General features: G+C 68.6%; 459 protein-coding genes, 7 tRNA genes, 1 other RNA gene and 7 pseudogenes (2 of these 474 running past the window's edge). 240 read left to right on the top strand and 234 right to left on the bottom strand.

The window, feature by feature from the left end:
* Positions 1-856 carry the 3' portion of a UTP--glucose-1-phosphate uridylyltransferase GalU gene (gene galU / locus GGR88_RS07955; RefSeq protein WP_167953995.1) on the top strand. It extends 11 nt beyond the left edge of the window, so 856 of the gene's 867 nt are visible here — the last part of the coding sequence; the start codon falls outside the window, past its left edge; the stop codon is at positions 854-856.
* On the top strand, positions 853-1689 hold the full coding sequence (locus GGR88_RS07950; protein WP_342449748.1) for an endonuclease/exonuclease/phosphatase family protein: 837 nt from the start codon (positions 853-855) through the stop codon (positions 1687-1689). The genes galU and GGR88_RS07950 overlap by 4 nt, the downstream gene beginning before the upstream one ends.
* On the opposite strand, the gene GGR88_RS07945 is transcribed toward GGR88_RS07950, so the two are convergent.
* Entirely contained in the window at positions 1686-2630 is a 945-nt protein-coding gene (locus GGR88_RS07945) for an L-threonylcarbamoyladenylate synthase (RefSeq protein WP_167953994.1), read from the bottom strand. The two genes, GGR88_RS07950 and GGR88_RS07945, sit on opposite strands and share 4 nt — an antisense overlap.
* 49 nt (positions 2631-2679) lie before the next feature.
* On the opposite strand from GGR88_RS07945, the gene GGR88_RS07940 reads away from it, so the two are divergent.
* The gene (locus GGR88_RS07940) at positions 2680-4395 is read left to right on the top strand and encodes an acyl-CoA dehydrogenase (protein WP_167953993.1); all 1716 of its coding nucleotides are present in this window, start codon (positions 2680-2682) and stop codon (positions 4393-4395) included.
* A 16-nt stretch (positions 4396-4411) separates the two neighbouring features.
* Here the strand turns inward: GGR88_RS07940 and GGR88_RS07935 are convergent, their stop codons facing one another.
* The 4 genes from GGR88_RS07935 to GGR88_RS07920 all read right to left on the bottom strand — a co-directional run bounded on the left by GGR88_RS07935 (position 4412) and on the right by GGR88_RS07920 (position 7251).
* Positions 4412-5170, bottom strand: coding sequence for a metallophosphoesterase family protein (locus GGR88_RS07935; protein ID WP_167953992.1), 759 nt, complete (start codon positions 5168-5170; stop codon positions 4412-4414).
* Positions 5171-5234: 64 nt separating this feature from the next.
* A complete protein-coding gene (locus GGR88_RS07930; protein ID WP_167953991.1) occupies positions 5235-6236 on the bottom strand; it encodes an SDR family NAD(P)-dependent oxidoreductase in 1002 nt (333 codons plus the stop codon).
* A gap of 55 nt (positions 6237-6291) precedes the next feature.
* Positions 6292-6639: a GntR family transcriptional regulator gene (locus GGR88_RS07925; RefSeq protein WP_167953990.1), complete on the bottom strand. Its 348-nt coding sequence runs from the start codon at positions 6637-6639 to the stop codon at positions 6292-6294.
* 33 nt (positions 6640-6672) lie between these two features.
* Positions 6673-7251 carry a nitroreductase family protein gene (locus GGR88_RS07920; RefSeq protein WP_167953989.1) on the bottom strand — a complete coding sequence of 193 codons (579 nt, stop codon included), beginning with the start codon at positions 7249-7251 and terminating at the stop codon, positions 6673-6675.
* 48 nt (positions 7252-7299) lie between these two features.
* On the opposite strand from GGR88_RS07920, the gene GGR88_RS07915 reads away from it, so the two are divergent.
* The 7 genes from GGR88_RS07915 (at position 7300) to GGR88_RS07885 (ending at position 16023) form a co-directional block, all read left to right on the top strand.
* A complete protein-coding gene (locus GGR88_RS07915; protein ID WP_167953988.1) occupies positions 7300-8256 on the top strand; it encodes a M48 family metallopeptidase in 957 nt (318 codons plus the stop codon).
* 101 nt (positions 8257-8357) lie between these two features.
* Positions 8358-9971, top strand: coding sequence for a peptide MFS transporter (locus tag GGR88_RS07910; RefSeq protein ID WP_425338473.1), 1614 nt, complete (start codon positions 8358-8360; stop codon positions 9969-9971).
* The gene (locus GGR88_RS07905) at positions 9971-11401 is read left to right on the top strand and encodes an amidohydrolase (protein WP_167953987.1); all 1431 of its coding nucleotides are present in this window, start codon (positions 9971-9973) and stop codon (positions 11399-11401) included. Before GGR88_RS07910 ends, GGR88_RS07905 begins: the two co-directional genes overlap by 1 nt.
* Before the next feature lie 38 nt (positions 11402-11439).
* On the top strand, positions 11440-12759 hold the full coding sequence (locus GGR88_RS07900) for an amidohydrolase family protein (protein WP_167954438.1): 1320 nt from the start codon (positions 11440-11442) through the stop codon (positions 12757-12759).
* Between the two features lie 108 nt (positions 12760-12867).
* Complete coding sequence (gene glmM / locus GGR88_RS07895) at positions 12868-14199, top strand: phosphoglucosamine mutase (RefSeq protein ID WP_167953986.1); 1332 nt, start codon at positions 12868-12870, stop codon at positions 14197-14199.
* A 49-nt stretch (positions 14200-14248) separates the two neighbouring features.
* Positions 14249-15424 (top strand): bifunctional hydroxymethylpyrimidine kinase/phosphomethylpyrimidine kinase, encoded by a 1176-nt coding sequence (thiD, locus tag GGR88_RS07890; protein WP_167953985.1) that lies wholly within the window; start codon positions 14249-14251, stop codon positions 15422-15424.
* A complete protein-coding gene (locus tag GGR88_RS07885; RefSeq protein WP_167953984.1) occupies positions 15421-16023 on the top strand; it encodes a ribonuclease HII in 603 nt (200 codons plus the stop codon). Before thiD ends, GGR88_RS07885 begins: the two co-directional genes overlap by 4 nt.
* Positions 16024-16027: 4 nt before the next feature.
* On the opposite strand, the gene GGR88_RS07880 is transcribed toward GGR88_RS07885, so the two are convergent.
* The gene (locus GGR88_RS07880) at positions 16028-16804 is read right to left on the bottom strand and encodes a hypothetical protein (protein ID WP_167953983.1); all 777 of its coding nucleotides are present in this window, start codon (positions 16802-16804) and stop codon (positions 16028-16030) included.
* A 242-nt stretch (positions 16805-17046) separates the two neighbouring features.
* On the opposite strand from GGR88_RS07880, the gene GGR88_RS07875 reads away from it, so the two are divergent.
* From GGR88_RS07875 to GGR88_RS07865, 3 genes are all read left to right on the top strand, one after another.
* On the top strand, positions 17047-18159 hold the full coding sequence (locus tag GGR88_RS07875) for a site-specific DNA-methyltransferase (protein WP_425338472.1): 1113 nt from the start codon (positions 17047-17049) through the stop codon (positions 18157-18159).
* The gene (gene folP / locus GGR88_RS07870) at positions 18159-19235 is read left to right on the top strand and encodes a dihydropteroate synthase (RefSeq protein WP_167953982.1); all 1077 of its coding nucleotides are present in this window, start codon (positions 18159-18161) and stop codon (positions 19233-19235) included. The genes GGR88_RS07875 and folP overlap by 1 nt, the downstream gene beginning before the upstream one ends.
* Before the next feature lie 74 nt (positions 19236-19309).
* Positions 19310-21154, top strand: a complete 1845-nt coding sequence (locus tag GGR88_RS07865; RefSeq protein WP_167953981.1) for an AsmA family protein — start codon at positions 19310-19312, stop codon at positions 21152-21154.
* Here GGR88_RS07865 and GGR88_RS07860 read toward each other — a convergent pair whose 3' ends face one another.
* Together GGR88_RS07860 and GGR88_RS07855 are read right to left on the bottom strand one after the other, a co-directional pair.
* Entirely contained in the window at positions 21155-21862 is a 708-nt protein-coding gene (locus GGR88_RS07860; protein ID WP_167953980.1) for an SDR family NAD(P)-dependent oxidoreductase, read from the bottom strand. It lies immediately after the preceding gene.
* A gap of 37 nt (positions 21863-21899) precedes the next feature.
* Positions 21900-23327 carry a sigma-54-dependent transcriptional regulator gene (locus GGR88_RS07855; RefSeq protein WP_167953979.1) on the bottom strand — a complete coding sequence of 476 codons (1428 nt, stop codon included), beginning with the start codon at positions 23325-23327 and terminating at the stop codon, positions 21900-21902.
* A 150-nt stretch (positions 23328-23477) separates the two neighbouring features.
* Between GGR88_RS07855 and GGR88_RS07850 the strand changes: the two genes are divergently transcribed.
* The 12 genes from GGR88_RS07850 (at position 23478) to GGR88_RS07795 (ending at position 29526) form a co-directional block, all read left to right on the top strand.
* Positions 23478-23624 carry an aa3-type cytochrome c oxidase subunit IV gene (locus GGR88_RS07850; protein ID WP_167953978.1) on the top strand — a complete coding sequence of 49 codons (147 nt, stop codon included), beginning with the start codon at positions 23478-23480 and terminating at the stop codon, positions 23622-23624.
* Between the two features lie 4 nt (positions 23625-23628).
* Positions 23629-24765: a Re/Si-specific NAD(P)(+) transhydrogenase subunit alpha gene (locus GGR88_RS07845; protein ID WP_167953977.1), complete on the top strand. Its 1137-nt coding sequence runs from the start codon at positions 23629-23631 to the stop codon at positions 24763-24765.
* A 2-nt stretch (positions 24766-24767) separates the two neighbouring features.
* On the top strand, positions 24768-25112 hold the full coding sequence (locus GGR88_RS07840) for a hypothetical protein (protein ID WP_167953976.1): 345 nt from the start codon (positions 24768-24770) through the stop codon (positions 25110-25112).
* A complete protein-coding gene (locus GGR88_RS07835; protein ID WP_167953975.1) occupies positions 25112-25483 on the top strand; it encodes a PH domain-containing protein in 372 nt (123 codons plus the stop codon). Before GGR88_RS07840 ends, GGR88_RS07835 begins: the two co-directional genes overlap by 1 nt.
* Entirely contained in the window at positions 25480-25848 is a 369-nt protein-coding gene (locus GGR88_RS07830) for a hypothetical protein (RefSeq protein ID WP_167953974.1), read from the top strand. The genes GGR88_RS07835 and GGR88_RS07830 overlap by 4 nt, the downstream gene beginning before the upstream one ends.
* On the top strand, positions 25845-26216 hold the full coding sequence (locus GGR88_RS07825) for a hypothetical protein (protein ID WP_167953973.1): 372 nt from the start codon (positions 25845-25847) through the stop codon (positions 26214-26216). Before GGR88_RS07830 ends, GGR88_RS07825 begins: the two co-directional genes overlap by 4 nt.
* Positions 26216-26497: an NAD(P) transhydrogenase subunit alpha part 2 gene (locus tag GGR88_RS07820; protein WP_167953972.1), complete on the top strand. Its 282-nt coding sequence runs from the start codon at positions 26216-26218 to the stop codon at positions 26495-26497. The genes GGR88_RS07825 and GGR88_RS07820 overlap by 1 nt, the downstream gene beginning before the upstream one ends.
* Before the next feature lie 2 nt (positions 26498-26499).
* The gene (locus tag GGR88_RS07815; RefSeq protein WP_167953971.1) at positions 26500-26667 is read left to right on the top strand and encodes a hypothetical protein; all 168 of its coding nucleotides are present in this window, start codon (positions 26500-26502) and stop codon (positions 26665-26667) included.
* Position 26668: 1 nt separating this feature from the next.
* Entirely contained in the window at positions 26669-28129 is a 1461-nt protein-coding gene (locus GGR88_RS07810; RefSeq protein ID WP_167953970.1) for an NAD(P)(+) transhydrogenase (Re/Si-specific) subunit beta, read from the top strand.
* Between the two features lie 70 nt (positions 28130-28199).
* The gene (locus GGR88_RS07805; protein WP_167953969.1) at positions 28200-28442 is read left to right on the top strand and encodes a hypothetical protein; all 243 of its coding nucleotides are present in this window, start codon (positions 28200-28202) and stop codon (positions 28440-28442) included.
* Positions 28443-28495: 53 nt separating this feature from the next.
* The gene (locus GGR88_RS07800) at positions 28496-29413 is read left to right on the top strand and encodes a hypothetical protein (RefSeq protein WP_167953968.1); all 918 of its coding nucleotides are present in this window, start codon (positions 28496-28498) and stop codon (positions 29411-29413) included.
* 37 nt (positions 29414-29450) lie between these two features.
* Positions 29451-29526, top strand: a tRNA-Val gene (locus tag GGR88_RS07795).
* 10 nt (positions 29527-29536) lie between these two features.
* Here GGR88_RS07795 and GGR88_RS07790 read toward each other — a convergent pair.
* Entirely contained in the window at positions 29537-30100 is a 564-nt protein-coding gene (locus GGR88_RS07790) for a helix-turn-helix domain-containing protein (RefSeq protein ID WP_167953967.1), read from the bottom strand.
* Between the two features lie 86 nt (positions 30101-30186).
* Here GGR88_RS07790 and GGR88_RS07785 point away from each other — a divergent pair, with 86 nt between their 5' ends.
* Positions 30187-30696, top strand: coding sequence for a DUF6456 domain-containing protein (locus GGR88_RS07785; protein WP_167953966.1), 510 nt, complete (start codon positions 30187-30189; stop codon positions 30694-30696).
* Between the two features lie 24 nt (positions 30697-30720).
* Here the strand turns inward: GGR88_RS07785 and GGR88_RS07780 are convergent, their stop codons facing one another.
* A complete protein-coding gene (locus GGR88_RS07780) occupies positions 30721-30990 on the bottom strand; it encodes an N-acetyltransferase (protein ID WP_167953965.1) in 270 nt (89 codons plus the stop codon).
* A gap of 131 nt (positions 30991-31121) precedes the next feature.
* Between GGR88_RS07780 and GGR88_RS07775 the strand changes: the two genes are divergently transcribed.
* From GGR88_RS07775 to GGR88_RS07750, 6 genes are read left to right on the top strand one after another with little or no spacing between them, the layout of a single operon-like run.
* On the top strand, positions 31122-32231 hold the full coding sequence (locus tag GGR88_RS07775) for an S-(hydroxymethyl)glutathione dehydrogenase/class III alcohol dehydrogenase (protein ID WP_167953964.1): 1110 nt from the start codon (positions 31122-31124) through the stop codon (positions 32229-32231).
* Positions 32232-32252: 21 nt separating this feature from the next.
* Positions 32253-32633: a VOC family protein gene (locus GGR88_RS07770; RefSeq protein WP_167953963.1), complete on the top strand. Its 381-nt coding sequence runs from the start codon at positions 32253-32255 to the stop codon at positions 32631-32633.
* Entirely contained in the window at positions 32630-33487 is an 858-nt protein-coding gene (gene purU / locus GGR88_RS07765) for a formyltetrahydrofolate deformylase (RefSeq protein WP_342449747.1), read from the top strand. Before GGR88_RS07770 ends, purU begins: the two co-directional genes overlap by 4 nt.
* The gene (gene fghA / locus GGR88_RS07760) at positions 33487-34350 is read left to right on the top strand and encodes an S-formylglutathione hydrolase (RefSeq protein WP_167954436.1); all 864 of its coding nucleotides are present in this window, start codon (positions 33487-33489) and stop codon (positions 34348-34350) included. The genes purU and fghA overlap by 1 nt, the downstream gene beginning before the upstream one ends.
* Before the next feature lie 9 nt (positions 34351-34359).
* Complete coding sequence (locus GGR88_RS07755) at positions 34360-34866, top strand: hypothetical protein (protein ID WP_167953962.1); 507 nt, start codon at positions 34360-34362, stop codon at positions 34864-34866.
* Between the two features lie 50 nt (positions 34867-34916).
* Positions 34917-35087 (top strand): hypothetical protein, encoded by a 171-nt coding sequence (locus GGR88_RS07750; RefSeq protein WP_167953961.1) that lies wholly within the window; start codon positions 34917-34919, stop codon positions 35085-35087.
* Here the strand turns inward: GGR88_RS07750 and GGR88_RS07745 are convergent.
* Positions 35069-36379 carry an MFS transporter gene (locus GGR88_RS07745; protein WP_167953960.1) on the bottom strand — a complete coding sequence of 437 codons (1311 nt, stop codon included), beginning with the start codon at positions 36377-36379 and terminating at the stop codon, positions 35069-35071. The genes GGR88_RS07750 and GGR88_RS07745 overlap by 19 nt on opposite strands.
* 159 nt (positions 36380-36538) lie before the next feature.
* Here GGR88_RS07745 and pgsA point away from each other — a divergent pair, with 159 nt between their 5' ends.
* Genes pgsA through GGR88_RS07730 form a run of 3 tightly spaced genes read left to right on the top strand, consistent with a single transcriptional unit; the run spans position 36539 to position 37790 of the window.
* Positions 36539-37090, top strand: a complete 552-nt coding sequence (gene pgsA, locus GGR88_RS07740) for a CDP-diacylglycerol--glycerol-3-phosphate 3-phosphatidyltransferase (RefSeq protein ID WP_167953959.1) — start codon at positions 36539-36541, stop codon at positions 37088-37090.
* Between the two features lie 2 nt (positions 37091-37092).
* Positions 37093-37344 carry a MoaD/ThiS family protein gene (locus GGR88_RS07735; protein ID WP_425338471.1) on the top strand — a complete coding sequence of 84 codons (252 nt, stop codon included), beginning with the start codon at positions 37093-37095 and terminating at the stop codon, positions 37342-37344.
* Positions 37341-37790: a molybdenum cofactor biosynthesis protein MoaE gene (locus GGR88_RS07730; RefSeq protein WP_167953957.1), complete on the top strand. Its 450-nt coding sequence runs from the start codon at positions 37341-37343 to the stop codon at positions 37788-37790. The genes GGR88_RS07735 and GGR88_RS07730 overlap by 4 nt, the downstream gene beginning before the upstream one ends.
* 73 nt (positions 37791-37863) lie before the next feature.
* Here GGR88_RS07730 and GGR88_RS07725 read toward each other — a convergent pair whose 3' ends face one another.
* The 3 genes from GGR88_RS07725 to GGR88_RS07715 all read right to left on the bottom strand — a co-directional run bounded on the left by GGR88_RS07725 (position 37864) and on the right by GGR88_RS07715 (position 40545).
* Positions 37864-38574 carry a fasciclin domain-containing protein gene (locus GGR88_RS07725; RefSeq protein ID WP_245196466.1) on the bottom strand — a complete coding sequence of 237 codons (711 nt, stop codon included), beginning with the start codon at positions 38572-38574 and terminating at the stop codon, positions 37864-37866.
* Between the two features lie 81 nt (positions 38575-38655).
* Complete coding sequence (locus GGR88_RS07720; RefSeq protein WP_167953956.1) at positions 38656-39567, bottom strand: hydrogen peroxide-inducible genes activator; 912 nt, start codon at positions 39565-39567, stop codon at positions 38656-38658.
* A gap of 210 nt (positions 39568-39777) precedes the next feature.
* A complete protein-coding gene (locus GGR88_RS07715; RefSeq protein ID WP_167953955.1) occupies positions 39778-40545 on the bottom strand; it encodes a sulfite exporter TauE/SafE family protein in 768 nt (255 codons plus the stop codon).
* 148 nt (positions 40546-40693) lie between these two features.
* Here GGR88_RS07715 and epsC point away from each other — a divergent pair, with 148 nt between their 5' ends.
* Together epsC and GGR88_RS07705 are read left to right on the top strand one after the other, a co-directional pair.
* Positions 40694-41374: a serine O-acetyltransferase EpsC gene (gene epsC / locus GGR88_RS07710; RefSeq protein ID WP_245196465.1), complete on the top strand. Its 681-nt coding sequence runs from the start codon at positions 40694-40696 to the stop codon at positions 41372-41374.
* On the top strand, positions 41371-41706 hold the full coding sequence (locus tag GGR88_RS07705) for a DUF2794 domain-containing protein (RefSeq protein WP_167953953.1): 336 nt from the start codon (positions 41371-41373) through the stop codon (positions 41704-41706). The genes epsC and GGR88_RS07705 overlap by 4 nt, the downstream gene beginning before the upstream one ends.
* Before the next feature lie 3 nt (positions 41707-41709).
* On the opposite strand, the gene GGR88_RS07700 is transcribed toward GGR88_RS07705, so the two are convergent.
* Positions 41710-42729 carry a hypothetical protein gene (locus tag GGR88_RS07700; protein WP_167953952.1) on the bottom strand — a complete coding sequence of 340 codons (1020 nt, stop codon included), beginning with the start codon at positions 42727-42729 and terminating at the stop codon, positions 41710-41712.
* Positions 42730-42827: 98 nt separating this feature from the next.
* Positions 42828-43058, bottom strand: coding sequence for a hypothetical protein (locus tag GGR88_RS07695; RefSeq protein ID WP_167953951.1), 231 nt, complete (start codon positions 43056-43058; stop codon positions 42828-42830).
* Between GGR88_RS07695 and GGR88_RS07690 the strand changes: the two genes are divergently transcribed.
* The gene (locus GGR88_RS07690) at positions 43045-43419 is read left to right on the top strand and encodes a hypothetical protein (protein ID WP_167953950.1); all 375 of its coding nucleotides are present in this window, start codon (positions 43045-43047) and stop codon (positions 43417-43419) included. The genes GGR88_RS07695 and GGR88_RS07690 overlap by 14 nt on opposite strands.
* 76 nt (positions 43420-43495) lie before the next feature.
* On the opposite strand, the gene phoB is transcribed toward GGR88_RS07690, so the two are convergent.
* The 8 genes from phoB to gph form a co-directional block, all read right to left on the bottom strand.
* Positions 43496-44197 (bottom strand): phosphate regulon transcriptional regulator PhoB, encoded by a 702-nt coding sequence (gene phoB / locus GGR88_RS07685; protein ID WP_167953949.1) that lies wholly within the window; start codon positions 44195-44197, stop codon positions 43496-43498.
* Entirely contained in the window at positions 44197-44895 is a 699-nt protein-coding gene (phoU, locus tag GGR88_RS07680) for a phosphate signaling complex protein PhoU (protein ID WP_167953948.1), read from the bottom strand. Before phoU ends, phoB begins: the two co-directional genes overlap by 1 nt.
* Before the next feature lie 16 nt (positions 44896-44911).
* Positions 44912-45715 (bottom strand): phosphate ABC transporter ATP-binding protein PstB, encoded by an 804-nt coding sequence (pstB, locus tag GGR88_RS07675; RefSeq protein WP_167953947.1) that lies wholly within the window; start codon positions 45713-45715, stop codon positions 44912-44914.
* 2 nt (positions 45716-45717) lie between these two features.
* Positions 45718-47010, bottom strand: coding sequence for a phosphate ABC transporter permease PstA (pstA, locus tag GGR88_RS07670; protein WP_167953946.1), 1293 nt, complete (start codon positions 47008-47010; stop codon positions 45718-45720).
* Positions 47007-48380, bottom strand: coding sequence for a phosphate ABC transporter permease subunit PstC (gene pstC, locus GGR88_RS07665; RefSeq protein WP_167953945.1), 1374 nt, complete (start codon positions 48378-48380; stop codon positions 47007-47009). Before pstC ends, pstA begins: the two co-directional genes overlap by 4 nt.
* A 1-nt stretch (position 48381) precedes the next feature.
* Entirely contained in the window at positions 48382-49455 is a 1074-nt protein-coding gene (locus GGR88_RS07660) for a substrate-binding domain-containing protein (protein ID WP_167953944.1), read from the bottom strand.
* A gap of 61 nt (positions 49456-49516) precedes the next feature.
* The gene (locus GGR88_RS07655; RefSeq protein ID WP_167953943.1) at positions 49517-50707 is read right to left on the bottom strand and encodes a sensor histidine kinase; all 1191 of its coding nucleotides are present in this window, start codon (positions 50705-50707) and stop codon (positions 49517-49519) included.
* Positions 50695-51381, bottom strand: coding sequence for a phosphoglycolate phosphatase (gene gph, locus GGR88_RS07650; protein ID WP_167953942.1), 687 nt, complete (start codon positions 51379-51381; stop codon positions 50695-50697). The genes GGR88_RS07655 and gph overlap by 13 nt, the downstream gene beginning before the upstream one ends.
* A gap of 62 nt (positions 51382-51443) precedes the next feature.
* On the opposite strand from gph, the gene glmU reads away from it, so the two are divergent.
* From glmU to alr, 6 genes are read left to right on the top strand one after another with little or no spacing between them, the layout of a single operon-like run.
* Positions 51444-52817: a bifunctional UDP-N-acetylglucosamine diphosphorylase/glucosamine-1-phosphate N-acetyltransferase GlmU gene (gene glmU, locus GGR88_RS07645; RefSeq protein WP_167953941.1), complete on the top strand. Its 1374-nt coding sequence runs from the start codon at positions 51444-51446 to the stop codon at positions 52815-52817.
* The gene (locus GGR88_RS07640) at positions 52814-53125 is read left to right on the top strand and encodes a hypothetical protein (RefSeq protein ID WP_167953940.1); all 312 of its coding nucleotides are present in this window, start codon (positions 52814-52816) and stop codon (positions 53123-53125) included. Before glmU ends, GGR88_RS07640 begins: the two co-directional genes overlap by 4 nt.
* Before the next feature lie 19 nt (positions 53126-53144).
* Positions 53145-54968, top strand: coding sequence for a glutamine--fructose-6-phosphate transaminase (isomerizing) (glmS, locus tag GGR88_RS07635; protein WP_167953939.1), 1824 nt, complete (start codon positions 53145-53147; stop codon positions 54966-54968).
* A 10-nt stretch (positions 54969-54978) separates the two neighbouring features.
* The gene (locus GGR88_RS07630) at positions 54979-55929 is read left to right on the top strand and encodes a cation diffusion facilitator family transporter (protein WP_167953938.1); all 951 of its coding nucleotides are present in this window, start codon (positions 54979-54981) and stop codon (positions 55927-55929) included.
* Positions 55913-56269, top strand: a complete 357-nt coding sequence (locus GGR88_RS07625) for a tRNA-binding protein (protein WP_167953937.1) — start codon at positions 55913-55915, stop codon at positions 56267-56269. The genes GGR88_RS07630 and GGR88_RS07625 overlap by 17 nt, the downstream gene beginning before the upstream one ends.
* 41 nt (positions 56270-56310) lie before the next feature.
* Positions 56311-57336, top strand: a complete 1026-nt coding sequence (gene alr / locus GGR88_RS07620) for an alanine racemase (RefSeq protein WP_167954433.1) — start codon at positions 56311-56313, stop codon at positions 57334-57336.
* A 65-nt stretch (positions 57337-57401) separates the two neighbouring features.
* On the opposite strand, the gene GGR88_RS07615 is transcribed toward alr, so the two are convergent.
* The 3 genes from GGR88_RS07615 to GGR88_RS07605 form a co-directional block, all read right to left on the bottom strand.
* Positions 57402-60695 (bottom strand): TonB-dependent receptor domain-containing protein, encoded by a 3294-nt coding sequence (locus GGR88_RS07615; protein ID WP_245196464.1) that lies wholly within the window; start codon positions 60693-60695, stop codon positions 57402-57404.
* A 190-nt stretch (positions 60696-60885) separates the two neighbouring features.
* Positions 60886-62070 carry an acetyl-CoA C-acetyltransferase gene (locus GGR88_RS07610; protein ID WP_167953936.1) on the bottom strand — a complete coding sequence of 395 codons (1185 nt, stop codon included), beginning with the start codon at positions 62068-62070 and terminating at the stop codon, positions 60886-60888.
* Between the two features lie 21 nt (positions 62071-62091).
* Entirely contained in the window at positions 62092-63171 is a 1080-nt protein-coding gene (locus GGR88_RS07605; protein WP_167953935.1) for an alpha/beta hydrolase, read from the bottom strand.
* On the opposite strand from GGR88_RS07605, the gene phaR reads away from it, so the two are divergent.
* Positions 63170-63754 carry a polyhydroxyalkanoate synthesis repressor PhaR gene (gene phaR / locus GGR88_RS07600; RefSeq protein WP_167953934.1) on the top strand — a complete coding sequence of 195 codons (585 nt, stop codon included), beginning with the start codon at positions 63170-63172 and terminating at the stop codon, positions 63752-63754. The two genes, GGR88_RS07605 and phaR, sit on opposite strands and share 2 nt — an antisense overlap.
* Before the next feature lie 42 nt (positions 63755-63796).
* On the opposite strand, the gene GGR88_RS07595 is transcribed toward phaR, so the two are convergent.
* Both GGR88_RS07595 and GGR88_RS07590 read right to left on the bottom strand, forming a co-directional pair.
* Entirely contained in the window at positions 63797-64042 is a 246-nt protein-coding gene (locus GGR88_RS07595; protein WP_167953933.1) for a hypothetical protein, read from the bottom strand.
* Positions 64043-64076: 34 nt separating this feature from the next.
* A complete protein-coding gene (locus GGR88_RS07590; RefSeq protein ID WP_167953932.1) occupies positions 64077-64883 on the bottom strand; it encodes a class I SAM-dependent methyltransferase in 807 nt (268 codons plus the stop codon).
* A gap of 93 nt (positions 64884-64976) precedes the next feature.
* On the opposite strand from GGR88_RS07590, the gene GGR88_RS07585 reads away from it, so the two are divergent.
* Positions 64977-65165, top strand: a complete 189-nt coding sequence (locus GGR88_RS07585; RefSeq protein ID WP_167953931.1) for a hypothetical protein — start codon at positions 64977-64979, stop codon at positions 65163-65165.
* A gap of 73 nt (positions 65166-65238) precedes the next feature.
* Here the strand turns inward: GGR88_RS07585 and GGR88_RS07580 are convergent, their stop codons facing one another.
* Positions 65239-66741, bottom strand: a complete 1503-nt coding sequence (locus GGR88_RS07580) for a TadA family conjugal transfer-associated ATPase (RefSeq protein WP_167953930.1) — start codon at positions 66739-66741, stop codon at positions 65239-65241.
* An 84-nt stretch (positions 66742-66825) separates the two neighbouring features.
* Here GGR88_RS07580 and GGR88_RS07575 point away from each other — a divergent pair, with 84 nt between their 5' ends.
* Positions 66826-67749, top strand: a complete 924-nt coding sequence (locus GGR88_RS07575; protein WP_245196463.1) for a DMT family transporter — start codon at positions 66826-66828, stop codon at positions 67747-67749.
* A gap of 3 nt (positions 67750-67752) precedes the next feature.
* On the opposite strand, the gene GGR88_RS07570 is transcribed toward GGR88_RS07575, so the two are convergent.
* The 7 genes from GGR88_RS07570 to GGR88_RS07540 all read right to left on the bottom strand — a co-directional run bounded on the left by GGR88_RS07570 (position 67753) and on the right by GGR88_RS07540 (position 74622).
* Positions 67753-68739: a PEPxxWA-CTERM sorting domain-containing protein gene (locus GGR88_RS07570; protein ID WP_167954430.1), complete on the bottom strand. Its 987-nt coding sequence runs from the start codon at positions 68737-68739 to the stop codon at positions 67753-67755.
* Between the two features lie 61 nt (positions 68740-68800).
* Positions 68801-69688, bottom strand: a complete 888-nt coding sequence (locus GGR88_RS07565; protein ID WP_167953929.1) for a glycoside hydrolase family 16 protein — start codon at positions 69686-69688, stop codon at positions 68801-68803.
* Positions 69689-69728: 40 nt separating this feature from the next.
* On the bottom strand, positions 69729-69989 hold the full coding sequence (locus GGR88_RS07560; RefSeq protein ID WP_167954429.1) for an ATP synthase F1 subunit epsilon: 261 nt from the start codon (positions 69987-69989) through the stop codon (positions 69729-69731).
* Between the two features lie 62 nt (positions 69990-70051).
* Entirely contained in the window at positions 70052-71524 is a 1473-nt protein-coding gene (atpD, locus tag GGR88_RS07555; protein ID WP_167953928.1) for a F0F1 ATP synthase subunit beta, read from the bottom strand.
* A gap of 25 nt (positions 71525-71549) precedes the next feature.
* Positions 71550-72428: a F0F1 ATP synthase subunit gamma gene (locus tag GGR88_RS07550; protein ID WP_167953927.1), complete on the bottom strand. Its 879-nt coding sequence runs from the start codon at positions 72426-72428 to the stop codon at positions 71550-71552.
* Positions 72429-72526: 98 nt separating this feature from the next.
* The gene (gene atpA / locus GGR88_RS07545) at positions 72527-74056 is read right to left on the bottom strand and encodes a F0F1 ATP synthase subunit alpha (protein WP_167953926.1); all 1530 of its coding nucleotides are present in this window, start codon (positions 74054-74056) and stop codon (positions 72527-72529) included.
* 11 nt (positions 74057-74067) lie between these two features.
* Positions 74068-74622 carry a F0F1 ATP synthase subunit delta gene (locus GGR88_RS07540; protein WP_167954428.1) on the bottom strand — a complete coding sequence of 185 codons (555 nt, stop codon included), beginning with the start codon at positions 74620-74622 and terminating at the stop codon, positions 74068-74070.
* A 336-nt stretch (positions 74623-74958) separates the two neighbouring features.
* Between GGR88_RS07540 and GGR88_RS07535 the strand changes: the two genes are divergently transcribed.
* The 5 genes from GGR88_RS07535 to GGR88_RS07515 all read left to right on the top strand — a co-directional run bounded on the left by GGR88_RS07535 (position 74959) and on the right by GGR88_RS07515 (position 80536).
* Positions 74959-75120 carry a hypothetical protein gene (locus GGR88_RS07535; protein ID WP_167953925.1) on the top strand — a complete coding sequence of 54 codons (162 nt, stop codon included), beginning with the start codon at positions 74959-74961 and terminating at the stop codon, positions 75118-75120.
* Positions 75121-75153: 33 nt separating this feature from the next.
* Positions 75154-76155, top strand: a complete 1002-nt coding sequence (locus GGR88_RS07530) for a threonine aldolase family protein (protein ID WP_167953924.1) — start codon at positions 75154-75156, stop codon at positions 76153-76155.
* Positions 76152-77066, top strand: a complete 915-nt coding sequence (locus GGR88_RS07525) for an EamA family transporter (protein WP_167953923.1) — start codon at positions 76152-76154, stop codon at positions 77064-77066. Before GGR88_RS07530 ends, GGR88_RS07525 begins: the two co-directional genes overlap by 4 nt.
* A gap of 65 nt (positions 77067-77131) precedes the next feature.
* On the top strand, positions 77132-79720 hold the full coding sequence (gene pepN, locus GGR88_RS07520) for an aminopeptidase N (RefSeq protein WP_167953922.1): 2589 nt from the start codon (positions 77132-77134) through the stop codon (positions 79718-79720).
* A gap of 192 nt (positions 79721-79912) precedes the next feature.
* Positions 79913-80536 (top strand): PEPxxWA-CTERM sorting domain-containing protein, encoded by a 624-nt coding sequence (locus tag GGR88_RS07515; protein WP_167953921.1) that lies wholly within the window; start codon positions 79913-79915, stop codon positions 80534-80536.
* A 218-nt stretch (positions 80537-80754) separates the two neighbouring features.
* Here the strand turns inward: GGR88_RS07515 and GGR88_RS07510 are convergent, their stop codons facing one another.
* The 8 genes from GGR88_RS07510 to GGR88_RS07475 are packed head-to-tail and all read right to left on the bottom strand — an operon-like array spanning position 80755 to position 89417.
* The gene (locus tag GGR88_RS07510; RefSeq protein ID WP_167953920.1) at positions 80755-81855 is read right to left on the bottom strand and encodes an inositol-3-phosphate synthase; all 1101 of its coding nucleotides are present in this window, start codon (positions 81853-81855) and stop codon (positions 80755-80757) included.
* Positions 81852-82874: a UDP-glucuronic acid decarboxylase family protein gene (locus GGR88_RS07505; protein WP_245196462.1), complete on the bottom strand. Its 1023-nt coding sequence runs from the start codon at positions 82872-82874 to the stop codon at positions 81852-81854. Before GGR88_RS07505 ends, GGR88_RS07510 begins: the two co-directional genes overlap by 4 nt.
* Complete coding sequence (locus tag GGR88_RS07500; RefSeq protein ID WP_167953919.1) at positions 82871-83956, bottom strand: CgeB family protein; 1086 nt, start codon at positions 83954-83956, stop codon at positions 82871-82873. The genes GGR88_RS07505 and GGR88_RS07500 overlap by 4 nt, the downstream gene beginning before the upstream one ends.
* Positions 83953-85041 (bottom strand): glycosyltransferase family protein, encoded by a 1089-nt coding sequence (locus tag GGR88_RS07495; RefSeq protein WP_167953918.1) that lies wholly within the window; start codon positions 85039-85041, stop codon positions 83953-83955. Before GGR88_RS07495 ends, GGR88_RS07500 begins: the two co-directional genes overlap by 4 nt.
* Positions 85038-86153 (bottom strand): CgeB family protein, encoded by a 1116-nt coding sequence (locus GGR88_RS07490; RefSeq protein WP_167953917.1) that lies wholly within the window; start codon positions 86151-86153, stop codon positions 85038-85040. Before GGR88_RS07490 ends, GGR88_RS07495 begins: the two co-directional genes overlap by 4 nt.
* Entirely contained in the window at positions 86150-87262 is a 1113-nt protein-coding gene (locus GGR88_RS07485) for a glycosyltransferase family 4 protein (protein WP_209023213.1), read from the bottom strand. Before GGR88_RS07485 ends, GGR88_RS07490 begins: the two co-directional genes overlap by 4 nt.
* The gene (locus GGR88_RS07480) at positions 87259-88314 is read right to left on the bottom strand and encodes an SDR family NAD(P)-dependent oxidoreductase (RefSeq protein WP_167953916.1); all 1056 of its coding nucleotides are present in this window, start codon (positions 88312-88314) and stop codon (positions 87259-87261) included. Before GGR88_RS07480 ends, GGR88_RS07485 begins: the two co-directional genes overlap by 4 nt.
* Positions 88311-89417, bottom strand: a complete 1107-nt coding sequence (locus tag GGR88_RS07475; RefSeq protein WP_167953915.1) for an NAD-dependent epimerase/dehydratase family protein — start codon at positions 89415-89417, stop codon at positions 88311-88313. The genes GGR88_RS07480 and GGR88_RS07475 overlap by 4 nt, the downstream gene beginning before the upstream one ends.
* Positions 89418-89597: 180 nt before the next feature.
* On the opposite strand from GGR88_RS07475, the gene GGR88_RS07470 reads away from it, so the two are divergent.
* The 3 genes from GGR88_RS07470 to GGR88_RS07460 are packed head-to-tail and all read left to right on the top strand — an operon-like array spanning position 89598 to position 91836.
* Positions 89598-90167 (top strand): histidine phosphatase family protein, encoded by a 570-nt coding sequence (locus GGR88_RS07470; protein ID WP_280742259.1) that lies wholly within the window; start codon positions 89598-89600, stop codon positions 90165-90167.
* Complete coding sequence (locus GGR88_RS07465) at positions 90164-90931, top strand: TIGR04290 family methyltransferase (RefSeq protein WP_167953914.1); 768 nt, start codon at positions 90164-90166, stop codon at positions 90929-90931. Before GGR88_RS07470 ends, GGR88_RS07465 begins: the two co-directional genes overlap by 4 nt.
* The gene (locus GGR88_RS07460) at positions 90928-91836 is read left to right on the top strand and encodes a glycoside hydrolase 5 family protein (RefSeq protein ID WP_167953913.1); all 909 of its coding nucleotides are present in this window, start codon (positions 90928-90930) and stop codon (positions 91834-91836) included. Before GGR88_RS07465 ends, GGR88_RS07460 begins: the two co-directional genes overlap by 4 nt.
* 14 nt (positions 91837-91850) lie before the next feature.
* Here GGR88_RS07460 and GGR88_RS07455 read toward each other — a convergent pair whose 3' ends face one another.
* From GGR88_RS07455 to GGR88_RS07435, 5 genes are read right to left on the bottom strand one after another with little or no spacing between them, the layout of a single operon-like run.
* Positions 91851-92675 (bottom strand): transglutaminase family protein, encoded by an 825-nt coding sequence (locus GGR88_RS07455; protein WP_167953912.1) that lies wholly within the window; start codon positions 92673-92675, stop codon positions 91851-91853.
* 4 nt (positions 92676-92679) lie between these two features.
* Positions 92680-93618: an alpha-E domain-containing protein gene (locus GGR88_RS07450; protein WP_167953911.1), complete on the bottom strand. Its 939-nt coding sequence runs from the start codon at positions 93616-93618 to the stop codon at positions 92680-92682.
* Positions 93619-93669: 51 nt separating this feature from the next.
* Positions 93670-95097 (bottom strand): circularly permuted type 2 ATP-grasp protein, encoded by a 1428-nt coding sequence (locus tag GGR88_RS07445; protein WP_425338470.1) that lies wholly within the window; start codon positions 95095-95097, stop codon positions 93670-93672.
* Positions 95098-95922, bottom strand: coding sequence for a transglutaminase-like domain-containing protein (locus GGR88_RS07440; protein ID WP_167953910.1), 825 nt, complete (start codon positions 95920-95922; stop codon positions 95098-95100). It lies immediately after the preceding gene.
* 14 nt (positions 95923-95936) lie between these two features.
* On the bottom strand, positions 95937-96848 hold the full coding sequence (locus tag GGR88_RS07435; RefSeq protein WP_167953909.1) for a transglutaminase family protein: 912 nt from the start codon (positions 96846-96848) through the stop codon (positions 95937-95939).
* 72 nt (positions 96849-96920) lie between these two features.
* Between GGR88_RS07435 and GGR88_RS07430 the strand changes: the two genes are divergently transcribed.
* From GGR88_RS07430 to GGR88_RS07405, 6 genes are all read left to right on the top strand, one after another.
* Positions 96921-97646: an N-formylglutamate amidohydrolase gene (locus GGR88_RS07430; protein ID WP_425338469.1), complete on the top strand. Its 726-nt coding sequence runs from the start codon at positions 96921-96923 to the stop codon at positions 97644-97646.
* Positions 97647-97744: 98 nt separating this feature from the next.
* Positions 97745-98911, top strand: coding sequence for a GGDEF domain-containing protein (locus GGR88_RS07425; RefSeq protein ID WP_167953908.1), 1167 nt, complete (start codon positions 97745-97747; stop codon positions 98909-98911).
* Between the two features lie 44 nt (positions 98912-98955).
* Positions 98956-99031 (top strand) — tRNA-Glu (locus GGR88_RS07420).
* Positions 99032-99222: 191 nt separating this feature from the next.
* Entirely contained in the window at positions 99223-99489 is a 267-nt protein-coding gene (locus GGR88_RS07415; protein ID WP_167953907.1) for a hypothetical protein, read from the top strand.
* On the top strand, positions 99486-99995 hold the full coding sequence (locus GGR88_RS07410) for an SAM-dependent methyltransferase (protein ID WP_209023211.1): 510 nt from the start codon (positions 99486-99488) through the stop codon (positions 99993-99995). Before GGR88_RS07415 ends, GGR88_RS07410 begins: the two co-directional genes overlap by 4 nt.
* A complete protein-coding gene (locus GGR88_RS07405) occupies positions 99992-100267 on the top strand; it encodes a hypothetical protein (protein ID WP_167953906.1) in 276 nt (91 codons plus the stop codon). Before GGR88_RS07410 ends, GGR88_RS07405 begins: the two co-directional genes overlap by 4 nt.
* A gap of 37 nt (positions 100268-100304) precedes the next feature.
* Here GGR88_RS07405 and GGR88_RS07400 read toward each other — a convergent pair.
* From GGR88_RS07400 to GGR88_RS07380, 5 genes are all read right to left on the bottom strand, one after another.
* Positions 100305-100381: transfer RNA gene (locus tag GGR88_RS07400), tRNA-Arg, on the bottom strand.
* Between the two features lie 52 nt (positions 100382-100433).
* The gene (locus GGR88_RS07395; RefSeq protein WP_167953905.1) at positions 100434-100883 is read right to left on the bottom strand and encodes a hypothetical protein; all 450 of its coding nucleotides are present in this window, start codon (positions 100881-100883) and stop codon (positions 100434-100436) included.
* Positions 100880-101533 carry an endonuclease III gene (nth, locus tag GGR88_RS07390; RefSeq protein ID WP_167953904.1) on the bottom strand — a complete coding sequence of 218 codons (654 nt, stop codon included), beginning with the start codon at positions 101531-101533 and terminating at the stop codon, positions 100880-100882. Before nth ends, GGR88_RS07395 begins: the two co-directional genes overlap by 4 nt.
* A complete protein-coding gene (gene dapB / locus GGR88_RS07385; protein ID WP_167953903.1) occupies positions 101530-102261 on the bottom strand; it encodes a 4-hydroxy-tetrahydrodipicolinate reductase in 732 nt (243 codons plus the stop codon). The genes nth and dapB overlap by 4 nt, the downstream gene beginning before the upstream one ends.
* Entirely contained in the window at positions 102248-103552 is a 1305-nt protein-coding gene (locus tag GGR88_RS07380; protein ID WP_167953902.1) for a cation:proton antiporter, read from the bottom strand. The genes dapB and GGR88_RS07380 overlap by 14 nt, the downstream gene beginning before the upstream one ends.
* Before the next feature lie 88 nt (positions 103553-103640).
* Here GGR88_RS07380 and GGR88_RS07375 point away from each other — a divergent pair, with 88 nt between their 5' ends.
* Positions 103641-104354, top strand: coding sequence for an NAD-dependent deacylase (locus GGR88_RS07375; protein WP_167953901.1), 714 nt, complete (start codon positions 103641-103643; stop codon positions 104352-104354).
* Positions 104355-104358: 4 nt separating this feature from the next.
* Here the strand turns inward: GGR88_RS07375 and GGR88_RS07370 are convergent, their stop codons facing one another.
* From GGR88_RS07370 to lepB, 4 genes are all read right to left on the bottom strand, one after another.
* Positions 104359-104820: a hypothetical protein gene (locus GGR88_RS07370; RefSeq protein ID WP_167953900.1), complete on the bottom strand. Its 462-nt coding sequence runs from the start codon at positions 104818-104820 to the stop codon at positions 104359-104361.
* Positions 104817-105737: a GTPase Era gene (era, locus tag GGR88_RS07365; protein ID WP_167953899.1), complete on the bottom strand. Its 921-nt coding sequence runs from the start codon at positions 105735-105737 to the stop codon at positions 104817-104819. Before era ends, GGR88_RS07370 begins: the two co-directional genes overlap by 4 nt.
* A 211-nt stretch (positions 105738-105948) precedes the next feature.
* Positions 105949-106623, bottom strand: coding sequence for a ribonuclease III (gene rnc / locus GGR88_RS07360; RefSeq protein WP_167954421.1), 675 nt, complete (start codon positions 106621-106623; stop codon positions 105949-105951).
* On the bottom strand, positions 106620-107438 hold the full coding sequence (gene lepB / locus GGR88_RS07355) for a signal peptidase I (protein WP_167953898.1): 819 nt from the start codon (positions 107436-107438) through the stop codon (positions 106620-106622). The genes rnc and lepB overlap by 4 nt, the downstream gene beginning before the upstream one ends.
* A 110-nt stretch (positions 107439-107548) precedes the next feature.
* Here lepB and pgi point away from each other — a divergent pair, with 110 nt between their 5' ends.
* Entirely contained in the window at positions 107549-109045 is a 1497-nt protein-coding gene (gene pgi, locus GGR88_RS07350) for a glucose-6-phosphate isomerase (RefSeq protein ID WP_167953897.1), read from the top strand.
* A 128-nt stretch (positions 109046-109173) separates the two neighbouring features.
* Positions 109174-110514 (top strand): glutathione-disulfide reductase, encoded by a 1341-nt coding sequence (gene gor / locus GGR88_RS07345; protein ID WP_167953896.1) that lies wholly within the window; start codon positions 109174-109176, stop codon positions 110512-110514.
* On the opposite strand, the gene GGR88_RS07340 is transcribed toward gor, so the two are convergent.
* Complete coding sequence (locus GGR88_RS07340) at positions 110511-111422, bottom strand: SDR family oxidoreductase (RefSeq protein ID WP_167953895.1); 912 nt, start codon at positions 111420-111422, stop codon at positions 110511-110513. The two genes, gor and GGR88_RS07340, sit on opposite strands and share 4 nt — an antisense overlap.
* Before the next feature lie 218 nt (positions 111423-111640).
* On the opposite strand from GGR88_RS07340, the gene GGR88_RS07335 reads away from it, so the two are divergent.
* Both GGR88_RS07335 and GGR88_RS07330 read left to right on the top strand, forming a co-directional pair.
* Positions 111641-112438, top strand: coding sequence for an SDR family oxidoreductase (locus tag GGR88_RS07335; RefSeq protein WP_167953894.1), 798 nt, complete (start codon positions 111641-111643; stop codon positions 112436-112438).
* Positions 112435-112911, top strand: a complete 477-nt coding sequence (locus tag GGR88_RS07330; protein ID WP_167953893.1) for a VOC family protein — start codon at positions 112435-112437, stop codon at positions 112909-112911. The genes GGR88_RS07335 and GGR88_RS07330 overlap by 4 nt, the downstream gene beginning before the upstream one ends.
* 9 nt (positions 112912-112920) lie before the next feature.
* Here the strand turns inward: GGR88_RS07330 and GGR88_RS07325 are convergent, their stop codons facing one another.
* On the bottom strand, positions 112921-113445 hold the full coding sequence (locus GGR88_RS07325; RefSeq protein ID WP_167953892.1) for a VOC family protein: 525 nt from the start codon (positions 113443-113445) through the stop codon (positions 112921-112923).
* Complete coding sequence (locus GGR88_RS07320) at positions 113442-114233, bottom strand: sugar phosphate isomerase/epimerase family protein (RefSeq protein WP_342449746.1); 792 nt, start codon at positions 114231-114233, stop codon at positions 113442-113444. The genes GGR88_RS07325 and GGR88_RS07320 overlap by 4 nt, the downstream gene beginning before the upstream one ends.
* Before the next feature lie 99 nt (positions 114234-114332).
* Between GGR88_RS07320 and GGR88_RS07315 the strand changes: the two genes are divergently transcribed.
* On the top strand, positions 114333-115544 hold the full coding sequence (locus GGR88_RS07315; protein WP_167953890.1) for an aromatic ring-hydroxylating oxygenase subunit alpha: 1212 nt from the start codon (positions 114333-114335) through the stop codon (positions 115542-115544).
* Between the two features lie 22 nt (positions 115545-115566).
* On the opposite strand, the gene GGR88_RS07310 is transcribed toward GGR88_RS07315, so the two are convergent.
* Positions 115567-116055, bottom strand: a complete 489-nt coding sequence (locus GGR88_RS07310) for a MaoC/PaaZ C-terminal domain-containing protein (RefSeq protein ID WP_167953889.1) — start codon at positions 116053-116055, stop codon at positions 115567-115569.
* A 118-nt stretch (positions 116056-116173) separates the two neighbouring features.
* Here GGR88_RS07310 and GGR88_RS07305 point away from each other — a divergent pair, with 118 nt between their 5' ends.
* Positions 116174-117061, top strand: a complete 888-nt coding sequence (locus tag GGR88_RS07305; RefSeq protein ID WP_342449745.1) for an acyl-CoA thioesterase — start codon at positions 116174-116176, stop codon at positions 117059-117061.
* Positions 117062-117071: 10 nt separating this feature from the next.
* Here GGR88_RS07305 and GGR88_RS07300 read toward each other — a convergent pair whose 3' ends face one another.
* Both GGR88_RS07300 and GGR88_RS07295 read right to left on the bottom strand, forming a co-directional pair.
* Positions 117072-117812 (bottom strand): 3-oxoacyl-ACP reductase FabG, encoded by a 741-nt coding sequence (locus tag GGR88_RS07300; RefSeq protein WP_167953888.1) that lies wholly within the window; start codon positions 117810-117812, stop codon positions 117072-117074.
* Positions 117809-118603 carry a TIM barrel protein gene (locus GGR88_RS07295; protein ID WP_167953887.1) on the bottom strand — a complete coding sequence of 265 codons (795 nt, stop codon included), beginning with the start codon at positions 118601-118603 and terminating at the stop codon, positions 117809-117811. Before GGR88_RS07295 ends, GGR88_RS07300 begins: the two co-directional genes overlap by 4 nt.
* A gap of 62 nt (positions 118604-118665) precedes the next feature.
* Between GGR88_RS07295 and GGR88_RS07290 the strand changes: the two genes are divergently transcribed.
* Positions 118666-119388: a TetR/AcrR family transcriptional regulator gene (locus tag GGR88_RS07290; RefSeq protein ID WP_167953886.1), complete on the top strand. Its 723-nt coding sequence runs from the start codon at positions 118666-118668 to the stop codon at positions 119386-119388.
* A 23-nt stretch (positions 119389-119411) separates the two neighbouring features.
* On the opposite strand, the gene GGR88_RS07285 is transcribed toward GGR88_RS07290, so the two are convergent.
* Positions 119412-120224, bottom strand: coding sequence for a ThuA domain-containing protein (locus GGR88_RS07285; protein WP_245196460.1), 813 nt, complete (start codon positions 120222-120224; stop codon positions 119412-119414).
* A 137-nt stretch (positions 120225-120361) separates the two neighbouring features.
* Between GGR88_RS07285 and GGR88_RS07280 the strand changes: the two genes are divergently transcribed.
* Complete coding sequence (locus tag GGR88_RS07280; protein ID WP_167953885.1) at positions 120362-121123, top strand: SDR family NAD(P)-dependent oxidoreductase; 762 nt, start codon at positions 120362-120364, stop codon at positions 121121-121123.
* Between the two features lie 5 nt (positions 121124-121128).
* Here GGR88_RS07280 and GGR88_RS07275 read toward each other — a convergent pair whose 3' ends face one another.
* The gene (locus GGR88_RS07275) at positions 121129-122271 is read right to left on the bottom strand and encodes an oxidoreductase (protein WP_167953884.1); all 1143 of its coding nucleotides are present in this window, start codon (positions 122269-122271) and stop codon (positions 121129-121131) included.
* A gap of 1 nt (position 122272) precedes the next feature.
* Positions 122273-123538 carry a cytochrome P450 gene (locus GGR88_RS07270; RefSeq protein WP_167953883.1) on the bottom strand — a complete coding sequence of 422 codons (1266 nt, stop codon included), beginning with the start codon at positions 123536-123538 and terminating at the stop codon, positions 122273-122275.
* A gap of 353 nt (positions 123539-123891) precedes the next feature.
* Between GGR88_RS07270 and GGR88_RS07265 the strand changes: the two genes are divergently transcribed.
* The 9 genes from GGR88_RS07265 to mmsB all read left to right on the top strand — a co-directional run bounded on the left by GGR88_RS07265 (position 123892) and on the right by mmsB (position 135217).
* Positions 123892-126456: a TonB-dependent receptor gene (locus tag GGR88_RS07265; RefSeq protein ID WP_245196459.1), complete on the top strand. Its 2565-nt coding sequence runs from the start codon at positions 123892-123894 to the stop codon at positions 126454-126456.
* Between the two features lie 13 nt (positions 126457-126469).
* Positions 126470-128137: a class I adenylate-forming enzyme family protein gene (locus GGR88_RS07260; RefSeq protein WP_167953882.1), complete on the top strand. Its 1668-nt coding sequence runs from the start codon at positions 126470-126472 to the stop codon at positions 128135-128137.
* On the top strand, positions 128134-129510 hold the full coding sequence (locus GGR88_RS07255) for a spinster family MFS transporter (RefSeq protein ID WP_167953881.1): 1377 nt from the start codon (positions 128134-128136) through the stop codon (positions 129508-129510). Before GGR88_RS07260 ends, GGR88_RS07255 begins: the two co-directional genes overlap by 4 nt.
* 12 nt (positions 129511-129522) lie before the next feature.
* Entirely contained in the window at positions 129523-130770 is a 1248-nt protein-coding gene (locus tag GGR88_RS07250; protein WP_167953880.1) for an NAD(P)/FAD-dependent oxidoreductase, read from the top strand.
* A gap of 149 nt (positions 130771-130919) precedes the next feature.
* On the top strand, positions 130920-131153 hold the full coding sequence (locus GGR88_RS07245; protein WP_167953879.1) for a hypothetical protein: 234 nt from the start codon (positions 130920-130922) through the stop codon (positions 131151-131153).
* 114 nt (positions 131154-131267) lie between these two features.
* On the top strand, positions 131268-132413 hold the full coding sequence (locus GGR88_RS07240; RefSeq protein ID WP_167953878.1) for an acyl-CoA dehydrogenase family protein: 1146 nt from the start codon (positions 131268-131270) through the stop codon (positions 132411-132413).
* 29 nt (positions 132414-132442) lie between these two features.
* The gene (locus GGR88_RS07235; protein WP_167953877.1) at positions 132443-133486 is read left to right on the top strand and encodes an enoyl-CoA hydratase/isomerase family protein; all 1044 of its coding nucleotides are present in this window, start codon (positions 132443-132445) and stop codon (positions 133484-133486) included.
* Between the two features lie 20 nt (positions 133487-133506).
* Positions 133507-134280, top strand: coding sequence for an enoyl-CoA hydratase (locus GGR88_RS07230; protein ID WP_167953876.1), 774 nt, complete (start codon positions 133507-133509; stop codon positions 134278-134280).
* Positions 134281-134314: 34 nt separating this feature from the next.
* Positions 134315-135217 (top strand): 3-hydroxyisobutyrate dehydrogenase, encoded by a 903-nt coding sequence (gene mmsB / locus GGR88_RS07225; protein ID WP_425338468.1) that lies wholly within the window; start codon positions 134315-134317, stop codon positions 135215-135217.
* A 12-nt stretch (positions 135218-135229) separates the two neighbouring features.
* On the opposite strand, the gene GGR88_RS07220 is transcribed toward mmsB, so the two are convergent.
* Entirely contained in the window at positions 135230-136291 is a 1062-nt protein-coding gene (locus tag GGR88_RS07220; protein WP_167953874.1) for an SDR family oxidoreductase, read from the bottom strand.
* Positions 136292-136527: 236 nt separating this feature from the next.
* Between GGR88_RS07220 and proS the strand changes: the two genes are divergently transcribed.
* On the top strand, positions 136528-138060 hold the full coding sequence (gene proS / locus GGR88_RS07215; protein WP_167953873.1) for a proline--tRNA ligase: 1533 nt from the start codon (positions 136528-136530) through the stop codon (positions 138058-138060).
* A 1-nt stretch (position 138061) separates the two neighbouring features.
* Positions 138062-138433, top strand: a complete 372-nt coding sequence (locus GGR88_RS07210) for a hypothetical protein (protein ID WP_167953872.1) — start codon at positions 138062-138064, stop codon at positions 138431-138433.
* Here GGR88_RS07210 and GGR88_RS07205 read toward each other — a convergent pair.
* The 7 genes from GGR88_RS07205 to GGR88_RS07175 form a co-directional block, all read right to left on the bottom strand.
* The gene (locus GGR88_RS07205; protein WP_167953871.1) at positions 138370-138867 is read right to left on the bottom strand and encodes a GFA family protein; all 498 of its coding nucleotides are present in this window, start codon (positions 138865-138867) and stop codon (positions 138370-138372) included. The two genes, GGR88_RS07210 and GGR88_RS07205, sit on opposite strands and share 64 nt — an antisense overlap.
* Positions 138860-139273 (bottom strand): DUF4112 domain-containing protein, encoded by a 414-nt coding sequence (locus tag GGR88_RS07200; protein WP_209023210.1) that lies wholly within the window; start codon positions 139271-139273, stop codon positions 138860-138862. Before GGR88_RS07200 ends, GGR88_RS07205 begins: the two co-directional genes overlap by 8 nt.
* Positions 139274-139318: 45 nt before the next feature.
* Entirely contained in the window at positions 139319-140290 is a 972-nt protein-coding gene (locus GGR88_RS07195; RefSeq protein ID WP_167953869.1) for an alpha/beta fold hydrolase, read from the bottom strand.
* A gap of 112 nt (positions 140291-140402) precedes the next feature.
* Positions 140403-140948, bottom strand: a complete 546-nt coding sequence (rpsI, locus tag GGR88_RS07190) for a 30S ribosomal protein S9 (RefSeq protein ID WP_167953868.1) — start codon at positions 140946-140948, stop codon at positions 140403-140405.
* Entirely contained in the window at positions 140948-141427 is a 480-nt protein-coding gene (gene rplM / locus GGR88_RS07185; protein WP_167953867.1) for a 50S ribosomal protein L13, read from the bottom strand. The genes rpsI and rplM overlap by 1 nt, the downstream gene beginning before the upstream one ends.
* A 128-nt stretch (positions 141428-141555) precedes the next feature.
* Complete coding sequence (locus GGR88_RS07180; protein ID WP_167953866.1) at positions 141556-142353, bottom strand: hypothetical protein; 798 nt, start codon at positions 142351-142353, stop codon at positions 141556-141558.
* Entirely contained in the window at positions 142350-143486 is a 1137-nt protein-coding gene (locus GGR88_RS07175; RefSeq protein ID WP_342449744.1) for a COX15/CtaA family protein, read from the bottom strand. Before GGR88_RS07175 ends, GGR88_RS07180 begins: the two co-directional genes overlap by 4 nt.
* Positions 143487-143513: 27 nt before the next feature.
* Between GGR88_RS07175 and GGR88_RS07170 the strand changes: the two genes are divergently transcribed.
* The gene (locus tag GGR88_RS07170; protein ID WP_167953865.1) at positions 143514-143984 is read left to right on the top strand and encodes a Fur family transcriptional regulator; all 471 of its coding nucleotides are present in this window, start codon (positions 143514-143516) and stop codon (positions 143982-143984) included.
* A 39-nt stretch (positions 143985-144023) separates the two neighbouring features.
* A complete protein-coding gene (dxs, locus tag GGR88_RS07165; protein ID WP_167953864.1) occupies positions 144024-145949 on the top strand; it encodes a 1-deoxy-D-xylulose-5-phosphate synthase in 1926 nt (641 codons plus the stop codon).
* Positions 145950-145973: 24 nt separating this feature from the next.
* Here the strand turns inward: dxs and GGR88_RS07160 are convergent, their stop codons facing one another.
* Together GGR88_RS07160 and GGR88_RS07155 are read right to left on the bottom strand one after the other, a co-directional pair.
* Positions 145974-146435, bottom strand: coding sequence for a dihydrofolate reductase (locus GGR88_RS07160; protein WP_167953863.1), 462 nt, complete (start codon positions 146433-146435; stop codon positions 145974-145976).
* Positions 146432-147226, bottom strand: coding sequence for a thymidylate synthase (locus GGR88_RS07155; protein ID WP_167953862.1), 795 nt, complete (start codon positions 147224-147226; stop codon positions 146432-146434). Before GGR88_RS07155 ends, GGR88_RS07160 begins: the two co-directional genes overlap by 4 nt.
* Before the next feature lie 126 nt (positions 147227-147352).
* On the opposite strand from GGR88_RS07155, the gene GGR88_RS07150 reads away from it, so the two are divergent.
* The gene (locus tag GGR88_RS07150; RefSeq protein WP_167953861.1) at positions 147353-147745 is read left to right on the top strand and encodes a JAB domain-containing protein; all 393 of its coding nucleotides are present in this window, start codon (positions 147353-147355) and stop codon (positions 147743-147745) included.
* Positions 147746-147751: 6 nt separating this feature from the next.
* Here the strand turns inward: GGR88_RS07150 and GGR88_RS07145 are convergent, their stop codons facing one another.
* The 4 genes from GGR88_RS07145 to GGR88_RS07130 form a co-directional block, all read right to left on the bottom strand.
* Positions 147752-148483: a class I SAM-dependent methyltransferase gene (locus GGR88_RS07145; protein WP_167954416.1), complete on the bottom strand. Its 732-nt coding sequence runs from the start codon at positions 148481-148483 to the stop codon at positions 147752-147754.
* Entirely contained in the window at positions 148470-149597 is a 1128-nt protein-coding gene (prfB, locus tag GGR88_RS07140) for a peptide chain release factor 2 (protein ID WP_167953860.1), read from the bottom strand. Before prfB ends, GGR88_RS07145 begins: the two co-directional genes overlap by 14 nt.
* A gap of 117 nt (positions 149598-149714) precedes the next feature.
* Positions 149715-152225 (bottom strand): penicillin-binding protein 1A, encoded by a 2511-nt coding sequence (locus GGR88_RS07135; protein ID WP_167953859.1) that lies wholly within the window; start codon positions 152223-152225, stop codon positions 149715-149717.
* Positions 152226-152237: 12 nt separating this feature from the next.
* On the bottom strand, positions 152238-153155 hold the full coding sequence (locus tag GGR88_RS07130) for an N-acetylmuramoyl-L-alanine amidase family protein (RefSeq protein ID WP_167953858.1): 918 nt from the start codon (positions 153153-153155) through the stop codon (positions 152238-152240).
* Between the two features lie 420 nt (positions 153156-153575).
* On the opposite strand from GGR88_RS07130, the gene GGR88_RS07125 reads away from it, so the two are divergent.
* The 3 genes from GGR88_RS07125 to GGR88_RS07115 are packed head-to-tail and all read left to right on the top strand — an operon-like array spanning position 153576 to position 158499.
* The gene (locus tag GGR88_RS07125) at positions 153576-156347 is read left to right on the top strand and encodes an Rne/Rng family ribonuclease (protein WP_209023209.1); all 2772 of its coding nucleotides are present in this window, start codon (positions 153576-153578) and stop codon (positions 156345-156347) included.
* Between the two features lie 47 nt (positions 156348-156394).
* The gene (locus GGR88_RS07120) at positions 156395-157792 is read left to right on the top strand and encodes a M48 family metalloprotease (protein WP_167953857.1); all 1398 of its coding nucleotides are present in this window, start codon (positions 156395-156397) and stop codon (positions 157790-157792) included.
* Positions 157789-158499, top strand: a complete 711-nt coding sequence (locus tag GGR88_RS07115) for a DsbA family protein (protein ID WP_167953856.1) — start codon at positions 157789-157791, stop codon at positions 158497-158499. Before GGR88_RS07120 ends, GGR88_RS07115 begins: the two co-directional genes overlap by 4 nt.
* Before the next feature lie 3 nt (positions 158500-158502).
* Here the strand turns inward: GGR88_RS07115 and GGR88_RS07110 are convergent, their stop codons facing one another.
* Positions 158503-159759: a threonine synthase gene (locus tag GGR88_RS07110; RefSeq protein ID WP_167953855.1), complete on the bottom strand. Its 1257-nt coding sequence runs from the start codon at positions 159757-159759 to the stop codon at positions 158503-158505.
* A gap of 104 nt (positions 159760-159863) precedes the next feature.
* On the opposite strand from GGR88_RS07110, the gene coxB reads away from it, so the two are divergent.
* Genes coxB through GGR88_RS07085 form a run of 5 tightly spaced genes read left to right on the top strand, consistent with a single transcriptional unit; the run spans position 159864 to position 165346 of the window.
* Entirely contained in the window at positions 159864-160832 is a 969-nt protein-coding gene (gene coxB / locus GGR88_RS07105) for a cytochrome c oxidase subunit II (RefSeq protein WP_342449743.1), read from the top strand.
* Positions 160829-163354 (top strand): cbb3-type cytochrome c oxidase subunit I, encoded by a 2526-nt coding sequence (locus GGR88_RS07100; protein ID WP_167953854.1) that lies wholly within the window; start codon positions 160829-160831, stop codon positions 163352-163354. Before coxB ends, GGR88_RS07100 begins: the two co-directional genes overlap by 4 nt.
* Positions 163351-163731: a hypothetical protein gene (locus tag GGR88_RS07095; protein ID WP_167953853.1), complete on the top strand. Its 381-nt coding sequence runs from the start codon at positions 163351-163353 to the stop codon at positions 163729-163731. Before GGR88_RS07100 ends, GGR88_RS07095 begins: the two co-directional genes overlap by 4 nt.
* Positions 163728-164294: a cytochrome c oxidase assembly protein gene (locus GGR88_RS07090; protein ID WP_167953852.1), complete on the top strand. Its 567-nt coding sequence runs from the start codon at positions 163728-163730 to the stop codon at positions 164292-164294. The genes GGR88_RS07095 and GGR88_RS07090 overlap by 4 nt, the downstream gene beginning before the upstream one ends.
* Entirely contained in the window at positions 164291-165346 is a 1056-nt protein-coding gene (locus tag GGR88_RS07085) for a c-type cytochrome (RefSeq protein WP_167953851.1), read from the top strand. The genes GGR88_RS07090 and GGR88_RS07085 overlap by 4 nt, the downstream gene beginning before the upstream one ends.
* Before the next feature lies 1 nt (position 165347).
* Here the strand turns inward: GGR88_RS07085 and GGR88_RS15495 are convergent, their stop codons facing one another.
* Both GGR88_RS15495 and GGR88_RS07080 read right to left on the bottom strand, forming a co-directional pair.
* Positions 165348-165644: an EAL domain-containing protein gene (locus tag GGR88_RS15495; RefSeq protein WP_425338467.1), complete on the bottom strand. Its 297-nt coding sequence runs from the start codon at positions 165642-165644 to the stop codon at positions 165348-165350.
* Between the two features lie 23 nt (positions 165645-165667).
* Positions 165668-167692, bottom strand: a complete 2025-nt coding sequence (locus GGR88_RS07080; RefSeq protein ID WP_209023208.1) for a bifunctional diguanylate cyclase/phosphodiesterase — start codon at positions 167690-167692, stop codon at positions 165668-165670.
* Between GGR88_RS07080 and GGR88_RS15270 the strand changes: the two genes are divergently transcribed.
* On the top strand, positions 167645-170752 hold the full coding sequence (locus GGR88_RS15270; RefSeq protein ID WP_167953850.1) for a VIT domain-containing protein: 3108 nt from the start codon (positions 167645-167647) through the stop codon (positions 170750-170752). The two genes, GGR88_RS07080 and GGR88_RS15270, sit on opposite strands and share 48 nt — an antisense overlap.
* On the top strand, positions 170749-171171 hold the full coding sequence (locus tag GGR88_RS15265; protein WP_167953849.1) for a VOC family protein: 423 nt from the start codon (positions 170749-170751) through the stop codon (positions 171169-171171). The genes GGR88_RS15270 and GGR88_RS15265 overlap by 4 nt, the downstream gene beginning before the upstream one ends.
* A 4-nt stretch (positions 171172-171175) precedes the next feature.
* Here GGR88_RS15265 and GGR88_RS15600 read toward each other — a convergent pair whose 3' ends face one another.
* Together GGR88_RS15600 and GGR88_RS07060 are read right to left on the bottom strand one after the other, a co-directional pair.
* Entirely contained in the window at positions 171176-172162 is a 987-nt protein-coding gene (locus GGR88_RS15600; protein WP_167953848.1) for a Gfo/Idh/MocA family protein, read from the bottom strand.
* Positions 172159-173127 (bottom strand): MDR/zinc-dependent alcohol dehydrogenase-like family protein, encoded by a 969-nt coding sequence (locus tag GGR88_RS07060; RefSeq protein ID WP_167953847.1) that lies wholly within the window; start codon positions 173125-173127, stop codon positions 172159-172161. The genes GGR88_RS15600 and GGR88_RS07060 overlap by 4 nt, the downstream gene beginning before the upstream one ends.
* Positions 173128-173177: 50 nt before the next feature.
* Between GGR88_RS07060 and GGR88_RS07055 the strand changes: the two genes are divergently transcribed.
* Positions 173178-173381: a hypervirulence associated TUDOR domain-containing protein gene (locus tag GGR88_RS07055; protein ID WP_167953846.1), complete on the top strand. Its 204-nt coding sequence runs from the start codon at positions 173178-173180 to the stop codon at positions 173379-173381.
* A gap of 70 nt (positions 173382-173451) precedes the next feature.
* On the opposite strand, the gene GGR88_RS07050 is transcribed toward GGR88_RS07055, so the two are convergent.
* The 10 genes from GGR88_RS07050 to lgt all read right to left on the bottom strand — a co-directional run bounded on the left by GGR88_RS07050 (position 173452) and on the right by lgt (position 182344).
* Positions 173452-174057, bottom strand: coding sequence for an ABC-type transport auxiliary lipoprotein family protein (locus tag GGR88_RS07050; protein WP_167953845.1), 606 nt, complete (start codon positions 174055-174057; stop codon positions 173452-173454).
* 11 nt (positions 174058-174068) lie between these two features.
* Positions 174069-175010: an MlaD family protein gene (locus tag GGR88_RS07045; protein WP_167953844.1), complete on the bottom strand. Its 942-nt coding sequence runs from the start codon at positions 175008-175010 to the stop codon at positions 174069-174071.
* 1 nt (position 175011) lies between these two features.
* Positions 175012-176016, bottom strand: coding sequence for an ABC transporter ATP-binding protein (locus GGR88_RS07040; RefSeq protein WP_167953843.1), 1005 nt, complete (start codon positions 176014-176016; stop codon positions 175012-175014).
* Entirely contained in the window at positions 176013-177116 is a 1104-nt protein-coding gene (locus GGR88_RS07035) for an ABC transporter permease (RefSeq protein WP_167953842.1), read from the bottom strand. Before GGR88_RS07035 ends, GGR88_RS07040 begins: the two co-directional genes overlap by 4 nt.
* Before the next feature lie 64 nt (positions 177117-177180).
* Complete coding sequence (locus tag GGR88_RS07030) at positions 177181-178476, bottom strand: cystathionine gamma-synthase family protein (protein ID WP_167954413.1); 1296 nt, start codon at positions 178474-178476, stop codon at positions 177181-177183.
* 32 nt (positions 178477-178508) lie between these two features.
* A complete protein-coding gene (locus GGR88_RS07025) occupies positions 178509-179153 on the bottom strand; it encodes a glutathione S-transferase family protein (RefSeq protein WP_167953841.1) in 645 nt (214 codons plus the stop codon).
* Complete coding sequence (pgeF, locus tag GGR88_RS07020; RefSeq protein ID WP_167954412.1) at positions 179150-179908, bottom strand: peptidoglycan editing factor PgeF; 759 nt, start codon at positions 179906-179908, stop codon at positions 179150-179152. Before pgeF ends, GGR88_RS07025 begins: the two co-directional genes overlap by 4 nt.
* 26 nt (positions 179909-179934) lie before the next feature.
* The gene (locus tag GGR88_RS07015; protein ID WP_167953840.1) at positions 179935-180435 is read right to left on the bottom strand and encodes a GNAT family N-acetyltransferase; all 501 of its coding nucleotides are present in this window, start codon (positions 180433-180435) and stop codon (positions 179935-179937) included.
* A complete protein-coding gene (locus GGR88_RS07010) occupies positions 180432-181406 on the bottom strand; it encodes a class I SAM-dependent methyltransferase (RefSeq protein ID WP_167953839.1) in 975 nt (324 codons plus the stop codon). Before GGR88_RS07010 ends, GGR88_RS07015 begins: the two co-directional genes overlap by 4 nt.
* Before the next feature lie 77 nt (positions 181407-181483).
* Positions 181484-182344 (bottom strand): prolipoprotein diacylglyceryl transferase, encoded by an 861-nt coding sequence (gene lgt, locus GGR88_RS07005; RefSeq protein ID WP_209023207.1) that lies wholly within the window; start codon positions 182342-182344, stop codon positions 181484-181486.
* A gap of 71 nt (positions 182345-182415) precedes the next feature.
* Between lgt and GGR88_RS07000 the strand changes: the two genes are divergently transcribed.
* The 6 genes from GGR88_RS07000 to GGR88_RS06975 are packed head-to-tail and all read left to right on the top strand — an operon-like array spanning position 182416 to position 189191.
* Positions 182416-184119: a class I adenylate-forming enzyme family protein gene (locus GGR88_RS07000; RefSeq protein WP_167953838.1), complete on the top strand. Its 1704-nt coding sequence runs from the start codon at positions 182416-182418 to the stop codon at positions 184117-184119.
* Positions 184120-184165: 46 nt separating this feature from the next.
* The gene (locus GGR88_RS06995) at positions 184166-186400 is read left to right on the top strand and encodes a molybdopterin cofactor-binding domain-containing protein (protein ID WP_167953837.1); all 2235 of its coding nucleotides are present in this window, start codon (positions 184166-184168) and stop codon (positions 186398-186400) included.
* On the top strand, positions 186397-187404 hold the full coding sequence (gene hemH, locus GGR88_RS06990) for a ferrochelatase (protein WP_167953836.1): 1008 nt from the start codon (positions 186397-186399) through the stop codon (positions 187402-187404). Before GGR88_RS06995 ends, hemH begins: the two co-directional genes overlap by 4 nt.
* A 44-nt stretch (positions 187405-187448) precedes the next feature.
* The gene (gene phbB / locus GGR88_RS06985) at positions 187449-188171 is read left to right on the top strand and encodes an acetoacetyl-CoA reductase (protein WP_167953835.1); all 723 of its coding nucleotides are present in this window, start codon (positions 187449-187451) and stop codon (positions 188169-188171) included.
* Between the two features lie 9 nt (positions 188172-188180).
* Positions 188181-188432, top strand: coding sequence for a ribbon-helix-helix domain-containing protein (locus GGR88_RS06980; protein WP_167953834.1), 252 nt, complete (start codon positions 188181-188183; stop codon positions 188430-188432).
* 39 nt (positions 188433-188471) lie between these two features.
* On the top strand, positions 188472-189191 hold the full coding sequence (locus GGR88_RS06975; protein WP_167953833.1) for a glutamine amidotransferase: 720 nt from the start codon (positions 188472-188474) through the stop codon (positions 189189-189191).
* A 65-nt stretch (positions 189192-189256) separates the two neighbouring features.
* Here GGR88_RS06975 and GGR88_RS06970 read toward each other — a convergent pair whose 3' ends face one another.
* Complete coding sequence (locus GGR88_RS06970) at positions 189257-193912, bottom strand: NAD-glutamate dehydrogenase (protein ID WP_209023206.1); 4656 nt, start codon at positions 193910-193912, stop codon at positions 189257-189259.
* A 150-nt stretch (positions 193913-194062) separates the two neighbouring features.
* Complete coding sequence (locus tag GGR88_RS06965; protein WP_167953832.1) at positions 194063-195352, bottom strand: PAS domain-containing protein; 1290 nt, start codon at positions 195350-195352, stop codon at positions 194063-194065.
* A gap of 121 nt (positions 195353-195473) precedes the next feature.
* Between GGR88_RS06965 and GGR88_RS06960 the strand changes: the two genes are divergently transcribed.
* Positions 195474-195549, top strand: a tRNA-Thr gene (locus GGR88_RS06960).
* Positions 195550-195563: 14 nt separating this feature from the next.
* Here the strand turns inward: GGR88_RS06960 and GGR88_RS06955 are convergent.
* The 14 genes from GGR88_RS06955 to GGR88_RS06890 all read right to left on the bottom strand — a co-directional run bounded on the left by GGR88_RS06955 (position 195564) and on the right by GGR88_RS06890 (position 204634).
* Positions 195564-196907 (bottom strand): site-specific integrase, encoded by a 1344-nt coding sequence (locus GGR88_RS06955; protein WP_167953831.1) that lies wholly within the window; start codon positions 196905-196907, stop codon positions 195564-195566.
* A 163-nt stretch (positions 196908-197070) separates the two neighbouring features.
* A complete protein-coding gene (locus GGR88_RS06950) occupies positions 197071-197625 on the bottom strand; it encodes an NUMOD4 domain-containing protein (protein WP_167953830.1) in 555 nt (184 codons plus the stop codon).
* Positions 197622-197882: a hypothetical protein gene (locus GGR88_RS06945; protein ID WP_167953829.1), complete on the bottom strand. Its 261-nt coding sequence runs from the start codon at positions 197880-197882 to the stop codon at positions 197622-197624. Before GGR88_RS06945 ends, GGR88_RS06950 begins: the two co-directional genes overlap by 4 nt.
* 255 nt (positions 197883-198137) lie before the next feature.
* Positions 198138-198377 (bottom strand): DUF2312 domain-containing protein, encoded by a 240-nt coding sequence (locus GGR88_RS06940; protein WP_167953828.1) that lies wholly within the window; start codon positions 198375-198377, stop codon positions 198138-198140.
* A complete protein-coding gene (locus GGR88_RS06935; protein ID WP_167953827.1) occupies positions 198374-198685 on the bottom strand; it encodes a hypothetical protein in 312 nt (103 codons plus the stop codon). Before GGR88_RS06935 ends, GGR88_RS06940 begins: the two co-directional genes overlap by 4 nt.
* Positions 198685-200364, bottom strand: coding sequence for a hypothetical protein (locus GGR88_RS06930; protein WP_167953826.1), 1680 nt, complete (start codon positions 200362-200364; stop codon positions 198685-198687). The genes GGR88_RS06935 and GGR88_RS06930 overlap by 1 nt, the downstream gene beginning before the upstream one ends.
* Entirely contained in the window at positions 200361-200627 is a 267-nt protein-coding gene (locus tag GGR88_RS06925; protein ID WP_167953825.1) for a hypothetical protein, read from the bottom strand. The genes GGR88_RS06930 and GGR88_RS06925 overlap by 4 nt, the downstream gene beginning before the upstream one ends.
* Positions 200624-201460, bottom strand: a complete 837-nt coding sequence (locus GGR88_RS06920) for a DUF6551 family protein (protein ID WP_167953824.1) — start codon at positions 201458-201460, stop codon at positions 200624-200626. The genes GGR88_RS06925 and GGR88_RS06920 overlap by 4 nt, the downstream gene beginning before the upstream one ends.
* Positions 201457-203367 (bottom strand): ParB/RepB/Spo0J family partition protein, encoded by a 1911-nt coding sequence (locus GGR88_RS06915; protein WP_167953823.1) that lies wholly within the window; start codon positions 203365-203367, stop codon positions 201457-201459. Before GGR88_RS06915 ends, GGR88_RS06920 begins: the two co-directional genes overlap by 4 nt.
* Entirely contained in the window at positions 203364-203537 is a 174-nt protein-coding gene (locus tag GGR88_RS06910; RefSeq protein WP_167953822.1) for a hypothetical protein, read from the bottom strand. The genes GGR88_RS06915 and GGR88_RS06910 overlap by 4 nt, the downstream gene beginning before the upstream one ends.
* Entirely contained in the window at positions 203534-203917 is a 384-nt protein-coding gene (locus GGR88_RS06905; RefSeq protein ID WP_167953821.1) for a hypothetical protein, read from the bottom strand. The genes GGR88_RS06910 and GGR88_RS06905 overlap by 4 nt, the downstream gene beginning before the upstream one ends.
* A complete protein-coding gene (locus tag GGR88_RS06900) occupies positions 203914-204105 on the bottom strand; it encodes a hypothetical protein (protein WP_167953820.1) in 192 nt (63 codons plus the stop codon). The genes GGR88_RS06905 and GGR88_RS06900 overlap by 4 nt, the downstream gene beginning before the upstream one ends.
* Positions 204102-204245 (bottom strand): hypothetical protein, encoded by a 144-nt coding sequence (locus tag GGR88_RS06895; protein WP_167953819.1) that lies wholly within the window; start codon positions 204243-204245, stop codon positions 204102-204104. Before GGR88_RS06895 ends, GGR88_RS06900 begins: the two co-directional genes overlap by 4 nt.
* Complete coding sequence (locus GGR88_RS06890; RefSeq protein ID WP_167953818.1) at positions 204242-204634, bottom strand: RodZ family helix-turn-helix domain-containing protein; 393 nt, start codon at positions 204632-204634, stop codon at positions 204242-204244. The genes GGR88_RS06895 and GGR88_RS06890 overlap by 4 nt, the downstream gene beginning before the upstream one ends.
* A 295-nt stretch (positions 204635-204929) precedes the next feature.
* On the opposite strand from GGR88_RS06890, the gene GGR88_RS06885 reads away from it, so the two are divergent.
* Positions 204930-205172, top strand: a complete 243-nt coding sequence (locus tag GGR88_RS06885) for a hypothetical protein (RefSeq protein WP_167953817.1) — start codon at positions 204930-204932, stop codon at positions 205170-205172.
* On the opposite strand, the gene GGR88_RS06880 is transcribed toward GGR88_RS06885, so the two are convergent.
* Genes GGR88_RS06880 through GGR88_RS06870 form a run of 3 tightly spaced genes read right to left on the bottom strand, consistent with a single transcriptional unit; the run spans position 205156 to position 206167 of the window.
* Complete coding sequence (locus GGR88_RS06880) at positions 205156-205554, bottom strand: hypothetical protein (protein ID WP_167953816.1); 399 nt, start codon at positions 205552-205554, stop codon at positions 205156-205158. The two genes, GGR88_RS06885 and GGR88_RS06880, sit on opposite strands and share 17 nt — an antisense overlap.
* Entirely contained in the window at positions 205551-205886 is a 336-nt protein-coding gene (locus GGR88_RS06875; protein ID WP_167953815.1) for a hypothetical protein, read from the bottom strand. The genes GGR88_RS06880 and GGR88_RS06875 overlap by 4 nt, the downstream gene beginning before the upstream one ends.
* 5 nt (positions 205887-205891) lie before the next feature.
* Positions 205892-206167, bottom strand: coding sequence for a transcriptional regulator (locus GGR88_RS06870; protein WP_342449740.1), 276 nt, complete (start codon positions 206165-206167; stop codon positions 205892-205894).
* Between the two features lie 95 nt (positions 206168-206262).
* Here GGR88_RS06870 and GGR88_RS06865 point away from each other — a divergent pair, with 95 nt between their 5' ends.
* The 46 genes and pseudogenes from GGR88_RS06865 to GGR88_RS06640 all read left to right on the top strand — a co-directional run bounded on the left by GGR88_RS06865 (position 206263) and on the right by GGR88_RS06640 (position 238606).
* Positions 206263-206643, top strand: coding sequence for a helix-turn-helix domain-containing protein (locus tag GGR88_RS06865; protein WP_167953813.1), 381 nt, complete (start codon positions 206263-206265; stop codon positions 206641-206643).
* The gene (locus GGR88_RS06860; RefSeq protein WP_167953812.1) at positions 206643-207284 is read left to right on the top strand and encodes an HIRAN domain-containing protein; all 642 of its coding nucleotides are present in this window, start codon (positions 206643-206645) and stop codon (positions 207282-207284) included. The genes GGR88_RS06865 and GGR88_RS06860 overlap by 1 nt, the downstream gene beginning before the upstream one ends.
* A gap of 88 nt (positions 207285-207372) precedes the next feature.
* A complete protein-coding gene (locus GGR88_RS06855; protein WP_167953811.1) occupies positions 207373-207663 on the top strand; it encodes a type II toxin-antitoxin system RelE/ParE family toxin in 291 nt (96 codons plus the stop codon).
* 39 nt (positions 207664-207702) lie between these two features.
* A complete protein-coding gene (locus tag GGR88_RS06850; protein WP_167953810.1) occupies positions 207703-208005 on the top strand; it encodes an addiction module antidote protein in 303 nt (100 codons plus the stop codon).
* Positions 208002-208439, top strand: a complete 438-nt coding sequence (locus GGR88_RS06845; RefSeq protein WP_342449739.1) for a type II toxin-antitoxin system HicB family antitoxin — start codon at positions 208002-208004, stop codon at positions 208437-208439. The genes GGR88_RS06850 and GGR88_RS06845 overlap by 4 nt, the downstream gene beginning before the upstream one ends.
* A 53-nt stretch (positions 208440-208492) precedes the next feature.
* Positions 208493-208786 carry a hypothetical protein gene (locus GGR88_RS06840; protein ID WP_167953809.1) on the top strand — a complete coding sequence of 98 codons (294 nt, stop codon included), beginning with the start codon at positions 208493-208495 and terminating at the stop codon, positions 208784-208786.
* A gap of 156 nt (positions 208787-208942) precedes the next feature.
* Positions 208943-209164: a hypothetical protein gene (locus GGR88_RS06835; protein WP_167953808.1), complete on the top strand. Its 222-nt coding sequence runs from the start codon at positions 208943-208945 to the stop codon at positions 209162-209164.
* Between the two features lie 82 nt (positions 209165-209246).
* Positions 209247-209639, top strand: coding sequence for a LexA family protein (locus tag GGR88_RS06830; RefSeq protein WP_280742258.1), 393 nt, complete (start codon positions 209247-209249; stop codon positions 209637-209639).
* A complete protein-coding gene (locus tag GGR88_RS06825; RefSeq protein ID WP_167953806.1) occupies positions 209614-210264 on the top strand; it encodes a hypothetical protein in 651 nt (216 codons plus the stop codon). Before GGR88_RS06830 ends, GGR88_RS06825 begins: the two co-directional genes overlap by 26 nt.
* A gap of 140 nt (positions 210265-210404) precedes the next feature.
* Complete coding sequence (locus GGR88_RS06820) at positions 210405-210716, top strand: hypothetical protein (protein WP_167953805.1); 312 nt, start codon at positions 210405-210407, stop codon at positions 210714-210716.
* Positions 210713-210871 (top strand): hypothetical protein, encoded by a 159-nt coding sequence (locus GGR88_RS06815; RefSeq protein ID WP_167953804.1) that lies wholly within the window; start codon positions 210713-210715, stop codon positions 210869-210871. Before GGR88_RS06820 ends, GGR88_RS06815 begins: the two co-directional genes overlap by 4 nt.
* Entirely contained in the window at positions 210868-211506 is a 639-nt protein-coding gene (locus GGR88_RS06810) for a DUF3164 family protein (protein ID WP_167953803.1), read from the top strand. Before GGR88_RS06815 ends, GGR88_RS06810 begins: the two co-directional genes overlap by 4 nt.
* Positions 211507-211577: 71 nt before the next feature.
* Positions 211578-211820: an HNH endonuclease gene (locus GGR88_RS06805; RefSeq protein ID WP_167953802.1), complete on the top strand. Its 243-nt coding sequence runs from the start codon at positions 211578-211580 to the stop codon at positions 211818-211820.
* A gap of 184 nt (positions 211821-212004) precedes the next feature.
* Entirely contained in the window at positions 212005-212427 is a 423-nt protein-coding gene (locus GGR88_RS06800) for a terminase small subunit (protein WP_167953801.1), read from the top strand.
* A complete protein-coding gene (locus GGR88_RS06795) occupies positions 212424-213944 on the top strand; it encodes a terminase large subunit (RefSeq protein ID WP_342449738.1) in 1521 nt (506 codons plus the stop codon). The genes GGR88_RS06800 and GGR88_RS06795 overlap by 4 nt, the downstream gene beginning before the upstream one ends.
* A 9-nt stretch (positions 213945-213953) precedes the next feature.
* Positions 213954-215207 carry a phage portal protein gene (locus GGR88_RS06790; protein WP_167953800.1) on the top strand — a complete coding sequence of 418 codons (1254 nt, stop codon included), beginning with the start codon at positions 213954-213956 and terminating at the stop codon, positions 215205-215207.
* Positions 215200-216075, top strand: coding sequence for a S49 family peptidase (locus GGR88_RS06785; RefSeq protein ID WP_167953799.1), 876 nt, complete (start codon positions 215200-215202; stop codon positions 216073-216075). Before GGR88_RS06790 ends, GGR88_RS06785 begins: the two co-directional genes overlap by 8 nt.
* Before the next feature lie 89 nt (positions 216076-216164).
* Positions 216165-217490: a phage major capsid protein gene (locus tag GGR88_RS06780; RefSeq protein WP_167953798.1), complete on the top strand. Its 1326-nt coding sequence runs from the start codon at positions 216165-216167 to the stop codon at positions 217488-217490.
* 71 nt (positions 217491-217561) lie between these two features.
* The gene (locus GGR88_RS06775) at positions 217562-218017 is read left to right on the top strand and encodes a hypothetical protein (RefSeq protein WP_167953797.1); all 456 of its coding nucleotides are present in this window, start codon (positions 217562-217564) and stop codon (positions 218015-218017) included.
* Positions 218018-218029: 12 nt separating this feature from the next.
* The gene (locus GGR88_RS06770; RefSeq protein WP_167953796.1) at positions 218030-218518 is read left to right on the top strand and encodes a hypothetical protein; all 489 of its coding nucleotides are present in this window, start codon (positions 218030-218032) and stop codon (positions 218516-218518) included.
* 65 nt (positions 218519-218583) lie between these two features.
* The gene (locus tag GGR88_RS06765; protein WP_167951674.1) at positions 218584-221169 is read left to right on the top strand and encodes a hypothetical protein; all 2586 of its coding nucleotides are present in this window, start codon (positions 218584-218586) and stop codon (positions 221167-221169) included.
* Positions 221170-221179: 10 nt separating this feature from the next.
* The gene (locus tag GGR88_RS06760; RefSeq protein ID WP_167953795.1) at positions 221180-221404 is read left to right on the top strand and encodes a hypothetical protein; all 225 of its coding nucleotides are present in this window, start codon (positions 221180-221182) and stop codon (positions 221402-221404) included.
* The gene (locus GGR88_RS06755) at positions 221397-221906 is read left to right on the top strand and encodes a head-tail connector protein (RefSeq protein WP_167953794.1); all 510 of its coding nucleotides are present in this window, start codon (positions 221397-221399) and stop codon (positions 221904-221906) included. Before GGR88_RS06760 ends, GGR88_RS06755 begins: the two co-directional genes overlap by 8 nt.
* A 2-nt stretch (positions 221907-221908) precedes the next feature.
* The gene (locus GGR88_RS06750; protein ID WP_167953793.1) at positions 221909-222250 is read left to right on the top strand and encodes a phage head closure protein; all 342 of its coding nucleotides are present in this window, start codon (positions 221909-221911) and stop codon (positions 222248-222250) included.
* Positions 222247-222747 (top strand): HK97 gp10 family phage protein, encoded by a 501-nt coding sequence (locus GGR88_RS06745; RefSeq protein ID WP_167953792.1) that lies wholly within the window; start codon positions 222247-222249, stop codon positions 222745-222747. Before GGR88_RS06750 ends, GGR88_RS06745 begins: the two co-directional genes overlap by 4 nt.
* Positions 222744-223139, top strand: coding sequence for a gp17 family tail completion protein (locus GGR88_RS06740; protein WP_167953791.1), 396 nt, complete (start codon positions 222744-222746; stop codon positions 223137-223139). Before GGR88_RS06745 ends, GGR88_RS06740 begins: the two co-directional genes overlap by 4 nt.
* A gap of 67 nt (positions 223140-223206) precedes the next feature.
* A complete protein-coding gene (locus tag GGR88_RS06735) occupies positions 223207-223629 on the top strand; it encodes a phage tail tube protein (protein WP_167953790.1) in 423 nt (140 codons plus the stop codon).
* Positions 223629-224078: a GTA-gp10 family protein gene (locus GGR88_RS06730; RefSeq protein WP_167953789.1), complete on the top strand. Its 450-nt coding sequence runs from the start codon at positions 223629-223631 to the stop codon at positions 224076-224078. Before GGR88_RS06735 ends, GGR88_RS06730 begins: the two co-directional genes overlap by 1 nt.
* Before the next feature lie 143 nt (positions 224079-224221).
* Positions 224222-227839: a tape measure protein gene (locus GGR88_RS06725; RefSeq protein WP_167953788.1), complete on the top strand. Its 3618-nt coding sequence runs from the start codon at positions 224222-224224 to the stop codon at positions 227837-227839.
* The gene (locus GGR88_RS06720; protein WP_167953787.1) at positions 227839-228450 is read left to right on the top strand and encodes a hypothetical protein; all 612 of its coding nucleotides are present in this window, start codon (positions 227839-227841) and stop codon (positions 228448-228450) included. Before GGR88_RS06725 ends, GGR88_RS06720 begins: the two co-directional genes overlap by 1 nt.
* A complete protein-coding gene (locus GGR88_RS06715; protein WP_167953786.1) occupies positions 228450-229115 on the top strand; it encodes a hypothetical protein in 666 nt (221 codons plus the stop codon). The genes GGR88_RS06720 and GGR88_RS06715 overlap by 1 nt, the downstream gene beginning before the upstream one ends.
* Entirely contained in the window at positions 229112-229516 is a 405-nt protein-coding gene (locus GGR88_RS06710; RefSeq protein ID WP_167953785.1) for a DUF6950 family protein, read from the top strand. The genes GGR88_RS06715 and GGR88_RS06710 overlap by 4 nt, the downstream gene beginning before the upstream one ends.
* Complete coding sequence (locus GGR88_RS06705) at positions 229516-231981, top strand: phage tail protein (RefSeq protein ID WP_167953784.1); 2466 nt, start codon at positions 229516-229518, stop codon at positions 231979-231981. The genes GGR88_RS06710 and GGR88_RS06705 overlap by 1 nt, the downstream gene beginning before the upstream one ends.
* Positions 231981-232289: a hypothetical protein gene (locus GGR88_RS06700; protein ID WP_167953783.1), complete on the top strand. Its 309-nt coding sequence runs from the start codon at positions 231981-231983 to the stop codon at positions 232287-232289. The genes GGR88_RS06705 and GGR88_RS06700 overlap by 1 nt, the downstream gene beginning before the upstream one ends.
* Entirely contained in the window at positions 232289-233035 is a 747-nt protein-coding gene (locus GGR88_RS06695) for a hypothetical protein (RefSeq protein WP_167953782.1), read from the top strand. The genes GGR88_RS06700 and GGR88_RS06695 overlap by 1 nt, the downstream gene beginning before the upstream one ends.
* Positions 233036-233107: 72 nt before the next feature.
* On the top strand, positions 233108-233284 hold the full coding sequence (locus GGR88_RS06690; RefSeq protein ID WP_167953781.1) for a hypothetical protein: 177 nt from the start codon (positions 233108-233110) through the stop codon (positions 233282-233284).
* Between the two features lie 67 nt (positions 233285-233351).
* The gene (locus tag GGR88_RS06685) at positions 233352-233702 is read left to right on the top strand and encodes a hypothetical protein (RefSeq protein ID WP_167953780.1); all 351 of its coding nucleotides are present in this window, start codon (positions 233352-233354) and stop codon (positions 233700-233702) included.
* Positions 233699-233899, top strand: coding sequence for a hypothetical protein (locus tag GGR88_RS06680; RefSeq protein WP_167953779.1), 201 nt, complete (start codon positions 233699-233701; stop codon positions 233897-233899). Before GGR88_RS06685 ends, GGR88_RS06680 begins: the two co-directional genes overlap by 4 nt.
* A 39-nt stretch (positions 233900-233938) precedes the next feature.
* Positions 233939-234316 carry a tlde1 domain-containing protein gene (locus tag GGR88_RS06675; protein ID WP_167953778.1) on the top strand — a complete coding sequence of 126 codons (378 nt, stop codon included), beginning with the start codon at positions 233939-233941 and terminating at the stop codon, positions 234314-234316.
* Positions 234313-234483 carry a hypothetical protein gene (locus GGR88_RS06670; RefSeq protein ID WP_167953777.1) on the top strand — a complete coding sequence of 57 codons (171 nt, stop codon included), beginning with the start codon at positions 234313-234315 and terminating at the stop codon, positions 234481-234483. Before GGR88_RS06675 ends, GGR88_RS06670 begins: the two co-directional genes overlap by 4 nt.
* A gap of 77 nt (positions 234484-234560) precedes the next feature.
* The gene (locus tag GGR88_RS06665; RefSeq protein WP_167953776.1) at positions 234561-234956 is read left to right on the top strand and encodes a hypothetical protein; all 396 of its coding nucleotides are present in this window, start codon (positions 234561-234563) and stop codon (positions 234954-234956) included.
* Positions 234953-235363 carry a hypothetical protein gene (locus tag GGR88_RS06660; protein ID WP_167953775.1) on the top strand — a complete coding sequence of 137 codons (411 nt, stop codon included), beginning with the start codon at positions 234953-234955 and terminating at the stop codon, positions 235361-235363. The genes GGR88_RS06665 and GGR88_RS06660 overlap by 4 nt, the downstream gene beginning before the upstream one ends.
* Positions 235341-235490, top strand: coding sequence for a hypothetical protein (locus GGR88_RS06655; RefSeq protein WP_167953774.1), 150 nt, complete (start codon positions 235341-235343; stop codon positions 235488-235490). Before GGR88_RS06660 ends, GGR88_RS06655 begins: the two co-directional genes overlap by 23 nt.
* A complete protein-coding gene (locus GGR88_RS15050) occupies positions 235487-236068 on the top strand; it encodes a hypothetical protein (RefSeq protein ID WP_209023205.1) in 582 nt (193 codons plus the stop codon). Before GGR88_RS06655 ends, GGR88_RS15050 begins: the two co-directional genes overlap by 4 nt.
* A 379-nt stretch (positions 236069-236447) precedes the next feature.
* Positions 236448-237239 (top strand): annotated as a pseudogene (locus GGR88_RS06645) (DNA adenine methylase).
* A gap of 137 nt (positions 237240-237376) precedes the next feature.
* Positions 237377-238606, top strand: a complete 1230-nt coding sequence (locus GGR88_RS06640; RefSeq protein WP_167953773.1) for a tyrosine-type recombinase/integrase — start codon at positions 237377-237379, stop codon at positions 238604-238606.
* Here GGR88_RS06640 and GGR88_RS06635 read toward each other — a convergent pair.
* Complete coding sequence (locus tag GGR88_RS06635; protein ID WP_167953772.1) at positions 238569-239084, bottom strand: hypothetical protein; 516 nt, start codon at positions 239082-239084, stop codon at positions 238569-238571. The two genes, GGR88_RS06640 and GGR88_RS06635, sit on opposite strands and share 38 nt — an antisense overlap.
* 216 nt (positions 239085-239300) lie before the next feature.
* Complete coding sequence (locus GGR88_RS15670; RefSeq protein ID WP_425338466.1) at positions 239301-240098, bottom strand: helix-turn-helix domain-containing protein; 798 nt, start codon at positions 240096-240098, stop codon at positions 239301-239303.
* 490 nt (positions 240099-240588) lie between these two features.
* Here GGR88_RS15670 and GGR88_RS06625 point away from each other — a divergent pair, with 490 nt between their 5' ends.
* Positions 240589-241890, top strand: a complete 1302-nt coding sequence (locus tag GGR88_RS06625) for a chymotrypsin family serine protease (RefSeq protein WP_209023204.1) — start codon at positions 240589-240591, stop codon at positions 241888-241890.
* A gap of 25 nt (positions 241891-241915) precedes the next feature.
* Here GGR88_RS06625 and GGR88_RS06620 read toward each other — a convergent pair whose 3' ends face one another.
* From GGR88_RS06620 to GGR88_RS06600, 5 genes are all read right to left on the bottom strand, one after another.
* On the bottom strand, positions 241916-243037 hold the full coding sequence (locus GGR88_RS06620; RefSeq protein ID WP_167953770.1) for a PepSY-associated TM helix domain-containing protein: 1122 nt from the start codon (positions 243035-243037) through the stop codon (positions 241916-241918).
* Positions 243038-243047: 10 nt separating this feature from the next.
* A complete protein-coding gene (locus GGR88_RS06615; RefSeq protein WP_245196457.1) occupies positions 243048-245264 on the bottom strand; it encodes a TonB-dependent receptor in 2217 nt (738 codons plus the stop codon).
* An 81-nt stretch (positions 245265-245345) separates the two neighbouring features.
* On the bottom strand, positions 245346-245708 hold the full coding sequence (locus tag GGR88_RS06610) for a hypothetical protein (RefSeq protein ID WP_245196456.1): 363 nt from the start codon (positions 245706-245708) through the stop codon (positions 245346-245348).
* 141 nt (positions 245709-245849) lie between these two features.
* A complete protein-coding gene (locus GGR88_RS06605; RefSeq protein WP_167953768.1) occupies positions 245850-248186 on the bottom strand; it encodes a putative bifunctional diguanylate cyclase/phosphodiesterase in 2337 nt (778 codons plus the stop codon).
* A 62-nt stretch (positions 248187-248248) separates the two neighbouring features.
* The gene (locus GGR88_RS06600) at positions 248249-249973 is read right to left on the bottom strand and encodes a fatty acyl-AMP ligase (protein ID WP_167954406.1); all 1725 of its coding nucleotides are present in this window, start codon (positions 249971-249973) and stop codon (positions 248249-248251) included.
* A gap of 165 nt (positions 249974-250138) precedes the next feature.
* On the opposite strand from GGR88_RS06600, the gene GGR88_RS06595 reads away from it, so the two are divergent.
* From GGR88_RS06595 to GGR88_RS15595, 5 genes and pseudogenes are all read left to right on the top strand, one after another.
* The gene (locus tag GGR88_RS06595; protein WP_167953767.1) at positions 250139-250678 is read left to right on the top strand and encodes a regulatory protein RecX; all 540 of its coding nucleotides are present in this window, start codon (positions 250139-250141) and stop codon (positions 250676-250678) included.
* A gap of 69 nt (positions 250679-250747) precedes the next feature.
* Positions 250748-251326, top strand: coding sequence for a cold-shock protein (locus GGR88_RS06590; protein WP_167953766.1), 579 nt, complete (start codon positions 250748-250750; stop codon positions 251324-251326).
* The gene (locus GGR88_RS06585; protein WP_342449737.1) at positions 251323-251832 is read left to right on the top strand and encodes a DUF192 domain-containing protein; all 510 of its coding nucleotides are present in this window, start codon (positions 251323-251325) and stop codon (positions 251830-251832) included. The genes GGR88_RS06590 and GGR88_RS06585 overlap by 4 nt, the downstream gene beginning before the upstream one ends.
* Positions 251833-251841: 9 nt before the next feature.
* Entirely contained in the window at positions 251842-252240 is a 399-nt protein-coding gene (locus tag GGR88_RS06580) for an NADH:ubiquinone oxidoreductase subunit NDUFA12 (protein ID WP_167953765.1), read from the top strand.
* Positions 252219-252674, top strand: a pseudogene (locus tag GGR88_RS15595) (DUF2155 domain-containing protein); the annotation flags it as partial. The gene GGR88_RS06580 and the pseudogene GGR88_RS15595, both read left to right, overlap by 22 nt.
* 38 nt (positions 252675-252712) lie before the next feature.
* Here GGR88_RS15595 and aat read toward each other — a convergent pair.
* The 5 genes and pseudogenes from aat to aroQ all read right to left on the bottom strand — a co-directional run.
* Positions 252713-253459: pseudogene (aat, locus tag GGR88_RS06570) on the bottom strand (leucyl/phenylalanyl-tRNA--protein transferase); the annotation flags it as partial.
* Positions 253456-254187, bottom strand: coding sequence for an AAA family ATPase (locus tag GGR88_RS06565; protein ID WP_167953763.1), 732 nt, complete (start codon positions 254185-254187; stop codon positions 253456-253458). The pseudogene aat and the gene GGR88_RS06565, both read right to left, overlap by 4 nt.
* A gap of 83 nt (positions 254188-254270) precedes the next feature.
* The gene (gene accC, locus GGR88_RS06560) at positions 254271-255620 is read right to left on the bottom strand and encodes an acetyl-CoA carboxylase biotin carboxylase subunit (protein WP_167953762.1); all 1350 of its coding nucleotides are present in this window, start codon (positions 255618-255620) and stop codon (positions 254271-254273) included.
* Positions 255621-255624: 4 nt separating this feature from the next.
* Positions 255625-256083, bottom strand: a complete 459-nt coding sequence (gene accB, locus GGR88_RS06555) for an acetyl-CoA carboxylase biotin carboxyl carrier protein (protein WP_167953761.1) — start codon at positions 256081-256083, stop codon at positions 255625-255627.
* A gap of 71 nt (positions 256084-256154) precedes the next feature.
* Positions 256155-256589 carry a type II 3-dehydroquinate dehydratase gene (gene aroQ, locus GGR88_RS06550; RefSeq protein ID WP_167953760.1) on the bottom strand — a complete coding sequence of 145 codons (435 nt, stop codon included), beginning with the start codon at positions 256587-256589 and terminating at the stop codon, positions 256155-256157.
* 75 nt (positions 256590-256664) lie between these two features.
* Here aroQ and thiS point away from each other — a divergent pair, with 75 nt between their 5' ends.
* Together thiS and GGR88_RS06540 are read left to right on the top strand one after the other, a co-directional pair.
* Positions 256665-257675: a sulfur carrier protein ThiS gene (gene thiS, locus GGR88_RS06545; protein ID WP_167953759.1), complete on the top strand. Its 1011-nt coding sequence runs from the start codon at positions 256665-256667 to the stop codon at positions 257673-257675.
* 68 nt (positions 257676-257743) lie between these two features.
* Positions 257744-257926 (top strand): CsbD family protein, encoded by a 183-nt coding sequence (locus GGR88_RS06540; protein ID WP_167953758.1) that lies wholly within the window; start codon positions 257744-257746, stop codon positions 257924-257926.
* 69 nt (positions 257927-257995) lie between these two features.
* Here the strand turns inward: GGR88_RS06540 and GGR88_RS06535 are convergent, their stop codons facing one another.
* The 3 genes from GGR88_RS06535 to GGR88_RS06525 form a co-directional block, all read right to left on the bottom strand.
* The gene (locus GGR88_RS06535; RefSeq protein ID WP_209023202.1) at positions 257996-258685 is read right to left on the bottom strand and encodes a PEPxxWA-CTERM sorting domain-containing protein; all 690 of its coding nucleotides are present in this window, start codon (positions 258683-258685) and stop codon (positions 257996-257998) included.
* A 147-nt stretch (positions 258686-258832) separates the two neighbouring features.
* Entirely contained in the window at positions 258833-260485 is a 1653-nt protein-coding gene (locus tag GGR88_RS06530) for a thiamine pyrophosphate-binding protein (protein WP_167953757.1), read from the bottom strand.
* Between the two features lie 80 nt (positions 260486-260565).
* A complete protein-coding gene (locus tag GGR88_RS06525) occupies positions 260566-260925 on the bottom strand; it encodes a bleomycin resistance protein (RefSeq protein ID WP_167953756.1) in 360 nt (119 codons plus the stop codon).
* A gap of 91 nt (positions 260926-261016) precedes the next feature.
* On the opposite strand from GGR88_RS06525, the gene GGR88_RS06520 reads away from it, so the two are divergent.
* The 13 genes from GGR88_RS06520 (at position 261017) to nadC (ending at position 272340) form a co-directional block, all read left to right on the top strand.
* On the top strand, positions 261017-261724 hold the full coding sequence (locus tag GGR88_RS06520; protein ID WP_167953755.1) for a CoA transferase subunit A: 708 nt from the start codon (positions 261017-261019) through the stop codon (positions 261722-261724).
* A complete protein-coding gene (locus GGR88_RS06515; protein WP_342449736.1) occupies positions 261721-262662 on the top strand; it encodes an HAD family acid phosphatase in 942 nt (313 codons plus the stop codon). The genes GGR88_RS06520 and GGR88_RS06515 overlap by 4 nt, the downstream gene beginning before the upstream one ends.
* 54 nt (positions 262663-262716) lie before the next feature.
* Positions 262717-263352 carry a CoA transferase subunit B gene (locus GGR88_RS06510; RefSeq protein WP_167953754.1) on the top strand — a complete coding sequence of 212 codons (636 nt, stop codon included), beginning with the start codon at positions 262717-262719 and terminating at the stop codon, positions 263350-263352.
* Between the two features lie 162 nt (positions 263353-263514).
* Positions 263515-264813: a serine hydrolase domain-containing protein gene (locus GGR88_RS06505; RefSeq protein WP_167953753.1), complete on the top strand. Its 1299-nt coding sequence runs from the start codon at positions 263515-263517 to the stop codon at positions 264811-264813.
* A 213-nt stretch (positions 264814-265026) separates the two neighbouring features.
* Positions 265027-265350, top strand: coding sequence for a DUF1476 domain-containing protein (locus GGR88_RS06500; protein WP_167953752.1), 324 nt, complete (start codon positions 265027-265029; stop codon positions 265348-265350).
* Position 265351: 1 nt separating this feature from the next.
* Positions 265352-265597, top strand: a complete 246-nt coding sequence (locus GGR88_RS06495; protein WP_167953751.1) for a BolA/IbaG family iron-sulfur metabolism protein — start codon at positions 265352-265354, stop codon at positions 265595-265597.
* Positions 265594-265926 (top strand): Grx4 family monothiol glutaredoxin, encoded by a 333-nt coding sequence (gene grxD, locus GGR88_RS06490; RefSeq protein WP_167953750.1) that lies wholly within the window; start codon positions 265594-265596, stop codon positions 265924-265926. The genes GGR88_RS06495 and grxD overlap by 4 nt, the downstream gene beginning before the upstream one ends.
* 382 nt (positions 265927-266308) lie before the next feature.
* The gene (locus GGR88_RS06485; protein ID WP_342449735.1) at positions 266309-266674 is read left to right on the top strand and encodes a BlaI/MecI/CopY family transcriptional regulator; all 366 of its coding nucleotides are present in this window, start codon (positions 266309-266311) and stop codon (positions 266672-266674) included.
* A complete protein-coding gene (locus GGR88_RS06480) occupies positions 266671-268188 on the top strand; it encodes a M56 family metallopeptidase (RefSeq protein ID WP_167953748.1) in 1518 nt (505 codons plus the stop codon). Before GGR88_RS06485 ends, GGR88_RS06480 begins: the two co-directional genes overlap by 4 nt.
* A gap of 38 nt (positions 268189-268226) precedes the next feature.
* Positions 268227-269084, top strand: a complete 858-nt coding sequence (locus tag GGR88_RS06475; RefSeq protein ID WP_167953747.1) for an MBL fold metallo-hydrolase — start codon at positions 268227-268229, stop codon at positions 269082-269084.
* Between the two features lie 98 nt (positions 269085-269182).
* Positions 269183-270190, top strand: a complete 1008-nt coding sequence (gene nadA / locus GGR88_RS06470; protein ID WP_167953746.1) for a quinolinate synthase NadA — start codon at positions 269183-269185, stop codon at positions 270188-270190.
* A gap of 15 nt (positions 270191-270205) precedes the next feature.
* Entirely contained in the window at positions 270206-271501 is a 1296-nt protein-coding gene (locus tag GGR88_RS06465) for a DUF2254 domain-containing protein (protein ID WP_167953745.1), read from the top strand.
* Positions 271498-272340, top strand: coding sequence for a carboxylating nicotinate-nucleotide diphosphorylase (gene nadC, locus GGR88_RS06460; protein WP_167953744.1), 843 nt, complete (start codon positions 271498-271500; stop codon positions 272338-272340). Before GGR88_RS06465 ends, nadC begins: the two co-directional genes overlap by 4 nt.
* 29 nt (positions 272341-272369) lie before the next feature.
* Here nadC and GGR88_RS06455 read toward each other — a convergent pair whose 3' ends face one another.
* The 4 genes from GGR88_RS06455 to gltX all read right to left on the bottom strand — a co-directional run bounded on the left by GGR88_RS06455 (position 272370) and on the right by gltX (position 276865).
* The gene (locus GGR88_RS06455; protein WP_167953743.1) at positions 272370-272582 is read right to left on the bottom strand and encodes a DUF1289 domain-containing protein; all 213 of its coding nucleotides are present in this window, start codon (positions 272580-272582) and stop codon (positions 272370-272372) included.
* Positions 272563-273972, bottom strand: coding sequence for a DEAD/DEAH box helicase (locus GGR88_RS06450; protein WP_167953742.1), 1410 nt, complete (start codon positions 273970-273972; stop codon positions 272563-272565). The genes GGR88_RS06455 and GGR88_RS06450 overlap by 20 nt, the downstream gene beginning before the upstream one ends.
* 137 nt (positions 273973-274109) lie before the next feature.
* The gene (locus GGR88_RS06445) at positions 274110-275396 is read right to left on the bottom strand and encodes a citrate synthase (protein WP_167953741.1); all 1287 of its coding nucleotides are present in this window, start codon (positions 275394-275396) and stop codon (positions 274110-274112) included.
* Between the two features lie 14 nt (positions 275397-275410).
* On the bottom strand, positions 275411-276865 hold the full coding sequence (gene gltX, locus GGR88_RS06440) for a glutamate--tRNA ligase (RefSeq protein WP_167953740.1): 1455 nt from the start codon (positions 276863-276865) through the stop codon (positions 275411-275413).
* 104 nt (positions 276866-276969) lie between these two features.
* Here gltX and GGR88_RS06435 point away from each other — a divergent pair, with 104 nt between their 5' ends.
* Positions 276970-279123: a ComEC/Rec2 family competence protein gene (locus tag GGR88_RS06435; protein ID WP_342449734.1), complete on the top strand. Its 2154-nt coding sequence runs from the start codon at positions 276970-276972 to the stop codon at positions 279121-279123.
* On the opposite strand, the gene lexA is transcribed toward GGR88_RS06435, so the two are convergent.
* Genes lexA through GGR88_RS06390 form a run of 9 tightly spaced genes read right to left on the bottom strand, consistent with a single transcriptional unit; the run spans position 279117 to position 287774 of the window.
* Positions 279117-279785 carry a transcriptional repressor LexA gene (gene lexA, locus GGR88_RS06430; protein ID WP_167953739.1) on the bottom strand — a complete coding sequence of 223 codons (669 nt, stop codon included), beginning with the start codon at positions 279783-279785 and terminating at the stop codon, positions 279117-279119. The genes GGR88_RS06435 and lexA overlap by 7 nt on opposite strands.
* A gap of 57 nt (positions 279786-279842) precedes the next feature.
* Complete coding sequence (locus tag GGR88_RS06425; RefSeq protein ID WP_167953738.1) at positions 279843-281036, bottom strand: molybdopterin molybdotransferase MoeA; 1194 nt, start codon at positions 281034-281036, stop codon at positions 279843-279845.
* Positions 281036-281506, bottom strand: coding sequence for a cyclic pyranopterin monophosphate synthase MoaC (gene moaC, locus GGR88_RS06420; RefSeq protein WP_167953737.1), 471 nt, complete (start codon positions 281504-281506; stop codon positions 281036-281038). Before moaC ends, GGR88_RS06425 begins: the two co-directional genes overlap by 1 nt.
* Positions 281503-282279, bottom strand: coding sequence for an indole-3-glycerol phosphate synthase TrpC (trpC, locus tag GGR88_RS06415; RefSeq protein ID WP_167953736.1), 777 nt, complete (start codon positions 282277-282279; stop codon positions 281503-281505). Before trpC ends, moaC begins: the two co-directional genes overlap by 4 nt.
* Positions 282276-283274, bottom strand: coding sequence for an anthranilate phosphoribosyltransferase (gene trpD, locus GGR88_RS06410; protein WP_167953735.1), 999 nt, complete (start codon positions 283272-283274; stop codon positions 282276-282278). The genes trpC and trpD overlap by 4 nt, the downstream gene beginning before the upstream one ends.
* Positions 283271-283861: an anthranilate synthase component II gene (locus tag GGR88_RS06405; RefSeq protein ID WP_167953734.1), complete on the bottom strand. Its 591-nt coding sequence runs from the start codon at positions 283859-283861 to the stop codon at positions 283271-283273. Before GGR88_RS06405 ends, trpD begins: the two co-directional genes overlap by 4 nt.
* A gap of 13 nt (positions 283862-283874) precedes the next feature.
* On the bottom strand, positions 283875-284399 hold the full coding sequence (locus GGR88_RS06400; protein ID WP_167953733.1) for a GNAT family N-acetyltransferase: 525 nt from the start codon (positions 284397-284399) through the stop codon (positions 283875-283877).
* Positions 284396-285841 (bottom strand): anthranilate synthase component I family protein, encoded by a 1446-nt coding sequence (locus tag GGR88_RS06395; protein ID WP_342449733.1) that lies wholly within the window; start codon positions 285839-285841, stop codon positions 284396-284398. The genes GGR88_RS06400 and GGR88_RS06395 overlap by 4 nt, the downstream gene beginning before the upstream one ends.
* Positions 285842-285851: 10 nt before the next feature.
* Positions 285852-287774 (bottom strand): peptidylprolyl isomerase, encoded by a 1923-nt coding sequence (locus GGR88_RS06390; RefSeq protein ID WP_167953732.1) that lies wholly within the window; start codon positions 287772-287774, stop codon positions 285852-285854.
* 101 nt (positions 287775-287875) lie between these two features.
* On the opposite strand from GGR88_RS06390, the gene tpiA reads away from it, so the two are divergent.
* From tpiA to GGR88_RS06365, 5 genes are all read left to right on the top strand, one after another.
* The gene (gene tpiA, locus GGR88_RS06385; RefSeq protein WP_167953731.1) at positions 287876-288616 is read left to right on the top strand and encodes a triose-phosphate isomerase; all 741 of its coding nucleotides are present in this window, start codon (positions 287876-287878) and stop codon (positions 288614-288616) included.
* Between the two features lie 75 nt (positions 288617-288691).
* The gene (gene secG, locus GGR88_RS06380; protein WP_167954400.1) at positions 288692-289153 is read left to right on the top strand and encodes a preprotein translocase subunit SecG; all 462 of its coding nucleotides are present in this window, start codon (positions 288692-288694) and stop codon (positions 289151-289153) included.
* A 116-nt stretch (positions 289154-289269) separates the two neighbouring features.
* Positions 289270-290901 carry a CTP synthase gene (locus GGR88_RS06375; RefSeq protein ID WP_167953730.1) on the top strand — a complete coding sequence of 544 codons (1632 nt, stop codon included), beginning with the start codon at positions 289270-289272 and terminating at the stop codon, positions 290899-290901.
* A 73-nt stretch (positions 290902-290974) separates the two neighbouring features.
* Entirely contained in the window at positions 290975-291274 is a 300-nt protein-coding gene (locus GGR88_RS06370) for a hypothetical protein (RefSeq protein WP_167953729.1), read from the top strand.
* Between the two features lie 112 nt (positions 291275-291386).
* Entirely contained in the window at positions 291387-292184 is a 798-nt protein-coding gene (locus tag GGR88_RS06365; protein ID WP_167953728.1) for a SapC family protein, read from the top strand.
* Between the two features lie 163 nt (positions 292185-292347).
* Here GGR88_RS06365 and GGR88_RS06360 read toward each other — a convergent pair whose 3' ends face one another.
* Positions 292348-293163 carry an N-formylglutamate amidohydrolase gene (locus GGR88_RS06360; RefSeq protein WP_167953727.1) on the bottom strand — a complete coding sequence of 272 codons (816 nt, stop codon included), beginning with the start codon at positions 293161-293163 and terminating at the stop codon, positions 292348-292350.
* A 126-nt stretch (positions 293164-293289) separates the two neighbouring features.
* On the opposite strand from GGR88_RS06360, the gene cpdR reads away from it, so the two are divergent.
* The 9 genes from cpdR to GGR88_RS06315 all read left to right on the top strand — a co-directional run bounded on the left by cpdR (position 293290) and on the right by GGR88_RS06315 (position 301884).
* Positions 293290-293667 carry a cell cycle two-component system response regulator CpdR gene (cpdR, locus tag GGR88_RS06355; protein ID WP_167953726.1) on the top strand — a complete coding sequence of 126 codons (378 nt, stop codon included), beginning with the start codon at positions 293290-293292 and terminating at the stop codon, positions 293665-293667.
* Between the two features lie 45 nt (positions 293668-293712).
* Positions 293713-293787 (top strand) — tRNA-Val (locus GGR88_RS06350).
* Positions 293788-293870: 83 nt separating this feature from the next.
* Entirely contained in the window at positions 293871-295160 is a 1290-nt protein-coding gene (locus tag GGR88_RS06345; RefSeq protein ID WP_167953725.1) for a glycoside hydrolase family 130 protein, read from the top strand.
* A 73-nt stretch (positions 295161-295233) separates the two neighbouring features.
* Positions 295234-295686, top strand: coding sequence for a MaoC family dehydratase (locus GGR88_RS06340; protein WP_167953724.1), 453 nt, complete (start codon positions 295234-295236; stop codon positions 295684-295686).
* Entirely contained in the window at positions 295683-296534 is an 852-nt protein-coding gene (locus tag GGR88_RS06335) for an HpcH/HpaI aldolase/citrate lyase family protein (RefSeq protein ID WP_167953723.1), read from the top strand. The genes GGR88_RS06340 and GGR88_RS06335 overlap by 4 nt, the downstream gene beginning before the upstream one ends.
* Before the next feature lie 99 nt (positions 296535-296633).
* Positions 296634-297761: an isovaleryl-CoA dehydrogenase gene (locus GGR88_RS06330; RefSeq protein ID WP_167954399.1), complete on the top strand. Its 1128-nt coding sequence runs from the start codon at positions 296634-296636 to the stop codon at positions 297759-297761.
* 2 nt (positions 297762-297763) lie between these two features.
* Positions 297764-299365 (top strand): carboxyl transferase domain-containing protein, encoded by a 1602-nt coding sequence (locus tag GGR88_RS06325; protein ID WP_167953722.1) that lies wholly within the window; start codon positions 297764-297766, stop codon positions 299363-299365.
* A 58-nt stretch (positions 299366-299423) separates the two neighbouring features.
* Complete coding sequence (locus GGR88_RS06320; RefSeq protein WP_167953721.1) at positions 299424-301259, top strand: acetyl/propionyl/methylcrotonyl-CoA carboxylase subunit alpha; 1836 nt, start codon at positions 299424-299426, stop codon at positions 301257-301259.
* A gap of 31 nt (positions 301260-301290) precedes the next feature.
* Complete coding sequence (locus GGR88_RS06315) at positions 301291-301884, top strand: NADPH-dependent FMN reductase (RefSeq protein ID WP_167953720.1); 594 nt, start codon at positions 301291-301293, stop codon at positions 301882-301884.
* Here the strand turns inward: GGR88_RS06315 and GGR88_RS06310 are convergent.
* Positions 301856-302425, bottom strand: a complete 570-nt coding sequence (locus tag GGR88_RS06310) for a nucleotidyltransferase family protein (RefSeq protein ID WP_167953719.1) — start codon at positions 302423-302425, stop codon at positions 301856-301858. The genes GGR88_RS06315 and GGR88_RS06310 overlap by 29 nt on opposite strands.
* Positions 302409-303329: an XdhC family protein gene (locus tag GGR88_RS06305; protein WP_167953718.1), complete on the bottom strand. Its 921-nt coding sequence runs from the start codon at positions 303327-303329 to the stop codon at positions 302409-302411. Before GGR88_RS06305 ends, GGR88_RS06310 begins: the two co-directional genes overlap by 17 nt.
* Positions 303330-303452: 123 nt before the next feature.
* Between GGR88_RS06305 and GGR88_RS06300 the strand changes: the two genes are divergently transcribed.
* Positions 303453-304457 carry an aldo/keto reductase gene (locus tag GGR88_RS06300; protein WP_167953717.1) on the top strand — a complete coding sequence of 335 codons (1005 nt, stop codon included), beginning with the start codon at positions 303453-303455 and terminating at the stop codon, positions 304455-304457.
* A gap of 27 nt (positions 304458-304484) precedes the next feature.
* Here GGR88_RS06300 and GGR88_RS06295 read toward each other — a convergent pair.
* A tRNA-Lys gene (locus GGR88_RS06295) sits at positions 304485-304557 on the bottom strand.
* A complete protein-coding gene (gene folK / locus GGR88_RS06290; protein ID WP_167953716.1) occupies positions 304548-305063 on the bottom strand; it encodes a 2-amino-4-hydroxy-6-hydroxymethyldihydropteridine diphosphokinase in 516 nt (171 codons plus the stop codon). The genes GGR88_RS06295 and folK overlap by 10 nt, the downstream gene beginning before the upstream one ends.
* 23 nt (positions 305064-305086) lie before the next feature.
* Between folK and GGR88_RS06285 the strand changes: the two genes are divergently transcribed.
* Together GGR88_RS06285 and GGR88_RS06280 are read left to right on the top strand one after the other, a co-directional pair.
* Positions 305087-305743, top strand: a complete 657-nt coding sequence (locus GGR88_RS06285; protein ID WP_167953715.1) for a uracil-DNA glycosylase — start codon at positions 305087-305089, stop codon at positions 305741-305743.
* Positions 305744-305801: 58 nt separating this feature from the next.
* Positions 305802-306386, top strand: a complete 585-nt coding sequence (locus tag GGR88_RS06280; protein WP_209023200.1) for a beta/gamma crystallin-related protein — start codon at positions 305802-305804, stop codon at positions 306384-306386.
* Between the two features lie 10 nt (positions 306387-306396).
* On the opposite strand, the gene aguB is transcribed toward GGR88_RS06280, so the two are convergent.
* The 3 genes from aguB to GGR88_RS06265 are packed head-to-tail and all read right to left on the bottom strand — an operon-like array spanning position 306397 to position 309085.
* Positions 306397-307245, bottom strand: coding sequence for an N-carbamoylputrescine amidase (gene aguB / locus GGR88_RS06275; RefSeq protein ID WP_167953714.1), 849 nt, complete (start codon positions 307243-307245; stop codon positions 306397-306399).
* Positions 307246-307277: 32 nt separating this feature from the next.
* Positions 307278-308096 (bottom strand): ThuA domain-containing protein, encoded by an 819-nt coding sequence (locus GGR88_RS06270; RefSeq protein ID WP_167953713.1) that lies wholly within the window; start codon positions 308094-308096, stop codon positions 307278-307280.
* Positions 308096-309085, bottom strand: coding sequence for an agmatine deiminase family protein (locus GGR88_RS06265; protein ID WP_167953712.1), 990 nt, complete (start codon positions 309083-309085; stop codon positions 308096-308098). The genes GGR88_RS06270 and GGR88_RS06265 overlap by 1 nt, the downstream gene beginning before the upstream one ends.
* 224 nt (positions 309086-309309) lie before the next feature.
* Here GGR88_RS06265 and GGR88_RS06260 point away from each other — a divergent pair, with 224 nt between their 5' ends.
* Positions 309310-311229 (top strand): alpha/beta hydrolase family protein, encoded by a 1920-nt coding sequence (locus GGR88_RS06260; RefSeq protein WP_342449732.1) that lies wholly within the window; start codon positions 309310-309312, stop codon positions 311227-311229.
* Positions 311230-311400: 171 nt separating this feature from the next.
* Here the strand turns inward: GGR88_RS06260 and rpsD are convergent, their stop codons facing one another.
* Positions 311401-312012 (bottom strand): 30S ribosomal protein S4, encoded by a 612-nt coding sequence (gene rpsD / locus GGR88_RS06255; RefSeq protein ID WP_167953711.1) that lies wholly within the window; start codon positions 312010-312012, stop codon positions 311401-311403.
* 851 nt (positions 312013-312863) lie between these two features.
* On the opposite strand from rpsD, the gene GGR88_RS06250 reads away from it, so the two are divergent.
* On the top strand, positions 312864-313166 hold the full coding sequence (locus GGR88_RS06250; protein WP_167954396.1) for a chorismate mutase: 303 nt from the start codon (positions 312864-312866) through the stop codon (positions 313164-313166).
* Here GGR88_RS06250 and GGR88_RS06245 read toward each other — a convergent pair.
* From GGR88_RS06245 to GGR88_RS06225, 5 genes are read right to left on the bottom strand one after another with little or no spacing between them, the layout of a single operon-like run.
* Positions 313136-313870, bottom strand: a complete 735-nt coding sequence (locus tag GGR88_RS06245) for a TrmH family RNA methyltransferase (RefSeq protein ID WP_167953710.1) — start codon at positions 313868-313870, stop codon at positions 313136-313138. The two genes, GGR88_RS06250 and GGR88_RS06245, sit on opposite strands and share 31 nt — an antisense overlap.
* Positions 313867-314331 carry a transcriptional regulator NrdR gene (gene nrdR / locus GGR88_RS06240; protein ID WP_167953709.1) on the bottom strand — a complete coding sequence of 155 codons (465 nt, stop codon included), beginning with the start codon at positions 314329-314331 and terminating at the stop codon, positions 313867-313869. Before nrdR ends, GGR88_RS06245 begins: the two co-directional genes overlap by 4 nt.
* Positions 314332-314505: a hypothetical protein gene (locus GGR88_RS06235; protein WP_167953708.1), complete on the bottom strand. Its 174-nt coding sequence runs from the start codon at positions 314503-314505 to the stop codon at positions 314332-314334.
* 7 nt (positions 314506-314512) lie between these two features.
* Positions 314513-315820: a serine hydroxymethyltransferase gene (gene glyA / locus GGR88_RS06230; RefSeq protein WP_167953707.1), complete on the bottom strand. Its 1308-nt coding sequence runs from the start codon at positions 315818-315820 to the stop codon at positions 314513-314515.
* Positions 315817-316275, bottom strand: coding sequence for an RpiB/LacA/LacB family sugar-phosphate isomerase (locus GGR88_RS06225; protein ID WP_167953706.1), 459 nt, complete (start codon positions 316273-316275; stop codon positions 315817-315819). The genes glyA and GGR88_RS06225 overlap by 4 nt, the downstream gene beginning before the upstream one ends.
* A 125-nt stretch (positions 316276-316400) precedes the next feature.
* Here GGR88_RS06225 and GGR88_RS06220 point away from each other — a divergent pair, with 125 nt between their 5' ends.
* Both GGR88_RS06220 and GGR88_RS06215 read left to right on the top strand, forming a co-directional pair.
* A complete protein-coding gene (locus GGR88_RS06220) occupies positions 316401-316862 on the top strand; it encodes a hypothetical protein (RefSeq protein ID WP_167953705.1) in 462 nt (153 codons plus the stop codon).
* Positions 316828-317325 (top strand): DUF3429 domain-containing protein, encoded by a 498-nt coding sequence (locus GGR88_RS06215; RefSeq protein ID WP_342449731.1) that lies wholly within the window; start codon positions 316828-316830, stop codon positions 317323-317325. The genes GGR88_RS06220 and GGR88_RS06215 overlap by 35 nt, the downstream gene beginning before the upstream one ends.
* 6 nt (positions 317326-317331) lie before the next feature.
* Here the strand turns inward: GGR88_RS06215 and hemA are convergent, their stop codons facing one another.
* Both hemA and murI read right to left on the bottom strand, forming a co-directional pair.
* The gene (hemA, locus tag GGR88_RS06210; RefSeq protein ID WP_167953703.1) at positions 317332-318546 is read right to left on the bottom strand and encodes a 5-aminolevulinate synthase; all 1215 of its coding nucleotides are present in this window, start codon (positions 318544-318546) and stop codon (positions 317332-317334) included.
* A 79-nt stretch (positions 318547-318625) separates the two neighbouring features.
* Entirely contained in the window at positions 318626-319423 is a 798-nt protein-coding gene (murI, locus tag GGR88_RS06205; RefSeq protein ID WP_167953702.1) for a glutamate racemase, read from the bottom strand.
* A 112-nt stretch (positions 319424-319535) separates the two neighbouring features.
* On the opposite strand from murI, the gene plsY reads away from it, so the two are divergent.
* Both plsY and dprA read left to right on the top strand, forming a co-directional pair.
* A complete protein-coding gene (gene plsY / locus GGR88_RS06200; RefSeq protein WP_209023199.1) occupies positions 319536-320135 on the top strand; it encodes a glycerol-3-phosphate 1-O-acyltransferase PlsY in 600 nt (199 codons plus the stop codon).
* Between the two features lie 13 nt (positions 320136-320148).
* Positions 320149-321236: pseudogene (gene dprA, locus GGR88_RS06195) on the top strand (DNA-processing protein DprA).
* On the opposite strand, the gene GGR88_RS06190 reads toward dprA, so the two are convergent.
* Complete coding sequence (locus GGR88_RS06190; RefSeq protein ID WP_167953701.1) at positions 321233-321832, bottom strand: hypothetical protein; 600 nt, start codon at positions 321830-321832, stop codon at positions 321233-321235. The pseudogene dprA and the gene GGR88_RS06190 overlap by 4 nt on opposite strands.
* Positions 321833-321911: 79 nt before the next feature.
* Here GGR88_RS06190 and topA point away from each other — a divergent pair, with 79 nt between their 5' ends.
* Positions 321912-324518 (top strand): type I DNA topoisomerase, encoded by a 2607-nt coding sequence (gene topA / locus GGR88_RS06185; RefSeq protein ID WP_167953700.1) that lies wholly within the window; start codon positions 321912-321914, stop codon positions 324516-324518.
* A gap of 21 nt (positions 324519-324539) precedes the next feature.
* On the opposite strand, the gene GGR88_RS06180 is transcribed toward topA, so the two are convergent.
* From GGR88_RS06180 to GGR88_RS06165, 4 genes are read right to left on the bottom strand one after another with little or no spacing between them, the layout of a single operon-like run.
* Positions 324540-324845 (bottom strand): hypothetical protein, encoded by a 306-nt coding sequence (locus GGR88_RS06180; RefSeq protein WP_167953699.1) that lies wholly within the window; start codon positions 324843-324845, stop codon positions 324540-324542.
* Positions 324833-325585, bottom strand: a complete 753-nt coding sequence (locus GGR88_RS06175) for a HesA/MoeB/ThiF family protein (protein WP_167953698.1) — start codon at positions 325583-325585, stop codon at positions 324833-324835. Before GGR88_RS06175 ends, GGR88_RS06180 begins: the two co-directional genes overlap by 13 nt.
* Positions 325582-326022, bottom strand: coding sequence for a dUTP diphosphatase (gene dut, locus GGR88_RS06170; protein WP_425338465.1), 441 nt, complete (start codon positions 326020-326022; stop codon positions 325582-325584). The genes GGR88_RS06175 and dut overlap by 4 nt, the downstream gene beginning before the upstream one ends.
* A 37-nt stretch (positions 326023-326059) precedes the next feature.
* A complete protein-coding gene (locus tag GGR88_RS06165) occupies positions 326060-327886 on the bottom strand; it encodes a DUF885 domain-containing protein (RefSeq protein ID WP_167953696.1) in 1827 nt (608 codons plus the stop codon).
* A 201-nt stretch (positions 327887-328087) separates the two neighbouring features.
* Between GGR88_RS06165 and GGR88_RS06160 the strand changes: the two genes are divergently transcribed.
* Together GGR88_RS06160 and GGR88_RS06155 are read left to right on the top strand one after the other, a co-directional pair.
* The gene (locus tag GGR88_RS06160) at positions 328088-329284 is read left to right on the top strand and encodes an acyl-CoA dehydrogenase family protein (protein ID WP_167953695.1); all 1197 of its coding nucleotides are present in this window, start codon (positions 328088-328090) and stop codon (positions 329282-329284) included.
* 2 nt (positions 329285-329286) lie between these two features.
* Complete coding sequence (locus GGR88_RS06155; protein WP_167953694.1) at positions 329287-330411, top strand: acyl-CoA dehydrogenase family protein; 1125 nt, start codon at positions 329287-329289, stop codon at positions 330409-330411.
* 45 nt (positions 330412-330456) lie between these two features.
* Here the strand turns inward: GGR88_RS06155 and GGR88_RS06150 are convergent, their stop codons facing one another.
* The gene (locus GGR88_RS06150; protein WP_245196453.1) at positions 330457-330975 is read right to left on the bottom strand and encodes a DUF1440 domain-containing protein; all 519 of its coding nucleotides are present in this window, start codon (positions 330973-330975) and stop codon (positions 330457-330459) included.
* Between the two features lie 111 nt (positions 330976-331086).
* Between GGR88_RS06150 and otsB the strand changes: the two genes are divergently transcribed.
* The 3 genes from otsB to GGR88_RS06135 are packed head-to-tail and all read left to right on the top strand — an operon-like array spanning position 331087 to position 335005.
* On the top strand, positions 331087-331830 hold the full coding sequence (gene otsB, locus GGR88_RS06145) for a trehalose-phosphatase (protein WP_167953693.1): 744 nt from the start codon (positions 331087-331089) through the stop codon (positions 331828-331830).
* Positions 331827-333623, top strand: a complete 1797-nt coding sequence (locus tag GGR88_RS06140) for a glycoside hydrolase family 15 protein (protein ID WP_167953692.1) — start codon at positions 331827-331829, stop codon at positions 333621-333623. The genes otsB and GGR88_RS06140 overlap by 4 nt, the downstream gene beginning before the upstream one ends.
* On the top strand, positions 333620-335005 hold the full coding sequence (locus GGR88_RS06135; RefSeq protein ID WP_167953691.1) for an alpha,alpha-trehalose-phosphate synthase (UDP-forming): 1386 nt from the start codon (positions 333620-333622) through the stop codon (positions 335003-335005). Before GGR88_RS06140 ends, GGR88_RS06135 begins: the two co-directional genes overlap by 4 nt.
* Here the strand turns inward: GGR88_RS06135 and GGR88_RS06130 are convergent.
* A complete protein-coding gene (locus GGR88_RS06130) occupies positions 335002-335160 on the bottom strand; it encodes a hypothetical protein (protein WP_167953690.1) in 159 nt (52 codons plus the stop codon). The two genes, GGR88_RS06135 and GGR88_RS06130, sit on opposite strands and share 4 nt — an antisense overlap.
* Positions 335161-335387: 227 nt before the next feature.
* Here GGR88_RS06130 and GGR88_RS06125 point away from each other — a divergent pair, with 227 nt between their 5' ends.
* The 3 genes and pseudogenes from GGR88_RS06125 to GGR88_RS15665 all read left to right on the top strand — a co-directional run.
* Positions 335388-336026 carry a PEPxxWA-CTERM sorting domain-containing protein gene (locus GGR88_RS06125; protein ID WP_167953689.1) on the top strand — a complete coding sequence of 213 codons (639 nt, stop codon included), beginning with the start codon at positions 335388-335390 and terminating at the stop codon, positions 336024-336026.
* A 113-nt stretch (positions 336027-336139) separates the two neighbouring features.
* Complete coding sequence (locus tag GGR88_RS06120) at positions 336140-337186, top strand: bifunctional transcriptional activator/DNA repair enzyme AdaA (protein WP_167953688.1); 1047 nt, start codon at positions 336140-336142, stop codon at positions 337184-337186.
* Positions 337161-337613 (top strand): annotated as a pseudogene (locus GGR88_RS15665) (hypothetical protein); the annotation flags it as partial. The gene GGR88_RS06120 and the pseudogene GGR88_RS15665, both read left to right, overlap by 26 nt.
* 55 nt (positions 337614-337668) lie before the next feature.
* On the opposite strand, the gene GGR88_RS15245 reads toward GGR88_RS15665, so the two are convergent.
* Positions 337669-339837 carry a primosomal protein N' gene (locus GGR88_RS15245; protein WP_245196452.1) on the bottom strand — a complete coding sequence of 723 codons (2169 nt, stop codon included), beginning with the start codon at positions 339835-339837 and terminating at the stop codon, positions 337669-337671.
* 29 nt (positions 339838-339866) lie between these two features.
* On the opposite strand from GGR88_RS15245, the gene GGR88_RS06110 reads away from it, so the two are divergent.
* Positions 339867-340145 (top strand): hypothetical protein, encoded by a 279-nt coding sequence (locus GGR88_RS06110; protein WP_245196451.1) that lies wholly within the window; start codon positions 339867-339869, stop codon positions 340143-340145.
* Here GGR88_RS06110 and GGR88_RS06105 read toward each other — a convergent pair.
* The 9 genes from GGR88_RS06105 to GGR88_RS06065 form a co-directional block, all read right to left on the bottom strand.
* Positions 340142-340891: a DUF72 domain-containing protein gene (locus GGR88_RS06105; RefSeq protein ID WP_167953686.1), complete on the bottom strand. Its 750-nt coding sequence runs from the start codon at positions 340889-340891 to the stop codon at positions 340142-340144. The two genes, GGR88_RS06110 and GGR88_RS06105, sit on opposite strands and share 4 nt — an antisense overlap.
* Positions 340888-341259, bottom strand: a complete 372-nt coding sequence (gene mnhG, locus GGR88_RS06100) for a monovalent cation/H(+) antiporter subunit G (RefSeq protein WP_167953685.1) — start codon at positions 341257-341259, stop codon at positions 340888-340890. The genes GGR88_RS06105 and mnhG overlap by 4 nt, the downstream gene beginning before the upstream one ends.
* Entirely contained in the window at positions 341256-341531 is a 276-nt protein-coding gene (locus GGR88_RS06095; protein WP_209023197.1) for an MrpF/PhaF family protein, read from the bottom strand. The genes mnhG and GGR88_RS06095 overlap by 4 nt, the downstream gene beginning before the upstream one ends.
* The gene (locus GGR88_RS06090) at positions 341528-341863 is read right to left on the bottom strand and encodes a Na+/H+ antiporter subunit E (RefSeq protein WP_167953684.1); all 336 of its coding nucleotides are present in this window, start codon (positions 341861-341863) and stop codon (positions 341528-341530) included. The genes GGR88_RS06095 and GGR88_RS06090 overlap by 4 nt, the downstream gene beginning before the upstream one ends.
* Entirely contained in the window at positions 341860-343347 is a 1488-nt protein-coding gene (locus GGR88_RS06085) for a proton-conducting transporter transmembrane domain-containing protein (protein WP_167953683.1), read from the bottom strand. The genes GGR88_RS06090 and GGR88_RS06085 overlap by 4 nt, the downstream gene beginning before the upstream one ends.
* On the bottom strand, positions 343344-343718 hold the full coding sequence (locus GGR88_RS06080) for an NADH-quinone oxidoreductase subunit K (RefSeq protein ID WP_167953682.1): 375 nt from the start codon (positions 343716-343718) through the stop codon (positions 343344-343346). Before GGR88_RS06080 ends, GGR88_RS06085 begins: the two co-directional genes overlap by 4 nt.
* Complete coding sequence (mbhE, locus tag GGR88_RS06075; protein WP_167953681.1) at positions 343715-346453, bottom strand: hydrogen gas-evolving membrane-bound hydrogenase subunit E; 2739 nt, start codon at positions 346451-346453, stop codon at positions 343715-343717. The genes GGR88_RS06080 and mbhE overlap by 4 nt, the downstream gene beginning before the upstream one ends.
* 57 nt (positions 346454-346510) lie before the next feature.
* The gene (locus GGR88_RS06070) at positions 346511-349036 is read right to left on the bottom strand and encodes a glycoside hydrolase family 3 protein (RefSeq protein WP_245196450.1); all 2526 of its coding nucleotides are present in this window, start codon (positions 349034-349036) and stop codon (positions 346511-346513) included.
* Between the two features lie 106 nt (positions 349037-349142).
* A complete protein-coding gene (locus tag GGR88_RS06065) occupies positions 349143-349736 on the bottom strand; it encodes an exopolysaccharide biosynthesis protein (protein WP_167953680.1) in 594 nt (197 codons plus the stop codon).
* Between the two features lie 92 nt (positions 349737-349828).
* On the opposite strand from GGR88_RS06065, the gene GGR88_RS06060 reads away from it, so the two are divergent.
* Positions 349829-351157, top strand: coding sequence for an FAD/NAD(P)-binding protein (locus GGR88_RS06060; RefSeq protein ID WP_167953679.1), 1329 nt, complete (start codon positions 349829-349831; stop codon positions 351155-351157).
* Here GGR88_RS06060 and GGR88_RS06055 read toward each other — a convergent pair.
* The 3 genes from GGR88_RS06055 to GGR88_RS06045 form a co-directional block, all read right to left on the bottom strand.
* Positions 351151-352608, bottom strand: a complete 1458-nt coding sequence (locus GGR88_RS06055; protein WP_167953678.1) for an undecaprenyl-phosphate glucose phosphotransferase — start codon at positions 352606-352608, stop codon at positions 351151-351153. The two genes, GGR88_RS06060 and GGR88_RS06055, sit on opposite strands and share 7 nt — an antisense overlap.
* A 180-nt stretch (positions 352609-352788) precedes the next feature.
* A complete protein-coding gene (locus tag GGR88_RS06050) occupies positions 352789-353967 on the bottom strand; it encodes a glycosyltransferase family 2 protein (RefSeq protein WP_167953677.1) in 1179 nt (392 codons plus the stop codon).
* On the bottom strand, positions 353961-355163 hold the full coding sequence (locus tag GGR88_RS06045) for a glycosyltransferase family 4 protein (protein WP_167953676.1): 1203 nt from the start codon (positions 355161-355163) through the stop codon (positions 353961-353963). The genes GGR88_RS06050 and GGR88_RS06045 overlap by 7 nt, the downstream gene beginning before the upstream one ends.
* 116 nt (positions 355164-355279) lie before the next feature.
* On the opposite strand from GGR88_RS06045, the gene GGR88_RS06040 reads away from it, so the two are divergent.
* The 5 genes from GGR88_RS06040 to GGR88_RS06020 are packed head-to-tail and all read left to right on the top strand — an operon-like array spanning position 355280 to position 361392.
* Positions 355280-356374 carry an acyltransferase family protein gene (locus tag GGR88_RS06040; RefSeq protein ID WP_280742256.1) on the top strand — a complete coding sequence of 365 codons (1095 nt, stop codon included), beginning with the start codon at positions 355280-355282 and terminating at the stop codon, positions 356372-356374.
* Positions 356371-357567 (top strand): exopolysaccharide biosynthesis GT4 family glycosyltransferase EpsE, encoded by a 1197-nt coding sequence (gene epsE / locus GGR88_RS06035; RefSeq protein ID WP_167953674.1) that lies wholly within the window; start codon positions 356371-356373, stop codon positions 357565-357567. The genes GGR88_RS06040 and epsE overlap by 4 nt, the downstream gene beginning before the upstream one ends.
* A complete protein-coding gene (locus GGR88_RS06030) occupies positions 357564-358862 on the top strand; it encodes a glycosyltransferase (RefSeq protein WP_167953673.1) in 1299 nt (432 codons plus the stop codon). Before epsE ends, GGR88_RS06030 begins: the two co-directional genes overlap by 4 nt.
* The gene (locus GGR88_RS06025) at positions 358859-359890 is read left to right on the top strand and encodes a glycosyltransferase (RefSeq protein ID WP_167953672.1); all 1032 of its coding nucleotides are present in this window, start codon (positions 358859-358861) and stop codon (positions 359888-359890) included. Before GGR88_RS06030 ends, GGR88_RS06025 begins: the two co-directional genes overlap by 4 nt.
* Positions 359891-359943: 53 nt before the next feature.
* The gene (locus GGR88_RS06020; protein ID WP_167953671.1) at positions 359944-361392 is read left to right on the top strand and encodes an oligosaccharide flippase family protein; all 1449 of its coding nucleotides are present in this window, start codon (positions 359944-359946) and stop codon (positions 361390-361392) included.
* On the opposite strand, the gene GGR88_RS06015 is transcribed toward GGR88_RS06020, so the two are convergent.
* From GGR88_RS06015 to GGR88_RS05985, 7 genes are all read right to left on the bottom strand, one after another.
* On the bottom strand, positions 361389-361895 hold the full coding sequence (locus GGR88_RS06015) for a serine O-acetyltransferase (protein WP_167953670.1): 507 nt from the start codon (positions 361893-361895) through the stop codon (positions 361389-361391). The two genes, GGR88_RS06020 and GGR88_RS06015, sit on opposite strands and share 4 nt — an antisense overlap.
* Positions 361895-362911 carry a glycosyltransferase family 2 protein gene (locus GGR88_RS06010; RefSeq protein ID WP_167953669.1) on the bottom strand — a complete coding sequence of 339 codons (1017 nt, stop codon included), beginning with the start codon at positions 362909-362911 and terminating at the stop codon, positions 361895-361897. The genes GGR88_RS06015 and GGR88_RS06010 overlap by 1 nt, the downstream gene beginning before the upstream one ends.
* A gap of 39 nt (positions 362912-362950) precedes the next feature.
* Positions 362951-364615: a hypothetical protein gene (locus GGR88_RS06005; protein WP_167953668.1), complete on the bottom strand. Its 1665-nt coding sequence runs from the start codon at positions 364613-364615 to the stop codon at positions 362951-362953.
* A gap of 289 nt (positions 364616-364904) precedes the next feature.
* The gene (locus tag GGR88_RS06000; protein WP_342449730.1) at positions 364905-365699 is read right to left on the bottom strand and encodes a CpsD/CapB family tyrosine-protein kinase; all 795 of its coding nucleotides are present in this window, start codon (positions 365697-365699) and stop codon (positions 364905-364907) included.
* A gap of 39 nt (positions 365700-365738) precedes the next feature.
* On the bottom strand, positions 365739-367220 hold the full coding sequence (locus tag GGR88_RS05995) for a GumC family protein (RefSeq protein ID WP_167953667.1): 1482 nt from the start codon (positions 367218-367220) through the stop codon (positions 365739-365741).
* On the bottom strand, positions 367217-368560 hold the full coding sequence (locus tag GGR88_RS15045; RefSeq protein WP_209023195.1) for a TonB-dependent receptor: 1344 nt from the start codon (positions 368558-368560) through the stop codon (positions 367217-367219). Before GGR88_RS15045 ends, GGR88_RS05995 begins: the two co-directional genes overlap by 4 nt.
* Positions 368560-369174, bottom strand: a complete 615-nt coding sequence (locus GGR88_RS05985) for a polysaccharide biosynthesis/export family protein (protein WP_167953666.1) — start codon at positions 369172-369174, stop codon at positions 368560-368562. Before GGR88_RS05985 ends, GGR88_RS15045 begins: the two co-directional genes overlap by 1 nt.
* Positions 369175-369322: 148 nt before the next feature.
* Between GGR88_RS05985 and GGR88_RS05980 the strand changes: the two genes are divergently transcribed.
* The gene (locus GGR88_RS05980) at positions 369323-370870 is read left to right on the top strand and encodes a tetratricopeptide repeat protein (protein ID WP_167953665.1); all 1548 of its coding nucleotides are present in this window, start codon (positions 369323-369325) and stop codon (positions 370868-370870) included.
* A complete protein-coding gene (locus GGR88_RS05975; protein ID WP_167953664.1) occupies positions 370867-371634 on the top strand; it encodes a WecB/TagA/CpsF family glycosyltransferase in 768 nt (255 codons plus the stop codon). Before GGR88_RS05980 ends, GGR88_RS05975 begins: the two co-directional genes overlap by 4 nt.
* A gap of 58 nt (positions 371635-371692) precedes the next feature.
* On the opposite strand, the gene GGR88_RS05970 is transcribed toward GGR88_RS05975, so the two are convergent.
* On the bottom strand, positions 371693-372568 hold the full coding sequence (locus GGR88_RS05970; RefSeq protein WP_167953663.1) for a SurA N-terminal domain-containing protein: 876 nt from the start codon (positions 372566-372568) through the stop codon (positions 371693-371695).
* Here GGR88_RS05970 and GGR88_RS05965 point away from each other — a divergent pair.
* Positions 372552-372947: an XrtV sorting system accessory protein gene (locus GGR88_RS05965; RefSeq protein ID WP_245196449.1), complete on the top strand. Its 396-nt coding sequence runs from the start codon at positions 372552-372554 to the stop codon at positions 372945-372947. The two genes, GGR88_RS05970 and GGR88_RS05965, sit on opposite strands and share 17 nt — an antisense overlap.
* A gap of 6 nt (positions 372948-372953) precedes the next feature.
* Here GGR88_RS05965 and epsI read toward each other — a convergent pair whose 3' ends face one another.
* From epsI to GGR88_RS05930, 7 genes are all read right to left on the bottom strand, one after another.
* On the bottom strand, positions 372954-373664 hold the full coding sequence (gene epsI, locus GGR88_RS05960; RefSeq protein ID WP_167953662.1) for an exosortase-associated protein EpsI, V-type: 711 nt from the start codon (positions 373662-373664) through the stop codon (positions 372954-372956).
* Positions 373661-374641, bottom strand: a complete 981-nt coding sequence (gene xrtV, locus GGR88_RS05955; RefSeq protein WP_342449729.1) for an exosortase V — start codon at positions 374639-374641, stop codon at positions 373661-373663. The genes epsI and xrtV overlap by 4 nt, the downstream gene beginning before the upstream one ends.
* Positions 374642-374751: 110 nt before the next feature.
* A complete protein-coding gene (rfbA, locus tag GGR88_RS05950) occupies positions 374752-375657 on the bottom strand; it encodes a glucose-1-phosphate thymidylyltransferase RfbA (protein WP_167953661.1) in 906 nt (301 codons plus the stop codon).
* 22 nt (positions 375658-375679) lie between these two features.
* Entirely contained in the window at positions 375680-376555 is an 876-nt protein-coding gene (gene rfbD / locus GGR88_RS05945; protein WP_167953660.1) for a dTDP-4-dehydrorhamnose reductase, read from the bottom strand.
* Positions 376555-377622: a dTDP-glucose 4,6-dehydratase gene (gene rfbB / locus GGR88_RS05940; protein WP_167953659.1), complete on the bottom strand. Its 1068-nt coding sequence runs from the start codon at positions 377620-377622 to the stop codon at positions 376555-376557. The genes rfbD and rfbB overlap by 1 nt, the downstream gene beginning before the upstream one ends.
* 12 nt (positions 377623-377634) lie before the next feature.
* On the bottom strand, positions 377635-378198 hold the full coding sequence (rfbC, locus tag GGR88_RS05935; protein WP_167953658.1) for a dTDP-4-dehydrorhamnose 3,5-epimerase: 564 nt from the start codon (positions 378196-378198) through the stop codon (positions 377635-377637).
* 26 nt (positions 378199-378224) lie between these two features.
* A complete protein-coding gene (locus GGR88_RS05930; RefSeq protein ID WP_167953657.1) occupies positions 378225-380237 on the bottom strand; it encodes a S9 family peptidase in 2013 nt (670 codons plus the stop codon).
* A 200-nt stretch (positions 380238-380437) separates the two neighbouring features.
* Between GGR88_RS05930 and GGR88_RS05925 the strand changes: the two genes are divergently transcribed.
* The gene (locus tag GGR88_RS05925) at positions 380438-380854 is read left to right on the top strand and encodes a hypothetical protein (RefSeq protein ID WP_167953656.1); all 417 of its coding nucleotides are present in this window, start codon (positions 380438-380440) and stop codon (positions 380852-380854) included.
* Between the two features lie 15 nt (positions 380855-380869).
* On the opposite strand, the gene GGR88_RS05920 is transcribed toward GGR88_RS05925, so the two are convergent.
* Positions 380870-381499: a DNA-3-methyladenine glycosylase family protein gene (locus tag GGR88_RS05920; protein WP_167953655.1), complete on the bottom strand. Its 630-nt coding sequence runs from the start codon at positions 381497-381499 to the stop codon at positions 380870-380872.
* A 69-nt stretch (positions 381500-381568) separates the two neighbouring features.
* Here GGR88_RS05920 and GGR88_RS05915 point away from each other — a divergent pair, with 69 nt between their 5' ends.
* The gene (locus GGR88_RS05915) at positions 381569-381886 is read left to right on the top strand and encodes a 2Fe-2S iron-sulfur cluster-binding protein (RefSeq protein WP_167953654.1); all 318 of its coding nucleotides are present in this window, start codon (positions 381569-381571) and stop codon (positions 381884-381886) included.
* Positions 381887-381907: 21 nt separating this feature from the next.
* Here GGR88_RS05915 and GGR88_RS05910 read toward each other — a convergent pair whose 3' ends face one another.
* A complete protein-coding gene (locus GGR88_RS05910) occupies positions 381908-382306 on the bottom strand; it encodes a MerR family transcriptional regulator (protein WP_167954387.1) in 399 nt (132 codons plus the stop codon).
* A gap of 73 nt (positions 382307-382379) precedes the next feature.
* Between GGR88_RS05910 and GGR88_RS05905 the strand changes: the two are divergent.
* A pseudogene (locus tag GGR88_RS05905) lies at positions 382380-383117 on the top strand (MauE/DoxX family redox-associated membrane protein); the annotation flags it as partial.
* Positions 383097-383453 (top strand): CopM family metallochaperone, encoded by a 357-nt coding sequence (gene copM, locus GGR88_RS15040; RefSeq protein WP_425338477.1) that lies wholly within the window; start codon positions 383097-383099, stop codon positions 383451-383453. The pseudogene GGR88_RS05905 and the gene copM, both read left to right, overlap by 21 nt.
* Positions 383454-383463: 10 nt before the next feature.
* Here the strand turns inward: copM and GGR88_RS05900 are convergent, their stop codons facing one another.
* Entirely contained in the window at positions 383464-384222 is a 759-nt protein-coding gene (locus tag GGR88_RS05900; protein ID WP_167953652.1) for a TrmH family RNA methyltransferase, read from the bottom strand.
* 3 nt (positions 384223-384225) lie between these two features.
* Complete coding sequence (locus GGR88_RS05895; protein WP_167953651.1) at positions 384226-385860, bottom strand: M20/M25/M40 family metallo-hydrolase; 1635 nt, start codon at positions 385858-385860, stop codon at positions 384226-384228.
* A gap of 124 nt (positions 385861-385984) precedes the next feature.
* Between GGR88_RS05895 and GGR88_RS05890 the strand changes: the two genes are divergently transcribed.
* Positions 385985-386070, top strand: a tRNA-Tyr gene (locus GGR88_RS05890).
* A 41-nt stretch (positions 386071-386111) separates the two neighbouring features.
* On the opposite strand, the gene GGR88_RS05885 is transcribed toward GGR88_RS05890, so the two are convergent.
* The 5 genes from GGR88_RS05885 to GGR88_RS05865 form a co-directional block, all read right to left on the bottom strand.
* Positions 386112-387359, bottom strand: coding sequence for a glycosyltransferase (locus tag GGR88_RS05885; RefSeq protein WP_280742255.1), 1248 nt, complete (start codon positions 387357-387359; stop codon positions 386112-386114).
* 174 nt (positions 387360-387533) lie between these two features.
* Positions 387534-390620 carry a carbohydrate binding domain-containing protein gene (locus GGR88_RS05880; RefSeq protein ID WP_167954386.1) on the bottom strand — a complete coding sequence of 1029 codons (3087 nt, stop codon included), beginning with the start codon at positions 390618-390620 and terminating at the stop codon, positions 387534-387536.
* Complete coding sequence (locus GGR88_RS05875; RefSeq protein WP_167953649.1) at positions 390617-392035, bottom strand: glucoamylase family protein; 1419 nt, start codon at positions 392033-392035, stop codon at positions 390617-390619. The genes GGR88_RS05880 and GGR88_RS05875 overlap by 4 nt, the downstream gene beginning before the upstream one ends.
* Positions 392036-392110: 75 nt before the next feature.
* Positions 392111-395044 carry a TonB-dependent receptor gene (locus tag GGR88_RS05870; protein WP_167953648.1) on the bottom strand — a complete coding sequence of 978 codons (2934 nt, stop codon included), beginning with the start codon at positions 395042-395044 and terminating at the stop codon, positions 392111-392113.
* On the bottom strand, positions 395041-396078 hold the full coding sequence (locus GGR88_RS05865; RefSeq protein WP_167953647.1) for a LacI family DNA-binding transcriptional regulator: 1038 nt from the start codon (positions 396076-396078) through the stop codon (positions 395041-395043). The genes GGR88_RS05870 and GGR88_RS05865 overlap by 4 nt, the downstream gene beginning before the upstream one ends.
* A 156-nt stretch (positions 396079-396234) precedes the next feature.
* On the opposite strand from GGR88_RS05865, the gene GGR88_RS05860 reads away from it, so the two are divergent.
* Both GGR88_RS05860 and GGR88_RS05855 read left to right on the top strand, forming a co-directional pair.
* A complete protein-coding gene (locus tag GGR88_RS05860) occupies positions 396235-398526 on the top strand; it encodes a glycoside hydrolase family 3 N-terminal domain-containing protein (RefSeq protein ID WP_167953646.1) in 2292 nt (763 codons plus the stop codon).
* 38 nt (positions 398527-398564) lie between these two features.
* Entirely contained in the window at positions 398565-399812 is a 1248-nt protein-coding gene (locus tag GGR88_RS05855) for an MFS transporter (RefSeq protein ID WP_167953645.1), read from the top strand.
* Between the two features lie 10 nt (positions 399813-399822).
* Here GGR88_RS05855 and leuD read toward each other — a convergent pair whose 3' ends face one another.
* The 11 genes from leuD to GGR88_RS05800 all read right to left on the bottom strand — a co-directional run bounded on the left by leuD (position 399823) and on the right by GGR88_RS05800 (position 414293).
* Entirely contained in the window at positions 399823-400419 is a 597-nt protein-coding gene (leuD, locus tag GGR88_RS05850) for a 3-isopropylmalate dehydratase small subunit (RefSeq protein ID WP_167953644.1), read from the bottom strand.
* Positions 400416-401843, bottom strand: a complete 1428-nt coding sequence (leuC, locus tag GGR88_RS05845) for a 3-isopropylmalate dehydratase large subunit (RefSeq protein ID WP_167953643.1) — start codon at positions 401841-401843, stop codon at positions 400416-400418. The genes leuD and leuC overlap by 4 nt, the downstream gene beginning before the upstream one ends.
* Positions 401840-402904, bottom strand: a complete 1065-nt coding sequence (leuB, locus tag GGR88_RS05840; protein WP_167953642.1) for a 3-isopropylmalate dehydrogenase — start codon at positions 402902-402904, stop codon at positions 401840-401842. The genes leuC and leuB overlap by 4 nt, the downstream gene beginning before the upstream one ends.
* Positions 402901-404490, bottom strand: coding sequence for a 2-isopropylmalate synthase (locus GGR88_RS05835; protein WP_167953641.1), 1590 nt, complete (start codon positions 404488-404490; stop codon positions 402901-402903). Before GGR88_RS05835 ends, leuB begins: the two co-directional genes overlap by 4 nt.
* Positions 404490-404741, bottom strand: coding sequence for an ACT domain-containing protein (locus GGR88_RS05830; RefSeq protein ID WP_167953640.1), 252 nt, complete (start codon positions 404739-404741; stop codon positions 404490-404492). The genes GGR88_RS05835 and GGR88_RS05830 overlap by 1 nt, the downstream gene beginning before the upstream one ends.
* Positions 404738-406441, bottom strand: coding sequence for an acetolactate synthase 2 catalytic subunit (ilvG, locus tag GGR88_RS05825; protein ID WP_167953639.1), 1704 nt, complete (start codon positions 406439-406441; stop codon positions 404738-404740). Before ilvG ends, GGR88_RS05830 begins: the two co-directional genes overlap by 4 nt.
* Positions 406438-407481 carry a ketol-acid reductoisomerase gene (ilvC, locus tag GGR88_RS05820; RefSeq protein ID WP_425338464.1) on the bottom strand — a complete coding sequence of 348 codons (1044 nt, stop codon included), beginning with the start codon at positions 407479-407481 and terminating at the stop codon, positions 406438-406440. Before ilvC ends, ilvG begins: the two co-directional genes overlap by 4 nt.
* A 380-nt stretch (positions 407482-407861) precedes the next feature.
* On the bottom strand, positions 407862-409124 hold the full coding sequence (locus tag GGR88_RS05815) for a glutamate-5-semialdehyde dehydrogenase (protein ID WP_167953637.1): 1263 nt from the start codon (positions 409122-409124) through the stop codon (positions 407862-407864).
* On the bottom strand, positions 409121-410257 hold the full coding sequence (gene proB, locus GGR88_RS05810; protein ID WP_167953636.1) for a glutamate 5-kinase: 1137 nt from the start codon (positions 410255-410257) through the stop codon (positions 409121-409123). Before proB ends, GGR88_RS05815 begins: the two co-directional genes overlap by 4 nt.
* Positions 410254-412074 (bottom strand): monovalent cation:proton antiporter-2 (CPA2) family protein, encoded by a 1821-nt coding sequence (locus tag GGR88_RS05805; RefSeq protein ID WP_167953635.1) that lies wholly within the window; start codon positions 412072-412074, stop codon positions 410254-410256. Before GGR88_RS05805 ends, proB begins: the two co-directional genes overlap by 4 nt.
* A gap of 38 nt (positions 412075-412112) precedes the next feature.
* On the bottom strand, positions 412113-414293 hold the full coding sequence (locus tag GGR88_RS05800; protein ID WP_342449728.1) for a histidine kinase dimerization/phosphoacceptor domain -containing protein: 2181 nt from the start codon (positions 414291-414293) through the stop codon (positions 412113-412115).
* Positions 414294-414394: 101 nt separating this feature from the next.
* On the opposite strand from GGR88_RS05800, the gene GGR88_RS05795 reads away from it, so the two are divergent.
* On the top strand, positions 414395-414901 hold the full coding sequence (locus GGR88_RS05795) for a biliverdin-producing heme oxygenase (protein WP_167953634.1): 507 nt from the start codon (positions 414395-414397) through the stop codon (positions 414899-414901).
* 19 nt (positions 414902-414920) lie between these two features.
* On the opposite strand, the gene rpoH is transcribed toward GGR88_RS05795, so the two are convergent.
* A complete protein-coding gene (gene rpoH, locus GGR88_RS05790) occupies positions 414921-415823 on the bottom strand; it encodes an RNA polymerase sigma factor RpoH (RefSeq protein ID WP_167953633.1) in 903 nt (300 codons plus the stop codon).
* 62 nt (positions 415824-415885) lie between these two features.
* Positions 415886-416839 carry an RluA family pseudouridine synthase gene (locus tag GGR88_RS05785; protein ID WP_167953632.1) on the bottom strand — a complete coding sequence of 318 codons (954 nt, stop codon included), beginning with the start codon at positions 416837-416839 and terminating at the stop codon, positions 415886-415888.
* A gap of 5 nt (positions 416840-416844) precedes the next feature.
* Here GGR88_RS05785 and GGR88_RS05780 point away from each other — a divergent pair, with 5 nt between their 5' ends.
* The 10 genes from GGR88_RS05780 to rnpB all read left to right on the top strand — a co-directional run bounded on the left by GGR88_RS05780 (position 416845) and on the right by rnpB (position 425469).
* Positions 416845-417264: a M67 family metallopeptidase gene (locus tag GGR88_RS05780; protein ID WP_342449727.1), complete on the top strand. Its 420-nt coding sequence runs from the start codon at positions 416845-416847 to the stop codon at positions 417262-417264.
* 88 nt (positions 417265-417352) lie between these two features.
* Positions 417353-418015: a histidine phosphotransferase family protein gene (locus tag GGR88_RS05775; RefSeq protein ID WP_167953631.1), complete on the top strand. Its 663-nt coding sequence runs from the start codon at positions 417353-417355 to the stop codon at positions 418013-418015.
* A gap of 277 nt (positions 418016-418292) precedes the next feature.
* Positions 418293-420626 carry a chemotaxis protein CheW gene (locus GGR88_RS05770; RefSeq protein ID WP_167953630.1) on the top strand — a complete coding sequence of 778 codons (2334 nt, stop codon included), beginning with the start codon at positions 418293-418295 and terminating at the stop codon, positions 420624-420626.
* Positions 420623-421057: a chemotaxis protein CheW gene (locus GGR88_RS05765; RefSeq protein ID WP_245196448.1), complete on the top strand. Its 435-nt coding sequence runs from the start codon at positions 420623-420625 to the stop codon at positions 421055-421057. The genes GGR88_RS05770 and GGR88_RS05765 overlap by 4 nt, the downstream gene beginning before the upstream one ends.
* 62 nt (positions 421058-421119) lie before the next feature.
* Positions 421120-421485 (top strand): response regulator, encoded by a 366-nt coding sequence (locus GGR88_RS05760; RefSeq protein ID WP_167953629.1) that lies wholly within the window; start codon positions 421120-421122, stop codon positions 421483-421485.
* A gap of 4 nt (positions 421486-421489) precedes the next feature.
* Complete coding sequence (gene cheB / locus GGR88_RS05755) at positions 421490-422590, top strand: chemotaxis-specific protein-glutamate methyltransferase CheB (RefSeq protein WP_167953628.1); 1101 nt, start codon at positions 421490-421492, stop codon at positions 422588-422590.
* A complete protein-coding gene (locus tag GGR88_RS05750; RefSeq protein WP_167953627.1) occupies positions 422587-423426 on the top strand; it encodes a CheR family methyltransferase in 840 nt (279 codons plus the stop codon). The genes cheB and GGR88_RS05750 overlap by 4 nt, the downstream gene beginning before the upstream one ends.
* A gap of 43 nt (positions 423427-423469) precedes the next feature.
* Entirely contained in the window at positions 423470-424387 is a 918-nt protein-coding gene (locus GGR88_RS05745) for a DMT family transporter (protein ID WP_167953626.1), read from the top strand.
* A complete protein-coding gene (locus tag GGR88_RS05740) occupies positions 424384-425067 on the top strand; it encodes an N-acetylmuramoyl-L-alanine amidase (RefSeq protein ID WP_167953625.1) in 684 nt (227 codons plus the stop codon). Before GGR88_RS05745 ends, GGR88_RS05740 begins: the two co-directional genes overlap by 4 nt.
* Positions 425068-425077: 10 nt before the next feature.
* Positions 425078-425469, top strand: an RNA gene (gene rnpB, locus GGR88_RS05735) — RNase P RNA component class A.
* Positions 425470-425588: 119 nt separating this feature from the next.
* Here rnpB and GGR88_RS05730 read toward each other — a convergent pair.
* Positions 425589-426830: pseudogene (locus tag GGR88_RS05730) on the bottom strand (Mur ligase family protein); the annotation flags it as partial.
* Positions 426831-426925: 95 nt separating this feature from the next.
* Between GGR88_RS05730 and GGR88_RS05725 the strand changes: the two are divergent.
* The 3 genes from GGR88_RS05725 to GGR88_RS05715 are packed head-to-tail and all read left to right on the top strand — an operon-like array spanning position 426926 to position 428588.
* Positions 426926-427729, top strand: a complete 804-nt coding sequence (locus GGR88_RS05725) for an LD-carboxypeptidase (protein WP_167953624.1) — start codon at positions 426926-426928, stop codon at positions 427727-427729.
* Positions 427730-427752: 23 nt separating this feature from the next.
* Positions 427753-428280 carry a J domain-containing protein gene (locus tag GGR88_RS05720; RefSeq protein ID WP_167953623.1) on the top strand — a complete coding sequence of 176 codons (528 nt, stop codon included), beginning with the start codon at positions 427753-427755 and terminating at the stop codon, positions 428278-428280.
* Entirely contained in the window at positions 428277-428588 is a 312-nt protein-coding gene (locus GGR88_RS05715) for a (2Fe-2S) ferredoxin domain-containing protein (RefSeq protein ID WP_167953622.1), read from the top strand. The genes GGR88_RS05720 and GGR88_RS05715 overlap by 4 nt, the downstream gene beginning before the upstream one ends.
* On the opposite strand, the gene GGR88_RS05710 is transcribed toward GGR88_RS05715, so the two are convergent.
* The 9 genes from GGR88_RS05710 to GGR88_RS05670 all read right to left on the bottom strand — a co-directional run bounded on the left by GGR88_RS05710 (position 428579) and on the right by GGR88_RS05670 (position 431810).
* Complete coding sequence (locus tag GGR88_RS05710) at positions 428579-428995, bottom strand: SufE family protein (RefSeq protein ID WP_245196447.1); 417 nt, start codon at positions 428993-428995, stop codon at positions 428579-428581. The genes GGR88_RS05715 and GGR88_RS05710 overlap by 10 nt on opposite strands.
* A gap of 14 nt (positions 428996-429009) precedes the next feature.
* Entirely contained in the window at positions 429010-429246 is a 237-nt protein-coding gene (locus GGR88_RS05705) for a hypothetical protein (RefSeq protein WP_167953621.1), read from the bottom strand.
* Between the two features lie 13 nt (positions 429247-429259).
* A complete protein-coding gene (locus GGR88_RS05700) occupies positions 429260-429502 on the bottom strand; it encodes a type II toxin-antitoxin system PemK/MazF family toxin (protein ID WP_167953620.1) in 243 nt (80 codons plus the stop codon).
* Positions 429503-429515: 13 nt separating this feature from the next.
* Positions 429516-429782: a hypothetical protein gene (locus GGR88_RS05695; protein ID WP_167953619.1), complete on the bottom strand. Its 267-nt coding sequence runs from the start codon at positions 429780-429782 to the stop codon at positions 429516-429518.
* A 12-nt stretch (positions 429783-429794) separates the two neighbouring features.
* Positions 429795-430109: a hypothetical protein gene (locus GGR88_RS05690; RefSeq protein ID WP_245196446.1), complete on the bottom strand. Its 315-nt coding sequence runs from the start codon at positions 430107-430109 to the stop codon at positions 429795-429797.
* A gap of 57 nt (positions 430110-430166) precedes the next feature.
* On the bottom strand, positions 430167-430556 hold the full coding sequence (pspC, locus tag GGR88_RS05685) for an envelope stress response membrane protein PspC (protein ID WP_167953617.1): 390 nt from the start codon (positions 430554-430556) through the stop codon (positions 430167-430169).
* Positions 430557-430580: 24 nt separating this feature from the next.
* The gene (gene pspB, locus GGR88_RS05680; RefSeq protein ID WP_167953616.1) at positions 430581-430907 is read right to left on the bottom strand and encodes an envelope stress response membrane protein PspB; all 327 of its coding nucleotides are present in this window, start codon (positions 430905-430907) and stop codon (positions 430581-430583) included.
* Positions 430908-430911: 4 nt separating this feature from the next.
* The gene (gene pspA, locus GGR88_RS05675; protein WP_167953615.1) at positions 430912-431580 is read right to left on the bottom strand and encodes a phage shock protein PspA; all 669 of its coding nucleotides are present in this window, start codon (positions 431578-431580) and stop codon (positions 430912-430914) included.
* 65 nt (positions 431581-431645) lie between these two features.
* Positions 431646-431810: a hypothetical protein gene (locus tag GGR88_RS05670; RefSeq protein ID WP_167953614.1), complete on the bottom strand. Its 165-nt coding sequence runs from the start codon at positions 431808-431810 to the stop codon at positions 431646-431648.
* A gap of 153 nt (positions 431811-431963) precedes the next feature.
* Between GGR88_RS05670 and pspF the strand changes: the two genes are divergently transcribed.
* Entirely contained in the window at positions 431964-433007 is a 1044-nt protein-coding gene (pspF, locus tag GGR88_RS05665) for a phage shock protein operon transcriptional activator (RefSeq protein WP_167953613.1), read from the top strand.
* 7 nt (positions 433008-433014) lie between these two features.
* On the opposite strand, the gene GGR88_RS05660 is transcribed toward pspF, so the two are convergent.
* The 4 genes from GGR88_RS05660 to GGR88_RS05645 form a co-directional block, all read right to left on the bottom strand.
* A complete protein-coding gene (locus tag GGR88_RS05660) occupies positions 433015-433527 on the bottom strand; it encodes a PilZ domain-containing protein (protein WP_209023194.1) in 513 nt (170 codons plus the stop codon).
* A gap of 101 nt (positions 433528-433628) precedes the next feature.
* The gene (gene moaB, locus GGR88_RS05655; protein WP_167953611.1) at positions 433629-434144 is read right to left on the bottom strand and encodes a molybdenum cofactor biosynthesis protein B; all 516 of its coding nucleotides are present in this window, start codon (positions 434142-434144) and stop codon (positions 433629-433631) included.
* Positions 434134-435936 carry a lytic transglycosylase domain-containing protein gene (locus GGR88_RS05650; protein ID WP_167953610.1) on the bottom strand — a complete coding sequence of 601 codons (1803 nt, stop codon included), beginning with the start codon at positions 435934-435936 and terminating at the stop codon, positions 434134-434136. Before GGR88_RS05650 ends, moaB begins: the two co-directional genes overlap by 11 nt.
* The gene (locus tag GGR88_RS05645; protein ID WP_167953609.1) at positions 435933-436649 is read right to left on the bottom strand and encodes a uracil-DNA glycosylase family protein; all 717 of its coding nucleotides are present in this window, start codon (positions 436647-436649) and stop codon (positions 435933-435935) included. The genes GGR88_RS05650 and GGR88_RS05645 overlap by 4 nt, the downstream gene beginning before the upstream one ends.
* Before the next feature lie 113 nt (positions 436650-436762).
* Between GGR88_RS05645 and GGR88_RS05640 the strand changes: the two genes are divergently transcribed.
* The 5 genes from GGR88_RS05640 to GGR88_RS05620 all read left to right on the top strand — a co-directional run bounded on the left by GGR88_RS05640 (position 436763) and on the right by GGR88_RS05620 (position 443460).
* Positions 436763-438397 carry an electron transfer flavoprotein-ubiquinone oxidoreductase gene (locus GGR88_RS05640; RefSeq protein ID WP_167953608.1) on the top strand — a complete coding sequence of 545 codons (1635 nt, stop codon included), beginning with the start codon at positions 436763-436765 and terminating at the stop codon, positions 438395-438397.
* A gap of 16 nt (positions 438398-438413) precedes the next feature.
* Positions 438414-439838 (top strand): tetratricopeptide repeat protein, encoded by a 1425-nt coding sequence (locus GGR88_RS05635; RefSeq protein WP_167953607.1) that lies wholly within the window; start codon positions 438414-438416, stop codon positions 439836-439838.
* A gap of 3 nt (positions 439839-439841) precedes the next feature.
* Positions 439842-440669: a 4-(cytidine 5'-diphospho)-2-C-methyl-D-erythritol kinase gene (locus GGR88_RS05630; RefSeq protein ID WP_167953606.1), complete on the top strand. Its 828-nt coding sequence runs from the start codon at positions 439842-439844 to the stop codon at positions 440667-440669.
* A 230-nt stretch (positions 440670-440899) separates the two neighbouring features.
* Positions 440900-442267, top strand: coding sequence for an NAD(P)H-hydrate dehydratase (locus tag GGR88_RS05625; protein WP_342449726.1), 1368 nt, complete (start codon positions 440900-440902; stop codon positions 442265-442267).
* Positions 442264-443460 (top strand): class I SAM-dependent RNA methyltransferase, encoded by a 1197-nt coding sequence (locus tag GGR88_RS05620; protein WP_167953604.1) that lies wholly within the window; start codon positions 442264-442266, stop codon positions 443458-443460. The genes GGR88_RS05625 and GGR88_RS05620 overlap by 4 nt, the downstream gene beginning before the upstream one ends.
* A gap of 7 nt (positions 443461-443467) precedes the next feature.
* Here the strand turns inward: GGR88_RS05620 and GGR88_RS05615 are convergent, their stop codons facing one another.
* The 3 genes from GGR88_RS05615 to GGR88_RS05605 form a co-directional block, all read right to left on the bottom strand.
* Positions 443468-444430, bottom strand: coding sequence for an alpha/beta hydrolase (locus GGR88_RS05615; protein WP_167953603.1), 963 nt, complete (start codon positions 444428-444430; stop codon positions 443468-443470).
* A 69-nt stretch (positions 444431-444499) separates the two neighbouring features.
* Positions 444500-444769: a hypothetical protein gene (locus GGR88_RS05610; protein WP_167953602.1), complete on the bottom strand. Its 270-nt coding sequence runs from the start codon at positions 444767-444769 to the stop codon at positions 444500-444502.
* 131 nt (positions 444770-444900) lie between these two features.
* On the bottom strand, positions 444901-445042 hold the 3' end of the coding sequence (locus GGR88_RS05605) for a 1,9-bis(guanidino)-5-aza-nonane synthase (protein WP_167953601.1). Its footprint extends 938 nt past the window's final position; only the last 142 of its 1080 coding nucleotides appear in the window; its start codon lies beyond the right edge, outside the window; it ends in the stop codon at positions 444901-444903.

Here is a 445042-nt window from a genome sequence, read left to right as displayed (position 1 = left end):
TCGCAAGGCCGTGTTTCCGGTGGGAGGCCTTGGCACCCGCTTCCTTCCCGCCACCAAGGCGATGCCGAAGGAGATGCTTCCGATCGTCGATCGTCCGCTGATCCAGTGGGCCGTGGACGAGGCGATCGAGGCCGGCATCGAGCAGATGATCTTCGTCACCGGGCGCGGGAAGTCGGCGATCGAGGATCATTTCGACATTGCCTACGAGCTCGAGGCCACGATGTCGGGACGCGGCAAGTCGCTGGAGATCCTCGATTCGACGCGGCTGAAGCCGGGCCGTGTCGCCTATGTGCGGCAGCAGGAGCCGATGGGCCTGGGCCATGCCGTCTGGTGCGCGCGCGACATCGTCGGAGACGAGCCCTTTGCCGTGCTGCTGGCCGATGATTTCATGGTCGGCCGCCCGGGCTGCCTGAAGCAGATGGTCGACGCCTATCAGCGCACCGGGGGCAACCTCATCTGCGCGCAGGAAGTCGCCGACGACAAGACGCACATGTACGGCGTGATCACGCCGGGCGCGCGCGACGGCGCGGTGACGGAGGTGAGGGGCCTTGTTGAAAAGCCGAAGCCCGGAACGTCGCCGTCGAACCTCGCGGTGATCGGCCGCTACATCCTGCAGCCGGAGGTGATGCAGGTGCTGGAGCGGCAGGAAAAGGGTGCGGGCGGAGAGATCCAGCTGACCGATGCGATGGCGCAGATGATCGGCAACCAGCCCTTCCACGGCGTCACCTTCGAGGGCGTCCGCTACGACTGCGGCGACAAGGCCGGCTTCATCAACGCCAACCTGGCCATCGCGGTCGAGCGGGAGGATGTCGGGCCGGCGGTGCGCGCATTCGCAGGCGATCTGCTGAAGGCGTGAACCTCGCAAAGGTCGTTCTGCTCGTCGCGGCGCTCCTGTGGGGCGCGGCGGCGGAGGCGCGCGGCCCGCTGCGGGTGATGAGCTTCAACATCCGCTATCCGTCGCCGGATGACGGCGCCAACCGTTGGCCGCTGCGCCGCGCCCTCGCCGTCCGGACGATCGCCGACGCCGATCCCGATGTGATCGGCATGCAGGAGATGTTCCGCGAACAGGGTCGCGACATCGTCGACGCGCTGCCGGCCTATTCCTGGGTCGGTGCCGGCCGGCGTGGCGGGCGCGACGATGAGCATATGGGCCTGTTCTGGCGACGCGACCGGCTGACGCTGATACGCTGGGGCGAGTTCTGGCTGTCCGACACGCCGGAGGTTCCCGGCAGCATAAGCTGGGGCAACCTTTATCCGCGCATGGTGACGTGGGGCGAGTTCTCACGCCCGAGCGATGGGCGGCGCTTCATCGTCTTCAACACGCACTTCCCCTACCGTGCGGAGGATGGCGCGGCGCGGGCGAAGGCTGCGCGATTGCTTGCCGACCGAATCGCGCAGCTCTCCGACGGGCTCCCGGTCGTGCTGACGGGCGACTTCAACGATGTGCCGGACAGCCCGACATATCGCATCCTGACGACCGGGCTGTCCGATGGGTGGCGCGCAGCCGCCCGACGATCCGGCCCGGACGGCACGTTCAACGGCTTCAGCGGCGCGGGCGACCGGCGGATCGACTGGGTGCTGACGCACGGCTTCCGGGTCGGCGAGGTGCGGACGATCGCCCGGCGCGAGGGGGCAGTGTTTCCTTCCGACCACTGGCCGGTGCTGGCAGACCTAAGCTTCCAGAACTAGCGCGGCGCGGCGGCGCGGCGCAGGCGATCGTTGATCGCCTCGCCGAGCCCGAGGTCCGGGACGGGGGCGACGGCGATGCTGCCGAGCCCGGACGCGTCGGCCTCGTGCAGGCACCCGAACAAGGTGGCAGCGGCCTCCTGAAGGTTACCGGCAGCCGAGAGCGTGGCGTGGCCGGAGACTGTGCCGAAGCCGATCAGCCATTCGTCCGTATCAGCCGTCACGGCGTTCAGGCGCAGCGGCTTGGCAGGGGCATAGTGGCTGGCGAGCTGTCCGGGCGCCTCGATCCCGGCATTCTCGTTCTGCGACGCTGGACCCAGCAGGGCGGCGAGCGCATCGCGCGTGATCGGGCCCGGACGGAGCAGCCGCCAGCCATGCGCGTCCAGCGCGACGATGGTCGATTCGAGCCCCACCGGCGTGGCGCCGCTGTCGATCACCAGCGGGATGCGGCCGGCAAGGCTGTGCGCGACATGCCCCGCAGTGGTCGCGCTGATGCCGCCGCTGGCGTTGGCGGACGGGGCGGCAAGCGGTCGTCCTGCAGCAGACAGCAATGCGCGGATGGCCGGATGTGCTGGCATGCGAAGAGCGACGGTCGGCAGCCCGGCGGTCGCCAGCGTGGAGATGCCCGCCTCCGCCAGAAGGGGCAGCACCATTGTCAGCGGGCCCGGCCAGAACCGTGCGGCAAGCAGGCGGGCGCGATCGTCGAACCGCGCGATGCGTGCGGCAGTCTCGGCATCCGGCACATGCACGATCAGCGGGTTAAAGGAGGGTCGCCCTTTGGCGGCGTAGATCGATGCGACAGCGACGCCGTTGGTCGCGTCGGCGGCGAGGCCGTAGACCGTCTCCGTCGCGATTCCCACCGGCTTGCCTGCCAGCACGAGCGCTGCGGCCTCGGCAATGGCGGCCTCGCCGTAGCGGCGGACGACAGGCTCTTGGGAGATCATCCGGCGGGCGTATAACGGGGGCCGAAAAGAGCCAAGCCGAGAGGAACAGATGAGCTATTCGCCGCCGATCACCGAGCAGCGTTTCGTGCTGGACCATGTCGTGGATATCGCCGACCTGTCCAAGGCGGAGCGGTTCGAGGCCGCGACCCCCGACATGGTGGACGCGATCCTGGAAGGGGCAGGCGCGCTGGCATCAGGCGAATATGCGCCCTTGAACCGGGTCGGCGACACCGTGGGCGCAAAATGGACCCCCGATGGGGTGACCATGCCCGATGGCTTCAAGGCGGCCTATGATGCGTTTGTGGAAGGGGGGTGGAGCACGCTTGCCGCCCCTGCGGAGCATGGCGGGCAGGGCCTGCCATTCTCGCTAGCGACGGTCGTGATGGAGGATCTGGGCACGGCAAACATGGGCTTCTCGCTCGTTAACATGCTGAACGCTGGCGCCATCGAGGCCATCGTGCATCATGGCAGCGCGGAGCAGCATGCGGCCTGGCTGCCGCGGCTGGTGACCGGCGAGTGGACGGGCACCATGAACCTGACCGAGCCGCAGGCGGGATCGGACGTGGGCGCGCTGCGCACCACCGCCACCCCTGCGGGCGACGGAAGCTGGCGCATTTCCGGCACCAAGATCTTCATCACCTATGGCGAACATGATCTGGCGGACAACATCGTCCACCTCGTGCTCGCCCGCACGCCCGACGCGCCGGCCGGAACCAAGGGCATCTCCCTGTTCCTGGTGCCGAAGTTCCGCCTGAACGATGCCGGCGAGCCCGCCGAGCGCAACGGCGTCGCGTGCCTTTCCATCGAACACAAGCTGGGCATCCATGCCTCGCCCACATGCGTGATGGGGTTCGGGGAGGGCGGCGAGTGCCATGGCTGGCTGATCGGCGAGGAAGGCGGCGGAATGCGCGCCATGTTCACGATGATGAACCATGCGCGGCTGAACGTCGGCCTGCAGGGCGTCCAGATCGCCGAGCGCGCGACGCAGGCGGCGGTCGATTATGCCCGGGGCCGGGTGCAGTCGGCCCGTGCGGGCAAGCCGGTGGCGATCGTCGAGCATCCGGATGTGCGGCGCATGCTGATCCGGATGAAGGCGCTGACGCAGGGTGCGCGCGCGCTGGTCTACTATGCTGCGGGGCAGCTTGACCGCGCGACGCTGGGCGACGCGCATGCCCGCGCCCGCGCCGAACTGCTGGTGCCGCTGGCGAAGGCGTGGGGGACGGATGTCGGCTGCGAGGTCGCCTCCATCGGGGTGCAGGTGCATGGCGGCATGGGCTTCGTCGAGGAAACCGGCGCCGCCCAGCATTACCGCGACGCGCGGATCGCCCCGATCTACGAGGGCACCAACGGGATCCAGGCGGCAGACCTGATCGGGCGCAAGATGTCGATGAACGGCGGGGACGTGTTCCGCCGGCTGCTCGACGATATCCGTGCGGAGGGCGTGCCGGAGCTGGCCGCGCTGTCCGAGCGGGTCGATGTCGCCGCCCGCTACCTGACCGGGAACGAGGCCGATGCGGACGACCGGCTGGCCGGCAGCTACCCGTTCCTCACCATGCTGTCGGTGCTGACCGCGGGCTGGCTGATGGCGCGGCAGGGCAAGGCCGTCGAGGCCGCGGAGGGCGATCCTGCCTTCCTGGCCATGAAGCGGGTCGCGGTGCGCTTCTTCCTGGAGCGGATCGTTCCGGAGGCGGAAGGGCTGCTGGCGGCAGCGACCGCCGGAGCCGCCGGCCTCTACGCCGTCGATGCGGAGGTGTTGGCGGCCTGAGCGCCGCCACACCCGATCAGGTGTTCAGGTACCAGCGATCCGTGCCTTCCAGCGCGATCGCGGTGAGGCGGCCGGAGGCGAAGGCGCCCGTGTCGATCCCGATGCGGTTCGGCCGCTCATCCACCTCGTCGGTGATGCTGTGGCCGTGGATGACGAGCGGGCCGTGGTCGGTCGCATCGTCCAGGAAGGTTCGCCGGATCCAGCGCAGGTCGGCGAGCGTCTGGTCCTCCAGCGGCACGCCGGGACGGATGCCGGCATGAACGAACAGATAGTCGCCAACCTGCACCTGATCCTCGAACCCGCGCATGAAGTCGACATGCGCTACCGGCACGGAAGTGGACATCAGCTCGAACAGCTCGTCATAGCCCGTGCTATCATATTGCTGTTTCGACACGCCGTAGGACAGGATCGTCTCGCGGCCGCCGATGCGGGTGAAGAAGCGCAACGCCTCGCGATCGCCGCCGAGCGCCTTCAGGAAGATTTCCTCATGGTTGCCGGTCAGGACGCGGATCGGCCGCTCGGCGGCGAGCAGCCGGAGCCGTTCGACCACGCCGGCGGAGTCCGGACCGCGGTCGACAAGGTCGCCGAGGAAGACGAGCTCGATCCGCGCACCGCTTCCGGCCGCATCGGCATCGATCATCGCCAACAGCGCATCCAGGAGGTCGAGCCGGCCGTGGATGTCGCCCACGGCATAGACGCGGACCCCATCGGGAACGCAGCGTGCGGGCGTGGCGGGTGCGGCGCCACGGCCGCTGAACAGGCGCTTCAGAACCATGGCATGATCGGAAAAGACATAAGCATGGCAACCCTATAGCCGTCCCGGCGCGCTTCGGCAGGGTTCATGATCCCGCACCCGCGCGATAGTGGCGGAACCAGTCCACGAAGCGGGGAATGCCGACGTCCAGCGGCGTTGCCGGAGAAAAGCCGAGGTCGCGCCTGGAAGCCGTGATGTCGGCGGCCGTCTGCCGCACGTCGCCCGGCTGCATGGGTGACGCCTCGATCATGGCTGCGCGGCCGCATGCGTCCTCGATCAACCGGACGAGACGATCGACGCCTTCGGGCCGGTCGCCGCCGAGATTGTAGATCGCATGGGGCGCCACGGCACCGCCGGGCTTCGGCCGGCCGTCGTCGGCGGGCGGGCGGTCGAGCGCGGCCAGCACGCCGGCGACGATATCGTCGATGAAGGTGAAGTCTCGGCGCATGTCGCCGCCGGCATGAAGGCGGATGGCGCGGCCATCGAGGACCGCGCTGGTGAACAGCCACACGGCCATGTCGGGACGGCCCCATGGACCGTAGACGGTGAAGAAGCGCAGGCCCGTCTGCGGCAGGCGGTAGAGATGGGCGTAGCTGTCGCTCATCAGCTCGTCCGCCCGCTTGGTGGCGGCGTAGAGCGAGATAGGATGATCCGTCCGCTGCTCGACCGACAGCGGAAAGGCCGCCGAGTCGCCGTAAACGGACGAGGAGGAGGCATAAACGAGGTGCCCGACGCGGCGGGTGCGGGCCAGCTCCAGGACGTTCAGATGGCCGACCATGTTGGCGCGGACATAGGCGTGCGGATTGTCGATGGAGTGGCGTACCCCGGCCTGCGCGGCCAGGTGCACGATCCGGTCGATGGCGGTCCCGTCGGTCGCGCGCGACAGCGCATCCGCGTCGGCTATGTCCGCCTCGACAAAGGTGAAGTCGCCGCGCCCGCCGAGATCGTCCAGGCGGGCGCGCTTCAGCGCGGGATCATAATAGGGGTTGAGGTCGTCGATCCCGATCACGCGGTCGCCGCGGGCAAGAAGCGCGCGAGCGACGGCATGGCCGATGAAACCGGCGACGCCTGTCACCAGGATGGTCATGGAGCCGCGGCTGTCGCGGACTTCGGCAGCGAAGGCAAGGGGGCGTTAACGCCGATCAGGCGCGTTCCGCGTCCAGCAGCGCGCGGGCGTCGAGGCCCAGCCGGTCTATGATCGCGCGGATGCGGGGCCAATAGTCGCTCAAGAAGCGGTCCCGCTCCGTCAGCTTCAGCCGTTCGGTTGCGCCATCGGCGACGAACATGCCGACACCGCGGCGGACCACGACGAAGCCTTCGTCCTGGAACAGCTGATACGCCTTCGCGACCGTGAGCGGATTGGCGCCATTGTCGGCGGCAAATGCGCGCACCGACGGAAGCATGGACCCGTCCGGATGGCTGCCGTCCATGATCAGGGCGGCGATGCGGTCGCGCAGCTGAAGATAGACGGGCTGGTCGGATCCGGTCACAGGTGCCTTAGTGGCGTAACACAGCAAGCAACGTCAAGGCTGCCAGACGCCGATCACCTGCGCAGGGTCGGGGCGCGGCCGTTCGCTGAGCTCGCGTGCGGGCGAGCCGATGAACATGAAGCCGGCAATCCGTTCCGGCGCCTGGCCGAACAGGTCCCGCACCCGCTCGCTATAGGCGGCCCATGTCGTCAGCCAGCTGCCGACGAACCCCTCGGCGTGCGCCGCGACCAGCAGCGCCATGCACGCGGCGCCGGCCGACAGCTCCTGCTCCCAGGCCGGGATCTTGGCGGAGTCGCGCGGACTGAACAGCGCCACAACCAGCGCCGGCGCCTGCCGGGCGAAGTCGCGTGCAGCGTCGAGCTCGGCGGCGTGAACGTCGGGGCGATCCGCGCGCAGGCATGCGGCCAGCCGCTCACCGAGCGCATCGCGGGCGGTTTGCGGAACGACAAGGAAGCGCCAGGGGGCCAGCTTGCCATGGTCGGGAACGCGCGTGGCGGCGGCCAGGATGCGGGCCAGCTGGGTGTCGTCGGGGCCGGGTGCGACCATGTCGCGCGGCTTGCCCGAACGGCGCGACGCCATCAGCGTGGTGGCGGAGGTGCGGTCGTTGAACATGGGCGTGCCCGTAGCAATTCGGACGAGGGGGAGGTAGCGCCATCGGCCATGCGCCGCCTTGCCGCCTTGCTTTTCCTGCCCTTCCTCCTCGCGCTTGCCCCGACGCAGGCGGAGCTGGACGACGCCGACCGCCGGGTGGCCGCGATCGGATATCGGTTGCAGACGGCCGGGGTTAAGCTGTGCAGCGATCGGGACATGGTGACGGGCCTGCTGATCCACGGATTGGCGCAATATGCGCCGGCGGATCGGCCGCAGATGGTTGAGCGATTCCCGGCTGCGGCGGCCTTTGCCGTGCTGGCCGTCGTCCCGGGCAGCACGGCGGAGGCGGCGGGCCTTGCAGCAGGCGACCCGCTGTTCTCGGTCGATGGCGCGCCCTTCGTGGCGGGCGATGCGGGACCGGCGAGCTTTGCCCCGGTCGCGGCGGCGGAGCAGCAGATCGCCGCGGCCCTCGCGGATGGCACCGCGACGCTGGAAAGCATGGCGGGGGACGAGCGGCGCACGGTGTCGCTGCGCGGCGTACCGGGATGCCGCACGCGGTTCCAGGTGCGAATCGGCGATCGGCTGAACGCCGGGGCGAACGGCCATTATGTCACGGTGACGACCGGGCTGGTCGCATTCGCGGCCAATGACGACGAGCTGGCACTGATCCTGGCGCACGAGTTGTCGCACAACATCCTGCGCCACCGGGAGCGGCTGGATGCGCAAGGCGTGGCGCGTGGCATGCTGTCGGCGTTCGGCAGCAATCCCGGGCGCATCCGGGCGACGGAGGACGAGGCCGACCGGTTGGCGCTCTACCTGATGGCGCGGGCGGGCTACGACATCGGCGCGGCGCCGGCGTTCTGGGACCGCTATGTCAGACGCACGGGTGCCGGCATCTTCTCCGACCGGACCCATAGCGGCCGCCGCGCGCGGGTGGCGGCAGCGGAGGAGGAGATCGCGCGTATCCGCGCCCAGGTCGCCGCCGGGCGGGAGCCGACGCCGGAGCCCGCGATCGTCGCTCATTAACGAAGCGGGTTGGCAGGGCGGATTTCGCCGCTAGTCTCCGCCCCCATTCAAACGCCGCGCGGGCCCGTTGCCCGCGACAAGGCGACCGTTAGGGGCCGGACTTGGACATCATTCCCGCAATCGCACTCGCTTTCCTGATCCTGCTGCTGATCGGCGGCGCCGCCGTCGCCGCCAGCAAGAGCCCGGAATTCGCCGGCCATCCGAAAGGCCTCTACGTCCTGTTCTTCGCCGAGATGTGGGAGCGTTTCTCCTACTACGGCATGCGGGCACTGCTGATCTTCTACCTGACGCAGCACTGGCTGTTCTCGGACGGCGAAAGCAACCTCATCTACGGCGCCTATGCCAGCCTGGTGTACATCACGCCGGTGCTCGGCGGGTATCTGGCGGACAAGTATCTGGGCAATCGCAAGGCGGTGCTGTTCGGCGCGGTGCTGCTGACGGCCGGTCACCTGCTGATGGCGGTGGAAGGCGACGGCGGAACGGACGGCGCGGCGATCAATGTCTTCTGGGCGGCGCTTGCCTTCATCATCGTGGGATCGGGCTTTCTGAAGGCCAACATCTCCGTGATCGTGGGGCAGCTCTACCCGAAGACGGACGTCCGGCGGGACGGCGCCTATACGATCTTCTATGTGGGCATCAACGTGGGTGCCGCAATCGGCACGATCCTCGCCGGCTGGCTGGGGCAGACATATGGCTGGGCCTACGGGTTCGGCGCCGCGGGCATCGGCATGCTCCTGGGCCTCATCGTGTTCATCCTCGGCAAGCCCCTGCTGCTCGGCAAGGGGGAGCCGCCGCGCCCGCTCGCCAAGCGGACGGAGTGGACGCTCTACGGCCTTGGCATCGCGTCCATCGCGCTCGTCTGGGTGCTCATTCAGTATCGCGACGTGATCGAAGGGCTGCTGTGGGTCTCGGGCATCGTGCTGCTCGGCTATGTGCTGTGGTCGTCGATGAAGCTTGAGCGCGAGCCGCGTCAGCGCATCTGGGCGATCCTTTTCCTGATCGCGCTGAACCCGGTGTTCTGGGGCCTGTTCGAGCAGGCGGGCGGGTCGCTCAATCTCTACACCGACCGCTTCGTCGATCGCGGCGGGGTGCCGGCGTCGCTGTTCCAGTCGATCAACCCGATCTACATCGTGCTCCTGGGGCCGGTGTTCGCTGGACTGTGGGTGTGGCTCGGCAAGCGCGGGCTGGAGCCATCGGCGCCGGCAAAGTTCGGGCTGGCGCTGGCGCAGGTCGGCTTTTCCTTCCTGTTGTTCGTGTGGGGCGCGAACACGGTGGGTCCGGAAGTCGCGACGCCGGTGCTGTTCGTGTTCCTGATCTACTTCTTCCAGACCACGGGTGAGCTCTGCCTGTCGCCGGTCGGCCTCAGCGCCATGAACCGGCTGGCACCGACGCAGCTTGCCAGCCTCATCATGGGCGCGTGGTTCTACATGACCGCGGTCGGCCAGTTCGTCGCCGGCAAGATCGGCGAGGCGACCGGCGGCGAGTCGGGCGAGATGACGAAGGAAGCGACGCTGTCGATCTACAACACCATCGGCTGGTGGACGGTCGGCATCGCCGTGGTCGTCCTGCTGCTGTCGCCGATCGTCCGCCGCTGGATGCATCTGGAGACGCTGGAGGACGATCCGGACCATGCGCTGGCAGGCGAGGCGGAGATCGGCGAGCCGAAGGCCGCCGGAATCGTCAGGAATAACGAGCTGAAGGCGGGGCGCGACTGATGACCAAGCAGGGATTGTTGGCCGGCGGCGCGATGCTGCTGGCGCTGGCGGGCTGTGCCTCCACGGCGGGCGCGGAAGAGAGCGCGTCGTCGGCGGGAAGCCGCCCGGCGACCACGCGTGAGGACCGGATCGCCAACCGCGACCCCTATCCGTCGACCTATCGCGCCTATCCGTCGGTAGCGACCGTCGTCACCAACGTGACGATCTTCGACGGCGAAGGCGGTCGGATCGACGGCGGCCAGATCCTGATGGCGGACGGCAAGATCGTCGCGGTCGGCCAGACGGTGGAGCAGCCCGCGGGCGCGACCGTGATCGACGGCACCGGCAAGTGGGTGACGCCCGGCATCATCGACGTGCACAGCCACCTGGGCGACTATCCGAGCCCCGGCGTCGATGCGCTGTCCGACGGCAACGAGGCGACCGACCCCGCGACGCCTGAGGTGTGGGCGGAACACAGCGTATGGCCGCAGGACCCCGGCTTCACCCGCGCGCTCGCCAATGGCGGCGTGACGACGCTGCAGATCCTGCCCGGCTCTGCCAACCTGACGGGCGGGCGCTCCGTCACCGTCAAGAACGTGCCCGGCCGCACCATGCAGCAGATGAAGTTTCCCGGCGCGCCCTATGGCCTGAAGATGGCCTGCGGCGAGAACCCGAAGCGCGTCTATGGCGAGCGCAACCGGGCACCGTCGACCCGCATGGGCAACATCGCCGTCAACCGGCAGATGTGGATGCGCGCGCAGGAATATGACCGGCGCTGGGACGCGTGGGAGGAGAACGGCCGGGGCAACGCGCCCAACCGCGAAGCCGACATGGATACGCTGCGCGAGGTGCTGGACGGCCGCATCCAGATCCACAACCATTGCTACCGCGCCGACGAGATGGCGATCGTGATCGATATGGCCAAGGAGTTCGGCTACACCGTGTCGACCTTCCACCACGCGGTGGAAAGCTACAAGATCGCCGACCTGCTGCGCGAGAACGAGATCTGTTCGGCGATGTGGTCCGACTGGTGGGGCTTCAAGATGGAGTCCTACGACGCGATCAACGAGAACATCCCGCTGGTCCACAATGCCGGTGCCTGCGCCATCGTCCATTCGGACGACCCCGACGGCATCCAGCGGCTGAACCAGGAAGCCGCCAAGGCCCTGGCCGACGGCCGACGCATGGGCATCCAGATCGCCGACGAGGTCGCCTGGACCTGGCTGGCCATCAACCCGGCACGCGCCATCGGCGTGGATGAGTGGACCGGATCGCTGAAGGCCGGAAAGATGGCCGATGTGGTGCTGTGGAACGGCAATCCGCTGTCCGTCTACACGCGCCCCGAAAAGGTCTGGATCGACGGCGCGCTGATGTTCGACGCCAACGATCCTGCGCGCCGACCGGTGACCGATTTCGAACTTGGCCAGCCCGGCGAAGGAGATGTGAAGTGATCCGCCGCGCAGATCGACGCCGCTCCCCCTTGTTCGCGATGCTGGGCATCGGCTGTGCCTTTGTCGGGGCCTTCACCGGCTATGCCGCCAATGCGCAGACGGTGGCGATCACCGGCGGCACGGTGGCGCTGGGCGATGGATCGGCACCGATCCCGAACGGCACGGTGGTCATCCAGAACGGCCGCGTGAGGGCCGCCGGCGCGGGCGTCGCGGTGCCCGCAGGGGCGGAGCGGATCGATGCAACGGGCAAATGGGTGTCGCCGGGCATCGTCGCGGGATTCAGCCGGCTCGGGCTGGTGGAGGTCGATGCGGTCGACGAGACCAACGACGTCGCCGCGCGCACGTCGCCCTTTTCGGCCGCGTTGGACGTGGTGCCCGCGCTCAACCCGCGGGTCAGCGCGATCGCCATCAGCCGCAACCGCGGCGTGACCCGCGCCGTGGTGTCGCCGGGGATCGGCGCCGCCATCTTCGCCGGGCAGGGTGCCGTCATCGACATGGGCGACGACATGAACGCGGTGACGCGGCCGCGCGCGTTCCAGTTCGTGGAGCTGGGCGAGGCGGGTGCGCGTCGTGCGGGCGGCAGCCGCGCCGCATCGCATCTTTATATCCGCACCGCGCTGAAGGCGGCGCAGAGCTTCCAGCGCGATCCGGGCGGCTACGACGCCGACAGCCGCGATGCCGTCCTCCCGCGCACGGATGCGGAGGCGCTGGTGCCGGTGGTGACCGGGCGCCAGCCGCTCGTCATCCATGCCGAGCGCGGCGCCGACATCCTGCAGGCGCTGGCGCTGAAGACCGAGTTTCCGCAGCTGAAGCTGGTGCTGGTCGGTGCCACCGAAGGCTGGACGGTCGCGCGCCAGATCGCGGCGGCGGGCGTGCCGGTGATCGCGTCCGCGCTGGTGGACCTTCCCGCCGCGTTCGAGACGCTGTCGGCAACCCAGTCGAACATCGGCCGCATGAAGGCCGCGGGCGTCCAGGTGTCGATCGGCATGATCAACGACAACGACACCCGCCAGGCGCGGCAGTCGGCCCAATATGCCGGCAACCTGGTCGCCTTGACCAAGGTGCCCGGCGCGACCGGGCTGCAGTGGGGCGAAGCGCTGGCGGCGATCACCTCCGGGCCCGCCGAGGCGATGGGGCTTGGCGACGAGATCGGCTCGCTGCGCCCCGGGCGGCGCGGCGACGTGGTGATCTGGTCGGGTGATCCGCTGGAGCTGAGTTCCGCGCCGGAGCGGGTGTGGATCGACGGCGTTGCACAGCCGCTGGAGACGCGGCAGACGCGGCTTCGCGATCGTTATGCCACGCCGACCGAGACGGCGCTGCCCAAGGCGTATGACCGGAGCCCGTCGACCACCCGTTGACCGCGAACGGCGAGTGGATGGCCGCGGGCACCCGGCGACCGGCAGCGGCCGTTTCGCTGCCGATTGCAAGGCGCTAACGTCCGGAACCGTGAAGCATCGGAGCGTCGATTGAGCAGGCGATATTTCGGGACGGACGGCATCCGCGGCCGGGTGAACCAGGGCGCGATGACGGCCGAGATGGCGATGAAGGTCGGCATGGCGGCCGGCGCCCATTTCCGGCGCGGCGACCACAAGCATGTCGCCGTGATCGGCAAGGACACGCGCCTGTCGGGCTATTTGATGGAGCCGGCGCTGGTCGCCGGGTTCGCCAGCGTCGGCATGGACGTCATCCTGGTCGGCCCCGTGCCGACGCCCGCGATCGGCATGCTGACCCGGTCGATGCGGGCGGACCTGGGCGTGATGATCTCCGCCAGCCACAATCTTTTCCCCGACAACGGCATCAAGCTGTTCGGCCCCGACGGGTTCAAGCTTTCGGACGCGGACGAGGCCGCGATCGAGGGCCTGATCGAGGAGGCGCCGGTCCTCGCCGATGCCGAGCACACCGGGCGCGTGCGCCGGGTTGAGGATGCGCGCGGGCGCTACATCCATGCGGCCAAGTCGACCTTTCCGGACCGGCTTCGGCTCGACGGGCTCCGCATCGTCGTCGATTGCGCCAATGGTGCCGCCTACCAGGTCGCGCCGCAGGCCCTGTGGGAGCTGGGGGCCGACATCGTGCCGCTGGGCGTGTCGCCGAACGGCCTCAACATCAACGACGGGGTCGGATCCACGTCGCCGGCGCTGCTGCAGGAAACGGTGGTGGCGAGCGGTGCCGACATCGGTATCGCCCTGGACGGCGATGCCGATCGCCTGATCGTGGTGGACGAGCACGGCCAGGTCGTCGACGGCGACCAACTGATGGCGCTGATCGCAACATCGCTCAACCGGCGCGGACTGCTGCGCGGCGGCGGGCTGGTGGCGACGGTCATGTCGAACCTGGGGCTCGAGCGGGTGCTGGCAAGCGAGGGCATCGGGCTGGAGCGCACCAAGGTCGGCGACCGGCATGTGCTGGAAAGGATGCGCACGGGCGGGTTCAATGTCGGTGGCGAACAATCCGGCCACATCATCCTCGCCGATCATGCGACCACCGGGGACGGTCTGATCGCCGCGCTCCAGATCCTGGCGGAGCTGGTGGAGGCGGATCGTCCCGCCAGCGCGCTCCTGAAGCGCTTCGATCCGGTGCCGCAGCGGCTGAAGAGCGTGCGCTTCACCGCCGCGCAGCCACTGGAGGATCAGCGCGTCAAGGCGGCGATCGCGGATGCGGAGGCGTCGCTTGCCGGCGGGCGCCTGGTGATCCGGCCGTCGGGAACCGAACCGGTCATCCGGGTGATGGCGGAGGCCGACGACGCCGCGCGTGTCGACGCCGCGGTGGAGCAGGTCTGCGCAGCGGTGGTCGCCGCCTGACCCGGCGCAGCTTGCGCCGGCCGCGTCGCCGCGCCACTTGGGCGCGAGCATGAGCGTTCCCCGCATCCTCGTCATCGCCGGGTCCGACAGCGGCGGCGGCGCCGGCATCCAGGCCGACATCAAGACGGTCACCATGCTGGGCGGCCACGCGATGACCGCGATCACCGCCATCACCGCGCAGAACACGCTGGGCGTGACCGACGTCCATTCCGTGCCCACCGCCAGCGTTGTGGCGCAGATCGACGCCGTCGTGGCGGACATCGGCGTCGACGCGGTGAAGATCGGAATGATCGGCAGTGCCGATATCGTGGATGCGGTGATCGACCGTCTGGCGCCGATCCCCGGCGTTCCGGTCGTGCTCGACCCGGTCATGGTGGCCACCAGCGGTGCCCGGCTGGCCGACGACCGCACGGTGGCCGCGCTTGAGCGGCTGATGGCGGTAAGCAGCGTGGTGACGCCCAACGCGCCCGAGTTGTCCGTCCTCACCGGCGACGACGTGTCGAGCGGCTATTCCCTGGAACGCGCCGCGCGCAAGCTGTCGCGGCGCCATGGCACCGGGGTTTTGGCCAAGGGCGGGCATGTGCCGGGCGGCACCGTGACCGACATCCTGGTGGAAGCCGGTGGCGCCACGTCGCGCTTTGCCGATCCGCGCATCGATAGCCCCCACACGCATGGCACGGGCTGCACGCTCGCCACCGCAGTGGCGGTGGCGCTTGGCGAAGGACGCGTGCTTGCCGATGCTGTCGCGCGCGCGCGCCAGTTCGTGCGGGTCGCGATCCTGGAAGCGCCCGGACTGGGCGCGGGGCATGGGCCGATGGGGCATGGCCGCGTGCGGCTCGACCTGCCCGGCGATACGCCCGTGCAGAACCAGGTGACGCTGCCGGTAACGGCGCTGGCGGAGGCGACCGCCTTCTACGAGCTGCTGGGCCTGCGCCGCATCGTTCATTCGCCCGACCGCTACGCCCGGTTCGAGGCGGGCAGCGGCACGACACTGTCGCTGGAGGCGGCGCATGAGATTGGCGGGCAGGCGCTGACCTATTTGGAATGCGACAACCTCGACGCCGCCGTTGCGCGGCTCGCGGCGGCGGGCGTGAGCATCGAGAGCGGCCCGGCCGATCGCCGCTGGGGCTGGCGCGAGGCGCGGCTGCGCGATCCGGCGGGCAACGCCATCTGCCTCTACGCCGCTGGACCGGCGCGGCGCTTCCCGCCATGGCGGGAGCGATGAGCGGACCCTGTTTCAAGCGCGAGAACGGCTTTCCCGGACCGGTGGCCGGTGTCGACGAGGCCGGACGCGGGCCGCTCGCCGGGCCGGTCGTGGCCGCCGCGGTCATCCTGGACCGCCGACGCTGCCCGCGCGGCATCGACGATTCGAAGAAGCTCTGCCTGGAGGCGCGCGAGAGCCTGTTCAAGAAGCTCAGCCAGGTGGCGCGGATCGGCGTCGGCATCGCCGATGTCGAGGAAATCGACCGGCTGAACATCTACTGGGCAACGATGCTTGCCATGACGCGCGCGGTGGAAGCGCTGGGCGAGGCGCCGGGCCATGTGCTGGTCGACGGCAACCGGCTGCCGCGCTGGAGCTATCCGGCGACCGCCATCGTCGGCGGCGACGCGCTGTGCCGGTCGATCGCGGCAGCGTCGATCATCGCCAAGGTGACGCGGGACCGCATGATGGTGGAGCATGATCGGGCCCATCCGGGCTACGGTTGGGCGTCCAACAAGGGCTATGGCTGTCCTGCACATCGCGAGGCATTGCAGAGGCTCGGCCCGACGCCCCTGCACCGTCGAAGCTTTGCCCCCGTTCGGCAGGCGAGCCTGCCCTTCTGATCCCTCAGGGCAGGACCCAGCTGACGCCGAGATCCACTGCCCGTCCGGCGATCGCCGATCCGTCGGCGGCGGTCGGCCGCAGCTTGAAGGCGGAAATGAGCTGCACCGATGCCTGTTCGAACGCGCGGCGTTCGGCAGGCGTCATATACTGGTCGGGCGGGTCAAGATGCGGGTCGCGGCAGAAGAGGCGGCTGTCATCCTGCACGACGCAACGCGACACGACCCGGGCGCGCGTCCCCGTCCTGAGCGCTGCCTGCGGGTAGAAGCTGCGGATGAGCTCCACCGTCGGCGGCTTGTCGTAGACGAGATCCGTCGCCGCGAGCGCGACGGCATCCGATGCGGCCGTGGGTCCTGCCACGTCGTCAGCGGAAATCGTTTCCTCCACCAGCACGCTGATCGCGCCGGGTCCGCGGGTGGTGAGGAGCGGGGTGCCCCTCTTCAGCCGGATGCCGGCGATCCGGTCGAGAGCGACCTGGCGCCAGTTCGGTGCCGCATCGTCCCACGGCCTGACCGCGCCGAAAAACGCATCGAGCGTTCGGTAGGGCGAGACGTCGGGCGGCAGATCGCGACACTGCACCAGGGTCCCGGCCACGGGATCCACCAGGCACTGGAAGCGGAAGCGCCGCGGAACGTCGGGCATCGTCACGCCCCGCAGGGTTTCGGCACGGAGCGGCGCGGATATGGCAACCTCGATGTCCGCCGGTGCCAGCGTGATTGGGGGGCGGACGGGGCCGGTTGCCGCAGCGGGCGCAGCGATCAGCAGGAGAAGCGATGAAAGCATGAGGCATCGACCCCTTGGAGGAGGCGCCATCCTATCGGCCCGGCGCTGCCCGAACAATCGCCCCCGGGTGAGTCTTCGGCGTCACACCACCACCGGTTGAGTCTGGACCTGACGGGCGGACTCAACATGATGTATGATGACAGCATTGTCGCACATCTGCCTCGTTTCGTTCCCGTTATCGACTCCTTGACCGATCGGGCGGGGTGACTCACCCTCGGGCGCGAAACAGGGTGGGGGTCAATTTGGGGGTCATCGAAAAGACGCGCGCCGCGCCTGCGGTGACGACGCTGCCGCTGGGCGAGATTCTTCGCGACGATTGCGTGGCCGCCATGGCGCGCCTGCCGGACGCAAGCGTCGACATGATCTTCGCCGATCCGCCGTACAACCTTCAGCTTGGCGGCGACCTGTTCCGGCCGGAGGGTGGCCGCGTGGCGGCGGTCGACGATCACTGGGACAAGTTCGACAGTTTTGCCGCCTATGACGCGTTCACCCGCGCCTGGCTGGCGGAGGCCCGGCGCATCCTGAAGCCGAACGGCACGATCTGGGTGATCGGCAGCTACCACAATATCTTTCGCGTCGGCGCGGCGATCCAGGACCAGGGATACTGGATCCTGAACGACATCGTGTGGCGCAAGGCCAATCCGATGCCGAACTTCCGCGGCACCCGCTTCACCAACGCGCACGAGACGTTGATCTGGGCCGCCAAGGGCGAAAAGAGCCGCTACACCTTCAACTATCGCGCGATGAAGAGCCTCAACGACGAGCTGCAGATGCGCTCGGACTGGGTGCTGCCGATCTGTGGCGGCCAGGAGCGGGTGAAGACGGGCGGCGTGAAGGCGCATCCCACGCAGAAGCCCGAAGCGTTGATCTACCGCATTCTTCTTGCCTGCACAAAGCGCGGCGACGTGGTGCTCGACCCCTTCTTCGGCACCGGCACCACCGGCGCGGTCGCCAAGCGGCTTGGGCGACAGTGGATCGGGATCGAGCGGGAGCCGGCCTACTGCAAGGTCGCCGAGCGCCGTATCGCCGATGCGCTTCCGCTCGACGAAAGCGCGACCAGCACCATGCAGAGCCCGCGCACGGCGCCCAAGGTCGCTTTCGGCACGTTGGTGGAAACGGGCATGCTGGTGCCGGGAACGCGGCTGGTGGACGCCAAGCGGCGCTGGTCGGCCGAGGTGCGGGCGGATGGATCCTTGCTGTCCGACGATGTGAGCGGATCGATCCATCAGGTCGGCGCGAAGCTGCAGGGCGCGCCTTCGTGCAATGGCTGGACCTTCTGGCACTTGGAGGGTTCGGCCGGCCTCACGCCCATCGACAGCCTGCGGCAGACTTATATCCTGGCCACCGAGCCCTGATGACGCGTCGCCACTATCTGCGTCCCGAGGCTTTCGTGGAGACACCGGTCGGCAACGACGGGCAGGTCGCGCGGCTGGCGGGCGGGCTTTTGTGGCACGCCGCCTATCAGCTGATCGCGGTCGAGGGGGATCGGATCATCCGGCAGCTGGTGCCGGTGGCCGAGATCGACGCGGTTATCGCAGCGCTGCCGGACGCGGAGCGGGTCGAGGAACAGCGGCGACGGCTGGCGGCCCCGCGCGCGGCGCTGCAGATGGGCGAGCGCACCGTGCGGCTCGACCAGCCGCAGGTGATGGGCATCCTGAACATGACGCCCGACAGCTTTTCCGACGGTGGGCGGCACGGGAACGATCCCGATGCGGCGGCGTCGGCCGGTTTCGAGATGGCAGCGGCCGGTGCGGCAATGGTCGATGTCGGTGGCGAGTCCACGCGGCCGGGCGCCGCGGCCGTGTGGGAGGGCGACGAGATCGCGCGCGTCGTGCCGGTGGTGGAGCGCCTGGCGCGGCAGGGCACGGCCGTTTCGATCGACACGCGCAAGGCCGCGGTGATGGAGGCAGCGGTGGCCGCCGGCGCGCGGCTGGTGAACGACGTGTCGGCACTTGCCGAACAGAAATCGGCCGGGACGGTCGCGCGCGCGGGCTGCCCGGTCGTCCTGATGCACCACATGGGCGACGGGCTTCATGACGGCCGGATCGAGGGCGACCCGCTGATCGCCGTCTTTGACTGGCTGGAACGGCGGGTGGATGCGGCCGTTGCGTCCGGTATCGACCGGGCACGGATCCTGGTCGATCCCGGCATCGGCTTCGGTAAGCGCCTGTCGGACAATCTGGCGATCGTGAATGGGCTGGCCCTGTTTCAGGCGCTCGGCTGCGCGGTGGTGCTTGGCGCCAGCCGCAAGCGGGTGATCGGCGCGCTCGACAACGAAGCGCCGGTGGAGCGGCGACTGGGTGGATCGCTGGCGCTGGCGCTGGCGGGCATCACGCGCGGCGCGCAGATCGTCCGCGTCCATGACGTGCCGGAGACAGTTCAGGCGATCCGCGTGTGGCGCGGCCTTCGGGATGCGGCGCTCACGGCGTAGAACCTTTCGCAAGCGTCACGGGTTGTGTGACGATGAACATTGATCGAACCGGCCGCGGAGCGAGGCTGCGGCAGATGCTGCGTACCGGTTGGGGCCGGGTGGCGGTGATCAGCGGCGGCGTGCTGCTGGTGCTTATTCTGCTGCTGGCGGCCTTTCCGTTCGGCCTGTTCCGGTCGCAGATCGAGCGCAGCCTGTCGGACGAGATCGGCCGGCCGGTGACGATCGGCGCGATGGAGCGGGTCGATCTCATCTCCTTTTCGCCGCGCATCCGCTTTGCCGACGTGCGCGTGCCCCAGCCGGCCTGGGCGGAGGCGCGCGCGGGAGGCGATCTGGCACGCGTCGAGGAGGCCGAGGTGCAGATCCGCGCGATTCCGCTTCTCGTCGGCGATGTCCGTGTGGCGGCAGTAGAGCTGACCGGTGGCCGCTTCAACCTGTACCGCGCGGCTGACGGCCGGGAGAACTGGACGGGGCAGGGCGGCAACAACGAGTCGGACGGCGGCGGACCTGCGCTGGAGACTCTGCGGGTTGAGGATGCCGTGCTCTCCTACCGCGACGACAAGCAGCGGCGCTCGCTTTCCGGGCAGCTGATCGTCGACGCGCGCGGTCTGGCGCTGGCCGGGAGCGGGGATGTGCGGGGCAATCCGGTGACGGTGATGGCGCGCGGCGCGCCCATCACGGCGGCGACGGCGGCGGCTGCCTGGCCGTTCCGGGTGCAGATCGAGGGCGAGGCGGTGGGGATGACGCTGGCCGGACGGATGGACCGTCCGCTGGACGCAGGCCACCTGACCGCGCGCATGACCGCGCACGGGCGCGACCTGAAGCTTCTGGACGCGCTCATCGAGGCCGGCCTGCCAGGGACGCAGCCCGTCCGCCTGAGCGCCGACGTCCGCCGAACCTCGCCGGACTGGCGGATCGAGCGATTGTCGGGAACGATCGGCCGGTCCGACATCGCGGGGCAGGCGACCGTCACCAAGCGTGACGGGCGCACCCGCATCGAGGGCGCGCTGCGGTCGCGCCGCTTCGACTTCGACGACCTCGCAAACGACGAAGGCAAGCGTCGCGCGCTGGCCGAGGAAGCGCGCGCGGGTGAACGGATCATCCCCGGGACGAAGATCGATCTCGCCAAGCTCGACGATCTCGATGGCAGGGTCGAGCTGACCGTGGACAGGTTGTTGTGGCCCGGATCCACGCCGTTCCGGACGCTGGCCGTCGTGGCGGAGATGGACCGGAGCCGGCTGGTGCTGGCGCCGGTGCGGCTCGGCCTCACTCGCGGCGTGCTCGAAGGCCGGATGAGCGTCGATCAGCGCACCGGCCGGCCGGTGCTGTCGCTGGCGCTCGGTTTGCGCGGTGCACGGTTGCTCGACTTCTTCCCGGCCACGCAGATCGACGGGTCATTGCGCGGCCGCTTCGTGCTGACGGGGCCGGGCTCCACCATCCGGCAGGCGATCGGCCGGTCCACCGGGACCATCGCGCTGATGGCCGAAGACGGCGTCATCCCCGCTCGCACCGCGTCGCTGCTCGGTCAGGATGTCGGACGCGGGCTGACAACGGATGCGGACGCCCAGGCGCGGCTGCGGTGCATGGTCGCGCGCCTGTCGGTCCAGCGCGGCACTGCCCGCCCCGATCCAGTCGTCATCGACACATCGCGCGCGGTGACGCGGGCAAATGGCACCATCAATCTCGCGAACGAGCGGCTGTCGCTGTCATTGAGCGGAGCGCCCAAGCAGCGCAGCCTGCTCCGGCTGTCCGGCGATGTCCGTGTGGGCGGAACGATCAGCCAGCCCGACATCCAGGTGCCACCGGAAGCGCGCAGCGTGGGCGGCGTGCTCAAGATGCTTGGTGACGCGATCGCCGGGCGACAGGAGCCCCGCGCCGGCGACAGCGATTGCGCGGCGCTGATCCGCCGGGCGCTTCGTTGATCAGAGCGTGTAGCCGCCGTCGCTGAGCAGCACCGCGCCCGTCATCGTGGCGGCCGAATCCGACAGCAGAAACGCGATCTGTCCGGCGATCTCGTCCGCCGTGGCGTAGCGGCCGAGCGGCGTTGCGAAGCTGGCCATCCGGTCGAACGCGGCTTGCTCCCCATCGCGGCGGGCGATGTCGTCGAAGAACGGGATGCCGCGCCAGATGGGCGTCTGGACGCCGCCGGGCGCAATGGCATTGACCCGGATCCGCCGCGAGGCGCCCTCCTTGGCCGCGACACGCGTTAGCTGGAGCACGGCGGCCTTCGAGGCGGCGTAGGCGGCAATGCCGGGCTCGGCCTTCACGCCCGCGGCGGACCCGACCAGCACGATCGCCCCGCCGTCCCGGATCGTGCGCATGGCGTGACGCAGCGTGAGAAAGGCGCCATCGAGATTGACCGAGAGGATGCGACGCCATTCCGCAAAATCGAGGTCCGCGATCATGCCAGACCCGGATACGCCCGCGTTGATCACCGCGAGATCAATCGGCGGGTGATCGAACCGCGCCCAGAACGCCTCGTCCGTCACGTCGCCCACCAGGGAGCCGCCCCCGTCCGCCTTGTCTATGCGGATCGTCTCCGCCCCTTCCGCGCTCAATAGCTCGGCGATGGCGAGACCGATGCCCGAGGCGGCACCGGTGACGAGGGCGGTCTTGCCTTGGAAGCGCATCCCGCCAGCCTGACAGCCGGCGCCGGAGCGGGCAAGGTCAGGCCGCGGCGTCGCCGATGCCGAGCTCGCCGAGCTTGCGGTAGAGCGTGGACCGGCCGATCCCCAGCCGGCGCGCGACCTCCGTCATGCGGCCGCGATAATGGCCGATGGCGAGGCGGATCACGTCGGCCTCGATCGCGTCCAGCGGACGGACATGGCCGTCGGGCTCGAACAGGGTGACGCCGCCTGCACCGCCCGCAAGCGCCGCGGCGGCAGGCCGGCTGGCCGCCGCCAGATGGCGTGCGATCTGCGGAAAATCGTCGCGGGTCAGCGCGTCGCCGTCACACAGCACCGCGGCGCGGAACAGGGCGTTCTGCAACTGGCGGACGTTGCCCGGCCAATCGTAGGCATGGAGCAGCTGCAGGGCATCATCGGTGAGGCCCAGGCCGCGCATGCCCGGCTGAGCCGCGATCCGCGACAGCAGGTGGCGCGACAGCATCGGAATGTCGCCCTTGCGCTCACGCAGCGGCGGGATCGTCACCTGCACCACGTTCAGCCGGTAATAGAGATCCTCCCGAAAGCGCCCGGCCGCCACGTCGTCGGCAAGCGTGCGGTTGGTGGCCGCGATCACCCGCACGTCCAGGTCGCGACGCGCGCGGCCGCCGACCGGCTGGATTTCACCGGTTTCGATCGCGCGCAGCAGCTTTACCTGCGCGTCGCTGCTGAGCTCTCCCACCTCGTCGAGGAACAGCGTCCCGCCGTCTGCTTCATGGAAGCGGCCGGGCTTGCGGTCGAACGCGCCGGTAAAGGCGCCCCGTTCATGGCCGAACAGCTCGGATTCGATCAGGTTTTCCGGGATGGCGCCGCAATTGACGGTGACCAGCGCCTTCTTGGCACGCGGCGAGGCGGCGTGGATCGCCTGGGCGACCACTTCCTTGCCCGATCCGCTTTCGCCCTCGATCAGCACGCACACGCGTGCGCGCGCGGCCTTTGCGGCGATGGCGAGCGCGGCACGAAAGCGGGGGGCGGCGCCGACGATCTCGTCGAAGCCGAGCGGCGCGGCCATCTTTTCGGCCAGCGGGCGGAGCTCGCCCCCGCCGCCGCCATTCTCCGCGGCGAGATCAAGCGCGGCGAGCAGCCGGTGCGGCGCGATGGGCTTCACGAGATAGTCCGCGGCCCCGGCGCGCATGGCATCAACCGCGGTGGACACGCTGGCGGTCGCCGTCAGCATCAGTACCGGCAGGTGCGGGCGGCGGGCGCGGATCGCGCGGATGAGCTGCGCCGGGTCGGCATCCGGCGCCCAGTGGTCCATCAGCACCACGTCCAGCATGGTGCCATCCGGACTGCCGAGTTCCGCAAGCGCGGCCGGACCGTCCGACGCATAGAGCACCCGCCATCCGGCACGTCCCGCGATCGCGCCGATCAGACGGCGCTGCGCTGGTTCGTCATCGACCAGAAGAAGGATGCGCGATCCGTTGCGCGCCATGGAACCACCTCACCCCGCCGGCCCCATGTCGGGGCATTCACCGGGGCGATGTAGGCCGGCCAGGGTAAAGGGCGACTTAAGCGCGCCACCAAGGCTTGAGGCGACGGGCGGGTGTGGCTAAGACCTGGAACAAGGCGGCTGAACGGCCGGATGATCAGGGGTGTTGAAGGCATGGCCGCCAACGGCGAGATGAAGGCGCACGAGAAGACCTACGGAAGCTTCCTGTGGTGGCTGAAGTGGGGGTCCATCATCGTTGCGGTGATTACCGCAATCGTCATCCTGCTGATCTCCAACTGATCCGATGGCGGCGCGGATCGCGGTTCTGAACGAAACCGCGGCCGCTGAGCCACGCGTTTCGGCAACCCCGGAAACGGTCAAGAAGCTCGTGGCGCTCGGCGCCACGCTCGCGGTGGAGGCCGGGGCGGGCGCCGGGGCCGGCATCGCCGACGAGGATTACCGGGCTGCCGGCGCCACGGTGGGCGACCGCGCGGCGACCGTCGCTGGGGCCGACATCCTGCTGGCGGTCCGCCCGCCCGATCGCGACAGCATCCAGGGTGCGACGTCGGGCGCGGTGCTGATCGGCGCGCTCGAACCGGCCGGCGACCGAGGCCGGATCGACGGCTATGCCGCGGCCGGCATCGAGACGATGGCGATGGAGTGGATCCCGCGCATCACTCGCGCGCAATCCATGGACATGCTGTCCAGCCAGGCGAACCTCGCCGGGTACAAGGCGGTGCTGGATGCCGCTGCGCATTATGGCCGCGCCTTTCCGATGATGATGACGGCGGCCGGCACCATTCCGGCCGCGCGCGTGTTCGTGATGGGTGTTGGTGTGGCGGGGCTGCAGGCGATCGCCACGGCCCGGCGCCTGGGCGCGCAGGTCTCCGCCACCGACGTGCGCGCGGCGACGCGCGAGCAGATCCTGTCGCTGGGTGCCAAGCCGATCTTCGTCGAGGCCGTGAAGGGCATCGAGGGCGAGGGCACCGGTGGCTACGCCAGCGAGATGTCGGACGCGTACAAGCAGGCGCAGGCCGAGCTGGTATCCGCCCACATCGCACGCCAGGACATCGTGATCACCACCGCGCTGATCCCGGGTCGCCCGGCGCCGCGGCTGGTCTCCGACGCGCAGATCGCGACCATGCGGGCCGGCAGCGTACTGGTCGACCTCGCGGTGGAGGCCGGCGGCAATGTCGAGGGTGCGGTGGCGGGCGAGGTGGTGGAGCGGCACGGCGTCAAGATCGTCGGCTACCGCAACGTGCCCGGCAGGCTGGCGGCGGACGCATCCGCCCTTTACGCGCGCAACATCCTGAACCTGCTGACCGCATTCTGGGACAAGGACGCCGGTCGGCCCGCCTTTCCGGACGACGATGAGATCGTCGCGGGCATGCGGCTGACGCGCGGCGGGCAGGTGGTCAATGCAAGGCTGCTTCAGCAGTGATCATGGGGGTGGCTGCCATGGTCCTCGCCCAGGTCGCGCCCGCCCCGGTCATCGAGCCGACTGCACTCGACGGGCACCTGGACGGAAGCTGGCGTGCCCTGAACCAGGCGGGTTCCCATATCTGCAACGACGCGGGTTTGCGGCAGGCCCATGCGCCGCTCTGGGCGCGCTTTCAGGCGGTGATGGACCGCGCTGAAGATGTCCTCGGCCGCCGCCCGGAGACCGAAATCTACACGAACTCGTATGTCCGGCGAGCCAATCGACGGGTGTTCGACCGGGCGATCAACGATGCCAAACGGCACCTGCAAGCTGCCGAACGGCTGATGGGAGAAGGGGAGGGGAACTGATGGGGCTGTTCACGTCGACGGAGGTGGATGCGGCGAGCATCCAGAGCGATTTTGCCGGCATCCTGTTGCCTGACGAGCAGGTGCTGGTCGCGTTCAAGGCAATCCGCGACACGGTGTTCCTGACCAGCCACCGCTTCGTGCTGGTCGATGTCCAGGGGCTGACGGGCAGCAAGGTCAGCGTGCAGTCGGTGCCCTACCGATCCATCATCCGCTTCTCTGTGGAGACGGCAGGCACGTTCGATCTGGACAGCGACCTGTCGATCTGGGTGTCGGGCTCCGCGACGCCGCTGACGGTGAAGGTGTCCCGCGCGGCCGACCCGCAGCGGATCCAGCGGTTACTCGCGGAGCATGTCCTCGGATCCCGCAAGTGAGGCACTGGCTGATCGGCCTGGCGGCGCTGGTCGCGGCGCCGGCGGCGGCACAGCAGGATGTCCAGTCACTGGCCGGTCGCTGGACGGTGGACCTGCGCCCGTCGCCCAGCGCGCCTGCCTATACGCAGCCGATGGTGCTCAGCATCGGCGATGGCGGCGTGGTGACCGGTAGCTTCTATAACAGCGAGATCGAAGACGGGCTGGCGGCCCTCAGCAATGGCCGGACCTGCTTTGCCTTTCGCACAAGCGACGGCACCGCACCCTATCAGAGCTCCGGCTGCCTTGTGGGGGATCGGGTGGTCGGGCAGACCTGGTCGGAAGGCCGCCGCTTCCTTCTCGCCTGGACGGCGGACCGGGCGCGGTGAGCCGCATCGAAGTGGGCGCGCCCGATCCAGCCGCTGCCCGCAGCCTGACGCTGCGCCGCGCCGTTGAAGCCGTCTTCGCGTCCGAGGAGCCGCCGATCGCCGCCACGGAGGCACCCAAGCGGGTCATGGCGGTGGGCGCGCGGCGGCTGGTGATCGCCACCGTCGGATGGATGTCCGGGACCAGCGTCGAGGTTCATCTGCTCGACCGTGTCGACGGCATCAGCCTCAGCCGCGACGGCAAGGGGGTGTCGATGATCCAGCTGCACTACGGCGCGCGAACGGTGATGGTCATGCGCTATGGCGGCGGAGATCTGGGTGTGATCGCGGACGGGCTGAACCGAGCCCTGTCGATGAGGGAAGCGCGCTGATGGATTTCGTCTCGATCCTGTCGATCTTCGTGCTCGCCTGCTTTGTCGGCTACTATGTCGTCTGGTCGGTTACGCCGGCGCTGCACACGCCGTTGATGGCCGTCACCAACGCGATCTCCTCCGTCATCATCGTGGGCGCGCTGATCGCGGCTGCCGGTGCGGGTGTGCCCGGGGCGAAGTGGCTGGGTCTGCTCGGCGCCGTGTTCGCCAGCATCAACATTTTCGGTGGCTTCGCGGTCACCGCGCGAATGCTCGCGATGTACAAGAAAAAGGAGCGCTGAGGGTGGAGCGGAACCGGTCCCAGGCGCCGCAGCGCGGACGCGCCTTCATGAAGCTGTCGGCGGCGCTGGTGCTGATCGCGGTCATCGCGGCGTTCGGCTACATCGTCGGCCGCGACCTGGCGTTGCGCGACAATGCCCGGGACGCCGCCCTTTGGACGGAGGCGCGCTGACATGCACGAGGCCGCCGCCACCAGTCCCTGGGTCGCCTTCGCCTACCTCGTGTCGGGCGTGTTCTTCATCCTTGCGCTCCGGGGGTTGTCGAGCCCCGCGACGAGCCGGCGGGGCAACCGCTTCGGCATGGCGGGCATGGCGATCGCGGTGGTGACCACGCTTGTCACGCACGTTCCCCTCTCTCCCGGATCTGCGCTCGACGGCTACAGGCTGGGGCTGGACGGGGTCGCGCTGGTCGAGATCCTTGCGGCGATCGGCATCGGTGCGGCGATCGGGATCGTCACCGCGCGGCGGATCGCGATGACGGCGATGCCGCAGCTTGTTGCCGCGTTCCATTCGCTGGTCGGCATGGCGGCGGTCCTGGTGGCGGTTGCCGCCTTCCTCAATCCGACGGCGTTCGGCATCGCAGATGCGGCCGGATCGATCCTGCAGGTGAGCCGGATCGAGCTGATCCTCGGCCTTGCGATCGGCGCGATTACCTTCTCAGGATCGGTAATCGCGTTCCTGAAGCTCAATGGCTCGATGTCGGGCGCGCCCATCCTGCTGCCCGGCCGTCACCTCATCAACATCGCGCTTGCGCTGGCGATCGTTGTTTTCGCGGTCGGCTTCTGGAGCGGGGAACACGCCGTCGACTTCTGGCTGGTGCTGGGGCTCGCCTTCATCATCGGCTTCCTGCTGATCGTGCCGATCGGCGGGGCGGACATGCCTGTGATCGTGTCGATGCTGAACAGCTATTCGGGCTGGGCGGCAGCGGCCATGGGTTTCACGCTTGGCAACAGCGCGATGATCATCACGGGGGCGCTGGTCGGGTCGTCGGGCGCGATCCTCAGCTACATCATGTGCCGGGCGATGAACCGCAGCTTCCTGTCGGTGATCGTCGGCGGGTTCGGCGGCGGTGACGGGGCGGCCGGGGGCGCGGCGGCGATCGACCGGCCGTGGAAGCGCGGATCGGCGGAGGACGCCGCCTTCCTGATGGCGGAGGCGGAAAGCGTCATCATTGTGCCCGGATACGGCATGGCGGTGGCGCAGGCGCAGCATGCCCTGCGAGAGATGGCGGACCAGCTGAAGGCGAAGGGCGTGAAGGTCAGCTATGCCATTCATCCGGTGGCCGGGCGCATGCCGGGACACATGAACGTCCTGCTTGCCGAAGCCAACGTGCCCTATGACGAGGTCTTCGAGCTCGACGAGATCAATTCGGAATTCGGGCAGGCGGATGTGGCGTTCGTGATCGGCGCGAACGACGTCACCAACCCGGCTGCCAAGACCGACAAGAGTTCGCCGATCTACGGCATGCCCGTGCTTGACGTGGAGAAAGCGAAGACCGTGCTCTTCATCAAACGGTCGATGGGCGGCGTGGGTTATGCCGGCGTCGACAACGAACTCTTCTACCGCGACAACACCATGATGCTGCTGGCCGATGCCAAGAAGATGGTCGAGGAGATCAACCGTTCGATCGATTGAGCGTCAGGCTCTCTCCGTAACGGACTGATCTGAAGCAATTCCAACAAATCCCGCAGCTACCGTCGGCATCATGTTCGACGATCCTCCGACGCCGCCCCCAGACCCCTTGTCGCTGCACGATGCCATCGTGGAGGCGACCCACCTGATCGACATGGCCGTCTCCGCCGCGCTGGGGGTGGCCGGGTCGGACCACTTCCTGTGGCAGCTCCGCGCGATCGCCGTGGAGGCCGAGCAGCTGCGGTCCGGAATGCCCTGGTCGGACGGGGACGCTCGGTCGGCATGGTCCCACGACAATGGAGAGTTTCGGGGCTGACATCGGTCCGAACCGGCGGCACAAACACAGGTGAAACAAACAAGGGGATCCAGGTGCAGGAGCCGATCTACGATCCGGCCATGGAGCAGTTGCTGCTGGCCATCGGCAGTGGCGCCGGGATGGCGACCCAGGCCGAGATTGCAGGCCGACTGTCGATGCGGGTCAGTACCCTCCCATTGTCGGCAGAGACGGTGCAGCGCCTTGCCTATGCGCCCGCGCCCGATTGCGTATCGCTGGTTGTGCAGCCGGACGACGACGAGTATCTTGATGAGGTGCTGCGCGAGATCGACGTGCTGGTGCGCGAGCATCAGACCGGTGGCGTGATCAGCTTTCCCCGTTCGATGATCGACAGGGTCACGGGAGCCATGACCTCACCGGCCGCCATCCTGCTGTGCGAACCGTCGAGTGCGGAGCAGGCAAGCGCGATCGCGCTCAGCAGCAGCCGATCGAGCGGCGGGTTCAACGACATGGTGGCGGAGGGCGAGGCCGAGCGGCTGCAGCGCCTGACGGAAGAGGTCGGCCGCATCGCCCGGGCCCTGGCGGAACTGTCCCGCACCGGTGGGACGGAGCGGGTGGGCGGCGCCGTTCCGGTCAAGCCGGCGATGATCGGCGACGATCGCGTGGATGCCGCGACCATCCGCACCGCCATTCGGCTGCGCCGCCTCCGCGAGCAGTTTTTCGATTCGTCGCTGTTTGCCGATCCGGCCTGGGACATGCTGCTGGACCTGATGGCGGCACGGGTGGAGGGTCGGCAGGTCGCCGTCTCCAGCCTCTGTATCGCCGCTGCGGTCCCGCCCACCACCGCGTTGCGGTGGATCGGCACGATGACGGAGGCCGGGCTGCTGATCCGCCGGTCCGACCCGGTTGATCGTCGCCGCATCTTCATGGTGCTGTCCAACGAGGCGGCAGCCGGTGTCGCGGGCTACTTCGAAGCCGCCCGACGGATCGGCGGGAGCATGCAGGCGGCTTGACGAAACCGCCATCCCGCCCGATGAGCCCGCCTGGAGCGGGCGCTTAGCTCAGTTGGTAGAGCGCTTCCTTTACACGGAAGATGTCGGCGGTTCGAGCCCGTCAGCGCCCACCAACAGCCGCCCTCATAGCGCCCGAACCAAGGTTGTCGCTTGCGCGACCCAGGCCGGCCGGTCGACCACCTGCTGGCGCGCGCCTGCCCCGGGCGGAAGCAGCTGCAGCCGCGTTCCTTCCACCCCGATCAGCCGTCCGAACAGAAACCGCCCGACCGGCCGCGGCACCAGCACGTCGCGATTGAGCGCGCGCGAGATCGACGCGCCCTCGATCGGATTGCACCAGATCATGTCTCCGGCACGGTAGTCCCCAACACTTGCCTCCACGGCAATGCCGACCGCACCATCGGGCGGCACCGGCAGGGGCGCGGTCGCCGTTCGCGTCAACGCGCGCGCTCCATCGGGGCCAAGCCGGGCGGCGACCGGCACCATCGGGCGTTCGGGCAGGGTCACAAGGTCACCTGCGGTCACGCCCAGCGCCGCGGCGATCCGGTTGAGCCAGCCGACCGACACGGTTCGCGTGCCCATCTCCAATCGTCCGATCGTCTGCGCGGTGGTGGGAGGCGAGCATGCCGCGGCGACCTGCTCCAGCGTCAAGCCTCGCGCCTTGCGGATCTCTCGAATGGCGGTGATCAAAGGCTGCCTCCTAACCAGTCAGGTTCAGACGCTTTCCTACAACCATGACGATGTGGCAAGCCTTCGACGCAGATCGGAGATAGCAGATGGAACGGCGACGGCGAGATGGTGCGCGTGACCTGGCGGAGAGGCCGGTTTCTCCGGTTGAAGGGACGGCCTCGGCAGGAAACGGTACCCGCACGCCGTCAGCGACGCGCAGCGTCACCGTTCATCTCGGCGAGTCCCCGATCGCGTGGCTACGATCGCGCGACATGATCTCCGCGCGGCAGCACGACGCCGGTGATCAGTTGCGTCGTGACTGGGAACGTTCGGAACTCGGGCCGCGTGTCACCATGCGCTGGGATCCGACGCCGGCGGGCGGCACCACCGGGCGCGGCGCACCGGACCCGGTGATGGGCTCCGCATCGGCGAAGGCGCGGTTCGATGCAGCGCTGACGGCGGCGGGGCCGGGGCTTTCGGACGTGTTGTGGCGGGTGGTCTGCGCAGGCGACGGGTTGACGGCGGCGGAGCGGGCGCTCGGCTGGCCGGCTCGGGCGGGAAAGCTCGTGCTCGGCATGGCGCTTGACCGGCTGGCAGATCATTACCGGCTGCCGTGACGCGCCGCGCAGGGCTGTCGGCTTTCAGGCGAGCAGGTCCTGCTGGTCCGGGTGCCTGTCGAGATAGTCGCGCACGAAGCTGCACCGCGGTTCGACGGTCAGGCCCCGCGACCGGGCGTCAGCGAGCGCGCCGGCGATCAGGCGGGAGCCGACGCCGCGCCCGCTGATCGCATCCGGTACCACCGTGTGCGTGAAGATGATGCGCTCGCCTTCCGTTTCGTAAGCGGCGATGGCGGTATGGCTCTCGACATCCAGCTCGTACCGACGCTCGGCTGTGTTGTTGGTGACCGTCACCGCATGCTCCTTTCTGTGTCCTATCCGAACAACGCCGTTGCCCGCGCGCGGATGCAGCGGCGTCTGCCGGTCGAACGGTTGCGCCGACCTCTTCAAGGGCTAGAGCGGACGAAAGGCTTGGGAGACTGGACATGAAGACGCGTGCTGCGGTGGCGTTCGCGGCGAAGACGCCGCTGGAGGTGGTCGAACTCGACCTGGAGGGCCCGAAGGCGGGCGAGGTACTTGTCGAGATCATGGCCACCGGCATCTGCCATACGGATGCCTACACGTTGGACGGGCTCGATTCGGAGGGCATCTTCCCCTCGATCCTGGGTCACGAGGGCGCGGGCATCGTGCGGGAGGTCGGTGCTGGTGTCACCAGCGTGGCGCCGGGCGACCATGTCATTCCGCTCTACACCCCGGAATGTCGCCAGTGTAAGTCGTGCCTCAGCGGCAAGACCAACCTGTGCACGGCGATCCGCGCCACACAGGGCAAGGGCCTGATGCCGGACGGCTCGACCCGCTTCTCCTACAAGGGGCAGCCGATCTTCCACTATATGGGCTGCTCCACCTTCTCCAACTTCACCGTGCTGCCAGAGATCGCGGTGGCGAAGATCCGCGAAGACGCGCCGTTCAAGACCAGCTGCTACATCGGATGTGGCGTCACCACCGGCGTCGGCGCGGTGGTGAACACCGCGCGGGTGGAGCCGGGCGCCAACGTCATCGTGTTCGGCCTCGGCGGCATCGGCCTGAACGTCATTCAGGGCGCAAAGCTGGTCGGCGCCAACATGATCGTCGGCGTCGACATCAACCCGGATCGGGAGGAGTGGGGCCGGCGGTTCGGCATGACCCATTTCGTCAACCCGCGCGAGGTCTCGGGCGATCTCGTGCAGCACCTCGTCGCACTGACCGATGGCGGTGCCGACTATACCTTCGACTGCACCGGCAACACCGACGTCATGCGCCAGGCGCTGGAGGCGTGCCACCGTGGATGGGGCACCAGCATCGTGATCGGCGTGGCCGAGGCAGGCAAGGAGATCGCCACGCGCCCGTTCCAGCTCGTCACCGGCCGCAACTGGCGCGGCACCGCATTCGGTGGGGCAAAGGGGCGCACGGACGTGCCGAAGATCGTCGATTGGTATATGAACGGCAAGATCGAGATCGATCCGATGATCACGCACGTCCTGTCGTTGGATGAGATCAACAAGGGGTTCGACCTGATGCATGCGGGGACAAGCATCCGCAGCGTCGTGGTCTACTGACCTTTTGGGGGGAGGGAGCAGATGTTCAGCCATGTGATGCTCGGCACGGACGACATGCCGGCAAGCCGGGCCTTCTACGACGCTGTCATGCCGGTGCTTGGCGTCTCGCCGGGGCGCGAGGATGCCAAGGGCCGCGTCGTCTACATGGGCGGCGGCACCATGTTCATGCTGTCGCGGCCGATCAACGGCGAGCCTGCGTGCCATGCGAACGGCGGCACCGTGGGCTTCCGGTGCACCAGCGAGGCGCAGCTGCGCGAATGGCACGCCGCCGGCCTCGCGCATGGCGGGACCGCGATCGAGGACCCGCCCGGTGAGCGGCAGACGCCGTTCGGACCGCTCGTGCTCGCCTATCTCCGCGATCCCGCCGGCAACAAGCTCTGCGCCGCATATCGGCCGGCGTGACGACGGAGGGCGCCTGGATCCTGACGCTGACCTGCGCCGACCGGGTCGGCGTGGTCGCGGGCGTCACCGGCCTTTTGGCGCGCCATGACGGCTTTATCCTCGACAGCCAGCAATATGCAGATCTGGAGACCGGGCGCTTCTTCATGCGCGTGGTGTTCGCACGCGGCGGCCCCCGCTTTCCGGACGATGCCGATCGGCTGCGGCTGGTGCTGAGCGGGGTGGCGGCCGAATATGACCTCGGCTGGTCGCTGACGCGCAGCGACGCGCGGCTGCGCATCGTGGTGGCGGTCTCGAAGGGATCGCACTGCCTGAACGATCTGCTCCATCGGCAGCAATCGGGTGCGCTGTCTGCAGAGATCGTGGCGGTCGTGTCGAATCACGACCGGCTCCGCAGCCTCACGGAATGGCACGGACTGCCCTATCACCTCCTGCCGGCCGACAAGGCAGCGCAGGAAGCCGAGATCGGGCGCGTCATGCACGATGCCGCTGCCGACCATCTGGTGCTGGCGCGGTACATGCAGGTCCTGTCGGCCGGCTTTGCCGATCGCCTGGCCGGGCGCTGCCTCAACATCCACCACAGCTTCCTGCCCGGCTTCAAGGGAGCGCGCCCATATCACCGCGCGCATGAGCGGGGCGTCAAGCTGATCGGCGCCACCGCCCACTTCGTCACCGGCGACCTGGACGAAGGGCCGATCATCGAACAGGCGGTCGAACGCGTGGATCACCGCGCGTCTGTCGACGACCTGATCCGCATCGGCCGCGACATCGAGGCGCTGGTGCTCGCCCGGGCGGTCAATGCGCTTGGCGAACGACGTGTCTTCCTCAACGGTAACCGGACGGTGGTTTTTCAATGATGGAGGTGGTTTCCGAGGCGCGGGCGCATGGCGGGACGCAAGGAGTCTACTGCCACCGGTCTGTCGCGACCGGTACCGACATGACCTTCTCCGTGTTCGTGCCGCCGCACCGGGAGGGCATGCGCCTTCCGGTCATATGGTATCTGTCGGGGCTGACCTGCACCCATGCCAACGTGACGGACAAGGGCGAGTACCGGCGCGTCTGTGCGGAACTCGGCCTGATCTTCGTCGCGCCGGACACCAGCCCGCGCGGCGAGAACGTGGCCGACGACGATGCCTGGGATTTCGGCCAGGGTGCCGGCTTCTACGTCGATGCGACGCAGGCGCCGTGGGCACCGCATTTTTCGATGTGGTCCTATGTTGCGGACGAGCTGCCGGCGCTGGTTGCGGCCAACTTCCCCGTCGACATGGATGCGCAGGGGATCACCGGTCATTCGATGGGCGGACACGGGGCGCTCACGCTGTCGCTGCGGCATCCGGGCCGGTTCCGCTCCACCTCCGCCTTCGCGCCGATTGTGGCGCCGTCCCAGGTGCCTTGGGGGGAAAAGGCATTGGGCGGCTATCTGGGCGCGGACCGCGCCGCGTGGCGCGGGCATGATTCGGTTTCGCTGATCGAAGATGGGGCGCGGGTGCCCGGGCTGCTGGTCGATCAGGGCGATGCCGACAGCTTCCTCGATCGTGAGCTGCGACCCCACCTGCTGGCCGCGGCGTGCCGCGCGGCCGGCATCCCGCTCGAGCTGAGGATGCAGCCGGGTTATGACCACAGCTATCTCTTCGTCTCCTCCTTCATGGAGGATCACCTGCGCTGGCATGCGGCGCGGCTGTTGGCGGGTCGCTCGACAGGCGAGGCGGTCGCGGCATAGGCTGGCGCCATGACGCCATTCTTCTTTTCGCTCCTGCTCCTTCAGCCGGCACCGGTCCTTGCTCCGCCGGAGCCGCCCTGCACGATCGCGGAGGAGCGGCTGCCCGACCATCTTTCCGGGTGGCGCGATGCGGGGGGTGCGCCGGTCACGACGCTGACGCCGGGGCGGGCGGGGCGCGTGGCGCTGGAGCCGATCGAGCGGGTCGGCTTCGCTGCGGCGCCGGAGCGCGCGCCGGCGGCCGGCAGCCGGGGTGCCGCGATCCCCGTCACCGTCGAGCGGGCGGGCCGGTACCTGCTGGCATTATCCGGACCGGCGTGGATCGACCTTGTGGTCGGGACGAGGCGCATCGCGTCTTCGGCGCATGGCCATGGTCCGCGCTGTTCGGGCATCCGGAAGCTGGTGACGTTCGACCTGCCGGCCGGGCGTCATCTGGTGCAGCTGAGCGGGTCGGAGGAGCGGGAGGTGACGGTCATGTTGACGCCCGCAGCGCCGCGTTCCGAAAGGACACAGCGTTAACCATCTCTGCAGGTGGCCATAATCGTAAACAAAACGTTTACGTCGTTGCCATGATAAAGCGTCGCCTCGTGCTCACCAATGAAGCAGCCCGCCATCCCTTTCGCCAGCGCATGGCGCCGCCCCCGCGCGTCGCCGTGCGGACGGACGGGGACGATGACGTGAGGCTGTTCCTGTTGAGCTTCGCTGCCTTCTTTACCGCGATCTACGGCTTCGTCGCCTGACCGAGCGGGAGCGGGCAGGCCGCCACCGCCGCGTTGAGGCGGGTGGCGAGCCATGCCGACACGAGGCACATGGCGGCGGTCAGCAGCAGCTGGTCGGCGGCACCGACCCCTGCCAGGCTGATTCCAAAGGCGAGCAGCGACCCCACCACCATCGCGCCTGAGTTGACGATGTTGTTGGCGGCCACCGTGCGCGCGGTCTGATCCTTTTCCACGGTGGTGGTGAGAAAGGCGTAGAGCGGCACCACGAACATTCCGCCGGCGATGGACACGCCCAAAAGGCTGATCGTGATCAGCAGCGCGCCCGGATGCCCCATGAAGTCGCGCCAGCCGTAGAGCGATCCGTCGGTCGTGCCCTCCCACCCGCGCGCGACGAACGACAGCATCAGGATGAACCCGCCCATCGCGAGCACGGACACCGGGCTCCAGCGCGCCGAGACCTCCCCCTTCAGGAGCCGGTTGACGATCACGGACCCGATCGCGACGCCCACCGAGAAGATGCCGAGGAACAGGCTCGCGACCCGTTCGTCGGCGGTCAGCACGTTCTTCACGAGCGGCGGAAACTGGATGATCAGCACCGCACCGATGGCCCAGAAGAAGCTGATCGACAGGATCGCCAGGAACAGCCGGCGCACATGCATCGTCGCCGACACCAGACGGATCGATGAGCGGACGACATGGAAATCGAGCGGGGGAAGGTCGCCGAGCGGCGGGGCCGGCGGCACCTGTCGTGCGGTCAGCCAGCCGAGCGCGGCGACGCCGAGCACCATGGCCGCCGCCAGCCGCGCGTCGCCCGACACCAGCCCGGCGACGATCGTCCCGGCGAGGATCGCAAGATAGGTCCCGGCTTCCACCAGGCCGGTGCCGCCCAGCACCTCGCCGGGTTCCAGATGCTGCGGCAGGATCGCGTATTTGATGGGGCCGAAGAAGGTCGAGTGGATGCCCATGGCGAGCGTCGCGGCCAGCATCACCGGCACGTTGGCGAGCAGCAGCCCGGCCGCGCCCACCAGCATGATGAAGATTTCCGCCGTCTTCACCAGCCGGATGATCCGCGCCTTGTCGCGGGTGTCGGCAAGCTGCCCCGACAGGGCGGACAAGAGGAAGAAGGGCAGGATGAACAGCCCGGTGGCGACGGCGTTGAACTGAACCTCTCGCCCCACGTCGTTGTAGACGTGGAAGGTGACGAACAGCACCATCACCGTCTTGTAGAGATTGTCGTTGAAGGCGCCGAGCAGCTGCGTGACGAACAGCGGCAGGAAGCGACGGTGGCCGAGCAGGCCGAGAGACGTTTGCACTTGGGAGGACGGCTCCGCCGCGGAAGATGGATCCGCCTATAACGGTGTCTGCGCGGACGGCCAACCACCCCGATCAAGCGGTGGTTTGCCCGGCCCCCGTCTTCCGCTAGGGGTCGGGGAACGGCCGCTCCGGCCGCAAGGACTGTCGACCCAGGCGCGATGCTGACGCTTCCCAACATCCTCACGCTGTCGCGCATCCTGGCCGTGCCGATCCTGGTGGCGCTGCTGTGGTATCCGGGCTGGACGACCGGCTATGCGCTGGCCTTCGCGCTCTACTGCCTGATGGGCATCACCGATTATTTCGACGGCTATCTGGCGCGCGCCAACGGCGCGGTGTCGCGGCTGGGCGTGTTCCTGGATCCGATCGCCGACAAGATCATGATCGCCGCCGTCATCCTGATGCTGGTCGCCACCAACGACATCACCGGCCTGGCGATCATCGCCGCGCTGGTCATTCTGCTGCGCGAGATCGCGGTGTCCGGCCTGCGCGAGTTCCTGGGCGCGCTGCAGGTATCGGTGCCCGTGTCCGCGCTCGCCAAGTGGAAGACGACCCTTCAGATCGTGGCGTTCGGGGCGCTGATCCTGGCCGGCGCGCTGCCGTCCATGGCGTGGATCAAGACGGTGGGGCTGGGCTGCCTGTGGGGCGCCGCGATCCTGACGCTGGTGACGGGCTGGGATTATCTGCGCGTCGGCCTCCGGCACATGGATTGAGCGTGCGGGTGCTTTACTTCGCATGGGTGCGCGAGCGGATCGGGCGGGACGAGGACCGGCTCGACCCCCCGCCGGCGGTGACCACGGTGGCCGGACTGCTCGACTGGATGGGACGGGACGACCCGGTCCGCGCCGGCGCCTTTGCCGATCGCACCCGGCTGCGGGCGGCGGCCGACGGGCGCTTCGTGCCGCTGGACGCGCCAATCGCGGGCGTGTCGGAGATCGCGATCTTCCCGCCGGTCACCGGCGGATGATCGACGTTCGCATCCAGCCGGAGCCGATCGACCTGGCCGGCGCACTCGCCCGCGCGGAGGCGAGCGGCGCGGGTGCGGTCGCCAGCTTCACCGGCATCGTGCGGGACGATGGCGGCGTCACCGAACTGTTCCTGGAACATTATCCCGGCGTCACCGAACGCGCGCTGGGCGATCTGGCCGCTGAGGCAGCCGGGCGCTGGCCGCTATCCGCGGTGACGGTGATCCACCGGGTGGGCGCAATGGTGCCGGGTGACCGCATCGTGCTGGTCGTCGCGGCGTCAGCGCACCGCCAGGCGGCGATCGAGGCCACCGCATTCCTGATCGACCGCCTGAAGACCGAGGCGCCTTTCTGGAAGCGCGAGCGGCGCGGCGAGACGGCCAGCTGGGTGGAACCGCGCGCGAGCGACGATGCGGCGGCGGAGCGGTGGCGGTCCTCCCACACATGAAAGCCGGGGCGCACCCGATCGCGCGCCCCGGCTTCCTGTCAGCTCCGCCCGGCAGGGCGGGCTTTAAAGGGTCTTAGCTGCCCGGCTGCGCCGGCGTGGTCGGCTGACCGGCCGGAGCCGCCGTGCCCGGCGTCGCAGGCGTGGTGGCGCCCGCGGCCGGAGCCTGGATGTTCGGCACCAGCACGCCGTTGATGACGTGGATCACGCCGTTCGACTGCGCGACGTCATACTGACCCACGAAGCCCACGCTGCCGTTCTGGCCGGCGACGCGCAGCGCATTGCCCTGGCGCGAGATGGTGATCGGCTGGCCGTTCACCGTGGTGTAGGTGGCGGTGCCGCCGCCGGCTTCCATCGCCGCCTCGATGTCGGCGAAGGTCACGCGCTGCGGCACGACATGGTAGGTCAGGATCTGCGTCAGCGTCGCCTGGTTCTGCGGCTGCAGAAGCCCGTCCAGCGTTCCGGCCGGCAGCGCGGCGAAGGCCTGGTCGGTCGGCGCGAAGACGGTGAACGGGCCGGGGCCCTCAAGCGTCGCGACGAGGTTGGCAGCCTGAACGGCGCGCACCAGCGTGCGATGCTCGGCCGACTGCGAGGCGTTCTGGATGATGTTGCGCGACGGCAGCATCTCGGCGCCACCCACGACGGGGTTGGCGGCAGTGGTGGCCGGTGAGGCGCCGTCGGTCGTGGCGGGAGCCGGGGCCGGAGCGGGGGTGGTCTCCTGCGCCATCGCCGGCGCGGCGGCGATCATCAGCGCCAGGGTCAGCGACTTGCCGAAACGATCGATCATCTTCGAACTACTCCGTCGTTGTGCATCCAATCTATGGCGGCGCGCCGTGCGTGCCACCTCCGACCGGATGCGTAACGGTGTTCAGCCCGTCCGCTCGTCCGGTTCGCGCAACGACTCAACGAGAAGACGGAAATCGCGTTCCCTCGGGCTGGCCTTGCGCCAGACCAGCGCGATTTCCCGCCGGGCGCGTCCGGCATCGAGCGGCCGGGCGATCACGTCCGTGCCCTCCAGGATGCCGGCGGCCACCGCCATTTCCGGCAGCACGGTGCTGCCGAGGCCATTGTCCACCATCTGCACCAGCGTGTGGAGCGACGTGCCGAGCATGGCCGCGCCTGCGCGCAGTTCCGGCCGGTTGCAGGCGGCCAGCGCGTGATCCTTGAGGCAGTGCCCGTCCTCCAGCATCAGGAACTGACCCTCGTCGATCGCGTCCGGGGTGACGGGGCCGGTGCCGGCCGGGTCGTCGCTGCGCGCAAAGGCGACAAACAGCGGATCGTCGAACAGGCGTGCCGTCTCGACGTCGCCGCACGCATAAGGGAGCGCCAGGAGCACGCAGTCCACGGCGCCGCGCTGAAGCGATTCGCATGCCGCGGCACTCGGCTCCTCCCGCAGGAACAGCTTCAGCTCCGGCCAGTCGCGGCGCAGCCGCGGAAGCACGCGAGGAAGGAGAAAGGGCGCGATCGTGGGGATCACGCCCATCCGCAGCTCGCCCGACAGCGGCTTGCCCGATGCGCGCACCATGTCGGTCAGCTCGTCAACCTCGCGCAGCACGCGCCGCGCCTTGTCGCTCACCGCCTCGCCCAGGCGGGTGAAGCGCACCACCCGGCGCGTACGCTCCACCAGCGTCACGCCGATCAGCGTCTCCAGCTCCCGGATGCCGGCCGAAAGGGTCGACTGGCTGACGAAGCATGCCTCCGCCGCCCGGCCGAAATGCCCATGGTCGGACAGCGCGACCAAATATTGAAGCTGCTTAAGCGTCGGATGGTAGGTCGACATGGCTGATCGCTTTGGTCGATCAATCGCGCGGAAACAATCTGTTTGTGCGTTTGACGCGGCAGGCCTATCTGGCGTCCACGAGATCATTCATCCGTAGAGATAAGGGTCAGCGCGTGTTGCGCTCTTCAAGCGTAACTCCCCCTCCAAACGCCTGATCCTTGGAACGGCGCGGCGGCTCCCCGACCGCGCCGTTCCCCTGACCGCCTCTCGTCAGGCGAGGCTGGTGTAGAGGCTGTAGCCGCTGGTGATGACCAGCACGACGCCCACCACCCGCAACAGCAGCATCGGCCGGACGCGCTTCACCAGCAGCGCGCCGAAGGGCGCGGCCAGCACGCCGCCGATCAGCACGCCGACCGTCGCCGTGGTGAACGCCTCGAACCCCATGCCGAGGATGAAGGTGACCGAAATAACCGTCGTCAGGAAGAACTCGGCCGTGTTGACGGTGCCGATGGTGGTGCGCGGCGCGGTGCCCTGCGCCAGCAGGTTGGAGGTGACGACCGGCCCCCACCCGCCGCCGCCGCCCGCATCCAGGAAGCCGCCGACCAGCCCCAGGGGCGCCACGAAGCGGGGCGCGGCGGCCGGCCTGTGGCCGCGAAACGAGCGCCACAGCAGATAGCCGCCAAGCACCGCCAGATAGCTCATCACGATCGGGCGGGCGACCTCCGCATGCACGGTCATGAGCACATAGGCGCCCAGCACGCCGCCGATCACGCCGGGGATGACCAGCCGGGCGAACAGCCGCCAGTCGACATTGCCGTGGAGCGCATGGCTGATCCCGGATGCGGCGGTGGTGAACATCTCGGCCAGGTGGACGCCCGCCGAGGCCCGCGCGGGGGGCACGCCAAGGCCGCTCACCAGCATGGTGCTGGCGATGACGCCGAACGCCATGCCGACCGCGCCGTCGACGATCTGCGCGGCGAACCCCACCAGCACGAAGGGCAGGATGGCGGCGATGTCGATGCCGGCAAGCTCGGGCATCCGGGTCCTTTTCGTAGCGCGCGGGAAGGGGCTCTTGTGCGCTGCCGCAAAGCGCTGCGCAATGACGAAGGGCGATGCTGGCAATCGGCGGCGGGCATGCCTAAATCCTTCGCGTCACGCACAGGGGTGGAGCGCCGTTTTGGGATCGTTGGGCGACTATCTTGAATCGATCCGGCGGCGTGATCCCGCGCCGCGCAGCCGTGCGGAGATCCTGCTTTACCCCGGCGTTCTTGCGCTTGGCCTCCACCGGATCGCGCATTGGCTGTTCGTCGGGCGGATGTTCTTCCTCGCGCGGTTCGTGAACCACCTGTCGCGCTTCCTGACCGCGATCGACATCCATCCGGGCGCGGTGATCGGGCGCAACTTCTTCATCGACCACGGTTTCGTCGTGATCGGCGAAACGGCGGAGATCGGCAACGACGTCACCATCTACCAGTGCGTGACCTTGGGTGGGACCAGCCCGGACAACGGCATCAGCGGCAAGCGCCACCCGACCATCGCCGACGGCGCCATCATCGGGTCGGGCGCGCAGGTGCTGGGACCGATCACGGTCGGGCCGCGCGCGCGGATCGGCGCCAATGCGGTGGTCACCCGCGACGTGCCGGAAGGCGCGGTGATGATCGGCATTCCCGCCAAGCCCACGCTGGTGGCGGCGGAAGCGCAGGCCCGCGCCTTTGTTCCCTATGGCACGCCCTGCCGCGAGCTGTTCGACCCCGAGACGCAGAAGACGGAGCTGCTGCGCTGCGAGGTCGAGACGCTGCGCAAGCGGCTGGATGCAATCGACGCGGAGCTGGGCGGCGCGGCGTCGCGGCGCGACATCGCGTCATGAACAATGTGGTGCCGCTTCCGGCGCGGGCAGGGCAGGTGGGGTTCGACCGGGTCGAGCTCGGCCGCATCCTCGACCTTTACGGCCGGATGGTCGCGGCCGGTCACTGGCGCGACTATGCCATCGACCTGGGCCGCGATGCCGCGGTGTTCTCCGCCTTTCGGCGCGCGTCCGAACGGCCGGAGTTCCGGATCGAGAAGCGCCCGGCGCTGCGCCACCGGCAGGGCATGTGGGCGCTGATCGGCGAGGCCGGTCAGGTCGCCAAGCGCGGGCAGGAACTGGGCCCCGTGCTGGCGCCGGTGGAGCGCCGGCTGATGAAGCTGGTCGAGGACTAGGCCTCAGCCGATCGCCGGCGGAACGCGTGCCTGCCAGGCGGCGGGAAGCGCCACCACCAGCGGCCGCCGGAGCCGCTGCCACAAGGCCGACAGCAGCAGCAGCGACGAGCCAATGAGTACGCCGGTCAGGGCGAAGCTGGTGCCCAGCCCGCCCGCATCGAGCAGCGTGTAAATGGCGTAGAGAACATAGGCGAGCGCCGACACCATCAGAGCGCGGCGATCGATGACGAGCGCCACCGCGCCAAGCGTCACGTAGATCACCACCACCAGCACTGCGGTAAGGGCATTCAGGTCGCCGGAGAACACGCCGAGCAGCGCAAAGATCGGATGTACGATCAGCGGCGCAGACAGGAGGTGCAACCAGAAGGCGACGTCCGAGCGGCGGGTGCGCCGCGCGACGTCCGACGCGTCCCACCACATCGCAAAGGCGAAGGTCGCGGCGCCCAGGATGATGAAGAACGGAAGCAGCTGGTTGAACTCGACGTCCAGCACCCCCGACACGAGGCCGCCCAGCGTCGCCACCACCGCGGCGGCACCGGCGGCGACCGTGATCGGCACGTGGAAGCGCCGCCAGTGGAGAAAGGCGGCGGCCGCCGTCACGACGCCGGCAAGGGCGACGGTGTAGCCGGCCTGCTGACCCGCGGCCGTGCCCGCAGGCAGCCCGGCCATGGCCAGCAGCCGGAACGTCGCCCCGAACACGCCGGACGCGAAAAAGGCCAGGAACAGGATGGACGGCAGCGCCATCCGCCGCTGGCGAGTGAAATATTCGGCAAGTCCCCAGGCGGCAGCGGCCGTGGCGATGTTGCCGAGCGGATCCGCCAGCAGCGCGCTTGTCGCCACAAGGAGGACGAGGCCGGCGATGGCGACGAAGATGTCGTTGAAGCTGGTGACGAGCCGCACCTGCTCCTCATCGGCGGCCGGGGTCGCGCGCCGGTCCGCCACGAAGCTGCGCAGCGCCTCCGCCGTGCCGGGCGCGATCACGCCCGCAGCCGTCGCGTCCGTCAGATCCTGTTCGCTGTACATCGCCGCTGTCCCCCCGGGACCGGATTAGAGCCGGTCGCCGGGCAAAAGAAAAGGCCGCCCGCGATCGCCGACGGCCCTTCTTCTGTCCTGTGACGGGATCAACGGCCGCCGGGGTTCCGGCAGCTGTCCTGCACCGTGCGCGAGCAGACGGGGTAGTCGTCACGCGGCGGGGGCGGGGGGAACGCCTCGTTCACCGGCCGCGAGGGCTGAACCGTCACGTTGCCGCTGCCGCCCATCGTGCCGCCCGACATGGTGCCGCCGGACATCGTGCCCGAGGTTGTGCCGCCCATCGTCCCGCCGGACATGGTGCCCGACGTGGAGCCGTTCATCGTGCCGCCCGAGGCGGTGCTGCCCGACATCGATCCGGTCGTGCCGGTCGACCCCGGCATGGTGCCGGTGGCCTCACCCGACATCGTCTGGTCGGTGGAGGTGGTGGTGCCGGGGCCCGACGGCATCGTCGTGCTGGGCGTGGACGGCATGCCGGGCTGCATCGTGCTCGACTGGCCGGGGGTGGCGGGCTGGGTGGTGGCGGTGCCGGTGCCCATGCCGGTCGACGAGCCGGTCTGCGGCGTGGTCGTGGTCTGGGCCATGGCGGCGCCGGCAAGCGTCAACGACGCGGCGGCCAGCAGAAGATGTCGCATCTCAGTCTCCTTCGTTCGCACCGTCCATCAGCGGCGCATCGGTTCCTGACGCGGCGCTGTCATGCAGCGCGTCGGGCAGGGTAACGAAGTCGGACCGGAGTCGATCCAAGTGGCTCTTTCAGGCCTTAAAGCCGGCCTTCTGCATCCAGCGCATAGCCGGCCGACCGGACGGTGCGGATGATGTCCGGCTTTCCGCCATGATTAACGGCCTTGCGCAGCCGACGAATATGCACGTCCACCGTGCGCGGCTCGATGTCGGCATTGTGGCCCCACACGCTGTCCAGCAACCGCTCACGCGAGAACACCCAGCCGGGATGTTCCAGGAAATGCTTCAACAGCCGGAATTCGGTGGGGCCGAGCGGGATGGGCGTGCCGTCGCGGCGGACCTTGCGGCCGATCATGTCCATTTCGAGATCGGCATAGGCGAGCGTCTCGCCCGCAAGCGCCGGGCGCACGCGGCGCAGCACCGCATTGACGCGTGCCACCAGTTCGCGCGGTGAAAAGGGCTTGGTGACATAATCGTCGGCACCGGTTTCCAGGCCGCGAACCCGGTCCTCCTCCTCACCGCGCGCGGTGAGCATGATGATGGGCACGTTGGCGGTCGCACGCGCGCGGCGCAGCCGGCGGCAGACCTCGATGCCGGTCAGCCCTTCCACCATCCAGTCGAGCAGCACCAGATCGGGCGTGCGCTCTTCCGCCAGGAGCAGCGCCTCGTCCCCGTCGGGCGTGCGGCGGATGGAGTAGCCTTCACGCTCGAAATGCCAGGCGACCAGTTCGGCCAGCGATGCGTCGTCCTCGACGAGCAGGAGATCGGGGGCGTGTGCCATCACGAACGCACTCCATCCGGGCCGCGCTCACGCTCGGCCATGTAGGTGCCACGCGCCGCGAAATAGACCATCTCGGCGACGTTGGTGGCATGGTCGCCGATGCGTTCCAGGTTCTTCGCCACGAACAGCAGGTGCGCTGCCTGGCTGATCGTCTGCGGGTTCTCCATCATGAAGGTGACCAGCGTGCGGAAGATGCTGTTGTAGAAGTCGTCGACCTCCCGGTCGCGCTCGCACACCTCGACAGCGGCTTCCCAGTCGCGCGCGGCAAAGGCGTCCAGCACGTCGTGCACCATCGACGATGCGGCGCGCGCCATCGCCGGCAGGATCGAGATGGCCTCGATCTGCCGGCCCGAGCCGATCTCCGGAACGCGCTTGGCGATGTTCTTGGCATAATCGCCGATCCGCTCGACCACGCCCGCGATCTTCAGCGCGGCGACGACTTCGCGCAGATCGTCGGCCATCGGCGCGCGCAGCGCGATCACCTGGACGGCGAGCCGGTCGACCTGATCCTCCAGCGCATCGATGCGCTTGTCGTCCTGCACGACGCGGGCCGCGGTCTCCAGGTCGTGCGAGGTGAGCGCGCGCATGGCGCCGCTGATGGCTTCCTCGGCGCGGCCGCCCATCTCGGAGATCAGGCCGCGCAGTTCGACGATCTCGCCGTCAAATGCCTTGACCGTGTGTTCGGTGCTCCTGCTCATCGCGTCCTGCCCCGTCTCAGCCATAGCGGCCGGTGATGTAATCCTTTGTGCGCACCTCGCGCGGATTGGTGAAGATCTCAGAGGTTTCGCCATATTCGACAAGCGTGCCGAGATGGAAAAACGCGGTGCGCTGCGACACGCGGGCGGCCTGTTGCATGTTGTGGGTGACGATCACGATGGCGTAGCGGCCGCGCAGCTCGTGGATCAGCTCCTCGATTTTGGCGGTGGCGATCGGATCCAGCGCGGAACAGGGCTCGTCCATCAGGATGACCTCGGGGTCAACCGCGATGGCGCGGGCGATGCACAACCGCTGCTGCTGCCCGCCCGACAGCGCGGTGCCGCTGTCCGACAGCCGGTCCTTGACCTCTTCCCAGAGGCCAGCGCGCTTCAGCGATCCTTCCACGATCTCGTCCATCTCGCCGCGCGCCGCCGCAAGGCCGTGGATGCGCGGACCATAGGCCACGTTCTCGTAGATCGACTTCGGGAAGGGATTTGGCTTCTGGAACACCATGCCGACGCGCGCGCGCAGCTGCACCACGTCCATCTGCGGCGAATAGATGTCGTCGCCGTCCAGCCGGATGTCGCCCGTCACCCGCGCCGACGACACAGTGTCGTTCATGCGGTTCAAGGTGCGCAGGAAGGTCGACTTGCCGCAGCCCGACGGCCCGATGAAGGCTGTCACGCGGTCCATGTCGACGTCGATCGAGACGTCCTTGATCGCCTGCTTGCTGCCGTAGAAGACGTCGACGTTGCGCGCCGTCATCTTGTGCGGGGCGGGTGCGTCCGGCTGCACGGGCGTATCGATGTGGACTTGCGTCATGGTCACCAGCGCTGTTCGAACTTGTTGCGAAGATAGATGGCCAAGCCGTTCATCGCGAGCAGGAAAACCAGCAAGACGATGATCGCGGCCGAGGTTTTCTCGACAAAGCCGCGGCTGACCTCGTCCGACCACAGGAAGACCTGCACCGGCAGCGCCGTCGCTGGCGAGGTGAAGCCGCCCGGCGGCCCGGCGATGAAGGCGCGCATGCCGATCATCAGCAAGGGCGCGGTTTCGCCCAGCGCGCGCGCCATGCCGATGATGGTGCCGGTAAGGATGCCGGGCAGCGCCAAGGGGATCACATGGTGGAACACCACCTGCACCCGGCTGGCGCCGATGCCGAGCGCGGCGTCGCGGATCGACGGAGGCACAGCCTTTACCGCGTTGCGCCCGGCGATCACGATCACCGGCATGGTCATCAGTGCAAGCGTCAGCCCGCCGACCAGCGCCGCCGAGCGCGGCATCTGGAAGGTGGCCAGGAACACGGCGAGGCCAAGCAGGCCGAAGATGATCGACGGCACCGCCGCCAGGTTGTTGATCGACACCTCGATGAGGTCGGTCCAGCGGTTCCGCGGGGCATATTCCTCAAGATAGACCGCCGACAGCACGCCGATTGGAAAGGCCAGCAGCAGCGTCACCACCATCGTCAGGATGGAGCCTTTCAGCGCACCCCAGATGCCGACACGGGTCGGGTCGGTCGAATCCGCGCCGGTCAGGAACCCCCAGGCGAAGCCGGTCGTCAGTCGATTCTGGGCCCGCAGCTCCGCCACGCGGGCGTCAAGCGGCGTGTCTCCGGACTTTGCGGCGAGGTCGACCCCCGCGCTCGCCGGCACCGCGATCACCGCCTGGCCGCCCAGCAGGCCGGGATCGGCCTTCAGCCGCTCGCCCACCCGGATCCAGGCGGTGTCGGAGATCAGGTCCATCCCGTCCGGACCGAAGGCGGCGACGGCGGCATTGTCCACCACACGCTCCAGCCCGGCGGAGGCGAGCGCGGCATCGGCGCCGCGCTGCTCCAGCTGGGCGGGCGTGACCTCCAGGCCGGCGGCGGCGAAGTCGATCGGCAGCGCCAGCCGCGTCTCGGTGAAGCCGCGCAGCCCCTGCGCCAGCATGGTGACGAGCAGAAAGGCGAGAAAGGCCGCCGACAGCACCACGGCGGCCAGCCCCATGAAGCGGAACCGGCGCTCCGCAGCGTAACGGCGGCGGATGCGTGTCTGCATCGCCCCCGTCTTCCAGTCGGTCGGGACCCGTTCGGCGACCTTGCGGTCGCGATCGGGCATCTGGGCGACCATGCCGGTCATTCGTAGGCCTCCCGGTACCGCTTCACCACACGCAGCGCGACGATGTTGAGGAGCAGCGTCACCACGAACAGCACCAGGCCGAGCGCAAAGGCGGCAAGCGTCTTGGCGCTGTCGAATTCCTGGTCGCCGGTCAGCAGCTGCACGATCTGCGTGGTGACCGTGGTGACGCTGGCGAACGGGTTGGCGGTGAGATTGGCGGCAAGGCCGGCGGCCATCACCACGATCATGGTCTCGCCGATCGCGCGGCTGACGGCGAGCAGCACGCCGCCGACCACGCCCGGCAGGGCGGCGGGGATCAGCACCCGGCGGATCGTCTCGGACGACGTGGCGCCCATCGCCAGCGATCCGTCACGCATCGACCCCGGCACCGCGGCGATGGAGTCGTCGGCCATCGAGGATACGAACGGGATGATCATGATGCCCATCACGAGCCCGGCGGCGAGCGCGCTTTCCGACGACGCATTGGCGATGCCGATCGCGGCGGCCGCGTCACGGATCACGGGTGCGACGGTCAGGGCGGCGAAATAGCCGTAGACCACGGTGGGCACGCCGGCCAGGATCTCCAGGATCGGCTTCATCCAGCGCCGCACCGCGGGCCTGGCATATTGCGTCAGGTAGACCGCGCTCATCAGGCCGAGCGGGATCGCCACCAGCATGGCGATGATCGCGCCGATGAAGATGGTACCCCAGAACAGCGGAACCGCGCCGAACCCCGGATCCTCGCCCGGCAGCACGGTCGCTTGCGGGCTCCACCGCGTGCCGAACAGGAAATCGAGCGGGTTGACCATGGAGAAGAACCGGAAGCTTTCGAACAGCAGGGACGCGACGATCCCCACCGTGGTCAGGATCGCCACCAGCGACGCGCCGAGCAGCGCCGCCATCACGATCCGCTCCACGCGCGTTCGCGCCCGGAAATCCGGCCGCACGCGGGTGAAGGCGTAGGCGAAGCCGGCGAACGCCAGGATCAGCGCCAGCGCGGTCGCGCCCAGGTCGTAGCGGCTCTGCGTTTCAGCATAAGCGGGGGCGAGGAGCCGCGCATCGGCGTTGAAGGGCGCCTCGATCTGCCCCTTGGCGAGCGCGCGGGCCTCCGCCAGCAGCGCGCTGCGCTCCAGCGGTTCGCTCGGCAGGATGCGGGCGGCGACGGGCGTGTCGATGACCGCGTAGGAGACGAGCGCGGGCGTGATGTTGACCCACAGGATCAGGAACAGGATCGGCGGCACCGCCGTCCACAAGGCGACGTACCAGCCATGGTAAAGCGGCAGCGAATGGGTGCGTTCCTCCCCGGCAAGGCGGGAGAGCCGCAGCCGGGCGCTGACCCAGGCGACGATGCCGAGGCCGATCAGCAGGATCAGAAGGGCAAGCGTGCTCATCTCAGCCGGCCTCGCCCAGGTCAGACGGCGTGAGCGGCGGCAGCGTGCGGGCACGCTCGAGGGAGGCCGCGCGCTGGTCGGCGGGCGCCGGGATCATGCCGCGGCGCGTGAGGTAGCCGCCCGGGTTCCACGCGCCGGCGAACTCAGCGATGAACTCGCGCATGCCCGGCACCGCCGCCATGTGCGGCTTCTTGACGTAGATGTAGAGGCTGCGAGCGCCCGGATAGGTCCCGTCGGCGATGGTCGCCGCACTCGGCTCCACGCCGTTGATGGGCACGCCGCGCAGCGTTCGCGCATTTTCCTCCAGAAAGCTGAAGCCGAAGATGCCGACCGCATCGGGATTGGCGTTCAGTCGCTGCACGATCAGATTGTCGTTCTCGCCCGCGGACACATAGGGCCCATCCTCGCGCAGCCGCGTGCAAATCGCCTCCGCCCGATCCTTGTCCGACGCCTCGAGCGCGACCATCGCCGGATTGGACAGGCAGCCCGGCCGGATGATCAGCTCCACCAGCGCATCGCGCGTGCCCGATGTCGAGGGCGGGCCATAGACCACGATGGGAATGTTCGGGAGCGCGGGATCGACGTCCGACCACAGCCGCGTCGTGTTCGGCCGGCCATAGGGCTCGGCAGCGAGCGCGCGGTAGACCTGCTCGGTCGTCAGCGCGATGGCGGTTCCACGCCGCGATTCCGCGATGGCGACGCCGTCGATGCCGACCAGCAGCTCCACCACTTCGGTCACGCCGTTCTGGCGGCAGCTGGCAAGCTCGGCCGGCTTCATGCGCCGGGACGCGTTGGCGATGTCGGGGAAACGCGCGCCCACGCCCTCGCAAAACAGGCTGATACCGGCGCCGGTGCCGTTCTGCTCGACGATCGGCGCCTCGAAGCCGGGATTGTGGTTCACGAAGCCTTCGGCAACCGCGGTGGTGAACGGGTAAACGGTGGAGGATCCGACGATGCGGATGCGGTCGCGCGGCTCTCCGCCCTCCGCGGCCGGATCGGCGATGCACCCGCCCAAGCTGACGGCCAGCCCGACCGCACTCAGCGCCGGCAGCATCGATGTGAGCGACAGGCGCATGTTCATCCCTGTGGCGAGGTCGACTCGTTCGGCCTGCCCCCGGCGCAATGTGACGGGTGCATTACGCTTTCATGACATGCTTGGGCAGCAGCACGGTGACGGTGGTGCCCACCCCCGGCGCGCTTTCGATGCTGAGCCGGCCCCGGTGCCGCTCCACGATGTGCTTGACGATCGCGAGGCCGAGCCCGGTGCCGCCGGCGGCGCGGCTGCGGCCCGGATCGACGCGGTAGAAGCGCTCGGTCAGCCGGGGCAGGTGATCGGCGGCGATCCCCTCGCCATGGTCGCGCACGCTCAGCACGACCTGATTGCCGCGCGATCCCAGCCGCACCTCGATGGGCGTGCCCGGCCGTCCATAGGACATGGCGTTGCCGACCAGATTGTGCAGGATCTGAGACAGCTGCGCCTTGTCGCCGCTGACCGGCGGAAGGTCCGGCTGCGGCGCCGGGCAGTCGAGATCGGCGGCCCTCGGATTGCCGGCCGCCGCGATCACCCGGCACTGCTCCGCGACCAGCGCGCCCAGATCGACGGCCGCGTCCGGCGCCCGGTGGCGGTCGGCCTCGATGCGCGACAGCGACATGAGGTCGGTGACCAGCCGCTCCATGCGCTTCGATTCCCCTTCGATCACGCGCAGGAAGCGTTCGCGCGTCATCTGGTCGCCGCCGACATCGGGGTCGAGCAGCGTTTCAACGAAGCCCAGCACCGACGACAGCGGCGTGCGCAGCTCATGACTGGCATTGGCGACGAAGTCGGTCCGCATGCGCTCGATCGCGTGGCGGGCGGACACGTCCACCAGATGGACGAGCGCCCGGCGTGCATCGATCCGCCGCACCCGCATCAGCCAGCGGGCATCCGGCCCGCTGAGCCCGACGAGCTCGACAGCTTCTCCGTCGGCGGCGGGGTTGGCGAGCCGTTCCGCCGCCGCCGGCTGACGCAGCGCCAGCCGCGCGTCCTCACCCTCGATATGGCGGCCGAGCAGCGCGCGCGCGGCCTGGTTGGCCAGCGACACGCGGCCGTCCTCCACCACCAGCATCGGCTCCGCCACGCCCTCGATCAGCCGGCTTTCCAGCGCGCGCTGGCTTTCCACCGGCGCCTGCGGGCGGCGGCGCCGGGCGGGCAGCGGACCCAAGGCGATCAACACAGCGAGCAGCCCGCCGAAGACCGCGAATAGGGCGGCGGGCAGCCCCCCGCCCAGCAACAGCACCGCCAGTCCGGTGCCGAGCAGCGGCAGGCCGGCGAGGATCAGGCCGCGCATGGATCCGGCACATGGCCGAGCGCGCGGAGCGCCGGCAGCAGCGCATCATAATGGTCGATCACCCGATCCGCGCCGAGATCCTGAACCGGGCGATCGAGAAAGCCGAACGATACCGCCACCGACGGCAGCCCCGCTGAGCGCGCGGCGGCCACATCGAAGATGCTGTCGCCGATAAAGGCCGCGCGGCCGCCGCCGCACCGGTCCACCATCGCATGGATGGGTGCGGGATCGGGCTTGCACCGGCCGACACTGTCGCCGCCGATCACGGTCGCGAAGCGTGCGCTCATGCCCAGCGCGTTCAAGAGGCGGGTGGCGAGCGCTTCGAGCTTGTTGGTGACCACCGCCAGCGTCACGCCGTCTGCGGCAAGCATGTCGAGCGCGTCCAGCAGGCCGGGATAGGGCCGGCTGCCGTCCGCGATATGGGCGTGGTAGTGATCCAGCAGCACGGGCAGCAGCCGGTCGACCAACGCCTCGTCATGCTGCCCGGCAGCCGCCAGCCCGCGGCGCAGCATCAGGCGCGATCCGCCGCCGATCATCGGCCGGATATCCTCGGCAAGCGGCGGCAGCCCGCCATGGGTGAGCGCGGCGTTCACCGCCGCGGCAAGATCGGGGCTGGTATCGACCAGCGTGCCATCCAGGTCGAAGCCGACGATGCGAAAGGGAAGGGAGCTCATCGCCATCGACATGCCCGGCAGCCACTGGCAAAGGCAAGCGCTCCGCTATAATCGCCGGGCAGATGACCGATATCGACGCACCCGCCGCCCCGCCGCTCGCCGCGATCATCCTCGCCGCCGGCAAGGGGACGCGGATGAAGTCGGACCTGCACAAGGTCCTCCACCCTGTCGCGGGCCGGCCGATGCTGCTGCATCTGATGGCCACGCTTGATCGGCTGGCACCGTCGCGGGTGGCGGTGGTGGTGGGGTCGGGCCGCGACCAGATCGAACACGCGCTGGACGGCAGCGGCGCGGCAATCGCGGTGCAGGCCGAACAGCTCGGCACCGGACATGCCGTCGCGCAGGCGCAAGCGGTGCTCGGCGACCACGACGGCGACGTGCTGATCCTCTACGGCGACGTGCCGCTGGTGAACGCGGCGACGATGCAGGCGATGGTGGCGCGGTTGCACGGCCCCGACCGGCCGGTCGCGGTGGTGCTGGGCTTCAGGCCCGTCGATCCGACGGGCTATGGCCGGATCGTCGCCGACGCTGAGGGCACGATCGGCAAGATGGTGGAGCACAAGGATGCGACCGACGCGGAGCGGGCGGTGACGCTGTGCAATTCCGGCCTGATGGCGGTGCGCGCCGCCGACCTGTGGCCGCTCCTGGCCCGCGTCGACAACCTGAACGCCGCCGGGGAATATTACCTGCCCGACATCGTGGTGCTCGCCCGCGCCGATGGCCGCGGGTCCGCCGTGGTGGAGGCGGCGGCGTGGGAGGTCGCGGGGATCAACAGCCGTGCGGAGCTGGCGGCGGTCGAAGCGGGCTGGCAGGCGCGGCGCCGTGCGGCGGCGATGGCGGACGGCGCCAGCCTGGTCGCGCCGGACACGGTCTGGTTTTCGCACGACACGGTGATCGGCCGCGACGTTCTTATCGAGCCCAACGTCGTGTTCGGGCCCGGCGTGACGGTGGAGGACGGCGCCACGATCCACGCGTTCAGCCACCTTGCCGGTGCCCGTGTCGCCGCGGGCGCGGCGATCGGCCCTTATGCCCGGCTGCGGCCCGGCGCGGCGATCGGGCGGAACGCGCGCGTCGGCAACTTCGTGGAGGTGAAGAAGGCGGTGCTGGGCGACGGCGCGAAGGTCAATCACCTGAGCTATATCGGCGACGCGGCGATCGGCGCGGGCGCGAACATCGGCGCGGGCACGATCACCTGCAACTATGACGGGTTCGGCAAGTACCGGACGGAGATCGGCGCGGGCGCCTTCGTGGGATCGAACAGCGCGCTCGTCGCCCCCGTCGCGATCGGGGCGGGCGCCATTGTCGGCGCGGGATCCGTCATCACGCGCGACGTGCCGGCCGATGCGCTTGCCGTTGCGCGCGGGGAGCAGCGGGAACGGCCGGGCTGGGCGGCCCGCTTTCGCCACATGATGCTGGCGCGAAAGGCTGGGCGATGACCGACCGGTACAAGGGCAAGCCCTTTCTGCGCCTGCTGGACGCCTATGTGCTCGACGCGATCGGCTTCCTGCCGCCCGAGGCGGATGCCGAACTGACGCGCATGGAGCCGAACTTCGCCGCGGCGCTCGGCGAGACCGGACCCTGGCGGACGATGGTGGAAACGCGGATGCGGTTTCCGGCCGGCATGCCCGGCGCGATCGCCGAGCTCTGGACGAAGGGGCGCCCGCGCTTCATCGCAGCCAACGGCCATGAGCCGGATCCGGCGGAGTTCACCCGGATCTTCGTCGACAGCAAATTCCCGCACTGACGGGCAGGAGATCAATCGGATGTGTGGGATCGTGGGCATCGTCGGCGCGGAGCCGGTTGCGGAGCGCCTGCTGGAGGCGCTGCGACGGCTGGAATATCGCGGCTATGACTCGGCCGGCATCTGCACGGCGACGCCAGAGGGGCTGGATCGGCGCCGCGCGTCCGGCAAGCTCGGGAACCTCGCTGCAAGGCTGCAGGCCGAGCCGCTCGCCGGCCTGACGGGGATCGCGCACACGCGCTGGGCGACGCATGGCGCGCCGACGGAGGACAACGCCCACCCCCATATCGTCGGCGGCGTCAGCCTGGTTCACAACGGCATCATCGAGAATTTCCGGCCGCTGCGCGAGGAACTGATCGCCGAGGGGCGGGTGTTCACCAGCCAGACCGACACAGAGGTGGTCGGCCACCTGCTGGCGCGCGAGGTGGAGCGCGGCGCGTCGCCGGAAGCGGCGGTGGCGGCCGTGCTGCCGCAGCTGCGCGGAGCCTTCGCGCTCGCCATCCTGTTCGCCGACCATCCGGACATGCTGATCGGCGCGCGGCTTGGTGCGCCGCTCGTCCTCGGGCACGGTGACGGCGAGAGCTATCTCGGGTCGGACGCGATCGCGCTGGCGCCGCTCACGCAGCGCATCGCCTATCTCGAAGATGGCGACTGGGCGGTGCTGACGCGCGACGGCGTCACCGTGCGCGACGCGGACGGCAGGGTGGTGGAGCGGCCCGCCGTCGCCTCCGGGGTGGTCAGTGCCTCCATCGACAAGGGCAATTACCGCCACTTCATGCTGAAGGAGATCCACGAACAGCCGATCGTGGTCGCCCAGACGCTCGGCAGCTATCTGCGCGCGGTCGAGGAGCAGGTGGCGCTGCCGGCGATGGACGCGGACCTCAGCAGGATCAGCCGGGTGGTGATCGTCGCCTGCGGCACCGCGTCCTATGTCGGGCTCATCGGCAAATACTGGATCGAGCGTTTCGCCCGCATCCCCGTCGAGGTCGATGTCGCGTCGGAGTTCCGCTACCGCGATCCGGTGCTCGATCCGTCGATGCTGGGCATCGTCGTCTCGCAATCGGGCGAGACGGCCGACACGCTCGCCGCGCTGCGCCACATGAAGTCCGCCGGCCTGACCACGGCCGGCATCGTCAATGTCCCGTCATCGTCGATGGCGCGCGAGGTGGACCTGCTGCTGCCGACCCATGCCGGGCCGGAGATCGGCGTTGCATCGACCAAGGCCTTCACCTGCCAGCTTGCCGTGATGGCATCGCTCGCCACCATGCTGGCGCGGCTGCGCGGGCTCCTGTCCGCCGCGGACGAGGCGGAGATCGTCCGGCACCTGGGCGAGGCGCCGGCCGCCATCAACGCGGCGCTTGCGCATGATGCGGACATCGAGGCGATCGGCCGGCGGATCATGGGCGCGCGCGACGTGCTCTACCTGGGCCGCGGCGCCGATTATCCGCTGGCGATGGAAGGCGCGCTGAAGCTGAAGGAGATCAGCTATATCCACGCCGAGGGTTATGCGGCCGGCGAGATGAAGCACGGGCCGATCGCGCTGATCGACGAGCATGTCCCCCTGATCGTGATCGCGCCGTCGGGCCCCTGGTTCGAAAAGACGATCAGCAACATGCACGAGGCCGCCGCCCGCGGTGCGCAGGTGATCCTGATTTCGGATGCGCGCGGCATCGCGGACGCGGGCGAGGGGCCGATCGCCACAATCGAGATGCCGGAGGTCCACCCGCTGATCGCGCCCATCGTCTATTCGGTGCCGGTGCAGCTGCTCGCCTATCATGTCGCGGTCGCCAAGGGCACGGACGTCGACCAGCCGCGCAACCTCGCCAAAAGCGTCACGGTGGAGTAGGCCGGCGGCGATGGGCGCGGGGCATGATCACGGCGCGGAGCAGATGAGCGACGGCCGGCTGGTCGGCGCCATCGCGGTCAACGGCGTTCTGACCGTCGCGCAGATCGTGGCGGGCGTGTTGTCCGGGTCGCTCGCGCTGATCGCGGATGCGCTGCACAACCTGTCGGATGCCGCCTCGCTCGTCATCGCGCTGGTCGCGCGGCGGATCGGGCGGCGGCCCGCCGACCGGCTGATGACATTCGGCTATGCGCGGGCCGAGGTGGTGGCGGCGCTCATCAACCTGGTGTCGCTGCTGCTGATCGGCATCTACCTGCTTGTGGAGGCGGTCGGCCGCTTCGTTTCTCCGCAGCCGGTGGACGGCTGGCCGGTGGTGATCGTCGCGGGCGTCGCGCTTGCGGTCGACGTCGCCACCGCCGTGATGATCCACAAGGGATCGAAGCACAGCCTGAACATCCGGGCGGCCTTTCTCCACAATGTGTCGGATGCGCTTGCATCCGTGGGCGTCATCATCGCCGGCGTGCTGATCCTGCAGTATCAGCTCTACATCGCCGACCTGATCGTGACGGCCGTCATCGCTGCCTATGTCATCTGGCAGGGCCTGTCGCTGATGCCCAGAACGGTCCGCCTGCTGATGGGCGCGGTGCCCGAAGCCGTCGACTATGACGCGGTCGTGGACGCGCTGCGCGCCACGCCTGGCGTGTCGCACGTCCACCATGTCCACCTGTGGAGCCTCGATGAACATCGCCATGCGCTGGAAGCGCATCTGACGCCGGAAGTCGCGACGCTGCAGGAATTCGACCGGCTGAAGCGGCAGGTGAAGGCGATGCTGGCCGAGCGCTTCCATGTCGAGCATGCCACCCTGGAGGCATGCCTCAGCGATGCACCCGACACAGCGCTGCGCGGATGTGAGGATGCCCACCACCACCATCATCAGGGCCATCGGCATGTCCACGCGCACTGAGGCGCAGGACGGCGCGCTGGCGGCGCTCGAGCAGGTCGACATCCGCGTCGGCACGGTGGTGGAGGCGCTCCCCTTTCCCGAGGCGCGAAAGCCGGCCGTGAAGCTCCGGATCGACTTCGGCGCGACAATCGGCCTGCGCTGGTCCAGCGCCCAGATCACCGCCAACTATGCGCCCGAGGCGCTGGTCGGGCGGCAGGTGGTCGCCGCCGTCAATCTCGGCGCGCGGCGGATCGGCCCGTTCACGTCGGAGGTGCTGACGATGGGCCTGCCGGACGAGGGGGGCGCGGTGGTGCTGGTCGCGCCGGATCGTGCGGTGCCGAACGGCGGGCGCCTCTACTGACCCTCGACGCGGTGCGCGGGCGCGACTAACCGGGCGTCGTGATCTCCGCTCCGCTCCGTCTGCGTCTCGATGGCGACGCGCTTGTCCACAACTGGCGCTGGCTGAAGGGCATGGGCGGATCCGCGGCATGCGGCGCCGCGGTGAAGGCGGACGGCTACGGCCTCGGCGCGCGCGAGGTGGTGATGCGCCTGGCGGCGGCGGGCTGCCGCGACTTCTTCGTGGCGACCTGGGCGGAAGCCGAAGCGTTGATGCCGCTGGGTGAGGCGCTGTCGCTGTCCGTGCTTCACGGCGTGCGCGCGGCGGACATGGCGGTCGCGGTGGCGCACCCGGCGCGGCCGGTCCTCAACAGCCGGGAGCAGGTGCTCCGCTGGCGCGAGGCGGCCGGCGCGCGACCGTGCGACGTGATGGTCGACACCGGGATGAACCGGCTGGGCGTCTCGCCCGACGAGGTGCGGGACGGGCTGCTTGACGGGCTCGCCATCGAGACGCTGATGAGCCACCTGGCCTGCGGCGACGAGGACCATCCCATGAACCCGCTGCAGCGCGACCGCCTCCAGGCGCTGGCGGGTCGCACGTCCGCGCGGCGCATGAGCCTCGCCAATTCGGCCGGCATCTGCCTGGGGCGGGATTACGCCTTTGATCTCACGCGACCGGGCCTCGCGCTCTATGGCGGGGTGCCGCGCGCGGAAGCGGCAGAGCACATCCGGCAGGTGGTCTTCCCCGAAGCCGAGGTGCTGCAGGTCCGCACGGTCAAGGCCGGCGAGACGGTCGGCTACAACGCGACATGGAGGGCGGAACGCGACACGCGGGTGGCGATCCTCAACATCGGCTATGCCGATGGTTATGCGCGGGCGTTTTCGAATGCGGGGACGGCCGAGAGAGGGCGCTTTCCGCTGATCGGTCGAGTGTCGATGGATCTGGTCGCTGTTGATGTCTCCACTGGAGACTGCGGCGAAAGCGGCTGGATTGAGATCGATTATAACCTGCCAGAGGTGAGTGCTGCCGGCGTTTCGGCATATGAAGCGCTGACGCGCCTGGACGGACGCTTCACCCGCTACTGGCGCTGACAAAGTCTCTTTGGAAAAAAAGAGGGGCGAGAGTTTCCTCCCGCCCCACTGGATCGCTGAACGCTTTAGAAGCGAGCGCGGAAGCCTGCGTAGTAGCTCCGGCCGCGAATGTTGTAGATGGCGGTACCGGCGCCGGTCGCTGTGGTTCCGAACGGCGGCTGCCGCTCGGTCAAGTTGTCCACACCGACGTAGAAGTTGATGCTCTGACCGGTCTGCTCGACCTCGCCGACGCGGAAGTCGGCGCGGAGGTCATGGTAAAGAACCGACGGGTACTTCTGAGTATCGAAAGCATCAGCGTTCAGCGGCGGCAAGCCGTTGAGCGGGTTGAAGCTCTCCCAAGTGGTCAGATACATCGGACCGATGTAGCGCATCTGGTAGCCAAGCGTGACTGCATCGTTCAGCGTGACATCGACGTCCCACACGAATTCATCCTGCGGATCGCCAATCTCCTGAAGCAGACGGTTCTCGAAGTCCGGATCGGTCGGATTCTCGAAATTGCTGTTCTGAAGATTGTGCGTGTAGCGGAAGCGGGTTCCGAGACGCACGTCGTTGGTCACATTGGTGCGGTACACCAGCTCCGTGTCGATGCCGCGACGCTTCCGCTTCGCGAAGTTTTGCGGGCCCTGGACCAGCGTGTTGCCGAGGATTTGACCCGGCAACTCGCCCTGCGGCCCCGCACCCGTACCACGATTGCGCTGAAAGACGGAGCAGAGCGGGCTGTTGAACCCAGGGGCATCATAGCAGGCATTGACGATCGCCTGCGCACCCAGCGTCACGATGACGTTGTTCACCGTGATATCGAAGTAATCGACGCTCAGCGAAAGGCCCGGAACGAAGGTCGGCGTGAACACGGCACCGACCGTGTAGGAGTCAGAACGCTCTTCCTCGAGATCTGCGTTGCTGCCGGAGATGACCGGAAGCGAGTAGCCCGCCTGCTGGAGGTTCGCGAGCTGCGCGGCCGTCAGATCAGCCTGACAGTTGGTCGATCGGACGGGATTGTTGCCGATCGCATTGACGTTGCAAGGATCCACAAAACCATTCGAGAAGTTCGGCACCGCCGGGAACGCGGCTTCCGACACGTTAGGCGCACGAACTGCCCGGCCATAGACACCGCGGAAGCGGATATCGCGGAACGGTGCCCAGTTCACACCTGCATTGTAGGTGTAAACCGTGCCAACGGCACCAGTGTAGTCGGAGATACGACCTGCACCGCTGATCGAAAGCTCTTCAAAGAAGGGTGTGTCGGCAAGGATTGGCACACGAATTTCGCCGAATGCTTCCTTAACCTCCAAGACGGCGCCGCTGACATCTCCGAGGAAGACCGAGTTCGAAATACCGGTTTCGGCCGCAACGTCACTGTTGTTGTTGGCCTCTTCGCGGCGGTACTCGCCACCCAACGCGAAAGCGATGGGGCCGCCGGGGAGTTCGAAGAGCTGGCTGAGGTCACCCGACACGAAGCCGAGAACGTCGACCTGCTCGATGGAGGAGCGATTGGTGATCGGCAGGCGGAAATAAGCTGCCGCAGCCTGATTGTTGCCCGCGCCGAACGGATTGTAGGGGACGCAAGCGGCGATATCGGCAGCAAGGGTCGCGGCCGAGTTGACATAGCCAGGGGCGCCGCGCGCGGCGGTCGGGTCGAACTGGGCGCGGCACTGGATTTGGCCGGTTGCCGGGTTGATGCCGGCGTCGAGCGACAGCAGGAACCGCTGCCGATTGACGAAGCCGCGCATGTCCACGGTTTCCTCGAACCGACCATAGTTACCGGAGATCTCGTAGCTCCAGTCCTCGTTGAAGGTGCCACGAAGGCCCGCCACGACGCGGTAGGTGTCGCGCCGGAACCGCTCGTCGCGATCCTCGGTATCGGTCAGGTTGCGCGCGAACAGGAAACGGTAGCTGCCGTTTGCGACTGCCGTGCGCTCAGCAGCAGTCAGGGCCCGGCACTGCACCGTGCCGAGGGCCGTACCGAGATTGTAACCGCAGCCTGACGTAAGGATCGCGTTGGCAATTGTCGCCCGATCGGTCGCGTTCAGGAACGGGTTGTCGAGACGCGGGTCGATCCGGTTGTCGTTACCCAGCGACCCCGTCGAGTTGTTGAGGAACGTCGGTCCGAGCTGATTGCCGACCGAATTGATGCGGGTGAACTTGGCTTCGAGAAACGCCTCCAGCTCGGGTGCGAACTCGAAGCGGGCGAGCAGGTTGGTGTTGTAGCGCTCAATGAACGGCAGGATCGACAACTGCGTGCCTTCACGACCGGTCTGGCCATTCCCGCCGATGAAGGTTCCCCCAGGGCCGGTGCCGAAGCGCGTCCCGGTCTGCGCCTGCAGGCGGCCATTCGCGTCGAAGATGTAATTGCAGTGGTAGGCGACACCTGCGGTGTTGGTCGGACCGTTGTTGGCAAGCGTGCCCTGGCCGCAACGCGGGGATGCGTTCAGCTGCGGAATCGCGACCAGGCCGTAGCGATGGTTCGTCGCACTCCGAATGTCGCGGACGAACACGGCGTCAGGGAAGCCATCCGAGCCGGACGGAAGACCGGCACTATCGGCATCGACGGTGGCGAAACCGTCGACGCGCTGGAAATCAGGAATATCCGAGGCGTAGATGCGGTCCTGACGGCTATATTCGGCGTGCGCAGTGACGTTGCCGCGGCCATCGGCGAAGTTGAAGCCGGACATCAGCGAGACATACTGGTTGCCGCCGAAGCCATCCTCGGTGATGCCGACATTGCCGCGCACCTGAATGCCTTCGAAGTCGCGGCGCAGGACGAAGTTGACCACGCCCGCGATTGCGTCAGAGCCGTAGAGTGCCGAGTTGCCGCCGGTCAGCACGTCGATCCGCTCGACCAGGTCGGTCGGGATCGTGTTCACGTCGGGCGAGGACGCGTTGTTGAGGATGTCGGCGGGAACGTGCCGACGGCCGTTGACAAGGACCAGCGTCCGGACCGTGCCGAGACCGCGAAGATCGAGCAGGTTGAGGCCGGCGATGCCAACGCCCGCGCCGGGGTTCTGCTGCGCGAAGGTCGAACGGAGCTGTGGGAGGTCGTTCAGGACGTCGCCGATGCTGGTTTGACCCTGCTGGAAGATCTCCTCGCCGGCGACAGCGGTGACAGGAACTGGAGAATCGATGTTCGCGCCGCGAATGCGCGACCCCGTGATGACGATGGCATCGCCCGTCTCGTTGTCAGTGTCCGTGAGACATTCCGGACGCGTGCTGTTCGGCAGGCAAGTTTCCTGGATTGCCGTCGAATTATCAGGGGCAGAAATACCGCCCTGAGCAAAGGCGGGAGCCGCCGCGGCAAGGCTGACACCGACGATCAGCGATGAGCGCAACGCGCTGCTCGCCATGAGACGACGTAATTCCATCTAAGATGCTCCCTTTTAGGGTCTGTCACGACCTCTGTGGGAGCAAGAAACGGGAAAGCCGGGGCGAGCGCAATATGGCTGCGCCCCGGCTTGGCGGATTAATGGAAAATGAACTCCAACTGTGGCTGCAGCGACACAGATCGATCGCTGAAGCTGCTCGACCGACCCGCCATGTCGTTCGTCGAAAAGATCAGCGCTCCACGCAGAGCGCGATGCCCATGCCGCCGCCGATGCACAGCGTCGCCAGGCCCTTCTTCGCATCGCGGCGGTTCATCTCGTGAAGGAGCGTCGTTAGCACGCGGGCGCCCGACGCGCCGATCGGGTGGCCGATCGAGATGGCGCCGCCGTTCACGTTGACGCGGTCGCTGTCCCAGCCAAGCTCCTTGCCGACGGCGAGCGCCTGGGCGGCGAAGGCCTCGTTGGCCTCGATCAGGTCGAGGTCGCCGATCGTCCATCCCGCCTTGTCGAGCGCGCGGCGGGTGGACGGAACGGGACCGATCCCCATGATCGACGGATCAACACCGGCCGACGCCCAGCTGGCGATGCGCGCAAGAATGGGCGCGCCGCGACGCTCCGCTTCCTCGCGGCTCATCACCACCAGCGCGGCGGCACCGTCGTTGAGGCCGGAAGCGTTACCCGCGGTCACCGTGCCTTCCTTCTTGAAGGCGGCGCGCAGGCCGGCGAGGCTGGCGACCGCCACGCCTTCGCGGATGAACTCGTCCCGGTCGACGACGGTGTCGCCCTTGCGGCCCTTGATGGTGACGGGTGCGATCTCCCGATCGAAGCGACCTTCGCGGCGGGCGGCCTCGGCCTTGTTCTGGCTGCGGCAGGCGAAATCATCCTGTTGGTCGCGGGTGATCTGATATTGTTCGGCCAGGTTCTCGGCCGTCACGCCCATGTGGTAGCCGTTGAACACGTCGGTCAGACCGTCCTTGATCATCGTGTCGACGAGATCGAGCGGCCCCATCTTCTGGCCGCCGCGCAGGTTCTGCGCATGCGGGGACATAGACATGTTCTCCTGCCCGCCCGCGACCACGATGCGCGCATCGCCGGTGCGGATCGCCTGGGCGGCGAGCGCGACCGCGCGCAGGCCGGACCCGCACACCTGATTGACGCTCCACGCCGGCACTTCCTTCGGCACGCCCGCGGCCATCGAGGCTTGACGGGCAGGGTTCTGCCCCTGCGCGGCGGTCAGCACCTGGCCGAGGATCACCTCCGACACGTCCTCGCCGCCGACGCCGGCATCCTTCAGCGCCGCCTCGATGGCGATCCGGCCGAGCTCATGCGCCGGCGTGGCGCTGAAATGGCCCAGAAAGCTGCCGACGGGGGTGCGGCGGGCGGCGGTGATGACGACGTCTTGGGCGCTCTCGGTCATGGGATCCTCCGGTTGATCTTGTCAGTCGGAGACGTGGGGCCTCGACAGCCAGTCGGCAAGCGGTTCCCACAAGGCCGCCCGTGCGCGGGAGCCGACGATCATGCCGACATGGCCAAGGTCGAGGCGGAGGATCCGGCCGACGGGTGCAGCCGCCGCCGCGGGCGTGATGCGGTCTGCCGTCGAGAGGATGTTGAGGACGGGCACGTCGATCGCCGCGGGATCGATCGGGCGACCGCCGACCTGCCATTGTCCCCGCGCCGTGTCGTTGCCGGCGAACAGTCGTTCGAACAGGTCGCGACCGGCCGGCAGGGTGAGGGGGGCGCCGGCATTGGCCCAGTCCTCCACGGCGACGAAGCGGTCGATCGTCGGCCCCGGCGGCGCGGTGCCGAACCAGGCATATTTGGCAACCACTGCCGCCGGGTCGAGCTGCCAGAAGCCGGCCTGCAGCAGTTCCATGGGAACGCGGCCGACCGCCTCGGCCGCCGGTCGGCCGATGGACCACAGACGATCGATGCTGTCCCGCCCGCCATCCGCGTAGCCGGCAAAGTCCCACGGCGTCGCGATGAGCGCGAGCGCGCGAACCGGCCGGAGCGCCGCCGCCGCGATGGCCAGCGTGCCACCCAGGCAATATCCCGCCAGTGTCGGCGCCGCGCCCAGCCCCTCGAGCAGCGGAAGCAGCCGCCGTTCGACATGGCCGGCAAGGTCGAGGCCGAGATCGTCCGGCTGCCCCCAGTCGACCAGCAGGGGCCGAACGCCGCGCCCGGCAAGCCACCGGAGCAGGGAGGCGTCGGGCGACAGATCGAGGATCGACGCCGGATTGATCAAGGACGGCACGAAGACGACCGGATGACCCTCACCACCATAATCCAGGAGCCGGGCCCCGCCGGCGCTGACGATGGTTGCCGCCGGCACCATGGGCGCGGGGCGGGCGTGCGTCTGGAGGCGCCGCAGCCCCGCCATTGCTGCGCTGCGACGATCGGGGTCCGGAGCGGTTTCGCGCTGCAGCAGCTGCAGGAACAGGGGAAGCGGGCGCGGCCCATATTGCGCAGCAGCAGCCGGCGATGATAGCTCCAAGAAAAGATCGTTGGAGAGTCCGTCCATGCCGAAGTCCCGCGTTTCGAATGACGGCGACACCGTCATCATCAAGAAATACGCCAATCGGCGGCTCTACAACACCGAGAGTTCAAGCTACATCACGCTCGAACATCTTGCCGCGATGACGCGGGACGGACGGGACTTCAAGGTGCTGGATGCCCGGACCGACGAGGATATCACGCACAGCATCCTGACACAGATCATCATGGACGAGGAAGCGCGGGGAGAAACCATGCTCCCGGTCAACTTCCTGCGGCAGCTGATCGCCATGTACGGCGACAACATGCAGTCGATGGTGCCGCAATATCTGGAAGCGTCGATGGACGCCTTTCGCCGCAACCAGGCGCAGTTCCACGATGCCATGAAAGGCGCGTTTTCAGGCGGGCCGTTCGCGGATCTTGCGCGGCGCAACATGGCCATGTTCGAGGCTGCGACCAGCGCCTTCGCGCCGCAGACGGGCCGGTCCGCCGACAAGGATGCCGCATCCGCCGATCAGGCCGGCAAGTCCACCGACGGCGGGCCCGACGAGGTGGCCGCGCTGAAGGCCCAGCTGGCCGCGCTGCAGGCCAAGATCGACAAGCTGGGCTGACCCGCGGAGGGTCACCCGGCCGTCATCGTTCCGCGCCGCGCGTCAGTGTGCGGGCGTGTAGTTGGCCGGCGTGAAGGGGGCGACATCGCTCCAGCGGTTGCGGCGCGCGGGCGTGGCGGGGCGCGTGTTCGCCCGCGGACGCTGCGCCCGTGGCCGCGGCGCCGCAGCTGCCGGCTCCTGCGGCTGCGCTTCCTGCACGAGGAAGTCGGGCATCCGCCATTCGGCCGCCGGCGGCATGAACAGCGCGGCGAGCGGTGCGAGCCAGTTCGTCAGGTCCGGTGCAGTCATCCTTGTTCTCCCCCCAAGATCGACGTGCGTCAGGTCACAGCGGTTTTCTGAACTTCAGCGTCATGCGGTCGCTTTCGCCGATCGCCTGGAAACGCGCACGATCGGTGTCGCCGCCGCGCAAGGTGGGCGGCAGGCTCCAGACGCCATTCGGATGGTCGGCCGTGTCGCGGCTGTTGGCGTTCACCTCGGACGCGGCCACGAACTCGAACCCGGCGGCTTCCGCCGCCTGGCGCACGGTGGATGTCTTCAGATAGCCGCTGGTCCGCTCCTGCTCGGCCGGGCGATCCTCCGGCAGACGGTGATCGACGATGCCGAGCGTGCCGCCCGGCTTCAGCATGGCAAAGGCGCGCGCAAGTACGGCCCGCTCGCCGCCGTCGCCGCGCATGATGAGGTTGTGCATGTTCCGAAAGGTGATGACGGCATCGACGCTGCCGTCCGGCACCTGCTCTGCCGTGGGCGGCATCGCGGTCAGCGCGGTGCGCGCGTAAACGGGGTCGGCGGCGATCTTGGCCTGCAGCGCCTCGGCACCACGGCCCGCCGGCTGCGCCAGCAGGAGGCGGCCCTGCGGCCCCAGATAGGGCGCCAGGATCTCCGTGTACCAGCCGCCGCCGGGGATCAGTTCGACCACCGTCTGGCCCGGCTGGATGCCGAAGAAGGCAAGGGTTTCGGCCGGGTGTCGCGCGGCATCGCGGGCACGGTTCGCGGCCGTTCGCGTCGGGCTGTTCACCGCCGCCTCCAGCGCAGTGCGCGACGCCGGAGCGGCCTGCTGCGCCTGCGGCTGCGCCAGGAGGATCGACGGCGAGAGGGCCATCAGCCCGATGATCGCAAAGCCCTGGCGCATGACGCTTCCTTGTTTCACGACGGGCGCCTGATCGCGCCGTTCCGCGCGCGCGATTCAATCAGGCCTTCAGCCGGAGTGCAAGGGACCGCACCGATGAGAAGCGATTTGCTGGTCGGCGCCGGCGTGGCGGCCGTGATGGCAGCGGGCGCCGCGGCGCTGGATCACCGCCGCCGCCGCCGCGCCCATGTCGATGCCGTCGGCATGGTGCCGTGGACGGGCGTGCAGGCGGCCGCCCTGTTCGTGGCGATCCTGCTGGCGGCGCTCGCGGTGCGGGCGGGCTGACAGCCGTGGTGCCGCCCCGGGAAGGGCGGGCTGAGGGAAGCGGTGGCCGCCCGGGCAGGGCGGCCGGGGGACCTTACAGGCAGGCTTCCAGATAGGGCTGGTCGAAGCCGTACTGCTTGGCCTTTTCCAGCGTGTAGGGGCGAAGGCCCATCGAGCGATACTCGCCGACGATCTTGCCGTCCGCCGTCTCGTCCAGATACTCGAACTTGAACAGCTCCTGGGTGACGATCACCGGGCCTTCCATGCCGATCACCTCCGTGATGTTGGTGACGCGGCGGCTGCCGTCGCGCAGGCGCTTGACCTGGATGATGAGGTCGACCGAATCCGCGATCTGGCGGCTGATGGCCTCCTTCGGCACCTTGATGTCGGACATCATCACCATGTTCTCCATACGCGCCAGCGCCTCGCGGGGGCTGTTGGAGTGGAGCGTCGCCATCGATCCGTCGTGGCCCGTGTTCATCGCGGCGAGCAGGTCGAAACATTCCGACCCGCGGATCTCGCCCAGGATGATGCGGTCCGGGCGCATGCGCAGCGCGTTGATGACGAGATCGCGGATCGTGATCGCGCCGTTGCCTTCCAGGTTCGCGGGCCGCGTTTCCAGCGGCAGCCAGTGCGGCTGCTGCAGGCGGAGCTCGGCCGCGTCCTCGATGGTCAGCACGCGCTCGCCCGGATCGATCATCTTCGACAGCGCATTCAGCATCGTGGTCTTGCCGGAACCCGTGCCGCCCGAGATGACGACGTTGAAGCGGCAGGCGCCGGCGATCTTCAGCGCGGTGGCCATCTGTTCGGACATCGACCCGCCCTTGGCCATCATGTCGATGGTGATGGGCTTGGCCGAGAACTTACGAATCGAGATCGCGGTGCCGCGCAGCGACAAGGGCGGGACGATCACGTTGACGCGGCTGCCGTCCTTCAGGCGGGCGTCGGCGAGCGGGGTGGTCTGGTCGACGCGGCGGCCGACTTGGTTCACGATGCGCTGCGCGATCTGGAACAGGTGCTCCTCGTCGCGGAACTGGATGGGCGCGATCTCCAGCCGGCCCTTGCGCTCGATGTAGGTCTGTTCCGGGCCGTTCACCATGATGTCGGAGATGCTCTGGTCGGCGAGCAGCTCCTCGAGCGGTCCGAGGCCCAGCAGCTCGTCGACCAGCACCTTTTCGAGCGCGAACTGCTCGCGCCGGTTGAGCGTCAGCTTCAGCTCGGTCAGCACCTCGCCGATGATCGGCCGGAATTCCTCCGCCAGCTCGGTCTTGGTGAGCGAGGCGGCGGCTTCCGGATCGACGCGCTCCAGGAGGCGCGGCAGCACCTGTTCCTTGATCTTGTGGATCGACGCCTCGAAGCCCTCGACCTTGTTCGGGCCGGCGTCCAGCGCGGTCTCGCGGCTGGCCAGCCGGGCCATCGCGTCCTGCGGCACGCCGGCGTCGGCCTCGGCCGGTGCGATCGGCGGGAACTGGTCGCCGCCTTCGATCTCGCCGGGCCGGGGCGCGGGGCTGCCGTGCATCGGGCGCGCGACCCCGAAGGTCGGCCGTCCGCCGCCCTGACCGCTGTTGCCGCCGCTCCGCCGTCCGAATGCACTCATCGTCATAACGCCTCCCGTTGCGACCGGCGGTAGCGATCATGTTTTGACAATCCGCTAACCGACTTCGATGGAGCGAGCCGGAGGATGACCATGGGTGAGGCGGGGCGGGGGATCTTGCTCGCGGTGGCGGGCTTTGTGCTCCTGTCCGTCGGGGATGCGATCGTGAAGACCATGGCGGGCGAGTGGCCCGGCACGGCGATCGCGGCGCTGCGCTACGGCTTCGGCACGCTCGGCCTGGTCGTGGCGGTTGCGCTGGTCCATGGCCGCGCCGGTTTCGTCTGCCCCCGGCCGCTGGTGCAGGCCGGTCGCGGGATCGCGGTCGCCGTGGCCACCATCGGCTTCTTCCTGTCGGTGCATCGGATGCCGCTGGCGGATGCCACCGCGATCACCTTCACCAGCCCGATGCTGACGGTGATCCTGTCCACGCTGTTCCTGAAGGAGCGGCCGCCGACCGCAGCGATCGGCGCCATCGCGCTCGCCTTCGTCGGGGTGCTGGTGATCCTGCAGCCGGAGGTGACACGCCTGGGCGCGGCCGCGCTATGGCCGTGCTGCTCCGCCGCCGGCATGGCGACGCTGATGATCCTCAACCGGCGCGCCGCCGGCTCCGCCCCCGCGCTGGTCCTGCAGCTGCTGGTGGCGGGCGCGGCGACGCCGGTGCTGCTGGGCTTTGCGGCGCTGGGCGCGGCAAGCGGTGCCGATGCCTTTGCGATGCCGGTGCCGCGCCTGGACGTCGTGCTCCGCTGTGCGGTCGTGGCGGTGACGGCGACCACTGCGCACATGCTGATCTTCATGGCGACGGAGCGCGCATCGGCGGCCATCGTCGCGCCGACCACCTATGTTCAGCTGCTGGTCGCGCTGTCGATCGGCGCGGTTGCGTTCGGCGACCTGCCCACGCTTGCGACGCTGGGGGGTGCCGCGCTGATCGTGACGGCGGGCCTGTGGCTGTGGAGCGCGCGCCGGTCGGTGCCGGGCAACCGCGTCCGCCCCGAGGAGGCGGACGCGGTCTGAGGCTCAGGCGGCGGTCGGAACGGCCGTCCGGCGGCGCATCGCCACGCCCACCAGCCCGAACCCGGCAATCATCATCGCCCAGGTGGCGGGTTCCGGCACCGCGCCGATGCCGAACTGGGCGCGCAGCTCCTGGGCGATCGCGCCGTGGATGGGCGCGGTGGGATGGACGCCGTCGAACGAGAAGATGCCCCGGCACCCGTTCGCCACTGCGGCCGGCGAGTTGATGCAGTTCACGCCAAGCTGCTGCGGCGGCAGCCCAAGGGCAGCCGGGTTGGTCTGCAGCGTGGTGAAGAAGTTGATGTAGCTGAATCGGTCGAGCCGTGTCGCGCTGTTGAGGCTGAGGCCGTTCAGCGCCAGGTTGAGCGCCTGGTCGATCGCCAGCGCGGCCGGATTGTCCGCGTTCGGGATGCCGGTGATCAGGATGTTGCGCGCACCCAGGTCGTTCAGCGTCTGCACCGCGCCCGCATAACCGCTGATCAGGAGACCGGTATATTGCGTGGCAGTCCGCCCGCCGATGTCGTTGCTGGCGAGCGCGAACAGGTCGTTGCCGCTGAAGTTCAGGACATAAAGCGCGTTCGGGTCAGCCACGCCGCCTGCGCCGATCCGCTGCTGGTAGAGGGCAAGCTGCTGCGCCAGGTCGAGCCCGCCGACATTGTCGGTGACGACGCGAGCGCCGCCAAATGCGAAGTTGTTGCCGCCCGCCAGCGACGGCCGGGTCGCCTGCCCAAACAGCGAGATGCTGACCAGGTCGGTATAGTCGAACCCGTTGGTGAACCGGCCCTGGAAATATCCCAGCGCCTCGTTCGGCTGGGCGCCGCCCGTGGACAGCTTGACGTTTCCGGCATCCACCAGGCTGTCGCCGAACACGTACATGGTGCTGAAATCGCGCGGGGCGGTCTGCGCGGCGGCCGGTGCCGCGATGGAGAGAATGGAGGCGAATGCCGCCGTGGCGGCGATACGGACGCTGTTCATGGTCAACCCCTCGATCATTGTTTTTAGGCGAGGAGTTGACCACCATTAACCAAAGGCTGGCAAGCGTGGATACTGCCCCTTAGCGGGACGGGGACGGAGACGGAGCCGGGGCCTGCCACACGCGGACATGCTCCACCTCCATCGCGTAGGGGAAGGCGGCGTCGTCCACGCCCTGCTGCCCGCCCCATCCGCCGCCGACCGCGATGTTGAGGATCAGGTAATGGGGGCGCGAGAAGGGCCAGCTGGCGTTGTCGCCGCGCCCGTCATTGGCGAAGCGGAAGAAGCCGCGCCCGTCGACGCCGATGGTGATCGCCTCCGGCGTCCAGTGCAGCTGATAATCGTGGAAGCTGCCGCAGACATCCGCGACCTGGATGCTGGCGCCGCGCTGCGTACCGTCGACATGATTGAACGCCTGGCTGTGGATGGTGCCGTGGACGCGCCCCTCGTCGAAGCCGACATGCTCCATGATGTCGATCTCGCCGATCGCGGGCCAGCGGGGGCCGCCATCCTCGTCCCCCAGCATCCAGATCGCCGGCCAGCTTCCGCGCCCGCAGGGCAGCTTCGCGCGGATCTCGAAAAAGCCATAGCGCCAGACCGCCAGCCCCTGCGTGACCAGCCGGGCGGAGGTGTAGCGCTGGCCGTTGCTGTCGGCGAATTGCCGGGTCGGCTCGCGCCGCGCGGTTATGATGAGCTTGCCGTCCTCGACCCGCGCGTTGTCCGGCCGGCGATCGGCGTAATATTGCAGCTCGGCATTGGCCCAGCCGGTGCGGTTCATGGACGTGTCGTGCCGCCACCGGGCCGGGTCGGGCAGGCCGGGCCGGTCGAACTCGTCGGCCCAGACGGCGCGGTAATCGGCCGGGCGGACCAGCGGCTCGTCGATCGCGCCACGCGCGCTTTCGTCGGCGAGGGACTGCGCCGCCGCCGGCGCGGCGAGGAGGGCGGTGGCCAGAAGGAACGTTCTCAACATCGCCCGAACATAACCGGGCGTCAGCGGACGTCCAGCCGTGTCAGGCTTCGATGACGCGCTCGGCCAAGACGGTCAGGCCGCGCTCGTTGACCTCGGCGAAGCCGCCCTCGATGCGGATGCGCTCCGGCGCGGCACCCGCGGTCGGATAGATCGACAGGTCGCCGTCCTTGACGGTCGACATGAAGGGGGCATGACCCTCCAGCACGCCGAACTCGCCCTCCGACCCCGGCACGACGACCATGTGGACGTCGGCCGAGCGGTAGAGCTTCTCGGGCGTGACGAGTTCGAAATGGAGCGGCATCTGCATCTTCTCCCCCCTCCCGCGGACGGGAGGGGCAGGGTGGTCGTGTCAGGGGACGGCGATCAGGCGCCTTCGGCCAGCTTCTTGGCCTTCTCGACCGCCTCGTCGATGCCGCCGACCATGTAGAAGGCGTTCTCGGGCAGGTGGTCATACTCGCCGGCGACAACCGCCTTGAACGAGCGGACGGTGTCTTCCAGCTGCACGAACTTGCCGGGGATGCCGGTGAAGACCTCCGCGACGTGGAACGGCTGCGACAGGAACTTCTGGATCTTGCGCGCACGGCTGACGGTGAGCTTATCCTCTTCCGACAGCTCGTCCATGCCCAGGATGGCGATGATGTCCTGCAGCGACTTGTAGCGCTGCAGCGTCGACTGAACGGCGCGGGCGGTCTCGTAATGCTCCTGGCCGACCGTGCGCGGCTCCAGCACGCGGCTGGTCGAGTCGAGCGGATCGACGGCCGGGTAGATGCCCAGCTCAGAGATCGCGCGCGACAGCGTGGTGGTCGCGTCCAGGTGGGCGAAGGAGGTGGCCGGCGCCGGATCGGTCAAGTCGTCGGCAGGCACGTAGATCGCCTGCACCGAGGTGATCGAGCCCTTGTTGGTCGACGTGATCCGCTCCTGCAGCGCACCCATGTCGGTGGCGAGCGTCGGCTGATAGCCCACGGCGGAAGGGATGCGGCCGAGCAGCGCCGACACTTCCGAACCCGCCTGGGTGAAGCGGAAGATGTTGTCGACGAAGAAGAGCACGTCCTGCCCTTCCTGGTCGCGGAAATATTCGGCGATGGTGAGGCCCGACAGCGCGACGCGGCTGCGCGCGCCCGGCGGCTCGTTCATCTGGCCATAGACCAGCGCCACCTTGGAGCCTTCCGGCGTCGGGTTGCCGTCCGCGTCCTTGGCGATCACGCCCGCGTCCAGGAACTCGTGATAAAGGTCGTTGCCCTCGCGGGTGCGCTCACCCACGCCGGCGAAGACGGACACGCCGCCATGACCCTTGGCGATGTTGTTGATCAGTTCCTGGATGAGCACGGTCTTGCCGACGCCCGCGCCGCCGAACAGGCCGATCTTGCCGCCGCGCGCATAGGGCGCGAGCAGGTCGATGACCTTGATGCCGGTGACCAGGATCGCGCTCTCGGTCGACTGGTCGATGAAGTCCGGCGCCTTGGCGTGAATGGGGGCGGTGGCGGTGGCGTTCACCGGGCCGCGCTCGTCGATCGGCTCACCGACCACGTTCAGGATGCGGCCCAGCGTCTGCGGGCCGACCGGCACGCGGATCTGGTCGCCGGTGTCCACGACGCGCTGGCCGCGGGTCAGGCCCTCCGTCGAATCCATCGCGATGGTGCGGACCATGTTCTCGCCCAGGTGCTGCGCAACCTCGAGCACCAGGCGGTTGCCGTTGTTGTCCGTTTCCAGCGCCGACAGGATCGCCGGCAGCGACGATTCGAACGACACGTCGACAACCGCGCCGATCACCTGCGCGATGCGGCCGACATTGTTGGTGAGGCCCTGGGTCGGGCGGTCTTCGGCGACAGTTGCCATGTTTCGTTCCTCGGTCAGACGATTGTCAGAGCGCTTCCGCGCCCGAGATGATTTCAACGAGTTCGGTGGTGATCGCGGCCTGGCGCGCGCGGTTGTACTGGATCGACAGGCGCTTGATCATGTCGCCGGCATTGCGCGTGGCGTTGTCCATCGCGGTCATGCGCGATCCCTGCTCGGACGCCGCATTCTCAAGCAGCGCGCCGAAGATCTGGATGGCGACGTTGCGGGGCAGCAGGTCGGCCAGGATCTGCTCCTCGTCCGGCTCATAGTCGACGACGGCCGACGCGCCCGTCGTCGCGGCACCGCCGGCGGCCAGCGGCACCGGGATGATCTGCTTCACCGTCGGCGTCTGTACCAGCGCAGACTGGAACTTGGCGTAGAACAGGTGCGCGACGTCGAACTCGCCTGCTTCGTAGCGGCGGATGATGTCGTCGGTGACCGCCTTGGCGTCGGCGAAGGACACGGTCTTCACCTCCGACATGTCATGCTCGCCGGCGATCATCTTCGGGAAGAAGCGGTTGATCGGGCGTCCCTTGCGGCCAACCAGGTAGAACTGGACGCTCTTGCCCTGGGCGATCAGCTCGTCGGCCTTGCGGCGCGCTGCGCGAACGATGTTGGAGTTGAACGCGCCGGCCAGGCCGCGCTCCGACGTGGCGACCACCAGCAGGTGGCGGTCGTTCTTGCCCGTTCCGGCAAGAAGCCGGGGGGAGGACGGGCCGATCGCGACCTTGGAGGCGAGCGAGGCCATGACCTGCTCCAGCCGCTCGGCATAGGGACGGCCGGCGATCGCCGCCTCCTGCGCACGGCGCAGCTTCGCCGCGGCGACCATCTTCATCGCCTTGGTGATCTTCTGCGTCGACTTCACGGAGCCGATGCGGAGCTTGAGGGTCTTCAGAGAGGCCATGTCTTACCGTTCTAGCCCTCCGTTCGCGCCGGACGCCGTCGAGACGCGATGCTCGACGGTGCGCGGTGCGAACGGGGAAGGGAGCGCATCAGCGGCGATTACGCGAAGCTCTTGCCGAACGCGTCCAGCGCGTCCTTCAGCTTCTGCTTGGTCGCGTCGCCCAGGTCCTTGGTGGTGCGGATCTCCGCCAGCACGTCGGACGCGTTGGAGCGCATGTGGCTGAGCATCGCCGCCTCGTAGCGGACGACGTCGGCCACCGGCACCTTGTCGAGATAGCCGTTGGTGCCCGCGAAGATCGACGCGACCTGCTCCTCGAACGGCATCGGGCTGAACTGCGGCTGCTTCAGCAGCTCGGTCAGCCGCGCGCCGCGGTTGAGCAGGCGCTGCGTCGACGCGTCCAGGTCCGACCCGAACTGCGCGAACGCCGCCATCTCGCGATACTGCGCCAGCTCCAGCTTGATGGAGCCCGCGACCTTCTTCATCGCCTTGGTCTGCGCGGCCGATCCGACGCGCGACACCGAAAGGCCGACGTTGATCGCCGGGCGGACGCCCGCGAAGAACAGGTCGGTTTCGAGGAAGATCTGGCCGTCGGTGATCGAGATGACGTTGGTCGGGATGTAGGCCGACACGTCGCCCGCCTGCGTCTCGATGATCGGCAGCGCAGTGAGCGAGCCGTTGCCGTTGGCGTCGTTCATCTTCGCCGCACGCTCCAGCAGGCGGCTGTGCAGGTAGAACACGTCGCCCGGATAGGCTTCGCGGCCCGGCGGACGGCGCAGCAGCAGCGACATCTGGCGATAGGCGACCGCCTGCTTCGACAGGTCGTCATAGACGATCAGCGCGTGCATGCCGTTGTCGCGGAAATACTCGCCCATCGCGCAGCCGGTGTAGGGCGCCAGGAACTGCAAGGGGGCGGGGTCCGACGCGGTGGCGGCGACGACGATGGAATATTCCATCGCGCCCTGCTCTTCGAGCGTGCGGACGAGCTGCGCGACCGTGGAACGCTTCTGACCGACCGCGACATAGACGCAGTAGAGCTTCTGGTTCTCGTCGGTGCCGGCGTTGGCCTGCTTCTGGTTGATGAAGGCGTCGATCGCGACGGCGGACTTGCCGGTCTGGCGATCGCCGATGATCAGCTCGCGCTGGCCGCGGCCGACCGGGACGAGGGCGTCCAGCGCCTTCAGGCCGGTCTGCACGGGCTCGTGCACCGACTTGCGCGGGATGATGCCGGGCGCCTTCACCTCGACGCGGCTGCGCTTCTCGGCGACGATCGGGCCCTTGCCGTCGATCGGGTTGCCGAGGCCGTCCACCACGCGGCCCAGCAGGCCCTTGCCGACGGGCACGTCCACGATGGTGCCGGTCCGCTTGACGGTGTCGCCTTCCTTGATCTGGCTGTCCGAGCCGAAGATCACGACGCCGACATTGTCGGCTTCGAGGTTCAGGGCCATGCCCTGGATGCCGTCGCCGAATTCGACCATCTCGCCCGCCTGGACGTTGTCGAGGCCGTGGATGCGCGCGATGCCGTCACCAACGGACAGCACCTGTCCGGTTTCGGAGACCTCGGCCTCCGTGCCGAAGCTGGCGATCTGGTCCTTGATGACGCGGGAGATTTCTGCGGCGCGAATGTCCATCTTCTTCTGCCTTAGCCTTTCATCGCGTGCGCGAGAGAGTTCAATCGGGTGCGGATCGACGAGTCGATCATCTGCGATCCGATCCGGACGACGAGGCCGCCCAGGATCGACGGGTCAACATGGGTATGAAGCGCAACGTCGCGGCCGACCCGCTGGCGCAGCTGCTGCTTCAGCGCGGCGACCTGCCCGTCGTCGAGCGGGTGAGCGGAGGTGACTTCCGCCGTGGTCTCGCCGCGGTGGTTGGCGGCCAGCGTCCGGAAGGCGCGGATCACCTGCGGAAGCTGGTTGAGGCGCCGGTTGGCGGCGAGCACGCCCAGGAAGCGGGTGGTGAGCGGGTCGAGCCCCAGCGATCCGGCAACGGCGGCGATGCCGGCCGACGCGTCCTTGCGCGACAGCACCGGATTGGCGGTCAGCTGCCGGAACTCGGGCGAGTTCGCCAGCGTGTCCGCCACGCGGGCAAGGCTGTCCTCGACGGATTGGAGCTGGCGATCGTCGCGTGCCAGCTGGAAAAGAGCGGACGCGTAGCGGCCGCCAAGGCTTGCCTCGATGCCGCCGGAAATCTCCACGCGCCCAATGTCCTCCAGACAGGTCATGATGACGCGAGAAAGGGGCGCCCTTGGGGCACCCCGCGTCAGGTGCCGGCCGGTTAGCATCGGCCCCCCGCCGATGCAAGCGCGTGCCGGAACGGGAAAGCAGGGCTTTCGTTTGGCAAAGACAGAAGCCGGGCGACGAAGCCCGCATGTTGGTGTAGAGGATCGTGCGTGACCAAACCCATCCACCCGATGCCGGCGATGCCGGTACGCCGAATGTGGCGACTTACCGTAGGCCGCTGTCGCGGCTGACGAGACGTTCCGGTTCAATGCTGTCGCGCCGGGCGCGACGCACAGGGTGAGAGTTCCACGATGTTCGACAACGACAACCGGGCCCCGGCCGCGGCGCCGCAGCCTGCCGCGCTGAGGGACGCCGCAAGCGCTGTCTTCGGAGATGGCTTCTGGGGCCGCGAACGGGTCAACCCGGAAGCGCCGCGGGCCGATGCCGCCAAGGCCGTTCCCGCACGCCGTTGACGCCCCGTCAGGTGCCGTCCAAGGGGCCTGACCATGCGCTTCTTTTCAGACAATGCCGCCTCCGTTCACCCGGCCGTGCTGGAGGCGCTTGCCGCGGCCAACCGGGTTGACACCGCCTATGACGGCGACGCGCTCAGCCGCTCGCTCGACGCGCGCTTCTCCGATCTGTTCGGGCGGGAGTGCCGGGTGCTCTGGGTGGCGACGGGAACCGCGGCGAACGCGCTCGCGCTGGCGGCGCTGGTGCCGCCTTATGCCGGCACCGTCTGTCACCGCGACGCGCATATCCAGAACGACGAATGCGGCGCGCCCGAGTTCTTCACGCACGGTGCCAAGCTCCACCTGGGCGACGGCGACGGTGCGAAGCTGACCCCGGCAGGCGTCTCCCGCGTGCTCGATGCAATCGCCAACGACGTCCACCGCGTGCAGCCGCGCGCGCTGTCCATCACCAACGCCACCGAATATGGCCGCGTCTACACGCCCGACGAGGTGGCGGCGCTCGGCGCGCTCGCGCGCGAACGGGGCCTCGGCTTCCACATGGATGGTGCGCGCTTCGCCAACGCGGTCGCCCACCTTGGCTGTTCGCCCGCGGCCATCAGCTGCGATGGCGGCGTCGACGTGTTGAGCTTCGGCTTCGTGAAGAATGGCGGCTTGTCTGCCGAGGCGCTTGTGTTCTTCCGGCCCGAGCTGGTCGCCGGGGTGCCGGAGCGGAGGAAGCGTGCCGGGCACCTGCTGTCCAAGGGGCGTTTCATGGCCGCACAGATCATCGCGATGCTGGCGGAAGATCGCTGGTTGGACGCGGCCCGCGCCGCCAACGGAGCCGCCCGCCGCATCGCCGACGCGGCCCCGGCGCGCCTCATTCATGCGGTGGAGGCCAACGAGCTGTTCCTGCGGATGACGCCGGCGGAGGCCGAGACGCTGCGCGCCCAGGGCTTTGACTTCTATGACTGGGCGGAGGGCGAGGTGCGCTTCGTCACCAGCTGGGATCAGCCGGACGCGGAGGTTGCAGCACTCGCAGGCGCACTGGCGCGGCTGTGACGCCGCCGGGGACCGAAACCGTTCCGCCGGCCGCCCGGTGGCGGGTGCTGGTGCCGTTTGCGCTGGTGACGCTGATCTGGGGGTCGACCTGGATCGTCATCCGCGACCAGCTGAGCGTGGTGCCGCCGGCCTGGTCGATCGCCTACCGCTTCGCGCTTGCCTCGGCGGCGCTGTTCGCCTGGTCGCTGATCACCGGCAAGTCGCTGAAGATCGCCCGCCACGACATGCCCTTCGTCGCCGCGGTCGGCGTGTTCCAGTTCGTGATGAACTTCCACTTCGTCTATGCGGCCGAACATCATGTCACGTCCGGGCTGGTGGCGGTCGTGTTCGCGCTGCTGCTCGTCCCCAACGCGGTGCTGGCACGAACCTTCCTGGGCCAGCGGCTCTCGCGCCCCTTCCTGCTCGGATCGGCGCTGGCGATCTGCGGCATCGCCTTGTTGTTCGCGCATGAACTGGGGGAGGCGGGGGAGGGCGCCGGGCAGGTCGCCATCGGCATCGGCCTGACGATGGCAGGGGTGCTGTCCGCATCGGCTGCAAATGTCATGCAGGCGACCGAGCGCGCCCGCCGGATCCCGGCCTCGACACTGCTCGCCTTCGCCATGGGATCGGGCGCGATCGTCAACATCGTGATGGCGGCGATCCTTCACGGACCGCCCGTTGTCGAGCCGCGGCTGGGCTATGTGGCAGGGCTCTTGTACCTTGCCGTGGCAGCCTCGGCCCTGGCCTTCGTCCTCTACTATGGCCTGTTGCGGCAGCTCGGGCCCGCGCGCGCGGCCTATTCGAGCGTGCTGGTGCCGGTCATCGCGATGGCCCTCTCCACGATCTTCGAAGGCTATCGCTGGACACCCACCGCGGCGGCGGGGTGCGCGCTTGCCCTGGGAGGATTGCTGGTCGCGCTCGCCCGGCGATGAGACGCGTCGCGCGGGATCGGTATGTCGGCGTTGTGGGCTGCGTCGCCGCCGCATAGAGCAGGTGGATGGACACCCGCACCAGCCCCGCCGCCCCGCCCAAGACCATCCGGCGGGAGGATTATCGCCAGCCCGACTGGATCGTGCCCGACGTTGCACTCGACTTCGACCTTGGTGCCGAGCGGACGGTCGTGCGGGCGCGGCTGGAGGTGCGGCGGCAGGCCCCGGCGCCGCTGGTGCTGGACGGCGACGGCCTGGTGCCGGTTGCCGTCCGGGTCGACGGACAGGCGACGGAGGCGTGGCGGCTGGATGGCGGGGCGCTTGTCCTCGATCTGCCCGGCGACGCGCATGTGGTCGAGACCGAAGTCGCGCTGTCGCCGCAGACGAACACGCAGCTGATGGGCCTGTATGCGTCGGGCGGGCTGCTCTGCACGCAGTGTGAGGCCGAAGGCTTTCGCCGCATCACGTTCTTCCCCGACCGGCCGGACGTGCTGTCCCGCTACCGCGTGCGGCTGGTGGCGGACAAGGCGCGCTACCCCGTGCTGCTGTCCAACGGCGATCTTGTCGGGTCGGGCGACCTGGACGACGGCCGCCACTTTGCCGAGTGGCACGATCCCTTTCCGAAGCCGAGCTACCTCTTCGCGGCGGTTGCCGGAGACCTTGCCGAACGGCGCGACAGCTTCACCACCGCATCCGGCCGGACCGTCCAGCTGGGCATCTGGACACGGGCCGAGGATCGTCCCCGCACGGCGCACGCGATGGAGTCGCTGAAGCTGTCGATGGCGTGGGACGAGCGGGTGTACGGGCGCGAATATGACCTCGGCATCTTCAACATCGTCGCCGTCAACGATTTCAATTTCGGCGCGATGGAGAACAAGGGGCTAAACATCTTCAACACGCGCTACATCCTTGCCGATCCGGATGAAGCCACCGACAGCGATTATGACGGCATCGCAGCGGTTGTGGCGCACGAATATTTCCACAACTGGTCGGGCAATCGCGTCACCTGCCGCGACTGGTTCCAGCTGTCGCTGAAGGAAGGCTTCACCGTCTTTCGCGACCAGGGCTTCTCCGCCGATCTCGGCTCGCCTGCGGTGCGCCGGATCGAGGATGTGCGGGCGCTCCGCGCCACGCAGTTTCCGGAAGACGCGGGACCGCTCGCGCACCCCGTGCGGCCCGAAAGCTACATGGAGATCTCGAACTTCTACACGGCGACGATCTACAACAAGGGCGCCGAGCTGATCCGCATGATCCACACCCTGGTGGGTCCGGGACGCTTCCGGCAGGGCAGCGACCTTTACTTCGAACGGCATGATGGCGAGGCCGCCACCTGCGAAGACTTCGTAGTCGCCATGGAGGTCGGGGCACAGGTCGACCTCACCGCCTTCCGCCGCTGGTACGGGCAGGCGGGAACGCCGCGGGTGGAAGCCCGGATCGCGCGGGTTGAGGATGGGACCGTCTCGCTCGCGCTTCGGCAGAGCACGCCGCCGACGCCGGGGCAGCCGGACAAGAGCCCGGTGCCGATCCCGCTCCGGACCGCCCTGTTCGATCGTGCGAGCGGCGCACGATTGGCGGAGCAGCTCGTTCTGCTGGAGGATGCGGAGGCAACGGTCGCGCTGGGCCGCGCACCCGGCGACGTCGCGCTTTCCATCAACCGCGGCTTCAGCGCCCCCATCGTCCTGGTCGCCGATCGCGCGACGGACGAGCTCGCCTTCCTGGCGGCGCACGACGACGATCCGTTTGCGCGGTACGAAGCCGTGCAGGGCCTGATGCTGGAAGCGCTCGTGGACCGGGTGGCGAGCGGCGACGCTGGCGGGGCGGCCGACGCCGCGGTCGATGCGGTCGGCGCCATGCTTGCCGATCCGGCCCTGGACGACGCCTTCGTGGCGGAAGCCGCGCTGCTGCCGAGCGAGAGCTTCATCGGCGACCAGATGCTGGTGGTGGAGCCGCTTGCGATCCACGACGCGCGCGAATGGCTGCGCGCCCGCATCGGCCGCGCGCACCTGGCCGCTTGGCGGGAGCGGCAGGAGCGGGGGGCGAATCAGCCCTTCGCCTACACGCCAGAGGCCAAGGGCAGACGACGGCTGCGCGGGGTTGCGCTCGCCTATCTGCTGGCAGCCAGAGACACGGATGCGGCCGCGCGCGCGCTCGATCAGTTCCAGCGTGCGGACAACATGACGGATCGCTTCTCCGCCCTGTCGGCACTGGTCGGCAGCGACGCTGCGGAGCGGGAGACGGCGCTGGACGCGTTCCGCGTGCGGCATGGCGGATCGCCGCTGGTCCTCGACAAGTGGTTCGGCGTGCAGGCCGGATCGTCGCGATCGGACACGCTCGAGACGGTTGTGCGACTCAGCCGGGATCCGGACTTCACGCTGGCCAATCCGAATCGGGCGCGGGCGCTGATCGGCGGCTTCGGCGCGAATCAGCTGGCGCTGCATGATGACGGGGGAGCCGGATACCGGTTCCTCGCGGACCAGATCCTCCAGCTCGACCGCTTGAACCCGCAAACGGCGGCTCGGCTGGTTCCGCCACTTGGCCGCTGGCGCCGCTTCGGAGAAGCACGTGCTGCCGCCATGCGCGCGCAGCTCGAACGAATGTTGCGCACCCCGGGCCTGTCGCGCGATCTTTATGAGCAGGTGTTCCGCAGCATCGACTGATTTCGATGGATTCACTTGCGCAGGGTGTTGTTCGGTTTTGGGACCCTGGCTGCTCATTAAGGTTAAGAAAGGGTAAAAACCTGCAATTCCTTCGACCCCCGACTCTGGTAGAAGATGGCTACGTCTTTTGGGGGACGGCTGGCTTGGCCTTGCTCAGGGTCACGCTGGAATTCGCGAGCAAGGGGAAATTTCATGCGTAACATCATTCTCGCCGGTGCGCTCGCGCTCGGCGCCGCGACGTCGGCCAATGCCGCCGTCGTGTACCCTGTCGGCACGCCGGGCGCGCTCGGCTTGGGCCAGCAGCTGATCAACGACTTCAACACCGCGGGCGCGCAGGCTCAGGTGACCGGTGGCGGCTTCATCTTCCAGTCGGGCAGCAACTCGAACGGCGGCGCGATCTTCGGCGGTGACGGCACCACCTACCTGTCCGTGCTGACCAACGGGTCTGCCAACGTTTCGACGCTCAGCCTGGGCCAGGGCACCGGTATCGTCTACCTCGATATCGGTTCGGTCGACACGTACAACACGATCACCCTCAACTTCGTGGGCGGTGGGTCGCAGTCGTTCACCGGCTCGCAGATCGCCAACCCGGCGAACGGCAGCCAGAGCAGCCCGATCCTGAACGCGCGCTTCGCGTTCAACGGTCAGGGTCAGCTGATCCAGAGCATCAGCTTCGCGTCGAGCCAGAACTCGCTGGAAGTCGACAACATCGCGGTCTCGGTCCCCGAGCCGGCGACCTGGGGCATGATGATTGCCGGCTTCGGCATCGTGGGCGCCAGCCTGCGTCGCCGTCGCCAGACGGTCGTCACCGCCTAAGCGATCTTCTGATCGTCAAAGGGGGCGCTGCTGGTCGGAAGACCGGCAGCGCCCCTTTGTTATTGCGGGTCCTGATAAGTCGCTGAACCCGCAACGATCTGGTCAGCTTGGTCGGCCCGACTCGTCGCCGGCAACCCCGGGGATTTCGGCGGCGGGCGTTACTCGAGTCGGTGGCCAGCCGTTGGCAACGCTCAGCAGGGCTGCAGCACCAGTTCCCCCTATGCGCCGGCGATGAAGCGCTCCAGCGCAGCATGCGCATCGCTGTCGGACATCTGCTCAGGCGGATGCTTGCAGAAGGCGGCAGCCGGCGCGAGCACGGGGCCGCCGAGACCGCGATCGCGCGCGATGCGGGCCGCGCGGATCATGTCGATGGCCACGCCGGCGCTGTTGGGGCTGTCTTCCACCGACAGGCGCAGTTCCAGGTTCATCGGCACGCCGCCGAACAGGCGCCCTTCCATCCGCAGATAGGCGATCTTGTTGTCGTTCTGCCACGGGACGTAGTCCGACGGGCCGATGTGGATGTTCTCCGCATCCAGACGCTGATGCGCGACCGACTGCACCGCTTCCGTCTTCGACAGCTTTTTCGACGCCAGCCGATCGCGGTTGAGCATGTTGAGGAAGTCGGTGTTGCCGCCGGTGTTCAGCTGATAGGTCCGGTCGAGCGCAACGCCGCGCTTGGCAAAGATGTCGGTCAGTACGCGGTGAACGACAGTGGCGCCAAGCTGCGCCTTGATGTCGTCGCCGATGATCGGCACGCCGGCATCGCGGAAGCGACCGGCCCAGGCCGGATCGCTGGCGATGAAGACCGGCATGGCGTTGACGAACGCGGTACCGGCGCGGAGTGCGGCCTCCGCGTAGAACTCGGTCGCGCGCTGGCTGCCGACAGGCAGGTAATTGATCAGCACTTCCGTGCCGGTGGTCTCCAGCGTGCGGACGACATCGTCGGCGCTCGGCTGCGGCAGGTCGGCGACGTCGAAGCGGCGGTCGACGGGTGCCGTCGCCATATGGTCGGACCATCCATCAAGGACGGCGCCCATCTCCACGGCGGTGCCGGTCGCCGGTACATGATCGGCGAAGCGGGCGGTGCAGTTGGGTGCCGCGAAGATGGCGTCCGCCACGTCGCGCCCGACCTTGCGGGTGTCGACGTCCCAGGCGGACACCACGCGGATCTGTTCGGCGCGCCATCCGCCCATTTCGACATGACCGAGGCCGATCGGCTCGTTCGCGAGATCCTCGCCGTAATAGGTCAGGCCCTGCACCAGAGAACTGGCGCAGTTGCCGATCCCGACGATCCCGACATCGATGGTGGATGCGCTCATGATGCCACCGCCAGGCGCGGCATGGCTGCCGCCGCGGGCCGGGCGGAGAACCAGGCAACCGTCTGCCGCAAGCCTTCCTCCAGCGAGACACGGGGCTCCCAGCCCAGGATCTGCTTGGCCTTGGCGATGTCCGGGCGGCGGCGGCGCGGATCGTCGATCGGGAGCGGACGCCCGACCACCGGCGCGGTGCTGGGCACGATGCGGCCGATCTCCTCCACCAGGTCGAGGATGCGAAGCTCGCGCGGGTTGCCGAGGTTGATGGGGCCGGGTTGCGGCCCGTCATGCCGCATCAACGTCAGAAGGCCTGTCACCATGTCACTCACATAACAGAAGGACCGCGTCTGCGAACCATCGCCATATACGGTGATGGACGCGCCCGAGAGCGCCTGCGCGACGAAGTTGGACACGACCCGGCCGTCGTCCGGCGACAGGCGCGGGCCATAGGTGTTGAAGATGCGCGCCACGCGTACGGTCGCCCGCCCGGCCCGGTCATAATCGAACGCCAGCGTCTCGGCCGCGCGCTTGCCTTCGTCATAGCAGGCACGCGGGCCGATCGGATTGACGTTGCCGCGGTAATCCTCGTGCTGCGGATGGACTTCCGGGTCGCCGTAGATCTCGCTGGTGGAGGTCAGCAGGAAACGTGCGCCTGTTCGCGCGGCCAGGCGCAGCAGGTGCGCGGTGCCGACCACGCTGGTCATCATCGTGTGTTCGGGGTCCGCCTGATAGGCCGGCGGAGAGGCGGCGCAGGCCAGATTGTAGATCTCGTCGAACCGCCCGGCGGAGAGCGATGACGGCAGCGGCTGCACGATGTCGGCCTCCACGAACGTGCATCGCGGATGGCCGATTGCCGTTCGCAGATTGTCCATGGAGCCGGTCTGGAGATTGTCGAGAACGACCACCTCACACCCCTCGGCCAGCAGCGCTTCCGTCAGGTGCGACCCGATGAAGCCGGCGCCCCCGGCCACCAGTACCCGCTTGCCGCCACCCGTCATCGATCCGTCTCCAATCGTCTTGCTCATGCGGCCCTGCTGTTCCGCGTTGCCGGTCCCGCCGTGACGAGCGCCTGTTCCAGGCTTTCGGCACGATGGGCGGCGGTGTGTTCGGCGAGGATGCGGCGGCGCGCAGCCGCACCAAGCGCGTGTCGCCGCTCCTCCGGCATGGTCCTCAACAGGTCGAGCACCGCAGCACCGTCGTCCGGCAGGATGATTTCGTCGTCCGTGGCAAGCAGCGTGTCGAGGCCGAGCCAGCGGTCGGACAGAAGCGCCGCCCCGCAGGCCGCGGCTTCGAACAACCGGACGCTGGGACTGTAGCCGGCGGCGATCATGTCGGCACGGGTCACGTTCAGCTGGAACCGGCATGACGAGTAGAATTCGGGATGATCGGCCGGCGCCAGATGGTCGATGCGTTCGACATTTTCGGGCCAGTCGATGTCGTCGGGGTATTGCGGCCCCGCCACGACGAACCGCAGCTCCGGCGCGGCGCGGGCAGGTTCGATCAGGAGCGCATCGAGCGTCGGCTGCCGATCCGGGCTGTAGGTGCCGAGATAGCCGAGATCCCAGCGGCTCGGCACGTCCACGGGACGGTAGCTGTCGGTGTCGACCGAACAATAAAGCGCAGCCGCGTTGGGGGAGCCGAACTGCTCCTCGATCCGCTGCAGCGTCGGTCCGCCGGAAAAGGAGAAGTAGTTGGCATATCCGGGCACCTGATCGCGCGACAGATAGGCGCAATCGCCGCGATCAAGCGCAGCCAGCGTGATGGGCGTGTCGATATCGTAGAAGCTGACGGCTCCTGCCGCCCATTGCTGCGCCAGGCGGCCGACTTCGATGCCGTCCGGCACATAGGAGCCGACGATCACCGCGTCCGCTCCGCTCACCTCGTCCCGAAACCGCTCCAGATCGTCGAGGCTCTGATAAAAGGCGAGGCGGCAGAAATCCGGATCGGCCAGATCGCGGTTCGCGCCCGAATACCAGGGCACGTCCCGTTCCAGGAACACCACATCATGCCCGCGCGCGGCAAAGGCTTGAAGCAGCGCACGCCAGGTGGTCGCATGCCCGTTTCCCCAGGACGAGGACAGGCTGAGGCCGATCACCACCAGCTTCATGCCGCGCGCGCCCGCTTGATCGCCAGCCCCTCGCGGAACAGCGCGTCGACGGTGACCGCACGGTCGCTGTAGCAATGGTCGCGGAGCACGCGGGCGCGCGCCGCGTCTCCGATGGCCCGCGCGCGCTCCGGCGTCAGCGCGGCCAGATGGTCGGCGACGTCCTGCCCGTCACGCGCCACCAGGATCTCCGTGTAGGGCGCCAGGAACTGATCGATGCCTTCCCACGCATCGCTGATCAGGCACGCGCCCGCGCCGGCGGCCTCGAACACGCGGGTCGCCGGAGAGAAGCCGAGCGCGGCCATGTCCTCGCGCGCCACGTTGAGGACGGCGAGCGCCGAACAGTTGAACGCGTTGTGGTCCGCCGTGCCGACATGGCCGACGCGGGTGACGTTTGCCGGCATCGCCTTGTCGTGCCAGCCAGACCCGCCGATGCCGAAGCGGCGTTCGGGCAAGAGCGCCGCCGGGCGCAGGAAGAACTCGTCCACGCGCGCTTCCCGGTCGGGCAGGCGATTGGCGAGGAAGCCGAGGTCGACCGCAAAGCGGGCATCTGCAACGGCCGGGTGGTGGGTGGCGGGATCCAGCCCGTTGTAGATCGGGATGCACGAGCGTGCGCCCATCGCCTCGTACTGCGACACGACCGGCGGCCCCCCGCCATAGGTCAGCACATGGTCGAGCGAGGGGAGGCGGCGGCGGAGCGGATGACCCGGGTCCGCCGCAAGCTCCGCCAGCGTGGCGGGCGCATCGACGTCCCAGAAGATGCGAAGCGCGTGGTCGGGCGCGTGATCCCACACGGCAAGCAGCTCGGTGTCGAACACGCCGACCCCGCTTGCCTTCACCACGACGTCCGCGCGTGCGGCTTCCTCGATCACCGCGGCCAGTGCCGATGGCGTGGCGTCGTAGACGACGACCCGCGCCCATTCGGGTGGATCGATGTCGCGGTTCTGCTGCCGGTCGAATGCGTCCGGCTCGTAGAACGCCACATCGTGGCCGTGCGCGGCGAGCGCGCTCAGGATGCCGCGATAATAGGTGGCCGCGCCGTTCCAATAGGCGGACAGCAGGCTCGATCCGTAAAAGGCGATCCTCACGCCGCGGTCCTCTTCGTCGAACGGGTGGCGTCGATCTGGCGCGAGATGGCGAGCAGCTCGTCGGCACGGTGGGCGCAGCTGTGACGCGCCTCGATCGTCTCCCGCCCACGCCGGGCGAGATCGGCGGCGAGCGCTGGGTCGGCGACGAGGTCGCGCAGGTGGCCGCGCATCGCGTCCCCGTCCGTCGCCTTCAGATAATCGCCGGGGCGGAACAGCCCTTCGGCGTCATCCCACGGCGCGGAGACGAGCGGGATGCCGCAGGCCAAGGCCTCGAACACGCGGATGGTGGGGATGCCCGGCAGCAGCTGCGTGTAGAAGCGGCGCGGCACATGCACGGTCAGAAGGTGGCGGGCATAGGCCGCCGGTGCCGCCGCATTCGCGATCCAGCCGCGATACCGGGCGTCATACCGATCGAGCAGCAGCAGCGCTTCTGCGGGATAGCGCACGCCGTGGATGTCGAGCGGGATGCCGACGTCCCGAGTCGGGGCCAGCAGGAACTCCTCGAGCTCGGCCGTGCGCTCCCCATCGCCCCAGTTGCCGATCCAGATGGTGCCGTCGCGCGCCACATCGGCCAGCGGCGGGCGGAACAGGAACGTGTCGGCCGCTTCGTGCCAGGTGAACACCCGGTCGCCCCAGCCCCAGCGGCGATAGACCTCCGACAGCGTTTCACCGAAGGCGAGCACCGCGTCATATCCGTCGAGGTCGAACGCGCGGATCGCGTCCGGATCGCTCACCGCGCGGTGATGCGTGTCGTGGAAGAACAGCTGGAACCGGCCGCCCCGCCGCCGCGCCGCGCCGATGGCGGCGACGACCGCCGGGTCGGTCCATTCGTGCACGATCACGAGGTCGGCGCCGTCTATCGCTTGGTCGGCGTCGAAGGACCGGACATCATAGGTGGCGGTGCCGAGGTCGGGATAGGCGGCGCGGAAAGCCGCCTGACCTTCCGGGCCGGCATCGGCGGCGAGGTTGGCGAGGCTCCAGTTGTCCGCCGGCTCAATCGCGGCGACATCATGGCCGCGCCGCTGCAGGTCGGCGAGCAGCCCGCGCAGAAAATGCGCGTTGCCATGGTTCCAACAGGAGCGGAGCGAATGCGTGAAGTAACGGATCCTCATGCGCCCACCGCCAGTCGCGGCGCGGCTGCGGACAGCATCCGTCGCTGGATCGCGTCCATGCCCGCCGACATCCGGTCGGCCGAATAGCGGGCCGCGCGCGCCTGCGCTCGCTGCCCGAGCGCACGCGCCTCGGCCGGATCGGCGGCGAGGGCGTCGAGCGCCTCTGCCAGCGCAGCGGCGTCGCCCGGCGGCACGAACAGCGCCGCATCCATCCACAACTCGCGGTGCCCCTCGATCCCCGACAGCACCAGCGCGGCACCGCACTGCGCGGACTCAAGCACGGCGAGGCCGAACGGCTCGTAGAGCGCCGGGGACACGAAGATGTCGGTTTCGGCCATGCGGGCGGCAAGATCGTCCCCGGCGAGCCGGCCGAGCGCCTGCACATGGGACAGCACCACGCCGTCGCCGCCCGGGCCCTTCACCGGGCCGGCAGCCGCGACCGGCGCCGACATGCTGGCGGCCGCGGCATCGAGCACGGCCATGCCCTTGCCCGCATCCCACAGCCGCCCGGCGGCAAGGATCGAACCCGGGCGCCGCGCGACCGAAAGTGACCGGCGCGCCGTGCGTCCGTTCAGCACGACCTGCGGCCGGATGCCGTAAGCATCGCCGGTGGCGGCGGCAAAGGCGTGGGTCGGCGCGACCAGCATGTCGCACGCCCGATATCCGCGCGCGGTGAGGTCGATCCGCCATCGGAAATCAGCCGGCGGCGTGTCGCCGCGCACTGCCGACCACCAGGTCGCCAGATCGGAATGGCAGATGCCGAGCACCGGCCGGTCGAACGTGCCGAAGGCCGCCAGAATCGGACTGTTCAGCTGGATGAGGTCGGCCTTCCAGCCGCGCGCGATCCGCTCCAGGGCGGCAGCCTGGCGCTCCAGCGTGGCCGGCGTGGCGTCGAGCCAATCGAGCGGCCCGGGCAGCGTGACCAGGGCGATGCCCGCCTGCTCCGCCGCTGACTGTTGATCCGTGCAGGGCGCCGGCCCGGCCACGGCGATCAGCACCTCCGTGCCATGAGCGCGCAGGCCGGCCGCAAGGTCGAGCGCGTAGCTCCACACCCCGCCGACCGCATCCGCCGTCATCACCACACGCAGCACCGGACGGGCCAGGCTCAAGCGGCGACCTCCACGCGGCCCGCATCGGCATCCAGCGAGCCGAGCCAGCGGTGAAGGTCGGCAAGCCCCTGTCGCCAGTCCATCGGCTGCGGCAGGTCGAGCGCCAGCCGGGCACGGCGGGCATCGGCGACGAACCAGCGCTGGTCGCCCTGCCGCCAGCCATCGAACCGGATCTCCGGCGCTTGCCCAACCAGACGGCCGATTTCGTCGATCACCTGGCGCAGGCTGACCGCATTGGCGCGCCCGCCGCCCAGGTTGAACGCGCGGCCCTTGATGCCTTCGATCCGCGACAGCGCGGACACATAGGCGGCGACCGCATTGTCGACATGCATCACGTCGCGCACCTGCTTGCCGTCGCCGAACAGCGTGATCGGGCGCCTGGCGATCGCTTCGCGAAGGAAGTGCGCGACCCAGCCCTGCTCCTCGTTGCCCATCTGGCGCGGACCGTAGATGCAGCTCATCCGGAACACGCAGGACGGCACACCGTAGCTGCGGCCATAGTCGAGCACATACTGGTCGGCCGCGCCCTTGGAGCAGCCATAGGGCGTGTGGAAGTCGAGCGGGCGGTTCTCGTCCACGCCCGACCGCGCGATGCCCGGATCGACGGGCGACCAGCGCTCCGCATCGGCCTCGAGCTCGACGTCGGCGAGGTCGCCATACACCTTGTTGGTGCTGGCGAAGATCACCGGCACCGGCGTGGCCTCCGCCCGCGCTGCCTCCAGCAGGGCGAAGGTCGACGCCAGGTTGACCTGAAAGTCCTCGACGGGATCGACCAGGCTGGTGGTGACCGCCACCTGCGCAGCGAGGTGGAACACCGCACCCGCCTCCGCCACCGCTGCCTTCAACCGGTCGGTGTCGCGCAGATCGGCCTGGGTGATGCGGATGCGATCGGGGTGGCGATCGGCCAGCCAGCGGGCGTTCGCCTCGACACCGGACCGCAGCATCGCGTCGTAGACGATGACGTCGCGACCGTCGCGGGCCAGCCGGTCGGCGAGGTTGGAGCCGATGAAGCCTGCGCCGCCGGTGACGAGAAGGGGGCGCCCGGCGCTCACGACACCAGGCCCCGGGCCTTCAGCTCGTCACGCGCGGCATCGACCCGGTCCTGCGCCTCCTGCTGCGCCACCCATTCGGCCAGCTCGGCCAAGCCGGCATCGAAATCCTCGCGCGCCTCGAACCCGATCGCGCTCCGTGCGGCGGAGATGTCGGCGATGCAGTGGCGGATGTCGCCCGTGCGCCCTTCACCCGTCACGCGCGCGGTGAGGTCGGACCCCATCGCGCGGGCAAGCGCGGTCGCCACGTCGCTGACGCTGCGATCGGTGCCGCTGGCGATGTTGAACACCTTGCCCGAGATGCCGGGCATTTCCAGCGCGTCGGCGAAGGCGCGGGCGACATCGCGCACGTGCACGAAATCGCGGCGCTGCTCCCCATCCTCGAAGATCATCGGGCTCTGACCATTCGCGATCCGCGACGCGAAGATGGCAAGCACGCCGGTGTACGGGTTGGAAAGCGCCTGGCCGGGGCCGTAGACGTTCCACAGCCTCAGCGCGACGCCTTCATAGCCATAAGCCTCGGCCAGCGTGAGCGTCAGACGCTCCTGCACATATTTCCCGATCGCGTAGACGGAGGCGAGGGCGGGGCGCTTGCTTTCCGGCGTCGGCACGGGGCGCAGCGAACGGCCCTGATCGTCCGTCGGGTCCCAGCTGCCGCCGGCTGCCCGATCCCGCTTCACGTCGTGGACCGGGTTGCCGTCCGCGTCCTCGTAAAGCCCCTCGCCATAGATGCTCATCGACGACGCGGTGACGACGCGGCGGATCGGCTTGTCGATCATGGCTTCGAACAGCACGGCGGTGCCGGTGTCGTTGACACTGGTGTAGCGCTCGATCGCGTACATCGACTGACCGACACCGACCTCTGCGGCAAGGTGCACAACGGCGGTCGCACCGGTCAGCGCGTCCTCAACGGCCGCGCGGTCGCGCACGTCGCCGCGGATGAAGACGGTCCCTTCCGGGAAGGGCGGCGGCACGGGATCGGCGCCGTGAACCTGGTCGATCAGGGCGTCCAGGATACGCACCCGGTGCCCACGCTGCCCGAGTTCGTTCGCCAGCGCGCGACCGATAAAACCGGCGCCGCCGGTGATCAGCACCGTATCATTCATACCCGAAATACCGTATTCTTGAAAGTCAATATGGAAATCATCGCCTGTTCCCCCCCGCGATGGAACGATGCCGGCAAGCAGCATCTTCTTGTTCTTAGATCGCGGAACGCGACGGCGACGGATTTGTTTCAGCTTTGATGCGGCATCAAGGGAAAAACAACAAACATCAGCCAGAGACTGATGCAGGTTAATCTGGTCAGACATGGTTCGACATCTTTGGTCGCCAAGATCTTGTGCGGTCGAAGCGTCGATCCGTCGCTGGACGAGAACGGTCGCGCCCAGGCACGACGTGCCGCGGACCGCCTGAACGATGCGGGCCCGATCTGGACGAGCCCGCGGGCGCGCACGCGGGAGACGGCGGCGCTGATCGCGGACGGGCGTGCGGTGGCGATTGCCCCCGCGCTCGACGAGATCGATTTCGGCGATTGGTCGGGCCGGTCCTTCGATGAGCTTGCGCCCGATCCCGCCTGGCGGCGATGGAACGCGGCCCGGGCGTCCGCCCGCCCGCCGGGGGGCGAGAAATTTGCAGAGGTGGCCGACCGGCTGGACGGTCTGCTACGACAGATCGGGGGCCATCATGCGGCCGTGCTGGTGACGCACTGTGACGTGATCCGCGCCTTTGTCTGCCGCATCCTCGGCCTGTCGGCGGACGATTGGTGGCGTTTCGATGTCGACTGTGGCTCCGTCACGCGGATCATGGTCGAGCCCGGCCGCACGCGGCTCCTGTCCTTGAACGAAGGTGATCGATGAGCAACGACATGGATCTGGCAGAACGCGTGCGCGCGCTTGGCCCCTGGTTCCACAATCTGGACCTGGGCGGCGTGATGACCGCGCCCGATCACTTCCTCTACGATTATCCCAACAGCAAGTTCAGGCGCTTCGCCCATGTCCTGCCGGAGGATCTGACCGGGAAGAGCGTGCTCGACATCGGGTGCAACGCCGGCTTCTATTCGGTGGAAATGAAGAAGCGGGGGGCGGATCGTGTCCTCGGCATCGACAGCGACGACCACTATCTGTCGCAGGCACGGTTCGTGGCGGATCACCGCGGCTTCGACATCGAATATCGCAATCTGTCGGTCTACGACCTGGCGCTTCTGGGCGAGCGGTTCGACCTCGTGATCTTCATGGGCGTGCTCTACCATCTGCGGCATCCGCTGCTCGCGCTCGACCTGATCCGCAGCTACGTCGCCGACGACCTGATGCTGTACCAGTCGATGCAACGCGGCGCGAAGGGCGCGGCGAACGTCGCCGACGACTATGACTTCTTCGACGCCGATCATTTCGACGCGCCCGACTATCCGAAGATGCATTTCATCGAGAAGCGCTACTCCGGCGATCCGACCAACTGGTGGGCACCGAACGAAGCGGCGAGCGCCGCCATGCTCCGCGCCGCAGGGTTCGAGATCGTCGCACATCCCGAAACGGAGGTGTTTCTGGCGAAGGCGGCGCCGCTCCCCTATGGCGCGGGCGAACCCATCCATCCCGCATCGCCACCGGAGACCGCCACGCGATGATCGAAGCCGTCAAGATCTGGAACGAGCCCAACAACAAGTCGCACTGGGACCCGGACGTGGACCCGGAATGGCTGCTGTTCGCCGACATGGTGCGGCGCGCGGGCTCCGCGATCGGGCGGGCGGCACCGGGGCTGACGCGTGTCCTGGGCGGCATGTCGCCGATCGATCCGTCCTTCCTGGCGCGGCTTGAGCGTGCAGGCGCGCTCGACATGGTGGATGCGGTGGCGGTGCACGGCTTCCCACTCGACTGGAACCTGTGGGCGATCGACGAGTGGCCGGCCAAGATCGCCGAGATCCGCGCAGCCACGGACAAGCCGGTGTGGGTAACGGAGGTCGGCGTGTCCTCCTTCGGCTCCGAAGAGGTGCAGGCCTGGGGCGTCACCAAGACGGCCGGCCTGCTGAAGGGGCAGGCACCGCGCGTGCACTGGTACAGCCTTTACGATCTGCCGATGGAATGGGGCGCCACCACGCGCCACAAGGAGGCGGAGGGATCCTCCTATTACCGGCACTTCCACATGGGCCTGCTGCGCGCCGACGGCAGCCCGAAGCCGGCGGTGGAGGCGTTCCGCGCCCTGGATGGGCAGATGGGCATCTGCCAGTGGTTCCATTATCATGATCCGCGGCTGGACGATGCGGTGCGCTGGCTGAAGGAGCTGGGCGTCACCAAGCTGCGCACCGGCCTCAGCTGGGCAGACAGCTTTCGCGATGGCGCGACCGACTGGTTCGACCGCCAGATGGAAGCGCTGGCCGACTTCGACACCACGATCACCTTCTGCTTCACGCCGGAGCATCGCGGCATCCAGCCGCACCATTCGAGCGCGCCGCAGGTGGCCGACGAATATGCGGAGTTCTGCCAGGCGATGGTGGAACGCTATGTCCGGCCGGAGCAGCGCGCCGCCGCCTGAACGCCGGGAGGGGGTTAGCCCTGGCTTTGCGTCTGGGTCTGCGCGCTGTCGACGGCGTGGACTGACACTTCCAGCCGCTCCCGACCGCCGCCGCGCCGCGCGCCGCGGACGGGGGCGGCGTCCAGATAATCGAGCCCCGTCGCCACCCGCACATAGCGCTCGTCGGCCGAGATGCCGTTGGTCGGATCGAACGCGACCCAGCCGAGATCGGGCACGAGCGCCTCGGCCCACGCATGCGCGGCCTCCTGCCGCGGCTGGTCCGAGCGGGCGAGATGCCCCGACACATAGCGCGCAGGAATGCCGAGCTGGCGGGCGGCGGCGATGAAGATGTGCGCGTAATCCTGGCAAACGCCGTGTCGGCGGGCGAGCGCCTCCGTCGCGGTGGTCGCCGCGTCGGTCAGCCCGGGATCGAACCGCATCACGCTTCTGATCGCGCCCATCAGGCCGTGGAGCGTGTCGAGCGTGGATCCGCGCGACGCGGCATAGGCCAGGTCGATCAGCTCGGCATCGGGTTCGGTCAGCCGCGTGCGGCGCAGGAACACCGGTGCGGGCAGCGGCTCGGCGAGCCCGGATTGCACGCCTGCGGTTTCGGTGGTGGTGACGCGGCCCTGCACCCGGAGCGTGAGCGTGGAGGACGGCGCATCGGCGTAGAACATCTGCACGACGTTGCCGAAGGCGTCGCGGGATTCGCGGATGGCGCCGCCTACGTCCGTCACCACGCGCCAGCTGTCGATATGCTGTGCATGGCTCTTGCGCGGCTTGACGCGCAGCGCCTGGATGATGCCGCTCGACGGGGCATCGTAGCGATAGGTGGTGGCGTATTCGATGGTGATGCGCATGGGATCAGAACAGATACTGCTCGGCGACCGCCCGGCCCAGCCGGTGGTTCTCGGCCAGGAAGCGTTGAAGGAATTCGTGAAGACCGTCGGCGAAGATCCGCTCGGTCTTGCTCGATTCCAGCCAATCGAGCGTCGCATGGCCGATGCGGTCGGCCGGGCCGCGCCGCCCGCTCTCGGCAGCCAGCAGGTCGAGGTGGCGCACGGCATCGCCGTAGCTCGCGATCAATGATCGCGGTGCCTGGCGCTGCATGATCAGCAGATCGGCGACCAGCCACGGCTTCACGCTCTGCCGGTAGATCCATCGATAGGCGGTCAGCGCGGACACGGTGCGCAGGATGGTCGCCCATTGAAAGTGGTCGAGCCCGCCGCCGACCCGCTCGTCGCTCGGCAGCAGCAGGTGATATTTAACCTCGAGGATCCGGGCGGTGTTGTCAGCGCGCTCGATCGCGGCGCCCAGCCGGATGAACCACAAGGAGTCCGACCGCAGCATCGACCGGTGAAGCGCACCGTCGAGGGCGTGGAGCGATCGCTTCACCATATCCAGGATCGCGCCCGCGCTCGCGCGGGTGGCCGGCTGGTCGCGAAGCTTCTGCACATCGTGATAGGCCGCGTTGATCGCTTCCCAGGCATCGATGGTCAGCGCGGTGCGCACCGCCCGCGCGTTGGCGCGCGCCCGCTCCAGACAGCTGCGGATCGACGACGGATTGTCGCCGGCCAGCGCCATGTGCTGAAGCGTCGCGTCCTCGTCCAGCTCACCGTCGGCGGTCTTCCAGCCGTCCGCCCCGGCAGCCTTCAGCGCGCTCGTCCAGACCTCGGCGGCATCGTCATGGCTGGAAGGGAGCGCGGCCAGGCGCAGCGTGGCGTCGAGCAGGCGGACGACGAAGTCCGCACGCTCCATGTACCGGCCAAGCCAGAACAGGTTGGAGGCGGCGCGCGACAGCATCAGGCTAAACCGCGCAGGCGAAGGGCGAGACGCCGCAGGAAGGGCACGCGCTCAACCATCGATCACCCATGTGTCCTTTGTGCCGCCGCCCTGGCTCGAGTTGACGACCAGCGACCCTTCGGTCAGCGCGACGCGCGTCAGGCCGCCGGGCACCACGGTGATGCCGTCCGCACCCATCAGCACATAAGGGCGAAGGTCGACGTGCCGCGCGCCGATGCCGTCGTCGCCCAGCGTCGGGCAGGTGGACAGCGCCAGCGTCGGCTGCGCGATGAACTTGGCAGGGTCGGCCCGCAGCTTGCCGGCAAAGGCATCGATCTGCGCGGCGGTCGCATGCGGCCCGACGAGCATGCCATATCCGCCGGATCCGTCGACTTCCTTCACGACAAGGTCGGCGAGGTTGTCGAGCGTGTAGGCAAGCGCATCCGGTTCCCGGCAGCGATAGGTCGGCACGTTTGGCAACAGCGCATCCTCGCCGGTGTAGAAGCGGATGATCTCGGGCAGGTAGCTGTAGACCGCCTTGTCGTCGGCGATGCCGGTGCCGGCGGCGTTCGCCAGCGTGACGTTGCCGGCATGATAGGCGCTCATCAGGCCCGGCACGCCCAGCACTGAATCCGGCCGGAAGGCGAGGGGATCGATGAAGGCGTCGTCGATCCGGCGGTAGATCACGTCCACCTGACGCGGTCCGGCAGTCGTGCGCATGTAGACGATGTCGTCGCGCACGAAGAGGTCGTCGCCTTCCACCAGCTCCACGCCCATCTTGTCGGCCAGGAAGCTGTGTTCGTAGAAGGCGGAGTTGTGGTAGCCCGGCGTCAGCACGGCGATGGTGGGCGCGCGCTGCCGCCCGTCCGGCGCGACCGATCGCAGCGTGTCGGCCAACAGGTCCGGATAATCCTCGACCGGGGCGACGCGGTGGCGCGCGAACAGCTCCGGGTGCAGGCGGAACATGACCTCGCGGTTTTCGAGCATGTAGCTGACGCCAGACGGCGTTCGGACGTTGTCCTCCAGGACATAGAAGTCGTCGGGACCCGTGCGCACGATGTCGATGCCGGAGATGTGCGTGTACACGCCGCCGGGCGGGCGGAAGCCGATCATCCCGAGCTGATATTGCGGGTTGAGGAGCACAAGCTCCTCCGGGATCACGCCGGCCGCCAGGATCTCCCGCTTGCCGTAGATGTCGGCCAGGAAGGCGTTCAGCGCCGTCACCCGCTGGATCAGCCCTCGCTCCAGCCGCTGCCATTCGGTTCGGGTAATGATGCGCGGCACGATGTCGAACGGGATCAGCCGTTCGTCCGCACGATCATCGCCGTAGACGGCAAAGGTGATGCCGATGCGGCGGAAGAAGCCTTCCGCCTGCGCCCGCCGGGTCTGCAGCAGCGCGTCGTCCGTCTCGCTCAGCCAGCGATCGACGCGCGCATAGCTCGGGCGCGGGTCGTCACCGGGAAAGCCGCGCATTTCATCGAAGATGGGCTGGCGCGCCACCTAGACCACGGCCCCCGCCTCGGACACCTCTTCGGTGATCACGTCGAAGCGGGTGAGCGCGGCCGGCCCGAAGCTGGTGGTGAGCGCGGCATCGGTGGCATCGCGGCCGCGCGCCATCAGGATGCGCCCGATCCGCGGCCGGTTGTGCCGGGCATCGAACGTGTACCAGTTGCCGCCCAGATAGACGTCGAACCAGGCGGAGAAGTCCATTGCCGCTTCGCTGCGCGGCTCGCGGATCTCGCCCAGATAACCGGTGCAGTACCGCGCCGGAATGTTCATGCAGCGGCACAGCGCGATCGCCAGGTGCGCGAAGTCGCGGCACACGCCCGTCTGCTCCTGATGCGCGTCCCACGCGGTCTTGGTGTGCCGCGCGTGATGATATCCGAACTCGATATGATCGTGGGTGAAGTCGACGATTGCCTGCACGCGGTCCCAGCCCGGCCGGATGTGACCGAACAGCCCCCAGGCGGTTTCCGACAGGCGGTCCGTTTCGCAATATCGGCTGCCGAGCAGGTACACGAGCACGTCGTCCGGCAGCTGCTCGATCGGCAGCTGCGGCGCGTCCGGCGCGTAGATGTCGGCCGCACCGGTGTCGCGGATCACGAAATCGCAGTCCAGCGTCACGCCGCCCTCCGGCACGGTCAGGCGCGTGCAGATGTTTCCGAAGCCATCGACGTAATTGTACATCGGCACGTCGGGCGTGGCGGTGATGCGGTGGAGGGTCACCAAGTCCTTGTTGCGGGACGGGTGCACGCTCAACAGCGCCAGCAGGGGTGTCGGCTGAGCGGTCTCCAGCCTGATGTTGTAGCCCGCCCGGATCAACATACGCCCACTCTCCCTCACGCCGCCCCGGCTGCCGCGGCGCCGGATCCGTACCGTTGATCCCCGTCCATCCTGATGTCGACGGACACGTCCATGCCGGCATTGCTGCCGGGAAACCCGATGAAACTGCCGGACAGCGGCACTGCCTGCCGCGGGTCGCGTGCCACCGCCACCCGCACAAGCCCGTTTCCGCCGACGATGCCGTTGGTGGGATCATATTCGATCCACCCCGACCCCGGCAGGAAGATGCGCACCCAGGCATGGGTGTTGCCGCCGCCAACCACACCCGCACCCCGCGGGCTATAGACATAACCGGACACAAAATGTGCGGCCAGGCCGAGAGACCGCGCCGCCTCGATCATCAACATGGCAAAGTCGCGGCAGGTTCCCTGCCTCACCCCAAGCGTTTCGACCGGGGTCTGGGTTCCTTCCGCATGGCGCGGAACATAGGTGAAGTCACGCCGGATCGCCGCCGTCATCGCCGCGAGCAGCGCCAGCGTCTCCGTCGGGCGATCCATCCGCACGAACCCGCGCGCCCAGCGGTCCACCAGCCGGGCGGGATCGGGGTGCTGCCGCTCGATCGTGCGGAGCAGGTCGGCCATGTCCTCGGCCGCATAGCTGAACGGATAGCGGCGGGCGTAATCCTCCACCTCGATACCTCCGCCGTCCAGCGGTTCGTGCTCCAGCCGCACCCGGCTCGCAACCCGGAGAGCCCGGGCGCGGCGCGAGAAAGTCGCCAGCGCGACCGAGTTGCCGAACACGTCGTGAACCCAGCGCACCCGCTGCGGTGCGGGATCGATGTCGAGATCGGCTTCCAAGATCCGTTGGTCGTGGGCTGCCCGCGGCCGCATCATGATGCGGTGTTCGCCGAACGACACGGGCTTCGAATAACGATAGGTGGTGACGTGGTCGATCGTCAGGATCGGCATCGCACCGGAGACCTTCCACCCGTGACCATCGCTTCGACTCGCCCTCTGCTGTCGCCATCGGACCCTGCTGCAGTGCAACGTGTCAATGGCAGGAATGGGTGCGGGGGCGGGTCGGACATTCTGCTGATCGGCGATCATGGCGGCGATGCGGTGCCCGCCGCCCTCGACCTCGGCGTGTCCGCGGCGGACATGCGCCGGCACATCGCGGTCGACATCGGCATCCGGTCGCTGGGGGAGGCGATGGCCGACCGGCTCGACGCCGTGTTTCTCTGGCAGCGCTATTCACGGCTGGTGATCGACTGCAACCGGGCGCCGGGCGCCCCGACGTCGATCCCGCCAGTCAGCGACGGCACGGCGATCCCGGGCAATGTCGGCCTGACCGAAGCTGAGCGGGATGCCCGTGCGGCCGAGATCCACGCACCCTACCAGCAGGCGATCGCGGCCGAGATCGCCGCCCGCCGCGCTGCCGGGCGCCCGATCACCCTGGTGTCGCTTCACAGCTTCACGCCCGAGATGGCCGGGCAGGCGCGCCCGTGGCACGTCGGCATCCTCCATGACGGCCGGGAGGATCGGGTCTCGCGCGCGATGCTGGCCACCCTGGCGGCACGCGGCGACCTCGTGGTCGGCGACAACGAACCCTACCGCATGGACGTGATCGACTACACCGTGCCGCGCCATGCCTTTCCCGCCGGCCTGCCCTATCTGGAGCTGGAGGTGAGACAGGACCTGATCGCCGATGCCGCCGGCGTCGCATCCTGGTGCGACATTCTGTCTGATGCGCTCGGCAAGGTTTGTTGAGGCTGTTTCTTGCGCCCAAGCTGATGAAAAAGACCGGATTGGTCCTTCTTTACTTGACATCATGATGCTGCGGCCTGACCGGGCGGTCGGGGAATTTCATGACATCAGGGTCGAAGCAGACAGCCGTGGACGGCGCGCCGCCGCACGTGGACGACGACGTCCACGCAGAACTCGTCGCGCTCATGTTCCACACGATGACGCCCTTGCTGACGGTGGGCGGGATGACCATCGGGCTGAGCCTGCTTGTCGGGCTGCGCACCGGCCACTGGCAGGCATTGCTGATCGCGTGCGCCGCCGGGCTCGTCACCGCCTTTCGCATCGGCTGCTTCATCGGCTACCGGCGTGAAGCGCAGCCGAAACGCTCCCGACTGTGGGAACGACGCTATGCGCTTGGCACCACGCTGTTTTCCGCCGTGCTGGCCAGCTTCAGCATTTATGCCTTCGCGATGGGCAACGGCAATGCGCGGGTGATGGCCGTGGTGATGGTGGTCGGTTACTGCGCCGGCATCGTCACGCGCGCGTCCGTCCGGCCGCAGCTAGCGGTGCGGGCGGTGATCGCCGCCGCCGTTCCGCTCACCATCGTGGCGGGCGCGGGTCTCACGCCGGAGCGGATCGGGATCGCGGTCGCGCTCGCCGCGCTGATCGTCGTCAGCCTGGACACGGTCAAGAACACCTATGCCATCACCGTCGACCAGATCGTGACCCGCCGCGCCTTCGCCCGGCAGGCCGCGTTCGACGGGCTAACCGGGCTCGCCAACCGCACGATGCTGGAGGAGCGGCTGGCGGCGCTGCTTGCCAGCGGGCGGAGCGGGGTGGGCGTCCACTTCATCGACCTCGACCACTTCAAGCTGGCCAACGACACGCACGGTCATGCCGCCGGTGATGCCGTGCTGCGCGTGGTGGGGGAGCGTCTGCGCGCCATCGGCCATCCCGTTGCCTTCGCCGCGCGCTATGGCGGCGACGAGTTCGTGGTGGTGCAGGCCCCGGTCACGCGGCTGGAGGAGGTCGAGCGGCTGGGAATCACGCTTGTCGACCTGATCGGCACGGCCTGCTGGTGGAACGGCAAGGAAGTGCCGATGGGCGCCAGCGTCGGCAGCATCGTGGTCGACCGCGCCCATGACGATGCCGCCGCGGCGATCGCGGCGGCGGATGCGGCGATGATCGCCGCCAAGCGCACCGGCCGCGGCCGCGCCGTGCTGCGCCCGCTGGAACCGGTGGACGGCGAGGACCCGGCCGGCGCGGATGCGCGGGGCAGGGCGGCTTGACGCATCGCGCCGCCGGCTCTACCAGCACGCCTCCGCCGAGGCTTGGCCCCTTCGTCTAGCGGTCTAGGACGTCGCCCTCTCACGGCGAAAACACGGGTTCGAGTCCCGTAGGGGTCACCAAACCGACAGCATCGCGCCGGCGTGGGTCCAGCCAGCTCCGCGCGGCCGCCTGATCCATCCTCGGTGTGCGGCGCCGCGCTACGCCAACCCTATGCGCTTCCCGGCAATCGATCTCGAATCGCTACGGCGCGGTTCGTAGATCGTCGAGGCGGGCGCCCGACGCTCGCTTTTACAAAGGCAGTAGCGGCGGCATGTCCGAACCCGTCTCCCCGTCCGCCATGTGCGGAACCGTTATTCTTGTTGGTCAGGACCGGGCGGGCCACTGGCTCGTGCAGGACAGCGGCCGAAAGCTCGAAGGCTGCTTCATCTCGCGCACCGCGGCGCTCAGCTTCGCGGAGGCCGAGCGGCAGATCTACCATGCGAGAATCGAGATCTGCGCGGCGCCGCTCGTCCCGGTGATCGCGCTCGGAGCGCTCGAGCCGGGCGACCCGTCCCACCACGCGGGTGCCCTGTCATGAGCAGCCAGATCAAGGTCGCCGTGGAGGTTCCGGACGGCCCCTTCGCGACAAAGGGCGCCGAAGTGGTGGTCCGGATCTGTCGCTCCGCCCAGCTCGATCCGCGCTGGGCGGCGGTGGAGAGGGCGCTGGTTTCGCTTCGCCGGCAGGGTCGCCACGCCGTGCGGATCGTCGATGCCGATTGTTCGTGCGGCACCATGCTGATCGAGGTGGCGCGGCTTGCGCGCGCGCTGGGCTTCACCGCCGTTGAAGGGCGCGGCATCGGCACGTCGCCGGCGATGATCGGCCGCGCGCGCGTCGCGGCGATGCGGCACCGTGACCCTGCGATTGGCCTGTCGTTCGAGGGTGGCGAGATCGCCGCCGCCCTGGCGGAGGAGGCGGCATTCCCGGCGGACATCCTGCTCTGGCACGGTGGCGGCGGCGGTCCGCTCCAGTCCGCGATCGCCGCCGCTGCGCGCCAGGTCATCGGCGACACCCCGTTCGGGCATGTCGCGCGGCGGGCGGCATGAGCCGGCGGGACATGCAGTGGCGCGCAGCCGGCGCAGCGCTGCTGGTCGCGTCCTGCGGGATGGGGTTTCTGCTCGATGGGTCGGTGCTGTTGCTGCCTGTCCTCGCACTGGCGCTGTGCGCGCTTCCGCTGATCGTGCACGGCAAGCGGGTCGGGCAGATGCTCCGGGCGGAGCGGCGGGGGCACAGCCATACCACCGGCGTCGTGCACGCCGCGCGTGTCCGGCGACGCGGCGAAAAGGCGCCGTCGACGGGCGCGTCGCGCCGGACATGATGCAGCACCGCGCCGAAAGTCGGATCAAGATGGAAACTGGCGCACCCGACAGGATTCGAACCTGTGACCTCTGCCTTCGGAGGGCAGCGCTCTATCCAGCTGAGCTACGGGTGCCGGCGCGTCACGGGCGTTAGCAAAGCGGAACGCGCTCCGCCAGCCCGAAGCGTCAATGGCGAAGACGGGTGCGGGGCGGGCGGTCGATCGGCTGGAACTCGCCCAGGATGCAGGTCGGCCCGGGGATGCCGGGGCTCGCGTCCACTACCTGGATGATGTCGGGAGAGCACAGGTTGCCGCCATAGACCCGGTAGGCGATCCGCCGCTCGAACCCCAGCCGCGGGCAGGCACGGGGGAGGACGTTCCTGTAGATCCGGGTGCCCGCATCGAAATCGATCACCCGGTCGCTCTGCACCCGGGTGTTGGTCAGCAGGGACGTGTTGATGCACCGCTCCGGCTCACCGGTCTTGCGGGCGCCGTCGCCATAGGTCTGCCCGTCGGCGAGCAGCGTTCCGGCCGCCTCCCGCTTCGCCTCCGCTTCCGCGCGCTCCGTTGCGGTCTGGCAACCGGCAAGCGCCATGGCGGCGCACAGGATGGTGGCGGATGCGGCAAGCCTGGTCATGCTGTCTTCAACGCAGGAGCCGGCGTCTTGGGTTCGAACCGGCAAAGATCGGCGATGGAACAACGCCAGCAGTCCGGGCGCCGCGCCTTGCAGACATAACGGCCGTGCAGGATCAGCCAGTGATGGGCGTGCAGCCTGAACGGGCCGGGCACCACCGCCTCCAGCCCAGCCTCCACCTTGGCGGGCGTCTTCCCCGGGGCGAGTCCTGTGCGATTGCAGACACGGAAGATGTGCGTGTCCACGGCGAAGGTCTCGGCCCCGAACGCCACATTCATCACCACGTTCGCCGTCTTGCGCCCGACGCCGGGCAGCCGTTCGAGCGCATCGCGGTCGGCCGGCACCTCGCCGCCATGCTCGTCGATGAGCGCCTGGCTGAGTGCGATGACGTTCTTGGCCTTGGTGTTGAACAGCCCGATCGTCCGGATGTGCCGCTTCAGCCCGTCCTCGCCCAGCGCGACCATCTGCGCGGGCGTGCGGACATCGGCGAACAGATCGCGGGTGGCCTTGTTCACGCCCGCGTCGGTCGCCTGCGCCGACAGCACCACCGCCACCAGCAGCGTGTATGTGTTGACCGACTGCAGCTCCGTCTCCGGCGCGGGATCGTCCGCCGCCAGCCGCGAGAAAAGGTCGACGACCTGGTCGGGCGTCATGGCAGGTCGAGCACGTCCTGCATCCGGTAGCGCCCGGGCGGCCGCCCCGCGAGCCACCGTGCCGCCGCGACGGCGCCGTCGGCGAAGATGCCTCGATGCTCCGCCCGGTGCGCCAGCCGCACCTGTTCGCCCGCGCCCAGGAACAGCACCTCGTGATCACCGGCGATCGTGCCGCCACGCACGGCAGCAAAGCCGATCGCGCCGTCCGGCCGTGCGCCGCCGGGATCGTCGCGCCGCACGCTGTTCAGCGCCACCCCGCGGGCGCCGGCCGCAGCCTCGCCGAGCAGCAGCGCGGTGCCGGACGGTGCATCCACCTTTGCGCGGTGATGCGCCTCCACGATCTCGATGTCCCAGCCCGCGCCGAGCCGCTTGGCCGCCTCCGCCACGAGCGCGGACAGGAGCGTAATGCCAAGCGAGGTGTTCCCCGTCTGCAGGACGGCGATGCGCAGCGCGGCATCGTCGATCGCATCGTGATCGGCGTCCGACAGCCCGGTCGTGCCGATCAGCAGCGCGCAGCCCGCCCCGATCGCCGCCGCAAGGCTGGCGGGCAGGGCGTCCGGGCGCGAGAAATCGATCAGCACGTCCACTTCGTGCGCGATCGCGGCCAGGTCGTCGCCCCGGCCGGCCGTCGCCGTCACCAGTGCGGGCGCGGCTGCCCGGATGGCCTGCCCCATCCGCCCGCCCGCGCCGATCAGGCCGATGCGCGGCGCCACCTCAGCCGGCGGCATGGCCGGGCGTGTCGGGGATGACCGGCTGGTCGCCAAGGTCGCCCATGCTGCCGTCGGCGCGGGCCTTCCGGCCGTAAACGAACTCGAACAGCGGCGACGCCATCAAGGTGGTCAGGATCGCCATGAGGACGAGCATCGAGAACAGCGTGGGGCCGATGATGCCGCGCTGAAGCCCGATGTTGATGATGATCAGCTCCATCAGCCCGCGCGCGTTCATCAGCGCGCCGATGCCGAGCGCGGTCGCGTTGGTCTGTCCGGTCAGCCGGGCCGCCGCCCAGCACGCGCCGCCCTTCGCCAGCACCGATGCGACGAGGATGGCGAGCGCAATGCTGAGCAGCCCGGGATCGCCCACCAGCGTCAGTTGCGTGTTGAGGCCCGAAAAGGTGAAGAACATCGGCAGGAGCAGCACCACCGTGAACGGCTCCAGCTGCCGGGCGAGCTCCTCCGTCAGGCGGCCGCGCGGCATGGCGGTGCCCAGCAGGAAGCCGCCGAACACCGCATGGATGCCCGCCCAGTCCATCAGGAACGCGGAAAGGAGGAACATCATCAGCACGGACGCGAGCACGCCGTGGCTGACGGTGCCGGCCCGCTCCACCAGCCGGCCGAGCGGCGCAAGCAGCCGGGGCGCCGCGAACAGCATGAACAGCGCGAACAGAACGCCGCAGGTGATCGCCTTCACGGCCACGCCGGGTCCGTCGCCGAAGGACGCCAGCACGATCGCCAGCACCGTCCAGGCGCCCGCATCGTCGATCGCACCGGCCGACAGCGACAGCGTGCCGAGCGGCGTGCCCGACAGCCCGCGCTCATGGATGATGCGGGCGAGCATCGGAAACGCCGTGATGGCGATGCACGCGCCCATGAACAGCGTCGCCTCACCCTTCGTCAGTTCGGGCGAGAACAGCCCGGGCACGCCCATCAGCCACGGCGTGATCGCGATCGCCACCAGGAAGGGCGCAGCCATGCCGGAGATGGAAACGGCCGCCGCGCTTCGCGCATGGCTGCGGAAATGGTCGGACTGGAAGCGCAGCCCGACCAGGAACATGTAAAGGCCGACCCCAAGCTGCGCACCCACATAGAGGATGCCGCGCGTCTCCGTCGGGAACAGCGCCGCCTGCCAGTCGGGCGCGATCAGCCCGAAGAGCGACGGGCCGAGCACCACGCCCGCGATCATCTCGCCCACCACCTGCGGCTGCCCCAGGAAGCGCTTCGCCAGCCACCCCACGGCGCGGCATGCCGCCACGATGGTGAACAGCTGAAGAAAGAACAGGATGCTGAGCTGCGCCGTCGTCATGGGCGGCGGTCATCGCACAGGGCGGGCAGGGTGAACAGCACCCCCGTGCACGCTGGCGCGTCGCGCGCCGACCCCGTAGCGTGGCGCCATGAACCGCCTGTGCAACATCGTGATCCTCACCGGTGCCGGCATCTCGGCGGAAAGCGGCCTGGCGACGTTTCGCGCGGACGATGGCCTTTGGGCCGGCCACCGGGTCGAGGACGTCTGTACGCCCGACGCACTGAGCCGCGACGCGGAGCGCGTGTTCGTCTTCTACGATGGTCGCCGCGCGGAGCTCGCCCGGGTGGAGCCGAACGCGGCCCACCGGGCGCTTGCACGGCTGGACGCGCGGTGGCCGGGCGAACTCCTCCTCGTCACGCAGAACGTCGATGACCTGCACGAGCGTGCGGGTGCGCGCCGCCTGCTCCACATGCATGGGGAACTGCTGTCCGCGCTCTGCCGGGCTTGCGGCGCGCGCGAGCCCTTCGCCGGGGCGATGGCGGCCGGCGCGGGCGGCCGCTGCAGCGTCTGCGACGCCGACGCGCTGCGCCCGGACATCGTGTTCTTCGGAGAGATGCCGTACCAGATGGAGCGGATAGAACGGGCACTGTCGACGGCCGACCTGTTCGTGTCGATCGGCACGTCGGGTGCGGTCTACCCGGCTGCCGGCTTCGTGCAATTGGCCGCCGCCCACGGCGCCCAAACGCTGGAGCTGAACCTGGACCCATCCGCCGGCAGCCGCCTGTTCGACCAGAGCCGCCTGGGGCCAGCGACGCGCCTGGTGCCGCAATGGGTGGACGACCTGCTGGAAGAGGCCGACTAGCCGGTCACGTCGTCGGTTCTTCGCCCACGACGAAGTCGAACCGGTGCAGCACCCGGCCACCGGCCGACACGGTGATGCTGTGGTGCCCGTCCGGGTCCCCGTCAGCCACGCACCAGCTGTTGGAGATCTCGCCCAGCGCGAGCGGAAGCCGCAGCGTGGTCAGCGCGCTGCGTCCGTCGGGCGCCACCACCGTGGTGCTGCCAGCCTGCACGTTCCAGGCGGGCGCACCCGCCGGCAGTTGCAAGCGTTCCTCGATCGTCGCGATCCGCGCCTCCGGCTTCACCCGTAGGCTCCAGCGGTAACAGATGCCCGCGCGGTTGGGCACGCGATCGGTGCGGAGCTCCGCCCGCCGGCCGCTGCCGTCCGTCGCCTGCACGATGAAGTCGTGGCCGGTCACTTTCACCCGCGGCTCGGCCGCCGGCGTCGCGCCCGTCTGCAGGGCGGCGAGCACGACCAGCGCGATCATTCCACCCAGTCCAGCCCGATGTCGCGGTACACGCTGCGGTCCTCGTCCCAGCCCGGCTTCACCTTGACGTGAAGATAGAGGTGGACCTTGCGGTCGAGCAGCACGGCCAGCTCGCTGCGCGCCCGCGCGCCGATCTCCTTGATCCGCTGCCCGCCCTTGCCGAGCACGATGGCACGCTGGGTCGGCCGATCCACCAGGATCTGCTGGTGGATCTCCGCTGACCCGTCCGGCCGTTCCTTGAACAGCTCCGTCTCGACCGCGCTTGCATAGGGAAGCTCCTCGTGGAGCTGGAGGTAGAGCTGCTCGCGCGTCACCTCCGCGGCCAGCAACCGTTCGGACGCGTCCGACACCTGGTCCGGCGGGAAGTGCCAGGGGCCGGCGGGCATGCGGTCGCCCAGCGTCCGCTTCAGGTCGGCAACGCCGTCGCCCGTCTCTGCGGAGATCATGAAGGTCTCCTCGAACGCAACCGCCGCGTTCAGCCGGTCCGCGTGGACGAGCAGCTTGCCCTTGTCGGCCAGGTCAACCTTGTTGAGCACCAGCAGCTTGGGCTCCGGCCGGTCGACCAGCCGCTCGACAATGGTCATGACCTTGGGGCCAAGCCCGGCCTTGGCGTCCACCACCAGCGCGATCAGGTCGGCATCGGTCGCGCCGCCCCATGCCGCCGCCACCATCGCCCGGTCCAGCCGCCGCTTGGGTGCGAAGATGCCGGGCGTGTCGACCAGCAGCAGCTGCGCCTCATCCTCAATCGCGATGCCCATCAGCCGGGTGCGCGTGGTCTGCGCCTTGGGGCTGACGATCGCCACCTTCTGCCCGACAAGGCCGTTCACCAGCGTCGACTTGCCCGCATTGGGCGCGCCGACAATGGCCACCACGCCGCAGCGTTGGGTCGGTTTGGGCAGGGGAGGGATATCGGTCATCCGCCTTCCTTGCCGCCCGCCCTCAGCAAAGTCGAGGCGGCTCGCCGCAGCCTTGACCGCTTGTGAAGCGGGCGCAACCCGGCAACGGTCGTCACGTTCGCCAAAGATCGGGGAGCACTGCGCTTGTCGCAGGCAGGCGCTGGATCAGGATCGTCCCATCGGCCTGTCGACTGGCGCTTGTGTCGGCGCCTGCCGGGCTGATGCCGGGCCCTTATCCGCCGCGCAGCTGTCGCAGCAGGGCCGCCGCCGCCGCCGTCTCGGCGTCCTGTTTGCTGCTGCCCTCGCCACGCGCGCTGCCCGCCGCGCCGATCTCCACCTGCACCACGAACTTGGGCGCATGCCCCGGACCGGACCGGTCCACGACCAGGTAGACGGGGGGTCGGCGGCGGTTGGCGGCGGCCCACTCCTGCAGCGCCGATTTCGGATGCTGCGGCGCCGGCGGCGTTCCGCGCATCCGCGGCTCCCAGGCCCGGCGGACGAAGGCGGTCGCGGCGTCCAGGCCGCCGTCCAGGTACAGAGCGCCGATCAGCGCCTCCACCACGTCGCCCAGCACGTTCACGCTGTCGCGCGCGCCGTCGTCGCGGGCCTGCTTGCCCATGCGGATATGCGGGCCGGCGCCGATCGCGCGGGCCACCTCCGCGCAGGATGCACCCGACACGAGCATCGCCAGCCGCTTCGACAGGGACCCTTCCGGCTCCTGCGGTACGGCCTCGTAGAGCATGGTGGCGACCGCCAGGCCCAGCACGCGGTCACCGAGAAACTCGAGCCGCTGATAATCCTCGCCCTTGTCGACGCTGCCATGGGTCAGCGCGCGCTCGAACAGGCTCAGGTCGGCGGGGCGGTGGCCGAGCGCGTCGGCGATCCAGTCGGCCAGCGGCGCGGTCAGAACCGCTCTCCGATCCGCTCCGGCCGGGCCGCGCGAAACCAGCTAACCGGGTTGTACCATTCCGCGGACCCGTCGGTCGAGAACACGGTCAGCATCGCCTCGCCCACCAGATTGTCCAAGGGCACGAAGCCGATGCCGCCGCCGGGGCGCGGCTCGAACCGGCTGTCGGCCGACCGGTCGCGATTGTCGCCCATCAGGAACAGGTGCCCGGCGGGCACGGTGTAGACCTGGGTGTCGTCCGCCTGCGTCGCACCGATGTCGAGCGTTTCGAAGCTGCGCCCGCCCGGCAGCGTCTCGCGATAGCGCGGGTAGCGGCACAGGCGCTCGCCCGCCGGCCCCGCCTCAACGAACTCGGGCGCGGCGCAACGCTCGTCCACCCCCGGGCGCTCGACGAAATCGGCGACGCGCTGCCGGGCGATCGGCTCGCCGTTCAGCCAGACGATGCCCGCCCGCATCTGCACGCGGTCGCCGGGCAGGCCGATCACGCGCTTGATATAGTCCTGCGACTGGTCGGGCGGCGCGCGAAAGATCACCACGTCGCCCCGGTCCGGTACCGCTCCGAAGATCCGGCCCTGGAACAGCGGGATGCCATAAGGCAGGCTCCACCTCGAATAGCCGTAGGGCCATTTCGCCGCGATCAGGAAGTCGCCGACCAGCAGCCGCGGCTGCATCGATTCCGATGGAATGAAGAACAGGGTCACCAGGAAGCTGCGCACGATCAGCGTGACCAGCAGCAGCTTGACCAGGAACAGGGTGAAATCGCGCCCTTCCGAGCGCTTGGCCGCGCGCGGGGCAGGCCTGGCGGCGGTCGTCATGGTGTCGCGCCTTGCGGCGGCAACCGGGTGAGGTCAAGCGCAGACACGGGTGACGCGGCCGCGTCCTGCGCATAGAGAAGCGGGCGGCTGCGTGGCGGAGGAGACGGGCGATGACGGACGCAAACGGGATCTGGCAGGCGATCGAGGCGGAACCGCGCGACACGCTGACGGCGCTGTTCGATGCGGATGCCGGGCGGCTGGGGCGGTTCTCCGGCGAGGTCGCGGGCCTCTATCTCGACTGGTCCAAGACCCACCTGACGCCCGCGCTCGTGGACCGGTACATCGCCTTTGCCGCCGCGCGCGATTTCGCCGGCCGGCGCGACGCGCTCTACGGCGGCGCGGTGGTGAACGTGACGGAGGGGCGCGCCGCCACCCATGTCGCGGAGCGCGGGGAGGGGAGCCCCGACGATGTGGCTGCCGCCCGCACCTTCCACGGGCGCATGCGCGCGCTGATCGACGCGATCGAGGCGGAGGCATTCGGCCCGGTCGCGCACATCCTGCACATCGGCATCGGCGGGTCCGCGCTGGGGCCGGACCTGCTGGTCGACGCGCTTGGCCGCGATTCGGGGCGCTACGAGGTGGCCGTCGTCTCGAACGTCGACGGCGCCGCGCTGGAGGAAGCCACCCGGCGCTTCGACCCGGCGGCGACGCTGGTGGTGGTCGCATCCAAGACCTTCACCACCACGGAGACGCTGCTCAACGCCGCCAGCGCGCTCGGCTGGATGACCGAACACGGCGTCGATGATCCCTATGGGCGCGTCATCGCGCTGACCGCCGCGCCGGACAAGGCAGTCGAGTGGGGCGTGGACGAGACCCGCGTGCTGCCGTTCGCCGAAAGCGTCGGGGGTCGTTACTCGCTGTGGTCGTCGATCGGCTTTCCGGCCGCTCTGGCGCTCGGCTGGTCGGCCTTCGAGGAGCTGCTGGAGGGCGCAGCCGAGATGGACCGCCACTTCCGCTTCAGCGAGCCGGCCGCCAACCTGCCGCTGCTCGCCGCCTTCGCCGACCATTATTACGGCCATGTGCGCGGCGCAGAAACGCGCGCGGTGTTCGCCTATGACGAGCGCTTGCGGCTGCTGCCGTCCTATCTTCAGCAGCTGGAGATGGAATCGAACGGCAAGGGCGTGACGCTCGCGGGCGATCCGCTGTCGGGCCACAGCGCGCCGATCACCTGGGGCGGCGTCGGCACCGATGCGCAGCATGCGGTGTTCCAGCTCCTCCATCAGGGCACGCACCTCGTGCCGGTCGAGTTCGTGGCGTCGGTCGAGGTCGATCACGGGTTCGACGACGCTCATCACCGCCAGCTGCTCGGCAACTGCTTTGCACAAGGGGCGGCGCTGATGACGGGCAGGACGGCGGAGGATCCCGCCCGCAGCTATCCGGGCGACCGCCCGTCGGCGACCATCCTGCTCGACCAGGTCGAGCCCCGCACGCTGGGCGCGCTCATTGCCTTTTACGAGGCGCGCGTGTTCGCCGGCGCGGTGCTGCTCGACATCAATCCCTTTGACCAGTTCGGCGTGGAGCTGGGCAAGGAGATGGCGAAGGCGGTGGAAAAGGGGGGCGAGTTCGACCCCTCCACGACGGAGCTCCTGCGCCGCGCCTTTGGCTAGGCGGGTGCCGGACGCGGGCGCGGCCACACCCTGTCGGCGCCACGACGGAGCGAGGTGACAGGCGTTTCCGAACACCGTCGCCGGTCGCGCGTTACCATCGTCATCTTTGTCTCATCCGAGGATCAGCCGTGCCCGACTTCGACTATGATCTGTTCGTCATCGGCGCCGGCTCCGGCGGCACCCGCGCCGCGCGCGTGTCGGCGGCGCACGGTGCCCGGGTTGCGGTGGCGGAAGAATACCGGGTCGGCGGAACCTGCGTCATCCGCGGCTGCGTGCCCAAGAAGTTGCTCGTCTACGGCGCGCACTTTGCCGAGGACCTGGCCGACGCGCGGCATTTCGGCTGGGACGTGGGCGAGACGACGTTCGACTGGCAGCGCCTACGCGACAATGTGCTGCGCGAGGTCGACCGCATCAGCACCGCCTATACCGAAACCCTCTCCAACCATGACGTGGAGATCTTCCACGAACGCGCGACCATCACCGGCCCCAACAGCGTCAGGGTCGGCGAGCGCGAGGTCACCGCGGGCAAGATCCTGGTGGCCGTGGGCGCGCGCCCGCACGTGCCGTCCTGCCCGGGGCACGAACATGGCATCACATCGAACGAGGTGTTCCACCTGGATGCGGTGCCGAAGCGCGTGCTGATCGCCGGCGCGGGCTACATCGCCAACGAATTCGCCGGCATCTTCCACCAGTTCGGCGCGCATGTGACGCTCATCAACCGCACGGACGTGATCCTGCGCGGCTATGACGAGCAGATCCGCGACCGGCTGCTCCAGATCGCCACCATGAAGGGCATCGATTTCCGCTTCCACGCCGATTTCGAGGGCATCGAGAAGACGGCCGACGGCCTGCGCGTGTCGATGAGCGCGCACGATCCCGTCGACGCCGATCTCGTCCTGTTCGCCACCGGCCGCGTTCCCAACACGGAGGATCTCGGCCTCGACAGCGCAGGCGTCGAGCTGGACGACAAGGGCGCGATCAAGGTCGACGAGGACAGCCGGTCGAGCTGCGCCAGCATCTTCGCCGTCGGCGACGTCACCAACCGCGTCCAGCTCACCCCCGTCGCCATCCGCGAGGGGCAGGCATTCGCCGACACCCAGTTCGGCGACAAGCCCACGCGGGTCGATTATGGCTGCATCCCGTCGGCGGTGTTCAGCCACCCGCCGATCGGCGCGGTCGGCATGACGGAGAGCGAGGCCAAGCAGAAGCTCGGTTCCGTGCGCGTCTACACCTCCGACTTCCGCCCGATGAAGAACGTGCTCGCCGGCCGCACCGAACGCGCGCTCTACAAGATCATCACCGACGAGGTGACGAACAAGGTCGTCGGCATTCACATGATCGGCCCGGACGCGCCGGAGATCCTGCAGGCGGCGGCGATCGCCGTGAAGGCGGGGCTGACCAAGCAGGCGTTCGACGATACGATCGCGCTTCACCCGTCGATGGCGGAGGAACTGGTGCTGATGCGCTAGGCGAAGGCGCCGCCCTCGTCGAAATAATCGGGCATGCCGCCCGGCCACACCACGCCCCACTGCGCCTGGCCGCCGTCGATCACCAACAGGTCGCCGGTGATGAAGCGCGCGGCCGGCGAGGCGAGATAGGCGATCATCTCCGCCACGTCCCAGGCATCGCCGCGGCTCTTCATCGGGTTGGCCTTGTGGAAGCGCTTCAGCGCTTCCTCCGGATAGACGCCGAAGCCTTCGGTCTCGATCACCCCCGGCCCGATGCAATTGACGCGGATTCGGTGCGGCGCCCATTCGGTCGCCAGCGTCTTCGACAGATAGATCACGCCCGCCCGCGCCGCGCAGGTATGCGCCGCCTGCGGCATCCCGCGCTCCACGTTGGCGACGATGTTGACGATGTTGCCGGGGGCGTCCGCGTCGCGCCAGCGGGTGGCGGCCGCCTGCATCATCCACCAGCTGCCGTTCAGATTGGTGTCGATCACCGCCAGCCAGCCCTTGCGGCTGAAGTCGATCGCGTCCTGCGGGAACTGCCCGCCGGCGTTGTTCACCAGCGTGTCGATGCGCCCGAACCGCGACCAGACCGCATCCATCAGCCCGTCGACCGCCTCGGGGTCACGGATGCTCATCGGCTGCACCAGGATGTCGCGGCCGGTGACCGCCGCGATATGGTCGCGCGTCGCGGCAAGCTTCTCCTCGTTCCGGCCGCAGATTGCGACGTCGGCGCCCAGCCGCGCGGCAAGCGTGGCGGCCGCGCGTCCCATGCCGCTGCCGCCGCCGCTGATCAGCAGCACCTGGCCGGCAAGCAGGTCCGGGCGATAGATGGTGTCGCGCGCGGCCAGGTCGTCGGGCTGCAGCCCGCGCTTCGGGCGACTGGGGTCATTGGGGTCCGGCCGCGTCCCGGCAGGCGCGCTGCTCATCGCTTCGATCCCGCTGATCCGACCATCGCCCATCCTCGCCTTGTTGTTGCAGCAGGCTAGTCGAGGCCAAAGCGAAAAACAATCATCGCTGATTGTTTTGGTGGACATGGCGTCCGGCGCGGGGCAGCCTTCACCCCGGAAAAGCTCGGCGAGACGGTGGCCACAAACCGGCACGGCTGTCTTCGATCGGGCCGGAACAGGCGAGAGGGAGAGACGCGATGGGTATGCTCGACGGCAAGGTCGCCGTGATCATCGGCGCGGCCGGGCGCGACAACATGGGGCAGGGGATCGGGCGGCGGTTCCTGGCCGAAGGGGCGCAGCTGGTGGTCGCCGGCCGCAACGAAGACGCGCTTGCCGCCTTCGCCGATGAGGTCGGCGCCGCCTGGATCGGCTGCGACATCACGGACGAGGTGCAACTTGCAGCGTTGGCCGATCTGGCGGTTGATCGCTTCGGCGGCATCGACATCGCGCTCAATGCGACCGGCTGGGGCCTGCTCAAACCCTTTCTCGAGACCAGCAAGGCGGAGATCGAGCGCGTCACCGCGCTGCAGTTCACGGGCGCCATCCTGTTCTATCAGGCGATGCTGCGGCGCATGCGCGATGGCGGATCGATCCTCCAGATCTCGTCCGCCACCGCCTCCATCATGCTGGAGGATCACGCCGCCTATATGGGCACCAAGGCCGGTGCCGATCACGTCATCCGTTGCGTCGCGAACGAATTCGGCCACCGCGGCATTCGCGCCAATTCGATCGCGCCCGGCTTCACGCCCACGCCGATGACGGCGCGGGCGTCCAGGAACCAGGCGATCATCGATGCCTTCGCGCGCGAATACCCGCTGGGCCGCGTCGGCACGATCGAGGATGTGGCCGACGCCGCGGTCTGGCTCGCCTCGGACCAGTGCTTCATGACCGGTCAGGTGCTGCAGGTGAACGGCGGGCTCACGCTTCGCCGCAACCCACGCAATGCGGAGATCGCAGGTGCCGTGCAGGCGGCGCGGGCCAGTTCGGTGGCATGATCCGCGGCGTCCACCACCTCGCCATTTCGACGCCCGATCTCGACCGGCTCGTCGACTGCTACACGGGCTGGTTCGGGTTCGAGCGGGCGGGCGGCGGCGGCTGGGACCGCGGCAACGACCGTGTCGATCGCATGCTCCAGCTTGATGGCAGCGCCGCACGCTATGCCTTTCTCCGGCTGGGCAATCTCTACATCGAGGTGTTCGAGTTTGCGGCTCCGGATGGCGTGGCCGTGCGCCCGCGGATGAGTGACAAGGGCATCACGCATCTCTGCCTCTACTGTGACGACGTGGTGGCAGAACATGCCCGGTTGAGCGCGCTGGGAATGGAGTTTCACTGCCCGCCCGGCGGTGCCGCCGCCACCCGCGCCACCTATGGCCGGGACTGCGACGGCAATGTCGTGGAACTGCTTCAGATCGTCGATCCGGATTGCGCCTTCCGGTTCGAGGCGCTTCGCGGACAGGGCGCCGGCTGAGGCCGCAGGTCAGCCGAGCTCCCGCATCAGGGTGGCCGGATCCTGGTCCCAGCCGTCGGCCGCTCGCCGCACCGCGTTGAAGAATCGGCGGATGCCGTCCTTTTCCTCCACCACCTCGATCATGTGGCCGATGGTGGCGGTGGCATCGAAATAGGCGAAGCGCATGTCGCCGACGCGCCCTTCGCTCGCCACGGCATGGCCCAGCGATCTCTGCCGCGCGCATTCGGCATCGAAGTCGGCGGCGACGACCGCGACATGGTGGAACCCGGTCGCGCCCGCCGGCACCGTGTCGCGATAGACGGAGGGTTCGGCGTCATGCTGCTCGATCAGCTCGATCTGCACCGATCCAGACTGCGCGACCGCCGTTGAGAAGCGCGTTGCGCTTGGTCGGCCGCGGTGCAGCGCATCGGCGATCGGCAAATTGCGGCTGACGAGGAACGGGCCGATGCCCAGCGCGGCGTGCCACGCGCGGCAGGCATCTGTCAGGTCGGGCACCACCCACGCCATCTGCTCGACCGGCGGATGCGCGATCATCGTGGCGGACCGCCGGCGTGCAGGATCGCCCGGGTCGCCGCCACCGCAGCCCCGATCCGGTCGACCGGGCCGGCGCCAGCGAGGCGGGCTGATTTGCGAGGCACTTCCACACTGATGATCGTGCCAGATCGTAGGGGAGACAGCAACCGGGATATTGGGAAGGCGCCCTCACCAGGAAGCATGCGCTCGCTCACCGCCTCGTGCCAGCGCCCCCCATCATCGATCGCCGCCGGGCCGTCGCTCACCTGCGCATAGCTGACCAGGTCCGCCGCAGCCGCGACCTCTGCCGGCGTGCCCCCGGACCGCACCAGATGGAGCAGGTCGAGCACCATGTCCGCCGGTTCCGGCCGCACCGCGCGCACGATGGCGGCGGCGGTGGGCAGGTCAGGCACGGCGGAAAAGCGGTTGAACTCCAAGCCGGCGACGATGCCGTGCGTCCGGCACAGCCGGGCGAATGCGGCGAAGCGATCGATCGCTTCCTGCCCGCTGGCGCCGTGGACATGCGCGGTCGCACGCACCGCCCCCAGCAGCGCGGCAAGGTCGAGGCCGGTGGCGAACCCTTCAATCGGTGCGCCGTCGAGCGGGAACACCTCGACATTGGCGACCACCATCCCCGCCGCCGCCAGTGCGGACCGAAGCGGTTGCACATCGTCGTGCGTCACGGCCGGGAACTTGCCGCGCGCCGCGTCGGGCACATGGGTGAACAGGCACACGCCTGCGCAGCCGAGGGCAGCCGCGGCGTCCGTCAGCATGCGGGGCGGGGCATCCAGTGCCGTCAGCTGATGCACTGAGAGGCGCGGGGCTGATCCTGCAAAAAAGTCATTCATGATTGTTTTTATCGGAAGCCGTGCTAGGCTGTGTCAATCGACATTCAGGATGGCTCCCCCATGAACGTTCAGGCACCGATCAGCGATCACGACCGCATGGCGTTCGAGCGCGACCGGAAGAGCCCGCCGGAGGGCTTTCCGAACCTGCCCGACATCCCCGGCGTCCGGTACACCGATGCCGAGTTCCTGCGCCTTGAGAAGGAGCGGATGTGGAAGCGCGCCTGGCTCTATGCCGGGCATGTCGACCAGGTCGAAAAGCCCGGCCAGTGGTTCCTGACCCGCTCCACGGGATCGCCGATCATCGTGCTGAAGGATCTGCAGGGGGAGGTGCGTGCCTTCTACAACACCTGCCAGCATCGCGGCGCCCCGCTGGTCAGCGATGATGCGGGCGTCTCGCGCGGCTTCGTGTGCGCCTATCACGGGTGGAGCTACACGCTCGACGGCAAGCTGACGGCGGTGCGCGACAAGCGCGACTTCGTCGACCTGGACTTTTCCTGCCGCTCGCTGGTCGCCGTCCGCTGCGAGCGGCTGGGCAACCTCATATTCGTCAACGAGGATCCGGAGGCGGAGCCGCTGCTCGACCATCTCGGCCCCATGGCGGACGAGCTCGACCAGTTCTCGCTCGACACGCTGCGGCTGGTGGACAGCCGCTCCTACGATGTCGGCTGCAACGTCAAGGTGATGCTGGACGCCTTTCTTGAGGTCTATCACATCAAGTCGATCCACCAGTCGACGGTGGACCGCTTCCTTGATCACCGCGGCATGATCGTGACGCTCTGGCCGCGCGGACACAGCCGCATGTGCACGCCCAACCGGCGACCCGACTGGGTCGATCCCGGCACCATCGGCATGCCCAAGATCCCGACCGTCACCGACGTGCCGGCCAACAACAACGTCAGCTACCACATCTACCCCAATTTCGTGATGCCGCCGTCCGACAGCGGTATCCCGCTGCTGCAGTTCTGGCCGACGTCCGACCGCAGCTGCCGGATCGTCTCGTCCTGGATCGCGCCGGACTACGACGCCGCCAACCCCGATCCCTTGTGGGAGAAGCGGATCCGCAACTGGGAACGCATCCTCTACGAGGATCTGCAATTCGGCCCGCAGATTCAGGAGTCGCTGGAAAGCCCGGGCTTTCGCGGCATGCCGCTCAACTATCAGGAGCGGCGCATCTACCACTGGCACGAGGAGCTGGACCGCCGCATCGGCCTGAACCAGGTTCCGCCCGAGGCGCGGGTGGAGCAGGTGCTGGAGGACTGGGTCCAGCACTGAGCATCCCCGGGAGCCGTCGGCCTCAGTCGCGGCCCGCCCGGGTCCGCCCCGCCCGCGTATACACAAGGTTGATGCTGGTGAAGGTCAGCATCTCGGTCCCGTCCGCCCGCACCACGGCATAGCGCGTCATCGCCGTGCCCCGGTCGGGCGTCGAGCCTGAGGGCCGCAGCTCGACGATCTCGGACGTCACATGGATCGTGTCGCCCGCCCGCACCGCCCGCTTCAGGCGAAGCGCGTCCCACCCCACCCCGCAGACGAAATCGATGTCCGCGTTGATCTCGTGGTCCAGCTGCCGCCAGAGCGCGAGCACGTGGATGCCGCTCGCCACCACCTCCCCGAACACGGACTGGCGCGCCGCTTCCGGATCGCTGTGGAACCACTGCGGGTCATAGCTCCGCGCGAAGCGGACGATCTCCTCCTCCGTCACCGTGATGCTGCGGGACGTGCGCTGCTCGCCCACGCTCAGGTCCTCGAACGTCCGGTGCGGTTTCACCGGCTGGAACGCGGTCATCGGCTCAGGCCCTCCTGCTGCTTCATCAGTGATCCTCATCTATCATTCGGGCCGATGCCATGTCGCGGCTGGACGCCTCATGTCCGATATGGAAGGATCGTTCAAAAGGAGATGGGGCGTGTGGGGCGATGACGATCTGGACGGCCGCGCACGGCTGCAGCGGCTGTTCGTCTATGACGAGGTTGAGCCCGACCGCTTCCGCTACCGCGCGCACCGCAGCAGCATGCCGCGCCTCTATGGCGGGCAGGTCATCTCGCAGGCGCTCTCGGCCGCCCAGCGCACGGTTGCGACGGGCCGTGTGGCGCACAGCTGCCACGCCTATTTCGTCCGCCCGGGGGATCGCGACGCCGACATCGACTTCGTCGTTCGCCGCGACAGCGACGGCCGCAGCTTTTCCGCGCGCCGGGTGGAAGCGATGCAGGGCGACCGGCTGATCCTCAGTCTTTCGGCCTCCATGCACGATCTGGAGCCGGGCGGCGCGCACCAGTTCGCCATGCCGGACGTGCCCGCGCCGGACACGCTGGTCGACCAGCGCGTGATCATGGACGCGCTGGGCGACCGCCTGTCGCCGCGCCACCAGAGCTTCTGGCTGCGCGATACGGGCTTCGACATGCGCGCGGTTGAACCCTTCGTTAGCTTCGATCCGCCCGCCCAGCCGGCGGTTCGCCATTTCTGGATCCGCCTGCGCGACCGCATCGGCGACGATCCGGCCGAACATCAGCGATTGTTCGCCTTCATCTCGGACCTTTACGTCATGCACACCGGCCTCCTGCCGCTCGGCATCGGCTGGGCCGACCGGCGGCTGCAGGACGCGAGCCTGGATCACGCGATCTGGTTTCATGACCGCTTCCGGGTCGACGACTGGCTGCTCTACGCGCTCGACAGCCCGCGGGCCGGCGGCGCCCGCACCGTGGGGCGGGGCCTGGTCTACCGGCAAGACGGCACCCTGGTCGCATCGGTGGTGCAGGAAGGCCTCATCCGCCTGCTCGACGAGGCGAAATATTGAGCGGTGCCGATCACGGCATGTAGTGCCCGCCGTTGATGTCCAGGACGGTGCCCGTGACATAGGCGGCGGCATCGCTGACCAGATATTCGACCCCGCCGGCGATGTCCTCGACCGCGCCGAGCCGCCCGGCGGGGAGCTGCGCCAGAAACGTCTCGTCGCCGCCGAAGGACCGGCTCTGCGGCGTGTCGATGCGGCCGGGCGCGATGCAGTTGGCGGTGATACCGTCGCGCGCGACCTGCCCGGCAAGCACGCGCGTGAAGCCGATGATCCCCGCCTTGGTGGCGGCATAATGCGCGCCCGACAGCAGCGACCGCATGCGCCCGCCCATCGACGAGAAATTGACGATCCGGCCCCAACCACCCGCTTTCATCACCGGCAGCACGGCGCGGCAGGTCAGGAAGCTGCCGGTCAGGTTGACCGCCATCACGCGGTCCCATTCGTCCAGCGCGATGTCCTCGACGGCGACCGACCGGCCGCCATGCGCGGGGGAGATGCCGGCGTTGTTGATGAGGATGTCGATCCGGCCATGGTCGCGCGCGACCCGGCCGATCGCTTCGGAGACGGCGTCCGGGTCGGCCACGTCGAGGTCGATGGCGGTGGCCGGGCGCGACAGCGTCGCCGCCGCTTCCGTCAGCGCGCCGGCATCGCGGTCGAGGAGGACCAGCCGGTGACCGAGCGCGTCGAGCCGGTGCGCGATGCCGCGCCCGATCCCCTGGGCAGCACCGGTGACGATCGCGACACGGTCGGTCACGGCAGACCTCCTTGAGCGTGGAGCCAGCCCGCGAGGCTGGCGTGCAGGTGCCGCGCATGGGCAACCGGATCGGGGAAGCGCGCCGCGATGGCAGTCGACCGGACCTTCGTCATCAACGGCATGCCGGGCGGCAGCACCGTCAGCAGGTCGCTGAGCGGCAGCGTGCCGCCGCCGACGTCCAGCCGCCGCGCACGCGCCTCCTCCAGCAGGTCGGCGCGGTCGGGCGCGGGCAGGGGGGCGCCGCCGTCGCACCACTGCACATAGGGCATGCGCTCGACCGGCACCGACGCCACGTCGTCCGGCACCCCGCCGGACCGGGCAAGGTGCAGCGGATCGACCAGCACGGCCAACCCCGGCACCGCATCCGCGATGGCCAGCGCATCCGGCAGGCCCGGCACATCGGTGAAGGCCCCGAACTCCAGCACCGCTTGCACGCCCGCGTCCCGGGCATGGGCAGCAAGCCGCGCGACCGCATCGATCAGCGCCGCCCGATCCGCCATCAGGCCGATGACGATCACATGCGCGATGCCGGCCGCCGCCGCGTGGTCGATCAGGCGGGCATGCGCCGGATCGTCGGGCCGGCTGAGGCGGATCACCTCCGCATCGTGCAGGCGGATGCCTTCGCCCGCCGCGATCCGCCGGACCTCGGCCGCGCGCTTGGCCGACCAGCTGTCCGGATCGATGGTGACGCCGACCAGGTCGAAGCCGGCGGCCGCCGCCACCCGCACCGTTTCTTCGGGCGACAGGCCCGGAACACATTGTGCGGCAAGGCCGATCTGGCGTCCTGTCACGTTGCCGCGACCGGAAGCGGCCGATAGGATCGTGCCGGGAGACAACAAGGGCAAGGGTCGGCATGGCAAGCGCGGCGGCGGAGATCCGGACGGGAAGGAAGCGCGCCGATGTCTCGCGCGCCACGCGGATCAAGATCATGGAAGCGGCCGAACGGCTCTTCGCCGATCGCGGCATCGACGGCGTCGCCCTGCGCGAGATCGCGGTTGAAGCCGGGCAGGGCAACAACACCGCCGTCCAATATCATTTCGGCAGCAAGGAACAGCTCGTCTACGCCATCTTCGACCACCGCACCGCGATGTTCGAGCCGATGCGCGCGCGCATGCTGGACGAGGCGGAGGCGGCCGATCGGCTGTCGGACGCCAAGGTTCTGTTGCAGATCCTGTGCTTCCCGCACCTCAGCATCGCGGATGCGGGCGGCGGCCATCCCTATTCGGCGTTCCTGGCGCATTACCTCACGCGCGCGCGCATCGCCGGCATCTCGCACCCTTATGACGATCCGGAGGTGCCGGTGCCGGCGCTGCGCCGGGTGCGCCGCCTCCTGGCGGAACGCGTGCCGCATGTGCCGGCGGACATGCTGCGGCTGCGCATCGCCTCTGCCAAGCTCATGTTCCTCAACATGCTGATGCGCCGCGACGGCGGCTTTCCCCGGCCGGACCAGAACATCCCGCTCGAGATCCTGGTGGAAGACACGCTGGATCAGGCGGCCGCCGCGCTGACCGCGCCCTACACTGCCGGGCGCGGCCCCTTGTTCGATCTTCCGGAGGTCGAGACCAGCGAGGACTGACGCGGCGACGTGGCCCGTTCGCCTCATGCGGATGCGGCCCAGGCGCGTGCCTCCGGCGACGCCACCCAGCGAAGCGCATTGCCCAGGATCGTGCGGAACACCGGGTGCGCATAGGTCTGCGGCCCGTCGCCCGGTTGCAGGTACACAAGCGGGCTGTTTCCAGCGGCCTTCGCCCAGCCGATGACGCGCCGGTCGTCCGCGACCGCCGGCGCTGTCTCGGCGCCTGTTCGCCGGATCGCATCGGTCGCCGACTGGAACAGCGCGCCGTCCAGCGGCTCGGCGCGCTCCAGCAAGGGGACAAAGCTCTCGTCGAATGTCTCGAAGCGATAAGGCTCGTCGTCCAGTTCGAAGCTGTCGGGCACGCCGGCCAGCACCGGATGGTCGCCGATCCGGCGCACGGCATAGCGGGCGTGCGGCACATAGCGCGATCCGGCCCGCTCCGCCCCGCGCACGGTGGCGGGCTTGTAGAGGAAGGTGCCTCCAAGCGCCTCGGCATAGGCCGGCCAGGCCGGCCAGCCGGCGATGGCGTGATGCAGGGCCACGATCCCCTTGCCGCTTTCCAGGAGCGCCGCGAAACCCCGTTGCAGCGCGTCGGGCGCCGGCGTCAGCCCCGGTCGCTCCTCGCGCGGCGCGCGAAAGTCCATGCCCGGCATGTCGTAGAGCAGCACCGCGTCGTAGAGCTTCAACGCATCCGGGTTCATCAGCTGGGCGGCGGCAGGCTGGTCCACCATCGTCGGCTCCATGCCGATGGCACGCAGCATGGCCTCGAACGGGTCGCGCTCGAACGCATGGCCCTTCGCCGCCACGAACAGGTTCAACCTCTCGGTGCCCGCCAACCCGGCTCTCCTTTCCGCGTTTGCTTTCCCGGAAGGCTATGCCAGTCACCTGTTTCAGGCAAACGCCTTATGTGAGGGACGTTGCCCGATCCGGTCAGGATCGGCAGAGCGGACCCAAAGAAACGAAGGAGGATGGGATGGAACTGGGCAATGTGGCGGCGATCGTCACCGGCGGCGCGTCCGGGCTCGGCGGCGCGACCGCGACGATGCTGGCGGCGGCGGGTGCGCGGATTGCGATCCTCGACCTGAACGAGGATGCCGGCACCGCTCATGCGGCGGAGGTGGATGGGCTGTTCATCAAGGCCGACGTCACCGACGATGCCAGCGTGTCCGACGCGCTCGACCGGGCGGAGGCGGCGCATGGCACCGCCCGCGTCCTGGTGAACTGCGCCGGCATCGCACCGGCCATCAAGACCGTCGGCAAGGAGAATGTGCCGCATCCGCTCGACAGCTTCCGGAAGGCCATCGAGATCAACCTGATCGGCACCTTCAACCTCATCGCGAAGTTCGCCGCGCGCCTCGCGGCGGCCGAGCCGATCGGGGAGGAGCGCGGCGTCATCATCAACACCGCCTCGGTCGCCGCCTATGACGGGCAGATCGGGCAGGCCGCCTATGCCGCATCGAAGGGCGGGGTGGTCGGCCTCACGCTGCCGGTGGCACGCGACCTCGCGCAGCACCGCATCCGCGTGATGACCGTGGCGCCCGGCATCTTCCTCACGCCGATGCTGATGGGCTTGCCACAGGCCGCGCAGGATTCGCTTGGCACACAGGTGCCGCACCCCAGCCGGCTCGGCCGGCCAGACGAATATGCCGAGCTCGTCCGCGCCATCATCGCCAATCCGATGCTGAACGGAGAGGTGATCCGGCTGGACGGCGCGATCCGCATGGCACCGCGCTGATCCGCTCACTCGAGCGTCGCCAGCAGCGCCTTTGAAAAAGGCTTCAGCTCGTTCGCGCGCCCGGCGCGGACGAGCGCGGCCCAGTCCGGGTTGGCGATCATCGCGCGCCCGACCGCGATCAGGTCGAACTCGCCCGCATCGATCAGCCGGGCGACATCGTCCACGTCGGCGCTGCGCGCGCCGCTTTCCGCGATCCCGCCGCTCGCCTCCGTCGTTCCGTCCTTGAACTCGGTCGCCAGCGTCACCGATCCGACCGCGATCACCGGCAGCCCGGTCAGCGCCTTGACCCATCCCGCCAGCGTGCGCGGATCGCCAGCAAAGCCGCGTTCGAAGAAGCGGCGGGTGGAACAATGGATGGCATCGACGCCTGCCGCCACCAGCGGCGCCAGGATCGCCTCCAGCTCGCCCGGATTGTCGGCCAGCCGCGCCGCATAGTCGGAGCTTTTCCATTGCGACATCCGGAGGATCACGGGCCGGCCGTCCGCCGCTGCCTTGCAGGCGCGGATCAGCTCCGCCAGGAACCGCGTCCGTCCGCCCACCTCGCCGCCCCAGCCATCCGCGCGGCGGTTGGTCTTGGGCCACAGGAACTGGTCGGGCAGATAGCCGTGCGCGCCGTGGATCTCGACGCCGTCGAACCCGGCCGCGATGGCCGCCCGGGTCGCGGCCGCGAAGTCGGCGATCGTCTGCGCGATGCCCTCGTCGTCCAGCGCATCGCCGCTCGCCTCGCCGGCGCCCGACAGACCGGACGGACCGACGCGGCGGGGGCGCTGCTTCACCGTTGCCGGATTGACCGTGGTCGGCGTGTCCTGGACGCCGACATGCCACAGCTGCGGGATCACGCACGCGCCCTCCGCCTTTACCGCACGGGCGATCGCGCCTGCGGCGGCGGCCGCCTCCGGCTGGAAGAGCACGGGGATCGGCCCGTCATGCGCGCCGGCGGCGTTCACCGCCATGCCTTCGGTGATGATCAGCCCGGCGCCGCCGGCCGCGCGCCGCCGGTAATAGGCGGCCACGTCCGCTCCCGGCACGCCGTTGGGCGAAAACTCGCGCGTCATCGGCGCCATCGCGATGCGGTTCGGCACCTGCATCGACCCGATGCGCACGGGCTCGAACAGCACGGCGGCGGCGCTCCGCTCCTCGGCCAGCATGTCAGGCGCCCGGCTGCTTGCGGGTGAAGCGGATCGGCAGCTCGCGAAGCGGCAGCGTCAGGAAATTGGCGCGGTGCACCGGCTCCGCCAGCGGGCGGGCGAGGCGAATGTCGTCCAGCCGTTCCAGCATCGCCAGGATCCCCGTCTGTATCTCCTGCCGCGCCAGCACCGCGCCCACGCAGAAATGCGCGCCCGCGCCAAATGCCAGATGCTGCCCGACATTGGCGCGCGTCGGGTCGAAGCGGTGCGGGCAGGCGAACTTGTCCGGGTCGCGGTTGGCCGCGCCGTACCGCACGATCACCACCGCATCCTTGGGGATCAGCGTCCCGTTCAGCTCCACGTCGCGGGTGGCGCGGCGGCGCAGGCCCTGCGTCGGGCTTTCCATGCGGATGCTTTCCTCCACCACGCCGCGGATGCGCTTGGGGTCGGCCCGCAGCAACGCCATCTCGTCCGGGTGACGGATCAGCTGCAGCAGCGCATGGCCAAGCGCGGTCATGGTCGATTCGAACCCGCCGCCGATCAGCTGGCTCATCACGCTCTGCAGCTCGGCCATGCTGAGCGGCTCGTCCGTGTCGCCATGGGCATGGACCAGGCCGGAGATCAGGTCCCCGGTCGGCTCCCGCCGTCGCGCCTCGAACAGGCCCGCCAGATGGTGCTGCGCCTCCAGCTCGGTATCGGCGACGCGGCGGAGCTCTTCGGCGGTCATCCGGGTGGACGCCGGCGCCAGCATCGCGTCCGCCCAGCGCTTGAACGTCGCCACCTCCGTCGGCGGCAGCCCCATTTCCTCGGCCAGGATCATGCCCGGCAGCAGCATGGCGAACTCGGCCACGAAGTCGCACTCGCCGCGGTTCGCAAAGGCGTCGATCAGCCGGTGCGCCCTTGCCTCGATGCGCGGCACCATCTCGCGCACCCGCGCGACCGTGAACACCCGGTCGACCAGCTTGCGGTAGCGGGAGTGAACGGGCGCATCCGTCCGCTGCAGCGTCTGGATGTGCGGCCACCCGCGCTCCGTCATATAGGCTGAGTGGGCGGCCGACAGCTCCGGCCCCTGCAGCGACGCGCGATCGACGTCGTTGGAAAAGGTCTCCGCATCCATCAGCACGGCACGCAGGTCGGCATAGCGGGTGACGATGAAGAAGCCCGTTTCCGGCATGCGGTAGATGCCCGGCGCGGCCTGGATCGCCTCGTACATGGGAAACGGATCGCTCTGCGTGTGCGGGTCGAGCAGGCTCATTTGCTCAAGGCTCGGTGCGGCGGCGTCGGCCATGACCTCTCCCGTGGTCTGCTGTGCCTCACTGTTATGAAGCGTTGCTCAACGTGGACCAGACGACTTAGGACTTCAAGCCTGATGAGGCAGCGTCTTGGCCTTCGGCATGCGGGCACGAGTCGCCGCATACGTCCGCAACTGCAACGAAAACGGCAAAAAAATGACCGCATCCGCAGCATAACTAGGCTTCCGACATCACCAGTTCGACTGGGCAGCTCTCATCCCGCAACGCACAATAAAAAGGCGATTGCCTTAAAAGTAAGGCGCGCTAAGTTTCAGGCATGGACCTGAGTTCGGTTTGGCCCGGGCATGGTTCGAGAGCGGCAAAGCCGCCAGCGACGAGGGGAACTGAAATGAGCATCGACATGGCGTCGACCCGTGCCAGCCGGCCGGATACTGCCCGGCTCCGTCCGCTTCTTCTTGCCGGCGGAGCGCTGATCGCGATGGCGCTGCCGGGTGCTGCGGCCGCGCAGGTCACCAGCGGCCCCGCGCCGACACCGACCGAACAGGGCCTCCAGACCGATCCCGCCAGTCCCGCGTCGATTGCGGATGCCGACGCGCCGCAGGGACCGGACGCGGCCGGCGGCCTCGGCGAAATCGTGGTCACCGCGCGCCGGCGGGTCGAAACGGCGCAGGACATCCCCGTGTCCCTCACCGCCATCACCGCAGAACAGATCGACGCCCGCGACATCACCAGCCTGGAACGGATCGCCGCCGCCACGCCCCAGCTCGCCATCGGCCGCAACGCCACCGGATCGGGTGCTCAGCTCACGCTGCGCGGCATCGGCTCCAACTCGCTGTCGATCGGCACGGAGCAGTCGATCGCGGTGATCGTCGACAGCGTCTATTACGGTCAGGGCCGCACCATCAACGAAGGCTTCTTCGACCTTGCCGGCGTTGAGATCCTGAAAGGGCCGCAATCGCTGTTCTACGGAAAGAACGCGACGGCCGGCGTCATCTCCATCTCCACCGCCAACCCGACCGATACATGGGAAGGCATGGCGCGGACCTCATACGAGTTCAACGCCGGCAAGCTGCTGGGCGAAGGCTATGTCTCCGGTCCGCTCACCGACACGCTCGGCTTCCGCCTGGCCGTGCGCGCGTCCAAGGATTTCGACAGCCTGTTCGACAACCGGGCAGGGCCGATCACCTACAACACGCGCGACACGCCGACCCGCGCCACCGTGGCGCCCAACACCCCCCACATCGCCGGCGCGTCGCCCGACAATGGCCCCAACGAACGCGAGATCCTGACGCGCGCCACCCTGGTGTGGGAGCCGACCGACCGGCTGACCGCCACGGTGAAGGCGAACTACGGCTGGAACGAGACCATGCCGGGCACCTGGAACTACTCCGTCTTCGCCTGCGGCACCGGGTTCAGCACGACGTCGCCGGGCGTGCCGTGCACCCGCACCTTCGGCGCCCGCGTCAACAACCTGCCGGCCGACATCGCGGCGCAGACCCGCTACGCCCGCTCCGACGGCCGCAACTTCAACGAATATGAAAGCTGGGGCGCCACCGGCACGCTGGAATATGCGCTGGACGACATCACCATCGTGTCGGTCAACAACTACAACTGGAACCGCAACAAGTGGTCCAATGACCTGGATTACCAGTCGTCACCCACCGTCAACATCTGGGGGACCGAGCTCAGCAAGTATCACGCTTATTCGTCTGAGCTGCGCGCCTCCAGCGACTTCGACTTCCCGGTCAACTTCCTGGTCGGCGGCTACTATCAGAACACGCGGCGGGACTTCTCGCAGCTGGTGCTGAACAACGGGTCGGAAAACAGCGCAGCGCCGGCCGGCTACCGCTATGTCACCTATGCCAAGGAAAGCTTCACCGATGGCGAAACGCTGTCGGCCTACGGCCAGCTCCTGTGGAAGATCATTCCGTCGATCGAGGTGACCGGCGGCGTCCGCTACATCCACGAAACCAAGGACAGCCTGTTCGTCCAGCCATATGCCAACCCGCGCTTTGCGGGCACCAACTATGCCGTCAATGTGCCGCTGACGGCCGACCAGACCTTCACCAACTGGTCGCCCGAAGCGACGGTCACCTGGCTGGTGACGGACGACATCACGGTCTACGGCGCCTACAAGACCGCCTACAAATCGGGCGGCTTCTCAAACAGCTCCATCCAGACGCCGGTGACGCCCACCGACTTCTTCACCTTTGAGCCGGAATCGGCCGCGGGGTTCGAAGGCGGCGTGAAGGCGCTGCTGTTCGACCGGCAGCTCAGCCTCAATATCGGCCTCTACAGCTACGAATTCGACGACCTTCAGGTCACCTATCTCGACAGCGCCCTGCTCGCCTACAACTCGGTCAACGCCGGCAGCGTCACCACGCGCGGCGTGGAGGCGGACTTCGAATTCCAGCCGCGCGCGCTGCCGGGCTTCAACCTCAACGGCAGCGTCAACTACAACCGGGCCCGCTACGGGGACTCGATCGCGCCCTGCTATGGCGGGCAGCGGCCGTCGGAAGGCTGCTTCCCCAACCTGCTGGCGCCCGGCACGCCCGGCCAGAACCTGGACGGCGTGCCGACGTCGGATGCGCCGCTGTGGACCGCTTCGCTCGGCACACGCTACGAACATGATCTTGACGGGGATCTGGTGCTCGGCGCGTCCGTCGACAGCCGTTATTCGGCCAGCTACCTCGTCTCGTCGTTCGGCTCGCCGCTGTCGCGCCAGGATGCCTACATCAACCTCGACGCGTCCGTCCGCCTCCGGTCGGAGGTCAGCGGGCTTGAGCTCGCGCTGATCGGCAAGAACCTCACCAACCAGTTCATCGTGACCGGCGTCAACGATGCCAGCGGCTCGGGCTCCGGCACCGGGACGGTCAACGGCCGCATCGCCGATCAGGTCGGCTTCCTGGCCATGCCTCGCACGGTGCAGCTCCAGCTGACGTGGCGGATGTGAAAGGGGTCGTTGTTTGATCATCAAGACCGTGGATGCCGTCTTCGATCCCTTCAGCGTGGGCGGCGTCCTCCGGTCGGCGGCGGATCGCTTCGCCGATCGGCGCGCGCTCCGCTTCGGGGACCGCTCCGCGACCTACAGCCAGCTGTTCGATGAAGTGGTGGAGCGGGCGCGCGGGCTGATCGGCCTCGGCGTGCGGCCGGGCGACCATGTCGGCATCCTCATGCCCAACTGCTGGGACTATGTGATCCTCTATTATGCGGCCAACCTCGTCGGGGCGACCGCTGTGCTCTTGAACGCGCGCTACCGGGCGGACGATCTCGCCTACGTCATCCCGCAGTCGGACGTGTCGCTGCTCATCGTCGGCGGCCATGCGCGTCGCTTCACCGATTACCGGCCGATGCTCCGCGCGATCTTTCCGGAGCTGGATCGGTGGAACGGCGGGCCGCTGTCGGTCGCGGCGGCCCCGGCCCTGCGCGGCCTTGTGGAGATCGGCGACGATCGCCCCGGCAGCTGGCCCGCCGATGCCGCGTTCCACGCCGCCGCCGGCAGCGTGGCGGCGGACGAGGTGATCGAACGCGCCGCCGCCGTCCGGGCGGACTCGGTCGGCATGATGATCTTCTCGTCGGGCACCACGTCCAGGCCCAAGGCGTGCATGCTCACCCACCGCTCGCTGGCGCTGACCGCCGATGCGCTCGCGACGCGCTTCAGGCTGACGCCCGATGATCGCGTCTGGAACCCGCTCGCGCTGTTCCACATGTCCACCATGCTGCCGATGGCCGCGTGCCGCGCCGCGGGCGCCTGCTTCATCGGCATGGACCGCTTTAACCCGGACGACGCCATGGACCTGCTGAAGGTGGAGCGCCCGACCGTCCATTATGCCGGCTTTCCGACCATCATCTCGGCGCTGGTCACGCATCCGGGCTTTGCCGCCTACGACCAGGCGGCACTCCGCATCAACCATGTGGTCGGCCCGCCCGATCTCTTGCGGCGCTATGGGGAGCTGTTTCCCGGCGCGGTCGCGGTCAACAGCTATGGGCTGACGGAGGCGACCGGCGTGCCCTGCTACAGCGACCTCGATGATCCGGAGGATCTGCTCTACGAGACCAGCGGCTCGCTCTTTCCCGGCATGACCGCCCGCATCGTCGATGAGGAAGGGCGGCCCGTTCCGGACGGCGTCGCCGGGGAAATCTGCCTGAAGGGCTTCGGCATCTTCGCCGGCTACTACCGGGATCCCGACGCGACGGCGCGCGCGGTGAGCGCGGACGGGTGGCTCCACACCGGCGATCTCGGCCGCATCGGGCCGGGCGGGCGCCTCATCTATGATGGCCGGTTGAAGGACATGCTCAAGATCGGCGGGGAGAATGTCGCCGCCGTGGAGCTCGAAAGCTTCCTGGTCACGCACCCGGCGGTCCGCATGGCGCAGGTGATCGGCGTTCCCGACGACCGCCTGATGGAGGTGGCCGCCGCCTATATCGAGCTCAATCCCGGTCACAGCCTCGACCAGGACGCGCTCATCCGCCACTGCCTGGGCAGCATCGCCAGCTACAAGATTCCCCGCTACGTCCGCTTCGTGGACAGCTGGCCGATGAGCGCGACCAAGGTGCAGAAGTTCGAGCTGCGCCGCGCCTTCGTGCCCGACGGCAAGATCGACGTGACCGCCTACACCAGGGCCGGGGCATGAGCGCGGTCGCTCCGCCCGTCGCCGCCGACCTTGGCCCGGCCGCGACGCGCGTCGACGAGCCGGCGGCGCCGGGCTTCCGGCAATGGTACCTGATCGCGGTCCTGATGCTCGCCTACACGGCAAGCTTCATCGACCGGCAGGTGCTGAACCTCCTTGTTGAGCCCCTGAAAGCCAGTTTCGATCTCGACGACACCCGTCTCAGCCTGCTCCAGGGGCTGGCGTTTACCGGCGGCTACATCCTGTTCTCGCCCGTGTTCGGCCGTCTCGCCGATGTCGGCAGCCGCCGCGCGATCCTGTTCATGGGCGTCGGCATCTGGTCGGTCGCGACCAGCCTGTGCGGGCTGTCGCAGAGCTATCGCCAGCTGTTCCTCGCCCGCTTCGGCGTCGGCGCGGCCGAAGCCTGCCTGACGCCTGCGGCCTGGTCGATCATCGCCGACAGCTTCCCCGCGCGCCTCATCCCGCGCGCCTTCAGCATCTACATGATGGGCCCCTATATCGGCGGCGGGCTCGCGCTGATCTTCGGCGGGCTGCTGCTGGACAGCGCGGCCGGATGGGACCTGACCGACCTGCCGCTGGTGGGCACGCTCCAGCCCTGGCAGGTCGTCTTCATCTGCGCAGGGCTGCCCGGCCTTCTGATCGCCGCCATGCTGCTCGCCGTGCGGGAGCCGCCACGGCGCGAGATCGCCGCCGTCGCTTCGCAGGACCGCATCCCGATGGCGGAGGTATGGCGCCTGTTCCGCGACCGGCGCGACTTCTACCTGAACTTCTATGCCGGCATGGCGCTGCTGGTCATCACGCTCTACGCCTTTCCCGCCTGGATGCCGGCCATGCTGATCCGCCAGTTCGGCATGGCGGCGGGCGATGTCGGGCTCCGCTACGGCGCCGCCGTCCTGGTCACCGGATCGCTGGGCGTCCTCGCCGGGCCGTGGATCGCGGGCCAGGTCGAACGCCGCGGACGCGCCGACGCGCTGATGCTCGTGCCCTTCGCCGCCTGTTTCGCGCTGATCGGCATCTCGTCGGCGCTCCTGATCGCGCCGAGCCCGGCCGCCGCGCTCGCCATCGCGACGCTGGCGAGCTTCGCCTACAGCATCCCGCAGGCGCTTGCGTCCTCCGCGCTCCAGCTCGTCACTCCCAACCGGATGCGCGGCATCGCATCGGCCGTTTACGTCTTCGCGGTCAGCGTCACTGGGCTGGGTGCGGCGCCCACCATCGTCGCCGTCCTCACCGACTATGTGTTCGCCGACCCGGCGATGGTCGGCCGGTCGCTCGCGCTGACCTGCGCCGGCGCATCGCTGCTTTCCGCCATTTTCCTCTGGCGCGCGCTTCGCGGCTATCGCAGGCTGCTGCGTATCGACGCCGGTCAGGCGCGCTGACGAGGAGAGGTGATGACGGACGCCACCGACAGCTACGACGTTCTGATCGTCGGCGGCGGGCATGCCGGCGCGCAGGCGGCGATCGCGCTGCGCCAGTCCGGGTTCGACGGCAGCGTGGCAATCGTCGGCGACGAACCCGATCCCCCTTATGAGCGCCCCCCGCTCTCCAAGGATTATCTCGCCGGCGACAAGAGCTTCGAGCGCATCCTGATCCGCCCCGCCGCCTTCTGGGCGGAACGCGGCATCAGCCTGCGCCTCGGCACGCGCGTCGCAGCCGTGATGCCGGCCGACCACGCGGTGCAGACGGACGCCGGGGAGCGCATCGGCTACCGCCATCTGATCTGGGCAACCGGTGGCCAGCCGCGGCGGCTCACCTGCGCCGGCCATGATCTCGTGGGCGTCCATGCCGTGCGCACGCGTGCCGACACCGATCGCATGATCGCGGAGCTTCCGCGCGTCGGCCGCGTGATCGTCATCGGCGGCGGCTATATCGGGCTCGAGGCCGCCGCCGCGCTCGTCAAGCATGGCAAGCAGGTGGTGCTGCTGGAGGCGCTGGACCGCGTGCTTGCCCGCGTCGCCGGCGAGCCGCTTTCGCGCTTCTACGAGGCGGAGCACCGCGCGCACGGCGTCGATCTGCGGCTGGGCGTCGCGGTCGACTGCATCGAGGGAGAGGGCGGCCGCGTCGCCTCCGTCCGCCTCGCCGATGGTGAGCGGATCGCCTGCGACATGGTGATCGTCGGCATCGGCATCATTCCCTCGGTCCAGCCGCTGATCGATGCCGGCGCCGCCGGTGGCAACGGCGTGGCGGTGGATGGTCGGTGCCGCACCAGCCTGCCGGACGTGTTCGCGATCGGGGACTGCGCGCTTCACGCCAACCGCTTCGCCCACGGCGCGGCGATCCGGCTCGAATCGGTGCAGAACGCCAACGATCAGGCGACGCTCGTGGCAAAGCTTCTGACCGGCGCCGATGCCGCCTATGATGCCGTGCCGTGGTTCTGGTCCAACCAGTACGACCTGAAGCTTCAGACCGTCGGCCTGTCGACCGGGCATGACCAGGCCGTGCTGCGCGGCGATCCGGCCGACCGCTCCTTTTCCGTCGTCTACCTGCGCGATGGCCGCGTGATCGCACTCGACTGCGTCAATGCCACGCGCGACTATGTACAGGGCCGAAAGCTGGTGCTGGAAGGGCAGGTCGTCGCACCCGAACGGCTTGCGGATGCTGGAACGGCATTGAAGGATCTGCAGCCGGTTTCGCCGTGAAACTGAGTTTTCTTCCGCCAATTTCACCGATTAATCAAACTGCTTGGCGAATCTCTGTTCGCACATGCAACGAAATCTGCTTCAAGCGGTTGGACCGGGTTCGGGCGACATGCGGTTGGCCCGATCTGGTCGCTTAGAGGGAGTTGATCATGGTTCTTGGTAAGGCAGCAGCAGCGCTCGCCGCTGTGTCGCTCGTCGCATCGCCCGTCATGGCGGCTGCTCCGTCGGCTCCGGCCGTTGCGCGCGTCGCTTCGTCGGACGAGGGCGAGAGCCGTCTCGGCGGCGGCAGCGTCATCGCGGCGATCCTGGCGGCGGCGATTGTCGCCGGCGGCATCATCATCGCGGTCGACGGTGACGACGACGACGACGCCGTCAGCGCGTAATCGCCTGACGCGGGTTTTCGGGAAAGGGCGGCTTTGCGGCCGCCCTTTCTTTTTGCCTGCCGGACGCGGCCCGCACGCCCTTGCCTGACACGCCCGGTGCGATAAGGCGTTCGCATGAGCGAACAGTTCGACCTGACCGACGATCAGCGTGAGATCCAGGAACTCGCGCGCCGCTTCACCGCCGATGCGATCACTCCGCACGCGGCCGAATGGGACGAAAAGCACATCTTCCCCCGCGACACGCTGCGCGCCGCGGCGGAGCTTGGCTTCGGCGCGATCTACGTGTCGGAGGACAGCGGCGGCATCGGGCTCGGTCGGCTGGAGGCCGCGCTGATCATGGAGGCGATGGCCTATGGCTGTCCGTCCACCTCCGCCTTCATCTCCATCCACAACATGGCGGCGTGGATGATCGACCGATTCGGCTCGGCGACGGTGAAGGCCAAATATCTGCCGTCGATGGTCGGGATGGACCGGATCGGCAGCTACTGCCTGACGGAGCCGGGATCCGGGTCCGACGCTGCGGCGCTGAAGACGCGCGCGGTCAAGGACGGCGACCATTATGTGGTCACCGGTTCGAAGGCCTTCATTTCCGGCGGTGGCGAGAACGAGATCTACGTCACCATGGTCCGCACGGGGGAGGAGGGGGCCAAGGGCATCTCCTGCCTGGTCATCGAAAAGGACATGCCCGGCGTCAGCTTCGGCGCCAACGAACGCAAGCTCGGCTGGCACTCGCAGCCGACCGCCCAAGTCAATTTCGACGGCGTGCGCGTGCCGGCGGAAAATCTGGTCGGCGCCGAGGGGGAGGGCTTTCGCATCGCGATGATGGGGCTGGACGGCGGCCGCCTCAACATCGGCGCATGTTCGCTCGGCGGCGCCCAGCGCTGCCTGGACGAGGCGATCGGCTACACCCGCGATCGCAAGCAGTTCGGCAAGGCCATTGCCGACTTTCAGAACACGCAGTTCACGCTCGCGGACATGGAAACGGAGCTCCAGGCCGCCCGCATCCTCCTCTACGCGGCGGCCGCCAAGGTGACGGCGAACGCGCCGGACAAGACCCGCTTCGCCGCCATGGCGAAACGGCTGGCGACCGACACGGGATCGTCGGTGGTCGATCGCGCGCTTCAGCTGCACGGCGGCTATGGCTACCTCATGGATTACCCGATCGAGCGTTTCTGGCGCGATCTTCGGGTCCATTCGATCCTGGAAGGCACCAATCAGGTGATGCGCATGATCGTGGGGCGCGAACTCACACGGCAATGATGCCGGCGCCCGCATGGAGGGGGAGCAGGATGACCGAAGACCTGATCGTCACCACCGAAGGCCGGGTCGGGCGGATCCGCCTCAACCGGCCAAAGGCGATCCACGCGCTGAACCTCGCCATGTGCGAAGGCGTGATCGATGCGCTCGAGGCGTGGCGCGCGGACCCCGCGGTGGAAGCGATCCTGATCGACCATGCCGATGGCCGGGGCTTCTGCGCCGGCGGCGACATCCGCATGATCGCCGAAAGCGGGGCGGGCGATGGCGCGGCGGCCCGCCACTTCTTCCTGACCGAATACCGGATGAACCACCGGCTGTTCACCTATGCCAAGCCGATCGTCGCCTTTGTCGACGGCATCACCATGGGGGGCGGGGTGGGCCTCTCGCAGCCCGCCCGCTTCCGCGTCGCGACGGAGAACACGCGCTTTGCCATGCCGGAAACGGGCATCGGCCTGTTCCCCGATGTCGGCGGCGGCTGGTACCTGTCGCGCCTTCCCGGGCGGCTCGGTGTGTTCCTCGGCCTGACCGGGGCACGGCTGGACGGCGCGGAGACGCTCGAGCTCGGCCTGTCGACCCATTATCTGCCCGCCTCCGCGCTTGAGGGCGCAAAGGCGGAGATCGCGGCCGACCCGCAGGCGATCGACGCCATCCTCGGCGCGCATGCGGCCGTCCCGCCGCCCGCGCGCATCACCGGCAATCGTGAAAAGATCGATCGGCTGTTCGCCGCGCACTCCGTTGAGGAGATCGTCGCGGCGCTGGAAGCCGATGGCGGAGATTGGGCGCTGAAGGAGCTCGCGACGATCCGCGCGAAATCACCGCAGTCGCTCAAGGTGTCGCTCCGCATCGTGGAAGACGGCGCGCACATGCACGGCTTTGCCGACGAAATGGTGCAGGAATACGCCGTCGTGACCCGGATCGTGCAGCGCCCGGACTTCGCGGAAGGGGTGCGCGCACTCATCATCGACAAGGACAACCAGCCGCGTTGGGATCCGCCCGCGCTGGACGGAGTCACCGACCACATGATCGACCGCATCTTCGCGCCGCTGCCGGCGGACGAGGCGTGGACACCGGCCTGAGCCGAGCAGGGAGAACAAGGATGGCCTTCGAAACGCTGATCGTCGAACAGGTCGGACGCGTGACCAGGATCACGCTCAACCGCCCCCAGGCGCTCAATGCGCTGAACAGCCAGGTGCTGACCGAACTGATCGCGGCACTCGCCGCCTTCGATGCCGATGACGGGCAGGGCTGCGCCGTGCTGACCGGCAGCGAGAAGGCGTTCGCCGCCGGCGCCGACATCAAGGAGATGCAGGCGCAGGGCTTCGCCGACATGTACGCCACCAACTTCTTTTCCGGGTGGGAGACGGTGACCCGGACCCGCAAGCCGATCATCGCGGCGGTTGCCGGCTATGCGCTGGGCGGCGGTTGCGAGGTCGCGATGATGTGCGACTTCATCCTCGCCGCCGACACCGCCAAGTTCGGCCAGCCGGAGATCAAGCTGGGCGTGACGCCGGGCATGGGCGGGTCGCAGCGCCTGACCCACGCCGTCGGCAAGGCCAAGGCGATGGAGATGGTGCTGACCGGCCGCATGATCGGCGCGGAGGAAGCGGAGCGCGCGGGCCTCGTCGCGCGCATCGTGCCCGCGGCCGATCTGCTTGATGAGGCGATGAAGACGGCCGAGACGATCGCCGCGATGGCGCCGCTCGCGGTCGTCGCCAATAAGGAAATGGTGAACGCCGCTTTTGAGACCTCGCTGGCGCAGGGCGTCCAGTTCGAGCGGCGGCTGTTCAATGGGCTGTTCGGCACGGCCGACCAGAAGGAAGGCATGACCGCCTTTGTCGAAAAACGCCCGGGCAACTGGACGGGACGGTAACGGAAAGCCCCTCCCGCGCAGGAGGGGATCAGGGTTGGAGGAGAGACACATGGCACGCATCGGCTTCATCGGGCTCGGCAACATGGGCGGCGGCATGGCCGCCAACCTGGCGAAGAAGGGCCATGACGTGCGTGCGTTCGATCTGTCGGCCGATGCGCTCGCCAAGGCGGAGGCGGCCGGGTGCCTCCGCGCCGCCGATGCCGCGACCGTCGCGCGCGACGTCGATGCGGTTGTCACCATGCTGCCCGCCGGCCGCCATGTCGCGGCCGTCTACGACGATGCCGTGCTGCCAAACGCGGCGCCGGGCACGCTGCTCATCGATTGCTCCACCATCGACGTGGTCACGGCCCGCGCGGTGGCGGAGCGGGCAGCGGCCAAGGGCCTGATGGTGGTGGATGCTCCCGTGTCGGGCGGCATCGCGGCGGCGGACGGCGGCACGCTCACCTTCATGGTCGGCGGCAGCGGGGAGGCGTTCGCGAAGGCGGAACCGATCCTCGCCTGCATGGGCAAGGCCGTCATCCACGCCGGCGCGTCCGGCACGGGTCAGGTCGCAAAGCTGTGCAACAACAACCTGTTGGCCGCGACCATGGTGGCGACGTGTGAAAGCTTCCTGCTCGCCCGCCGCCTCGGCCTCGATCCGCAGACCTTCTACGACATCTCGTCCAAGGCGACCGGACAGAGCTGGTCGATGACCAGCTACTGCCCGCTTCCCGGCGTCGGCCCCGACAGCCCCGCTGACCGCGACTATCAGGGCGGCTTTGCCTCCGCCCTCATGCTGAAGGACCTGAAGCTTGCCTTGGGCGCGGCGGGAGAGGCCAACGCCAGCATCCCCATGGGCGCGGCGGCGGCGGCGCTCTATCAGGCCTTCGTGAATGGCGGTGGCGAGCGGCTCGACTTTTCCGGCATCATCCGCCTGCTGGACGGCCAGACGGCCTGACGCCGCTCCCCGTTACGGGATCAGCCGGTCCGCCTTCAGCCGGGCGAACAGGGCCATGAACGCGTCGTCGGTCGGCTGATAGGCGGTAAAGCCCAGCCGCCGGCTCTTGCCCATGTCGGTGACGACCTCGATCGGCCGGCCGAGGTCGGCGTCCGTGTGCCACGGCGATGCCAGCCGCGACAGGTCGGGCTCGGCAAGCCCCTCCCGCTCCGCGATCGCGCGCCAGATGGGCGCGGCATCCGCCATCTGCTCCTCCAGCGGCGTCACCGTTCCGTCGAACGCCGCCGGCTCCACCCCGAAATGGTCCGCGATCCGGCTCCACATCCACTTCCAGCGGAAGACATCACCGTTGACCACGTTGAACGCCTCGTTCCGGGCCGCGGGCGTGGTCGCCGCCCACAACAGGTGCCGCGCGAGCAGCCCCGCGTCCGTCATGTCGGTAAGGCCGTTCCACTGCGCCGCCGACCCCGGAAAGCGGAACGGCCGCCCCGTCTCGCGGCACAGCACCGCGAACACGGCGAGCGTCGTGCCCATGTTCATCGCGTTGCCGACCGCCTGGCCGATCACCGTATGCGGCCGGTGCACGCTCCACCCGAAGCCGTCGCGCGCGGCCGCGGCGAACACCTCGTCCTCCTGCGCATAATAGAAGTTCTCAACATCCAGCCGCCCCTGCTCCTCCCGGAACGGCGTCTGCGGCAGCGCGCCCTTGCCGTAAGCCTCGAACGGCCCGAGATAATGCTTCAACCCCGTCACCAGCGCGACATGGCGGGTGCCGCCGCCGGGCCGCAGCGCGTCCAGCAGGTTGCGCACCATCGCCGAATTGACGCGGATGTTCTCCGCCTCGCTGTCCTGCCGCAGCCAGGTGGTGATGAACACCGCATCGGGCCGGACGTCGCGAAGCGCAGCGGCGGTCCCGCCCGCATCCTGCAGGTCGGCGGCGACTGGCGTCACGCCGGGCAGGTCCACCGGCCGGCGGGACAATCCCGAAACGTCCCAGCCTTCCTCCGCCAGCAGCCGCGCGGTGGCGCTGCCGACGATACCGCTCGCGCCGACCACCAATGCCGATTGCGCCATCACCATGCTCCGATCGCTGAAAAGGGGAAAAGGCCGCACCGCTGCGGGCCGCCTCTCGCGCTCCCAACGATTGCCCCGCGCCGCCCGTTCCGGGCACGCGGCCGCATCCTGAACACGACGGTGGCAGGACGATGCGCCCCCTTGGTCGATCCGCCGGCCATCGCCCGCTTGCCGCGCCACGGCTGGCGTTGCATGGCCGGGGAACGCCGATTGTCCATGCGCCTGCCGGAGCCACGATGAAGCACGCCCTGCCTGTCACCCGCGAACAGGATTTCGCCGCCTGGTACCAGGCGGTCATCGCCGAAGCCGACATGGCCGAGGATTCGGGCGTGCGCGGATGCATGGTGATCCGCCCCTGGGGCTATGGCGTGTGGGAGCGCATGCAGCGCATCCTGGATGACGCCATCAAGGCGACGGGCCACGAGAACGTCTACTTCCCGCTCTTCATCCCGCTCTCCTATTTCGAAAAGGAAGCCGAGCATGTGGAAGGCTTCGCCAAGGAAATGGCGGTCGTCACCCATCACCGGCTGAAGGGCGACGGGCAGGGCAGGCTGGTGCCCGATCCTGACTCGAAGCTGGAAGAGCCGCTGATCGTCCGCCCGACATCGGAAACGGTGATCGGCACCGCCTTTGCCAAGTGGGTCCGCTCGTGGCGCGATCTTCCCGTGCTCATCAACCAATGGGCCAATGTGGTCCGGTGGGAGATGCGCACCCGCATGTTCCTGCGCACGTCGGAATTCCTCTGGCAGGAAGGGCACACCGTCCACGCCACCCGCGACGAGGCGGTGGCGGAGACGGAGCGGATGCTGGAGGTCTATCGCCGCTTTGCCGAGGACGCGCTGGCACTGCCCGTCGTCGCCGGCGAGAAGCCGGAGAACGAGCGCTTCCCCGGCGCCGACGCCACCCACTCGATCGAGGCGATGATGCAGGACGGCAAGGCCCTGCAGGCCGGCACCTCGCACTTCCTCGGCCAGAATTTCGCGGAGGCGCAGGGCATCCGCTACCAGGACAAGGACGGCGGCCTCGCCACCGCCTGGACCACCAGCTGGGGTGTCTCCACCCGCATGATCGGCGCCGTCATCATGGTGCATGGCGACGACGACGGGCTGCGCCTGCCGCCGCGCATCGCGCCCTGGCAGGTGGTGATCGTCCCTATGCTCCGCGATGACGAAGGCGACGCGGCGATCCTCGATTACTGCCGCGCGCTCGCCGACGACCTGAACGGGCAGGTAACGCTGGGCGAACCGATCCGCGCCCTTGTCGATGCGCGCCATCCCAAGGCGTCGGTGAAGCGCTGGGCCTGGGTGAAGAAGGGCGCTCCCATCGTCCTCGAAGTCGGCGGGCGCGACGTCGCGGGCGGCAACGTGTCGGTCATCCGGCGCGACCGGCTCTACAATGAAACCGGCAAGCTGATGTCGACGGTGACCGCGCGGGACGAGTTCGCCGCTGCCGCGCCTGCGCTCCTGGCCGAGATCCAGGGCGCGCTCCACAACGAGGCCAGGGCGCGGCTCGACGCCGGTATCCGGCTGGGCGTCACCGATTTTGCGGCGCTGCAGGCGATGTTCGCGGATGGCGAGAAGAACCCGGGCTGGGCGGAGGTGCAGTGGTCGCGGCCGACGGGCGACCAGCTCGATGCCGTGGTGGAGCGGTTGAAGGCCATGAAGCTCACCATCCGCAACGCACCGCAGGGGCAGGCGCCGGCGGATGGCGCCTGCATCTTCACGGGCGAACCCGCGGTGGAACGCATCCTCGTTGCAAGGGCTTATTGAGATGGCGGGCAAGGGAGAGGACGAGATGGCGGCAGGCATGGCGGCGGCGCTCGCCGGGCTTCCCTGGTCAAAGATCATTGCGGCCGCGCCCGGCCTCATCGCGCAGGGCTCGGCGCTGGCCGATCGCGTGAAGAGCCGGCCGCCGGCGCCTGCGGCCGAAACGGTGGACCTCCCGGCCAAGCTCGACGCGGCGGAGGCCCGGCTGTCACAGGTGGAGACGGAGCTGGCGGCGTCGGCCCGGCTCGCCGCCGACCTCTCGGCTGCGCAGGCCGGGCTGATCGCGGAAGTCGATCGGCTGCGGCGGATGCTCTACGGCGCGCTCGGCCTCGGCGCGGTGGCACTGGTCGTCGCGGTGGTCGCCGCGGTTTCCTGATCGCCGGCCCACCGGACGCTGATCCATCCCACGGGCCCGACAGGGCCCCCGTCGCTGCTATGGTTGACGCCGTCGGTGATCGGCACCTCGGCGAAGTCGAACGGGCTGACCCCGTCCAGGCAGGCCGCGTTGACGCCCAGCTCGTCCGGGTTCGATCGACGGCGGTGATGGGTGTAGATGCCGCAGTGCCGGCAGAAGTGGTGCCGCGCGACGCCGGTGTTGAACCGGTACTCGGTCAGCTGCTCGGCGCCCGCTAGGATCCGGAACCGGTCGGGCGCGCTCGTCAGCGCAACCGCGCCGCGCATCCGGCAAAAGGAACAGGTGCACCGCCGCGCCGCCTGCCAGCCCCCGATCAGGTCCACCTCGAAGCGGACGGCGCCGCAATGGCAGCCACCCGTCAGGGTACGACTGGCATCCGGAAGGCCGTCACCCATCGATGGTGACGGTCCCCGGATGGTGCCGGTCGAGATGCTTCTTGATGATCCGCAGGTTGCGCGTGTTGGAACGGAAGAAGAAGTCGAACGTGTCACCCACCAGCGGCACGGCGCCCAGCACCGTGTCCACGCCGATGTTGGCTGCCATGCGCGCCATCTGGAACTTCGACATGCCCAGGTTGCGCGCTTCCCAGATCAGGTAGCTGCCCATCGCCGCGGCGATCAGGTCGCCAACCACCGGCACCAGGCCGACCACGAAATCCAGGCCGACCTTCCGGTTGATGCCGGGGACGGTCCAGACGCGCTCCAGCATCTGCTCCAGCGCTTCGACACGCGCGCGCACGGCCGCCGGATCGTTTGACAGGGATCGGCCGATCGCGCCGGCCGTGGGGGTGAACTGTGCCATGCCGGTCATATGGTGGCGACCGGATCGTTCCGAAAGATCGGCCGATCAGCCCGTCAGGGCGGCGGCCAGCGCATCCGGCTGCTCGACATGCACGAAGTGGCCGGCGCCATCGATCGTCACGACACGGCCGCCTGCGCGTGCGACCGCGTCGATCTCGGCCGGGCTGGTGACATGGTCGCCGGCACCCCGCACCAGCAGCAGCGGTGCGCTGACCGAAGCGACGGACGCCAGCATCGGGCGGTAGAGGTCGGGTGAGTTCAGCAGCGCCCGTCCAGGCCGCTCCCCGCGGGACCAGCGGTCCTCGGGGAAGGGCGCCTGCTCCGCCAGGCGGGAGAACATGGCGCGGTGCTCCGCCTGGACGACGTACAGGTCCTGCCGGCGGGGGCCGAGCGCTGCCATCACCCGCTCCATGCGGGGCACGAACGCCGGGTCGACCGGCGTGGTCGGGCTCGACAGCGTGACGGCCTCCAGCGCCGCTGCGGTGTCGATGCCGTTCAGGCGTTGCGCGGCGGCGCCCATCAGCCAGTGAAGCGAGCTGGCGGCGTCGATCACCGGGCTTTCCAGCACCAGCCGCGTGACTCCCTGCGGATGCGCCAGGACATATCGCAGCGCGATCAGACCGCCAAAGCTGTGGCCGATCAGCGTCCAGCGCGCGATGCCCAGTCGCTCGCGGATTGCCTCGTAATCCGCGATCAGGTCGTCCACCGTCACGGGCGCGTCCGCCGCGATCGGATCGGACCGCAACGCGCCCCGCTGGTCGACGCTCACCACCCGGTACCGACCGTCCAGGTGCGGCATCATGTGCCGTTCGAAATCGAAGGCCCCGACGCCCGGCCCGCCGTGCACGTAGAGGAGGGCGGGGAGCGCGGGGTCGCCATGATCCAGCACCCACAGGCGCCGGCCGTTGATCGCCGTCAGCCCGTCGTCGGGCGCCGCGGCAATCGCCCGGCCGGGCACAAGCGCGGCGGCCAGGACGGCCAGCGCGACGCGGCGGTCGACGGCGCTGCTCTTTGTCATCCGACCTCAACGGCGACGGGGCCGATCCGTTCAGATGGTCGCGCCGCTTTCGCGCCAACGAAAAAGGGCGGCCCTTTCGAGCCGCCCCGTTTCTTGCCGTCGGAAAGGACGATCAGCGCTTCGAGAACTGGAAGCTGCGACGTGCCTTGGCGCGGCCGTACTTCTTGCGCTCCACCGTGCGGCTGTCGCGGGTCAGGAAACCCGCGGCCTTCACCGCACTGCGCAGGCTCGGCTCGAACTTCGACAGCGCCTGGCTGATGCCGTGCTTCACCGCGCCGGCCTGGCCGGACAGGCCGCCACCCTTCACGGTGGCGATCACGTCATACTGACCGTCGCGATCGGCGATGCCGAACGGCTGGTTGATGACGAGGCGCAGCGTCGGACGCGCGAAATAGATCTCCTGATCGCGGCCGTTGACCGTGATCTTGCCGGTGCCGGGCTTCAGCCAGACGCGCGCAACCGCATCCTTGCGGCGGCCGGTGGCATAGGAACGGCCCTGCGCGTCGACTTCCTTCTCGCGCAGCGGCGCGGCCGGCTGTGCGGGCTCGGCATTGATCGGCTGCTCGCCGGCATTGCCGTTGGTGGCCGGCGCCGCCGGGGCTGCCGGGGCGGAGGTGAGCGAAGCGAGGTCGGAAAGGGACTGGCGGTTGTCGGACATTACGCGCCCACCTTGTTCTTGCGGTTCATGGAGCCGACGTCGAGCGTCTCGGGGCTCTGGGCCGTGTGCGGATGATCGGTGCCGGAGAAGATGCGCAGGTTGCGCATCTGCTGGCGGCCGAGCGGGCCGCGCGGGATCATGCGCTCAACCGCCTTTTCCAGCACGCGCTCGGGGAAACGGCCGTCCAGCACCTTCTCGGCGGTGACGCCCTTGATGCCGCCCGGATAGCCGGTGTGCTTGTAGTAGACCTTCTTGGCGGCCTTGTTGCCCGTGAAGCGGACCTTGTCGGCGTTCACGATCACCACGTTGTCGCCGCAGTCGACGTGCGGGGTGAAGCTCGGCTTGTGCTTGCCACGAAGGATGTTCGCGACGATCGAGGCGAGGCGGCCGACGACCAGTCCGTCCGCGTCGATCAGCAGCCACTTCTTGTCCACCTCGGCCGGCTTGGCCGCCTTGGTGGTCTTCATCAGCGCCTTCATGGCAGCTTTGACCTTATTCTTGCGTTGAACGAGAACGCCGCCCGACGAACAGGCGGCGGATGGCGGCCAGATCATGCATTGCCGCTGAAAAGTCAAGGCAAACCGCCATGTTGCCGACGGGTATCTGATTACCTCAGGGTTCTGCTTTCTGTCGTTGCGATGACGCTGTCCCCCTGCGTCGTGGTCCGCCGCCGGCTCCGCGACACCACCAGTCCGCTCGACCGGTCGACGACAATGCGCTCTTCAGTGTCAACTTGGGCCTCAAGCGGCGTCGCCCCGCTGCTCGCCGTCAGCTCCAGCGTCACCGCGGCCTCGTCGATCCCCGTCACCACCATCGACCCGCCCGCCCGGTTTCCCGCCGCCTCGAACGCGATCGGCACCTCGGTGGACACGGTCCGTCCGCCCAGCGCCGCCAGCTCCCCCACGTCGCTTGCCAACCGCGCCGCCCGCTGGTCCGCCGGCACGGCAAGCAGGCCGTCCACCACCGCGGCGATGATACGCCGGTCGATCGGCGTCAGCGCCGGCCGCCCCTCCAGATCCGCCCGCAGCGCCATCTGCCCTTCGGTAAACGCCGCCCAATATTCTTCGGTGTTCTCCACCCCCACGACGCGCCCCTGCGCATCCAGCCGGATCCGCAGCGGCAGGTTGATCATCGGACGGGATCCGACCTCGAAACCCGTCCGCGCCGGTCCGGTCACATCGGAGTCGATGCCGGTCGCGCGCATCACGACTAGGTAACCGTCGCCGTCCCGCTCGAAGCGATACTCCCGCACCACCACGAACCGCCCCGGCTTGCCATCGGCAAGCTCGCGGATGACGACATTGTCCTCGATCACCGGCCGATCGAGCGGTGGGGCGAAGGGCAGCGTGACGATCTGCGCCACGGCTCCAGCCGTCGCTTGCGCAATCATGGACAGCGCGATCATGCCGCGCGCGGCCGCCCCAGAACATGCGCTGTCGCAATCGTCGATCCGAGCAGCAGAAGCGCCACGGCCTGGTGCGTTACGGCAACGTGCAAGGACACGCCTGTTATGAGAGTCGCGATCCCGAGCAGGATCTGAACGACAAGCAGTCCGGACATGATGCGCGGCCAACCGCGATTACCGCGCCTGGCCGTCCGCATGGCGAGCAGGCCGAGCGCCCCGGCGGCAGCGAACGCCCACCACCGATGGACGAACTGCACGGTGATCGGATTATCGACGAAATTACGCCATCCCGGTGAAATCCAGGTCGCACCGGCGGGATAGAGCGCATCACCCATCAGTGGCCAGCTCGAAAAGGCATAACCGGCATCCAGTCCCGCGACGAAGGCGCCCAGCATCATCTGGATGAACAGCATGATCACCGCGAACCATGCCACTCCTGTCATGCGCGACCGGCCGCGACGCAGGTCAAGCGCGGTCCAGATCAATCCGGAAAAGATGATAAAGGCGAGCACCAGGTGGACGGCCAGCCGCTGATGGCTGACCGACGTGCCGCTGAAAAGGCCTGACGTCACCATCCACCATCCGATTGCACCCTGAAGCCCTCCCAGGGCGAACAGCGCCAGGAGGCGGGGCTTGTAGCCCGCCGGGATCGCGCGGCGCACCCAGAACCAGATTAGGGGCAGCGCGAAGGCAAGGCCGATGATCCTGCCGATCAGGCGGTGCAGATATTCCCAGAAGTAGATGACCTTGAACTCGGCCAAGGTCATCGCGCTGTTGACGGTCTGATACTCGACGGTGCGTTGGTAGAGCGCGAACTCCCGCGCCCAGCTTTCCGCCGACAGCGGTGGAACAGCGCCGGAGACCGGTTGCCATTCCGTGATCGACAAGCCGGATTCGGTGAGGCGGGTAATTCCGCCAACGACCACCATGACAAAGACGATGGCGGCGACGAGAAGCAGCCAATTGGAGATGAGAAGCGGCCGAGCCAGGCCAGCTTCCGAAAGGCGATCCGACATGCGGCGCGCTATGCCATGGCCTCGATCGGGAGCCAAGCATATGAAGGCGGCAGCATGCCCAGGGTGCATCGGACATAGTGCGGGGAAGTAGCTAAAACTTCGAGCATGCTTTTCCAAATGACTCCCCCGGCCTACATGTCAGAAATGGCTAACCACGATCATGTTCAGATGGCAGGAGTTGAGCTCGCAAATGCTGCGCGCACGGTGATGCAAGGACGCGGAGAGCAGTGGACGAGCATGCGCGCGGCGGTGTTCGATTCTCTGGCCGCGTTCGATCGCCCGGCTTCAGCCTACGACATCGCCGAAGCACTTTCCGCGAAGGAAGGGCGGCGGATCGCGGCCAACAGCATCTATCGGATTCTCGACCTGTTCAGTTCGGCCAACCTGGTCCGCCGAGTCGAGAGCGCCAACGCCTACTTGGTCAATGATCATCCGGCATGCAGCCATGACTGCATTTTTCTGATCTGCGACGCATGCGGAGCAACGACCCACGTCGACGACGACCATTTGTCGGAGGCCCTGCGCGCAGCAGCGCGACAGTCAGGGTTTGAGCCAGTCCGCCCTGTCCTGGAGGTGCGGGGCCGATGCAGCTCTTGTTCCATCGAGCGACCGTAGTCTGATCGACACAATCCTTGTTGTGCGTTAAGCAGGGGCATGTCTCACGATTTTTCCACGCCGGTGCTCGACCGCGTGAACGTCCCCGCGGATCTGCGGGAATTGCCGATTGAGGACCTACGGCAGCTTGCCGATGAGTTGCGGCAGGAGATGATCTCCGCCGTCGGCGTCACGGGAGGGCATCTCGGCTCCGGTCTCGGCGTGGTCGAGTTGAGTGTCGCGATTCATCGCGTGTTTGACACGCCCCGGGATCGACTGATCTGGGACGTCGGGCACCAGTGCTATCCGCACAAGATCCTGACCGGTCGACGCGACCGAATCCGGACACTGCGCCAAGGTGGCGGCCTCAGCGGCTTCACCAAGCGCAGCGAAAGCGAGTATGACCCGTTCGGCGCGGCTCATAGTTCGACGTCCATTTCGGCAGCGCTGGGCTTCGCCACAGCCAACAAGTTGTCCGGCGCTCCGGGGAAGGCGATCGCGGTGATCGGAGATGGCGCTATGTCCGCGGGCATGGCCTATGAAGCGATGAACAACGCTGAGGCCGCCGGCAATCGCCTCGTGGTGATTCTGAACGACAATGACATGTCCATCGCGCCGCCTGTCGGGGGATTGTCGGCCTATCTGTCGCGGATCGTCTCGAGCCGCGAGTTCCTTGGTCTACGTGACATGCTGAGGAAGCTTGCGCGTCGTTTGCCGCGGCCACTTCATTCGGCGGCAAGGAAGACCGACGAGTTCGCCCGCGGCATGACGATGGGCGGGACCTTGTTCGAAGAGCTTGGCTTCTACTATGTCGGGCCAATCGACGGACATAACCTAGACCATCTCATCCCCGTTCTCGAGAATGTTCGAGACGCGGCGGAAGGGCCCTGCCTGATCCATGTTGTGACGAAGAAGGGCAAGGGCTATGCGCCAGCCGAAGCGGCAGCCGACAAGTACCACGGCGTGCAGAAGTTCGATGTGGTCTCGGGCGTGCAGGCAAAGGCGCCGCCCGGACCGCCGAGCTACACAAGCGTCTTCGCCGATGCTTTGCGCAGCGAGGGAGAGCGGGACGAGACGATTTGCGCGATCACTGCGGCAATGCCGTCAGGCACCGGACTCGATAAGTTCCAGTCAGCTTTCCCGGATCGCTTCTTCGATGTCGGCATTGCGGAGCAGCATGCCGTGACCTTTGCAGCCGGGCTGGCGGCACAAGGTATGCGGCCGTTCTGCGCGATCTACTCGACCTTTCTCCAGCGCGCCTACGACCAAGTCGTGCACGATGTCGCGATCCAGAACCTGCCGGTGCGTTTTGCGATTGACCGCGCCGGGCTGGTCGGCGCCGACGGCAGCACCCACGCAGGAAGCTTCGACGTAACCTATCTGGCTACCCTGCCAAATTTCGTCGTCATGGCGGCAGCGAATGAGGCCGAACTGGTCCACATGGTACATACCTGCGCCCTCCACGATACCGGACCGATCGCGGTTCGATACCCGCGCGGCAACGGCACGGGCATTGCGCTGCCGAGCGCGCCGGAGCGTCTGGAGATTGGTCGAGGTCGAGTGGTGCGCCAGGGCAAGACGGTCGCCATCCTCTCGCTTGGAACGCGGCTCGAGGAGGCGCTGAAGGCAGCCGATCGTCTGGAGGCGCAGGGGCTTTCGACTACGGTGGCCGACCTGAGGTTTGCAAAGCCGCTGGACGAGACACTGATCCGCCGGCTTCTGACAACCCACGAAGTCGCGGTCACCATTGAGGAGGGCTCCATTGGTGGCCTCGGCGCACATGTCCTGACGCTTGCCAGCGACGAGGGGTTGATTGATGCTGGATTGAAGTTGCGGACCTTGCGACTTCCGGATGTCTTCCAGGATCAGGACAAGCCCGAGAAGCAGTATGCGGACGCTGGGCTCGACGCGGATGCGATCGTCCGAACGGTGGAAACGGCCCTACGCAAGAACAGTGTTGGCGCATTTGAGGGTGCACGCGCCTGATTGGTAACGCCGGCTTGCCGGGTGTCAGCCGCGTCGAAGCGTGACGAAGTCGAAGCCGGCGTGGGGAGACCGTGCGACCTCCGCCCAGCCGTCGAAGGGTGGTAGGACTGTGTCCCCGGCTGGCGCGACGTGAACTTCAGTCAGCTCAATGCGGTCTGCATAGGGCAAGGCAAGCTGAAAGATCTCCGCTCCGCCAATGATGGAGATGGTTCCTGAACCCGCCATGCTCATGGCGTCCTCAAGGGATGGGGCGACTTCAGCCCCCTCAGCAAACCAGGTGGCGTTCCGGGTAATGACAATGTGTCGCCGGCCCGGAAGCAGTCCCGGCAAGCTGTCGAATGTCTTGCGACCCATGATCATGGGCGTTCCCACCGTGAGTGCCTTGAAATGCCTGAGATCCTCCGGAATGTGCCAGGGAAGGTCGCCATCCCGACCGATGACGCCGTTGGACGCACGAGCGACGATCAAGACGATCTCGCGCTTCATACCGCGACGGGCGCTTTGATCGAGGGATGAGGCTCATACCCAGTGACTTCGAAGTCATTGAGCCGATAATCATCGATGCTATCCGGCCGGCGAAGGATCTTTAGCTGGGGAAGAGCGCGGGGCTCACGTCCCAGTTGCTCCTGAACCTGATCAAGGTGGTTCAGGTAGATATGGCAATCCCCCCCGACCCAAATCAGGTCCCCGGGACTAAGGTCAGCCTGCTGGGCGAGCATGTGGGTTAAAAGCGCGTAGCTTGCGATGTTGAACGGTACGCCAAGGAACATGTCTGCAGAGCGTTGATAGATCTGAAGACTAAGCCGATTGTTCGCGACATAAGTCTGGAACATCATGTGACACGGGGCGAGTGCCATGGCATGAAGATCTCCAGGATTCCACGCGCTGACGATCTGGCGCCTGGAATAAGGATCCTTGCGAATAAGCGAGACGAGTTCAGCCACCTGATCATGGTTGCGACCTTTAGACCCGGCCCAGGATCGCCATTGCTTGCCGTAAACCGGTCCAAGATTACCGTCGCTATCGGCCCACTCGTCCCAGATCGTCACCCGGTTCTCGTGCAACCAGGCAACGTTGGTTTCGCCCCGGAGAAACCAAAGAAGCTCGATGATGATCGAACGCAGATGCACGCGTTTGGTGGTGACCAAAGGGAAGCCGGTGGAGAGATCGAAGCGCAGCCGCTCTCCGAACAGAGACAGCGTCCCGACGCCGGTCCGATCTTCCCGCTTATCACCTTCGTTCAGGATACGCTGGAGCAGGTCTAGATAAGATCGCATCGTTCCTCGCTCTGCCTCAGCCGCGCATTGTTGTTCGCCGACGGCTTATCCGGTTCGGATTGGACACACGCCGTTTTGGAGTCGTCTTGACGCGACTGATTTTCATAGCGGCCTCATCTTGGCGACATGAGCGACTTGAGCGGCCATCCAATCGAGCAAGTCGATCTCGCTACCAAAATCCTTCGCGAGATCCTGCCGCGATCGGAGGTGGAATGCGTCGCGGTGGCCCACATGGATCACGCATATAAATTGCTTTCTCTCCGGGTCCACCACGGTTCTAACGCAAGGCATGTGCCGCTCCCTGCGTCTGCTATCCTGAAAGATGCGCTCAGGATCGGCAGCCGTCGGCTGCTGATCGCGCACAATCATCCTGCCGGCTGCGAAAGGCCGAGCACTACGGACCTTCGGACGACTCGCGATCTCGCCCGGTTGACGCGACAAGCAGACATCAGGTTGATCGACCATCTCGTCTTCTCGCAGGAGGCTTGCACGAGCTTTCGAGCGCTGAACCTGATCTGACGGATCTTAGCCGTTGGCCGCCATTCGGCAGCCGACAATGCTGTCAGGCTCAGGCCGCGGCCCCCGGGCCTCAAAGACTGCGAAGTAGCCACCTGCATTCGGCATCGGGCGAAGAGCCGTCTGAGCATAGCCGACAGCAGCGAATTCGCAGGCGAGGAGAGCGGGGGGCGTCCCATGCTGAGCGGTCGGTCGGTTTGCATCGACCACGATGACCTGGCCGCCAGATCTGAGGGCAGGGCGAAGATGCCATAGAAACGCGTAAGGCTCTTCGATCTCGTGGTACATGTGAACCAGAAGGACGCGATCGAAGCTTGCGGGCGGCAGGCCCGGATCATCGGGTGCCCCCAATTTGACGCTGACATTATCGAGCCGCTCGCGGTTAACACGTTCCGCCAGGGCGTCGCGAACCTCCGGAACGACGTCTTGCGCGAGCACGCGACCGTCCGGCCCGACACGCTGGGCAAGGCGTATGGTGTAATAACCTTCCCCGGCGCCGATGTCGGCGACAGTCATACCGGGAGAAATACCCGCTCTGTTCATCACCTCGTCCGCTTCGTTGAGGCGATCGCGCGATTCCTCATCCGACCAGCGGCTCGAGATGATCGATGCCACCGGGCGGTCGGCAGGAGGGAAGGGTCCGACCTTCGTCGCAGCCGTGTCCTGTGCGGTAGATGGCGCCTGGCACCCGGCCAGTTGGAACGCCAAGGCCAGGCAGGCAGCGAGCCTAATCGACATCATCGACATCGACCCGCTCACCCGTCACACGCTGCGAGAGGGCGGCGGACATGAAGCGATCCAAATCTCCGTCAAGGACATCGCTCGGGCTGGTCGACGTAACGCCGGTCCGAAGGTCCTTCACAAGCTGGTAAGGCTGAAGAACATAGGACCTGATCTGATGGCCCCATCCGATGTCGGTCTTGTTGGCTGCCGTCGCATTGGCTTCCTGCTCGCGGCGCTGCAACTCTGCTTCGTAAAGGCGAGCACGAAGCTGGTTCATGGCCTCAGCCCGGTTCTTATGCTGGGAACGCTGGTTCTGGCATTGAACCACGATCCCGGTCGGCATGTGAGTAATACGAACGGCCGAGTCGGTGGTGTTGATGTGCTGTCCTCCCGCGCCTGAGGCACGATAGGTGTCGATCCGCAGATCGCTGTCGACGATCTCGATGTCGATGTTTTCGTCAACGACCGGGTACACCCAGACGCTGGCAAAACTCGTATGCCGTCGAGCCGCCGAGTCATAAGGGCTGATGCGAACAAGCCGGTGAACGCCGCTTTCGGTCTTGGCATAGCCATAGGCGTTCTCCCCCTTCAGGAGGAGAGTGGCTGACTTAAGCCCCGCCTGTTCACCGGAATGGCTGTCGATGATCTCCACCTTCATTCCGCGCCGCTCGGCCCAGCGCGTGTACATGCGGCTGAGCATGCCAGCCCAATCCTGGCTCTCCGTGCCGCCGGCGCCCGCATTAACCTCGACATAGGTGTCGTTCGCATCGGCCTCACCGGCCAGAAGCGCCGTCACCTTGTCCGTTTCCGATCGCTCGGCAAGCGCTTGGAGTGCGGCCACGCCGTCCAGCGCCAAGGCCTCGTCGCCCTCGGCTTCCGCCATGTCGATCAATTCGGCGGTGTCCGCTAGTTCGGACTCGATCGCGCGGGTCGCGCCAATCGCGTCATCAAGGCGCCGCCGTTCGCGCATGACCTCCTGCGCGGCTTTCGGATCGTTCCAGAGATCGCTGTCCTCCACCCGCGCATTGAGCTCTTCGAGGCGCTTCAATGCACGATCCCAGTCGAGGAAGCCGCGCAGCAGACTTAGATTCTTGTTGATCTGGTCGGCGTAGGCTTGCGCTTCAGCGCGCATGGACATCTCCGGACAAGCTCCGCCGGCGTGAGCGGATGCTGAATGCTCGAGGTCCTTAGGCGCCGAACGCTTCGCTTGGCAAGGAAGCGCTGGATCGGTGCCAGCAGGACAGGTGGCTCAGTAGATGCCGCCTTGGCGGTCCAGGAAGTCAGCATCGCCACGACGCTGCCGGATGGCGGCGGGAGCGGTCGCGGCCGGCGCTACGATCTCCTCGCGCCGGATCGATCTACGAGGCTCGCTCTCGGGCTTGAAAGCTTCCCAGATGATGGACGCACGCGGATCGTCCGTCGGCCAACCGCCATAGACCCGCCGGCCGGATCGCCGATCGATGCGCACCATCCGGATACCGGCCGGCGCCCGGAACGGAACCACAGGCATATTCTCGAACGCACCGCGCGCGAACTGCTTGAAGATCGGGGCGGCAATCGTGCCACCCTGTGCCGCGCCGCCAAGCGAACGCGGCGTGTCGTAGCCGATGTAAAGACCCGCCACGATGTCGGGAGAGCCGCCGACGAACCAGACGTTGGTTGGACCGGACGAAGTGCCCGTCTTCCCGAACAGGGGCCGGCCAAGGTCCCGCAAAGTGGTCGCGGTGCCTCGCTGGACCACTCCTTCCAGGATGTGGACGACTTGATAAGCAGTCATCGCATCCATGACCTGTCGGCCAGGAAGGGGCGGGCGCGGCATGGCGCGGCCGTCCCAATCGGGCGCGTTGCACCGGTCGCATGGGCGAGCATCGGCGCGGTAGATCGCTTTGCCGTGACGGTCCTGCACTGAGTCAACAAGGGTCGGCCTCGTTTGTCGGCCAAGGTTCACCAGTGTTGAATAGGCGTTCGTAAGCTTAAGAACGGTGGTGTCGCCCGCCCCCAGCGCAACGGACAGATAGGGTGAGTAGTCACCGATGCCGACGCGGCTGATGGTGCGAACGACGTTCTGCATGCCGGTTTGCGACGCGGCTCGGACCGTCATCAGGTTGCGGGACTGTTCAACCCCCCAGCGCATCGTCTGCGGTCCCGCGCCCCGCGCGTTACCGAAGTTCCGGAAGCACTTGTTGCCCAGCGCTGCCGATTGATAAACGCAGAATGGCCCGTCCACGATGATCGACGCGGGCGTCATGCCATGATCCAGGGCCGCGGCGTAGACGAACGGTTTGATGGTGGAGCCGGGCTGCCGCATCGCCTGGGTGGCGTTGTTGAAGCTCCGCAGGCGCTGGTCAAATCCTCCCTGAACCGCCATCACCCGCCCACTATGCGGATCCTGCACGACCATTCCGCCCGAAACCTGAGGAACGTTGCGTAAGGTCCAAGCGCTTCCTTCGCGCTTCACGGGGATGACATCGCCCGGCTCAAGAGCTGAAAATGCAGTCCCGCCTTCGCGCCGTGGGAGCGATGCATTGGCAGCAATCAATTGCGACGTGTTGCCGTCCGCGAACCCGATCGAGGCCGAGGAGCCGCTCTTTTCCAAGACGACGGCCGCGCGCCAGTCGTCGTAGCCAAGGGTTCCAAGACCCGCAGCGCGCAATCGGGCGGCCCAACCCTCCCCGGGATCCAGCGTCGCGACGGCGCCGTGCCAGCCGCGACCCCGGTCGAACCGCATCAGCCCGTCGCGGAGCGCATCTGCGGCGAGATCCTGCAACCGGGGATCGAAGGATGTCCGCACCCAGAGGCCGCCGGCATAAAGGCTGTTGGGTCCGTCCTCAGCGTTCTCGCCGTACCGGCCGAGCAATTGGCGACGAACCTCTTCGAGGAAATAGCCGCCGTTCGGCTGGGTGGCGAAGCGGTTGCCAGGATTGGGGACGATGCCGAGCGGTTCGGCACGCGCCGCGGCCACGGCAGCCTGCGAGGCCAAGCCGTTCTCGGCCATCTGGCCCAAGACCCAGTTGCGTCGCGCGATGGCCCGGTCGGGGTTCCGCTCCGCACTGTAGTTGCCGGAAGGCGCCTTTGGCAGGATCGCCAGATAGGCCATCTGCGCCAGCGAGAGCTGAGCGACGTCCTTATCAAAATAGGCTCGCGCGGCAGCCTGAACGCCATAGGCATTTCGACCGAGGAATATCTGGTTGAGGTAGAGCTCGAGGATCTGCTCCTTGGTGAGCGCATCCTCCATCCGGTACGCGAGGATCGCCTCCCGCACCTTCCGAACGTAGCTGACCTCGTTGGTCAGGAGGAGGTTGCGGGCGACCTGCTGCGTGATCGTGGATGCCCCGACCGGCCGATCGTCGCTCCGCAGGTTGTTGATGATGGCCGCGGCAATGCCGGGATAGTCGAGCCCGCCATGAGTGAAGAAGGTGCGATCCTCGGCAGCCAGGAATGCATTGATGAGGGGGCGGGGGTATTCGGCGAAGCTGAGCTCCACCCGTCGTTCCCGTGCGAAATCGCGGATGGGAGTGCCGTCGATCGAGCGGATGGTGGTCGGCAAAGCGGGTTCATAGGCGCGCAGGCTCTCCACGGAGGGAAGGTCGCGTGCGAAGACGTAAAGGATCGTGCCGTAAGCGGCCGCGGCGAGTGCAAGCAGCACGACCAGCACCTTGGTCCACCGGCTTGCCCAGATGCTCGCAAGCCTTGCGCCGATGTCGCTGCCACCCATGCGACGCAGAGTGAGACGGCGTTGGCCCGATCCTTCGTTATCCATGGGGTGCTTTTATCACCGGGTTGCCGCGATGCCAGAGACTTGGGCAGCGAGCGCACGGTCGGCGAACTGGCGCTCGGCCGCGACGCGGACCGCCTGCGCGATGTCCGATCGATGTTCGGCGGACAGAAGGGCGGCGCGGTCGGCGGGATTGTCGAGATAGCCCATCTCGATCAGGACGGACGGGGTGTCGGGCGCGCGGAGCACGGCGAGCGATGCCTGACGGCGGGGGGTGGTGCGCATGGCGATGCGGCCGGCGGCTTCCTCCACCAGGCGATCGGCGAAGGCGTCGGCGGCGGCGGCGGTTTCGCGGCGGGTGAGATCGCCCAGGATCTCGCCGACGATGTTGACGGCAATGTTGTCCCCCGAAACGCCTTCGTTCTCCCGCCGGGCGAGGCGGGCGGCCTGGGAGTCGGAGGCGGCGCGGCCCCAGGTGTAGACGGTGGCGCCGCGCGCGCCGCCGCCGGGGGCGGCATCGGCGTGTAGGGAAATGAAGAGGTCGGCGCCCAAGCGGCGGGCGATGCCGTAGCGTTCTTCAAGCAGCAGGAAGCGATCGTCGGATCGGGTGAGCGCGACGCGCAGTCGTCCGCCGGCAAGGAGCGCGTCGGCGATCGCGCGGGCGGCGGCGAGCGCCACCGCCTTTTCGGCGATGCCGCCGCTGACCGCCCCCGGATCCTGGCCGCCGTGCCCGGCGTCGATCACCACGAGCGGCCGGCCGGCGGGTCCGCGCACGGCGGGAAGCGGCGGGGCGGGCAGGGGACGCGGAAGCGGCGTCACGAGGCGGAAGGGCCGGTCACCGCGAAGCGCCTGGCGGAGGCCCGAAAAGGCGGAGGAAAGCCAGCCCGGAGGGTCGGACCGCGCCCGGTCGCCGCCGCCAGCGGCGGGCGCGGCCGCCGCAAGGGCGAGCAACAGCACGGCGGCAGCAGGGCGCATCGCCCATCCATGGCGCGCAGGCGAGGCGGCGTCCAGACGGTGACAGAGGGGTGGCCGATGGCGGGCGATGGTTGCTCCCGATCAATCCCGGTGCTAGCAGTCGGCCACACGGCAGGTGCGACCTTCGTCCGCCCGCCGTCTTCGGAGCCGTGCCAGGGGGCGCGGCACCACACCAGGTTGACGTTTCCATGATGCAGTTCGCCCCGTCCGTTCACGTCGCGCCGCCCAGCGGCGAGGCGTCCGGCCGGGACATGCGCGCCGTTGCCGGCCGCGCTGCGCAGGGAGCGGCTTCGTTTCCTTCTTCACCCATGACGCGCACTCCCAACCGTCCGGCGCCAACGCCGCGGCCGGGTGCAGCGTCCCTAGCTGATCGCGCGCGAACCCCGGTTCTGCGGCACGCGCGCGCCTGGAGATATTTGAATGACAACGCGCATGCTGATCGACGCGCGCCACCGGGAAGAGACCCGGGTGGCCGTCGTGCAGGGGAACCGCATCGAGGAATTTGATTTCGAGTCCGCCGAGCGCAAGCAGCTCAAGGGCAACATCTACCTGGCCAAGGTGACGCGCGTGGAGCCGTCGCTGCAGGCGGCTTTCGTGGACTATGGCGGCAACCGCCACGGGTTCCTGGCCTTTTCCGAGATCCATCCCGACTATTACCAGATTCCCAAGGAGGATCGCGACGCGCTGCTGCGCGAGGAAGCCGAGCACGCGGCCGAGGAAGAGCGGCTGCACGCCGAGCTCGACGCGCGCGACGAGGACGCGGGCGCGGACGAGGACGACGACGCCGAGATCGACACGGCCGAGCAGGACGACGACGCCGACGAGGACGACGACGGCGCGGAGCGCCCGGCGCGCGCGGCCACCGCGGCGAGCCAGCCGGAGGAGAACGCCGCTGAGGCGCTGCGATCCAAGCGGATGGCGCTGCGCCGCCGGTACAAGATTCAGGACGTCATCCATCGCCGCCAGATCCTGCTGGTGCAGGTCGTGAAGGAGGAGCGCGGCAACAAGGGTGCGGCGCTGACCACCTATCTGTCGCTGGCCGGCCGTTATTGCGTGCTGATGCCCAACACCACGCATGGCGGCGGCATCAGCCGGAAGATTTCGAACGCGGCCGACCGCAAGCGGCTGAAGTCGATCATGGCGGAGATGAACCTGCCCAAGTCGATGGGCTGCATCGTCCGCACGGCCGGTCTGCAGCGCACCAAGACCGAGATCAAGCGCGACTTCGACTATCTCGCGCGGCTGTGGGACGGCATCCGCGAGGACACGCTGAAGGCGTCGGCGCCGTCGTGCATCTATGGCGACAGCGACCTGATCAAGCGCGCGATCCGCGACATCTACAACCGCGACATCGACGAGGTGATCGTGGAGGGCGAGCGTGGGTACCGCGCCGCCAAGGACTTTATGCGGCTGCTGATGCCGAGCCATGCCAAGCGCATCAAGGGCTATGCCGACGCGGTGCCGCTGTTCCAGCGGTTCGGCGTCGAGGACCAGCTGAACCAGATGTACCATCCGGTGGTGCAGCTGAAGTCGGGCGGGTACCTGGTCATTAACCCGACCGAGGCGCTGGTGTCGATCGACATCAACTCCGGCCGGTCGACGCGCGAGCACGGCATCGAGGCGACCGCGGTGTCGACCAACTTGGAAGCCGCGCACGAGATCGCCCGCCAGCTGCGCCTGCGCGACATGGCGGGCCTTGTCGTCATCGACTTCATCGACATGGAGAACAACTCCAACATTCGGAAGGTCGAGAAGGCCATGAAGGCGGCGCTGGCGGGTGACCGCGCGCGCATCCAGGTGGGCCGCATCTCGTCCTTCGGGCTGATGGAGATGAGCCGCCAGCGGCTGCGCACCGGGGTGCTGGAAGCATCGACCCGGCCGTGCCCGCATTGCGAGGGATCGGGCTTTGTCCGCACCGCATCGTCGGCGGGCTTGTCGGCGCTTCGCATGATCGAGGAGGAGGCCGCGCGCGGCCGCGGCAGCCAGATCCTGCTGAAGGCGAGCCAGGAGGGCGCGTTCTACGTGCTCAACCACAAGCGTGCAGAGCTGGCCGAGATCGAGGAGCGTTACGGCGTCCGCGTCGAGATCATGCAGGACGGCGAGATCGAGGGCGCCCGCATGACGGTGGAAGCCGGCGGACCCCCGCCCGCCCATGCCCCCCGTTTCGATCCGCCCGTGTTCGAAGAGGACGAGGACGACCTCGCCATCGAGGACGAGGAGATCGAGGAGGAGGAGCTGTCCGCCGACGAGCCGGACGACGCGGACGAGCCCCGTGCGTCGAAGCCGCAACGCGGCCGTGAGGAGCGCGAGGAGCGCGCCGGGCGCCGGCGTCGCCGCCGCCGCGGACGTCGCGGTCGCGATGGCGAGGACGGCGGCAAGGCCGCCGATGCGCCCGAAGCCATCGAGGCGGACGGCGACGTGGAAGGCGCAGCCGAGCCGGTCGAAAGCGATGGCGAGGCCCTGGCAGTGGGTGCCGAACCGGAGCGCGCCGCCGACGACGAGGGCGGCGAGAAGCGTCGGCGCGGCCGGCGCGGCCGGCGTGGCGGACGCCGGAACCGCGGAGGCGACCGTATGGATGCGGCCGAGCGCGAGGAAGCGGCGGAAGCGGGCCTGGATTCCGAACCCGCATCGGACGAGCCGGACCTGCCCCCGGTGGCAGAGCCGTCGGTCCCTGCCGACAACGAGGCGGAGCCTGCACCCGCAGCAGCGGAGCTGGTGATCGCGGCGGACGAGGATGCGCCGGCACCCAAGCGTCGCCGCAGCCGTCGCAAGGCGACGGAAGAGACGTCGGAGGCGGCAGCGCCCGAGACGTCGGACGCCGAAACGCCGGCCGAGCCGCTGATCGCAACTGCGCCCGCCGAGGATGTGAAGCCGAAGCGGACTCGGCGTCGCAAGCCGGCCGAGACGGCGGCAGCCGAGCAGCCTGTCGCCGAGCAGCCGGCCGCCGAGGCGGCCGCGACGGACGCGCCGGAAGAGGAGGCGCCGAAGCCGCGCCGCCGCCGCGCACCGCGAAAGGCAGCGGCCGAGGCAGCCGAACCGGCAGCGGCCGAGACGACGGCTGCGGCGGCGGCGCCCGCGGCGGCGGAGCCCGAGCCGGTCGCAACGGAGGCGATTTCCGTCCCCGAGGCAGCGAACGGCGCCGAGGCGGCCGCACCGCGCCGCGGATGGTGGCAGCGGACTTTCGGAGCCTGACGCCACACTTCACGGCGGGTTCAGGCAGTATGTTGGAGGGCGACGGCATGGTGGATCATCCCCAGGGCACGTCGCCCCCTTCGCCCCGGCGCGGCCGCGCTGCCGTACGCGCGGTTCAGCTCCTGCTGATGCTGTTGGCGACGCTGATGTTCGGCGCGCGGCCGGCGCTGGCGCAATCGATCCTGCGCGATGCCGAGACGGAGGCGGTGCTGTCCGAGATGTCCCGCCCGCTGATCCAGGCGGCGGGGCTCGACCCGCGCAATGTGCGGGTGATCGTGCTGAACGATCCCAGCATCAACGCCTTCGTCGCGACCGGGCAGAACGTCTACCTTCATTCCGGCCTGATCCTGTCGGCGGCCAATGCCAACGAGGTGCAGGGCGTGATCGCGCACGAGCTGGGCCATATCGAGGGCGGGCACGTCGTCCGCTACAGCGAAGGCATGCAGGGCGCGATGGGCGTGACCATCCTGAGCCTGATCCTGGGCGCCGCGGCGATGGCGGCGGGCGCGGGCGAGGCGGGGGCCGGCATCATGGCGGCGGGCCAGCAGGCGGCGATGGGCAAGTTCCTCGCCTTTTCCCGCACGCAGGAAACGAGCGCGGACCTGGCCGGTGCGCGCTACCTGAACGCGGCCGGGGTGAGCGGGCGTGGATCGCTCGCCTTCTTCCGCCGCTTGCAGGGGCAGGAACTGCGCCTCGCCATTCCGCAGGACGACAGTTACGGCCGGACCCACCCGCTGTCGGGCGAGCGCGTGACCATGCTGACCGAGATGTACGAGGCGGCGCCGGCGTGGGACCGACCGACCGATCCCGGGCTGGAAGCGCGGTTCCAGCGCGTGAAGGCGAAGCTGGGCGGGTTCGTGTCGGAGCCGCGCGACACGCTGCGCGACCACCCGGAGACCGATCTGTCGGTGCCGGGGCGCTATGCGCGGGCCTATGCCTGGCACAAGTCGGCCTATCCGGACCGGGCGATGGCGGAAGTGAACGGCCTTCTCGCCAGCGCCCCGCACGACCCGTATTTTCTGGAGCTGAAGGGGCAGATCCTGTTGGAAAGCGGCAAGCCTGCCGAGGCGCTTCCGGCGCTGCGCGAGGCGAACGAGCGATCGGGCAACCAGCCGCTGATTGCCGCGCTGTACGGCCACGCCATGATCGCGACCGAGGATCCCACGCATTTCGCGGAGGCGGAGCGCATCCTGCGGGCGGCCGTGGCGCGCGACAACGCCAACCCGTTCGCCTGGTACCAGCTTGGCATCATCTATGACCGGCAGGGCGACGAGGCGCGCGCGGCGCTGGCCACGGCCGAGCGCTATTCGCTGCAAAGCCAGCCGCAGCTCGCTTATGTCAGTGCGTCGGCGGCGATGCGCGGCCTGCCCGAAGGAAGCCGCGACTGGCTGCGCGCGCAGGACATCGCGATGACCGAGGGTCAGGCGAACGAGCGGCGGCGATGAGCGGACGGTTGCTGACGCTTGCCGCCTTTGCGGGCGTGGCGGTGGGAGCAGGCGCGCTGGGCGCCGCGGCGGTGATGGTGGCGCGGCCGGCGGGCGGAGGCGTGGATGCCGCGGCCGTCCGCCAGGCGCTGATCGACAATCCGGAGATCATCCCGGAAGCGCTCGCCAAGCTGCAGCAGCGGCAGGTGGCGGGTGCCATCGATGCGGCGCGGACCGAGCTGGAAACGCCGTTCGCCGGCGCCTGGATCGGCGCGCGCGAACCGGCGGTGACGCTGGTGCAGTTCTACGACTATGCCTGCGCATATTGCCGGGCGAGCCTGCCGGTGGTGCAGCGGCTGGTGCGCGAGGACCCGACGCTGCGCGTCGTGTTCCGCGAGTTTCCCGTGCTGGGCGAGGCGAGCGTCGAGGCGGCGCGGGCGAGCATTGCGGCGGCGGGTGCTGGCAAGTTCCCGGCCTTTCACGATGCGCTCTACGCCGCCGGGCGGCCGTCGGGGGCGACCATCGACGCGACCGCTGCGCGGATCGGCACGCCCGCCGGCGACGGCCGGGCTGATGCGGAGATCGCGAAGAATTACCGGCTGGCGCAGAGCCTGGGCATCAACAGCACGCCGACCTGGGTGGTGGGCGACCAGCTGCTGGCCGGCGCGGTCGGCTACGAGGCGCTGAAGAGCGCGATCGAGGATGCAAAGGCGGCGGGCCGGACCTGACGCTCAGAGCGCGTCCCAGTCGATCGGTCCCTCGCGCTTCAGGCTGCCCGAGCGGTCGGGAAGGGGATATTTGAGGCCGCTGGCGCAGTTGAACAGCACAACCTGTTCGTCCGGGCGGACGTGGCCGTCGGCCAGCGCGCGACGCCAGGCGGCGAGCGTCGCGCCGCCTTCCGGACAGAGAAGCAGGCCGTCGCCGCGCGCGGCGTCCGTCACGGCGCGCTCGATCTCGGCATCGGACACGGCGACGGCATAGCCGCCGCTGTCGCGCACGGCATCGAGGATCAGGAAATCGCCGACCGCCGCGGGCACGCGGATGCCGGCGGCGTAGGTGTGCGCGTCCTGCCAGCGTTCGGCATGGCGCTCCCCCCGTTCAAAGGCGCGGACGATGGGGGCGCAGCCTTCGGCCTGCACCGCGATCATGCGCGGGCGTTCGGCGCCGATCAGGCCGATCGCCTCCAGCTCGGCAAAGGCCTTCCACATGCCGATGAGGCCTGTGCCGCCGCCGGTGGGATAGAAGATCGCGTCGGGAAGTCGCCAGCCGAGCTGTTCGGCAAGCTCCAGCCCCATCGTCTTCTTGCCCTCGATCCGGTAGGGCTCCTTCAGCGTCGACAGGTCGAACCAGCCGCGGTGCCGGGCGCCTTCGCCGACGATCTTGCCGCAATCGTCGATCAGGCCATCGACGCGCCAGACGCGGGCGCCCTGCGCGGCGATCTCCCGCACGTTCACCTCCGGCGTGTCGGCGGGGCAGAAGATCACCGCCTCGATCCCGGCGCGCGCCGCATAGGCGGCGGCGGCGGCGCCGGCATTGCCGTTGGTGGGCATGGCGATGACGCGCAGACCCAGCGCCTTGGCCATGGACAGCGCCATGACGAGGCCGCGCGCCTTGAAGGAGCCGGTGGGAAGGCGCCCTTCGTCCTTGACGATCGGGGCGCGGGCGCCGGCCGACCGGCCGATCGCGTCGAGCGGGATCAGCGGCGTTTCGCCCTCACCGAGGCTGATGATGTCGGCCGTGTTCCGGACGGGCAGAAGCTCCCGATATTTCCACAGGCCCATCGGCCGTTCGGCGAGCCGGTCGCGGCTGATCGCGCGGGCGACAGCGGGAAGATCATAGCGGACGAGGAGAGGCCGACCGACGCGCGACAGGCCGTGGACCTGGTCGGCGGGATAATGCTCGCCGGTCATCGAGCATTCGAGATGGGTGACGAAGGTCGGCCGATCGGCGACAAGATTTATGTTCAAGATCGACGGCTCCGAACCCATGCTTGGTAGTTGATGCGTTGACATGTCGGACCTGTTCTCGCAGGCCGACGGGGGATCGGACAAGGGGATAGCGGCTGACAACAGGAACCGCCCGGCGCACAGCGGTGGCCGCTGCGATGCTTACCCTGCTGAGCGGATGCAACGAACGGCAGTCGATGTTCGCGACGTTCGGCCTAACGGCGGAGCGGGTCGCGGCGCTGACCATCTTCATGGTGGTCGCAGGCGCGCTAATCTTCATCGCGGTGATGGCTCTGTCGCGCCACGCCATTCGCGCACCCGAAAACGCGATCAGCCACACGCAGGGCATGCGGATGGTGCTGTGGCTGGGCGGGATCGTGCCGGCGGTGTCGCTGCTGGCGCTGCTGATCGCATCGCTGCCGCTGATGCGGCCGTTGCCGGTCACGGCGGCCGACCTGGTGGTCGCGGTGGAAGGCGAGCAGTTCTGGTGGCGGGTGCGCTACCCAGGACCGAACGGCGGCGCGCCCGTGGAAACCGCCAACCAGATCCGCGTGCCGGTGGGGCAGACCGTCGAGCTGCGGCTGACGGGAGCCGATGTGGTGCACAGCTTCTGGGTGCCCGGGCTGGCGGGCAAGATGGACATGATCCCCGGGCGCGAGAACCGGCTGGTGGTGCGCGCGACCGAAGCGGGCAAGTACCGGGGGCAGTGCACCGAATTCTGCGGCCTGAGCCACGCGCTGATGGCGTTCGACGTGGTGGCGATGGAGCCGGCGGCCTTCAACCGCTGGCTGGCAGCCGAGGCGCGCCCGGCCGCGACCCAGGCGGCGCCGGGTGCGGCGCTGTTCGAGCAATATGGCTGTGCCGCCTGCCATGCCGTGCGCGGCACGGCGGCGGTGGCCCGGATCGGCCCCGACCTGACCCATTTCGGCGCCCGCGCCACGGCGGCGGCGGGGATCCTGCCGATGGAAAGGCAGGCGGTCGCACGCTTCATCCGCGATGCCGGTGACGTGAAGCCGGGCGCCCGGATGCCGACCTATGCGCACATGAGCGCCGCCGACAGCCTTCAGATCGCCGACTGGCTGATCGGGCTGCGGCCGACGGAGACACGGCCATGAGCCTTCACGACCAGGACGATCCCGCACTCCGCAAGGCGCAGGAGGAGCGGCTGCGCGCGGTCTGGGAGGCGCCCAAGGGCTTGTTCTTCCGCTGGACGGACGTGAACAACAACCGGGTCGGCAACTGGTATGTCGTCACCGCCTTCGGCTTCATGCTGTTCGCAGGCGTGCTGGCGCTGATCATGCGCACGCAGCTGGCGGTGCCGGACAACGACTTGGTGAGCGCGAACACGTTCAACCAGCTGTTCACGCTGCATGGTTCGACCATGATGTTCCTGTTCGCCGTGCCGATGTTCGAGGCGGTGTCGATCATCCTGCTGCCGCAGCTGCTGGCGGCGCGCGACCTGCCGTTCCCGCGGCTGTCGGCATTTGGATACTGGTCCTTCCTGATCGGCGGCGTGTTCGTGTCGGGATCGATCTTCTTCAACGCGGCGCCCGATGGCGGCTGGTTCATGTATCCGCCGCTGACCACGCGGACCGACCTGAGCGGGCTGGGTGCCGACATCTGGATGCTGGGCCTGTCCTTCATCGAGGTGTCGTCCGTCGCGGCGGCGGTCGAACTGATCGTGGGCGTGCTGAAGTGCCGCCCGCCGGGCATGCGTCTGAACCTGATGCCGCTTTACGCCTGGTACATCCTGGTGGTGGCGGTGATGATCCTGTTCGCATTCCCGCCGCTGATTGCGGGCGACATCCTGTTCGAGCTCGAGCGACTGCTCAACTGGCCGTTCTTCGATGCCGAGCGGGGCGGCGACCCGCTGTTGTGGCAGCACCTGTTCTGGATCTTCGGCCACCCAGAGGTCTACATTGTCTTCCTGCCGTCGATCGCGCTGTTCGCCATGCTGGTGCCGACCTTCGCGCAGCGCCATCTGCTCGGCTATCCATGGATCGTGCTGGCGGCGGTCGGCACCGCGTTCCTGTCGTTCGGATTGTGGGTGCACCACATGTTCGCGACCGGCCTGCCGAACATCAGCCTGGCGTTCTTCTCGGCAGCATCCGAGGCGGTGGCGATCCCGACGGCGGTGCAGATCTTCGTGCTGATCGGCACGCTGTGGGCGGGCCGCGTGGTGTGGTCGACGCCGCTGCTCTACGCCGTCGGCAGCCTCGCCATCTTCGTGATCGGAGGCCTGACCGGCGTGATGGTGGCGATCGCCCCGTTCGACTGGCAGGCGCACGACACCTACTTCATCGTGGCGCACCTGCATTATGTGCTGATCGGCGGCACGCTGCTGCCGCTGTTCGGCGGGCTTTACTATTACTGGCCGCTGGTGACGGGGAAGAAGCTGTCCGACCGGATGGGCCGGACCGCCTTCTGGATCATGTTCGCGGGCGCCAACCTGACGTTCTTCCCCATGCATCTGTCGGGCATGTTCGGCATGCCGCGCCGCGTGTTCACCTATCCGGCCGAGCTTGGCATCGGCGGACTGAACCTGATGTCCACGGTCGGCGCCTATGCCTTTGCGCTGGGCGTGCTGATCGTCTGCATCGACCTGTTCCGGTCGCCGTGGCGCCAGAAGGCCGGGCGCAACCCGTGGAACGCGGGCACGCTGGAATGGCTGGTGACGCCCGAGAACGAGAATTGGGGTGTGCGATCGGTGCCGCTGATCGAGAGCCGCTATCCGATCTGGGACCAGCCCGACTTCGTCAAGAAGGTGGACGAAGGGCGCTTCTTCCTGCCCGACGCGGAGGAAGGACGGCGCGAATCCATCATCACCACCGTGCTCGATTCACGCCCCATCGCCGTGATCCGGCTGGGCACGCCCAGCGTTCTGCCCATGCTGACGGCGATCGCGCTGGGCAGCGTGTTCATCCTGACGACCTACCATCTCTACATGGCCGCGCTGGTCGGTGCGGTGGCGACGCTGGGCTTCGTCGTCGCGTGGCTGTGGACCGGCACCGGCGAGATCCCGGAGAAGCCTGAAAAGCCGATCGGCCACGGCATCACGCTGCCGCTCTATATCTCCGGCAGCTCGTCGCCCGGATGGTGGGCGATGTTCATCACGATGATGGCGGATGCGACCGCCTTCTCCGGGCTGGTGTTCGGTTATTTCTTCTACTGGACGATCCATCCGGAGTTTCCGCCGTCCGGGCCGGGCCTGAACGGGCCCGGGCTGTTCTGGCCGATGGTTGCGCTGGGACTGGCTGCGGCAGGCTGGGCAGCGACGATCGGCGCGCGCGAGGTGAACGCGCGCGGCGGCACCGGCGCGGCCCGCCTGCTCCTCGCCATCGGCATCGTCGCGTCGATGGCCGGGATCGCGGCCGGGCTGGCCGGTCCTTGGACGTCGGACCTGGTGCCCGAGCAGCATGTCTATCCGGCGATCGTCTGGACGCTGGCCATCTGGACCAGCGCGCATTCGGGCGTCGCGGCGATCATGCAGAGCTACACGCTTGCGCGGAGCGTGACCGGGCGGCTGACGCCGACCTATGACGCGGAACTGCGCAACATCAGCGTCTACATGCATTTCATGCTGCTGACGGCGGCGGTGACCTATCTCACCATCGGCCTGTTCCCGGTGCTGGCATGAAGCTGACCTGGGGACAGCGCGTCCGCGAAGCCCGCGTCACGCTGTGGACGCTGATCGTGCCGCCGACGGTGTGGGCGGTGCATTTCCTCACCTGCTACCTGTGGGTCGCGATCTCCTGCGCGAAGGCGGGCGCCTTTCCGCGCTACCCCTGGGCATTCGTCGCCGGGACGGTGGCGGCGCTGGCCATCATCGTCGCGTCGGGCGTGATCGCCTGGATCCAGTCGCGGCGGCCGGGGGACCCGCCGCCGCATGACAAGGGCACGGACAACGACCGGCTCCGCTTCCTGGCGGTTTCCACCATGTTGCTGGCAGCACTGAGCTTTGTGGGCGTGGTGTTCACGGCGGTGCCGGCCGTGATGCTGACCGACTGCCGATGACCGCAGCCGGGCTGATCGTCGCGCTGGTCGGCACGCTGGTGGCCTCTGCCGGGCTGGGCATGACCGGCCACATGATCGGACACATGCTGGCGGTCGCGGTGGCCGGGCCGATGCTCGCGATCGGGCTGCAGCCGGTGCTGGCGAACCGGCGCCTGCCGGGCGCGATTGCCGCGATGCTGATCGAGCTCGCGATCGTGTGGGGGTGGCACATGCCGGCGGTGCGGGCCGCGACCGACATGAGCCTGGCGCTGATGCTGGTGGAGCAGGCGAGCTTCCTGGCGGCCGGCACGCTGCTGTGGACGGCGGCGCTGCGCGAGCGGGTCGGCGGGGTGGCGGCGCTTCTGCTCACATCCATGCACATGACGCTGCTGGGCGCGCTGATCGGGCTCGCGCCGCGGCGGCTTTATCCGATGATGGCGATGCATGGCGGCTTTGGCGGGCTGGATGCGTTGGCCGACCAGCAGCTTGGCGGCGTGGTGATGCTGACGCTGGGCGGCGCGAGCTATTTGATGGGCGGATTGTGGATGCTGGGAACGTTGCTGAACGAACGGGTGCGCGCATGACGATCCGGGTGACGTGGCGGCGCGCGCTGGTCGCGCTGTTGACGCTGGCGGCGGCAGGGATGCTGTTCGCCTGGTCGGGGATCTTCAACGTGGCGGCGTCGAGCGGCCATTGGGCCATCACCGACTGGTTCCTGCACTGGACCATGCGCAATTCGGTGCGCACCCACACGCTGCTGGAAGGCGTGGAGAGCCCGCGCGACCCGAGCGGCCTCATTTCGGCCGCGGGGCATTTCGAGCAGAGCTGTGCCGTGTGCCACGGCGCGCCGGGGCAGAAGGCATCGCCCGTCACCCGGTCGGCGACGCCGCCGGCGCCGGACCTGACGGAAACGGTGCCGACGTGGACGGATGCGCAGCTGTTCTGGATCCTGAAGCACGGCGTGAAATATACGGGCATGCCGGCCTGGCCGACGCTGGAGCGGAAGGACGAGGTTCGGCGGATGGTAGGCTTTATCCGCCTGCTGCCCGAGATGAGCGTGACCGAATACCGCGCGCTGGTGGCGCATGACGGGCAGGGCGGGCTGCCGACGGTGCCGGAGGCGCGCGGGCTGGTCGCGTGCGTCGGGTGCCACGGTGCCGACGGGCGCGGGAGGGGGCAGGGCGACATCCCGATCCTGGGTGGCCAGCGTGCCGATTATCTGGAGGCCTCGCTCGTCCGCTATGCCAACCTGCGGCGGGAAAGCGGCGTGATGGCGGCGGCCGCGGCGCCGCTGGATCCGGACGAGCGGCGCTGGCTGGCAAGCTATTTCGCGGCCATGCCGGGCCTGGGCGGTGGCGCGCGGCCGACCAGCGGCGCGGCGGCCGAGATCGCGCTGCGCGGGAGGCCGTCCGATCAGCTGCCCGCCTGCGTCAGCTGCCATGACGCGGGAGGCCGGCGGCCGTTTCCCGTGATCCACGGCCAGCGGGCGAGCTATATTGCGCAGCGGCTGCGGCAGTGGCGCGGCGAGGAAACGGTGGTGGATGCGCGCAAGCCGCAGGACGTGATGCCGGTGATCGCCCGGCGCATCCCGGAAGAGATGATCGACCCGCTGGCGCGGTGGTTCGCCGGGGAATAGCTCAGGCGGCGGCGGCGGCGGGTGCGAAGCTGACGGGGCCGGGCCGCCCGAACAGATAGCCCTGCGCCTCCGGGCAGCCTTCCTCCGCCACCATGCGGTGCTGCGCCTCGGTCTCGACACCCTCCGCCACCACCGGCAGGCCGAGGCTGCGGCCGATGCCGACGATCGCGCGGACGATGGACCGGGCGGCATCGTCCGTTTCCATGCTGGCGACAAAGCTGCGGTCGATCTTGATCTTGTCGAACGGGAAGCTCTGCAGGTTCGACAGGGACGAGTAGCCGGTGCCAAAATCGTCCATCACCACGCGGACGCCGAGCGCCTTCAGGCGGTCGAGCGTGGCGAGCGCGGTCGCGCGGTCGCGCGGTCGCGCATCAGCACGGTTTCGGTGATCTCCAGTTCGAGGCGCGCGGGGGCAAGGCCGGTGTCGGCAAGCACCGCGGCGACCTGATCGGCAAGGTTGGGGAGCTGGAACTGGACGGCGGAGACGTTGACGGCGAGGGCAACCTCGGAAGGCCAGGTCGCTGCGGCGGCACAGGCGTTGCGCAGCACCCAGTCACCCAGGGCGACGATCGAGCCGGACTCCTCCGCGATGGGCACGAAATCGTCCGGCAGGATCTCGCCGCGGTCCGGATGCTGCCAGCGGAGCAGCGCCTCGTAGCCGGTGACCCGCCCCCCCGCAGTGGACACGAGCGGCTGATAGGCGAGGCGGAGCTGGTCGCGCAGGATCGCGTGGCGCAGATCATGTTCCAGCGCGCGCCGGGTGCGCACGGCGCGGTCCATGTCGGCATCGAAGAAGCGCGCGACGCCGCGCCCGGCGGCCTTTGCCCGGTAGAGCGCGACGTCGGCACCGTGGCGCAAGCCGGCGGCGTCCGCCGCGTCGGCGGGGAAGATCGCGACGCCGAGGCTGACGCCGACGGCGGCCGGATCGCGCGCGCTGTCCATTTCCGCCGCCACATCATCCAGGATGCGCCGCACGAGCGCCTGCGCGCCGTCCGGCTGGGCCGCGCCGACCTGCAGGATCATGAATTCGTCGCCGCCGAGCCGCGCCACCGTGTCGGTCGACCGCACGGCATCGGAGAGGATGCGGCCGATGCGGCGGAGAATGTCGTCGCCGGCGGCATGGCCGAAGATGTCGTTGACGGCCTTGAACCGATCGAGGTCGAGCGCCACCAGCGCGACGTCCTGGCCGTCGCGGCGGGCGCGGGCGAGATCGCGTTCCAGCCTTTCCTCCATGACCGCGCGGTTGGGGAGGCCGGTGAGGGCGTCATGGCGGGCAAGATGCTCGATCCGGCGCTGTGCCGCGCGCTTTTCCGTCAGGTCGCGGACGGCGACGACGACGCTCGGCCGGCCGCGATATTCAACCGCCCGCGTCGACACTTCGAGGGCCCGGTCGGGCGCGGTCGCCACCGCGACATCGACGGGCGCGCCCCGCTCCGCTGCGAGCGGCTGGCCATCGGCAGCGGTCATCAGATCGTCGATCGCCCGTCCGACGAGGGCCGCCGGCGGCAGCGCCAGCAGGCGGCCGAAGCAGGCATTCGCCTCCACAACCTGTCCGTCCCGGACGATCGCCATGCCGTCCAGCATCGCCTCCGCCAGACCCCTAAGATCGGTGAGATAGCGGTCGAACAGCACGGCCACGACGGAGAGCAGCAGCAGCCCGGCCGTCACCAGCACCACCGCGGTGATCAGCAGCGGCCGGTCCAACCCGCCTGCCGGTGCGGAGACGGTGGGATCGGGGACCAGCGTGGTCGCGGCCATCGCGCCATAATGGAGCAGGCAGAGCGACAGGAGCGCGAGCATTGCCGGCACCACGATCGCAGGCGCGCCGGACAAGCGCGCGTTTGCCACATAGGCGCACGCGAACAGCGCGCTGGCCACGGCCGCCGCGGCGATGATCGGGCCGGGCGTGTAGACGATGCGGGCGGCAGCCACGATCGCCGCCATGCCGGTGAAATGCATTGCGCCGATCGCGACGCCGGTGGCGAGCCCGGCGCCCGCACAGCGGCGAAGATCACGCCCGTCGCCCAGCAGCCGGAGCGCGCCCAGCAGCAGCAGCATGACGACCGCGATCGAGGCCAGCGTGAGGACCGCGCCGAACCGCATCGGCATGACCCCGTCATAGGCGAGCATCGCGACGAAATGCTTCGCCCAGATGCCCGCACCGCCCGCGATCGCGGCGAGACGTGTCCAGTGAATGCGGCGATGAGCCGCACTGTCGCGCGCGCGCCGCAGAAGAAGGAAGAAGGTGCTGCTGCCGAGCAGCCAGATCGCGACCGACACAAGGATCAGCCGCAGATCATGCTGACGGGTGACGCATTCGACGACGGTGAACATGGCAGGCGACATGGCAGCGGGAGAGTTCAGGGACGCTTTTGGTTCGATCCAGTTTGGAACGGTTGTGCGTCCAGCCCGCCGATCGGCACCGATGCCCTGACGCTCGACTCCGATCCGCTGGCGGAGAATACTCAGGATGCTGGAACGGCGGTGAACGTCGCAGCCGAGTCGAGGGGGGGAACAATGGGGCTGCGGGTCTGGGCGGCACTGACACTGGCGCTGGCGATGCTGGCACACGTACCCGCATCCGCTCAGGAGGGCGCGAACCCCCGCCTGACCGCATTTGCGCGCGGCGTCCGCGCCGAAGGAACGGAGCGCAAGCTGACGTTCGGCCAGGTCGAGGTCGACATCGTTGTTCGAGGGGCGGTGGCGGAAACCAGCATCACGGCGTCCTTGCGGAACAGCAGCCACGAGGTGCTGGAGGGTGAGTTCGAGCTGATGCTGCCCCCCGGATCGATCGTCACGGGATATGCCTTGAACATCGTGGGCAGCGGCGGGCTGGTGGATGGCGTGCTGGTCGACCGGCCGCGGGCCGAGGCCGTTTACGAGGCGCAGGTGCGGCGCGGCATCGATCCCGGGCTGGCCGAGGTCCGGCCGGACGGCGGGTTCACCACACGCGTGTTCCCCATCGCCCCCGGTGGCGAGCGCCGCATCAGGGTCCGGTTCGTGTCGCCGATCGCGGACGGTTACCGGCTGCCCCTGTCCGGGCTGGGCCGGAACGGAAGGGTGCGGGTGCGCGCCGTGGGCGCGGCCGAGGCCGCAGTCACCCTGCCGGGAGGATCACGGCGCCTGTTGAACGCCAATGGGACGATCGAGGTCGGCCTGGACGATATCGGTGCGGGAACGATGCTGATCGATCCCGATGCGGGCGCGCGCGCGATCGCCAGCCGCCATGCGACGGGAGAGCGCTATATCCAGGTCAGCGGGACGCTGCCGGCGCGCGAAGCCGCGGCCTTGGGCGGCGTCCTTCGGATATACTGGGATCGGTCCCGATCCCGCCTCGGCGCGGGCGGCGCGGACGAGCAGGCGCTGCTGCGTGCGATCGTCGCGCGTCGGCGGCCGCAGCAGATCGAACTCGTGCTGTTCAACAGCAGCGGCGCCGAGCGGCTGATGGTGCCGGACGCCGACCGCCTGATCGCGGCGATCGGCCGGGTCAGCTATCGCGGCGCATCGAGCCATGCACCGCTGGCGGCGGACCGGGCGCCCGCACGATCATGCATCCTGTTCGCCAACGGCGCGCCTGCCATCGACCGGTCGGCGCGGTTCGCACCCGCCTGCCGGCTGGACGTGGTTGCCTCCGGTGCGGCACCGGACCTGTCGTACCTTCGCGGCCTGGCCGGCGCGGGCGGCGGACAGCTGCTGTCCGGCAACAGCGATCCGGCCGCACTCGCCGGGGGCGCCGACGTGACGCTGATCGACGACGACGGCGCGGCGTTGGACGTCCTGCGGTTGGATGCCGGATCGGGACGTTTCGCGCTGATCGTGCGCCTGCCAGAGCAGGGCGGCATCCGGCTGCGGACGGGTGGCACGACGCGCGCCATCGTCCCCGAGGACGAGGCGGCGTTCGACGGCGAGGGGGCACTGCTGGCGGCAGAGCGGCTGGCGATGCTGGGCGCGGACGACCGGCGCGCCGACTATGTCGCGATCAGCCGCCGTTATGGCGTCGCGAGCGACAGCCTGTCGTTTCTGGTGCTGGAAACGCCCAACGATTATCTGCAGGCCGACATCGCACCCCCGGCCAACTATCCGCCGGCGCTCGCGAACGAATATGGCCGGCTTTTCAAGGAGGCGGCCGACGGGCGATCACGCGCCCGTGCCGAGCGGCTGACCGACGTGGTGCGGATGTGGACGGAGCAGGTCGGCTGGTGGGAGCGTCGGTTCCCGACCGTTTCGCAGGTGAAGCGCGAGCAGAGGGTGGCCAGTCGGAACGATGTGGTGGGGGAGCGCGCGTCGGCAATTGATCCCACCGTGATCAACGCTCCTCCGCCACCGCCACCGCCACCGCCGCCTCCGCCGCCGCCTCCCCCGGCACCCGCGCTCTTTTCGCCCAGCACGCCTGCTGAGATGGACGGCGCGGAAAGCATCACGCTGACGGGTCGCCGGATCAGCACGCCCGCGCGCACGGTGATCGCCATCGAGGCATGGCAGCCGGAGCGCCCGTACCTGCGTGCGCTGGACGCGGCACCGGCGAACTTCGACCGCATCTTTGCAGCAGAAGAAGAGCGGTACGGATCGATCCCCGCCTTCTACCTGGACGTCGCGGCGTGGCTGCAGGCGAAAGGCCGCACGGCCATGGCGGTGGAGACGGCGCTCGCCGCGCTCGACCTGCCGACCGCGAACGAGGTCACGCTCGGCATCGTCGCGGATCGCATGGAGCAATATGGCGCGCATGACCGCGCGGTTGAGTTGCGGGAGCGGCACATGCGGCTGGACCCGGAGCGGCCGCAGCCCAAGCGCCTCCTTGCGCTTGCGCTCGGCCGGCGCGCCGCCTTTCAGTCGGCCACGGCGCGGGCGGACCTGGAACGCGCGATCGCGCTGTTGAGCGAGGTGGCGCTGGAGCCGACCGATGCGCGGTGGAACGGCATCGAGCTGATCGCGCTCAACGAGGCGAACGCCATGATCCCGCGGCTGGACCGGCTGGGCGGACGCTGGACGCTGGACCCGCGGCTGGTGAAGCTGCTGGACGTGGACGTGCGCGTGGTGATCGACTGGACCACCGATGCCACCGACCTCGACCTGTGGGTCGACGAGCCGTCGGGCGAGCAGGCGATCTTCAGCAATCCGCGAACCGCGATCGGCGGGCGGCTGTCCGACGACATGACAGCGGGATACGGGCCGGAGGAGTATCAGCTGCGCCGCGCGCCGGCCGGCATATATCAGGTGCAGGTGAATGTCTTTGCCGGCGACCGGATCGATCCCAACGGACCGTCATTGATGACGGCGCGCCTGATCCGGGATTTCGGCCGCGCGACGGAACGGGAGGAGCGAGTGGACGTCGAATTGACGCGCGACAGCACGGGAGCGAAGATGATCGGGCGGATCGTGGTGCCGGCGGGCGGAGGAACGCGGTGAGTGCGCTCACGCCGTTCCACATCGCCTTTCCGGTCGACGATCTGGACGCGGCACGCACCTTCTACGGCGAGGTGCTGGGCTGTGCGGAAGGGCGCAGCGCGGCCGACTGGATCGATTTCGACCTGTTCGGCCACCAGATCGTGGCGCACCGCGTCGATCGGCCGCGCGCAGGCGCCGCGCACAATCCGGTCGACGGGCACGATGTGCCGGTGCCGCATTTCGGCGTCGTGCTGACCCCGGCGCGCTGGCAGGCGCTGGCGGAGCGCGTGCGGGCCGCGGGTGTCCGGTTCGTCGTGGAGCCGCACACCCGCTTTGCCGGGCAGCCGGGCGAGCAATCGACAATGTTCTTCCTTGATCCGGCGGGCAACGCGCTGGAGTTCAAGGCCTTCGCCGACATGGACCAGCTGTTCGCGCGCTGAGGCGTCAGCGCCCGTAGATGCGGTCCAGCGCGCGGGCGGTGTCGCGGTAGCGGTCCGCCGCCGGATCGTAGCGCGGATCGCTGGCCAGCCGCTCGGCCCAGGCGACGGCCGCGCGCCCGCCCCATGCATCCGGCGGCACGCTCAGCACCTCTCGCGCGGTGCCGCGATGCCAGTGCCCCTCGAAATCGAAGAACGAGCCGGCGACGTTGGACATGCCGGCACCACCATCGGTGCCGTAGAAGCGCGCCGCGATGGCGGCCTCTTCGCCGGCATGGAGGCGCCAGGAACAGGCAAGCGTGACGACGGTGCCGCCTTCAAGCGTGAGGGAGGCGGTGGCGAGATCCTCCACCACGTCCGTGCGATCACCGAGCGGCGCACCGCCCGCGAACAGATGCGCGCGCACCTCCTCCACCGCCGGCCAGCCGAGCGTCCAGAGCGCAAGGTCGATGAGGTGGACGCCCAGGTCCATCACGCAACCGCCGCCCGACAGCGCGGGATCGTAGAACCACGCCTTGTCGGGACCGTAGGCGTTGTGGAAGACGAGCTCGACCAGCTGGGGCCGTCCCAGCCCGCCCGAGCGGATGCGGTCGGCGATCGCCTGCATCGCGGCGGTGTGGCGGTACGAGAGGTCGACGTGCAGCAGCCGATCCGCGCGCCGGGCGGCGGCAAGGACGGCGTCCACCTCCTCCGCGCTGCGTCCGAGCGGCTTCTGGCAGAACACGGCGACGCCGGCGTCGAGCGCCTGGATGGTCTGGGCGGCATGAAGCGCGCTGGGCGTGGCGATGACGATGCCGTCGAGGTCGAGCGCGAGCATGCGGTCGAGATCGGCGACCACCGCTGCCGCGGGCGCGATGGCGAGGGCCTCCAGCTGCATCTCGTCCGACGGATCGGAGATGGCAATCACATCGGCCAAGCCATTGTCGACGATCGCCGCCATGCGGTGACGGCCGATCCAGCCGGTGCCGAGGAAGCCGAGGCGAAGGCCGGTCACCGTGCGTCCCCGTCCATCATCACCATCGCCTTCACAAAGCCGTCAGGGCGATCGCGGGTCGCATCGAGCGCATCGCCGAGGCGGTCGAGCGGGTAGCGGTGGGTAAGGAGGGGGGCGACGTCAAGCCGGCCGGAGGCGACGGCGGCGACCGCTTCCTCCATGCCGCGACGCGAGACGGCGGGATCGCGCTCATGCGCGTTCACCACGTCGAACCCGCGCCAGTTCCACAGCTGCATGTTGACCTGGCGAGGACCGTCCTGGTGATAGCCGGCGATGACGAGGCGACCACCCTCCGTCGTCAGCTCCGCCGCCAGATCGAGCGGCCATTGCTTGCCCACGGCCTCGATCACGCGGTCGCAGAAGCGGCCGTCGGTCAGCGTCTTGACCCGGTCGATGATCGCCCAGTGATCCTCCATCGCGATCGTTTCGGCCGCGCCGTAGCGCCGTGCGAGATCGAGCGAGAAAGGGCGGCGCGAGATCGCGATGACGCGCGCACCCGCATCGGTGGCGAGCCGCGTCAGGATGGCACCAAGAAAGCCGATGCCGAGGATCGCGACGGTCTGACCCGGCTGGATGTCGCTGCGCCGGAAGATGTTGAACGCGCAGCCGATCGGCTCGGCAGGGAAGGGCGTATCGCCGAAGCTGTGGGGCAGGCGGACGAGTTGGTCCGCGGCGGCGATGTCGGTATCGGCAAAGGCGTGGCCCGACAGGATCGCGACGCGGTCGCCGGGCGAAAGGTCCGCCACGTCGGTGCCGATCGCCTCCACTCGGCCCCAGCCTTCATGCCCCAGCGCGCCGGGAGCGGTGGGAAAGGTCATCCAGTCCGGCCCTTCCCACGGCGTAAGGTTGGATGCGCAGACGCCGCAACCTTCCAGCCGGACGCGCACCTGGCCGGGGCCGGGCACGGGCCGATCGACCTGATCGACGCGGACAGCGCCGGGGCCGGTCAGAACGGCGGCACGCATCTTCTGAGGGGGCAAAACGTTGCTCCTGTTCAACAAAGGAAGGACACGCGATGGCCGACTTGAAGAAGGGCGACAAGGTCAGCTGGAAGTCGCATGGCGGCGAAGCGCACGGCGAAGTCGAAAAGAAGCTGACGAGCGACACCAAGGTGAAGGGCCATCAGGTGCGCGCGTCGAAGGACGACCCGCAGTATCTCGTGAAGTCAGACAATGGCGGCGAGGCCGCGCACAAGCCGGATGCCTTGAAGAAGGGGTAAGCCGGACATCCACGCGCCGGAGCGGAGGTGCGGTTCGCACGACCCCCGCTCCGCCGCGACGATCAGCGACTTAGCCGCGCGATTGCTCGTCGATCCAGCTGGCGACTTCAGCGGCGACGCGGTTGGCGGCCTGGTTGAGCGCGGCGCCGACGGGCAGTGCCTCGACGGGAGCGACCGGCACCCGCGCCTCGAACCGGCGGGTCCGCACGCTGTTCTCACCGCTGCCCTGCGCCACGGAGATGACGGCGTCGTAGGTCACGACCGCATCGCCCGTCGCCGCATCGATGCCGAAGCGCTGCAGTTCGCCGGACAGGCGCGTGCCGGGATCGAAATCGAACTGACGGGGCGTGAGCACGGTGCGGCCGGTCTGCGCCTCGATCGTCTCCGACAGCAGGCGCTGGAACAGGCGGTTGGGCGCCTCCACCCACTGCGCATCCTTCACATAGGCCACGGTGCCGTCGACGGTACTGACGGGAACGCGCTGCGTCGCGATCGTCTGCGGAACCGTGGGCACCAGCACAGTGACGGTCTGCGCCGACGCGGCGGTGTTGGTCCGGCCCGGCGCGACCTGCGCGGTGGCGGTCAGGTTGAGAAGGCTGTCGGGCGGATCCGCGCCGAAGCTGATGCAGGCCGACAGCGACAAGGCGGTCGCAAGGATGAGCGCCTGGCGGATCATGGGCGGAGTCCTCACTTGGGTTCGTAATCGGGAAGGCGCTGACGGCCGATCAGCGAGCTGGCGCCGCCATTGTTCACGCGGTCGGCGATCGCGCTGAGCGCCTCCGTCGTCTCGCGAAGGTCACGCACGAGCAGCCCGGCTTCGGGGATCGTGCGCTGCGAGAAGGCCTGAAGGCCGGGCCGCGCGTCGTTGATCGCCGCGTTGAGGTTGTCGAACGTGCTGGCCGACTGCGAAACGGTGCGCTGCAGCTCCCGAATCAGCGGCCGCGTATCCTCATCCAGCACGCTGTTGGTGGTGGCCGCCAGCTGCCCGATCTGCTCGGCCGCGTCGCCCGCCTGCTGAATGGCGACGCGCGTCTGCGCGAGGGTCGCCGCGATCTCCGGCCCGCGATCGGCGAGAGCGTCGGTCAGGCGATTGGTGTTGTCGAGGATGCCCGCGATCGACGCCTGGTTGCGGTCGGACAGCAGCCCCGTCAGCCGCTCCGTCAGGGTGGTCAACCGCTCCAGAAGCTGCGGTGCGCTGTTCAGAAGCTCGCCGAGCGCGCCGGGACGCGTCGGGATGACGGGCACGCCGGCAGGACCGGGAACATCGATGGCCGGCGCCCCCTGGCGGGCGCCGGCGAGCTGGATCGTGCTGGTGCCGGTAAAGCTGCTCTGAATCTGCGCGGTGGTGCCCTGAAGGACGGGCAGATCGTCGCGGACGGCGATCCGCACGCGCACCAGCTCCGGATTGTTGGCCCAGAGCCCGATCGATTCGACCTGACCCGAGGGAACGCCGGAGAAGGTGACGGTGGATCCCTTCGCCAAGCCTTCAACCGACGTGCGGAAGAAGATGTCGTAGTCCTTGGTGCGGGTGCCCGACAGGTTGGCGAGCCAGATCGCGAAGATCACGACGCCCGCCAGCAGGATCAGCGTGACGGCGCCGACCAGGACGTTGTTTGACCGGGTTTCCATGCTAGCGCCTCATGCCTTCCGCTTCCTCGTCGCGCGGGCGGACCGTGCCGCCGCCGCCTTCGATGCCGTTGCGCTCGGCCGCTTCGTTGCCGCCCGAACGGTCGCGAACACCCACCGTTTCCTGCGCGGTGTCGACCGCATCCGCGCGCGTCGGCGCGAGCGTGCCGGCATCCGCCTTGATCTTGTCCTGAGCGGCGATCGCCGTCCGCCCGCGCGGCCCGTTGAAATATTCCTGGATCCACTCGTGATCCAGCGCCAGCAGCTCGTCGATCGTGCCGATCGCGATCACCTTCTTGTCGGCCAGCACCGCCACCCGGTCACAGATGGCGTAAAGCGTGTCGAGATCGTGCGTGATCAGGAACACGGTGAGGCCGAGCGTGTCGGTGAGCGAGCGGGTGAGCTCGTCAAAGCGGGCGGCGCCGATCGGATCGAGGCCGGCGGTGGGCTCGTCCAGGAAGAGGAGTTCGGGGTCAAGCGCGAGCGCGCGGGCCAGGCCGGCACGCTTCTTCATGCCGCCGGACAGTTCCGATGGATATTTCGGGCCGGCATCAGGCGGCAGGCCGGTCATCACCACCTTGTAGGAGGCGATGTCGTCGAGCAGGTCGCCCGTGATCTCCGGGTAGAATTCGCGCAGCGGCACCTGGACGTTTTCCGCCACGGTGAGCGTCGAGAAGAGCGCGCCACCCTGGAACAGCACGCCCCAGCGCCGCCGGATGTTCAGCGTCTCCTCAAGGCTGCGGCCGACGGTCGGCTGGCCGAACACCTCGATCTCGCCTTCGGTGGGCGTCTGCAGCCCGATGATCGAGCGCATCAGCACGGACTTGCCCGTTCCGGAGCCGCCGACGACGCCCAGGATCTCGCCCCGGCGGACGTCCAGATCGAGATTGTCGTGGATGACGCTGTCGCCAAAGGCGTTCCGCAGACCGCGGACGCGGATCACGACATCGTCGCTGTCCTCTGCGTCGAGATCCCGGACGTGCGGCGCGGTGGCCGAAAACTCGCTCATATCCAGCCCACCCAGGTGAAGGCGACGGCGAAGAAGGCGTCGAGCACGATGACAAGGAAGATGCCCTGGACGACCGCGGAGGTGGTGCGCAGGCCGACCTCCTCGGCATTTCCTTCGACCTGCATGCCCTGAAAGCAGCCGCTGAGCGCGATGATGGCGCCGAACACCGGTGCCTTCAGGAGCCCGACCCAGAGATCGGTGATCGGCACCACTTCCTGGATGCGCTGGATGAAGGTGACCGGCGGAATGCCGAGCGAAGTCCAGGCGAGAAAGCCCCCGCCGATGATCGCGATGATCATGGAATAAAAGGACAGGAGCGGCATCAGGATGACCGCCGCCAGGACACGCGGAAGGACCAGCGCCTCCATCGGAGAGACGCCGATCGTGCGCATGGCATCGATCTCTTCGGTCAGCTTCATCGTGCCGAGCTGCGCGGCGAAGGCGCTGCCCGAGCGGCCGGCGACCATGATGGCCGTCATCAGCGGGCCGAGTTCGCGGATGGTGAGGCGACCGACGAGGTTGATGGTGAAGACCTCCGCACCGAACTGGCGGAGCTGCACGGCACCTTGCTGTGCGATGACGATGCCGATCAGGAAGCTCATCAGCCCGATGATGCCGAGCGCGGCGACGCCCACCGTTTCAAACCGGGTGACCACCGCATTCCAGCGGAAGCGGGACGGATGGCGGATCAGGTGGCCCGCCGAGACGAGCAGCGCGCCGAAGAAGGCGAGCAGCCCGACCAGCGTGCGGCCGGCCACCGATACCGCGGCGCCGATCTCGTCCAGCACCCGGATGAAGGGCGACGTGCGGTCGGGCCGCATCTCGACATGCTGGTCGGCGTCGCCGACCCCGTCGATCAGGCGCTTGAACTCCGGCCGGGCGCCGGACACGCGGCCGGTGTCGCCAGCGACCAGGCGGTGGACGATCCACGCGCCGATCGTGTCCATCCGCCCGACGTCGCTGAGGTCGACGCTGTCGGCCTGCGCATCGTTCAGCCGTTTCGGCAGGTCGCCCATCAGCGCGATGGTCAGATCGCCGCGAAACCTGATGCGGCGTCCGCCCGCATCCTGATCCTCTGTGTAGTCGGCGGCCTGGCTCATGCTGGATCGTCCGTGCCGCATAACTGCAGCCCCGGCAAGCCGCCCTTCACGTGCGGCGAACCGATCATGCAGTGGCGAGGGCCTGATCGAAGTCCGCGATGAGATCGCCCGCGTCCTCAACGCCGATGGAGATGCGGACCAGATTGTCGGTGATGCCGAGCGCTCGTTTCCGGGCGTCGGGCACGGACAGGTGGGTCATCGCCGCCGGCGCGCTGGCGAGCGTTTCGGTTCCGCCGAGGCTGACGGCGAGCTTGGCGATCTTCAAGGCGTCGAGGAAAGCGAACGCCTCCGCCTCACCGCCCTTCAGGTAGAGCGAGAAGGTGGAGCCGGCGCCCGTGCAGTGGCGGCGATAGATGTCGGCCTGGCGTGCATTGTCGCCGCGTTCCAGGAAGCCGAGATAGCCGACATGCTCCACCTTCGGATGCTGGGCGAGGAATTCGCAGACCTTGGCGGCATTCTCGCCGGCGCGGGTCATGCGGAGTTCCAGCGTTTCCAGCGAGCGCAGCAGCATCCAGGCGGTGTTGGGATCGGTGATGGTGCCGATCGTGTTGCGCATCGACCGCACGGTGTTGATCAGCGCCTTGTCGCCGAGCAGGCCGCCTGCGACCAGATCGCTGTGGCCGCCGGCATATTTGGTGAGGCTGTAGACGACGAGGTCGGCGCCATGCTTCAGCGGCTTGTGCCAGAGCGGGCCGAGGAAGGTGTTGTCGATGGCGATCGGCGGCGCATCCGGGCCGGTGCCGAAGATGGCGTCGCGGCTGGCGCGAACCGCCTCCACGTCGACGAGCGCGTTGGTTGGGTTGGCCGGGCTTTCGAGGTAGATGAGCGCCACGCGGCCGGCATTGGCCTTGGACAGCACCTCGTCGATCTCCTCGCGCGTCGCACCGGCGGGGAAATCGAGCCAGTGGATGCCGAAGCGGCCGAGCACCTTTGCGATCAGCGTCTCGGTAGCGGCATAGAGCGGACCCGAGTGGACAATGGTGTCGCCAGGGCGGACCAGCGCCAGGAACAGCGTGGCGATGGCGGACATGCCGGACGAGAAGGTGAGGGCGTCCTCCGCCTCCTCCCACAGGCCGAGGCGGTCCTCAAGGATCTCCTGATTGGGGCCGTTGAAGCGCGAATAGACAAGGCCCTCGGCGCCACCCGGACGCTTGCCGGTGACGCCTTCGAAATGGCGCTTCCCGGCGGCCGCGTTCTCGAACACGAAGGTGGAGGTCAAGAAGATCGGCGGCTTCAGCGAGCCTTCCGACAGCATGGGATCATAGCCATGGCCCATCATCAGCGTCGCCGGGCTGAGCTTGCGGTCGCCGATCGTGTCGATGTGCGCGCGCGGGCGCCGACGCGGCGTGACGCCGGTCATGTCGGCCTCGGTTTCGGTGGTGCTGTTGTCGGTCACGAGTCTGCTCCGGATTGAAAGTTCTTGGCGAATATGGGGGCGAGGGCAGGAAGCGCTTGCGTCCGTTCTGCAATGGCGAGCAGCGCGGGCGTTTCGCGCGCGAACCAGTCGCGGCCGGGGCGCCAGTGAGTCATGACCCCCACATAGAGGTCGAGGGCCGTCGGCGCATCGCCCGGCAGCACCCAGTCACCCGCGGCGAGATCCGCATCAAACCCGCGCCACAGCGACTGGCGAAAGGCATCGACGCGGTCGCGCAGCTGCCCGGCGGCGAGCGGCGCCCAGCGCTCCGGATAGTCGCGGTAGGTGAAGGTGGGGTAGACTACCGACACCAGCCACATCAGCCGGTTGAGAAAGGCGGCGCGGCGCGGATCGTCGGCAGCGGGGACAAGCCCGCTGGCTGGGTGACGATCGCCAAGCGAGAGGATGATGGCCGCGCTTTCGGTGAAGATGGTGCCGTCGGGCGCGACCAGCGTCGGGACGCGTGCGAGCGGATTTACCTTGTCGAGACGCTCCCGCGCCGGGCCGGGATGGTCGAAGCCCTTGACGTCGACGAACTCGACGGGCTCGCCCACCCAGGCGAGCGCACCGGCGGCGATCGTCGAGCCCCAGCCGGGCACGCCGTAGAGCGTCCAGTGCGTCATGGGAGCGTCCGGCCTCCTCCGGTCAAACCGATCAAGGCGATCTGGCGGCCATAATCCGGCTCCGCCCCGTGCGTCGCCCGCCTAAAGCTGAAGAAACGCGCGGGATCGGAATAGGTGTCGGTCGACAGCGCGTCGATCCTGCCGACGCCGGCGGCGCGGAGGCGGGCGGCGACATAGGCTTCCAGGTCGAACTGAAATCGTCGGGGCGCCGCGCCGGGGGCGAAGAAGCGGTCGGCATCGTGGCCGATGGCGAGCAGGTTGGCGCGGAAGGCGTCGTCGACCTCGTAGGAGGGCTGGGCGATCGCCGGACCGATGGCGGCGGCGATGCGGTCCGGCCGTGCGCCCAGCGAGACCATGCGCGCGACCGTCGCTTCCACCACGCCGCCGGCCGCCCCGCGCCAGCCGGCATGGGCCGCCCCGACCACGCCCGCCTCCACATCGGCGAGGAGCACGGGCGCGCAATCGGCGGTGAGGATGCCGAGAAGAAGGCCGGGCCGATCTGTGACGAGCGCGTCCGCCCGCGGCCGCGCGTCGTCCGCAAAGGGCGCGTCCACGACCACGGCGTCGGCGGAATGGACCTGGTAGAGCGTGACGAGTCGCGCGCCCGGCATCACCGCGGCCACCGCCCGGCGCCGGTTCTCGGCAACGGCGGCCGGATCGTCGGCGGTGCCGAGCCCGACGTTCAGGCCGGCGACGAGGCCGGTCGACACCCCGCCCTCACGCCCGAGGAAGCCATGCGGCACGGATGCCAGCATGGCGCTGCGGATCGGCACGGGCAGGGTCACAGGTCGATCCTGAGGATGCGATCCTCGTCGATCTGGTCGCCCACCGGGAAGTCGTAGCGCCCGACATCGAAGGCGCCGTAGCGGGCGTAGAAGCGGCGGGCGCGGTGGTTGTCGACGAAGACGGACAGATGGAGGCACGGATGGCCCTCCGCGCGTGCAGACGTGAGCGCCCAATCCATGAGTGCGGGTGCAACCTCCGTGCCCTGCCACGGACGCAGGACGTAGAGCTGCCAGAGCTGGGCCGCGCGCGGCTCCACCGGAAGGTCGGGCGGCCCGAGCTTGGCAAAGCCCGCCACCCGGTCGCCATCGAGCGCGAGGCGGATGCGGAAGCGGGGATCCTCCAGCTCCGCGCGGTAGGCGTCGTCCGACCAGCCGGTGAGGAAGGTTGAAAGATCCTGTGGCCGGTAGAGATGCCCGAACGTCTCGGTAAAGCTGGTGCGCGCGGCAGCGGCAAAGGTCCCGGCATCGGCCGGCGTCGCATCGCGGTAGTGGATCATGCGGCAAAGCCCGCCGGCTCCGGCCAGGTGGAGGCGGAGAGCGCCAGCGCCTTGAAGAGCGTCCCCATTTCTCCCGCGCCGACCAGCCGGTCCCGCGCCGCCGCGATCTCCGCCGAGCGCGCCGGACTGCCCGCCGACAGCGCGATCGCGCGTTGAGCGATGCCGAGCCGTTCGAGCCAGACGCCCTGGGGCACCGGCCCGGACGTGCGGACGCCTTCGGCCGCCGCCGCCTCCGCCAGCGTGGCGAAATCGACATGCGCGGTGAGATCGCGGGTGCCCGGCGCTTCATAAGGATTGGCGAAGCGGTGACGGCTGACGGCCTGCAGCGTGTCGCCGACAGCCGGGCCTTCATAGCCATAGTCGATTACAAGCGCCGCGCCGCCGCGCGCCGCCAGCACCTTGGCGAGCGTCCTGACGATCGCGACCGAGGCGGGCGCGCTTTCAAGAATGCTGCCGATCGGCGCATCCGCCAGATGCTCCGGCACTAGCCCGTCGAGCACCGGCCCATGGCTGAGCGGGAGGAACAGGTCGCCGTGCGCCACGACCTTGCGCTCCTGCCAGCCATCCGGCGTGCGGACGAGCTGACGGATGGGAAGTGCGTCGAAGAACTCGTTGGCAACCACGAGCCAGGCGGCGTCGGCAGGCACCGTCGCCAGACCGTCGTGGAAGCTCGCGGCGGGCACCGCAGCCGCCTGACGCGCGCGCAATGCCGGGCTGGTCTCCACGAAGTGCACGGCCGGGCGCAGGCCCGCGCTCGCCATGGCGCGCAGCGCGTCGGCGGCAAGGGTGCCGCGGCCGGGGCCGAGTTCGACATAATGCACCGGCGGGCGACCGGCGCGGTGCCACAGATCGGCGAGCGCCAGGCCGACGAGCTCCCCGAACATCTGGCTGATCTCCGGCGCGGTGGTGAAGTCACCCTCGGCACCAAGCGGATCGCGGGTGGCGTAATAATGGGCGTTCGCCGCACCCATGAAGGTGGCGAGCGGGATCGGCCCGGACGCGCGGATCAGCGGTTCGAGCAGGTGACCGCAGCCCGGATCCTGCTCGCTCAGGCCACGCTCTCCGTGCCGGCGATCGGCTCGACCCGGCGACGCCGGCCCTTTGCCGTCGCGATGAGGTAGATGCCACCAAGGATCATGGGGACGGAAAGCGTCTGGCCCATGGACAGACCCCACCACAGATTCTCGAGTCCGGCATCCGGCTCCCGCACGAGTTCAACCAGCACGCGGCTGAGGCCGTAGCCGAGCAGGAAGGTGCCGACGAGCTTGCCCGGCTGATAACGGGCATCGGTGCGCCAGAAGAGGAACCACAGCACGGAGAACAGCACGATGCCCTCCAGCCCGGCCTCGTAGAGCTGGCTGGGGTGCCGCGGCTCCGGCCCTGCGCGCGGGAAGATGACGGCCCAGGCGACGTCGGTCGGCCTGCCCCAAAGCTCCCCGTTCACGAAGTTCGCAAGGCGGCCGAAGAACAGGCCAAAAGGCACGCAGCAGGCCACGTAATCGTGGATGCGCAGCCAATCGAGCCCGTTCGAGCGCGCCATCCAGATGAGGCCGATCGACACACCGATGACGCCGCCGTGGAAGGACATGCCGCCTTCCCACAATCGCAGGATTTCCAGCGGATTGGCGAGGATGTCCGGCCGGTAGAAGAAGACATAGGCGAGCCGCCCACCGACGATGATGCCGATAGTGGCCCAGAAGATGAGGTCATCCGCATGGCGCCGGGCCATGGGCGCGCCCGGCTCCTTCAGCAGGCGGGTAAGATACCACCAGCCGACGATGATCCCCGCCAGATAGGCGAGCGAATACCAGCGAATCTGCAGCCAGCCGAGGTCCAGCGCCACGGGCGACAAGCCAAGCGAATCAAAGCGCACGGCTGCCGTAGCGTCAGCGAGAAGGTTCAGGATCAAGGCTTTTCCCCAAGGCGAGAGGCCTCCATAGTGCCCGCACAACAGAACACCAAGAGAGAGGGCCTGGGACGATGCCATCGCCACTAGACCAGAAGATCGACGCCATCCTGGCCGCGCTGACGGCACCGGGCGGACAGCTTGCGGCCGGAACGGTCGAGAAGAACGGCCGCAGCTATCCGGTGATCGCGGTGGCCCCTGCGACGCTGCCGCAGCATTTCGCCTATTTCTGCTTCCAGCATGGCGATGCCACCTTTCTGGTCGATGGCGAGGAGCGGCTAAGCTTTGCCGAGACCTATGCCCATGCCCGGCGCCTCGCGGGCGCACTGGTGGCGGGGCATGGCGTGCGGCCGGGCGACCGCATCGGCATCGCGGCCCGCAATGCGCCGTCGTGGATCGTGCTCTACATGGCGATCCTGATGGCGGGCGGCACGGCCGTGCTGCTGAACGGGTGGTGGGAGAGCGCCGAGCTTGCCCAGGCGGTGGCCGACAGCGGTGCCACGCTGGTGTTCGCCGACGAGGGCCGCACCCGCCGCTTTGCCGCCGCCGACCCGACGGAGGCGCAGCTGGTGACGGTTGATGTGTCCTTGCCGATCGCTGAGGCGCTGGCGCCGTTGCTCGCGGCCGGCGGGGACGAGCACACGCCGCTGCCCGAGGTGGCGGCCGACGATCCGGCGACCATCCTGTTCACATCGGGATCGACCGGACGGTCGCGGCCGGCAGTGTCGGACCACCGCGCCGTCGTGCAGGCGACCTTTGGCTATCTGGCGCACACGCTGGTGGGTTTGCAGCTGCTGGTGTCCGAAGGACGAGCGCCGACCATCCAGCCGGCGACGCTCCTCAACGTGCCGTTGTTCCACGTCACCGCGATGGTGCCGGTGTTCCTCCAGAGCTTCGCCATGGGGCGCAAGCTGGTGCTGATGCCGAAGTGGGATGCAGAGGAGGCCATGCGCCTGATGGAGCGCGAGAAGGTCACCTATTTCGTCGGCGTGCCGTTGATGAGTTTTGAGATCCTGACGCATCCCAACCGCGCCAACTACGACCTGTCGACGGTGAACGACATCGCCGCCGGCGGCGCGCCGCGCCCGGCCGAGCATGTCCGCCGGCTGCACGAGGAGATGGGCGGGGCCAAGCCGCTGATCGGATATGGCCTGACCGAAACCAACGCCATCGGCTGCGCCAACATGCGCGAGAACTACCTCAACAAGCCCGACAGCACGGGGCGCGCGCTGAAGCCGATCGTGGAGGTCGCCATCCTGGACGACGACGGCCGGCCGCTGCCGACCGGGAGCCTGGGGGAGATCTGTTTCCGGTCGATCGCCAACTTCGACCGCTACATCGGCGACGAGGCCGCGACGGCGGCGGCGATCACGCCCGACGGCTTCTTCCGGACCGGCGACCTGGGGCGCATGGACGAGGACGGTTATGTCTTCATCGTCGACCGGAAGAAGGACATCATCATCCGCGGAGGCGAGAACATCAGCTGCGTCGAGGTGGAAGCCGCGCTCTACGCCAACGAAGCCGTGGCGGAAGCGGCCGTGTTCGGCCTGCCGGACGAGCGTTTCGGCGAGGTGCCGGGCGCGGTGGTCCATCTGGCGGAGGATGCCGACATCACCGGCGATGCGCTCTGCCACTGGCTGAAGGGGCGGATCGCCGCCTTCAAGGTGCCCGCGCACATCTGGATTTCGCCCGATCCGCTGCCCCGGCTGGGCACGGAGAAGATCGACAAGGTGTCGCTGAAGGCCTTCTTCCGCGCCCGGGCATCGGAGGTGCAGTGATCGAAGCGGCTTGCGGTCGGCGCAATCGTCCGTAAGGACGCGGGCGATGAGCCGAAGGCCGAGCCCACCCAGCACCAAGGACGGGATCACGCGCCGCCGGCTGCTGATCGGCGGCGGGGCGGGGGTCGGGCTGGTGCTGGCCTGGGCGGCGTGGCCGCGCCGATACCAGCCGAACCTGGTCGCCGCGCCGGGCGAGGCGCTGTTCGGCGCCTTCCTGAAGATCGGCGCAGACGGGCATGTCACCGTTGTGTCGCCGCAGGTGGAGATGGGACAGGGAGTCTACACCACGCTGCCGCAGCTCGTCGCCGACGAGCTGGGCGCGGACTGGCGCACCATCGGCGTGGAGCCGGCACCGATCAACCCGCTTTATGGCAACCGCCTGCTCGGGCGCGAGATCGCCGCCGACGTGCTGCCGAGCGCGGAGCGGGTGGCCGATGAGTGGGCGGTCCGGTCCACCCTGATGGTGACGGCGGGATCAACCGCGGCGCGCGGCTGGGAGCTGCCGATGCGCGAGGCGGGGGCGACGGCGCGCGCGCTGCTGTGCATGGCGGCCGCCGCGCGGTGGGGGATCACCTGGGAACAGTGCGAGGCGGCAAACGGGTTCGTCACGAGCGGTGACAAGCGGCTGCGCTTTGGCGAGCTGGCAGCGGAAGCGGCGGCCATGACGCCGCCTGCGCTGCCGCCGCTGCGCACCACCACCGAAGGTCGGCTGACGGGGCAGTCGCTGCCGCGGCTGGACCTGCCCGCCAAGGTCGACGGGTCGGCGCTTTATGCTGGCGACGTGCGGCTGCCCGACATGCAGTTCGCCTCCGTGCGGGCGGCGCCGGTCGGCGGTGTCCTGTCGGGGTTCGACCGGTCTGCGGCGGACGCCGTGCGCGGCGTGACTGCCGTTGTGGAAACGCCGGGATGGGTCGGGGTGGTCGGCACCAACTGGTGGGCGGCCAACCGCGGGCTGGAGGCGGGCAACCCGCGTTTTCGTACCGAAGGGCGGCTGATCGACGACGGCGTGATCGAGCGCGCGTTGGCTGGCGCGCTTGGCGAACCCGGGGAGCGGATGGAGGGGCGCGGCGATGTGGATGCCGCGTTCGAGGGGCAACAGCTGTTTGCCGCGTCCTACAGCGTCGCGCCCGCGCTGCACGCCGCGATCGAGCCGATGTGCGCGACCGCGCACTGGGCGAACGACCGGCTGGAGCTGTGGCTGCCGACGCAGGCGCCCGCCGCCGCACGGCGCGACGCGGCGGCCGCCATCGGCGTGGCGGAAGGGGCCGTCACCATCTACCCGACGATGATCGGCGGATCGTTCGGCCGGAAGCTGGAAAGCGACGCGGCCGTGCAGGCGGCGGTTCTGGCGCGCAATCTCCGCCGACCGGTGCAACTGACCTGGAGCCGGGTGGAGGATCTGGCGCAGGACCGCGTGCGGGCACCCGCTCAAGGGCGCATGGAAGCCCGGCTGGTGACGGGCGGGCGGATCGAGGGATGGCGCGCGCGGATCGCCGCGCCGGCGAGCGGCCACGAGATCGCCCGGCGCCTGATCGGCGGCGCTGCACGGAGCCTGATCGGTGACGGGTCGGGCGGCGACCGTGCAGCCGTTGCAGGCGCGCTGCCCCCTTATGCCATTCCCCATGTCGCGATCGACCATCACCCGGCCGACATTGGCGTGCCCGTCGGCGACTGGCGCGGCGGCGCTGCGAGCTACGGAACCTTCTTTGCCGAATGCTTCATCGATGAACTGGCGGCGGCGGCGGGCGTGGACCCGTTTTCCTATCGCGTGGCGATGCTGGGCGGCGCGCCGCGGCTCGCGCGGTGCCTGACGACGGTGACGGCCTCGGGCGGGTGGCAGGGCGGCGGCGCAGGCTCCGCACAGGGCATCGCCTGCTTCAGCGGTTGGGGCAGCCATATCGCGGTGTTGGCCGACGCGCGGCTGGAGGGGAACAGGCCGGTCGTGCAGCGGTTGGTGGCGGTGGCCGACGTGGGGCAGGCGATCAACCCGGATGTCGTGCGCCAGCAGATCGAAGGTGGATTGTTGTGGGGCGCGGCCAGCGTCGTCGGGATGGCGGGCGGCTTCCAGCAGGGGCTGGGCAGCGTGCGCTCGCTCGGCGCGACCGGCCTGCCGACTTTGGCGAATAGCCCGGAGGTGACTGTGGACCTGATCCGATCGGACGAGCCGCCCGGCGGCGCCAGCGAACTGGGCGTGCCGGCCGCCGCACCCGCGATCGCCAACGCGCTGTTCGCGGCGACCGGAAGGCGATTCCGCCGCCTGCCGATGGTGGCGCAGGCATGATGCGCCCGGCCGACCATCCCGCGATCCCGTCACCCAAGGTCGGCGTGCTGCTGATCAACCTGGGCACGCCCGACGCGCCGGAGGCAGGTGCTGTGCGGCGATACTTGAAGCAGTTCCTGTCGGATCCGCGTGTCGTCGAGATCCCGCAGATCCTGTGGCAGCCGATCCTGCGCGGCGCGGTGCTGACGACGCGCCCGAAGAAGTCCGCCCATGCCTATCAGCAGGTCTGGCGGGAGGACGGGTCGCCGCTCGCCGCCATCACGCGATTGCAGGCACAGGCGTTGAAGGACGCGTTCGGCCCGGGGGTGCTGGTCGATTACGCGATGCGTTATGGGCGGCCGGCGATCGCGGAGCGGTTGCTGGCATTGAAGGCTGCCGGATGCGAGCGCATCCTGCTGGCACCGCTCTACCCGCAATATTGCGCAGCAACGACGGCAACCGCCAACGATGCCGCCTTCGCCGTGCTGGCGGGTATGCGGTGGCAGCCCGCCGTTCGGACGCTGCCGCCCTATCATGACGATCCCGCCTATATCGATGCATTGGCGACGTCGGTGCGAGAGGAGCTTGGGCGGATCGACTTCGAACCCGAAGCGATCCTGGCGAGCTTCCACGGTATGCCCGCGCGCACGCTGGCATTGGGCGATCCCTATCATTGCCATTGCCAGAAGACGGGCCGCCTGCTCGCCGAAGCGCTGGGCCGCGACGTGATGGTGAGCTTCCAGTCGCGTTTCGGGCGCGCAAAGTGGCTCGAGCCTGCGACCGACACCGTGCTGGAGGCGCTGCCGGGTCGGGGGATCAAGCGGCTGCTGATCCTGGCGCCGGGTTTCTCGGCAGATTGCCTGGAGACTCTGGAGGAACTGAACATCCGCGGGCGCGAGCAGTTCACCGAGGCAGGCGGAACGCATTTCCACTATCTGCCATGCCTGAACGACACCGCTCCGGGCATCGCAATGCTGCGCAGCATTTTGGCGCGTGAGCTTGAAGGTTGGAACGTCCGACCGTAGCCTGCCGTTGATCTGCGATAACAGACACGAAGGAGAGGCTTTCCATGGCACGCATCGCCATCGTCACCGGCGGAACCCGCGGTATCGGCGAGGCGATCAGCCTTGCCCTGAAGGAAGCAGGCGCGACCGTGGTCGCGAACTATGCCGGCAATGACGAGCGCGCGCGAGAGTTCAGCGACCGCACCGGGATCAAAGCCTATCGCTGGGACGTCGGCGATTATGATGCGTGCCAGGAAGGTGTCGCCAAGGTGCAGGAGGAGGTCGGCCCCGTCGACATTCTGGTCAACAATGCGGGCATCACGCGCGACGGCACCATCCTGAAGATGACCCACGACATGTGGGACGAGGTGATCCGCGTGAACCTGGGCGGTTGCTTCAACATGGCCAAGGCTGTGTTTCCCGGCATGCGGGAGCGCAAGTGGGGCCGGATCGTCAACATCGGCTCGATCAACGGGCAGGGCGGGCAATATGGCCAGGTGAACTATGCCGCCGCCAAGTCCGGCATCCACGGCTTCACCAAGGCGCTGGCGCAGGAAGGCGCAAAGGCCGGCGTGACCGTTAATGCGCTCGCCCCCGGCTATATCGACACGGACATGGTGGCCGCGGTGCCGGCTGACGTGCTGGAGAAGATCGTCGCAAAGGTGCCCGTCGGCCGGCTGGGCAGCGCGCAGGAGATCGCGCGCGGCGTCGCCTTCCTGTGCGCGGAGGAAGCCGGCTTTGTCACCGGATCGACGCTGTCGATGAACGGTGGCCAGCACATGTATTGAGGCTGTCGGGTGGCCGGACCGATCAAGCGATCAATCACGATCGCCGGCCACCAGACCTCCATCAGCCTGGAGCCCCCTTTCTGGGCCGGGCTGGAAGCGGCCGCCCGATCAGCCGGGCTGCCGCTCTCCGCGCTCGTGGCGCAGATCGATGCGGAGCGCGTCACCGCGGATGACCCCGCCAACCTAGCGAGTGCGATCCGCGTGTGGCTTTACCTCAAAGCAACAGTGGCCGCCGTACCGCTTGGCGGTGGCCAAGAATAGCTTGCTGGCATGCGCCGGGTGCATCGGCATGATGCCGGCATGAAACGCGCATTGGTGATCCGCCACGTGCCGCGCGAGGGCGTGGCGGGGTTTCGCAAGCCGCTGGAAGACGCGGGATACCGGCTGGACCAGATCGACGTCGGCGACGAACGCTTCGCCGATGTGGATCTGAACGCCCCCGACCTTCTGGTGATGATGGGCGGGCCGATGGGTGTGTACGAGACGGACGCGCATCCATGGATCCGCTGCCAGCTGCGCCGGTTGCGGCGGCGGCTGGAGGCGCGGCTGCCGACGCTGGGCGCGTGCCTGGGCGCGCAGATGATCGCCGCCGCGCTGGGCGAGCGGGTGTTTGCGGGACCGCGCAAGGAAGTCGGCTTTGCACCCGTCACGCTGGCGCCGACTGCCGGTGGCAATCCGCTTGCCGCCCTCGACGGCGTGCCGGTGCTGCATTGGCACGGTGACAGTTTCGATCTGCCGGCGGGCGCCGAGCGGCTGGCATCGACCGCGGTCTACCAGAACCAGGCATTCAGGCTGGGTCCGACGATCCTGGCCCTGCAGTTCCACGCCGAAATGGGGCTGGACCCGGTGTTCCACGACTGGGTGGAGGCATGGCCGACCGTGGTTGAGGAAGGGGGCACCACTGCCGAGGCGCTGACGACCGCGCATGGGCGCCACGGCCAAGCTGCGGTGGCGGCCGGACGCGCGATGATCGCCGGCTGGCTGGCGGGACTGGCCCTGGAGCAGCGCGCCGCGGCCTAGCCGGCTGATCACCGGCCAGGCGATCGGCGCCGCCCCCGTCATGTCGACGAGGGCGGCGTGAAGCGTCAGCGGCCGAGCAGGACCCGCGCCTGACCCGCGATCTGCGCGAGCATCGCGGCGGTCGGGGCGGAGGGCAAGCGGGCCCGGCGCACCAGATCCTTGAACGCCTTCACCCGCGGTGCGCAGCGCTGCAACCAGTTGTCCACCGCACGTTCCGGATCGTCGTTGCCGCTCCGCCGCAGGAAATCGAGCCGAAGCTGCTGGAAGTCGCGCGACAGGCTTGATGCCAACAGGCGTTCCCACGGGTCGACCGGCTGAAGCCGGTTGGCGGCATTCTGAGCCCAATCGAGGCCGAGCACCTCGCCCAGGCGCGTGAAGGCGCGCGTAACGGCGATCTCGTCCTTGCCGAGCGACTGAGCCAGGGCCGACAGGCCGATGCCGCCATCCATGTCGAACAGCGTGACAATGCGCTGGACGATGGCGTCGGGCGCGCCGGTTTCCGCCAGCCAGTCGCGGATTTCGGCGCGGGACTGACGTGCCTGTTCCTTCAGCAGCGCATCGAGCTGACCGCGGAGCCGCTCCAGCCCCGGCGCGGTGGCCGCCACGATCTCGCCCACGCCGGAGCCCGCCGGAACCGTCCGCAGCAGGTCCGCCATCTGGAGGCGCAGGCCACCGGCGGCGACCTCGAACAGCCGGATGCGGCCTGCCTCCGTCACCGGCGCGGCGTCGATCGCCGCCCACAGCGACGGCATGTCGAACAGGCGTTCGGCCGCGGCGAACATCGTCGCGATGTCGCCGAGGGTCGCCCCTTCTTCCTCCGCCAGCTCGAACGGGTGGATAAGACCCATGCGGTTGACAAGGGTGTTGGCGACCTTGGTGGCGACGATCTGCGGACGCAGCTGGTGCTGATCGATCGCGCCCGACAGCCCATCCTGCATCTGGGGCGGGAAGGCCGCGTGCAGTTCCGGCTTCATGGCATCGTCGCTCGCGAGCGCGATATCCTCGATGGCGTCCTGCAGCGCGAGCTTGGCGGTGGACAGCACGACGGCGAGTTCGGGGCGGGTGAGGCCGCGGCCCTCCGCGGCGCGGCGAAGCAGCTCGTCGTTCGCGCCCAGGCCTTCCACCGTCCGGTCGAGCTTCCCCGACGCCTCGAAGGTCTCGATCAGGCGGACCATGGACGGGAGCTTTGCGGCGGCATTCGCCTCCGCGATCGACAAGGCGAGCGTCTGGAGGCGGTTGTCCTCCAGAACCAGCCGGGCGACGTCGTCCGTCATCGAGGCGAGCAGGCTGTTGCGCTCCTCCAGCCCCAGGCGGCCTTCGGTCATCTCCCGGTTGAGGACGATCTTGATGTTGACCTCATTGTCCGAGCAATCGACGCCCGCGGAGTTGTCGATGAAGTCGGTGTTGATGCGCCCGCCCTGCGCGGCAAAGGCGATGCGCGCGGCCTGGGTGACGCCGAGATTGGCACCTTCGCCGATCACCTTTGCGCGCAGTTCCTCCGCATTGACGCGGTGGCCGTCGTTGGCGGGATCGCCGACCTCCGTGTTGGCCTCTGACTTGGCCTTCACATAGGTGCCGATGCCGCCGAACCAGAGCAGGTCCACCGGCGCGCGGAGGATGGCGGCGAGGAGCCTTGACGGCGTGATCTCGCCAGGCTCGATCCCGAGCGCGGCGGCGGCCGGCGCGGGCAGGTCGATCGACTTGGCCGAACGCGGCCAGACGCCGCCGCCGTCAGAGATGAGCGACTTGTCGTAATCGTCCCAGCTCGACCGCGGCAGCGCGAACAGGCGCGCGCGTTCGGAAAAGGAGCGCGCGGGATCGGGCGTGGGATCAAGGAAGATGTGCCGGTGATCGAACGCCGCGACGATCTTCAGCGTTTCCGACAGCAGCATGCCGTTGCCGAACACGTCACCCGACATGTCGCCGACGCCCGCGACGGTGACTTCCTCCGTCTGGACGTCCACGCCGGCTTCGGCGAAGTGCCGCTGCACCGATACCCAGGCGCCCTTGGCGGTGATGCCCATCGCCTTGTGGTCATAGCCGTTGGAGCCGCCGGAGGCGAAGGCGTCGCCGAGCCAGAATCCGCGATCAAGCGCGATGCGGTTGGCGACGTCGGAGAAGCTGGCGGTGCCCTTGTCCGCGGCGACCACGAAATAGGGGTCCTCGCCGTCGCGGATCACGACGCGATCGGGATGAACGACGCGCCCGCCTTCGATATTGTCGGTGATCGACAAGAGCGTGCGGATGAAAATGCGGTAGGCTTCCGTGCCCTCCGCCATCCAGGCGTCGCGGTTGACCGTGGGATCGGGCAAGTGCTTCGGGTAAAAGCCGCCCTTGGCACCGGTGGGGACGATTACCGCGTTCTTCACGCGCTGCGCCTTCATCAGGCCCAGGATCTCCGTGCGGAAATCGTCGCGACGATCCGACCAGCGCAGGCCGCCGCGCGCGACCGGACCGGCGCGCAGGTGGATGCCTTCCACGCGCGGGCTGTAGACCCAGATCTCACGCCACGGCACCGGTGCGGGCAGGCCGGGCACCTGGTGGCTGTCGAGCTTGAAGGCGAGCGCCTCCTGTGCGGCGGGCGCAAAGGCATTGGTGCGCAGGATCGCGGACACCAGCGCCCGCAGCAGGCGAAGGATGCGGTCGTCATCGGCAGCGGCGACGCCCGCCAGCGCCTCGTCCAGCGCGCGGTTGGCCTCGGCCACGGCATGGCCGCCATGGTCGCCCCGGTCGGGATCGTGACGCGCGCCGAACAGGTCGACGATGCCGCGCGCCACCGCCGGCGTGCGGGTGAGGGCGTCCACCACGGTGCCATAGCCAAAGGCCAGGCCGGTCTGCCGCAGGTAGCGGAACCAGGCGCGGAACAGCGTGACCGCACGCGGCTCAACGCCGGCAGCGATGATCAGGCGGTTGAAGACGTCGTTCTCGGCCGTGCCCGTCAGCACGGATGACAGCGCCTGCTCGATCGGCGCGGCGGAGACGAGCGGATCGGCGCCCGTCGCGTGCGACAGGCGGAAGTCGTGGATATAGCCGGCAGCACCGCCGTCCATGGCGAACGAGGTTTCTTCCATCACGCGGAAGCCGAAATTCTCGAGCGCCGGAACGATGTCGGACAACGGTACCGGATGGCGCGCGCTGTAGACCTTCAGATGACATTCGCCCGACGGTTCGCTGTCGATGCGCAGCAACCGCGCGTCACGCGCCTCCGTCCCCTCGATACCGGACAGACGCAGAGTGTCGGCCGCCGCCTCTCCGGGCAGGTAGATGGTGCGGTAATGCTGCGGAAAGGCCGCCGCATAGCGAAGCGCCAGGCGCGCGGCGCGGCCGGGATCGCTCCGGTCAGAAAGCGACTGTTCGACGGCGAGCGTCCATCCACGCATGAGGCGGCCGAGCGCCGCGTCCAGCGCCGCCGCGTCCGGCTGGCGCACCTCACCGCGCATGTCGAGCGTGTAGCGGAGCAGCGCCACCGCGCCGTCCTCCATCGCCACGCTCCAGTTGAGGATCGTCGCGCCGGTCGCGCCCGTCAGCATGTCGGCGATCTGGCCGCGCCGGGCGGTGCTGAGTTCGTCGCGCGGGAGCCAGACGAAGCAGAACAGGTGCCGCCCGAGCGCGCTCAACACCGTCAGCAGCTTCGCGCGGGGGCGATCCGCGATCGACATGGCGGTGAGCGCCACATGCTCCAGCCGGTCAGGCGCGAAGGCGATCAGCAGGTCGTGTGGCAGCGCGCTGAGGGCATGGGCAAGCGCCTTGCCCGCGTGCCCCGCGGGATCGAAGCCGTATTTCTCGCCGATCTGCGCAAGGCGGGTGCGCAGCAGCGGCACCTTTGCGGGGTGGGTGTTGAGGGCGGCAGAGGTCCACAGCCCGGCATGGATCGAAAGCTCAACCGTGCGGCCATCCTCCCGCCGCGGTACGATGAGCACGTCGAGCGGAACACGGCGGTGGACCACCGACAGCAGGTTCGACTTGACGATCAGCGGCGATTCCCCGCCATCGTCGAAGTAGCGCGCGGCCGCATCAAGCGCGGCGGACGACAGGATCGGGACCGATCCGACGCGTGCGATGCCGAGCGGGGCCTCGACCTGTCCCTCACGCGATCGACGCTCGTGCGCCAGCAGCGTGAAGTTGCCGGCAAGCAGCCAGCGCATCAGGGCAGCGCCTTCCCCGTCGGGCAGGCGATCGGCGTCCAGGCGCATCGCTTCCTGCAGCAGCGGCCAGTCCGACACGGCGGCCCGGACCTGGACGAGGTTTGCGGCGAGTTCGTCCAGCAGGATGCGGCGCGTGCGAGCGTCGGCGCGCTCGACCTCCATGTAGATGACGGATTCGCGCCGCTCCCCAGGGGCGGCCTCGCGGGAAAGGCTCAACAGCTTGCCATCGGCGTCGCGACGCACGGTGACGACGGGGTGGATGACACGGTCGATCGAGAGATCGTGGGCCAGCATGGTGGCCGCGACGGAGTCGACCAGGAAGGGCATGTCGTCGTTGACAACGGCAAGGCGCATCTGCCGGCCGCGATCGCTCGCCACCGACTCCAGCCGAATGGCCGCCTGGCCGGCGGGGCGGCGCGCGGCCACGTCCGCCAGGAAGCGGGCCGCCTCGTCCCGCGCTTCATCACCGAAATTGTCGCCTTCGCCCGGCAGCAGGCCGGCGGTGAGCGCCGTCGCCAGCGCGGTCGTGAGCTCTTGCGCCGACATCTCCGATCGGTCGCGGGTCGCCGTTGCCATCTTTATCACCTGCATCCATGCCCCAGGGGGCGTTCCTGCAGGCGGGCTACGCCCTTCACCGGGCTTTCTCAACCTTTGTGGCGCCGACCGGCGGCGGTGCCGTCCGGCTCGTCGGGAAGACCGCGACGGGGCGAGCCGTAACGGCGCCGGTCAGCGCGCGCCGAGGCGCACCGCACGCTCCAGAAGGGCACGATCGCCTTCCAGCGGCGCGAGCACGGCGAGCGATCCGTCCTCCTCCCGCCGGGCGATCAACACCACGAACTCGTCGCCATGCGTCTCGACGTCGATCAGAGCGCAGGGCGTGGCGTTGCGCAGCTTCTCCCGCGCTTCCTCGCCCCGATCGATCTCCATGCCCGGCATGCGATGGCGGCGTTCCGCCACGACCAGCGCCTTCAGCCCGCCACCCTGCGCCTCAACGAATGCAGGGAAGCCGCCGAGCGGCACGTTGCGGCGACGCGCGTAGGAGAGCGCGGCGGCATATTCGGTCAGCCGCGTCTTGTCGTAGTCGCGGCCGAAGACGAGCTTCACCACGGGCGTCATCGGCGCGCGATCCTGCGAGGTCAGCCCCGCTTCGGCGACAATGCGGTCGAAATCGTCCGGCGCGGCATCGGCGGCGAGCGCGAAATCATGGGCGCGGCCCAGCGCCTGGTAGAGCGCGTTGCGGCTGCGGCCTTCCTGCACCTTCGCATTGCGGGCGGTGGCCTGCGCGTCCGTCAGGCGCGTGACGAGATCGGCGGCGATGCCGAGGCCCGACAGGTCGGGCACGTCGTTGTCCTGCAGCACGGCATCGCGCTGCGGCTTGATGGCGACGACCTTGCGGTCTGCCGCAGCGATCGCGGCGGCCGCCTGACCCTCCAGCGCGCGCAGGTTGGCGATCTCCGCCTCCAGCCCTTGAGTCAGCGCGGTGTCGGCGATCTCCTTCCAGCTGATCACGCCATAGACGAAATCGATGCTGTCATCATCGGACGAGAACGGCATCAGGATGCCGCGATAGAGGGTCTCGTTGCCGCGAAGGTTGGTGAACTCCGCCTCGAACCCGACGGGCGCGCGGTTTGCGATGATCTGGAGATAATGATCGGTCAGCCGCGACAGCAGCGAGCGGCCGGGAACGTCCCCGACGCTGCGGATGCTGTGGGACAGGCCGCATTCCTCGCGAAGATCGCGCCCGAGCCACGAGATGCCGGGATCCTCGACACCGGCCGTGAAATCCAGAAGCACGCTGTTCGGGCCGAACTCGTCCAGCGTGGACGGATCGAGATCCTCGATCGACGGGTAGGCGCGGCCACCAAGCAGCGAGACCCAGTAGTTATAGGCGCGCACATGGAGGCGGCGCTCATCCGTGCCGATGCCCGCCGGCGATTCGACGCCGCCTTCATCCATTTCGAGCTCCAGCGTGTCGGCGTCGTCGCCGTCGCTCTCGAAATCCCCCAGCCTGTCCATTGCGAGCCTCGTCCCAGGCGATTGTTACCTGGCGACGATGTGCCACGAAGACCGTCAATGAAGCGTAAAGGCGACGGGGTGCTTGTCACCCGCGGCGCCCGCTGATAACGGCATGCCCTGCGCCGCCTTAGCTCAGTTGGTAGAGCATCGCATTCGTAATGCGGGGGTCACAGGTTCGAGTCCTGTAGGCGGCACCACCGAAAAGTCGCGGTTATCCGGGCATTTCGGCTCCCCTCTTCCGCTTGAGGGGCGAGGCGGCTCCGGTGCCGGTCCGGTGCAACGTGCCCGGCACCAGCCGCTCGATCTCGTCAATGATGGTCTGGAGCGCCCGCTGGACGCTCAGAAAATCGCCGCGTGCATAGACCTCGGTCTGGCTCGGGAGGCGATGCCCCATGAAGCCTTCAAGATCCCATGCCTCGGCGCCGCGGTTGCGCACGAGCGTCGCCAGGCTGTGCCGCAGCACGTAGGGGCGCCACTCCCGCCCTGTCGGCAGCTGCAGCTCGCGGAGCATGGCGGCCCAGGCGCTGTCGACGCTTTGGACCGGTCGGCCGTAGTAGTTGACGAGGAAGCCGCGCCCGACGCGATCCTCCTCCGCAAGCGCCTGGTAGGCGAGCAGCTCGGCCGAGAGCCACTGGTCCAGCAGCGGCAACACCGGAAGCACCGGACGCGCCTTCTTGTTCTGGACGCGTCCGGCCGGGTTGAGGTCGATCGTCGGAGATCCGGACGCCCATTGCCCGCGATCGGGTGCGACGCAGATGTCCACCACGGCACCCGGCCGCGCGATCGTGCAGATCGACGCGACCATGAAGGCGTGCAGCGCGCCACGGCGCTTGTCCGGCTCGGCCGCGTAGGCGACCATCCGCGCGAGCTCCTCGATGCCGATGCGTGTGCGCCTCGTCCGTTGGACCTGTTTTGGCGGCAGCGGCCGATAGGTCGGGCGTTTGTCCGATCGCGGCGGATCCGCGTTGGCCGCGTGGTTCAGCACGGCGATGACCTGCGCGATCGCCGCCTCCGTCGATGCCGGCGATCGCGGCTTCGTCACCGTGATCTGGCCTACGCCGTTCCTCCAGACCACCGGCTGACGATGCGACCAGGCGCGGAACGCGGTGACGAAGGTCGACGTGCACGCGGCCGCGCAGCTCGTGGCGATGCCGAAGCGACCTTCCGCCCCGCGAGCCTCTTCGGCATCCAGGAAGTCCTGGACGTGCTTCAGCCGCGCCTCGATCGTGTCGCCCGACGCGCGCGCGTCTCCCCACTCGAGCCGATAGTCGGCGATCGCGTCGGTCAGCAGGTAGGCGGCCGCCTGGGCGAGGGGCTGTCCGCAGGCGCCGCAGAACGCCGGCGCCTCGCTGGAATCGGCAAGGTAGCGCCGATCTAAAGCGAGGATGGCTTCGTCCTCGGACGCCGTCCCCGTTGACGCGCTTCGGACGCGTCCCGCGGCGGGGTCGTACCAGAAGGTGGTGAGGAAGGGAGACCGACGGGTCCCGTCCCGCCGCTCATCCCACCCGAGCCAGTATTTGCCCCTTCGATAGAGCGGCGTCTCGCGTCCCGCCATGTGGTCTGATCCTTGAGAAAGTCGGCCTTTGCGTCGCCGGTGAGTTTGAAGAGACCAAGACGGCCGAGAAGCTCGATGTCGGCTGCCTCAAGCCTGATGCCTTTTCCGATCTCGGCAGCGCGACTTAGGCGCTGGTCAAGACGGACGATTGAGGGGATCGTCATCAGCCGCTCCTCCAACTTAAACCGCGCTGGATGCGACTGACCTGATCGACTGAGATGCCGTATCGATCTGCGAGGCTGGCCTGGGTCTCTTGACCGGCGTACGCGCGGATTTCGGCAGCATCCGCTGGGCCGATCTTCGCCTGAGAATTGCGGAGCCCTTGTGCTCCGGTCCCCCGCTCGCCCTTCGCCGTCTCAACTGCTGATCGGTCAGCAATGACGAGGTTGCCCAACCCATTATGCATTGGATTGCCGTCCCGATGCATCACCACCTTGCCGGGCAAACGGTCGCCTAGGAAAGCGTCAGCGACCAGTGTCGCGACGTTCGCCTTGCTTTGTTCGCCATCGCGATGAAGCGATACACGGGCAGCCCCACTAGCGAGCGTTGGCTTGAGGATGCGCGCTGGCTGAGAGCGCGCGTACGAGAACCTTCCATCGCGAGACACAGCAGTCTGCCGCGCTAAACTTCGTATTCGCCCGAAGTCGGAGACTTCGTAGAGGCCCTCGAAACCAGCAATCTCACGCCAGCGCTCGCCGGGAAGATCGGCCGCACTCATGACATCCGCCGCCCAGGCGGCATTGTGCTCTCGGCAGTGAGGGAGGCGGCGCGCTCCGCAAAGACGTGAAACAGCGGACCAAATTGAAGGACGGTCATCTCTGCCCGCTCCTCTTCGAAGCCGTCGCATAATTCGGCGATGGTTCGCATCGCCTCGGCGAGCATTCGCAGCTCGTACTCGACCTGTTCGCTGATGATGTAATGGTTGCCCGCCGGGTCGGGGGCGAGGCGGTTCGTCCGCCCGTGCTCGATAGCCATGGTCGCTCACTCCGCTTGAGTAAGTCCGACCAACAGCTTTCAACCTGGTGGCCGGACGCGCGGGTTGAAAGACCGCAGCGAAGCAAGCGGCGCCCCCGAAGGGACCCCGCACGCCCGACCATAGAGAAAGGCGCGCAGCATAAGCTGGCGCGCCTTGGGGCGCTTCGCTGAGGCGGCTTTCATCCCGCATCACCGCCATCTGCGCGGTGACGGTCCGGAAGCTGCTCTCAGCACGTGCGTTTGTCAAATCGCTCATCAGTGCAGCCCCAGCGCCTGGCGGTAGGTTTCGAGCAGCGCGTCGGCCTCGTCCCGGTGGTGCTTTTCCAGCCGGCGCAGGCGCACGATCGCGCGCATCGTCTTTACGTCGAACCCGGTGGACTTAGCCTCGGCATAGACGTCCTTGATGTCGTCCTGCGTGCCCCGCTTCTCCTCCTCGAGCCGCTCGATGCGCTCGATCAGGAGGCGCAGCTGGTCAGCCGCGATGATGTCGCTCATGCTGCGAACCTTTCTTGGTCGGCGAGCTCGTCGCCGCGGCGGACGAGGTCGAGAAGATCCAGAGCCTCGTCCAAGTCGGACAGCGGCTCGGCGATGGTTTCGACGTGCCAGTGGCGGCTCGCCGTCGCCGGCGATCGCGCGGTCCGCCGGCGGCTCACGTCGGTGAAGGCGAGGCCGATCGGCTGGCTGGTGCGGCGATCGACGACCCGGCGTGTCAGCCGATGCTCCCGCCCCATGTTCAGGTGCAGCTCGAGGGTCGAGCCGCCGTGCGCCTTGATCCAGGCGCGGTCGATGCGCTCGATCGACATCAGCGGTTCCCCATCAGCTCGGGGGCGATCGCCAGGCGCCGCTTGACCTCGACGACCAGCTCGGCCGCTTTCACGGCGCCCAGGTGGCGGAGGAAGGCGCCGCCCTTTGGCGCCATGTTCAGCTCGGCCGCGATCGCGTCGCGGGTGAGGGCGCGCGGATGGACGTTGGCGAGGAGCCGCAGCACGCGGCCAGGCGCGCCCAAGCGCTCCGCCCACCAATTCACCAGCGCAATACCGGGCGCCGGCATGTCCGGGACTGCGGCGCCGGCGGCTCTGACGCCGGCATCGGTCGCGAACCATCGGCCGTCCCGCTGTTCGATCAGCCCGTCGTCGACGTAGCGCTTGCGCCGGCGGATCCACGCGCCGCCCTTCCGCGCGTAGCCGGTGCGCGTCGCCCAAGCCGCCTCGGTCAGGCCCGATGGGAAGACCGCGGCGAGGCCGGCGAGGGCGCGCAGTTCGGATGGGGATGTTGCGCCGCCGGAGGGGCTTTCCGGCGGCGCATCTACGGCCGCGGAGTCGCGTCGCTGCCGATCAGGTTCAACGCTCGTGTAAGCTGGGAGGGCCGCTTTCAACTCACGAGCGGGATCGTGAAAAGCGCTCATGTCGAGAGTGAAGTGGGACAAGGCGTCCGAGATGCCGGCGACGGCGTTCCTGATGCCTTCCAGAAGATCGTGGCGCTCGGCGAAGAGCGCCTCGATCTTCTGCCCAAGCCCGATCTTGTCGGCCTCCAGCTCGGCGATACGCCGATCGCGCTGGAGCAGCGCTTCGCCGGCGGCGTTGCCGAGCTGGTAGGCTGCAGCCGGATCGGCCGGGATGCTCGGGTCGCGCGGCGCCAGCGCCGCGGCGATCGCCGACACGTCGAGCTGCGCGAGGGTGCGGGGCTCGACGCGGCTCTGCCCGGCGGGCGGCGTGCGCGAGCTGTCGAAGGTGGTCAGCGCGGGCGTCTGTCCATATTCGAGAACGTGGCGCCTGGGCGAGTAGACGTAGCGGTGTCCTTGCTGAAGCGAGGCGAGATTGGCCGAAATCCTCTCCAGCTCTTCCTTCGAGCCCTGGGTGCGGACGTAATCCAGGAACGGCTTCTGATCCTGCGGCGCGATCAGCTGGTGCGCGATGATCGTCTGGCTCTGCGACAGCGCCGACTTGGCGATGTCGGCGGTGCGCTGCGTGATGAGCGTCTGCACCCAGCCGGCGGAGCGCCCCTTCTTGGCGATCCAGAGCATGTCTTCCTGGAGCGCGTAGCCGACGTCGTCGCGGACCTTCTCCGGCACGAACTCATCCGCCTCGTCGACCACGAAGTGGAAGTTGCCCGGCGATCGCCGCCGGAGCCGCGCGACCAGGTCGCGGACGAACGAGCGCTGATCCAACCCGTTCGTCATGCCCGATAGGTCGACGATCGCAGATACGCGCTGATCATCGACGATGCCGGCGATCGCCTCGCCATCGGTGGGGCGGATCGCGACGTCGCCGTGCGGGCCGCCGAAGATGGGGATGTCGAAGCCGGCCGCCTTGCCGTCAGCCGACGAGCGCAGTCCGTACCAGACGCCCAGCGGATCGATGATCAGCGTGTGGCGCTGCTGGCCGAGCAGCTGCTCGACGCCATACTTGGCCGTCCACGTCTTGCCGGCATCGCTGGCGCCGATGATGGCGTGGTGGCCGTCGAGGTAGGCGAGATCGGTCATAGGAGCAGTCCGATCGCAGCAGCAGGATCAAGCGGCTCTGTGCCGTCGATCGAGCAGAAGGCGGTGCATCGTGGTCCTGACAGACCGTCCTCACGCCAATCGGCAGGATACTCGGCGTCACCGACCTGGAAGATCATGGTTCGGCTGAGGATCTCGCAGCCTCCGCCAGCCTCGGCATCGGCATCGAGCGCGCATCTTGCGCACCACTGTGCCATGAAGGCTCGACCTTCGCTGCCGTTCGCGGGGCGGTAGAGCGCGATCACGCCGCGGCTTCCTGCAGCGCCGGCTCGTTCGCCATCGCATCGACGATCACCATCCGCATCGCCATCGGCCAACCGTCCGAGGTTGCCGCGATGCGGTTCATGGCCAGCGCCGCCCATTGCTGCTGGTCGAAGCGGAGCAGCGTCTGAAAGAGGCGGTCGGAATCGAACCCTGCCGGTGGATCGGCGTAGATCATGAAAAGGCCGTCCAGGATCCGGCCCGCCTGCTCGAGCTTTTCGTCCGGGAAGGCTTCAGCGACGTGCGCCAGGGCGGCCGCCGTGATGTCGCGGCCGTTCCTCCTCAACCCCTTCATCACCGTCCCGACCTGGCCCAGCTCGTTGGGTGCCCAGCCGCTTGGACTGCTGACCCGAGGCAGGGACAGCCCGGCGCCGTCGATCAGCGCGGCCGCTTCCAGGGCGAGGGCGTCACCCGCGATCATGGCGGCGCGAAAGGTGTCGAGAGGGGTGACGCGGCGCCTGCGCATGTTCACGTCGACGAAGAGGCTGGCCTCCTCCGCGGCGTCGGCAAAGCTGTTGACGATGCACGGCAGGTGCATGATGTCGCCGCGCAGCTTCGCGGCCTCGAGCCGATGCTGGCCATCGATGACGAAATGCGACGCGACGTGCTCGTCAGCGAGCGGGCGGCGGCGCGAGACGGCGAGAGGCGTGCACAACCGCCAATCCCAGCCGGCCGCGATGGTGCGGATGATCGCCTGGCTGTCCCGACCCGCAATCGACCGCTGGTAGCTTTCATCGATCCGGAGAGCGTCTGTCGACAGCCACTCGATCGTCGGCGGTGCGCCCTTGATTGGGCTGAACTGCAGGACGGCGCTCACTCCGCTGCCTCCAGTTGCTGAACGGGCAGGCGGCCGACGCCTGGGTCCGGCTGGAAGGAGAGCAGCGGGTGCACCCACTGCGCGGCCGCAAGCTGTTGCATCTTGCGGGTCTCGGACGCGCCACCGGTAACGACGCGGAGCACCGCCGGTGTCAGCTCGTCGGACTTCAGCCGCCCGTAGCTGGCGAAGGTCACCCGCTCGACGAAGGGCTCGGCGATCGCCGCGCGTTCGGCGGTGGGCAGCAGGTTGAGGAACGGACCGGTCGGCGTCCACCAGTGGCGGATGCCTTGCTGCGTGGCGAGGCCGGCTTGGGCGCCGACGACGTCATGGACGGGCACGCGGTAGCCGTCGGCGTCGAGGGACCGCTCGAGCGCGATCGCGGCGACCACCGCGGCCGCGAGCTCCTGGATCGCCGGCGTCGCGCGACGATAGGCGATGAAGGCGCGGCCGAGATCCGAATCGGTCAGAAAGCCCTGCTTGGACAGCGTCTCCATGGCCTTCGACCAGGTCTTGCCGGCCTCGCTGTCGCGGATCAGCGGCAGCGCGCCAGGCGCATCCGGATCGGGGCTGTGCAGCGCGCGCATGCCGACCTCGGCCGGGCCTTCGGCGTGGCCGTACTTGCCCGACGTGGAGAGCAGCATGCGGAGCTGGGCCCAGACCAGATAATCACGACCGAGGGTGCTGCCTTCGTGCGCCTTCTGGACGATCGCCGCGCGCAGGATCATCCGGCGGAGCGACCGCATGGTCGCCGTGCCCTCCTGGGTGAGGCCGGCTTCCTCCTTGATGGCAGCATCCGCCTTCTGGCGGCTGCCGTCATATTGCTGGCCGATCGCCGAGCCTGCCGCGACGCGCTCGCGTCGCGCCGTCCTCGGCTTGTCGCCGTCCATGGCGCGACGGCTCGCCCACCAATAGCTGACCTCGGCCTCGCCGGCGTCATCGATGGCGATCGTCGCCACGATGTCGCCGTCTGGCAGAACCACCCGGTCGCCTTCCTCAGTCGGGGTGATGTGCAGCGCCCACTCCGGCCCGCCGTAGACGCCGCTGGGCGGGCTCGGCTGGAACCGCAGCTCCTCGCGCCCGGTCCGCTCGCGGATGCTGGCGCGAAGCGAGGCGACCTTCGCGTCGGCGAGCTGGCGGAGCAGCGGATCGTCCGACACGCGACCGCGACCGTCGGCGCCAGTGTCGAACAGATCGTGCTCGTACCAGCCGCCGGCGGCGGCGTAGGCGTCGGGCCCGACGAAGCGCAGCAGCTTCTCCGCTTCCCGGTCCTCGATCCGGTACCAGGCGCGGATCGCCGCCGGGGTGCGGGCATGCGGCGGACCGCTGCCGAGCGCCGCCCAGGCCTGCGCCTGCAGGTCAAGATCGGCGGTGGCGCCGAACGCGCGCGCCTGCTCCAGGTCAATCTTCCCGGCCTCGAAGGCGAGGAAGACGTCGGCCGCGAGGTTGCCGAGGCGGAGCGCCTGGTCGACCCACTGCTGTCGCTGGCCGAGCGCGCGCGCGATCTGCTCGGGCGGCTCGCCCTGGCGGTGCATCGCGGCGACCGCGGCGAAGACCTCGTAATCGCGCAGATCGCGGCGAAGCATGTTCTCCGACAGGCTGAGCTCGAGAAGCTGCGCCGGCTCGAGATCCTCGTGCACGATCACCGGCACCGGCCAGTCGGCGGGGAGGGCGCCCCGCTCGACCAGGTTGCGGATGCTCCGCGTGCGACGGCCGCCGGCGAGCGCGCCAAACCGGTGGCCGTCCACCGGGTCGCCGTCCATCGGGTGGACGATGATCGGCTCGAGCAGCCCGTTCTCCAGGATCGAAGCCTCCAGGCCGGCGACGTCGTTGGCGTCGACCTCGTTGGTGCGGACGTTGAAGGGTGAGACCTCGATCTGCGCGATCGGCAGCGTGGCGGCGCGGGTCATGCCATCACCAGTTGATGGATTGTGCCCCGGCCGTCCCGCGCCTGCAGGTGGCTGCCCTGCGGCCAGACCTGCTCGACGCCGGTGATCCGGGTGGCGACCCCGGTGCTGTCGCGCCCGGTGATGGTGAGGGAGTTGCCCGACGGGCGTGCGGTCCAGTTCGAAAGCGTCATGTGGTCATCTCCGGCTTGCGGCCGCGAGCGCCACCGGGCATCTGCCCTGATGTCTCGACCGAGCGGCCTGTGGGTGCGCTCACGCCGGCGGCTGGAACCGCAGGCGCGTCGGAAACGGTGAGGGGGGCGCCTTCCGGCTCGCCCCCCGAGCTGGACGCGGCGATCGCGTCCTCGATGTCATGCTGGTCGCTGGTGTCTGGCGCGGCGCCGTAGCGAATCGCCATGTAGGCGTTGACCCAGGTGCGATGTCCGGTCGCGTCATGGTGGCGCGCGGCGACCGCCTGCGCGTTGCCGCCGGACCAGAGCGCGCCGGGGCGGCCGCAGTCGAGGCAGCCGGCGCTGACCTCGCGCTTCGTTTCGGTGACGCGGCGGGCGGTCACGCGCGGCCCCGAATCGGGCGCCAGCGCCCGGGCACGTCGAAGTCGTCGAGGTCGAGGCCGGCGGCGCGGACGATCGCCTCGCCGCGCGCGACGGCGCCGTGCCGATCGCCGGCGGCCGAGCGCGCAATCGCGAAGCAGCGCGCGGCGCGTGCGGCGGCGTCGGCGCGATCGGGCACCCGGACCATCACCAGACGACCGCGTCGCAGCGGGCGCAGGTGTCGCCGTTGATCGATGCCGCCACGTCGCAGATCGGGCAGCGATCGCCGGCGGCCTGGCGGGGGAGGCGCGGGCCGAGCAGCGCGCGGAAGAGGGCGAGCAGCACGGTCATGCCGCCACCGAGGCGAGCAGCGCGGCGTGGCTGCAGGCCGAGCAGAGATCGTCCTCAACCCAGGAGCAGGTCGCGCCAAGCCGGTCGTGGCAGGGATCATACTCGCTGCAGGCGCAGGTGCGGCAGAGGCGCGGGGGCGGCAGATCGGCGCCCATGCGGATCAGGTCGAGCTGCGCGAGCACGGTCATGTCGAAAGGGAAGGCGGAGCGGAGCGCGGCGATCGTGGAGAAGCCCGCCGGCACGGCATCCAGCTCGACCAGGGCGATCCACTCGACGCGGGCGTGCTCCTCCATCCGCGGCACCGTGGACAGGCGCTGGGCGACGTCGGCGAGCGTCATCGACGCGGCCTCGCGGCGGCGTTGCAGGTAGGTGCCGGGTGATGGGACCATGACAGGCTCCGGGCAGCAGTTTCCCGCCTCGCCGATCAGGTGATGGCGAGCCGGGGAGGGCGGTGGAAGAGAGACGCGGGTGGCCGCGCGTTACGGCGGGGCGCGCGTCACCGGCTGGCCTTGATGATGCCGAGGGCGTGGAGGATCCGCGCCCACCAGGGCGCGCGAACGCGGCGCCCGAAATGATCGATGCGGTGGAGCTGGCGCTTCATGCCTGCCCTCCCCGGAGGCGGCTGGACGCCGCCCCCGGCTCGGCTACGATGGACGTGCAAACCACCATCGAAGGGCGATTGTTATGACCGAAGAAGCCACTGCGCGCGGGCTCTTCCATTACTACTATTCGGCGGTGAACCTGATCAGGATGGTTCAGCACGGACGCTCGGACCCTGAGAACATCCGCGGCCTGATCCGAGAGGCGACCAATGCGGCGAAGGGCCGCTTCCCGCAGTATGCTGATCAGCTCGATGAGGCGGCGTCCGAGTACAACTCGGCGATTGATCACGGCATCAAGTTGAAAGCCGCTAGCCACGAGAGCTGACCTCGTCGGCGGGGTGACCACCAGCGTTGACCTCACTCCAGGCATGCGCTGATCGGTCGGCTCCAGAGGTCGCCAAAAGGATTGTTGAAACACGCCCATGGGCAGCATCAACCTCTGAGGCTGGAACCCGCCCGAGGGGCGGGTTGGGCGTTGCCGTGCTCGCCGTCTGGCGATATCCCAGAACGTAGCTCTCGAAAGCTGCCGCCCGATCCTCGATCGAGCGATCGTCGCCTTTGGCGGCGATCGCCAGTTCGAGGCAGCGCAGGCGGAGGCTGACCTCCGGTTGATCCTGATCAGCCGGGTGCCCGAACAGCACACGGCTGATCATGGTGCGAAACGACAGGAGCACCGGCGCCAGGTCGGTGGGCGCGGACGAGCTCACTTGCCTGCCGCCTTCCGCAGGGCCGCGTCGGCCTGATCGCGTGCCGCATCACGCACCTGGGTGGCGATCTCCATGAGCTTCGCCGCGAAGCCGTCGGCCTCGTCAGGGGTCATGAGTGCGTAGATGCAGAGGCCGTTCATGCCAGCGACACCGCCCCGTGAGAGCTGGATACCGACAGAGCTGTCACCGGCTGCGGTGCGCTGATCGATCACGCTGCTCATCTCGGCATGCATGGCAATGCAATCGCCAAGGTTTGGCACGTTGATCAGGAACGGCGCGCCGTCAGCGACCTGCTCACTCGTGCCGGCGGTGCCGACGATGCGGATTGGCACACGCTTCACGCCCGCACCCCGTTGTAGCGGTCGGCGTTCGTCGGGTCAGGAGCGGCTTTAGTGTCTTGCGGGTAAATGTCCGGGCGCAGGACGTGGCGCGAAATGCCAGTCGCCTCTTCGACCTTAAGGACGTGCTCAGCGGGCAATTTGCCGAGTCGATGCACCCACCCCCAAACAGAGGGCTGCGACACGCCGACGAGGCGGGCCATTGCTGCCTGCGAACCAAGCTCGCTGATGGCAGCATCCAGCGCTTCCCTCGGTTTGTGGCTGTCAATCGACACAAGGAGCCTCGATTCGGGACGATAGAAACAGATATTGCACCGAACTTATCAGGATAATCATAGCGTGCAATAGCTAGATTTATCATTCATCGTGGATGACGCTTATTGGTCAGCGTGTTCAGGAACGGTTGGCAGCAGCTGGGTTGAGCCAAGCCGAGCTGGCCCGACGCGTGGGTGTCAGCCAGCCGACAATTTTCAACCTCATCCATCGCAGCAAGAAGGGTTCGACCAAGCTGCACGCCGTTGCGCGCGAGCTCGGAACGACGCCTGCTTACCTAAGCGGTGAGACGGATGATCCCCTTGAGGACGCGCCGCCCGAGCCAGAACTGAGCCGGGAGGAGCGCGAACTGCTCGACTGCTACCGTGCGCTCGGTGGTGCACAGAAGGCTGCTCTTTTCACCATCGCCATGTCGATGGCCGGGCAAGGACCCGCCGGCAGCGTCAACGCCCCGGCGCTGTCGTACAGGCCGGATTGATGGCTGTTCGCGAAGAAACCTTGCGGCTGGCGGGTGAGCGGGATTGCCAACCCGGGATCAGGGAGGCGACGTTGAGTGAGCCGATCACTCTCTCGCCTGATCCAAAGGGGCGGGGCGGATATGTCGCTTCTGGCAAAAGCGGCAAGCCGCTCGGTTACCTGACCAACCGGCATTGGATCGCACGAGACCTCGCGAACGGCCGCCGCATCCTCCACGCTAGCGTCAATTGCATCCAGCCGTTCGCGAACGCGCAGGGGATACACACGATCACCTTCCGTGTGGTCACCGGTGACGCAGGCGACCGTTTTCAGATGCCTCCAGCGGTTGCGCCGCGCAGCCAGGCACCCCGTACCTACAGCGCGAACATCGTCGGAGAGTCTTATCGGCAGCCGGCAATAAGGCGAACGAAGGTCGGGGAGGCGGTAAAGCTCTTTCACGACATCGAGAACGAGCACGACGACCGCGCCGTCGCTGTCTTCAACGCCAGAGGCGAGCAGATCGGCTTCCTGCCACGCGATGGATGGCTGACCGAGGCGCTCATCGATCAAGGCTGCCACTATCGCGCAAGCGTGAAGGAGATCGTGGAGCCCAAGGGGAGCCGCCGCCATGCCGCGGTTATCTTGGAGGTCGTGCTCGCCTAGAGGCCGCATGCAACGAACGCCTGCTTCGACATCACCCGGCTGTATGTTTTAGTTGACATGCCGTGCTTGGATGGATAGTAAAATATCCATGCAGGTGATCGAAACATCGGTGTTCACGGATTGGCTCAACGGCCTGCGCGACGTGGTGGGTCGGCGCGCGATCGTTCGGCGGATCGCCCGCATCGCCGCCACCGGCAACTTCGGAGACGCGGAGCCGCTGGGCGACGACGTTGCCGAGCTGCGCTTTCACCTGGGGCCGGGCTATCGCGTCTATTTCACGATGCTGGACGGCACGGTGATCCTGTGCGGCGGCAACAAGAGCACGCAGGCCCGCGACATTCGGAAGGCAAAGGAGATGGCAGCCGAGCTGCGCAAGTAGAGTGGATCAACAACCGTACTATTCCGTGGAGCATAATCCATGACCATCGAGTTCCGGCCGTTTGATGCGGCCAACTATCTGCATGACGTCGAAGACGAGGCCGACCTGCTGAGCGACGCCATTGCCGATGGCGATCCGCGCTACATCGCCGCCGCGCTGGGGGCGATCGCGCGCGCCAACGGCGGCATCACGGAGCTTGCCCGCAAGACCGGCCTGCACCGGCAAACGCTGCACAAGGCGCTGAGCGAGGACGGTAACCCGACCCTCGACACCGTTCTCAAGGTGCTGAAGGCGCTGGGGCTGAAGATGGCGATCGACAAGCAAGAGGCTGTGCCGGCGTGAACACCGGTCAGCCGCCCATCACCTTCGATGACGACAATCCAGAATGGACTGACGAGGATGTAGCGCGGGCGCGCCCAGCGGCCGAGCTCCCGCCGGAGATCCTGGCTGCGTTCCCCTCCTCAGAAAAGAGCTTCTCACCCGTTGCCTACCCGGCGGTGATCGAGCGCGGCATCGATGGCTTTGGAGTGTTCTTTCCCGATCTGCCCGGATGCGTCTCTGCCGGCGATACGCACGCGGAGGCGTACGCGAACGCGGGTGAGGCGCTGAAGCTGCACCTGGCGGGGATGCAGGACGACGGCACGCCGTTCCCTCCGGCCTCTGCTCTGTACAAAATCAAGATCGACGCGGCCGTCGACGAGGTGATGCGGGTGACGGTGTTCGTCCCGCTCGCTGCCTCTGCGATCGCGAGGGATGAGGAGGCAGGGTCGCGGTAGCGAGCAGCATCCGCGCTTTCCTACATGCGTGAGCGTTCGGCATATGTTCCAACATGGCCGCGAACGTCCGCCTCGATGACCTCTTCGATCTGACCCGGCGCGAGTGCCAGCTGCGGGTGGTCTGCGGTTGCGGCCGCGAACAGGTCTGGGACGCGGCGCGGACCTCGCGCTATTTCATGCTGCGGGCGTGGAGCACGCAGCTGGCCCAGATCGGGCGGCACCTGCGATGCGCGCGGTGCGGTGCGCGGCCCGCAAAGGTGCTCCCGACCAAGCTGCCGGCGCAGGACGATCCGTGGCCGACCACGCCCTGGGAGTGGAAGCAGCTTCATCGGCGGCTGCGTGGCTAAGGGCGGGGTATCGAGCGGGTATCATGCCCGCTTTGCTGGTCAGGAACGGCGGAAAAGCGCGGTGCCGGCGGGGGCAGGGCGGACACTTCCTCCGCCGTGGTCGGACGCGCAGCGCTCCAGACTTGCGCGCGATCGCCGTTCCGGGGACGACCGGATATGTCGATCCGCCCCGCCATCCACTTCGTCGCGTTCCGCGGCGACGAATACACGGCGGCCGTGCGGATCTGGGGCGTGCCCGACTTCATCCATCGCCGGTGGGATCGGCGCGCGCAGCGCGAAATACACCCGCTCGACACCGTCATATTCGCCAAGGGCACGGAGCGCGACGAGCCGGCACGCTTCAACGGCAACGACATCGACGAGCCGCCGGAGGCTTGACGATTCGCCGTGCGCGCCGCTCGCTCTGGCGCAGGAGGCCTCCTTCACCCTATGTTCCGTTTCCGGGGAGTAACGGGTGGGCATGAGCGTTCCAGCGACCAGCAGCGTTCGGCCTCCGCCACGAAAGCTGGCGGCGTTGGCCTTCATCGTCGAATATATCATCCAACGCCGGTTCAGCCCGTCAATGGACGAGATCCGCGCGCATCTTGGCGTGAGCAAGCAGCGCGTCGGCACGCTGCTCGCCCAGCTCGTCAAAGACGGATCGATCGAGCGGCCGATGGGGACGCAGCGCGCGATCGTCGTGCCCGGCCTCATGGTGGAGATCGCTAAGCGCGAGCTGCGCGCGGTTGGCTGGGTGGTCGACGAAGACATGAAGCGCGCGCGCTTCGCCGCCCCGTTACCGCAAGACAATCTCGCGCTGGTCGCGATCATCGAGCACGTGCCCGACGATGCGCCATCCCGTCACGAAGCTTGAGCCCCTCGCCATCGCACCGTTGAGGGAGGCGCAGCGCGTCGCCCACCTGGTGCTCGGCAACCCGCGCCCCGCGCCGAGCCTGCCCCGGAAGCCGGAGGGCATGTCCAAGCAGGAGTGGAAAGCGCGCAAGGCCGCGCTGCGCGTCGCCGGCGCCACGCTGCTGCCCGGCGTCGAGGAGCCCGTCGCCAGGCGCGAAGCCTGGTCGCACAAGGCCCAGGGCACGCCGGAGACGCACGCCCATGCCGAGGCCGAAGCGCGACGTGACGGCGCGCTGGCCCGCCTGCACGTCACCGGCGCGATCGACGCGCACCAGCTGGCGGCGGCGGCCGAGATCGCGCTGGCGCACCAGGCGCTGACCGCCGACGTCGCCGTGCGCACCGCAAAGCTGGAGCCGCGCTCCACCGGCGGCGGGCCCGACGCCGCGTCGGCCGAGCGGATCGCGGCCGTTATCCGGGACCGCGCCTACAGCGATTGGCGCGCGGCCGTCGCGCCGCATGCCGCGATGCTGCTGACGATCATCGTCGACGACATCGGCGTGACGATCGCCGCGCGCCGATCGCGCATGTCCAACCGGCGCGCGCGCGCGATCCTAGTGTCGGCGCTGAATCGCTGGCGGCGCGGCTAGGGGTTTACTTGCGTCAACTTCACGCAAGTGAACGGCGAAAAGCGGTCACCCAACCGGCAGAAACGACCCCGCCACAGCTGCATCCGGCGCCCGTGCACCCTCATGTGAGGGCACTGGGCCGGCCAACCGGGAGGCGCATCTTGACCGATCACTCCCGCTCGTTGGTTCGTCGCCACAGCTTGCCTGTCGCCGCACGCCGTTCCGTCGGCAGTGCGCCCGCTCAGCCGCGTTCGGACCTGGCCGATCAGCTCGAGGCGATTACCCCGCGCTTCGACGCCCTGACCCAGCGGGCGCGGCTGAGCGCCCCGGATCGCGACGTCGCGACCTACCACGATCTGGAAGAGATGGCCCAGGCGGTCTGCCGCGACATCATGGCCCCCTTCCGTGGCGGCGAGCAGCCGACGGCCGCGCCCCTTTATCGCAGCCCAAACGGGAAGGTGGTGGTCTGGTGAAGAGCATCCCCCGTCAGCAGCTGCAGCGTGTCGTCGACGCCGGCCATCCGGACACCGCCCTCGTCGGCGTGCCCGTCAGCCTGCTCCGCGAGATCCTGAGCGTCCTGCCCGTCGACACCGTGGGCAAGGTCGCCAACGAGGGCCTGGGCGGATGACCGACACCTCGCATCCCGGCCTGATCGAGGTTGGCGGCACGTCCTATCTGCGCGACGCCAAGGGCGCGCTGGTGCCGCTGCATGCGATCAAGCCACAGGATCTGCTCATGGACGAGCAGGTCCGCTCCATCATGGTGCAGGCCCGCGCGATCGGCGCGCTGATCCGCAAGTTCAAGGTCGACACGTTCGCCGCTGTGGCCGTGCTGCAGGCGCTCCTCGCTGACCACTATGGCGCTCCACGTGGCGGGGCGAAGGGCAACATCACCCTGACATCATTCGATGGGTGCCTGAAGGTGCAGGTCCAGGTTGCCGACCTGATCGAGTTCGGCCCCGAGCTGCAGTCCGCCAAGTCGTTGATCGACGAGTGCCTGGGCGAGTGGGCACAGGGCGGCAGCGTGGAGCTGCAGGCCCTGATCAACCGCGCCTTCCAGGTGGACAAGCAGGGCCAGATCAACCGGGCCGAGCTCTTCATGCTGCTGCGCACCGAGATCGCCGATCCTCGCTGGATGCGAGCGATGGAGGCGATCAAGGACAGCATCCGGATCATCGGGTCGCGCCAGTACGTCCGCTTCTACGAGCGGGACGCGCATGACGCCGCCTGGCGTGCGGTGTCGATCGACATCGCCACCGCCTGATCTAAGGGGTGCCTAAGCGGGTCGCTGAGAGGAAGCGGGGCAGGGCAGGGCAGCAGCAGCGAGCCCGGCGGATGGAGCGGACGCATTGGCTATGCGAGCTCTGCCTGGCTCAAGGCGTCACCCGCGCCGCCACGGTGGTCGACCATGAGCAGCCGCTGGCGCTTGGCGGCCTCGATGTCGACGAGAACACCCGCAACGTCTGCGACGAGCACAACCGGAAGGTGACGGCCGAGCAGTTCGGACATCGCGAACGTCTCGCCTTCGGCGCCGACGGGTTGCCGCTCGACCCCCTCGACCCCTGGCGCGCCGCGTAACATTGTTGCGCGACCCCCCGGGGGGGGGTCAAAAGCCTGGGGGGTCCGCCTGGGGACACCGACGGCCCCTGTAATTTCAGCGCTAATACAGTTTTTGCTTCGCTGGTACGGCCTGGACGATGAGGGGGGTGCGATGGGCGGTCGGCGGCAGCGCATCGACAGCGCGGCCGCGGCCGTCACGGTGATGGCGGCGAGCGCGCGCGAGCTGTTGCCGCCGACCTCCGTGCGGCTCCGGCCGGGTGATCTCCCTTACTGGAACGCGGTGATCGCGGAACGCGCGAAGAGTGAATGGACGGATGCGGACCTGCACGTCGCAGCGAGTTTGGCGCGCGCGATGGCCGATGCCGAAATGATCTCCGCCTTTGCGGTGGGGCGGAATGGCCGGGTCAGCGTAGCCAAGGTGATCGGCTCTATCGCCGCCTCGGACAAGCTGGCGCGCCGGATCGTCACACTGCGCCGCGCTCTCGGCATCGACAGCCGTTCGAAGCATGGCGAGCAGCGTGACGTGAACAACCGCCGGGAGGCCGCGCAGGAGATCGAGAGCGGCGTCAACGCCTACAGTGGCGATGACGACGACCTGCTCGCGAGACCTTCGACGATCCAGTGACGCCGCCGTCCCGCGGCGGTCGGGTCATCCGCTTCGTGGAGAAGTTTTGCCTCGTTCCCGAGGGAAAGCTGATCGGGCAGCCGATGCGGTTGGCCGACTTCCAGAAGCAGTTCATCCTGGACGTCTACGACAATCCGGCGGGCACGTCGGAAGGCATCCTCTCCATCGCGCGCAAGAACGGAAAGACCGGCCTGATCGCCGGCATCCTCCTGGCCCACCTGGTCGGACCGGAGGCGCGGCTGAATAGCCAAATCGTCTCGGGCGCGCGCTCGCGCAAGCAGGCAGCGCTGGTGTTCGGCCTCGCCTACAAGATGGTCAAGCTGAGCCCCATCTTGGATCCGCTCGTTCGTCCCGTTCCTTCGGCGAAGTCGCTCGTCGGCATCGCCAAGAACGTTACCTACGAGGCGCTGTCGGCCGAGGGTTCAACCGCACACGGCCTGTCGCCGGTGCTGGCGATCCTGGATGAGCTTGGGCAGGTTCGCGGCGACCAGGACGACTTTGTCGAGGCGGTAGAGACCGCCTCTGGGGCCTATGACGATGCCCTCCGCCTGATCATCTCGACCCAGGCGCCAACCGATGCCGACATGCTGTCGGTGAAGATCGACGACGCGATTGCGTCAAAGGACCCGAAGATCGTCTGCCACGTCCATGCGGCCAAGCCGAACGCGGATCTGGCCGATCCGGAGGCGCACCGTGCCGCCAACCCGGCAATGGGCATCTTCCGGTCGGTCGTGGAGTTCGAGGCGGCCGCCGCGAAGGCGGCGCGGCTGCCATCCTTTGAGAACAGCTTCCGCAACCTCTACCTGAACCAGCGGGTGAACCGGTTCTCCCCGTTCATGGCGCCGGGAACATGGGCTGCCACCAACGGACCGGTAGACGAGAAGGTGTTCCTGACCTCGCCTGTCTATGGCGGACTGGACCTTGCCGAGACCACTGATCTCACCGCTTTCGTGCTGGTCGCGCAGGACGAACAGGGTTGCTGGCACGTCAGACCATGGTTCTGGAAGCCGGGAGCTACGGTCGATGATCATGGCAAGCGGGACCGGGTGCCTTATCCTCGATGGGTCGATGAAGGCCTAATCGAGACGACACCAGGCGTCGCGGTCGATTACGAGTTCGTCGGGCGTCGTCTGGGCGAGATCTGCGCCGGGATGGACGTCCGCCGCATCAACTTCGACCGGTTTCGCTTCAAGACCCTTGAGCAGCAGATGTCGAAGCTTGGGGTGGTGCTGCCGTTCGAGCCGTTCGGTCAGGGGCATGTCTCCATGGCGCCGGCTATGGACAGCACGGAAATCGCCTTCCTGAACGGAAAGGTTCGGCACGGCGGCAACCCGGTCCTGACGATGTGCGCTCGCAACGCGGTCGTGGATCCGAGCCCTGCCGGTGACCGGAAGCTCAACAAGGCGAAGTCGACAGGTCGCATCGACGGAATGGTCGCCCTCGTGATGGCGCTGGGAGCGGCCACCGGCGGCCAGGAAGCAGCGCCGAAACCGAAACCGCGCATGCGCATGTTGTGAGGAGGTCAAATGGGCTTCATCGACCGCCTCTTCTCCCGGATCGGCAACGACCTTGCGCCGGCGGCATCACGGCCGGAGCCCGACAACGTGGTAGGCCAGAACCTGGTCGATGGCCGCTTCTGGGGAGGCGAGGGGTTGCCCTTCGGCGCCGGCGTCAGCAGCGCGTCGGAGGCTGCGAAGGTGTCGGCCGTCAATTTCTGCGTCGGCATCATCGCCGACACCGCCGGCGGCGTCTCGGTCGACCTGATCGAGAAGGATTACCGCCGCTCCGAGCTCGAGCTCGCCGACGTGCTCGCCTACGCGCCCAATCCGCTGGAGACCGGTGCCGAGTTCTGGTCGAGCATGGTCTACAACGGGGCGCTGCGCGGTGCCGCGTTTGCCGAACCGGTCTCCACCGGCGAGGGGCTGGAGATCTGGTCGCTCGATCCGCTCCGCACGACCGTCGACTGGAAGGATCGTTCCTTCCTGCTGACCTACCAGGACGACGGCGGCCTGGCGCGCCAGCTGGGACCGGCGGACCTCTTTTGGTTCAAGGGCCTGTCCGACGCCACGCTGCGCCCTCTGACACCATGGCAGATGGCGCGCGGGTCGCTCGACTTCGCGATCGCGCTCGAGCGGCAGGGACGGACCTTCTTTCAGAACGGCAACCGTCCCGGCGGTATCGTCACCGCCTCCGGCGAGCTCACGGACGAGCAGTTCGCGCACACCAAGAAGGCGATCGACGGCTGGAAGCCGGGCAAGACCGCGCTGCTCGAGGGCGGCATGGACTACAAGCCGATCTCCGAGAACAACAGCGACAGCCAGCTGGCGGAGCTGATCACGCAGCGGACGGTCGAGCTGGCGCGCTACTGGCGCATCCCGCTGTCGATGGTCGCGGAGGTCAGCGCCGGAAAGGCGAACAGCGAGCAGCAGGCGCAGGACTTCGTCAAATACACGATCCGACCGCTGACCCGGCGGATCGAGCAGGCGATCAGCCGGCGTCTGCTGACCGCCGACATGCGCGCCGCCGGCATCCGGGTCCGGATCAACCTCAATTCCCTCTTACGCGGCGACAGCGCAACGCAGTGGAAGAACGCGGTGCTGGCGCGAACCGCGAGCCTGATGTCGGCCGACGAGCTGCGTGTCGACTGGTTCGATATGCCGGCGATCGGCGAGGCCTGGTCGCGCGACGCGCGCACCCCGCTCAACAGCAATCGCGCAGCCGACACGATCACTGGCGGCCAGACAGCGCCGCAGGACCAGGTGGAGACAGAAGATGCGTGAACGAGCCAGCGCATCGACCCTCTGGGCGATGCACCCGACCTTCCTTGCCGACCATCTCGCTCGCGAGACGATCGAGGCCAAGGTGCCTGACAGCCTGGCCGGCTTGGCCAGCATGTTGAGCGGCCGGCAGGAAGCGGTGAAACCGGCGGACCCGATCCGCGAGGGCGCGACGCTGATCCTGCCAATCACCGGCCTGCTGCACCCGGTCGGACTGTCGGGTCGGACGTCCTACAACTGGATCTCCGATCGAGTGTCCGAGGCGGCGGCCGACCCGAAGGTGGGCACCATCATCCTCGCGATCCGCAGCCCGGGCGGCTATGTTTGGGGCTGCGCCGAGGCGGGCGACGCGATCTTCGCGGCGCGCCAGGTCAAGCCGGTGGTCGCCGTCGCCGACCCATATTGCTTCTCGGCCGCCTATTGGCAGGCGAGCCAGGCGAGCGCCTTCTACTGCACCGGCAGCGGCGAGGTCGGATCGGTCGGCGTTCGGTCCGGACACGTCGACATGTCCGGCTTCGAAGCCAAGATCGGCATGGCGACCACGCTGATCGCTTCGGACCCGGAGAAGATCGCCGGCCACCCCTATGCTCCGCTTTCGGACGAGGACCGTGCGGAGATCCAGGCGTCGGTCGACCTGTCCAACACCGCCTTCGTGGCGGCGATCGCGCGCGGCCGCGGCATCAAGGCCAGTGAGGTCGCCGGCATCCATGGCCGCGGCAAGACCTTCCAGGCCAGCCAGGCGCTGGCGAACGGCGCCATCGATGGTGTCGCCTCTCTCCGCGACGTGGTCGCCAAATACGGATCGAGCCGCAACCGGCTGGCGCTGATGCGCCAGCGCGCGGCGCTGCGCGGCCGCACCGCCAGCATCTGAACCCCGCTCCCCCGAGCGGATGAGCTGAGGCCGCCTTCGGGCGGCCTTTTTCGTGGGCGCGCGCGCCCCCTTCACGAGGACCTTAACCGATGAACCTTGCTGTCCTGAAGAACGAGGCGCGCGCGACCGCTAAGCGCCTGGAAGACCGCCTCACGACCGCCATTGGCGAGAACCGCGACCTGACCGCGGAAGAGGAGACCGAGAACGCCAAGGACGAGGCTAACCTCGCGCGTCTCGAGAAGCAGATCGAGGCGGCCGAAAAGCTGAACGCTCGCATGGCGAAGTTCGGCTCCGCCACCCCGACGCCGAGCTCGGCGCCCGCTGGCACCGTGCCGGCTCAGGCCGCGCCGTCGCAGATCGTGATCGTCGGCGCCGGTGCCTCGCGCGCGCGTCTCGAGGATGGTGGCTTCACGCATCTGGCCGAATTCGCTTCGGCGGTGCGGCTCGCCAACCCGGGCGCCGGCCAGGCTTACCGGGTCGACGATCGCCTCGCGGCGCCGACCAACGTCCACATGGAGACCGGCGACGCCGCCGGCAGCTACCTGGTGCCGCCCGAGTACCGGCAGCAGATCGTCGACCTGGTGTTCGGCGAGGAGGATCCGTTCCTCAACCTGATCTCGCCCGATCCGACGTCGTCCAACACCGTGATCGGCCTGGGCGACGAGACCACGCCGTGGGGCACGTCGGGCATCCAGGCGAACTGGCGCGTCGAGGCCGAGCGGATGGATCCCAGCCGCTTCGCCCTGACCCCGCGCGAGACGAAGCTCAACGAGCTCTACGCCTTCGTGCTGGCGACCGAGGAGCTGCTCGAGGACGCACCGCGCATCGGCACGCTGCTGACCACCAAGGCCGCGGCCGCGATCCGGTGGAAGGCGTCGGACGCTTTCATGTACGGCAACGGCGTGGGCAAGCCGCTGGGCTACATGGCCTCTCAGGCGCTCATCACGATCGCCAAGGAGGCGGGCCAGGCGTCGGACACGATCGTCGCCGACAACGTCGCCAAGATGTACGGCCGCGTCATCAACCCGCAGCAGGCGGTTTGGCTGGCGAACGGCGACATCATGCCCTCGCTGATGAAGATGAAGAACGAGGCCGATCAGCCCGTCTGGCATCCGAACTATGCCGTGGCGCCTGGCGGCACGCTGCTCGGCCGACCGGTGCTGTTCACCGAGCATGCCCAGACGCTGGGCGACGTCGGCGACCTGCAGTTCGTCAACCCCAACGGCTACGAGGCCTTCCGCAAGCAGAACGGCGTCAGCTTCGCCGACAGCATCCACCTCTACTTCGACTACAACATCCGGGCGTTCCGCTGGATCTTCCGGATCGGCGGCCAGCCCGTCCTGTCGAAGCCGGTGGAGCCGGCGCACGGCATCCGCACCAAGTCGCACTTCGTCGCGCTCGAGGAGCGCGCCTGAGGCGCTGAGACGGTGGGGCCGGTGACGAGCCGGCCCCGCTTCCTCTTCGACATCAATCAAGGATCGGATCGATGAACGCTCTGCTTTCCCCATCCGCGCGCATCGGCGTCGTCGCCGCGATCGCGCCCGCCAGCACCAACCCGGGCTCCGTCTCGTCCGCTTGGATCGACATGCGCGACAACTTCGGCCTGCTGGCCGTTGTGGCCGCCGGCACGCTCGGCGCGGCCGCCACGGTCGATGCCAAGTTCGAGCAGGCGACCAGCGCCGGCGGCGCGGGCGCCAAGGACGTGCCCGGCACCGCGATCGCGCAGCTCACCAAGGCGAGCGGCGACGACAACAAGCAGGCTCTGATCAACCTGCGCCAGGAGAACCTGGATCGGAACGGCGGCTACCGCTTCGCCCGGCTGACCGTCACGGTCGGCACCGCCGCCTCGCCGGTTTCCGGCGTGGTGCTCTGTACCGACCGTCGCTTCGGCGATGCCACCGCCACCGATGCGGCGTCTGTCGACGCCATCGTCGGCCAGTAAGGAGCGGCGGCCATGATCAAGTTCCTGGTCGACTACACGACGAAGGCGTCCGAGCCGGAGGCGTTCACGGCCGGGTCCGTGATCGATGGCCGCCCCCCTGCCTCCGAGCTGCACTTCGTGTCGCGTCGGGTCGCCGCGTTCCTGGACGCCGGCGGCCGACTGACCGATGCGTTCGGAAAGGAGCTGGAGGATCCATTCGTCCAGGCAGCGGACCAGGGTAGCGCCGCACCGCCGCCGGCGCTCCCTGACCCGCTGGACGGCATGAACGGCGCGCAGCTCCGCGAGGCCGCGAAGCTCGAGAAGGTGACGATCGGCATTGGCGTCACGCTCGACGGCATGCGCAAGCTGATCCGCGACAACCGCGCCGACCTGGCGAAGCTCGATCGCGACGTGCTGATCGCGGTGGCGGCGGCCGAGCAGATCGAGATCTCAGCCGAGGCGGACGACGCCACGCTGCGCGACGTGATCAGCGCAGCCCGGGTCGCACGCGCCACCGCCTGAGACCCCGCCGGGCTGCTTCGGCGGTCCGGCCACCTTCCTTCCGATCCTGACCTGCGAGGCCGCCGATGCCGATAACGCCTGATTTTGACCTCGGCCTGGTCGACACCTTCGAGGGTGCGCCCGCCGGTCAGCTGCTCAGCGCGCGTCCGGACTGGGAAGTCGGCCGCGCCGACAACAGTGGTGCCGGCGCAGCCGCGGCCTGGAAGATCAACGGCGGCCGCGTTCGGGTCTATGAGGACTACGAGGCCCCGATCGCCGCGCGCTACGGTCCGGCGACTGTCGTGAACCGCTTCCGCTGGACGTGGGAGATCCCGCCGGAGGGCTTCTCGTCAGCAAGCTTTGACCGGTGCGGCGCCGTGATGTGGTGGAACGCCGGCAGCTTCCTGCAGATCAGGTTCCAGCCGGCAAACAATCGCATCCTGGTGTCGGGCGGCGGCTTCAACAACTTCTATCAGGTCAATCAGCACGGCGCTGACGGCGGCGTTCTGTTCACGCAGATCGTCCCGTCGAACAACTGGGTGTCGACGACACCGACGATCCTGGTCGAGGCGTCCCTAGACGGCGCGGGCGCGCTGCAGATCTACGTCAACGGCGTCTACGTCCAAGCCTACGCCGGCAATGGCTCGCCGCTCCCGGCGATCGATGTCTCGGCCTATACCGGACCGAAGAGCGGGAAGGTCGGCCTCTACGCCGAGACGTCGGAGTCCTTCACCAACGGCAAACCTATGGCGAACGAGTTCGCCATCCCCGGCCTGACCTGCACCCGCCCGGCGGTGCCGCCCGCGCTGCCGCGCTCGCCGAGCGGGCCGCGGCGGATCACCCGAACCATGACCGCCGCCGGCGGCACGCCGCAGTCGGGCATCCACCGCATCGTCTCGGCCGAGACCGGCGAGGTGGTGCGCGATTGGGATATCGGCATCGCCAGCAGCGTCTCGGGGCAGGAAGTGACGCAGTCGGTCGACGTGCCCGTCGGGCGCACCGACGACGAAGCCTGGGACATCGAGTGGGGCGTCGTCTTCACCAGCGGCAAGGCGGCCAAGGCGCTGTCCCCCACGCGGACCGCATGCGGCTTCAGCTTCTGTGTCGGCGGCCAGAGCAATGCTGGCGGCATGCAGACCGCCGCTCGACCCGGCGGGGCGCCCGCCATCCTCAACCAGGCCTACGCGCTTTGGAACGCCGGCGACGATACCTGGCGCTACCGCGGCATCGATGCGCCCGGCGCCATGAACTTCATCAACGACATTGCGTCGGAAGTCGCCAAGCTGCTGAACATGCCCGTCATGGGTTGGGCATGGGGCGCCTATGCGGCGTCGCTGACCGCCCAGCTGCCCGGTGCCGGCGGCTGGGACGGCCCGGCGCCGAGCGGCATCGCGTTCGAGGACATGAAAGCGCGGGCGAACGGCTACACGCCGGAGATGCTCGTCGTCTTCCAGGGCGAGAACGAGGCGGCCGGCGCCGACGGCGACGCCGGGGCGGACAACTGGCCGACCCATCTGAACACGCTGAGGAACGCCTTCCGCGCCGAGGGCGAGTTCCCGGAGGCGCCGATCGTCGTGGGTGTCACCGGCAAATATGCCAACGACACGCCGCCGATAGGCTCGCCTGCGGCCTGCCGGCGATACTGGAACCGCCTGCAGGCCGCGCAGAAGACGGTCGGCAGCGCGGCTCTGAAGACGTCGGTCGGTTGGGAGTCGCTCGGCGTGCCGCGCGATCCCGATGACGCCTACCACTACAACTACGCTGCCTACATCCAGCTGCTGAAGCGCATCGCCTGGGCGATCGTGCGGGCGGCCGGAGGCTCGGCACCGGATGGCCGCGGGCCGTTGCCGACGTCGGCAACGGTGTCGGGCTCCGACCTGATCATCGACCACAACCTGAATGGCGCTGCGTCGCTCTCCGGGTCGGCACTGACCGGCTATGAAACGTCTCCGGACACGAGCGGCGAGACCTTCAGCGCGGTGTCCGCTTCGGACGCGGCGGTGATCCCGGGGACGACGCAGGTCCGCCTGACGGGCCGTGGCACGGCCAAGCGCTGGCGGTCCTACTACGGCTACAATCCCGACGACACGAGCATGGCGCGGGGCGCGTATAGCGGTGGAGACACGATCCCGGCGCAGGCACAGACGACGCCGATGGCGGTCACCAGCGGCGGCACCCCGACGCCGACGCCGACGCCGACGCCCACTCCGACGCCCACCCCAACGCCCACTCCGACGCCTGGTCGCGGGACGATCACGGCACGGCCCGAGTGGACGGTGACCTTCAAGACGCTGCAGTCGGCCGCGGCGCGGGGAGCGGGCGTGCCGCTCGGCGCGGAGATCCTGCCGGCGCCGATGGATCCGCACACCCGGCGGGACATCGCCTTCAGCTTCGCCGACGTGCTGGGCGAGGGGGTGGAGCTGGAGAGCATCACCTCGATTGTCGTCAACGCGGCAGGTTATCTGCGCGGCTTCCGCGCCATGAGCGATCCGGCACCCTTCCTGTCGACAGACGGCCAGATCGGGCAGCTCCGGGCAGAGATCGTGGCGGAGCGCCGCAACGACGAAGCCTTCAACGGGTCAGGCACGCAGGCCGACATCACCGTGTCGGGCCTGCTGCCCGACGGGCAGAGCGTCGAGTTCACCTTCGTCACCACCCTGCGCAACCTCTGAGGAGCCGTCCATGCTGCTGAACCCGGGCAAGATCGTTCGCCTGCAGATCGAGGGCGTGCACGACGGCGACGCGGCGATCGTCCAGGGCGAGCTGGCCTTTGCCGCCAACCGTACCGGCAAGCGTCCGGAGAGCGCGCGCTTTGCGATGATCGACGGCGACCGGGTGCGGATCTCCGCGCCGGCGCTCAACAAGCGTGCCGGCGTCTACGAGGCCCGGATCGAAGCCGATGGCTGATCCGGCCTGGGCGGACCCGGCGCAGCAGCTCGAGCTGCTGAAGCTTCACCTGCGCATCGATGGCGAGGCGCAGGACGACCTGATCAAGCTCCACTTCGAAGCGGCGATCGACGAGCTCGATGGCGAGGGCGGCCGGCTGAACCGGTCGCTGCTGCCGACCACGCGCGAGGCCATGCTGTCGCCGGCGCATGAGGTTCAACCGCTCCCGCTGCGCCCGATCGTCGAGATCGAGGCCGTGGAAGAGCGTGTCGCCGGCGTCTGGACCGAGATCGACAAGGAGCCGTTTGCAATCCAGGGCGACCACAGCATCGTCCAGCCCGATCCGGTGCTGGGAGGCCGCGAGCGGCGCGTCCGGTACCTGGCGGGCTATGCCCAGCTGCCGGCGCGCGTCATGTCTATCCTGCTGCTGCTTGTGGAGGAGAAGATGTTCGGCGAGGAGCCGAACCGCACGCGCTCGATCAACAGCCAGATCAGCTCTTTCCGCCTCGCCGGACTGGCCTGAGCATGGCGCGGGCGCTGACACCCGGCGACTATCGCCATCGGGTGACGATCGAGCGCCAGGGTGAGACACCGAACGGCCGGGGCGGCCGCACGGTCAGCTGGGCACCGATCGCACGGGCGGCGACGGTCTGGGCGCAGGTGCTCGCCCTGACCGGCGACGAGGCGCTCCGCAATCTGGCGGTCGCTGCCCGGCAGAGCTGGCGGGTGACGATCCGCTGGCGTGACGACGTGCTGCCGACCGATCGGCTCGTCTGGGGCGAGCAGCTGCTCGACATCAAGGCCTTGGCGCCAACCCCTGATCGCCGCGAGCTGGTCCTGATCTGCGAAAGCGGGCTGAAGCGGTGAGCCGCACCAAGGTTTCCAAGCTCGCGAAGCGGGTGCTGAAGACGTTTCCGGATCGGCTGCAGGACGAGATCGCCGGCGAGCTGAATGACGGCGGCCAGGCACTGGCTCGGGCCATGCAGGCTCGAGCGCCGAAGAAGACGGGCGCGACGATCCGGGGCATCTCCTTCCGGGTGCTCGCCAAGACGCTGCGCCTGCGGGTCGGCCTGATCGGTACGCCTCGCGGCCGTGCGAAGCTGTTCTATGCGAGGATCCAGGATCTCGGCCGACGCGCCCAGAACGTGCGGGTTGAACGGCGGAAGCGGGGCATCTTCAAGCGTCTTGTGGGTGGTCGCAAGCCGGCAGAGGACATCGCCGGCACCTACACCATGAAGGTTCCGGCCATGGCGCCAAAGCGCTTCGTGACGGGCCGCTTCACCAACGTCCGCCGCATCATGAGGGGGCGCCTCCTCAGAGCCTATGACCGGGCCATGCGATCGGCGAAGGGAGCGGGCGCATGAACGCACTGAGCGCGGCCGAGCTGGCGCTGTTCGAGCGGCTGAATGGCGCGATCGCGGCGGCCGTCTACCAGGACGTGCCCGCAGGCGTCGGGCTTCCGTTCGTGAAGCTGGGCGACATGACCGCGAACCGCCTGGGCGGGAAGGACGATCCGGACCGGCTGCTGACCGTCAACATCGGCCTGGTGACCGAAGGGCAGGAGCGTAAGCCCGCGATCGACCTCGCGGCTGCGATCGAGACGCTGCTCGACGGCTTCGAGATCGACGTGCCCGATGACGAGGACGGCACCAGCTGGCGACTCGAGATGAGCTGGGAGCGCACCGACCTCGCCGAGGACGACGAGCTCGACGCCTATCTCGGCTCGATCGACGTGGAGGTTCGCGCGCTGCGCTGAGCGGCGCGGCAACGGAAATGGTGGCGGGCGGCCTGGTGACAGGTCGCCCTTTTTCATGGAGTGAACAATGAAGCTTAAGGGCAACGACTATCGCCTGTTCGTCGGCAACGCCGCCGGCACCACGTTCGCGCAGCCGGCAGGTCAGGGCAACCTGACCCGCAACGGCGGCCGCAACTTCACGTCGAACGCGACGAAGGACACGGAAGGGTATGACACCCAGACGCCGGGCCTGCGCACGCTGACGCTCACCCTGCAGCTGACGCCGTCGCTGCCGGATGCGGACGGCTACTCGCGAATGGAGACGCTCAACGTCTCTGACGAGACCGCGATCTACCAGATCCGCAAGAAGCCCTTCGCCGAGGAAGATGTCGTCTTCGCGGCGTCGATGTACACCACGCTCGACGACACCGCCTTCAACCAGGGCGAGTCCGTCACCGTCGGCACCACGCTGACGCTGGCCGAAACGCCGACCGTCGACGAGCTGTCGTGATGGACGCGCCCACCGACCTCAACGAGCCGGTGGGCGCGCCGCCGCCGGCGGCGGACCTGCGCGGCCAGCTCGACATCGACCTGGCCGGGCAGAGCTATCGCCTGCGGCCCTCATACGAGGCGATCATCAAGGTCGAGCGCGAGCTCGGCCGCGGCCTGATCCAGCTGTCGTCCCAGGCCGACCTGGGCGCGCTGTCGCTCGGGGACGTCGGCACGATCGTCACCCGGCTGATCCAGGCCGATGACGATCGCGCCGCGCGCTGGTCGACCGCGCGCGTCGGGCAGCTGGTCTATGCCGAGCAGGGTGGCCTTGATCGCATGCAGGCCATGCTGGCGATCGTCTTGGCCGAGGCTGCCACCGGCGGCTGCACGGCGGAAGGCGAGCTCCGACCGGGGGAAGCGATGACGTTGGGGACGACCGCGATCCCCGACGTCGCCTCGCAGGATTAGCGGCGGCGGCGCTCGGCTGGAGCGCGGCCGAGTTCTGGGCATCGACGCCGACCGAGTTCTGGTCGGCCTGGGAAGGATGGCGGGAAATGAACCCGCCTCCGAAGACGGCGCCGACCGGCTGATCCATTGAAGAGGAGGGCACGATGGCGGAACGCACCGACGTCAAGGCCCTGATGCTCGAGGTCGACGCGCGCATCGAGCTGCTGCGTGCGAACCTGCGCGCCGGTGACGGCGTGATCGATCGCTTCGCCAAGTCGGCCGACACCAAGCTCGCACGGGTCGATAGACGCTTCGCAGGGCTCGGTCGCCCCGCGACCGGCATGGCGGCGCACGTCCGCCAAACCAATGCGGCAATCCAGTCGATCGGCACCACTACGGCGAATGTGGAGGCGCAGGTGCGGCGATCGGCCGGCGGGATGCGCACCGCGCTTCTCGCGTCGGCCGGGACGCTCAGCGCCGTCTTCACTGCCGACCGCGCGGCCGCCTTCGCCGACGCCTACACCCGCTACACCAACCAGCTGAAGGTCGCAGGCCTCGAGGGCGAGGCGCTGTCGCGCGTCCAGGAGCGCCTATTCCAGACGGCACAGCGCTACGGGGTCGAGCTGGAGGGCGTCGGCACGCTGTTCGGCCGCCTCTCGCAATCCCGGGTTGAGCTCGGGGCGAGCGAGGCGGATCTGCTGCGGTTCACCAATGGCGTTGCCGCTGCGCTGAAGGTCCAGGGCGGCGATCCGGCGGCGGCGCAGGGCGCGCTGCTGCAGTTGTCGCAGGCGATGGGCGGCGCGATCGTCCGGGCTGAAGAGTTCAACTCGATCAACGAGGGCGCTCGGCCGATTTTGCAGGCGGTGGCGAACGGCATCGAGCGATTCGGTGGATCGGTGACGAAGCTGCGCGGCGAGGTCATCGAAGGCAAGCTCTCCAGCCAGGAGTTCTTCCAAGGCTTCCTCAACGGATCCGCCCAGCTTGAGCAGCAGGCGACCCGGGCGCAGCTGACGATCGGCGCGTCGTTCACCGTCCTCAACAATGCTCTCGCCAAATATGTGGGCGAGGCTGATGCCGGCGCGGGCGCGACGTCGCAGATCTCAGCCGCGATCGTCGCGCTGGCAGACAATCTCGACCTGATCGCGCCGGCCCTGGCGTTGATCGGCGTCGGGTTTGCCTCCCGGTTCGCAGTCGGTCCGATAATGGCCGCGGTCGCAGCAGCGTCGACGCTGCGGACGGAGCTGACGTCTCAGAACCTCGTGCTGCTCGCGGGAAAGACGGCCCAGGCCCAGCGTGCGCAGGCTGCAGCTGCCGCGGCGGCGGCCGAGGTCGCGGCGATCGAGGCGACCATCGCCGCGCGCCGCCAGGATGCCACCCAGCTCGCCGCTAATCTGACCCTGATCGAGCGGCAGCGCGCCGAGGCGCTTCAAGCGCAGGCGGCGGTTCGGGCAAATGCTGCAGCCGGGTTCGGCACGGTCGGCGTGACCCGATCGGTCCCTGACGCAGCGCGCGCCAACCAGGATCTCAAGGCGCAGATTACGACCAAGCGCGCCCTGGCCATCGCCAACGCTGAGATCGCCGCTTCCGAAACTGCGCTGGCGGCAGCTCAGGCCCGCGCAGGCGTCGCGGCCCGCGCCTCGACCGAAGCCACCAAGGCGGCCACCTTGGCCGCGCGCGCTGGCGCAGTTGCCACCAAGCTTCTCGCCGGCAGCCTCGCCTTAGTGGGTGGACCTGTCGGCCTCGCCGTGCTGGCGATCGGTGCGCTCGTCACGGCGATCCTGACCTACCAGGACACTACGCGCGATGCGGCAGCCGATCAGCGCCAGCTCGAGGAGAACACCCGCAAGCTGAACGAGACGCTCGCCGGGCTGGCGTCGACGGGACGCGCGGCCGCCGGCGGTGTTTCGGCGGCTGGCAACGCAGCCGCCACCGGTGCCAACCAGATGCTGAGCTTTGCCGGCGCCGTCGGCGAAGCCGCGCGACAGCTGCAGATCCTGGCGCAGCGCCGGCGGGACGAGCAGAAAGCATCGCTGGTCGAAAGCTATGGCGCCGCCCAGGTCGATGAAGCGCGGGCGCAGGCCCGCCTCGACCGGATCAATCTTCGTCGGTCCCAGACATCGACGGCGGGTTTCCGCGCAGCGCCGATCATGTTGTCTCCGCAGGAGCGTGCCGAAGAGGCGAGCGCAATCGCCGCACGCGACCAGGCGCGCGCAAACCAGGCCGCTGCTGCCCGCGGCTATTCCGCTCTACGCCGGCGTCCGCTCGAAACGGAGCTCACGGCCGTCGATCTGAATGGCGGCCGCGACGTTGACGGCGAGCTCGCCCGCACGCGTCGCGACCTGACGATCGCCCGCCAACGCGGCAACCGCGCCCAGATCGCTGACCTTCAGGCGCAGCAGTTCGAGCTGACGCAGTTCAAGAAGTACCGGGCCGACGGCTTGTCCGCTGAGGCGGCGCTTTCCCAGGCGCAGCGCGACGCGGCCGACTTCCGCTCGGCAAGTGGCGAGCGCTTGGCTGGTCGGGCTGCAGCGGGTGCCCGGCGCGAGACGGCCGCGGCGGCTCGGCAGGAGGCGGCTGCGGTCCGCGACGCTGCCGGCGACGCGCGTGCCTACGCCTCGGCCGAGCGCCAGGCGGGTAACGACATCGCTGCCGCCCGGGCCGAGCTCAGCAACTCCGCCGTCGAGCGTGCCGCGATCGAGAAGGCTCGCATCAACGCGGAACGGATCAACCGCAACGACGAGATCGAGACCCAGGGACCGGGTGGCCTGCAGCGCTTCACCGCCGCGCAGGTTGCCGCCCTGCAGTCGCTGAACGACCAGCGTGCCGACCTCGAGACACAAGCAGTCGACCTCGCCGAACGGCGCCGGATTGACCGCGAAGCGCTCGAGGTGCTGCAAGCCGGGTTGGGCAACCAGCAGGATCTGCTGCGCACCCAGGCGAACCTCGCCCGCACGTCCGACGAGCGCCGCGCGCTCGAGCTGCGGATCCTCGACATCCAATATGACGAGGAGCGGGCGCGGCTCCGCGCGGTGACGGTCGCCAACGGTGCGACCGATGCCGAGGCGCAGATCGCCCAGGCGCGGCTCGCCATGCTCGACCAGCTGAAGGCCGGCGATCGCGAGAGCATCCGCCGCAACACCGCCGGGCCGCTCGAGAGCTACATCGATGCTCTGCCGCAGAACGCCGCGGAGGCCGCGGAGGCGGTGGAGGCGATCGCGGTCGACAAGCTGCGGAGCCTGAACGACGAGATCCTGGACGTGCTGACCGGCGCGAAGTCGATCGAGGATGCCTTCGGCGACATGGCGCGCTCGATCATCGCCGATCTGGCGCGAATTGCCATCCAGCAGGCCATCATCAAGCCGCTGGCCGAAAGCCTCTTCGGTGGAATGGATGGCGGGAGCAGCGGAGGCGGCTCGATCTTTGGCAGCCTCGGATCGCTCCTCAGCGGCAGCAGCCTGCCAGGCCGCGCCGGCGGCGGATCGGTCTACCCGGGTCAGGACGTCATTGTCGGCGAGCGCGGCCCGGAGCGGGTGCGCTTCCGCCAGTCGGCGCGCGTCATCCCGCACAGCGGGCTGCGCACGCCCGGCGTGAGCCGAGCGGAGGCGCAGCGCGCCCAGGCCCCGACGCCGATCGTGCGGATCGAGCCGTCCCCCATGTTCGACGTGGTGGTGGACGGCCGCGCTCGCGCGATCGCGGAGCCGCTGGCGGTGCAGGCGGCGCAGCAAGGCGCCCAGGCCGGCTTCGAGGCGGCGATCGGCACGATCACGAGACAGGGGCTCTGATGGCGATCATCCCGCTTCCCGACATCGCCTTCCGCTCGGTCAAGTACCGGCTGCAGGCACCCGCGCAGGTCAACCGTTCGGCGTGGACCGGCGCGCGGCAGGTGATGGGCTTGCCCGGGCCAACGCGGCTGAGCCTGACAGCCGAGCATGTCCCGATCCGCGGCGAGGAGCGGATGCTGGCATGGCGCGCCTTCTTCGCGCGGCTTTCCGGCCAGGTGCACACGTTCCGCATCCCGGTGACCGAGCGAGCTCAGATCGATGCCGAGATCACCGCGGTGGTGGCGGCGGTGCCGTCGGCTTCGTCGATCACCATCACCGTCGGTCCTGCCGACTTCCGCACCACGAACCGGCGGCTGCTGCGGGCCGGCCAGATCATCACCGTGGCCGATCAGCCGCTGATCCTGGCGGCCGACCTGATGACCGGTGGCGCCGGCGGCGTCACAGCCACGGCCGACTTCCGCCCGCTGCTCCGTCGATCGCCGACGATCGGCGCGCCGGTGGTTCTGCACCGGCCAACGGCGCTGGTGGCGCTGGACAGCGACGTGTCGGAATGGGGCGTCGATCCCGGCCAGCTCTACAGCTTCTCGATCGAGGCCTCGGAGGCGTTCTGATGGCAACCAGGCCGGACAGCGCAGCGCAGCTTCAGCTGCGCCAGGAAGTCGTGCGCCCGCGCTTCCTGGCGTGGCTCGACCTGGTCGGCGAGCCGATCCGCGCCACCACCTGGCCGACCAGCCTGACGCCTGCCGGCACCGGCGATCCGGAGCTCGACGGGCACGAGTTCATGGCGCTGGAGCCGACCCTGGTCGAGGTCGGGCCGGTCAAGTTCGGAGAGAGCGGCGCCGACACCGTTACCTTCTCGCTGTCCGGCCTGATCCTGCCCGACGAGGAGCTGCTCAACACGATCGGCGACACCGCCAACTGGCAGGGTCGGGTCGCGCGGCTCTGGCAGGGCGTCGCCGATGCCGCCTGGGCGCCGCAGGGCACGATCTGGGCCTACTACACCGGCTACATCGTCAACATGAAAATGGACGTCGAGCCTGAGGGGGCGAAGGTCCGGGTGCAGGTCGAGAACTACCTGGCGTCGCTGTCGCCGCCCAGCTTGCGCAATTACCTCGACCAGAAGGAGTTCGATCCGGAGGACGAGTCTGCCGCCGCGGCGATCGCCGTCGCCAACGGCGGCTTCGCCACCGGCGTGTCGACGCCGACGGGCGGGGGCAGCGGTGGCGGGCGCACCACCACGGCCAGCTACCTCTACGAGCGGATGCAGAGCCGATGAGCCGCGTCGCCACTTGGGAGCCACGGCTGCACGCGCTGATCACCGGCGCCATGCATCGACCCTTCGCATGGGGATCTCACGACTGCGCGCTTTGGGGCGCTGACATCGTGCTCGCGCTGACCGGGACCGATCATGGCGCCGCCTTTCGCGGCACTTATGACGATGCCGCCGGCGCGGCCGCGGCGCTGCGCACGCATGGTGCCGGGACGATCACGCGGACCTTCGACCGTCACCTGGAGCGGATCACACCCGGCCTCGCGCAGCGTGGCGACCTGGTGATGATCGGGAACGGGCGCGCCGGCTCGATCGGCGTCTGCATGGGCGCGCTCGGGTGGTTCGTCAGCGACGAGGGTCTGATCTCGAAGCCGCGGCCGGAATGGTCGCGGGCCTGGAGGGCCTGATGGCGAAAGCGGTCAAGAGCGTCGCCAGCGTCATCGGCACGGTCGCCGGCGTCGTCGCGACGGTTGCCAGCTTCATCCCGCCGCTCGCGCCGATCGCGGCCGCCGCGCGCGCGGTCGCGCTCGGCGCCAGCCTGGTCGCCGGCGTCGCTGGCATGCTGTCGCCCGCGAAGGCGGCGAGCCGCGGGACTGGCGAGCGCCTGCAGGCATCGCTGGTCGCGTCGGCATCGCGCCTGTCGGTCCATGGCCGGACCGCGATGGGCACGGACGTGCGCTACGAGGAGTTCGTCGGCGCCGAGCAGGAATATCTCTGGCGGGTCTTCGCGGTAGCCTCGCACCGCGTCCACTCCATTCAGGAGCTGTGGCTCGACGCGAAGCTCGCCTGGTCCAGCGCCACCGGCGTGGCGGCCGAGTTCGCCGGCTACCTGCAGGTGACGCCGATCCTCGAGGCGACCGCCACCAACACCGTCTACATCAGCCCGCGCTGGAGCGCGGCCACGCGGCGCCGGCTGACCGGCTGCGCGCTGCTCTATGTCCGGTTCAAGCGGACGGGCAACAGCAAGAAGGCGGAAAGCCCGTTCGCGCAGGCGATCACCAACCGCGTGACGATCGTCGGCGAGGGTCGGCTCTACTACGATCCTCGCCGCGACAGCACGGTCCCGGGCGGATCGGGCACGATGCGTGCCGACAACCAGGCGACCTGGGCCTATACCGTCGGGAGCGACGCGATCGGCCGCAACGGCGCGCTCGGCCTGCTCAACCAGCTGCTCGGCTGGCGCATCAACGGCAAGCTGGCGGTCGGCCGCGGCACGCCGCCGTCGCGGCTGGACCTCGCCAGCTGGATCACCGCCGCCAACCTTGCGGACGAGGCGGTGGCGAAGGCCGCCGGCGGCACCGAGCCGCGGTACCGGACCGACGGTGTCGTTACGGAAGACGAGGAAGGCTCCGCGGTCATCCAGCGCTGGGAAGGCGCCATCAACGGCCGCCTGATCGATGATGGCGGGCGCCTGTCGCTCCGGATCTGGCACAACGACCTGGCGCTGCCGGTCGCCCACTTCACCGCCAGCGACGTGCTCGGCGGCGTGCTGTGGGAGCCGACGCTCAGCCTGGATGAGACGCGCAACGTCGGTCGCGGCCGCTACATCGATGCGTCACCGCAGGCGCTCTACCAGGCCGTCGACTATCCTCACATCACGATCCCGTCACCCGACGGTATCGACCGCGTGCTGTCGGCCGACTTCGACCTCGTTCAGTCGGTCGGCCAGGCGCAGCGCCTGATCAAGCAGCGTCTGCAGCGGATGCTCTACGGCGGCCGCTTCACGGCCGACTTCCGCGCCGTCGGCTGGGGCGTGAAGCGTGGCGACGTCATCACGCTCGACTTCCCGCATCTCGGCTTTGTCGCCAGGCTGTTCCGGGTGCTTGAGCGGACGATCTCGCTCGACGGCCGCTGCCGCATGGTGCTGCTGGTCGAGCATCCCTCGATCTACGCCTGGGATCGCGAAGAAGCGCCGGCGGTGCAGCTGCCGGAGCCAGACATCTACGATTGGCGCAATTACCCGCTGCTTGCGGCGCTGGATGAAGTGGAAGCGCGGCCAGGGCCGGCCGGGCCAGCCGGGCCCGCGGGGCCTCCCGGTGAGCGCGGCCTTGACGGGCAGCAGGGGATCCAAGGACCACCTGGCGCCGGCGGACTGTCCGAGCGCATCCATCTCGCCTATGCGAACTCGGCCGACGGCGTGCTGGACTTTACGATTGGGGCTGCGGACGGCCGGCGCTTCATCGGGGTCTATGTCGACCAGGCCGATGCTGACAGCCAGGATCCTGCCACGTACACTTGGTCGCCGTGGAGGGGATCGGACGGCGCGAACGGCATCCCGGGTGCCGCCGGCGCGAACGGACAGCCGACCTACATCCACTTCGCCTACAGCAATGCGCCGAACGGCACCGTCGACTTCAGCATCGATGATCCCACCAACCGACGGTACATCGGCGTCTACACCGACCAGACCCTCGCCGACAGCCCGAGCCCTGCCTCTTACACCTGGTCGCTGATCCAAGGGCCGCAGGGCGTTCAGGGCAACCCTGGCGCTCCCGGTGCTCAAGGCGTGCAGGGCATCCAAGGTGTCCAGGGCGTGCCCGGACAGGTCGGCCCGGCTGGACGAGCGACGATTGTCTACAATCAGGATGCTCAGCCGACGAGCGGCATGGTCGCCGGCGACGTTTGGCACCGTCCGACGTCCAAGGAGCTCTATCGCTTCGACGGCACCTATTGGCAGCGTCTGCTCGGCAACGTGGCCGCCCTCGACCAAGTTGATGCTAACCACATCAACGTCACCAGCTTGTCGGCGATCAGCGCCAACATCGGCACCTTCACGACGCAGGATGCGCGCGGCTCGATGTATATCTCAGGCCCGCTGATCGAGGCGCGCCATCCGAACGGCACCCTGGCCTTCCGGATCGGCCTTCCCTGATGCTTCAGGTTGTCGATGTCGCCGGGAACACGATCGTCGACACCAACACCGCGGTGGCGCTGATCGTCGGGGAGGCGGTGATCGGCGGCCCGGGCTCGCCTAAGTCGGGCACCATCACCGATCCGCGGCTTGCGCTTGGCGATCCCTTCATCGTCGTGATCAGCGGCGGCCTGGCGCTCAGCGGTGGAGCTCCAAATAATCTGCCCGCCTTCTCCTTCAGCGGTGGCACGCTAACCTGGTCCTATGCAGATCTGAACGCATCGCCGGATAGCCGGGTGCAGTCCCGCTTCCTCTACGGGGTGCGGTGATGGCGGCGGTGTTCCAAGTGTTTCGCGCCGACGGCAAGCTGCAGTTCGACGCCAGCCTGCCGACCTACAGCTTTGTCGGCAAAGGATCGAAGGCGACGCAGGCGCGGTTCGGCTCCAACACCGCGCCCAGCACGCTGCTGATCCCTGCGGACAGTCGCCAGATGATCGCGCTGCGCGCACCCTTCTACGTCGGCCGCTCCGGGATCAGCGGCTCGGACCAGGTCTTCCATACCGAAGGCCCGGTCGGCTCGATCGTCGATTACTGGATCTTCGCGGCAACGCCGACAATCCAAACGCCCCCATCTTCGGTAGGCATCTGGCTCTTCGACGAGCAGGGGCGGATGACCTACAGCAGCGACCTGAAGGTGCTGCGCGTGGGTGGGCTGCTCAGCCACAGCGAGGGCGAAAACAACGTCGCCACGCTGCCGGCAGGGCGAACCTACGCCACGATCTACCCGTCGTTCTCGGGTCATGGCTACGAGACCGAGGAGGTCCAGGGCGACGGTGGTCCGGTCATCATCGACCCGGGCAACCCGGGAGAGCCGGGTCGGGATCAGCAATGGTACCGCCGGGTCAACGGCAAGCTCTACGGAACCAGGTGGGATGGCAGCACCTGCGACACCGGCGAGGTGTCGTTCGACGATGTCATGGGCCTGATCAACTACGGCTCCCAGCCTGATCCCGCGCGCGAGTTCTGGCGGAACGACATGGTCAACGCGCTGCTGGTGGACGTCACGCACCTCTGATCGATCAGATCCGCGTCGGCGTCGAGCCGGCACGATGCTCGCCGGGGCGATCCGGCATCCAAGGAGACCACCATGAAGCTGTTGCTGCTCTCGGCAGCGCTGCTGGCGCTTGCCGGCTGCGAGACGTCGCGCACCGTTCCTCCGGTTACCCACCCCGGCGGGTCGGGCGAGCCTTGCCTTCCTGCGCAGAACGACCAGCCGATCCTGGTCGAGATGCCGACCGACGCGCATCCCTGCCTCCTTCCATGACGCTGGCGATCGCGGAGCCGGTGACGGCTCCGCGGAGCTGCAAGACCTTGAACGCGGGAGGGCTGCCATGAACCGCTGGGAGATCGCGGTCCTTTGGGCCGTCTGCTATTTCGGCGCGCTCGTCGCCTTCGCCGCCCGCATCACCTACCTGCTCGGCGCCGACCCGGTGCCGCCGGCGGATCCGGCGCTGCTGAGCGGCTGGGAGCGGCGCCGGCGCTGGCTGCTGATCAGCGAGTTCTCGGCGCTGCCGATGTTCTCGACCCTGGCGGTCCTCGCCAACGTCCATGGCTGGCTGAGCCCGGTCCTCGCGGTCCTGTTCGCCACCATCACCGGCGCGCTCGGCTTCGCCTTCTTCCTCCATGCGCTCGAGTGGGCGCTCAACCGCAAGTACGGCATCCCTCGGAGGCCCCAGCCATGACCGATATTGCGCTCGTCACCGGCCTGATCGTTGGCAGCGGAGGCATGAGCGCCTTCGCCCTGGTCAAGGCGGCCTTCGCGACGTCGCCGGCGCGGCGCCGAGATCCCGAGCAGCTGCGTGGCGCGCTGCGCGACGCCTTCCCGGCCGACGACGCACTTCCGGCCGACATGTCCAGCCTGCTCGATCGGCTGAACTGATCCCGCCGGCGCGAGCCGGCCACCAACAGAGGTAACGCTATGTGGACCTGGCACCAGGCCGCCGGCGAGCTGCGCCACAACGGCAAGCTCGTCTCGCGCGGCTATTCCGGCAAAGGCCGGGGCAAGAACAACCCGTCGATGCAGCACCTGCAGGCGGTCGGCCCGATTCCGCGCGGCGACTGGAAGCTGGTCGGCGTCTACAATTCCAAGCGCGTCGGCCCGTTCGCCATCACCGTCCACGCGCAGGACGGCACGGCCGACGATCGCCACGACGCGACGGGCCGCTCGGCCTTCCGCATCCACGGCGACAGCATCAAGGCGCCGGGCACGGCATCGATGGGCTGCATCATCCTGCCGCGGGCGATCCGCGAGCAGATGTGGCGCTCCGGCGACCGCGATCTGCGGGTGGTCGAGTGAAGAAGAACCTGCACGACTTCGCGCGCAATCCCGACGGGCAGACCTATGATGGCCGCAAGGTCGCTCAATGGCTGTTCGAAGCGGTGACCGGCAAGCCGATGTCCGATGACGAAGCCGAGCAGCTCGTCGCCGAAGCCAAGCAGCGCGCGGCCGACCGCCGGCGCTGACCTCTTTCCCCGGCCACCTGCAGGAACCTGACGCACGTCGACGGCGGCCGGCGCCGCGTGCCTTCCGGAGATCTCCCATGACCTTCCTTTCCGCAATCTTCGCGTCGCGTCTGGCCCTCGTCCAGTTTGTGGCGCTCATCTTTGCCATCCTCGGCATGTTCGGCCTGGTGCCGGCGGGTCTCGAGGAGACGCATGTCGTCACCGTCGCGATGTTCGCCTTCGCCGCCGTCACCATCATCGGCCGCCTGCAGATCTCGGGACCGATCGTCGAGCTCGATCCCGAGCTGGGCGGAAAGGCCTGGTGGCAGTCGAAGACGATCTGGGCCCAGGTCGTCAGCGCCGGCGCGGCGATCGCCGGCGTCGCTGGCTTCCTGCCCGCCGGCTTTGATGAAGCCACCGTGCTGAGCGGCATCCTGGCGGTGGTGTCCGTCCTGACGCTGCTGTTCCGTCCGACCGCGCGTCCGATCGCGTGACCTGGGGCCGGTTGGCGATCGGCGCGGTAGCAACCGCGCTGATCGTCTTCCTCCTCCTGCGCTTCGGTGACGCGCGGGAGGAGGCCGGGCGCCTGGAGGAGCGTGCCGCCTGGCACGAGGCCCAGGCCGAGGCCGAGCGCGAGAACGCCGAGGTCCGCGTCGCGGCGGAGCGGCGCGTGACCGCGGCCGTCCAAACCTATGCCGACAAGGTCGCGCGCATCGCGCCGATCGTCGTCCGCGCAACCGACACGGTGACCCGATATGCTGAGACTCCTGCTGGCCGCGAGCTGTGCCTGCCTGCTGAGCGCGTGCGCGGTATCCAGGCCCTCGATGCCGAGCTCAACGCCGCCGCCAGAGATCCCGGCCAAGGCGCTGCTGCCTTGCATGATCCCCGAGCTCCTCGCTGATCCCGATGGATCGGTGTCGCGCGCTGGCGCCGAGCGCGGCCTGATCGATCGTGCCGCGGCGATCGCCGACTGCGATGCTCGCCGTCGCCTCGCCGTCGACGCTTTCCCGAAGGAAACCGCACGATGAAGCGCCTGCCGCTGATCATCCTGCTGCTGCTCTGCGGAGCATCGGCCTGCGACAACATCGCAGACATCACCCCGCCGACCATCCCGACGCCGGCGCCCGATCCAGTGCCGACGCCGCAGCCCGATCTGCCGGCACCGGAGCCGCAGCCGGAGCCGCCGGCGCCTGATCCGGTACCAGAGCCGCCGGCGCCAGATCCTGAGCCGACGCCGGAGCCGCCGGCGCCGGATCCCGAGCCGACGCCGGAGCCGCCGGCGCCGGATCCTGCACCGGAGCCACCGATCCCGACCGAGATCAGCCCGCTTGATCCAGCCACCCTGCTCACGGAGTGGCAACCGCGGTTCGAAGAGCTCGGCTTTCGGCTCGAGGTCGGCCCGGGCGAGCCGCTGCCGACGATCGCCGATCCCGGCCAGCATCGCTGGCCGATCGCGCTGTGGCAGATCCAGGGCGAGCAGCTGCGCGCCTACTACGCCGTCTTCGCGCCTGCCGCCGGCAGCGAGGACGCGATCGCCGACGCGCTCAGCCTGATCGAGAGCTACCACCGCCAGGCGCAGCAGATCGCCGCCGGTGACCTGCCCTAAGCCGACAACCATCTCGACGACGCGCCATGAGCGTGCCATGCCGGCTGAGCTGCTCCGAGCTTAGCCGCGAGGAGTGGCCCGCGCGCGCGGTCCTTAGGCCTACCGGTTCGCCGGGTGGCCTGCGGAATAAAAGACCTCTCGGGGAATACGCGGGGCGCAGATGCCTAAGGCTGCGCGGCTAACCACCCGGTCCGCCGGGTGGGATCGACAGGCCTCTCGCTAGCGTATTCCCCGAGCCACCAGCATCATCAGATCCCTTCGGAGCTACTCCGAAGCCATCGAACCTCGCGCCGATCGGCGCGGGCACCGTCGTCCAGTCCGGCCGACGGCCACTCAGCGCGCGTAGCCGACGTGCTTTCTCCCAGAAGGAAAGCCCAGAATGACCGCGTCGAGCGCTGCTCGTCCTCCCGCGCCGTGTATCGGCGGCAAGCGCAACCTGGCCAAGCGGCTGTGCGCTCTGATCGATGCCACGCCCCACCGGGCCTATGTCGAGCCGTTCGTCGGCATGGGCGGCGTCTTCCTCCGCCGGCCGCGCGCCGCCACGGCCGAGGTCATCAACGATCTGTCCGGCGACGTCGCCAACCTGTTCCGGATCGTCCGCCGGCACTATCAGCCGCTCGTCGACGAGATGAGCGACCTGGTGGCGAGCCGGGCCGAGTTCGACCGGATGAAACGCGTGGATCCAACCACGCTGACTGACATCGAGCGGGCGGTCCGATTCCTCTACCTGCAGCGGCTCGCGTTCGGTGGCCGCGTCGCTGGCCGAACCTTCGGCCTGCGGAAGGACCAGAGCTCCCGCTTCAACCTCCCGCAGCTGCGCGCCGATCTGCGAGCGCTCAGCGCCAGGCTGCAGCCGGTGACGATCGAGCAGCTGCCTTAAGACCAGGTGCTCGCCCGCTACGACGATCCGCGGACGCTGTTCTATCTCGACCCGCCCTACGACCAGACGGAGGGCTACGGCATCGACTTCGGCCGCAGCGACTATGTCGCGATGGCCGAGCAGCTCGCCACCATCCGCGGACAGTTCATCCTGTCGATCAACGCCACCGACTTCATCCGCGAGACCTTCGCAGCCTTCGCGATCGAGGAGATCGCGACGACCTGGACGCTGGGAGCCCGGAACGTCGCCACCCAGCAGCGGGTCACCGAGCTGATCATCTGCAACAGGTGAGGGTATCGGCCGGGGTAACGCGCCCCGGCCGACCGCCTCGATCCCGCGCATTTCCGCGCCTGCTGCTCCACCGCGACGGACGAAACCTCCGCCGCGGTCGAGCAGTCGCGCCCATTTTCCAACATCATGAGGCACCGATGCTGACAGAAGCGTCCATCCGTGGCGCCCGACGGCGTGCGTCCGCTTATAAGCTGACCGACGGGCAGGGCCTCCACGTCCATGTCGCGGCAACCACCGGCACCCGATCCTTCCGCCTGCGGTTCCGCTGGGCGGGCAAGGAGCAGCTGCTGACGCTCGGCACCTGGCCGGAGCTGTCGCTGGTCGATGCACGTGAGCAGGCCGACACCGCCCGGGCGGAGCTCGCCGCCGGGAGAGATCCGCGCGCACGTGCATATCGGGCCCGGTCGGCCGAGACCTTCGAGGCCGTCGCGCGCCGCTGGATGGCGCAGCAGCGCCGGCGGTGGACCGAGGTTCACGCTGTCGACGTCGAATCGAGCCTGGTCCGCGACGTCTTCCCCGCGATCGGCGCCTCGCCGATCGCCGCGATCGACGCGCCCGTCGTCCTGCAGCTGCTGCGCGACGTCGAGCGCCGCGGCTCGATCGAGACCGCCCGCCGGTTGCGCCAGCGGATCTCGGCCGTTTTCGCGCTGGCGATGGCGGAGGATCTGGTCGCCGGTGATCCGGCGGCGATCGTCCGCAAGGCGCTGCTGCCGCCGGCGGGCAAGCGCCACCAGCCGGCGCTGCTCGAGCTCGACGACGTTCGCGCGCTGCTCGCCGCGGCCGAGCTGGTCGACGCTGGCGCCGCGGTGAAGCTGGCGTCGCGCTTCCTGGCGCTGACCGCCGTCCGCCTGGCCGCCGTCCGCGGCGCGCGGTGGGAAGAGATCGAGGATCTCGACGGACCCGAGCCGATCTGGCGCGTGCCGGCCGCGCGCATGAAGCTGGCGGTGGCGAAGAAGGGCGACGCCCGCCACGATCATGTCGTCCCGCTGAGCGCCGCCGCGGTGGCCGTCCTGCGTGCAGCGCGTGCAAATCTGCATTGTGCCGATGCAAATATGCATGGCCTGATCTTCGTTGGCCGCTGCGGGGCCGCGCCGATCGGCGAGGCCGCGATTGGCGCGCTCTACGCGCGGACGCGGTTCGCCGGCCGCCACGTCCCGCACGGCTGGCGGGCGAGCTTCTCCACGATCCTGAACGAGGCGCTGCCCGGCGAGCGCGATGCGATCGACCGCGCGCTGGCGCACTCGCCGAAGGACAAGGTGGAGGCGGCGTATAACCGCGCTCAGCAGCTCGATCGACGCCGCCGGCTGTTCGATGCCTGGGGCGAGATGCTCAGCGGGACGGCAGATCCCGATGGAACTCGTCCGTAAGTGCTGATCTCAACCGCTCTGTCGCGATCGCGTAGCGCAGGGATCGACCGTCGGACGTGAGATCGGCCACGAATTCCACGATGGCCGCTACAGGGATCATAAGCCTCACCTCGCCGACGAGGCCCGCCATTCTTCTCTCTGCGAAGCCATGATCGACGAGCGCATGCACGTTGGCAGCGGCCGTCCCGCGCGTGCAGACAAGCTCCTCCGCCACCGTTTCGATCGTCAGCCGCCTGAAGCTGCGGAAGGCCTGCCAAGCCACGCCGCTGTCGGACATGCGGATATCTGTCGTAATCAGCCATGCCCAGCAGGTCTCGGCTTGCGCCGGGAAAGCGCGGGCCGAGCTTCCGGGCTTCTTCCGACGGCGCGCGAACCCGGAGAAGATGTCGCGGAGGATCCGAGCCTCATCTTCCGGCCAGACGGCTAATCGCCTGAAGGCAAGCTGCAGCCTTTCGGCACCGTTTTCGACGTCGGTCATGGCTGTCTCCTACGCCGCCGCGATCGATGCGCCACCCTCTTTGCTCGGCGATTTGGCGGCACGGTTTTTGCCAGCTGCCTTCCGGCAGCCCGGCGCGCAGCGCCGTGCGATGGTCGTGCAACGACCGCCGTTGTGGCTTGGCTCGTCGGTGGAGCCGTCAAGGACCTCAGCCAAGCGCGTCGCGAAGCGACTCCTTATGCGTCTCTTCTCCCCTTTTCAGAGGATCTCTGATCGCGGTGCAGTGCCATTTTGGCACTCGCGATCATCGATGGTTTGCGCCATCCGAAGAAGAACGGCTCCCAAGGGGGTCGTCGCGTCTGCATGGAAGGCGACGCTCTGGACGGCTGTGGCATCCTTCATCATGCGCTCTGTGGCCGCTGTGTCCTCCCGGTCGTGATGGATCGCATCGGCTGGCGGTGGCGATGGGCGCATCCACTTGGGGACGAACCGACGAAGAGCCTCTCCCAGGCGGAGCTGGTAGCAGTTGGAGGTCTGCCGATAGCCCGGAACACCGTCTTCCTGCTCGACCATCTTGAAGCGACGCTGTCGGACGATAAGTCCGAGCGCTTCCAGGATCCGCAAGGCGCGGGCAACGGTCCGCCGACCAAGCCGGGTCTCGGTCGCCAGCCTTTCGTAGGAGGGGAAGAGCCGGCCGTTGAAGCATCTCGCGAATTTGCAGAAGGCCTCGAGCACGCGCACGGTGCCGGCGGTCAGGTCAGCGAGCAAGCGCTCTGCTGCGGTCAAAGATCGCTCTCCCGCTCGGACCTGGGCCCGCAGCCTGTTTGCCTCGTCGAGAGCGGCTCTCCCCGCGGAGAGGATCTGAGCGGGCTCTCCCTTCGTCGGAGCGATAAAGAACGCCTCTTCGAAGGTCCCCTCTTCCTTGCTGCTTCGGTGAATGGGCCGGCCGGTCCGATGGACGGATCCCGAGCGGGACGACTTTCGGCCTGGGAGAAGGTTGGAAAGAAGTTGGCCGATCGGCGCGGCGTGATCGGCGGGGACACGGGTAAACGACATCAATTCGGCTCCCGGGCGGAAGTCGATGGGCGCACGAAAGCGCCGGCTGCAGAGGCGTTCGCAGCCGTGCGCTCGTGATGGCGGATGGCCCCGTTTGGGGCTGATGTCGGTGGTGGCGCTGGTCCGGTGCCGCTCCGGTGTTGGCCGGATCAGGGCACGGTTTTACGCGGGTTTAAGCCTGCCTCGACTAGTCACGCCCGCCGCTAGAATGGCTGAAAACCTAGCTGTCCGGTTCGTTCGTAATGCGGGGGTCACAGGTTCGAGTCCTGTAGGCGGCACCATGAGCGCAGTCCCGCCGGTCCTCCGCGGCGACCGGCGCCGCAGTTCACACGATTGATCTGGCTTCAGCCGCCCGGCACCTGATGTCCTTGGCTCGAGGGTCGAGCAGCCATGCCGACGCGCCGGACGTCTCATTAAGCCGTCAGCCACGCGGCCGCGCTATAGTGGTTGCGTGGAACGGTGGATCAGGGCTGCCGCGGTTGCGGCATGGATGACGGTCTGGGCGAGCGCCGCCGGCGCGCAGGGAGCTGCGTCGGCACCGTTGTTTACGGTGCAGCCGCCCGACGCTGCCTTGAGGCAGGATGCCGAGGCCGTCGCGCTGCATCTTGGAATCACGGCGGAGCAGGCGGAACGGCAGCTCTGGCTCCAGCAGGCGAGCGTGCCGCTGACCGAGGCGATCGCCAGACGGTTTGCGGATCGGCTGACCGGCATTTCTGTCGAGCACCGCCCGGGCTTTCGCATCGTGGTGCGATTAACCGGCGATGCGCCGGTGCCGGCCGAGCAGGTCGACCTTGCGGGCATGCGCGTCGACGTCGTCTATGTCGTCGGCAATCCTGCCAGCCACGCCGCCATGGTGCAGGCGATCTCCACCCATCAGGCAGCAATCCGGGCGAGCCTGGCGGTTCCGCCGGGCCTCGGCATCGATCAGCGCACCGGTGAGCTTGTCGCGGTGGTGGCGCGGCGCGACGTCGCACGCGAAGGTGCGGAGCCGCTGCGGGTGCGACTTTCGTCGCTGACCGGCGTCCCCGTACGCCTGCGCGTCGTCGATCGGTCGGAACTGGACATGAGCGGCGAGGACACCGGGGAAAGCGGGGTGGTCGGCGGCATGCGGATGCTGGGCGCGAACCCGGGTGATCCGCGCCAATATCTGTGCACCGCGGGCTTCGTCGTCAGCGACGGCGTGCGGCTTGCGCTGACCACCGCGGCGCATTGCCCCGACGTGTTGCGCGTCCGCGACGCGGCAGGGCGCGAGCGGACTTTGCCCTTTGTCGGGCAGTGGGGCTGGGGGCACCAGGATGTTCAGGTCAACCTTGCCGAGACGCCGCTGCCGCCCCGCTTCCTTGCCGATACCGCACGCCTGATCAGCCGCGACGTGACCGGCGCGCAGCCGCGCGCGAGCACAAGGGGCGGCGACATGATCTGCCACCGTGGCGAACGGACCGGCTACAGCTGTTCGCAGATCGAGTTGACCGACTTCGCACCCGCCGGTGACCTGTGCGCGGGCGCGTGCCTTCCGACATGGATCACGGTGGCGGGGCCACGCTGCAGGGGCGGGGACAGCGGTGGCCCGGTCTTCCTGGGCACCACCGCGCACGGCATCGTCAAGGGCGGCAGTTACCGCGCGGACGGGAGCTGCGCCTTCTACTTCTATATGTCGACCGACTATCTGCCGGAGGGCTGGACGTTGCTGACGGCTCCATCTGAGACGGTTCCGGCGCAGCTCCACACTGTTGTTGCCGGGGCCTCGATCCCGGACCGCGACGCGGCAGCGATCGTCCCGGGCAGCCGCTGATCGCCTGACGATCTCCGCGCGGAAGTCATAAGCTGGCTCGACGGGCGGCACGTCGGTGCCGCCAGCGGCGGAGACCGGTCGCGAAGAGGAATGCGGGCGCCAAGCCGATCAGCATGGCGAGAATGCGCCCCGGCAGCCCGCCGACGCTGCCGTCGTGAAGCGGGCGGATCCAGCTGACGATCAGGCTGCCAGTGCCGGCGCGGCGGACGTCGTGAACCGCAAGAACCCGGCCGCTGTGCTGATCGACAAAGACATAGCTGCCCGGGAAGCGCCGGTGGGGATCGCCCGGCACCTGGGCGCGGACGCGGATGGGCTCTTCGGACGCCGTCGGAATATCGACGAAGACGATGCGTCCGTCGGGAAGAGCGCGCTGCGCGGAGGTCAGTGCGGTGGCGACCGTGATAGACGATGATGCTCCCCCCGCTGATCGGGAAGCGGGGACGGCGGCGGGTGAGAGAAGCGCCTGCGTGACCGCCGGCAGGGCAAGGAACACGCCTGTCGCGACCAGCACGATGAGCGCCGCCAGGCTCCATAAGCCCATCAGCTTGTGAAGATCGCGCAGCCGGCGGATGGGTGGAGCACCGCGTTTGAAGGCAAAGGCCTTTTGCCAGCTTGCGCGGGGCCACCATGCAACGAGGCCCGTGATCAGCAGCACGAGCATGGCGATGCCCGACCATCCGACGATCTGGTGCCCGATGTCCCCGGCGAGGAGCTGCATGTGGAGCTGGTAGATCCAGCTCATCAGGTAGCCGCCCCATGGCTCGGCCCGAACGATGCGGGCACCATCGGCCGAGAACCAGACCATCATCCGGTCGGCATGATGGCCGGGCATGGGGTAGTAGCGCGCCGGGATCGTGCCGCCGTCTCCGGTGATCTCCAGCGTCCACTTCCCCGCAGGATCGCGCCAGCGCGCGCGGCCGGTGGCGAGCGCGCGGTCCCATGCCGGCGCGTCGAGGGCCGGCGGCGGTGCGGCCTCCACCTGGCTGATCGCCGGGTGGAGCACGGCATCGATGCCGGTGTAGAACACCAGCATCGATCCGGTCAGGCCGAGCAGCGCAAACAGCGCGCCGATGCCGAGGCCGAGCCACAGGTGCGCCTGCCGCACAGTCCGGCGGACGCGTGAGATGGGCGAGGGGGGATGTTCCATCGCCGCGGGCCTAGAAGCGCGAGGCCAGCGCGACTTCGAACGATCGCGGCGCGCCGATGTAGACGTTGGTTGCCGGATAGCCCGAATATTCGCCGTAGAAGGCGTCGGTCAGGTTGCGCCCGCGCAAGGTAAGCGTGGCGTGGGATCCGACCGGGAGCGACAGGCTGGCATCCAGCACGGTATGGCCCGACACCCGGATGCTGTTCGCGGTATCCGTGAAGAACGCGTCGGCATGGCGAAGGAAGCCGCCGACCGTGACCCGATCCGCCAGCGTATAGAGCGCAGATGCGGTCAGCGTGGTGCTGGGCACGTTGATGGGACGGTTGCCGCGCCGATCGAGCCGGGTGCCGCCGACCAGCTCGAACAGCTCATCGTAGCGCGCATCGGTGTAGGACACGCCGCCGGACAGGCGCAGACCGGCGACAGGCGACGCAACCGCGGTCAGTTCGACGCCGCGCGACGATTGCCGACCACCCTGGACGGTGAGGGCGAGATTGTTCGGGTCGCGGGTCAGGATGTCACGCTGGGCGATGTAATAGGCCGATGCCGTCACGCTGACCCGGCCACCCCAGCCGCTGACCTTCAGGCCCGCCTCCTCCGCATGTCCTTTGGTCAAGTCAAACCGGCTGTTCGCGATCGATGCCAGGAGGATCGACGAAACCGGCGACACGGCGGTGGTGCGCTGTGCATAGAGCGTCAGCCCGGGCGCGACCTCCAGCGTGGTGCCGATGCGCCATGAGACGGGATCAAAGGTCGGGCTGTTGCGATCGGTCGCACCGGTGACGTTCTGGATCGTCGCGCGGTCGAGTTCGATATGATCCCAGCGGACGCCGCCGACCAGCAGCCAGGCAGGCGTGAGGTTGAGCGCATCCTCCGCAAACAGCGCCGTCTGCCTGAGTTTCGAGTCGAAGGTCACATTGCCCGCGGTAAAGATCGCGGTGGTGGTCGGCAGCGGCACCACCGCCGGGTTCAGGATGTCCATCGCCGGCAGGGCTGTCGCGGGCGTGGTCTGCCTGAGGCTGGTGAAGTCCGTGTCGTTATATTCGAGCCCGATGCTGAAGCGATTGCGCAGGCCAGCGAGCCGCGTGTCGCTGCCGACAACGGCGCGGGCATTCCAGAACCGGTGGTCGTGCCTGAAATCCTGATAGCTTTGCCGGAAGCTGCCGTTCGGGAAGGCCGCGGTCGGGGCGACGAAGCTCTGGCTGTCGGCGAGCAGGAACTGGCGGTCCGCCGTATAGGCCGTCAGGTCCAAGGCGGCGGTCCAGCCGGATCCGAGTGCCCAGTCGACGCGTGAGCGCAAGGTCGTCTCGTTGGCTCCGGAAAAGGCGCCGAGCGGATTGTAATTGCGGCGCCGAAGCGCGCGATCGGCCACGAGGCCGGTGCTGCTCGACACGGCAACGGTGGCTCTGATGGCGAAGCGCTCTGGGATCAGCGGCAGCCCCTGATATGGGGCGTCGTAGCGATCCTGGTAGTGGTCGACCGCGACCAGCAGCGAGACGGCATCGCTGGGCCGCCAGGATGCGCTGGCAGTCAGGCCGGCAGAAAAGCTGTCGTTGTTGTCGACATCGTAAAGGCTGTCGGAGCGCCGGTAGCTGGCGTCCGCACGGATCGCGGCGTCGCGCCCGATCGGGATGTTGGTGCCCGCCGCGGCGAAGACAGTATCGAAGCTGCCGACCGAAACGAGTGCATCGAAGCGAGACTCTCCGAGCAGCGGCCGGCGTGTGACCTTGTTGACCACACCGGCCAGCGCGCCTTCGCCATAAAGGACCGATGCCGGGCCCTTCAGCACCTCGACGCGATCGTAGTGCCAGGTGTTGGTGTCGCGCTGGACGACGGTCGAGGTGGAGATCCGCACGCCGTCCTGAAGGATCGAGACGGTGTTCCCGGCAAAGCCGCGCATGCTGATTACGGCCGGATTGCCGGGGACATTGCCGGCGATGGCGCCCACCACATCGTTGAACGTCTCACGCGCGGTCTGAAGGCCGCGCAGCTGAAGCTCGTCCTGCGTGAGGACCTCTACGCTTGCCGGAATTTCGCGAAGCGTGACGCCAAGGCGGGTGCCGGCAGCAGCCTGGCTGTCGAGCTGCAGCGGATCGCGCTGGGCGGTCACGGTGATGGTGGAGCCGGGACGCGGCTCAGTTGTCGATCTGGCGGACTGCGCGAAGACGGGGGCGGCAAGCATCAGGCAGGGCGCAGCCGCGCCTGCCAGCAAGTATTTGTGTGTCATGACATACCTCTAAGCGGCCCGGCACAGGCGTGCGGGCCGAGAACCAGCTGTTGCGCCGATCATGCCGACGCGCGGTGGCGGTCAGAGGGTCGCGGGCGGGCCGCGCAATGGTGGGCGGAGATAGGGGCGGGCCGGCGGCGCCGGCGGCAAGACCACCCACCAGCCGAGCGCCAGGACAAAGGCGATGAGCGTGGCGAGCAGCAGCGAATCCACGGCCGCAAGCGATGCCGCCGACAGAGAGGAGAAAAGGCAGGGTGCGCCAGCCTTCTCGCCATCCTTGCCGGGTGCGTGATGCGCAGCGCCGGGCGACGCCGCGTGATGAGCGGCCATGCCACCGTGCATGTCCATCCCTTCGGGCGCCGGAGCCGTTGGTTGAACGCCGGGACAGATCACGATCATGATCCGCCCGCCCTCATCGCTGAGCATGAAGCCGGCCGGGATCATCAGCCTTACCGCAAGAGCTGCGGCGCAGATCAGCGCGGCGAGGTGGCGATGCGCCAGGAGGAGCCGGATGGCCTGCACCCGGCTGCGGTAATCCCGCAAACGCCCGAAGTCACGGGCGCATCGCGTCACTGGGCTTACGCGTCAGGCAGCGGAGCGGGTGAGTGTGCTGAAGAGCTTGCGCGCTTCCGTATCGACCATCGGCCGCCCGAACAGATAGCCCTGGATCTTCCGGCATCCGAGGCGGCGGATCATCAGATATTCCTCCTCCGTCTCGACGCCCTCGGCCGTGGTGGTCATGTTCAGGCTGTCCGCCATGGCGACGATCGCGCGGACGATGGCGAGGCTTTCGGGCGCGTTGCGGGCTGCTCCCTGCACGAAGCTGCGGTCGATCTTGATGGTCGAGAAGCGGGTACGGCTGAGATAGCCGAGCGACGAGTAGCCGGTACCGAAATCGTCGAGCGAAAGGTGGATGCCGAGATCGAGGATCTGGCCGAGCACGGCGACCGCTCCCGATCCCTCGCGCATGAACACGCTTTCGGTCACCTCCAGCTCCAGCCGGTGCGGCGGAAGGCCGCTGTGGCTGAGTGCCGAGATCACCGACGTGACGAAGTTGCTGTCGTGGAGCTGTTCGGTCGACACGTTGACCGCCACCCGCACGTCGGACGGCCAGCGCACGGCCTCCTCACAGGCGGTGCGGAGCACCCACTCGCCAATCGGTGCGATCAGGCGCGCTTCCTCCGCCACGGCCACGAACTTGGCCGGGCTGATGACGCCCATCTCCGGATGGGTCCAGCGGAGCAGAGCCTCGAACCCGGTCAGGCTGGCGTCTTCCGCGGAGACGACAGGCTGGTAGCACAGGTGCATCTCGCCCTTCTCGATCGCCTTGCGAAGCGCGATCTCGATGACGCGGCGCTCCTCGGCATGGGCGTGAAGCTGCGGCTCGTACGCATGATAGTGGCCGCCGCCGGCATCCTTGGAGCGGTAGAGCGCCAGGTCGGCGGAGCGGATCAGCATTTCCACCGACCGGCCGTCGCGCGGACCGATCGCGGTGCCGACGCTGGCGCCGATGTAGAGCGTGTGCTGATCGACCTCATAGGGGCGGGACAATTCGTGGATGATCGCCTTGCCGAGCCGCAGGATCCTTGCTGGATCGGAGGCGTCGCGCACCACGACCCCGAACTCGTCTCCGCCAAGGCGCCCGCAAAGCTCGCTGGCCGTCATCAGCGCGCTCAGCCGCTCCGACACGCGGCTGAGCAGCCGGTCGCCGATCTGATGGCCGAGCGTGTCGTTGACCGCCTTGAAGCGATCAAGGTCGATCATCATGAACGCGCACTTCGAGCGCCACTGATCGGCATCGGCGAGGGCCTGGGCGAGCGCTTCGGTCACCTGCAGGCGGTTGGGGAGCCCGGTCAGCGGATCGAAGCGGGCCAGATGGTTGATCTTCTCGCTCGTCTGGCGTTCGGCCGTGACGTCGGACCCGACACCGCGGAAGCCGAGGAACACCCCGGCCTCATCGAAGCGCGGGCTGGCGGACAGCTTCCACCAGCGGGTGACGCCCTTCAACGTCACCGGCAGCATCAGGTCCGAGAAGCTTTCGCGCTGCTTCAGGCGTTCGGCGAGCGTCCGGAGCGGCGGTGGGAAATCGCCGGAATCCCAGCTGTCGCCGGCCAGCATCTGAAGGAAAGACCGGCCTTCAAGCGCCAGCGCCTCCTCGCCGAGCGCGAAGGCGAGCCGGCTCGACACATGGGTGAGGCTGCGCGAGGCATCGATCTGCCACAGCCAGTCGGCGTCGCCATCCTCGAATTCGCGGAGCAGCAGGCTGACCACCTCGTCGCGGTCCGACAGCTGGAGCTCGGCCTGCTTGCGCATGAGGAAGTTGCGGCCGCTGGCGAGGCAGCAAGCCACCAGGAGGATGCCGAGGCCCACGCAGGCCCCGGCGATCAGCGGCAGATCGATCAGGATCATCATTGCCGCGAGGCTGGCCGACAGCATGGCGACGAACAGCATCGTTGCGAGCGGAACGGGCGCCAGCAGCAGCGCGGAGGCAGCCATCAGCGCCACGGTGATGGTCCACAGCGACAGATGTTGCTCGATGCCGCCCACGGACGCGAACAAGACCGGCGGTACTGCCCACAGCGCGCCCATGAAGATGGAGCGGAGCGTTTCGTCATGCAGTTCGCGCCGGGAACGCGAGGCGGCGCTCCAGTTGCGGCTGCGCAGCCGGCCGGCGGCGATGGCGACGGCGGCGAACACGGTGATGCCCGCCCAGACCCAGAGCATCAGTCCGGCGGCATAGCCGTACAGCGACAGGAACAGCAGCAGGGTGGCACCAAGCTCGATGGCAAGGCGCGGGATCGTGAAGCGATGCACGGCGGCGAGCTGGGCCGCCCGCACCTCGCTGATGTCCGCGACGTCGCCGTCGGTGAGGCCGAGCACAGTGCGCCAGTCAAGGCGCGCGATGGGAGCGGACGGAATCATCACGGCGCAGCGTTAGCGCCGGTTGGTTGATGATCGGTAAGCGCGAAACGTGAACGCCGGCGTCAGGCGGCGTGCGCGTAGGGCTCGATCTCTCCGGACAGGTAGAGCGTCCGCGCCTTGGCGCGGGACAGCTTGCCCGAGCTGGTGCGGGGCAGGGTGCGCGGCGGGATCAGCTCCACCACCGGATTGAGGCCAGTAACCGCGCGCACGGTGTCGCGGATGCTGTCGCGCAGGCGGAGCCGCTCCTCCGGGTCGCTGGTGCGGCATTGCACCAGAACGGCCGGAACCTCCTCGCCGTTTGCCGCCGTCATGGAGAAAGCAGCGATGTCGCCGGGCTTGAAGCCGGGAAGCTGCTCAACCGCCCATTCGATGTCCTGCGGCCAATGATTGCGGCCGTTGATGATGATCATGTCCTTGGCGCGACCGACGATGTAGATGTAGCCGCCCGACATGTAGGCCATGTCGCCGGTGTCCAGCCACCCGTCGACCAGGCAGGCGTCCGTCGCTTCCGGATCGCGGAAATAGCCGACCATCACGGACGGACCCTTGCACCACAGCCGGCCGATCTCTCGGTCGGGAAGCGGCTGCCCGGCGGGGCTGCGGATCTCCACCGCCATGTCCTTGACCGGTCGGCCGCAGTTGACGATCGCGCGCTGGCGCGGCGCTTCTCCGGGCGGCGTCGGCACGCCGGAGAGGACGGATTCGTCCACCATCTCCGTCACGATGCCTTCGCCCGGCGGCATCAGCGATACGGCCAGCGTGGCTTCGGCCAGACCGTAGCTTGGGAGGAACGCCTTGGGATCAAAACCGGAGTCGCGGAAGGCCGCGGTGAAGGCTTCCATCACGTCCGGGCGGATCATGTCGGCGCCGTTCCCGGCGACGCGCCAGCGCGACAGATCAAAGCTGCGGGTCTGGCTGGACAGCCGGCGCGCGCAGATATCGTAGCCGAAGGTCGGCGAGTAGGAGAGGGTGGTGCCGCTGTTGCGGCTGATCATGTCGAGCCAGGCGAGCGGACGGCGCGCGAAATCCTCGGTCCGCAGATAGTCGGTCGACACCTGGTTGGCGACCGGCGACAGCATGCAGCCGACCAGCCCCATGTCGTGATACCAGGGCAGCCAGGACACGCAGCGATCGCCGTCGCGCAGTTCGGTGCCATGACCATGCGCTGCCAGGTTGCTGAGCAGGGCGCGATGGGTGATCGCAACGCCGTGCGGGAAGCGGGTCGAGCCGCTGGAATATTGGAGATAGGCGATGTCGTCCGGACCGAAGGACGGCAGATCGGCCTGAGGGGCCTCCAGCGCGGAAAAGCCGTCCCAGTCCAGCGCCGGGACGCCGCGCTGACGCGCCGCCTCGCCCGCCATCGCCGTCAGTTCCGGCGGGTGGATGAGCATGACCGGATCACAGCTGTCGAGCTGGACGCCAAGCTGATCGACGTAGGCCGACGCGCCCCCGAAGGAGGTCGGCAGGGGCAGCGGCACCGGCCAAGCACCGGCGTAGATGGCCCCGAAGAACAGCGCCGCAAAGTCTGCGCCGGTTTCCGCGATCAACGCGACCCGATCGCCCGGCGCGACGCCGGCGGCGATGAAGCGGAGCGCATGATCCCGCGCATCAGTTCGCATGGCCGCAAAGCTGTAGGGCCGGACCAGCTGACCGCGCGCATCGTGGAAATTGAACCCGCGGGTGCCGCCGGCAGCGTAGTCGAGCGCCTCGCCAAGTGTCGCGAAGTCGGAGAAGCGACGCGCCAGCGCGCAATCCGTCGGGGTGTGCACGGGAACAGCGGACTCCATCGAAAACGTCTGGCGCACGGATGGATGATCGGCAAGCTTCAGCATGATGCATCCTCCCGCAATTCATGAAGTCCGCCCTTCCGGGTCGGACGGCCTAAACAGGTCATCGGCGATGACGCGCGTGATCGGTCAAATTCGGACGCGACTGTGGCAGGAACGTGGCGCATGAGCCGCAAGCGCCGCCCGCCCGAGGAGCGCCCGCCGATGGACCGGGACGCGGCCGAACGGCTCGCCCTGTTCTATGTCGGGCGGTATGCCACCACCCGGGCGCGGTTGCGAAGCTATCTGGCGCGCAAGCTCCGCGAGCGCGGCGCAGACGGACCGGTGGACGTCGATGCGATCGTGGAGCGGATCGCGGCCCTTGGCTATGTCGATGATGCGGGCTTTGCCCGCAGCCGGGCGGCGGCGCTGGGGCGGCGGGGCTTCGGCGTCCGGCGCGTGACGGACACTCTGCGGGCGGCCGGGATCGAGGAGGATGACCGCCACGAGGCGGTGGCCGACCTGTCCGCCGCGGAGACCGCGATCGCGTTTGCACGACGCAAGCGGATCGGGCCGTTTGCCACGGAGAAGGCACCGCCGGATGCCGAACGAAAGCTGTTTGCCGCCTTTGCGCGGGCCGGGCATGGCTTTGCGATCGCGAAACGTCTCATCGACTCGGAACCGGGAGACATGTCGCTCGTCCAAGAGTTGTTGCAGGACGGTTAATGTTTGTTACCGGGCGTCGCATTTCCCGGTACAGCGTGGTAAATGCGTGATTGGAGGAGTGGGGGGACGATGATCGACAGCGGCGACACCGCGTCCCTGCACACATCCGGTGCAGAGGCGGCGAGCGAGGGCGGCCAGAGTTACGAGCGGCATGCGGGCGTGGTGAAGTGGTTCGACGCCACCCGCGGCTTCGGCTTCGTGGTGTCCGACGAGGACGGCAGCGACATCCTGCTGCATTTTTCCGTCCTGAAGGATCACCAACGCCGCAGCCTTCCGGAAGGCACCCGCACGGAGCTGCTGGCGATGCGGCGGGAGCGCGGTCTGCAGGCGCGTCGCGTGCTGTCGTTCGACCTGACAACGGCAACCGGGCCCGATCATGACCAGATCACCGCGGCGGTACGTGATCGTGTGGACCCGGTGGCGCTGGTCGATGATGCCGGGCCGCCACAGCCGGTCACGGTGAAATGGTTCAACCGACTGAAAGGCTATGGCTTCGTCATTGCGGACGGAGACGACCAGGACATCTTCGTGCACATGGAGACGCTGCGGCGCGGCGGCATTGCCGAGGTCGAGCCGGGCGAGCCGCTCGTCGCGCGTATCGCGGCGGGGCGCAAAGGACCGCTGGCGGTGGAGATCTCCCGGCCGTGACGCTCCGCAGATGGCCGGCAGCCGTGCTGCTGGCACTGGCTGCGACCGGTGGGTGCCGGGCCCCGGCTCCAGTCAACGAGACCGCCGACGCAACGTCCAATCGGGAAACGGTCGTCGTGGAGGTCGCCGCGGGCGGGCAGGTTCACCGCTTCCAAACCGAACTCGCCCGGACCGAAGCCGAACAGGCCGAGGGGCTGATGCACCGGGCGAGCATGGCACCGGACGCCGCCATGCTGTTCCCCTTCGCACAGCCGCGGGTCGCGAGCTTCTGGATGGAGAACACGGCGATCCCGCTCGACATGATCTTCATCCGGGCGGACGGCAGCATCGCTCGGATCGCGGACAACACCGTGCCCTTCTCCCGGGAGCCGGTGCTGTCCAACGAGCCGGTGGTGGCCGTGCTTGAGCTGGCCGGCGGGCGGGCGGCCGAGATCGGGCTGAGCGAGGGCGATCATGTCGCATGGCCGGGCGGTCCGCGCTTGCCCGCGGGGGGCGGGTCGCGGTAAGCGCGCGCCATGGGCTTCTTTTCCTCGATCTTCACCTGGTGGAACGGCGCAACCATCGGAACGTCGCTGTTCACGCGGCGGCATGGGCGCAAGGTGGGCGTCGACACGCTCGGCAACACCTATTTCGAGGGCAAGGATGACGGCACCGGCCGTCGCCGGCGCTGGGTGATCTACGAAGGGTCGAACGATGCCAGCCGGGTTCCGCCGGAATGGCATGGCTGGCTGCACAACACGCTGGACGATCTCCCCGAAGAGGCGCTGCCGCCGCTGCGCGGCTGGGAGAAGCCGCCGGCACCCAATCTGACGGGCACCAACCAGGCGTATCGCCCTTCCGGCGCGCTTGAAGCGGGTGGCCGGAGACCGGCCGCCACCGGCGACTATCAGGCATGGAGCCCGGACGCGCCGTGACACGGCGAAGCGCGGTTTCCGCAGCGGCGTTGTTGCTGGCCGGAACCATCGCCTGGCAGGCGGGTGCCTTCCAGGCGGCCGAGCCCGCCGTGGTGACCAACACGGCCGAGCTGCCCGACGATCCTGCGCCCGCGGCAGAAGCGCCGAAAGCGGCCGCGCAGCCGACGCGGGCAGCCGCGCCGCAATCCACCGCCGTGACGCCAATGCGGGATCGGGTCGCGGTGATCGGTCTTCTCAACAAGCGCAACGGCCTGTGGCGCGACCTGACGCTGAAGCCCGGTCAGGGCGTGCGGATCGACGGGGTCGAGGTGCGGCTGCGCGCGTGCGAGGCAACGGCGCCGTGGGAGCCGCAGCGGCTGACCGGTGCGTTCGTCCAGCTCGACGTGCGCGAGGGCGCTCAGCTGCGCCGGGTGTTCTCTGGCTGGCTGTTCAAGGAATCGCCGTCGCTCAACATGGTGGAGCATCCGGTCTGGGATGTCTGGACCAAGAGTTGCGCGATGACATATCCCGACGCCGGACCCGACACCGTGTCGATCTCGTCCAACCGCGGCGGCGGCGGCAGCAGCCGGTCCAGCGCCGCGAAGTCAGCCCCTATCGGCACCGCCTCGGCCGAGCCAACCGCGGCGCCAGCGCCGACGCCAAGCGCCTCCTCCAACAGCACCGAGTAGCGATCGCGCGGCACCTCGATCGCGCCGAGGGAGGCGAGGTGCGGGGTGATGAACTGACAATCGAGCAGAACGAAGCCGCCCGCCCGCAACCTGGCGACCAGATGCGCGAGCGCCACCTTCGACGCGTCGCGCGTGCGGCTGAACATGCTCTCGCCGAAGAAGGCGCGACCAAGCGCGATGCCGTAGAGGCCGCCGACGAGCACGCCGTTCTGCCAGCATTCGACCGAATGCGCGAAGCCGCGCTGATGGAGCGTCCGACAAGCATCCTCGATGGACCGGTTGATCCAGGTACCGGGGCGATCGGCGGTCTGTTCCGCACAGCCGGCGATCACCCGATCGAAGGCACGATCGACCGTCACCACGAAGTGTCCGGAGCGCAGCGTCTTCGCCAGCGACCGCGAAAGGCGGAAGCCATCGAGCGGCAGGATGCCGCGGCGCTTGGGTTCGACCCAGTAGACGTCGGCCGCTGCCCGGTCGTCGGCCATTGGAAAGATGCCGGCGGCATAGGCGCGCAGCATCAGGTCCGGATCGATTGCGCGGACGCGGGTCATGCGCCGCGCGCCAGGCGACGTTCGATTCCGGTCCAGAGATGGGCGATGGCCGCCGCTCCCGGTGACCGCGGTGCAAAGGCGCCGATCGCGGCGCGCTCGCTCGCCATCGCTTCCAGCGCGCTGGTCATCGGCACGATCGGCCAGTCCGGATGCGCGTCGATCGCAGCCCGGTGAATGGATCGCCGACGGTCGACCATCATGTGGATGGGCAGGATTGCGGCGCGCCGGCCCGGCAAACGGTCGATATGCGCAACCACGGCATCAAAGGCCCGCTGCGACAGGGGTGAGGGGATGACGGGGACGATGATGATGTTCGCCGCGCGCATGACCTGCTCGCTGGTTTCGGTGAGCCCTGGCGGACAATCGAGCAGCACCCGATCGTACTGAGCGGCGAGGCCGTCGATCAGCTTTGCGAGGCGCCGGCGCTTGCCCACCTCCATGAACAACCGGTCGAGCCCACGCAGCGAGGGATCGGCCGCGATCAGGTGGAGGTTCGGGTAGAGGGTCTCGCGTGCGAGGCTGTCCGGTGCTGCCGTCTTCGCGAACAGCGCACGGGCGGGCGTCACGCCGCCTTCGGCACCCAGCACGAAGCTGGCGCCGGCCTGCGGGTCGAGATCCCACAGCAAGGTGCGGCGCTGGGACACGGTCGCGGCCGCATGCGCCAGGTTCACCGCGAGCGTGGTTTTCCCGACGCCGCCTTTCAGGCTGTAGATCGCAATGGTCGCCACAAGCGGCTTCTAAAGCAGAGCGCGGCCGAACTGCGAGCCCTTCTTGGCCTCACGTGCCTGGCGGACGCCAGACGTGCAGCGGATCACGCCGGATTGCGCGTCAACCATTCCTCCAGCCACTTGATGTCGTAGTTGCCCGACTTCACGTCCGCGTCGTCGATCAGGCGCTGGTGGAGAGGGATGGTGGTCTTCACGCCCTCGATCACGAATTCCTCGATCGCCCGGCGCAGGCGCAGCAGGCACTTCTCGCGGCTGGTGCCGTAGACGATCAGCTTGGCGATCATGCTGTCGTAATAAGGCGGCACCCGGTAGCCGGCGTAGAGGCCGCTGTCGACGCGGACATGAAGTCCCCCCGGCGCATGGTAGCCGGTGACCTTGCCCGGTGACGGCGCGAAGCTCTGCGGATCCTCCGCGTTGATGCGGCATTCGATGGCGTGGCCGCGAAACTCGACCTCGTCCTGCGTGACCGACAGCCCGTCGCCGCACGCGACGCGGATCTGCTCGCGCACCAGATCGATGCCGGTGATCATCTCGGTCACGGGATGCTCAACCTGCAGTCGCGTATTCATCTCGATGAAGTAGAAGCGTCCGTCCTCGTACAGGAACTCGATGGTGCCGGCGCCGCGGTAGCCCATGTCGGCCATCGCCTTCGACACGATCCCGCCCATCTCCGCCCGCTGCGCGGCGGTGATCACCGGCGAGGGAGCTTCCTCCAGCACCTTCTGGTGGCGGCGCTGGAGCGAGCAGTCGCGCTCGCCCAGGTGGATGGCGTTGCCCCGGCCGTCGCCGAACACCTGGAACTCGATGTGGCGCGGGCGGCCGAGATATTTCTCGATGTAGACCGTGGCGTCGCCAAAGGCGGCCTTCGCTTCCGAGCGGGCCTGTCCCATCAGGCTTTCGAGCTTTTCCGGGGCATCGACGACCTTCATGCCGCGCCCGCCGCCGCCCGACGCCGCCTTCACGATCACCGGATAGCCGATTTCGTCCGCGACGCGGCGTGCCTCTGCGATATCCTCGATCCCACCGTCTGAGCCGGGGACGAGCGGCAGGCCGAGCGCGCCGGCCGTGCGCTTGGCTTCCACCTTGTCGCCCATCACCCGGATATGTTCGGGCTTCGGGCCGATCCAGATGAGGTTATGAAGCTCGACGATCTCGGCGAAGCGCGCATTTTCGGACAGGAAGCCGTAGCCCGGGTGGATCGCGTCCGCGCCCGTGATCTCGGCAGCCGAGATGATGTTCGGAATGTTCAGGTAGCTGTCGGTCGCCGCCGGGGGCCCGATGCACACCGCCTGATCGGCGAGCCGGACATGCATGGCATCCGCGTCCGCAGTGGAATGAACCGCCACCGTCTTGATGCCCATTTCGTGGCAGGCGCGGTGAATGCGCAGCGCGATCTCGCCCCGATTGGCGATCAGGACCTTCTGGATGCTCATCAGCTCAGGCGACGATGATGAGAGGCTGGTCGAACTCGACAGGCTGGCCATTGTCGACGAGCACGCGGGTCACCTTGCCGGCCTGCGGCGCGACGATCGGGTTCATGACTTTCATGGCCTCCACGATCAGCAGTGTGTCGCCTGCCGCGACGGTGTCCCCGACCGACACGAACGGGCGTGAGCCGGGCTCGGCGGCAAGATAGGCGGTGCCGACCATCGGCGAACGGATCGCGCCTTCGGTCGATTCGGCAGCATCGACGCTGGGCGGCGTGAGCCCGGCGGCAGGTTGCCCCGGAGCGGCCGGAGCCGCGGCGACCATGGCGGTGCCGCCGCCGGCCACGATCTGGGCAGGCTTGCGAACCACGCGGATTCGGCGGTCGCCGTCCTGAACCTCGATCTCGGTCAGGCGGGTGTCGTCCAGCAATTCGGCAAGCTGGCGCACCAGGCCGGCGTCTACCGCCATCGGCGCGGCACCTTCGCGATTGTCAGTCAATGGAACCTCTTTCGGGTCTTTGTCGAAAGGGCAGGCCTTTGTCAGAGACGCGCCGCCGCGTCCAGCGCGAGGAGGTAGCCATCTGCCCCGAAGCCGGCGATCGTGCCACGCGCGGCCGGCGCCACGAAGCTTTTGTGCCGAAAGGCTTCGCGCGCATGGGGGTTGGACAGGTGCACCTCGATCACCGGCACCGTCACGGCCTTGATCGCGTCGTGCAGGGCGACCGAGGTGTGGGTGAGCCCTCCGGGGTTGAGGATCACCGCCGTTGCACCGCGCGACGCCGCCTCGTGGATCCAGTCAACCAGATGGCCTTCGTGGTTCGATTGGCGCAGGTCGATTTCGACGCCGATCTCGCGCCCGCGATCCTCCATCCGCTCCGCAATGTCGTCCAGCGTGTCGTGGCCGTAGACCTCCGGCTCGCGCGTGCCGAGCAGATTGAGGTTGGGACCGTTCAAGACAAAGATGATGCGCGCCATGGATCGTCCTTTCAGCGCGTCCCTAGCCGATCGTGGCGGTTGAGGGCAGCGTCCAGACACCCTAGATCGTCCCGCATGGACGAGCATAGCGACGGCACGATCACCATCACGGTCAACGGCGAGCATCGGCGCGTGCCCGGCGGCATCACAATCGCCCGGCTGGCCGACATCCTGGGCCTGGTGCCGGAGAAGGTCGCGGTGGAAAGGAACCTGGAGATCGTGCCGCGGTCACAGATCGCCGAAACGGCGGTTGCGGACGGGGACGAGATCGAGATCGTGCACTTCGTCGGCGGCGGCGACCATGCGTCGTCCGTGAGCGACGAAGGCTGGACGGTGGCCGGGCGTCGGTTCCGGTCGCGGCTGATCGTCGGCACCGGCAAGTACAAGGACTTCGCGCAGAACGCCGCCGCCCTCGAGGCTTCGGGCGCCGAAATCGTGACTGTCGCGGTGCGGCGGGTGAACATCGCCGATCGCAACCAGCCCATGCTGACCGACTTCATCGATCCAAAGCGGTTTACGTATCTTCCCAACACGGCGGGCTGCTTTACCGGCGATGATGCGGTGCGGACGCTGCGCCTGGCGCGCGAGGCCGGCGGCTGGGACCTGGTGAAGCTTGAGGTGCTGGGAGAAGCGCGCACACTTTATCCGGACATGGTGGAGACGCTGCGGGCGACCGAAGTGCTGGCCAAAGAAGGCTTTCTCCCCATGGTCTATTGCGTGGACGATCCGATCGCCGCCAAGCGCTTGGAAGACGCCGGTGCCGTGGCGGTGATGCCGCTCGGCGCGCCGATCGGCTCGGGTCTGGGCATCCAGAACCGGGTGACGATCCGGCTAATCGTGGAGGGCGCGAACGTGCCGGTGATCGTAGATGCCGGCGTGGGTACCGCGTCCGACGCGGCGATCGCCATGGAGCTTGGCTGTGACGGCGTGCTGATGAACACCGCGATCGCGGAAGCGCGTGATCCCGTCCTGATGGCCTCCGCCATGCGCGCGGCGGTGGAAGCGGGGCGGAGTGCCTATCGCGCTGGCCGGATGGGGCAGCGGCGCTACGCCGATCCCTCAAGCCCGCTTGCCGGTTTGATCTAGATCAGCGCGAAGCGGAACGATCCCGAACCGCCCTCGTTGAATCCTGCGAGAATCGAAGGAGACGACAGATGGGCGAACTGACCGACAAGCTGAAGGGCGCGGCGAACGAGGTGGTCGGCAAGACCAAGGAAGCCATCGGCAAGAACACCAATGATCCGAAGCTGGCCGCCGAAGGTGCCGCGCAGGAGACCGCCGGCAAGGGCCAACAGGCCAAGGGTGATGTGAAGGGTGCACTTGGCGACAAGATCTAAGCCGACATATTGGTACGGCAATTGAGGGGCCGCGCGGTGCGATCCGCGCGGCCCCTTTTTGCATGCTGATCAGGCGTGCACCATCCGCCGCCGCCGACGCGCGGTGCTGCCGACCAGCGCGACGCCGGCGATCATCATCGCCCAGCTTGCCGGCTCCGGCACGGCAGCAACCGTGATGCTGTTGATGCGGAAACCATCGGCGCCACTGCGCTGCTGCCCAAAGGCAAAGCCCTGGAAGGCGCCGGTCGCTAGATCCACCCGATAGGTGCCGTTCGACAGACGCGTGGTGGTCGTGCCGGGCAGGCCACCGGCGATCGTACCGGAAAAGCCGATCGGCACCGTTCCTGTGTCGGTGAGGCCCACCAGCTGCAGCGTGTCGTTGTCGTCGACGATCGAAAAGGTGATGGAGGAAAGGGCGAAGTCGCTTCCATCCGCCAGAAAGAACAGCACACCTTCATTGTCGCCTGAGTTGCTGTCGACCTGGTTGCAGAAGGCTCCGGTTTCCCCGGGGCACACGCCGATCCCGGCTGCGCTCTGATGAAGCGCGGCATCGATCACGTCGCCAGTTCCATTCGGAAAGCCCGACGGCGGGCCGCTGTAGGTGAAGCCCGCCGCGACCAGGGAGAGATCGCCGGACGTAAAGACCTTCACGACACTGTCGTCGCTCGATCCGCCGAGATTGAAGGTGGTTGCCGCAAGGGCCGGCGTCGCTGCAAGCATGGAAGCCGCGACGCCGACCGAGAAGATCGACTTGAACATGGTTCTTCCCCTGTCATGACGCCGCTGTCGGCGCCCGTGCTCACCGCCCCTTGCAGGCGAGCAACAGGGGGATGACCTGCCAAGGGTAAGCAGGCAAGCGACCGTTAACCTTTTTGGACCCGATTTGGGACAGCCAGGACGTCGTCGTCAAAGACCCCTGAGCGCGGCAACCGTGATGCCGGGTGCGATCTGCTCCACATCGGTCTTCAAATGGAGGAGGCGGACGCCACGCTGCGCAAGCAGGTGATCGAAGGCGGGGCCGAACTCATCGGTTGCCACAACGGTTGCTGCCTGCGCGCCATAGGCCCGTGCGAGGGCCGCGAAATCGGGATTGGCGAGCGTGGTGCCAGAAACCCGTCCAGGGTGGCGACGCTCCTGATGCATGCGGATCGTGCCGTAGCTGCCATTGTCGACGACGATGACGATGATGTCGCAGTCATGCTGGACGGCGGTGGCGAGTTCCTGTCCGTTCATCAGGAAGTCTCCGTCCCCCGCCAGGGCAATCACGCGTGCCTCCGGTCGACGAAGCGAGGCCGTGATCGCAGCGGGAAGGCCATAGCCCATCGCGCCGGCGGTGGGGGCAAGCTGGCTGCCGGTCGCCTCGTAGCTCCAGTAGCGATGCCACCAGCCGGAGAAGTTGCCAGCACCGTTGCACAGGATGGTGTCGGGCCCGCCAACGGTTGCGCGCATGTGCGCGACGCAGGCCGCCAGGTCGAGCGCGGCGACCGATGGAGCCGGCGTGTTCCAGGCCTGCCAGTCCGCGTGCGCCTGAGCGCCATGTTCGAAAGGGACGACCTCGTCCTCCCAAGCCTCGGCCGCTTCGGCGAACTCGCTGCAATCCGCGCAGATGGCAAGATCGGGGTGGAAGACCCGGCCAAGCTCCTGCGGATCGGGGTGGACGTGGATGAGGCGCTGACCGGGGTGGTCTGGCGTGATGAGCGTGTAGCCGTCCGTCGTCGCCTCGCCCAGCCGCGCGCCGACGACCAGCAGCAGGTCTGCGTCGCGAACCCGCTCCAGCAGCTTTGGATTGGGACCGTAGCCGAGGTTGCCGGCGTAGACCGGAGAGCGATTGTTGATCGCGTCCTGCCGGCGGAACGCGGCGGCCACGGGCAATCCGATCCGCTCGGCAAAACGGCGGAAATGATCGGCAGCGGACGCGTCCCAGTCCGCGCCGCCGACGATGGCGACGGGCTGCTCCGCATCGTCGAGCATCGCCATCAAGGCTTCCATCGCGCCGGGATCCGGAAATTGCGCCGGCCGGGTGACGCGCGGCCGATCATGCGCCTGCGCGACATCCGTCAGCATGTCTTCCGGCAGCGCGAGCACGATGGGGCCGGGGCGGCCGGACATGGCCACCGCATAAGCGCGGGCGACATATTCAGGCACGCGGTGAGCATCGTCGATGCGGGCGGCCCACTTGGCGAGTGGCGTGAACGCAGCGGCGAAGTCGACCTCCTGAAAGGCTTCACGGTCCCGATCGCTGCGGGCGACGTCGCCGATGAAGAGGATGAGCGGGATCGAGTCCTGCATCGCGACATGAACGGCGATCGATGCGTTGGTGGCGCCGGGGCCGCGCGTGGCAAAGACAATGCCCGGTCGGCCGGTGAGGGAGCCGTCCGCGCAGGCCATGAACCCGGCACCGCCCTCTTGCCGACAGACCACAAGATCGATGGCGGGCGTGTCGTGGAGGGCGTCAAGCACCGCCAGGAAGCTTTCGCCGGGAACCGTGAAAATGCGGTCGCAGCCTTGGGCGACGAGGTTGTCGACCAGGATCCGTCCGCCGCTGCGCGCGCCTGCCATTGTTCCGCTCCCGATCGTCCTTGTTTGATGTGGCGGGGGTGGCGTGGGCACCGGTACGTGTCAACGCAGCTGTGCGCCGATCAGTTCTGCACGAGGTGGAAAAGGCTGCCGTCCGGATCGATCAGAAAGCCAACCCGGCCGCCCCATGGCTGACGTCGGGGCGGCTGCAGCCGCGGCTGGCCGTCGTCGCGCTCCGGGATCCCGCACGCTTTCAAGACGGCATAGAATCCGTCCAGGTCGTCGAGCCTGAGGCAGCACCCAAAGCTGCTGGACAGTGGGTCCAGGCCGGGGAAGGCGAAGAATTCGAGTACCAGCCCGCCGCGCTCAAGGATCATCCATCCGTCGGATCGGTATGCCTGGATGAAGCCGGCCGGCGCATAGAAGGCGGCGGTGGCGGCAAAATCCCGCGAGGGCAGGTTCGGCGTTGCGTGATCGGCCAAGGAAGCTTGCCTCCTCCATGAACGGTGGGTTCCTTGACCGGAAAGCTAACAGCCGCCTATCCCGCCGGCGAGAGTGAGCCGGAGGATGTCGATGCAGAAGCTCTACCCCGATGCCACGGCCGCGCTGGCCGGACTGCTGAAGGACGGCATGACGATCTGCGCGGGCGGCTTTGGCCTTTGCGGCATCCCGGAGCGGCTGATCGACGCGATCCAGGCATCCGGGGTGACAGGGCTGACTGTCGTGTCCAACAATGCCGGGATCGATGGCGAAGGGCTCGGCAAGCTGCTGCGCACCCGGCAGATCGCCAAGATGATCTCGTCCTATGTCGGCGAGAACAAGGAATTCGAGCGGCAGTATCTGGCAGGCGAGCTCGAGGTGGAGTTCTGCCCGCAGGGAACGCTGGCGGAGCGGTGCCGCGCCGGCGGGGCTGGCATCCCCGGCTTCTACACGAAAACGGGTGTCGGCACGTTGGTCGCCGAGGGCAAGGAAGTGAAGAGCTTCGACGGGGAGGATTATATCCTGGAGCGCGGCATCCGCGCGGACCTGTCGATCATCAAGGGTTGGAAGGCGGACGAGGCCGGCAACCTCGTGTTCCGCAAGACTGCGCGAAACTTCAACCAGCCGATGGCGACCGCATCGAGCCTGTGCGTGGCGGAGGTGGAAGAGGTGGTGCCGGTCGGGACGCTCGACCCGGACATGATTCATGTGCCCGGCATCTATGTGAAGCGGATGATCGTCGGCGCGCCGTATGCCAAGAAGATCGAGTTCCGCACGGTGCGCGAGCGGGCCGCGGCGTGACGAGGCGCCCGCCATGGAGCGCGGCGCGGTCCGCCGCCCTGCTGCCGCTGCTTGCGGTAGCGGGCTGCGCGGGGACAATGGACGGCGCGGGCGCTGGTCGCGCGCCCGCCCCGGTTGAGGCGGCGCAGGAAAACCCGATCCCGAAGTCGCTCCTGTGGCTGCACGGGTCGGGCGAGGCGGCGCTGCTGGCGCGGCGAACCTTTTCGGACATGGCGGACTATGTCGTTGCCGCCGAGCGCCGCCGCGCAGGTGGCGCGGCGGTGGAGAGCGCAGTGATGGCGCCGAGCGCCACGCTCGATGCGCCGCGGTGGACGGAGTGTGGCAGCAAGCCGGCCGCGGTGATCTTCGATGTCGATGAAACAGCGATCCTCAACACGGGCGCGAACTACGACGCCGCGACCCATGGCGATCCGCCGTTCGACGCGGCCCGTTGGGCGCGGTGGGAGGAAGGCGGGGCGGATCTGGTGGAGCCGATGCCGGGGCTTGCCTCGGCGCTCGCCACCATGCGGGCAGCGGGCGTGACGGTGGTGTTCAACTCGAACCGCGAAGCCCGCTTTGCGGCGCAGGCCGCCGCCGCCATCCGCGGCGCCGGGCTTGGCGAGGCAGTGCACGGCGAAACGCTGTTCCTGCGCGGCGACATCGCGCCGGGGTCGGGCAAGGACCCGCGGCGCGCGGCGATCGCGGCGCGGTATTGCGTGCTGGCGATGGCGGGCGACCAGATGGGCGATTTCGCGGATGCCTATAACGACCGCGCGCTGAGCGTCGCCGCCCGGCGGCAGCGGGTGGCGACGGCGCCGGCCGGGGAGCGGATCGGGCGCGGCTGGTTCCTGCTTGCCAACCCCGCCTATGGCCCGTGGGATCGCGGCGGGCTGGACGACCTGTTTCCGGCCGACCGGCGATGGCCGCGGCCGGTGGCGCCGGGCACGCCGGCACCGTGACGATCCGGCGGCGCATGAGTGCCGAATTGACACCAACGAAGGACGGCTGAGCTGATGCCCTGGACCCGCGACGAGATGGCGGCGCGCGCCGCCAAGGAGCTGAAGGACGGATTCTACGTCAACCTCGGCATCGGCATTCCGACGCTGGTCGCCAACAACATACCTGCCGGCATGACGGTGACGCTGCAGTCGGAAAACGGGATGCTGGGGATCGGCCCCTTTCCGTACGAGGACGAGGTCGATCCCGACCTGATCAACGCCGGCAAGCAGACCATCAGCGAGCTGCCATCGTCGTCCTATTTCGGGTCGGCCGACAGCTTCGCCATGATCCGCGGCGGGCATATCGACCTGACCGTCCTGGGGGCGATGGAGGTGTCCGAAGGCGGCGACATCGCCAACTGGATGATCCCGGGCAAGATGGTGAAGGGCATGGGCGGCGCCATGGACCTGGTCGCGGGCGTGAAGAAGATCATCGTGGTCATGGAGCACACGTCCAAGAACGGCGACCCGAAGTTCATCCCGGACTGCACCCTGCCGTTGACGGGCAAGAACGTGGTCGACATGATCGTGACCGACCTGGCGGTGTTCCAGCGGGCCGATCACCAGACGCCGTTCCGGCTCGTCGAGCTTGCGCCCGGTGTCACGGCCGACGAGGTCGCCGCGAAGACCACGGCACAGTACCAGGCCTGACGCCAGCCGGTTCCCGCCGCCTTTTCGAGCACCCGAACGTTTCAGCCCAGGTGCGACTCGCCCTGTCGCATTTTTCCAACGGCATTGGGCGCCAGGGTTGTCATAAACCTGACGTTCTGATTCAACCGCTTACATGGGGAGCATGATGCGGGGGTCGGCAGCATGAACGACGGCGGGACGCCGACGCGGCGCGCGGGTTCGCTCGGCACGGTCGCGGCGGCACTTCTGCTTGGTGCCGGTGCGGTGCTGGGTCTTCCGTCGCTGCTGTCGCCGGGCACGGCCGCGCCGGCCCATGCCGCGGAAGGCGACGATCTGGTCCGGCCGACCGGTCGATCGATCCCGGCATCCGCGCTGCAGGCCCCGTCGCGCATCGATTATCGCCGGCTGGACGACCGCATCACGCGGCTGGCGCAGCAGCCCGAGATCGTCGGGCTTGCCGTCGCCGTCATCGAGAATGGCGAGATCAGCTTCTTGAAGGGATATGGCACCACCCAGGCCTCGGGCGGGCAACTGGTGCGGCCGGACACGGTGTTCCGCTGGGCATCCCTGTCGAAGGGCGTGGCGAGCACGGCGATCGGCATGCTGGCGAACGACGGGCGGCTGTCGCTGACCGACCCGGTCGCGCGCTATGCGCAGTCGCTGCGCCTGCCGGGTGGCGGCGAGGGCGTTGCGACGATCGCGGACGTGCTGTCGCACCGCGTCGGCCTTTACGCCAATGCCTATGACGACCGGCTGGAGAGCGGTCAGGATCCGAAGCGCATTCGCGCATCGCTGGGGCAGTTGCGGCCGATCTGCGCGGTTTCGACCTGCCACGGGTACCAGAATGTCGCGTTCGATGCCGCCAGCGAGGTGGTGGAGCAGGTGACGGGTCGCAGTTACCAGTCGGTGGTGCGCGACCGGATCTTCGCCCCGCTTGGCATGGCCAACGCCAGCCTGACGCGCATCGAGCTGGTGAATTCCCCCAGTTGGGCGCGGCCGCATGTCGGACGGCGCGAGGTCGAGGTGACCGAGCCCTATTACCGGGTGCCGGCCGCGGGCGGCGTGAACGGATCGATCTTCGACCTGGCCTTGTGGATGCGCGCGCAGATGGGGCGCGAGCCCGCCGTGCTGTCCGAACGCTTGCTGGAGGAGATCCACCAGCCGCGCGTGGCGTCGCCGCGCCGGGGCAGCGCGTTCAGCCGCGCCATGGAGGACGGGCGCTATGCGCTCGGCTGGCGCGATTATCGGTTTCACGGTCACCGGCTGGTCGGACATCAGGGAGCCGTGCGGGGATATCGGTCCGCCATCCTGTTTGACCCGGCGACAAAGGCGGGCGTGGCGCTGCTGTGGAATTCGCAGAGCGGCCGACCCAACGGCATCCAGATCGAAGTGATGGAAGCGCTTTACGGGCTGCCGCGCGGCGACTGGCTGCAGCTTGACGCAGCGGGTGCGCCCACCCCTGTCACCATGACGACGAGGTAGTCCGGATGAAGCGTGTCATGATCCTGCTTGTCGCGGGCGCGACGATCAGCGGCATCGCGGCCGTGGCCGCCTCCGCGCGCAACCGCGCCGAGCTTCCGTCATCGCCGCAATCCGAGATCGCCGCCAAGGAGTGACGTCGGCGTTGCGAGGGCGCCGACCTCATCCTATCTCGGACCCTCAACGGCGCCGGCCGGGCAGGGGAGACGAGCCACGATGACGACCTTCGACGATCGCGAGCGTGCCTTTGAGGCGAAATTCGCGCGCGATGCCGAGCTTGAATTCCGCATCACGGCACGCCGCAACCGCCTGGTCGGCGAGTGGGCGGCCGAGCGCATGGGGCTGACGGCCGAGGAGACGGAGGCCTATGCCCGCGCCGTCGTGCAGGCCGATTTCGAGGAGCCGGGCGAGGCGGACGTGATCCGCAAGCTGACCGGCGACTTTGCCGCCGCAGGGGTCGGGATCGACGACGCCGAGATCCGCCAGGCCCTGAACGCCTGCGAGGAGCAGGCCCGTCAGCACGTCGTGCGCGGCGCCTGACATGGCGATGGAGGCGGACGAGATCCGCCGGTTGATCGTGGCGGCGATCCCGGATGCGGTGGTCGAGATCGACGATCTGGCGGGAGACGGCGACCATTATGCCGCGCGTGTGACCAGCGCGGCCTTTGCCGGCCTGTCGCGCGTGCGGCAGCAGAAGGCGGTTTACGACGCATTGGGCGGCCGGATGGGAACGGAGCTGCACGCGCTGCAGCTCACCACCGCCGTTCCCGCAGGAGGTGAACGATGACGGACGACACGAACGCGCGGATCGATGCGCTGGTGAAGGACAACAAGGTCCTGCTTTTCATGAAGGGGACGCCCTTGTTCCCGCAGTGCGGCTTTTCCAGCCGTGCGATCGCGATCCTGGATCACCTGGGTGTGTCGTACGAAAGCGTCGACGTGCTGCAGGACCAGGGCATCCGGCAGGGCATCAAGGATTATTCGGACTGGCCGACGATCCCGCAGCTTTATGTCGATGGTGAGTTCATCGGCGGGTCGGACATCATGATGGAGATGTACGAGGCCGGCGAGCTGGCCGAGCTGATGGCGGACAAGGGCATCGCCAAGGCGGGCTGAGCCGTCCGCCACCGAAGGCAAGCGAGACTAACCAGCGGCCTCGTCGATCCGGCATCCGGTCGGCGGGGCCGTTTTCATGTTCGTCGCGGAGGGGAGACCGGAGGGCGGGTGAGGGCGGACCAGCGCGAGACCGGATAAGCGCTGGTCCGCCACTCAGGCACTTCGGAACCGCATCATACTGTGCATGGCGCGTGCCATTTTCCGACAATGGCGGCGATCCGCCAGCCACGAAGGTTAGCGATGTATTGACGACGAGGCGATTTGTAAAATCCGCCGACAGCGGTGCGACCGCCATGTCGTTCGTCGAACGCGCATGGCCGTTCACAACGCGTTCAGCCAAACTGACCACAAATGTAGTCGTCACGATTACAGGGGTAGTCAGGTGAGCAGGATCAGCGAAGCCGAGCATCATGTGATGGAGGTGCTGTGGGAGCAGCACCCGTTGACGGCACAGGAAGTGGCGGATCGCGCGGGCGAGGCACGCGACTGGAACATCCGCACCGTGAAGACCCTGCTGTCCCGCCTGCTCGCGAAGGGCGCGATCGGGCACGAGGAGGATGGTCGCCGCTATCTTTACCGGCCGCTGATCGCGCGCGGCGACTATGTCGCCGGTGAGTCGCGGCGGCTGGTGGACCGGCTGTTCGGGGGCAAGGTGACGCCGCTGGTCGCGCACCTGGCCGCGCAGGACGCGCTGACCGCGGAGGACATCGCCGAGATCGAGGCGCTGCTTCGGGAGTTGAAGCAATGAGCGCCTGGATCATCGAGACGCTGATCGCGACGAGCGTGCTGATGCTGCTCGTGCTCGCCATCCGCGGACCCGTGGCGCAGCGGTTCGGGCCGCGCGTCGCCTATGCCCTGTGGCTGATGCCGGCGCTACGCATGATCGCGCCGCCGCTGCCGGCCGGTGCCATCGAGACGCCGCTGGCGAGCCTTGCCGCAAGCGAGCTGGTGGTGCTGGACCTGGGCGGCGCGGTGCCGGTGGCGACGGCCGCGCCGATCCCGTGGGGCGCGATGCTGGTTGCGGTCTGGCTGGGCGGCGCGGCGCTGTTCCTCCTGTGGCACCTGATCGCCTATCGCCGCTTCATGGCGCGCGCGCTGAACGGCGCCCGCGAGCTGCCGATGCTGGATCGTCGCGGCATCGAGGTGTGCGCGAGCCCGGCGGTGCCGGGGCCGTTCGCCGCCGGCATCTTCGTGAAGCGCGTGGTGCTGCCCGCCGACTGGCGGCGCCGGTACGACGCGGACGAGCTGCGGCTGGCGATGGCGCATGAGGAAGCGCACCATGCCCGCGCCGACCTGTCCGCGAACATGGCGGCGCTGGTGATGGTGGCGCTGCACTGGTTCAACCCGATCGCGCACCGGGCGCACCGGGCGTTCCGCGCCGACCAGGAACTGGCGTGCGACGCCGTGGTGCTGCGCGGCGCGCGGCCGGACGAGCGGCATGCCTATGGCGCGGCGCTGGTGAAGTCGGCGATCGGCCGGCGGCCCGCGGTGCTGGCGCCGCTGGGCGATGCGGAGGATCTGAAAGGGAGGCTGAAAATGCTTGGACGCGCATCGAAGACGAGCCGGTTCGGCGGCGGGTTGGTTGCAGCAACGGTGATCGCCGGCGTGGCGGTCACGGCGTCGGGCAGCCTGGCGGCGGAGACCGGGCGCAGCATGGCGGCGTCGACGGTGGAGGCCGTCCAGGCGGCGGCCGCGCCGATCGCACCGGCGGCGCCTGCCGCTCCGCCCGCGGCGGACGCGCCGGTGGCGCCCGAGCCGCCGGCCGCGACCACCGCACGGCGTGCGCCGCGCGTCATCATCATCGACCGCGACGAGGACGAGGAGCAGGCGTTGAGCGGCCTGTCCGAAGAGGACCGGGCTGCGATCCGCGCCGCGGGCGAGCAGGCCCGCGCGGCGGGCGCCGAAGCGCGCGCGGCCGGCGCTGCTGCGGCCGTTGCCGTCCAGAACATGCGGGAAGGCCGCACCGCGTTCCTGCGGCGGAACGGCACGCGCCTGCCCGACACGTTCCGCGTCCGCATGCTGAGCGGCCAGCCCTGCAGGATGGACCGGGAGGGTGCTGACACGCATGCGTCGACCGGTGAGTCTCGGACGGTGATCTGCCGCAACATCTTCCGCCGCGACGTCGACCTGAGCACGCAGATCAGCGCGCTGGAGCGGGCACGCGAGAGCCTGGCCGCGACGGGCGAGCCGCTGACGGCGGAACAGCGCGACATGGCGCTGGCGGAGATCGACCGGGCGCTGGCGGAGCTGCGCGCCCGCTGACGCTTGCGTTGGCCGGCGGCCGTTCCCATTGGGGTGGCATGGACATGCCGCCCCATGGAACGGTCGAGACGGTGGCGCCGGGCGTGCGCCGCGTGATCGCGCCCAACCCCTCTCCGTTCACCAAATGGGGCACCAACAGCTTCATCGTCGGTGAGGGCGAGGTTGCAGTGATCGACCCCGGCCCGGACATCGCGGCGCATGTGGATGCGCTTAGGCACGCGGTGGCGGGCGAGCGGGTCGCCGCCATCATCGCAACGCACAGTCACCGCGACCACAGCCCGGCCGCCCGCGCGCTTGCCGCCGCGACGGGTGCGCCCATCCTGGGCGGGCCGCCGATCCGGTTCGATCCGAACGCGCCCAAGGCGGACGCCGGCTTTGACGCCGAATACCGGCCCGACCGGGTCCTTGCCGATGGCGAGCGCGTGTCCGCATCCGGTTGGGTGCTGGAAACGGTTGCGACGCCCGGCCACACGTCCAACCACCTGTGCTTCGCGCTGGCCGGCACCGGCATCCTGTTCAGCGGAGACCATGTGATGGGATGGGCGACCACCGTGATCATCCCGCCCGACGGCGACATGGGCGATTACATGGCGAGCCTGGAGCGGCTCCTGGAGCGCGACGACAGCCTCTATCTCCCCGCCCATGGCGGGGCCGTGGACACGCCCCGGCGGCTGGTGCGCGGGCAGCTGGGCCACCGCAAGCACCGTGAGGGGCAGATCCTTCGCCTGCTGAAGGAAGGGGAGGCGGACGTGCCCGCGCTTGTCCGGCGCATGTATGTGGGGCTGGACGAGCGGCTGGTGGGCGCGGCCGGCCTGTCGGTGCGCGCGCATCTGAACGACCTCAACCGGCGCGGGCGGATCGTGGCGACAGGCGAACGCTGGGCGGTGGCCGCCTGAGCCGGAGCGGCCGCGTTGATCCGGGGCAGCGTCCCCGCACTTGATCGCACGGCGTCGCGCGGCCATCTGGCGGGCAGGGCTTTTCGAGGATGATGGACATGGATGCACGGCTTGCCGCGGGCGCGGGTGCGGGCGTCGACCTGCTGGCGGAGATCGACCGGCTGAAGCGGGAGCGCAACGCCGTCATCCTGGCGCATTACTACCAGCGGCCGGAGATCCAGGACCTGGCCGATTTCGTGGGAGACAGCCTGGAGCTGAGCCGCAAGGCGCAGGCGACCGACGCGGACGTGATCGCCTTTTGCGGCGTGCGCTTCATGGCGGAAACGGCGAAGATCCTGTCGCCCGAAAAGACGGTGATCCTGCCGGACATGGATGCCGGTTGTTCGCTGGAGGACAGCTGCCCGCCCGACCGCTTCGCCGCCTTCCGCGCGGAGCATCCGGACCATATCGCGCTCACCTACATCAACTGTTCGACCGAGGTGAAGGCGCTGAGCGACATCATCGTCACCTCGTCGTCGGCCGAGAAGATCCTGTCGCAGATCCCCAAGGACCAGCCGATCATCTTCGGCCCCGACAAGCATCTGGGCGGATACCTGTCCCGCCGCCTGGGGCGCGAGATGCTGCTGTGGCCGGGCGTGTGCATCGTCCACGAGGCGTTCTCGGAAACCGAGCTTTTGAAGCTGAAGGCGCTGCACCCGGGCGCGCCGGTGGCGGCGCATCCGGAATGTCCGCCCCATGTTCTCGATCATGCCGACATGGTGGGCGCGACCAGCGCGATTCTGGAGTTCGCGAAGACCACGCCGAGCGACACGGTGATCGTCGCGACCGAGCCGCACATCATCCACCAGATGGAAAAGGCGGTGCCGCAGAAGACCTTCATCGGTGCGCCGGGTGCCGACGGCAACTGCAACTGCAACATCTGCCCGTACATGGCGCTGAACACGCTGGAAAAGCTCTACCTGGCGTTGCGCGACATGACGCCGCAGGTCGAGATCGAGGAAGGGCTGCGGCTGCGCGCGAAGCGGTCGCTCGATCGCATGATGGAGATGGCGTCGGGCACGGTGGGTCAAGGCGACCTCGGTCCGCTGAAGGTCGTGGGTGAGTAAAGGCGGCCGGCGCGCATGAGGGCGCGCCTTCGCCAGATCGCAGTCAGGCTTCACGCCAGCTACTGGTTCATCCCCGCGCTGATGACGGTCGGGGCCATCGTGCTGGCGATCGTCAGCGTGTCGATCGACATTCAGTTTGGCAGCCGCTGGCTGAGCGAACTCAGCTGGCTCGACATCTCGCGTCCCGACGGTGCGCGCGAGCTGCTGTCGTCGCTGTCGAGCTCCATGATCGGAGTGGCGGGCACGGTCTTCTCGATCACGATCGCGGCCGTCGTCTACGCGTCGGGCAGCTATGGCCCCCGGCTCCTCACCAACTTCCTGGAGGATCGCGGCAACCAGCTGTCGCTGGGCGTGTTCATCGCCACCTTCGTCTATTGCCTGATGGTGCTGCGCACGGTGCGCGTGCCGGCGACCGACGACGGCGCCGGCTTCGTGCCCGAACTGTCGGTGCTGATCGCCCTGGTGCTCGCGCTCATGTCGGTGGGGGTGCTGGTGTTCTTCCTCCATCACGTGCCCGACAGCATCCGCATCAACGGCGTGATGGCGCGCATCGGGCACCGCCTGCTGAGCGACATCAAGAAGCGCTATCCCGACGTGCGCGCCGGGCCGGAGCCGAGCCGCGCCGAACGCACAGGCGGGGTGGCGGTGCGGGCGTCGCGCACCGGGTACATCCAGATCATCGATCACGACACGCTTGAGGATGTCGCCGAGAAGGCGGAGGGCGACATCTGGTTGAACGTCCGCACCGGCGACTTCGTGCATTCCGGGATCACGCTGTTGCATGTCGCTGGGGGTGACGCGGTGCCGGTCGACGAGTTGCAGGGCGCGTTCGCGGTCGGCGACAGCCGCACCGCCGAGCAGGACCTGGAATATCTGATCGACGAACTGGTGGAGATCGGTACCCGCGCACTGTCGCCGGGGATCAACGATCCCTTCACGGCCATCACCTGCCTCCACTGGCTTGGCGCGGCGACGACGTCCCTGGGCGAGCGCGACCTGTGCAACGACGGGGACGGGCACCGCTATGGTCGCAGGCGGGTGCATGCGATTCCCGATGCGTTCGAACATTTCGTCGCGCGTGGGTTCGGTTCGATCCGCGCCTTTGTCGCGAGCAACGGGCTGGCCGCGCTGACCTTTGTGGACACGGCTGCGGCGGCGGGCGCGAGCTGCACGTCGGCGGAGCGGCGTGCGATGCTGATCCGCGAGATCGGCCTGCTGCGCGAGCAGGCCGGCGCGCTGCTGAAGGGCCCAGCGCTGGCGGAGGTGGAGGCGCGCGCGGACGGCGCCAGGGAAAGGCTGAAGGCGGCATGATCGACGGATTTGACGTGGCGGCGTTCGTGGCGGCGACGCTTGCCGAGGACATGGGCGAGGGCGGCGACATCACATCGGCTGCCGTCATTCCTGCCGATGCGCGCTTTGCCGGGATCATGGACAGCCGCGATCCGATCGTGGTCGCGGGGCTGCCGATCGCGGAGGCCTTCTTCCGCGCACTGGACCCGGATGTCGCGATCGAACGGCTGGTGGAGGAGGGCGCCGCCGTTGCGGCAGGCCGCGACCTGATGCGGATGTCCGGCAAGGCGCGTGCGATGCTGACCGCCGAGCGATCGGCGCTGAACATCGTGCAGCATCTGTCGGGGATCGCGACGCTGACCCGCGCCTATGTCGACGCGATCGCCGGAACGGGCGCGACCCTGCTGGACACGCGCAAGACGACGCCCGGGCTGCGCGTGCTGGAGAAATATGCGACCCGCATGGGCGGGGCCACCAACCACCGCATGCGGTTGGACGATGCCGCGATGATCAAGGACAACCATGTGGCCGTGGCGGGCGGCGTGGCCGAGGCGACCCGCGCGGCGGTGGCGGCCGGCATCGCGCGGATCATCGTGGAGGTGGACCGGGTCGATCAGATCGAGCCGGCGATCGGCGCGGGCGCGACCCACCTGCTGCTCGACAACATGGATCCGGCGACCTTGCGACAGGCGGTTGCGCTGGTCGGCGGGCGGGTGCCGACGGAAGCGTCGGGCGGGGTGCGGCTGGAGACGATCCGGGCGATCGCGGAAACGGGCGTCACCTATGTCTCGGTCGGGCGCATCACCCAGTCGGCGCCGGCGGCGGACATCGGCCTGGATTTCGCCGCGCTGGGGGACTGACCCGGCGCCGAGCGGCGACGGCAGCCCCGTCAGCCGCCGCGCACGCGTGCGATCAGGCGGCCGAGCGGGCTTTCCCGCCGATCGAGCCTGGCGAGGATCTCGCGACGTCGCGCTTCGTCGGCACGCGGCCATTCGGCGATCTCGTCGCCAGTCCGCCGACAGCCCCGGCAATAGCCCCGCCGATCGAGCCCGCATTGCCCGATGCACGGCGTGCGCAGCCGCCTATCGGGTGAGGCCGACATCCAGGAAGCTCGGGATCGGGCCGTTCCAGCCGTCATCGGCCGGCTCGGGCGCGCCCCGCCGCCGATCATCGCGCCGCGGTGCCGGTCGCTGAGCGGCCGCAGGCGGATCGGCGCGCTTCGGTGCGGGCGGAGCGGCCTCGGCCGCCTCGACCTTCTCGGGCGCTTCCTCACGGCGTCCGCGGCCACCGCGCGTGCGCGTGCGGGTGCGCGAGCGCGCCTCCCGCGCGGGAGCGGGGGCGTCAGCCGTCTCGTCCACGCTGGGCGGAGCGGCATCGTCGTCGCCGGCAAGCCGCGGGATCGGGCCGCCGGTCAGCTTCTCGATATTGGCGACCGCCTCGGCATCGTCGGGCGTGGCGAGGGTGAAGGCCTTGCCCTTTGCCCCCGCGCGGCCGGTGCGGCCGATGCGATGGACATAATCGTCCGGATGCCACGGCACGTCATAGTTGAAGACGTGGCTGACGCCCTTGATGTCCAGTCCGCGCGCCGCAACGTCGGAGGCGACGAGGATGTTGATCTCGCCCGACTTGAAGCGATCGAGCTCTCGGATGCGATCGGCCTGCTCCATGTCGCCCTGGATCTGGCCAGTGGCGAAGCCGGCGCGCTTCAGGCTCTGGGCGAGGTCGCGCACCGTGGTCTTGCGGTTGGAGAAGATGATCGCGGTGGTGACGTCCTCCGCCTTCAGGAGGCGGGTGAGGGTCGCCGCCTTCTGCCGCGACGCGACCGGCACCAGCGCCTGTTCGATCAGCGCGTTGGTGGTCGCCGGACGGGCGACCTCGATCGACTTCGGGTTGGAGAGGAAGCGGTCCGCCAGCTTCTTGATCGGCGGCGGCATCGTCGCGGAGAACAGCAGCGTCTGCCGCGATTTCGGCAGCTTGGTGCAGATCTCCTCGATATCGGGGATGAACCCCATGTCGAGCATGCGATCGGCTTCGTCGATCACCAGCAGGTTGCAGCCGGTGAGCAGGATATTGCCGCGGCCGAACAGGTCCATCAGGCGGCCCGGCGTCGCGATCAGCACGTCCACGCCCTTTTCGAGCGCCTTTACCTGATCGCCCATCGACACGCCGCCGATCAGCAGCGCCATCGAAAGCTTGTGATACTTGCCGTACTTCTCGAAATTCTCGGCGACCTGGGCGGCGAGCTCTCGCGTCGGCTCCAGAATCAGGCTGCGCGGCATGCGCGCGCGGCTGCGGCCCTGGGCCAGCACGTCGATCATCGGCAGCACGAACGACGCCGTCTTGCCGGTTCCGGTCTGCGCGATGCCGATCAGGTCCCGGCCCATGAGCACGGGCGGGATCGCGCCGCGCTGGATGGGCGTCGGGTCGCTGTAGCCGGACTCGCCGACTGCGCGCAGCAATTCATCAGACAGGCCGAGGTCGGCAAAGCTCATGCAAGGAACCGATTGGAACGGGCGCGCGACGGCACGCCCTGACGTTCGGCCCCTGCTGTCATACAGGGGATAAGTCAAGGACGTGACGTCGGCGGATCGCCCGCGGCCCCTCCGTCGCGGGAGGGACCGGCACGGGTTCAGCGGCGATCGAGCGGGATGTAGTCGCGCTGCGTCGGCCCGGTGTAGAGCTGGCGCGGACGGCCGATCTTCTGGTCGGGATCGGTTATCATCTCGTTCCACTGCGCGACCCAGCCGACCGTGCGGGCAAGGGCGAACAGCGCGGTGAACATCGACGTCGGGAACCCGATGGCCGACAGGATCACACCCGAATAGAAGTCCACGTTCGGGTAGAGCTTCTTTTCGACGAAGTAATCGTCCTTGAGCGCGATCTGCTCAAGCTCGCGCGCGGTGTCGAGCACCGGATCGCTGATGCCGAGCTTGTCGAGGACATCGGTCGCAGCCTTGCTGAGGACTTTCGCGCGCGGATCGAAGTTCTTGTACACGCGGTGCCCAAAGCCCATCAGGCGGAACGGATCGTTCTTGTCCTTTGCGCGGGCGATATATTCCGGGATGCGATCGGGCGTGCCGATCTCGCGCAGCATGTTGAGCGCGGCCTCGTTCGCGCCGCCATGCGCCGGGCCCCACAGGCAGGCAATGCCGGCCGCGATGCAGGCGAACGGATTGGCGCCCGAGGAGCCGGCGAGACGCACGGTCGAGGTGGACGCATTCTGCTCGTGGTCGGCGTGGAGGATGAAGATCTTGTCCATCGCGCTTTCGACGACGGGGTCGACCTCATAGTCCTCGGCCGGGACGCCAAAGGTCATCTTCAGGAAGTTGCCGGCGTAGCTGAGCGAGTTGTCCGGATAGACGAACGGCTGACCGACCGAATATTTGTACGCGTTGGCGGCGATCGTCGGCATCTTGGCGATGAGGCGGTGGCTGGCGACCATGCGCTGGTGCGGATCGGCGATGTCGGTCGAGTCATGGTAGAAGGCGCTGAGCGCGCCGACGACGCCGCACATGATCGCCATCGGATGCGCGTCGCGCCGGAAGCCGCGGTAGAACTGTAGCAGCTGTTCGTGCAGCATGGTGTGGCGGGTGATGGTGTGGGTGAACTTGTCCAGCGTCGCGCTGTCCGGCAGCTCCTTGTTCAGGAGCAGGTAGGCGACCTCCATGAAGCTCGACTGCTCCGCGAGCTGATCGATGGGGTAGCCGCGGTGCAGCAGGACGCCCTGGTCGCCGTCGATATAGGTGAGCTTCGATTCGCAGCTGGCCGTCGAGGTGAAGCCGGGATCGTAGGTGAAGGCACCCGTCTTCGCATACAGGCTGCGGATGTCGATCACGTCGGGACCGACGCTCCCCGAATGGACCGGGAACTGCTGATCGCCGCCATCCAGAGTCAGCGTTGCGTTGCTGTCGGCCATCTATAGCTCCTGTCTTAAGCGCGGTCGGAAGGGGGAACGGCCCGGTCGTCGATGCGTGCCAACGCCTCGTCACGGCCGAGCAGGAGAAGAACGTCGAAGATGCCGGGCGAGGTCGTCCGGCCGGTCAGCGCGGCGCGCAGGGGCTGCGCGACCTTGCCGAGGCCGATGCCCTCCGCCTCCGCGATGCCGCGGATGATGGGATCGAGGGTTTCCGCCGTCCAGGTCGGTTCGGCCCGCAGCGCATCGGCGATCCGCCCGAGAAGCAGGCGCCCCTTGTCGTCGAGCAAGGCGGCGGCCTTGTCATCGACCGACAGCGGCCGCGTGGCGAACAGGAACAGCGCGCCGTCGGCGATCTCGTCCAGATTGCGGGCGCGCGGCTTCAGTTCCGGCATGGCGCGGCGGAGCAGTGCCTGCTCGGCCGGGTCCAGCGCGCGACCGATGCGCGCGGCGACGCGCGGGCCGACCAGCGCCTCCAGCCGGGCATCGTCCGCCTCGCGCAGATAATGGCCGTTCAGGTTTTCGAGCTTCTTCAGGTCGAAGCGGCTGGGCGAGCGGCCGACCGCTTCCACGTCGAACAGCTCAACCGCACGGTCGCGGGTGATGAATTCCTCGTCACCGTGCCCCCAGCCGAGGCGGAGGAGGTAGTTGCCGAGCGCTTCGGGAAGGATGCCCATCTCGTCGCGGTAGGCGTCGACGCCGAGCGCACCGTGCCGCTTCGACAGCTTCGCGCCGTCCGACCCGTGGATGAGGGGAACATGGGCGTAGATCGGTTCCGGCCAGCCCATGGCGCGGATGATGCCGAGCTGGCGAAAGGCGTTGTTGAGATGGTCGTCGCCGCGAATGACGTGGGTGACGCCCATGTCCTGATCGTCGACCACCACGGCCAGCATGTAGGTGGGCGTGCCGTCCGAGCGCAGCAGCACCATGTCGTCCAGTTCCGCATTGCGGACGGTGACCGGGCCCTGGACGAGATCGTTGATGGTCGTCTCGCCTTCCTGTTCGGCGCGCAGGCGGACGCTGAAGGGCGCGCCGACGGGGACATCCTCCGGCGCACGATCGCGCCAGCGGCCGTCGTAGCGGAGCGGTAGCTTTTCAAGCTTCTGCCGCTCGCGCAGCTCGGCCAGCTCCTCCGGCGTCGCATAGCAGCGATAGGCGTGGCCCGACGCGATCATCGCCTCTGCGACCTCGACATGGCGGGCGGCGCGTTCGGACTGGAACACGGTGTCGCCGTCCCAGTTGAGCTGCAGCCAGCGCATGCCATCGAGGATCGCGGCGATCGCCGCATCGGTCGAACGTGCGCGATCGGTATCCTCGATCCTGAGCTTGAACTCACCGCCATGGTGACGGGCGTAGAGCCAGTTGAACAACGCCGTGCGGGCGCCGCCGATGTGGAGAAAGCCGGTCGGCGACGGCGCGAACCGGGTGACGACGGGACGGTTGGACGGGCGCGGATCAGTGCTTGCGCTCACGCGCGGATGCTCCCAGGCTCTAGACGGGATCGACGGCGCGGGGGCGTCGACCGGGACAGGATGCGGCCGCCGTTAGCATGGCTTCCGGAGCGCTTCAAACGCTGGTGACGAGACAGCGGCCCGGCTGGCGCATGCCGGTCGATGCCGTCGAGCGCTGGCTGGAACGCGAGCGCGATGCCGTGCCGTTGTGGATCCCCGTTGCGATCGGCACGGGCATCGGCGCCTGGTTCTGGCTGCCGGGGCGCGGTGAATGGATCGCGGCCGCGCTGCTGTTCCTGGGGCTGGCCGCCGCCGGCGTGGCGATCGGCACCGGGCGCCGATCGGGACGCGCGCTGATCTGGTTCGGGATGCTGGCGGCGCTGGGCCTGGCGCTGATCTGGGGTCGGGCGACATGGATCGCCGCGCCGGTGCTTGAACGCGCCGGCCTTCACCGTTTCGACGCGACCGTTGCGCGGGTGCAGCCGCTGCCGGCGCGCGACAGCGCGCGGCTGGTCGTGCGGCCCGATGCCGGCGCCGGCCTTCCGCCCGCAGTGCGCGTGACGGTTGCGGACAAGGACATGCCGGGGCGGGTGAGCGCGGGGGACCGGATCCGCATCCGCGCCTGGATGATGCCGCCGGCAGCGGCGCCGGTCCCCGGCGGCTATGATTTCGCGCGCCGCGCCTGGTTCGACGGCTTGGGCGCCACCGGCCGGGCGCTGCCGCCGGTCGTGCGCCTGTCCGGCGACCCGGAGAGTCGCGACGGCATCCGGCAGCGGCTGAATGCCCATGTCAGGGGACGGCTGGAGGGGCCGGCCGGCGCCGTCGGCTCCGCGCTGGTGACCGGCGACCAGGGCGCGATCGCCGACGAGGATGCCGAGGCGATGCGGCGGTCCGGCCTTGCCCATCTGCTGTCCATCAGCGGCCTGCACGTGACGGCGGCCGTGGGCGCCGCCATGCTGATCGTGCTGAGGTTGCTGGCGCTGTCGCCGACGCTGGCGCTGCGCTGGCCGCTGCTGCTGATCGCGGCCGGGGCGGGGGCGCTGACGGGGATCGGTTACACGCTGCTTGCCGGCGGCGAGGTGCCGACGATCCGATCGTGCATCGCGGCGCTGCTGGTGCTTGCCGGGCTGGCCATGGGCCGGGACGCGATGACCCTGCGTCTGGTCGCGGCGGGAGCGGCCTTCATCCTGCTGATCTGGCCGGAAGCGCTGGTCGGCGCGAGCTTTCAGCTGAGCTTCGCGGCGGTGACCGCGATCGTGGCGCTGCACAGCCATCCCCGTGTGCGGTCGCTTCTGTCGGCGCGCGACGAGCGTTGGCCGGCGCGGCTGGCGCGAACCGGCCTGTCGCTGCTGTTGACGGGTCTTGCGGTCGAACTGGTCCTGATGCCGATCGCGATCTACCACTTCCACAAGGCCGGGCTGTACGGCGCGCTGGCCAACATCGTGGCGATCCCGCTGACCACCTTCGTGGTCATGCCGCTGGAGGCGGCCGCGCTGGTTCTGGATGCGGCCGGTCTGGGCGCGCCATTTTGGTGGCTGGCGGGGCTGGCGCTGAACCTTCTGCTGTGGATCGCCCATGCGGTGGCGTCGGCGCCGGGATCGGTCGCGGCGCTGCCGACGATGCCGACATCCGCCTTGGCCCTCTCGATCGCGGGCGGCTTGTGGATGCTGCTGTGGCAGACGCGCGTGCGCTGGCTGGGGCTCCTGCCGCTGGCAGCCGGCATGCTGGCGGGCGTGATGACGCCGCCGCCCGACCTGCTCGTGACCGGGGACGGTCGGCACCTGCTCGTGCGGATGGATGACGGCGAGGCGGTGCTGCTGCGGGGGCGGGCGGGCGATTATGTGCGTGACATGCTCGGCGGGGCGGCGGGCGAGGACGGGGCGCTCGGCGAGATTGCCGAAGCCAGCGGGGCGCGGTGCAGCGAGGACAGCTGCTGGACGCTCCTCCAGCGCGGCGGGCGCACCTGGCGCATCCTGGCGACCCGCAGCGGCACCATGCTGCCCTGGGGAGAGCTGGTCCGCGCCTGCGGCACGGCGGATGTGGTGATCAGCGATCGCAGGTTGCCGCCGCAGTGCCGCCCGCGGTGGCTGAAGCTCGATCGACCTGGCTTAAGGCAGAGCGGCGGCCTTGCCATCAGTCTCGATCCGCCACGCGTGACAACCGTGATTGATCCTGCCGGCGAGCATCCCTGGATCGAGGCAGTCCGCGCAGCTGCGGCCTCAGCAGGTCGAAGCCGAGCCGTGCCCGAGGACCGGAAAGCAGGCCTGCTGCGTCAGTAGCGGCGCAGGAGTCCTGCAAGGCACCCCTGAATGCGAACCTGCGCCGGGCGATAACGCTGCGGCTCATAGGCGCGATTGGCGGGGTCGAGACGCACCATGGCGCCTTCCTTGCGGAAATATTTGAGCGTCGCTTCGTGATCCTCGATGAGCGCCACGACGATCTGGCCCTCGCGTGCGGTCTCCGCACGGCGCACCAGCGCATAGTCGCCGTCCAGGATGCCGGCCTCAACCATCGAGTCACCGGCGACTTCGAGCGCATAATGATCGCCCTGGCCGAGGAGGGCGGCGGGAACCGACAGGCTGCTCTGCCCTTCCAAGGCCTCGATCGGCACACCCGCGGCGATGCGGCCGTGCAGCGGGATTTCCAACACGTCGTTGGCCGGGGTCAGCACCGGGATGGGCGCGGGTTGCGCAATCGTGCGCGCCGCCTTCGGCTTTTCCGCCGCACGCTCCGGCATGCGCAGCACCTCCAGCGCGCGGGCGCGGTTGGGAAGGCGGCGGATGAAGTTGCGCTCCTCAAGCGCGCTGATGAGACGATGCACGCCCGACTTCGACTTCAGGTCGAGCGCGTCCTTCATCTCCTCGAACGAGGGAGACACGCCGGTCTCAGACAGGCGATCATGGATGAAGCAAACAAGTTCATGTTGCTTGACGGTCAGCACGCGCGATCCTCCCGCTCGGAACGAACGGGGAACGTGTAGGAAAGTGTCACGGACGCGTCAAGCGGGCAGGATGACGTCCACCAGATCGCCCGCCACGAGCGCCGGCGCATGGGGCGCACGCACGATCAGCGCGTCGGCAGCGGCAAGGCCCTTCAGCGCGGCGCTGTCATTGGGCCCGACCGGCAGCACGGCGCCGTCGACCAGGCGGGCGCGCAGGTGATCGGTCCGCCCGTCGTTGGCGCCAAGCGCGGTGCCGAGCGGCAGGGCGCGCGTCTGCGGAAAGGCGTCGGCGGCGTCGGCGCCGCCAAGCATGGCGACCAGCGGCAGCACGAACAGACGCGCGGTGACATAGGCGGAGACAGGGTTGCCGGGCAGGCCGAGGATCACGCAGCCGCCACGCTCCCCCACGATCAGCGGCTTTCCCGGCCGCATCGCGACGCGCCAGAAATCGATGCGGGCGCCGGCGGCGACCATGGCGGGCCGGACGAGATCATGGTCGCCGACCGACGCGCCGCCGGTGGTCACGAGGATGTCGGCCGCCGCGGTGCCGGCCGCGATGGCAGCGGTGATCGCGTCCGGATCGTCCGGAACGATGCCGAGGTCGAGAATATCCGCTCCGGCTGCGGAGAGCATGGCCGCCAGCATCGGCGCGTTGGACGAGGGAAGCTGATCGGGGGTCGTCGGGGCACCCGGCGCGACCAGTTCGTCTCCGGTGGAGAGGAGCGCGACGCGCGGCCTCGGCAGGACGGGAAGCTCGGCATGGCCGGCGGCGGCGAGCAGCGCGATCAGGCGCGGCGTGACCAGCGTGGCGGCGTCGGCCAGGCGGTCGCCTTCGCGAAAGTCGGAACCTTCGGGCCGCACATGCCGGCCCGGCCGCGGGGTGTCGCCCGCGACCTGGGTGATGCGATCGCCATCGCGCGCGACATTTTCTTGAATGAGGACGCAGTCGGCACCCGGAGGGAGCGCCGCGCCGGTGAAGATGCGGACGGTTTCCCCGGTGCCGATCGGGGCGAGGTGCGCCCGGCCGGCGGCGCTTTCACCCACCAGCCGCAGCACCTGGCCGGCATCGGCTGCGGCAAGCGCATAGCCGTCCATCGCGGACAGGTGGCGCGCGGGCTGCGTGCGGCGGGCGTGGAGGGGCGTCGCCAGTCGGCGGCCGAGCGCGTCCACCAAAGGCACGGTGTCGATCTGCCCGGCGCGCCTACGGGCAAGCGCGGCGACACGCGCCTGCGCCTCGGCCAGCGGAAGCATCAGTCCGCGCGCCAGTCGCCCGAGCGTCCGCCCGATTTGGCCAGCAGCCGAACGCCGTCGATCACCATGGCCCGGTCGATCGCCTTTGCCATGTCGTAGAGCGTCAGGAGCGCCACGGAGGCGGCGGTCAGCGCCTCCATCTCCACGCCGGTCGGCCCGGTGGTGCGCGCCATCGCCTCCACCCGGATGCCGTCGGGTTCGACATGGAGGTCGACGGTCACCGCGCTCAACGGAAGCGGGTGGCAGAGCGGCACGAGGTCGCTGGTCCGCTTGGCCGCCATGATGCCGGCGATGCGCGCGACCGACAGGGCGTCGCCCTTCTTGAGGAGCCCGTCGCGGATCGCCGCCAATGCATCGTCGGACATGCCGATCCGGCCCGTGGCGGTCGCCTCCCGGCGGGTCGTCGCCTTCTCCGACACGTCCACCATGTGCGCCGCGCCGCTGTCGTCGAGATGGGTGAGGCGGCTCATCGTCCGAGCAGCGCGCGGGTCGCGCGGGCGAGATCGGCCTGGCGCATCAGCGCCTCGCCGACCAGCGCACAGCGGACGCCGGCCTCCGCCAGCCTGGCGAGATCGGCGGCGTCCGTGATGCCGCTTTCGGCCACCACCGTGCTTCCCGGCGGGGCCAAAGCCGCCACCGTCGCCGTGCGGCCGAGATCAACATCGAATGTGCGCAGGTCGCGGTTGTTGACGCCGATCAGGCGAGAACGCAGCCGGGCGGCGCGGGCCATCTCGGCCTCGTCATGGACCTCGACCAGCACGTCCATGCCGCGCTCAAGCGCCGCAGCCTCGATCTCCGCCATCTGGGCGTCGTCGAGCGCGGCGACGATCAGCAGCACGGCATCCGCGCCCATCGCGCGCGCTTCCGCCACCTGCCAGGGATCGATCGTGAAGTCCTTCCTGAGCACGGGCAGTTCGGCCGCGTCGCGGGCCGCGACCAGCGCCGCGGTCGAGCCCTGGAAGAACGCCTCGTCCGTCAGCACCGACAGGCAGGTGGCGCCGCCGAGCTGATAGGCGCGCGCATGGGATGCGGGATCGAAATCCTCACGGATCAGGCCCTTGGACGGGGATGCGCGCTTGATCTCCGCGATCAGGCCGGTGCGGCCTGCGGCAACCGCGGCGCGCAGCGCCTGGTGGAAACCGCGCGGCGGCGAGGGGGACGGGGCGGGATCCGGCGTCTGTCGGCGGCGGGTCGCCACCTCGTCGCGTTTGGCGTCAAGGATCTCGCGAAGCCTGTTGTTCATCGAAAGGCGATCCATCGGCGGAGAAGATCAAGCGCGCGGCCGTCGTCGATCGCCCGGCGGGCATCGTCGATCCGCGCGGTCCAGTCGGCTGCGCGTCCGGCGACCTGAAGCGCGGCGGCGGTGTTGAGCAGCACGGCATCGCGGTAGGCGCCGGGCGCGCCGGAGAGCACGGCGATCAGCGCGTCGGCGTTGAAGCGGGCATCGCCGCCGCGGAGATCCTCGATCGTGTAGCGGTCGAGACCGACCTCCTCCGGCGTGATCCGCTCTTCGAGGCTGTGGCCGTCCTGAAGCCGCACCAGCATGGACGGACCGACCACCGACAATTCGTCGAGCGGCCGTTCACCGGTCACGACCATGCCGGAACGGACGCCGAGCATCCGCAGCGCCTCCGCATAGGTGCCGAGCATGGCCGCCGGCGCGACGCCGATCAGCTGCCGGTCAACGCCAGCCGGGTTGGCGAGCGGCCCGAGGAAGTTGAAGATCGTGCGGCGCCGGATCGCGCGGCGGATCGGCGCCAGCCGCCGCAGCGCGGGATGGTGGTTGGACGCAAACAGAAAAGCGATGCCGAGTTCGGCAAGGCTGCGTTCGCCGGACGCGGTCGCGATCTCGAGGTCGAGCCCGGCGGCCTCAAGCGTGTCGGCGGCGCCCGACAGGCTGGAGGCGGCGCGGCTGCCATGCTTGGCGACCGGAACGCCGCAGGCCGCGACGACGATGGCGACCGCGGTGGACACGTTCACGCTGTGCGTGCCGTCCCCTCCCGTTCCGCAGACGTCGATGGCGCCGTCCGGCGCGGCGACTGGGATCAACCGTTCGCGCAGCGCCCGTGCCGCGGCGACGATCTCCATGGTCGTCTCGCCGCGATCGGCAAGCGCCGTCAAAAAGGCGGCGATGTCCGCATCGGCGGCGCGCCCGTCTAGGATGTCGGCGAAGGCCTGCCGTGCGACCTCGGGCGTCAGCGGAAGCTGAGGATCGGGAAGTCTGGCGATGGTGGTCATGCGCGAGCCGCCACGGGAACGCCCGCGATCGTCATGAAGTTGGCGATGAGGTCGTGGCCATGTTCGGTCGCGATGCTTTCCGGGTGGAACTGCACGCCGTGAATCGGCAGCGCCTGATGACGGAAGCCCATCACGCTGCCGTCCACCGCGCGGGCATTGACGGCAAGGGCGGACGGCAGACCGTCCTCCGGCACGATGAGCGAGTGGTAGCGGGTGGCGGTGAAGGGCGAGGGAAGGCCCTGGAAGACGCCCGATCCGTCGTGCAGCACGGGCGACGTCTTCCCATGCATCAGCCCGCCGCGCACCACCTGCCCGCCGAAATGCTGGCCGATCGCCTGATGGCCAAGGCAGACGCCGAGCAGCGGACGTCCGACGTCCGCGCAGGCCGCAACGAGATCGAGCGAGATGCCCGCCTCGTTCGGGGTGCAGGGCCCAGGCGAGATGAGGAAGGCGTCCGCGCCGCTCGCGAGGGCATCGGCGGCGCTGAGGGCGTCGTTGCGCTCGACCCGGACCTCGGCGCCCAGCTCCATCAGGTAATGGACGAGGTTCCAGGTGAAGCTGTCGTAATTGTCGATGACGAGGATCATGTGCGTTCAGCCTCTAACGCGCCGCGCCCGTGCGTTCCAGCAGCATGGCGGGTGCCCCCTTGTACAGGGTGCGATCGAACGCGCGGTAGCCGAGCTTGGCCGCGACCCGGAGCGAAGCGGCGTTGTCCGGATGGGCCAGGCAAACGGTGCGTTCCGGCGCGTGGGTGCGCTCCATCCAGGCAAGCGCGGCCGTCGCGGCCTCCGTCGCAAGGCCGCGCCCGGCGCCCTGGCCGATGATCCAGCTGTGTTCGGGTTCGTCGCCGAAGCCTGGTGTCATGTCGCGGCGGAAGCGCGCGAGGCCGGTCTGCCCGATGGCGACGTCGGTCGCGCGGTCGGCGACGACGAACACGCCAAAGCCGTCCAGCGCCCACTGCCCGGGGATGCGCAGCAGCTTGCCCCAGAATTCCTCACGCGCCGGAGTGCCGCCGAGGTAGCGGTTCACCGCCGGGTCGCACAGGCCGGCATAAAGCGGATCGAAATCGTCGAGGCGCACGGCACGAAGGCGCAGCCGTGCGGTTTCCAGCGTCGGCGGGATCACCGGCCCGCCAGCCGAACCGCCTCTCGCGCGGCGGCGAAGAGGGCGCCGGCCTTGGCCGCGCATTCCCGCGCCTCGTAGGCCGGATCGCTGTCGGCGACGATGCCGGCGCCGGCGCGGACATGCATGACGCCGTCCTTCACGATAGCGGTGCGGAGCACGATGCAGCTGTCCATGCCGCCGTCCGGCGCGAAATAGCCGACGCCGCCCGCATAGGGGCCGCGAACCTCCGGCTCCAGCGCCGCCACGATCTGGCAGGCGCGCAGCTTCGGCGCGCCCGACACTGTCCCGGCGGGAAAGCCCGCGAACAGCGCGTCCAGCGCGTCACGATCGACGCGAAGCCGGCCGGAAACGTTGGAGACGATGTGCATGACGTGGCTGTACCGCTCGACAAGATGGTCGGCGGTGACACGGACGCTGCCCGCTTCCGCCACCCGGCCGACGTCGTTGCGCCCGAGGTCGAGCAGCATGAGATGCTCGGCACGTTCCTTCGGATCGGCCAGCAGGCTCTCGGCCGCGGCGTCGTCGTCGCGCGCGGTGCGGCCGCGCGGGCGCGTGCCGGCGATGGGACGGATCGTCACCTCGCCGTCCCGGGCGCGCACCAGGATCTCCGGGCTCGAGCCGATCAGCGCGAAGCCGGGCAGGTCCAGGAAGAAGAGGAACGGGGAGGGGTTGATGCGGCGCAGAGCGCGGTAGAGCGCGATCGGCGGCAAGGGGAAGGGCGCTGTGAAGCGCTGGGCGAGCACGACCTGGAAGATGTCCCCCGCCTCGATATACTCGCGCGCGGCATCGACCATCGCGCCATATTGCGCAGGAGGCAGTGTCGCTTCCGGTTCGACGTCGGGGAGCGCCGCAGTGACCGGTGCCCCAGCCGGGACAGGACCGTTCAGGCGCGCTTCGGCGTCGTCGATCCGGGCGAGCGCTTCGCCCTCGTCCCCGCCCGTCCAGAGCGGCGCGACAAAGGTCAGCGTGTCGGCCAGGCGGTCGAACACCAGGAGCAGCGTCGGGCGGACGAACAGCATGTCCGGCAGCCGGAGCGGGTCGCCGGGCGCGCGCGCCACGGTTTCCACCATGGTCAGCGTCTCGTAGCCGAAATAGCCGACCAGCAGCGACAGGGCAGGCGGCAGGCCGTCCGGCACGGGCAGCCGGCATTCGCCCACCAGCGCCCGCAGCGCCGCGACCGGCGGATCGGAGAGCGCCTCGAACGCGTCGGGATCCTGAAGCCAGCGCCGGTTGCAGGCGGCAACGCCGTCCTGCACCCGGAACAGGAGGTCCGGGGCAAGACCGATCAGGCTGTAGCGGCCGCGCGTCTCACCGGCTTCCACCGATTCGAGCACGAAGTCGCCGCGCCCCGGCTGCATCAGCTTCAGCGCTGCGGACACCGCCGTTTCGGTATCGGCGATCCGCGTGCGGTGGACGAGCCGCGGCCCGCCGATGTCCGTCACCGGCCGGCCTTCACTGTCCGCCGGACAGGCTCGCGCGGACGCGGTTGATGCCGTCTTCGTTGCGCGTCACGCCGACCGCGGCGCGCGCGGCGGCGACGAACTGTTCGGCATATTCCTGGCCGAGCTGCCCCGTCAGCACGTTCTGCGCGGCGGCGACGATGTCCGGCCGGTTGGCGGCGTTGCCGCGGCGAACCTCGTCCAGGTGCACGACATACCAGCCGCTGCGGTCCGCCGCCTCGAACGCACGGGCGGCTTCCGGACGAAGGCTGAACAGGGCGGCGGTTTGCGGCGTCACCTGTCCGGCGAGTTCCTGCCGCGTGGCCTCGACCCGCGTCACGGCAAGGCTGCGCCCGGCCGCCGAAAGCGCCTGCGACAGGCTGGTCGGACCGTTCGCCCGGCGCGCGATGTCGGTGGCGATGCGCCGCGCTTCCGCCAGCACGCGCTGCTGCCTCAGATCGGCGGTGACACGGTCGGCGACCTGCGCCAGCGGCGGCGCGGCGGCAGGGACGACCTGCGCAACGGCGACCAGCGCGTAAGTCTGGTTCGGCACCACTTCCTGAACCACGGGGTCGGCATCCGGCTCCGTTCCGAAGACCGCGCGCGCCACCTGGACGGCCAGCGGCTGCGGCGTTGCCGTCGCGCCGGCCTCACGACCGTCGGGCAGCAGCGCGGGGGTGCTGACGATGCGAAGGCCGGTCGCAGCGGCGGCTTCCTCAAAGGTCGCGCCGCCGCCGATCTCGTCCTGGACGCGCGCCACGACGTCGCCAAGCGCGGCCTCACGACGGGCGGTGGTGAGTTCGGCCGTCAGCTCCGCACGGGCCTGATCGAGCGAGCGTCCGGCGGTGCGATCGACCGCGTCGACGCGCACGACGTGCCAGCCGAGGCCGGACCGGGCGGGCGCCGTGACACCGCCCTGCGGAGCGGCAAAGGCGGCCGCCGCGACGGGCGCCGAGCTCAACCGCGCGAACGCGTCGCGGGTCTGGCCGGGCAGCGTGGCCGGCTCGACGCCGGCAGCGCTGGCCGCCGCGGCCAGCGGCGTGCCGCCGCGCACCCGCTCCGCCACGGTCCGGGCCGCCGCCTCGGTCGGCAGGATAACCTGGCTGAGGGTGCGCGTCTCCGTCGCGGCATAGCGGGCGGCGTTCTCGCGATAGGCGGCGGCGATCTGCGCCTCCGTTGGGGCGGCGATCGGCAGGGCGTCGCGATCGACCAGCGCATAGCGGGCGACGCGGCGTTCCGGTACGGTGTAGCGCGCGATGTTGCGGCGGTAGAAATCCTGGAGATCGGCCGGGGTCGGCGCCGGCACGGTGATGGACGACGCCGGCACGAACGCCGCCGATCCGGTGCGGCCTTCCAGAAGGAGGTTGGCCTGCGCCCGCACGATCGCGTCGGGCGGGGATGCCGCGCCCGCGACGGCAACCAGCACCTGGCTTGCCAGCATCTCGCGCGCGATCTCGCTCCTGAACTCAGCCTCGCTCATGCCGAGCTGGCGGAGGAGGCCGTCGAACGCCGCGCGGTCGAAATTGCCGTCGAGGCCGCGAAAGCTCTGCATCTGCTGGATCTGCGCGACTTCGGCCGCGGTGCTGACGGTCATGCCCTGCGCCCGGGCGAAGCGGTCGAGCGCCAGCGACGACAGCATGCGGGTGAGCACGCTGTCGAGGCCGCCCTGCGCCAGGTAGGTCTCAAACGTCAGGTCGGGCTGCTGCCGGCGTGCGGCCTCATATTCGCGCCGGATCCGGTCGCTGAGCTGGCCTTCGGTCACATCGTCGCCGCCGACCGTCGCCACGGCGCCCGCCCGGCCCGCGGTGGTCGCGCCGCCGAGCGTGGTGTTGGACAGGTCGCCCGCCACGAAGGCGAAGGCGATCACGCCGAGGAAGACGAGCATGAATGCCACGCCGACCTTGGAGGTGATGAAGCGGCGAAAGAAGGAGATCATGCCGGCTCCTTAGGCGGGCGACGGCGACTCGATCAAGCCGCCCGCTTGGCCCGCCGCGATGCCGCTGCTACCCGGACGCGAAACAGCGGGGAGGACGAGGCATGCGCAAGTTCGTGGTGGGCAACTGGAAGATGCACGGCGACCGCTCCAGCCTCGTCGAGCTCGACCAGATGGCGGCCGCCGCCGCCGCGAACCCATCCGTGGACGTGGCGGTCGCGGTGCCCTTCACGCTGATCGACCGGGCGGCGTCGCGGGTGTCCGCCCTGCCGATCGGCGCGCAGGACGTTCATGAGCGCGACAAGGGCGCGCATACCGGGTGCATTTCGGCCGCGATGCTGGTGGAGGTGGGCGCGCGCTTTGCCATCGTGGGCCATTCGGAACGGAGGGGCGACCAGGGCGAGACCAGCCAGGATGCCTGGGCCAAGGCCGCCGCCGCCCATCGGCACGGGCTGGACGTGGTGCTGTGCTGCGGGGAAACGCAGGCGGAGCGCGACGCCGGCCGGGCCGAGCGCGTCGTGCAGGCGCAGATCGAGAAGTCGCTGCCGGAAGATGGCGACGGCAGCTGGCTGACGCTGGCCTATGAGCCGCGCTGGGCGATCGGCACCGGCCGCACGCCCACGCCCGACGAGATCGCGGGCATCCACGCCATCGCACGCGCCAAGATGCGCATGCTGATCGGCGAGCGGGCCGATGCGATCCGGATCCTCTACGGCGGGTCGGTGACGGGGGAGAACGCCCATTCCATCCTGTCCATCCCCGATGTCGATGGCGCACTGGTGGGCGGGGCGAGCCTCAATGCCGCCAGGTTCGTGCCGATCATCGAGGCGGCGGCACGCGTGTGACGCGGGCGGTTGAAGATGCGGCCGCCAGCCGCTAAGTCGCCGCCCTTCAACTGATCTCCGGCAAGGCACCGCATGCTGTTCACCTTCCTGCTCGTCGTCCAGGCGATTGTCGCCGCCGCACTTGTCGGCGTCATCCTGATGCAGCGGTCGGAAGGCGGCGGGCTGGGGCAGGGCGGCAGCCCGTCCGGGCTCATCTCGGCACGGGGCGCGGCCAATTTCCTGACACGGGCGACCAGCATCCTGGCGACCGTGTTCGTCGTTTTGTCGATCACGCTGGCGACGATCGCGTCGGTGCAGCATCGCCGGTCGGACCTCGACACGCCGGTGGCGGCCGGTGGCGCGGCGCAGCCGGCCGTTCCCGCGCCCGCCGATCCGCTGGGCGAGGCGGCGCGGCAGGGATCTGGCTTTGGCGCCATGCCGATGGGCGCGCCGCGTCCCGACGTCAGCAGCGGCCAGGTGCCGGCCGCGACGCCAGAGACGCCGAGCGACCGTGCGGGAACCGGCAATGCCGCCACCCCGGACGAGCCGCTGAACTAACCCGCCGCATTCCTTCCGATCCCGGCCAGAACGCGGCCGGGATCGTCCCGATCAACCATCCCGACCAACCGCCGCGCTTGCGCGGGTCGGAGTCGGCCGTCTAAGCGATCCTCCCCATGGCGCGGTATATCTTCATCACCGGCGGCGTGGTCTCGTCGCTCGGCAAGGGTCTCATGGCGGCGTCGCTCGCGGCGCTCCTGCAGGCGCGCGGCTATCGCGTGCGAATCCGCAAGTTCGATCCCTATCTAAACGTCGATCCGGGCACGATGAGCCCCTATCAGCACGGCGAGGTCTATGTGACCGACGACGGCGCCGAGACCGACCTGGACCTGGGGCATTACGAGCGCTTCACGGGCGTGCCGAGCCGCAAGTCGGACAACATCACCTCCGGCCGTATCTACCAGTCGATCATCTCCAAGGAGCGGCGCGGCGACTTCCTGGGCGCGACCGTGCAGGTGATCCCGCACGTCACCGACGCCATCAAGCAGTTCGCGCAGGCCGAGACCGAGGACCTGGATTTCGTGCTGTGCGAGATCGGCGGCACCGTCGGCGACATCGAATCGCTGCCGTTCATCGAGGCGATCCGACAGCTTCGGAACGACATCGGGCGCGAGAACAGCGTGTTCGTGCACGTCACGCTGGTGCCGTACATCGCGGCGGCAGGCGAGCTGAAGACCAAGCCGACGCAGCATTCGGTGCGCGAGCTGACCTCGCTCGGCATCCAGCCGGACCTGCTGGTGTGCCGGTGCGAGCAGCCGCTGCCGGACGGCGAGCGCGCGAAGATCGCCCTGTTCTGCAACGTGCCAAAGTCGGCGGTCATCCCGGCGCTGGACGCGCGGTCCATCTATGCCGTGCCGCTGCAATATCATGCCGAGGGCTTGGACACGGAGGTGCTTCGCGCCTTCGGCATCCAGCCGGGCCGGGCACCGGACCTGTCGCGCTGGTCGGAGATCGTCGACCGGCTGGACAATCCGGAAGGCGAAGTGACGGTCGGCGTGGTCGGCAAATATGTCGGGCTGCCGGATGCGTACAAGTCGCTGCACGAGGCGCTGGTCCACGGCGGCATCGCCAACAAGGTGCGCGTGCGGGTCAAATGGCTCGACGCCGAGATGTTCGAGGATGACGAGGCGCTGGTCGACCAGCTGGAGCCGATGCACGCCATCCTGGTGCCCGGCGGCTTCGGCGAGCGCGGCAGCGAGGGCAAGATCGCGTCCGTGCGCTTCGCGCGGGAGCGCAACGTGCCGTTCCTGGGCATCTGCCTTGGCATGCAGCTCGCCTGCGTCGAGGGTGCGCGCAACGTGGCCGGCATCGCCAATGCGTCCACCACCGAGTTCGGATCGACCGGCGAGCCGGTCGTCGGCCTGATCGGCGAGTGGATGTCGGCCGAAGGGCTGCAGCAGCGCGCGGCCGGCGGCGACCTGGGCGGCACCATGCGGCTTGGTGCCTATCCGGCGGCGCTCGCCGGCAACAGCGTGGCCGCAAGCATCTACGGCGACACGCACATCAGCGAGCGGCACCGCCACCGGTACGAGGTGAACACCAACTATCGCGAGGCGCTGGAATCGGGCGGGCTCGTGTTTTCCGGCCTGTCGCCGGACGGCCAGCTGCCGGAGATCGTGGAGCGGCCCGACCACCCGTGGTTCGTGGGCGTCCAGTTCCATCCCGAGCTGAAGTCCAAGCCGTTCGATCCGCATCCGCTGTTCAGGAGCTTCGTGGAGGCCGCAGTCCGGCAAAGCCGGCTGGTCTGATCGGCGCGGAAAGGAACGTCCGTCCCGACCGCTCGTTAATCAAGGTTAACGGGGGGTCGGGAAAGGAACGACCATGGCCGGACCGTTCGAGATCATGTTTATCGCCGCTGCGCTGACCGGCGCGAGCGTGCCAGGGCAGGCTAACGCCCAGGCCGGGCCCATCGTCGACGCGGAGATGGGCGAGAGCCAGTTGCACCGCGTTCACGGCGATGCCGATGCCTCCGTCGATCCGACGGCGGACAGGCTGGAGGCGTTCGACCGCACCCAGTCGATCGCGTGGGTGCAGCTGGACAACTGGTTCAGCGAGGATGGCGCGGAGATCATTGCGGCGAACATTGCCCGCGACACCCCGGCGATCCCCACCGGCTTCTGACGGGGCCGGCCGCGCCAGCCTTGCGCGCGGCGTTCCCGCAACCTAGACCCCGGGCGATCCGCGACCGCCGGCAACGGCGCCGCATCCTTCACCTGTCCGGAGTTCCGAGCCGATGGCGAGCGCGCCGCAACAAAGCCTGCCCCTGTTCTACCAGGACCTCGTCCCGCTGTCGTCGAGCCAGCACAAGGGCTGGTTCAACAAGCAGATGGACAGCGCGCCCTTCCTGTCGACGCAGCATGCCATTCCGCTGACCACCGACGAGTTCGCGATGGCGCAGCGCTTCTACCCGATCATCTTTTCGGGCGGCGACGGCAGCGTTCCGTTGGCGCTGATGGGCCTGAACGAAGGCGTCAACACCTTCGTCGACGAGAATGGCCGGCTGACGCGCGAGGCCTATGTGCCCGCCTATATTCGCCGGTATCCGTGGATGCTCGCCAAGCTTCGCCCCGACACGGACGAGCTGTCCTTGTGCTTCGATCCGACCGCCGGCGCGGTCGCGGCCGAGGGGCCGGGCGACCAGCTGTTCGACGGTGACCAGCCGTCCGAGGTGACCAAGCAGATCCTGCAGTTCTGCGAGCAGTTCGAGCAGGCGGGGCAACAGACCCAGCTGTTCATGAAGGAGCTGAACGAGAGCGGCCTGCTGATGGACGGCGAGGTGTCGATCCAGCAGCAGGGCATCGAGCAGCCCTTCATCTATCGCGGTTTCCGCATGGTCGACGAGCAGAAGCTGCGCGACCTGCGCGGCGACCAGCTGCGCAAGATGTCGCAGAACGGCATGCTGCCGCTGCTGTACGCCCACCTGTTCTCGCTCGGGCTGATGCGCGACATCTTCGCCCGCCAGCAGGAATTGGGCAGGGGACCCACCGTCGAACAGACCAGCGCGACCATTCCCGCACCGGCCAACGGTTGAAAAATTGCGGCGGGGCGGCTTGAACCAAAGGCCGCCCCGATTATTTTAGAGTGGACGCCGGGCGTTCCCCCCCTTTCGCCCGCGTCGGCATGTCCTCCGGGACATGTTCCTCCCTGAACCTTGGCCACTCCGGGCTTGCCCGGGGTGGCTTTTTCTTTGAGCGCTACTCGGCCGCGACCGCGTGGTCGGCGTCCTCCGCCGCAAGCGCGGCGAGATCGGCGACCAGGCGCGCCATCGCCGCCACGCCGGCCTCGTCGGGGGTGGACAGGTCCGGCTGCAGGTAAAGGCGCCGGCTGAGCTCCACCTGGACCGCCGCGACGCCCTGGCGCGGATCGCCGTGCCGCTCAACGATGTGGCCGCCCGCATAAGGCTTGTTGCGGGCGACGGTAAGGCCGTGATCCCGCCCGCAGGCGAGGACACGGTCCACCAGCATCCGCGGCGCGGACCGTCCGAACAGGTCGCCGACGACCATCTGCGGCAGGGCCGCAGGCATGGAATGAAGGTCGATCAGCACCGCCCTGCCGTGCCGGTCCCGCATGGCGCGGAGGGTTGCGGCCACCGCTTCGTGGAAGGGGCGGTAATCCTCGCGGATGCGGCGCCGGACATGATCCGCGGCAAGCGGCGCGCGCCAGATGTCGCCGATCCCGGCAAGGCGGCGCGGGATCAGCCCCAGCCCCCCCAGCATCTTCGCGGTCGCGTTGAGCGGACCGTCCGGCCAGCCGCCCGCCACCATCGCGGGGTCGAGCTCGTCCTCCCGGCGGTTGAGATCGATCCAGGAGCGCGGCCGGTCGGCCCGGATGACCGGCACGCCGGCTTCCTCGGCCGCAACGGTCAGGCGATCGACGTGGCGATCCTCCAGCGGCAGCAGCCGGTCGGGCGGCACGCGGAGCATGGCGGCCATGTCCGCCGGCTCCGCCCGCCCGGCATGCGACACCGTGATGAGCACGCATCCCGGATCGGCGTGGCTGCTGCCTGTCATCTCGTCGTGCTACGCGCCCGTCCGGCGGCCCGCAATCAACGACCTTATGGAAAATCTTAAGTCGAACGAGCATAAGCGCGTCGGACCCGGTCGGTTGCCGGTGTTGCGGAGGCGGAAAGGCGCACGATGATCCGGATTCTCCTGGCCGAGGACGAGGAGGCGATGCGCTCCTACCTGACCCGGGCGCTCGAGAAATCGGGCTATGAGGTCGTGGCGGTGGATCGCGGCACGGCAGCGGTGCCGCTGCTGGAAACGGAGCAGTTCGACCTGCTGCTGTCCGACATCGTGATGCCGGAAATGGACGGGATCGAGCTCGCCCAGCGGGCGGCCAAGATCGCGCCGGAAATGCGCGTGATGTTCATCACCGGCTTCGCCGCCGTGACGCTGCGCGCGGGCAAGGAAGTGCCGCAGGCGCGCGTCCTGTCGAAGCCCTTCCACCTGCGGGAGCTGGTGGCCGAGGTCGACCGGCTGTTCGAGCTGGGAAGCGCAACAAAGCTTCCGTGACCGCTTGCACAGCCGGGCGCGCGCAGCTAGACGCGCCGGCAGAGTGGGCGTGTAGCTCAGTGGTAGAGCACTGTGTTGACATCGCAGGGGTCGCAAGTTCAATCCTTGCCACGCCCACCATTTCCCATCCTTGATGAGAAATCCTCCGGTCCGGCATTGCGGACCGCCGCGCATGCACGGGCAGCCTGCGCCGAGGCCCTTGCATGAACGCCGCCGACGTTTTCACCAAGCTTGACGTCACGCTTCATCCGGATGCGTCGCGCACCGTGATCCGGCCGTTCAGCTTCGGCTATCCCGAAGCGTTCGCGAAGGATCGCCCGACCCGGGCGCAGGCGGTGGTGGACCGGCTGCTCGCGCTCGACGACGCGATGCATCAGCGCATGCACCGGCTGCTGGCGGACGCCATGCACCCGCGGCACCGCAACCTGGAGGCAGTGCTGCTGCGCCGGTTCGAGGAGGTGCGCGGCGAGATCGACGTGCATCGCGCGCGCGACCATCACGAGCAGCTGCTGATCGGGGCCTATTTCAGCCAGGAATATGCATTCGAGTCGGCCGCGCTGTTCAATCCCAGCATCGTCACGATCCCGGAGGACACGCCGCCGCGCGACGACGAGACCCGCTTCATCCTCTCTCTGCGCGGGATCGGGGAGGGACATATCTCCTCCGTCACCTTCCGCAGCGGCGTGTGGGGACCGGGCGACCGGCTGGAGATCGATCCGGCGAGCCCGCACGGCGTGCCGCCGCGCGTGGAGCCCCATGATGACAACTGGGTGCGCCTGATCTGCGCCGACAGCCAGGATGTGTCGGAAACGGTGATCTTCCCCGTGCTGCCGAGCCAGCGCAACGGGATCGAGGATCTGCGGCTGGTGAACTTCACCGACGATGACGGCACGCGAAGCGTCATCGGCACCTATACCGCCTTCGACGGCCACGAGGCCCGGCAGGAGATGATGCGCGGCGTGGACCTGCGCACGGTGGACATGCGCGCGCTGACCGGGGCGATGACGGCGTACAAGGGCATGGCGCTGTTTCCACGGCGGATCGGCGGAAAATTCGCGATGCTGGGTCGTCAGGACAGCGAGAATATCTGGCTGCTTCTGTCCGACGACCTGCACCATTGGGAAACGGGTGCGCCCATCCTGCGGCCCAAATACCCCTGGGAGTTCGTGCAGATCGGCAATTGCGGATCGCCGATCGAGATCGACGAAGGCTGGCTGGTCTTTACTCACGGCGTCGGCATGGTGCGCGGGTACTGCATCGGTGCCTGCCTGCTCGATCGCGACGATCCGTCCCGCGTCATCGCGCGCACGCCGTCGCCGCTGCTGTTCCCGAGCAACGAGCAGCGCGGCGGCTATGTCCCGAACGTCACCTACAGCTGCGGCGGGCTGCTGCGCGGGCGGCGGGTGCTGCTGCCCTATGCCATCGGTGACAGCTACACCGCCTTCGCCGTCGCCGAGGTTGCCGACATCCTGTCGGTGATGGAGCCGGCCTGAAGCCGGTTGACAGCCGTGGCGACGGCCGGGCCTAAGGCCGGGATGACGCAAGCTTCCCCCATGGTGGCCTGACATGGCCGGTCGCTTCTTTGATCAATGGCAGGTGGGCGACCGCATCGCGCATGACATCCGCCGCACCGTGACGGAGACGGACAATCTCCTCATCTCTACGCTGACGCACAATCCGCAGCCGCTCCACCTCGATGCGGAGGCGGCGGGGGCGAGCGAGTTCGGCCGCATCCTGGTCAACGGCACCTTCACCTTCGCGCTGATGGTGGGCGTGACGGTGGCGGACACGACGCTGGGCACGCTGGTCGCCAATCTTGGCTATGACGAGGTGCGGATGCCGAGCCCCGTCTTCATCGGCGACACGCTGCAGGCGGAAACCGAAGTCGTCGCGCTGAAGGACAGCCGATCGCGGCCGGACGCGGGCATCGTCACCTTCCGCCATGTCATGCGCAACCAGCGCGACGAGGTCGTCTGTCAGTGCCTGCGCACCGCCTTGATGAAGCGGTCGGCGGCATGAGGCTGCGCTCGCTGCTGTTCGTGCCCGGCGATCGGCCGGAACGCTTTGCCAAGGCGGCGGCATCGGGCGCGGACGCGGTGATTTTGGACCTGGAGGATTCGGTCGCGCCCGCCGCCAAGGCCGCCGCGCGCGATGCGGTGGCCGGGGCGCTGCTGACCGAGCGATTGGTGCCGCTGTTCGTGCGCGTGAACCCGATCGATACGGCCGCATTCGATGCCGACATGACGGCGGTCGGCGCCCTTTCGCCCGATGGCGTGGTGGTGCCGAAGGCGGAGGGTGCCGAGACGATCCGCACGGTCGTGCGGCGGCTGGAGCTGGCGGGTGACCGGTCGGCGATGGTGCTGCCGGTCGCCACCGAAACCCCTGCCGCCGTGTTCCGCCTGGGCGACTATGGCGGCGTGACCGACCGGCTGGCGGGGATTACCTGGGGAGCGGAGGACCTGCCGGCGGCGATCGGAGCGCAGACGTCGCGCGAGGAGGACGGCCGGTATACCGCTCCGTACGAACTGGTGCGATCGCTGACCCTGTTCGGCGCGCATGCGGCGGGCGTTGCCGCCATCGAGACGGTGTTTCCCGACATTCGCGACCTGGGCGCGCTTGGCGCCTATGCACGGCGCGGGCTGCGCGACGGGTTTTCCGGCATGATGGCGATCCACCCGGCACAGGTGCCCGTCATCAACGATGCCTTCACGCCCGCCCCCGACGCGGTGGCGGCGGCGCGGCGCATCGTGGACGCGTTTGCCGCAGCGCCCGCCGCCGGCGCGCTTCAGCTCGACGGGCGGATGATCGACGCGCCGCACCTGAAGCAGGCCAAGAGGCTTTTGGCACTGGCGGGGGAGAGCGTGTAGGGCAGCCCCAACAAAGGATTCGCGACCGCCAATCGGCGGCGCCGACAGGAGAGCCCGGTGGCACCCGATTTCGATTTCGCGCTCGGCGAAACCGCCGACATGATCCGCGACAGCACCCAGCGCTTCGCTGCCGATCGCATCCAGCCGATCGCGGCCAAGGTGGACGCCGAAGACTGGTTCCCGACCGACCTGTGGCCCGAGATGGGCGCGCTCGGCCTCCACGGGATAACGGTGGAGGAGGAGTGGGGCGGCCTCGGCCTCGGCTATCTCGACCATGTCGTGGCGATCGAGGAGGTCAGTCGCGCATCGGCATCGGTCGGGCTCAGCTACGGCGCGCACTCCAACCTGTGCGTCAACCAGATCCGCCGCTGGGCGACGGACGAGCAGAAGCGGAAATATCTGCCGAAGCTGATTTCCGGCGAGCATGTGGGATCGCTGGCCATGTCGGAGGCGGGCGCCGGGTCGGACGTCGTCGGCATGAAGCTGAGGGCCGAAGCGCGCGGCAATGACCGCTATGTGCTGAACGGCACCAAATTCTGGATCACCAACGCCGCCTATGCCGACACGCTGGTCGTCTATGCCAAGACCGGCGAGGGGAGCCGCGGCATCACCGCCTTCCTGATCGAGCGCGACATGGCGGGCTTCTCGATCGGTCAGAAGATCGACAAGGTCGGCATGCGCGGCAGCCCGACCGCCGAGCTGGTGTTCGAGGATTGCGAGGTCCCGGCCGAGAACATCATGGGGCCGCTGAACGGCGGCGCGGGTGTCCTGATGTCCGGCCTGGATTATGAGCGTGCGGTGCTGGCCGGGATCCAGCTGGGCATCATGCAGGCCTGCCTGGACGTGGTGCTGCCTTATGTGCGCGAACGCCGGCAGTTCGGCCGGCCGATCGGCGAGTTCCAGCTGATGCAGGCCAAGATCGCCGACATGTATGTCGCGCTGAATTCCGCCCGCGCCTATGTCTACGCGGTCGCCAAGAGCTGCGATGCGGGCAAGACGACGCGCTTCGATGCGGCCGGCGCGATCCTGCTTGCATCCGAAAATGCGGTGAAGGTCGCGCTGGAGGCGGTGCAGGCTCTGGGTGGGGCCGGATACACCAAGGACTGGCCGGTGGAGCGCTTCATGCGCGACGCCAAGCTGCTCGACATCGGTGCCGGCACAAACGAGGTGCGCCGAATGCTGATCGGGCGCGAGCTGATCGGCAAGCCCGACAAGGTGGCGCAGTAGCAGTGGCCGGACCCGTCCTGGACACGAAGCTGTCCCGCACCGACGCGACCTTCCAGGCCAATGCGGCGCACAACCGTGCCCTTGCCGATCAGTTGCGCGCCGATGTCGCCACGGCGGCGCGCGGCGGATCGGAGGCGGCACGGGCAAAGCACAGCGCCCGCGGGAAGCTGCTGCCGCGCGACCGGGTGGAAGGCCTGCTCGACCCGGGCTCTCCCTTCCTGGAGGTCGGGCAGCTGGCGGCGAACGGGCTTTACGACAACGAGGTGCCGGGGGCGGGCATCATCGCCGGCATCGGGCGGGTGTCCGGCCGCACCTGCATGATCGCGTGCAACGATGCGACGGTGAAGGGCGGAACCTATTACCCGCTAACGGTGAAGAAGCATCTTCGCGCGCAGGAGATCGCGCTCGAGAACCGGCTGCCGTGCATCTACCTGGTGGACAGCGGCGGCGCCAACCTTCCGCATCAGGCGGAGGTGTTTCCCGATCGCGATCATTTCGGCCGCATCTTCTACAACCAGGCGAACCTTTCCGCCCGTGGCATCCCGCAGATTGCCTGCGTGATGGGCAGCTGTACCGCCGGCGGCGCATACGTCCCCGCAATGTCAGACGAGACCGTGATCGTGCGCGAGCAGGGCACCATCTTTCTGGCGGGCCCGCCGCTCGTGCAGGCGGCGACCGGCGAGGTGATCTCGGCAGAGGATCTGGGCGGCGGCGACCTTCATGCCCGCCGATCGGGCGTCGTCGATCATCTGGCCGACAATGACGAGCACGCGCTGTCGATCGTCCGCGACATCATGGCGACGCTTCCGGCCGACATCGACCCGACCGTCGCGGTGCGGGACCCGCGTCCGCCACGCTACCCGGCCGACGATCTCTACGGCATCGTGCCGCAGGACGTCCGCGCGCCCTATGACGTGCGCGAGGTGATCGCGCGGATCGTCGACGGATCCGAACTGCACGAGTTCAAGGCGCTGTTCGGCACCACGCTGGTCTGCGGCTTTGCGCACATCCATGGCATTCCGGTCGCGATCCTGGCGAACAACGGCGTGCTGTTTTCCGAGGCCGCGCAGAAGGGCGCCCACTTCATCGAGCTCGCCTGCCAGCGACGCATTCCGCTGCTGTTCCTCCAGAACATCTCCGGCTTCATGGTCGGCGGCAAATATGAGGCGGAAGGCATTGCAAAGCATGGCGCAAAGCTGGTCACCGCGGTCGCGACCGCGCAGGTGCCGAAGATCACGGTGCTGATCGGCGGCAGCTTCGGCGCCGGGAACTACGGGATGTGCGGCCGCGCCTATCAGCCGCGTTTCCTGTTCAGCTGGCCCAATGCGCGCATCAGCGTGATGGGGGGTGAGCAGGCCGCGTCCGTGCTGGCGACGGTACACCGCGATGCCGCAACATGGTCCGCCGCGGACGCAGAAGCGTTCAAGGCACCCGTCCGGCAGAAATATGAGGATGAGGGCAACCCCTGGTACGCCACCGCGCGCCTGTGGGACGACGGGATCATCGATCCGGCGCAGACGCGCGACGTGCTGGGGATCGCGCTGGCGGCGAGCTTGAACGCTCCGTTTCCGGAGGCAGCCAAGTTCGGCGTGTTCCGGATGTGATGCTCCGCCAGCTATCGCCCCGACGATTTCGCGCGCACCCGAGTTTGGAAGAAACGCCATGATCCAGTCGCTCCTCATCGCCAATCGTGGCGAGATCGCGTGCCGCATCATCCGCACCGCATCGGCCATGGGCATCCGCACAGTGGCCGTCTTCTCGGACGCGGATGCCGACGCGCTGCACGTCCGCATGGCGGATCAGGCGATGCACATCGGCCCGGCGCCGGCGCGGGAAAGTTACCTGGTGGGCGACCGCATCATCGCCGCGGCGCGTGAGGCGCGGGCGGAGGCGATCCACCCGGGTTATGGCTTCCTGTCGGAGAACGCAGCCTTTGCGCAGGCCGTGATCGATGCCGGCATCGTCTGGGTGGGTCCGCGGCCGGCCTCGATCACCGCCATGGGGCTGAAGGACGCCGCAAAGGCGCTGATGCAGGAGGCGGGTGTCCCCGTGACGCCCGGCTATCTGGGGGCGGATCAGTCCCCCGAGCGGCTGCGGGCGGAGGCGGACGCCACAGGTTACCCGGTGCTGATCAAGGCAGTCGCGGGCGGCGGCGGAAAGGGCATGCGCCGCGTCGATGACGCGGGCGATTTCGCCGACATGCTGGCAGGCTGCAAGCGCGAGGCGGCGTCCTCGTTCGGCGACGATCGCGTGCTGATCGAAAAGTATATCCAGTCGCCGCGCCACATCGAGGTGCAGCTGTTTGGCGACACGCATGGCAACGTCGTCCACCTGTTCGAGCGCGATTGTTCCTTGCAGCGGCGCCATCAGAAGGTGATCGAGGAGGCACCCGCCCCGGGCATGGATGCGGAGACGCGCGCCGCGGTGTGTGGGGCGGCGGTGCAAGCGGCCCGTGCCGTCGATTATGTCGGTGCCGGCACGGTCGAGTTCATCGCCGACGCCTCCGACGGGCTTCGCGCCGACCGCATCTGGTTCATGGAAATGAACACGCGCCTGCAGGTGGAGCATCCGGTGACGGAGGCGATCACCGGCGTCGATCTGGTCGAATGGCAGCTTCGGATCGCATCGGGCGAGCGTTTGCCGGTCACCCAGGACGAGCTCACCATCCAGGGCCATGCGATCGAGGCGCGGCTTTATGCCGAAGACCCGGCCAAGGGCTTCCTGCCTTCGGTCGGCACGCTGGAGGCCTTCGACCTGGGCGACGACGTGCGGGTGGATACCGGCGTCGAGGAAGGCGCCGCCATCTCCCCCTTCTACGACCCGATGATCGCCAAGCTGATCGCGCATGGCAGCGACCGGAACGAGGCGCGCGAGCGGCTGGCCGATGCGCTGGACGAGGCGGTGGTGTGGCCGCTCCGCACCAATGCGGGCTTCCTGGTCGAGGCGCTCGACCATCCCGACTTCGTGAGCGGCGAGGTGGACACCGGTCTGATCGCGCGTGAAGGCGAGGCGCTGTTGCCGCCCGAGAGCCCGAGCGAGGAAGCGCTGGCGGCCGCTGCTGCCGCGGTGGCGGGAACGACGGGCTTTGCCGGCTTCAGGCTCAACGCGCCGCCGAGGACGGAAGGGCGCTTCCTCCTCGACGACCGGGCGGTCACGGTGGCGTTCGACCCGATCGACGAGCCGGCGACCGATGCGGTGCTTGTCACCGAGGGCGGGCAGACCTGGCGATTGTCGCCGTGGCGCGTCGCGGCCGGCGCGGGCGGGGCCGCCGCCGACGGCACCATCCTGGCGCCGATGCCCGGGCGCGTCACCGCGGTGGACGTCGCGTCCGGCATGGCGGTGACCAAGGGCCAGAAGCTGGTGACGCTGGAGGCCATGAAGATGGAGCATGGCCTGATCGCGCCCTATGACGGGACGGTCGCCGCAATGACCGTCGCGGCGGGCGACCAGGTGAGCGAGGGTGCGCTGCTGGTCCGGATCGAGGCGGCGGAGGGTTGATCGCGGCGGCGCGTCCGGCCATCTGGCGACCATGAGCAACGCGCCCTTCATCGTCGGCATCGGCGGCACCACCGGCGAAGGATCGGCCACGGAGTCCGCATTGCGCGTCGCGCTGGGATCGGCGGAACGACACGGCGCCCGCACCCGCCTGTTCGGTGGCGCGGCGCTGCAGGCGCTGCCCCATTATGTCCGCGGGGAGGAGAATGTCGCAGCCGAGCTGATCGAGGCCGTGCGCGCCGCCGACGGCCTGATCCTGGCAAGCCCGGGCTATCACGGGTCGATCTCCGGGCTGGTGAAGAACGCGGTCGACTATCTCGAGGCGACGTCGCGCGACGCCCGTGTCTATCTGGACGGGCTTCCTGTCGGGCTGATCGTCACCGCCTATGGCTGGCAGGCGACGGGATCGACGCTGGCGACCCTGCGGTCGATCGTCCACGCGCTTCGCGGCTGGCCGACGCCATTGGGCGCGGCCATCAAGTCGGAAGCCGGAATGTTCGACGGAGGCACCTGCCTCGACGCACCCGCCGCGGCGCAATTGTCGCTGGTCGGCGAACAGGTGGTCGAATTTTCCCGCCTGCGCCAGCGCGCGCCGGCGATCACCCGGACGGAAACGCCAGCCGGCTGAGCGCCGCCGGCGTATCCACATCGGCAAGCGTGCCCGCCGGTGCAGGCACGGGGAGGGCCGTCGCCAGCAGGTCGCGCGCGCCGCGATCGCCGCTGAGGCTCGCCAGCCGGTGCCGCATCCCCGCCCCGAACAGGGCAGGGGGGGAGCGGATGCCTGCGGCTTCCGAGGCGACCATGTCGGCATCGTACGCGATCATGGTGCGGAGGTGCGCCGCCGAGATCGCCGGCATGTCCGCCAGCGCGACAAGCGTACGGCCATCTCCGCCGAGGGCAGACGCGCCCAGCGCGATCGAGTGCCCCATGCCCGCGTCCGGATCGTCGTTCCGCACGATGGCGAAGCCGGCGTCTTCCAGGATGCCGGCTACCGCATCGCTGGCGCAGACGGCGACCAGGCGCCGGCAACCGAGCGAGGCCAGGGTGCGGGCGGCATGGAGCGCCAGCGGGAGCCCGTGAAAGGGCGCCAGCAGCTTGTCGTCGTCGCCGAAGCGGCGGGATCGTCCGGCCGCCAGCAGCAGGACGTCGACGTCAGCCGCGCTTGCCATTGAACGCCGCGACCATCGCCGATGCGATCGACAGGGCGATCTCGGCCGGCCCCAGCGCGCCGATGTCGAGACCGGCCGGACCGTCGATCCGGCCAAGATCGGCCTCGGATAGGCCGGCTGCGCGCAGACGCTCCAGCCGGGCGGTGTGGCTCCGCCGCGAGCCGAGGGCCGCGACATAGGCGGCGGGCGAGGCGAGCGCGGCGATCAGCGCTGGGTCGTCGATCTTCGTGTCGTGACTGAGCGTGACCACCGCGGTTGCGGCATCCGGTCGCCGCGACGCCACAGCATCGTCGGGCCAGCGATCGTCGCGTTCGACGCCGGGGAACCGCTCCTCCGTCAGGAAGCGGCCGCGCGGATCGATGACCGTGGGTATGATGCCGAGGGTGGCGGCAAGCTGTGCCAGCGACTGCGCGATCTGCACGGCCCCGATGATCAGAAGCCGCCGCGGCGGTGGGTAGCTGTTGACGAACTGCGCATCCTCCGCGCCCTCGCGGCTGATCCCTTCCGTCAGGTCGGTGCCCACGGCCAGGTTGCGTCCCTCCGCCCGCGCCTCCCGGATGCGGTCGAACAAAGCGGCATCGAAACCGCCTGGACCCACCGGCTGCACCAGCACCGCAATTTCGCCGCCACACGGCAGGCCCACTTCCCAGGCGGCTGCATCCTCGACCCCGAAGCGCAGCGTGCGCGGCCCGGCACCGGCGATCGCGTCCTCGGCCGCCGCCAGGATTTCGCCTTCCACGCACCCGCCGGACACCGATCCCTCGAACCGGCCATCGGTTGTGACCAGCATGTGGCTGCCGCGCGGGCGCGGCGCCGATCCCCATGTCGAGACGACGGTGGCGATCGCCATCGGCAGGCCGCGCCAGGCGTCTGCGGCATCAAGAATGCGATCAAGGTCGTTCATGGGGCATCTTCCGTCCGGGGCGGCAGGGGCGAGAGCCGCCGATCGTTCCCTTGCCCTAGAAGCTTGGGGATACCGGGGCAATCTGCGGGGTTCAGCAGGCGACATCTTCCCGGAAGGACGACCATGGCCGCCACACGTTACCGCCCGCCCCATGATTTCGGTCTCGGTGGCGTGGCGATCGGCAACGAGTTCGAGTTCGCGACGGACGAACAGGCGGAAGAAACGCTGGCTGCGGCATGGGACGCGGGCGTCCGCTATTTCGACGTCTCGCCCTGGTATGGCCTCGGCCTCGCCGAACGGCGCTTTGGCCGGTTCCTGGCCCGCAAGCCACGCGGCGAGTTCGTGATCTCGTCCAAGGTCGGCAAGCTGCTGCGCGCGTCGCGCGACAATGATGCGAAGACCTACTTCCCCTTCACCACCTCTCCGAACACGCCGCATTTCGACTACAGCGCGGACGGGGTGATCCGATCGATCGAGGACAGCCTGCAAAGGCTCGGGCTCGACCGCCTCGACATCGTGTTCGTGCACGACCTGTCGCCGGACAATGACTATCTGCCGGACGATTGGGAAGCGCTTTGGCCGATTGCGGAGAAAGGGGCCTTTCCGGCGCTCACGCGGCTTCGGGACGAAGGCGTGATCGACGGCTGGGGCATGGGCGTGAACTGCCCTCAGCCGATCCTACGCTGCCTGGAGGTCGCGGACAGCGACGTCCATCTGCTTGCCAGCCAATATTCGCTTGTCGACCATGACACCGCGGTGGAGGACGTGTTTCCGAAGGCACGCGAGAAGGGTGTCAGCTTTGTGGTGGGGTCTGCGCTGAACGCAGGCTTTCTGGGCGGTGCACCGCGCTTCAACTATGGTCCGGACAACAGCATCATTCCCGCCGACAAGCGGGAGAAGCTCGGGCGGCTGAAGGAGGTCGCAGCGCGCCACGGCGTCGATATGGTCGCGGCCGCCCTGCAGTTCAGCCTCGCGCCGGATGTCGCGTCTTCGCTTCTGGTGGGGACGGCAAAGCCGCTCCACATGCTCGCCGACCACGCCGCGTTGCAGGCCAAGATCCCGGCGGACTTCTGGCAGGAGTTGCGTTCGGCGGGCGTCATCCACCCGGACGCGGCGGTCCCGGGCTGATCGGGGCAAAGGATGCGGTGCGTGGGGTGGGCTCGCCGGGGTTCGAACCCGGGACCTACAGATTAAAAGTCCGTCGCTCTACCGACTGAGCTACGAGCCCCCTGGGCAGGCGCGACCCCTATGTTTCGGGCGCGGCGCGGTCAACCGTCGGTAAAGGTGCCGCACGCTCAAGCCGCTGACCGGGTGGCGCCATTGCGCAGCGATCTCGCTGAGCGGCTGGAGCACGAACGCCCGTGCCGCCGCGCCCGGATGGGGAACGAAAAGCCCTGGCGATTGCCACGTGCCGCCCGACCAAAAGATGATGTCGAGGTCGAGCACCCGCTGCCCCCAGCGGCGGCCCCGGCGGCGTCCAAACTGGCCTTCCAGGCGCTTCAGGCCGCAAAGCATGGCGGGCGGATCGAGGCTGCTGCGGACAAGCACGGCGGCATTGGCGAAGTCGCGCCCCGCCGGTCCCATCGCCGCGCTGCGGATGATGGTGGAGCGCCTTTCCACCTCTCCCACTGTTGAGAGTGCCACCATCGCCGCAGCGACCACGTCACCCGGCAGCCCGTGGCGATGGTGCCTACGGTTGGATCCGATCGCGACGAGGTAGCTTGTGACGGGCACGTCCAAGCGCCTACGGCGTCGCGATGATCGCCGATAGTCCCCTGGCGCGGACGGAGCCGCCGCACGATTGCCCCCGCTGTCCGCGCCTCGTCGCGTTCAGACACGCCCTTCGCATCGAATATCCCGACTGGTGGAACGCCCCGGTGCCGGCACTCGGCGATCCCGACGCCTGGCTGGCGATCGTCGGCCTTGCCCCGGGAAAACATGGTGCCAATCGGACCGGCCGTCCGTTCACCGGCGACCATGCCGGAGTCCTGTTGTTCGAAACGCTGGGCGCGTTCGGCCTGGCGACCGGACGGTACGACGCGCGACCCGACGACGGGCTGCGCCTGACGGGTGCGGCGATCATCAACGCCGTCAAGTGCCTGCCCCCCGAGAACAAGCCAATGCCGGAGGAGATTGCGACCTGCAGGCCCTTCCTGGCGGCGCAGTTGGCCGTCCTGGAGAAGGTACGAGTGATCGTCCCGCTCGGCCAGATCGCGCACCAGTCCACGCTGCGCCTGCTGGGTGAGCGGGTATCGGCCTTCCGCTTCGGGCACGGCGCCGAACATCGCCTGTCGGATGGGCGGGTGATGATCGATAGCTATCACTGCTCCCGCTACAACCAGAACACCGGGCGACTGACACCGGAGATGTTCCGGGCGGTGTTCGCCCGCGCGCTGGAGATGCGCCAGAGCTGAGGCTTGCATCCATTGCCGGACAGGCGGATGATGCGCGCGCCAGGCCGGGAGATGATCGATGCGCACGATCGGACTTGCTGTTCTCGCCCTCTTGCTGACCGGCCCGGCGGCCGCGCAGGATGAACGTTTTGCCCGACCACCCGGACAGGCGGAAGCCATCATCTACCGCGATCTCGGCTATCGCGGACCCGCCGTGAACGTTTCCGAGCCGCAGCGGAACCTGGGCCTGTCCTGGTCCGTGTCCAGCATCCGCGTGCAGAGCGGCGAATGGCAGCTTTGCGACGAGGTCAACTTCGGCGGGCGGTGCACCACCATCGATCGCAGCACGCCCGTGCTGGTGCCGTCGCGGCGCCTGCGCTCGATGCGTCCGCTGGGGGAGCAGGGCGGCGGCGGCGGTGCCGTTCAGCCCGGTCGCGGCACGTCCCTGCGCGGCATGGCGGCCGAGTTCTTCCCCGCGCCGCAGGAAGGGCGTTATCGGGTCGAAGCGTGCGCCCGGTCACCGGCGAACGCCGGATGCGCGGCGCGGACGGCGGACACCTTCTGCACCGCCCGCGGCTGGAGCGGATCCGCGCGCGAAGCGATGGAGACGGTGGGGCGGCGCATCTATCTGGCCGACGTGCTGTGCACGCGGACCGGACGGTAGCCGCCGCTGCTCAGACGTCCTCGACCAAACGCCCGTAAAGTTCCGGCCGCCGGTCGCGGAAGAAGCCGAACGCGGCGCGGTGACGCCTGACGCGAGGAAGGTCGAGCGTTGCGGTGATCACGCCCGTTTCCTCGCGACCGAGCTCGGAAAGGATGTCACCACGCTCATCACAGATAAAGCTGGTGCCGTAGAAGGTCTGCCCGTGCTCCACGCCCACCCGGTTCGCGGCGACAACGGGGACCACGTTCGAGACCGCATGCCCGACCATGGCGCGTCGCCACAGCCGCGCCGTGTCAAGCGAGGTGTCATGCGGCTCCGACCCGATGGCCGTGGGATAGAACAGCACCTCTGCCCCCATCAGCATCATCGCGCGGGCCGTCTCCGGATACCACTGGTCCCAGCACACGCCGACGCCGATCCGCGTTGACGGCCCGTCCCAAACCTTGAAGCCGGTGTTGCCCGGCCGGAAATAGAATTTTTCCTCATATCCCGGCCCATCGGGAATGTGGCTCTTCCGGTAGACACCCGCGACGCGGCCGTCCGGGCCGACCATCGCCAGGCTGTTGTAGTGATGGGGGCCATCCGCTTCGAAGAAGCTCGTGGGGATGTAGACGCCCAATTCCGCCGCCAGGCCCTGCATGGCGAGGACCGCCCGGTGCTCGCCCACGGGCTTAGCGTTGGCGAAGAGCCCCTCGTCCTCGACCCGGCAGAAATACTCACCCTCGAACAGCTCGGGCGGCAGGATGACCTGCGCGCCGCGTGCCGCAGCCTCGCGCACCAGCGCGGTGACGTTCCTGATATTCTCCTCGACGTCAGCGGAGAAGGCGAGCTGGAGCGCGGCGACGGTGATCTCGGTCATGTCCGCGCATGTAGGGCGAAGGGGAGGGCGCCTCAACCGCCCTGCGGTTCCAGTGCCCAGCGCATCGCGTTGGTGAGGATCCGCCGATAGGTGGGATCGTCATAGGCCTCCGGTGTATGGCCCAGCGCCGAATAGACGACGCGTCCGGCGACGTTCGGATTGATCCAGATGACGGGATGGTCGCCGCCCATGGCCAGGTCCGGACCGGGGCGATAGCTGCCCTCGTCGATCCGGGCGAGCACCTGCATGCCGCGCGCGGCCGGGCTCCCGTCGAAGCTGTACCATTCGTCGCGCGGCTGCCAGCCGGGCGCCACGCCGGCGAGGATCGGATGATCGGCCTGGGCCGGGACCAACAGGGCTGGCTGGACATGATCCGCGCCGCCGGGATGCCCGATGAAGCGCGTGCCCACGATTGTGTCGCGGTACCAGCGATCGTCCTGGCTGCCGTCACCGGCGGCATGAAGCGCGACCACGCCGCCGCCCGCATCCACGAACCGGCGGAACGCCGCCATCTGCGCGACGTCGAGGAAGTTGCCACTGGCGCTGTTCAGGACGACCAGGGACACGCGGCCTAGCTGCGCGTCGTTGAAGACGGCGCCGTTCTCCGTCACGAAGGCGGGGCGGCCAAGTGCGCGCGCGATGTCGGACAACACCCGGTTGGAATGCGGGATATGTTCGATGTGCCGCCACCCGTTGGTCTTGGACACGATCAGGACGAGATCGCGGGCACCTTCGGGAAGCGTCGGGGGTTCAGCGTCGATGACAGGTTCCGGCAGGTGCGGATCGGCAGGCGTCCGGGTCTCCGCAGGCTGCGCCAGCGCCATCAGCGCAAGCGCCGCCACGCGAAGCATCACAGGGATGGGCCCTGCTGGCTGATGCAGTGGAAGCTGCCGCCGCCCGTCAGCACATGGTCGGCGCGCAGTCCCACCGCGCGGCGCCCGGGGAACAGCGCACCGATCGCCGCAACCGCCGCGTCGTCCGATGCCGTGCCGTAGATCGGCACGACCACGGCCGCATTGCCGATGTAGAAGTTCATGTAGGAGGCGGCGACCGGCTCTCCCTCATCCTCGATCAGACCGGGGGAGGGGATGCGCACCAGATCGATGCCTGACGCCGCGACGCGGCGCGCGGCGTCCTCATACACGGCCGCGTTCGGATCGTCGGGTGTCGATGCGATCGGAAGCACGATCCGCCGTTCGCCGACAAAGCGCGCGAGATTGTCGACGTGACCGTCCGTGTGATCGCCGGCAAGGCCGTCGCCCAGCCACAGGATCTCCGTCAGTCCCAGATCACCTCTTAGCCGAGCTTCGATCTCGTGCCGCTCCAGCGACGGGTTGCGGTTGGGGTTGAGCAGGCACTGCTCCGTGGTCACCGCCAGCCCCGCACCGTCGACGTCGATCGCGCCGCCCTCCAGCACCCAATGGCATCGACGCACGGGCAGGTCAGCCGCCTTGGACAGGCGAAGCCCGACATCGTCGTCGCCATCCAGCCGGTATTTGTCGCCCCAGCCATTGAAGAGGAAGGATCGCGCCTCGCGCACATCGCCGTCAGACACCAGGATCGGACCGGTGTCGCGCAGCCAGATGTCTCCGAACGGTTGCACCTCGATCGCGGCGGCGGCGCCGACCAGCGCCTCTGCGGCGCGGGCGGCCTCATCGTTCGCGCAGACCAGATGCACCCGCTCCCCCGCGCCGTCGGCATGGACGGCGCGCGCGAAGGCGGCGACCTCCTCCTGTGCGGGGATCAGGTCGTCCTCCCACAGGTTGGCGTGGCTCGGGAAGCCGATCCACACCCAGTCGTGCGGTGCCCATTCGGGAGGCTGGCGGAGAAGGGTGGTCATGCCGTGGCTCATGCCGAGCACGGGAGTTTGACGCAAGGCGATCCTCTTCAGAGACCTCAATGCTGTCAGCGTCCGCTGAAGCCTCTGAGCATCGCGGCAACTTACTTTCTAAAAAAATACCGATAGACTAGTTCTAGATTATACCTTGGGGGGGGAAGGTGATTAGATTTGTCAAGTTGATCGGCGTTGGCGCTTGGGCTGTCTCAATCACGATTGCGCCCGTGGTGGCGCAATCTGAGAACACCATCGCACGGGACGCCGAGCGCTTCGGCGCGCGCGAACATATCGAACACATCAGCCTGTCACCTGACGGTTCGCAGGTGGCGATGGTTGTTCCGGGCTCCACTGGCGACGGGACGATCGTGCAAGTCGCTAATCCCATTGAGGGCGGAGCACCGCGTTCGGTGATGCGGCTGGATGGCGCCAATGGTCGCGTTATCAGTTGCGCATGGCCCACCGACACGCGGATCATCTGCAACATACACCTCATCGTGGGGCCGGACAGGCTCAGCTTCACGCGTGTGGTTTCTTTCAATCGCGATGGCAGCGATGTTCAACTGCTCAGTCAGCGCCCTGGAGCCAACGCACTTGGATTGATGCAGAACGGCGGACGTGTACTCGATCTTCTGAATGGCACGGGCAACGGCGCGATCCTCATGACGCGGCAGTACATTCCCGAGGGCGGTAGCGGAACGCGCATGGTCGAAAGTCGTCGAGGGCTTGGTGTCGACCGTGTCGATGTCGTCTCAGGGCGACGGACGGTGGTCGAACAGCCTGTCCGGAACCTGGCTGAATATATCAGCGATGGGCAAGGCCGCATTAGGGTTCGTGGCATCTTTGAAGAACGAGATGGCATTATCGGCAGAACCCTGACCTACCAGTACCGTCCCGCTGATGGCGGTAGCTGGCGGCCTCTTGCGACCTATGACCTGGATGATGAAACCGGCTTCAACCCCTTGGCGGTCGATCCCACCAGCAACATGGTCTATGGACTGGAGAAGATTGACGGGCGCCAGGCTTTGTGGCGGATCGCACTGGATGGTACCGGGCGGCGCGAGATGGTCCTCTCGCATCCGCAGGTTGACATTTCCGGTGTGATCCAGACCGGGCGAAACGCCAGGATCGTCGGGGCGACTTACGTCACGGATCGACGACAAGCGGAGATGTTCGATCCTGAGTTGAAGATACTGAACCAATCACTTGGCCGCGCATTGCCAAACAGTCCGATCGTATCGTTCGTCGGTGCAAGCGCAGATGAGTCATCGTTGCTGCTTTTTGCCGGCAGCGACAATGATCCCGGACGGTATTTCCTTTACAAGAAGTCTCAGCGTGAACTCATCGAAGTGATGCCTTCGCGTCCGCAACTCGAAGGCGTGGCGTTGGCCCGGGTGCAGCATGTCACATTTCCTGCGGCAGACGGCACCCAAATACCCGGTTACTTGACGTTGCCGCCGGGAAGCGATGGACGTGACCTCCCGGCGATTGTGCTTCCGCATGGCGGACCGGGTTCGCGGGACGAGTGGGGGTTTGACTGGCTGTCGCAATTCTTGGCTGCGCGCGGGTATGTCGTTCTGCAGCCGAACTTTCGCGGTTCGACGGGCTATGGCGACTCGTGGTTCCAGAACAATGGATTTAGATCCTGGCGAACAGCCATCGGAGACGTCAACGACGGGGGACGATGGCTGATATCGCAGGGTATAGCCGACGCAAACCGCCTTGCGATTATGGGTTGGAGTTACGGTGGCTACGCCGCATTGCAATCGGCGGTGCTCGACCCGGATCTGTTCAAGGCGATCGTCGCCGTTGCGCCGGTCACCGATCTGGAGGTGCTGCGCAGCGAGGCACGCGGCTTCACCAACTCCGCTCGTGTGGATGCTTTCATCGGCCGCGGTCCGCACATCGCGGAAGGATCACCTGCGCGGCACGCCGAGCGCATCCGGGCTCCCGTGATGCTGGTGCATGGCACGCTTGATCAGAATGTCGGCGTCGGACAGTCCCGCTTGATGCAGCGTTCGTTGCAAACGGCAGGCAGAAATCCGGTTTATCTAGAATTCGATGGGCTAGATCATTACCTTGTCAGCAACACCGCGCGTCAGCGCATGCTTCAAGATGTCGACGGGTTCCTGGCCGCATCAATGCGCTAGCCGGCGCGAGATGGCTTGCTTGAGCCGACTGCGGAGTTCGACGTCAAAAGGCAGGTTGGAACAAAGAAGGGCGCCTCGCATCGAGGCGCCCTTCCGGGTTCTTGATGGTGGGATCCGCTTCTATATTGAGCGGCCAAGGCTGAAGCTTTTGGAAGCCGCCTCACCCCATCATCAGCGCGAGTAGAACTCGACCACCAGATTTGGCTCCATCTTCACCGGATAGGGCACCTCATCCAGCGTCGGAACGCGGGTGAATGTCACCTTGGCGCCGTCGGCTGCGATATAGTCGGGCACTTCGCGCTCGGACAGGCTCTGCGCCTCGAGCACCAGCGCCATTTCCTGCGCCTTGGTGCCCAGCGTGATCTCGTCGCCCGGCTTCACCAGTCGCGATGCGATGTTGCACTTCACGCCGTTCACGCGGACATGGCCGTGGCTGACCAGCTGGCGCGCAGACCAGATCGTCGGCGTGAACTTGGCGCGGTAGACGATCGCGTCAAGGCGACGCTCCAGCAGACCGATCAGGTTCTGCGAGGTGTCGCCCTTCATGCGGCTTGCCTCGGTGTAGTTCTTCTTGAACTGCTTTTCCGTGATGTCGCCGTAATAGCCCTTCAGCTTCTGCTTGGCGCGCAGCTGAATGCCAAAGTCGGACACCTTGCCCTTGCGGCGCTGGCCATGCTGACCGGGGCCGTACTCACGCTTGTTGACCGGGCTCTTCGGGCGACCCCAGATGTTCTCGCCCATCCGGCGGTCGAGCTTATACTTGGCGCTGGTGCGCTTCGTCATGTTCTGTCCTTGATTGCTACAGACGTTGGTCCCGGTCTCGCCGCTTGCGTGCCAGGGCACGGGCGGGCCACCGCTTCACCGGGGTGCGGAGCCAATCGCGAAGGGCGCGCCTATGGCTGACAGGCGCGCGCAGGTCAAGCTTGTGTGGAAGCGGATCAGTTGGGGGAAGAAATCGTTCGTCCCAAGCTGCCCCGGTTTACGCGCTGCTGCTCGCGATCGCTTGCCTCCCACTCTGCAACCGTTCGACAAACACGTTGGCTGGTGATGCGTGAGGAGGTCGATCCCACTCTGCGGCAAACCTGTCGCTGTGCGACCGGCTCAGTCGGATTGGCAGTATGATCGGCATCTGCCGTCTGAGCAGCGACCGTAAGGAGAAGAGCAAAAAACATTGTGAAGCATCCCTTCTGAAGACCGTCAAATATCCATTTGCCGACTGAGGCCGAGCAGACCAAGCGAGCGCTTAGGCAACTTTCTTCGAAATCATCTTCCTCTATCGCTGCAAGCAATTGTGCAGATTATCTTGATGGGATGGCTCCGCCCCCCCGGCAAACTGTCTTGGCCACACCGCAAGTTCGGGCGCTCTGTGGCCTCCCGCTGAACCGCAGTCTCGCAAACAAGTCGGGTCTGCAGGCGCGATTCTGTCACCGGAACAGGCCTACATATCTAAGCTTCATCTGTTGCCCCAGTCGAAGATAAAGGGGTGGGGTTTAGCCCGTTTTATAATAACAGCCCAAGAAGCATTGGATTCTCAATCGATTACCAAGCGTAAATATGTATCATAAGCGCGGTGATCGCAACCTTTAAGGTCGGCATCCTTGTGGCTGACGCTCGGGCCCCATAAGCCATGGCCGATGCAAAAGAACCTCGATCCCCACGAATGCCGCACCATGTCTGAGGTCCGCCAGGGCGTCGACGCTGTCGACCGTGCATTGGTGGAGCTTCTGGACCGTCGTTTCGGCTACATGCGGGCCGCGGCGCGCATCAAGCCGGATCGTGCTGCCGTCCGCGACGAAGCCCGAAAAGCGCAGGTGATCGACAATGTCCGCGCGCGCGCCGAAGCGGCGGGCATCCCCTCAGACGCCATCGCGGCGATGTGGGAGACGCTGGTCGAGGCCTCGATCGCCTACGAGCTGGAGGCGTTCGACCGGCGTTGACGCCGCCCGGACAGGCAGGTCAGCACCCCGCGCATCGTTCTGACCTCGTTGCTGCTCCAGCCGGGCTTGGTGAGGACGGAGCGCAGATTGCGTTTCGTCACATGCGCGCGGTCGATCGGCTCGAAATAGCCTTCGGGCTCCAGCAAGCCCTCCAGATGATCGTAGAGCCCGTCGAGCTCCGCCTGCGGCGCGGGCGGATCGAGCGGGATCGCGGACGGCTGCGCCAGCGCGGCGCCCCGCGACCATTCGTAAGCGACGATGACGACCGCCTGCGCCAGGTTGAGCGAGCCGAACTCCGGATTGATCGGCACCGTCAGTATGGTGCGCGCGACGGCCACGTCCTCGGTCTCAAGCCCCGATCGCTCGGGACCGAACAGGATCGCGGAGCGGCCCGCCTCGGCCCGCATCGCCGCCGCCGCAGCCTCCGGCGTCATGACAGGCTTTATCAGTCCGCGCCGGCGCACGGTGGTGGCAAAGACATGGGCGCAGTCGGCGGTGGCAGCCGCCACGCTGTCGAAGACCGCGGCCTGCTCCAGCACCATGTCGGCGCCCGATGCGGCGGGACCCGCTGCCGGGTTGGGCCAGCCGTCGCGCGGGCTGACAAGCCGCAGGTCAACCAGGCCGAAGTTCAGCATGGCGCGCGCCGCCTTGCCGATATTCTCGCCCAGCTGCGGGCGAACAAGAACGATCACGGGGGCAGTCACGCGGCGCGTCCCGCCTCCGACACGTTGCCCGCGAACTCCTCGAAGTCGCGTGCCTCGGTGAAATCCTTGTAGACGCTGGCGAAGCGGATGTAGGCGACGGTGTCCAGGCCCTTCAGCCCGTCCATCACCATCTCGCCAATGCGCTTGGCCTCCACCTCGCCCTCGCCACCGGTCTCCAGCTGACGCTGGATGCCGGACAGCAGCCGTTCGATCCGGACGGGGTCGATGTTGCGCTTCGAGCACGCGATTGCGACCGACCGGGCGAGCTTGTCCCGGTCGAACACCTCGCGGCGGTTCTCGCTCTTCACAACGGTGAGTTCGCGAAGCTGAATGCGTTCGAATGTGGTGAAGCGGGCGGCGCAGCCCTCGCACTGCCGCCGCCGCCGGATGGCCGCGCCGTCCTCGGACGGGCGGCTGTCCTTTACCTGGCTGTCTTCATGTCCGCAGAACGGGCAGCGCATTCAGACCCGCTTGTTCCGCTTCGAATAGGCATAGGCCGCGCCGGCGAGTGCACCGAAGATCGGCCCGACGACGGGTACGGGAATGGCGACGACGGCGCCAAGCGCGCTCCACTTCGCCATGCTCTTGCCCAGGCCAGGCTGGCTGCGGATGTTGTTCTGGATGTCGTCGATCATGTCGGCCTCACTGATAGATGGGGAAACGCTCGCACAATGCACGAACGCGCTGCCGCACATCCTTCTCCACCGCGGCGTCGCCATGTTCACCCGCTCGCGACAGGCCGTCCAGCACGTCGGCGACCAGGTCGCCGATCTCCCGGAACTCGGCAGGGCCGAAGCCGCGCGTGGTCCCGGCAGGCGATCCGACGCGAATGCCGCTCGTCTTGATCGGCGGCAACGGGTCGAAGGGAACGCCGTTCTTGTTGCAGGTGATGCCCGCGCGCTCCAGCGCCTCGTCCGCATCGCGGCCCGTCACGCCCAGCGGGCGGAGGTCGACGAGCGCCAGGTGCGTGTCGGTGCCGCCCGCGACCAGATCGGCCCCGCGCTCCTTCAACCGCGCGGCAAGCACCTTGGCGTTCTCCACCACGGCGGCGATATAGCCACGGTAGTCGGGTCGCAGCGCCTCACCGAAAGCCACCGCCTTGGCGGCGACGGCATGCATCAGCGGTCCGCCCTGAAGCCCGGGGAAGACGGCCGAGTTGATCTTCTTTGCGATCGCCTCGTCATTGCAGAGGATCATGCCGCCGCGCGGGCCGCGCAGCGTCTTGTGCGTGGTGGTGGTGACGACATGCGCATGGGGCAGGGGCGACGGGTGGAGGCCGCCCGCAACGATCCCGGCGAAATGCGCCATGTCGACGAGGAACAGCGCGCCGACATCGTCCGCAATCTGCCGGAAGCGCGCGAAATCGATCACGCGCGGATAGGCGGAGCCTCCGGCGATGATCAGCTGCGGCCGGCTTTCCTTGGCGAGCCGCTCGACCTCGTCATAGTCGATCAGCTGGTCCTCGCGACGCACGCCATATTGGACCGCGTTGAACCACTTGCCCGACATCGCCGGCTTTGCGCCGTGCGTCAGGTGGCCACCGGCATCCAGCGACATGCCCAGGATGGTGTCGCCCGGCTTGGTGAGCGCCAGCATCACCGCGCCGTTGGCCTGCGCACCAGAATGCGGCTGCACATTGGCGAAGCCGCAGTCGAACAGCTGCTTGGCCCGCTCGATCGCCAGCGTCTCGACAATGTCGGACGGCCCGCAGCCCTGATAGTAGCGCTTGCCGGGGTAACCTTCGGCATATTTGTTCGTGAAGATCGAACCCTGCGCCTCCAGCACGGCGCGCGATACGATGTTCTCCGACGCGATCAGCTCGATCTGATATTGTTCGCGTTCCAGCTCGGCGGCGACGCCGGCCGCCACGTCCGGATCGATCGTGGCGAGATCGTCGGTGAAGAAGCCCAGCGGCTGCTGGGGAAAAGCGGAGGCGGCGTTGCTGCTCATGCGGCGGGCTCCTGCAGGATGGGGTGGGAAAGCTGGTCGACGCGCGCCGTGTGGCGATCGCCCAGAAAATTGGTGGTGAGAAAGGCGTCGAGGCAGGCCTTGGCCATCTCCAGGCCGATCAGACGGGCGCCCATGGCGATCACGTTCGCGTCGTTGTGGCTGCGGGCCAGCCGGGCCGACAGCGGCTCGGACACCAGCGCGCAGCGGCACGCAGGGTCACGGTTGACCGCGATCGCGATGCCGATGCCCGATCCGCACAGCGCGACACCGAACCGGCCTTCCCCCGCGGCAACGGCGCGGGCGAGGCGGTATCCGTAATCTGGATAATCGACCGAACGTTCGTCATCGGGGCCAAGATCCACCACGTCGTGCCCGGCGCTTCGCAGCCAGTCGGCCAGGTCCGCCTTCAATCGGACGGCGGCATGATCGGACGCGATGACGATGCGCTGTGACATGGTGACGGTCGGCTCTTGGACTCGGGTGACGTGATGCGGCAGGCTCTAAGCGCTCGGACGCCTGATTGCCACCGCTTGCAGGGGAGCGCTTGGCGCAGCGCGCCTGCGGATGCTAGGCCTTAACCATGATCAAGCCGATAGCCACCGCAATGCTCCTGCTGCTCGCTGCTTGCTCGGGCTCCAGCGATCCCAATGCGACTGCCGACGCGGACACGCTGCCACCCGCAAACGCGCTGCCGCCCCCCGATATCGAGGAGGTTCCGCCCTCCGAGACGGAGCTGGTCGGCGGATCGGGGGAGCGCGCCCGGCCGACGGACGACTGGGTCGGACGCTGGGTCGGCGTTGAAGGGCTGGTGCTCAACGTCGCCGCTCGTCCGGACGGCGACTATGATCTGGCGATGACCTGGTCGCTCGACGACAGCGGCACCTTTGTCGGCCGCCCCGACGGCGACTCGATCGTTTTCGAGCGCGGTGGCGAGACCCGCCGGCTGCGGGCGGGGACCGGCGCCGACACGGGGCTGAAGTGGCTCGCGGACAAGCGCGACTGCCTTTATGTGGAGCCCGGGGAGGGCTACTGCCGGGACTGATATGGCGACCACCGCATCCCTGGCGATTCCGCGCCCCGCTCTGCTGCTCGGCTTTGCTGGGCTTCTTCCACCGCTCACAGCCCTCTGGGCGATGATGATGTTGGACGACCCGGCATCATCGGAGGCGATGTTCACCGCGATCTTCGCCTACACCACGCTGATCTTCTCGTTCATCGGAGGCGTCTGGTGGGGCTTCTCGTCGGCGGATGGCCGCCGGCCGGGGTGGGCCGATCTGACGCTCGCCGTGTTCCCGTCGCTCGCCGCCTTCCTGACGCTGCCGCTCGTCGCCCAGACAGGTCCTGACGGCGCCGTGCTGCTGGCGCTGCTTGTGCTCGTGTCGCCGGTCATCGATCTGCGTTTCCGCCGGCGTGGCCTTGCACCGACATGGTGGATGCGCTTGCGCATGCCGCTATCGATCGGGCTGTCGACCCTGCTGGGCGCCGCCGTCTGGCTCGTTCGCTAGGGGCCTTCAGGCCGCCAGCCGAAGCTCCAGCCGGTCCCAGATCTCCACCAGCGCGTCGGCCAGTTCGCGCATCATCTCTTCGCTGTGCGACGGTCCGGGCGTGAAGCGCAGCCGTTCGGTGCCGCGCGGCACCGTGGGATAGTTGATGGGCTGAACGTAGCAGCCATATTCCGCCAGCAGCACGTCGCTGATGCGCTTGGCCTTCACCGGATCGCCCACCATCAGCGGCACGATGTGCGTCGCGCTGTTCATTACCGGCAGGCCGGCGTCTGCGAACACTTCCTTCAGCCGCTGTGCGTTACGCTGCTGCGCCTCGCGCTCCACCGACGACCGCTTCAGGTGCCGGACGCTGGCGAGCGCGCCGGCGACCAGCACCGGCGACAGCGACGTCGTGAAGATGAAGCCGGGGGCATAGCTGCGGATCACGTCAACGATCGTGCGATCGGCGGCGATGTACCCGCCCATCACGCCGAATGCCTTGCCGAGCGTGCCTTCGATGATGGTCACGCGATCGGCCACCGCGTCACGCTCTGAAATGCCGCCGCCGCGGGCGCCGTACATGCCGACCGCATGGACCTCGTCCAGGTAGGTCAGGGCACCATATTTGTCGGCGAGGTCGCAGATCTCGGCGATGGGCGCGACATCGCCGTCCATCGAATAAACGCTCTCGAACGCGATCAGCTTGGCGGCCTCGGGCGGAGCAGCCGACAGCAGCCGCTCCAGATCCTCAAGGTCGTTGTGCTTCCACACCCGCTTCTCGCAGCCGGAATTGCGGATGCCGGCGATCATCGAAGCGTGGTTGAGCTCGTCCGAGAAGATGATGCAGTCCGGCAGGACCTTGGCCAGCGTGGAGAGCGTCGCCTCGTTCGACACATAGCCGGACGTGAACAGCAGCGCCGCCTGCTTGCCGTGCAGATCGGCCAGTTCGGCTTCCAGGTCGACATGGTAGTGCGTGTTGCCGCCGATGTTGCGCGTGCCGCCCGATCCGGCACCGACGTCGTGCAGCGCTTCTTCCATCGCCGCGATCACGTCGGGATGCTGGCCCATGGTCAGGTAGTCGTTCGAGCACCAGACCGTGATCGGCTTCGGCCCATTGTGACCGGCAAAGCAGCGCGCGTTCGGGTAGGCGCCCTTGTTGCGCAGGATATCGATGAAGACACGGTACCGGCCTTCCTCGTGCAGCCGGTCGATCGCATCGGAAAAGATTCGGGCGTAGTCCAACAGGCTCACTCTTGTGCCGGGTGCCCGCGATCTAGGCCCGGATGGTGCGAAACGCCAGTGCAAACGGCTCTCAACGGGCTCAGAGCAACTCGGGCGCACCCAGGCCGAACCGGGCGAGCGCCGGTGCAAGGGCCCGTTCTTCGTCTCCCACCCGGGTGAACACGGCGGCGCCCTGCGCGGATGCAACCGGCCATCCCTGGCCTTGCGTCAGGTGGGCGATGCGCCGGGCGATCCCGTCGCCGCCGTCGACCAGCATCAGCGGCCGCGGCGCCGCGGCGGCGAGCGCGGCGTCCAGCAGCCGGAAATGCGTGCAGGCGAGAACCACCGCATCCATCCGATCTCCGCCGGGCTGATCCAGCAGACCAGCGAGGATCTCCCGCAGCGCGTGGGCAGGAGGCGCATCGCCGCGCAGCGCTGCTTCGGCCAGTGCCACCAGCCGGGCGGAGCCGTGCCGAAGGATCGTGCAATCGGCCGCGAACTCGGTCGCGAGCCGGTCGACATAGGGCTGGCGCACGGTGGCGTCGGTGCCGAGCACGCCGATAACCCGTGTTCGGGACAGCGCCGCGGCCGGCTTGATCGCCGGAACGGTGCCCACCACGGGCAGGTCGAGCGCCGCGCGCACCGCATCCAGCGCAATCGTGGAGGCCGTATTGCAAGCGATCACCGCCAGGCGCGGTCGATAGCGTTCCACCAGCCGGCCGAGCAGCGCGGGCACGCGCGCGGCAATCTCCGCCTCCGTACGGGTGCCGTACGGAAATCCGGCGCTGTCGGCGGCGTAGACGATGGGCGCATGCGGCAACAGCCGGCGCGTCGGCGCCAGCACGGAGAGCCCGCCCACGCCCGAATCGAAGAACAGCACCGGTTGATCGTCACGCAAGGCCGATGCGCTCCTTGTTGCTTGCCCGGCGGGCAGGGGGCGCCGTCAACTAGACTGTTGCACCAGAGCGATAAACCGATCATTTCGCCTCGGTGAAAGGGTGGACCGGGGCTTGATCGAGATCATCTGGCAGGCGCCGGCGCTCGCGCTGCTGCTGTCCTACCTTTTGGGATCGGTCCCGTTCGGCCTCGTCCTGACCCGGCTCGCGGGGACGCAGGATCTCCGGACGGTCGGTTCCGGCAACATCGGCGCCACCAACGTGCTCCGCACCGGCCGCAAGTCACTGGCCGCTGCAACGCTCGCACTCGACGCTCTGAAGGGCGCGGGCGGCGTCTGGCTGGCAGCGGCGATCGCGGGTCAGCCGCTGCTCGGTGCCGTGGGCGCCTTCCTGGGGCATCTCTACCCCGTCTGGCTGCGCTTCCGCGGCGGAAAGGGCGTGGCGACGCTGCTGGGCGTGCTGGCGGCGCTCAGCTGGCCGGTGGCGCTCGTCTGCGCTGCCACCTGGATCGCGGCGCTGCTCCTGTCGCGCTACTCGTCGGTTGGCGGCATGAGCGTGGCGGTGATCGCTCCCGTCGCGCTGGCGGCTGCCAACCGGTTCGATCTCGCGACGCTGTTCCTCGGCCTCGGCCTCCTCGTGCTGTGGAAGCACCGCGGCAATCTCGCGCGGCTCGTCGCCGGAACCGAACCGAAGATCGGGCGGCGCGCCCAGTGATCTTCCGCCGCGGATGACGCTGTCGGCGGAGCGGCGTGCGCGCATCCGGCTGGCACGCTCGGCCAATGTGGGGCCGGTCAGCTTTCGGATGCTCATCGACCGTTTCGGCAGCGCCCTTGCCGCGCTCGAGGCGGTACCTGCGATCGCAGCGCGAGGCGGCGGCCGTGCGCCCCGCATCGCCGATGATCGCTTGATCGATGCCGAACTGCGCGCGACTGCGGCGCTTGGCGGACGCTATCTGATCCTTGGCGATCATGATTATCCCGCCGCGCTCGCCGCGAGCGAAGGGGCACCCGCCGTGCTCACGCTTCGCGGCGATGCCGCCTTGCTGGAGCGGCGCGCGGTCGCGATGGTGGGGGCGCGCAACGCGTCGGCCGCGGCCTGCCGCTTCGCACGCGGCCTCGCCCGCGACCTTGCGGATGCGGGGGTGGCGGTCGTGTCCGGCCTCGCGCGGGGCATCGACACCGCCGCGCACCAGGGGGCACTGGACGGCGGCACGATTGCGGTGATCGCAGGGGGCGCAGACATCGTCTATCCGCCGGAAAACGCCGCGCTGCAGGAGGAGATCGCCGCGCGCGGCCTGCTGATCGCGGAGATGCCGCCGGGGACCGAGCCGCGTGCCCGGCACTTTCCACACCGCAACCGCATCATCGCCGGCCTTGCAGCGGGAACGGTGGTGGTGGAGGCCGCGCCTCGGTCGGGATCGCTGATCACCGCGCGACTGGCGGCGGAGGCGGGGCGCGAGGTGATGGCCGTTCCCGGAAGCCCGCTCGATCCGCGTGCGCAGGGCTGCAACGGCCTCATCCGTGATGGCGCGACGCTGATCCAGTCGGCAGCCGACATCCTGGAAACGCTGGCGCCGATCGGCGAGGGGCTGGTGGCGTCACCCAACGAGACTTTCCACAGCGCTGCCCTGGTCGACGACGCAGCCGATGCCGACCGGGTGGCGATCACCGACCTGCTTGGCCCCGTCGCCGTGCCGGTCGACGAGCTGATCCGGCTGTCGGGGCTGCCCAGCGCCTCTTCCAAACCGTGCTGCTGGAGCTGGAACTTGCCGGGCGGCTCGACCGCCACGCGGGCGGCCGCGTCAGCCTGATCTAGCGCCAGCTCTCGTCAAGCGGCCGGCCCTGGTCCGTCAGCGAACCGGACGGCAGGCCGTTCTCCCGCCGCGCGCGCGCGACCTCGGCGGGCTCCAGGTCGGCGAAGGCGGAGCGCGCTTCTGCGGCATAAGCGGCGCGCTGTTCCGCGACCAGGCGGCGCCAGGCGGCCTCGTCCATGCCCTCGGGTCGGTCCGGATGAAGCGGCAGGCGCGCTTCAAACGCGATCGCACGGGTTGCGACATCTTGCCAGATCGCGGGATCCGCTGCGATCCACGCGTTCACGGTCGGCCCAAGCGTCGCGTTCAACGATGCGCGGAGCGCCGCGGCGCCGCTGCCCGCCCCGTCTGCGCGGGCCCAAGGCCGGCTGCGGATCTGGAACATGTAGAACCAGAAGGTTGCGCGCAGCCGGTTCCCCCGTTCGAATTCGCGCGCGGCGACGATCGCCCACTGGAAGGGGTCGGCCTGATCCGGATGAGCTTCGATCGCGGCGATGGTCTGGCCGATCTCCTCGGCCGACATGCCCTCCTCGAAGCCAAGCGTCGGCGGGGGCGCGGCAGCGATGGCGTCGCCGGACGTGGCGATCAGCAGCAGTGCCATGGCTGCGACACCTGCTTGACGACGCATCTGCCCCATCCCCACTCTCGCGCGTACACGTAAGGACATCGAAACTCCGCCCATGCAGCTCGTCATCGTTGAATCTCCCGCCAAGGCCAAGACCATCGAGGGGTATCTCGGCAAGGATTTCAGGGTCCTCGCCTCCTACGGCCATATCCGCGACCTGCCGCCCAAGGATGGATCGGTGGATCCGGATGACGGCTTTGCGATGCAGTGGGAGAACTACGCCGACAAGGGCAAGCAGCTGAAGGCCATCGCCGACGAGGCGAAGAAGGCCGACCGGCTGATCCTCGCGACCGACCCGGACCGGGAGGGCGAGGCGATCAGCTGGCACGTGCAGGAAGTGCTGCGCCAGAAAAAGGCGCTGCCGCAGGATGTTCAGCGCGTGACCTTCAACGCCATCACAAAGCCTGCGGTGACAAGCGCGATGGCGCGGCCACGCCAGCTCGACACCGATCTGATTGATGCCTACCGGGCGCGGCGCGCGCTCGACTATCTCGTCGGCTTCACCCTGTCGCCCGTGTTGTGGCGCAAGCTGCCGGGCGCCAAGTCGGCCGGACGCGTGCAGTCCGTCGCGCTGCGATTGGTGGTGGAGCGCGAGCGCGAGATCGAAAGCTTCGTGCCGCGCGAATACTGGTCGATCACGGCCGACATGGAGCATGACGGCCAGACCTTCCAGGCGCGGCTCGTCCGCTTCGACGGCGACAAGATCGAGCGGCTGACGATCGGCGACGGGGACACGGCTGCCCGCGCCAGGGCTGCGGTCGAAGCCGGCCGCTTCACCGTGTCCTCGGTGGAAACAAAGCCCGCGACGCGCAACCCGGCACCGCCGTTCACCACCTCCACGCTCCAGCAGGAAGCCGCGCGCAAGCTGGGCTTTTCCGCCAGCCATACGATGCGCGTGGCGCAGACGCTCTACGAGGCGGGCGCGATCACCTATATGCGCACTGATGGCGTGCAGATGGACGGTGACGCCATCTCCGCCGCGCGCGGCGCGATCGCGCGGCGCTACGACGCCGGCTATGTTCCCGACAAGCCGCGCCAGTATCAGACCAAGGCCAAGAACGCGCAGGAAGCGCACGAAGCGATCCGGCCTACGGACTTCGGCAAGGATCGGCACGGCGCCGGCGACGAGGCGCGCCTGTATGATCTCATCTGGCGTCGCGCGCTCGCCAGTCAGATGGCATCCGCGCGGCTGGTGCGCACCGCCGTGGAGCTGGTCGACGGCACCGGCCGCCATGCGCTTCGTGCCACCGGTCAGGTTGTGCTCTTCCCCGGATATCTCGCGCTCTACGAGGAGGGCCGCGACGACGACGGTGACGAGGACAGTCGCCGTCTCCCGCGGCTGGCTGAGGGCGATGCGCCCGCGAAGACCGGCGTGTCCGCCGAACAGCATTTCACGCAGCCGCCACCGCGCTATTCGGAGGCGAGCCTGGTCAAGCGCATGGAGGAGCTGGGGATCGGGCGCCCGTCCACCTATGCATCGATCCTCCAGGTGCTGAAGGACCGCGCCTATGTGCGGGTCGATAAGAACCGGTTCCTGCCGGAGGAGAGCGGCCGGCTGCTGATCGCCTTCCTTGAGCGCTTCTTCGCTCGCTACGTCAGTTATGACTTCACGGCCGGGCTGGAGGAGGAACTGGACGACGTGTCCGGCGGCCGGGCGCAGTGGCAGGCGGTGCTCGATGCCTTCTGGCGCGACTTCAAGCCCAAGACCGCCGAGGTCATGGAGCAGAAGCCGTCCGAGATCACCGCCGCGCTGGACGAGTTCCTGTCGGACTTCCTCTTCCCGCCAAAGGCGGATGGCAGCGATGCGCGCCTGTGCCCCAATTGCGGTGAAGGGCGCCTGGCGCTGCGCGGCGGACGCTTCGGTGCGTTTGTCGCCTGCTCCAACTATCCCGACTGCAAGTTCACCCGCCGCTTCGCGCAGGGCGGGAGCGAGGATGCGGGCGGCGATGCCGGGCCCGAGGTGCTGGGCCGCGACCCGGACACCGACCTGGAGGTCAGCCGCCGCTCCGGTCGGTTCGGTCCCTATCTTCAGCTCGGTGAGGGCAAGGATGCCAAGCGCGCGTCGATCCCGAAGGATGCGCCCGACGTCGACCTTGAATTTGCGCTGAAGCTTCTGGCGCTGCCCCGGACCGTCGGTGCCCACCCGGAGACGGGAGAGCCGATCACGGCGTCGATCGGGCGATACGGACCTTATCTGCTGCATGCGGGAAAATATGCCCGCCTGGCCTCGACGGTGGAGGTGTTCGAGACGGGCATGAACGCCGCCGTGGTCAAGCTTGCAGAGGCGGCGGCGGGCGGCGGCCGGCCACAGCGCGGCGCCGCGCGGGAGCCGCTTCGCCAGCTCGGCAAGCATCCGCGGACGGAGCTCGAGCTGCGGCTGATGGAGGGCCGCTACGGCCCCTATGTCACCGACGGCACCACCAACGCGACGCTGCCGAAGGACATCGCGCCGGAGCAGCTGACGCTTGAGGAAGCCGCGCAACTGATCGACGCGCGCGCCGCCGCCGCGCCCGCCAAGAAGGGGCGGAAGGCGCCTGCGAAGAAGGCGGCTGCCAAGAAGGCGGAACCCGCTAAGTCGGGGGACAAGGCGTCGGCGAAGAAGCCGGTCGCTAAGAAGACCGCCGCCGGGAAGACGGCGACGAAGAAGACAAGCAAGGCCTGATTTCAGCGCTGGTGGTGGCGATCAGACCACCACCAGCCGTCCGTTCCCGAGTCCGGCAAACAGGCCCACCAGCCCGCCGCTGTCGAGCCGCGGATCAAGGTCCGACAGGTCGAGCGCTGCCGCCGCCAGCCCCGTCTGGCAGAGGATCACGCGCGCGCCGAGCGCCTGCGCGTCCGCGAACAGCGTGCCCGTCGCCAGTGGAACAGCGCCTTCGTGCAGGTAGATCGTCGTTTCCGCGCCCAGCGCCGCCGCCGCCGCCGCCATCGCCGCCGCGCCCGCCGCCCGGTCCGGATCCGGGCCGAGCACCACCAGCGTCAGCGGCTGCATGAGGGGCAGCCCGGATCCTTCGCGATCCGCACCGTGCGAAAGCGCAATGCGAGGAGATCGATGAGCAACAGGTCGCCTGCCACATCGCGGCCGAAGCCCGTCAACGCGCGCAGCACCTCCGTTGCTGCAAGGCTGCCGACCACGGCGGTGGCCGCGCCCATCACGCCTTGTTCGGCGCAGCTTGCTTCCTCCCGCTCCGGATCATCGCCGACGAAGCAGCGGTAGCAGGGCTGGTCCGGCTCCCACCCGCGATATGTCGCGACCTGCCCCTCGAACTGTCCGACCGCCGCCGAGACCAGCGGAACCTCCGCCGCCAGCGCCGCCTCGGCCACCAGCAGGCGGGTCGCGAAGTTGTCGCACCCGTCCAGGATGACGTCGGCGCCGGCAAGCATCTGCGCGGCGTTGCCGGCCGACAGGCGCTGCACATGGGCGCTGATCGCAACGTCCGGATTGAGGCGGGCGACAGCGTCCGCCGCCGCGATCGCCTTGGGTCTGCCGACATCGCCGGTGCTGAACAGCGTCTGGCGCTGCAGGTTCGACAGGGCGACATGGTCGTCGTCGATGATGGTGAGGCCTCCGACCCCGGCGGCCGCAAGCGCTTGGATCGCCGGGCACCCGATGCCGCCGGCGCCCAGCACCGCCACATGCGCGCCGAGCAGCCGCTGCTGTCCGACGCCGCCGACCTCCTTCAACACGAGGTGGCGGGCATAGCGGTCGATCTGCGCGTCGCTGAGCGTCATCGCCCGGTCGAGCCGAAGCCTCCCACGCCCCGATCCGTGTCGTCGAGCGCGTCAACCTCGTCGAACACGGCCTGTGTCACGACGGCAGGGACAAGCTGGGCGATCCGCTCGCCCCGGGTCACCTCGAAGGGATCAGACCCGAGGTTAGCCAGGATGACCTTCACCTCGCCGCGATAGTCCGCGTCGATCGTGCCCGGTGTGTTGAGGCAGGTGATGCCGTGCTTCAGCGCCAGCCCCGATCGCGGCCGTACCTGAACCTCGTGCCCGGGAGGAATGGCGATCGCGAAGCCGGTCGCCACCGCATGGCGTGCCCCGGGGGCGAGCGTCAGGCTTTCCGCCGCGCAGATGTCCAGACCGGCGGCATGGGCGGTGGCGTAGGCGGGCAGGGGCAGCCCCTCGCCATGGGGCAGGCGGCTAAGCTGGATGCGGATCGTCATGGGGTTGCCCATCGCCAATCGCCGCGCCGCCGTCCAGTCACGCCTGCTCGCGCACCACTCGCTCCAGCACGGCCAGGGGCATCGCACCCAGCAGCAGCACCTGGTGGAAGCGCTTCGGGTCGAATGCATCGCCGCGCCGCTGGCGTTCCTCGTCGCGCAGCCGCGTCCAGACGGTGTGCCCGATCTTGTAGCTCGTCGCCTGCCCGGGCCAGACGGTGTAGCGGTCGATCTCGCCCTGGCTGCGTCCGCGCGCGATGCCTGTGGTGGCGATCAGGTAATCGGTCGCCCGCTCGCGCGACCAGCGCTTGTGATGGAGGCCTGTGTCGACCACCAGCCGGGTCGCGCGGAACAGCAGCGACTGGAGGTAGCCCACCCGTCCGAGCGGATCGCCCTCGAACATGCCGATCTCGTCGGCCAGCTGCTCTGAATAAAGGGCCCAGCCTTCCGAATAGGCGGAAAAGCCGCCGCGCCGGCGCAGCATGGGGATGTCGTCCGATTCCTGCGCAAGGCTGACCTGCAGGTGGTGACCCGGCGTCGCCTCGTGATGGGTAAGCGTCGCCAGCCCGAACTTCGGCCGGTCGAACGTATCGCGCAGGTTGATGTAGTAGATGCCCGGCCGCGTCCCATCGAGCGACGCTGCCTGATAATATCCGCCGGGCGCCCCGGCCTGGATGTGCGCCGGCACGCGCCGCACCTCGACAGGCGCCTGCGGCAGCGTCCCGAACAGCTCTGGCAGGCGCCGGTTCATCGCGAGCACCTGCGCGTTCAGCTGCGCCAGCAGCTCGGCACGGCCGGCATCGGTGTTGGCGAAAAGCTGGTCGGGTCGCTCGTTGAGCGCCACCAGCCGCGCGCCGACCGTGCCTCCCGTCATTCCCTGTTCGCGCAGGATGCTGTCGATCCGCGCCTCGATCTCGGCGACCTGCTCAAGCCCGATGCGGTGGACATCGTCGGCCGAATAGTCGGTGGTGGTCGCCGCCTTGATTGCGTCCGCATAATAGTCGGCGCCCTGCGGCAGCCGCCACACGCCGGCATCATGCGTCGCCCGTCCGCGCAGCTCCGTCACCAGCGCGATCTGCCGGTCGAGCGCCGGATGGATCGCCTGCTCCACGATGGTCGCGGCGCGGGCGGCGGCTGAGGGCGGCAGGTTCGCCGCGGAAAGCTTGGCGGCAAGCGCGGTGACGAGGACCGTCTCGGCCGCCGGGCGATCACGCAGGTTGCGGAGCTGCACCAGCGTCGTGTCCAGGATGTAGTCGGGCGCGAAGATGCCTGCGGCAGCGTCCGCTCGCTGTCGCTCCAGTTCCTGGTCGAAGGCGACCGGCATGGCTTCCAGCCGCGCCAGATAGGCGTCGGCGTCGCTGGCATCGCGGACCGGGTGCTGGCTTTCCATGAAGTCGGGCAGGTCGCGGTAGGCGCCCGACAGCTGGCTGAGCACATAAGGCGAGTATCGGCCGCCCGCGGATCCGAATGTGTAGCGTTGGCCCGCCACGCTGCGCTCCAGCTGGTAGGCGACGACGTCGTGATCGATGCGGCCGGCCGGGCTCAGCGCGTCCCGGTTGATGGTGCGGAGCTGCTGCAGCTCGGCCGTCGTTCGCCGATCCTCCACCGCCTTCGCGCTGGCGGACCGATCGTCGAGCTGTCGGCGCATCGCGGCAGCCGGGCCGACATCGGTGCCGAGCCGCGTCATCGCCTCCGGGCTGTCGGCCACGCGCTGTTCAAAGAAGCGGTCGAGCATCTGGCGCAGCCGCTGGTCTTCGGCGGTGCGGCCGACAGCAGGTGGGGCAGGGGTCTGCGACGATGCGCGCGCCGGCAGCAGCATGCCCGCCGTTGCGAGCGCGGTTCCGCTCATGAATGCGCGACGGTCCATGCGACTCCCCTTTTTCTTGCCCGCCGCCGTCCTGCCGCCTTTTGCGCCCGCGATCCACCCGCATCCGGCGAGTCGGCTGTGGGTGCCTGCGCGCTTGCCGCTACGTCGTCCACGGCCGGCGCGAAGTCTCGCGACAGGCGCCGCGCCGCCCGCTAATCTGCGCAAAAGCGGCCGCGACACGACCGGCCGGCAGGAGGCGAGATGAACCTGAACGACACAGCGGAGCAGGCCGCGTTCCGTTTGGAAGTGCAGCAATTCCTGCGGGACAAGCTGCCGCGGCGACTGGCGGACAAGGTCCGCACCGGACGGCGGCTCGGCAAGGCCGACATGGAGGAATGGCACGCGATCCTGAACGAGCGCGGCTGGCTTGCCACGCACTGGCCGCGCGAATGGGGCGGTACCGGGTGGGACGTGGTGGAGCGCCACATCTTCGAGGAGGAAGCGGCACTGGCCTACGCGCCCCGCATCCTGCCCTTTGGCATCAACATGCTGGGACCGGTGCTGCTGAAGTTCGGCACGGACGCCCAGAAGCGGCACTGGCTGCCGCGCATTCTCGACGGCACCGACTGGTGGTGCCAGGGCTATTCGGAGCCGGGGGCGGGATCCGACCTCGCCGGCCTGAAGACGAGCGCAGTGCGCGATGGCGACCATTATGTGGTCAACGGGCAGAAGACCTGGACCACGCTTGCCCAGTATGCCGACATGATCTTCTGCCTCGTGCGGACGGACAACAGTGGCAAGAAGCAGGATGGCATCTCGTTCCTGCTCATCGACATGCGATCGCCCGGCATCGAGGTGCGGCCGATCCGCCTGCTCGATGGCGAAGCCGAGGTGAACGAGGTGTTCTTCACCGACGTCCGCGTGCCGGTTGAGAACCTCGTGGGCGAGGAGAACCAGGGCTGGACGATTGCCAAATATCTGCTGACCTATGAACGAACGAACATCGCCGGCGTGGGCGCGTCGCAGGCTGCGCTCGAGCAGTTGAAGGCGGTCGCCCGCACGCAGCGTCGCGGCGGTCGCGCGCTCATCGATGATCCGCTGTTCGCCGCCCGCCTTGCGCGGGTGGAGATCGATCTCGCGAACATGGCCACCACCAATCTGCGCGTCATCGCGGCGGCGGCCGGCGGCGGGGCGCCGGGTGCCGAAAGCTCGATGCTGAAGATTAAGGGCACCATCATCCGGCAGGAGATCACCGATCTCTACCGGCGTGCGTTCGGCGCGCATGCCCGCCCCTTTGTCGAGGAGGCGCTGGAGGACGGCTGGAACGAGGAGCCGATCGGACCGGACGAGGCCGCGCCCGCCGCTGCGGGCTATTTCAACAACCGCAAGCTGTCGATCTTCGGCGGGTCGAATGAGATCCAGAAGGGCATCATCACCAAAGCGATCCTGGGGCTCTGACGGTGGATTTTCAGCAAAGCGAAGATCGGCGGATGATCGCCGAGACGCTCCGCCGCTTCGTGGCGGACGAGCTGCCGATCGATGCGCGCAACAAGGCCGCCTATGGCGAGCGCGGCCACGATCCCGCGGCCTGGGCAAGGCTGGCCGAGCTCGGCATCGCCGGCGCGCTGTTCCCCGAGGACGCGGGGGGCTTTGGCGGGCATGGCTTCGACATCGCCGTTCTGTTCGAGGAGCTGGGCCGCGGCCTGGTTGTGGAGCCGTTTTTGGGATCGCTGATGGCGGGTCGCGCGCTTGCGGTCACCGGCGATCATGATCGGCTCGCCGCCATCGTCGCGGGTGAGACGATCGTCGCCTTCGCGCATGACGAGGCAGGCGCGGACGAGGTTGCCGACATTGCCGTGCGCGCGGATCGCGCCGGCGACGGCTGGAGGATCGAAGGCACCAAGATCGTGGTGCCGCACGGGGAGGCGGCCGGGCTGCTCCTGGTAACGGCGCGCACCGCGGGCGAGGCGGGTGAGCGGGACGGCGTCTCGCTGTTCCTGGTCGACCCCTCCGACCCCGGGGTCACCCGTCGCGGCTACACCAACATCGACGGCGGACGATCGGCAGACATCGGCTTCGATGCGGCACCCGCAACGCTGGTCGGCGGCGAGGGCGCGGGCGCCGCGGCGATCGAAGCCGCGACCGACGCCGGTCTGCTCGCGCTGTCGGCCGAAGCGCTGGGCGCGATGGAAGTCGTGCGCGATCTAACGCTCGATTACCTCAGGACCCGCCAGCAGTTCGGCGTCGCCATCGGCAAGTTCCAGGCGCTTCAGCACCGCATGGCCGACCTGCTGCTGGAGATCGAGCAGGCCCGGTCGGCGGTGATCAACGCGGCCGCGGCGTTCGACGAGCCCACCAGCTCCGCCCGCAGCCGCGCGCTCGCCGCCGCGAAATACACGGCCGGCCGCATCGGTCGCATGGTGGCGGAGGAAGCGGTGCAGCTTCACGGCGGCATCGGCATGACGTGGGAGCTGCCGCTGTCGCATTATGCGAAGCGACTGGTGATGATCGACCATCAATTGGGGGACGAGGACCACCACCTGGCGCGTTACATCGCGCTCGGCCGCGACGCGCAGGGCTCCTGAGGTCAGCGAGCGTCCTGCCCGCCGACCTTCTCGGAGTCTGACGGATCAGTCGTCGAACAGGTCACGCACGAGCTTGCGGGTGCCTTCCGCTGCGAGGCCGAAAACGATGTGCGACGCCAGGCCGAATGCATGCGTTCCTGCGTCGATCTCGGTCGGCGGTGCCGACAGGCCAACGGCGGGAACCGCGGCTTCGTCGAGCAGAAGCGACGTGCCGAGCCCGAACGCCGTTCCCGCGCCAACGGTGGTCTCGGGCCGGTACTCGGCCGCAATGCCATAGGCGACGCCCAGCAGCGTGCCCGTGACGTAATGGACAGCCGATCCGGCCAGTTCCTTGCTGCTGGGGTCCTGCAATTCCATTCCGCGGGCCGATCGCGACACTGCCTGGGCGGCCTTCACCGTTGCCGGATCCTCGTCGGAGTCCGCAGACGGGTCGAGCCCCAGCTTGCCGGCGATGGCCTGCGCCTGCGACATGGCGAACGACGCCACCAGCCCGGCCGCCAGCCCGGCAAGCGCCCCGGCCAGAAGATTTGGTTTGCGGGTCACGGCGGTCGTGTCGGCCATCATCTACTCTCCTGCGATCGGGTCGAGCAGATAACCGGGGGAACAGGGGCGGGTTCCGGCCGACCAGGCAGCGCGGGGGTGGACGCGCGGGCTCCCGGCCCTAGATGAGCGGCCATGGCCGATCTTCCGACCCCGCCCCGGCTGCCGTCCGACGCCAGCCTGTTCCTCGATTTTGACGGCACCCTTGTCGAGCTCGCCGAGCGACCGGACGGGGTCGTTGTGGACCGGGCGCTGACGGACCTGCTGGACGCGCTCGGCACCCGCTTCGGAAACAGGGTGGCGCTGATCTCCGGCCGATCGGTTGCGCAACTCGACGAGATGCTGGGCGCCGCGGCCGCGCCGCTCGCGATCGCCGGAAGCCACGGGCTGGAGGAGCGTTGGCAGGGCAGTCTGTCGACGCCCGACCGTCCGCAGGCGCTCACCGATGCAGAACATGCCTTCGATGACTTCGCCGCCAATCGATCGGGCGTCCTGGTGGAGCGCAAGTCGCTGGGGGTGGCGCTCCACTTTCGCCTCGCGCCCGATGCGGAGAATGCGGCCGTCGCGCTCGCGTCCCGGCTCGGGGAGGCACCGGGCCTCCACTACCAGCCCGGCAAGATGATGGCAGAGCTTCGCCTGGACGGAGCCGACAAGGGAACGGCCATCACCGCCTTGCTCCAGCGCCCGGAGCTTGCCGGCACCGTGCCGGTGTTCCTGGGCGACGATGTCACGGACGAGCCGGGCTTTGCCGCTGCCGGGGCGGGGGGCGGCTTCGGCGTGCTTGTTGGCGCGGAGCGGCCGACGGCGGCACGATATCGCCTGCCCGACGTTGCTGCGGTGCGGCACTGGCTTGCCCAATCGCTTGAGGAGACAGCATGACCGCAACGCTCGACCTATGGCCGATCGGAAACTGCCAGGTTTCGGCGCTGGTCGACCGGCACGGCCGCTTCGTATGGGGCTGCGCGCCGCGCGTCGACGGCGATCCGTGCTTTTCCTCGCTTCTCGACAGCCGTCCGGTCGCCGGCGAAGGCGCCTACGGTTTCTGGGAGATCGAGCTCGACGGCACGGTCGAGACGACGCAGCACTACCGCCGCAACACGCCGGTGCTCGTCACCCGCCACACGGACGGGGAGGGCAACGCGATCGAGGTCACCGACTTCTGCCCGCGCTTCGACCGCAACGGACGTGCCTACCGGCCGGTCGCCTTCTGCCGGATCGTCAAGCCGGTGGCCGGCAGCCCGCGCATCCGCATCCGGCTGCGCCCGGCGCGCGACTGGGCGGCGGAGCGCGCCAAGACCACGCGCGGATCCAACCATATCCGCTACCTCCTGGGCGATCAGGTGCTGCGCCTCACGACCAGCGCTGCCGTTGGCTGGATCGAGGACGAACGGCTCTTCCGCGTCGAACGGCCGCTGCATTTCTTCCTCGGCCCGGACGAGAGCTTTTCGGACGATGTGCGGGCCGCCACGGAGACGATGCTTGACCGCACCGTCGACAGTTGGCGGCGGTGGGCCCGCGGGCTCGCGACGCCACCCGAATGGCAGGAAGCGGTGATCCGATCCGCCATCACGCTGAAGCTCTGCCAGCATGAGGAAACGGGCGCCATCGTCGCGGCGCTCACCACCTCGATCCCCGAACATGCCGACAGCGGCCGCAACTGGGATTATCGCTACTGCTGGATCCGCGACGCCTACTACACGGTTCAGGCGCTCAACCGCCTTGGTGCGCTCGACGTGCTCGAAGGCTATCTCGAATATCTCCGCAACATCGTCGACAATGCGAAGGGCGGGCACATCCAGCCGCTCTACGGCGTCGGCGGTGAGGCAACCCTGGTGGAGCGTGAGGCAGCCGGGCTCGACGGCTATCGCGGCATGGGGCCGGTGCGTGTCGGCAACCAGGCCTATGAGCAGATCCAGCACGACGCTTACGGCCAGATCGTACTCTCCAACGCGCAGGCGTTCTTCGACCATCGCCTGCTGCGCGTCGCCGGCATAGAGGATTTCCGCGCGCTCGAGGATGTCGGGGAGCGTGCCTGGGCCGTCTATGACAAGCCGGACGCCGGGCTGTGGGAACTGCGCACCAAAAGCCATGTGCACACCTATTCCGCGGCGATGTGCTGGGCGGCGTGCGACCGGCTCGCGAACGCGGCCGATGTTCTCGGACTGGCCGATCGGAGGGCCTTCTGGGCGGAGCGCGCCGCCACCATGCGGCGCGTGATCGAGGAGCAGGCCTGGCGCCCCGACACCGGGCGCATGTCCGCGACCTTTGGCGGAGACGATCTGGACGCCAGCATCATCCAGCTGCTCGACCTCCGCTTCCTGGCCCCGGACGATCCGCGCTTCACCGGCACGCTGGTGGCGGTGGAGCAGGGCCTTCGACGCGGCAGCCACATGCTGCGCTACGCCAGCGAGGATGATTTCGGCCTTCCACACACCGCGTTCAACGTCTGCACTTTCTGGTTGATCGAGGCGCTGCACGCCACCGGCCGCATCGCGGATGCACGTCAGCTGTTCGAGGAGATGCTGGAACGGCGCACCGCAGCCGGGCTGTTGTCGGAGGACATCGATCCGCAAACCGGCGAACTGTGGGGGAACTACCCGCAGACCTACTCGCTGGTCGGATTGATCAACTGCGCCGTCCTGCTCAGCAAACCGTGGAGTGCTGTTCGTTGAGCCGTCTCATCATCGTTTCGAACCGGGTCCAGCCGCCCGCCGACACCGCACCCGCCAACCAGGGCGGCCTCGCCGTCGCGCTGGCCTCCGCGCTTCGCGAACATGACGGCATCTGGTGCGGCTGGTCCGGGGAGACCACCGATGTCTTTACCGGCGACATCCGGATGCAGACCGCTGCCGGCGTGACCACCGCGACGATCGACCTCGAGGAACAGGACGTCGAGGAATATTATAACGGCTTTGCGAACCGGACGTTGTGGCCGCTGCTCCATCACCGCACCGACCTGGCGGAGCATGAGCGCGAGTTCGCCGGCGGATATGAGCGGGTGAACCAGCGGTTCGCCGACATCTTCGCGCCGCTGATCGAGGGCGACGACCTCGTCTGGGTCCACGACTACCACCTGTTCCCGCTCGGGCGCGACCTCCGCCAGCTCGGTGTGCGCAATCGCATCGGCTTCTTCCTGCACACGCCCTGGCCGCCCACCCAGCTGCTGCTGTCGCTCCCCAGCCACCGCACGTTGGTCGAAAGCCTGTTCGATTATGATCTGATCGGCTTCCAGACGGAGGAATGGCTGAACAATTTCGAGCATTACCTCTCGACCGAGCTCGGCCTCGAGCCGAATGCAGACGGCGAATACCGCCTGGGCGAACGCAGCTTCCGCGTCCTCGCCTGTCCGATCGGCATTGATGGTGAGGAATTCGCCGAGCTCTCCCGGTCGCCGGCGGCGCGCTACTCCCGCTATCGCATGAAGCAGAGCGCGACCGGGCGCGACCTCATCGTCGGGGTCGACCGGCTCGACTACTCAAAGGGGCTGGAGGAGCGCTTCCTCGGCTACGAACGCTTCCTCGCCAACAACCCGGAACAGCATAGCGAGGTGTTCCTGCTGCAGATCGCGCCGCCGTCACGCGGCGAGGTGGAAAGCTACCAGGCCATCCGCTCCACCCTCGATGCGCTCTCGGGCCGCATCAACGGCAATTATGCCGACATCGACTGGGTGCCCATCCGCTACGTCAACCAGGGTTATCCCCGTGCGAAGCTCGCGGGCATCTATCGCGCTGCCAAGATCGGCCTGGTGACGCCGCTTCGCGACGGCATGAACCTGGTCGCGAAGGAATATGTGGCCGCGCAGGACCCGGAGGATCCCGGCGTGCTGATCCTGTCCCGCTTCGCCGGGGCGGCCGCGCAGCTGAAGGATGCGGTGCTGGTCAATCCGTACAGCTCCGATGACATCGCCGACGGGATCAGCCAGGCGCTGACGATGCGGCGGGGGGAGCGCACCGCCCGGTGGGAAGCGATGATGCACAACGTCACCACCGAAAATGTCGCCTGGTGGCTGCGGCGCTTCACCGATGCGCTGGAGAAGCGCCCGACCACTCGTTAGCGGTCGTCAACAGGTCGCTTGTCGCTCCCGCGCTTGTGGACCCACGCCGCCCGGTCGTCGTCATGCGCGTGCTCCGGCAGCGGGACCTCGCCTTCTTCATCCGGACCATGGCTCGGCTCGGGCTTGTGCTCGCCATCGCTGCGACGTTCGGTCATTCCGGCTTCTCCTCGCACTCTGAACGCGTCGCCGGTTCCGGTGATCCCGCGCGATCAGTCTCGTCTCGTCGCTGCGCTGCAACAACTCGCCCCGGTTTGCCGCAGCGCACAATTTTGGCGGGAACGATCGTCCTTAACGTGGATTTAAGCATCGTCTCGGGTCGCACGCGTGTGGGGTCAATCTGCGCGCAACCGGGGCTTGTGTGAGTCCTCAGGGGAGTGAGCGTATGAAGAAGTATCTTGCGGCGGCCGTGGCCCTCGCGGCGTTCGGTGGCTCGGCTCAGGCCGCCACCTTTGTTTTCGTTCCGGGCTCCGATGCCCTCCTGCCGACCGAAACCATCACCTATGATTTCAACTCGGCCGCCAATGACGGGTCCGTCACGGGCACCAACTTCATCTTCCAGTCGGGCACGAATTCTCAGGGTGCCGCCCCCGGTGCCGGTGACAACTCGCGCTATCTGTCCGTCCTGACCGACGGCGTGGCGAACATCGACTTCGGCAGTGCCGGCCTGTCGTCGTTCAGCATCGACATCGGTTCGCTCGACAGCTTCAACACGCTGACGCTGCAGTTTGCCGATGGCACCACCCAGGCGTTCACCGGCACTGAGCTGGTGGCCGGCCCGGCTGACGGCAACCAGGTGGAAGACCGCACCAATGGTCGCTTCCGCTTCACCTCCACGGCTGGCGAGCGCATCACGGGGCTGATCCTGGCGTCAGCCAACAACGCGTTCGAAGTCGACAACATCGCCACGACGGCGGCTGCTCCGGTTCCGGAGCCGGCAACCTGGGCGATGATGATTGCGGGCTTCGGCCTGGTCGGTGGCGTCGCCCGCCGCCGCAGCCGGACCGCCTCGCTCCTCGCCTGATCTTGTAGCGAAGCTTGGCAAGACGCCGTCGGTCCAGCCCGGACCGGCGGCGTTTTTCTTTTGAAAGCAAGCCGGGGGAGGCGGAACGGCGCGGGGGCCGCTAGACATCGGGCATGACACCGATCGACGAGCAGACGGCCTGGACCGCGTACCAGACCCGCGACCGCAAAGCCGACGGCCGGTTCGTGGTGGCGATCACCTCGACCGGCATCTACTGTCGCCCCTCCTGTCCGGCGCGACATGCGCGCGCTGACAATGTCCGCTTCTTCGCCTCCTCGGCGGAGGCGCAGGCGGGCGGATTTCGGGCGTGCCTGCGCTGCAGACCCGATGGCGCCGCGCGCGACGATGCCGCCGTGGCGAAGGCGGCGGCGCTGATCGGATCGGCGGACCAGCCGTTGACGCTGGATCGACTCGCTGCGGCGGTCGGCTATGCGCCGCATCATTTTCATCGGCTGTTCACCCGCGCGATGGGCACCACCCCTGCGGCTTATGCCCGCTCGCTCCGCGCAGCGCGGGCCGCGACCGTGCTGGATGGGGGCGGAACCGTGACCGACGCCGTGCATGACGCGGGCTTCGGCGCACCCAGCCGGCTTTATGCGGCGGCGACGGATCGTCTGGGAATGGCGCCCTCCGTGCGGCGACGCGGTGCCGCTGGCGAGCGCATCCGCTTCGCCACCGCCGCCACCAGCTTCGGCCCCATGCTCCTTGCGGCCACCGACATCGGCATCTGCCGCCTGACCTTCGGCGAGGATGAGGCCGCGCTGCGACGCCGCTTCCCGCACGCTGTGGTGGAGGCCGGTGGCCCGGATATGGAGGATCTGCTTGCCCGCGCGGTTGCAGCCGTCGAGATGCCCGCGGCCGCGCACGGGCTCCCGCTCGATCTGCGCGGCACCGCCTTTCAGGAAGCAGTGTGGCGGGAGCTTGCTCGCGTTCCGCCGGGGGAGAGCGTCAGCTATGCTGCGCTCGCGGCCCGTGCCGGTCGCCCCGATGCCAGCCGTGCTGCGGGCAGCGCCTGCGGGGCGAACCCGGTCGCGGTCCTCGTTCCCTGTCATCGTGCGAGGCGCGGCGACGGCAGCGCGGGTGGCTATGCCTGGGGGCTCGACATGAAAGCCGAACTGTGTCGACGTGAGGCGGATGGGGACCTGCCGAAAACGACATGAAGTGCTGATTGCCTTGGCCGCCCTGGCCGTCCTCTGCGGGGCCTGCACGACACCGCGGCAGACGGCGGGGTGCGAGGCCGCCGTGCGATCCGGCAAGCCGCTTGGCCGCCTGATCTGCGATGCGGAACGCGGTGTCCCGCTGGCCCAGCTGCTGCTCGGCAGGCTTTATGAGGCGGGGGAGGGCGTCGACGCAGATCCGGCGCGCGCCGCCGCCCTCTACGCCGCTGCCGCCGCCGACATCCCTCCGACCACGGCGATCTATGTGCCGCCGGTCGGGCAGACGGCAGGGCACGTCATGCTCATGCCGAACGCCAACGCCCGCACCGGTCTGGCCGCGGCACGCTACCGGCTGGGCCTGCTGTACCTCGCCGGCCGCGGAGTGGAGCGGGACGAGGCACGCGGCCGCCGCATGATCGAGCGCGCGGCGGAAAGCGGCGACGCGGAGGCGCGCGCCTGGATCGCCGGCAATGAGGCGGTGTTCCCTAGACGAAGCTGTAGGGGTCGACGTCGACCGCGACGCGGACGGAGGTCGGCCAGTCGACGCTGCCCAACCAGTCGCGCAGCACGTCCTGCACGTCCAGCGCGCGACGGGCATGCACCAGCAGGCGCTGCCGGTGACGACCGCGCAGCATGGCGAGCGGAGCGGGCGCCGGGCCGTAGACGGCCATCCCCTCCACCTGCGGCGCGGCGCGGGCGATCCGCTCCGCCACGTCGGCTGTTGCGGCCTTGTCCTCCGCCGACACGATGATCGCGGCGAAGCGGCCGAAGGGCGGGGCGCCCGCTTCCCGCCGCGATTCGGTTTCCGCCTCGTAGAAGCCTTCCGCGTCGCCGCTCACCAGGGCGCGGATCACCGGCGCCCCGGGGTCGTGGGTCTGCACCAGCACGCGTCCGGGCTTTTCGGCGCGGCCGGCGCGGCCGGCGACCTGCGCGATCTGCTGGAAGCTCCGCTCGGCTGCGCGCAGGTCACCGCCCTGAAGGCCCAGGTCCGCGTCGACGACGCCGACCAGCGTCAGGTTGGGGAAGTGATATCCTTTCGTGACCAGTTGGGTGCCGACCACGATGTCGATCTCGCCCTGCTCCATCCGGGCGACGAACTCGGCCGCCCGCGCCGGCGATGTGATGGTGTCGGACGTGACGACTGCGGCCCGCGCACCGGGGAACAACGCGGCGACCTCGTCGGCGATGCGCTCCACCCCCGGGCCGCAGGCAACCAGGCTGTCTTCCTCGCCACATTCCGGGCAGCGGCGCGGCGGCGGCTCCAGATGGCCGCAATGATGGCATTGCAGCCGGTGGATCAAACGGTGCTCCACCATCCATGCCGTGCAGTTGGGGCACTGGAAACGGTGCCCGCAATGCCGGCAGAGCGTCAGCGGAGCATAGCCGCGCCGGTTGAGGAACAGCAGCGCCTGCTCGCCCCGCGCCAGCGTCTCGTCCACCGCCCGCACCAGCGTGGGCGCCAGCCAACGCCCCCGCGGCGGCGGGTCCGCGGTCATGTCCACCGCAGCGATGTCCGGCATCGCCGCTCCGCCGAAACGCGCGGGCAGCACCAGTGCCTCGTAGCGGCCGAGCGCGACCTGCTGGCGTGTCTCGATGGCCGGCGTGGCGGAGGCAAGCACCACCGGCACCTCCTCGAACCGGCCGCGCATCACCGCCACGTCCCGCGCGTGGTAGGCGACGCCGTCCTCCTGCTTGAAGCTCGTCTCGTGCGCCTCGTCGACGACGATCAGGCCAAGGTCGGCGAAGGGCAGGAACAGCGCGGAGCGAGCGCCCACCACCACCTTCGCCTCGCCCGCCGCCACCGCCCGCCAGGCGCGCCTGCGCTGCGACTGGCGCAGGTCGCTGTGCCACGCGACCGGCGCCGCGCCGAAGCGCTCCGCAAAGCGCTTCAGGAACGGCTCGGTCAGTGCGATCTCGGGCAGCAGCACCAGCACCTGCCGCCCGTCGCGGATCGCCGCCGCCACCGCTTCCAGATAGACCTCGGTCTTCCCCGACCCGGTTACCCCGTCGAGCAGGATGGGCGCGAATGCGTGCGCGCCAACCGCCGCCACCAGCCGCGCGGCAACCGTGGCCTGCGCAACCGACAGATCCGGCTGGTGGTGGTCGGGGTCGGGCGCGGGAAAGAGGCTGTCCAGCGCCACTTCGACCGGTTCGATCGCACCCGCCTTGACCAGCCCGCGGATGACCCCGTCGGACACGCCCGCAATCGTCGCGAGCTCCCGAACAAGTCCCTGGCGGCCGTCGATCCGCTCCAGCGCCTGCGTGCGCTGCGGCGTCTGGCGCGGGGGTACGACGCCGGTCGGTCGATACTCCACCACCGTCCGCGCGCCTTCGAGGGCGGCGGAGGATGCCAGCGCCATCCGAAGCACCGACGCCGGCGCCGCGAGATAGTAGTCCGCGGTCCACTCGATCAGTCGCATGAGCGGCTCACGCAGCGGCGGGACGTCGCAGACGGCCAGGATGTTGCGCAGCCGGTTGTCGCCCACCTCCGCGTCCGACGGCATCCGCGCCGGGTCCCAGACGGCGCCAACCATCTGTCGCGGCCCGAGCGGCGCCACGACGATCGACCCGACCGGCGCCGACATCTCCCGCGGCACGCGGTAGTCCAGCGGCCCGAGGGCGGCATTGAGAAGGAGGACGCGCGCGCGGGCCATGACAGGTCCCTAGCTGGGCATTGATGCCGATGGAATCATCCCGCGCGCCATGCGTTGGCGTGATGATGGAGAACGAAACGATGAACCTTGCGGTGAAGCGCGCGGCCGAGATGGCGGCGGTGTTCATGATCGGCGACGGCCTGCTGGGCGTGCTGCAGCCCAAACGTCACGTGAAGCTGTGGCGGTCGGACGTCACAGCGGTCGACCTGCTCGTCCGTCCATTCCACAAGCACCCGACGCGGCGGCGGCTTTACGGCGTCCTGCAGGCATCGGCGGGCGTGCTGCTCGCCTCGGCGCTGAAGCGTTAGGCGCCCACCCGGGCGATCAGCGCCTCGGCAGCTGCCGGGGCTCGGACCTTGTCGCCCGCAATGAAGAAGGCGAACACGTCTCGCTGCCCACCATCCGACCATTCGCGGCAGAGGCTCTCGACCCGGTCCAATCCTGCCTCGTCATATCCCGTTGGAACGTCCTCACGCGATTGCTTGAAGCGGGCGTAGGCGAAATCGCGCGCCGGCTGGCCGATGGCGCCGCCGCCGTCGGCCTCGACATGCGCGATGGCAATGTCCGCCGCCCGGGCCATCGCGCGGAAGCGATCATCCGCGAAGCTTTCGTGCAGCGCCTCCACCGCATGGCGCAGCGGCCGACCGGCCAGGCTGCGCGGCAGCAGGTCGAAGAAGCGGGCGACCTCGTCCGCATCGAACCGCTTGGTCGCCGCCAGCTGCCACAGGATCGGTCCCAGCTTGTCACCAAGCTCCGTCAGTCCCTGATCCATGAACTTCGCGATCGACTCCCCCGCTTCGCCCAGGTCGCGCCGGTTGGTGGCGTACCGGGATGCCTTCACTGCGAAAACGAAGTCGGCCGGCGTCTCGTCATGCCATTTGGTGAAGCTCTTGGGCGCTTGCAGCCGGTGGAAGGTCGCGTTGATCTCGATGGCGGTCAGGCGCGTCGCCGCATGCGACAGCTCGCGCGCGTGCGGCAATCCGGCAGGGTAGAAGGGCCCGCGCCACGGCGGGAACGTCCACCCACCGGTTCCCGACCTGATCCTGTCGCTCATCGCTGTTCCTCCGGCTCCGTGCCGTCCAGACGTTCGGACAGCGGCGCCTGCTGGCGGTCAAGCACGCCGGCCAGCGGATCGTCGCACTCGATCTGGTCCAGTGTCGCGCCCGACATATAGGCGGCGCGGCCCAGCAGCTGCGCGCCCACCGGCAGCGTCAGGAGCAGAAACAGGATCGTGAACAATCCGGTGGAGGTGCGCGCCACATCGTCGATCAGGATCGCGCCGATCAGCATCAGCGCCACCCCCAGTGTTCCCGCCTTGGTGGCGGCATGCATCCGCTGGAACGGGTCGGTCAGGCGAAGCAGGCCGACCGCTGCGACCAGCAGCAGGGCGGCTCCCGCGATCAGGAACAGCTGGCCGATCATTCGCTTGTCCCCCGGCGCTCAAGGAAGGTCGCAAAGGCAATCGTCGCAACGAAATTGATGATCGAAATGCCGAGGCCGACGTCGAGAAAGGCGCTCCGGCCGGTCGCCACCGCCGCCAGCACGCCGAACGCCACGGCAAGCGCGGTCAGCATGTCCAGCGCGACGAAGCGATCGGCAAAGGTCGGCCCCACGACCATCCGCCACGCGGTCAGCGCCAGCGCAACGGACAAGACGATGCCCAGCACGGCAGCCAGGACGGAAGAGGCGATCATCGCTCTAGGATCCTCAGCCGGATTTCATAGTGACTCTGGAACTTGGCGATCGCCGCCTGCTCGTCGGGCGCGTCCAGCATGTGGATGTAGAGCAGCCGGCGATCTTCCGACACGTGGAGGCAGGTCGACCCCGGCGTCAGGGAGGTGAGGTAGGCCAACGTGCCGACGCTCCAGTCCTTCTCCAGCACGGTCGGGACGGCCACGATCTTTGGGTGATGCCGCGCGCGCGGCTGCAGCACGATCGCGGTCACCTGCGCCGACGATCGCACCAGGTCCCAGGCGAACACCACGGCCAGCGTGACGAGCGCGGCGGCCTTGCGGATCAGCCTCATCGTGCACCGCCCACGTTCATGGTCAGTGCGCTTGCGCTCAGCTGCGCCAGCGCCAGCAGCCGGTGCGGCTGGAGGGAAATGGCGACTGTCCCGACCGACAGAACCGCCATGCCCCACAGCATCGCGGCCGGCACGGGCCGCGTCCGGTGCCCACGCGGCGGCGCCTTCCACAGCGCTTCCGACCAGAAAGCCGCCATGGAGACGATGGTCAGCATCGCCGCGCCGAACGCCGCCAGAACCAGCATCAGGGCGCCGTCGCCGAGGCCTGCACGGATAACGGTGATCTTCGCCCAGAAACCGGACAAGGGCGGGATCCCGGCGAGTGACAGCACAGGCACGGCGAACAGCAGCGCGAAGCTCGGGTTGGTGCGCATGGTGCCGCCGGCGCGCCGCAATCCCCAGCTGCCGGTCGCCCGGTGGATCACGCCGGCGCCGAGGAAGAGGTTGGCCTGCACCAGCATGGAATGCACCATGTAGAAGATTGCCGCGATCAGCCCGGCGCGGGTGGCGACCGCAAGACCCATCGCCATGTAACCCACCTGGGCGATGACGTGCCACGCCAGGATGCGCCGCATGTCGGTCTGGCCGAGCGCGGCCAGCGCGCAGCCGACCATGGTCAGGATCGCGATCGTTGCCAGCATCGGCTCATACATGGCGCCGCCGCTTCCCTCCGCGCCGATGCCGTAGACCGCGACCATCACCCGCATGAGGGCATAGAAGCCCATCTTCGTCAGCAAGCCGGCCAGCACTGCCGACACGGCAATGGGGGCGCTGTGGTAGGATGCCGTCAGCCAGCTGTGGAACGGCACCAGCCCCGCCTTCAGCCCGAAGCCGGCGAGCATCAGCGCGCCCGCCACTGCGGTGGCGGGCACCGGCGGCTGGTCGCCCAGGATCGCGCCGAGCGTGGCGAGGTCGAGCGTGCCGGTGCTGCCATAGACGAGGCCGACGCCCAGGAGGATCAGGCTCGCCCCCGCGATCGACAGGGTGGCATAGCGGATCGCGCCATCGATCGCCGCGCGCGCCCGATCGATCGTGATCAGCGAAAGCGCGGCGACCAGCGCGAGTTCGAACCACACATAGAGGTTGAAAAGATCGCCGGTCAGGAACGCACCGTTGACCGATCCCAGCAGCGCCAGCAGCATGGCATCGAAGCCGGCACGGCGGCGCCGCGCACGCACGTCGGCATGCGCGAACAGCGCCGCCGCCGTGCCGACCAGCCCGGTAACCAGCGTCAGCAGCGCCGCCAGTGTGTCGCCGACGAAACTGACGGCGAAGCCGGCCGGCCAGCCGCCGAAGCGCATGACGGGCAGCACGCCCGTGCCCACCACGCGCGACAGCAGCAGCATGGATGCCACCGTCATCACGGCGATCGCGACACCGCCGGTGATCCGCGCCGCGTCCGGGCGGTTCCGCAGCAGCATGGCGACGGCGGCGCCGATCAAGGGGATCAGCACGGGCGCGATCAGCAGCGCACCGTCGCTCACGCGTCATCCTCTTGCCGCGGCAGGCCAAGGCGTTCGGCAGCGTCCACCGCCCGGCCGTCGACCGTGCGCTCTGTTCGCCAGGCGCGCAGCACAAAGGCGGCAAACACCACCGTCAGCGCAAAGCCGATCACGATCGCAGTCAGGATCAGCGCCTGGGTGAGCGGATCGGCGCTGTCGCCAAGCTGCGTCTCGCCCGCACGGATCAACGGCGGCTGCCGGTTCCCCATGCCGCCAGCCACGAACAGCAGGATGTTCACGCCCGTGGACAGAAGGGAAACGCCGAGCAGCAGCCGCACCAGATTGCGTGAAAGCATCATGTGGAGCGCGCACCCGACCACGCCGGCGCCGACCAGGGCATAAAGGAGGATCACCGCGCCGCCTCCCGCTGCAGACCGAACAGGAAGGACAGGACGGTGCCCACCACCACCAGCATCACGCCAAGATCGAAGACGATCGTGGTGCTGAGCTTCAGGTCGATGCCGGCAACCGTCGGCTCCCACCACAGGTGGGTGAGGAACGGCGCGCCGCCCGCCATGGCCAAAAGCCCGCTGCCGAAGCACAGCAGCAGTCCGGCTCCGACCAGCCCCATCGGCGGCACCCTCAATGTGCGCTCGGTCGCGGTCGGGCCTTCGGACAGCGACAGCACGGCAAAGGCGAGCGCCGCGACCAGCCCGCCCACGAAGCCGCCTCCGGGCTGGTCGTGCCCCCGCAACAGCAGCACGACCGCGATGATCCCCAGCAGCACCGCAAAAGGACGCGCGGTCAGCGTTAGGATCAGGTGGCGCTCCCGCTCGCGCTCCGGCGCGACGTCAAGGCGCCCCCGCTGGCCGAGCAGGGATCGACCCAACAGTGCCGCCAGCGCGATCACCACCGTTTCACCCAAGGTGTCGAACCCGCGGAAGTCGACAAGGATGACGTTTACCACATTCAGCCCCTTGGCCGCGATGTAGCTCGCCTCGCCGAAGAAATCGGACGCGCGGCGCACCGGATCGGCGCCGGCCATGTCGATCACCGCAACCAGCAGCAATGCGGAGAACAGGATCACCACCGCGCTGTCCAGCCAGCCGCGTTCGCGACTGCGGGTGGGTGGCGTCGCCAGCGGCACCGCTAGCAGCAGGGCGGTCAGGAGCACGACCAGCAGCGCTTCGACCGTGAACTGCGTCAGCGCCAGGTCCGGCGCGCCGTTCAGCAGAAAGCCGATCGCGGCGGCAAATCCGGTCAGCCCCACCGCGATCATCGCCGAGACAAGCGTGCTCGCGCGTGTCGCCGCGATCGCCCCGGCTAGTCCGATCACCGCGACGGCTGCCGCGTCCCAGCGCCACGGCACGTCCGCCGGCATCCGTGGCAAGGCGCCGGCCGCCCAGAGGGCAGCGCCCATCAGAACGGATGCGCCGACGAGACAGGCGAGCAGATAATCGGGCAACTGCCCGTTCTGCAGCCAGCGGCTGACGATCCGCGCGCCGCGTGTGGCGGACGCCTGCAACAGGTCCCACCGCCGCTCCAGCGCATGCGTCTCGAACCGCTCAAGCCCGTTCAGGCGGATATGGATCGCCTTCCAGTAGCGGGCGATCAGCGCGCCGATCGACACGACGACGATCGACAGCAGCAGCATCGGCGTGATGCCGTGCCACACCTCGATCTCGACCTCGACCGCTCGCCCGTAAACCGCTGCCACCGCCGGTCGCAGCGCGACCCGCGTGATCCAGTCCGGATTGAGGCTGATGGTGAGGCCTGCCAGCGCAAGGATCAGCGGCGGCGCCACCAGCGACGGCGTCTCACGGTGCTTGACCGACGTCACCTTGCCGTGCCCCAGGAAGAAGGGACGCAGCGTCACCACGGCGGCCACGCCGACCATCACGGCATTGACCAGGACGGCGATGGCAAGCGGCGTGATGTCCCAGCTGCTCTCCAGCTGTGCCTGGAACAGAAACTCCTTCGAGATAAAACCCAGAAAGGGCGGGATGCCCGCCATCGACAGGCTGGCGCCGATCGTCGCCAGCGCGGTGTAAGGAAGAAAGCGATACAGGCCGCCCAGCGAACGGAGGGACTGGCTGCCCGTCGCGTGCAGCACCGATCCTGCGCAGAAGAACAGCGCTGCCTTGTAGATGGCATGGCTGAACAGGAAGCCGATCATCGCAACCGTTGCCTGCGGACCATCGAGCCCGACCAGCAGCATCAGGATGCCGAGCGACGCCATTGTCGAATAAGCCAGCGCGGACTTGAACCCTTCCGCTCGCAGCGCCTGCAGCGACGCCACCAGCATCGTCACGCATGCCACGACGATGATTGTCGTCCGCCCCCAAGGCACCGACGCCACCACCGGCTCGAAGCGGGCGAGCAGGTAGATGCCAAGCTTCACCATCGTTGCCGAATGGAGAAACGCCGATGCCGGCGTCGGCGCCTGCATGGCGTTGGGCAGCCAGAAGTGGAACGGGACCTGCGCGGATTTCGTGAAGGCCGCGAGCATCAGGCAGATGATGATGGGCGCGCCGAGCGGATGCGCCGCGATCTCGGACGCGCGCTCCACCGCTTCCGCCATTGAGAAGCTGCCGACGACCTCCCCGATCATCAGCACCGCGGCCAGAAGGGCGAGGCCGCCGCCCGCCGTCACCTGCAACGCCATCAGCGCCGCGCGCCGTGATCGGGCCGAGCGATTGTCGAAGCCCACGAGCAGGAAGGACAGGATCGACGTCGCCTCCCAGAAGGTGGCGAGCACCAGCAGGTTCTCGGCCAGGACGGCGCCCAGCATGGCCGTCATGAACAAGAGGATGAGCGTGAAGAAGCGCGTTCGCTCCGCCCGCGGCTTTCCCGTCAGGTACGCGCCCGAATAGACGATGACGAGCGCACCGATCGCCGTCACCAGCAGGCAGAACAGGAAGGAGAAGCCGTCCAGCCGGAAGGTCAGGTCCGCGCCCATCGACGTGGCCCAGTTGATGCCTTCGCCCCGCACCCAGCCGCGCTCGACCGTGTCGGCCATCCGCACGAACCCGGCCAGGAGGGCGATCGGGAACAGCGCGATGATTAATCCCGCGCCGCGTCCCACCACCCGCGCGACCAGCGGCACCGTGATGCTGCCGACAAGGGCGAGGAGGAGCAGCAGAACCATGCCGATCCTCTGAACAAGCTTAGCGTCTGCTCCGTCAACCGTGCTGACGGTTTTTCATCACTCCGGGCAGCGCACCACCGTCTCGGCGTCATAGCCAAGCGCGACGCGTGCCAGGCTGAAGGTCAGATCGCCGTCGGTGGACAGGCGGAACGGCGCGGACACGTTAGCAAGGTCGGCGCCCAGCCGGCCGAAGCACTTCAGGTCGATGCCGACGGTTGTCCATTGACCGGGCCGGAAGGCCTCCATCCGGCCCAGCGAAACCCGCTCATCGCCAAGCCCCAGGAACACCTCGCGGGTGGGGGCGGCATCGAGCCGGATGCGCGCTGTCAACTTGCTGTCGCCGTTCGCCTCGCGGGTCCAGTCGCCACCGGGCGCCGTCACCTCGACAACCGCGGGCCCGCCGCCGCGGATCGCGAACCGGCGGGCACCTTCCTGGACCACATGGTCGGTCGAGGTCACCTGCACCCGGCCGCGCAGCACGGTTGCCGGAACGGTGGTGATCCGCGTGATGTCGGCGGCGCCATCGGTGATCTGAAGAGAATGCGCAGCGGATGGAACGCCGCGGTCGAAGAACACGCCGCTCGCCGCGGTCTCCGCGACGCCCGCATCCTCCGGCAGCCGCGGCACCGTCCCGCCCTCGGCATAGCTGAGGCCATAGCCGAGCGGGAACAGCACCGGACCCGTCGCATTCGCGGTTGCAGGCCAGGCAAAGGACAGGCTGCCGGTGAAATCATGGGCGACGCCGCCCGCCGGGCGCTGGAACAGCACGTCGGCCACGCCACCGCCTTCCGATCCCGGCAGCCAGGCCGCGACGAACGCGTCCGAGGCGTTCAGCCACTCGTTCATCCAGAGCGGCCGTCCACTCAGGAACACCGCCACCACGGGAACGCCTTCGGCCTTCAGGCGCCGCATCGTCTCCAGCGGCGCGCGCAGCTCCGGCTTCAGCTGCAGGGTGGCGATGTCGCCTTGGAACTCCGCATAGGGCGTCTCGCCGAACACCACGATGGCGGCATCGGGCTTGGCGCCGCTATAGCGCCCGTCGGCAGACAGGGTGGCGCGTCCGCCGCCAGCGGCCACGGCCTGCTCGATGCCGTTCCAGATCGAGGTCGCGCCGGGAAACTTGCCGTCGGGGATGCCCGTGCCCTGCCAGGTGAGCGTCCAGCCACCCGATTGACGGGCGACGTCGTCGGCGCCGTCGCCTGCCACCAGGATGTTGGCGCCCGGACGCAGCGGCAGCACAGATCCCTCGTTCTTGATCAGGACCAGCGACTTTCGCACCGCCTCGCGCGCGATCGCACGGTGATTGGCGCTGCCCAGCCGGTCATAGTCCCCGGACAAGGGGCGGGAGGAGGGGCGCCCCGCCTCGAACAGACCGGCCCGCATCTTCACGCGCAGGATGTTCCGGACGGCGTCGTCCAGCCGCTCCGCCGGCACGGTGCCGTCGCGCGCCTGGGCGAGCAGGCTGTCATGGATCTGCCGCCAGCTGTCGGGCGCCATGTACATGTCCAGGCCCGCGTTCACGGCTCGGGGGCAGGTGGCGTTGGTGCATCCCGTCACCTGGCCGTGCGCGTTCCAATCGGACACGATGAAGCCGCCAAAGCCCATCCGCTCCTTCAGCACATCCGTGAGGAGGCCGGGGTGGCCGGTCACCTTTTCGCCGTTCCACGACGAAAAGCTTGCCATCACCGTCTGCACGCCGGCATCGATCGCGGCCAGATAGGGGCGACCATGGATGTCGCGGAGCTGCTCCTCCGTGATGCGCGCATCGCCCTGGTCGCGCCCTTCAAAGGTGCCGCCGTCCGCCAGGAAGTGCTTGGTGGACGCAAGCACGTGCGGCCCTGCCAGGATCGCGCCTGCACCCGGCTCGCCCTGAAGGCCGCGGATGAACTCGCCGACATAGGATTGCACCAGCGCGGGGTCCGATGAGTAGCCTTCATAGGCGCGGCCCCACCGCACGTCCTGCGGCACCGTGATGGTGGGCGCGAAGGTCCACTCCTGGCCGGTCACCCGGATCTCCACGGCCGTCGCTTCGGCGATCCGCCGCATCAGCGCGGGGTCGTGCGCGGCACCCAGGCCGACATTGTGCGGGAACAGCGTCGCGCCCACCACATTGCTGTGCCCGTGCACGGCGTCCGTGCCCCAGATCACGGGTATGCCGACACCGCCGTCGCTGGTGTCGACGGACGCGTCATAGAATTCGTCGGCAAGCGCCAGCCAGCGATCCGGCCCGGCATATTCGTCGCCATAAGGGCCGCTGTTGCCGCCGTTCAGGACCGATCCGAGGTTGTAGCGCTTCACCTCTTCGGGAGTGACGCTGCCGATGTCGGCCTGGACCAGCTGGCCGACCTTCTCCTCGATCGTCATGCGCGCGATCAGCGCATCGATGCGCGCTTCCATCGCGGCGTCGCGCTGGAACGGCCAGTTCGCCTGCGGCCAGATCTCCGGATGCACCCGCGCCGCCGGCGCGATGCTCGCGCGGATCTCGGCCTCGCTCGTTTGCGCCGCGGAGGGCAGGGGAGCGGCAAGCGCCGCGAACATCGTTCCGCACAGCGCCCAGCGCCGCAAAGCCGTCTTGTAACCCATCATCATCCCCCGCCGCACGGCGTCTCAGCTTGTTCTGCCTGAGAACGTTCACACTTCGCGCGCGGCTGTCAAGCTTTCCGGGATGTTAGCGCGCCTCACGGCAAAGTCACCCGCCGATGCTGCCCAGCCCGACGGCGACGGCAACGCCGGAGAGCAGGCTGCCGGCGATCATCAAAGCACCGTCGTGCACCAGCAGCGCCAGCCCGAACATGGCGATCGCCGCCATCGGCGCAGTGCTCGCAAACGGGAGCAGCTCGAGCGGCGGGACGGTCAGCGCCAGCAGGATCGACAGCGCCGCTGCAACCTTGACCCATGGGCCTTCGGTCAGGCGACGCAGCCGCCCGTGGAACCACCGGTCGAGCCAGCGCCCGATGCCGCGCAGCTTTTCGGTCGCCTTGACCAGCTTGCGCCCAGACAGCGAGCGGCGCTCGACAAAGCCCGGCAACCAGAAGCTCTTGCGCCCCATCAGCATCTGGGCGGCAAAGAGGATGATGATCGCGGCCAATGCCGTCGGAACACCCGGGATGCCGCCGATCGGTGAGATCTCGATCAGCGCCGGCACCAGCAGGAACGGGCCGTAGCTGCGCTGTCCCATCTCGTCGCGCAGCGTGCCGATGGTCATCCTGTCCTGCTTCTCGCCCGCTTCCTTTAACCGGTCAAGGATGTCGCCGACGCCGCCATCCTGTTGGTCTCCGGCCATTCGATCCTCCCATGACCTTTGCCGGCGAACGACCGGCGCGGCGGCGCTGTTCCCGGCTTGCAAAGGACGGGGCGCCATGGCTTTTGCCTGCGATGCAGACAGCCGACGTCTTGATCGTGGGGGCAGGGGCCTCCGGAACGCTGCTCGGGGTGCATCTGCTCGGTCGCGGCGCCTCCGTCATCCTCGTGGAGCGACACGGCCGGCTCGAAGGCCGCGGCGTCGCCTATGGCGAGGCAGGCCCGCTTCACCTGCTGAACGTCCGTGCCGCCGGCATGAGCGCTTATCCCGATCGCCCCGATCATTTCGCCGCATGGCTGGAGGCGAAGGGCCGGGGCGCTGGGACCAGTTTCGCGTTGCGGCGCGATTATGGCGACTACCTAGTCGCGCTGCTCGCCGATGCCGAAACGCGCGGGCCGGGCGTGCTCGAACGGGTGGATGGCGAGATTGTCGACCTTCAGGAAGCCGGGGACGGGGTGACCGCGATCCTGCCCGATGGCCGGCACCTCCATGCGCGCCATGCCGTGATCGCCAGCGGCAACCTGCCTCCGCTGCCGCCGCCCGGCATCGATCAGACGCTTCCGCCCGATATCTGGGTCGCAGACCCTTGGGCCAGCGATCCGGCGTCGGGCCTGCGCGATGCCGACCATGTGGTCCTGGTCGGGACCGGGCTCACGGCCGTCGACGTGGCGGTGCAGCTCGACGCGGCCGGCTTCGGCGGCAAGATCACGGCCGTGTCACGGCGCGGTCTCATGCCGCGCGTCCATGCCGATCCGGAGCCGCGTCCGGCGCCACCAACGCTTGATGACGACCGCCTGTCAGGCATGCTCCGCCGCATTCGCCGGCTGGGTGACGAGATCGGCTGGCGCGCGGCGGTGGACGCGCTCAGGCCGGTCACGCAGCCGCTCTGGCAGGAAGCAGACTTGCGCGTGCGACGCCGCTTCCTGCGGCATCTTCGGCCATGGTGGGACGTGCATCGTCACCGCATCGCGCCGCAGGTGGGAGAGCGGCTCGCGGCCATGGCCAAGGCCGGACGGCTGGAGGTCCTTGCCGCGCGCACATTCGCGACCGTGGCGGAGCCGAGCGGCGTGGCACTGACGATCCGGCGCCGCGGCGCGTCTGCGACGGAGGTCATCCATGCCCGCCGTCTGGTCAACTGCACCGGTCCCGGCACCGATGTCTCCCGCTCGGGAGATCCACTGCTGACGACCCTCCTTCAGCGCGGCACCGTCCGCTCGGGGCCGCTCAGGCTCGGCGTGGAGGTTTCTGACCAATGCGACACGCTCGACAGCGCCGGAGCAGCGTCATCACGCATCCACGCCATCGGACCGATCACCCGCGAGCGCTTCTGGGAGGTGGTGGCCGTTCCGGATATCCGCCAGCAGGCGGCGGTCCTTGCCGCACGCCTCGCGCCTGATCAGTAGGCGGCCTTGGAGATGAAGCCGGTCAGCGCGGTGCGCAGCAGGATGTAGATGTCGAGGCCGACCGACCAGTTCTCGATATAATAAAGATCGCACTCGAGCCGCTTCAGCAGCTTTTCCTCCGTGTCGGTCTCGCCGCGCCAACCGGACACCTGCGCCCAGCCGGTGATCCCCGGCTTTACCTTGTGCCGGGCGGCATAGGTGGCGACCACCTCGCTGAACAGGCGGTCGCCGGCGCGGGTGGAGGGGGCATGCGGGCGTGGCCCCACAAGCGACATCTCGCCGGCCAGCACGTTGAACAGTTGCGGCAGCTCGTCGATGCTGGTCCGGCGCAGCACCGCACCCACGCGGGTGATGCGCGGGTCGCGGCGCGTCGCCTGCTTGATGCCGTCAGTTTCGCAATGGTCGGTCCGCATCGACCGGAACTTCCAGATGTGGAAGGTCCGGTTGTTGAAGCCTTCGCGCGGCTGGCGGAAGAAGACTGGCCCCTTACTGTCCAGCTTGATGGCGATGGCCGCCACGATCAGGACGGGTGATGCGATCACCAGCGCGATCAGGCCGATCGTCATGTCCTCGATCTTCTTGATGATCTGGTCGAAGCCGGAAATCGGACGCTCGAACAGCGTCATCACCGGCAGGTCGCCAAGCAGCACCACCGGCCGCTGTGCAAAGGCGAAGGAGGCGAGGTCGGGCGCCAGCCTGATCCGCACCGGCGTGATCGCGAGCGCGGCGACCACCTCCTGCAACCGCGTCTCCGCAGACCAGGGCAGCGCGACGATGACCTGGTCCACCTCGCCATCGCGGATGCGCTTCACCAGGTCGCGCAGGTTGACCTTCAGCGCCAGCTTGACGTCCCGGTCGGGCAGCCGGTCGGGCATGCGATCGTCGAAGAAGCCGACCAGATCGATGGTCAGCTTCTCGTTGCCGATGATGTAGCCGGCCAGCCGGTCGCCCTGCGACCCTGCGCCGAAAATGGCGACACGCTGGTTGAAGACGCCCTGGCGCTTCATGCTGCGCATCCAGCCGGTGCCGGCCGCCCGCACCAGGCACAGCGCCCCCGCGCCCGTCACGAACCAGCCGATGCCCCACCCGCGTGAGAAATCGTCGGACACCTTCAGGAGGAAGCCCATCGTCAGCATGAACATGCCGGTGGACAGCCATGCCGTCAGCACGCGGCCCCACGCACGCCTGACGGAGAAGCGGACATCCGTGTCATACGCGCCGATCACCTCGGCCAGGCCCGCGTAGAAGAAGCCGGCGACGATCGAGGCGTTGATGTAACGGCTGACGTCGCTCTGGTCGCCGAGCCCGCCCACGACGGAGGTGATCAGCGCCGCGCTGCCGGTGACCGCCAGGAACTCGAACAACCGCAGCAGCAGGGTCGACACCTCGAGGAGCATCGGGCTGCGCCGTCCGGCGGGTGCCTCGGTTGCCAGGTCCGCGGTGTCGATCACGGGCGGCAGCGACGACGAAAGCGCGGGCGGCATGCTGCCGTCCGATCCGCTTACGCCCAGTCTTGGTTCTGCACCCATCTTACGCCCCCAAGGCGGTTCGGCTTGGTTCGGGGAAAGCCGACTCGCCCGCGTTCGACCGTTTAAGCGTCAAAGCTTGCAGAAAGATAGTGAAGCCGACGATCACTCATCGCCCGTGCGGTCCGTCCGGACCCATTGAGTCTCCGCGCCGCCGCGCACCAGCTTCAGGTAGATGGGAAGCTTCCACAGGAGGTAGAGCGGCACGCGGGCCAGCGTTCCCGCCGTCACCTGTTCCCGCCCGTGGCGGCGCCAGGCGAGAAGAACGCCGGCGACAACCAACCCCACCAGGATCAGCGCGAGCAGGAATGGCGCGCGCGCGGCCCCCAGCAGCGTGGCGCCGAGCAGCAGCGCCAGCGCGGCAGCGTCGATGGCGAGAAGGAGGGCGAGCGGCGGCACCAGCAGGTGCAGCCCCAGCCAGCTGAGGCCGGGGCGCCTCGTGCGCATGCCCTCCCGGACCAGCGGCAGGCCGGTCCGGCGCGCCGTCGCGATGAAGCCATGTTCCCACCGGGTCCGTTGCCCCAGCGTGCTGCCCGTCGCGGCCGGCTTGGTCCAGATGCGTGCCGCCGCATCAAAACGCGGCGAAAGCCGCTGCCGCGCCAGGGCAACGCCGATCGCCAGATCCTCCACGATGTCTCCGGTATCGAGGGGCGCGGCGGCAAAGGCTTGCCACGGAAACGCCATGCCCGATCCGGTCAGCACCACCGGTGCCCCGATCCGCTCCAGCCCCGCTTCGCGCACAAGGTTCTTCACCAGGAAGGCAAAGCCGGAGATCTGCAGCATCGGCGATCCCGTCGGCTGCGGCTCGAACAGATAGGTCGCCTGCACCGGGCGGCCGTGCGCCACCGCGCCGCGCGCCAGCCGCTCGATGGCGCGTGGCTCCGGAATGCAGTCGGCGTCCAGCACCACCACCACATCCGGCGGACTCGCCTGCAGGTGGCTGCGGCCGAAATCGAGCGCAAAGCCCTTGCCGCGCTTTGTGGGGTCCTGCCGCTCGACCACCTCGGCTCCTGCGGCACGCGCGATCTGCGCCGTGTCGTCGGAGCAGTTGTCCGCCACCACCAGCAGCCGGCCACCCTCCGGCAAACGCTCCAGCACCGTGTCGACGATCGGTCCGATCACGGCCGCCTCGTCATGCGCGGGCATCAGCACGGTCACTTGGGGCACGGGCGCGCCGGGCAGGGGGAGCCCACGCGGGTTCGATCCGGCCAGCAGCTCCACTGCGATCACCAGGTTGGGAACGAGGATCGCGATCAGGATCAGCCATGCGATCAGCGTCAGCATGCCCGCGCCTCCTCGATGGCGCGTGTCAGCGACCGGGCATTGCGCTCGGCGTCGTGCGCATCGGCGACCCGGCGGCGTCCTTCCGTGCCCATCGCGGCGATCGTGGCGTCGCTGGCGTCGATGGCGGCTTCCATCGCATCGGCGACCGCTGCTGCGGACCCTGCGGGCACGATCCAGCCACAGCCGGCGTCGACCAGCTCGGGCGTGCCGGCGATCGCGGTTGCGATCACGGGGCGTTCCAGCGCCAGTGCCTCCATGATGACGACGGGCAGCCCTTCGGCGAAGCTCGGCAGCACGAAGGCGCGCGACCTCTCAAGCAGCGCCCGCACGCCGGCTCCGTCCAGCGACCCGAGCAGGTGCACATGATGGTCGAGGCCGCCGTCGGCGATCTGCTTCACCAATGCCGCGCGCAGGTCGCCGTCACCCGCGATCTCCAGCTGGAAGTCACGACCGCGCGACTTCAGGATGCGCGCTGCCTCGATCAGCACCGGCAGTCCCTTTTGCCCGCTCAGGCGCGCCACCGCGGCAAAGCGGGGCGCGCTGCTCGCCACCGGCGGACGCGTTGCCAGGAAGCCGCCATCGACCCCGCACCGGACGACAGCGATGCGGTCCCAGTCGGCAGGGGAGGACCAGCGCATCAGCTGGCTGCGGCCGAAGCTGGAAATCGCGACCGCGAGCTTCGCATCTGCAACCTTGCCTTTCAGATCGAGCGCCTCGGGACGGTCGAACTCGTCCGGACCATGCACAGTGAAGCTGTAGTGAGGTCCCCCGAGCCGCCGCACGAGCCGCGCCACCATCGTCGGGTTTGTGCCGAAATGGACATGGAGGTGGTCCACGGCTTGCCGCCGGAGGCTTCGCTCCAGCCAGGCCGCTTCCAGAAGATAGGCGATCGCACGCACCAGCTCCTTCGGTCGTGCGCCGGCGGCGCCGAGCGCAAGCTTCGCGGCGGAGGCGAAGCGGCCGGGTGACCGGATCGCCGCGCCGGCTCCGGCCGCGATGAGCGCGGCGGCTCCTTGTCCCAGGATTGCCGTCGTCCGGCTGGCCTCGGCGCGGTCCGCCTCGTCGACCAGCTCTCCGGGTGCGCGGACGGTGTAGCGCACCACCTGATGCCCGCAGGCTTCGACGCCGGCGATCTCCCGGCGCACGAAACTGTGGCTTACCGCCGGGTAGCGATTGCACAGATAGGCGATCTTCAAGGCCGAACCCCCGGCAGTTGTCGGCTTGGCGCCTATTCTGACGTTTATCCCAAAGCAATGATTGCCGGGTAAATCCGCTGCCGCTAAGGGCGATCGCGCCTTCCGGGGGAAGTTGTTTGGCGAGCGTACCGGCTCCGGCCGCCACGGGCGGTCAAGGAGAACTCCATAGCATCCAGGCCGCGCGCGGGATCGCCGCCATGCTGGTCGCTGCCTTTCATCTCTCGATCACGATCGGCACCGATCGCTTCGCCGGTGTGCCCGTCTTCGCATCGGTTACCTGGTGGGGGTACCGCGGCGTCGATTTCTTCTTCGTTCTGTCGGGCTTCATCATCCTGCTCGCACATCGGCGCGATATTGGCCGACCCGATCGGCTCGGACGATACGCCTGGAAGCGGGCAAGCCGCATCTATCCCGCCTACTGGCTCTACACCGCCGTGGTCCTGGCGATCAGCGCGGCCGGGTCCGGGACGCTCCTTGCCTCGATCGCGACGGGCGGCGACTTCCTGTCCACGCTGACCCTGGTCCGGTTCGGCGATGTCGATCCCGCGATCGGCGTGGCGTGGACGCTGTTTCACGAAATCGTCTTCTACACGGCCTTTGCCGCGCTGATCATCAATCGACGGCTCGGGATCGCGTTGTTTGCCATATGGGGAGTGACCATCCTCTGGTCGGCTCTGGAGCCGACTCCGCACAGCCTCGCCGGCACGTTGATCGGCAGCTACAACATGAACTTCTTCTTCGGTCTGGCGGCTTATGGTGCATTCCGGCGACTGTCGGCATCCGCCGGCCTTGCCGCGCTTGCGGCATCGCCCGTCCTTCTGGGCGTGATGATCGCGCTGGAAGCGGGAGGCGTCGGCGGCATGCTCCTTCACGCCGGCTATGCGGCGGCGTTCGCGCTCGCCATATTCGGCGCGGCGCGGGCGGAAGCAAACGGGCTGCGCATGAGCTTTCCCGGGCTGTCGCTGGTGGGGGATGCCAGCTACTCCATCTACCTCACCCATGTGACCATGCAGACCTACCTGGCGCTGATCGCCGCGAAGCTCGGCCTGTTCACGATGCTGCCGGGATGGGCGGCCTATATCGGCATCCTCGTCGCAGGCACCCTCGTCGGCATCATGGCCTATCTGCTTGTCGAAAAGCCGCTGCTGCGCCTGCTGCGGCCGCGTCCTGCCAAGATCCCGCACACGGTGGGGAGGGCGGCGCTGTCATGACCAAGCCCGTTGTCGGCTATCTGGTGCCCGAGTTTCCGACCCAGACGCACATCTTCTTCTGGCGGGAACTCCGTGCGATCGAGGAAGCCGGCCTGCCGCTGGCGATCCTGTCGACCCGGCGCCCGACCGCCTCCTGCCCGCACGCCTTTGCGGACGAGGCGGTGGCGCGGACCGACTATCTGATGCCGCCGCGGCCGGCCGAACTGGCGGCGATCCTGCCGTCCCTGCCAAGGCTGGTCCTGCTCGCGCGCCGCGCCGCGGCCGACAAGGGGCAGGGGGGATCGCCACGGACGATTGCACGGCTGACAGCTCTTGCCGTGATCGGCGCCGTCCTCGCGCGCCGGGCCGGCAGGCGCGGCCTGCGCCATGTCCACGGGCACAGCTGTGCCGACGTCGGCTACGTGCTCGCCTTCTCCCGCCTGCTGGGTGGGCCCCGCTACAGCCTGACGCTCCACGGCGATCTGGACGTTTACGGCGACGGCCATGCCTTCAAGTTTCGTCATGCTGAGGCGGTGACGTGCGTGACCCATGCGCTAATCGATCAGGTGCGCGAACGCGTCGGCGACGTGGGCACCCCCCTTTCCATGATCCGCATGGGCGCCGACCTGGACAAGTTCACCGGCTGGCAGGACCGCGTCTGGAGCGCCGGGGGAACGCTGCGGCTCCTGACTGTGGCGCGGCTCGATCCTTTCAAGGGTCACCGCTTTGCGCTCGAGGCGATCGCGCGTCTCGTGCAGGCGGGCCTCGACATCCGCTACGACATCGTCGGGCAGGGCCACATGCGCGACGAGATCGAACGTGACATCGCCGACCTCGGCCTGGTCGGCCGCGTGACGCTGCATGGCACTCGATCCGCCGATCAGGTGGTCGATCACCTTCTCGCCGCCGACGCGTTCGTGCTGCCGAGCCACGGCCTGGGCGAGGCCGCGCCGGTGTCGGTCATGGAGGCCATGGGCGCGGGCCTGCCCGTGATCTGCTCGCTGATCGGTGGCACCGGAGAGATGATCGACGACGGCCGCACCGGCTTCCTCACCCCGCAAAAGGACGTGGCCGCGCTTGCCGACCGCATGGCGGCGCTGGCCCGCGATACCGACTTGCGACGCACGATAGGCGCCGCTGCGCGGGCGCATGCCGAGGCGCACTTCAGCACCCGCGGCGAGGCGGCCAAGCTGATGGCGGTGATCGCCCCGTGACGATCCGCCCGCGCGTGCTGGTGATTGCCGAGGCCGCTAATCCCGAGTGGGTCAGCGTGCCGCTGGTCGGCTGGTCCCTTGCAAGCGCCCTGCGTCAGGTCGCGGACGTCCACATCGTCACCCAGGTGCGCAACCGTGACGCGTTCCTGCGCGCAGGCCTGGTCGAGGGCCGCGATTTCACCGCGATTGACAACGAGCGTCTGGCAGCGCCCATGTGGAAGCTGGCCGAGCGGCTGCGCGGCGGTGCCGGCAAGGGGTGGACCATGCTCACTGCCCTGTCGGCGGTCGCCTATCCCTTGTTCGAGCGGGCGGTGTGGGCGCGTTTCGGCCGCGACATCCGCGCGGGACGGTTCGACATCGTCCACCGCGTCACGCCGCTGACCCCGACGACGCCCAGCAGCATCGCCCGGCGTTGCCGAAAGGCCCGCGTTCCCTTCGTGCTCGGCCCCCTCAATGGCGGCGTACCGTGGCCGGCCGGGTTCGATGCGGAGCGGCGGCGCGAGCGTGAGTGGCTGTCCTATGTCCGCGGCCTCTACAAGCTCATGCCGGGACGGCGTGCCACCCTGGCGAACGCGGCAGCCATATTGTGCGGGTCGCGTCACACCGCCGGCGAGGTTCCGGCGCGCTTCCACCCGAAGCGCATCTACATGCCGGAAAACGGTCTTGATCCGGCACGGTTCGGCACGCAGATCCCGCGTGCGCCGTCCGATCGTCTCCGCATCGCCTTCATCGGCCGCCTCGTTCCCTACAAGGGATGCGACATGTTGATCGAGGCCGCCTTGCCGCTGCTGAAGGACGGACGCGCGACCATCGACGTGGTCGGCGATGGCCCGATGATGGCGGATCTGGCGGCGCTGGTCGATGCACAGGGCGTGGCCGCGGCAGTCCGCTTCCACGGCTGGGTCGCGCATGGCGACGTTCCGGCCGTTGCGGGCAGGTGCGACCTGTTCGGCTTTCCCAGCGTCCGGGAATTCGGTGGCGGAGCGGTGCTGGAGGCAATGGCCCTTGGTCTTGCACCGCTGGTCTGCGATTATGCCGGCCCTGGCGAGCTTGTCGACGATCGCACCGGCTACAAGGTTCCGATCGGGTCCCGCGATGAGATCGTCGCTGCCGTGCGGGCCGCGCTGATCGCGATCGCCGCCGACCGTCCCGGCATGGCCGCGCGGGCGACAGCAGCCCGCGATCATGCGCTCGATTGCTTCAGCTGGCCCGCAAAGGCCGCGCAGGTCGCCCAAGTGTATGACTGGGTTCTTGGGCGCGGGTCGAGGCCCCAGCCGTTCGGGGAACTGGCATGACCCCTGACTTCGCAAGGATTGCCGTCGTCACCGTCAACTATCGGACCCCCGATCTTGCGCTGGATTGCGCCCGCGCCCTGATCGCTGAGCGCGAGTTGCTCCCGAACCTGTCGCTCGTCCTCGTCGACGGCGGCTCTGGCGACGGCTCGGCCGACCGGATCGCGGATGGCCTTGCTGATCCCGCGTTCTCCGGCTGGGCAGAGGCGATGCCGCTTCCGATCAACGGCGGCTATGGCTGGGCGAACAACCAGGCGATCCTGGCGCTTCTCCAGGCTCCCGAACCTCCCGAGTTCATCTATCTTCTGAACCCTGACGCAGTGATAGAGCCCGGCGCGATCGCCCGACTGATCCCCCACATGCGCACCCAACCCCGCGCCGCCGCGGTCGGCAGCCAGATCATCGATCCGGACGGCTCGCGCGCGGGCAGCCACTTCCGCTTTCCAACCCCGCGGCGGGAGCTGGTGCGCGGCGCCCGCACCGGGTTGGTCGACAAGCTGCTCGGCACATCCGGCGGCGGCATGCCTCCGGCCGACGATCTCGTGGAATGCGACTGGGCGACCGGAGCTTGCGTGCTGCTCCGCTCCGACGCGCTCCGCGACGCCGGCATCTTCGACGACGGCTTCTTCCTCTATTTCGAAGAAATCGAATTGATGTGGCGGATGCGTGCGAAGGGGTGGACCATCCTGCACGACCCACGCAGCCGGGTGATGCATCTCGGCGGCGCCTCCACCGGGGTTACCAACGAGGTGGCGCGCCGCAACCCACCCTATTGGTATGCATCGCAGCGCCGGTTCTTCGCGCTGACCCAGGGCAAGGCCGCTGCGGCAAGCGCGACCGTCGCGTGGCTCTTCGGCCATCTTCTCTGGCGGCTGCGCCATCTTATAGATCGGCGCGAGGCAACGGGCCTTCCCCTTGCGGGGCGGGACCGGCTGCGTCACGGCTGGCCGCAGGCGACCGATGCGCGTCGGAGCGATACGGCCTGGACCCGCCACCGCCTCTCGCCGCCGCTCTGGCAGGAAAACAAATGACCGCGACCACAAGCCGATTGAGCGGCCTTCGACGCTTGTTGGGGGAGGCGGACATGGCCGTCTTCCTCGTCACGCTCGCGTCCTATGTGCTGCGCCTCGTCAGCAACGTGGCGCTGTCCTACGTCCTCTACCCGGAAGCTTTCGGCCTCGTTGCGATTACCACCACGGTCATGGTGGGGCTGCAGAACCTGTTCGATACCGCGATGTATGTCGGCATGGTCGGTCGCAAGGGGGATATCCCGCGCGCCGAACTGGACAGCTTCTGGACTCTTCAGTTCGGCCGCGGCGTCGTCATCACCGCCTTGTCCTTCGCGCTCGGCCCGCTGATCGCCTGGATCTATGGGGAGCCGGAGCTCACTTTCCTGCTCGGCGCGGGCAGCCTCAGCCTGTTGCTGAACGGGTTGGCGAGCCTTCGACCGATCCTTGAGGTCCGGAAAGGGCGCCCTGAACTTCTGATGAACCTCGAGGTCGCGCGCCAGGTGCTCAGCGCGATCGGGATCATTGCGGTTGGCCTCTATTATCCAAGTCCGTGGGCGATCGTGTGGGGCGGCCTCATCGGCGGCATCGCCTATGTCATCCTGAGCTACTGGGGCGACAGCTATCGCCCGCGCATCTTCATGCAGCGCGGCTTCATGTCGGAACAGCTCCGCTTCATGCGCTGGTTCCAGGTCGCGTCCATGTTCTCGTTCATGGGCGCGCAGGTCGACAAGATCGTCTTTCCGCTGTTCTTCGGTGCCAGTCTGTTCGGCGTCTACACCATCGCGCAGACGCTGGCGATGATCCCGCTGGCGCTTGGTCAGCGCTGGGCCTTCCAGGTCTTCATGCCGGCGATCCAGAGGATCCTCCACGACGGCGACCGGCTCGACCATGTCGATGCGCTGCGCCCACGGATGATCGCGATGACCTATGCCGCGATCCTGTGCGCGGGCGTCGTTGCGGCGTCGGGACCCTTCTTCAGCTGGGTCTACCCTGCCGACTTCGCCTTGGCCGCCACCTTCTCGCCGCTGATGGCCGTGGCGATCTTCTTCAATCTCAGCGAGGCGGCGTTGCGACAGCCCTTCATCGTCAGCCGCCGGCAGATGTTCGACGCGCTGGGTGAGGTCTCCCGCTTGGCCATCTTCCTGTCGTTGATCGGCATCCTGATCTACGGCCGCGAAGCCGATGCAATGCGTTACATCCAGATCTACGTCGTCACCCAGATCATCGTCTATTTCGCCTATGTGGTCCTTGCCCGCGGCTTCCACTTCACGCGACTTCGCGGAGAGGCGATCCCGCTCCTCGCCTTCATCGTCCTGTCGGCAGTCTTCTACGGTCTGGCGCAGGTCAGTTGGGCAGCGCTCGGTCCGGTCGCGGCGCTCCTCATCCTCGGGATCGTCGGCGGCGCCGCGCTGTTGCTCATGTTCAGGCGCTACGGCCTGCCGCGCGCGCACCGGGGGGACGAGACCGTGGCAGGCGACGCCGGCGCCGAACGTCAGCCCGGCGAGGCGGCGACCGTCGTCTAGCGGAGCAGGCGGGCAGGGACGCCGGCGGCAAGCGCGCCTGCCGGCACGTCTGAGAGCACCACCGCATTGGCGCCGATGGCCGCGTCGTCGCCGATCTCGATCCGGCCCAGGATTGCAGCGCCCGCACCGACATTGACGCGTCGGCCAAGGATCGGCGCGGCATCGAGCGCATCGAGCGACCGGATGCCCAGCGTGCAGTTCTGGCGAATGATGCAGTCGTCACCGATGACGGTGGCTCCGTGAACCACGATCCCGCCCTGATGCTCCACGATCACGCGCCGCCCGAGCCGGACCGTGTAGGGAAGCTCAATGCCATAGACGTTGCGGCAATGCCGGAAGGCCCAGCGATAGGCGAGGCTCAGCGGCGCGCGCAGCCACTTGCTGCGGACGTCCATGCGCCACACGCCGAACCGGTGGGTGGCCACCGCCCGAAATCCGGGCCGTGTCCAGTCGCGGCCGTGCGCCCGGTAATCCTCCCGGATTTGGTCGAACAGAGCGCCCATCAGCCGGAAGCCTTGTATTCGATCAGCCCGCCGCGGCGCCCGCGCAGGCGGTTCAGATGGAAGCGGAGCAGCCCTGCCGCCTGGGAGATCTTGGTGGCAAGCAGCACCCCGGCCGCCCCTTGCGCATAACGCGCGCCGAAGCCGGCCCGGCGCTTCGCCGACGCGATCCGCAGCCATTGAACGCCGAACAGGCCGGCCACGCCGATCGGAAGGATCAGCGCCGGCAGCCACGCGAACGCACCCAGCGCACCAGCCACGGCGATCCCCGGAAGACCTATTCCCCACAGAAGCGTGCTCTTGACCGCACGGCGCCAGGACGGATCTGCGACCGACCCGTGGCGCCAGACAAGCTCGGCGAAGGCGTGCCCCGCGCGCTTTGACCGGCGGTGCGCCTGGCTGAAACGGGTCATGGCCGCGTCATGCAGCGTCATTTCGGCAGGCAGGCGCCTGATCGCCCAGCCACGCGCGCCCATCCGCCAGCAGAGATCAGGCTCCTCGCCCGCGATCAGCGTCGGGTCGTAGCCGCCCGCCTCCTGCAACGCGGCGATGCGGAACAGCGCGTCGCCGCCACAGGCGCGCACGGGGCCCACCGGCACGTCCCATTCCTCGTCGCACATCGCGTTGTAGAGGCTGGCGTCCGGATGCCGTTCCCGCCGCCGGCCGAATACCGCGGCAAGCGTCCCGTCGTCTTCCAGCGCGGCCGATCCGACGCCGATCCAGTCGCGCGCCAGTTCGCAGTCGCCATCCACCATCTGGACGAAGCGCGCGTCCGGCGCGATCTCCAGCAGCCGCGCAAGCCCGGCATTGCGGGCCCGTGCCGCGGTGAACGGCACCGACACGTCAAGCTCGACCACCTCTGCGCCGGCCTCCCGCGCCGCCGCCACGCTGCCGTCGGTGGAGCCGCTGTCGACATAGACGATGGCGTGTGCGCCACCTGCCGAGGCGAGGCAGCGGACGAGGCGCTCACCCTCGTTACGGCCGATGATGACGATGCCGACTGGCGGGAGCGAGCGCATGTCTCGTCTCCTACCAGCGGTCACCGTCAATCAAAGGCCTTAGTTCAAGAATTCCCGAACAGCGCGTGCCTTGGGCGCTTCGGACAAGGGCTGGCCGCGATACTCGGTCAGGCCCCACGATCCCCACTCGGTGGTCGGGCTGTTGTGGGAGAACATCGCCAGCACATCCCCGACCTGGGCCTGCCACTGCGACATGTACTGACGGTAGATGTCGGCCATCCGCTCGTCCCGGTTCATCTGTATGAGCAACGGAACATCGTTTCGCATGAGGATGTGATGGCCGGCTTCATACGTCATGTAGCGCTTGCCGTAAGACGTCGCCAGACGCTTGTGCTGCAGAGCCGTCGTGATGACCGGGGTAATCTCGGAGCGAAGGGCGGCAAACATGGCGGTGAGATCGCCCCGACGATCATCGTTATTGACCGAGTAGCCGAAATAGGGAGCGGTGGCGACGCCATCGATCCAGTTCTTCGTGTCTCCGAAGCCAAGGACGACCTCAGTGGTCCAGGGATTCGCATGCTGGGTGGCGACGAGCCGGACCAAGCGCTGCTGCTGCCCGGCGAACACTTCGGTCCAGATCCGCATCACTTCGGCCGACCGCTGCGAGTAACGCTTCAGCTTCGCCTCGAACGGGTTGGTCGAGAGTCCACGCGCGAGACCTTCCTGCTCGGCTTGCGGAGAAACCGGCATGATCGGGTTCCAGACCTCGTTGCTGGTCTCGACGTAGATCTTGCGGTCCGACGGGACGTTGTCGCGCACATACTCGGCGAAACGACGGATATAGTCATCATCGGAGTTCCAGCCGATGTTGAACCACGGATCGGCACCAACGAGCTTCGTCAGCTCGACCATATACTCGACGGGCACGGCATCGTTCTTCAGGACGTCGCTGCCGCCGGGACGGCTGCGGTTTGCCCAGGTGCGAATGGAATTGCCGTTGGTTGCCTGCCAGTCCATAAAGCGCAGGACCTTGAAGCCCCGCAGCGAACTCACATAGTCGGGCGAGAAGGTCTGATTGCGGGCAGCGGAGACCTCGCGGCAATCGATGTTGCGGATGTAGTCCGATCCGGAAACATTCTCGTAGTAGATCGCGATGTTCTCCCGGTTCGGGAACCGCGTATTCACCCGGAAGCGGACCTGATTCGGTCCTCGCACGACGTTCTGAACGCCGTTGATGTTGAATGTGCCAGAACCCTCATAGCGGCAGATGAAATCAGCGCCGCCCACCGGCACTGCCGGTTGGCTCAGGAGGCGGACAGCCTCGCCGCCTGCGGGAAGAGACTTCACCCAGCCATTCGCATCGAGATGTTCCGCCGGCATGTCGCGGTAGCTTCCACCAGCGCGGTTCAGCTGCCAGTGGCCGCCATAGAGCAGGTTCATGAACGGCCGGTCGTTGTTGAAATAGTCGACGCCCGTCAGGTTGATACCGACCTTGAAGGCCGCATCGCCGCTGGACGCGACAGGAGCCGGCGCGGGGGCAGGCGTCGGCGCCGGAGCGGCGATCGGGGTCTTGTTGACCATGATGGAGGCAAGCGCCGCCGACATCAGGCTCGATACGGTGCGCTTCTTGCTCACGCTCGTTGCACTCGATGCGGCATGGGCGGTCATGGCTCCAATCACCAGGAACGCCGCTGATCCAGCCAGCAGGGCCCGGTTGCCCCGACGCTTGTCGGCGGCGATGGTCGTCGTCTTTGCTTCGGTCATGATAGGTCCTTGCGATCCACGGCTCAAGCGTCGCCCACTCCGGCAGGGAGCGGGCGGGTCGGGCAGCAACATCGCGTTTTTGGGTGGAAATTTCGTGTGTCGAGCTAGTTAGTGGCTGGTGGCTCAACATGGTTAACAAATTGTTAAAAGCGCCCGCGCCGTCGGCGCACCGTTGCTGCGGTGCGACAAAATGGAACTTTCTGGCGCTTGGGCTGTTGCGGCTCGCCCTTTCGCGGGCCGCCGGGAAGCGAGCGGTCAGGGCAGCGACGGAGACTCCGCCGGTGCGATCCTACTTGTAATATTCCGCGTACTTGCCGCTCTGGCCGTAGCCATAGCCGTAATCGTCGCCCATCAGCCCGCCATTATAGTGGTTGAGGACGGTACCCAGGCACGGTGCCGGCTGCAGCAGGTTGAACGAGTCGCGCACCTGCTTGACCGTCGTGGCGCCCTCCTGGACGACCAGGATGTAGGCGTCGATCTTCTGCGCGATGATGACGGCATCGTCGTTCGCGAAAACGGGGGGAAGGTCGAGGATGCAGAGCATGCCTTCGGGCAGCGCGCGCATCGCGGCGATCAGCGCGTCCATGCGCGGGCCCGCCAGCACCTCGGCCGATGCGACGTCGTTGGAGAAGCTCGGCACGATCGTCAGGGCGCCTGCCTCGACGTTCCACGAGATGCCGCGCAGGTCCTCGATCTCTCCGTCGAGAAAGTCCGCGATTCCACGATCGCCCTGAAGGCCGAAATTCTTGGCGATGGTGGAACGGCGAAGGTCCAGGTCGAGGAGATAGGTGTGCAGCTCCGGCGTCCGGGCAAGCGCCGCCGCCAGATTGGACGCGATGAACGACTTGCCGACCCGCGGCGTTGCCGAGGTAACGCCGATCAGGCGCCATCCGCGGCTACGCGCGGTCTTGAGGAGCTGCGATCGCAGCAGGTTGAACGGACGCGACCGCTGATCCCGGCTGTTGAAGCCGAAGATATTCTCTTCCGGAAGCGCCTTCGTGCCGATCGTGCCCGCCAGCGCCTGGCCAGGCTCCGGAAGGATCGACGTCAGGCTCTGCGGCCGGATGATGTTGGTCTCGAACACGAACAAACCCCCGAATGATACTCTGCGGGAAAACGCCGCTCAGGCTGCGCGCGCAGTCCGTCGCCGACGCCAGAACGCCAGAGACTTGAAACGGTTAAGGATGCGTGCCCGCCGGCTCTCACCGGGACGCATCGTCGGCACCACCACCATCGGCGGCACGCCGAGCAGCTTGTTGAGCGACGCGACGCCGCGGATCGGCTGCAGCAGCAGCTCTACCGCGAGCGCCAGCGCGAGGCCAAGCCCGATCCCGCCCAGGATACCGCCGGCGATCAGCATCAGGCGGTTGGGGGAGGCAGGGCGGTCCGGCACCACCGGCGGGTCGATCACCGACAGCCGTTCGCCGCGCTGCTCGCTCGACATCTGCGCTGCCGCCTGCGCGCTCATCAGCTGCTGCGAGATGCGCTCGTAGTTGCTGCGCAGCCCGTCCGCACGCGCCTGGAGCTGGTTGACCCGCTCCATCACGAGCGGCGCCTGCGACTGGGCGGACATGGCCGCACCCGCACGCGCGGTGTCGGCGGCGCGGGCCGCCTGCAGCTGCGCGATCACGGCATTGTTGCCAGAGATCTGCGCCCGGATGGCGGCGCCCGCCGGCGCGCTCTGCTTCGACGAATTCGACCGTGCGAAGGATCGCGCCTCGGCAAGGCGCTGTTCGGCAAGGCGAACGTCCGGATGATTGTCCGAGTAGACAGCCCGCGCCGACGCCAGCGCCGCTTCCGCGCTGACGACCACCGGGTCACGGGTATCGGCGGTCGCCTGCTGGCTCAGCTGCGCCGTCAAGACGCTGTTTTCGCGCTGCAGCGCGGCGATCTGCGCCTCATATCCGCCGCCGCCACCGGCAAGGCCGGTGAAGCCGCCGGACACAAGCGCCAGCCCGTTTTCGGCCTTGATCCGCTCGATCTGCCCTTCGACGTCGCGCAGCTGCGTGCCGACCTGCTCGGCCTGCTCGGTCAGGAACGACACGGTGTTGGCGGTCTGCTCCTCGCTTTGTGCGGAATCGAGCTCCAGGAAGCGCTCGACGAAAGACTGCGCAACAAGCTGCGCCTTGGCGGCTTCCGGATAGTTGAAGGCGAGCGAGAAGGCGATCGTGTTGGACCCGTTCTGCCCCTGCTCGATATCGGCGTTGATCGCGTCGATGCTGGTCGATTCCCGCATGTCCTCGATCACGCGGGACAGGGGCTCGCTCTGCCGCTTGTCGGCGTAGAGGTCGTTGGTCTGGATCAGCTCGATCAGGTCGGGGCGGCTCAGGATCTGCTGCCGCATGCGCGCGATGCGCTGATCGATCACGTCGGTGACCGGCGTCCCGACGATCTCCTTCGGCAGCTCCTGCGATTCCACCAGAAGCACGGCGCGTGACTGGTAGGTCGTCGGCAGCAGGAACGCCGCGGCGATGCCGGCGATCGACAGCAGCACCGCCGGCACGATGATGAACCACCGGCGCTGCCAGAAGATCACGGGGAGATGTGCCAGGAAGCTGTCGGACAGGCTGTCCTCACGCTCCAGGCGCTGTGCGTTGCTGCTCATCGACGGTCACCCAGAAGATAGCCGATGCCGATCAGGCCGCTGATATCGGCGTCGCGGTCGAAATCATCGGCGAAGATGTCGCGGTAACCGACGGTCGCGTTCACGCGCAGCCGCTCGGCAACCTGCCGGGACCAGCTCGCCGACGCGGAGAGAAAGTCCTGATCGCCGACCAGCTGGTTGGCTGCCGCCAGACTGCCGCCGTCGGCGCGTGAGTAGCCGGCGTTCAAGGTGAGGCCGTCGCGTTCGCCAAGCTGATAGTTGTAGCTCGCGTTCAGCGATGTCACCGTGCGCACGTCGCCAAGACCCGACGGGGAGGTGTTCCGCAGACCGCTCAGGCAAAGCGTGCTCCGCACCTGCTGCCGACAGGCCGACAGGCTTCCGGTGATGCTGGTGGATTGATCGGACGGCAATCCGAACCCGCCCTTGTTGTCCACGAATGCAACGCCGACGCTTCCGGTCAGGGTCCAGGCAGACGACAGCCGCTGCGTGAAGGTCAGCTGCGGCTGATAAACGGTGACGTCAGGCGCTTCGTCGTAGTCGACGATGCTGATGATGCCCTGCGCGCCGACCGACAGACCTTCGTTGATCTGGCGAGAATATCCGGCGTTTGCGACATACTGGCTGAAGTCGGCACCAAAAATCTGGTTGCCGTACGTCGATCGCTGCGCACTCACGCCGACGTTCAACGTGTCACGGGGCCCGAGTGTGAAGTCGGCGCCAAGCGAACCGCCAAACGTTGTTCGACGAGACCGCGACCCGATCAGGCCGATGTCGCCAAGCACCGGATCGACGATCGGCGTGCCAGGAGCCGTGCCCGGCGTGACGCCGGTTCCCGTGCCCGGCACGACGCCCACACCTGTCCCCGGCGTCACGCCTGATCCAGGGACGACCGCACCACCGGTGCCCGGCACGGTCGTGCCCGGCGCCACGGGCGGCGTGAAGGTCGGGGTTACGAAATCGGATCCGCCCAGGATCGAGCTGTCGAAAACGAGGCCGGCACGAATGGCGGTGCGCGGGCTCAGCTGCGTCCGGTGGTCCGCCGACGCGCCGAAATCCGTGTTGCCGTCGAACCGCTCGAAATATTGCTGATGCCGCGCATATGCGGCGATCGTCGTCGCGCTGCTTTCCTCCTCGATGCGCAGCTCCGGGCGCACCGAGACCTCCACCAGCGCGCTGTCCGTGTCATCGCCGCTGATCAGGAACGGGTTGGTCGCATATCCGGCACCTGCGCTCAGGTCGACGGAGCTGCGCACCACCTGCGCGGTCGCAAGCGCGGTGGGGACCGTCAGGGCGGCGACGGACGCCACCGCGACGGCGGCGCGGTGCGGAAGCAGGCGCATCAAGGGACCACCACCGTATCGCCGGACAGCAGCTGGGGCAGGCCGCCCTCGCGGTCGCGATCATTGGGCGATCCGCGCAGCGCATCGGACAGGCGCACGCGGATACGCTCGATCCCCGCGCCCTGCTTGCGCAGGATGGTCACGTTGCTGGTGTCGGCGAATTCGGTCGGGCCGCCGGCCTGGATCACGGCCTCCAGCACGTTGATGTAACGGCCGGGCTGGATCGATCCGGGCGTGCGGACCTTGCCCGCCACCGACACCTGGAAGCCGGCAGGCGCCGTCACCGACACGGTCACCTGCGGCACCTGTCCGCGATACTGCTCGGTCAGGCCGACGGAGATCTGCCGCTCGATGTCAGCCGGCAGCTGCCCGGCGGCCTGCACGCGGCCGACCAGCGGGAAGGAGAAAGTGCCGTCCGGCAGCACGCGGATCTCGCGCGACAGCCGCTCTTCGCCCCAGACATAGACTTCCAGCTGGTCGCCGGGATTGATGCGGTAGGCGGGATATTGCGGGGCAGGCGAACCGGCGGGCTGGGGGGCAGGGGTGCTCTGGGCAAGGGCCGCGGCGGAAATCGGCAACAACGACAAGGCCAGAACAAGGCGAGACGGGATCATCAGGATCTTTCCCCCAGTGAACGCAAACATGCGCCGCTCATAACGGATGCATGGATGCAAGTCCCCTTCAAAATCGTTCACACCCGTGGCGCCTCCGTCGGACGCTTTGCTTTTTGCCCGACGGGCGGCGCCGTTCTATGGGGGCGCCATGTTCAAGCGTTCCAGGCGTTTCATCACAGGATCGACGCGGCCGGTCACGGCTGCGCTTCTTGCCGGGCTGCTGCTCGCCGGCTGTTCCTCGCGCGAGGAGCGCGCGATGGAGGCAGCAGCGACCGCCGAACAGGCATTCCAGGCGGGGGACCTTGTCACTGCCCGCCGCTTCGCGCTGGAGGCCGTGTCCGCCCGCGACGACCTTCCGCAGATCTGGGGCCTTCTCGGCCGCATCGAGGTCAGCGCGGGCGATTACAGCGCGGCCTTCAACGCCTATTCGCGCATGAACGAGCTCGATCGCACCAACCAGGAAGCGCTGCAGCTCGTCATGGAGATCTCCTATCTGGCCGGCCGCTACCGCGACGCCGATCGCTATGCGGACGAGATGCTCTCGCTCAATCCCGCCAACCTGCGCGCGCAGCTGCTGAAGGCCGGGGTGGCCTTTCAGAACAAACAGTATGACGGGGCGCTGGCCGGGGCCGAGCGCGTCCTGACGACCGACCCCGCTAACGAGGACGCCCGCGTGCTGAAGGCGCGCGCGCTCGACGGCAAGGACGAGCCCGAGGCCGCGATCGCCTATCTGGAAGGCGAATTGAAGCTGCGCGGCAACGGTCGCCCCTCGCTCGAGGAGCTGCGCGGACTGTACACCAGGGTCGGCGATACCGCCGGACTCGACCGCACGTTCCAGCGCCTGCTGGTCGTGGCCGGCAACGACACGAACGTCATCATGTCCTACGCGGCGGACCTATACCGGCGCGGGAACGACGCCGCTGCCAACCGGCAGGCGGAGAACCTGTGGGCAAACAATCGGGAGGACGGGGCGGTGCTGCAGCGCATCGTCGACATGTGGCTGCGCACCGGCCGCGATCCCGTCCGGCCCGGCTGGATCGCGGAGACGGCCGCCGCCGGCACCCAGGCGGAGCGTCACGCGCTTGCCCGCTACACGATCGAACGCGGCCGCCCGGCGGAGGCGCTCGCCATGCTGGAGCCGATCCGCGGCCCCGACCAGATCAGCTATGCCAATGTCGAAAGCCAGGTGCTGATCGCCGCGGCGGAGGCGGCGCTGGGTCGCACGGCCGACGCCCGCGCCCGCATCGAGCGCATCCATGACTTCGATCCCACCAATCCCCGCGCGCTGACCGTCCGGGCAGAGCTGCTGGCAGCCGCGGGAGAGCTGGAGCCGGCCCTGATCGATGCGCAGATCTTGGTGCGCGACAACCCGACCGCGTGGAAGCCGCGCGTGCTTCTCGCCGACATCTATGCGCGCCGGCGCGACGTCCGGCTCGCCGACAGCAAGTATCGGGAAGGCATGCGCGCGATTCCCGACAGCGCCGACATCCTCGATCGCTACGCCGCCTTCCTGCTGGCGAACGACCGCCGACGGGAGGCGCTGCGTCTGGCCGAAGGCTTCACCCGCGACAATCCCGGGGACCCGCGCGGGTGGCGCGCCCGCGCGACCTTGTGCCGCGCGGCGGGCGACAGCGCATGCTTTGCCGATGCCCAGCAGGCGATCCGCGAGATCGTGGGTGAGGCGGGCAACGGATGAGCGCGCGTCCGGCCCGCATCGCCTATCTCGGCGTTGGCTTCGATCCGCTCGACATGGACGCGATGCTCGCGATCGCGCGGTCCACCACGCCGGGCTCGCCGGGGACCAGCGTCGTTACACCCAATGTCGATCATGTTGTCCGGCTGAACAATCCCGGACCGAACGACGGCGCCGTCGCTGCTGCCTACGCGCATGCCGACATCAGCGTGTGCGACAGCCGCATCGTCGCCCGTCTCGCCGCCATGGACGGCATCCACCTGCCGGTCGTCCCGGGAAGCGACCTGACCGAACGGATCCTGGCCACGGTGGTTCGCCCCGGCGACCGTGTGGCGCTTGTCGGCGGTGACGAGACGACGGTGGCGGCGCTCGACGCTCGTTTCCCCGGACTCGACCTCGTGCAGCACCGCCCGCCCATGGGCATGCGCCGCAACCCTGAGGCGATGGCCGCCGCCGCCGACTTCGTGGAGGATGCGCGCGCCCGCTTCAGCTTCCTGGCGGTCGGATCGCCGCAGCAGGAGCTGCTGGCCGCGCTGCTGCGCGATCGCCGGCGGGCAGGGGGGCTCATCCTGTGCGTCGGCGCCTCGCTCGACTTCCTGACCGGCCGGGCCCGCCGGGCACCGCGCTGGATGCAGCGCGCGCATATCGAATGGCTCCACCGGCTTGGCAGCGATCCGGCCCGGCTGTGGCGACGCTACCTCATCGAGGCACCGCGCATCTTCGCCATTCGTCGCCGCTGGAACCGACGCCAGGCGCCCCGACCATAGAAAAAGGGGCTCCGAAGCCTGTCGCTTCGGAGCCCCATGTTGCCGTCGCCGGACGCGCTCAGCTTCCCGGCGTCGCCGCCCGGTTGGTGGCGCCAGCCGCCGGAGCCGCCTTGCCCTTGGCGGCTTCCGCGCTGTAGCCGCTCTGATACTCGATCTCGGCACCCTGGCGCGCGGTCGCGAGCTGCCGCTCGATCGTCTGCTGCAGCGACTGGCGCTGCAAGGCCTGGGTCGCTGCCGGACGGGCCTGCTCGGCCGGTGTCGGCGTCACCTGCCGGCCGACGATGACGTTGGCGATCAGCTTGCCCTGCGCCGGCACGATGAACGGCTCGCCTTCCGGAAGCGCGAGGATGCGCTGCATCAGCTCGGGCGGCGCCGTGGCGGAATCGAGCACCGACTGGCCGCGCTGATACCGGATGCCGAGCTGGTCGAGCGTCGCCGCCACCTCGTCAAGCGTGCGATCGTCCTCCAGCGGCTGCAGCGTCTGCATGTTGGCCGGGGCTTCGAACTGCAGCTGCTGCAGCGCATAGCGCGTGCGCTGGTTGAACATCTGCGGGTTGGACGCGATGAACTTGTCCACCTCGGCCGCCGGCGGGATGCGGATGGCGCGGGCGGCGCGCTGTCCCATCATCTGCACCAGAAGCGTCTCGTTCATGCGGCGCTGCTGCGACAGATATTCCGGATCGCGGTCCAGCCCCTGCTCGGCCGCCTGCTGCGCCAGCAGCTTGCGATCGATCACGCGCTGCAGCAGCTGGTTCATGACCAGCTGGCGGTCGACATTCTCGGGGATCTGCTGGCCCTGCAGCTCGGCGTTCAGCTCCTGGAGGGAGATTTCCTCGCCGTTGACCACCGCGACGACCTGGCCGGTCGGCGTCTTCTCGCACGCTGCCAGCGAAAGCGTCAGCGCGACCGCGCCGACGATGGGCATCAACTTCATCTTCACCTCGGTCTCCCATGTTGGCGGCCCCGATGGACGGAGGGGCGAAGCCGTCTTTCGTTACTCGTTATTCGGCGATACACAGCGGCTCGTCGCCACAAAGGGGATTGTCTTGGAAACGCCGTACGACTGGATCACCGTCGCGATCTTCGCCGGATTGATCGTGCTGTTCATGCAGCGATCTACCAACGAACAATCCGATCAGGACAATATTCTCCATTATCTCGCCCCATCAGTGGGGTGCATGGCAACCAATTACTTCGGCAACGAGGCGATGGAGGGTGAGGGCAGCCATCTGATCGCGCTGATCCTGCTGGCCGCCACGGTCGGTTACATCGTCGTCGTGCTGAAACCCTTCAACTTCTCCAAAAAATCCTGACCGCGCTCAGCCGATCATCACGCGCCGCCCCACCGCGGGCAGCGCGCCGATGAAGTCGGCGGCGAAGCGTTCGATGATCGCGATGCCGGACGCGGAATCCAGTGCGTTGGTGGAAATCCGCACCAGCACGCCGTCCGGGATCAACCCCTTCAGGTTTTCCTCGATCACGTCGATGCGTTGCTGAAGCCAGGTGGTCGGGAAGCTCGGCCCCAGCCGTGTCCAGTAGATCAGCTGTTCCAGCCGCCCGCCGCCTTCCGCCACGATGAAGCGGGTGGGAATCTTGCGCGGTCCCACGTCCAGCGCGCGCTCCTCCGTCCTGGTCAGCGTATAGCCGCTCGCCGGATAGCAGACCTCCGGCCGATGGACCTGGATCACGCCATCCTGCGAGCCGCTATAGGCGACCAGCAGCATCACCCCGTCGCCGTTCGGCGCATAGTAGACGCGCGTCAGAAGGTCCGAATAGATCTCGTCTCGCATCTGGTCGGGCGGCGGCAGCACCAGCCCGCTCGCCGTCTCGAACTTCCACGGCCCCAGCGTCTTCGGCACCACGTCGTCCAGCTTCCGCCGGCCGAGCAGCGGTTCGCTGACGGTCGGCTGGCGCGCATAGCCGATCCCGACCGCGCCCAGCATCGCTCCGCCGATCAGCATGTTGCGCCGGTTCAGCATGGGAGAAGCGGGAGCGGTAGGGCCGGCGCCGTGCGCCTGGTCGCTGCTCATCGTGCGCCCTCCTGTTCCTGCTTGCGCGCCAGTCGGCGCCGCAGCGGGGAGGCCGCCGCATCCACCGCGAAGATGCCGAGCACGGAGATGATGAACATGGTCAGGCCCGCGAAATTGTGGACGAAGCCCTGCGCCACCGCCTCACCGGCATAATAGGTCGTCAGCACCAGGATGATGACCCGGATGAAGTTGGCCAGGATCGCGACCGGCACGATCGCCAGCATCAGCAGCGCGGCATAACGCCAGTTCGCGTTGTGCCGGATATATACGTAGAACAGGCCGATGGCGGACAGGCTGATCAGCGAATTCAGACCGGCGCACGCCGCCGCGACCAGCAGCTGATACTGCCCGATCTGGATCGTCACGCCCGACCCCGCGATCGGATAGCCCAGCGCATAGAGCAGGTCGATCGCCGCCTCGGAAATCCAGATCTTCAGCGGCTGCGTGACCATCGCCACCATCGTGTCGGGCGGCGGAAAGACGAAGGCAAGGTAGACGAGCGGAAACCACAACAGCTTCAGCACCGGAGAGCCGCCGATCGAATAGATGGCGGCGATCACCGCGCCGTACACGGCGAAACCCTCCATCTCGACGATGCCGGTGATGCGCGAAAAGGTGTAGATCAGCAGGCTCGGCACCAGGATCAGCGCCGTCACCGCGTTCGATCCGGGCACGGCCACGGCGCGCGCGGCGTCCAGCTGCCGGGCGATCAGCCACAGGCCGGTCGCCAGCACGATCGGGCCATGCGCGCCCTGCTCGGTGGACCAGCTTTCCCGGGCCACGAACAACATGGTGGGCAGCACCAGCGCGGCCAGCCCGATCCACAGCAGCCAGTTTGCTTTGATATGCTCGATCACCGTTGCCATCGTCGGCGTCAGCGACACCGCGCCGCCCGAATGCAGGGATCCGCTGCTCGTCTCGATCTTCATCGCCGTCCCATGCGCTGCGCCGATCGGCTTGTCCGGCTCATCGGACACCTGTGCCCGAAGGCTCTAAGATTTGGTGTGCGCACGGTCCCCTCCACCTGATCCGATCCGGAGGAGGTTCGGACGCCCGCCTTATGACGGCTGCATCGACCTACCCGATTTCAGCGGCTTGCGCCATGCCCTTGATCGGCCTGAGCGTCGTCGTCGTCCGCGATCGCCAGCAGCGCCCGGCCATAGCTGGTCTTTGCAAACAGCTCTCCCCGGCGCCGCAGCTGGTCCCGATCGATGAAGCCCTGCTGGAAGGCGATCTCCTCCAGGCTGGCGATCTGCGTACCCTGGCGGCGCTGCAGCGTGCGAACAAACTCGCTCGCCTCCAGCAGGCTGTCATGCGTGCCGGTGTCGAGCCAGGCATAGCCCCGCCCCATGCGCTCCACGTAAAGCTCGCCTGCTTCCATGTAGAGCCGATTGAGGTCGGTGATCTCCAGCTCGCCGCGCGCCGAAGGCTTCACCTGCTGCGCCAGGTCGCTCACCCGCTCGTCATAGAAATAAAGGCCGGTGACGGCATAGTTGGACCTCGGCTGCTTCGGCTTTTCCTCGATCGAGATCGCTCGGCCGCTGTTGTCGAGCTCGACCACGCCATAGGCAGTTGCGTCCTCGACATGATAGGCGAACACGGTCGCCCCGCGCTCACGCGCCCGCGCCCGGTGGAGCAGCTCCTGCAGCCCGGCGCCGAAGAAGATGTTGTCGCCCAGCACCAGCGCGCCGGGGCCGCCGGCCAGGAAGTCGCGGCCGATCAGGAAGGCCTGCGCCAGCCCCTCGGGCTTCGGCTGCACGGCATAGCTGATCTCCAGCCCAAACGCGCTGCCGTCCTCGAACAAGCGCTTGTAGTTGTCGAGATATTCGGGCGACGAGATGATCAGGATCTCCCGGATCCCCGCCATCATCAGGACGGACACCGGATAATAGATCATCGGCTTGTCGTACACCGGCAGCAGCTGCTTGTTCACGGCCAGCGTCGCCGGATGCAGCCGCGTGCCGGAACCGCCAGCCAAGATGATGCCCTTCATGTGTCGCTCCGTATCGTAGAATTTAGGCGGCCGGGTGCATCAACCGGTCGAGCACGTCGCCGATGGCATCCTGCCACGGCCGCGGCGTAATGCCGTGGCGATCGCGGATGCGCGACGTCGATAGCCGGGAGTTTGCCGGTCGCTTGGCCGGCGTTGGATAGGCGCTGGTCGGGATCGCTTCCAGCACCGGCACCTTGCGCCCCGCCGCCTTTGCACGGCCGAAGACGAAGCCCGCCAGATCATGCCAGCTGGCATCGCCGTCGTTGACGAAGTGCAGCGTCTCGCCACCCTGGATCGGTCGCGCCGCCAGCGTCAAAAGCGTCTGTGCGATGTCGTCGGCGGTCGTCGGGCAGCCATGCTGATCATCGACGACGCGCACCAGGTCGCGCTCTGCACCGACCCGCAGCATCGTCTTAACGAAATTCGCACCGGTCGCGCTCACCACCCACGCGGTGCGCAGGATGACGTGCGGGCCCGCTGCGTCGCGCACCGCGCGCTCGCCGGCCTCCTTGGACAGACCGTAGATGCCCAGCGGCGCGACCGGATCGTCCTCGGAGTAGAAGCCATCCTTGCTGCCGTCGAAGACATAGTCGGTCGACACGTGGAGCAGCGGAATGCCGCGCTTCGCCGCCGCGCGCGCGAATGCCTCGGGCGCATCCGCGTTGACGGCATAGGCCAGGTCCTGCTCGCTCTCTGCCCGGTCGACGGCCGTGTAGGCGGCGCAGTTGATGATCGCCGTCCAGTCGTCGTCGACGATCGCGGCGATCGCCTCCCCGGACGTCAGGTCGAGTTCGTCCCGCCCCGGCGCATGAACGGTGGAGCCGTTCGCCGCGGCCAGCGTCGCGACCGCGCCGCCCACCTGGCCGCTGCCGCCCGTCACCAGGATCCGGCCCGGCATCAGGCGCTCTTCAGTCCCAGCCGTTCGCCCGCATAGGCGCCCGACAGGATCGGCCCCCACCAGCGTTCATTGTCGAGATACCAGCGGATCGTCTTCTCGATGCCAGTCTCAAACGTCTCCTGCGCCCGCCAGCCGAGCTCGTCGCGCAGCTTGGTGGCGTCGATCGCATAGCGGAAGTCATGCCCCGGCCGATCGGCGACATAGGAGATCTGCTCGCGGTAGCTCTTCCCGTCCTCGCGCGGGCGCAACCGGTCGAGCGTGTCGCAGATGGTGTGAACCACCTCCAGGTTGGTCCGCTCGTTGTTGCCGCCGACCATGTAGCTTTCGCCGATCTCGCCCTTCTCGAACACGATCGCGAGCGCGCGGGCATGGTCGTCGACATACAGCCAGTCGCGCACGTTGGCGCCCTTGCCGTAGACCGGCAGCGCCTCGCCGTGCAGGCACTTCAGGATCATCAGCGGCACCAGCTTTTCGGGGAAATGGTACGGCCCGTAATTGTTTGAACAGTTGGTGATCACTGTCGGCAGGCCGTAAGTGTGGTGCCACGCGGACACGAGATGGTCCGATCCCGCCTTCGACGCCGAATAGGGCGAGCGCGGATCATAGGGCGTTTCCTCGGTGAAGAAGCCCTCGTCCCCGAGCGCACCGAACACCTCGTCGGTCGAGATATGGTGGAAGCGGAAGGAGGCCTGATCCTCCGGCGAGAGCCCGCGCCAATGTTCCAGCGCGGCGGCCAGCATGGAGAAGGTGCCGACCAGATTGGTCTGGATGAACGCGCCCGGACCATCGATCGAGCGGTCCACATGGCTCTCTGCCGCCAGGTGGGTGATCACGTCGGGGCGAAACTCGGCGATCAGCTTGACCATCGCATCGCGGTCGCAGATGTCCGCGCGGACGAACCGGTACCGATTGGACTCCGACACCTCGTCCAGTGAGGCGAGGTTGCCCGCATAGGTCAGCGCGTCGACGTTCAGCACCTCGTGCTCGGTGTCGCGGATCAGGTGGCGGACAAGCGCCGACCCGATGAAGCCGGCGCCGCCGGTCACGAGGATACGTCTGGAAGTCATGGGTCAGTCCGTTCAGCGCGTGATGAGGGAAAGCGGCGTGCCGTCATAGGCGAAGGGGCTGTCGAAATCCTTCAGCCGCGGCAGCACCAGGTCCTTTTCCGACAGGATGGCACCGTCCGCCGGCAGCGGCCAGTCGATGCCGATGTCGGGGTCGCTCCAATGGATCCCGCCGTCAGACTGCGGCGCATAAAGGCTGGTGCACTTGTACGCGACCTGCGTCTCCGGCTCCAGCGTGACGAAGCCGTGCGCGAAGCCGACGGGGATGAACAGCTGCTCACCCCCGTCCGCCGTCAGTTCCGCTCCGACATGCTGGCCGTAGGTCGGTGAACCCGCCCGCACGTCAACCGCCACGTCCCAGATCCGTCCCGCGATGCACCGGACAAGCTTGGCCTGTCCGTCGGGCGGCGTCTGGAAATGCAGGCCGCGCACCGTGCCCGCCGGCTTCGACAGGGACTGGTTGTCCTGCACGAAGTCGACATCGATGCCCCACTCGGCGAACCGGGTGCGGTTCCACGTCTCGCTGAACCAGCCGCGTGCGTCCGCAAAGCGGCGGGGCGTGACGAGGATAACGGCCATGCTTTGGTCCTAACCGGGTCGTGCGATCAGCGTGACCGGATCGCGTCGGCCAGGCCCGGCGCATATTCGGCGCCGTGCGGCACCTGCGCCGTGGATTGCCGCACCGTGTCGCCGATCGGCTCGCTGCGCCCACCGAGGCAGCGGTCCAGGAAGCTCTCCGTCACGGCGTTGAACGCGATGTTGTTGGTCGGGCGGGCAAAGCCATGGCCCTCGTCCGGGAACAGGACGTAGGTCACCGGAATGTTGCGCTCCCGCATGGCCGCGACGATCTGGTCCGATTCCGCCTGGTTCACGCGCGGGTCGTTCGCGCCCTGGCCGATCAGCAGCGGCCGGACGATCTTGTCCGCCGAATAGAGCGGCGACCGCTCGCGCAGCATCGCCACGCCTTCGGGCGTGTTGGGGTTGCCCATGCGCTGGTGGAACTGCTCGATCCCCGCCGTCCAATAGGGCGGAATGGTGCTGAGCAGCGTCTGGAGGTTGGACGGACCGACGATGTCGACGCCGCAGGCAAAGGTGGTCGGCGTGAAGGTCAGCCCGGCAAGCGTCGCATAGCCGCCATAGCTGCCGCCCATGATCGCCACCTTGTCGCGCGGCGTGATCCCCTGGTCCACGGCCCATTCCACCGCGTCGATCAGGTCGTCGTGCATCTTGCGGCCCCACTGCAGGTCGCCCGCCGAGATGAACGACTTCCCGAAGCCGGTGGAGCCGCGATAGTTGACCGACAGCACCGCATAGCCACGGTTCGCCAGCCACTGGTGATAGCCGTTGAAGCCAAATCCGTCGCGCGCCCACGGGCCGCCATGGACCAGCAGCACCATCGGCACCGGTGCGTTGGGGCGGCCGTCGCCATCCGGATCGGAGCCGGGCGGCAGCGTCAGATAGGAGGGCAGGGTGAGCCCGTCACGCGCCTGGATCTCGCGCGGGTACATGGCGACCAGCGGCGCACCCTCCAGCTCGGGCCGCGAGACATAGAGCTGGGTCAGCGTGTTCGCGCGCCGGTCATAGAGGTGGGTGGACGGCGGTGCCGTCACCGGATCGACCGCGACGATCCACTTGCTGTCGTCGTCCGTCCGGCTGGTGACCACCACGTCGCCGTTCAGGTTGGACTTCAGATACGCCAGGCTGCGGCCGATCTCCGGATCGATCGCGGTCCATTCGTTGCGCAGGTAGTTGACGGCATAGGCTTCGATCTCGCCGGTGACGGGATCGACCATCACGCTGCCGATGTCGGCCTTGGGGCTCTCGGCGATGACGCGCGTCTCGCCGCTCGCCACGTCCTGCGCGATCAGCGCGCCCGTGTTGCGGCCGCGGCTGTCGAGCCAGTACAGCGTCCGCCCATCCGTGGTGAACCCGGCCGGCGAGGTCGTCAGCGCGTCCTCAAGCGTGGTGCGGCCGAACGGCTCGGCCTCCACCTGGCCGTTCACGATCCGGTGGAAGTCGGTGCCGCCCGCGGCGTTCGGCTTCAGCGCCATGCGCAGCGTCAGGCTGTCGTCGGCCAGGAAGCCCTGGTAGCCGTCGCCGCGCATCACCTCGGTCAGGCGGCCGGTGTTCAGGTCCAGGCTGTGGACGTCGTGCCAGCGCGGATCACGGTTGTTCAGGCCGACCAGGATGCGGTCCTTGATCGTGTTGGACGTGCCGACCACCATCACCCGCGTCCGCTCGAACGGCGTCAGGTTGGTTTCCTCGCCGGTCTGCACGTTGATGGCGTAAAGCAGGAAGTTCTCGTCCCCGCCCTTGTCCTGCACGTACATCACGCGGGAGCTGTCGGGCGACCAGAAATGCTGGCGGATCGGGCGCTCCGTCGATGCCGTCAGCGCCCGCGCCTCGTTCGGGCTGCCGATCGGCGCGACATAGATGTTCATCACGCCGTCGCGCGGCGCCAGCCAGCTCAGCCAGCGGCCGTCCGGGCTGATCTGCCCGCCGGCCCGGCTGGGGTTGCCGAACAGCTTGGCGCGCTCGATCAGCGGCGCCTGCGCGGTGGGGGTGGTGGAAGCGGAGGACTGTGCGCCCGCCGACGATGCGATCGATGTGCTTGCCATGAGCAGCGCAGATAGAACGGCTTTGGTCACGAACAACTCCCCCCGGTGTGATCGGCCCATGTCTTAGCGCCAGCCCGGGCTCGTTGAAAGGCCGGCAAGCGGGCAGGGCGCCCGAAAGGGACGCGCGTGGCACCCGCCTTGCTCCACCGTCGTCCGCTGTTATCGTCTCATCATCGGGGAATGGGAGGGGAGCCGGCATCATGGATGATGGACCACCAACGCTTGTCCGCGCGGACCTGCCCGACGCCGCCGCCGATCTGGCGACACGGGTCCGCCTGCCGGAGCCGGCGCTGGCCTATGACTATTTCAAGAGCATGGCGTCCGTCAGCGTGGCGACGCTCGGCGGCATCCTGACGCTGGGCGAAACCGTGTTCGGCGCACGTCTCGCCCCCTGGCAGATGGGCGTGGCGGCGCTGCCGGTGGCGATCTCCGGCCTGCTCGCCATCCAGGGCAAGACGGACATCATGCAGCTCTGCCAGGGATTGAAACCGCCCTTGAACAGCTCGCGCATCGCGTTGCGGCTTGTTCCATCCCTTTATGGCCTCGGCCTGGGCATGTTCCTGGCGTTTCTCGCCTTGTCCTACCTCGCGCCCGGCATCGCGGCCGACCTGCGCTGACGCCCGGCCGGCGGATCAGACCGGGGCCTTGATGCGGCCCTGCCCATAGCTGTGCCAGGCCAGGATCGCGACCGCACCCCGGTGGGGGCGCCATGCCTCCGCAAGCGCCCGCGTGTCCGCCTCGCTCGGTCGCGCATCCAGGCCCAGGATCCGCCCCACCTCGATCTGCACCGCCAGGTCCCCCGCCGGCCAGATGTCGGTCCGGCCTTCCGCGAACAGCAGGTAGATCTCCGCCGACCAGCGGCCGATCCCCTTGACGCGCACCAGATGTGCGATCGCCTCCTCGTCGTCCGCCGGCAACGCGCTGAGGTCCAGCCGTCCGCTCGTGACCTCGTCGGCCAGGCTGCGAAGATATCCGCTCTTCTGCCGCGACAGCCCGGCGGCGCGCAACTCCTCGTCCGATAGCGCCGCCACCCGCGTCGCGTCGTCCGCGCCGCCCGCTGCCGCGTCCAGCCGGTTCCACACCGCCGCGGCGGAAGCGACGCTCACCTGCTGTCCGATGATGGTGCGGGCCAGGGTCGCGAACCCGCGCGCGCTGATCCGCGGCGGCGGCAGGCCGACATCGGCGATGACCCGTGCCACCGGCTCGTGCTCGTCCGCGAGCGCCCGCAAGGCGCCGTGCAGCTGTTCCTGGCTCAATCCCATCTGCTCACTTGATCGCAAGCGCCGCCCGCGACAAGAGCGTGGCTCAACAACGTGGGAGCAGGAGCCGTCATGCCGACCTTGATCGTGGTGAACCGTCAGGGGGTCGAGCGCGCCGTGGAGGGCGAGGCCGGCCTCAGCGTCATGGAAGTGATCCGCGACAACGGCTTCGACGAACTGCTCGCCCTGTGCGGCGGCTGCTGCTCCTGCGCGACCTGCCACGTGCACGTCGACGAGGCGTTCAAGGACAAGCTGCCGGAAATGGGCCGCGACGAGGACGATCTGCTCGACAGCAGCGACACCCGCGACGCGAACTCGCGCCTGTCCTGCCAGATCACCTTCGGCGACGATCTCGACGGCCTGCGCGTCACGATCGCCGACGAGGACTGAGCGCGGCGGCGCCACGGCTGGCTAGGATACGCCGGCCGCGTCGGCTTCGGCGAAACGCGTCAGGATCGGGCAGGGGCCTGCCTTTCCGTCCGCACATTCGTCCGCCAGTCGGCTCAGCGCGTCGCGGGCGCGCTCCAGCTCGGCGATCCGCGCATCCAGCATCGCGACCCGCGCGCGCGCCAGCGTCCGGGCGCGCTCCCGGTCCTCGCTCGCGTCCAGCACCAGCAGCTCGCCGATCTCGTCCAGGGTGAAGCCGGCCACCTGCGCCTGCCGGATGAACCGCAGCCGCGCCAGATCCTCTCCGTCATACCGCCGGATGCCGCCGTCTCGCGCGGGCGTGTCGATCAGGCCGCGCCGCTGGTAGAAGCGGATCGTCTCCACCCCCACGCCGCCGGCTGCGGCCAGCTGCCCGATCGTCATCGTCGCCACGCTTGACTCCGTACCATGGTACGGAAGCTATGGACGTGCCGACGGCGGGACAAGGGACGCGATGATGGCGGCGGCGACGGACAAGGTGGCAATCCTCTATCGCATGGTGCTGCCCGACCATGTCTGCCCCTTCGGACTGAAGGCGCGCCATCTGCTGCGCCGCGCGGGATACCAGGTCGACGATCGCCCGCTGACGACGCGTGCCCAAACGGACGCCTTCAAGGCGGAACATGGCGTCGCCACCACGCCGCAGGTCTTCATCGCGGGGCAGCGGATCGGCGGGCACGACGATCTCCGCCGCTTCCTGGGAAAGCCCGTGGTGGACCCGAAGGCGACCAGCTACCGCCCGGTCGTCGCCCTGTTCGGCATCACCGCGTCCATGGCGCTCGCCGCCAGCCACGCCGCATATGGCTCGCCCTTCACGGTTCGCGCGGCCGAATGGTTCGTCGGCTTCTCCATGGCGGTGCTTGCGCTCACCAAGCTCCAGAACATCGCCAGCTTTTCGACGATGTTCCTGAACTATGATCTGCTCGCCCGGCGCTGGGTGCCCTACGGCACGCTCTATCCCTTTGCAGAAGGGTTGGCCGGCATCCTGATGATCGCGGGCGTGCTCACCTGGCTGTCCGTGCCCGTGGCGCTGTTCATCGGCACGGTCGGCGCCGTGTCGGTGATCAAGGCCGTCTACATCGACCGGCGCTCGCTCCGCTGCGCCTGCGTCGGCGGCAACAGCAACGTGCCGCTGGGCGCGGTGTCGCTTCTTGAGAACCTGATGATGGTGGCAATGGCGATCTGGATGGCCGCGGGCGCGCTGACGGCTGCCTCCGCCACCGCGCCAGCCAGCCCGGCGGTCGCGGCCTACCAGGCCGCTCACGGCGAGATGATGCGCGGCATGGCGACGCCGCTCACCGGCGACGCGGACGTTGACTTCATGACCGGCATGATCCCGCACCACGAAGGCGCCACCGCCATGGCGCGCGTCGCGCTCGCCCACGGCCGCGATCCGGAGGTGCGCGCGCTCGCCGCCGATGTCATCGTCGCGCAGGAGCGTGAGATCGCGCAGATGCGCGCCTGGCTCGACCGACGCGGCGCGCCGCCACCCGCCGCGACCGCGACGGATCACGGCGCGATGGCGCACTAGCCGGCGGCGATCACCCCGCCGGCCGCGTCGCCACCGCATAAAGCGCGATGGCGGCGGCGTTGGACACGTTCAGGCTTTCCACTCGGTCGCTGATCGGCAGCCGGGCAAGCTCGTCGCAGTGCGTTTCGGTGTTCTGCCGCATGCCTTCGCCCTCCGCGCCCAGCACCAGCGCGATGCGGCCGGAGCCAAGCGTCTCGCCCAGCGTCTTGGGCGCATGGCCGGTCAGCCCGATCCGCCAATATTCGGCTTCGGCGATCTCGCCCAGCGCGCGCGCCAGGTTCACCACCCGCACCCACGGCACGATCTCCAGCGCGCCCGATGCCGATCGCGCCACCGTTCCGCTCTCGGGCGGGGCGTGCCGGTCCTGCGTCACGATCGCCAGCGCGTCGAATGCCGCTGCTGACCGCAGCACCGCGCCGACATTGTGCGGGTCGGTGACCTGGTCGAGCAGCAGGATCGGGCGCCGCCGCTCGTCGCCCGCCGCATCGGCCAGCACGTCGCCCAGCCAGACGTCCTCCAGCGGCTCCACCTCCAGCACCAGCCCCTGGTGCGGCGCGTCCGACGGCACCAGCCGGCCGAGGTCGGCGACGTCGGCATAGGTGACGGGAAGCGCCGGCGGCAGCTCCACCGATGCCAGCGCCTCGCGTGTCCCCCACAGCTTCAGCGATCGTCGCGCCGGGTTGGCGAGCGCCGCCGTTACCGCATGGCGCCCCCAGAAGCGCGGGCGGTTGGCCGATCCCTGGCCCGGTCGATGTCCCTTTCTCGCCACCGATCAATCCTCCGGCGTCGGGGTGGCGAACGGGTCGGTCACCACCGGCTGGCGGGGCAGGGGGCTGCGCGGCAGCGGCGCGTCGGCATTGGCGGCCTGCCACAGCAGCCCGGCCAGCACGACCGCACCCTGCCTCAGGTCGGCGGCGCGCAGATGGTCGAACGTGTCCGATCCCGAATGATGGGTCAGCGTGTCATATTCCAGCGGATCCTGGATGAACTGGAACGCCGGCAGGCCGATCGCCGCCATCAGCTGGTGGTCGGTGCCGCCGGTGCGCGCGATCGCCACCTCGGTCGCTCCCATCGCCCGGAACGGGCTCAGCCATTCGGACAGGGTCGGCATCGCCTGCACATTTCCCTCGGCATGGATGCCGCGGATGCGACCGGATCCGTTATCGATGTTGAAATAGGCCGCCAGGTCGCGAAACCCCGGCTTCGGCGTGACGGGAAACCGCGTGGCTTCCGCAAGATAGCGTTGCAGCCCCGTCTCCCCCGCCGGCCCGGCCGGGCGGCTCGCGAGATGCCGGTCGATATAGTTAATCGATCCGAACAGCCCCTGTTCCTCGCCGTTCCACAGCGTGAAGCGGATCGTGCGCCGCGGCCGCACGCCCAGCGCCCGGATGATGCGCGCCGCCTCCATCACCACCGCCGATCCCGCGGCGTTGTCGGTGGCGCCGTCGCCGGCCACCCAGCTGTCATAATGAGCGCCGGCCATCACATATTCGCCGGTTCCGCTCGACCCCGCGATGTCGGCCAGGATGTTGTACGCCTGCGTGTTCGTGTCGTCGAAGCGCACGTCGCTGGTGATCTCCAGCGTCGGCACAGTGCCGGACGCCGCCAGCCGCGTCAGCCGGCGGTAATCCTCTGCCGCCAGCTCCACGCCGGGGATCGGTGCCGTCCGCCCCGCCTGGTGCAGATAGCCTTCGCCGTGCAGCTGCTTACCGTCGCGGTACGACATGCGGACGAACGCCACCGCGCCTTCCGCCGCCAGAAAGGCGAGCCGCTCCGCCTCGAACGTCCCGCGCGTCGCCGACCGGCGGCGCTGCTCCGGATCGTTCACCGGCTCCTGGTAGCGGTCGAGCGCGCTCAGTTCCTCCCCGGTCAGCCGGTGGAACAAGGGGTCGGTCTGGTCCTCGCCCGTGCCGGGTTGGGAGATCAGCACGATCTTGCCGCGCAGCTGCCCGCGCCACCGGGCGAAATGGTCCGGGTCGGACATCGGCGCGACCACGATCGGCGCGGACAGCGTGCCGTCCGTCGCCGGCGTCCACGCGATCGGAATGGCGGTCAGCTGCAGCGGGCGGGGCGCCAGCATGCGGACACTCGACCGCTCGATCGACCACCCACGGCCGAACTCGAACCCCTCGCGCCGCACGTTGGTCAGCCCCATCTCGCGGAACTTCTGCTCCGCCCAATCCTCCGCCTGCCGCATCTGGGGAGAATTGGTGAGGCGCGGGCCGATCACGTCCGTCATGTGCTGGACGATCGGCATGACCTGCGACTGGCTGGTGCCCTCGTCGATGATGCGGGCCACGGCGGCACGCTGGTCGTCGCGGATGTCGGGCGACGTACGCTCCTGGGCCCAGGCGGGGGAGGCCACGACAAGCGCCACGGGCGCGATGGACAGCAGCAGACGGTGCATGGGATCCCCTTCAGGCGCGATGTGCGCGCGGAAGTGCTATGGGGCCACCGCGTGGTGCGCAAGCCGTTGACAGCGTGCGGCAGGCGGGGCAGGGGACCGCCTCGCTTTTCGAAAGCGGCCCCATGGACAGGTGGCCGAGTGGTTAAAGGCAGCAGACTGTAAATCTGCCCGTGCAAGCGTACGCTGGTTCGAATCCAGCCCTGTCCACCATCCTCACCATCATCGCGCGGAACGCGGGTACCGGCGGCGGGTCAGCCCGCGGCGGGCACCGGCATCGGCTGTGCTCTGCCCGCAAGCGACGCCAGCAGCGTCTCCCACCGCGCCACGGCGCCGGCCCGGTCGAAGGCGCGGGCGCGCCCCACCGTGCGGGATCGGGCCTCGGCCCGCAGCGGCTCGTTCTCCAGCAGCACCGCCAGCCGGTCGGTCAGCGCACCCACGTCGCCCACCGGCACCAGCTGGCCGGCACCGCTGTCGGCCAGGATCTCGCCCGGCCCGTGCGGACAGTCATAGCTTACCACCGGCACCCCGGCCGCCAGCGCTTCCGCCACGACCAGCCCGAACCCCTCGAAGCGGGACGACAGGGCGAACACGGTTGACCGCGCGACATAGGCATGCGGATTCTGGAGGAAGTCGGTGAAGAACACCGTGTCCGTCACGCCCAGCCGGGCGGCTTCGCTGCGGAGCGCGTCGAACCGGTCACCCGATCCGATCAGCATCAGATGATGGTCGATGCCGCGCGCCTTCAGGGCGGCGTGCGCGCGAATCAGGTCGCCCTGGTTCTTCTGGTCGTTGAACCGGCCGGATGAGGCGACGACCGGTCGGGCGAAGATCGGCTCGTGATCCGTCCTGACGGCTTCCGCCGCGCTCAGCGCCACCGCGTCGACGTCGATCGGATTGTAGATCACTGACGGCGCCTGTCCGCCGAGTGTCCGGTGCAGGTCGTCTGCGACGCCGCGCGACACCGCCACCACGCTGTCGAACGCGCGGGTCAGTCGCACCGCCACGCGCTGCTTCCAGCCCGCGGTTGCGCCGAAATCGGACCAGCTGACATGCAGCCAGGCGACGACCGGGCGCCGCCACAGCTTTGCGGCGATCAGCGCCAGCACCGATGCGCGGCCCTCGTTGGCGGCCACGATCACGTCGCTGTCCCGCGCCGCGGCAATGGTCGCCCTGAGCGACGCCGCCAGATGCCCGCGCCGATAAGGCCCCTCGTTGACGAACCGGACCTTCAGGTCCGGCGGCAGCCTGTCGACCAGCGGCCCGTCGCGTTCGTGCACCAGCAGAAGCGGGTCGAACCGCCCACGATCGAGGTAGCTGGCGAGCATGGCGGATATCCGCTCCGCCCCGCCTCCGTGCAGATTGGGAATGCAGAACAGGACGCGGGTCCGCCCGTCCGCTCCGCACCCGCGGGCTGCAGTGCGCGGCTGTGGGCCACTGGCGACGCGGGCCGCGCCGTCCGGTCCCTTGGACCACCATGAGATGCTCGCCGATCTTGCCATGGTCGTCCTCCCCGATCGGCTTCGGGATAGGGCGCGTCTGCTTGGGCGACGAACCTAAGCGGCTCCGAAACGGAGCTTTTTGCCGCCCTCATGTGCAAGGGGACGGGCGGCTCCAACGCCCCCGATCGGCTCAGATGGGTCGATGTCGGCCCGCTCGCGCCGAACGGGCTGCCGTCACCGGGCCGCCCGCTCGATCACGATCTGTCGGGTGCGGCCATCGGCTGGCACCACCAGCATCCCGTCGCGCAGCGGCACCTCGATGCCGTCGACCGTCGCCCGACCGGGCCGGCCCTCCAGCGGCCAGCCGATGCGGTATCCTCCCGTCGTGCGCGCAGATCCGCCGACCTCGGCCAGCACCCGTGGGCCGTCCGCCCGCATCGTCAGGTCCACCGTGCCATGCGCCGTGTGCATGCCGCGCACCGCGATGCCGTCGCCGGACAGCCAGGCTGGCGTCATGCCGCCACCGAGCACGATCGCCGCGCCGTCCTCATAGGCGAACAGGTCCAGCGCGGCGCGGATGAAGTCGGACGCGACCCAGGCATGCGGCATGTCGCCGATGAAGCGCACCTCGCGCGGGTCGCGGCCGACCACCTCGGCCCAGCCGTTCCACGCATGCGGCCGCCGATCGTCCATGTAGAAGTCCAGCAGCGCATTCGCCCGCTCGCGCCAGCCCAGCCGCACGAAGGCAGACACGTTGCGAAGCTCATAGGGGGTATAGTCCGGCCAGGTCGCCCCCGCCGCGTCGCGGCTCGACACCCGCTCCCACTGCTTGGCGAAGGTTCGCGCCAGCAGGTCGGGGTTCAGCCGGTGCTGCTCGCCTGCCGGATCCAGCGCCATCGTCGTTGATGTCGCGTCGAAGTCGCCAAGGCTGGTCGCGCCGGGGATGAAGTCGATGTCCCAATGGTCAACCGCCGCCAGGATCGCCGCATGCACGTCGCGCCCGAACTCGTCGCGCTGCCGCGTGATCTCGGCGGCTTCCGGCCGCTCCAGCACCTGGGCCGCGAAGGCGGCGTCCTTGTATCCGGTCAGCGCCCAGAAATCGTCCCACAGGCTGTACTGCGCCTTTGCCGAATAGCCTTCATGGCTGATCGACGGCGGCATCAGACCATAAAGCATCCGCCGCTCCGGCGTCTGGTTGACGGCCGTCCGCTCCGACTGACGCAGCTCCTCCATGTATCGCCGGGCCGCATCCAGTGCCGGCCACTCGCGCGCGAGCCGCTGCCGGTCGCCCGTGAAGCGATAAAGCTGCGTGACCAGGTGGATATACTGGCCGTGGCTGTCGTTCTCCGGCACCGGGTCGGCACCGCGGAAGTCGACGCAGCACGGCACCTTGCCGTTCTCGAACAGCTTGGTCCCGTACCAGTCGGCGAAGTCGGCGACCGGCTCGACCACGCCCAGCCGCAACAGCGTGTCGCCCATCATCGCGCCGTCGCGAATCCAGCTCCTGTCATAGGACCGGGTGCCCGGCTTCAGCGCCGGACCATCCCGGCTCATCAGCACATGGGCAAGCGCGGTCTTCAGCGTGTCGGCGACGGGCTGGAACCGCGCCGGCACCGTCATGCTGACCCCGCGCAGCCGCACGCGCCAATCAGCGACGGTTCTCACTTCCCGCACGCCGAAGTCCAGCGTGGTCATCGGCGGCGCGATGCTGCCGTCGGTGGTGATCACGATCGGCGCCTCGATCGACTCGCCGGGCGCCAGCACCCGCTCGTAAACCATGGTCGCGCTCGCCAGCCCGGTCTCATCGCTGACGGCGGTCAGGCCGGTCGCACGCGCCGGATCGGCAAGCGCGCCTTGCGAAAACGGGATGGCGGCGACCGTCGTCGGCGTCTCCACCGGCGTCAGCGTGCGCACCACCGCCGGGTCGCCGTCGATCGCTCCGGGGCTCGTCACCGCCAGCCGCCCGTCGGCCCAGCGCACCGCCTCGATCCGGCTCACGCCGCCCTGCTGGCTCAGGAACTGTGCGGGCGGGTTCACCTGGAACGGCCTCACCGCCAGCAGCAGCCGGACTCGCTTCGGCGCATCGCCGTGGTTCGTGATCTCCCACCGCGCCATCAGGCGCGGCGCGCCCGCATCGGCGAACAGCGTCGTGCGCATCCGCCACCCGTCGCCTTCCCAGTCGACATGCGGCACCGGCAGATACCCGTCTTCCAGCGCATGGCTCGTCCGCACGTCCGCCCAGCCGATCCTGCGTCCGTCGATCTCCACGAATGGTTCGATGGAAAAGCCGCCCTTGGCGACCTCGACCGCACCATCCTCGCCGATCAGGCCGCTCGCCGTTCCGTCCAGCCGCGCCACCAGCGTCCAGTAGGATTGCTCGCCCGAAAAGCCGCGCGGAAAGGTGCCGCGCGGCGCCGCGATGGCAAGCGACCGGACAAAGCCGTTCAGGTCCTCCGCCCAGGCCGGCTCGTGCACCACGATCTCGGCCAGCCGTCCGCGTGCCGCCGACAGCCTGAGGCCGGTCAGCTCCGCGTCCGGCAGCGCGATCGGGTCGTCGCCGCCGTCGCCGCGCTCCACCGTTCGCAGCGTCTGCCAGCTGCCGTCCTCGCCGCGCCCTTCCAGGCGATAGGCCGCGCCGCCCTCGGCCCAGCGCAGCGTGACGCCGCCCAGCGGCCGCACCCCGCCGAAGTCGACGGTGACCGGCTGCCGCCGCGACAGCGCCGCCGCCGTGTCCACCCGTCCGTCGATCGCCGCCGGCGCGCTTGCGGATGGTGGGGGCAGGGGCGTCGGCGCCGGCAGCGCCTCCAGGCTCAGCGTGTCGACCTCGATCGTGCCGGCCCCGCCGTCGCGTCCGCGCACCAGCGTCACTTCCATGCTCGCGGTCTCGCGCAGCACCTTGTCCGCCGTCGGCCCCCAGGCAAAGCTCATGTCGGACGGGCGGATGCGGATCGTCTGCCACCCGGCGGTCGGGCGGAAATTGGGGCGGGTGAACCACCAAACATTGTCGCCGCTCGCGTCCGCGAACTTGATCTGCAGGTCGTTGACCCCGCCGGTCCCGCGCACGCGCAGGCGGATCTCGTATCGCTCGGGCCAGCGGATCGGCAGCGCGCGCCTGGCAAAGGCATAGCCCGACACAGGTCCGAAGTCATAGCTCAGCCGCATCGCCTGGCCCGGCTCGCCCGGCACCGGCGTGATGGTGGAACGGACGCCGTCCGATGCCGCGGCTTCCCACGGCGCGAGGCTTTCGAAATCGTCGATCACCGTTGCGCCGGCGCCGGTCGCCACGGCCTGGGCGGCAAGTGCGATCGCCAGCGCGATCATGCCAGCCACCCGCCGGTGAAGCCCGCGCGCTCCAGCCCGCGCCGGATGTGCGGGCTGCGGCGCATCACCTCCCACACCAGGCCGCTGCGATGGTTCTCGAGCATCAGCAGGATCGCGCCCTGGTCGATGCCCAGATAATCGTCCGCCACCCAGCCGACGCCCGGCACCACCTTGCCATGCTGCAACCGCACCGACGTGTCGGTCATCGTCGGGTTGAAGCTGTCGATGAAGCCATAGCGTCCCCAGATGCCGGCGCCGTAGCGCGCGTGCATGGCGCTGACCGCCGGCTCGACGATCTCCGGCGCGAACGGCAGGGAGCCGAGCGCGGCGGTCGGCGCGATCGTGCCGTCGTCGCGATCGCCCGGCCCGCGCGCCGAATAGCTGAAGAACGCGCGCTGCTGCCCGTCGATGGTGGTCGTGAAATCGCCGGGCCCGTCGCACGCGGTCAGCCCCCAGATCTGCTCGCCATAGCCGGCAAGCCCCTTGGCGTTTTCCATGGCATAGGCCTGCTGCGCATAGGTCGCGCGCCGGCTGTTCTCGAAATAATCGATGCCCTTGCCGGCGATGAACGGATCGCGAATCCCGCGGAAATCGATGAACGCGTGGCTGTACTGGTGGCCGAACAGCGGCGGGAACTGCAGGTGCGGCTCGCCCCAGCGGTTGCCCCAGCTCTGCTCGAACCGCGCCGAATAGGTCGCCCAGGTCCCATCCGGCAACGCATGCGTCGGCGATCCCAGCGCCAGCACGTAGAGCAGCATGGCCTCGTTGTAGATGTCCCAGTCGCTCGGGATGAAGCCGGTCTCCGGGTGCCACCCCATCGACACGAACGGCGCGCGCGGCGTGATCCAGGTCCATTCGATCGCCCGGAACAGCCGTTCGGCGATGTCGCGGATCTCCGCCTCGGCCGCGTCCGCTCCGTCGAAGAAGCCCTGCGCGAACAGCACGCCGCCCATCAGCAGCGTGGTGTCCACGGTCGACAGCTCGCATCGGGCAAACCGGTGCCCCCGCGTCGTGCCGAGAAAATGGTAGAAGAAGCCCTTGTAGCCGGACCGGCCGGTCGGCTCCGGCCCCTGCGGCGCGGCGTCGAGGAAGCGCAGCGTGGCCAGCGTGCGGTCGCGCGCCTCGGCCCGCGTGATCCAGCCGTGATGCGCGCCGATGCCATATCCGGTCAGCGCAAAGCCGATGGCCGCAACGGAGCAGAAGGACGGGGTCGGCCAGCGATCAAACGCCAGCCCCGTCGCCGGATCGGTCGTCTCCCAGAAGAAGCGGAACGTCCGTTCCGCCGTTTCGCCGATCAGGTCACCGGGTGCGGTCCCGGCCGGGGTGGCCTGCGGCCGGGTGAGCGGCGCGCAGCCGCCCGCAAGCCCGGCGAGGGTCAGCCCCGCCGTGCCGATGAACTGTCGTCTGTCGAGCATTGCTGCTCCTTTGTCTGTCTTACGCGAAGGAACATCCGGGGCGAAGCGCATGGCTCCACCCCGGCGCAGGGAGGCTTAAAAGCGGTAACCGACGCGGAACTGCACGCGGCGGGGCAGGGTGGCCAGATTGTTCGGCTCGAAGAACTGCTCGCCGTTCGGTCCCGAAGACGCGTTGAAGTTGGTCCCGAAGTTTCGGTTGTTGAACGCATTCAGGAGGTCGACGGCAAAGCTGATGTTGTGCCCGCCGAACACCTCCTGCTCGTTTTCAAGCGTCAGATTGACCTCGCAAAAAGCGAAGATGCCCAGGCAATTGTTGTCACCCGGATAAACCGAGGTGATCTCCCGCTCGTTCACGCCGCCCGGCGAGGTGACCTGGATGGCGGATTTCGACGCCACGGTGGTCAGCGTCGATGCGCGGAAGCCGAACGGCAGGTCGACGATGCCGGACAGCACCACCCGGTGCCGCTGGTCGCCCGGGCGCGGCCGGAAGCCGTAATCGTCGGGGGTGATCTTATCGAGCGAGAAGAGGTCGTTGCCGTTCTGCTCGCCCTTCGACAGCGTGTAGGCGATGTTCAGGCCCCAGCCGGAGCTCTCGGAGTAGGGCTTATCGAGCGTGAAGAACAAGCCGTAGTAACGGGTGTCGAGACCCGCATAGCCGATCAGCGCATTGGCGAAGCCGAACGGCCGAACCGTCGACGTGTCGCAGCATTCGCCGTTCGGCAGTCGCGTGGCGAACAGGTGCGTGTAGCCGTTCCGGCCACGGATGTAGGTTCCCGTGATCGACGCCTGGAACACGCCAACCTGCTGGCGCACGCCGACGCTGAACTGATCGGTCACCGGCACCTTCGGCTCGTTCGGAACGGCGAACAGTTCCGGCAGGCCGGTCCGTGCGGTCGCCTGCAGCTCCAGCAGCCCTTCGCGCGTCAGGTAGCGCGGATCCCACACCACCGTCGGATTGCCGTCACGCGGCTGTCCGTCCCGGGAGAAGAAGAAGGTGCCGAGCCGGTACTGCTGCCGGTAACGCTCGTCGAGCGTGTTGATGAACACGTTGCGGTCGTAATAACGGCCATAGCCGCCGAAGATCACCGTGCTCTGGTTGTCGAACAGGTCATAGCTGAAACCGATGCGCGGCTGCCACAGGTTGGTGGCCGGCGGACGATCGGTACCGTCGGTGATGTAGGCTTCCGGATCGAAATAGTCGGTGACCGGCAACGTCCGCAGCGCCGCCGCCGCCGCTGCCGGCGTCACATATTTGTTGTTGAACATGTTGTCTTCGTAGTCCCAACGAAGACCCAGGTTCAGCTGCAGGCGGTCGGTGATATCCCAATCGTCCTGGATATAGACGCCGAGCTGGAAGTTCGATGCGGAGATGAGCGAGTTGCCGAGGCCCAGCTGCGCCTCTGCCGGGAAGCTGAAATCGGTATCGTCGTTCGGGTTGTTCGGCGTCTGGTTGTTGCTGATGCGGAAGATATACTTGCCCTGCGGCACGCGCTGGTCGTCGGCATCATAGTCCTGGAAGCCGATGCGCAGGCCGCCCTTGAACACGTGGCCGTCAAGCCCGCTGTAGGTCAGGTCATTGCGCAGGATATAGCTGTCCTGCGTATACCGGCGGGTCGCATCGCGGCCGCCCACCAGGGCCAAGCCCTGATAGTCGAGGGTGGGCAAGTCCGGGTTCAGCGCCGTCGGGTTGAAGGTGGAGCTCAGATAGCTGCCGGTGAACTCGTTGACGAAGTCGTCGCCGCTGTAGGTCCACTTCAAGGCGTAGGTGTCGACGGTGTTGAGCTTGTTCTCGGCGAACTCGAACGCGGTCTGGCCGCCAAAGCCCTGGATATCGGTTTCCTCGCGCCGGCTGTACGACAGGTCCCAGACCTGCCGGTCGTCGGGCGTGAAGGTCAGCTTGCCGAAGTAGAAGTCCGACCGGAACGGGCTGACGAACGATCCCTCGATGTCGCCGACGATCGCCCGCTGCTCGGCCGTGGCGTTCGGGTTGAAGGAGACGTTGAAGGCGCGGTCCTGGTCGTTCGCTTCATAGGCCGCGAAGAAGAACAGCCGGTCCTCGATGATCGGACCGCCCAGCGACGCGCCATACTGCTTGCGCTCGAACACGGGCTCGGGCTCGCCGCGGCGCGCCACGAAGAAGTCGGTCGCGGCAAGGCTGCGGTCGGTATACTGGCCGAAGAATTCACCGTGGAACTCGTTTGTGCCGGACTTGGTCACAGCGGTGACGATGGCCGCCGCCGCCTGATCATATTCCGCCTTGTAGTTCTGCGTCAGCACGCGGAACTCCTGAACGGCAAGCTGACCGAACGGATTGCCGCGGCTGTTCTGCTGGCCGGCGATGCCGCTTTCCTGCACCTGGTTCTTCAGGCTGACACCGTCGATGAAGACGTTCACCTGCGCCGCGACGGATGCGCCGGACGTGATCGTCTTGCTGGTCTCGCTGTCGTTGTAGCGGACGCCGGGGGCGAGCGCGGCGAACGACAGGAAGTTGCGGTCCGACTGCGGAAGGATGCGGATCTGGTCCTGCGTGACGTTGGTGGCGACTTCGCTGGTCCGCGTCTCGGGCAGGCGGGTCGCGGTGACGGTGATGGTTTCTCCAGTGTCCAGGCTGCCTTCGACCTGGCCCGGCACCGTCTCCGATCCGGACGAATCGGGCGCCGCGGTGAGGGCGGCATCCAGGGTGCCGGCCTGGCCGACGCCCAGGACGACGTCGGTCACGAAACGCTGCGCGCTGTCGGCACCCTCGATCGTCACCCGATACGCGCCCGGACGGATGGCGTTCAGCGTGTACCGCCCCTGCGCGTCCGTCACCTGGCGATAGGTGATGTTGGTGGCGGTGGCGACCGCCGTCACCGTGGCGCCGCTGACCGGCTGGCCGGCGCCGTCGCGCACCTGGCCGCGCAGCGATGCGGTCGTCGTCTGGGCATAGGCCGCCTGGGGCAGCGCGACCGTTCCCGCTGCAAGCGCGGTGGCGCTCGCCAGCAGCCGCAGGGCCGTGAATTTCGTCATGAGCATGTTCCTCCATGTGACCCGCCCTGCGGGTTCGTTGTGCTTGTGTTGGATTGGCTGCTGCCCCGCACAATCAGCACGGGGGGGTGAAGCTCGATGTCATGATCGACGATCCCGTCGATCTGGCGCACCAGCCGGGCGACGGCGCGCGCGCCCAGCGCGGCGATGTCCACCCGGACGGTGCTCAGGCCCGGCGAGATCAGCCGCGCCATCGGAATGTCGTCGAAGCCGACCACGGCGACGTCGTCCGGAACGCCGATCCCTGCCTCGCGCAGCGTGGTCATGGCGCCGATCGCCATCATGTCGTTCGCCGCGAACAGCGCATCGGCCATGCCCGGCCGGGCGATCAGCGCTTCGGCCGCGCGCACGCCGTCCGCCTCGTTGAACGATCCCTCCAGGATCATCGGCGATAGCCCGGCGGCCGCCATCGCCTGTTCATACCCGCGCCGCCGGTCGCGCGCGTCGACGTTGCTGTCGGGGCCCGCGACATGGACGATCCGCCGGCGCCCGCTCGCCACCAGATGCTCCACCGCCGCGACCGCGCCGGCCACGCTGTCGACGCGCAGCTCGGCCGCCGGACGACGGTGGGGCGCACAGTTCACCATCACTGCCGGCACCGCGCTCGGCAGGCCGTTCATCAGCGCGTCGGGATCCAGGTGCGGCGCCATCAGCACCATGCCGTCGACCCGCCCGCGCATCGATTGCAGCGCCGCCACCGCGCGCGCGGGATCGTCGTGGATGTTGGACAGCAGCAGCTGGCGTCCGCGCGCAGACGCCTCCTGGTCCATGCCTCGCAGCAGCTCGGAAAAGAACTCGCCGTGAAGGTCGGGCAGAACCACGCCGATCGCGTTCGACTGCGCCAGGCTCAGGCTGCGGGCGCCGGCATGGGGCACATAGCCGAGCGTCGCGATGGCGTTTTCCACCCTGACGCGCAGCGAGTCGCGAACCTGCGCCGATCCGTTCAGCACGCGCGACACGGACGCGACAGATGCTGCCGCCTCCCGCGCAACGTCGCGGATCGTCGCTCCTGCCATCGCGCCTTTGTCCTCCACCTGGTCCCGGCGCCTTGCCGGCGCTCGTCACCGCCGCTTGGTCGGCTGGTTGCTGAAACCGGTTACATCAATCTACTCTGGCGCTCAAGGCCGCGATTCGGCCATTCGGCAGATCAAGATCAATCCAAGGGGAGCGGAATGAACGACATGGGTCTCTCGCGGCGCGCGCTGCTGGCCGGCGGCGCGGCGATCACGGCCTGGGCGTCCAGCCCGGCGCGGGCGCTGCTGCTCCAGGGCGACGGGCAGGCGCTGCCCGCATCGGTTGAGCGCCTCCTCGGCGAGATGACGGTGGAGGAAAAGGCCGGGCAGGTCACCTTGATGGCGGCCGCCTGGGCCGGTGGCGCTGCCAACGCGCTCAATCCCATCACCGCCACCGCAAGCTTCGATGAGCAGCTCGAACAGACCCGGCGCGGCCGGCTTGGCGGCGTGTTCAACGGCAATGGCGCGGAAATGGCGCGCCGCATGCAGACGGTGGCCGTGCGCGAAAGCCGGCTGCGGGTGCCCCTCATCTTCGCCGCCGACATCATCCACGGCTTTCGCACCGTGTTCCCCATGCCGATCGCGGAGGCCGGCAGCTTCGATCCGGAGCTTGCCCGCCGCACCGCCCGTGTCGCGGCGGAGGAAGCGTCGGCCGCCGGCATCGACTGGACCTTCGCGCCGATGGTCGACATCGCCCGCGATCAGCGCTGGGGCCGCGGTGTCGAGGGCGCCGGCGAGGACATCCTCCTCGGCCGGATCATGGCGGACGCGCGCGTGCGCGGCTTCCAGGGTGAACGCGGCCTCGCCGCCGACACGGCGCTGATGAGCTGCGCCAAGCATTTCGCCGCCTATGGCGCGGCGGAAGCGGGGCTCGACTACAACACCGTGGACGTGTCGGAGCGCACGTTGCGCGAAGTCTATTTCCCGCCCTTCCAGGCCGCATTCGCCGCCGGATCGGGCACGACCATGGCCTCTTTCAACGAGTTGTCGGGCATCCCTGCGACGGCGAACGAATGGCTGCTGACCCAGGTGCTGCGCCGCGAATGGGGCTTCGACGGCCTCGTCGTGTCCGACTACACGGGCGACATGGAGCTGATCGACCATGGCTTTGCCGCCGATGCGCGCGATGCCACCCGGCTCGCCTTCATGGCGGGGGTCGACATGTCGATGCAGTCCGGCTTCTACCTGGAACATCTGCCCGGCCTCGTCGCATCCGGCGACGTGCCGATGGAGCGGCTCGACCAGGCCGTGCGCCGCGTGCTGGCGCTGAAGCAGCGCCTGGGCCTGTTCGACGATCCCTTCCGCCGCATCGATCCCCGGCGGGAGCGCACCCGCGTTCGCACGCCCGCGAACCTCCGCCTCGCACGGGAGGCCGGCGCCCGCTCGATCGTCATGCTGAAGAACGAGGGCGACCTGCTGCCCCTGCCCAAGTCGGGCAAGCGCATCGCCCTGATCGGCCCGTTCGCCGAAGGGCAGCATGACCTGGTCGGCACCTGGAACGTCTATGGCTCCGATGCGGAGGCGGTCGACCTCCTGACCGGCGTCCGTGCCGCCGTTGCCGATCCTTCGCTCGTCACCGCGGTCGCCGGCTCCGACATCGACGCGCCGCTGCCCGGCGGGATCGAGGCCGCCGTGCTCGCCGCCGCCGCCGCCGACATCGTGGTGCTCGCGGTGGGTGAGAGCCAGCGCATGTCCGGCGAGGCGCAGTCGCGCACCCAGATCATCGTCCCGCCCGCGCAGCAGGCGCTGGCCGATGCCGTCGCCGCCGTCGGCAAGCCCACCGTGGTCCTGTTGAAGAACGGCCGCGCGCTCGCGCTCACCGGTGCCATCAACGATGCGTCCGCCATCCTTGTCACCTGGTTCCTCGGCTCCGAGTCCGGCCCGGCAACCGCCGACATCCTCTTCGGCGACGTGGCACCGTCCGCGCGCCTGCCCGTCAGCTTCCCGCATGCGGACGGCCAGCAGCCCTATCATTACAGCCACAAGCCGACGGGCCGGCCCAACCCGCCCGGGCCGCTCCTCGAATACAAGGCGCGCTGGCGGGAGGGGCCGAACGCCGCCCTCTATCCCTTCGGCCATGGGCTCACCTACGGCCGCATCGGCTATTCCGCGCTCGATCTCGGCGGCGGCAGCTTGGCACCCGGCGGCACGCTGGTCGCACGCGCCACCGTCACCAACAGCGGCACGCGCGCCGCGACGGAGGTGGTGCAGCTCTACATCCGCGATCTCGCCGCCAGCATCACCCGCCCCGTGCGCGAGCTGAAGGCCTTCCGCCGGGTCGATCTCGCCCCGGGCGCGTCGGAGCAGGTCGAGTTCCGCCTGACCCGCGACGACCTGCTGTTCGTCGGCCAGGATCTCGGCCGCACGGTGGAGCCCGGCCGCTTCCGGCTGTGGATCGCACCATCGGCCGAGGCGGAGGGCGTCACCGGAGAGTTCACGCTCACCGCCTGACGATTGGACGAGGGGCACCGCGCCGGGCATAGCAGGGCATGGTCGATGGGGGCGGGGCGCGGATGACGGGCGAAGCGGGGGAGGCGCCGCTGCGCTCGTCCCGCTTCATCGTCGGCTACGGCCTCGCCAATGCCGGCGCCTTCATCGCCTTCATTCCGCTTCTCACGCTGCTCCTGCCGTCGAAGGCGGCCGAGATCGACCCCGCCGGCCGCGCGCTGCTGCTCAGCCAGATCGGCTTGGCGAGCGGGCTGACCGCCGCGCTCGCCAACCTCCTGTTCGGCGCGGCCAGCGACGCCACCCGCACCCGGTTCGGTCGGCGCCGTCCCTGGATCCTCGGCGGGCTCGCGGCGACGATCCTGTCGCTCCTGCTGATTGGCTGGGCGCCGTCGCCGGCCATGCTGCTCGGCGCGATGATCCTCTACCAGGTGTCGGTGAACGCCATGTTCGCGCCGCTGCTGGCGGTGCTGCCCGACATGGTGCCGGACCGGCAGAAGGGCACGGCCGCCGCCTGGGCGGGCCTCGCGCTTCCGGCCGGCTACTTCTTCACGGCGGGCGTCGTTGGCGTGCTGGTCGACGGGACGGCCACCCGCTTCACGGTGGTCTGCCTGGCCGTCGCGGCGCTGGTGCTGCCGTTCGCGCTCCGCCTGAGGGAACCGCGGGTGGCGGTCACGCCGGCCGGTCCGCGCCTCGGCTTTGCCGCCTTCCGCTTTCCAGACTTCCGCGCCGCCTTCCTGTCGCGCTTCCTCCTGGAAACAGGTGTGACGCTCAACATGCTGTATCTGCTGTTCTATTTGGGGGAGCGGACGGACGTCGCGGCGGCGCTGCCCACCTGGTCGGTTGATGCGGTGTTCAGCCTGCTGCTCGGCGCCTCGACCGCCGCCGGCCTGGCGAGCGGCTTTCTCGGCGGGCTGTTGTCCGATCGCATCCGGCGCCGCAAACCGCTGGTGGTTGCTGGCGGCCTCCTGATGTGCGCGGGCATCTCGACGACGCTGCTCGCCCCGGACTGGCCCGGCCCGCTTGTCGGCCAGGTGCTGTTCGGCACCGGCCACGGCCTCTACGCCACCACCACCATCGCGCTGATCGCGCTTGTCCTTCCCGATCCCGCCCGCACCGGTCGCGACCTCGGCGCGATGAACCTGTCGGTGGCGCTGTCGCAAAGCTTCGGCCCGCTGGTCGGCATCACGCTCTTTGCCGCCGGAGGCGCGCTCCCCTCCGTCTACATCGCCGGCACGCTCTTCGCCGCGCTCGGGACGGCCATGTTGCTGACGATCAGGGGCGTGCGTTGATGATGCCGCTTCAGGCGACGCGCGCCGAGGTCATCTGCCATCCCAGCTGCAGCGCCTGCGCCTCGTAAGCGTCAATTGCGCCTTCGCTCATCAGCGTCAGCCCGATTTCATCGCGCCCTTCCATCAGGCACTCGCGCCGAAACGCGTCCATGTCGAAGCCGAAGCGATCCCCCGCGCTCGTCGTCACGGCCTGGGCATCCAGGTCGATCTCGACCCAGCCCTGCGCCGCCGTCGCCAGCAACCGGTCGATCACCGCCTGCGGCAGCGCCACGGTCACCATGCCGTTCTTGAACGCGTTGCCGGAAAAGATGTCGGAAAAGGACGGCGCGATCACGGCCCGCACGCCCATGTCCATCAACGCCCAGACGGCGTGCTCCCGGCTCGATCCGCAGCCGAAATTGTCACCCGCGATCAGGATCGGCGCTTCGACATTTTCGGGCCGATTGAACAGGTTGTCGGGCAGGCTGCGCAACGTCTCGAATGCGAAGCGGCCAAGCCCGACCCGGCTGATCGTCTTCAGATGCTCGGCCGGGATGATGATGTCGGTGTCGACATTGGCCTGGCCGAACGGAATGGCTCGTCCCGCGATCCGGGTGACCGGCATCATGCCGCCAATTCCCGCACATCGGTGATCCGGCCCGTCACAGCCGCCGCCGCCGCCATTGCCGGCGACAGCAGGTGCGTGCGCGCGCCCGGTCCCTGCCGGCCGACGAAGTTCCTGTTGCTGGTCGATGCGCATCGCTCGCCCGCGGGCACCTTGTCCGGGTTCATGCCCAGGCACATCGAACAGCCCGGCTCCCGCCACTCGAACCCGGCGGCGGTGAACACGCGGTCCAGCCCCTCGGCCTCCGCCTGCCGCTTCACCAGTCCCGATCCCGGCACCACCAGCGCCTGGCGGATGCGGTCATGGACGCGCCGCCCCGACAGCACGGCGGCGGCCGCGCGCAGGTCCTCGATCCGGCTGTTGGTGCAGCTGCCGATGAAGATGTTTTTGACCGGCACCGCCGTCATCGGCATGCCCGGCTCCAGGCCCATATAGGCGATTGCCTTGCGCGCCGCCTCGCGCCGGGCGGGCTCGGCAAAGCTGTCGGGGTCGGGGACCCGGCCGGTGATCGGGACGACATCGTCCAGGCTCGTTCCCCAGGTCACGGTCGGCGCGATGTCGGCGGCGTCCAGCACGATCGATGCGTCGAAGGTCGCGCCTTCGTCGGTGTGAAGCGTCCGCCACCAGGCCGCCATCCGCTCCCACGCCGCGCCGGTGGGCGCCATCGGCCGGCCCGCGACATAGGCGATCGTCTTCTCGTCGGGGGCGAACAGGCCTGATCTCGCGCCCGCCTCGATCGACATGTTGGCCACCGTCAGCCGGCCTTCCACGCTCATCGCGTCAAAGGTGCTGCCGCGATATTCGATGACATGGCCGGTGCCGCCGGCCGCGCCCAGCCGGCCGATAATCGCCAGCACCACGTCCTTGGGCGTGACACCGGGGCCAAGGTCGCCGTCGACCCGAACTTCCATCGTGCGTGAAGGCTTCAGCAGAAGTGTCTGTGTTGCCAGCACATGTTCCACCTCGCTGGTGCCGATGCCGAAGGCAAGCGCGCCCAGCGCGCCATGCGCGGCCGTGTGGCTGTCGCCGCATACCAGCGTCGTGCCGGGCAGGGTGAAGCCCTGTTCGGGACCCACCACATGCACGATGCCCTGCGCCGCCGCCCGGTCGTTGATGAAGGGGATGCCGAACGCGGCGACGTTGCGCTCCAGCGTGGCGAGCTGTTCGGCCGATGCGGGATCGGCGATCGGCATCCGGCTGCCATCCGGCCGCACCCGAGGCGTGGTCGGCACATTATGGTCTGGCACCGCCAGCGTCAGATCGGGTCGCCGCACCCGCCGCCCGGCCATGCGCAGCCCCTCAAAGGCCTGCGGGCTCGTCACCTCGTGCACCAGGTGGCGATCGATATAGAGCAGGCAGGTGCCGTCCGGCCGCCGCTCCACCACATGCGCGTCCCAGATCTTCTGGTAGAGCGTCCGCGGCGTCATGCCGCCACCCGCGCCGCCGCGTCGATCCGGCCGCGCACTGCCGCGCCGAAGGCCGAACAGCGCGCCGTTCCACCCAGGTCGGGCGTCCGCACGCCGCCGGCGATCGCCTCCGCCACCGCCTGCCGAAGCGCGCCGGCCGCCCGTGTTTCGCCCAGCTGGTCCAGCATCATCGCCGCCGCTTCGATGGCGCCGGCCGGACTGGCGCGATCCTCGCCGGCGATGTCGGGGGCGGATCCGTGGATCGGCTCGAACATTCCGGGCCCGCCGTCGCCCAGGCTCGCCGACCCCAGCAGGCCGATCGATCCCGGCAGCACCGACAAGGCGTCGGACAGGATGTCGCCGAACAGGTTCTCGGTCAGGATGACGTCGAAGCGGGTCGGCCCCGTCACCAGCGCCATCGCCGCGGCATCCACATACATGTGGTCGAGCGCAACGTCGGGGTAGTCCGCGGCCACCGCCGTCACCACCCGCCGCCACAGCCGCGACGTCGCCAGCACGTTGGCCTTGTCGACCGACGTCACCCGCCCGCGCCGGTCCCGCGCCGCCTTGAAGGCGACATGCGCGATCCGCTCCACTTCGCCGCGGCTGTACCGGCACAGGTCGGACGCTTCCTCGTCGCCCTCCACCTTGTCGCCGAAATAAAGCCCGCCGGTCAGTTCGCGCACCACCAGCACGTCCGCGCCGGCCGCGATCCCGGCCTTCAGCGGCGACAGCGCGGGGTCGTCCACCCGCGCGGGGCGCAGGTTGGCGAACAGCCCCAGCGCCTTCCTGATCGCGAGCAGCCCGGTTTCCGGCGTCTCAGCGCCGCCCACCCAGCGCGGCCCGCCGACCGCACCCAGCAGCACCGCGTCCGCCGCCCGGCAGGCCGCCAGCGTCGCGTCGGGCAGGGGGGGCCCATGCCGGTCGATCGCCACCCCGCCGAAATCATGCGTGCTCCAGCGGACGTGAAAGCCGTGCGCGGCGCCGGCGGCGTCGACCGCCGCCACCGCCTCGCGCGTTACCTCCGGCCCGATGCCGTCTCCCGGCAGCACCGCCACCGTATAGGCCCTGTCCGACGTCATGCCGCCACCGCCTCGCGCGCCGGCATCGTCGCGCGCACCCGGCGCACCGCCTCGGCATTGCTGACCGCATCCAGATAGGCCGACACGCAGCACGGCAGGATGTCGCGCGCCCGCGCCCGCCCGGCGAAGATCTCGTCGCCGACCTCCACCTGCACCTCCACCAGCACGTTCGCGCCCTGGCCGTCGGCGGCAGGCTCGTCCGGGTCGATCGCGACATATTGCATGTCGAGCTGATGGACCCGCGCCGGCAGCCCCACGATCTGCGACACCGCCAGGAACGCCGCGTCCATCGCGCCCGGTGCGGTGGCGATGTCGGTCACCCGGCCGCGCTCGCCATGCGTCAGCTCCACCCGCGCCATCGGCTGCGCGCTGGGCGTCAGCGGCGCGCGGATCTCGACCTTGGCAAGGCTCCACAGCCGGTTGGCGCGCCCGCCCTCCTGATCGCCCAGAATCGACAGCAGCCGCGCCGTGTCCACGATGCCGACCTCGTCGGCGACCAGCTTGAAGGTGGCGAACGCCCGGTCCAGCGCGTCGCCCTCCAGCACGAAGCCCAGCGCCTTTGCCCGCGCCACCAGCGCATGGCGCCCGCTGTGCTTGCCAAGGACGATGCCGTCCGTCTGGATGCCGATATCCTCGGGTTTCATGATCTCGTACGTCTCGCGGTTCTGGAGGACGCCGTGCTGGTGGATGCCCGATTCATGGGCAAAGGCGTTGGCGCCCACGATCGACTTGTTGCGCGGCGGGTGGCTGTTGGTCGCCTGCGCCAGCGCGCGGCTCGCCCCCATCAGCCGGGTGGTGTCGATGTCGTGCGATACCTGGAACGCGTCGCCCCGGACGCGGATCGCCATCACCAGGTCCTCCAGCGCGCAATTGCCCGCCCGCTCGCCGATGCCGTTCATGGCGACCTCCACCTGCCGCGCACCACCGCGGATCGCCGCCAGCGAATTGGCCACCGCCATTCCCAGATCGTCATGGCAATGGGTCGACAGCACCGCGCCCTCGATCCCCTCGACATGGGTCGACAGGTGGCGGAACAGGTCGGTGATCTCCTCCGGCGTCGTGTAGCCCACCGTGTCGGGCACGTTGAGCGTCGTCGCCCCCTCGCGCGCGGCGATCGACAGCGCTTCGACCAGGAAGTCGCGCTCCGTGCGGATCGCGTCCTCGGCGGAAAACTCCACATCGTCGCAGCGCTCCCGCGCATAGGCGACATGCGCCTTGATCGCCTCCAGCACCTGGGCGCGCGTCATCCCCAGCTTATAGTCGCGGTGCGTCGGGCTCGTGCCCAGAAAGGTGTGGATCCGCCGCCGTGCCGCCGGCGCGATCGCCGCCGCCGCCGCATCAATGTCGCCGCGCGTGGTGCGGGCGAGCGCGCAGATCACCGGCCCCTCGACAGTGCGCGCAATCTGCTCGATGGCGCGTGCGTCCCCGGGGGAGGCGGCCGCGAACCCCGCCTCGATCACGTCGACGCGCAGCGCCGCCAATGCCCGTGCCACCCGCAGCTTGGCGTCCTCCGTCATGGAAAAGCCGGGCGCCTGCTCGCCGTCGCGCAGGGTGGTGTCGAAGATGGTGATGCGGGGCGTGGTCATCAGGCTGCACTCGCTTGGGGAACGGGGATGGTGTGGACGGCGGTGACGCCGTGGATGCGCCGGATCTGCGGCAGCAGGATCTCGGTGCGGCGGCTCCGGTCGCGCGGCTGGATGTCCAGCGTCATCGCCGCGGTCGGCCCGGCCTCGTCCATGACGATGCCGACGACGCGAAAGCCGCGCCGCTCCACCAATCCGATGATGCGCAGCACCGCGCCCTCGGCAACGGCGAAGTCGATTTGGATCCGGGTCACCAGCGCTTGTCCATCATCTGGGTGTTGGGCGTGTTGGGCGGCACCAGTGGCCACACATTCTCGCGCGGGTCGATCCGCGCATGGCACAGGATCGGCCCCGGCGTGCGGATCAGCCGCTCGATCGCACCCGCCACCTCGCTGCGGTGGTCGATGGTGAACGCCTCGATCCCGAAACTGTGCGCCACCTCGGCGAAATCGGGATTGTCGCTGAGGTCGATCTCCGAGAAATTCTCGGCGAAGAACAGCTCCTGCCACTGTCGCACCATGCCCAGCTGGCTGTTGTCGAACAGCAGCACCTTCAACGGCAGGCGGTACCGGCGGATCGTCGCCAGTTCCTGGATGTTCATCATGATGCTGCCGTCGCCGGACACGGTGATCACGGTGGCATCCGGCTCCGCCAGCAGCGCGCCGATCCCCGCCGGCAGACCATATCCCATGGTGCCCAGGCCCGCCGAGGTCAGGTGCGCCTGCGGCCGGATGAAGCGGCAATGCTGCGCCACCCACATCTGGTGCTGGCCGACGTCGCAGGTGAAGATCGCGCGGTCGCCCGCCGCCTCGGACAGCGCCTTCAGCATGGCGGGGGCATAGATGCCGCCGCCCGGCGCGTCATAGTCGAAGGCGTGCCTCCGCTTCTGCTCCGCGCACCAGCGCGCCCAGCCGCCGATCTCGGGCGTCGCCTGGAACGCGTCCAGGATCGCGGACAGGTCGCCCGACAAACCGACCTCCGCGCGCCGCAGCTTGCCGATTTCGGCCGGGTCGCCGTCGATGTGGATCACCCGGGCCTTTGGCGCGAACGCGTCCAGCTTGCCGGTCGCGCGGTCGTCGAAGCGCGCACCGACGCAGATCAGCAGGTCGGCCTCGTCCACCGCCAGGTTCGCGCCCTTCAGCCCGTGCATGCCCAGCATGCCCAGGAAGTGCGGGTCGTCCGTCGGGATCGCGCCCAGGCCCTTCAGCGTCGCGACCGACGGCATGCCGGTGCGCGCGGCAAAGTCGCGCAGCGCCCGTTCGCCCCGCGCGATGCCGACGCCGCCGCCGAAATACAGCAGTGGCGCCTTCGCTCCCGCGATCAGCGCGTCGGCCGCGGCCAGCGCGGCCAGGTCGATCGGCGCATGCTCGGGCTCGGGCAGCACGATGGGGGCGGGGGCCGCGGTGCCCACCGCCATGTCCTTGGGCAGGTCGATCAGCACGGGGCCCGGCCGCCCGCTGCGCGCCAGCGCGAACGCCTCGGCGAACACCGCGGGGATCTCCGCGACCGATCGGATGATGTAGCTGTGCTTCACGATCGGCAGCGTGATGCCGAAGATGTCGACTTCCTGGAACGCATCGGTGCCGATCAGCGGCGACGCGACCTGCCCGGTGATCGCCACCATCGGCACCGAATCCAGAAAGGCGTTGGCGATGCCGGTGACCAGGTTCGTCGCGCCCGGCCCGGACGTGGCGATGCACACGCCCGGCCGGCCCGTCACCCGGCCATAGGCGTCGGCGGCCAGCGCCGCGCCCTGTTCGTGCCGCACCAGGATGTGGGTCAGCGACGATCCCGGCAGCGCATCGTACACGGGCATGATCGCGCCGCCGGGATAGCCGAAGATGTGCGTCACACCCTCGCGCCCCAGCGCCTCCACGACCATCCGCGCGCCCGAGATCGGCTCGGGCGCGGGGTGGGTGTCGGGGGCGATATTGGCGAGGGTGGCCACGGTCATGCCGCCTTGGTCTCGGCCGCCGCCGTCTTGGCGTCGGCGCTCTTCTGCAGCCACGCCATGTGGCGGCGCAGTTCCGCGCCGGTCTTCTCGATCGGCCGGGCCCGGTCCTCGTCCCACATGCGCTGGTATTCCGGCTTCCCGGCCTCGTTCTCGGCGATCCACGCCTTGGCGAAGCTGCCGTTCTGGATGTCGGTCAGCACTTCCTTCATCCGCGCGCGCGTCTCGTCGTTGATGACGCGCGGACCGGACACGAAGTCGCCGTACTTCGCCGTCTCGGAAATGAAGTGCAGCATCTTCTCCAGCCCGCCTTCGTACAGCAGGTCGACGATCAGCTTCAGCTCGTGCAGGCACTCGAAATAGGCGACCTCGGGCTGGTAGCCCGCCTCCACCAGCGTCTCGAACCCGGCATTGATCAGCTCGGACGCACCGCCGCACAGCACCGCCTGCTCGCCGAACAGGTCGGTCTCCGTCTCCTCCGGAAAGGTCGTCTCGATCGCGCCGGCCGTGGTGCCGCCGATGCCCGATGCATAGGCCAGCGCCCGGTCGCGCGCCTTGCCGGTCGCGTCCTTGTGGACGGCGAACAGCGCCGGCACGCCGCGCCCGATCTCGTATTCGCGCCGCACCAGGTCGCCGGGGCCCTTCGGCGCCACCAGGATCACGTCGATGTCGGCGCGCGGGCTGATCTGTCCGTAGATGACGGAAAAGCCATGCGCTACCAGCAGCGCCGCGCCCGGCTGGATGTTGGGCGCGATATCCTCCTCGTACACCGACTTGTGCGCCATGTCGGGGGTCAGCAGCGCGATCAGCTGGGCCTGGGCTGCCGCGTCGGCGGGGGAGGTGGTGCGGAAGCCGTCGCGCCGTGCGGTCAGCTCCGCCTTGCCGCCGCTCCGTGCGCCGACGATCACGTCGAACCCGCTGTCGCGCAGGTTGCGGGCATGGGCCCGTCCCTGGCTGCCATAACCGATGACGGCGATGCTTCCGCCGCTCAGCGCCTGCCGGTTGGCGTCCTTTTCCGTGTAGATCGTCGCCACTGATTGCACTCCCTGATCATCTGCAAACACAAAAAACCCCGCTCCGGGTGGGAGCGGGGTGGGTTTCTGTTCCTCGGGTTCCGTCTCGGACCCTCAGCCAGACCCGGGCACCGCTCCCGGTATGAAGCCGATAAGTACGAGAAGAAGCAGCCCGCCCGCGGGGTGCGCGGCGTTCGATGCGACGTCCATGTTCCGTTCGAACGAGGTCACGTGCAGGCCCATTCCAAGGCGGCGCCGGTGCGCCGCGTCGCCGCCGTCTCTACAGAAGACAGGAAATTACGCAAGAGGGTAAATGCACGATTGTTCGTTTCGTTTTTGCGTTTCGTGCAATCCTGACCGGGCGGCGCGGCAGATGTGGGGAAGGGGGTTGCCCTGCCCGTCTCAAGGTTTCAGGGGCGCACCTGCCCGGACCCGCGAACCACATATTTGTACGTCGTCAGCCCTTCGGCGCCGACCGGCCCGCGTGCGTGCAGCCGCGCGGTCGAAATGCCGATCTCTCCGCCAAAGCCGAACTCGCCGCCGTCCGCATATTGCGTCGACGCGTTCACCAGCACGATCGCGCTGTCGACCATCTGCACGAAGCGGTCGGCCGCCGCCGCATCCTCGGTGATGATCGCCTCGGTATGGCCCGAACCATGGCGTCGGATGTGGGCCGCCGCGCCCTCCACCCCGTCGACCAGCGCGACCGCCAGGATCGGCGCCAGGTATTCGGTCGACCAGTCGTCTTCGGTCGCCGCCGCCATGTTCGGGACGATCGCGCGTGCGCCGTCGTCGCCGCGCAGCGCGCACCCGGCCGCGATCAGGTCCGCGGCGATCGGCGGCAGCAGCCGGGGGGCGGCGTCGCGGTCCACCAGCAGCGTCTCGGTCGCGCCGCACACCGACACGCGCCGCATCTTGGCGTTCACCACCACGGCGCGCGCCATGTCGATGTCGGCGGCGGCATGGACAAAGCTGTGGCACAGCCCCTCCAGATGCCCCAGCACGGGCACCTTCGCCTCTGCCTGCACGCGCGCGACAAGGCTCTTGCCGCCGCGTGGGATCAGCAGGTCGATCGTCCCGTTCAGCCCGCCCAGCATCAGGCCCACCGCCGCGCGGTCGGGCGTGTCGATCAGCTGGACGGCGGTCGGCGGCAGCCCGGCGTCGCGCAGCCCCGCCGCCACGACCTCCGCGATCGCCAGCGATGATCGCAGGCAGTCGGACCCGCACCGCAGGATCGCGGCATTGCCCGACCGGATCGCCAGCGCCGCCGCATCCGCCGTCACGTTCGGGCGGCTCTCGAAGATCACCGCCAGCACGCCGATCGGCACCCGCACCCGCGCGATGTCCAGCCCGTTCGGCCGCGTCCAGCGCGCCATCTCCTCGCCGACCGGGTCGGGCTGCGCGGCGATCGTCGCGACCGCGTCCGCCATGTCGCGGATCCGCGCCGGGGTCAGCGTCAGCCGGTCGATCAGCGCGTCGGACATTCCGCCCGCGCGCGCCGCCGCGATGTCCTCCGCGTTGGCCGCCAGGATCGCCTCAGATGCGGCCGCCAAGCCATTGAAAATGCGCGAAAGTGCATCCGTCCGCACCGCCGCCGATGCCATCGCCATCGCCGCCGCCGCCGAGCGGGCACCCCGTCCAACGGCGTCAACTTGCCCCTCAAGCGTGCTCATCGTCCCGCCTCCAGCACCATGTCGTCCCGGTGCACCACAGCCGCCGGCCCGCGATAGCCCAGCACCGCCGCCGCCTCGTCGCTCCGCCGTCCCATGATCTTCAGGACAGCCTCCGACCCATAGCCGCTGATGCCCAGCCCCAGCACGCCGCCGGGCCCGACGAGCCGAACGCAGTCGCCCTTGCCGAACCGGCCCTCGACGCCGCTGATCCCCGCCGCCAGCAGGCTCCGGCCCTCGTCCAGCGCCGCCGCCGCACCCCGATCGATCCTCAGCTCTCCCGCCACCGCCAGGCTCCCGGCGATCCACTGCTTGTACGCCGCCATCGGCGTCGCCCGCGCGGTGACCAGCGTCGCCCGCGCACCCGCCCGGATCGCCGCCAGCGGCCGCTCGACCGTCCCGTCCGCGATGATCGTCGCACACCCGGCCGATCGCGCGATCGCCGCCGCGGCAAGCTTCGTCGCCATCCCGCCGGTGCCCACGCCCGCCGCCTGGTTCGGGCCGCCCGCCATCGCCATCACCTCCGGCGTCAGCGCGTCGACGATCGGCAGATGCCGCGCCGCCGGATCCCTCCGCGGATCGGTGCTGTACAATCCGTCGATGTCCGACAGCAGCACAAGCAGGTCGGCACGCGCCAGCTGCGCCGTCCGCGCGGCCAGCCGATCATTGTCGCCGTACCGCAGCTCCTCTGTCGCCACCGTGTCGTTCTCGTTGACGATCGGCAGCACGCCGTGCCCGATCAGCGCCTCCACCGTCGCCCGCGCGTTCAGCCAGCGTCGACGCCGCTCCGTATCGTCCGGCGACAACAGCAGCTGGGCCCCCACCACGCCATGGGCACCCAGCGTGTCGCTCCACGCCTGCATCAGGCGCGACTGCCCGATCGCCGCCGCCGCCTGCTTGTCCGCCAGCCGGTCGGTCACGCCGCCCACGTCGCCGCGTCCGAGCGCAACGGCGCCTGATGTCACCAGGATCAGCTCGCGGCCTTCGCTCCGCAACGCCGCCAGATCCTCGGCCAGCGATCGCAGCCATCCGCCGGCGACCGCCCCGTCGCTGCCGATCAGCAAGGACGACCCCACCTTGATGACGATGCGTCTTGCGCCCGCCAACGCGGACGCGGGGGAGGGGGTGTCGGTCATCGCTCGATGGCCTCCGCCGCCTCCTCGTTCAGCGCCACGCCGCGCCGCTTCGGCGGGGTCAACGGCGCGGGCTCCGGCGTCGGCGTGTTGCGCCGGATGAGCTGGCGACCGGCAGTGATCCCGCCGACCAGCTGCAGCTCAAGCCGCTCCTCATCACGGCGCCGGACGTCGATCATGGTTTCGTCCGCCACCCGCTCGTCGACGCCCAGCTCGACCAGGATCGCCCGGCCGAACGCGATGGCGGACTCGAAGGTCTCGCGGATCTGGTAGTCAACCTTGGCTTCGATCAGCCGCAGCACATGCCCGCGGTCGAACGCGCGGACGAACAGCTTGGCGATCGGAAACTCGGCCCGGCACAACGCCACGATATGGTCGGCGACGTCCGCCCGGTCGACGCACACCAGGATCGCTTCTGCCCGCTCGGCGCCGGAGGCGCGCAGCACGTCCAGCCTCCCGCCATCGCCATAATAGACCTTGAAGCCGAACTTGCCCGCCGCCTGGATCATCTCGACGTCGTTCTCGATGACGGTCAGGTCGATGCCGCGGGCCAGCAGCGGCTGCGTGACGACCTGGGCGAAGCGGCCGAAGCCTATCACCAGGACGCGGGCATGGAGGTCGGCGGCAACGTCGATCCCGTCCAGCGACGGCGCGGGCCGCGGCATCAGCCGGGTCGTCGCGAGAAGAACCACCGGGGTCAGCGCCATCGACAAGATGACGATCGCGCTCAACACCGCTGCCTCGCCCGCCGCCAGCAGCCCCGCGCCCACCGCCGCTGCATACAGAACGAACGCGAACTCGCCGCCCTGCGCGAACAGCGCGGCACGCTCGATCGCCTCGGCGCGGTCGTTCCCCGCCACCCGGGCGACTGCGAAGATCGTCCCCGCCTTCAGCAGCATGAACAGCGCCACGCCTCCCACCACGAGCGGCCAGGCATCCACCACCAACCCGATGTCCAAGGACATGCCGACCGACAGGAAGAACAGGCCGAGCAGAATGCCACGGAAGGGCTCGATGTCGGCTTCCAGCTGGTGGCGGAAGTTCGATTCGGACAGCAGCACGCCGGCCAGGAACGCGCCCATCGCCATCGACAGTCCGCCTGCCTGCATCACCACGGCCGCGCCGAGCACCACCAGCAGCGCCGCCGCCGTCATCACCTCGCGCGCGCCGCTCCGCGCCAGGATCCGGAACATGGGGTCGAGCAGCCAGAGCCCGGCAGCGACCACGGCCGCGATGGCCGCGATCCCCATCAGCACGGCCAGCACCGGAGATTGCCCTTCCGCGCCGGTCACCAGCGCGCCCCACACGGCCACCATCGCCAGCAGCGGCACGATCGCGAGATCCTCCAGCAGCAGGATGGATATCGCGCGTTGGCCGGCAGTGGTCGCCGTCTCCCCGCGCTCTTCCAGCATCTGCATGATGACCGCGGTGGACGACAGCACGAACCCCATCGCCCCCACCACCGCCACGGCGGGCGGAAAGCCGGCCAGCATCGTCGCCACCGACAGGACCGCGCCGCAGCAAAGCACCTGTGCCGCGCCCAGTCCGAAGATCGATCGGCGCAGCGACCACAGCCGCGACGGCCGCATTTCCAGCCCGATGATGAAAAGGAACATGACCACGCCGAGCTCGGCGATGTGCATCAGCGTCTCGGGCTCGTCGAACAGCCGAAGGCCGAACGGCCCGATCGCCAGACCCGCGACGAGGTAGCCGAGCACCGAACCCAGTCCCATGCGCCGGAACAGCGGCACGGCCACCACGCCGGCGCCCAGCAGCGCCAATGCATGCCCCATGTCGACGCCGGTCGCTGCCTCGGCCATCCGCGCTCACCCCCTTCGTGTCGCGCCCGTGCAGGCGATCAGCTGTCCTGCAAAGGCGCCGTCAGAACCACCCGCAGACCAGGGCGTGCTTCCTGCTCCTCGATGGTGCCGTCGAGACGCGCCACCATCGCGCTCAGCATCCGGGTTCCGAAGCCGCTGCCCGCCTTGGTCTTGCCGGCCCCCTGGTCGGCCACGATCAGGCGGAAACGGTTGCGGATCTGCTCCAGCGAGATCGAGATCGGTCCCGGCGCACCGGCATAGGCATATTTGTTCGCGTTGATCACCAGCTCGGTCAGGATAAGGCCGACATTCACCGCCCGGTCCGTGGAGATCAGGATGGGCGCCAGGTCTAGCCGGATCATTGCCTTCCAGGCCGGATCCATGGACTCGGTGATCTCCTCCGCCAGCTCCTCGACATAGCGGGCCAGGTCCACCGCCTCGATGCGGTCGTCGGCATAGAGCCGGCGGTGCACCAGCGCGACCGCCGACAGGCGCCGCTGGGCCTCGCCAAGGCTGGCGGACAGCTGCGCATCGCCGCCCGCGCGTCCCTGCATGGACAGGAACGAGCCGACCAGCTGCAGGCTGTTCTGAACCCTGTGGTTCACCTCCCGCATCAGGTAGTCCTTCTGGACCAGCAGCGCTTCCTTGTCGACGATGGTCGCGCTCAGTTCCCGGTTCAGTTCGCGCAGCCGGCGGGTCTGGCGTGCCTCGAACAGGGTCCGCCGAAGCCGGGTCGCGGCCTCGATCTCCGCCAGCGTCCATGCGCGGCTGCGGCCGCGAACGGCCTCGCTCCAGGCCTCGAACGAGGCGCGCGGGCTCAGCGTCTCCCCCGGCTTCAGGTCCACCGCCTTGTGCGGGTTGCCGGCCCAGTTGACCACCTCGATTTGTTCCACACGAAACCACATCAGGATGATTGGCTCCTCGGTCGACATCGTCACCGCCAGGAGCCCGCTGGCCTGCTCGCGGAAGCGCGATGCTGGCGGGAAGATCGTTTCCAGCGCTGCGGTTGCCACCGGCTGGCCCAGCGCGCGCTGGGAAAAGCGCATCCCGATCTCGCGCACTTGGTCCTCCGCGGGAAGGTGACCGGTCGTGACCAGATCGGTGCCTTGCAGCACCGCAAAGCCGTCGGCGCCCATCATGCGCCGAAGGTCCTCGCTGGACGTCGTGAAGAAGTCGTCGATCCCCACGCCGTTGCCCAGCTTTGCCACCGCCGCGTCCTCGGACCCGCGCAGGCGAATCCGCTCGCGGTAGTTCTCCGCATCCTCCTTGGCGCGCACCTGCCGGGCGAAACCGCTCGCGAGCGCACGGGCCGTGGTCCGCACCCCGTGTGAGATCGTGCGCGGCGTGCTGTTGTGGCACGCGATCAGGCCCCACAGCACCCCGTCCTTGACGATGGAAATCGACGCCGACGCGCCCACGCCCATGTTCTTCAGGTACTGGACGTGCACCGGCGACACGCTGCGCAGCCCGACACAGCTCAGGTCCTGATCCGCGAACCGCCCATCGGGTCGCAGCGGTTGCGGCGTGTAACCGACATCCGGGATCACGCGCACCCGGTTCTGGATGTAGAGCGCGCGCGCCTGCTTCGGGATGTCCGAGGCAGGGAAGTGGTGGTTCATGAAGCTGCCGATCTCGGCCGACCGGCTTTCCGCCACCACGACCCCGGCATCGTCGTCCAGGAAGCGGTAGATCATCACGCGATCATAGCCGATCAGCTCGCGAAACGCGGTCGCGGCGGCGTTGCACAGCGACTGCAGGTCGGCCGCGCGCTCGAAGGCGGTGGTGACTGCGTCCAGTGCGGTCAGCAGCCGCGATGCCGTCCAGCTGCCCTCGTCCGGCTCGAGCTCGATCAGCACGGCACCCTCGGTGCGGTGCGCCAGCACCGAATAATCTTGGCCGGCATGGCTGTAGGGATCGAGCGCCAGCGTCGTCCCGTCCAGAAGATCGGCGGACTCGATCCGCCCGCGCACGTCCTGGCCGAGCAGCGCATCCACCGTTAGGCCGATCCACTCCGGCGCGATAACGCCCTCGATGTCTCCCGCACCGCCGACCACCGTCAGGTCGGCCGGATCCGCGATCAGCAGCAGCCCATGAGGCTGGATCGAGCCAGGCCTGTGGATCGGCTCCCGATCGCACGCGGCGACGTCCGGCCCCAGTGAGGATGGGTCGGTGCCGTCCGCCAGCGGATCGCCGGACACAGGAGGATCGTTACGCTTCACATCAAGCTCCTTGCTTGGCGGATGGCATGTCGCGCATCATTGTCGAAGGCAAGGGGGCGGGCTCACCCTCCAATTGGATTAGGCACCGGTTCGGGATTGAAATGATAAGCTTTCTGCGCGCCGAAACCGCCGAAATGCACGAGCGTGTCGACGGTGTCTTCGGCCGTTATTCGCTGACTGATACCGACAGCTATGCACGCCTGTTGCGGGCTCATGCCCTTGCTCTTCCGGCGGCCGAGCGAGTGCTGGAGAGCGTGCCGGGGCTTCCTGCCTGGCGGTCGCGCACCGATGCCCTGTCTGCCGATCTGTCCGCGCTCGGGACGCCGATGCCAGCGCCGCTGCCGCTTGCGCCCGCCGCCGGGCTCGCGGAGGCGCTCGGCATGCTCTACGTCACCGAAGGGTCGCGGCTGGGCGGTGTCATGCTGTCGCGCCAGGTGCGACCGGACCTTCCAAGCGCCTATCTGTCCGCCGGGCATCTCCCGGGCGAATGGCGCGCGATGGTCGCGGCCATCGATACGACGATCGCGGCTCTTGGTCCGGATGCCACGAAGGATGCGGTCGCCGGGGCGATCCGCACCTTCCAGCTCTACGAGACGGCGGCTCACTGACCGCCGCCGGTGCCGATGATCAGGCCGGAAGCAGCCGGCGGTCACCCGCCAGCCGCAACATCGCGCGCTGCAGCTTCTCGAATGCCCGCACCTCGATCTGGCGGACGCGTTCGCGGCTGACGCCGTAGACCTGGCTCAGCTCCTCCAGCGTTTTTGGATCCTCGGACAGCCGCCGCTCCTGCAGGATGTGCTTTTCACGGTCGTTGAGGTCGTCCAGCGCCTCCACCAGCAGGTCGTGCCGAACGGTCTTCTCTTCATCTTCCGCGATGATCTGGTCCTGCAGCGGGCCCGTGTCCTGCAGCCAGTCCTGCCACTGGCCCTCGCCGTCCTCGTTCATCGACACGTTGAGCGATGTGTCGCCGCCCATGGCCATGCGGCGGTTCATGGAGACGACATCGTCCTCGCTGACGCCGAGGTCGGTTGCGATCTTGGTCACGTCGGCGGGCTTCAGATCGCCGTCCTCGAACGCATCGAGACGGGATTTCATGCGGCGCAGGTTGAAGAACAGCTTCTTCTGCGCGGCCGTGGTACCCATCTTCACCAGGCTCCAGCTGCGCAGGATGAATTCCTGGATGGAGGCTCGGATCCACCACATCGCGTAGGTCGCAAGGCGGAAACCCCGGTCCGGCTCGAACTTCTTCACGCCCTGCATCAGGCCGATATTGCCTTCGGAGATCAGCTCGCTGACCGGAAGCCCGTAGCCGCGGTAACCCATGGCGATCTTCGCCACGAGCCGCAGGTGCGACGTTACCAGCTGCGCCGCCGCCTCCGGGTCGCCATGCTCGCTGAACCGCTTGGCGAGCATATATTCCTGCTCGGGCGTCAACAGCGGAAATTTCTTGATCTCGGAGAGGTAGCGGTTGAGGCTCGCCTCGCCGCCCAGCGCCGGGATGGTCGCGGGCAGGTTGCCTGCATTAGCCATCTGATCTGAAACTCCCTTGATAGAAGCCGAACCGCGCCGCGCGCCGTTCCAAGCCTGGAAAACTATACTCGAAGTGCTGTGAACAGTTCCTGCATGTCAGCCGGGATCACGCTCTCGAACGACAGATCGTGCCCGGTCGTCGGATGAACGAACCCAAGGCGCTGAGCGTGCAACGCCTGCCGCCGGAAGTCCAAACGCTTCAAAAGATCACTGTGATCGGATCGGGTGCGGCCATAGACCGGATCGCCGATCAGCGCATGACCGATCGACGCCATGTGCACCCGCACCTGGTGGGTTCGTCCCGTCTCCAGGCGGCACTCCACGATCGCGCCGCCCTTCAGCATGTCCGTGACCCGCCAGTGGGTGACGGCGCGCCGACCGTGCCCCTCGGCCACGATCGCCATCTTCTTGCGATCCCGTTCGCTCCTGCCGAGCGGCGCGTCCACGATGCCCATCGGCGCCCGCGGCATGCCGGACACGCCGGCGACATAGCGCCGGTCGATGCTGTGCGCGGCAAACTGCCGTGCCAGGCCTTCATGCGCCCGGTCGTTCTTCGCCACGACAAGCAGGCCGGATGTTTCCTTGTCGATGCGATGGACGATGCCGGGGCGGGCAACCCCGCCGATCCCCGAAAGCGCGCCGGCGCAGTGGTGGAGCAGCGCGTTGACCAGCGTTCCATCCGGGTTGCCGGCGGCAGGGTGCACCACCAGACCCGCCGGCTTGTTGACGACGATCAGGTCCTGATCCTCATGGACGATATCGAGCGCGATCGGCTGCGCCCCCGCTGCCGCCGGGGCAGGGGGCGGGACCTCGATGTGGTAGGAGGCGCCCGCAACCGCCTTGGCCGATCCATCGCGAACGACGCCGCTCGCGCCTGTCACCCGGCCGTCACCGATCAGCGCCTTGATCCGCTCTCGGGAAAAATCAGGAAGGATGGTGGCCAGCGCCTTGTCGAGCCGCTGCCCGGCGACATCATCCGTCAACACGGCTTGCAAGCTGGTGGCCCCCCGGTCCATCTCGAATGAAGATGGTCGCCGCGGTCTCCATTTCAAGCGGGCTGCTCGCTGCACTGGTCGCGGATTGCGCTGCAACGCCCGCGCTGGAGCGATGCGGGCTTCTGTTCGGCCGGGAGGGGATGATCGATCATGTCGCATCCGCGCCCAATGTCGCTGCGACGCCTGCGAACAGCTTTGAGATCGATCCCGCCATGCTCGTTGCCGCTCATCGCGCCGCCCGCGGGGGCGGTCCGCAGGTGATCGGCCACTATCATTCCCATCCGACCGGCCGCGCATGGCCCTCGACCCGCGACGCCCTCTCGGCAGGGGGCGACGGCCAGCTCTGGCTGATCGTCGCGGGGGAAGAGGCCAACCTGTTCCGTGCGACTGCCGGCGGACCTGTCGCAGGTGCGTTCGAAGCGTTGTTGCTCCGCGTCACGGCATGATCTTGACCGTCCGCTCTGTGCGCCCCGGCCTTGCCAGCGGTCCGGCGCCTCGTCAGAAGGGCGTCCCGAACAAGGACAGTCCCGCCACATGAACAGCCAAGTCTCGATCGATCCGGTCGAGTTCGCCAGCCTCCTGTGCTCCCGGCTTTGCCATGATCTGTTGAGCCCGGTTGGTGCCATCAACAACGGGCTCGAGCTGCTCGCCGACGAGCATGACCCGGACATGCGCGCCCGCTGCCTCGATTTGCTTAGCGAAAGCGCGCGCGCGTCTGCCAACAAGCTGAAGTTCTTCCGCCTGGCGTTCGGCGCCGCCGGCGGCTTTGGCGAGCGCATCGACACGCGTGAGGCGCGGACAGCTATCGAGGGACTGTTCGGGGAAGGGGGGCGGACCCGGATCGGCTGGCTGGTCGAAGAACCCACGCTCGGGCGGACCGCGATCAAGCTTCTCCTCAACCTGTCGCTCATCGCCGGGGATGCGCTGGTCCGCGGCGGGCAGCTCGACATCGGAGCGGAAGCAACGCCCGAAGGGACCGAGATCGTGGTCCGCGCCGAAGGTCCGCGGCTCCTGCTCGATCCGGAGCTGCGGGCGGCGCTCGAAGGGAACACGGATGCCGCCTCGCTCACGCCGCGCGCCGCAGCCGCCTGGCTCATCCACCGCATCGCGGTTGAAAGCGGCGGCTCCGTCATCGTGTCGCCGCCGGGCGAACCGGTGCTGATGTTCGGCGCGACCGTTCTGCACGAGCGGCGCTGACCCGGTTTCCACCGGAACGGACTGGTCTTCCCGCGACCTGACGACGCCATCGACTATCGATCCGGCGTCGGTAGGATCGGGTGGAATTGATGCGCTGGATCATGGCTTGGCTTGGTGTCGACCGGAGCATGGCGCGCCACCGATGCCCCTTTGAACGATCCGTCGGGCACCGCCTCTGCCCGAACTGCAGGCAGGATCAGCCGGCCTGATCGTCTCGTAAACGCGCTTTTAAGATGCTGGCGTCATCACCGCGGCAGGATCCTGCTGCGAGTGATCGATGGACGACCTGCTGAGCGAATTCATCGCGGAAACGCGTGAAACCCTTGAGGCGCTGACCGGCGAGGTGATCGCATGGGAGGCCGATCCGACCGATCGTGCGCGACTCGATTCGATCTTCCGCTTCGTTCACACGGTGAAGGGCAGCTGCGGCTTCCTTGATCTTCCGCGCTTCGAAAAGCTCAGCCACGCGGCAGAGGACGTGCTGGCCGAACTTCGCGAAGGTGTTCGCCAGCCGGACGTCCAGCTTGTCAGCGCCGTCCTCGCCGTCATCGATCGGATCGGGGAGCTCACGGAGGCGCTTGAGGCGGGCGAAACCGTCCCGGGCGATGACGAGCATCTGATCGCCGCGCTCCGGGCGGAAACTGTCGCCCGCACCCAGGTGGTGGCGGTGCCGCAGCAGGTCCATCAGGTGCGTGCGCCCGTCCGCTCGATTCGCATTCCGCTCGATCTTCTGGACCGGTTGATGAGCGGGGTGTCCGACACGGTCCTTGCTCGCAACGAGCTCGCCCGCCGGCTTCGCCACATTGACGAGCCCGGGATGGAGGCGGCTTTCGAGCGCCTGTCCACCTGCGTTGCGGAGATGCGCGACTCGATCACCCGCACCCGCATGCAGCGCATCGAAAAGCTGTTCAGCGCCTTGCCGCGCATGGTGCGCGACCTGTCGGCCGATCTCGGCAAGCAGGTCGACCTCGAGATCGACGGCAGCGATGTGGAGCTCGATCGCGAGATGATCGAGCTGATCCGGGATCCTTTGACCCACATCATCCGCAACGCGGTGGATCATGGGATCGAGCTGCCCGCCGCCCGTGCGGCCGCAGGCAAGCCTGCTGCCGGCCGGCTGCAGGTCACCGCCCGACAATCCGGCAACCAGATCGTCATCGAGATCGTCGATGACGGCCGCGGCATCGACGACAAGAAGCTGGTCGCGCGCGCGGTCGCCGCAGGCGTGATCCGGGCCGACACCGGAGACAGCATGTCGTCGGACGAGCGCGCCGCCCTCATCTTTTCCCCCGGGCTCAGCACCGCGGACGCGGTCAGCGCCATCTCGGGCCGCGGTGTCGGTATGGACGTGGTCCGCGCGAACATCGAACGGATCGGCGGCGTTATCGATCTGGAAAACAGGCCGGGGCAGGGGCTTAAGCTGCTGATCCGGGTGCCGCTTACGCTCACCATCATCGCGGCGCTGACGGTCACCGCAGGGGATCAGGGTTTCGCCATCCCGCGCTCGGCGATCGAGGAAATCTGCCATGACGGCGGCGGTGCGATCCGCATTGATCATCTCGGCGGCTCGAGCGTCGCCACCATCCGCGGACGGACACTGCCGCTCGTGAACCTCGAAACTGTGCTGGGCCTGCCCGGCGACATCGCACAACGTGGTCGGACCCTCGTGGTCCTTCGCGCAGGCTTCGGTTGCACCTATGCGCTCGGCGTCGGCGCCGTGCACGATCATGAGGAGCTGGTCATCAAGCCGGCCTCGCCCGCGATCATGTCGGCCGGCGTCTATGCGGGCAAGTCGCTCCCCGACAGCGGCGTGCCGATGCTGTTGCTGGATGTCGCGGGCATCGCCGATGTCGCCGGGATCGCGGAAGACGATCTCGCAAGCGTCTCGGCGGCGCCGGCTCCAGTCGAGGTGGAGCGCCAGGATCTCGTCTCGACGCTTCTGTTCCGGGACGCGGGCGGCCACCGCCGCGCCATCCGGCTGGCGCTTGTCGAACGCATCGAGGATCTTGCGAGCGCGCAGGTTTCGCATTCCGGCGGGTGCATGCGGATCGCTGTCGACGGCCGCATCCTCCCGCTGCTCGGTCTGGATCGGACGCCCGAAACCGCCGACATCAAGATCATCCGCCTGAACGACGGCGCGGTGGAGCTCGCCTACGCGATCGACGATGTGATCGACATCATCGCGGCGCCGGTCCGTCCCGATGCGCCCAGCCGCGATGAACGCTTCGCCGGCGTCCTGCTGGTTGACGGTGTACAGGTCGAACTGCTCGATCCGCTCTACCTGTTTTCGCGCGCGAACGAGGATCGATCGGTGTCCGCGGACGGTCCGCTCTGCCTGATCGCGGACGCGGACGACCCGTGGATGCGGGAGATCCTGCACCCGCTCGTGCAGGCGGCCGGCTACCGCGTGGCCTTCGCCGATGATGCGGCGGGTGCCGCGGCGGACGTGCTGATCGTCGGCGACAGCTCGGCACCGGTCGAGGGCGCCGCGGGCGCATCCGTCCTGCGGCTGCTGCCGGATCGTCCGCTGAAGGGCGACGACGGCGTCTACCGCTACGATCGTCTGGCCGTGCTGGATGCCTTGGAACGGACCGCGAGGAGGGCGGCATGATGGATCGCCTTTACCTCATCGCCACCATCGCGGGTCAGCCTGTCGCGATCCGCGCGTCCGCCATCGACAGCGTGGTGGATATCGGGGAGGTCACCCCCGTGCCGCGCGCGCCGGCCCACGTCGCGGGCCTTGCTGCGCTGCGCAGCCGTGTGCTCACCATCATCTGCTGCGATCGGGCGCTCGGCCTCCCTGCACCCGCGCGTCGCTCCACCCGCGGCGTCGTGGTGGCCATCGACGGCCACCATTATGGCCTGCTCGTCTCCGCCATCGACGATGCATGCGTCATCGAAGACGATGTCCGCCCCGTCCGCACCCGCCTCGATGCCGGCTGGGACAAGGTCGCGGTCGGCATGATCGACTTTGGTGAGGAGACCTTGCTGCTGATCGACCCGTCCCGGCTCATCGCCGGGCCGGACGCGCTCGCGGCTTGAGACGGCATTTACTTTTCCACGTTAGCGTCTGCCCCATAAGAACAGGGTCCGGAACCGAACACATGAAAACCTGCCTCGTCGTTGATGACTCCAAGGTGATCCGCAAGGTCGCCCGCCACATTCTGGAAACCCTGAACTTCCAGGTCTCGGAAGCCGGCGACGGTGCCGAGGCGCTTCAGCATTGCCAGCAGACGTCGCCCGACGTCGTTCTTCTCGACTGGAACATGCCGGTGATGAGCGGCATGGAATTCCTGCGCGCCCTTGGCGACGCCGCCGTCGCACCGCGCCCCAAGGTCGTGTTCTGCACGACCGAAAACGGCATCGCGCACATCAAGGCGGCGATCGAGGCGGGCGCCGACGAATATGTCATGAAGCCGTTCGATCGTGACACCCTCGCCAGCAAGCTCCAGATCGTCGGCGTCTGCTGATCTGATGGCGGCGTCCACGCAGTCACGGCCGGCCGCGGATCGCGGCACGGGCAGCGCGGATCGCCCAATCCGCCTGCTCGTGGTCGACGACTCGGCCGTGGCGCGTGCCATCCTGACGCGCACCATCTCCCTCCATCCCCAGTTCGAGGTGGTCGCTGCCGTGGCGGGCGTCGACCCCGCTCTTGCCTTTCTCGCCACCAACCAGGTCGACACCATCCTTCTCGACATCGAGATGCCCGGGGTCGACGGGCTTACGGCGCTGCCGCAGATCCTGGAGGCAAGCGCGGGCGCCCATGTCCTCATCGTCGCGTCCTCTGCGGCGGACGGGGCGGCCGCAACCATGCGCGCGCTGACACTCGGTGCGACGGACACGCTGGCGAAGCCAGGCGTCGGCGCATCCGCCTCGCGCTTTGCCGAGACGCTTGTCGATCGCCTGCTCAAGATCGGCCACGCTGCCGGACCGCGTCATGCGGCCGCGCCGTCGCCTTCGACCCAACCGCCTCCGGCCCTGCGTCCGCTCGGCACGGCGCCGGTCGCCTGCCTCGCCATCGGTGCCTCCACGGGCGGCCTGCGCGCGCTCTCCGACCTGTTCCGTGCGCTCCCGGCAAGCTTCCGCGCGCCCATCCTCATCACGCAGCACCTGCCCGCCGTGTTCATGCCCTTCTTCGCCGCGCAGATCGAGGAGATCGCCGGCCGGCCCACCAGGGTCGCCGCGGAGGGTGAGGCGCTGAAGCCCGGCACCATCCTCGTGGCGCCTGGCGAGGGGCATCTGTGCGTTCGCCGTGCCGGGAGCGAGGTCCGCGTCGTCATCGAGCGGCAGCGCGTTTCCAGCGGCTGCCTGCCCTCCGTCGATCCGATGTTGCGCACGGTGGGCGAAACCTTCGAATCAGGAGCCGTTGGCGTGGTGTTGACCGGAATGGGCCGCGACGGCAGCGAGGCCGCGCCCGGCTTCGTCGCGCAGGGCGGCGACCTCATCGTCCAGGACCGGGAAAGCTCCGTGGTCTGGGGCATGCCCGGGTCGATCGCCGGGGCCGGTCATGCCGCCGCCGTGCTTCGTCCCCGGCAGATTGCCGAGCTGCTCGGCCGACGCGGAAGCGCGGCATGAGCCTGGACGAACCGGGCGCCCGCTACCTCGCGGGTCTGCTGGAGCGCGCAACGGGGCAGCAGCTGGCCGAGAACCGCAGCTGGCGGATCGACGCGGCGCTGGGGCCGATCATCCGGGATCGCGGGCTGGACGGGGTCACCGGCCTGGTCGCGCGACTGGTGGAAGGACACGATCCCGCGCTCCAGGCCGAGGTGATCGACCAGCTGCTCAATCACGAAACCTTCTTTTTCCGCGACGCGCCGGTCTTCCGCCAGGTCGATGTCGCCGCCCTCCATGCGCTGCACGGCGCGCGCGCCGGCTCCCGCCGCCTGCGGATCTGGAGCGCGGGGTGCTCCACGGGGCAGGAGGTCTACTCGCTCGCGATGATCTTTGCGGAAGCGGAGGGGCGCTGGGCCGGCTGGACCATCGATCTCATCGGCACGGACGTGTCGCCCAGTTGCATCCGCCGGGCGGAGCAGGGCGTCTATTCGTCGTTCGAGATCCAGCGCGGGCTTCCCGTCACCCAGATGATCCGTTGGTTCGATCCGGACCGCGACGATTGGCGGGTGAAGCGGGAGATCGGACGCCGCGCCCGCTTTTCAGTCCACAACATCCTCGATCCGGCACCGTCGGGTCCGTTCGACCTGGTGTTCTGCCGCAACGTCCTCCTGTACCTGACCCCGGAACGCCGGCGGCAGGCGTTCCAGCGGATCGCCGCCGCGCTCGCGCCAGACGGCTTTCTGGTCCTCGGCGCGGGTGAGACGGTGACCGGCCACACCGACGCCTTCGCCGCCGATCCCGACGCCCGCGGCTTGTTCCGCCCAGCGGCAGGCGCTGCAAGGATGCGCGCGGCCTGAACGTGGCTTGCTCCGCACCGGCGGAGCGGCCAAGGACGGCACGATGAACGTTCGGGCGTCCTCCGGGCTCGGCCCGCGCGACTTCGCCATCGCGGCTGCCATGTGCGTGCTGTGGGGCTTCAACATCATCGCCGTGAAGCTGGCGGTGGAAGCGCTTTCACCCTTCACGGCGGCCTTCCTTCGCCAGGTCATCGTGCTTCTCGTCTGCTGGCACGGGCTGCGCATCGTGCCCGGCCGCATGGGACCGCTGGTCCTCCTTGGCATCCTGTCGGGCGGCCTGTTCTACGTCGCGATCAACCTGTCGCTCGCCGTCGCGAACAACGTCTCCGCGCTCGCGATCGCCGGGCAGCTCGGCGTGCCCTTCTCGATGATCCTGGCCGTGATCTTCCTCAGGGAACGGATCCATTATATCCGCATCGGCGGCATCCTGCTGGCGATGGCGGGTGTCGGGCTGCTCGTGTTCGATCCGGCGGCCGGGCGAGAGCTTCCCGGCATCGGTCTCACCGCGATCGGCAGCTTCATCTGGGCAATCTGCTCCCTGCTGCAGCGGCGTCTGGTGGGCGTTCCCGTGCTCACCATCTATGCCTGGATCGGGCTGATGGGATCGGTCGTCCTGCTGCCGATCGCGCTCCTGTTCGAATCCGCGGCGCTCGCCGGCCTCGGCGACGTTCCGCTGTCCAGCCTCGGCTGGGTCGCGTTCTCCGCGATCGGCTCGACCGTGCTCGGGCAGGGCGCCATGTCCTGGCTGCTTCAGCGCCATCCGGTCAGCAGCGTGGTGCCGCTCACCCTTGGCGCGCCGATCGTCTCCGTGGTCGCCGCAAGCCTGTTCTTCGGAACCCCGCTGACACCGTTGATGATCCTCGGCGGCGTCATTGCCTTGACGGGTGTCGCGGTGGTGACCATCCGGTCGGCCAGGCTCAGCGAAGCACGCGAGCGATTGTGGAAGGGCGCGACACGATGATCGACAGTCCGTCGCCCAACCATGATCAGCGCACCGCGCCGATCAGCCTGATCGTCCTCCACTATACCGGCATGGAAAGCGCACAGGCGGCGCTCGACCGGCTCCGCGATCCGGAGGCGAAGGTCTCAGCGCATTACCTCGTCGATGAGGATGGCACCATTCACCGCCTGGTGCCGGAGGATCGCCGCGCCTGGCACGCGGGTGTCTCCCATTGGCGCGGCATCACCGACGTCAACGGCTGCTCGGTTGGGATTGAGATCGTCAATCCCGGCCACGAACATGGCTACCGCGACTTTCCGGAAGTGCAGATCAACGCGGTCGTGCGCCTCGTCTCGACCATCAAGGACCGGTACGAAATCACGCGCGGCAACGTCGTCGGCCATTCGGATATCGCCCCTGCGCGCAAGCGCGACCCGGGCGAGCTGTTTCCGTGGCACCGGCTTGCGCGCCTGCGCCTCGCCTTGCCCAGACCGACCCGGAACCTCGTCGATCCGGGCTGGTCGCAGGCCGGCTTCTGCCTCGCCCTCGAACGCTTCGGCTACGACGTTACCGACAGCTTTGCGGCCATCTGCGCCTTCCAACGTCGTTTCCGGCCGGAGCTGATCGATGGAGAGGTCGACGGTGAGTGTCGCGCCATCCTCCTCGCGCTGCTCTTGCCACGCCCGCAGGGCGACGACTAAGGCGGGCCGGCCAGAGGGTCGGGCGGCCGCCGGCACGTTCGCGTGCGGGAGGAAAGTCCGGGCTCCACGGAAACGACGGTGCCGGGTAACGCCCGGCGGGGCAGGGGGCGACCGCTGCCTCAGGGACAGTGCAACAGAGAGAAGACTGCGACGGCTTCGGCCACGCGAGCGTGAAAGGGTGCGGCAAGAGCGCACCGCGCCGGCGGCAACGTCGGTGGCACGGTAAACCCCACCGGGAGCAAGACCGAATAGGGGCGGCATGGGTCTTCAAGGGCCCGGGGCATGTTCCGGCCCGCCGCCCGGGTTGGTTGCTTGAGGCGACGCGCGAGCGTCGTCCTAGAGGAATGGTCGCCCAGTCCCTTCGGGGGCGGACAGAACCCGGCTTACAGACCCTCTGGCACGGGCTTGACGCGGCTCAGCATGTCCACAAGTTCAGCCGCAAACGTCGACAGGCTGTCGTCTCGCGCGCCCATCACCACGATGCGATCGCCGGGCGCGGCCAGTTCCACCAGCCGCCGCGCACAGGCGTCGCGCTCTGCGATATGCTCCGCGCTTCCGCCCTCCGCGCTGATCCTCGCCACCAGATCGTCGCTGCCGACCGACCGATCGGTGGTTCCACCGAAATAGGCCGGATCGCTGACGAGCAGGCGGTCGTCACGCCCCATCGCGGATGCGAAGGACGCAGCAAGCTCCCGGCCCATCTGCTTCAGCGGGCCATAGCCATGGGGCTGGAAGAACAGCAGCAGCCGTCCCGGAAAGGCGTGCAGCGCCGACAGCGTCGCCGCCACCTTGTCCGGATTGTGCCCGAAATCGTCCATCACTGTTACGCCGCCGGCCGTTCCCACCACCTCCAGCCGCCGCTTCAATCCGGTGAACCCGCCAAGCGCGTCGGCGGCCTCGGACAGCGCGATCCCCAATCCTCGCGCTGCCGCGATGGCGGCCAAAGCGTTCGATGCATTGTGCCGACCGATCAGCTGCAAGGCGACCGGGCAGGTCTCGCCCGTCGTGCGGTCCGTCACGGCAAAGCGCACCCCCGCCGGTGTCTCGATCAGGTCGTGGCCGACGATTGCGGCGCCCTCCTGCTCGATGCCGAAGCCGATCAGCCGGTGGTGGGCCGCCTCCCGTGCCACGATCGCCGCCTCCGCGTCGTCGAGATTGATGACGGCCACCGCGGCGCGCCCGACGAACTGGGCGAACAAATGGTGCAGCTCGTCCATCGGCTTGTGGTCGAGCGAAATGTTGTTCAGCACGGCGACGGTCGGCTCGTAGAGTGCAATCGACCCGTCGCTTTCGTCGACCTCGCTGACGAAGGGGCCTCCCGGCGGCCCGACCAGCGCGCTCGCGAAAGGCGCGTCCGCGCTCGCGAAATTGGTCATGACCGCGCCGTTCATGATGGTCGGGTGCCGCCCGGTCGCGTGCAGGATCCATCCGATCATGCCCGTCACGGTCGACTTGCCGCTGGTACCGCCAACCGCCACCCGCGCGGAGGCCGCGTTGAACAGCTCGGCCAGCAGCCCGGCGCGGCTGATCCGCCGGCAACCGAGCTGCCGGGCGGCCGCCACATCGGGAACGCTGTCCTCGATCGCGGCCGACGCGACCAGCACCATGTCCGGAGACGTCACGCCGCTTCCGTCCTGCGGGAACAGGCGAACGCCCTGCGCCGTCAGATGATCGAATTTGGCCGGTGTCCGCCCGGCGTCGAGCGACCGGTCGGACCCGGCGACGGCAGCGCCCGATGCCTTGACGATGGCGGCAAGCGGCATCATGCCGCTCCCGCCGATGCCGCAGAAGAAATAGGATCGTGGGGCGCTCATCGCCCGCGGCTATCGGGCTTTGGGCGCAAGGGAGCAAGCCGGCGATGAGGATCGGGATCGTGGCGCCCGCGCGGGGGATCGATCCCGCCTCCGCCGATCGCGTGCGGCAGCAGGCCAGTGACCGGGCGGAGCTCCTGTTCCATCCTCAATGCTTTCTGTCGGACGGGCATTTTGCCGGTCCGGACGCTGCGCGCGCCGACGCGCTGGTCGCGGTGGCCAACGATCCCGCGATCGATGCCATCTGGTTCGCACGCGGCGGCTACGGCTCGATCAGGCTGATGCCGGCCGTGCTTCCCCGGCTTGGTCCGGCGGCCGTCGCCAAGCGCTGGCTGGGGTACAGCGACACGGGCACGCTGCTCGCCGCCCTTCACCGCGCCGGTGCCCGTGTTGCTCATGGTCCCATGGTTGCCGACATCCGCCGGGTCGGAGGCAATGCCGCGATCGACCGCGCGCTCGACTTTCTGGTCGACGACGCGGCGTCCGCGTGCGAGCCGACGCTGGGCGGTCCCGCCTTCGCCTTCAACCTCACGATCCTCGGGCATCTCGTCGGGACGCCCTACCTCCCCGACATGTGGGGAGCAGAGCTCCTGATCGAGGAGATTGCAGAGCCGATCTACCGCATCGACCGGATCTTCGGGCAACTCCATGCCGCCGGCGTGCTTGCGGGCCTGCGGGGCCTGCGGCTCGGCCGGATCAGCGACATACCGCCCAACGATCCCGATTTCGGTGCGGACGAGCAGGCGGTGACCCGCCACTGGTGCGCGGCTGCGGGTATCCCCTATCTCGGCCGGGCCGACATCGGCCATGATGCCGACAACAAGGTGGTGCCGTTCGGCTTGCTCCGCTGAACGATCTTCCTATCTCGGACCCGATGGCGCGACCGACACGATCGAACGACTGGGGCTTTCCACGCTGGCGCGCCTACGGGTCCGAACGGCAGGCAAAGCCTGTGCGCATGTGCGACCGCCACGGCTGCGACCAGCCCGGCGATCGTCCCGCGCCAAAGTCGCCCAACAGCCCCGAACGCTGGATGTTCTGCGAGGCGCATGCGGCCGAGTACAACCGCAACTGGAATTATTTCGAGGGGCTGACGGCGGAGGAAGCCGCCGCGCGCGAGGCGGACGAACGTCGCGACGGCTCGGCATTCGGGCAGGCCCGTCATTATCAGTGGGGCGGGGCGGGCGACGGCACCCGCAGCCGCGACGAGATGCGCGCGCTTGAGGTCCTGGAGTTGGAGGTCGACGCCGGCTTCGATGATGTGAAGGCGGCGTGGCGCCGGCTTGCCAAGGCCAATCATCCGGACGTGAAGCCGGGCGACGGGGCGGCGGCCCAGCGCTTCCGCGCGGTCCAGACCGCCTATGAGGTGCTGCGTCAGGCGGAGGATCGCCGCGCCGCATGACAAAGCGGGTGCGGTCGAACTGGCAGGGCGCGATCCTCGTCTGCCGCAAATGCTCGAAGAAGCTGGATGGCGGCTTCGGGCCGGACCGCGACGAACGGCTCGCCAAGCGCCTCAGGGCGCGGGTCGGCAAGGGCCGCAAGGCGCGCCTGGGCGTGGTCGAGGTCGACTGCCTGAAGATCTGCCCGAAGCGAGCGGTAGCCGTGGTGGACAGCCGCACCCCCGGCCGGTGGCATGTCGTGCAGGCGGGCGGCGATACCGATGCGCTGCTGAACGGCCTGGATGCCGCAGCGTCGACGCCTCAGGCGTAACGCGCCGCCGTTTCGCGGATCAGCGCGATCATGTTCGGAATGCCCTGGGTCCGGTTGCTGCTCAGCTGACGGGACAGATCGAACGGCGCCAGTTCTCCGGCGATATCGGTGGCAAGGATGTCCTTGGCAGACCGCCCGTCCACCGCGCGCAGCACCAGGGCGATGATCCCCTTGGTGATGGCGGCGTTGCTGTCGGCCAGGAACCGCAACCGGCCGTCGTCGCCGGGCAGGGGATAGACCCATACGGACGCTGAACAGCCGCGCACCAGCGTGGCATCGGTCTTCAGCGCCTCCGGCATCGGCTCCAGTTCCCGGCCCAGGTCGATCAGCAGGCGGTACCGGTCATCGGGCTCCAGCAACTGGTAGTCGTCGAGGATATCGGGGAGCGTCTGATGCATCGCCGCCATTTAGGGCGCCGGCGTCAGAGGTCCACCCCGGCCGCGATCGCCTCCAGCCGCCGCACCCGCTCGCGCAGGTCGGCGATCTCGATGCGCTCGCCGACGCTGCCGTGCCGATCGGGCGCGGGCCGCGCCGCCGCAAGTTCGTCGCGCTTCAGCGCCAGCCACTGCCGCCATCCCGCCAGCGTGGCGAGCGCGACCACGATCACGCCCAGCACGCCCGACGCCGCCACCAGCAATTGCATCGTCAGCTCGGTCATCGCTCCACCTTCCTCAGGCAAGATCGCGGTCGCGAAGCCGCTCGATCTCATGATCCAGCCGCCGCGTGTCATCGGTCGCCAGCCGTTCCAGAACGGCGACCCGCTCCTTCAGGGCGCGGAACTCCGCATCCTCGATCCGCGGCATGTCGCCCGGCGCGGCACCGCGACGGTGCGCCTTCTGCCCGGATCGCACCGTGCTGCTGATCGCGATTGCGATGATCATCACGATCGCGACCAGCGTCTCTCCGAAACCCATGGCGCTTCCCCCTTCAGTTCAGCGGCGGCGTGTCGCGCAGCCGCTCGATCTCGTCGGCCAGGGGCAGGCCCTTGTCCGTCACGATGCGCTCCAGCACGCGGACGCGCTGTTCCAGCCGCTCGGTCTGCGCCGCATATTGCGCGGCCTTTTCCGCGGCCATGTTCGACTGGAGCTCGAGCTGGCGTTCCTTGTGGGCCAGCCACGGCTTGAACACGGCGCCGGCCACGATCGCCACGATGGGGATCATCAGCGCCAGGATCGGGATCATCACGGGGCTCATCGGTGCTTCTCCTTAGTTGGCGCGGCCACGCAGCATCTCGATCTCCTGATCAAGCCTGTGCGATCCGTCGGTGACGATGCGCTCGACATTGGCGAGCCGGTCCTTGATCGAGCCAAGCTCGGCGCGCAGCTGGGCGTTCTCCTGCGTGATCAGCTTCACGCGCTCGGCCGTTTCCTCGTCCTTCTTCGGGTACACGGCCTGCCCCCAGGCGCCATCCAGCGGATAGCCGTTCTTCACGCGCATCCAGGTGGTGAACACCCATCCAACGATGGCGGCCAGGCCGACGATCGCCGCGACGGGGGCGAAGGCTCCGAATGGAAAGTCCATGATCATCTCCCTGTCTTGGCCGGCGGGGCGCGCAGGGCCCCGTCCGGCCGGTCTGCCTCAGCGAAGGCTGTCGATCTCGTCGGCAAGCCGGGTGTTGCGGCTCGTGACATGGGCTTCCATGTCCGCCAGCCGCCGGTCGAGCTCGCGGAAGCGGGAGCTGACCTCGCGGGTGGACCGCTGCGGCGATTGCCGCACGCCCTGCCAGAAACGCCGGTCCTCGTCCGACTGGTAGAGCCCGATGGGCTTGTTGTCGGCGATCCAGGCGGTCAGCACATAGGCGACCAGTCCCCAGGGAAGCCCGCCGCCGAACGAGAGCAGCGTCAGCACCACGGTCGCGACCCGCACCAGCGTCACGTCGACGCCGGTATAATCTGCGATGCCGGCGCACACGCCCTTCCACTTGGCGTTCTGCTTATCGAGGTAATATTTGGTTCGGCGCGGATTCATCTCAACTCTCCCCTGTTGATGTGGTCAGCCCTGGCGGCGCCAGTCGATTGGTTCGCGGCGCTCTCCACGGTCGAAATTCTGTCCGATGAAGCGGTCTTCGTCGTCGCGGGCGCTCAGGCGCGGCGCGCTCGGCTTCCAGTCCGGGTTCTCGGCGGCGAAGATGCGCTCGATCGTGTTCATCCGGTCGTCCAGCCGGCGCGCCATCTCGTGCAGGTCGTCGAGCAGCTGCTCGTCTTCGCGTGTGATGCCGCCGCCCATCTTCTTCCAGGACGAGACATAATGGAGGATCAGCCACGGCACGCCGATGAACAGGAAGCCGCAGACGAAGATCGGGACCAGGATGTCTTCCATGGCCTCAGTCCTCCTTGCCCAGGCGCGCCTTCAGCGCGGCCAGCTCGGCATCGACCGCTTCGGCGGAACGGAGCTCGGAAATCTCCTCCTCCAGGCTCTTGGGTGCCGCACCAAAGGCGGCCGCCTCGGCGCGCCCTTCGGCCAGGTCGGCCCGGCGCTCCAGCGTCTCGAACTTGGAAAAGGCCTCGTCGATGCGCGGACCGGCATAGATCGACCGCATCTTGAAGCGGTTCTCCGCCGTCTCCAGCCGCTGGTTGATCGCGGCCTGGCGGGTCCGCGCCTCGCGCAGCTTCGACTGCAGCTTGGCGATGTCGCCTTCCGACCCGCGCAGCACGTCCTCATACTGCGCGACCTCGGCTTCCAGCCGGCCGATCATGTCGGTCGCCTTCTGCTTCTCGATCAGCGCCGCCTTGGCCAGGTCCTCGCGCCCCTTCGACAGGGCGAGCTCGGCCTTCTCCTGCCAGTTGGACTGCATGTCGCGCAGCTTGTCGATGTGGCGCCGCATCTCCTTCTGGTCGGCGATGGTGCGGGCGGCGGATGCGCGCACCTCCACCAGCGTTTCCTCCATCTCCAGGATGATCATGCGGATCATCTTCGCCGGATCGTCCGCGCGATCCAGCAGGTCGGTGACATTGGCGGCGATGATGTCCCGGGTGCGGGAAAAGATGCCCATGGATGCGAACTCCTGAAACAAGGACTGAAGCGGGTGAGGCGTCACCCTAGCGCGGCTCAGCTCGTTCATGCGAGCATCGCCGAAGCGGTCGGAACCGCCAGCTGCGTGGCCGGCGCGGCCGACGTCGACCCGCCCGTAATCGCCGGTCCGACGGCGCTCAGCACGCAGGTGGCGCTGAACACGATCGTGCAGAGAAGGGCGGGAAGGGTCTTGCTGGTCGTGCTGGTCATCGGTCATCTCCCTGGATCGGCTGTTGCAACATGCTTTGCAGAAACCGTGCCAAATCGGAAAACCCAAGACTTTCAGCGTCCTTAATGGCGCGACGCGCACTCCGGCATGACGGTTATTGCCAAGGCTTGGGATTGTACGCCAAAATGCGGGTCATGGACCGCGAGAACCAGTCGATCGGGCAATCCACCGCCTTTCTCGACACGATCGAGCGGGTCAGCCGCGCGGCCGCGCTGAACCGCCCGGTTCTGGTCATCGGTGAGCGTGGCACGGGCAAGGAGCTCGTCGCCGAACGCCTCCACCGGCTTAGTGCGCGCTGGTCAGGCCCGCTTGTCGTCATGAATTGCGCGGCGCTGCCCGAAACGCTCATCGAGGCGGAGCTGTTCGGTCACGAGGCCGGCGCCTTTACCGGCGCATCGCGCGCTCGCCCGGGCCGGTTCGAGGAAGCCGACGGCGGTACGCTGTTCCTTGATGAGCTCGGCACGCTGTCGTCCGGTGCACAGGAAAGGCTGCTGCGCGCGATCGAATATGGTGAGGTCACGCGCATCGGCTCCAACCGGCAGATCCGTGTGGACGTGCGCATCGTCGCCGCCACCAACGAAAATCTGCCCCAGATGGTTGATCGCGGTCGCTTTCGCGCCGACCTGCTGGACCGCCTGTCGTTCGAGGTGTTGACGCTTCCGCCACTTCGTGCGCGCGATGGTGACGTTCCCGTGCTCGCCGACTATTTCGGCCGACGCATGGCGTCGGAGCTCGGCTGGCCGCACTGGCCCGGCTTTTCGGCCGACGCGGCCGAGGCGCTGCGCCATTATTCCTGGCCCGGCAATGTCCGGGAGCTCCGCAACGTCGTCGAACGCGCGGTCTACCGCTGGGACGATCCGGAGACGGCGATCGGGGACATCGACTTCGATCCCTTCGCCTCACCCTGGCAGCCGGTCGGGGAGGGCGCGCGTCCCAAGGTCGAGGCAAGGGCGCCTGAGGCCGACCTGCCGGTGACCATCGTCATGCCACCGGCCGAACCCTGCACGGACTTTCGCGCCGCCACGGCTGCCTATGAGCGGCAGCTGCTCGAAAACGCGCTGCGCGACTGTCGTTACAATCAGCGCATGACGGCAAAGGCGCTGGCGCTCACCTATGATCAGCTGCGCCACGCGCTGCGCCGGCACGAACTGCTGCAGGTCGAACAGAAGGCCGAATAACGGGCCTTCAGCGGTCTCCGCCGCCGATCGCGCTGCCGACCGACGCGAACGGCTTGGCGAGCACCTCGTACACCTCCGTCGCGGCGATTGCGGACACGGCAAGTCCCGCCAGCACCATCAGCCCGAATTGCAGCGCAGACGACAGCTTCCGGCTTTTCTCGACCCGGTCGGCGATCACCGCTTCGGCCAGCAGGCGCGACTGGGTCCGGCGCTCGGCCGGTGTCTGCTGCGCCTGCGGGCGCTTGGCGAGCCGCGGCTCGTTGACGATCGAATCGATGTCCAGCCGATCCTGCGTGCGGACGCCGAAGAAGCGGTCCTTGCGCCACACGACGCGGCCGATGATGACATGGGTGCCGCGCCGGATGTCGACATAGCTGCCGGCGGCCGGCGCATCATCGCCGCCGACCAGCATGCCGAACGATGACATGTTGTGGATGCATACATCCACCCAGTCCGCCCCCAGCCGCATCCGCGACGGGATCAGCACCTTGCGCCTGGCCTCGCGCGGCCGAAGATTCATCTGCAATGCCGCTAGCACTGTTGCCAAACGCCTTGTTCGGGGACCCTGAATCAAGGCTTTGCGACACGACCGGCGAAGAACAGGTTAACTTCCGGTCCGGATCAGCGCTCCGTGAGGCGTGGCAGCAACGTGGCGAAGTTGCAGGGGCGATGCCGGCTGTCGAGCTGGTCGGCGAGGATCCCGTCCCATGCGTCGCCCACTGCCCCGGGCGATCCCGGCAGGGCGAACAGCAGCGTCGATGCCGCGGTTCCGGCGCAGGCGCGCGACTGGATCGTCGAAGTCCCGATCTTGGCATAGCTCTGCCAGCGGAACAGCTCGCCGAACCCGGGGATCTCCTTCTCCCACACGCGGGCGAAGGCCTCCGGCGTCACGTCGCGCCCGGTGATGCCGGTGCCGCCGGTGGAAATCACGCAATCAATGCCGGCATCGGCGATCCAGCCGCTCAGCCGGCTGACGATCGCCTCCACGTCGTCCACCACGATATCGCGCGCGGCGATCCGGTGCCCCGCGGCCTCGATCCGCCCGGCGAGCAGGTCGCCCGAACGATCGTCGGCGCGGCTCCGCGTGTCGGAAACCGTCAGAACGGCGATGTTCAGCGGCAGGAACTCAGTCGGCACTGGCCATCCGCGCCGGTCCGCCCTGGTTCAGCCTGACCGACTGCGCGCCCGGCGATCCCGGGAAGCGCGGCCAGGCCCCCTCGGCGATCGCCTTCAGGCTGCCCGATGCCTCGCCCGCCTGCCGCTGGTACATCCAGTAATTTCGCAGCACGATCGGCACATAGCCGCGGGTTTCCCAATAGGGCAGGCTCTCGATGTAGAGCAGGGGATCGCCGCGATCGAAGTTGCGCGTGTTCCACGTCTCCACCGGCGCGGGGCCGGCATTGTAGGCCGCGATCACCTTGGGCAGCAGCCCGCCGGTCGCGCGCATGTCGCGCAGCCGCTCGATATAGCTCTGGCCATATTCCATGTTGGTGGCGGGCACGAACAGCTGCGCCGGCGCGATCGTCCGTCCGCGCGCGCGGGCGATGTCGCCGGCGGTGCCCGGCCGCACCTGCAACAGTCCCTGTGCGCCCGCCGGGCTCGTCACGTCCGTGCGGAAGCGCGATTCCTGCAGGGCATGGGCATAGACCAGCGACCGGTCGACCCGCCATCCGCCCTCCGGCGTCCAGGCCGGCGCGGGATAGCGGGCGGCAAGGGCGGGACGCGCACCCTGCGGACCGTTGTGCGCCAGCCACAGCTGCGTCTCCGCCAGATCCAGCTGCCGGGCGAGCCGCAACAAGGAGGCATGCTCCGCGCTGGCCCCGATCCGCGCCTGGTGCTGCAGCACCGCACCCGCGCGCCGATCCTGGCCGATCTCGACGAGCGCGATGGCGATGCGCGAATTGATGCAGCTCTCCAGCCGCGCCCGGTCGGCCTGGCCGAATTCCAGCGCGCGGTCCACCGCCAGCTGCGTCATGCCGAGCGCCTGCGCGGCGATCAGGCCGTAGAAGGTCTCCGGGCTCTGCGCCGCAACGCGCAGGCGCGGTTCCACCTGCTGCGGGCGGCCGCCCGCCATGTCGGCCCGCGCCGCCCAGTAATGGCCGGCTGCGCGCATCTCGGCATCCTCGCCGGCGCGCGATACGGCGGTGAAGGCGTTCGCCGCCGCCGTCCAATCGTTCTGCCGCCACGCCGCCAGGCCGAGCACCCAGTCGGCCTGCACCGCCCACTCGCCACGGCCGATGCCGCTCACCGCGCCGCTTGCCACCCGCCGGGCGTTCAGGTCGTCGCCGGTGATGTAGTAGGACCAGGCGACCCGCTGGCGCGCCTCCGTCATCGCCTCGGGCGTGACGGTCCCGGTCGCGGCGGTGACCAGCGCCTCCGCGTCGGCCGGCCGGTTGTCGACGATCAGGGGGTTGATGGCCGTCATCAACGCGGTGCCGGCCGCGTCCAGCCGCTGCGGGGTCGCACGCGCGCGGATCGGCGCGCTGCCCAGCCAGGTGAGCCTGTGCTCGCCGGGCAGCGCCGGCATGGCGGTGCCGCCCCGGCTCGCCGCCAGCCGCGCCAGCTGCTGCGCCTGCGGCAACTGCGGCGCGCCGCTCAGCACCTCCATCAGCTGCGGCAGCTCGACCCGCGGCGACCCGGCCGCCGTGTAGAGCTCCGCTTTCGCCGCCAGCGTCAGCAGGCCGCCCGGCGCACCGTCGAGCAGCGCCTGCGCCTCTGCCCAGCGCTGTTCGTCGATGGCGCGATAGGCGGCGCTGTAACGCTCGCGCTCGGCCGGGGTCAGCAATGCCGGCAGCCGGTCGGCCGCGCGGGCGATCACCCGGGCCGGAACGCTGCTCGCGGCGGTGGCGGCGGCTGCGGTGCCCTCGTCCGCATGCAGGGCCGTCGGTGCAGTGGCGGCAGCCGCGGCCATCAGCCAGATGCGCTTCATGCTTCCAATCCCCTCTTCAGCGCCAGCAGGTCGCGCCATGCGCCCGGCTTGGCCGCCGGTGTCTTCATCAGCATGCGCGGATGATAGGTGACGATCGCTTCGCATTGTCCCGAACCGACGTTAACCGGAACCTCCGATCCGCGCGCCTGGCTGAGTTCCGTCGTGAGAAGCGCACGGCTCGTCGCCTGACCCATCAGCAGCAGCCGTTTCGGCGCCACCAAGGCCACATGGTGGCGTGCCAGCGCGGCGAGCCGCTCCGCCGCTGCCGGCGGGATCGCGCCGCCGGGCGGACGCGCCCATGCGATGGCGGCCAGACAGATGGTCTCCCGACTGTGACCGATCGCCGCCAGCATCCTGTCGAACAGCCGCCCGACATCGCCCGCCATCAACTGCTCGCCGTCGTCCGGCTCCGGCATGTCCACCAGCACCATCAAGGCGGCAGGCTCGCTGCCGCCTCGGATACGCGGCGATCCCCAGCCTGCGTCGGGCAGGTCGTCACCGCGGAGCCGCCACTCAACAAAGTCTTGCAAGGTGTCAGGCAGGCCGGCCAGCGATGCCGCCGGAGCCGCTGTCGCTGCAGGTGCGGACGGCGGCGCCTTGCGCGCCAGCCAGTCACGCGGCACCTCGGACACCGGCGCGCCGACGCCCGCTTCGTCCCACCAGCCGAGCAAGCTCAGCGCCGCGTCCGTGTCGATCCGTCCCCCCGCGTCCATGCGATCCTTAGAGTCCATGCTTGACGGACCGGTCAATCCGGGGGCACGCCGATCGTGACAAGTGGTTGCGCGCACGGGCCGATCCGTGCCGCCGGAGAGGAGCGTTCATCGCCATGAGCGATCGGGAATCAATGCCCTATGATGTCGTGATCGTGGGGGCCGGCCCGGCAGGGCTGTCGGCCGCGATCCGGCTCAAACAGCTCGGCGATGTCTCCGTGTGCGTTCTGGAAAAGGGGTCGGAGGTCGGTGCCCACATCCTGTCGGGCGCGGTGATCGACCCGATCGGACTTGATGAGCTGCTGCCCGACTGGCGCGACAGCTGCCCGCTCGCCCGCACGCCGGTGACGGAGAACCACCACTGGGTGCTCACCCAGGCCGGCAAGTCGGAGTTTCCGCACGCGCTGATGCCGCCCTTCATGAACAACAAGGGCACCTATACGGGGAGCCTTGCCAACACCTGCCGCTGGCTCGCCGAACAGGCAGAAGCGCTGGGTGTCGAGATCTTCCCCGGCTTCGCCGCGGCGGAGATCCTGTTCAACGACGATGGCTCGGTTAAGGGCGTCGCGACCGGCGACATGGGCGTCGCGCGCGATGGAACGCACAAGCCGGATTATCAGCCCGGGCTTGAGCTCCACGCGAAATACACCTTCTTTGCGGAAGGCGTGCGCGGCCACCTGACCAAGGAGCTGAAGCGCCTGTTCGATCTCGAACGGGATTGCCAGCCGCAGGTCTACGGCCTCGGCATGAAGGAGCTGTGGGACATCGATCCCGCCAAGCATGTCCCCGGCAAGGTCGTCCACACGCAGGGCTGGCCGCTTGACGATGCCTGGGGCGGCGGCTTCATCTACCATCAGGCCGACAACCAGGTCGCGCTCGGCTTCGTGGTCGCGCTGTCGTACAAGAACCCGCATCTGTCGCCGTTTGGCGAGTTCCAGCGCTGGAAGCACCATCCGGAAATCGCCGCGCTTCTGGAGGGCGGCACCCGCGTCTCCTATGGCGCGCGCGCGATCAATGAGGGCGGATGGCAGTCGGTGCCAAAGCTCGTCTTCCCGGGCGGCGCGCTGATCGGCTGCTCCGCCGGCTTCGTGAACGTGCCGCGCATCAAGGGCACCCACACCGCCATCAAGTCGGGCATGCTCGCCGCCGAAGCCGCGTTCGAGGCGATCGGCGCCGACCGGCAGGCGGATGAGCTCAGCGCCTATCCTGCCGCCTTGAACAAGAGCTGGATCGCCACCGAGCTCAAGAAGGTCCGCAATGTGGAGCCGTTCGTGGCGAAGTTCGGCGACACCGCCGGCACGCTGTTTGCGGGCGCCGACATGTGGATGCGCCAGCTGAAGATCGGGCTGCCCTTCACGCTGAAGCACAAGCCCGACCACACGAAATTGTGGCGCGCCGATCAGCAGCCGAAGATCGACTATCCGAAGCCCGACGGGAAGCTCAGCTTCGACAAGCTGTCGTCCGTGTTCCTGTCCAACACCAATCATGAGGAGGATCAGCCGATCCACCTCACGCTCAAGGATCCGGATGTGCCCATCCGGCACAATCTTCCGCTCTATGACGAGCCGGCGCAGCGTTACTGCCCGGCCGGCGTGTACGAGGTGGTGGGCCAGGAGACCGGCGATCCGAAGTTCGTGATCAACGCGCAGAACTGCGTCCACTGCAAGACCTGCGACATCAAGGACCCAACCCAGAACATCAACTGGGTGGTGCCCGAGGGCGGCGGAGGTCCCAATTACCCGAACATGTAAGCGGGTGGTCGGCCGAATGGCCGGCGCCAGGATGCTGGCGGTGGCCGCTGTGCTGGCGTCGGCATCGCCCGCTCATGCCGGCACCACCACCGCCGATCCCTTGTCGGATTATGTCCGCACCCGCCTTGCGGCGGCGGGCGGGGACAGCGCGCGTGCGGTCAGCGGCTATTCGGAGGCGCTGGCGCTCCGCCCGGACGATGTCGGCCTCGCGCTCCGCGCCTATGACGAAGCGCTGCTGTCCGGCGACTGGAACCTCACCCTGCGCGCCGCCCGGCGGCTCCAGGCGCTTGCCGCTGCCCCGGCCGAGATACCCGTCCTGTTCATGACGGACGCGCTTGATCGCGGCGACCCGGCGACGGCCGCGACCCGCATCGCCGATCTGTCGGCCGGCGCGCTCGATTTCCTTGCGCCCTCGCTCCGCGCCTGGCTGGCGGTCTGGACTGGGGAGGTGCCGGCTCTCGATGCCGCGCCCGCTGGCGCAGCGCTCGCGAAGAGCTACCTTGATGGGGAGGCAAGCGCGCTGACGACTGCCGCGGCCCGGCGTCGTGGCCGCGTCGAGGCCGCGGACGCTGGGATCGCGCGGCTGCTCGTGCGCTTCGCCCGCGACGCCCGTTCGCTCGATGCGCCCATCGACCTCCCGGTGCTGCGCGCCGCGATGCGGCTCGATCCAGAGTCGGCCGATGCCGCGGTTCTCCTCGCCGTCCGCCTGGACGAGGCGGGTCGCACCGATGCTGCCGTGGCGGGTCTGGCGGACCTGGACGCGGACCGGGCGCGCGCCAATGAAATGGCGACCGCGCTGCTGCTCCGCGCCAATCGTCCGGACGACGCCCTTGGTGTCGCCACCCGCGCGGCCGAGCGTCGCGGCGCCGGGTGGGAGGAGCGGCTGCGTCTCGCCGAGGTCCAGGCGAGCACCGACCGCGCCAGTGACGCCGCCGCCGGGTTCGGCAGGCTCCTGACCGACCGGCGTGTCGATCCTGCCGAGCGCTACCGTCTCCTGCTCGGCCGCGGCAGCGCGCTGGCTGAGGCCGGTGACTGGGCGTCGGCTGAGCCGGTGCTGCGCGCCGCCGCTGCCGCCGCGCCTGACGATCCATCCGTTCTCAACAATGTCGGCTATGCACTTCTGGAAAATGGAAAAGTCGCCGATGGTGCCATGCTGATCGAGCGGGCAGCAACTCTGGCGCCCGACGATCCTGCGATCATCGACTCGCTCGGCTGGGCGCGCCATCGGGCCGGCGACTCGGCCGGTGCGCTCGTCCACCTTGAGCGCGCGGCCGCGCTCAGCCCGGCTGATACCGACGTGAACGAGCATCTCGGCGACGTGCTGTGGGCCCTCGGCCGCCGGCGGGAGGCACGCTTCGCCTGGGCCGCGGCAGCGGTGGAGGCCGATGCCACCGCTGCCGCCCGCATCTCGGCAAAGATCGCCGCGGGCCCGACCGGCTGATCCATGCCGCTTGTCGAAACCGGCTACGCCAAGATCAATCTGGCGCTCCACGTCCGCGCACGTCGCGCGGACGGCTATCATGAGCTGGAAACGCTGTTCGCCTTTGCCGCGGATGGCGACCGCCTGACGGCGGAGCCCGCCGACGATCTCAGCCTCCGGGTGGACGGGCCGTTCGCCGCCGGCCTGGGCGGTGACGACGATCTCGTGCTCCGCGCCGCACGCGTGCTCCGCGCCGCGTCGGGCATCACCGCTGGCGCCCGGCTCCATCTGACCAAGCAGCTCCCGGTGGCTGCCGGCATCGGCGGCGGGTCGGCCGATGCGGCCGCCGCGCTCCGGCTCCTCAGCCGCCTGTGGTCTGTTGAACATCCGCTCGCCGAGATTGCAGCCGGGCTCGGCGCCGACGTGCCGGCCTGCGTCGCCAGCCGCACTGTGCGCGGGGAGGGGGTGGGCGAACGCCTCCTTCCTGTTCCGTCAGCCGATCTCTCCGGCCTGCCCCTGCTCCTGGTCAATCCGGGGGTGCCGATGCCGACCGGCCCGGTCTTCGCCGGTTGGGACGGCGTCGATCGTGGCCCGCTCGCATCGGGTCCACCGCTCGCCGCCGCGCAGGCCGGGCGCAACGATCTCGCGCCCCCGGCCATGCATCTCGCGCCCGTGATCGGCGATCTGACGGCCGCGTTGAACGCGGCGCCCGGCATCATCCTCGCGCGCATGTCCGGCTCCGGCGCGACCTGCTTCGCCCTGTTCGAGGATATCGCTTCCCGCGACCGTGCTCATGCCGCCGTCCAGGCGCGCTATCCGAACGCCTGGTGTCTCGCAACGGAACTGCGCTGATCCCGGCTGTGCCGCTGCGGCACGACCAAAGCACCGCCGAACGGCCGATCGCCTGCATTTCCGTCGCTGGCACGCCCCTTGCGGCGGGTAGGGCGTCGGGTCGGCGCTCCCATCGGCGCCCGCCTGGAGACGGTCCGTGCGACGGCATGCATCGTCGGCGGGGGCGGGTGCCGGAACGCCCGCCCCCAATCCGCTTGCCCCGTGGCGGCACGACCTCCTATCGCCGCCAAGTGACTGCGCGCCCCATCCTGACCGCTGCCGAGATGCGCGATGCCGAACGCCGCTCGGGCCAGCCCGAACGCGACATGGTGGAACGCGCGGGGCTCGCGCTTGCCACCGCGATCGCGCGGTTCACCGGGCCGCTTCGGACGCTGGTGGTCGCAGGGCCCGGCAACAACGGTGCCGACGGCATGGTCGCCGCGCGCCATCTGGCGGCGGCCGGCTGGGACGTCGCGGTGGCGGTGGCCGGGCAGTCGCGGCCCGGCAGCGTCGCGGCGGAGCTTCGCGCCGACTGGCCGGGCCACCTCGCCGATCCCGCGGCGGCTGCCCCCGCGACCCTTGTTGTCGATGCGCTGTTCGGCACCGGCTTCGCCCGCCCGCTGGACGACGCCCTGATGGCCGCCGTCCTCCCGCTGTGGTCGGCAGCCAGGCTCCGCGTCGCCGCCGACCTGCCGAGCGGTGTCGATGCGGATACCGGCGCGGTCTTGTCCGATCTGCCGGCGGCGCACCTCACCATCGCCTTTGGCGCGCTGAAGCCCGCCCACCGCCTGCAACCCGCCGCCGGCCGCTGTGGCCGTGTCGCGGTCGCCGACATCGGTGTCGAGGTCGGCTCCACCCTGACCGAGCTGCCGCGTCCCCGTGTCCATCCGCCAACGGCGCAGAGCCACAAGTACAGCCGCGGCATGGTCGCGGTGGTGGCGGGCGCGATGCCTGGTGCCGCCGCGCTGGCGGCGTCCGCGGCGGCACGGGCGGGCGCCGGCTATGTGCTCCAGCTGATGGCCGGCGGCGCGCTCGACACCCACCCGCACGCGATTATGCGCCGCATCGTGTCGGCGGACGCCGTCGCCGAGCAGCTCGACGACGACCGGATCGGCGCGGTTCTGGTCGGCCCCGGGCTCGGTCGCGACGCCGATGCCCGCCGCCGGCTTGATGCCGCGCTCCTGTCTGGCAAGCCCCTCGTGATCGACGGCGACGCCCTCGCGCTCCTCACGCCGTCCCGGCTCTCCCGCCATCCCGGCAGCATCCTCACCCCGCATGACGGAGAATTCCGCCGCCTGTTCGGCGACCTTCCCGGCAGCAAGGTGGACCGTGCCCGCGCCGCTGCGGCCCGGACCGGCTGCACGCTTCTCCTGAAGGGCGCCGACAGCGTGGTCGCCGATCCCGACGGCCGCGCCGCCATCCTGCCGCCCGCCTCGCCCTGGCTCGCCACGGCCGGCACCGGCGACGTCCTCGCCGGCATCGTCGCGGCGCGCCGCGCGGCCGGGGACACGCCGTTCGACGCCGCCGCCGCCGGTGCCTGGCTCCATGCCGATGCCGCCGACCGCGTCGGCCCGGGGCTGATCGCGGACGATCTCCTCACGCACCTTGGGCCGCGATGAGCGAGGACACAGACCTCATCATCCGGATCGCCGCGCGGGGAGACGGCGTCACGGCGGACGGCCGTCACGCCCAATTCGCCGCGCCCGGCGACCGGCTGGACGGCGCGGGCCTCGTCCATCCCGGCCCCCATCACCAGCAACCACCCTGCCGCCACTTTCCCGAATGCGGCGGCTGCCAGCTTCAGCACGTCGACGACGACGCCTACCGCGCCTACCTGACGGACCGGGTTGCGGGCGCGCTCGACGGCGCCGGCGTCGCCCAATCCGTTATCCTCCCGCCGCACCTGTCGCCGCCGCGCACGCGCCGCCGTGCCAGCCTTCGGGCGGAACGCGTCGGCAAGCGGGTCGCGATCGGCTTCAACGCGGGCGGCAGCCACCGGATCGTTGACATGCGTGAATGCCATGTGCTGTCGCCCCGGCTGTTCGCGCTGGTCGACCCGCTCCGGCGGCTGCTCGCGCCGCTGTTGCCGCCGCGGCGGACGGCCACCATCACGATGACGCTCTGCGACCAGGGCGTGGACCTGGCGCTCGCCGGCGTATCGGTGGAGGGGCTGGCCGCTGCCGAAAGCCTCACCGATTTCGCCGCCGCGCAACAGCTCGCGCGCTTGTCGGTCGATGAAGGATATGGCGCCGAAAGCCGGTGGGAGCCGCGGCCCGCCACCGTCACGCTCGGCGGCGTCGCGGTGGCGCTTCCGCCCGGCGCGTTCCTTCAGGCCACGGGGGACGGGGAGGCGGCGCTGGTCGAGGGCGTCCTGCAAGCCACGGAGGGGGCGGAGCGCACCGCAGACCTGTTCGCCGGGCTCGGCACCTTTGCGCTCGCGCTCCCCGGCCGGGTGCTGGCGGCCGAAGCGGCGCGCGATGCGGTGTTGGCGCTGAAGGGCGCTGCCGGGAGGGCAGGGCGCCACCTCGCGGTCGACCACCGCGACCTTTACCGCCGCCCGCTTACCAGCGCGGAGCTGTCGTCCTTCGACGCCGCCGTCATCGATCCGCCCCGTGCCGGCGCCCGCGAACAGGTCGAACAGCTCGCCGCCGCCGATGTTGCGCGCCTGGCTTATGTCAGCTGCAATCCCGCCACGTTCGCCCGTGATGCGGCGATCCTCGTGGCGGGCGGGTGGCGGCTCCACTGGGTGCGGCCGGTCGGGCAGTTCCGCTGGTCCACCCACATCGAGCTGGTGGCCGCCTTCGCGCGCTGAGCGTCGGTCAGGCAGTCTCCCGCGCAGCGATCCAGCGTTCGAACAGGTCGGGCCATGTCCGTCCGGGTGCCCGCTCCGGCAGGTTCATCGCGCCGAAGCCGTGGCCGCCACGCTCCAGGAAGTGCGCCTCCACCGGCACCCGCTTCTCGATGGCGGCGTCGAACATCGCGCGCGGATGCGCCAGCGGCACCAGCGGATCGTCGAGGGCATGGACGATGAACAGTGGCGGCGATTCCGACGTCAGCCGGGCCGGGCCGTCGAACCGGCGATAGGTGCGGAAGGCCGCACTGTCGTCGCCCGGCCGCCCCAGCGCTCGGCCGCTCGTCACCGGATAGACGAGCCCGCTATAGGCCGGCCGCGCGGACAGCTGGTCGGCCGCGTCGACGGGCGCATAGACACGGTCGCCATGCGCGACCGTCAACGACGTGGCGAGGTGCCCGCCGGCTGAAAAGCCGACGATGCCCAACCGGTCCGGATCGATGCCGAACCCGCGCGCACCCTGCCGGATCAACCGCATGGCACGCTGCGCATCCTGCAACGGCACCGCCGTCTCGTCCGACCAACCCTCGCCGGGCAGGCGGTAGGCGAGTGCGAACACCGTGATCCCCTTCGGGTTCAGCACACTGGCGACGTCGATCCCCTCATTCTCGATCGAGACGAAGCCATATCCGCCGCCCGGGATGGTCAGGATTGCGCGACCGTCCGGACGTTCCGGCCGGAAGACCCCGACGATCGGCTCCGCCACGCCGCGCAGCCACAACTCCGGATTGGCCGGGTTGCCGTCCATGCGCGGATTGTAGGTGGGCAGCGTCGCCGGCGATCCCGGCGGTCGCCCGGGCCACAGCCGGATCGTCTCGCGCGGCGGCCATGCGGTCATCGCCGCGGCGCTCGTCTGGGCGGTTGCAGCGCCGCTCATCAGCGGCAACGCCATCCCGGCCGCGATCAGGCTGCGGCGATCGATCCCGTCCATGTCCAACTCCCTCGGCGCGGCCGGTGCTCTACCGCTCTCGCGCCTGTCTGCCGGGATAGATCCGGCGCTTCAAGGCCGCGCCCTCCGCCGCACGTCGTTGCTTGCGGTCCCTTGCGCGGGCTGGATCCAGCGTTCCCGCAGCCAGCCTTCCCACAGCATGTATCGCAGGGCGGTGGCCACCACGCCGATCGTGGCGGGAATGGTGATCGCGGGCAGGCGGATGAAGCCCGCCCAGGACGCGCAGCTCACGGCAAAGCACGCCCATTGCGCGCAGGCGATGCGTGTCCGGTTCCGCTCGATTGCGGCTCCGACGTGCATGATCCAGCGGCGCCACCCCATGGTCGACCCTCCACCAGCGTGGACAGGATCGTAGCACGAACGTGGTTCGGGATGGAGCGGCCAGAAAGAAGAACCGCGGCCGGGTACAAGGGCCCGACCGCGGCTCGGTCACGGGTTTCGCGGGAAGCGGATCAGGCGAACAGCTTGGCGTGCGCCCGCACCGCGCGGTCCTTCCACAGGCCGCGGTGGTACGCGTCGGACGCCAGCAGCGGCATCACGCTGGCTGCCTCGGCGAACACCATCTGCTCGATGCCCGTGTTCACCTTGCCCCAC

The sequence above is a fragment of the Sphingomonas jejuensis genome, from assembly GCF_011927695.1.
Taxonomy (GTDB): domain Bacteria; phylum Pseudomonadota; class Alphaproteobacteria; order Sphingomonadales; family Sphingomonadaceae; genus Sphingomonas_K; species Sphingomonas_K jejuensis.
Note: the sequence above shows the minus strand (reverse complement) of the source record. Positions and strands in the feature narration are given on the sequence as shown.

Bases quoted from the DNA above. Each gene is read 5' to 3' on its own strand.
- GGR88_RS07945 (WP_167953994.1), bottom strand. From the start codon at position 2,630: ATGATCTCCCAAGAGCCTGTCGTCCGCCGCTACGGCGAGGCCGCCATT.
- GGR88_RS07940 (WP_167953993.1), top strand. From the start codon at position 2,680: ATGAGCTATTCGCCGCCGATCACCGAGCAGCGTTTCGTGCTGGACCAT.
- GGR88_RS07935 (WP_167953992.1), bottom strand. From the start codon at position 5,170: ATGGTTCTGAAGCGCCTGTTCAGCGGCCGTGGCGCCGCACCCGCCACG.
- GGR88_RS07930 (WP_167953991.1), bottom strand. From the start codon at position 6,236: ATGACCATCCTGGTGACAGGCGTCGCCGGTTTCATCGGCCATGCCGTC.
- GGR88_RS07920 (WP_167953989.1), bottom strand. From the start codon at position 7,251: ATGTTCAACGACCGCACCTCCGCCACCACGCTGATGGCGTCGCGCCGT.
- GGR88_RS07915 (WP_167953988.1), top strand. From the start codon at position 7,300: ATGCGCCGCCTTGCCGCCTTGCTTTTCCTGCCCTTCCTCCTCGCGCTT.
- GGR88_RS07905 (WP_167953987.1), top strand. From the start codon at position 9,971: ATGACCAAGCAGGGATTGTTGGCCGGCGGCGCGATGCTGCTGGCGCTG.
- GGR88_RS07900 (WP_167954438.1), top strand. From the start codon at position 11,440: ATGCTGGGCATCGGCTGTGCCTTTGTCGGGGCCTTCACCGGCTATGCC.
- thiD (WP_167953985.1), top strand. From the start codon at position 14,249: ATGAGCGTTCCCCGCATCCTCGTCATCGCCGGGTCCGACAGCGGCGGC.
- GGR88_RS07885 (WP_167953984.1), top strand. From the start codon at position 15,421: ATGAGCGGACCCTGTTTCAAGCGCGAGAACGGCTTTCCCGGACCGGTG.
- GGR88_RS07880 (WP_167953983.1), bottom strand. From the start codon at position 16,804: ATGCTTTCATCGCTTCTCCTGCTGATCGCTGCGCCCGCTGCGGCAACC.
- folP (WP_167953982.1), top strand. From the start codon at position 18,159: ATGACGCGTCGCCACTATCTGCGTCCCGAGGCTTTCGTGGAGACACCG.
- GGR88_RS07865 (WP_167953981.1), top strand. From the start codon at position 19,310: ATGCTGCGTACCGGTTGGGGCCGGGTGGCGGTGATCAGCGGCGGCGTG.
- GGR88_RS07860 (WP_167953980.1), bottom strand. From the start codon at position 21,862: ATGCGCTTCCAAGGCAAGACCGCCCTCGTCACCGGTGCCGCCTCGGGC.
- GGR88_RS07855 (WP_167953979.1), bottom strand. From the start codon at position 23,327: ATGGCGCGCAACGGATCGCGCATCCTTCTTCTGGTCGATGACGAACCA.
- GGR88_RS07850 (WP_167953978.1), top strand. From the start codon at position 23,478: ATGATCAGGGGTGTTGAAGGCATGGCCGCCAACGGCGAGATGAAGGCG.
- GGR88_RS07845 (WP_167953977.1), top strand. From the start codon at position 23,629: ATGGCGGCGCGGATCGCGGTTCTGAACGAAACCGCGGCCGCTGAGCCA.
- GGR88_RS07840 (WP_167953976.1), top strand. From the start codon at position 24,768: ATGGGGGTGGCTGCCATGGTCCTCGCCCAGGTCGCGCCCGCCCCGGTC.
- GGR88_RS07835 (WP_167953975.1), top strand. From the start codon at position 25,112: ATGGGGCTGTTCACGTCGACGGAGGTGGATGCGGCGAGCATCCAGAGC.
- GGR88_RS07820 (WP_167953972.1), top strand. From the start codon at position 26,216: ATGGATTTCGTCTCGATCCTGTCGATCTTCGTGCTCGCCTGCTTTGTC.
- GGR88_RS07810 (WP_167953970.1), top strand. From the start codon at position 26,669: ATGCACGAGGCCGCCGCCACCAGTCCCTGGGTCGCCTTCGCCTACCTC.
- GGR88_RS07805 (WP_167953969.1), top strand. From the start codon at position 28,200: ATGTTCGACGATCCTCCGACGCCGCCCCCAGACCCCTTGTCGCTGCAC.
- GGR88_RS07785 (WP_167953966.1), top strand. From the start codon at position 30,187: ATGGAACGGCGACGGCGAGATGGTGCGCGTGACCTGGCGGAGAGGCCG.
- GGR88_RS07775 (WP_167953964.1), top strand. From the start codon at position 31,122: ATGAAGACGCGTGCTGCGGTGGCGTTCGCGGCGAAGACGCCGCTGGAG.
- GGR88_RS07770 (WP_167953963.1), top strand. From the start codon at position 32,253: ATGTTCAGCCATGTGATGCTCGGCACGGACGACATGCCGGCAAGCCGG.
- fghA (WP_167954436.1), top strand. From the start codon at position 33,487: ATGGAGGTGGTTTCCGAGGCGCGGGCGCATGGCGGGACGCAAGGAGTC.
- GGR88_RS07755 (WP_167953962.1), top strand. From the start codon at position 34,360: ATGACGCCATTCTTCTTTTCGCTCCTGCTCCTTCAGCCGGCACCGGTC.
- GGR88_RS07750 (WP_167953961.1), top strand. From the start codon at position 34,917: ATGATAAAGCGTCGCCTCGTGCTCACCAATGAAGCAGCCCGCCATCCC.
- pgsA (WP_167953959.1), top strand. From the start codon at position 36,539: ATGCTGACGCTTCCCAACATCCTCACGCTGTCGCGCATCCTGGCCGTG.
- GGR88_RS07730 (WP_167953957.1), top strand. From the start codon at position 37,341: ATGATCGACGTTCGCATCCAGCCGGAGCCGATCGACCTGGCCGGCGCA.
- GGR88_RS07725 (WP_245196466.1), bottom strand. From the start codon at position 38,574: ATGATCGATCGTTTCGGCAAGTCGCTGACCCTGGCGCTGATGATCGCC.
- GGR88_RS07720 (WP_167953956.1), bottom strand. From the start codon at position 39,567: ATGTCGACCTACCATCCGACGCTTAAGCAGCTTCAATATTTGGTCGCG.
- GGR88_RS07715 (WP_167953955.1), bottom strand. From the start codon at position 40,545: ATGCCCGAGCTTGCCGGCATCGACATCGCCGCCATCCTGCCCTTCGTG.
- GGR88_RS07705 (WP_167953953.1), top strand. From the start codon at position 41,371: ATGAACAATGTGGTGCCGCTTCCGGCGCGGGCAGGGCAGGTGGGGTTC.
- GGR88_RS07700 (WP_167953952.1), bottom strand. From the start codon at position 42,729: ATGTACAGCGAACAGGATCTGACGGACGCGACGGCTGCGGGCGTGATC.
- GGR88_RS07695 (WP_167953951.1), bottom strand. From the start codon at position 43,058: ATGAACGGCTCCACGTCGGGCACCATGTCCGGCGGGACGATGGGCGGC.
- phoB (WP_167953949.1), bottom strand. From the start codon at position 44,197: ATGGCACACGCCCCCGATCTCCTGCTCGTCGAGGACGACGCATCGCTG.
- phoU (WP_167953948.1), bottom strand. From the start codon at position 44,895: ATGAGCAGGAGCACCGAACACACGGTCAAGGCATTTGACGGCGAGATC.
- pstB (WP_167953947.1), bottom strand. From the start codon at position 45,715: ATGACGCAAGTCCACATCGATACGCCCGTGCAGCCGGACGCACCCGCC.
- pstA (WP_167953946.1), bottom strand. From the start codon at position 47,010: ATGACCGGCATGGTCGCCCAGATGCCCGATCGCGACCGCAAGGTCGCC.
- pstC (WP_167953945.1), bottom strand. From the start codon at position 48,380: ATGAGCACGCTTGCCCTTCTGATCCTGCTGATCGGCCTCGGCATCGTC.
- GGR88_RS07660 (WP_167953944.1), bottom strand. From the start codon at position 49,455: ATGCGCCTGTCGCTCACATCGATGCTGCCGGCGCTGAGTGCGGTCGGG.
- GGR88_RS07655 (WP_167953943.1), bottom strand. From the start codon at position 50,707: ATGCGCGGCCTGATCCTCGCCGGCCTGCCGCTGCTCGGCACCGGACTG.
- gph (WP_167953942.1), bottom strand. From the start codon at position 51,381: ATGAGCTCCCTTCCCTTTCGCATCGTCGGCTTCGACCTGGATGGCACG.
- glmU (WP_167953941.1), top strand. From the start codon at position 51,444: ATGACCGATATCGACGCACCCGCCGCCCCGCCGCTCGCCGCGATCATC.
- GGR88_RS07640 (WP_167953940.1), top strand. From the start codon at position 52,814: ATGACCGACCGGTACAAGGGCAAGCCCTTTCTGCGCCTGCTGGACGCC.
- glmS (WP_167953939.1), top strand. From the start codon at position 53,145: ATGTGTGGGATCGTGGGCATCGTCGGCGCGGAGCCGGTTGCGGAGCGC.
- GGR88_RS07630 (WP_167953938.1), top strand. From the start codon at position 54,979: ATGGGCGCGGGGCATGATCACGGCGCGGAGCAGATGAGCGACGGCCGG.
- GGR88_RS07625 (WP_167953937.1), top strand. From the start codon at position 55,913: ATGTCCACGCGCACTGAGGCGCAGGACGGCGCGCTGGCGGCGCTCGAG.
- GGR88_RS07615 (WP_245196464.1), bottom strand. From the start codon at position 60,695: ATGGAATTACGTCGTCTCATGGCGAGCAGCGCGTTGCGCTCATCGCTG.
- GGR88_RS07610 (WP_167953936.1), bottom strand. From the start codon at position 62,070: ATGACCGAGAGCGCCCAAGACGTCGTCATCACCGCCGCCCGCCGCACC.
- phaR (WP_167953934.1), top strand. From the start codon at position 63,170: ATGCCGAAGTCCCGCGTTTCGAATGACGGCGACACCGTCATCATCAAG.
- GGR88_RS07605 (WP_167953935.1), bottom strand. From the start codon at position 63,171: ATGGACGGACTCTCCAACGATCTTTTCTTGGAGCTATCATCGCCGGCT.
- GGR88_RS07595 (WP_167953933.1), bottom strand. From the start codon at position 64,042: ATGACTGCACCGGACCTGACGAACTGGCTCGCACCGCTCGCCGCGCTG.
- GGR88_RS07590 (WP_167953932.1), bottom strand. From the start codon at position 64,883: ATGCGCCAGGGCTTTGCGATCATCGGGCTGATGGCCCTCTCGCCGTCG.
- GGR88_RS07585 (WP_167953931.1), top strand. From the start codon at position 64,977: ATGAGAAGCGATTTGCTGGTCGGCGCCGGCGTGGCGGCCGTGATGGCA.
- GGR88_RS07580 (WP_167953930.1), bottom strand. From the start codon at position 66,741: ATGAGTGCATTCGGACGGCGGAGCGGCGGCAACAGCGGTCAGGGCGGC.
- GGR88_RS07575 (WP_245196463.1), top strand. From the start codon at position 66,826: ATGACCATGGGTGAGGCGGGGCGGGGGATCTTGCTCGCGGTGGCGGGC.
- GGR88_RS07570 (WP_167954430.1), bottom strand. From the start codon at position 68,739: ATGATCGAGGGGTTGACCATGAACAGCGTCCGTATCGCCGCCACGGCG.
- GGR88_RS07565 (WP_167953929.1), bottom strand. From the start codon at position 69,688: ATGTTGAGAACGTTCCTTCTGGCCACCGCCCTCCTCGCCGCGCCGGCG.
- GGR88_RS07560 (WP_167954429.1), bottom strand. From the start codon at position 69,989: ATGCCGCTCCATTTCGAACTCGTCACGCCCGAGAAGCTCTACCGCTCG.
- atpD (WP_167953928.1), bottom strand. From the start codon at position 71,524: ATGGCAACTGTCGCCGAAGACCGCCCGACCCAGGGCCTCACCAACAAT.
- GGR88_RS07550 (WP_167953927.1), bottom strand. From the start codon at position 72,428: ATGGCCTCTCTGAAGACCCTCAAGCTCCGCATCGGCTCCGTGAAGTCG.
- atpA (WP_167953926.1), bottom strand. From the start codon at position 74,056: ATGGACATTCGCGCCGCAGAAATCTCCCGCGTCATCAAGGACCAGATC.
- GGR88_RS07535 (WP_167953925.1), top strand. From the start codon at position 74,959: ATGTTCGACAACGACAACCGGGCCCCGGCCGCGGCGCCGCAGCCTGCC.
- GGR88_RS07530 (WP_167953924.1), top strand. From the start codon at position 75,154: ATGCGCTTCTTTTCAGACAATGCCGCCTCCGTTCACCCGGCCGTGCTG.
- pepN (WP_167953922.1), top strand. From the start codon at position 77,132: ATGGACACCCGCACCAGCCCCGCCGCCCCGCCCAAGACCATCCGGCGG.
- GGR88_RS07515 (WP_167953921.1), top strand. From the start codon at position 79,913: ATGCGTAACATCATTCTCGCCGGTGCGCTCGCGCTCGGCGCCGCGACG.
- GGR88_RS07510 (WP_167953920.1), bottom strand. From the start codon at position 81,855: ATGAGCGCATCCACCATCGATGTCGGGATCGTCGGGATCGGCAACTGC.
- GGR88_RS07505 (WP_245196462.1), bottom strand. From the start codon at position 82,874: ATGAGCAAGACGATTGGAGACGGATCGATGACGGGTGGCGGCAAGCGG.
- GGR88_RS07500 (WP_167953919.1), bottom strand. From the start codon at position 83,956: ATGAAGCTGGTGGTGATCGGCCTCAGCCTGTCCTCGTCCTGGGGAAAC.
- GGR88_RS07490 (WP_167953917.1), bottom strand. From the start codon at position 86,153: ATGAGGATCCGTTACTTCACGCATTCGCTCCGCTCCTGTTGGAACCAT.
- GGR88_RS07475 (WP_167953915.1), bottom strand. From the start codon at position 89,417: ATGAATGATACGGTGCTGATCACCGGCGGCGCCGGTTTTATCGGTCGC.
- GGR88_RS07470 (WP_280742259.1), top strand. From the start codon at position 89,598: ATGCAGGTTAATCTGGTCAGACATGGTTCGACATCTTTGGTCGCCAAG.
- GGR88_RS07465 (WP_167953914.1), top strand. From the start codon at position 90,164: ATGAGCAACGACATGGATCTGGCAGAACGCGTGCGCGCGCTTGGCCCC.
- GGR88_RS07460 (WP_167953913.1), top strand. From the start codon at position 90,928: ATGATCGAAGCCGTCAAGATCTGGAACGAGCCCAACAACAAGTCGCAC.
- GGR88_RS07455 (WP_167953912.1), bottom strand. From the start codon at position 92,675: ATGCGCATCACCATCGAATACGCCACCACCTATCGCTACGATGCCCCG.
- GGR88_RS07450 (WP_167953911.1), bottom strand. From the start codon at position 93,618: ATGCTGTCGCGCGCCGCCTCCAACCTGTTCTGGCTTGGCCGGTACATG.
- GGR88_RS07440 (WP_167953910.1), bottom strand. From the start codon at position 95,922: ATGTTGATCCGGGCGGGCTACAACATCAGGCTGGAGACCGCTCAGCCG.
- GGR88_RS07435 (WP_167953909.1), bottom strand. From the start codon at position 96,848: ATGCCGATCCTGACGATCGACCACGTCACCACCTATCGTTATTCGAAG.
- GGR88_RS07425 (WP_167953908.1), top strand. From the start codon at position 97,745: ATGACATCAGGGTCGAAGCAGACAGCCGTGGACGGCGCGCCGCCGCAC.
- GGR88_RS07415 (WP_167953907.1), top strand. From the start codon at position 99,223: ATGTCCGAACCCGTCTCCCCGTCCGCCATGTGCGGAACCGTTATTCTT.
- GGR88_RS07410 (WP_209023211.1), top strand. From the start codon at position 99,486: ATGAGCAGCCAGATCAAGGTCGCCGTGGAGGTTCCGGACGGCCCCTTC.
- GGR88_RS07405 (WP_167953906.1), top strand. From the start codon at position 99,992: ATGAGCCGGCGGGACATGCAGTGGCGCGCAGCCGGCGCAGCGCTGCTG.
- GGR88_RS07395 (WP_167953905.1), bottom strand. From the start codon at position 100,883: ATGACCAGGCTTGCCGCATCCGCCACCATCCTGTGCGCCGCCATGGCG.
- nth (WP_167953904.1), bottom strand. From the start codon at position 101,533: ATGACGCCCGACCAGGTCGTCGACCTTTTCTCGCGGCTGGCGGCGGAC.
- dapB (WP_167953903.1), bottom strand. From the start codon at position 102,261: ATGCCGCCGGCTGAGGTGGCGCCGCGCATCGGCCTGATCGGCGCGGGC.
- GGR88_RS07380 (WP_167953902.1), bottom strand. From the start codon at position 103,552: ATGACGACGGCGCAGCTCAGCATCCTGTTCTTTCTTCAGCTGTTCACC.
- GGR88_RS07375 (WP_167953901.1), top strand. From the start codon at position 103,641: ATGAACCGCCTGTGCAACATCGTGATCCTCACCGGTGCCGGCATCTCG.
- GGR88_RS07370 (WP_167953900.1), bottom strand. From the start codon at position 104,820: ATGATCGCGCTGGTCGTGCTCGCCGCCCTGCAGACGGGCGCGACGCCG.
- era (WP_167953899.1), bottom strand. From the start codon at position 105,737: ATGACCGATATCCCTCCCCTGCCCAAACCGACCCAACGCTGCGGCGTG.
- lepB (WP_167953898.1), bottom strand. From the start codon at position 107,438: ATGACGACCGCCGCCAGGCCTGCCCCGCGCGCGGCCAAGCGCTCGGAA.
- pgi (WP_167953897.1), top strand. From the start codon at position 107,549: ATGACGGACGCAAACGGGATCTGGCAGGCGATCGAGGCGGAACCGCGC.
- GGR88_RS07340 (WP_167953895.1), bottom strand. From the start codon at position 111,422: ATGAGCAGCGCGCCTGCCGGGACGCGGCCGGACCCCAATGACCCCAGT.
- GGR88_RS07335 (WP_167953894.1), top strand. From the start codon at position 111,641: ATGGGTATGCTCGACGGCAAGGTCGCCGTGATCATCGGCGCGGCCGGG.
- GGR88_RS07330 (WP_167953893.1), top strand. From the start codon at position 112,435: ATGATCCGCGGCGTCCACCACCTCGCCATTTCGACGCCCGATCTCGAC.
- GGR88_RS07325 (WP_167953892.1), bottom strand. From the start codon at position 113,445: ATGATCGCGCATCCGCCGGTCGAGCAGATGGCGTGGGTGGTGCCCGAC.
- GGR88_RS07315 (WP_167953890.1), top strand. From the start codon at position 114,333: ATGAACGTTCAGGCACCGATCAGCGATCACGACCGCATGGCGTTCGAG.
- GGR88_RS07310 (WP_167953889.1), bottom strand. From the start codon at position 116,055: ATGACCGCGTTCCAGCCGGTGAAACCGCACCGGACGTTCGAGGACCTG.
- GGR88_RS07290 (WP_167953886.1), top strand. From the start codon at position 118,666: ATGGCAAGCGCGGCGGCGGAGATCCGGACGGGAAGGAAGCGCGCCGAT.
- GGR88_RS07280 (WP_167953885.1), top strand. From the start codon at position 120,362: ATGGAACTGGGCAATGTGGCGGCGATCGTCACCGGCGGCGCGTCCGGG.
- GGR88_RS07275 (WP_167953884.1), bottom strand. From the start codon at position 122,271: ATGCTGGCCGAGGAGCGGAGCGCCGCCGCCGTGCTGTTCGAGCCCGTG.
- GGR88_RS07270 (WP_167953883.1), bottom strand. From the start codon at position 123,538: ATGGCCGACGCCGCCGCACCGAGCCTTGAGCAAATGAGCCTGCTCGAC.
- GGR88_RS07265 (WP_245196459.1), top strand. From the start codon at position 123,892: ATGAGCATCGACATGGCGTCGACCCGTGCCAGCCGGCCGGATACTGCC.
- GGR88_RS07255 (WP_167953881.1), top strand. From the start codon at position 128,134: ATGAGCGCGGTCGCTCCGCCCGTCGCCGCCGACCTTGGCCCGGCCGCG.
- GGR88_RS07250 (WP_167953880.1), top strand. From the start codon at position 129,523: ATGACGGACGCCACCGACAGCTACGACGTTCTGATCGTCGGCGGCGGG.
- GGR88_RS07245 (WP_167953879.1), top strand. From the start codon at position 130,920: ATGGTTCTTGGTAAGGCAGCAGCAGCGCTCGCCGCTGTGTCGCTCGTC.
- GGR88_RS07240 (WP_167953878.1), top strand. From the start codon at position 131,268: ATGAGCGAACAGTTCGACCTGACCGACGATCAGCGTGAGATCCAGGAA.
- GGR88_RS07235 (WP_167953877.1), top strand. From the start codon at position 132,443: ATGACCGAAGACCTGATCGTCACCACCGAAGGCCGGGTCGGGCGGATC.
- GGR88_RS07230 (WP_167953876.1), top strand. From the start codon at position 133,507: ATGGCCTTCGAAACGCTGATCGTCGAACAGGTCGGACGCGTGACCAGG.
- GGR88_RS07220 (WP_167953874.1), bottom strand. From the start codon at position 136,291: ATGGCGCAATCGGCATTGGTGGTCGGCGCGAGCGGTATCGTCGGCAGC.
- proS (WP_167953873.1), top strand. From the start codon at position 136,528: ATGAAGCACGCCCTGCCTGTCACCCGCGAACAGGATTTCGCCGCCTGG.
- GGR88_RS07210 (WP_167953872.1), top strand. From the start codon at position 138,062: ATGGCGGGCAAGGGAGAGGACGAGATGGCGGCAGGCATGGCGGCGGCG.
- GGR88_RS07205 (WP_167953871.1), bottom strand. From the start codon at position 138,867: ATGGGTGACGGCCTTCCGGATGCCAGTCGTACCCTGACGGGTGGCTGC.
- GGR88_RS07200 (WP_209023210.1), bottom strand. From the start codon at position 139,273: ATGGCACAGTTCACCCCCACGGCCGGCGCGATCGGCCGATCCCTGTCA.
- GGR88_RS07195 (WP_167953869.1), bottom strand. From the start codon at position 140,290: ATGACAAAGAGCAGCGCCGTCGACCGCCGCGTCGCGCTGGCCGTCCTG.
- rpsI (WP_167953868.1), bottom strand. From the start codon at position 140,948: ATGTCCGACAACCGCCAGTCCCTTTCCGACCTCGCTTCGCTCACCTCC.
- rplM (WP_167953867.1), bottom strand. From the start codon at position 141,427: ATGAAGGCGCTGATGAAGACCACCAAGGCGGCCAAGCCGGCCGAGGTG.
- GGR88_RS07180 (WP_167953866.1), bottom strand. From the start codon at position 142,353: ATGATCGCGCTGTCCATGATTGCGCAAGCGACGGCTGGAGCCGTGGCG.
- GGR88_RS07170 (WP_167953865.1), top strand. From the start codon at position 143,514: ATGGCTAACCACGATCATGTTCAGATGGCAGGAGTTGAGCTCGCAAAT.
- dxs (WP_167953864.1), top strand. From the start codon at position 144,024: ATGTCTCACGATTTTTCCACGCCGGTGCTCGACCGCGTGAACGTCCCC.
- GGR88_RS07160 (WP_167953863.1), bottom strand. From the start codon at position 146,435: ATGAAGCGCGAGATCGTCTTGATCGTCGCTCGTGCGTCCAACGGCGTC.
- GGR88_RS07155 (WP_167953862.1), bottom strand. From the start codon at position 147,226: ATGCGATCTTATCTAGACCTGCTCCAGCGTATCCTGAACGAAGGTGAT.
- GGR88_RS07150 (WP_167953861.1), top strand. From the start codon at position 147,353: ATGAGCGACTTGAGCGGCCATCCAATCGAGCAAGTCGATCTCGCTACC.
- GGR88_RS07145 (WP_167954416.1), bottom strand. From the start codon at position 148,483: ATGATGTCGATTAGGCTCGCTGCCTGCCTGGCCTTGGCGTTCCAACTG.
- prfB (WP_167953860.1), bottom strand. From the start codon at position 149,597: ATGCGCGCTGAAGCGCAAGCCTACGCCGACCAGATCAACAAGAATCTA.
- GGR88_RS07135 (WP_167953859.1), bottom strand. From the start codon at position 152,225: ATGGATAACGAAGGATCGGGCCAACGCCGTCTCACTCTGCGTCGCATG.
- GGR88_RS07130 (WP_167953858.1), bottom strand. From the start codon at position 153,155: ATGCGCCCTGCTGCCGCCGTGCTGTTGCTCGCCCTTGCGGCGGCCGCG.
- GGR88_RS07125 (WP_209023209.1), top strand. From the start codon at position 153,576: ATGACAACGCGCATGCTGATCGACGCGCGCCACCGGGAAGAGACCCGG.
- GGR88_RS07120 (WP_167953857.1), top strand. From the start codon at position 156,395: ATGGTGGATCATCCCCAGGGCACGTCGCCCCCTTCGCCCCGGCGCGGC.
- GGR88_RS07115 (WP_167953856.1), top strand. From the start codon at position 157,789: ATGAGCGGACGGTTGCTGACGCTTGCCGCCTTTGCGGGCGTGGCGGTG.
- GGR88_RS07110 (WP_167953855.1), bottom strand. From the start codon at position 159,759: ATGGGTTCGGAGCCGTCGATCTTGAACATAAATCTTGTCGCCGATCGG.
- GGR88_RS07100 (WP_167953854.1), top strand. From the start codon at position 160,829: ATGAGCCTTCACGACCAGGACGATCCCGCACTCCGCAAGGCGCAGGAG.
- GGR88_RS07095 (WP_167953853.1), top strand. From the start codon at position 163,351: ATGAAGCTGACCTGGGGACAGCGCGTCCGCGAAGCCCGCGTCACGCTG.
- GGR88_RS07090 (WP_167953852.1), top strand. From the start codon at position 163,728: ATGACCGCAGCCGGGCTGATCGTCGCGCTGGTCGGCACGCTGGTGGCC.
- GGR88_RS07085 (WP_167953851.1), top strand. From the start codon at position 164,291: ATGACGATCCGGGTGACGTGGCGGCGCGCGCTGGTCGCGCTGTTGACG.
- GGR88_RS15495 (WP_425338467.1), bottom strand. From the start codon at position 165,644: ATGGACGATTTTGGCACCGGCTACTCGTCCCTGTCGAACCTGCAGAGC.
- GGR88_RS15270 (WP_167953850.1), top strand. From the start codon at position 167,645: ATGCTGACGGGTGACGCATTCGACGACGGTGAACATGGCAGGCGACAT.
- GGR88_RS07080 (WP_209023208.1), bottom strand. From the start codon at position 167,692: ATGTCGCCTGCCATGTTCACCGTCGTCGAATGCGTCACCCGTCAGCAT.
- GGR88_RS07060 (WP_167953847.1), bottom strand. From the start codon at position 173,127: ATGCGTGCCGCCGTTCTGACCGGCCCCGGCGCTGTCCGCGTCGATCAG.
- GGR88_RS07055 (WP_167953846.1), top strand. From the start codon at position 173,178: ATGGCCGACTTGAAGAAGGGCGACAAGGTCAGCTGGAAGTCGCATGGC.
- GGR88_RS07050 (WP_167953845.1), bottom strand. From the start codon at position 174,057: ATGATCCGCCAGGCGCTCATCCTTGCGACCGCCTTGTCGCTGTCGGCC.
- GGR88_RS07045 (WP_167953844.1), bottom strand. From the start codon at position 175,010: ATGGAAACCCGGTCAAACAACGTCCTGGTCGGCGCCGTCACGCTGATC.
- GGR88_RS07040 (WP_167953843.1), bottom strand. From the start codon at position 176,016: ATGAGCGAGTTTTCGGCCACCGCGCCGCACGTCCGGGATCTCGACGCA.
- GGR88_RS07035 (WP_167953842.1), bottom strand. From the start codon at position 177,116: ATGAGCCAGGCCGCCGACTACACAGAGGATCAGGATGCGGGCGGACGC.
- GGR88_RS07030 (WP_167954413.1), bottom strand. From the start codon at position 178,476: ATGACCGGCGTCACGCCGCGTCGGCGCCCGCGCGCGCACATCGACACG.
- GGR88_RS07025 (WP_167953841.1), bottom strand. From the start codon at position 179,153: ATGACGCACTGGACGCTCTACGGCGTGCCCGGCTGGGGCTCGACGATC.
- pgeF (WP_167954412.1), bottom strand. From the start codon at position 179,908: ATGCTGGCATCCGTGCCGCATGGCTTCCTCGGGCGTGAGGGCGGGGTG.
- GGR88_RS07015 (WP_167953840.1), bottom strand. From the start codon at position 180,435: ATGATCCACTACCGCGATGCGACGCCGGCCGATGCCGGGACCTTTGCC.
- GGR88_RS07010 (WP_167953839.1), bottom strand. From the start codon at position 181,406: ATGGGTGCGGCGAACGCCCATTATTACGCCACCCGCGATCCGCTTGGT.
- GGR88_RS07000 (WP_167953838.1), top strand. From the start codon at position 182,416: ATGCCATCGCCACTAGACCAGAAGATCGACGCCATCCTGGCCGCGCTG.
- GGR88_RS06995 (WP_167953837.1), top strand. From the start codon at position 184,166: ATGAGCCGAAGGCCGAGCCCACCCAGCACCAAGGACGGGATCACGCGC.
- hemH (WP_167953836.1), top strand. From the start codon at position 186,397: ATGATGCGCCCGGCCGACCATCCCGCGATCCCGTCACCCAAGGTCGGC.
- phbB (WP_167953835.1), top strand. From the start codon at position 187,449: ATGGCACGCATCGCCATCGTCACCGGCGGAACCCGCGGTATCGGCGAG.
- GGR88_RS06975 (WP_167953833.1), top strand. From the start codon at position 188,472: ATGAAACGCGCATTGGTGATCCGCCACGTGCCGCGCGAGGGCGTGGCG.
- GGR88_RS06970 (WP_209023206.1), bottom strand. From the start codon at position 193,912: ATGGCAACGGCGACCCGCGACCGATCGGAGATGTCGGCGCAAGAGCTC.
- GGR88_RS06965 (WP_167953832.1), bottom strand. From the start codon at position 195,352: ATGGACAGGCTGGGGGATTTCGAGAGCGACGGCGACGACGCCGACACG.
- GGR88_RS06955 (WP_167953831.1), bottom strand. From the start codon at position 196,907: ATGGCGGGACGCGAGACGCCGCTCTATCGAAGGGGCAAATACTGGCTC.
- GGR88_RS06950 (WP_167953830.1), bottom strand. From the start codon at position 197,625: ATGAGTGCGGCCGATCTTCCCGGCGAGCGCTGGCGTGAGATTGCTGGT.
- GGR88_RS06945 (WP_167953829.1), bottom strand. From the start codon at position 197,882: ATGGCTATCGAGCACGGGCGGACGAACCGCCTCGCCCCCGACCCGGCG.
- GGR88_RS06940 (WP_167953828.1), bottom strand. From the start codon at position 198,377: ATGAGCGACATCATCGCGGCTGACCAGCTGCGCCTCCTGATCGAGCGC.
- GGR88_RS06935 (WP_167953827.1), bottom strand. From the start codon at position 198,685: ATGTCGATCGAGCGCATCGACCGCGCCTGGATCAAGGCGCACGGCGGC.
- GGR88_RS06930 (WP_167953826.1), bottom strand. From the start codon at position 200,364: ATGACCGATCTCGCCTACCTCGACGGCCACCACGCCATCATCGGCGCC.
- GGR88_RS06915 (WP_167953823.1), bottom strand. From the start codon at position 203,367: ATGACCCGCGCCGCCACGCTGCCGATCGCGCAGATCGAGGTCTCACCC.
- GGR88_RS06910 (WP_167953822.1), bottom strand. From the start codon at position 203,537: ATGACGCTTTCGAACTGGACCGCACGCCCGTCGGGCAACTCCCTCACC.
- GGR88_RS06895 (WP_167953819.1), bottom strand. From the start codon at position 204,245: ATGACCGTGCTGCTCGCCCTCTTCCGCGCGCTGCTCGGCCCGCGCCTC.
- GGR88_RS06890 (WP_167953818.1), bottom strand. From the start codon at position 204,634: ATGGTCCCATCACCCGGCACCTACCTGCAACGCCGCCGCGAGGCCGCG.
- GGR88_RS06885 (WP_167953817.1), top strand. From the start codon at position 204,930: ATGACCGAAGAAGCCACTGCGCGCGGGCTCTTCCATTACTACTATTCG.
- GGR88_RS06865 (WP_167953813.1), top strand. From the start codon at position 206,263: ATGACGCTTATTGGTCAGCGTGTTCAGGAACGGTTGGCAGCAGCTGGG.
- GGR88_RS06860 (WP_167953812.1), top strand. From the start codon at position 206,643: ATGGCTGTTCGCGAAGAAACCTTGCGGCTGGCGGGTGAGCGGGATTGC.
- GGR88_RS06855 (WP_167953811.1), top strand. From the start codon at position 207,373: ATGCAGGTGATCGAAACATCGGTGTTCACGGATTGGCTCAACGGCCTG.
- GGR88_RS06850 (WP_167953810.1), top strand. From the start codon at position 207,703: ATGACCATCGAGTTCCGGCCGTTTGATGCGGCCAACTATCTGCATGAC.
- GGR88_RS06840 (WP_167953809.1), top strand. From the start codon at position 208,493: ATGGCCGCGAACGTCCGCCTCGATGACCTCTTCGATCTGACCCGGCGC.
- GGR88_RS06835 (WP_167953808.1), top strand. From the start codon at position 208,943: ATGTCGATCCGCCCCGCCATCCACTTCGTCGCGTTCCGCGGCGACGAA.
- GGR88_RS06830 (WP_280742258.1), top strand. From the start codon at position 209,247: ATGAGCGTTCCAGCGACCAGCAGCGTTCGGCCTCCGCCACGAAAGCTG.
- GGR88_RS06825 (WP_167953806.1), top strand. From the start codon at position 209,614: ATGCGCCATCCCGTCACGAAGCTTGAGCCCCTCGCCATCGCACCGTTG.
- GGR88_RS06810 (WP_167953803.1), top strand. From the start codon at position 210,868: ATGACCGACACCTCGCATCCCGGCCTGATCGAGGTTGGCGGCACGTCC.
- GGR88_RS06805 (WP_167953802.1), top strand. From the start codon at position 211,578: ATGGAGCGGACGCATTGGCTATGCGAGCTCTGCCTGGCTCAAGGCGTC.
- GGR88_RS06800 (WP_167953801.1), top strand. From the start codon at position 212,005: ATGGCGGCGAGCGCGCGCGAGCTGTTGCCGCCGACCTCCGTGCGGCTC.
- GGR88_RS06790 (WP_167953800.1), top strand. From the start codon at position 213,954: ATGGGCTTCATCGACCGCCTCTTCTCCCGGATCGGCAACGACCTTGCG.
- GGR88_RS06785 (WP_167953799.1), top strand. From the start codon at position 215,200: ATGCGTGAACGAGCCAGCGCATCGACCCTCTGGGCGATGCACCCGACC.
- GGR88_RS06780 (WP_167953798.1), top strand. From the start codon at position 216,165: ATGAACCTTGCTGTCCTGAAGAACGAGGCGCGCGCGACCGCTAAGCGC.
- GGR88_RS06775 (WP_167953797.1), top strand. From the start codon at position 217,562: ATGAACGCTCTGCTTTCCCCATCCGCGCGCATCGGCGTCGTCGCCGCG.
- GGR88_RS06770 (WP_167953796.1), top strand. From the start codon at position 218,030: ATGATCAAGTTCCTGGTCGACTACACGACGAAGGCGTCCGAGCCGGAG.
- GGR88_RS06765 (WP_167951674.1), top strand. From the start codon at position 218,584: ATGCCGATAACGCCTGATTTTGACCTCGGCCTGGTCGACACCTTCGAG.
- GGR88_RS06760 (WP_167953795.1), top strand. From the start codon at position 221,180: ATGCTGCTGAACCCGGGCAAGATCGTTCGCCTGCAGATCGAGGGCGTG.
- GGR88_RS06755 (WP_167953794.1), top strand. From the start codon at position 221,397: ATGGCTGATCCGGCCTGGGCGGACCCGGCGCAGCAGCTCGAGCTGCTG.
- GGR88_RS06750 (WP_167953793.1), top strand. From the start codon at position 221,909: ATGGCGCGGGCGCTGACACCCGGCGACTATCGCCATCGGGTGACGATC.
- GGR88_RS06740 (WP_167953791.1), top strand. From the start codon at position 222,744: ATGAACGCACTGAGCGCGGCCGAGCTGGCGCTGTTCGAGCGGCTGAAT.
- GGR88_RS06735 (WP_167953790.1), top strand. From the start codon at position 223,207: ATGAAGCTTAAGGGCAACGACTATCGCCTGTTCGTCGGCAACGCCGCC.
- GGR88_RS06730 (WP_167953789.1), top strand. From the start codon at position 223,629: ATGGACGCGCCCACCGACCTCAACGAGCCGGTGGGCGCGCCGCCGCCG.
- GGR88_RS06725 (WP_167953788.1), top strand. From the start codon at position 224,222: ATGGCGGAACGCACCGACGTCAAGGCCCTGATGCTCGAGGTCGACGCG.
- GGR88_RS06720 (WP_167953787.1), top strand. From the start codon at position 227,839: ATGGCGATCATCCCGCTTCCCGACATCGCCTTCCGCTCGGTCAAGTAC.
- GGR88_RS06715 (WP_167953786.1), top strand. From the start codon at position 228,450: ATGGCAACCAGGCCGGACAGCGCAGCGCAGCTTCAGCTGCGCCAGGAA.
- GGR88_RS06710 (WP_167953785.1), top strand. From the start codon at position 229,112: ATGAGCCGCGTCGCCACTTGGGAGCCACGGCTGCACGCGCTGATCACC.
- GGR88_RS06705 (WP_167953784.1), top strand. From the start codon at position 229,516: ATGGCGAAAGCGGTCAAGAGCGTCGCCAGCGTCATCGGCACGGTCGCC.
- GGR88_RS06700 (WP_167953783.1), top strand. From the start codon at position 231,981: ATGCTTCAGGTTGTCGATGTCGCCGGGAACACGATCGTCGACACCAAC.
- GGR88_RS06695 (WP_167953782.1), top strand. From the start codon at position 232,289: ATGGCGGCGGTGTTCCAAGTGTTTCGCGCCGACGGCAAGCTGCAGTTC.
- GGR88_RS06690 (WP_167953781.1), top strand. From the start codon at position 233,108: ATGAAGCTGTTGCTGCTCTCGGCAGCGCTGCTGGCGCTTGCCGGCTGC.
- GGR88_RS06685 (WP_167953780.1), top strand. From the start codon at position 233,352: ATGAACCGCTGGGAGATCGCGGTCCTTTGGGCCGTCTGCTATTTCGGC.
- GGR88_RS06680 (WP_167953779.1), top strand. From the start codon at position 233,699: ATGACCGATATTGCGCTCGTCACCGGCCTGATCGTTGGCAGCGGAGGC.
- GGR88_RS06675 (WP_167953778.1), top strand. From the start codon at position 233,939: ATGTGGACCTGGCACCAGGCCGCCGGCGAGCTGCGCCACAACGGCAAG.
- GGR88_RS06665 (WP_167953776.1), top strand. From the start codon at position 234,561: ATGACCTTCCTTTCCGCAATCTTCGCGTCGCGTCTGGCCCTCGTCCAG.
- GGR88_RS06655 (WP_167953774.1), top strand. From the start codon at position 235,341: ATGATCCCCGAGCTCCTCGCTGATCCCGATGGATCGGTGTCGCGCGCT.
- GGR88_RS15050 (WP_209023205.1), top strand. From the start codon at position 235,487: ATGAAGCGCCTGCCGCTGATCATCCTGCTGCTGCTCTGCGGAGCATCG.
- GGR88_RS06640 (WP_167953773.1), top strand. From the start codon at position 237,377: ATGCTGACAGAAGCGTCCATCCGTGGCGCCCGACGGCGTGCGTCCGCT.
- GGR88_RS06635 (WP_167953772.1), bottom strand. From the start codon at position 239,084: ATGACCGACGTCGAAAACGGTGCCGAAAGGCTGCAGCTTGCCTTCAGG.
- GGR88_RS15670 (WP_425338466.1), bottom strand. From the start codon at position 240,098: ATGTCGTTTACCCGTGTCCCCGCCGATCACGCCGCGCCGATCGGCCAA.
- GGR88_RS06625 (WP_209023204.1), top strand. From the start codon at position 240,589: ATGACGGTCTGGGCGAGCGCCGCCGGCGCGCAGGGAGCTGCGTCGGCA.
- GGR88_RS06620 (WP_167953770.1), bottom strand. From the start codon at position 243,037: ATGGAACATCCCCCCTCGCCCATCTCACGCGTCCGCCGGACTGTGCGG.
- GGR88_RS06615 (WP_245196457.1), bottom strand. From the start codon at position 245,264: ATGACACACAAATACTTGCTGGCAGGCGCGGCTGCGCCCTGCCTGATG.
- GGR88_RS06610 (WP_245196456.1), bottom strand. From the start codon at position 245,708: ATGATCCCGGCCGGCTTCATGCTCAGCGATGAGGGCGGGCGGATCATG.
- GGR88_RS06605 (WP_167953768.1), bottom strand. From the start codon at position 248,186: ATGATTCCGTCCGCTCCCATCGCGCGCCTTGACTGGCGCACTGTGCTC.
- GGR88_RS06600 (WP_167954406.1), bottom strand. From the start codon at position 249,973: ATGGAGTCCGCTGTTCCCGTGCACACCCCGACGGATTGCGCGCTGGCG.
- GGR88_RS06595 (WP_167953767.1), top strand. From the start codon at position 250,139: ATGAGCCGCAAGCGCCGCCCGCCCGAGGAGCGCCCGCCGATGGACCGG.
- GGR88_RS06590 (WP_167953766.1), top strand. From the start codon at position 250,748: ATGATCGACAGCGGCGACACCGCGTCCCTGCACACATCCGGTGCAGAG.
- GGR88_RS06580 (WP_167953765.1), top strand. From the start codon at position 251,842: ATGGGCTTCTTTTCCTCGATCTTCACCTGGTGGAACGGCGCAACCATC.
- accC (WP_167953762.1), bottom strand. From the start codon at position 255,620: ATGAGCATCCAGAAGGTCCTGATCGCCAATCGGGGCGAGATCGCGCTG.
- accB (WP_167953761.1), bottom strand. From the start codon at position 256,083: ATGGCGGTAGACGCCGGCCTGGTGCGCCAGCTTGCCGAATTGCTGGAC.
- aroQ (WP_167953760.1), bottom strand. From the start codon at position 256,589: ATGGCGCGCATCATCTTTGTCTTGAACGGTCCCAACCTCAATCTGCTC.
- thiS (WP_167953759.1), top strand. From the start codon at position 256,665: ATGGACGAGCATAGCGACGGCACGATCACCATCACGGTCAACGGCGAG.
- GGR88_RS06540 (WP_167953758.1), top strand. From the start codon at position 257,744: ATGGGCGAACTGACCGACAAGCTGAAGGGCGCGGCGAACGAGGTGGTC.
- GGR88_RS06535 (WP_209023202.1), bottom strand. From the start codon at position 258,685: ATGTTCAAGTCGATCTTCTCGGTCGGCGTCGCGGCTTCCATGCTTGCA.
- GGR88_RS06530 (WP_167953757.1), bottom strand. From the start codon at position 260,485: ATGGCAGGCGCGCGCAGCGGCGGACGGATCCTGGTCGACAACCTCGTC.
- GGR88_RS06520 (WP_167953755.1), top strand. From the start codon at position 261,017: ATGCAGAAGCTCTACCCCGATGCCACGGCCGCGCTGGCCGGACTGCTG.
- GGR88_RS06510 (WP_167953754.1), top strand. From the start codon at position 262,717: ATGCCCTGGACCCGCGACGAGATGGCGGCGCGCGCCGCCAAGGAGCTG.
- GGR88_RS06505 (WP_167953753.1), top strand. From the start codon at position 263,515: ATGAACGACGGCGGGACGCCGACGCGGCGCGCGGGTTCGCTCGGCACG.
- GGR88_RS06500 (WP_167953752.1), top strand. From the start codon at position 265,027: ATGACGACCTTCGACGATCGCGAGCGTGCCTTTGAGGCGAAATTCGCG.
- GGR88_RS06495 (WP_167953751.1), top strand. From the start codon at position 265,352: ATGGCGATGGAGGCGGACGAGATCCGCCGGTTGATCGTGGCGGCGATC.
- grxD (WP_167953750.1), top strand. From the start codon at position 265,594: ATGACGGACGACACGAACGCGCGGATCGATGCGCTGGTGAAGGACAAC.
- GGR88_RS06480 (WP_167953748.1), top strand. From the start codon at position 266,671: ATGAGCGCCTGGATCATCGAGACGCTGATCGCGACGAGCGTGCTGATG.
- GGR88_RS06475 (WP_167953747.1), top strand. From the start codon at position 268,227: ATGGACATGCCGCCCCATGGAACGGTCGAGACGGTGGCGCCGGGCGTG.
- nadA (WP_167953746.1), top strand. From the start codon at position 269,183: ATGGATGCACGGCTTGCCGCGGGCGCGGGTGCGGGCGTCGACCTGCTG.
- GGR88_RS06465 (WP_167953745.1), top strand. From the start codon at position 270,206: ATGAGGGCGCGCCTTCGCCAGATCGCAGTCAGGCTTCACGCCAGCTAC.
- nadC (WP_167953744.1), top strand. From the start codon at position 271,498: ATGATCGACGGATTTGACGTGGCGGCGTTCGTGGCGGCGACGCTTGCC.
- GGR88_RS06455 (WP_167953743.1), bottom strand. From the start codon at position 272,582: ATGTCGGCCTCACCCGATAGGCGGCTGCGCACGCCGTGCATCGGGCAA.
- GGR88_RS06450 (WP_167953742.1), bottom strand. From the start codon at position 273,972: ATGAGCTTTGCCGACCTCGGCCTGTCTGATGAATTGCTGCGCGCAGTC.
- GGR88_RS06445 (WP_167953741.1), bottom strand. From the start codon at position 275,396: ATGGCCGACAGCAACGCAACGCTGACTCTGGATGGCGGCGATCAGCAG.
- GGR88_RS06425 (WP_167953738.1), bottom strand. From the start codon at position 281,036: ATGCTTCCGCTGGCCGAGGCGCAGGCGCGTGTCGCCGCGCTTGCCCGT.
- moaC (WP_167953737.1), bottom strand. From the start codon at position 281,506: ATGAGCCGCCTCACCCATCTCGACGACAGCGGCGCGGCGCACATGGTG.
- trpC (WP_167953736.1), bottom strand. From the start codon at position 282,279: ATGAACAACAGGCTTCGCGAGATCCTTGACGCCAAACGCGACGAGGTG.
- trpD (WP_167953735.1), bottom strand. From the start codon at position 283,274: ATGACCACCATCGCCAGACTTCCCGATCCTCAGCTTCCGCTGACGCCC.
- GGR88_RS06405 (WP_167953734.1), bottom strand. From the start codon at position 283,861: ATGATCCTCGTCATCGACAATTACGACAGCTTCACCTGGAACCTCGTC.
- GGR88_RS06390 (WP_167953732.1), bottom strand. From the start codon at position 287,774: ATGATCTCCTTCTTTCGCCGCTTCATCACCTCCAAGGTCGGCGTGGCA.
- tpiA (WP_167953731.1), top strand. From the start codon at position 287,876: ATGCGCAAGTTCGTGGTGGGCAACTGGAAGATGCACGGCGACCGCTCC.
- GGR88_RS06375 (WP_167953730.1), top strand. From the start codon at position 289,270: ATGGCGCGGTATATCTTCATCACCGGCGGCGTGGTCTCGTCGCTCGGC.
- GGR88_RS06370 (WP_167953729.1), top strand. From the start codon at position 290,975: ATGGCCGGACCGTTCGAGATCATGTTTATCGCCGCTGCGCTGACCGGC.
- GGR88_RS06365 (WP_167953728.1), top strand. From the start codon at position 291,387: ATGGCGAGCGCGCCGCAACAAAGCCTGCCCCTGTTCTACCAGGACCTC.
- GGR88_RS06360 (WP_167953727.1), bottom strand. From the start codon at position 293,163: ATGACAGGCAGCAGCCACGCCGATCCGGGATGCGTGCTCATCACGGTG.
- cpdR (WP_167953726.1), top strand. From the start codon at position 293,290: ATGATCCGGATTCTCCTGGCCGAGGACGAGGAGGCGATGCGCTCCTAC.
- GGR88_RS06345 (WP_167953725.1), top strand. From the start codon at position 293,871: ATGAACGCCGCCGACGTTTTCACCAAGCTTGACGTCACGCTTCATCCG.
- GGR88_RS06340 (WP_167953724.1), top strand. From the start codon at position 295,234: ATGGCCGGTCGCTTCTTTGATCAATGGCAGGTGGGCGACCGCATCGCG.
- GGR88_RS06335 (WP_167953723.1), top strand. From the start codon at position 295,683: ATGAGGCTGCGCTCGCTGCTGTTCGTGCCCGGCGATCGGCCGGAACGC.
- GGR88_RS06330 (WP_167954399.1), top strand. From the start codon at position 296,634: ATGATCCGCGACAGCACCCAGCGCTTCGCTGCCGATCGCATCCAGCCG.
- GGR88_RS06320 (WP_167953721.1), top strand. From the start codon at position 299,424: ATGATCCAGTCGCTCCTCATCGCCAATCGTGGCGAGATCGCGTGCCGC.
- GGR88_RS06315 (WP_167953720.1), top strand. From the start codon at position 301,291: ATGAGCAACGCGCCCTTCATCGTCGGCATCGGCGGCACCACCGGCGAA.
- GGR88_RS06310 (WP_167953719.1), bottom strand. From the start codon at position 302,425: ATGGCAAGCGCGGCTGACGTCGACGTCCTGCTGCTGGCGGCCGGACGA.
- GGR88_RS06305 (WP_167953718.1), bottom strand. From the start codon at position 303,329: ATGAACGACCTTGATCGCATTCTTGATGCCGCAGACGCCTGGCGCGGC.
- GGR88_RS06300 (WP_167953717.1), top strand. From the start codon at position 303,453: ATGGCCGCCACACGTTACCGCCCGCCCCATGATTTCGGTCTCGGTGGC.
- GGR88_RS06285 (WP_167953715.1), top strand. From the start codon at position 305,087: ATGATCGCCGATAGTCCCCTGGCGCGGACGGAGCCGCCGCACGATTGC.
- GGR88_RS06280 (WP_209023200.1), top strand. From the start codon at position 305,802: ATGCGCACGATCGGACTTGCTGTTCTCGCCCTCTTGCTGACCGGCCCG.
- aguB (WP_167953714.1), bottom strand. From the start codon at position 307,245: ATGACCGAGATCACCGTCGCCGCGCTCCAGCTCGCCTTCTCCGCTGAC.
- GGR88_RS06270 (WP_167953713.1), bottom strand. From the start codon at position 308,096: ATGCTTCGCGTGGCGGCGCTTGCGCTGATGGCGCTGGCGCAGCCTGCG.
- GGR88_RS06265 (WP_167953712.1), bottom strand. From the start codon at position 309,085: ATGACCACCCTTCTCCGCCAGCCTCCCGAATGGGCACCGCACGACTGG.
- rpsD (WP_167953711.1), bottom strand. From the start codon at position 312,012: ATGACGAAGCGCACCAGCGCCAAGTATAAGCTCGACCGCCGGATGGGC.
- GGR88_RS06250 (WP_167954396.1), top strand. From the start codon at position 312,864: ATGCAAAAGAACCTCGATCCCCACGAATGCCGCACCATGTCTGAGGTC.
- nrdR (WP_167953709.1), bottom strand. From the start codon at position 314,331: ATGCGCTGCCCGTTCTGCGGACATGAAGACAGCCAGGTAAAGGACAGC.
- GGR88_RS06235 (WP_167953708.1), bottom strand. From the start codon at position 314,505: ATGATCGACGACATCCAGAACAACATCCGCAGCCAGCCTGGCCTGGGC.
- glyA (WP_167953707.1), bottom strand. From the start codon at position 315,820: ATGAGCAGCAACGCCGCCTCCGCTTTTCCCCAGCAGCCGCTGGGCTTC.
- GGR88_RS06225 (WP_167953706.1), bottom strand. From the start codon at position 316,275: ATGTCACAGCGCATCGTCATCGCGTCCGATCATGCCGCCGTCCGATTG.
- GGR88_RS06220 (WP_167953705.1), top strand. From the start codon at position 316,401: ATGATCAAGCCGATAGCCACCGCAATGCTCCTGCTGCTCGCTGCTTGC.
- GGR88_RS06215 (WP_342449731.1), top strand. From the start codon at position 316,828: ATGTGGAGCCCGGGGAGGGCTACTGCCGGGACTGATATGGCGACCACC.
- GGR88_RS06190 (WP_167953701.1), bottom strand. From the start codon at position 321,832: ATGGCACTGCTGCTGATCGCCACGTCCGGCGACGCCATCGCTGCCGCG.
- topA (WP_167953700.1), top strand. From the start codon at position 321,912: ATGCAGCTCGTCATCGTTGAATCTCCCGCCAAGGCCAAGACCATCGAG.
- GGR88_RS06180 (WP_167953699.1), bottom strand. From the start codon at position 324,845: ATGCAGCCGCTGACGCTGGTGGTGCTCGGCCCGGATCCGGACCGGGCG.
- GGR88_RS06175 (WP_167953698.1), bottom strand. From the start codon at position 325,585: ATGACGCTCAGCGACGCGCAGATCGACCGCTATGCCCGCCACCTCGTG.
- dut (WP_425338465.1), bottom strand. From the start codon at position 326,022: ATGACGATCCGCATCCAGCTTAGCCGCCTGCCCCATGGCGAGGGGCTG.
- GGR88_RS06165 (WP_167953696.1), bottom strand. From the start codon at position 327,886: ATGGACCGTCGCGCATTCATGAGCGGAACCGCGCTCGCAACGGCGGGC.
- GGR88_RS06160 (WP_167953695.1), top strand. From the start codon at position 328,088: ATGAACCTGAACGACACAGCGGAGCAGGCCGCGTTCCGTTTGGAAGTG.
- GGR88_RS06150 (WP_245196453.1), bottom strand. From the start codon at position 330,975: ATGATGGCCGACACGACCGCCGTGACCCGCAAACCAAATCTTCTGGCC.
- otsB (WP_167953693.1), top strand. From the start codon at position 331,087: ATGGCCGATCTTCCGACCCCGCCCCGGCTGCCGTCCGACGCCAGCCTG.
- GGR88_RS06140 (WP_167953692.1), top strand. From the start codon at position 331,827: ATGACCGCAACGCTCGACCTATGGCCGATCGGAAACTGCCAGGTTTCG.
- GGR88_RS06130 (WP_167953690.1), bottom strand. From the start codon at position 335,160: ATGACCGAACGTCGCAGCGATGGCGAGCACAAGCCCGAGCCGAGCCAT.
- GGR88_RS06125 (WP_167953689.1), top strand. From the start codon at position 335,388: ATGAAGAAGTATCTTGCGGCGGCCGTGGCCCTCGCGGCGTTCGGTGGC.
- GGR88_RS06120 (WP_167953688.1), top strand. From the start codon at position 336,140: ATGACACCGATCGACGAGCAGACGGCCTGGACCGCGTACCAGACCCGC.
- GGR88_RS15245 (WP_245196452.1), bottom strand. From the start codon at position 339,837: ATGGCCCGCGCGCGCGTCCTCCTTCTCAATGCCGCCCTCGGGCCGCTG.
- GGR88_RS06110 (WP_245196451.1), top strand. From the start codon at position 339,867: ATGGAATCATCCCGCGCGCCATGCGTTGGCGTGATGATGGAGAACGAA.
- GGR88_RS06105 (WP_167953686.1), bottom strand. From the start codon at position 340,891: ATGAGCGACAGGATCAGGTCGGGAACCGGTGGGTGGACGTTCCCGCCG.
- mnhG (WP_167953685.1), bottom strand. From the start codon at position 341,259: ATGATCGGCCAGCTGTTCCTGATCGCGGGAGCCGCCCTGCTGCTGGTC.
- GGR88_RS06095 (WP_209023197.1), bottom strand. From the start codon at position 341,531: ATGATCGCCTCTTCCGTCCTGGCTGCCGTGCTGGGCATCGTCTTGTCC.
- GGR88_RS06090 (WP_167953684.1), bottom strand. From the start codon at position 341,863: ATGAGGCTGATCCGCAAGGCCGCCGCGCTCGTCACGCTGGCCGTGGTG.
- mbhE (WP_167953681.1), bottom strand. From the start codon at position 346,453: ATGGTTCTGCTGCTCCTCCTCGCCCTTGTCGGCAGCATCACGGTGCCG.
- GGR88_RS06070 (WP_245196450.1), bottom strand. From the start codon at position 349,036: ATGGGTTACAAGACGGCTTTGCGGCGCTGGGCGCTGTGCGGAACGATG.
- GGR88_RS06065 (WP_167953680.1), bottom strand. From the start codon at position 349,736: ATGGCCGGAGACCAACAGGATGGCGGCGTCGGCGACATCCTTGACCGG.
- GGR88_RS06060 (WP_167953679.1), top strand. From the start codon at position 349,829: ATGCAGACAGCCGACGTCTTGATCGTGGGGGCAGGGGCCTCCGGAACG.
- GGR88_RS06050 (WP_167953677.1), bottom strand. From the start codon at position 353,967: ATGCTGACGCTGATCGCATGGCTGATCCTGATCGCGATCCTCGTTCCC.
- epsE (WP_167953674.1), top strand. From the start codon at position 356,371: ATGACCAAGCCCGTTGTCGGCTATCTGGTGCCCGAGTTTCCGACCCAG.
- GGR88_RS06025 (WP_167953672.1), top strand. From the start codon at position 358,859: ATGACCCCTGACTTCGCAAGGATTGCCGTCGTCACCGTCAACTATCGG.
- GGR88_RS06020 (WP_167953671.1), top strand. From the start codon at position 359,944: ATGGCCGTCTTCCTCGTCACGCTCGCGTCCTATGTGCTGCGCCTCGTC.
- GGR88_RS06015 (WP_167953670.1), bottom strand. From the start codon at position 361,895: ATGGGCGCTCTGTTCGACCAAATCCGGGAGGATTACCGGGCGCACGGC.
- GGR88_RS06010 (WP_167953669.1), bottom strand. From the start codon at position 362,911: ATGCGCTCGCTCCCGCCAGTCGGCATCGTCATCATCGGCCGTAACGAG.
- GGR88_RS06005 (WP_167953668.1), bottom strand. From the start codon at position 364,615: ATGACCGAAGCAAAGACGACGACCATCGCCGCCGACAAGCGTCGGGGC.
- GGR88_RS05995 (WP_167953667.1), bottom strand. From the start codon at position 367,220: ATGAGCAGCAACGCACAGCGCCTGGAGCGTGAGGACAGCCTGTCCGAC.
- GGR88_RS15045 (WP_209023195.1), bottom strand. From the start codon at position 368,560: ATGCGCCTGCTTCCGCACCGCGCCGCCGTCGCGGTGGCGTCCGTCGCC.
- GGR88_RS05985 (WP_167953666.1), bottom strand. From the start codon at position 369,174: ATGATCCCGTCTCGCCTTGTTCTGGCCTTGTCGTTGTTGCCGATTTCC.
- GGR88_RS05980 (WP_167953665.1), top strand. From the start codon at position 369,323: ATGTTCAAGCGTTCCAGGCGTTTCATCACAGGATCGACGCGGCCGGTC.
- GGR88_RS05975 (WP_167953664.1), top strand. From the start codon at position 370,867: ATGAGCGCGCGTCCGGCCCGCATCGCCTATCTCGGCGTTGGCTTCGAT.
- GGR88_RS05965 (WP_245196449.1), top strand. From the start codon at position 372,552: ATGGGCATCAACTTCATCTTCACCTCGGTCTCCCATGTTGGCGGCCCC.
- GGR88_RS05970 (WP_167953663.1), bottom strand. From the start codon at position 372,568: ATGAAGTTGATGCCCATCGTCGGCGCGGTCGCGCTGACGCTTTCGCTG.
- epsI (WP_167953662.1), bottom strand. From the start codon at position 373,664: ATGAGCAGCGACCAGGCGCACGGCGCCGGCCCTACCGCTCCCGCTTCT.
- rfbA (WP_167953661.1), bottom strand. From the start codon at position 375,657: ATGAAGGGCATCATCTTGGCTGGCGGTTCCGGCACGCGGCTGCATCCG.
- rfbD (WP_167953660.1), bottom strand. From the start codon at position 376,555: ATGCCGGGCCGGATCCTGGTGACGGGCGGCAGCGGCCAGGTGGGCGGC.
- rfbB (WP_167953659.1), bottom strand. From the start codon at position 377,622: ATGACTTCCAGACGTATCCTCGTGACCGGCGGCGCCGGCTTCATCGGG.
- rfbC (WP_167953658.1), bottom strand. From the start codon at position 378,198: ATGGCCGTTATCCTCGTCACGCCCCGCCGCTTTGCGGACGCACGCGGC.
- GGR88_RS05930 (WP_167953657.1), bottom strand. From the start codon at position 380,237: ATGGCAAGCACATCGATCGCATCGTCGGCGGGCGCACAGTCCTCCGCT.
- GGR88_RS05925 (WP_167953656.1), top strand. From the start codon at position 380,438: ATGGATGATGGACCACCAACGCTTGTCCGCGCGGACCTGCCCGACGCC.
- GGR88_RS05920 (WP_167953655.1), bottom strand. From the start codon at position 381,499: ATGGGATTGAGCCAGGAACAGCTGCACGGCGCCTTGCGGGCGCTCGCG.
- GGR88_RS05915 (WP_167953654.1), top strand. From the start codon at position 381,569: ATGCCGACCTTGATCGTGGTGAACCGTCAGGGGGTCGAGCGCGCCGTG.
- GGR88_RS05910 (WP_167954387.1), bottom strand. From the start codon at position 382,306: ATGACGATCGGGCAGCTGGCCGCAGCCGGCGGCGTGGGGGTGGAGACG.
- copM (WP_425338477.1), top strand. From the start codon at position 383,097: ATGGCGATCTGGATGGCCGCGGGCGCGCTGACGGCTGCCTCCGCCACC.
- GGR88_RS05895 (WP_167953651.1), bottom strand. From the start codon at position 385,860: ATGCACCGTCTGCTGCTGTCCATCGCGCCCGTGGCGCTTGTCGTGGCC.
- GGR88_RS05885 (WP_280742255.1), bottom strand. From the start codon at position 387,359: ATGGCAAGATCGGCGAGCATCTCATGGTGGTCCAAGGGACCGGACGGC.
- GGR88_RS05880 (WP_167954386.1), bottom strand. From the start codon at position 390,620: ATGATCGCGCTGGCGATCGCACTTGCCGCCCAGGCCGTGGCGACCGGC.
- GGR88_RS05875 (WP_167953649.1), bottom strand. From the start codon at position 392,035: ATGCTCGACAGACGACAGTTCATCGGCACGGCGGGGCTGACCCTCGCC.
- GGR88_RS05870 (WP_167953648.1), bottom strand. From the start codon at position 395,044: ATGACGAAATTCACGGCCCTGCGGCTGCTGGCGAGCGCCACCGCGCTT.
- GGR88_RS05865 (WP_167953647.1), bottom strand. From the start codon at position 396,078: ATGGCAGGAGCGACGATCCGCGACGTTGCGCGGGAGGCGGCAGCATCT.
- GGR88_RS05860 (WP_167953646.1), top strand. From the start codon at position 396,235: ATGAACGACATGGGTCTCTCGCGGCGCGCGCTGCTGGCCGGCGGCGCG.
- GGR88_RS05855 (WP_167953645.1), top strand. From the start codon at position 398,565: ATGGTCGATGGGGGCGGGGCGCGGATGACGGGCGAAGCGGGGGAGGCG.
- leuD (WP_167953644.1), bottom strand. From the start codon at position 400,419: ATGATGCCGGTCACCCGGATCGCGGGACGAGCCATTCCGTTCGGCCAG.
- leuC (WP_167953643.1), bottom strand. From the start codon at position 401,843: ATGACGCCGCGGACGCTCTACCAGAAGATCTGGGACGCGCATGTGGTG.
- leuB (WP_167953642.1), bottom strand. From the start codon at position 402,904: ATGACGTCGGACAGGGCCTATACGGTGGCGGTGCTGCCGGGAGACGGC.
- GGR88_RS05835 (WP_167953641.1), bottom strand. From the start codon at position 404,490: ATGACCACGCCCCGCATCACCATCTTCGACACCACCCTGCGCGACGGC.
- ilvG (WP_167953639.1), bottom strand. From the start codon at position 406,441: ATGACCGTGGCCACCCTCGCCAATATCGCCCCCGACACCCACCCCGCG.
- GGR88_RS05815 (WP_167953637.1), bottom strand. From the start codon at position 409,124: ATGAGCACGCTTGAGGGGCAAGTTGACGCCGTTGGACGGGGTGCCCGC.
- proB (WP_167953636.1), bottom strand. From the start codon at position 410,257: ATGACCGACACCCCCTCCCCCGCGTCCGCGTTGGCGGGCGCAAGACGC.
- GGR88_RS05805 (WP_167953635.1), bottom strand. From the start codon at position 412,074: ATGGCCGAGGCAGCGACCGGCGTCGACATGGGGCATGCATTGGCGCTG.
- GGR88_RS05795 (WP_167953634.1), top strand. From the start codon at position 414,395: ATGATAAGCTTTCTGCGCGCCGAAACCGCCGAAATGCACGAGCGTGTC.
- rpoH (WP_167953633.1), bottom strand. From the start codon at position 415,823: ATGGCTAATGCAGGCAACCTGCCCGCGACCATCCCGGCGCTGGGCGGC.
- GGR88_RS05785 (WP_167953632.1), bottom strand. From the start codon at position 416,839: ATGGACCGGGGGGCCACCAGCTTGCAAGCCGTGTTGACGGATGATGTC.
- GGR88_RS05780 (WP_342449727.1), top strand. From the start codon at position 416,845: ATGAAGATGGTCGCCGCGGTCTCCATTTCAAGCGGGCTGCTCGCTGCA.
- GGR88_RS05775 (WP_167953631.1), top strand. From the start codon at position 417,353: ATGAACAGCCAAGTCTCGATCGATCCGGTCGAGTTCGCCAGCCTCCTG.
- GGR88_RS05770 (WP_167953630.1), top strand. From the start codon at position 418,293: ATGGACGACCTGCTGAGCGAATTCATCGCGGAAACGCGTGAAACCCTT.
- GGR88_RS05765 (WP_245196448.1), top strand. From the start codon at position 420,623: ATGATGGATCGCCTTTACCTCATCGCCACCATCGCGGGTCAGCCTGTC.
- GGR88_RS05760 (WP_167953629.1), top strand. From the start codon at position 421,120: ATGAAAACCTGCCTCGTCGTTGATGACTCCAAGGTGATCCGCAAGGTC.
- cheB (WP_167953628.1), top strand. From the start codon at position 421,490: ATGGCGGCGTCCACGCAGTCACGGCCGGCCGCGGATCGCGGCACGGGC.
- GGR88_RS05750 (WP_167953627.1), top strand. From the start codon at position 422,587: ATGAGCCTGGACGAACCGGGCGCCCGCTACCTCGCGGGTCTGCTGGAG.
- GGR88_RS05745 (WP_167953626.1), top strand. From the start codon at position 423,470: ATGAACGTTCGGGCGTCCTCCGGGCTCGGCCCGCGCGACTTCGCCATC.
- GGR88_RS05740 (WP_167953625.1), top strand. From the start codon at position 424,384: ATGATCGACAGTCCGTCGCCCAACCATGATCAGCGCACCGCGCCGATC.
- GGR88_RS05725 (WP_167953624.1), top strand. From the start codon at position 426,926: ATGAGGATCGGGATCGTGGCGCCCGCGCGGGGGATCGATCCCGCCTCC.
- GGR88_RS05720 (WP_167953623.1), top strand. From the start codon at position 427,753: ATGGCGCGACCGACACGATCGAACGACTGGGGCTTTCCACGCTGGCGC.
- GGR88_RS05715 (WP_167953622.1), top strand. From the start codon at position 428,277: ATGACAAAGCGGGTGCGGTCGAACTGGCAGGGCGCGATCCTCGTCTGC.
- GGR88_RS05710 (WP_245196447.1), bottom strand. From the start codon at position 428,995: ATGGCGGCGATGCATCAGACGCTCCCCGATATCCTCGACGACTACCAG.
- GGR88_RS05705 (WP_167953621.1), bottom strand. From the start codon at position 429,246: ATGACCGAGCTGACGATGCAATTGCTGGTGGCGGCGTCGGGCGTGCTG.
- GGR88_RS05700 (WP_167953620.1), bottom strand. From the start codon at position 429,502: ATGGGTTTCGGAGAGACGCTGGTCGCGATCGTGATGATCATCGCAATC.
- GGR88_RS05695 (WP_167953619.1), bottom strand. From the start codon at position 429,782: ATGAGCCCCGTGATGATCCCGATCCTGGCGCTGATGATCCCCATCGTG.
- GGR88_RS05690 (WP_245196446.1), bottom strand. From the start codon at position 430,109: ATGGACTTTCCATTCGGAGCCTTCGCCCCCGTCGCGGCGATCGTCGGC.
- pspC (WP_167953617.1), bottom strand. From the start codon at position 430,556: ATGAATCCGCGCCGAACCAAATATTACCTCGATAAGCAGAACGCCAAG.
- pspB (WP_167953616.1), bottom strand. From the start codon at position 430,907: ATGGAAGACATCCTGGTCCCGATCTTCGTCTGCGGCTTCCTGTTCATC.
- pspA (WP_167953615.1), bottom strand. From the start codon at position 431,580: ATGGGCATCTTTTCCCGCACCCGGGACATCATCGCCGCCAATGTCACC.
- GGR88_RS05670 (WP_167953614.1), bottom strand. From the start codon at position 431,810: ATGACCAGCACGACCAGCAAGACCCTTCCCGCCCTTCTCTGCACGATC.
- pspF (WP_167953613.1), top strand. From the start codon at position 431,964: ATGGACCGCGAGAACCAGTCGATCGGGCAATCCACCGCCTTTCTCGAC.
- GGR88_RS05660 (WP_209023194.1), bottom strand. From the start codon at position 433,527: ATGAATCTTCGGCCGCGCGAGGCCAGGCGCAAGGTGCTGATCCCGTCG.
- GGR88_RS05650 (WP_167953610.1), bottom strand. From the start codon at position 435,936: ATGAAGCGCATCTGGCTGATGGCCGCGGCTGCCGCCACTGCACCGACG.
- GGR88_RS05645 (WP_167953609.1), bottom strand. From the start codon at position 436,649: ATGGACGCGGGGGGACGGATCGACACGGACGCGGCGCTGAGCTTGCTC.
- GGR88_RS05640 (WP_167953608.1), top strand. From the start codon at position 436,763: ATGAGCGATCGGGAATCAATGCCCTATGATGTCGTGATCGTGGGGGCC.
- GGR88_RS05635 (WP_167953607.1), top strand. From the start codon at position 438,414: ATGGCCGGCGCCAGGATGCTGGCGGTGGCCGCTGTGCTGGCGTCGGCA.
- GGR88_RS05630 (WP_167953606.1), top strand. From the start codon at position 439,842: ATGCCGCTTGTCGAAACCGGCTACGCCAAGATCAATCTGGCGCTCCAC.
- GGR88_RS05620 (WP_167953604.1), top strand. From the start codon at position 442,264: ATGAGCGAGGACACAGACCTCATCATCCGGATCGCCGCGCGGGGAGAC.
- GGR88_RS05615 (WP_167953603.1), bottom strand. From the start codon at position 444,430: ATGGACGGGATCGATCGCCGCAGCCTGATCGCGGCCGGGATGGCGTTG.
- GGR88_RS05610 (WP_167953602.1), bottom strand. From the start codon at position 444,769: ATGGGGTGGCGCCGCTGGATCATGCACGTCGGAGCCGCAATCGAGCGG.